This window comes from Streptomyces sp. So13.3 (assembly GCF_005860785.2).
GTDB lineage: Bacteria > Actinomycetota > Actinomycetes > Streptomycetales > Streptomycetaceae > Actinacidiphila > Actinacidiphila fildesensis.
Map to the genome: position 1 here is coordinate 9,180,835 of NZ_CP048835.1, position 383,174 is coordinate 9,564,008.

A 383,174-nucleotide genomic window follows, 5' to 3' on the forward strand; every position below is an offset into this window, starting at 1 on the left:
GCAGGCGCAGCAGGCGCAGCAGGCGCATTCAAGGAGTCGCAGGAGGCAAGTAAATGACGCAGAGTCAGACGGACCGCGGTCCTGCCGGGTGGAGGGTGCTGATGCTCATCGGACTGTTCGGCCTCGTCGTGAGGCGGCTCGCCGGGGAGCCCTTCAGCACTCTCCTGGACTGCCCGCTCGGGATCGTCGACTTAGCCGGCCTGCTGGTCGCACGCCGCAAGTAGCAGTGGAGGCGGACATGGACCTGTAGGGCAGGGACGCGCATCGCTTCGGGCCGACAGCGTGTGATCACCGAGCCGGAGATGTGGGAGGAGCCCCGATCGGGGCGGCCCGCGGACGTGTTGAGCGACGACGACCACGCGCCGCTGCTGGGCACCCTGCTGGTCCTGGTGTATGTCACCGTGGGCGTGCAGACTGCGGGCACCAAGCTGATCGGTGAGGTCGGCGGCACGTTCGCCGCCGCCGTACCGCTCGGCCTGGTCACGACATGGCTGGCCGCCAGACCCGCGCAGCCCCCACGCATCGTGCTGCTGCTGCCAGGCTTCTTCACTCTCACCGTCGGCTCGCTGGGCATGCGCGGGCTGACCGCACTGGCCGGCGGCTACCCCATCCAGGGCTTCCACGACCTCACCAAAATGATCACCATTGTGACCGCCATCGCCGCCGGACTCCTGCTGGGCGCCGTCCTCGCCCCTCGCCCCGAGCCGGCGCCGTGACCTCGGCCGCCGCTCCGCCATCGCCGCAGCCGCGGATCGGCTGCCGCCACCGCGGCAGCCGGCGGGCCGAGGGATCGGGGGAGTGGCGGGGCCAGGGGGTCTAGCGAATGCCGGCCGCCTCACAGGCGGCGGCGTAGGCGCCGGCACAGATCTGCATCATGAGATACACCTCGTCCTTGACGACCGTGTCCTTGATGTTGTCCTTGGTCACCGACACCGCGGTGAGCAGCTTGGCGGGCACGGTGGTGCCGGAGCCGCTGGTCGCGACGGTGTCCGCGACGGTCTTGATGTCCTCACCGTTGATCAGCTTGACCGCGATCTCGGCGGTCGCGTCGGCCTCGGGCTTGAACGCCTTGTACACGGTGCTGCTCTGCTTGCCGGCCAGGATCCGCTGGATGCCGGCGAGGTCGGCATCCTGACCCGTCAGCGGGACGTTGATGCCGGCATCCTTGAGGGCGGTGGCGATACCGCCGGCCATGCCGTCGTTCGCGGAGTAGACACCGTCGATGTTCTTGGCGCCGAGCCGCGCGATCGCCTCCGTGACCTTCTGGTTCGCGACGGTGTCCTTCCACTTGCCGCTCTGCTCGTAGGCGATCTTGACCTTGCCGTCGAGCGCCTTGTGTGCACCGGCCTTGAACTGCGCGGCGTTCGGGTCGGCGTCGTCACCGTTGATCATGACAACGTTGGCAGTCGGGGTCGCCTTGTCGCCCATGGCGTTGAGCAGTGCCTGGCCCTGCAGCTCGCCGACCTTCTCGTTGTCGTAGGAGACATACGCGGAGACCGGACCCTGGGCGAAGCGGTCGTACGCCACGACCTTGACGCCCTTGTCCACGGCCTCCTGGACCGACGCCTTGATGCCGACCGCGTCCTGCGGGCTCAGGATCAGGACCTTGACGCCCTGGGCGATCATGTCGCGGACCTGCTGCGCCTGTCTTGCAGGGTCACCGTCAGCGTTCTCGTACGCGATCTTGCAGTCGGGGCAGAGCGACGTGATCTTGCCTCCGATCAACGGACGGTCGAACTTCTCGTACCGCTTCGTGGCGTTGTCCGGAAGCAGCAGACCGATCGACTTGTCCTTCAGGCTGACTCCGGTGTCGCCCGTGTCACCGCAAGCGGCCGCGGACACGGTCATCGTTACCGCAAGCGAGCACATGACGGCACGACGCATTACCGCGTTCATTTTTGGGTTGCCTCCCTGACGAGGCCGCAAGGCTGCGGCCGAGGTTCACGGGAGTCAACTCGGCCGTTGCCATGTCGTCAATAAGTAAATTGTTAACGAGATGGAAACGACATAGTTGTTAATTGTCTGAACCAATAGCAAGGACCGACAGCGGGGGGGCGGCTCCCAGCGCCAGGTTGTACGTGGTCCCCCGGGCGTAGGGACCACAGGCAGAGGGTGAGGGCGGACTGTCGTCTAGCCGCCCACCTGGGTGGTCACTTTAGCGAAGTAGGGCCAGCCGTCCACTTCGAGATTCTGCACCGATGACCGCATCTCCAGAATGGGCGCTGCGGCGTCGGTCAGGCGCCTGACCGTTTCCGGCCGGCAGCCTTTTTGAAACGACTCAGCCACCCACTCCAGGTCATTTGCCGGACTCGGCCCGGTGCGCCAGAGCCGGTCGGAGCATGGTGTGGCGGCGGTGAACGGGCGGTTCCACCGCCGACGACACGGATGCACCTGGCGCGGGAGGCTTCAGTTGTCGCGCCCGGCACCGCGATCGGGTGCGCTCATGTCCCCCGTCCCGGGCGTGCCGTCGGCGCGGCCGTAGCGCAGGTAGACGGTGCCCTTCGGGCTGGCGACCGGCGGTTCGAGGAGGGTGACGTTCGTGGGCACCGCACCGCCGTCGAACACCTTCTTCCCGTCGCCGAGCACGATCGGGTGCACCCAGAGGTCGAGCCGGTCGAAGAGCTGCTCGCGCAGAAGGGTCTGCACCAGGTTCAGACTCCCGACGACCCTCACGTGCTCGTGCCGATCGCGGATCTCGCGCACCGCGCCGGCCAGATCCGGGCCGAGCTGCGTGGACCCGGCCCACGAGAGGTCGGGCTTGCCACGGGAGGCCACGTACTTCGGGACACGGTTGAAGAGCGTGGCGAACTCGGTCTCCTCAGCGCCCTTCTGGTGCGGCCAGTAGGCGGCGAAGATGTCATACGTCCGCCGGCCGAGCAGGAGGGCGTCCGTGCCCTCGTACGCGGCATCGACCTGCGCCCCGGCGACCTCGTCCATCAGAGGCGCCTGCCAGCCGCCGAACGGGAATCCCTCCGGGTCCTCGTCGGGGCCGCCGGGCGCCTGCCCGACGAGGTCGAGGGTGGTGAACAGCTCAATATGGATGAGACCCATGTCTTGCTCCCGATGAATCGGTTGTACCGGTCGAAAGGTAGACCGGCGGGCGCCCGCAGACTCATCGGCGCGACGGCAACCGGTACGCATCGGCGACGCGGTCCACCGGACGACGCAGCCGTGGGCAACGGCGGTGCCCGCGGTGCTGCACCACGGGACACCTGCGGTGCAGCAGGTGCCCGCGGTGCTGCACCACGGGCACCTGCGGTGCACGCGGTGCGGTGTCACCTGGTGTCCGGGTCAATCCCTGAGCTCACCGCATTGCAGCCGGAGCAATCGTGCTCTCCGGATGATCCCGGGCGGCAGAATGGTGCGATGGACCATCGTTTCGTCGGCATCCCGGAGTTGACCGGCGTTCCCCGTGTTGCTGTCGTCATCGACGTCATGCGCGCCTTCACCGTGGCTGCCTGGGCCTTCTCGCGTGGCGTCGAGAGGATCGTCCTGGCCTCCACGGAGAGTGAGGCACTCGCCTTGAAGGAGAGCCACTCGGGTTGGCTGGCGTTGAAGGACGGGGCTCCAGCGGCGGGCTTCGACGCGGTGAACTCACCCGGCCTGCTCAGGTCGCGTGATTTCGCCGGCCGCACCCTGGTGCAGAAGACGACGGCGGGCACCGTGGGAGCGCTGGCTGTCGCGAACGCACCGCTGGTCCTGTGCGCGAGCTTCGTCGTGGCCGGCCCGACCGCGCGGTTCCTGCGGACCACGGACTCCGGCCCGGTGACGTTCGTCGTGACCGGCGAAGAAGGCCGGGCCGACGAGGACCTGGCCTGCGCCGAATACATCGGCCACTCCATGGCCGCAGGCGAGGTCGACGCGGCTCCGTATCTCCACCGCGCGAGGACCTCTCGTGCCGCGGCCGATCTTGCCGCTGGGCTGCGGAGCGGATACCACCCGGACGACGTCGATCTCTGCTTGGAGATCGACAGGTTCCCTTTTGCGATGGTGGCTCGCCAGGAAGAGTCCCTCACAGTGCTCCGGCCCGTTGCCGTGCCTGACCTCCCATCCCGTATCCACTGACCGGCCGACCGTGGTGTCCTCCTACCGTGGCGGCGCTTCCTTTGCGATCGGCGATGGCTCGGCATGGCCCCGGCCCCGAGCTGCTGGTGGGGGGTGCGTAGACCGGTCAGCATGATGGTGAGGCTGCAGCGGAAGTCGTCCTCCGGGGTACTGCCGGAGGCGTGGCGTTCGCTCAGGGCCACCGCCCCGCCGACACCGGCCGGCTGCAGACCGCGCTGCGCACCTGGCTCGGCCCCTCGACCTGAGCAGGACCGGTTCACCACCGCCGAGGGGCGCTGGTGAACCTCCGCCCGGAACCTGCGATGGGTGTTCTTCGATCGCCGAGTCATTCCTGACCAGGCTGCGAGACCGGAGGTGGCCGGGTCAGGCGTGATGGGCGCTGCGTCAGGTTCCGTCGGTGATGTACCAGTCGTTCTTGAGGTACTCCAGGGTGTAGTTGCCGAGGTCGCTCTCGGAGAAGGTGCCGGAGGGCCTGACCGATTCGACCGGCATCTCGATCTTGTCGGGCGTGCGCACGGAGACGCGCTGCGGGTCGACCGTTGCGGTTCGCAGGATCTTCTTCTGCGCGGGCGAGATCATCTGGAACACGGTGACGTACGTCGACGTGCACGGGCCGAAGCCCTTCTCCTCCGCCTTCTTCGCGCCGGGGCCGGCCACTTCGCAGACCGTGTGAATGTCCTCACGGCCGAGGGCGTGGAGGTACTGCTCGTACCGCTGGATCGCGCGCTCTTTCGTTTTGGGCGCGGGCTGAGCGCCGGTCGGGGTTGCCGACGGCTTCTCGGTCGGAGCGGGCACCGACGGAGTTGCCGAAGGCGTTGCCGACGGCACGTTCGTCCGCGTGGACGCCGAAGGCTGCGAAGGCTTCGTGTCCGTGTTCTCCTTCGACTTCTCCGGGCCGCACGCGCACGCCACCATCGCCACACAGGCCGATACCGCCACGCTCACCATCGTTCGCGCTCTCATCGGGTCCCCTCACCAGCCGACTACACATCATGAGGTCACGCAGGAACCGAGGGAACGGTTCCCGAGCAGGTCCAGGAGTGGTGATCGGTGCCGCGCGCGTCGCCGTCCCGGCCCGCGACGAGGAACGCGGGACGGAACAGCACGCCGGCGGCGAGTCAGCGCCGGGCGGCGAGAGCCTCGACCTCGAACAGCACGTCGGGTGTTGCCAGGCTCGCGACACCTATGAGGGTTTGCGTGGGCGGTTTCGCACCCCAGCCCTTCTGCACGGCCCCGGCGATCGGCCCGAGCTTGCTGACATCGTGGTCCACCACATACGTCCTGAGCTGGACGACGTGGCTGAGGTCGAGCCCATGGGCGGCGAGGGCGACGCCGATGTTGTGAAACGTCCGCTGCACCTGCTCGGTGAAATCGGTCGAGACGACCGCGCCGTCCGGGCCCGATCCGTACTGACCCGAGACAAGCACCAGTTCCGTACCGGCGGGGACGGTGGCGGTGTGGCTGTAGCCGAACGGGACCGGGTCGTGCAAGCCGTCCGGATTGACCATGACGTGTGCCATGAGGGTCACCTCTCGTGTGCGATGGGCCTGTGTCGTGCTGAAGCCTCTCAACGAATCACGACACCGTGTGTCGTGTATTCCGATAGCGTTTTCGTGTGCGCGCCGATCGGTTGGTCTCGCTGGTGCTGCTGCTGCGGCAGCACGGTCGGCTGTCCGCGGCCGCACTGGCCGGCCGGTTGGAGGTGTCCACCCGCACCGTGCTGCGCGACATCGATGCGCTCTCCGCAGCCGGTGTCCCGGTCTACGCCGAACGCGGTCGGCACGGCGGGTTCGAGTTGCTGCCCGGTTTCCGGACCGAGCTCACCGGCCTGAACCACGACGAGGCACTTGCTCTGCTGGTTGCCGGATCGCGGCGCGGCGCACAGGCATTCGGGCTCGGCCCGGCGCTCGCTTCGGCCATGCGCAAGGTGGTCGACGCGCTCCCGGAGAGCTATCAGGCCACTGCGGCCGGCGCGGCTCAGCGATTGCTCATCGACCCGGAGACCGACGTCCTCTCGCGCCGGCTGGTCACCGAGGAGGCGCCCGACCCCGTGGTGACCGAGATCCGGCGCGCGGTGTTCGCCGGACACAAGCTGCGCATCCACTACGCGGCCGTGGACCAGACCCCCAAGTGGCGCACGGTGGACCCGATCGGCCTGGTCACCGTGCGCGAGCAGGGCTACTTGCTGGCCACGAGATCCGGCGCGGACCGCACCTACCGGCTGTCCCGGGTCCTGGCCGCCGAGGAACTCGCCGAACCGGCACAGCGCCCGGAGCGCGTCGACCTGGACCAGGCCTGGCAGGAACGCAGCCTGCAGTTCCGGACCGGCGGCGACCAAGTCACCGTGCTGGTACGGATGAACCCGGCGCGGCGGGAGGAACTGGTGGGCACCGCGCTGGCCGTCCTCGCCGAGGAAGCCGAGACGGACGGCCGGCTGCGGCTGGAGGTGACCTTCCAGGATTCGCGACACGCCGAATGGGCGCTGTGGCACCTCGGCACGAACGCGGAAGCCCTCACCCCGCAGTGGCTGCGCGACTCCCTGCGCAACCGCGCCGCCGAGATCGCCACTCTTTACAGAACGTCGTCCTGAGAGAAAGGCCGGGACGGTGTCCGCATCTTTGGATCTTCTGCCAATACGGCTGTCCTGCGGGGCGGGGGGAGAGTGTCCGCCAGGGGGTGCGGCGGTTCCTGGGGAACGGGCCGGCCACGGACATGAAGCGCGGGAGAGGACAGCACGATGAGCACGCAGCTGTACGACGAGATCGGTGAGGCGTTCGAGGGCTTCAAAACCCTGCCGCTGGCGCAGTACGGGGAGGTGCCCAGCTTCCTGGCGATGGTCGGGGACGTGCGCGGAAGGTCGGTCCTCGACCTGGCGTCCGGGACCGGCTTCTACAGCAGGGAATTCAAGCGGCGTGGCGCCGCAGAGGTGTTGGGAGTGGACATCTCCGGTGAGATGGTGGCCGCAGCGCAGGCGCTGGAGGACGGCGAACCGCTGGGCGTGCGCTACGAGGTGGGCGATGTGGCCGAGCTGCGCGCCTTCGAACAGCGCTTCGACATCGCGGTTGCGGTCCAGTTGTTCAACTACGCCGAGGACGTCGCCACGATCGAGCGGATGTGTCGCAACATCCACCGCAGCCTGATGGACGGGGCCGAGTTCTTCGTCTTCATGCAGAGCCCCGAGTTCCGTTTCGACGGGCCGCCCCTGGACAGGTACGGGTTCCGCTGCGAATCGGCCGGCGAGGTATCCGATCTCGGGCCGCGAGTAAGGATCACCGCGTTGCTCGACCCGCCGATCTCGTTCGTCGCCACCCCGCCCCACCGCGAGGTCTACGAGAATTCTCTGCAGGCGGCCGGATTCACCGAGTTGACCTGGGTACCGCTGACGGTTTCCGATGCCGGTGTGGCCAAGTTCGGTGAGGAGTTCTGGTCGGACCTCGCCGGCAATCCTCCGCTGACCATGCTGCGCTGTCGCGCCTGACGATCGTCCCACCCGGCCCGCGCGGCAAGGCCGTTGCGGCTCATGGGGTCAGCAGGTCGGCGATCTGGTGGGCGCTCCAGTGTCCTGCGGCGCCTGGGCAGGCTTGCAGGTAGGCGGAGATGGCGGGCACGTCCCAGGCTCCGGTCTCCAGGAGTCCGTGGGCCAGGTGCCGCAGGTAGGCGGCGGAGGGCGGTGTCCAGTCGGCTTCGTCGACCGTCCACGGGGCTGTGAACGTGAGCAGGGGAAGGCCGTCGAGCGATCCGGGGCATACCAGCGTCTCGTAGCGGCCGTGCCCCAGCGTGGCCACGCCGGAGCGCAGGACCTCGGTGAGGTCGAGGTCTGTTCCCGGTTCGCGGTACATCTCCTGCGCGGCGATGTCGGAGAACTGTCCGGCGGTCACCAGGTGGGCGCGGGCGTACACGTGCCCGGTTGCGTGGGGATCGTAGAAGGCCCGGCCGCCGGACCACACCGGGGACTCGGTGGCGAAGTACAGCGCGCCGGTGAGTTCCACGGGAACGGAGAGCGCCGGCGGCCGGCTGTCCCGGCAGCCGGGGTAGCTGCGGGACGCTCCGGGAGGCTGTCCGCCGCCGAGGTAGGACATCAAGCGGTTCATGTGCATGTTGGAGCCGTAGGAGGCGTACCAGACCTGCGCGGGTGCGGCGTCTTCGGGCCGTACCGGCTGCAGGCGGCGTGCCGTCGTCACATCAACCGCCTCAGGATGCTCAAACGCCAGGTGTCCGGCAGAGCCGGACTCGCGCTACTGCGCCAGCGGGTCCTGCTCGCCGGGGCCCACCCTATTTGGATCCCGGCCGGGCGGCGGTCCCGGAGCGCGGGCCTCACGGGAGCGGTGCTGGGAAGCCGAGCACGTAGTCGGCGAACACCACGCGCTCGGCCAGCTCGCCGGTGCTCGGCGAGGCGCCGGGCTGTTCGACCTCCCGTACGTAGATCCTCAGTTTGTCGCCGGTCGGCGGGATGGCAAGGGGAGGTAGCGGCGTGTTGAGGGTCCCGGTCACCACGGCCCCCGGAGCCCGTACCCACGTCGTCGCACCGACCGCGCCGTCGAGGCTGGTGAGCGCCCCCTGCCCGGACGGGCTCTGTTCCATGAGCACCTGGACGACGTTCGGCTGGGGGCCGGTCGGGCCGGTCCCGTCGAGCTGCACGTGCAGTTCGGTCCCCTGGCGTTGCACGGTCAGCGTCCGGTCCGGCAGGGTGGCGACCACGTCGGTGTCGACGGAGGCGGACGTGTCCAGGCCGGGGAGGCTGCTCGGCTGGTGCCTGGCCACGGTGAGCCGGACGAAGGGGGCGTAGGACTCGGTCGGCGGCAGTTCCACGTCGGCGTACCAGCTCTCTCCCGCCTGCCACACCTCATGCAAGGTCGTGCCGGCGACCGAAGTGGCCGATTCGGGTGTGCTCCAGATCGGGTCGCGGCCCAGGAGCGTCTGCTGGACGGCCAGGCGCTCCCCCTGGCCGGTGGTGTACCAGGGGCGGGCCAGCTCGACCTGCAACCGCCCGCCCAGCCGGGTCCGTCGGAAGTCGTCCCACTGCGCCGTGCCGGGAGTCGGTGGGCCGGTCTGCCAGTTGAAGGCGGGCCGCACGCCCAGCACGACCGGTGGGATCGGCCGGGCAGTGCTGGGCACGTCGACGGCCGGCAGTGCGGTCGAGGCCAGGAAGTTCGCGTCGGGCTCGTCATCGGCGAAGTACTTCCGGAACCGGGACGTTCCGGTGACGGTGTAGATGACCATGCGGTGCTTGGTGTCGCCGAACTCGTGGCGCAGCGGCGGCAGGTCCTCGTCGGTGGGGTGCATGGTGATCGTCTGGACGGCGGCTGTGCCCGGGGTCGGCGCGGGGGCGTCGTCCCACTCGTCCCAGGCTGCGGTGAGGTACACCTGGGCGGTGCTCGGCGGGTCGAGTTCGAGCCGCGGAGTGGAGGGCACGAGGGTGGTCCAGGTCTGCCCTGGCTGCCGCACTGCCTGGAGCGTGCCGGTCGGATCGCGCAGCGGCTTGCGCACTGCGTGGACGAGCGCGATCTCCCGGGTGGGTGTGACCATCGGGTGCCGTCCGCCGCTGGCGGCGCTTTCGTTGCCGGGCTCCAGCCACTGGCGGATGGCGAACCTGTCCAGGAAGTCGTCGGGCAGGTAGGAGGAGAGTTCCGCGGTGATCTGCTCGGCCTGGCTCAGGCTGACCGTCGCCACCGCGTCACCGGCGCTCCAGGTGAGCTGTGGCTGTCCGCCCGTGGCCCGTTCGACCAGGGTGAGGGTCTTCGTCTTCCGCATCGGCCAGGGTCCTTGCCAGGGGCGGCGGGCGGTGACCGGGACCGGCAGCGCGAGATGGACCACGACGCCTGCGGAAGCGGGGTCCGTGGGCTGCTGGGCCGCCGCCCAGGTCTGGGCGTCGTCGCCATCGAGCATGCCGTGCTGCTCGGCCAGCGCCAGGGTGGTGTTCGGGACGGTCAGGGTGAGTGCGGTGGCCGCGGTCGCGTAGCGCGGGTTGGCGGCGAGGAACTGCTCCGCGCTCATGTCCCGGTCGCTGCGGATGACCAGTTCCATGCCGCTCAGTTCGGGTGGTGGCACCGGTTCGAACCTGGTGTACACCACGAGGGAGCTCATGAAGCGGTCCGCCGCCGGATCGTCGGCCGACAGGCCTCCGCCGGCCAGGTCGGCGACGCGGGCCCGTACTTCGTAGCTGTGGCCGAACCGGAGCTCGGGCAGGGTGCCGGGTTCGATGTCGAAGGTCCAGTCCAGCGGGCCGGCCGACTGCCGGGCGCGCGGGGAGCCGGGCGGGGGCAGCACCAGGCTCCAGCCGGACCACCGGGCGACGATCTCGTCGGCCTGCAGCTGGTCACCGTTCCCGGTCGCCGCGTACGGCTTGACGTGCCCTTCCTCGATCTCGGGGCCGAGGTCGACGCCACCGGCGCGGTAGGTGGCCACGCGGCGGCAGAGCGGCGCCCACTGACCGTCCTTGGGCCGGATGTCGATGCGGTAGCCGAGGAGCAGCTCGTCGGCGTTGAACGTGGCCAGTGCCATGTCGCTGCCGGGCGCCGCGTGGGATGCCGCGCGCGCGTGCCGGTCGTCGAAGTCCGCCTGCCGGTCGCGCCGGACGAGCATGAGCCCGGTCGAGCGCAGGTGCGGCAGGCTGCTGCGATCGCTGCGGGCCGCCTGGCGAAGTCTGGTCACGGCTCCGTCCACGTCGAAGGTGGTGATCTCCCAGCGGGCGTTGCTCCCGGAACCGGTCAGGTCGGCGGAGCGCAGATCGAGCATGCCGGTGGTGAGGTCCCCGGCGGAGGCGGGGAGGAACAGGTGCCCGTCGAACTCGTAGTTGGTGGCCGGGGAGACCAGCGAGGTCAGGCCGGGCGCGCCGATGCTCACCGTGCCGGTCGGGCCGAGTTCGCCGACCGGCAGCGTCAGCTCGACGATCAAACCGAGTGCGCGGAGCACCGCGGGATGCTCGCGCAGCCGTGCCACCTGCTGGTGGAAGTCCAGTTCTGGGGCGGGCGGCGGCGGTCCCTCCGGTACGCGTGAGGGCGTCTCGTGGTCCCAGGACTCGAGCTGGGTGGCGACGTCGTCCGGGGCCTTGGCCGTTGTCGCGTAGGTGTCGATGACCGCGCCCGCGTCCGCCGACGTCGTTTCCACGGAGGTCCCCTGGAACGTGTGCGGGGCGTACGGCCGGACGGGCAGGCCGCCGAGCAGTGCCTGCCAGACCTCGCTCCTGGCCTCGTTGAGGCGGCCCGGCGTGATCGTTTTGACCGTGCCCGCGTTCCGCAGCGTGATCTGGATCGGAATGCCGGGCAGGCGCCTGGGCCAGTCGGCGAGTTCGCTGGCCGTCAGCGGCCCCTTGAGCCGGGGATGGATGGCCAGCCGCAGCACTGCCAGGCCCGCGTTCACCCGGCCACCGGGGAGTGCCGTCCACACCATGGAGTCGCCGTTGGTCATGGCTGCCCCGCCTTCCTGAATGCGCGCCGGTACTCCTGCCAGGCGGCCAGGCCGGTCTCCGCCCCGTCCGCCGGACCCAGGGGAGGGGCCGGGCCCACCATCGGGCTGTGCGATGGTGCGTCGCCGCTGATCCGGTACTCGCCGGTGTCCACGGTCACCGAGTCGGAGTAGAAGGTCAGGTCGATGCTGACCACCAGGGTCGCCCGGCCGATCAGCGCGTTGGTGGCGCGCTGATAGCTGAGGGTGATCACGACCTCCAGCGACACCGAGATCAGACCGAGGATGTCGACCCCGCCCCCGAAGCGCAGATAGCCGCTGAGCTGGGCATCGCCGCCGACGAGCTCGTACCGGATGCCACCGAGGACGTGTACCTCGGCCTTGGCGATGCCGATGCCGATCGAGGCCGACGCGCCGAACTCCAGCGCGGCCTCGAACCTGGTCAGTTTGTTGTCGGTGATGGCCAGATCGACATAGCCTCCTCCGCCGAAGAGCAGCACGTTCAGCGCGAACGGGTTCGCGCGGCTGGCGAAGGCCAGCTGGACCGTCAGCGGGGCGCCGTCCAGCGGGACGGTGACGCCGAGCCGGAAGAGGATGTTGCGCAGGCTGAACCCGACGGTGGTGACTTCGGGAATGGGCAGCGAGTACCCGACGGAGATCTGTTGGGGCGTCACCGCGATGTCGGGTACGACCGGGCCCAGTTGCACCTTGGCCAGGAGCTCCTTGAGCAGATTCAGCGGGCCGGCGACGTCCAGGGTGACGCCGTGGACCTCCAGCCGGGGCGGCCGGTCGTCCTCCTGGGTGTAGGTCATGGAGCCGATGCCGACGTCCAGCAGCCCGAGTTGGAGAGTGAAGTCGTTGATCACGCAGCTGGTGGTGAGGTGGTCCGGCGAGCGGACGACGGTGAGGTTCAGCCTCGTCAAGGGACCGGCCTTGAACGGTGCGAGGTCCTTGAGGACGACGTTCTGCCAGGTCATCCTCGCCGAGTTGGGCGGAATGAGCGTGATCTCCGGTGGCGCGTCCAGGCTCGGGGCGAGGTCCTTGAGCGAGAGGCCGAGGATCCGTGCGGTGTCTCCGAACACCCGGGCCGCGCTGAGCTTCCCGGCCGCGTCCTTGAGCAGGCCCGCCTGGGCCACCGGGCCGTACAACCGGGAGATGGCATCGGCGGCGAACGACGGGGTGACCAGAGCGCCCGCCCGTCCCGCGAAGTCGGCGCCGTAGGAGCTGCCGGCCTCGAACAACAGCGGCAGTGGCTCGGCCGCACCGACGTCGAGGAAGTTGTCGTTGAACGTGAGCGGGATCAGCTTGTCGGGATCCCCCAGGAGCGTCCGCAGCGCGGGCAGCGCGGCCGTCAGCCGTTCGATCTGCGGATGGAAGCTCTCGCCGAATGCTGTTCCGACAATGGTCAGCTCGTGCACCTCGTGCACATCGGCCGGTTTCGGGTCGTGTGCCCTGACGAGGTCGATCGGTACTCCGGGCAGCGGCACGGTGGCCCGGTCGTAGGCCGTCCGCAACTGCTCGGCCACGTCGGCATCGGTCAACGAGCGGAACCCCGGCAGATCCGGTGTCGGATCCAGCGTGAAGTCCGCCACGAAGATCAGTGGCAGGTCGAAGGCCACATCACCTGCCGGGCCACGGCCACGGACCGGGAATTGGACCGGCGGCGTGAAGAACAGCCTGAACGACTGTGTCGCCAGCGCCTCGAGCTCGGTGACGTGGGCCTGGGCCGCGTCGATCTGGGGCTGCAGGTCGAGGAACTCGACGGCGGGCCCGAAGCCTTCCTGCGCCAGTTCGTTGACATCCCGGACGCGGTGACCCTGGGCGTCCAGGACCTGGGCCAACCGATCGATCTCGGCCTGGAGTTGCTGAGCCCGTTGGGAGAGTTGGAACACCACCTGATTGGGCAGCGTGGGAATGTTGCGGAGTTCCTGGGAGAGTTCCGAGGCCTGCGCGAACAGATCGGCGAGCTCCGGTGACTCCGGATCCGCGATCTGCAGCTGGTCGATCCGGTTCTGGATGTCGCTGAGCTGGTTGGAGATCTGGTTCGCGGCGTCCCGGTTGACCTGGTCGTCGGCGAGTTGTTGCTGAATGCCGGCCAGCTCTGCCCAGGCGTCGCTCAGCTGGGACACCTCCGGCGTTCCGAGTTCCTCCGGCGGGCGGAACCGGTGACCCTCCAGATCCACCTGGGCTGCCAGATCGGCGGACCGCGACCGTAGTCCATCGAGCTCGTCGCGCACCTCGGTGAGCATCGGAACGGGCCGGACGTAGTTCTGCCAGACCGGATCGGGCAGGTCGTCGTACCAGAGCGTGGTCAGCTCGAAGGCGTCGAACGGAAACTTGCGGTGGACCGGGTTGTCGCCGGTCGAGAACCGGACCGGCTCGGTGACGGCCAGCGTTCTTCGCTGCCGGAGCGCGGCCGGCCCGTCGCCGATCCCCCGTTCGGTCAGCACGGTGAGGACCGCCCGGTGCCCGAGCGGGTAGAGCACACCCTCGGTCGCGATGCGCACCCTCTGGTCGCGTCCGACCGCGACGTTCTGCTCCCACTGGAACGTGCCCCAGTCGCCACGCGCGGTCAGTGCCCCGCCGAGTGAGGTCAGTTCCAGACGCTGGACATCGGGGAGCTTTCGCTGGCTCTCCGCCACGATCCGCGCCCGGTCAGGACCGTCCACCGGGGTGAGGAACCCCAGGTTGACGCCCGGCCGGGCATCGGCGGGGCGTACTTGCCCGGCGGACAGGCGAGTACGCCACAGGCCGACGTCCGCGGTGGGGTTCGACCGCAGCGCCTGGGCCGGATGATCGCTGGTCGCGGCGGCCGCAGGCGACAGCAGGAGCCCCCATGGCAGTTCGATCGCGGTCTGCTCCTGGACCTCCGCCGTGCCGAGGGCCTCCAGGAACCCGTCCACCGTCAGGTCGATCACGGTCCCCACGGCCACCCGGTAGACGACCTGGCTGGTTCCCGACAGCTGCGCCCGGGCCAGACCGTTGCCGGTGACCTCCTCGGCCAGGTGCTGCGGCGGGAAGAGAGCCGTCACCAGGGCGGGCTCGGACACCGCTCGGAGGCGCGATCCGTCCAGCTGGAAACCGGACCAGTCGACGCCGAGAACCACGAGATCATCGGGTCGTACGAGCAAGAGCATGGCGGGCCTGCTCTCCGTCAATGAACTGAGAACTGTGCTCGGGAGAGGAACCGGCTGAACGCGGGGGGCTACCGGCACTCGGCCTGGTTCCAGGGTTGCACCGGGATGGACCCTCCGCATGCGCGGATGTGCGATGGACGCAAGAGATGAAGTGGCATGGCCGATCTGTGGTCTTGAGGTGTTGGAGTCACCACCGAGTTGCAGACATGCGGAAGCCGCGTGACGGTGGGACAAGAACTCCGCGCGGTCACGTGCACGCTTGCGGAAGGTGCAACGGAAGCCCTCGAGGCGTGGTGGGGGAGCATCTGCGCGCCATGCCGCGGTTTCCTCGCGACGCTCGAGTTTCTGACCAGGGAGGCGCGATGCCGCACGTCGCGGTCAATCTCATCTACGTGGGCTGGGAGAACTTCACAACCGATGACCTGGCGGTCGTGGACGCGGCCTGCTGGGCGACCCGCCAGGTCTATTGGCAGATCGGGTTCGACATGTTCGGCTTCGACGCCTACTCCATTGGAGTGACCGACGCTCAAGGATATTCGTACATCGACAGCGATTCGGAAGCCCAGTGGCTGACGTCCGAGTGGACCATTCCCGGAAACGCTGTCGACGTCTTCCTGGTGAAGAGCTACGTCGGTCCGACAGCCGGCCTCTCGCCGGTCAAGGGCACGTGCAACAAGTACGAGACCTGGCCGAGCATGACCGGCGCGGTCGTGGAACTGGTCGGGCCCGCCACCAACGGCGTCATGCCGCACGAGATCGGCCATTACCTCGGTCTGGATCACGACGGTGATCCGGCCAACCTGATGTACAGGTCCGTGGATGCCGGGGGCTTCACCAGCGTGCCGCTCCTCACTTTCGGCCAGAGCCTCACGATCGCCCAGCACTGCTTCACCACCCTGCCGTGAGGAGTTGACCGTCATGATGTACCTCGACGTCCCTGCCGAGCGGCTGCAGCGCGACACGATGGCCGCCGCGCTCCGGGGTGCCACCGCGGTGATGACGGCAGGGGAGGCCGTGAGCGTCCTGTCGAATGCCGCAGTCGACGTGCCGGAACGTGATGACCTCCTGGACGAGACCGTGGCCGCGGACGACGTCGCCGACACCGTCCGTGGCGCCGCCCTGCGGGCCCTGGCCAGGACGGCGCCCGACCGCGCTGTCGCGGCGGCTCGCAACGTGCGCGATCCGGGCGAGCAGGTCGCTCTCGCCGCCATCGCGACTCTGGGCCGGCTGGGCGGACCGGCCGACGCGGCAGCAGTCGCGCGGCTCGCCGGCGGCACCGCGGTGACTCCGGTTGTCGTCGCCCGGGCCGACTTCGCCCGGACACTGCTCGCGCACCGCTTCGGCCTGAAGAATCAGGGCGAACCACCGTCGCTCGATCTGGTGGCGGAGCCGGGATCGACGGCGGACGCCTTCGTGTCGAACGCGACCGGCGTGACGGGTGCATCGGCCATTCTCGCGGCCGTGCGCGACTGGGCGCCCGAGGTCTCGGGGGAGACCCACGTCGTTCTGGCCATCGCCTGCCGGGAGCAACTGATCCATCTCGTCCTCCGCCGCGAACTTCTGGATGCCCAGGGCCGCACCGGCCTCCTGGCGGCGCCCGCGGTGCTCGGCTTCGTCGTGAGTCCGAACCCGGAGCACGGCAACCCGGGCGTCGCTCTTCTCGTCCTCTCCCAGCCCACGGCAGTCGGCCTTGCGCTGAAGGCGACCCGGACAACCGGCGAACCGGTGTACTCGGGAACCGCGGAGCCCACGGCGAACTCCGCCGGCCTGGCCGCGGACCTGTACGCCGTCCGCCGTCCCGGCGCTCCCGCCTGCCACATCCGCGGCCTTGTCTCCGAAACGGGGATCGAGGTCTTCGGCCGCTCCGGACACACCGCCGCGATCCCGCCCCGCGTGCCCGAACGCCGCCCGGAGGGCGACCCGAGCAAGAGGTCGTAGACCGTCCGGAACAGCGCTGACGACTCCTGGCAGAGTGCGTTCGCGCCGCTCACCACCGAGCCGATGAGCACACCGCCTGTCCGGGCTCGGATCCGGCTGAGTCGGTTTCCTACTTGTTCTCGCCGGGCTTGCCGGTGTTAGCCGTCGCTCGGGGTGTCGCCGCCGGCCTTGGCCGGGTCCTGGCCAGGGGAGGCGGGGACGGTGGCGCCGGGTTCGGTGTGGTTGCCGTCGTCGCCGGACTTCCCGGTGGTGCCGGTCCGGTTGAGCTGGAAGGCGAAGAGGAATGCGGCCACGGCGAGGGTGGCGGTGATCCAGATGGTGATGCGGCGCCTGTGAACTTCCGGTGGTGAGTGCGGGCGTTGGAAGGGACCGGGGGGCGGGGGTCTACCAGGCGAAGTCTTCGGTGTGGATGGTGTCGCGGTGGGCTCCGGCGCCGCGTGCGGCCTTGCGGACCGCGGTGAGCCAGGTGGGCGGGCCACAGACGTAGATGTCGCAGTGGGCGATGTCGGGGACGAGGTCTTGGAGGGCCTGGGTCGTCGCTGACGTGGGTGGGGCCGGCGGCCTGCCAGGAGGTGTCGGCGCGGCGGGAGCCGGGCAGGAAGATCAGCTCGATGCCGCGGTGGGCGGCGAGGGCGCGGAGTTCGTCCGCGAAGACGGCGTGTTGGGTCCTGCTGCAGCGGTAGATGAGGGTGGCTTCGCCGGGGGAGTAGGGGGTGTCCTCGAGGAGGGCACGCAGGGGGGTGATACCGATGCCGGCGGCGATTAGGAGCATGCGGGGCTGTGCGCGTTGCAGGGCGGTCAGGGTGCCGTACGGGCCTTCGACCAGGACCCGGGTACCGGGCTGCAGCCGTGCGGCGCGTTCGCTGCCGTCGCCGGCGGCCTTGACGGTGATGCGCAGCCGGTCAGGGGGTGGGTGCGGCGGACAGGGCGTACGGGTTGCAGCGGGATCAGCCGGGGCCGCCGAGCGCGACGGCTACGCCACCATCGAGGTCGACGGGCCTGCCGCAACGGGCGGTTCCGGGCCATGCCATCCGCACTCAGCTCGCGGGGACGCCGCCTTCGGCGCGGGAGGCACTCTCGGTCGCCGCCATGTCCTGCGTGCCGATGACGCCGAGCAGCGCAAGCTGAGCGGCACCCTCGGTACCGGGCGGGGCAGTGAACCACAACAGGCGCTGGCGGCCGTCCTCGCTGAACAGACTGTGGCAGTCCAACTCGATGACGCCCAGCGTGGGGTGCACGATGCGCTTGTGATCGGTGCGGCGCAGGCCGACGTCGTGGGTGTCCCACAGGGCAGCGAATTCCGCGCTGCGCCGCCGCAGTGCGGCCGTCATTCCGGCGACCTCGGGGTCGCGGCTCCGGCGGGCGGCGACGGCGTGCAGGTCGGCGACGAAGACCCGTGAGTGGTGCGGATGGTCCTCGGGCGGGTAGACCGCGCGGGCGGCCGGATCGGTGAACCAGCGGTACGCGAAGCCGGTGGCCGGGCCACGCGGTTCCGGAGCCCGGCCCAGCAGGGCCGCGGCCAACTCGTTCTGGACGAGGGTCTCGTGCAGGTCGGTGATGACCTGAGCCGGGGTGGTGGCCAGCCGGTCCAGCAGCCCGAGCAGGGCGGGCTGGACGTGCCGCCCGGTCGCGGCGGGACCCGATGCGGGCAGCGGGCGGTCGGCGAGATGGAACAGGTGGTCGCGCTGGTCGCCGCCCAGCCGCAGCGCCCGGGCGAGGGCGGCCAGCGTCTGGGACGAGGGCTGGGCGCCGCGTCCGCGCTCCAACTCGGTGTAGTAGTCGGCCGACAGGCCCGCCAGTTGCGCGACTTCCTCGCGCCGCAAGCCCGGCACCCGGCGCCGGGGCCCGGCGGGCAGGCCGACGTCGGCCGGCCGGATCCGATCACGCCGGGACCTGAGGAACGCCGCAAGCTCGGGAAGGTTCACCCGCTCATCGTCGCCTCTCCGGCGGGGTCCGAGCCAGGGGCTGGTGACCCCTGGGTGGGCTCAGCCCTGGCCGGAGCAGGCGACCAGGACGGATGGTTGCCGCATCGGGGTCGGCCTCCTGCTCGTTGTGAGCAGGTCCGGCGCCCCCCGCACGAAAAGAGAGCACCATGCCTTTCGCGAACTTCAAGGTCCCCGCCGGCACCCTCACCGCAGAGCAGAAGGAGCAGATCATCACGCGCACCACCGACCTGTACGCCGAGGTCTTCGGCGACCGCGCCCGGGCCACCACCCTCGTACTGGTCGAAGAGGTCGCCGACGCCGGATGGGGTATCGGCGGCGGTGTCCTGACGCTTGCCAAGATCGGGCAGACGCCGCAGGAGTGAAGGCCTGGCGGCCGGTGGTCGTCCGCAGCGCGGCCGCATTCACCCGTCCCGGCCCCGGACCGCGCGGCCCAGGGACACGGCTCGGCGAATCCATCTGTACGGGCCTGGTGCCGGAGTATTGGTGTCGGCATGTGTCGCACGCATGATCTATCCTCCTGAGGACCTGGGGAGGGATCTGTGCTGGTGACGCATGGTGTGAGGAGACGGCTGGCCGCGGCCGTTCTGGTGGCCGTCGTGGGATGGTCGTCGACGGGCTGCGCTGGGGGAGGCAGCCGTTCGGAGCCGGCACCCGTCGTGGAGCAGACCATCGCAACGGGGTCGAAGGACTCCGCTGCAGGTCTGAAGTACCTGCCCGAGAAGCTCGGCGCGGACGGCATCACGATCACTGTCGGAGATCCTGGCGCGCCGGTGACGGTGCTCCTTTACGAGGATCCGCGGTGCCCGGTCTGTGAGGAGTTCGAACTCACCGGCGCCGGACCGGCATTGCAGGCCTTGACGGTGCAGCGTGATGTGAAGACCCAGTACGTGCTGGCGTCCTTCCTCGATGAGAGGCTGGGAGGCAGCGGCTCGAAGAAGGCGGTCAATGCGTTGCGGGCGGCGCTGGACGCGGGCAAGTTCGCCGAGTATCACGCGGTGCTCTACCAGAATCAGCCCGAGGAGTCCGTCGACGGCTACACCGACGCGTTTCTCCTGCAACAGGCCACGAAGGTCGCGGGTCTGCGCAGTCCGGCCTTCGACTCGGCCGTCAAAACGATGAAGTACCGCGCCTTCGTCAGCGCCTCCCAAACGGCATATGACGCGGCCACTCCTGACCACCGCGGACCGGGTACGCCCACCGGCGTGATCAACGGAAGGCGGATCCCCGAGGCCTACTCCGGCGTCCTCTTCGAGCCCTCGACGTTCCGCATGTTGATGCGAGCGGTACAGCAGGATCCCGCAGCCTGGCTGACCCTGAAGTAGACGGTGCTTCGTCGCCCGGCGGGCGTGGGGCCGCCCCCAACGAACGCATCGGCGCGCGCGGACAGGCGCGCATGGGCCGCCTCTTGGGAGGCGGCCCATGAGCGGTTCGGCTTCCGTGCCGCTTCCTTAGCGGACACCGGCCCGGTCACGTGGAGCGGGCGGTGTGTCAGGTCGTGATGGTGGCGACGGCGTCGAGGCCGTAGGTGCGGGCGTAGCCGTTCTCAGTGCCGACGAGCAGGTCGACGACCTCGAAGTAGCGGTCCCAGAACGGAGTCTCCCGCAGCGCGTCGATGAGGAGCTGGTAGGCGTGGTGATCGTCTGCTTCCCAGACCCAGACATCGGTGACGCGTGCGGAGTAGAACTCGGTGTCGTAGAAGCGTGACCGGACGCCGGTGGTTTTGGCCTCGATCGCGGGGACGACCTGGGTGGTGAAGGCGTCCACCCGCTCCTGGACGGTCAGGGCAAGCCATTCAGGTGTGGTCTTGACGGGCAGGAAAGCGGTCACCGGTGCTTCGGCTTCCTCAGTGGGCATGACGGGTCCTTCCCAAGTGGCAGGGGGTCTCGATGTGATGGCCCGGTTCAGGACAGGACGGCGGGCTTGAGGGTCCGGGCGCACCACTGCTCGAAGGTGGTGGGAGAGGCGGTGTCCGGGGTACGGGTGACGCCGGCGTCGAGGCCGTTGTCCTTGGCCTGCTTCATGTCGACGATGCCCTGGACGAATTCCTCGTTGAGGCCGTAGCCGACGAGGGTGCTGTGCAGCTCGTCGAGCGACTGGCGCTCGTAGCGGACGGGGCGGCCCAGCTGCTCGGTCATGATGCGGGCCAGGTCGTTGGGTGACAGGTCCTGGGGCCCGAGAACCGGGACGTCGGCGACGTCGGTCCAGGAGCGGTCCAGCAGCAGGCGGGCGGCGACGGCGGCGATGTCGGCGACGGTGACGAGGGGGCCTTGCGGTCGGCGTCCAGGACGTCGGTGAAGACGCCCTTCTCGCGGATCGAGTCGGCCTCCTCCAGGAAGTTCTCGAAGAAGGAGGGGTTGGCCAGGGCCCGGTAGGAGACACCGGTTTTCGCGATGAGGTCGTCCACGGCGAGGGAGACGGTGACGAGTCCGGCGCGGTCGGCGACCGGAGTGCCGCGGCCGAGCGCGGAGACGCCGACGACGTGTCCGACGCCGTGGGCGGCGAGCGCCTCCGCGGCGGGGTCGGTGAAGCCGCAGTAGGCGTCCATCGGGGCCAGGGAGGAGTCCGGGGGGACGAGCCAGAAGACGGCGTCCGCGCCCTCGAAGGCCCGGTCGACGACCTCGGCGTCGCCGTGCGAGCCCGATGACCACCTCGACGCGTTCGCGCACCGCTTCAGGGAGCCGGGCGGGGTCGCGCACGATCACCCGCAGTTCCTCCCCGTGGGTGGGGGCGGCCTCCAGCAGCAGGGGCAGCAGGTGGCGGCCGATGTTCCCCGTGGGAGCAGTGATGACGATCATGAAAACCTCGTAGGTCGTGCCGGATCGGTATGCCCTTCATCCTGCTGAGGACCACGGCAATGCCACAATGGGAACTTCGGCACGCAATCATTGCCTGAAATGGAATTACCCTGGTGAACAGCTCTGATCCGGTCATCGACGCCAACCTCGCCGTCGCGCTGGACGCCCTGCTGACCGAGCAGAGCGTCACGCGCGCCGCCGCCCGCCTGCACACCTCCCCGGCGGCCATGAGTCGCACCCTCGCCCGTCTGCGCCGCATCCTCCAAGATCCGCTTCTGGTCCGGGCAGGGCAGACCATGGTCCCCACTCCGCGCGCCCAGGCCCTGCGCGACGAGGCCGCTGTGGTGGTGCGCAGCCTGGAAGCACTGCTCGCCCCCGGCACCGTTGTCGATCCCGCCACCTTGCGCAGCACCTTCACTCTCCAGGCCGCCGACCTGGTCGGTGCGGCGCTGGCCTCCGGCCTGCTGCTACTGGCCCGGCAAGAGGCGCCGGGTATCTCCTTGCGTTTCCGGGCCGAGGAGTTGGAGGCTGAGCCGGCCCTCCGAGACGGCCGGATCGACCTGGAGATCGGATCCATCGACCACGTCGATCCCGAAACCCGGGTCGAAAAGCTGGTCACCCTGCGGATGGTGGCCGCCGTCCGGCCCGGTCACCCCCTGACCGAGGGACCCCTGACCCCGGCCCGGCTCGCTGCCGCCGACCATGTCGCGGTCAGCCGACGCGGCCGGTTCACCGGTCCACTCGACACCGCCCTGGCCGAGCACGACCTGCGCCGGCGGGTGGCTGTTGTCCTCCCCAGCCATCTGGCCGCGATGGCCCTTGCCGCCCGCAGCGACGTCGTCTGCCTGGTCCCCGCAGCGCTCCCCGGAGCGACCCCCTCACCCCTCACCGCCGACGCCACTGCCCTCGGCCTGCACCTGCTCGATATCCCCTTGCCTCTGCCGCCACTGACCATCGGCATGGCCTGGCATCCCCGCCAGGCAGCCGACGGAGCCCACCACTGGCTCCGCGACGCCGTCCGCCGGACTCTTCGCGCACCAGGAGGTTCGACCGCCTGACGTCTGCGACGGTCGGCGTCAAAGGCACTCGGGGGTCAGCCAAGTCCGCTCGTAGTTCACCCCGTTCACCGTGACCCGGCCAAAGAAGTGGACGCACTTCGTCGCCGCGCCGTACACGTCGATGAAGCCGGCGTAGTCGTTGTAGGTGCCCGAGTCGTACCAGGACGTCTGCCAGTCCCCGCGGCGAACGACGATCTCCATGTGATGCGCACCGGGGATTCCCTCGCCGGCCCGCGCGCAGTAGGTGCCGCCCTTGTAGGTGCCGTGGTACCAGATCTGCAGGTACCCGAGTTCCGTGGTGCCGTTGCGCAGGGTCACGTTCTTCCACGTTTGGCCCGGGCAGGAGTTGAACGGTCCGCCGTAGCCGGGCGGAGCGTCTGCCGGATCGGTCGCCGACGCGGCCGGCGCCTGCAGCAGGCTCGCGATCATCACGAGAATCCCCAGCACGAACGCCCTTCGCCTCGACGTCGGCCCTTTCAGAATCTTCATCTCGTTTCCCCGGTTCCGCTCGCACAGGTCGTCATGCCGGGCACAGGTCCCGACGATGACAGTCGGCGACCACCCGGACAAGGCGCGCGGCGCAGTTGGCAAAAACCCGCTTGCAACAACAGTTCGGATCGGTGAGTCGCCAACGTTGGCCGAGCCGGCACCGTGATGGCGTGGTGAGGACCGTGTGAACTCGGCCCCGCGCAGCACGGCGTGACACCATCCGTGTGCGGCACTGCCGCGTGTTGGCCTTGTTCGTCGCCGGTTACGGCCAGTCGTGCGGGACTGCGATGCCGCTCGGCGCGGGGACGATCCGGCGTCGCCCCTTGGCCCAGGCGATCACCGTGCCGATCAGCCCGGCCAGCGCGATGATCAGCCCGGCACCGAAGGACACCTCGTAAGGCATCAGCGCTCCGGCGCCGGTCGTCGTCCGGGCGGACACGGCGGAGGCGGGGACGGTTCCCTGCTCCATGTCGAGGTGGAAACGGGAGTCGAGGGAGTCGACGCGATTGTCGCCGAGCAGGAAGAGCCGCCCGGGAGGGACGATCACGTCGTAGTCGCGGAGCAGCCCGTTGGTCACCCCGTTGAGGACGTAGGGCTCGTCGAGCGGCTTGCCGTTCACCGTCACCTTGCCCTGCACGGCGCAGCTGGCCCGGTCCCCGCCGACACCGATCACTCGCTTGATGACGGATCCGGAAAATTTCCACTGCGGAATGTCGATCACGACCACGTCACCGCGTCGCACCTGGTTGCCTTCGATCCTTTCTGCGACGATTTTGCTGTCGTGTTCAAAGGTCGGCCGCATCGCGTCGCTCGGCTGGGAGAGCAACTGGATGTTCATTCGGAACGCGACGATGTCGCTCAACACCAGCAGCACCCCGGCCGCCAGTACGGCACACGAGACGATGAGAGCTTTCCGATTCGCTCTGCGAACGGGCACCGGCGACCGTGAACCCGCCGGATTCTCCATGTCGAACCTTCCCCCACACTCCCGATGGCCCCCGCTGATCGGACGGCACGGGAGCATCGTAGAGAGGGCTCCGCACCATGCGGAGCGGGGCCCCCGGAACGAGGAGAAGCTGGTTGGGCGTCGGCCGCCGAACGCCGGCCCGGTAGTGGCCTGAACGTCGCTGAGCAGGTTCACCGGTCGACCGTCCGGGGGAGTGGTCCGGCGTCTGGCGTCGGCTCCGCGCCTTGACGAAGAGAATGATTAGCGACCATACTACTTTGCATGGCACAGGAACCGAGGCCCGAGGAAATCCCCACGCTGGATCAGGCCCGTTACCAGATCCGGCGTTACGGCCTCGACGTCGACCCCCAGGCGGTGCTCGTCGCGGTGCGCCTGATGGCGGCCGGGGCCCGGCTCGGCCAGGCGGTCGAGGTGCACTTCTCCCGGTTCGGCCTGTCTGCCGGACGCTACCGTCTGCTGGCCGACCTGGAGGACGCGGACGGCGAGAAGTCCCCCTCGCAACTTGCGGCGAGCCTCGGCGTGTCCAGGGCGACCGTGACGGGCCTGCTCGACGGCCTGGAGCGGGACGGGCTGGTGCTGCGTCGTCCGTCCGCCGAGGACGGCCGTTCCGCCGTCGTCGTGCTCACCGCCCGGGGGGCGCGCAAGATGCGGGAGTTGGCCCCGGAACACTTCGGTCGGCTCCAGGCGATGGTGGACCCGCTCAGCGCCGAGGAGCGGACGGTCTTCCTGGACCTGCTGGGCCGTCTCGTTCGGGGTATTCCGGCGCTGACGCAGGACTAGCCGCCGGGGCTCGCGGCCCCCTTGTGTCCTTTGTTCACCACCCCTGTGGGCTGGGCTTTCTCTGCCCATATAGTTAGGAGACTAATCAAATGCTTGATGAACCGGGCGGCTCCGGGCCGCCCCGCTTCACCCTGTGGCGAGAGGTCCTGGTGGCCTACCTGGCACCAGCGTTGATGGCCGGCGCGGGAGGCGTCGCGAGCGCCCAACCGGACCTGACCATCGCCGCCTGCACCTCCATAGCGGGCACCTCGGCGGTGGTGGCCACGCTGATCGGCTCGTGGCTGCAGCGCCGCCGCGCCCGGGGCGGGTGGCTCACCGCGGCGCCGCGTATCGTCCCGACACTCGCGCTCGCCATCGGGGCCGCAGTTGTCGGAGCCCTGGTCGCCTGGCTGGTCACCGGCTGGACGCCGGGCGGGACCACAGAGCTCCACGGGTCGTGGCCCGACCGCCTCCGACTGGACCTACCGCTCTCCTCGGCCCTCGCCGCCGGGATCATCACCTGGCGCTGGCGCGGAGCACACACCATACGAAGGGCACAGCGATGATCGTCATCATGGGAGCCACCGGGGCAACCGGCAGCGCACTCCTCCAACGCCTGGTCGCCCTCGGGGTGCCGAGCCGGGCACTGAGCCGCGACCCCGACCGGCTGTGGGCCGGTCTCGACGAAGCGGCCCGGACACTGGTCGAGGTCCGAGCAGCCGACGCCCAGGACCCGAAGTCGCTGCGGAGCGCCTTCCACGGCGCCGACCAGCTGTTCATCAGCATGGTCAACAGCCCGGCACAGGTGGCTCTGGAAACCCGCGCCATCACCATCGCCGCCGACAGCGGCATCCGGCACATCGTCAAGCTTTCCGCCCCGGCGGCCGCCCCGGACTCCCCGGTCGCCATCTCCCGCTGGCACCACAGCATCGAGGAGGTCCTGCGTGACACCGGCCTGACCCACACCCTGCTGCGCCCCTACGCCTTCATGCAGAAACTGCTGACCCTGGCGCCAGCGATCGTGGCTCGAGACGTCGTCCTCGGCGCGTTGGGGGACGCCGCCTGCAACTACGTCGACTGCCGCGACATCGGCGACGTCGCCGCCGAGGCTCTCCTGCGACCCCAGATCGCCGGGCAGACCTACACCCTCACCGGGCGGCGGACCTTCAGCCAGCCCGAGTTGGCCGAGCGGCTGAGTTTGGTGCTCGGACGCCGGATCCAGTACGTCGACCTGCCGCCCGCGGCCATGCGGCAGAACCTGGTCGAGCACGGCGGCCTGCCCAACTGGCTGGCCTCCCACATCGTGGAGATCCAGCAACTGGCCGTGACCCGGCCGGAACAGCCCACGGACACCGTCTCCCGGATCCTGGGCCGCGAACCCCGCACTCTGGAGGCCTTCCTGAGCGAGAACATCCAGCACTTCCGCCCAGGCAGTCTCGCCGACCGTCGCTGACCCCGCCAGTGGTGCACGGCTCCGGGCCGGGCGCACGGCGCACGGCCCGGGACCCGTTCGCGGATCGATGGAAGCAGCTGAACCGGTGGAAGCGGCTGGGGCAGCCGAAGCAGACGGCACCGGCTGCGGCACCGAGGTGCTGCTGCGGGCTCCCGGCCGGTGAAACAGCCGTCGGGCCCCAGGGTGCCGAAGATCCAGATATCTGAGGCTGGGGCGTGCCGGCCCGTGATCCCATCACACACGCGAGTCGCGGTGGCCGCCCGGCCAGTTGGCCCAGCTTGGCTCTGCGCGTTGCACCACGTCGGGACCTGCATTTCGTCGGTTTGCCCTACCTGGGCGGCGATTGCAATGTACTGAGCACCGCATGGCCTCCCGCAGGATGAAGACGCGATTCGGCCACTTCCTCGTCCTCTCAGGATTCGCCTGACGAATCATCTCGGCAGGTGAATCCTGACGGAATGACGGAAGCTCCCAAGGGCATCGAACCGCCGGAGCCATCCTCCGACCCGAAGCTGGTGCCTCCCGTGACCCCGATCGAGGAGACGGATGTCGTGCACGTCGACGCCCCGGCCGCAGCAGGCACCCGGTGACGCGACCGGAAGGGTTGGCCGCGTCGTGCGCGCTGGGACAGGTCTTCGCTGTGAGGCACGGTCAGAGCACCGCTAACGTGGCGTTCGCCGAGGCCGCCCGCACCGGATCGATCGATTTACCGTTGGCCGGTACCGACGCCGCGGTGCCGCTGTCTGTCGGGGGAGTGCAGCAGGCCCAGGCGCTGGGCCAGTGGCTGGCCGCTCTCCCTCCGGGTCACCGTCCGGGCCGCGTCGTCTGCTCGACCTACTTGCGAGCCCGGCAGACCTGGTCGGTCATGGCAGAGACCGCAGCAGCGCTTGGGCACGTGCCGCCGCTGCTGCTGGTCGACGAGCGGCTGCGGGACCGGGAGATGGGCATCTTCGAACTGCACACTCCGGAGGTGATCCTGGACCGGGCGCCGCAGGAGGCCGAGCGCCGCGCCCGGGTCGGTGAATGGGCCTACCGGCCGCCGGGCGGCGAGTCGCTTGCCGACGTCGCGCTGCGCGTCCGTGATCTGTTCGCCGAACTCAACGCTGCGGCGGTCGGGCAGCGGGTGCTGCTCGTCGCTCACGACGCCGTCGTCGTGGCCCTGCGCTACGTGATTGCCGGCATCGGCGCGGCCCGGCCGGACGGGACAACCCTGGTGCCGAACGCATCGGTGTCCACATGGACCGGCGACGGCACCCGGCTGCACCTGGCCCGGTTCGGCGACACGACCCACCTGAATCACCTGGAAGTACCGGCATGACCACGCAGACAAGAGGAGGTGTTCCGTTCGACCCGTGCGCCACCCACTCGGTGTCGAGCTGGGAGGGCGATGGGCCCCACTGGAACCAGCAGACCGGTAGCCATGCCACCGCGACGTTCTACGACCAGAGCGGCAACTTGCCGATGAGCGCTCCCATCAGCGCCAATGCTATCGAGGAGCTGGTCCGGCAGTGGGACGAACGCCAGCGCGCGTGAGTCCAGCCGCCCGAAGCAGTCCCATATTGCTGGGCGGTGTTGCGTCACTTCCGGCGCAGTACCACATAACCGTGCGCGGCGAAGACCTGGCGGAATCCGCTGACCTCGGAGGGGCCGGGTTGGGTGCCGATGCCCGTGCGCTCGGTGTCGGAGACGATCCAGTCGACCGGCTGGCGGCGGATGTCGGTGATGTCCGGGGCGAAGAGGAAGACGCTGGCGCGGTTGGTGAGGTGGGGGGCGAGGTTGTGAGAGGCGGCGACCGGGGCGCCGTTGGGTATCAGGCTGACGGCTTGCCGGGCGGCCGTGATGCGCGGGGTGTCGGACCAGAAGCCGGGGGTGACGATCCGGGCCAGCGGGAAGAAGGCGCCGATCGCGGCAGCGGTGAGCGCCACGGCGAGCGGGATGCGGCCACGGAACCGCGACGCCGCCTTGCCCCGGCAGACCGCGTCGATCAGGGCGAAGAACACGATGGGCATGAGGACCGCCGAGTAGTGGAAGTAGATGCCCCAGTACGAGGGGTTGTCCGACAGGAAGCGCCAGGCGAGCGTCGGCAGGGCCAGGAGCAGCAGCGGGCTGCGGGCGGCGAGGAACAGGGTGGGCAGCAGGGTCATCAGGAGCGTCAGGGCCTTCGTGCCGCCGGCGGCCAGGGTGCCGGCTGGGTTCTGCGAGCCGAGGTAGACGTAGCCGCCGCCGGGGTTGACATGCGGGATGACGACCAGCACGGCCAGCGCTGCCGCGGCGGGCCCCAGCACGCACAGCGTCAGCCCCGCCCGGCGGGCGGTTCCTGGTCCTCGGCACAGCAGGAGCAGTCCCAGGACCAGGACCGTGGCCCCCAGGTCTTCCTTGACCAGCAGCAGTGCTGATGCCCAGGCCGCGCAGGCGGTCCAGCGGCGTTCGAGGTAGGCGGCGAGCGCGAGGGCCAGCAAGGGCAGGGCGAAGGCCACTTCGTGGAAGTCGAAGCCGATGAGGTTCTGGATGCCCCAGCTGAGCGCGTACGCGGTGCCGATCAACGGGCCGCCGCTGCGCGTCACGACGTAGACGGACCACGCCGCCAGCGCGGCCTGGGCGATCAGCAGGGTCTCGATGTGCGGGAACAGTCCGTAGAGCGGGGTGAGGATGGCGAGGATCGGATGGAAATGGTCCCCCAGCAGCGGGAAGGCGACGTCCTGCAGCCCTGGCCCGGCGGTCGCCGCGCGGATCTGCGAGGTAGGCGGATGCAGGTCGGCGTAGGCGCGGACGCCCTGGCCGAAGATGCCCAAGTCGTAGGCGCCGGTGTCGAAGCGGGCGTGATGGCGGAGCGCGTAGAGGGCGTAGAGGGCGAAGGACGCGAGCCCCAGGGTGGCGGCGGGCCGGACCGCGCGGACGCGGCGCCGGAGGCGGCTGCGGGCTGGGGGTGCGGCGGCCGTCGGGGTGTCGGGCAGGGTGCTGGTCGTGATGGTCACGTACTGACACTGCCCTTAACCTGCTGAGGAGAGGCTGAAGCTTCCTGAAGATCGTTTCAGGGAGAACGTCGCGGTCCGGGGATACTGGCGATCATGCGAGTGCTGGTGATCGAAGACGAGGAGCGGCTGGCCGCGTCCCTCAAGCGCGGTCTTGAGGCCGCCGGGTACGCCGTCGACGTCGCCCACGACGGGCGGATCGGCCTGTGGATGGCGGGGGAGCACGCGTACAGCGCGATCATCCTCGACATCATGCTGCCGGGCCTGAACGGCTACCGGGTCTGTGCCCGCCTGCGCAGCGACGGCGTCAACACCCCCATCCTCATGCTCACCGCGAAGAACGGTGAGTACGACGAGGCCGAGGCGCTGGACACCGGCGCCGACGACTACCTGGCCAAGCCCTTCTCCTACGTCGTCCTGGAAGCCCGGCTCCGCGCCCTGCTGCGCCGTGGCGGCCCGCGGGTGCGCACCCAGCTGCGCCTGGGCGACCTGTGGCTCGATCCGGCCGCGCGGAACTGCGGACGCGGCGACCATCGGATCGCCCTCACCGCCAAGGAGTTCGCGGTGCTGGAATGCCTGGCCCGGCGACCGGGCGAGGTCGTCCCGAAGATCGACATCGTGGACGAGGTCTGGGACGTGTCGTACGACGGGGACATCAACATCGTCGAGGTCTACGTCAGTGCCCTGCGGCGCAAGATCGACGCGCCCTTCCGGCGCGCGGCGATCGAGACGGTGCGCGGCGGCGGCTACCGGCTGGCGGCCGACGGTGGCTGACACCCGCGCGGGCCGGGACCGCCTCGCCGCGGTGGCGGGGCTCAGCACCGTCGCCGTGCTCTGCGCGGGCTTTGCGGCCCTCCTGCTGATGAGCTCCGTGCTGCCCCTACCGGCCGGCAGCGACGCCGGTTTCGAAAGTCAGGCCCGCGCTCTCGCGCTCATCGAAGAGGTGGCGACGCCGGGAGCACTGCTGGCCGCCGTGTTCGTGGCCGCTGCCACCTGGCAGCTGGGCGGGAGCTCGCGCGGCCGGGGCGCGGTGACGGCCGCCGCCGCGACCGCGCTACTGGTGACCTTCGCCGACGCGCGCTGGCTGCCCGCCGTCGTCCTGTCAGGCACCGACCGGCCGCACCCCCACGTGTCGTGGATGGCTCTGGGCGGAGCCGCCACGGCCTCCGGGCTGCTCGTCGCCGCCACCACCTGGGTATCCGCGCGGCCACGGGAAGGGAGCACACCGGGCGCGGGCCGGGGCCATCCCCGGCGGCTGTTGGTCAGCGGCTCCGCGGCCGCGGCCCTGATGGCCGTGGCCGCGTGGTTCTTCGTCCTGATCGGACAGTCCTACCGCTGGGGGTGGAACCCCCGGGGCGCGCTCACCAACTGGCTCCTGGCCATCGGCGGCGGACTCCTCGTCGGCGCCATCGTGCGGTTCGCCACCCGCAGCGCGCTGCGCCCGGTCGAGATCCTCAACCGCGAACTGCAGGAGATCACCGCCAGCCGCGCCCTCGATCAGCGGATCACGGTCCCCGAGATCGGCACGCTGATTCCCTGGCTGGCCCGCACCATCAACGTCACGCTCGACCGCGTCTTCGCAGGCGTCGCCCGTCAGCAGCGCTTCATCGCCGACGCCTCCCACGAGCTGCGCAGTCCCATCGCCAACCTCCGTGCCTCCCTCGAATCCTCCCTCGCCCACCCCGAGAACGTGGACTGGCCCGAGACCGTACGGGACGCGCTCACCGACATCGACAGGCTCCAACACCTCACCGACGACCTGCTCCTGCTCGCCCGGTTGGACGACCCCGCTCCGCCCGCGGGCACCCCCGTCGACCTCGCCGCGCTCACCCACGACCTGGTCGAGGAGTTCCGCCACCTCCGCATCCACCAGAAGCTGCGCTTCACCTTCCACGCCGACGACCCGGTCGTCGTGCACGGCAGCGCCGTGCAGCTGGAGCGGCTGCTGCGGAACCTCCTCGACAACGCCGCGCGGCACGCCCGCACGGTCACGGACATCGCCGTCACCTCCGGCACCGACGGCCTGGCCCGGGTGGAGATACGCGACGACGGCCCCGGCATCCCGCCCGCCGACCGCGAGCGGATCTTCGAACGCTTCACCCGCCTGGACGGCGCCCGCGCCCGCGGCACCGGCGGCACCGGGCTGGGCCTGGCCATCGCCCGAGAGATCGCCACCCGGCACGGCGGCACCCTGCACGCGGCCCCCAACCCGTCGGGGGCCCTGTTCATCGCCGGTCTCCCACAGGGGCGATGACTCCAGGACGTCGGTCACGATCCTTGTGAGGCCGGCCGCCCGTGTGGGAGCGAGGAGTTCGAGGCGGCTGTTGCGTTCAGCTCTCCAGGGGGTGCGATTTTGCCAGGACGCGGTCGGCGAGACCGCTCCGTATGGCCGCTGCGGGGGAGCTGTCGGGCTTGCGGGCGGCCTGGTCACGGAAGCAGGCCAGGAACTCGTCCGCGAGCCCCTCGCGCGGGTGCCGGGCCAGCACATCCGCTCGGAACCCGGCGGTGAAGTCGTCCGCGTTCCGCCCCGAGATGTCCACGCCGGTGGCCCGCTCCAGCAGATGGCCCTCCGGGTCCTCCCGCACGTCCACCGAGTCCCACATGTGCCGCACGATGACGTCGGACAGCCGCTGCCGGCGCTCCACCGGCCATCCGGCCCCGGCGCCGAATACCCAGGCCACGTGCCCGCCGGCCTCGTCGAAGGCGACGGTGTGGCTGTCGAACTGCGGGACCAGCCCTATGTCGTGGAGCAGTGCGGCCACGTACAGCAGTTCGGCGTCGTGCTCGATGCCCCGGTCCGCGGCGTACGCGCTGGCCCACACGTAGGACCGGATCGAGTGGTTGAGCAGCGCGGGGGTGCAGTAGGCGGTGGCGACTTCGAGAGCGGCGGCGCATGCGGCGGTTTCGGGGGCGGCGGGTACGGTCAGCGCTTCGCGGGACGTATCGTCGGTCATGGTGCCGAGTATGCCGATCGCCCGGTCTCTTTCAATCACCGGCGCCCCGAAGGCGTCCCGGGCCGGGGCCGGGTGGGGGCGTTGGGCGAGTGAGATACCGGCAGGTACCGCTGCCCTGCATCGAGCCCACGGGCCGGATGCGGGACGAACTCCACCCGCCAAGGGTGACCCGGCACGGTGAATTATTGGGGGAGGCGCAGTGCTCAAGCGCGCACGCTGCGAATCGTCGGGGAAGCATGGACGAGCGGGGACGGCAGGCTGCGACTGATCGTCTTCATGGGAGCGGCCACCTGCGCCGTACGCACCCTTGGTGGTGGCGGCTGGCTCGAGGGTCTGCTGTCGCGGTGCTGAGGCGCGATCCAGATTTCTCGGAGTTCGGCGGTCTGCGGATGTCGAGAACGTGTCACCGGCTCCGTCCCAGGGGCATCAGCGGCCACCTCCGGCCGCACGAGGAAGAAGGAGAAGCCAGCATGGCGATTCAGCGGATGGACAACGTCGGCATCGTCGTCGAGGACATGGATGCCGCCATCGCGTTCTTCGTGGAACTCGGCTTGGAGCTGGAGGGCAGGGCGCAGGTCGAGGGCCTCTTCGCCGACCAGTGCACCGGACTCGACGGCGTCCGCTGTGACATCGCGATGGTCCGGACCCCGGACGGGCACAGCCGGCTCGAGCTGGCGAAGTACCGCAGCCCCGCAGCGATCAGCGCCGGGCCGCGTAACCGGCCGCACAACATTCTGGGCACGCACCGCGTCATGTTCGCCGTCGACGACATCGAGGACACCGTTGCCCGCCTGCGCCCTCACGGCGCCGAACTCGTCGGCGAGATCGCCCGGTTCGAGGACAGCTATCTGCTCTGCTACCTCCGGGGCCCGGAGGGCATCATCGTCGGACTGGCCGAGCAACTGAGTTGAGACGGAGGAACCGAACCGCGCGGCCGAACGATCCTGGAGTACGGGGACGTACGGTTCGGGACCCTGGACGAGCGGCATCTGTGGAGGAACTCTCACCCCTGACAGGACCCTGGCCGTCCTCAACCACAGTTGCGGGAAACCCCGGATGTGGAACTGCTTCGGATAGCCGCCGAAGACCTCCAGGATCCGGCCGTCGAACGTGTAGAACTCGCTACCTGCCCTGGCCGTGGTCTCGTCGCTCATGGGGTGACGCCACACAGGCGGACCTGCGGCTGTCAGGCCCCGTCCGCCGGCAGGTCCATCACCGCTCCCGCCGCCGGACGGGCGCAGCGGTGGAGAACGGGCGTGGTGCGGCGGAACGGGATCAGTCGGTGTCCAGGCCGTCGATCAGGCGGTTGAGGAACCGGGTGAAGGTGGCTTCGGGTGTGAGGGGGCGTCCGGGGGCGGCGAGGGCTTCGGCGAGTTCCGGGTGACGGCCGTCCGCTGCGACAGCGGTGAGGTAGCGGACTTCGGCTGCGATTCGGTCGGGGGACTGCAAGGCTGCGGCCCCCGCGATCTCATGGGCGACGTGCCCGGCCACGAATGCTGTGAGCTGGGCGAAGACCTCCAGCTTCGCCGCACCGTCCAGCCCGGTGGGCCGCAGGGTGGCAAGTGCGCGTTCCAGGAAGGCCAGGGTGTTGGGGCCGGGGATGCGGCGGCCCGCCAGAGCTGCGGGCAGCCAGGGGTGTCGCAGCATGTGGGCGCGCTGGAGGTGGGCGATGGCCTTCAACTCGGCACGCCAGTCGCCGGTGGGCGTGTTCGCGGTGGGTAGTTCGCCGCTGACGTGGTCGACCATCAGTTCCAGCAGCGTCTCCTTGTCGGGGGCGTAGCTGTACAGCGACATGGCGCCGGCTCCGACCGCTGCGGCGACTTTCCGGATGGTGACCGCTTCGAGCCCCTCCGCGTCCGCCAGGGCGACGGCCGCCGCCGTGATCGCCTCTCGGCTGTAGGTGGGCTTGCGGCCCCTGCGGGGCTTGGTGGAGCCCAGCCAGAGCTGTTCAGGGTCGACGCCTGGGGTGCCGGCCTCTTCTGTACGGGGCATGCTCCGCGCTCCCTTCCTCGATCGAGGCGGCCCTTGCGGGCCTCATCCAAGCATGGGCTATTCTCGTACATCGTACGGATAACGAGGAGGGGAACGATGGCAGCACGCACGCACGGTTCTGCGACGAGGCCGACCTGGGCACCGCCTTCCGGTAAGCCGCCACTGGCTTCACGGATCATGAGGGCGACCTGGCGCGGCCTCCCGGCCAAGCGGCACGATGTCGGGTGGGAGCCGGGGCTGCTGGTGCCGGCCGCCGACGGCAGCCCGTTGATCACGGACCACTACTTCCCACGCGCCGAGGGCGACTTCCCCACCCTCTTGGTGCGCTCGCCGTACGGCAGGGGCCTGCCGTGGTCTCCCATGTACGGCGTGCTCTTCGCCGAACAGGGCTTCCACGTGGTGCTGCAGAGCTGTCGCGGCACCGGCGGTTCCGGCGGCCAGTTCGATCTGTGGCGCAACGAGGCCGCCGACGGCCAGGCCACAGTGTCCTGGCTGCGCGAGCGGCCCTGGTTCAACGGAACACTGGGGACCATCGGCCCCAGCTACCTGGGATACGTGCAGTGGGCCCTGGCCGTGGAACCGCCACCGGAGCTGAAGGCGATGGTGGTGCAGGTGGGGCTGCACGATCCTCACGCCCTGTTCCACGCAGATGGTGCGCTCCGCCTGGAGAACGCCCTCGCCGTCGGCGTCGGCATGACGTACCAGCACCAGGGGATGGCACGCTTCGTGAAGGCGACTCTGCGTCTGCAGCGGCGCCTGCGTGATGTCACCACCGCGCAGCCGCTGCGCGGCGCGCACGTGCCCGCCCTCGGGGGCGATGTGCCCTGGCTGGACGACGTGATGTCGCACCCGGATGCCGAGGACGCGTACTGGAGCGGTGCGTCGTTGGCAGCGGTGGCGCAGCGGCTGAAGGTGCCGACCAGTCTGATCACCGGATGGCACGATGTGCTGGGCGACCAGACCTTCGAGCAGTACCGCCGACTACGTGAGGCCGGCTGCGAAACCGCCCTGCTCGTCGGCCCCTGGACCCACACGTCCGCGCTGCAGCAGGGGTGGCCCGAGGTGTTCGCCGAGAGCCTCGCCTGGCTGCGCGCACACCTGTACGGCGATCCCTCAGGCCTCCGTCCCACAAGAGTGCGCGTGCACGTCGGCGGCCAAGACGATTGGCGGGACATCGAGGACTGGCCGCCGGCCACGCTCGGCAGCCCGTGGTTTCCCACCGCGCAGAAGCACCTCACCCAGCAGGCTCCCCCGGATTCCGCACCCCTGATGTCGTTCCGCTACGACCCGAGCGACCCCACCCCCTCTCTCGGCGGCCCGCTGCTCTCCCGTACGGCCGGTCCTCGCGACAACAGCACCCTGGAGGTCCGGGACGACGTACTGACCTTCACCGGCCCCCCGCTGACCGAGCCCCTGGACATCCTCGGCCCGGTCGCCGCACGGCTGAGCATCTCCACGGACACCGGCCACGCCGACATCTTCACCCGCCTGTGCGACGTGGACGCACAAGGCCGCTCCGTCAACATCTGCGACGGGCTGGGCCGACTGAGGACGGACGGGCAGGAGCCGTCGCAGATCACTGTGCCGATGAGTCACACCGCCCACCGCTTCGCTGCCGGTCACCGCATACGCTGGCAGATCAGCGGAGGCGCCCATCCGCGCTACGCCCGCAATCCCGGCACCGGGGAGTCGCCGGTGGACGCCACCACCTTCACACCGGTGCGCATCACGCTCCATGCGGACTCGGCGCTGATGCTGGCGCCACTTGCCCGCGGTTCCGGACCCAGCCCCACGGGGAACAGCTGACAAGCCGGCCCCGACGGTTGACCGATCAGCCCAGGGACTCGTTCTCCTCCTCGTCCTCGGTCGTGTCGGGGTCACGGAAGGGGCGCAGCCCCTGGCCGGCGCCGCTGGGGTCAGCTCGGAACAACCCCCGGTCCAGAGCCCGCCGTTCAGCCGAGCTGGTAGTCGAACCAGATGCGATGCGTGCCGTCGGTGTCGACGGCCATCCCTCCGGCACCGGAGATCCCGGTCAGCTCGCCGGTTCCGCTGGAGGGCACGATGGTGAAGAACTCCGCGGTGCGGTCGCTGCCGGACGTCGTCGCCGAGTGTACGAAGTTGAAGGAACCTTCCTGTCCGTGCAGGGAGCCTTCGAACGACTCCATGGCCACATACGTTCCGACGCCGGTCGCTTGGTCGAACGCGGCAGTGAACAGGGTCGCCGAGCGACCTGCGGCCTCGCCCTCGAAGTGCTTCTCCATCGTCGCGACACTGACCGGCAGCCCGGTGGACACGGCCGGCTCGGGCTTCAGCTCAGTCGGGACGAACGCTTTGACAGTGAACGCTGCAGTGGCTCTCATGCGCCGACCGTACCGGTGGGCTCTGACAATCACGGCCAGGCCACGGGCGACCCGGGCAACGAGCGACGAGCGACGACCGAAGCAGTGTGAGTGGTCAGGTGGTGTGCGTCTCGTGGGTTTCACGGTTGGCGAGCACCTCGGCTGCTTGGGAGCGACGTCGATATCGGTCGCGCTGGCCTGGCTCTTGCAGCGTTCCCCGAACATTCTGCTCATCCCCGGCACGTCGAAGGTGGCGCACGTGCGTGAGGCGGGCACCGTACGCGCTCGACGCGGTGATCGCGGCTACGGCCGACGCAGACAGCCCGACGGTGATGCGCCCCGCAACGGGACCCGCTTCCCGCCCGCGAGATGCACGCGGTCCCGCAGTGCGATCAGCGCCGTGGGGAGCCCGTGACCACCAGGGAAGCCCCTTCGAGCGGCGAGATGCCCGCCCGGGGGGCGCGGTACGGTCCGCGGACACCACGACATCCCCGGTCGCGCCCACCGGTGATGTGCCGCTGCCGGGGATTCACCATGAGTTCCAACGAAGCCCGCGCGTAGTCCACTTGCGACGGGATTGGTCGGCCGGACCGGGCTGGATCCTGCCCAACGTTTTCCCAAGTCCGCCCCTGACCGGCCGCAAGAAAGCAGAATCAAACCCTGGATGCAGCCAGAGCTATCGGGGGCGAAGACTGGTGGGAACTCAAGACGTGTGGGTACGGGCGCAGAGCGTGGCCTTTGGAAACCGGTTGGTGCGAGCCGACACGATCGTGGAGGTCAGCTGGGAGCGCAGTGCGCCCCAGTTCCTCACGTTCACCCTTACCGACCACCGTGACGAAGTACGCCATCAGATACGGGGCATCGGCTCGGCTGCCCCGGCCGTCAGTGAAGAAGAGGGCACCGCCCTGGTCGCCGCCCTGTTGAAGGCCATTGCCGCCACAGCGTTCCTTCCCGGCGCACACCTGCTGGTGCTCACGGAAGCGGACGGCACCGGACTTCGCTGGCGCCGCGCCCCCCTGCACGACATCGCAGAAGAGGCTGCCTCCTGACCGGGCCGGTCGGGAGGCGCGTGGCCCTGCGCCCGTGGAAGGTCTTTCGGCGGCTCTACGGCTGACGGCATCCCTATCCCCGTCCTGCTGGTACAGGTGCGCTCAGGCTCTGGGCTGCGGACTCCAGGTACTGTCCAGCGGCACACCGGCCGCCGCCGTGACCCGGTCACGGGAGGCCGCCAGCCGCGCCTTGAGCTCGGGCAGGTCGACGCCGACCAGTGCCCCGGCGCGCTTGACCACCTTCCCGGCGACGAGAACCGTGTCGACCAGGCCGGGATGCCCGGAGGCGACGGCCGTCCCGGCGGGATCGGTGACCGGCAGTACGGTCAGGTCGTCGGTACGCAGCAGGATCACGTCGGCGTCCTTGCCCGGGGCGAGGCTTCCCGTGCGGATGCCGAGTCCGAGGGCCTGGGCTCCGTCGAGGGTGGCGAACTCCAGTAGGTCACGGGAGTCGAGGCTGCCGTCCAGGCCCCGCTGGACGACGAAGGCGGTGCGCATCGTGGCGAACATGTCGCCGCCCACCGAGGGGACGTCGTCGATGGACAGGGTCGGGCGCAGGCCCGCGGCCATCATCCGGCCGGTCATCGGCCAGCCGAACCCCATCAGGGTCTGCGCCCGGTGGGGCAGCTGCCAGGGAGGGTAAACCCGCTGCCCTGCGGCCGCGAGGTTTACCAGTCGTGCACCACCGTTCAGGGGCGAACGACGTACACGTATGCATCGCGTGGATCGCGGACGTGCCGGAATCGGTCCTGCAGGCTTCTGCAGGTGGCACATTGCCCAGGGGATGCGGTGCGTTGCATGGTGAGTATCCAGGCAGACGTGTGGACTGGGGGGCGTGTGGTGGAGGCGGCGTGGGATCAACGCAGGATCTCAACGGGCGGCAGGACGTTGCTCCTGCCCAGGGCGTTCCTGGCCCTGGTGGTGGCCGATCTTGGCTGGGAGATCGTCAAGACCAATGCGGCTGGACAGGACCGTAGCGAGTGGCCTTGGCGTTTCACTGTGCTGGACACGTCGACCTGCGCGGCCATCGTCGTCCTGCTGACCGGGATCATCGTGACCCGCACTCAGTTGTCGCTGACTCTGCAGCCGGCTCTGAGTTGGTCGGCCTCCGTCGGCGGTAGCCGTGAGGTGACGGATTCGCTGCGAACGGTCATGTTGGTCAACGCGGGCGGCGGACGGTCTGTCGTGCATCGCGTGAAGTACCGGATACGTGCGGCACCGGATCACGCCGGGGCCGCTGACATCCCCTCGGACTGGATGTCCTGGCATGCTGCGATTTCTTCCTTCATGGCATTGGATCTGGACTGGGACCGCGACATCTTCCTGCTGCACCTCGGAACCGGTGCGGCTATCCCCATGGTGAGCAGAACGCGAGAAGGCATGGAACTGCTTGCGCTGGGGCCCAAGGCCGTCGAGCGGCTTGCTGTACTCGATATCCGCATACAGGTCACCGATGTGTTGGGAGACATACACCAACGCGATCTGCAGTGCATCCGCCCCGCGCATCGGCCGTGATTCGGCCAGTGCCCCCGCATGAACTCCAGGGGTTGGGCCAGACATTGAGGGCCTCCTTGTCCGGGCTCGGCCACCAGTTGGAGAGCGCTGCACTCAACAAGCCGGCTCGCGCATAGCTCCTGGTAGGTGGGTATGGTCTCGGCACTGGGGGCTGGCTTCCCCTCGGCCGTGCCCCCACTTCTCTGTCCCTGGTGTCGGCGGGGCGGGGCGGGGTGAGGGCTGGCGGTCGGGTCATGGTGGGGCTGCGCCGGCCGTGGGAGGGGCGTCGGCCGGTGGGCCGCTGCGGCGAGACTGGGGGCGGCAGGGGGCTGGCACACCGGTCCCCGCCCCCCTTCCCGGCCTGAGAGGATCACCAGGACCGTACGAACGAGTGCAGGGCGGGGAAACATGATCGGACTGGTACTGCTCGGGGTTCTCACGCTCGCCATCGGCGGGTGTGCATGTGTGGTGTGGGCGGAGCGCGGCGGTCCGCGCTGGGTCCGCGCGGCGGCGACCGTGACACTCACTGCGGGCCGGCTGCTGCGCCGCGCCGAGAAGAACCGGCGACGCCTGAGCCGAACCAGCGGCAACGGCGACTAGGTCCAGGCCGAGGAAGCCCAGGGCGCCGAGACCGACAGCACGCACGTGGGCCAGGATGCGGTCGCGGCGGGTCGTGGGCACGCATCGGGGTGGCCGCGGCGGTGGTGCCGGTACGTGTGCGGTGGTGCTGGTTGCGGTGGGGACGTGTAACGCCTTTGGACGGCCAAGCCAAGTAGAGATGTAAGGCATTGCTCGTCCGTTCAAGGAGTCGTCCGTGAAAGCGGAGCATTCAATAGCGCCACTGGTTCATGAGCCGCTCGGGTTCGTCGCGCACTTCCATCAGCAGCTCGCCGATGAGCTCACCGCCCGCGCCGCGGCCCTGCCGCCCGCGGCAGCGGTGCCGGTGCGGCCGCGCCACACCCGTCGGATCGCGGTCACCGCGCTGGGACTGGCCGCAGCCGCCACTGCGGTGGCGCTGATCCCGCACTCGGCCCCGACCACCGCACCGCAAGCAGGAACGGACCCCAGCACCCACGTGCCGGGCAGCGGTGCGCCGGTCCTGAGTAACGCCGCCTACACGGTGGTTCCGCGCAAGGACGGGACCGTCAGCATCCAGGTGACGGGCGCAGAGGTGTCCGGGCTCCAGGCGGCGCTGCGCAGCCTGGGTGTGCCGGCCGTGGTCCTGCGGGCCTCGGAGTCCTGCCACGCCAAGGTCCGCACCGACAACGCCAACCTCGAAACGGTCTCCTCGCAGGACCCGAAGAACGGACGCCTGATGGTGATCCGGCCCAGCGCCATCCCGCACGGTGACTCCCTGGTGCTGGTGCAGCCCTCCCTCAAGGGTGTCCTGCACCCGGAGAAGATGTACTCCATGGAGGTCATGCTGTCCCCGGGCGAGCCCAGCTGCTTCCCCGTCTCCCAGAGCGGCATCGGCGAGGGCTGAGCCCCGCCGCCGGACCCGCCATACGGAGAACGCCTCCTGCGCTGCCCGCATCACCGCCTGCAGACCCGGCGGGCAGCGCCGTTGGCCGCCGGGTCGAGCCGCCGGCAGGCCCCGGTCAGGCCCCGCGCCTGTTGCCTTCGCCGACGCGACGATGGCCCGATCCCCGGGTGGGCGCAAGGGTCCCGTCCTGGGATCAGCATCGCTACAAGCGACGCGACGTTGCCGCTGGGCGAAGTCCGCGGACCCTTCGAGCCCCGGGCATCGGCCGAACTGCCGCATCGTCAGGTCTGCCGCCCGTAGGTGGCGACCAGTAACCCTCGATCCTCCCCAGCGAGGACCCGCAGCCGGCGCCCGTCGTCACGGCGCGGCCCTTTCACCGAACAGGCCCCTGGGTGCCGTTCGGCAAGGAGCACCATGCACCATCATGACTCGGTTTTGTCACGCCTTGTTCGATCGCGGGGCACCGTCTCCGACCTCTTCTCCCGCCGGAACAACAGCCTGGGCCTGCTGCGGCTGCTGCTGGCTTCCGCCGTGGTGGTCTCTCACGCGCGCATCCTCGGATTCGGGGACCGCGAGTTCGGATACGCGTTCTCCGGCGGCCAGATCGACCTCGGATCCCTGGCGGTGTTCGGCTTCTTCGTCCTGTCCGGCCTCCTGATAACGCGCAGTGGAAACCGGCTCCCCGTCGGGCGCTTTCTGTGGCACCGCGCGCTTCGACTGCTGCCCGGCCTGTGGGTCTGCCTCACGGTCACCGCTCTTGGCGTGGCCCCACTGCTGTACTGGCGCCAGCACGGGAGCACCGCCGGTTACTGGCAGCACCCCCAGGGACCCCTCGCCTACCTGCGGGCGAACTGGGCCATCGGTATCAGTCAATGGGGCATCTCCGGCGTCATGGAAACAGCCCATGCCCAAGGCCTTGCCTTCAACAACGCCTTCGACGGCGCCCTGTGGTCGCTCAAGTACGAGGTGCTCTGCTATCTCGGGGTGGCTCTGCTCGCCCTGACCGGATCCCTGACCCGTGCCCGGCGCGCCGTCCTCGCCGTGACCGTGCTCCTGGGCTGGCTCGTCCTGAGCGACGCCATCGGGAACCGCTACATGTCCGGAGCCCCCGCCGCGAAGCACGGCGGGCCCTTCGACGTTCCCCTGATGGGCGCACTCGACGTGGACTGGGTGGTCTACCTGGGCTTCGCCTTCGCCCTCGGTTCGTTGATCGAGCTGTACAAGGAGCGAGTCCCGATCAGCGACCCGCTCGCTGCACTTGCCGCCGCGACGCTTCTCATCACCCTCTCCTACGGTTACTTCTTCGCCATCGGGGTTCCGGCCTACGCGTATCTACTGCTGTGGCTGGCCATCCGGCTGCCGAGGCCGCTCCAGAAAGTAGGCCGCACGCACGACTACTCGTACGGCATCTACATCTACGGCTTCGTCGTGGAACAAGCCCTCGCCACACTTGGTGGCGCACGCTGGGGATTCGGCGCCTACCTGGGACTCGCGTTGGGTGGCACCCTGATCGTGGCAATGCTCTCCTGGCATCTGGTGGAACGCCCGGCCATGCGGCTGAAGGACCGTGGAAGGTTCCGCAGCGTTGTGCGTGCCGACACGGCACCGCAGCCCGTTCGGCAGCGGCCCCGGAGAACCGGTTCCGAGGCACCTGCAGAGTTTCGGTGCAGGTCTCGCCCCCTCCACGACGGCCGAATCGACGCTACCGGTTCCATCACGCGCCCATACGCGCCTCATGGATGACGTTCCGGCAACACTCCGCCAGCTCAGATACTCATCCGTCTGGATCCGTCCTCCCGGCGGATCCGGACCGACAAGTTGATCACGACATCCAGCAGGCCCTAGCCGTACGGGTTGAGTGCCCAGAATCGGACGGTGTCGCTGCGACGGTCGAACCACAGCTTGGTGGAATAGCCGCTGCCGTCACGGTCGAGTTCGTGCGACCGGGTCCACTGCGGGTTCTCCGGACCCTCTCCCTGGAGCGGCTTCTCGAACCACGAGGAGAAGTCATCGGCCGGCCTCTCGGAGACGAAGGCGTGGGCCGCCGTCAACTCGGCAACCTTCCCCGGTACCAGCCGGGCGAAGCCCGAGATCACCAGCTCCGGAGATGGTATGCCCCGGTCGTTGTCACGGCTACTGACCCACTTGGCGTCGGTGAGCGTGCCCAGCAACGGGAACGCCCGCTCCAGCGGTGCGGTGTCGGTGTGCCAGTCTCCCTTGGCCCCGTTCGCCACCTGACGCAGGATCCACCAGGCGGGTAGGACCGCCAGCCCCGCCCCGATCCCTATCAGCTTCCGTCGCTCCAACGTGATCCCCTCATGCCTGACTCCGGGGGCACCATATCTGGATCGTGCACCTCACTCGGACCACCTAGTGATCACAACCAAGTACGCGCCCTGGGTGTGCAGGAGCCCGGAGCCGTCAAACAGAAGGCTCCTTGGTCAGGGGGCGCAGGCCGTCAGTGTTCACCTGCTTCCCAGACCAGTTCGCCGGCGTTTCCGACGACAGCGACGCAGGCCTCCTCGGTGCCGCCGAGGGCAGCGTGCCGGAGCAAGGCCGGCTTCCCTGATTCGAGGGCGGCAGCGGTGTCTTGGAGCATGGCACCCACCGAGCTCCACAGCGGCACGCCGGGCACCCACGTCTCGTGGTCCCACAGGAGAACTGCGCCATGGCAGTCGCCGAGCCGCAGATCGACGATGAGTCCGTCACCGCCGGGGCTCATCGCAATCGGCAGGAACGACGGCAGGAACCGTGGCTCTGGTTCACCGTTCGCGTCGAAGGATGCCCCTTCCTGTTCTGCGACCAGCAACCAGATCTCTCGCGTCTCCAGGGCTTGGTCCAAGCCCACCGGAGCATACGATCCAGGGATCCAGAAGTCGGCGCTGACACCGTCCAGGGTCCACCACTCGTGTACTTCGGTGGGGAGTGCTATCGCGAGATCTGCCTCGACTGCGCGGAGTTGACCCTCGTCCGCAGCCGGTCTTATGGGGGGCTTGTGGAGGCGGTCCCTGAACCAGGCATCGATGCGATCCCACGACGTACGCACTTCATGATCAATCGAGGTCATGGTCGGAAGTCTCTCAGGGAGCTCTGACAAGGCGCTCCGCACCGGCGGACCCGTGACTGGGCCAGCGAAGGTGCCGCCCGTTGAACCACTGCTCGTGCCATGATCCCCGGCAACCGGAAGGACGGTGACACCCTCAGCGGTGTGCTGCTGCGCCTCAGGCACGCTCTCTCGACAACCCGTAGGTGCCGCTCCAGCGGGCGTCGGACGGCCATCTGGCTCGCCCCTGACAGTAAGGGGCGATTCACCCGGAAGGTACGGAGCTACGGGAGGCTGCAGACGCCGGCCGACAGCCGCCCCGTGGGGCGGCCGGCCGTTGCGTGTACGTGAAGGGAGGGGCTGTCGGAGGCCACCGCCGGACATGCGGAGGGATTTCGGCGGCATCTCGAAAGTCGGCGTCTCCATCGCGCGCAGGCTGCTCCACCCCGACTGGACGACCGGACCGCAAGGTATGAAGCGCATGAGAATTCCCGGCCGAGTCTTAGCCGATGGCACGCACCGATCGGAAGCGGCCCACTGAGCGCTGAAGCGGAGCGCTCTCGTGACAGGTGCTGACCCGCTCGTGTGCGAGCCGCTCCGGGTGCGGCCGCGTCGCTCTTCGGCGGCACTTGTGTGATGGCGCTGCCGGGCACCACGGCGAACCGATATCGCTCGACTGCCGGTGATCCACACCCGCGTCGCCCACGGTGACTTCAGCCCGCCCCATGTGGCTCCCGCCCCTGCCGGCGCGTCATGTCGCGCCGGGGCACCCACCGCACGGACTGGACCCTCCTTGTCGCTCCAGCACCCGCCGTTCCCCCGAAGAGGAGAGAGACACCCGCCATGCCCGCACAGCATCATCCCTGGCTGCGCGGCAGCGCCGGCAAGCGCAACGGGCGGGATGCCGGGGCGCCTCGACCGACCCCAACGGACCGATTCCGCACGTGCCGGGCCACGGCAACCCCTGGCTCGACACGTGGTTCTGCACCAACCCCCTCTCTACTGAGACGAAGGTCTGAAAAACCATGAAGAAGTTCCTCGTACTCCTCGGGGCACTCGCCCTGGCCACCGCCAGTGGAACGGCGACCGCTGTCGCCTCCTGTTCCCCGTCCGCTGACCGGTGGACCGAGACCGGTGTCTCGTATGTCGACTCGCAGGCCGGTGGGCAGGGCCTGGCGTCCTGGAGCAACCACAGCCTGCTCTTCCGGGGCGGCGGCTCCATCCCCCAGGACCTCAGAGACCAGGGCTGGACCCACATCGGCGACCCGGAGATCGCCCGCCAGCACATCTTCGACGCCTACCAGGGCAATGGCGGTACGACAGCCAAGATGTTCGCCGTCACCACCCCGGGCGGGAAGCGCCTCGTCTACACGCATCAGCTCCAAGGCGACGAGCGGATGAACAACTCCTTCGCCGCCGTTTCCCCCGACGCGCAGTGGCTGGTCTCGGGCGAGTGGGACCAGCAGGACCGACTCCTGGTCTTTCCCGCACCGGTCTTCAACACCCGGGCGCCCGCGGGTGGCGGCGAGCTTCCCGAGGCAGGCCGGATCTCCCTGGACCACCCCGTACGGGACATCCAGGGCTGCGACTTCGTCTCGGCGAGGCGCCTGGTGTGCGCCTCCGACGACAGCACCCTGTCGCTGTGGCCGGTGGAGCGCCCGCTGTTCCAGGTGGACCTCGGCCGGGCACTCGACGGCAAGCCCGTCACTGGCCACGTCTCCGTCATCCTCCCGCTCCCGCAGCGCTCCGCCTGCGCGGGAACCGGGTTCGAGACCGAAGGCGTGGACTACGACGCCCGCACTCGCACCCTGCGGGTCGAGATGATCCCGCCCGGCGAGTGCGCCGCCTCCACCGCCGTCTACACATATCGCGCCCGCTGACGCTGTTCTCGGGCCCGGTTTTCGGACCCGGGCCGGGTCGGGCAGCGGACTGCCCGGCCCGGCCCCGCCCACGAAGGCAGGTCCCCAACTCACAGGTCGATTCTCTGCGGGCACCTGGGGACCGGCCCTACCCAAGGCGCAATTTGCCGAGCGGGGACGCCCTGTCCGCGGAGTCCGGGCCCACCCGGAGAGCCCACCTACGCAGGAGGAGATCTGTGTCCGAGCCGGCGGTTGACGAAGTCGAATCGCCCATGATGCAGGCCTTCCATAACCTGCCCGAACTGTCGCAGAGAATCCTGTTGCACACCCTCGGGAGACAAGCCGGACTCACTACACCCCTACCGGAACTGAGCCCCGACACAGCGGACCCCCGTCCGCTCGAGCCCTCGGTGGCCTCTACGAGGCGTACCTCCGTACCTATGCCGCGCAGGCCCCCAGCCGGGACTGCCGTCACCTGGTCGCCGTGCTGAACGACAACGTCAAATACGGAGCCTTCAAGGACTTCGACCAGCATGCGGCTGCATGCGAAAGCTGCTTCTTGGCCCGGACCGAGATCATCGCGATCTACGCAAGCCTTGTCATTCTGCGGGTCGAACTTCAGCGGCCGGCCGCCGCTGCCGTAGTGGCCGCGATCACCCCATCCGGACGGGCGGATTGAGGTGCGCCGCATATTGAGCCTGCGGCATCCCACGTCTGCTCTCGCGCCACGGCCAGGTCCAGGACCGTGATGCCGACAGCGCGGCAACGCGCTCAGCCGATCGGATCCGGTGCGAAGGAGCCCCCGCCGAACCTCCTGAGGGCTGTCCCACAACCCCGCTTCTACCGTGGCACCCGGACCGTGAAGACGGAGCCGAGGCCGGGAGCGCTCGTCACCGACACTGTTCCGTCGTGCGCCTCGGTCAGCTTGCGGGTGATGGCCAGGCCCAGGCCGCTGCCGCCGGTCTGCCGGGTGCGGGACTTGTCCGCACGCCAGAACCGGTCGAAGACATGCGGCAGATCTGCCGGGTCGATGCCACTCCCGGAGTCGGCGATTTCCATGAGCAGTTCGTCGCCCTCCACACGGGATCGCAGCACGACGCGGCCCCCGTTCGGTGTGTGCCTGATCGCGTTGGAGACGAGGTTGCTGATCACTTGACGCAGTCGCACCGGGTCGGCGTACACCTCCAATTGCTCTGCGGCGTCGATGAACAGCGCGACGCCTGCCGGGCCGGCGGCCCCGTGATGGGCCGCTGCCACCTGCTCCAGTACCTGACGGACCTGGAGCCCTTCACGGTGCAGTACGAGGCTTCCGGCTTCGGCCGCGGCGAGGTCGCGCAGGTCGTCGATGATGTGGTGGAGCAGCATCGCCTCGTCCAGCAGAAGGGCGAGCAGATGGTGGTCGGCCGGTGTGAGACCGTCCTGGGCCGCCTCCAGCCAGCTGCGGATGTTGGTCAGCGGGGTGCGCAGCTCGTGTGCTACGTCGCTGACCATGGCTCTGCGTTGCCGTTCCAGGGTCTCCCTGCGCTCGGCGAGGTCGTTGAAGGCCACGGCGACACGTCCGATCTCGTCCTGGGTCAGCACCGGGACCCGCACCGCCTCGTCGGCCGGGCGCTGGGCCGCCGCGATCAAGGCGCGCAGCGGGCGGACCAGCCGGAGGCCCAGCAGGACGGTCACGGCGCAGGCGACGGTGAGGACGATGCCCGCGGCGCCCGAGATCCGAAGGGTGTTCGCCGCCGACAGTTCGATGGAGGTTCCGCCCGGATTTCCGCGATCGGAGACGAACAGCAGAACGGGGGGCGAGACGTAGGGGCGGAGTTGCTGTCGGCGGCCGTCGTTCACGCACTCCTGTGCGGCGCGGTCCGAGTTCTCCTTGTCGCTGTTCCCGCGGAAGCGCCAGGAGAAGTCAGGGAACACCTCGACAGGTGGTCTGGCCTGCTGTCGCAGACACTCCGAGGCCAGTTCGCCGACCTGGGTGAGCGGCAGTTCCTCCGATCCGAACGGCAGCTTGAGCAGGTCGATGCCGCAGTCCTTCGCCAGCTTCGCCCGGCTGTCGGCTTCGGGCCCGGTGAGCTGGATCGTGAAACGTCTGCTGGGCAGGAGGACGGCCTTGGCGGCGATCTGCCTGGAGGTCAGGCAGTCGGTGATCTTGCGCACTCTCAACCGCTCCTGGTCCTGCTCCTTTTGTTCCAGGAGAAAGGGGCCGACCGCGCGCGGGTCGATGGGGCCGTCGCTCTCCTGGGACAGGACCGGATCGAGTCGCAGCGGGTCGATGGAGGCGGATGGCTTGTCCGGAAGGAGGACCGTCGATTCCGAGCTCGCGATGCGGGTACGGGCGGAGGTCGTGAGGGTGATCGCCCTGCCGGTTCCCGCTGCCAGCTCGCGGACCAGTCCCTGAACCCCGCCCCAGTCGGTGTGGGTGGCCGAGTAGCCGATCAGGGCGTCGTAGATGCGGGCGTCGGCCTTCGACGACCGGCCCTGCTCCGTGTTGATCGCTCGTGTGGTGGTGGTGACGGCGAGCCAGGTGGTCGCGGCCACCGAGCAGATCGCGACCAGCAGGGATGCGAAGAGCAGCCGGGCGAAGAGGCTGGTGTGCAGCGGTACCCCGAAACGGCCCACGTCATCGCCTGCTGGGGTCGGGTCCTGCGGTCAGCTTGTAGCCGACGCCGTAGACGGTCACCAGGTGAACGGGGCGGCGCGGGTCGGGCTCCAGCTTCTTGCGCAGGTTCATTATGTACATGTCGACGGTGCGATCGGTCGAGGAGACGTCCCAGCCCCGGGTGCGCTCCAGGAGTTGCTTGCGGGTGAACACCCGGCCGGGCTCGGCTGCCATGGCCGACAGGATCGTGAACTCGCCACGGGTGCAGGTGACGAGTTCTCCGGAGGGCGCCCGCACTTCGTGGCGGAGCGGGTTCACCGTGATCGCGCCCACTTTCAGGACTCCGTCGTCCGGGGGCGCGGCGCGTTCGACCCGTCGCAGCAGGGTCCGGATCCTGGCCATCAACTCGCGTGGGCTGTAGGGCTTGGTCATGTAGTCGTCGGCACCGAGGTCGAGACCGATCAGCAGGTCCTCCTCGGTGGAGCTGGCGGTCAGTATCAGTACCGGCATGGCGGACTCCTGGCGCAGGATCCGGCACACGTCGAGGCCGTCGACCTTCGGCATCATCACGTCCAGCAGGAGCAGGTCCGGCCGGAGCCGCCGGGCGCCCTGAATCCGGTCCGGCATCGTCGAGCCCATACCCGGAGCCGGGCCCCGGCCCGACTCCGACCACCTGGGACCGCGTGATGCGTCCGTGCACCCGGTGGCAGTGTCCGCGTCACTCTGGGAGTCGTCTTCAATGATCCGCGACATCGCTCAAGCCGCCGCGCCGCCCGTGTGGCGTCCCGTCCGGGGCCGCACCCGCGCGACGGACGAGGGCCGGCGTTCCGGCGGCGCGGCAGGAGTGCCTCTTGGCCCCATCGCCGCGGGGCTCTCGCAGTGACCCGCTCAGAGGCGGAACCCGCCACCGGAACGGAGGAGGACCCCACCACCATCGGCGCCAGTGCGCCAGGGAGCCGGCGCCGCCGTGTCCGGATCGTCGCCGCCGTGCTGATGACGGGGCTGGCGGGGGCCGGAATCGCGGTGGGTGTGCCGTGGGGGGAAGGCGGCAATTCCACACCGTCCAAGGCGGATCCGTCGGCGGGTACGGTCAAGGTCGTCCGGATGGATCTCTCCGACAGCCGGTCCCTCGACGGAACGCTCGGCTACGGCAAGCCGCAGACCGTCAAGGGGGCGGGGGGCGGCATCGTGACATGGCTGGCCCCCGGTGGGAGCACAGTGGCCCAGGGCCAGGTGCTCTATCGGGTCGACGACCGCGCGGTGCCGGTCTTCTACGGCGCCGTGCCGCTCTACCGGCGCCTCGCGGGCCAGAACACGGTCGGGCGGGATGTGAAAGTGATCGCCGAGAACCTGCGGGCCCTGACGTACGACATCGGGGTCCAGCCCTCGCCAGGACAGGTCGTCACCGTGACCGCTCCGGCGGACGGTACGGCATCGGCGGGCGGCGGGCCGGACGCGGCGCCGGACGGGACCGCCTCGGCCAAGCCCTCACCCGCCCCCGGCAAGGGGACACCCAGTGGCGGAAGCCCGGCCCCCCGGCCGTCCGCGACCGGCCGCGGCGGGGCCACGACCGGGACGGGGCCTACCGGAAGCCCCGGTACGGTCACGCAGGTGCGCGTCAAGTCCGGGGACGGCGTACTCACCCGGGCTCTGGTGGCCGCGATCAAGTGCTGGCAGACCGCCCAAGGAGTGCCGTCCACCGGTGTGATCGAGCCCGGTGACGTAGCGGTGCTCAGCGGTGCGGTCCGTGTGGAGAGTGCCGCTGCCCAGGTGGGCGACCCGGTCGCCGCACCGCTGTTGAAGGTGACCTCGACGGCCAAGGCCGTGACCGTGCCGGTGGACGCCTCCCAGGCGGGCTCCATCAAACGCGCCGACCCGGTGACCGTGAAACTCCCCGACGGCACCTCGACCGCCGGCAAGGTGACCGACATCGGCACCGATGCCGAGCAGTCGGCGAACGGGAACGGCGGACCGGCGAAGGTCACCGTCACGGTCTCGTTCACCGACCCAGGCAAGGTGAAGAAGCTCGACTCGGGGCCGGTCCAGGTGGAGTTCGTCTCCGAGACGCGGCCCGGAGTGCTCGCCGTTCCGGTCGCCGCGTTGCTCGCGCTCCGCGAAGGCGGCTACGGGCTGCGCACCGCCGACGGGCGGACGGTCGCGGTGAAGACCGGCCTGATCGCCAAGGGGATGGCCGAGATCAGCGGGGACGGGATCGCCGAGGGCACCCAGGTGGTGACGTCGTCGTGACGGCCCTGGGCACTTCGGTACTGTCGGTCCGCGACGCCGCGGTCGAGTACCCCGGCGGGGTCAGCGCCCTGGCCGGGGTCTCCCTGGAGATACAGGACGGCGAACTGCTCGCCATCGTCGGCCCGTCCGGCTCTGGCAAGTCCACGCTGCTGAACATCATGGGCACCCTCGACCGGCCGACCCGCGGCAGCGTCGTGATCGCCGGCCAGGACGTCACCACGCTGCCGGACCGGCAGCTGTCCGCACTGCGGGGACGCTGGCTCGGCTTCGTCTTCCAGCAGTTCCACCTGTCCGAGGGGCTGACCGCCACCGAGAACGTGGCCACCGGCCTGCTCTACGCCGGGGTGCCGAGGAAGCGGCGCCGCCCGCTCGCGCTCGCCGCGCTGGAGCGGGTCGGACTGGCCCACCGCGCCGGTCACCGGCCGCACCAGCTCTCCGGCGGCGAACGGCAGCGGGTGGCCATCGCGCGGGCCCTCGTCCACGAGCCCACGCTCGTTCTCGCGGACGAGCCGACCGGCGCGCTGGACACCGTTAACGGGCGCGCCGTGCTGGAACTGCTCACCCAGCTCAATGAGGAGGGGACCACGATCGCGCTCATCACCCACGACCGGGACATCGCCGCGCGACTGCCGCGGCGGGTGGAGATCCAGGACGGCCGCATCGTCACCGACACCGCCGACGGCCCCTGCACCGCTGACCCGGACACCATCGGGGTCGCGCCGTGAAGCCGACCCCACGGCGCGGCTCGATGCGCGACCTGCCGACGAGCCCGCGCAAGCGCTCCGCGACCACCCCGCTGCACCGGCCCGTCCGGCTCTCGCCCGCCGATCTGCTGCGGCTCGGGCTGATCGGCATCCACACCCGGCGGATGCGGGCGGCGCTGTCCGCCCTCGGCATCTCCATCGGCATCGCCACCATGATCGTGGTCACCGGCATCCCGGCCTCCAGCCAGAAGGCCCTGGACGCGGAGCTGACCGCGCTGGGCACCGACAGGTTGCAGGCGGTCGCTGACAGCCAAGCCTCGAACGGCCGGCCGGTCGCGTTCCCCGCCGAGTCGGTCGCGATGGTCAGACGCATCGGTCCCGTGAAGGCCGTGACCGCCGTGGCCAACACCCATGCCGTGGTGCGCCGCACCGACCGGCAGGGCCCGCTGGACGCCTCAGGACTGACCGTGCTCGCAGCCCAGTCCAACCTCCTGGACCTGGTCAACGCGCGGGTCCGCTCCGGCCGCTACCTCTCCGAGGCCACCGGGACGATTCCCACCGCCGTGCTCGGCACGGTCGCGGCGGCCCGGCTGGGCTTCCCCGATCCGCGCCCCGGTGAGAGCCCGCCGCTCGTACTGATCAACGAGCGGTGGTTCAGCGTGATCGGGATCCTGCGGACCGTCCCGCTGGCCCCGGAGATCGACCGCGCCGTCCTGATCGGCTGGGAGTCAGCCCACACCGCGCTCGGCTTCGACCGCCGCCCGACGCAGCTGTTCATCCAGGCGCAGGAGGCGGCGATCGAAGACGTGCACGCGGTACTCCCCGCCACGATCGACCCGCTCTCCCCGAGCCAGGTACTGGTCAGCAGACCGTCGGACGCCCTGGCCGCGAAGCGCTCCACCGAGGCCACCTTCTCCGGGCTGTTCATCGGCCTGGCCGGTGTCGCGCTGCTGGTCGGCGGTATCGGTGTCGCCAACACCATGGTGATCTCCGTCCTGGAACGCCGCCGCGAGATCGGACTACGCCGCGCGCTGGGCGCCAACCGGGGTCAGATCCGCAGCCAGTTCCTCACCGAATCCATCGTGCTGTCCGGCCTCGGCGGCCTTGCCGGGATCATTTTCGGAGTGCTCGGCACCATCGGCTACGCGGCATACGAGGACTGGCCGCCGGCCATCCCGCTCCCCGCGGTGAGCGCCGGGCTCTGCGGCGCGGTACTCGTCGGAATCGTCGCCGGCGTCTATCCGGCCGTCCGCGCCTCCCGGCTGTCCCCGACCGCGGCTCTGGCCTCGGCATGACACCTCGCCCGGCGGCCGGACCGCGCGGCAGTCGCCCGGGCACCACATATCCCCACCGCACCCCTATGGATTCATCGAACACACCGGAGAGGATCACACCATGCACACTGCCGATGCGCCCCCTTCACCAGGCGCCGCGCGCCTGCGAGCAATCGTCGCCGCGCTCACCTCGATAGGCCTGCTCGGGGCATGCGGAGGCGGGGCGGAATCGACCGAGGAGGCGCGCGAAACGGCAGTCGCCAGCGTAGCCGTCCCCAACAAGGCGCCCTCGGCGTCGTCATCGCCATCGGCGCAGACCGAGCGGCCCCTCATCAGGCCCGACACATCCGAGGAGGAGTCGGACCGGGTGAACCAGGTATGGATGGACTGCCTGGCCAGGAAAGGGCTCACGATGTTGAAGAATTCGGACGGCACCTGGAAAGGGCCGTTGCGCCAGGACGCGGCGTACGCGGAAGCCCAGAAGACCTGCGGCAGCAAGGAGCCTGAACTCCTGGAAATGCGGGCCGCCAGAGAGGATCCGGAATTCCGGGAGAAAGCGGACCGCTGGGTGAGTTGCCTGCGCTCCCACAACGTCAAAGCCACCGTCCAGGACGACGGATTGCTCGCGTTCGACGACTCAAGCGTGAACGACAACGCGTTCACATGGGCCAAGAAGTGCGAGGCCGAAGCGTTCCTCGCGAAGTAGCCCGCCGGGCCGCCCCGCCGCACGGGCAGCCTCTGCGGGCAGGGCAGTGGCCGCCAATCGGCACGACGCGCTGGCGGGGTCCTCAGGCGCTGCCGCGCTGCCCATCCGTCGCCGCTCCCGGCACGTCCAGCTCGATATCGTCGTTGCCGTTGAGGCCGGAAGACGGAGTGGCTGTGGCTGACGGCGCGATCGTGGTCCCCTTTGGCGATCGGCCGGACCAGAGCCCTGCGACGCGATCCATGGGGAGCGATTGACCTACGTCAGCCCCGAACTGCCCCCCGCCGCCAGCGCGGGCGGGCCCCTTCGAGGAGCCCGCCCGCGGCGTTCGTTGGCGCGATGAAGGGCGTCAGACGACGCTCTCGCCGTTGCCGTACGCCTTCATGTTGTATGTCCCGAAGCCGTTCTGGACGGGGTCGCCGGCGTTGTTGATGCAGTGCACGATGCCGCCACCGCCCGCGCCGTTGAGGCAGACGGTCATCAGGTCGGTGAAGACGACGCCGGGCGAATCGGGGACCTCATAGGCGCGGTCGGTGTAGATGTCCGCGTTGAGGTTGAAGAAGCAGTAGCTGCCCAGACCCCAGGCGTGGTGCTCCCTGACCCGGTCGGCGACCTTGTAGGCGGCGTAGCCCTTGGTGGAGCCGTGCACCCAGGCGCTCTGGGTGGGCACGTCGTACGGGTGCTCGTTCTGGAAGAAGTACGTGCGGCCGTGGTCGCCGTTCCACAGCACTTCGTACTTCTGGTAATGCTCCACGAACAGCCCGTACGTGGTGACGTGGTCGCCGTTGACCAGGAAGCCGGTGTCGGCGGGGTTGACCGCCCAGCCGACCGTGTCGTCCAGGCCGTGGTCGGCGCGCCACAGCCACAGGTGGTCGCAGAAGACGTCGTTGCTGTCGATCTGCACGCTGACGCCGGCGCCGCCGGCGATGGCGCCGCCGATCCGGGCGAAGACGTCGAAGAGTGCGGTGGGGTCGGAGTCGTGGCGGCGCCGGCTGCGCCCCTTGCCGACCCGCAGCAGCACCGGGGTGTGCGCCGAGGCCGCCTCGACGAGCACACCGGCGACGGTGACGCCGCTCACGTCGGCGACCTCGATGAGCGTATTGCCGTGTGTCGAGCGCAGCGTCGTGTAGCCCAGGCCCAGCACGACCGTGCCGGGGCGGGTGACGCGGATCGTCGAGGACAGGTTGTAGATGCCGGGGGTGAACAGCAGGTGCTGCCCGTGTTCCAGCGCGCGGTTGATCTCGGCGGCGGAGTCGCCGGGCCTGGCCACGAAGAAGCGGGACAGTGCGATGGTGCGGCCCGCGGCCGGTCCGCTCGCCCAGGTGGTGCCGGTGGAGTTACGTCGCAGCGCGGGCACGAAGACCTGGTAGGAGCCGTGCCGGTCCACGGTCAGGAACGGCTTCTCGCGGACGACCGGGGTGCGGTCGATGGTGGTGTGGGGCGGCGTCGGGAAGGACTGGGCGGGTGCGCCCTGGACGCCGACGAAGACCATGTTCCAGTTGGCGCCGGTCCAGCTGCCGATGGTGTCGTTGCGGGACAGCCACTGCTGCTGCGAGCCGGACTCGACATAGCCGTCCACCACGCTGTCGGCCAGGTAGCCGCCGCTGGACCACCGGTTGCCGGGCGGGCTCGGCCACAGGGTGGCGTTGCCCTTGATGTGGACCCGGCGCAGCGGGCACGCCTGGGCGACAGCCCAGCGGTTGAGGCCGTCCGGCGGCACGATGGTCAGGTTCTCCGCGGCGCGCCAGAAGTTCTGCGTGCCGTTGCCCTCGAACCACTGGGCGTCGACCGTGACATGACCGTTGATCACCACGTCGCCGGGGGCGGCGCCGAGGCCGAGGACGTGGGTGTAGAAGCCGACGTTGATGTCGACGTTGTACGTGCCAGGCCGGAAGGCCAAGGCGAAGCGCTCGCTGCCGAACTGGTTGGACTCCTGGAGGGCGAACACGGCGTCGACCTTGGCCTGGATCGCGGCGTCGCCCATGGACGGGTCGAAGACCAGGACGTTCGGGCCGAGTGCTGCGGCGCTGTGACCGTAAACGTTTCCGGGCTCGTGCGACGACGAGGCGGACGCGGACGACGACGCGAATGCCGATCCGGCGGAGATGCCGCCGGCCAGCGGTATCGCAGCGGCGACGGCAGCGCCGCGCAGCACGGTACGGCGAGTGGGAATGACAGACACAGCTCTCCCTGGACGTGGTGGATGGGGCGGCCGCGGCTGGTCCCTCAGCCGCGGGAGAGCGCTCTCAGGCTGGAAGTGAATCACCGTGGGTATGCAGCGTCAATAGGCGGGCAGCCGCCTGAGTTCCGGGAGTTGGCGGCCGGCCCGCGACAACTATTCCGCACCCAGGACCGACCGGGCGGGCTGCAGCAGTGGGTGAACTTCGGGCTCTCTCGGCCTCCGCCCAAGTCGACGTGGCAATCGCGGACCTCGCCGGGCGTCCTGCCGTGGGAGGGCGAATTCGTCTCCCCCCAGGGCATGCGGTTCCATCCGGACGCAGGCGACGGTGAGTCCCCAGGCTCGAGGCGGCAGCGATCACTAGGACAGACGACACCGCCAGGACGGACCCGCCGGTCATGACCGCGCGAGGTCCGTCGTGGTCCACGATTCTGCCGATCGGGATGCCGGCCGGCTGCGGCGAGACGAGGTGGGCGGCCGGGAACGCGGCGGCGGCCGGGAACGCGAACCACAGGCGACTGCCGCGACTGTCCACATCAGGCTGCGGCACGATCGCCTCCACCACCTGTTCGGCGTGGGTGACCCGCTCACCTGGGGACCGCGCCCTGCCTTGAGTGGGGTCAGGCTGGGACCAGCGCTTTGGAGCGGTCGGCAGCGATGTGTACGGCCAGCCCCGCCAGTACGGTGCCCATCAGGTACCGCTGGACTCGCAGCCAGGCGGGCCGCCGGCCGAGGAAGCCCGCGATCGTGCCGGCCGCCAGCATGACCGTGCAGTTGACGGTGATCCCGATCGTGACCTGTACGAGGCCCAGCAGGAAACTCTGCGCGGCTACGTGCCCTCGCGCCGGGTCGATGAACTGGGGGAGCAGCGACACGTACAGGATGGCGATCTTGGGGTTGAGGAGGTTGGTGACAAGCCCCATCGTGAACAGCCGGCGCGGCCGGTCTGCGGCCAGCTCCTTGGGTGCGAACGCCGAGGCGCCACCGGGCCGGACTGCCTGCCAGGCAAGGTAGAGCAGGTAGGCGGCTCCGCCTGCTTTGAGGACGGTGTAGAGGGCCGGCACTACGGCGAAGATCGTGGCCAGGCCGGCGGTGGCCACTGCGAGGTAGACCAGGAAGCCGACCGCGACCCCGGCCAAGGAGATCAGCCCGGCGCGGCGGCCCTGGGTGATCGACCGTGAGGCCAGGTAGATCATGTTCGGGCCGGGGATGAGGGCCATGCCCAGTTCCATCGCGGCCACTGCGGCGACCGCGCCGAGGGAGACAACCATTCGCATCTGCTTTCGAGGGTTGTGCCGACCTTATCGCGGCCGGACCGGAGAAGATCATCCCGCGATCCTCCGTCGGCTCCAACTCCGGTGGTCCGTCGCTCGAACAGATGCAAGTCACCGGGCTGTTGCGGTTCCCACTACCGCGTCACGGCACAGCCGCTCCGCGGGTAGGTCCTCATGCCCGGCAACCGGCCGGCGCCTGTGGTCGAGCCAAGCGACGTCGCCGACCGCCAGCCACGGCTCGCGGGCCATGGCCTCCGGGCGGGCAGGCGCGGCGGCACGGGCTGCGTCCGAGTTGTGCGGGGGCCAGGGGCATGGTCGATCCACGACGCCACCGGCAACAGCGGACAGACGAACTCCCACTCGGTATCGGACAGTTCATGTCGACGTATCACCCGACCATGATCCACTACTCAAGATTGTTTGAAGACACCGCCTAGGACGAATCAAGGACGAATCCAGGACGGCCGACGGACACGTGTCCATAGCGTCTCCGTAGCGGTGCTCACCGAAGACCAATAGGCGGGCTATGCGTGCGGAGCGTGCCTTCGGATTCCGCGCTTGAGGCGACCAGGGGAGGTGGCCGGATTGATCAATGCCAGGCACGACTCGTCTTTCGTACTTTTCGGCTGGGCAACGGGGGTGCGTTTCCTTTCGGGGGACGCGACCTCTGACCAGCGGCGACACGCCATTACTTGCGGTCGCTCCAGGTGCTCCTTGGGTTCGCTCCGCTGGCCGAGGCCCAACCGAGTTGCCTGCCACGCCTGCCCGGTGCGACCGGAAGCATCTGCAGAGACCCATCAGCGCACGATTCGTCAGATTGAGGAGACCAGCACCATGCTCAAGCTCCGAACTACCCGACGCGTCCTTGCCACGGCCGCCGCCACGCTCGCACTTGCCGGCGGCGTCACCGCCGCTACGGCGGGCAGTGCCAGCGCCGCCTGGCGGAACGGCGAGATGTACAACCTCGCGAAGAGCGAGTGTCTTGACGGGGGCGGCGGTTGGGTCAGCACCTGGGGCTGCAACGGCTCCCCGGTGCAGATCTGGCGGGACATTGCCCCGACTACTGACAGCACCTACCAACTGAGCGACAACGCGGGCCAGTGCCTCGACGGTGGACAGAGCTCGGGCCTGTTCTCGTGCAACGGCGGCGACTGGCAGAGGTGGACCGTCGAGAAGGCGGGCACCGTCGACGGACGTACCTACTACCGCTTCCGCTGGGCACACGACGCGTCCAAGTGCCTGGATGGCGGGCAGAGCAGGCAGGCGATGTGGTTCCCCTGCAACGGCGGGGCATGGCAGATGTGGTCCTGGAACTGACCCAGGTCTGCCGGTGCGGCTCGCCGGTTTTCCGGCGGGCTGCACCGGGACGCCGTAGCTGGGCGATTGTCGCGCGGTCGTCCACGCTGTTCCGGTGCGGAACTTCCACACGATGCCGTTGAGCACCGTACGGTCGTCCATCCGCTTCCTGCCCTGCAGCGACACCGGCAGCAGCGGCTGGACGAACTCCCACTCGCATCAGACAGGTCATGTCGACGTATCACCCGACCATGATCCATCACTCAAGACCGTTTGAAGACACCGCCTGGGGGGCTTGGGTGAGCGCGTCGCGGCCGAACAGGAGGGCGTATCCGGTGGGGAGTTGGGTGAGGATCCGGTCGAGGAGTTGGGGGCCGGCGAGGTGGGCGACAGTGGGACTTCGCCGATGCGCCCGGAACTGCACCAGCACTGATCCTGCCTGAGGAGGGGCAGGCCGTCAGGAGGTGGGGAGCCTTGGGGCAGCCAACTGTGGGTGCGGACGGCATGGTCCGCTGCCTTCACGCGGCGACCTGCCCCGGAAACTTGCTGGGCTCGTCGACCCTCACGGGGTACTGACCGTAGGCATCAGGCACTGCGTTTGCGCGCAACAGCCTTCTTCGCCGGGGCCCTCTTGGCTGCCTTCTTCGCGGTCGACTTCTTTCCCTCGCCGCCGGCCTTGGGTGTGCTGCGCGTGCGGCTGTGGGTGTCGGACGTGGAGGCGTGGCTGGCAGCGGTCTTCTTCGCCGGCGCCTTCTTGGCGGTCTTCTTCGCGGGGGCGATGTCGTGGACCGTGGCGTCTTCGCCGCGGTTCTCCTTGGCCTGGGCGAGGCTGGCTTCCAGTGCCTGCATCAGGTCCACGACCTTCCCGGCCGCGGGCGCGGGGGTGCCGGCAGGAGTGACTTCGGCGCCGTCGACCTTGGCCCGCACCAGGTCCGCCACCGCAGCGGTGTACCGGTCCTCGTAGGCGTCCAGGTCGGCTTCGCCCAAGGCGTCGATCAGGGCGATGGCGGCTTTGATCTCGTTGTCGGCGAGTTCCACCTTTCCGGTGGGTGCTGCCTCGGCCGGTGACTTCATCTCGTCGGGCCAGTGCAGGGTGTGCGCGATCAGGACGTCCTCGTAGGCGTAGATCAGCACGAGGTGTTCCTTGTTGTGCAGTGCCACCTTCCCCACGGCGGCCTTCCCGGACCGGGCCAGGGCCTGGCGCATCAGGACGTACGGTTTGTCCCCGCCGGGGCCGGGTTGCAGGACGTACGGGCTGTTGTACTGGGCGATGGGGACGTCGGCCATGTCGAGGAAGCCGCTGATCTCGATGGTCTTCGCGGTGGGCAGCGGCATGGCGGCGAGCTCGTCGTCCGTGATCTCCACCAGCGTGCCGTCGGCGGTCTCGTAGGCGCGGCCGATCTCGTCCGGGTTCAGGACCGTGTCGTCCAGTTCGCACTTCTTGCGGTACCGCACCGGACCGTGGTCCGCCTTGTGCATCTGCCGGAACGGGATCTTGTGGCTGCTGACCGTCGACCCGAGGCGCACCGGGATGGACACCAGGCCGAAGCTGACCGTCCCGGACCACAGCGGCTTCATCGCACCGTTCCCTCAGCTGAGCGGCTCATGTGTCGACGCTACGACCGCCGCAGTCGCCCCGCGACCGCACTGCAGTCCCATGGCCAAGCTGATGCGAGTGGTGACAGAGAGTCTCAATCGAACGAATGTACGGATGGGGGGTTATGGTGGAGATGCGACGGAGTGCTTCCGGTGGGGAGGGCGTGTGGGTGAGCACTGGAGGTGCGGATGTCGTCGTTTACGCACCTCCACGCCACGTCGGGCTATTCGGCCCGCTACGGTGCCGCGCACGTCGATCACCTCGTGCGCCGGGCGGCGGAGCGCGGCATGGGTGCGCTGGCGCTCACGGACCGTGACAATGTCACCGGCGCCGTACGGTTCGCCAAGGCCTGCGACGCCCGCGGCGTCCGCCCGATCTTCGGCGTCGACATCGCCGTCGCACCTCACTGCGAGGCGCCCCTCGGGGCACAGCTTCGTCGTCGGACCCCCGTGCGCGGCGGTGCCCATGTGGTGGAGGCGCCCCTGCGAGTGACGCTGCTGGCGCAGAACGCCGACGGGTGGGCGCGCCTGTGCCGCCTGATCTCCGCCGCGTACGCGGATACGGTCGCGGGCCTGCCGGTGGTGTCCTGGTCGGCCCTGGGGCAGCACGCGGGGGAGGGGCTGACGGTTCTGCTCGGCCCGGTCTCCGAACCCGTCCGCGCCCTGACCGCCGGCCGTGAGGACCTGGCCGAGCAGCTCCTCGCCCCGTGGCGGGACCTGGCCGGCGACAACCTGCGGATGGAGGTGGTGTGGTTCGGGCTGCAGGGCACCGGACCCGGTTCGCTGCGGCTGGCCGGCCGCACCCTGACTCTGGCCGACCGGCTCACCATCCCGGCTGTGCTCACCAATGCGGTCCGCTACGCCGACCGCGACCAGCACCGCCTCGCGGACGTCCTGGACGCCGCCCGGCTGCTGCGCCCCATCGACCGCCGGCGCCTCGACACGGGGGAGCGGTGGCTGAAGGACGCGGCATCAATGACCGCGGCCGCCGACCGCATCGCCGAAGCCGCCGGTGCCGGGCCGGAGCGCGCACAGCAGCTGATGGCGGAGACCGCAGGCACGGCGGTGCGGTGCCGGGTCGATCCGGTGGCCGATCTGGGGCTGGGCACCCCGCACTTTCCCGAGCCGGGCGTGGTCGGCGCGGGTACCGGTCCTGCTGAGGCGGCGGCGTTGCTGCGGGAGCGGTGTGAGGCGGGCATGGTCCGACGCGGCCTGGACCGCGATCCGGCCGCGGTGCAGAGGCTTCAGGAGGAGCTGGCGGTCATCGCGGGCCTGCAGTACGACACGTACTTCCTCACCGTCGCGGCCGTGGTCGCCGATGTGCGGGAGATGGGCATTCGGGTGGCTGCCCGTGGTTCGGGGGCCGGGTCGATGGTCAATCACGCCCTGTACATCGCCACCGCCAACCCGCTGGAACATCACCTGCTCTTCGAACGGTTCCTCAACCCTCGACGTACCTCGCTGCCGGACATCGACATCGATGTGGAGTCCGCCCGCCGCCTGGACGTCTATGACCGCATCATCGAACGCTTCGGCACGGACCGCGTCGCGGTCACCGGCATGCCCGAGACCTACCGCGCCCGCCACGCGCTCCGCGACACCGGGATGGCCCTGGGTATCGCCCCGCACACGGTGGACCGCATCGCGAAATCCTTTCCGCACATCCGGGCCTGCGACATCACCTCAGCGATGGCCGAGCTGCCGGAACTGCGCGAACTAGCTGCGGTGGCGGGCCAGTTCGGGCCGCTGTGGGAGCTCGCTGAGGGACTGGACGCGCTGCCGCGAGGGATGGCGATGCACCCGTGCGGCGTCATCGTCAGCAGCGCCACCCTCCTGAACCGGCTCCCGGTGCAACCCACACCCGGCGGATATCCGATGGTGCAGGCCGACAAGGAGGACGTCGAAGACCTCGGGCTGATCAAACTGGATGTGCTGGGGGTGCGGATGCAGTCCGCCATGGCGCACGCCGTCACCGAGATCCAGCGCACCACCGGCCAGCACATTGATCTCGACGACAGCCATCAGGTGCCGCTCGATGACTTCTTCGCCTTCAAGCTGATCCAGGCATCCGACACCATCGGCCTGTTCCAGCTGGAGAGCCCCGGCCAACAAGACCTTCTGGCCCGGCTGCAGCCGCGTGACCCGCAGGACGTCATCGCCGACATCAGCCTCTTCCGCCCCGGCCCGGTCGCCGGCGGGATGCCCGCGCAGTACATCGCCGCCCGCCATGGCGCCGCCCCCGCCTATCCGCACCCCGATCTTGAACCGGTGCTGGCCGACACCTATGGGGTGACGATCTGGCACGAGCAGATCATCGACATGCTCGCGACCCTCACGGGCTGTGACCGCTCCCTGGCCGAGATTGCCCGCCGCGCCCTGGGCGACAAGAACCGGCTGCCGAAACTGCGCGACTGGTTCCTACGCGAGGCCGGAGCCCGGGGCTACACCCCGGCGGTGCTGGACGAGGTGTGGGAGATCATCGAATCGTTCGGCGCCTACGGCTTCTGCCGCGCACACGCCGTCGCCTTCGCGGTGCCGGCGCTGCAGTCCGCCTGGCTCAAGGCCCACCATCCCGCTGCCCTGTACGCAGGGCTGCTGGAGCACGACCCAGGGATGTGGCCGAAGCGGGTGATCGTCGCGGACGCCCGCCGCCACAACGTGCCCGTCCTCAGCGTCGACGTCAACCACTCCCAGGCCACCCACACCGTGGAGCCGATGCCCGACGGAACCTGGGGTGTGCGGTTGGCGCTGTCCGCGGTCAAAGGCATCAGCGACGACCAGGTCGCCCGGCTGGTGGCCGCCCAGCCCTACGCCTCGCTGCAGGACGTGTGGCAGCGCGCCCGCCCGGCACGGCCGACCGCGGAACGCCTCGCGGAAGTCGGCGCCTTGGACGCCCTACGTGGCTCGTTGACCCGCCGGGATCTGCTCCTGCAGATCGCCGAACTACACCGCCACGCCCGAGGCCACCAGGGTGACGGGCAGCTACCGCTGCAGGACATCAGCACCAGCTCCGCCCCCAGCGGGCTGCCCGAGATGACCGGCCGCGAAGCGCTGGGTGCCGAGCTCGAGACCCTGAGCATTGATGTCAGCCAGCACCTCATGGAGCACCACCACCGACTGCTGCGCGAGGTCGGCGCCACCGACGCCGCCCACCTGGGCGCCCTCGAATCCGGCCAGACCGTCCTGGTGGCGGGGGTGCGCGCCTCGACGCAGACCCCGCCCATCGCGTCCGGCAAGCGCATCATCTTCGTGACGTTGGAAGATGGCTCCGGACTGGTCGATCTGGCGTTCTTCGAAGACTCCCACCCCGCCTGTGCCCACACCATCTTCCACAGCGGTCTGCTCCTGGTCCGCGGCACCGTCCAGCGCCGGGGACCGCGCCGCACCGTGGTCGGCACCCGGGTCTGGGACCTCGAAGCCCTCGCCGCCGCCCGCCGCGACGACGGACCCGAAGCCGTCCTGCGCCTCCTGGGCGACACCACCCGTCCCGAAAGCACCCCCGCCCAGCCCCCGCAGCGCACCCTCGCCAACGGAACCAGCGGCGCCACCTTGCACCCGTGGGCCGACCTGCAGCCCGCCGGCACCCGTTCCGCGAACCTGACCAGACTCGGCCACACCAGCCCAGGAAGCGCGGGCGGGTGACCCTCATGCAGCCGGTACAGCGCCACATCCTGCACGCGCACTTCCACGGGAACGCGCGCGACGACCCCGAGCTGTACCAGCACCTCTTGGAGCTCTTGGAGAACATCAGTCCCCGCGTCCAGGCGCTGGAACCCGACGGTGCGCAGATGGACCTCACCGGTGCGCTGCGCTATTTCGACCGCAGCCCCCGGGATATCGCTGAGCTGATCCGCCTACGGGTGGTGGCTCTTCACGGCGTCCAGGTGACGCTCGCCATCGCGGGCAATCGGCTGCTGGCCGGCATGGCCGCCGCCGTGACGCCGCCCGGCGACATCACCGTCATCGGCCCCGACCCGCACGACATCGCCATGTACCTGCGCCCTCAACCCGTCAGCGCACTGCCCGGCGTCGGGCCGGCCACCGTGAAGACGTTGACCCGGCACGGTCTGCACCGTGTCGGAGACCTCGCCGACGCGCCGCTGCTCACGACCCAGCGGCTGCTGGGGGCGACCACGGGCCAGGCCCTGTACGACCGTGCCCACGGCCGCGACCCCCGCCCCGTCACCCCGCAACCCGTCGCCCGCTCCATCACCTCCGAGCACCTCTTCGACCGCGACGAACTCGACCCCGACCAGCACTGACGCGTACTCCTCGGCCTCAGCGACCAGCTCGCCTCCCGGCTACGGTCACAGGCGCAGATCGCCGGCGCCCTGTTCCTCACGGCCCGCTACGCCGACCGCTCGGCCAGCACCCGAACCCGACCCCTGCCCGAAGCCTCAGCACACGGGGATGACATCCGTGCCGCCGCCTACGAGCTCTACGCGGCACTCGGCCTGCAGCGCGCCCGCGTCCGATCCCTCACCCTGCGCGCCGAACAACTCCGCCCCGCCCACACCGCCGCACACCAGATGAGCCTGGACCAAGTCCGGGAGAACCGCCTCGCCATCGACCCGGCCATCGACAAGGCCAACGCCCGCTTCGGCCCCGGCGCCGTACGCCCGGCCAGCCTGGCGGCGAAACTCCGAGGCCGGGATGTCTGATCCGCTTCGGTAAGCCAGCTCACTATGTCTGCTCGGCTGAGAGCGGAGCGGGACCGGCCGCGCCCGGTGCGGCAGCAGAGCCCTGATACGGCCGCAGGGCCCGGACCGCGTGTCGCGGTCCGGGCCCTGCCCCGGTGCCGCTCTGCGGCGGCGGTGCGTCAGCTCTGTGCGGTGTCGTCGCCCGCCTGCCCGGTGCCCTCAGCTGCGCCTGCCTTCTCGCGCATCTTGCGCAGCAGCTCTGCCTTCTGGTCCGCTGCACCCTGACGGTCGAGGTTGCGGTGCGGACCGTTGTTCTGCCGCTCGGCGCGGGACAGCCTCTTGCGCTGGCCGCCGCCCATGCCCACGGGATTGTTGATGTTCTTGCTCACGGTCACGGGTTCTCCCGGTAATGATGTGAAGTGATCTACGGATTCATCGGTGGGGGACGGGCGGCGACGTCGAGGGACGTCAGCAGAGGCCCATCACGCTCTCACTCGTAAATCGGCGTCTGGAAGAACATGACAACGTTACCCGGTTCCGTCGGCCCCGCACACCAACCTCCTCGCCGCCCCGGCGTCGGCCGGGTCTTCGCCGGGCGCCCGGGGTCAGCCGTTTCCTTCCAGGAATCTCAGCACCGCCAGCACCCGTCAGTGGGCGCCGCCCGCCCCGAGCAGGTCCAGATGGGCGTTACCGGGCCGCTGTGGACGGTGTCAGTGGTCGCGACCACACCGACGGTATGAGAGATCATCTCCGTTGCCCCGCCGTTACGGGACGCCCGTCAGCAGCGAGCCGGTACGTCAGTCCAGCCATCCGATGCGAGACGTGGCCCGGCACCCCTGCCCCGTCCTGCCGTTGGTCTGTGGGCCAAGGCGAGGCGATCGGCGCCGCGCTGCCCGGGACCGCATGGAGCGCTGCCGTACCCACTACGCGCGCAACTTGCTGACCAAGGTTCCGAAGTCCGCTCAGCCGTAGGTGGCCACCTTGTTGCGGACGGTCTTCGAACAGCCCGACGCCGACGCCGTCCGCCACCAGATGGAGTCTGTGATCACCACCCTCGACGACAAGTCACCCACCTCGTCGTGGACTTGGTCGGCATCCCACTTCGCCCTCCCGAGCAGGTGCTGCATGCCGTCCGGGGTCCTGTCCCCGGCCCACTCGGCGATGGTCCAGCAGTTCTTGCGCGGCAGGTCCGACAACTGGCCGAGTACCAACTTCCTGGCCCGGCGTCGGGATTCGACCCGTGTGAAGCGTCCCGCTATCCGGCTCATCAGGCCCTCGAACGCCTCCTGCCAGCCGGCAGGGTCTACGCTGTGACCTGCGGCCACCGCATGATCGTTTGTCTTCACACACCGATGATCAACGGTGGCCGCACCCGTTTCCACACCGCGTCAGGTCGCGCAGCGTCTGCCTGCCGTCCTGTGTATCGGAGGGCTTGTGCAACGTGGCGAAGTCTGGTGGGTCCAGTTCGACGAGCGGAGGTTGGTCGTACTGCTGTCAGGAGACGACGCGTCCGGGTTCCAGGTGATGCAGGTCGTCGCTCCGGCGGGCCTCGACATCAGCGGTCTGGGCATCGAAGTGACGGTCGGCGCCGGTGAAGGGCTGCCGCTCGAAGGCGTGCTGCGGCTCGCGTTCCCGCGTCCAGGCTTCACCCCGTGCACGTGGCTGACCACCGTGTCCCGGGACGACCTGATAGAGCGGGCGGCCGTCCTGTCCTCCAGGAAGCTCAGCGAGATCGACGATGCCCTCCGACTCGTTGAACAAGCACAGGAGCGGACCCCGGCAACGACCGCGAAGCTCAGCGAGATAAGGGACGCCCTCCGTCGCGGTGAACTCGGGTAGACGGAGAAGGAGCCGACGCCCGCGACGGCATGGGCGATCTCGGGCGAGATGATCCACGCTGGACACCTGCCGCCTCGACTCCCCTCACCCTCGAGATCACGATCTACGGCTGGAGTACTACTGAACTTGATTGGGTGATGTCGGGTGGGCGGGCTGTGCGTGCGTCCTGACGGGAATGCGGTGGCCGAACGCTGATCGGCCTGCGATTGTGTGGGCGTGCCAGAAGACCTGACGATGCGATCGCTGTTGCCGGACACGATGTGGGCGGCCGGGTCGATTCGGATCATGAGTCGGACCGTTCGCGCCGACGAGATCTCGGCTCGTCTGGGGATTGTTCCGGACGAGCTGTTCGAACAGGGGAGCTTGATGAGTCCCCGGAACCCGAGGAGTGCCCGGAGGGAGTCCAGTGTCTGGATCCGGCGGAGCGGTCTCGGAAGCGACAGCGAGCTTGAGGAGCACGTCGCGGCGCTGGTCCGAGTGGTCAGCGGCAGTCGTGAGGAGCTGATGCGTCTGTCCGCCGAGTGCGATCTGGATCTGTTTCTCGGGTTCGGCAGTGAGAGCGGTCAGGGAGCGTGCGTCCTGCCGGCCCGCCTGCTCGCCGAGGTCGGCGGGCTGGGTCTCACTGTCGTCCTCGACCTGTACCCGCCCACGTCAGAGGTGGGTGTCATGGGGGGATGATTGCCGCCCCACCCAAGCTGGGTCGAGGGACTCGACTGGTCAGTCGAAGGTGAGTCCGGTGCCGGTGAGGCAGCTGTCGACCAGGTCCGGGCGATACTGGATCTTCTTGAGCCGGCGCTTGACGACTCGGGTGATCTGCCCGAGGTCGGCGGCGAGGTTGCCGATGTCGCGCTTGACCAGGGACCAAATGCCCTCCTGCGGGTTGAGATCGGGGGCGTAGGCGGGCAGCTGGAACACAGTGAGCCACTCCTCGTTCGCGTCGATGAACTCCCGTATTCCGGCGGTCAGGTGGAGGCGGAGGTTGTCGCAGACCAGCACGATCGGGCCGCCGAGCTGGGCGTGAGCGCGGACAACCAGGTCGCGGAAATCCCGCGAACCAAAGCCCTTCGGTTCGTCCTTGCGCCCCCTGTACTCGCGGACCGCGTAGATGAGTCGGGACCGCTCGCCCGGCCTGTAGCAGGTCATGCCCGCCATCGACACCCGCCCGGAGCCGCGTCCGCGCACGCGGACGACGGATGTCTGGCCGATCCGGCCCCAGGTCCTGGCCCGCGGCGGAGTCATCGACTGCCCGGCCTCGTCCTCAAAGACCACCCAGGCGCCGCGCTCCGCCGCGACGCTCCTACCCACGGCCAGGTCTCCTTCCTCCATACTGCGACCGCCTCGTCGTCGCGCTCGATGGCCCGTCGTGCGGGCTGCTGCCACGACCAGCCGTGACGCTTCAGCAGCTGCCATGTGCCCTCTACCGTGTATGAGACGTGGAACAGCCGGCCGATCAGCGTCGTGATCCGGGCGAGCGTCCACCGCTGGTCCGCCCATCCGTGGGCGAGCGGGCCGCGCTCCAACTCCCGCTCCAGCCTCACGACCTGCGCCTCACTGAGCCGAGACCTTCCCGGAGAACCCTTCGACAGCACCCCGGCCTCGCCTTGTTCACGCCAGGCCCGTCGCCACCGCTCCACCGACCCCGCTCGCTCACCCGCAGCGCTGCAGCGATCTCCCCGTTCTTCTGCCCGCTCTCGAAGCGCTCGACGGCCTGCAGCCGCAACCGCTCCCGCTTGACTCTCTCAGCGTCGGTCAGCCCGCCGCCCTGCGCGTACCGCACACCTCACGGCTACCGGAACGGGCCAGCGACTGTCAGGCAAACGACCCCGACATCACCCAATCAAGTTCAGTAGCCTGAAAACGAATCACCGATTGGCCGTCGATACACCACGCCAACGGACGTGACCTTCCCCCGTCACGCAGATTGTTAGCGAGCAGAGGCAAATAGGGGGCCAGGCTGTGCCATGGCCCTGGGAGCGGGGCAAGGCCCTTGCGCTTGAACGCGGCGGTTTGTTCTACGGGCACTGGTGGCACCGGCTTAGGACACGAGGAATCATGGTCGTCAGTGGTTCGACTCGACCAGGCTCCGGCAAGTGCGTCACCGTAGATTTCTCGCGCCCTCAGTTCAGGATTCACAAGCAGCGTGCTGCGGCACTCGGCGGCCCAGGATCGCGCGGATCCCCATTTCACGGGACAATCGAGAAAGGAAGGGATTGCCGTGAAGAGCACACAGCCCACGACGCCAGTGGTGGTGACGCTCACCAGCTGCTCGCAAGAAGATGCCAATGCCGTCTTCGAGGCACTGCGCCGATCTTTCGACTGCGACCGCACAGACGACGAGGCGCCGAACGCCGCATCGCACCCGCACACCGTGTGGGCCTCCACCTTCGAGGTGACCCCCGAGCATGCGCCCCTCGCGCCGGCGCGGCTGTCAGCCGCCGTCGAGGCTGGCCTCCAGGGCGGCTACTGGGCGGTTGACGAGATGTTGGAGGCACTATCCGCCGCCTTCAACGTTCAGGAACGCAGCACCGCCGCCGGGGACCAGGAGAAGGACGTGCAATTGCGGCTGGTGAGCTCAGTTGGGTGTGGATCCTTTCGAGTGAAGGGGTGGGTCAGGCACCGAGCACGTATTTGTCCTGCTGAGGGTTCTGATGAACCCGTTCGTGTTCGCGGGCTATGTGGAACGGCCAGTAGGTGTTGAAGTCGCCGTTGCTGAACACGGCGCGGAGTTTGAGGACGGCCTCGGCGCCGTCCAGGCCCCAGCGGGCCCCGGAGATGTCGAGCCGGTCGGCGATGAGATGTCGGCACGCCCCCTCGATCACTCCGGACGCGATCGGCCAGCCCGCCGCCAGCGCCCGGTCGTAGTGCAAGAACTTGGCCTTGCTGGTCAGATAGCGAATGCAGGAGTCAGCGCCGCGCCGCTGATCGACGGTTAACCCGGCCTTGTCTGCCCGGGTTTCGATCGTTGTGGCGACCCGGCGGGCGTCGCCGACGAGTACGGCCAGGGCCTGTACCGAGACCCAGTCCTCGGCCGCCGGATCCCCGCTGTCGTGGAAGGACCACGCGGCCGACCACAAATACTCCAGGACGTGCACAATGTCGATGACGATATGGACCGTCGCCCTGCGGCGGGCGGCTTCGGCCTGGATCAGCTCCAGTTGGTGCGGGGCACCGTCGACCAGCACCACCCACGGCCTGCGGTGCCCCGGATCCCGGGATTCGGCCTGTTCGAAAGCCCGGGCGATGACGCTGGCCGGGGTGTCGGCGACCGACCCGTCCAGCCATTTGCCTTTCGCCTTCGGCCCGGGCCGCAGTACCCGGTCCCCGCCTCGGCCGCCGGGCGGGGCGATCACATCGTGCGGACGGCGCGGAGCCGGTTCGCAGTCGTAGACGCAGGCCAGCGTGGCCATCCGCTTACGGGCCGGCTTTTCGCCCGAGGCCAGCCGGGTGCGGAAACGGCCCGTGCCGCGAGCGGCTGCGGCTTTGGCGGTCGCGGCCCGCAAGGCGTCCGGGCGCATGACGATCCCCTTGCCGTCCACCGAGATCACCAGCAGCGTGGAGGCGGTCGACGGCAGGCAGATCCGCTGGGCGTAGAAGGCGTCGATGTCCCGGGCCGCGGTGACGACGGCCTGTCCGATCTGCCGTTTGCCGATCACCGGCCCGCACCGGCGGGCGATCGCCGCGCTCGCGGCGTCGAAGGAACCCCGCGCGGCCTCGAGCGCGGCCAGCCGCACCAGCCCATGGCTGTGTCGGTTCTTGGGAAGTGACAGGGTCACGTCGGCCGGGTGGTAGTTGCTCATGCCCGGTGCCCGCCAGGTGCACCGGCGCACCGTCACCGTGCCGAACAGCGTGGCCAGGGCCCGCCGGTGGCCGTATTCCACCCGCGGGCGCGGGAGCTGGTCGGCCCCGATGCGCGGGTGGGGTTGGGACCGGACAGCTCTCTCTTCACGCAGGGCGCGCAGGTCCAGGTGGTCCTGCAGCAGTTGGCGCAGGATCTCCCGGCCGCGCGCGTCGAGAAGTTCTTCCAGTTCATCGTGGGTCAGCCCGCCGGCCGCCGGGGCGGTGAGGTCGGCAACCAGGGCGGTGAAGAAATCAGTCGCGCGGTCAAAGGGGTCAGGTGTCGAGGGCGTGTCGTACGGTCCCATCGGGCTCTTCTTCCGAGGGCGATTTGGTTGGCACCTTCGAACCTAGGGAGAAGAGCCCGCCCGCGCTACGGCTTCACGATTCCGCTCCGTCCGACTGCCGCTCGGGCAGGGTGAAACGTCCCGGCCCGTCCTCGGTCAGCCAGTCCCGTTCCACCAGCCTCTTCAGCTTCGACCGCAGCCCCTCAACCTTCGACCGGTCCACACTCAGCCCTGCCGCCTCGGCCACCTGCATCGCCCGCAACGGTCCTTTGGCATCGGCGAGAACCTCCACAAGATCTTGGTAGGCCCCTGGTAGCACTGACACTCCAAGGCCCTGGCGCCAGGGCGGCACCATCTGCACCCCGATCGGCGAACCGTCCCCGAACCGGGAAACCTCCGGCGCCGCATCCGGTTCAGCGTCCGTTTCCCTCTTGTGTCCAGCGGCCGGCGGATCCGCACCGGTCTCGTCGAGGATCTCGCCGACCGTCTCCCGGGTGATCTCCAGCCGGGACAGCCGCCCCTCGGCCTGGGCCAGTCGTTCGTGCAACTCCGCCATTTCTCGACGGAGTTCGTCCACTTCCGACCGGGCCGCAGCCTCCCGTCGGTGCAGTTCCTCGAGCAGCGAACTCATCGGGCGTCTCCTCGCTCCCGCCCAAAACGGTAGAAGAAGACGTCTCCTCACAACAGATCAACGCACAACTTCGCGGGCTGACACCCTGCAGAAGAGCTGAGTTCATCCGGGACCTGAGCGGCTACCGGCGCAGGTCCGGGTCGTGCGAACGAGCGACTGGATCGGGATGCTCTCTGCACCAGACCACAAGGCAGTCGGTCAGACGATCGAACGGCCCGTCGTCGGCGGGTACGCCGGGATCGCTGATGAGGGTTAGATCGTCAGCGATCTCCTGCGATGCGGAGGTATCGAACACCTGCGAGTCGCTCAAAGTGCGCTGGAGGAAGAGCACCAGCCGCTCGAAGCTGTCGTCCCAGTTGATGTTGCCGTTGCGAACGGCCTCGTCGCGCAGCTTCTCCACGGCTCGAATCAGTTCACCCTGAACGGTGTCCGCCTGCCCCCGCTTGGGGACGTAGGTCCGCCAGATCCGGCCTGCCTCTTCAGCGTATTTCACGAAGGTCCACTGTATCGGGGCCCTCCCTCGAAAGGATCCGCACCCAGCTCAGTTCGATAGCTGACCGGGCCGAAACGCGGAGCCGGGCGGCCGGTATGCACCACGCTGTCGCAGACGGCGGTGCTTCCAGCTGTGCGGGTTCACGACACTGCCCTTGCAACGACCAGCGGGCCGCTCACGTCGCTGCTGCGTTGGCACGCCGCGGTGGGCGGCGTCCGGATTCGTGGAGCGCGGGGGCGTTGAGAGTGTGAAAGCCTTGATGCTGTTGGGGACTGTGCGGCCGGGGAGGCGTTCCGCTGATTCCAAGGCGCTTTCCGACTCCGCGTACGAAGAGAGGTCGCCTCATGGTCACCTTGCAGGGAAAGACCATTGCGTTCCTGGTTGCACCCGAGGGCGTCGAGCAGGTGGAACTGACCCAGCCCTGGCAGGCCGTTCTCGAGGCGGGAGGCATGCCGCGCTTGGTGTCCACCCAGAGCGGTTGGGTCCAGGCATTCAACCATCTGGACCACGGTGACACCTTCGAAGTCGACGATGTGGTCGACGGTGTCTCGGCCGACGAATACGACGCTCTGGTACTGCCAGGCGGCGTGGCCAATCCCGACGCGCTACGGATGCATTCCGCTGCGGTGGATTTCGTCAGGGCCTTCTTCGGCGCCGGGAAGCCTGTAGCTGCGATCTGCCACGCCCCTTGGATCTTGATCGAGGCCGATGCGGTCGGCGGGCGGAGCCTGACCTCATGGCCGAGCCTTCGCACCGACCTGGTCAACGCCGGCGCGCAGTGGGTCGACCGACAGGTCCAGATCTGCACTGCCGGACCCAATGTGCTGGTGACCAGCCGTAAACCCGATGACCTGCCCGCCTTCGGCGAAGCACTGGTCTCCGTGTTCGCCGCGGCGTAGCGGGTAGGGGTTTGCCATGGCTGACCACCTGCAGATCGAACCCCAGGGCGACCACGTGCTTACGCGATCCCACGATCGTGGAGTGGCGTGGCAACGGCCCTGACGTATGGGAGAGCCGCTGCCCCGAGGAAGGCGCCGAGCCCACGGGGCGGCCGACGGAGTTTCAGGGCAGTGGTTGCCGTGGCGGCTGGGCCTGTTCCTGGGGTGGTGCTCCGAGGCGGGTCTGGGGCGCGATGCCGGCGTCGTCATCGCGAGTTGCGGGACTTCCTCGCTCACCACTGATGACACCCGACGCCCGTGGATTGCCGGACAGCACGATTCCCGGCGTTGAGCGGGCACGGGACAGTGGTGTGAAACACGCGAGATCGCGAGTGCCGGCGGTGGACCTGCTCCTGAGCAGGTGCGTGGAAAGCCCGGCACCGGCGGTCGTACGGCCGCCCGCATCCGATCGGCGACCTGCGCGTTGAAGCGGCAAGAGGACAATGGGAGCGGCGCCCTCACGTTCACGATGCGGCCGGAAACCCGGGACGGACGAGATGTCAGCGATGGAGAACAAAGAAGCTGCGGGGCCCACCGCAGGAACCACCGGCAGCGACGTCTTCGGCGCACCGTGCTGGATCAGTCTGATGGCCCGCGATCTGGAGAGCGCGCAGCGGTTCTACGGAGCGGTGCTGGGCTGGGAGTTTCGGCCCGGCGGACTGGGTGACGCGTTCAGTGTGGCGCTCGTGAACGGGTCGCCCGTTGCGGGCATCGGTGCTCTGGCGCCTGCGTTGCAGGTGGCCGTGGCATGGACCCCCTACTTCGCGGTAGCGGACGCGGACGTGACCGCGGCGCGGATCCGGGAGCGCAGCGGTACGGTCGCGGTTGGGCCGCTGAGCCTCGGGGACGGCCGCGGGGCACTGGCCGCGGACCGGGACGGCGCCGTCTTCGGCATCTGGGAAGGGCAGTTGTTGTCCCAGTGGGATGCATGGCGGCGACAAGCACCGGCGTGGTTGCGACTGTGGACCCGCAATGCATTCGACGCAGCCATCTTCTACGGCGAGGTCCTGGACTGGGCGTGCGAACGCCCCGGGTGCTGCGAGGTCGCCTACGAGGACCAGGAAGTGGTGCTGCGCAGCGCGGGGCATGTGATGGCCCGGTTGAATTCCGGCGCTGTCGAGGTGGCGCCGGACCCTGCGAGGCGTCCCCGATGGCAGGTGCACTTCCCCGTGGCTGATGTGAAAGCGTGCGTGCGGGCAGCCCTCGAACTCGGCGGAACCGCCGTTCCGCACTCTCCCACGCCCGGTCAGGGACAGGCAACGTTGCGTGACCCCGACGGGGGGCTGTTCACCGTCGTTCCGCACACTTCCGGCAGGTGAGTGCGCTCCCACTCATGCGGCGAGGTGAGGGATTCCACCGGCTGGTCCATTCGATCCACCGGAATGGCGCAACAGTGCTGGTGGGAGTCGCCTCGGCGACGTGTTGGCAACCGGTGAGCGGAGCGGCCGTCGGTGCCAACTCGGCTGCTCCGCAAGCCCCGTTCGATGGCATCCGGCAGCGCCTGCCCGGCCCCGCAGAGCATCGGCTCCCCTCTGGCTCGCCGCGCCGCGGGGCTGATGGGCTGGTCCTGCTCCCATGGCGATGTCCCCCGACGCTTGTGGGGATGGTTGGTGGCTGTGCGCCGATGGGGTGGGTTTGGGGCGCCGCAGGCCGTGCTGGGCCGGTGGCTGGGCTGTTCGGCGATGAGGATGTCTGTGGATGTTCCCCCTCTGAGAAGGAGCCATGCCGTGTTGGAGCGCACCCAGCGTAAGAACGCTCTTGAAGTCACGTTCGTGCTGCCTGCTGAGGAGCCGAGAGGTGCGGTGAGCGTGGTGGGTGATTTCAATGGCTGGCAGCCGGGCGTCCATCCGCTGGAGGAGCGTCTCGACGGCACGCGGGCGGTCACGGTGAAGATGCCCACCGCGAGGCGAGTGCGTTTCCGGTATCTCGCGGAAGGCGACCACTGGTTCAACGATGAAGCTGCCGACGGGTACGACGGAGACAACAGCCTCCTCCACACCTGAGCGCCGATCCCGTACGCACCGCCTTCAACCGGAGATCTCCCCCGGAGGAAGCGCGTCATGTCAGAGATCTGGGAGTACTCCGCCGATGCGCGCTATGAGGCCGGTACCGACCTGATCGGCTACCAGGTCGAAGCGACCGATGGTCACATCGGGAAGATTGACAGTGCCTCTCACGAGGTCGGTGGCGCGTATCCAGTGGTGAACACCAAGCCCTGGCTGATCGGCAAGTACGTCGTGCTACCCGCGGCACCGCACGGCGGGTAGACCACGATGACGAGATGATCTACATCGGCCTGACCAAGGGCAGATCAAGAACGCGCCGGAGTACGACCCGGACGTCCAGGGCGGTGGCCGGAGTGGACCGGCTGCCCGCGAGAATCGACGCCCCGCCCGCCCCCGCTAGCTCACGTCTACCCGAAGCCGGACCGCCGGATTCGTGTCCGGTCGGGCAGCGTGCCGCTGATTCGCGTGCTCGCGCGGTGTTGATATGCGTCAGGCCCCGGCGGGGCCGGGGCCTGACGATGACGTGCGATGCGGCCGCCTACCAGCGGTACCAGCGACCGCGGCTGCCGGAGGCACCCGTGCCGCGCATGACGAAGCCCAGCAGCCAGACCACCAGTACGACGACGGCGACCCACCACAGGATCTTCAGCGCGAACCCGGCGCCGAACAGAATCAGGGCGAGCAGTAGAACCAGAAGCAGTGGACCCATGGTTATCAACCTCCTGACCAGCGGATACCCCGGGATGGATTCCGCAGTCACACAATTTTCCGCCAATCGGAGGGCACCCTTCGTCGCCGGGGCGGAGCGCCGGGTGATTCCTCATGTGTCCGAAATTGCCGGGTATTGACGTGGCCGACCTGGGTAGGCGGCCAGGTGCATCATCCGCACAGATCTTGGAGGAACCATGGGTGCCGAAGACAAGGCCGAGAACACCGCGGACAAGGCAAAAGGCAAGGTCAAGGAAGCCGCCGGTAAGACTGTGGGCAACGAGCGCCTCGAAGCCGAAGGCAAGGCCGACCAGGCCAAGGGCGATGTGAAGCAGGCCGGCGAGCACATCAAGGACGCCTTCAAGCACTGACTTGATGCGACGTGATCCCCTGCAGCCATCCACGACTGCGGCCTTCGCGCGGCCGGAAGGGCTTCAACGCCTTCCTCCCGCCGTATCTTCGCGGACCGCCGTCTGATGCACGCGATCCACGCCATATTGTCCGGCGATGGAGGAAACGCGTGTTGGTCGGAGGTTGCAGGGAAGGCGACTTTTGAGGGTTTCCCACCGAATAGCCGGAAGGGATCTCTCGCACCACTGCACGACGACGGAAGGGTTTCTTGTGACTGACAACATGTGGGGATACCCGGCAGCTTCGGGTTACCAGGCCGGTACGGATCTGACCGGGTTCAAGGTCGAGGCGACCAACGGCAGCATCGGCAAGGTCGACAAGCACTCCGATGAAGTCGGCTCCGCGTACATCGTTGTCGACACCGGAGTGTGGATCTTCGGCAAGCACGTCCTGCTCCCGGCGGGGACGATCCAGTCCATCGACATCGCCGAGCGGAAGATCTACGTCGCCCGCGACAAGGACGAGATCAAGAACTCTCCGGAGTTCGACAAGGACAAGCACGCCGGCGACCTGGGCTATCACCAGCAGGTTGAGGGCTACTACGGTACCCACCGGGCCTGAGAGCCGGTCGCATCGCCCCAAGACGCCCTGTCTCCCCAGACCCCAGGTCTGGGGAGACAGGGCGGGCGTCTTGGGGCCAAGCGTCAGCGGGCTGATCACGCCGTCTGTGCCAACACCTCCGACGCCGGGGTGAGGCGTACCCGCTCAGCCACGGCTGGCTGCTCAGGCAGAGGCGGTCAGGCGGCCAGGTGGTTGCGCAGGTGGGTGAGGGTGCGGTTCAGCAGGCGGGAGACGTGCATCTGACTCACGCCGAGTTCGGCGCCGATCTGGGCTTGGGTCATTTCCTGGCCGAAGCGCATGTTCAGGATCGCGCGGTCGCGTTCGGGCAGAGCGGCGATCAGCGGCTTGAGGGCGAGGAGGTTCTCCACCCCCTCCAGAGCCGGGTCGACGTCACCGAACCGGTCGGCCAGGATGCTGGTGTTGTCGCTGCTGTCATCGCCGCCGACGGGCAGGTCGAGGGTCCCGGCGGTGTAGCCGTTCGACGCGACCAGGCCCTCGGTGGCCTCCTCCGGCGTGATCTCCAGGAATGCCGCGAGTTCCGGGACGGTCGGGTCCCGCTCCAGCCGGTCGGACAGGGTCTCGGCGGCCTTCGCGAGCTCGAGCCGAAGTTCCTGGAGACGGCGCGGGACGTGGACGGCCCAGCTGGTGTCGCGGAAGAACCGCTTGATCTCGCCGGAGATGTAGGGGATGGCGAAGGTCGTGAACTCGACCTCGCGGCTCAGCTCGAACCGGTCGATGGCCTTGATCAGGCCGATCGTGCCGACCTGGATGATGTCCTCACGCGGTTCCGGGCGGTTGCGGAAGCGCCGTGCGACGAACGTGACCACGGCCATGTTCAGCTCGATGAGGGTGTTACGGGCGTACTGGTACTCCCGCATGCCTTCCTCGAGTGTCCGCAGGCGGTCGAAGAACAGCTTCGACAGCTCCCGTGCGTCGGCCGGGGCGACCTCGCCCGGGTTCTCGATCCACGGCAGCGACACAGGGGGCGGGGCCGGAGCGGTGATGGTGGTCTGTGCTGCCGCGGTGATCGTCATGACTGCTCCTCACCCTGTCGGTCGGCTCGGCACCGAGCCCCACGTACCTCCCGCCCGGCAGGGCGAGAGAACTGCAGCCCACCGGTGTCACTCGCGTCCTGCCGGGACACTGTTCCAGCGACGGACAAAAAACTGTTGTGACCACAATAGACAATCTCGAATCTCGCCGCTACCGTTCTGTGTCAGGGACCCCCGCCCAGGGCTGTGGGGCGCCCCGAGGGCTGGGTAGAAGCGATGGGGAACATGCGTGATCACCGAAACCGCCGCCTGGCGGCTTTCACGCGGCGACAGGGCCATGCCGCTCTGGATCTTCCCCCGCCCACGCCCGAGCCGGGGCACCTGACGAGCGAAGAACTCGGCGCCGAAGGAGACACCGTCATGCTGATGCCTCGCCCCGCCACGCTTCAGTTGCTGATCGACCGCTACGACCAACTGCGGGCGCTCGAAAGCGCGGGGGCTATGACGTCCGAAGAACGCCGCCAGCTGGAAGACAGCGCCTACACGCTGTGCGTCTCCACCGGCACCCGGAACATCGCCGACGCGCTGCGCGTCGCGAGCTGCCACTGCGGTACGTCCACGCGACAGATGACCACCGCGGCCTGACGACGCGGGGCCGCCGATACGGCCGAGCCGTCGGCGAGCTGACGCGCCCGCGCAATGGGGGACTTGGCAGCTGGGACCGTCACTGCTGGCACGAGGTCACATCAACAGCTGTCTCAAGGAGGTAGGCACCGATCCTGCATCTGGATCCGCTTACGGCGAGGGGTCGCAGTCAGCGTTTGGTGCGGGCAATGGCGTCGGTGACGACGGACCGTAGATCGCCGGTGCGGGCGTATGTGTCGCGCTGGAGCCCGGCCCCGCCGCCGCGTCCCATCAGCTGACTCAGCGACTCCTTGACCAGGGACAGATCGTCGGCGTCCAGCAGCGCTTCGGTGGTGTGCTCCACCAGTGTGTTGATCACCGTCTCGACAGGGGCCGGAGTCCAGATGAGGGGATGGACGAGTTGGTCGGAGACCCCCGATCTGGCGGCCCGCCACGACGCGAGTCGCAACAGACCCACCGGCGCCGCCCGCGTCGGTTCGCCTGCGCGCCAGGCGCGCGCGGCTGTCTCCACCAGAGCTCGTACGAGCGCTGCCAGCAACACCGCGTCGTCCGCGTCCATGCACACGTCGGCGACCCTGATCTCGATGGTCGGATAGGTGCGTGAGAGCCGAGCATCGAAGTAGATCATCCCTTCGTCGAGGAGCGTCCCCGTCCCCAGCAGAGACCGCACCTGAGAGTGGTATCGCTCCGGCGATCCGAACTCCTCCGTAGGACCCGCCGAGGGCCAGCGCCCCCACACCTGATTCCGGAAGCTGCTGTACTCGCTGTCATTGCCCTGCCAGAACGGCGAATTCGCACTCAGCGCCAGCAGGACGGAAAGCCAGGGCCGGATCCGGTCGAGGACGGCCACACCTTCCTCGTCCGACTGCACGCCCACATGCACATGGCAGGCACAGGTGAGCTGTTCCTGCGCGGTAAGACCGAACTTCTCGATCAACCGATGGTAGCGGCGCCCCGAACTCACCGAGGGATCCGCAGGCAGGACAGATGTGGCAAGGGCCGCCACTTCCGTCCCCGTCTCGCGGGCCCTCTCCGAGGCCGCTGCTCGCCAGCGCCGCAGTTCCCTGGCCAGATCACTCATCGATGTCTGCGGCCGCGTGGTGGTCTCCACCTGTTCCCGTTGCAGCTCTGATTCCAGCCTGGCCTCGTCGTCGGCCTCAACCTCTGCGGCCAGTACCGCTTCCGCGACGGCCCGTGGCTCCCCAGTGCCCGGGTCCACCAGCAGCAGTTCTTCCTCGACGCCCACACTACGCACGGCAGCTGCCCCTTCTTCGCGCCGGTAGATCTCATATGCAGGGGTCGCTGTCGAGCCGGTCGCCCAGGTCGGTACTCGTCCAGCGGCGGGCCGTCAACTCCAGCTCGTCCATCTCGTCCCAGCCGAGCGGCGTGGCGACGGGCGCGCCCGGCAGGGGCCGGACGGCGAGGAGGGGCGACGACGGTCTGGCTGTCTATTGCGGGCGATGTCCAGGAACAGTCGCCGGTCCGCGAAGGTCCGGCCGTACTGACCGAGCAGGCGGCGCATCAGTTCGTCATCACTCATGATCGCTCATCCTTCGTAGCGGTGCCAGCAGCGTCTACCCGTATCCGGGCGAGCTACCCCGACGGCTTGGGCAGAGCAGGGCTCCTCGGCTGCGGTGCCGAGGGCGTCGTCAGCCGGTGGCGCCGGCATCCTGCGACAGACCGAGCAGGTGGTCCCCGAATCCACCTCGGGCACGGGCGCGCAGCCGCGCGGAGGTCACGACGGAGAGGTTCGCGGTGCGCAGCACCCGGTGCCCGCCGCGTTCGAGCGCGGCGACGAGACTCCGGTCCTCGCCCACGGCGAGCGGCGAGAACCCCCCGACGCGGAGATAGCTGTGGGCGACGACGCCCAGATTGGCTCCGTGGACATGCGGATGATCCCAGGGCAGGCCGTGCGGGGGGCGGGAGACCTCGTACAGCTCCTCGAACCGGGCGGCCAGCGCGTCCGCGTCGGGGGGCCAGTGCTCCACGCGCACGGTGCCGACCACCGCCTCCCACCCCTGGGCCGCGTATTCGGCCTGGCGGGCGAGCCAGTCCGGCGGCACCGCGCTGTCGGCGTCGGTCGACGCGATCCACGTTCCCGCGGCCGGTGTGCCGAGAGCTTCCAGGGCGTGCGACGCGCCCGCCGCCCGGGCCGCTCCGGGGTTGCGGCCCGTGATGGCCACGACCTCCGCCCCGGCCTGCCGGGCAAGGGCCGCGGTGGCGTCACGGCATGAGTCGGCCACCACCACGGTCACCACTCGTACTCCGGCGAGTGCCGGGTGACGGCGGGCCACTTCCAGCGCGTTGAGGGCGCGAGGCAGCAGCAGTTGTTCGTTGTGGGCCGGGACGACGACGGCCATCGCCTCAACGTTCACACCAGACCTTCCCGCGTGGCGGGCGACGGCGGACGGGCCCCATCGCTCTGCAGGCGGCCGAAGACCTGGAGGACGAAATCGTCTTCGCGGTGGTCGGCCATGAGGGCCAGTTCCGGGACACGGGCCAGGACGTCTGCCAGTTCCACCCCGGTCCACAGGTGTTCCCTCACCGGATGGTTCCAGTGCACGGTCACCAGCGTGCCCGCCGGCTCCAAAGCCCCGACCGTCCGGTCCAGCAGCTGACTCAGGTCGGACGGGTCGAAGTAGTAGAGCAGCTCCGACAGCACGACGAGGTCGAAGGTGCCGGCCGGCCACTGCCGGGGGAGGACCAGTTGCCGGACCGTCACCTGAGGGAGATGGGCGGTACGTCGCTGCGCCGTTCCGACCGCAGAGGCGACCCGGTCACAGGCGAGCAGCGCATCGCACCGATCGGCCAACAGGGTGGTCAACTCGCCGACCGAGCAGGCGGGTTCGAAGCCCGACCGGTACCGGGCCCGGGGGAGCGCCGCCAGCGTGAGGTCATACTTACGCTGCTCGTACCAGCGGCTCGCCAGCTTCCACGGGTCGTCCGATCCCCGGTACATGTCATCGAAATAGGACGCCGCGGTACTCAACGGAACACCACCTCCATGTCCCGCAGATGGTGGGCCAGCTCTTCAGGCGGCAGGATGGGCGCCTCGTCAGAGCCCGGGCCCAGCGGACGGATCTGACTGACGAACCGCCCCACAGCGGCTGTCTTGCGGGCTGCTGCTTCCGGTGGGAGGACGATGCGGGCCGCGCGCTCCCAGGGCACGCGGACGTCGTCGGGGCGGGCCCAGTGCCACATCCACACCGGATACAGCAGGCACGGCACCTCTGCCGTGAGCGCCGCGCGCACCGCGGCGCGACCGGTCGCCTCATGGTCGGCGTGCACGTCTCCGGTCCACGGAGCCACGCACAGCGCGGCCCCGCGAAGGACGTCACCGAGATCCGAGGTCACCCGGTCCTCATGGTCGGGCACTTCGGTGTCGGGGATGCCCAGCCGCCTCACCTGTGCGGCGCCTGCTCCCAGTTCACGCAGCGCAGCCAGCGTCTCGGCGGCCCGGATCCCGGCCAGTTGCGTCGGTGTGCGGACCCGGCTGGACGGGTGCGACCGCTCTCCGTCGGTGACGGACACGACGACGATCTCGACTCCGGCCGCTGCCAACAGACACAGCGTGCCACCGAATCCCAGCACCTCGTCGTCAGGATGGGCCGCCACGACCACGACCCGGCCTTGTCGCGGAAGGGTGAGCTGCGGCAGGGAGCGCAGACGGGGCCAGGATCTCCACACCGACTCGTCGGTTCCCGGGGCGTCGATCACGTTCAGGACCTTCGGGCCTCCGGACGATGTCCGTGAGTGCCCCACGGATGCCGTCATCGTGCCTCGTTCGGACGTGCGACCAGAGCTCCGAGTTCGGCCAGATTGCGCTCGGCGTGGTGCTGGCGGATGTACACGGTGAGGTCGGCGACATTGCGGGCATGGCGTACGTCATGGCAGAGCGGCCCGGCGCCGGTGGCCCGCCCGACCCGGGTCAGCACCTCGGTGCAGGCGTCCTCGACCAGGGCCCGCACGCGCAGGCTGCGCAGCCTGGCGCCCCCTCCCAGGTCGATCGGGTCCTGGTCGATCTCGGCCGCCGCCTGCGCCAGCACCGCTTCGACGGCGTGCAGGCGCATGTCGATGTGGCCCAGATGGGCGTCGGTGTGCGGGTCCGGGCGCCCTGCTGCGGCCTCCCGCAGGGTTCGCACGACGGCGCGGGCGCCGCCGTACCAGCAGGCGGCCACCCCGATCCCGCCGTGCTGGAATCCGGGCCGGGTGAGGTATGCCTCGACGTCCCCGACCGCTGTGGCGGGGACGGCTGTGAACCGGACATCGGGAGTGTCACTGCCCGCCATACCGATGGCCTGCCAGCTGCCGTCGACGGGCTCGCAGGCCGGCGGGCTGATCCGCACGGCGAAGAGGCGACGGCCGTCCTCGGCCGTCGCCGTCACCAACGCATGCGTGCAACTGTGCGCCCCTGAGCTGTACTGCTTGAGTCCGTTGAGCTCCCAGCCCTCCCCGACGCGGGTCGCGGTCAGGCCCTCGCCGGGTGGTTCGGCAGCCCAGACACCCCACCGGTCGGCGGGCCCCGGGGCGGGCCCCGCGAGTTCGGCGAGCACGGCCAGTGCGTCGGCGTGTCCCTCGGCGAGGCGCGCCAGTGACAGGTCCTGCTCGGCGACGGCGCACAGCGCGGCGAAACGCTCGGCGGTACGTCCCGTGCCGGGCAGCGGAAACTCCAGTTCGCCCGTGGCGAGCGACCCGACCAGCCGGGAGAACCGCTGAGCCGTCTCCCGCCGTGCGGCGCGAGGTGTGAACTCTTCGGCCGCCGCCTCGTGCTTCGGTCGCCCCCTCGGCGGCGCCGCTGTGGGATACGTGGTTTCCGGCATCATCGAACTCCCTCGACGTCGGCGGACTGTTCCACTCTCACCCGGTCGCCGGGTGACTGCATCTCGGACGGTTTGCCCGTGCTGCTCACACGGTCGCGGTCATGGTCGCTGTCCCGCGGCGGCGGAGCGAGCCGAGGCCGAGGCCGCGGCGGGAGCCGCAGCCGCCGCGGGTGCCGCTGAACGGGAGAGCTGCTGCCGGGCGACCTGGAGCGCCGCGTCGATGTCGCGGGTGCCGGTGGACACGCACAGCGTGTATGCGGCGTCCTCGAGGCGGCGGCGGATCTGCGGCCCCACCACATCGGCATGGGCCAGTGCGTCTAGGGATTCGTAGTGCTCCAGAAGATTACGCAGGACGACGGGGTGCGCCATGAGCATGGAACTTCTCCTCGTTCCAGAGAGTGGACATTCGCCGACTACCCGCGCGAGCGGGCGCTAAGCCGGGTACGTGAGGCTGCGCCGCACGGATGGGGACACGGAGACGTCGGAAGACGGCAACAGAACCGAATGGGGCAGTTCCTGTCGACATCACGGGGGTAGGCGCGCCTGGAAGGGTTCCCATGACACGGGATGGGGTCCACTGACCAGACAACGGAAGGCGCGTGAAGACCGATGACGGGACCGGACGTCCGGCCACCCGCTGAAAGTGCGTCCGAAGCACCGGTGGGGGAGCTGATTTCCCGGGCTTCGGAGCAGATCTCTCAGCTGGTGCGGGAGGAAATCCAGTTGGCCACGGCGGAGATGACCCGAAAAGGCAAGCGCTTCGGGATCGGCGGCGGCTTGTTCAGCGGAGCTGCCCTGATGGCGTTCATCGCGCTGCAGGCCGCAGCGGCCACCGCCATCGCGGCCCTGTCACTGGTCGTGCCGGTCTGGGCCGCGGCCCTGATCATGACCGGCGTCCTTCTCGCGGTGGCGGGCGTGGCAGCGGTGGCAGGTAAGAAACAGGTGAGCAAGGCGATCCCACCGACACCACAGCAGACCATCGACAGTGTGAAGGCCGATATGGCCGAGATCAAGGAGAGGGCGCACCGATGACGGACAAGAAGACCGACGACTCCACTCCCACCCCCGAGGAGCTGCGCGAGCGCGTGGAGGACACCCGCGAGCAGCTCGGTCAGACGGTCGAGGCTCTGGCCGCCAAGGCGAATGTGAAGGCACGCGCCCAAGGCAAGGCAGCCGAGGTCCAGGCGGAGGTACGGGAAAGGGCAGCCGACGCGAAGGACGGCATGCGGGAGAAGGTGACCCATACCGTGGGCCGGGTCCAGGACGCGACTTCGCGCGCTGTGCACGCCGCCCAGGACCGGACACCTGAACCCGCGCGGGAGAAGGCCTGGCAGGCCGGTGAGCAGCTGATCGCGGTCGCGAGCACGGCGGCGGGCAGCGTATCGGAGCACACACCCGCGTGGGTGCGCGATACCGCGGGAAAGGCAGCACAGGCCGCCCGCCGCAATCCCACCGCGACGGTCGTCGCGGCCGCCGGTGCGGCCGTGGCCGTGTGGGCGGTGCGACGCGGTATGAGGCAGTCGAATCACGCACGGTGAGCCCCGTGTGAGCGGGTTTCGGGGCGGTCCCACGTGCCGATCGGCCGGAGTGCGGCCGGGCACGGTGAGCCGACGACGTATGGAGTTACGAATGGGAGAGACATCGCTCAAGGCCACCGGCTGGGCCCGGTCGTTTCCCGTGACAGCGGGTGTGCGGGCCAGCCGGAGGTGGACCCGGGAGCACCTCGATTCCCTGGAGTGGACCAGCGAGGTGCCCGAGACGGTGGACGCGATTCTGCTCACAGTCTCGGAACTGGTCACCAACGCCCACATCCATGCTCATAGCAGCGCCCGGCTCGTCCTGACCTGGGACAGCCGCTGCCTGCAGGTCAGCGTCAGCGACTCCTCCGACCATCTGCCGGCCCCGCGCGCCCCTGATGAGGAGAGGCCCTCGGGCCGCGGGCTGGCGATCGTCGAGGCGATCGCGGACGAATGGGAGACCCACGCTCGGGCGCATGGCAAAACGGTCTCCGCGTGCTTCCATCCGCCGGGCCGTCCCGACCCGCGTACCGTGGAAGCCCACCCGCGGGCTCCTTCTTCCACAGGGGGCCGGCGGGTGCCGGATCGGTCCTCGCTGCCGGGGCACCCGGTCGCCGGGCCACGGCGACGGCGATGAAGCTCTGGTCCCTGGCCATGGTGACGTTGTCGGCCGCTGCCTTCGTGCACGACCTCGGCCGCCCCGATCGGTTCGGCAACATGCTCCGGGTCTTCAAACCCACCTCGCCGATGAGCATGGCCGGGCGCCTCCTGCGTGCCGCCGAACGGATCCCGGGGACGCCGTCGTGCCACGGAACGAGCGGTTGGCCCGCGATCGGTAGAACGAGATGCGGGACGGGGAAGGACCCCATGACGTGAGAGAGCTGAAGGAGGACCTCTTGCCCAAGACAGCGAAAGTCGTGTACAAACCGGTCGGTCTCGTCGTCGGAATGGCGGGCGGCGCACTGGCCGGTCTGCTCTTCCGGAAGGTATGGGACCGGATCGGCCCTGGCGAGGATGCCCCGCAGCCGCTGGAGCAGGACCACAGCTGGAAAGAAGTGCTCGCCGCCGCAGCCATCGAGGGTGTCATCCTCTCGGTCGTGCGGGCGGCCATCCAGCGAGGCGGCGCCACCGGGTGGCGCCGCGTCACCGGAACCTGGCCGGGCGACTGAGCGCAGCGGCCCTACGGGGAACTGGCCGATTCTGCCGTGCACCGGCCCGACGCGGGTCGGAGGAGCCGCGCGGTTGACGGTTTCCGGCAGCCCCGGCTCCCACGGACCGGGGCGCGCCGGCAGTCCAGGTGCCGTCAATCGCGGGACAACGCGTCCACCCCATGAGGTCCGGTCACGCTGGATCGGTGAATACCGCCAGTGCGGCCTCACGGACGTCCGGCCGCGGATGACGGCGCAGCGTGTGCAGCACCTCCCGCCAGGCGGTGGGCCAGCCGAGCTGCGCCCCGGCCGTCGTCAGTGCGACGGCGAAAAGGCCGGGAGCGAGTCCGTCACCGGCGGCCAGTCGGCGGGCGGCTGCCAGGACGTGTTCGGGAGCCTCCCGTCGTCCGTTGCCGTACCGGCGCAGCGACTCGGCCGTGGTCACGGTCAGCGCCGGGCGATCGGCGACCAGGACGGCCAGCTCGGCGAGGCGCTCGCCCAGGTCGGGTGTGTCCGGGTCGAGCGCCGTGACCAGTCGACGGGTGGCGTCGGGCAGCAGCACGGGTTCGGTCAGCAGGAGTGAGGCAACCGCGCGCTGGGTGGCCTGGAAGGATTCTGCGGGGGCGTCCGGGCTCCACATCGAGCCGGTGAGCGCGGCGATCCGCCGCCGGGCCGGCTGGTCGCGGCCAGGGAGATCCGGTTCCCCGGCGTGCACGGTCTCGATCAGCGTGGTCAGGGCGTCCGCCAGGACGCTGCCAGGCGCGCAGCCGCCGAGTGGATGAGCGGCGTCCGACAGCGCCACCCCGGTCAGAACCCGGGCTGCTCCCTCCCAGCGGTCCCGCTCGGTGAGGTCGGTTACCAGAGGGACGATTGCCCGCACCTCCTCCGGCGCATACCGACCCCAGGAGACGAGTTGCCCTCGCGCAGATGCGCCGATGAAGAGGTCGTCGTCAATCGCCAGTCGGGCCATCAGGCCGGCGAACGCGGGGCGGTGCTCCATGGGTACCTCGTGCGCGCGGAGGTGCTGGACGAGCATCGTCCGCAGCCCCGGCGGTCCATCAGCCGCGTCGGTGAGCACGTCCCACAGCGGCAGGTCGGCGATCCGTTCGCTGATCGTCGCCACCACGGCGGCGCGGACGTCATGGTGCTGCTCGGGCGCGGTGTACGCCTCACGCAGCAGGACGGCCGCGTCGGCGAGGACCAGGTGTTCGGCGGCGAGCCGGATGGCCTGCTTGCGGCCGGTCACCCTCGCCCCCGGATCGAGCGCGATCCGGCGCAGCCCCGGGCCGAGTTCGGCGCTCGGCGTGAACCGGGCGGCGCGGCCCGCCGCGTACAGGGTGACCCGGGCTCGGTCGTCGGCGGCGTGGGAGACCAAGTCGGGCAGCGCCCCGGCGGGGCGCTCGGTCCAGGGCAGCGCGGCGAGCGCGGCCTCGGCGAGGACGATCTCGGCGGAGTCCACGTACCGGCGCAGCAGAGCCTCGCCGTGGACAGGGATCCGGGCGGCGGCCCGCAAGGCGGCGGCGCGCTCGTCCAGGGCCCGTGCGGGGTCGTCGACCGTACGGGCGAGCTGTTCGATGGCCAGGTGCTGTTGTGCGGGGAGCCAGCGGCCGGCGTTGGCGAGGTCGGCCGCGGTCAAGGGAGTGGTAAGCAGGGGGCCGAGCAGATCGGTGCGGACCCGGGTCACTACGGCCCGCACCGGGGCCAGCGTGATGGCCGACGGCCTCAGCGCGAGCAGCCGGGCCACGCGTTCGGGGCTGGTGTCGGAATCGCGCAGCAGCAGTGCAACGGCCCGTTCGACGGCACTGTCGCCGCCCGAGTGCAGGACGCGCTCCAGAAGCTCGGCGAGGTCGGGGGCTCGTCGTGCCCGGGCGCCGAGCGTCTCGGCCAGCGCGAGCAGCAGTGCGGCGTCCCGGGACCGTGCCGAGCGTTCCAGGGCGGCCCGCAGCTCTTCGACCGCCGCCCTTTCGCGCCGTGGCGGGAGGGTGAGGCCGGCGCCGTCGGTCCGTTCAACGGTGCGGACGGCCCAGGCGAGCAGTTCACGGGCCGGCCCCCCTGCATGCTCGCCGAGGACGGCCCCGGCGAGGCGGACGAGCGCGGCGCGAGTGCCCGTCGAACAGTCCCGGGCCGCCAGGGCGTCGTCGGTGAGCCGTTCCAGCAGCCCGGCGGTGGCGTCGTCGAAAAGCCTCGACGGCACCGCCGCGACGGCGTTCAGCACCTCATGGCGGACCGGGTCCTGCTCGTTGCGCAGTCGCGTGAGCAGTTCGAGCGCCTCGGGGAGGGCGCCGGGCTCCCCGGAGAGTTCGGCCTGGTGGACCAGCTGTGCCCAGGCCCAACCGCGGTCCCAGGCATCGGCCGCGCGGGTTTCGGCCAGCAGCCTCGGCCGTGCCTCGGCGACCGGCAGCAGGGCGAGTGGGATGAGGTTCTGGCTGTCCGCTGCCAGCTGGGCCCGCGCCCGCGCGTGCCGCTCTTTCGCCGGCAGCACGGTGAGGACGTCGACGGAGCACCAGTAGCGGTACGGGCCGGGCGGCGCTCCTTCGTCGTAGAAGGCGGCCCGCCGGGCCGGGGGTACCTGCCGCAACAGCGCCAGGAGGTCCTTGTGGTGGCGGTGCGCGAGCACGGCGAGGCCGTCCGGCCGGGCCGCGACCAGTCGGCGGGCCACGTTGGCCCGCAGCGGCGGGTCGTAGCGGTGCCGGTCTGTCGTGAGCAGCAGACGGACGGTCCGTTCGGCGGAGACGGCGGCGAGGTCGGCGAGCCGGTCGCGCAGCGGATCGGGGAGGGTGCGCACGGGGTGGCGTTCCAGCAGCTCCAGCACCCGGGCCGGTTTGCGGGTGGCGGCAGCTGCCAGGCCGCGGGCGTGCCGGTCCCAGAAGGCCTGCCGCAACCCGTACGGCAGGTCGGCGAGTTGGCGCTCGGCCTCGTCCAGCACGGCGCCCGGGTGGCGGCCACCGAGCGAGGTGGAGAAGGTGATCGCGTGCGCCAGCATCGGCAGTTCGGCGCTGACGACCTCGGCCGAGCAGACCGGCAGCAGCCGGGCCGCCTCGGCGGCGCCCCAGCGCCTGCGGATGACGGGCACCAACCGCTCGGCCACATCAGTGCGCCCGGCCCGCAGAATGGCGCGGGCCAACTCGTCGCGGACCGCTTTCGGGGCGGTGAGCATCGTGAACTCGATGTCGTCGGCCGGGAAGGGCAGCTCCCCGATCGCTCGGTGCGCGTAGCGACGCACCACCGGGTCGGGGTCGTTGATCCGGTCGATCAGATGGCGCGCCTGCCGTCCGGCGAGGGCGGCCAGCGCGGCGAGCCGACGTTCATACAGGCCACGGCCGTCCAGCTCGGCGAGCAGGGCCAGCAGGTCGGAGGAGGCGAGGGCGGCGCAGGTGCGGGCCACCTGGCGCAACCGGAGCGAGTGGGGCAGTGGTTCGACGGCGGCGAGCAACCGGTCGGCTATCAGCTGAGGCATCGGCGATGATTGTGCCCGGTGGACGCGGCAGGGGCACCCGGTTTTTCGCGGTGGTGCGCTTGCCGACGGCAGCGCGTGGGGAGAGGTTGCCGGCACGTGAGACACCTCACGGTATGCGGCCGTCACGTCCGGGGCGGTTCGCAAGGGGTCAGGCGACGGCATCCTGAGACGGCAGCGCCGCCACGATCGGATGGTCCCGTCCGATCGGACCGAGCTTCGCGCTGCTGCCGGGGGTGCCGAGGTCGGAGAAGAACTCGGCGTTCACGGTGGTGAAGTGCTGCCATTCCTGCGGGATGTCGTCCTCGCAGAAGATCGCCTCGACGGGGCACACCGGCTCGCAGGCCCCGCAGTCGATGCACTCGTCCGGCTGGATGTAGAGCATGCGCTCTCCCTCGTAGATGCAGTCGAGAGGGCACTCATCAATGCATGCTCTGTCCTTGACATCCACACAGTGCAAAGCGATCACAAACGTCATTGAACTGCCATCCTCTGGTCGTTCTTGCTTTCCGCTCTGACGCAGCAGACCGTATGACCTCAAGTAATCTTGAGGTCAAGAGGAGGCTGTGTATGGAGAATCACCGTTCCAGGGAAGCCCGGGCCACCCCGGACGACTGGCTGAGCATCGGCGAAGTGAGCGCCAGGACCGGGGCGGCCGTCTCCGCCCTGCGGTTCTACGAAGAACTCGGCCTGATCGCGTCCGAACGCGACGGTCGCAACCAGCGCCACTACGCACGCCACATGCTCCGCCGCGTCGCCTTGATCTCAGTCGCCAAAAGGATCGGCATCCCGTTGCAGGACCTCCTGGAGGCGTTCGCCGACGTGCCGCTCGACCGTCCGCCCAGTCACCAGGAGTGGCAGCGCGCCTCGCGTGGCTGGAAGCGTCGACTGGAGGAGCGCCGGCAGACCATCGAGCGGCTCGAGGCCGAGCTCACCGGGTGTATCGGCTGCGGATGTCTCTCGATGAAGGCATGCGCCCTGCTGAACCCCGGCGACACGCTCGCCGGCGATGGTGTCGGGCCCCGGCGGCTGTGAGAGGTGCTATCGGGCCAGAGAGTTCAGCGCGGTCGCCGCACCGGGGCGGCCGGGACCCTCACCCGAGGGTCCCGCCCACCCCCCTGGTGCTCGCCCTCGACGGCATTGCGCCGCAGTCGCGTCGAGGGGAGGCTTCGTCACTCCACAGACCGTGGCCGCCTCAGGCGAAGTCTGCTGCGGTCATGCCGTCGGGATGTCCGGACGGCCACTCCACCAACTCGATCCGGTAACCGTCCGGGTCCGTGAGCCACGACGTCTTCGGGCCGTGAGGGCCGCCCGGGTACTGGAGGGGTTCAGGCCCCAGGCCGGCTTCGGTCAGCGTCTCCAGGGTGGTGGCGAGCGTCTCCACCTGGATCGCCAGGTGGTCGAAACCGCTGCCCACGTCGACCGGTCCGTCGCCGGGGCGGTGGACCAGTTCGAGCGAGGCCGCCGGTTCCTCGGGGAACTTGAGGATCACGAGGCGAGCCCCGTCGCCGACATCGACCCTGCCCAGTTCGACGTAGCCCAAGGCCGTGTAGAAACCGAGCGAGCGGTCCAGGTCGGTGACGCGGTAGGAGACGAAGAGCGTCTTCACGCGGTCTCCTCGGGCCGACGCACCGTGTAGCGGAGGTGCGTGACGTCTCGATCCTCGAGCCGTCGGACGAGGTCGAGTTCGATGTGATCACTACCCAGATGATCGAAGAGCCGTCGGCCGTCCCCGAGGAGGACCGGAATCAGGTGGATCTCCATCTCGTCGATGTGCCCGGCCCGCAGGAGCGCTTGCGCCGCCCCCGCCCCATGGACCAGGACCGGCCTGTCCCCGGCGGCTGCGCGAGCCTGGCGGGCGCAGTCCTCGACATCGGTGACGAAACGCGCGTGGCCGGGTGGGACGTCCCCGTCATCCACCTGGTGGGTGAGGACGAAGATCGGCACACCGTTGTGGTGGTCGCCCTGCCAACGCCCGGCGAGTTCGAAAGTCCTACGGCCTGAGATTACCGCGCCGGTCGCCAGCGCCTCGCGATAAACCTGTCCGCTGGGACCGTCGGACTCCCGGTCGTCGAGCCAGTTGAAGAGCCGTCCACCGTCGCGGCCGAGCTCCTGCCCCGGCTGATCGTCCGGGCCAGCGATATAGCCGTCGAGCGACATCGACATGTACAGCCGAATGGGGTGGTTCATCCGGGCCTCCCTCTCTCCTCCATGACACCGGGATCCGGCATCTCCTGAGCCGCCGACGGGGCGGGAATGTCACCAGGAAGACTTCAGGCAACCGGGAAACTCATCGGCCCGACACGCCGGCCCTGCTGCGCGGCCTCCACAGGAGGTAGCAGGCATGACCAGCGCGCCGCCGGCCGAATGTCAGCGGCGACCTCAATCAGAAGGACCTGACGACGCGTCGGGCAGAGGACGAACCCTCGTGGAACTGCACCCGTCAGTCGGCAGGCTCCCCCCGATCCCGGGCGCTATGCAGTTTGTCAAACGCTTAAAGCGCATTCGAAACCATGGACGGAGCGGTTCTTCACGGTGATGTTGGAAGGCCAGCGGCGTGCGGTCCGGAGCTGTTGGCCATCGGCCGCGCCCGCGACAGCAGTTGCTGCACAGCCTCCGAGAACCGGAAGGAAGTACACCACCGATGCGCAAAGTGAAGAACCTCGTGCTGGGCACTGCCCTGGCGGCTTCGGCACTCCTGGGCGGAGTGGTCGCCGTGGCTCCCGCGGCGGCCGCGGCCCCCGCGGCGTGTCCTGAGTCGCCGTCGACCAACTACAACTCTCCCGGTGGGTTCACCGGGAACGGAGTGAATATCCGCACCGGGCCGGGGACCGGCTGCACCGCCAAGGGCTACGGATACACGAACCACTCGGTGACCGTCCGGTGCCTGGCTTACGGCTGGGTCTACCTCACGGACAACACCACCGGGGTGACCGGCTGGGCGCTCGACGACTTCGTCACCTGGCACACCGTGCCGGTAGGCCGCTGCTACCCCCCGGCCTGAGCATCCTCCGCACCTCATGAGGGAGGCACCCGGCCCCCAGCAGAAGCACGTGCGGCCCCTGCTGGGGCCGCATTCCGATCGCACCAATTCTTCGACACAACGGGAGTGTTCAGCCATGCAGCCTCATCACCTCGTCCGTGGTCTCGCCGCAGTCGGCGCGACAGCGGCTCTGCTCACGGGACTCGCCGCGGGACCCGCGCTCGCCGAGGGCCCGGCTCAGCCGGCGCGACCGCAGAACGTGTGCTTCGAACGCGAGACGTGCTGGGTCACGGAGAACAACGTCATCTATCGCGCCTCTCCCGGCGGTACACCGCTGGGACAGGTCCACCGGGGCCAGGGTTTCGACACCGTCGAGTACCGCAACGGATGGTTCCGGGGCAACCTGTGGGGCGGACGGACCAACGTCTGGATCTACGCGGCCTACCTCGACTCGACCCGCCCCTGACCCTCTCGGCGCCCCGGCGCACGAGCCGCGCGGGGGTGCGGACACCGCGCGTTCGCACCCCCGCGGGAGCCGGTTGCGCACAGCTCGCGAGGCTGAGAGCATCACCTGTCCATGGCTATAGATCTTCCTTATCCGGTCAATGTCGTCACCGTCGACATCCCCCGACGAGAAGACCCCGTTGCCCACAGCTGGACTGTATGGGGCGACCCCGTGAGGGGCGCCGACGCGGCTCTCTCCTCGCTGAGCGTCAGGGCTGCGGGACTCGGCGCTCAGGAGGTCATCGGGGTCAGACTCCTTGTCCTCCCGATGGCTCTGATGGCCTACGGAACAGCGATCAGGTACGCCTGAGAGGCCTCGCACCGGCTCCGGCCTGCCCATACAGCCCATGAGGAAACGGATGTCGCGGACGGTCCGGTCGTCGATGTGTGGGCGACCCGGCAGGTGTCCGAGGTCCGCACGGTCGTGGAGAAGCGCGCGTTCCAACTGGGCCGGTTGAAGCTGTCGCAGATCCCGCCGATTCCCGGCAGAGTCGATCGCGTGACCCAGGGGCCCACGCGCCGCATGGCAGCGCAGCCGGCCCGGTCCGCGACCAAAACGGTGGTGCTCTGCGAGCGTCCACGTCCTGCTTGGGCCCCCACCGGCAGCCCGCCCCCGAATCGGGGCAGGCTGCACTGCGAGACCCGCACATCCATGAGCCCGTTGCCGGGACGGGACAGGAGCACTCTGGTTCCGTGGTGGTGGCGTACTCCTCGAATTTCAGTGATCCATCGGGGCCGTACGGGACTCTCCGCCGCAGGCGCTCGTATCGGTGCCCCATAGGAGGTCCCGGTCGCTGACCGCCTTCACTGTGGCGAATCCTCGGCACCGCGGCGGAACAAGGTGGCCGCCGGCACAACGCATGCCTGCGGCCACCCACCGCCGGCCAGGAGGCCCGGCGCACCTTCCATTCTCCGAACCGCTGCTGGTGAAGGAGATGCCCGTTGCAGGCGCGGCACCTCCACTGCCGGACGGGAGCGCTGTGGCCCTCGCCCGGGTCGGCGGGGAAATCCGCCTGGCTCGATTGGCGCGGACGACGAAGGCAGCCGTGGTTCTTCGTCGTCGAGGATGAGAGGTGAGCCCATCGGCCGCCATAACGTCAGGGACAACTCTCACTGGAAGGCTCCGACGTGACCGCTGATTTGCACCACCGCGCCATCGTCGCCGATACCCACAACGATCTGCTGATGGCGGTGTCGGCGCGGCCCCCGTTCCGCTGGGCTGACTTTTTCCGTGAACGCTGGCTGCCGCAGCTCCAGGCCGGAGGCGTGGACATCCAAGTGCTGCCCGTCTTCATCGACGACGCCTACCGGCCGGAGGGCGCGCTGCGCCGCACCCTGCGGATGATCGAGACCGCGCATGTGCTGGCCGAGGGGAACCCGGATACCGTGGCCCTGTGCGAGGACGGCGACCAGATCGACGCCGCTCTCGCCGCGTCGAAGATCGCACTCGTGCTCGCCCTGGAGAGCGCGCCGGGCGTCGACGCCGATGTCGAGCTGTTCCACACCCTTCACCGCCTCGGCGTGCGTGTCGCTTCCATCGCGCACTGGAACCGCACCCCGCTCGCCGACGGCAGCGGAGAGGACGCCACCGGCTCCCGGCTCACGGCCGCCGGAGTCCGGGCCCTGGCGGAGATGGAACGACTCGGCATGCTCTTCGACGTCTCCCACCTCGGCGCCGCCGGGGTGGCCCACGTCCTCGAACTGGCCACCCGCCCGCTCCTGGCCACCCACTCCTCGGCCCGCGCACTCAGCGACCACCACCGCAATCTGACCGATGAGCAGCTCCGAGGAGTCGCCGCCACGGGCGGCGTCGTCTGCGTCAACTTCTTCCCCGGCTTTCTCGCCGAAGCCGAGGAGGACCGCACCCTGGAGAAGCTGGTGGACCACATCGAGCATGTGGCGTCCGTCGCGGGCATCGACCACGTCGGCATCGGGCCCGACTTCGTACGCGAGGTCCTTCTCGACGTCACCCCGCCCTGTTGCGAGGATCTGAATCTCGACGACATGGACCCGCTCGTCACCCTGCCGGGGCTCGACGGCCCGGCGGGCCTGCCCCTCGTGACGGCGGAACTCTTCCGGCGCGGCCACCCCGAGGCCGACATCGGCAAGATCCTCGGCGGGAATGTCCACCGGCTCTTCCGCGCGGAACTGGGGCGCGCCCGATGACGCCCGCCGCCGTCCCGGTATCCGCCTCCGGCCCGCAGGCCGCCGCCGTCCCGGTGCCCGTCACCGGTCCGGAGTCGGCGGGCACCATGAATCTCGACGCCATGCTCGCCGACCTCGAAGAGCTCGTGCTCTGCGAGTCGTTCTCGGCGGATCATCAGGCCGTCGCAGCCAGCGCCGCGACCGTCGCCGCCCAGGGCACCCACCACCTCGGAGCCGCGCCCGAGATCCTCGTCATCGGGGGAGTCACCCATCTGCGCTGGACGTTCGGTGAGCCCCGGGTGCTGCTCGTAGGGCACCACGACACCGTGTGGCCCATGGGCTCGCTGGCCACCCACCCCTGGTCGGTCGTGAACGGAATCGCCCGCGGACCCGGGGTCTTCGACATGAAGACCGGACTCGTGCAGATGTTCCACGCGCTCAGGTCGCTGCCCACGCTTGACGGCATCCGTGTCCTGATCACCGGCGACGAGGAACTGGGCTCGCCCACCTCCCGCGAACTGGTCGAGGAGTCCGCCAAGGGGTGCGTCGCCGCGTTCGTCCTGGAAGCCTCCGCCGACGGCGGGGCACTGAAGACCGCGCGCAAGGGGGTGTCCGAGTACGAGATCGAGGTACGGGGCCGGGCCGCGCACTCCGGACTCGAACCGGAGAAGGGCGTGAACGCGGCCATCGAGGCCGCCCACCAGGTCCTGGCGATCAGCAGGCTCGGCGACCTGGTCAACGAAGAACTGTCCGTCTCCCACGGTCCGGACGCCACCACCGTCACACCGACCCTCCTGCGGGCGGGAACGGCCGTCAACACCGTGCCGCCGCGGGCCTCCATCTCCGTCGACGTGCGGGTACCGGACGCTGCGGCCCAGCGCCGGGTGGACGAACTGATCCGCTGCCTCCCCGTGCACACCCCCGGTGCCCGTCTCAGCGTCTCCGGCGGCCCCAACCGGGCACCTCTGGAAGCGACTTCGTCGGCCGGGCTCTTCGCCCGGGCACCAGGCCCGCATCGGCCAGTTGCATCAGCAGGACGGCGGTGAACACCTTCGTCGTGGAACCGATCTGGAACAGCGTGTCCGGGGTGACGGCTCGGCCCGTCGCAATGTTCTCGACGCCGACGGAGCATTCGGCGACCTCGTCGCCGATGGCGACGGCGACCTGCGCTCCGACGATTCCCAGTTCGGCCGCTGCTTCACCGGCCAGGTGTGTGATGGCGGCTCTGTCGATGGCCGCAGTTTCGCTGGTCATGGGCGAGGTCTCCCCTGTGTACGCGACTCGGAATGCACCTCAGCCTAGGTAGTACACGAAGTGACGGCCCAGTGCCGCGGCACCAAATCGGCCGCTTCGGTTGGGGCGTCCGGACGAAGCCGGTGGCGACTGGGACGCCCCGACGGCCGGGGCGACCGCGACCGTGAATCGACTCCCTCGAAGCTGTGGTCCGCGTGGTTCCGGAGCGGCCCAGGAGGCGGCAGGCCTCAATCAGTGCTGGGTCGGACGAGCTTGACAGGCGGTCTGTCGATGGCATCACCGGTTTCGCGCCGTGGGTGACGGGGTGCAGGAGCGTGCCTGACATGTCGGAGGGTGCCAGTAGCCTCAGGAACCATGGGGATTCAGATAGATGTAGTGGTGGGATACCCGGTCAACGATGAGGTGGAGAGGGTGCTCGGGCTGGCTGAGGCGGTTGGCGAGCCTGTCACTGTCACGTTCATGTGGGAGGGGCGTGACGAGGCGGAGCGCGCTGTGCTGGTGCCCGCGGCCACGCTGGCGCTCTGGGAGCATTGGGCTCCCACTGCCTACCCGACGAGTGACGCCAGGGACGAGAACCGGGCCGATGCGGAAGAGCCGGAGCTGGCTCACCCAGCGGAATTCGGCGCGTTCACGCTCTTTCGACGTCGCGCAGGAGAGCGCACGGCGGTCGCTCGTGGGGGAGTGGTGGTCGCCGAGCTCCTGGTCCCCGACGAGGCGCACTGGCTCGAAGAGCAGGCCCGCAATGTCCGCCAAGGCTTCATGGATCCGAAGCAGAAGGCGGCGTTCGAGGAGTTCCTCGCCCGACAGCCACCCCTCGATGAGCAGTGACGCGCCGACTTGTGCTTCAGCCGCGGCATGCGCGCGCCGCCAGGTCACCACCGCGCCAGTGCCTCCGCGGACCATCCGCAGTAGCCGCCAGCCCTCGGCGTCATCTATCCCGCGAGCGCGAACTCGTCATGCCACGCACGTGGTTTGGCGGCCCGATGCCGCTCGAGCTGCAGGTTCAGGAGGAGTTGTCGGAGTCAGCGGCGAGGGTCTTGCCCGCGACTCCTGACCGGGTGACGCCGTCGACTGCGTCAACCCACCGAATTCGGCGCGAGCCGGCGCGCCTGACCACCGGCCGCGGCTGCGGGCACGCGGCGCGGGCCAGTGGCGGCGGCTTCGGTTCGTGGTGTGGTCGTCCGGCTGGGCGGACCGCTGGAGGAGGAAGCGCAGGGATTCCTGGGAGGGGGAGTCCGGTGGGGCCGTGTAGGCGACAAGTTGCTGGTCGGGCTGTGTGTCGACCTTCGGGACCCACCTGGCCAAGGCCGACTGAACAGGCCATCCTGAGTACCGCAGCGCACGCGCCGGCGCGATCTGCCACGGCGGCCGGCGCCAGATCCACCAGGCGCACCGGGAGGACCAGCTCGCCGCCCTCGGTCTGGTCCTCAACACCGGCGTCCTGCACTCGCCCGCTGGGCCACTCGTTGCATCCGGTAGAGGCCAGGCACCCGACGCTCCGGGCCGAGGCGAGGAACGCCGAGCTGGGCTGAGCGCTGGCGCAACGACCTCACGGAGCCCTAAAGGGCACTCTCCTGAACGGGATCCCGCGTTTCCGGGTGAGCTGGATCGTCGGCCGCGGCGGCGGCGCGCAGCGCCGCCTCGACGTGGCGGTTGCTGGTCATGGTCGACGTGACGGCGGTCATGGTGAGGAGGAGGCCGGCGGCGGTGTAGAGCGGGGTGCGTATGTCGTAGGTGCTGGCCAGCCAGCCGCCGAGGAAGGCCCCGATGGGGGCGGCGCACATGGCGAGCATGCGGGATGTGGAGGCGACCCGGCCCATCAGGTGGGCGGGGACGATCGCCTGTCGGAGGGAGGGGGCGAGGACCATCGTGGCGCCCATGCCGGCCCCGCAGACGGCGAGTGCCAACCCGGCCACGTACGGGTTCGGGGCGGCGGCCAGGCCCAGGATGGCAAGTCCCTCGACGGCGGCCGTGCAGGTCAGCGCGGTGCCGGTGCCGAGTCGTCGGCCGAGGAAGGAGGCGATGCCCGCGCCGAGCAGGCCGCCGGCGGCCTCCGCGGTGAGGAGCAGGCCGAAGCCGTAGGTGTCGATGCCGAGGCGGTCGTGGGCGAACAGGGCGAGTACGGTCTCCACGGCGAGGAAGGCGATGTTCCCGACCGCCGGACGCAGGGCGAGTCCGAGCAGCAACTGATCCCGGAATACGTACGAGGCGCCGGCCCGCGCCTGCCGCAGCAGTGACTCGCGGGCCTGCGGTACGGGCCGGGGTGCGGCAGGCAGCGACCGTACGAGCAGTGCGGACAGCGCGAACGACACCGCGTCGGCGAGCAGCGGAACCGCTCGCCCGAGCGCGAGCAGCGCACTGCCCGCAGGCGGTCCCGCGAAGCCGGACGCGGCGGTCTGGGCGCCGCGCAGGCGGGAGTTGGCGCGCTCCAGGAGCGCGGGGTCACGGCCGAGCAGATCCGGCAGATAGGCCGTGGCGGCGTGTCGAAGAAGAGCCCGCCGAGGCCGAGCAGGAAGGCGACGGCCGCGAGCAGTGGAATGCTCAGCGCGTCGAGCGCGGCCGCTGCCGCCGGTATCGCGAGCAGCACCGCACGCGCCGCGTCCGTGACCCACATCGTGCGCCGACGGTCCCAGCGGTCCACCAGGGCGCCGCCGAGCACCCCGAAGAGCAGCCACGGCAGCGTTCCGGTGGCCGTGACGACGGCGAGCGCCATCGGATCCCGCGTCAACGTCAACGCGAGCAGCGGCAGCGCGGCGTGCGACACCCCGTCACCGAGCGAGGAGACCGTCTGCGCGGTCCACAGCCGTCCGAACCCGGTCGGCAACTTGCGGATATCTGAGGTCACTTGGCGTCCCCTTCGGCCTGCTCACGCGTTGTCGGGTGGAACAGTGCGAAGACGAGTGACGCGTCCGGCAGCGACGGATCGGACAGCTCCCGGTACTCGTCCGCCAGTGCCTGCATCCGCGCCCCCAACCGCGCGAACTGCTCGTCGGTGAGCCGCAGATGCGCCATCCGTACGTGCCGCTCGCCATCCGCCGGCGCTGCCTCCAGGTCCGCCACCGCATGCCGCATCAGCACATCCGGCCCTCCTTCGCCCGGGTCCGGCAGCACGATCGACCGCGCGGCCATGGCGTAGTACCGCTCGGTGACCCCCCGGACCTTCCGCGTTCGTACCACCGTCACCAGGCCGGCCCGCTCCAGCAGCCGTACGTGGTAGCTGGAACTCCCCTTCGCAATGCCCACTCGCTCGGCGATCTGCGTAATCGTCGCGGGCTCGAAGCGGAGCACGGCCATGATCCGGTGACGCGTGAGATTGGAAACGGCGCGTAGCTGCTCGTCGGTGGTGACGTGGAACGTCTCGGGGAGATCGTCTGTAGGCATGGCCCCAATGGTCAACACTTCTTGACCATTGGTCAAGGGGTTTTGTTCGGGCTTCCGGAATCGGTTCTCCAGCCCGTGAGGCCTTCGTAGTCGCCACCAGCGATGCTCGTTCGTTCTGTGGTACCTGGGGCGCCCCAAGCGCGGATATGAAGACCACCCCTGGCGGGCGGCTTCGATCGAAGGGACCTCAGGCGGCCGTCACTGTTGGGGGTCGCCATGCGGCAAGGGCATCAGGGGGAACGTCCCGTCATATTCAGCTGAACGTGACGCTCCGGTCGGTGGCATCCGGTGCGACGAAGGCGAGAAGTGACTCGGCGCCTCGTCCAACACCGCCGCGGTGTCTGCCGCGACAGCGGCCGGAACGATCGTTGCAGCGCGCCACGTTGCTGTGCTCTGACGCCGGGTCAACCCGAGTTGGGGAGGGCGGAGAGCAGGGCCGCGGCGGCTCTGTCGAAAGGGGTGGTGCTGCCCGCTGCGCGACACAGGATGTGGGCGCCTTCGAGAGTGACGATCAGGAGAGTGGCCAGATCGGCGGCCGGGGATGGGCTCATTCCGGCCTGAGTGAGTTTTCCGGCGAGCTCGCCGGTCCAGCCGGTGAACCCTTCGGCCGCGACGGTGCGCAGGCTGCTTCGGTCAGCGATGGCCGCACCGCCGTCGATGGTGACCGCCGCGACTGCGCAGCCGGTTTCTACGAGTTCGACAGCGCGGAGAACGCCCTGACCTTCGCTCAGGGCCCCTTCGCCGAAGAGGCCCGCCGGGCCGGAGCCCCGGCAACGACGCGACTGTTCGACGGTGACATCGTCAAGGACGCCAGCATCGACCTGAACTCGCCCTACTACGACTGACACCGCAGGTCGCCACCGCTTCGGCGCTGGACGCCGGCTCGCCCCACTGCGGGGCGAGGCGGCCTCAACGGAAAGTCATCTCGATGAACGTCACGCGGCACCCCGAGAACAGCGTGAGCTGGATCGACCTCGGCACCCCGACACGGAGACGACGACGGCGTTCTACACCGCGCTGTTCGGTTGGACCGTCGCCCCACCGGACTCCAACGGCTACAGGCTCTGCACGCTGCGCGGACATCTCGTCGCCGCCCTTGGGCCGGCCGAGGACGCCGGCGCACCCTACTGGACGATCAACGTCACCGTGTCGGACATCCAGGCCACCGCCACTCGCTTCACGAACCTGGGCGCCCAGATCATCGTGGCACCCACCGAAGTCGGGACACTCGGCTACTACGCCGTCGCTCTCGACCCCGTCGGCGCACCACTGTCACTTTGGCAGCCCGGCACCCATGACGGCATGCAACTGACCGGCGAACCGGGCGCTTTCGCCGGCATCAGCCTTCTCACCGACCACTCCGCGCAGGCCGCCGCCTTCTACCGACCAGCCCTGAACTGGAACTACAACCCCGGCCACACAGAGTTCCGGCTGCCGGACCACTCCATCGCCGCGACCAGCCCGCCGCCAGGGACTCCAACGGCACAGCGATCACTCTGGCCGGTCAGTTTCGCCAGTGACAGGCCCGACACCGACGCCAAGCAGGCCCTGCAACTCGGTGCGACCGCAGTTCGCCAGGACTCCAACGGAGACGTGGTCCTGCGCGATCCCACCGGCGCTCTGTTCGGCCTCACTCAGCACACCCGATAGTGCCACTCCGACCGAACGCGTTGCCCCAGGCGACTTCATGAGTCACCGCACGAGGTCCGGCCTTCGTATGTCACGCTCGTCCCCATGCAGAAACGACATGTCGCCGCGGCGACGCTGATGGTGATCGTATGGACGGGGGCCGCTGCGTGCGGTGGGAGCGACTCGTCATCTTCGTCTTCCCCAGGGAAATCGACCGGTTCAACAGGCGCCAAGAAGCCCGCCGGAGGAGAGCCGTCGATCCCCAAGGGGCCGCGCACGACACTCAAGGGGATGGACGTCTGCAAAGCGCTGAGGGCCGAGTCGCTGACCGCGATCGGCGTTCAGCCCTCCGACGCCAAGGAGGGCAGCGAATCCGGCAGAAGCTCGGACTCCGGCTGTGACTGGCACAGCGGCGGGACGGAGGTGCAGATCAACGGCATCGTCGACATGTCGGTGGACTTGTCCGTGGACGAGTACGGAATCCAGAAGAAGATCGACGTCCTGGGCTTCCCAGGGGTCGCGGCCACTGCGATCGGCAACTCCTGTGACGACTCCATGCAGGTCAACGCCGACGAACTCGAGGTCAATGTCCGGAACGAAGACAGCAGCAATCCGGCGCTTCGCGTTAGCAAGGCGTGCGACGTGGCGAGGGACTTCACCCGACAGGTGCTGACGGGAGTCACCAAGAAGTGAGGTGGCGGCGCTGCCTGCCGTGCGCGCCTGCTCGCCAGAACTGCCCGAGCACCCGGACTTCACCCGCATCCTTGCCGTGTTCAACGAGGAGACCGGAACGCTGCGGGCCAGGGACGTCGCCCAGGCCCTCGGCCACGAACTCCCGCCCACGAACGTCGTGGGCATCCGGGCCAAGCCGAAGCGCCTGGTCGAACTCGACGTCCTCACCGACGCCGACACGGGCAGCTTCGCCAGGAAGCCAGAGCGCAGCCGCGCCTGTGCCGGATGGATGCCAGGGGTGGGCCGGGCTGCCGCAGGCCGCGGGCCGCGGGCCGGGCACGCCACCGCGGGTGATCTCAGTGATGCCGGGAAGCGAGCACCTAGTGCCGTGACCGGATAGGTTCACCGAGGCCTCGTGTTCTGCGAGTTCGTGAGCCACCGCTGCTCCCCGGTTTCTGCTGGTCACCGGGGTGGACGACCTCGTTTGGATGGTTGTCATCGACTTGCCGCCCATCCCGCCCTGCAGGCAGGGTGTGGATCATGCTTGAACTACGTAGTCTGACATCAGACGACTGGCCCCTTTGGCGGGAGTTGCGACTGGCCGCGCTTACTGAGGCGCCCTACGCGTTCGGATCGACGCTGGCTCAGTGGCAGGGCTCCGGCGACCGAGAGGCACGCTGGCGTGCCCGTCTGTCGATTCCTGGAGCGCTCGATCTCGTCGCGCTCCTCGACGGCCTTCCGGTGGGCATCGCCAGCGGAGTACCGGGCGAGGGAACAGATAATGTGGAGTTGATCTCGATGTGGGTCGCCCCCACGGCTCGGGGCAAGGGCGTGGGTGACTACCTGATCCAGGCGGTCGAGCGGTGGGGAGCGGAGCGCGGCGTCACGACGCTGCGGTTGTCCGTCATGCCGGACAACCGCAAGGCGACCGCACTCTATGAGCGGCACGGTTTCACGGACACGGGTGAGCCCGGCGATCTTCTGCCCGATGGCATTGGCAGGGAGCGGGTCATGGCGAAGAGCCTGGCCGCTGTCTGATCTCCATATCCGGGCACGGCGGGATCCCTCACTGGGTCAGGCTGCGGCGGCGAGGGGGCGTCCGCCCCAGCGGATGCCCTTCTCGCTGCGGATGCGGATGCGGGGTGCTGCGTGAACCACGCGGCCACAGCGCTAGCCGAGTTCGAGCTGGTTGGTTGGCATCCGGAGCTCATGCAACCCCACGTCTGCCCAGAACTGCTCCGGCGGCCCGCACATCCGTTACACCTCACTACCGCTACACCTGCGGACAGAACCCGGTGAGTTCGGATCCATCTGCCCACCCGGTGCGCAGATGACCAGGGAAGTGCGGGCGGGCGCACCGAAGCCGCCCTTCCTTCCGCTCGGGCTCATGGTCGACTCCTTCGCTCACGGCGGCGGTCCGGTCCGACGCGTCCGCGGAGCGGATTCGGGGCCGGGAGGTGCTGGCCGACCTCGCAGTTTCGCAGCCCTCGCTAACGTCTCACTCACGTTTCGCTTACGTGATGCCCGTGGCTGTGAGCGGGTGGAATCGGGTGCCGATCAGGCTTGCCCGGACCCGGGCACGCGGTACAGCATGACCTTGCGTGACGTCGCCGATCGAAGGTTCCCGAGGAAGGGAACCGTGTCGGCAGTGGTCGGCAGCGGCCGGCGGTGTCAGGCCAGCGAGGCGGCGTGGGCGGGGTCGATGGCGTGCTGGAGCGGCCGGTTCTGTGTGAAGCGGCGGAGTTCGCCGAGCACGAGCTGTCCGAGGCGGTGGCGTTCGGCGCCCATGGCGCCGCCCAGGTGCGGTGTCAGGACGACGTTGGGAAGGGTGAACAGTGGTGAGTCATGAGCCGGGGGCTCGGGGTGCGTTACGTCGAGTACGGCGGTGAGGTCGGGCCTGGCGTGCAGGACCTGCGCGGCGGCCGTCTCGTCGATCAGCGCGCCCCGCGCGGTGTTGATCAGTGTCGTGCCCGGCCCCATGGAGTTGAGCAGCCGTGCCCCGATCGAGCCGCGGGTCTGGGGCAGCAGCGGTGCGTGGAGGCTGACGACGTGACTGGTGGCGAAGAGTTCCTCGATGGAGATCAGCCGGACTCCCGCGCGCTGGGCGGTGTCCTGGGAGGCGACGGGATCCGTGGCGAGGACCTCGACTTCGAAGCGGGCGAGGTGGGCGGCGACGAGCCGGCCGATGTGCCCGAGTCCCAACAGGCCGACCCGTGACCGGTACGCGCCCGGGACGTCGGGATCGGTGGGGAAGCGGCGGCTCTGCGCCATCTCCCGCTCGATGCGGTGGGCCTGTTTCAGTCCGAGCAGGACATGGGCGAGGGTGAACTCCGCCACCGGAACGGCATTGGCCGCGGCGGCCGCGACGATCGGGATGTCGCGCTCCCAGAAGGCGGGTGTGGTCAGGTGCCGGACGGACCCCGCCGCGACGAGAACGGCCCGCAGCCGAGGGGCCCGTGACAGGAGGGCGCCGTCGAGAAGGGGTGCACCCCAGCCTGTGAGCAGAATGTCGACGGTCCGCAGCACGTCGGGGTCCGCGTCGAGCTCCTGCCGGGTGAGGGGCGGTCCCTGCCAGTGCACGAGCCGGCCGATCTCGGCCAGTACTGCGGGCGGGTAGACGTCGGCCCGGCGTTCTTCCTCCATGACCAACAGGGCTGTCGGTGCGGTGGCCGGTGCGTTCATGTCGGGTTGTCTCCTCGGCCTGTCCGGTGGTGGACCGGCAGCCGGACGGTCGGCGGTCCCTGCTCGGATGTGATGGAAAGCGTCTGGCTTTATGTCGTGGATTGGTGGGGGCTGTTCGTTGTCCGGCCCGTAGCTCGCAGGAACCATACATCGGATCACTGAAATGTCATCGCCGTGACCCTGGATGTCGATCTTCCTTGGTCGAGTGGCGGCCGTGGGGAACGAGGCGCCCCTTGGGGTGAACAACCGTTCCCGTCGATGCCCAACTTGTATGGCCAAGAACCCATTTATAGGAGTCGGGTCGTCCCTCCCATCCGTCGCGCCGGCTGGAGGAGGTGCGGAAGTGTGCCAGATGAGCGCTCCTTCGGTCAGTCGAAACCCTTTGTATTCATCGGACTATTGACCGTTGATTCGGACCCGGTTACCGTCCCAGCAAGCGCTTTCTAGACCGCGGTGATGCGGGCGAAACCGGGAGTTGTCATGCAGAGATCGCGATGGATCGGCGCGGGGGCCCTCGCCTCGGTTCTGATCCTCACCAGCTGTACCTCCGGGGCTGCGGGAGTGGATGCCAAGCAGAACCCCAAGGCACCTCTCGAGCTCTGGACCAGGACGACCCCGGGCGGACCGGGGGAGAAGGGCGCACTGCAGCTCGCCGCCGCCTTCGAGAAGGCCACGGGCTACCAGGTCAAGGTCACGGCCATCTTCGACGACTTCGAGACCAAACTGCAGCAGCGGGCCGCCCAGAAGAAGCTCCCCGACATCGTCATGAACGACGTGACGCAGCTCGGAACCATGCACAGCCAAGGTCTGCTCCGAGAGATCGACCTGGGCAAGATCAAGGACAGCAAGCAGATCATCGAACAGGGCCTGAAGTCCGGGCAGAGCCTGGACGGCAAGCAGTACGGACTGCCGTTCTCCGCGCAGGCGTCCGCGCTGCTGATCCGCAAGGACTGGCGCGAGAAGCTGAAGCTCGACGTCCCGCGCAACTGGGACGACTTCGCCGCGATGGCCACGGCCTTCACCACTCAGGACCCCGACGGGGACGGCAAGAACAACACCGCCGGGCTCGCCGCCCCGCTGTCCACCAAGCGCGGTTACGCCTCCTGGTACTTCTCGAACTTCCTGTGGGCCGCGGGCGGCGACTTCATCACCGAGGCCGGCAAGGGCACGTACAAGCCGGCGATGACCACCGCGGCGTCGGTGCAGGCCATGCAGTGGTTCCGCGACCTGGGGTGCAAGGCCAAGGCCATCCAGCCCGGCGCGGTGACCATGGACACCCCGCCGACGAACGAGACGTTCGAGTCGGGTCGAGCCGGCATGTTCGTCGTCGGCCCGTACCTGCTGCCGCGCTTCGACAAGTCCCTGGGCAAGGACAAGTACGAGGTCGTGCCGATGCCCAAGGGACCCAAGGACGCCACCGTCCTCGCCGAGGGCGGCTCCGTCTACCTGATGGCCGGCTCGGACAACCAGGCCGGCCAGGACGCCTTCGCCGGCTTCGCGGTGTCCGTCGAAGGCCAGAAGAAGGGGATGGAGGGCGCCACCGGCTACACCGTGCAACTTCCCGTCAACACCGCCGTGGACATCTCCCAGATCCGTCCCGACCCGCGCTGGAAGACCTACGCCCAGGCGTACCAGGACTCCGGGCGGTACGCGCCCTCCATACCGAACTGGACGCCGGTGCGGCAGGTGACGGCGGACGCGGTGAACGCGCTGATGGCGGACTGCGGCCTCGACATCAACGCCAAGTTGGGTGAGCTCGACAAGCAGCTCGCCGATATCCTCAAGGAGCAGGGGATCGCCGCGTCATGAGCCTCGACCAGGCGGAACCGGCCGCCCGTGCGGCAGCCGGCTCCGCCCCCCGCGAACCGGCCCTCCGGGGCGGCGGGACCGCCGGTCGTCGGGGGCGCAGCCGCAGATCGGGCCGGTGGTGGACGCCCTGGCTCTTCCTCGCCCCGGCGCTGCTGCTCTTCCTGTACTTCAAGTTCATTCCCATGGCCAGCGCGCTGACCATGTCCTTCCAGGATGTGCAGCCCTACCTGGGAAACCGGTGGGTCGGCACCGAGAACTACGCCACGGTGCTGCAGTCGCACGGATTCCGTGAGGCCGCGTGGCACACGGTCGTGCTCGCCGTCGGCGAGACCGTCGGCGCGATGTCACTCGGCTTCGCCCTGGCCCTGCTGATGGAGGGGCAGAGCCGGCGACTGGGATTCGTGCGCTCCGCGGCGTTCCTTCCGGTGGTGGTGCCGCTCGCGGTCGTCGCCGAACTGTGGCGGATCATGTACCACCCGACCGGGGACGGCATGCTCAACTCCGTTCTGGGCCTGGTGGGAGCCGGTCCGTCGGGGTTCATCAACGACCCCGACACGTCGATGGCCTCCATCATGCTCACCGGCATCTGGCGGGGTGCCCCCTACGACATGATGATTTTCCTCGCCGGACTGACGAGCGTGGACCGCGGCCTGTACGAGGCGGCGAAGGTCGACGGGGCCTCCCGGTGGCAGCGGGTGTGGTACGTGACGGTGCCCGGACTGCGGTCGGTGTTCTCGATTCTGTTCATCCTCGCCGCGATCCGCGGACTGCGCGTGTTCACCGAGGTGTTCCTGCTCACCAACGGGGGGCCCAACGGCTCCACCGAGGTCGTCATGACCCTCATCTACAAGCTCGGGCTCGAGCAGAACCGGCTCGGCGTCGGCGCGGCGGGAGCGGTCCTGCTGTTCGTCGCGACGCTGATCCTGACCATCATCGTCCAACTGCTGCGGCGGAGGGAGAGCAAGTGAGTGCGCCGACCGAGACCGCGCTGGGCCTGACCGAGAGCCGCAGCGTCGGCGGACGGATCCTGAAGGCCGTCATCTACCTGCTGGTCCTGACGGTGTTCGCGGGCCCGCTGCTGGCCCTGCTCGTCGGCGCCTTCGGCCACATCAAGGACCCGACGCAGCTGAGCGTCGTGCCCAAGGGCTTCACGTTGGACAACTTCCGGATCGCCTTCGACCAGGGGGTGCTCAAGTACCTGCTGAACTCGTTCTTCGTCGTCGGCTTCGGGCTGCTGCTCCAGGTCGTTGTCTCCGTGCTGGCCGGATACGCGCTGGCCCGGAAGGTGTTTCCCGGAATGACGCTGGCGCTCGTCGCCATCCTGGCGACGCTGATGCTGCCCGAGGAGATCCTGGCCCTCCCGCTGTCTGTCATTCTCTCCGACCTGCCGGTCGTCCACTTCAACCTCATCGGCACCCTCGCCGGCATGATCGTCCCGCTGGGCGCCTGGGGATTCTCCATCCTGGTGATGACCGAGTTCATGAAGGACGTGCCACGCGAACTGGAAGAGGCCGCCCGCATCGACGGCGCCGGAGACCTGCGGATCTTCGCCCAGATCATTCTGCCGATGTGCAAGCCCGCCCTCGGCGTCATCGGAGTCTTCGGCTTCACCATGATCTGGGACCAGTACCTGCTGCCCCTGCTCGTCTCCACGGACTCCTCCTCGTACACGCTGCCGCTGGCGCTGCGGACCCTGCGGATCGACCCGGCCGTGACGCCCGGAGTGGTGATGGCCGCCTCGTTGCTGGCCCTGCTGCCCTCGGTGATCGTCTTCCTGTTCTTCCAGCGGTCCTTCGTCAGCGGTCTGTCCTCCGGGGCGCTCAAGGGCTGACCCGCGAACCGACCACCGACCCACGAACTGACCGCTGACTCGCGGACCGACCCGCGGCCCCGGTGACTTCGTAGCCCGCGCAGCCCGCGCGGCCCGTTCCGGCCCGTTCCGGCCCGCGGCCTGCGCCGGCCCCGCAGCCCGCACCGGCCCCCGGGGCCTGCCACCCTGACGTGCCTGCGCGTCGGCCCGGTTCCCGCCCCCGTTCCCTACGACCAGCCCTGACGCGCACCGAAAAGCCGCCGGACGCCGATGAGAAAGAGCGATTCCCCATGACTCCGAGCACCGACACCCCGCCGGCGCACCCGTCCGCGACCCCGGATCCCGTAGGAGGCCCGGAGACGAACTGGTTCACCACCGCCCGGTTCGGCATGTTCGTCCATTGGGGTCTGTACTCCCTCGCCGCACGGCACGAGTGGGTCAAAAACCGTGAGCGACTGACCGACGAGCAGTACCAGGTGTACTTCGACCACTTCGACCCGGACCGCTACGACCCCGCCCAGTGGGCCAGAGCGGCCAAGGCGGCGGGCATGCGGTACGTCGTGCTCACCACCAAGCACCACGACGGCTTCTGCCTGTGGGACAGCGCCCTGACCGAGTACAAGGTCACCAACACCCCGCACGGCCGTGACCTCGTGGGGCCGTTCGTCGAGGCGTGCCGCGCCGAGGGGCTCAAGGTCGGCCTCTACTACTCGCTGATCGACTGGCACCATCCGTCCTTCCCCGTGGACGGCACCCATCCGCAGCGCGACGACGAGGCGTTCAAGGCATCCCACGCCGAGCGGGACATCCGCGACTACCAGCGCTATCTGCACGGCCAGGTCCGCGAGTTGCTGACCTCGTTCGGACGCGTCGACTACCTGTTCTTCGACTTCTCGTATGCCGGGCGCACCTGGTGGGGCGGCAAGGGACCCGACGACTGGGACTCCCCGCAGCTCCTGCGGACCATTCGCGAACTGCAGCCGCACGTCCTCGTCAACGACCGGACCGGCCTTCCCGGGGACTTCGTCACCCCCGAGCAGTACCAGCCGTCCGGTCCCATGACCGACAACGGGCGACCCGTGCTGTGGGAAGCCTGCCAGACGCTCAACGGCAGCTGGGGCTACGACCGGGACAACCTGGACCACAAGAGCCCCGACCTGCTGATCCGCATGCTCGTCGACGGCGTGTCCAAGGGCGGCAACCTGCTGCTCAACGTGGGACCCACCGGCCGCGGCGCTCTCGACCCGCGCGACACCGCGGTCCTGGAGGAGATCGGCCGGTGGACGCAACTGCACGAACGGGCGATCCGCGGCTGCGGACCCTCCTCGTACACCGCCCCCGCCGAATGCCGGTACACCCAGCGCGGCGACCGGCTCTACGTCCACCTGTTCGCCTGGCCGCTGCGTCACCTGCACCTGCCGGGCCTGGCCGGCCGGGTGCGCTACGCCCAACTGCTCAACGACGCGTCCGAGATCATCCCGGTGCACATCGACCCGGACCGGCCCGCGGTCAACACCGAGATGGGCGGACAGCCGGCCGGAACGCTCACGCTCCAGCTCCCGGTCCGGCGCCCCGATACCCCCGTACCTGTCATCGAACTGTTCCTGGACACCCAGGAAACCCAGGACGCCGGGGACACCACCCGGGACACCCTGGCCGCCGGCTGAGCGCCAGCCGGCACACCGTCCGTCCACCACACCCTCACGGAGGCACCATGCAACGCCGCACGTTCCTCATGGGCACCGCGGCAGGGGCGGCGCTGGCCGTCGCCCCCGTCGGCGGACCGCTGAGCGCCAGCGCCAGCTCAGCCCCGGCGGCCGTCCGCACGCTGGACGAGCTGCAGGCCGCGATCGACCGGGCACGACCCGGTGACCGGATCATCGTGGCCGACGGGACCTACACCGTCCCACCGGACCGCCCGCTCACCGTTCGGAACAAGCAGGGCACCCGGCGCGCGCCCGTCACCATCGCCGCCCGGACGCGCGGCGGCGTCATCCTGGAAGGCGAGCACAGCTTCCTCCTCGAAGCGTCCAGCCACATCACCCTCAGCGGCTTCTCCTTCCGGCAGAAGAACACCCTGGACCTCCCCCCGGACTGCTCGCACATCCGGCTCACCCGCAACGACTTCCAACTGGCCGACATCGAGGGCGTGCACTGGGTGATGGTGCGCGCGGACGACAGCAGCGTCGACCACAACCACTTCCACGGCAAGAGCACCCTCGGCATCTACCTCGGCATCGAGGGCGCGAACACGGAGGAGATGGCCCAGCGCGTCCACGTGTACCGCAACTACTTCTCCGACCACACCTTCCCCGGCTCCAACGGCGGCGAACCGATCCGGCTCGGCGTCAGCCCCCGAGCCCTGTCCAGCGCCCACGCGGTCGTGGAGTACAACCTGTTCGAGCGCGCCAACGGCGATCCCGAGGCGATCTCGGTGAAGAGCTCGGACAACACCATCCGGTACAACACCATCCGCGACAGTCTCGGCGGGATCGTCCTGCGGCACGGCAACCGCAACCGGGTGGAAGCCAACCACCTCGTCGACGGCACGGAGGGCGTGCGGATCTATGGCAACGACCATGTGATCGTCAACAACTACCTCGCCGGCCTGTCCGGGCGGGCCCTGGTGATCGGCAGCGGTTCGGAGCGCGATCACCTCCCCGGTGAGACGCCCGAGGCGCGCCGCGGCAACGACGCCCCCGACCGGATCCTCATCGCGTACAACACCCTGCTGAACAACAACGGCACGCTCTCCGGGGAGAGTCAGCGTCCGCACGAGCCGCGGGACGTCACCGTCGCGGACAACCTGTTCGTCGCGGACACCGGCCAACTGGTCGCGATGGCGAACACCGTGCGCTTCACCTGGTCGGGCAATCTCCTGTGGGGTGCCGCCGCCGACGGCAACATCCCCGCCGGTGGCGGCATCCGGGTCGACCCCAGGCTGGTGACGGACCCGCACGGCATCGCCCGGCCGGCCGCCGGCAGCCCGGCGATCGACGCGGGCACGCTGCGGTGGCCGCGCATCACCCACGACATCGACGGACAGCCCCGCGGCAGGGCCCGGGATGTGGGCGCGGACGAATACTCCCGCCGGGCGCCGAGGCGCGGACCCCTGACCCCGGCCGATGTCGGCCCTCAGGCCGGCTGAGCGCACCCGCCCACTTCGACGCAGGAGGCACCATGCAACGACGCACGTTCCTCAAAGGCACCGCCGTGACCGCACTTGGCGCCGCAGCCCTGACCGCCACGCTGTCGGGCAGCGCATCGGCGGCCGACATCCCGGTCGCTTCCCTGGCAGCACTCCAGAACGCGATCAACGGCGCCGCCCCTGGTGACCGGATCATCGTCGCCGACGGCACCTACACGGTTCCAACGGGCAGCGCGATCACCATCTCCGGCAAGAACGGCACCGGCGCCGCGCCCATCACCATCGTGTCCGAGACCCGCGGTGGCGCGGTGCTGCGGGGCGCACGCGGCTTCGTGCTCAGCAATTCCAGCAACATCACCATCAGCGGCTTCGCCTTCCGGCAGAGCACCACGCTCGAGATCCCGGCGGACTGCTCGGCGATCCGGCTGACCCGCAACGACTTCCAGTTCGCGGACACCGGCGATCCGTACTGGGTCGTCGTGCGGGCGGACGACTCGAAGATCGACCGGAACCATTTCCACAACAAGACCACCGCGGGCATCTTCCTCGTCGTCGACGGTCCCGGCTCGACCGCCATGGCCCAGAACCTGCACATCTTCCGCAACCATTTCTCCGACCACACCTTCACCGGGGACAACGGCGGCGAGCCGATCCGCCTCGGCGTCAGCGGCCGGGCCCTGTCGGCGGCCGGCGCCTACGTGGAGTACAACCTGTTCGAGCGCTGCAACGGCGACCCCGAGGCCATCTCGGTGAAGTCCTCGGACAACACCGTGCGGTACAACACCATCCGCGACAGCCGCGGCGGCATCGTGCTGCGGCACGGCAATCGCTCCAGGGTGGAGGGCAACCACCTGATCGGCGGCATCGACGGGGTGCGCGTCTACGGCAACGACCACGTGATCGTCAACAACTACCTCAGCGGGCTGTCCGGCCGGGCCCTGGTGGTCGGCAGCGGCACCACCCGTGACCACACCCCGGGGGAGACGCAGGAGCAGCGGCGGGGCAACGACGCCTGCGACCGCGCGGTGATCGCGCACAACTCCCTGATCAACAACGCCGGCACGCTGTCGGGCGAGACGCGGACGTACGAGCCGCAGGACGTGACCATCGCCGACAACCTGCTGGTCGGCGACTCGGGCAGCCTCGTCGCCATGGGAGCCACCTCCGGCTTCACCTGGCAGAGCAACTTGCTGTGGGGGGCGGCCGCCAACGGCAACATCCCCTCCGGGGGCTTCACCCGGGCCGACCCGCGGCTCGGTCGGGGCACGGACGGTGTTCTGCGGCTGACGGCCGGCAGTCCGGCGATCGGCGCGGCCACGCTGGGCGGCACCGTCGTGGCCGACGACATCGACGGGGATCAGCGCGGGAGCGTACGGGACATCGGTGCCGACGAGTACGCGACGGCGCCCGTACTGCGGCACCCGCTGACCGCTGCGGACGTGGGCCCGAACGCCGCCTGAGCGAGACCCGGTGACGGGGCACCGCACGCCGGTCCGTCCATCCGACCCGGTCCGCCCGACCCCCGGGCGGTGGACCGGGTCGGATGGACCGGCCGGGCAATCGCAGACCATCCGCAGGCCACATCGCGAGCAAGGCAGGGTCATGACCGAGGAGAGCAGACGGACCGCGGTGGAGCGCCCGCCGCTGGGTCGGCCGGGCGGGCTGGACACCGGGCTGACCCGCCTGGGCCTGTGCTCGGTCACCTTCCGCCGGCTGCCCGCTGCCGAGGTCGCGCGACGCGCGGCTAACGCGGGCCTGGAGGTGATCGAGTGGGGAGCGGACGTGCACGCGCCGGCGGGGGAGCCCGGCACGATCCGAGCGGTGCGTGAGGTCTCCGACCGCTACGGGCTGGCCTGTTGTTCCTACGGTTCGTATTTCCGTGCCACCCGCGCGGAGCTGGCGGCGTTTCCCGCTGTGGCCCAGGCCGCCGTGGTGCTCGGGGCGCCGCGGGTACGGGTCTGGGCGGGGGGAACCGGATCGCGGTCCGTCCTGCCGGACGAGCGGTACGAAACCGTGCTCTGCCTGCGGGAGGCGGCCCGGATCGCCGCGGACCACGGCTTGGAGCTCGCGCCGGAGTTCCACGGCGGAACGCTCACCGACACCGTCGCCTCGACCCTGCGGCTGCTGGACGAGGTGGGCGCGGACAACGTCCGCACGTACTGGCAGCCGCCGCAGGACACCCCCGACGAGGAGGCGCTGGCAGGGCTCGTCGAACTCGGCGACCGGGTCACCGCCGTACACGTCTTCTCGTGGTGGCCCGGCCACAACAGGCTTCCACTGGCGGACCGCTGGGACCTGTGGGCTCCAGCGCTCGGCCTGCTCGCGGGCCGGGGTGTCGAGGCGCTCCTGGAGTTCGTCCCCGGCGACGACCCCGCGGTGCTGGCCCGCGAGGCCCAGACCCTCAGGCGCGCCGCAGATCAATCCCCATCCGGTCAGACGTAGTTGACTGTGATCCGACGGGCCACGACAGGCGTCCCGTCCTCCGCCCACAACGCCAGGACGGCAGACATGCACATCAAGGATGACGACACGCTCCTGTTCATCGGGGACTCCATCACCGACGCGGGCCGCGACCGTGCGGATCCCGCATCGCTCGGCCAGGGATACGTCCGCGAGATCGCGCGGACTTTGCGCGAGCGGGCGCACGACGGACCCGGCCCCCGCATCATCAACAGGGGGATCAACGGCCACCGCGTGTATGACCTCGCATCCCGCTGGAGCACTGACGTCATCGACCACCGGCCCACCGTCGTCACGGTCAAGATCGGCATCAACGACACCTGGCGGCGCTACGACCGAAACCTCCCCAGTCCGGTCGACGAGTTCGAGGCGTGCCTCGACCGCCTGCTCGCGGACACCGCGAGCAAGCTGTCCGCACAGCTGGTCGTCATCACTCCGTTCCTGCTCCCGGTCGGGCCGGACCAGGAACGCTGGTTCGAGGACCTGTCGCCGCGTACCGACGCCGTCCTGCGGGCAGCTGTGAACAACGGAGCCCAAGTGGTCCGCGCAGACCTTGTCCTGCCCCGCGCGGCGCAGGATCGGGAGCCGGCGGAGCTGGCCCCGGACGGCGTCCACCCGACCCCTCTGGGGCACCGGCTGATCGCCGACGCCTGGCTCGCCGAGGTCGCTCCCACGACCCCGCACGGGCGGCGGTAGCACCGCCCCAGAAGAGACTGCCCCGAACCCTGCACGCCGGCTGGGGCCCAGGGACGGCGGGGTGATCGTGATTCGGCATCAGGCCGCAGGGTGTCACCGATGAGGGCAGGCGCGGTGATCGCGGGCGGTGACTCGGCGCCCATGAAAGGCACTTCGACGTTCAAATAATTGACGTTGAGGAGCGTGCGTCACGGTGGTAATCTCACGTCGAACATTTCAACGTTGAGGAGTCCTCGTGGAGCGTGACGCCGTCGACCTCATCGTGGAACAGTGGGCTCGCGTCCGCCCCGACCTCGACGCGTCCCCCGTGAACGTTCTCGGCCGCCTGTCACGGGTGACCCGTATCGTCGAGCGCGAGTTCCAAGCGCTCTTCAGCGAATTCGGGCTGCAGATGGGCGAGTTCGACGTCCTCGGGACCCTCCTCCGCGCCGGCCCACCCGGCGGCATGACCGCGGGGGAACTGACCCGCCACTCGATGAAGACGGCCGGTGCCATCACCAACCGGCTCGACCGGCTCGTCGCCAAGGGCTACGTCACACGCGACCTCGACCCCGCCAACCGGCGTACGGTCATCGTCGCCCTCACCCCCGCCGGCCGCGAGCTCATCGACCGTGTCATCGGCGCCCACCTCGACAATTCACGGCGCATCCTCGCCGCGCTCGATCCGCACCGGCAAGGCGACCTCGCCGCTACCCTGCGCACTCTGCTGATCAGCCTTGGTGATCAGGCGAATGACACGAGCGACGTCCGCCTGGCGGGCGAGGCTTGAGTCACTGGCCCCCGAGCAGTCCGTTCCGCCAGGGCATCCCCGCCGCTTCCCTTCTCGCCCTCGAACCTGGCCGCAATCGCACGGCGATGGGGGACTGAACATTCCACTCCGGGTCCGTGGGCGGCGACTCGCTCACCGCCAGCAACCGGGACCGGGCCGGACTGGACCAAGACCTCGCGGCGGTCCGCTCCGGCGACACCTTCGTCATCCCCAACTCGACCGGCTCGCACGCTCCTTCCCTGACATCATCAGATTGCCCCGGCAAGCACGACGCCACTACCGAGGAGTACTTCAATGCCCACCTTGCGCTGGACCACCCCCAACTCTCCCGAAGGCCACGAATCCGCGCTGATCATGGCGTCGCGATTCGAGGTCCGGAGCCTTAAGGACGTGCCGCGGTTCTTCCTCAACTCGCTGGCGGCGTGGCGCCAGGTCCGCAAAGCTCCAGGCTGCTTCGGCGCCTCGCTCGTCGCCCGGCCCGTCAAGCGGACGTTCCAGACACTGTCCGCATGGGAGAGCCGTGAGCAGCTCATGACGTTCGTTCAGACGGAGCCGCACCGCTCCATCATGAAGGCGATGCGCTCCACGATGAGCGATTCCACGTTCGTGTTCTGGGACGCCTCCGTCGCGGATCTCCCGATCAGCTGGGCCGAGGCCGAACGACGACTCGACGAAATGGCGACCAAGGAAGCCCAGGAGCGCTGACCAGCTGATGCGTCCTGCCCGCAGCCACGTCCACTGACCGTCCGGACAAGATCGTCCAGCCACGCCGTTGGCGGTCTCGGGCGCGGCCAGCTCCGGCAGGCACTGCGCATGGACGAGCTGACTCAGCTCGAGGCGGTGTCATCGGGCTGACCGAAGTGGCAAAAGCCACCGCGGAGGACGCGGGACGCACTCCCGACCTGGCCGGGCGCGGACTGCGTGCCCACAACCCTGCCCAAAGCCAACTCGCCGGGGCACTGCCTGACAGAAGCCGGCAGAACACGTCCAACTGTCTGCGGACGAGGCTGCGATAGGGTCAGTTGATCACTCGTACACATGGGGAGCTGCAGTAGTGACGACCGACGTGACACCCGAACTGGCCGAGGCGATCCAGCGTGGCTACGACCAGCGCGACCGGGCGAACATGGCGCCGACGATCGCGTACTTCCAGGCGCTGCTCGCCGAACACCCCGACCACCCAGTCCTTGTATACGAGGTGGGTGGCGCCTACGACACCGCGGGCCTGGAAGAGACCGCCCGCGGCTACTACGAGCGGGCCCTCGCCCTCGGCCTCGACGGTGACGCCCTGCGCCGGTGCCTGTGCCAGTACGCCAGCACCCTGAGGTGGCTGGGCGAGCTGGACACGTCGCTCGTGGTGCTCGACCGCGCCCGCAGGGAGTTCCCCGACTCCGACTCCGTACGCGTCTTCCGCGCCCTGACCCTCAACGATGCCCAGCGGCCGGACGAGGCGGTGGCCGAGTTGCTCACCGTCGTCACCGGGCACGCCGAGGTCACCGACCTCGGGCGGTGGGCGGTCGGGCTGAGCGGCCTCGCCCAGTGGCTCGCCGACGGCCGCCCCGAATAGGAAGCGTCCCCCTGCGCAAGGCCGGCGGGATGCTGAGCGGGCGCGAAGCTGCCGGTTTCGAGGAGTCAGGGCCCGCCGCCTGGCCCGCCCCCTGCCACAGGGCCAGCAGGCACCCATCCGTCTCGCTGCCTGACCTTGATGCCCCGCTGCCGTCCACCTCACCGTCCATCGGCGCCCAACCGAACGGCAACCGGCGGAGCACAGCTCGCCGCCTGGGGCGTTTCGTGGCCAGCACCCGGCTGACCGAGCGCTGGAGAGCCGCACGCCAAGCCAGCGCGCCGCCGCCCCTGCCCCGCCCCGGCCGACTTCACGCAGGAGACACTCGACTTGGGCTGACCCTACGACAGCGAGGCCGGACAGGATCCGAACGGCGGCTTCCCACCTCGTCCCCGCGCGCTGAAGTGGTGCCCGCCCTGCCGGATGTCCCGGCCGGGCTCGCGAGGGAGGAACTGGTGGAGACCTTCGAGACGGGGCAAACGGTCGTTCGGCGTGACGTACACCGCTCCGGGCGGGTGTGGAGTGAACAGGCGCTACGGGTCCTCGCCGACACGGGCGAGGCGCTGGTGACCGCGTGCCCGCCCGGGACTCAGGCCCGCTGGCCCACCCCGGGCCGGGCCCTTCGCCGACGCCGACCAGTGGGCGGCCTGGCGCTGGAACCCCGGCTGGCCGCCGCCATGTCTGCCCCAGTGCGAGGGAGCCATTGAGCACGGAGCACGGATCACTGACACCACCCCAACCGGTGTGCGCGTTGCACCGCACGACGCACCGCCCCCACCTGGACAAAAGGGATCCACCCGGCCAGGGTCGTATCCGTGAGCACCCCTCTTGGCGTCACGCTGCGCCCGTACACCCCGGCTGATCAGACCGCTGTTCTCCACTTGATCAACGCCGACCGCCTCCCTGGCCAGCCGCCGACCACTCCCGCGATGCTCCATCAGGCGCTGGAGGGCCGCTCGCCAGTAGATGCGCAGTGGTGGGCCGCACTGGACCAGCCCACCACCGAGGTGGTCGTGGAGGACACCGGGGCCGTCTTCGGCGTGGTGTCCTACGCCGTCCGGCCCAAGGACGACACGGGGGTGATCCTGTGGCTGCATTGCGGGGAGGCCGCCCGGACCGCCGACCTGCTGATCCGGCGCGCGGTCGCCGCACTGGCGCCGCGCCCGGTCCAGGCGTTCCAGATCGCCTCCGCGCTGTCTCTGGGGCTGGAGGCGTTGCCGGTCCGGAACCGTGCGGTCACCGATGAGGCGTTGCGGCGGGCGGGGTTCACCGGCGAGCGGCTGTGGCGGTACCTGCGCGCCGCACTGCCCACCCCGGGCCTGCCTCACGCCGCCCACGTTCACATCGGCCGCGCCGACGACACGGGCAAGAACACCCGACGGCTGGAGATCCGCAACGGCCCCGACGTGGTCGCGGAGGCTGTGGTGGGCCCGCCCGTCCACGGCATCGGCGTCCTGTGGCGGATCGAAGTGGCCCCATCCGCACGCGGCCAAGGGCTGGGGCGCGCCCTGTTGGGCTCTGCCCTGGACGTGTTGACCGGGCTGGGCGCCACCGAGGTGATCCTGTACGTCGACGACGATGCTCCTGCCGGAGACGACCGAGACCGCACCGCAACGAACCGCCTCTACGATTCAGCAGGATTCATCGAGATCGACCAACTCCACTCCTACACGCTCGCACGCACTGGGCATCCGCGTTGAGGTCTCTCCGCATGGCATCCCGAAGAGACTGGTATGCCTCGTCGTAGCGCAGCCGGCCCGTGATGTACTCGTCGCTGGCCCGGCCGCATCCGTCGGCGACCACGTCGCGCAGGTCGCGGAGCCGGCGGAATGTGTCATCCGCCGGCCCGACGATGTAGCGAGGCGCGCAGATCGATACTTCGTAGCGCAGGGCTGTGCATGCTTCGAAGGATTCCCACACGGCACGCCCGCGCCGCTGCGGATCTGGGTCTGGCTCGCGCACAGCAACGCGACAGGTGTGCCGGGTCTGTGCCAGGGCCGCCAGGTAGGAGACGTAGAGGGAGCGGCGGCCCGCTCCTGGCCTTCCTGGCGTCCACTGACGCGCGCTGAATCACCCGGGGACACCGTCCCCCTCACCGGCGGCATGCGCTGACGCAACGCGGTCCTCGCCGCCGACCCGAAACGGCCGGAGCCGTTGCTCAAGGTCAGCGAGGGGAGAGGAGGCAGAACTCGTTGCCTTCCGGATCGGCCAGAACCGTCCAGGAGATCGCGGACCGGTCGATACCAGGGTCGGTGGCGCCCAGAGCGCGCAGTCGGGCTTCCTCTGCTCCCAGGTCGTCACCGGGGTAGGGGCACACGTCGAGGTGGACGCGGTTCCACACGCTCTTGGTATCGGGGGTGCGGAGGAACTCCAGGTAGGGCCCGACGCCCTTGGCGGAACGCATGGTCGCATGGTCGTCGGTGACCTCGTGCAGCGTCCAGTCCATCGTCTCGCCCCAGAACCGGGCCATCCCTCGTGGGTCGGTGCAGTCGACCACCACCGCGGCGATCGGCCCGGTGTCCTGGTAGATCGGACGGGGCTCCAGGACGCAGAACTCGTTGCCTTCCGGGTCGGCCATGACCGTCCAGGGGACGTCACCCTGACCCACGTCGGCGAGCGTCGCGCCGAGATCCTTCAGGCGCGCGACCAACTCCGCCTGATGGGCGGTCGAGGTGGTGGCCAGATCAAGGTGCACCCGGTTCTTCACCGTTTTGGGTTCCGGGCGGGCGACGATGTCGATGCAGACGGCCACGGGGTCGGGGTAGACGAAGCCCACGGGTTCGAGGTTGGTCACGCCAGGTCCCTCGCTGTCGACACCCCAACCGAGTGCCTCCGCCCAGAACCGGCCGAGCACGGAGTCGTCCTGGGCCTTCATATTAATCTGTACGAGTCTTGTTGCCATGTCTCAGATCCTAGAAGATGCCGCCCGACCGCCGTGATCCGACATGTGCTCGACCCGGTAGTGACCATGGTCGCCTCTTTCTGTGTCGCCGCGACCAGCCTGCAGGAGTTCCTCGAACGGATCGGCCAACGGTTCGCGAACCAGCCCGGATCATCGGCCGAGGCGCAGAACCGGCATCCCGTTGCCTTGAGGCGATCTCGGTCGTCGGATGACGTCATTTCTGGTGGACATCCGGAGCACACAAGATCGCCGGCTGCTGCCCAAACCCTTGACCAATCGCTGCTACTTCACGGGTTCTGGCTCAGCTTCTGCGCTCTGTCGCTATTTTGGGGGTGGTTGGGCATCAATTCTGTGTGATGGGTGGGGTCCGCATCGCGGACGTTCTGCTGCCAGGTGTCGAGGTTCGGATCGATCGAGTGACACTCACGGAGACGGAGGTCCGGCTCGCCGTAAGGTCTCAGGCCGCGTCGGCAGCATGTCCCGACTATGGACGGCGATCCGCGAGGGTGCACTGCTACTACCCGCGGACTCTGGCGGATCGTCCGGTGGCAGGCAAGCGTGTACGACTTGAACTTCAGGCCCGCCGACTCCTGTGTGACAACGATCAGTGTGACCGCCGCACTTTCACCGAGCAGATACCGGCCCTGACGCGTCGGTACGCACGCCGCACGGACGCTCTCACCGCCCAGCTCGCCGACCTGGCCCTGTTCCTGGGCGGCAGGGCAGGAGCACGCCTGTCCGAACGCATGTCCATCGGCACCTGCAAGGACACCCTGCTCCGGTTCATCCGCGCCCTGCCACTCCCGTCCTCGGCCCATGTCCCGCTTCTCGGTGTCGACGAGTTCGCCCTGCGGCGCGGGCGGACCTACGCAACGATCCTCATCGACATGTCCACCCACCGCCCGATCGACGTTCTCGCTCGCGCCGCGAACACCTTCGCATCATGGCTGCGGAACCATCCCGAAGTGCGGATCATCTGCCGCGACCGTGCCGATTCATTCCGTGACGGAGCCCAGGCGGGCGCCCCGCAGGCCCAGCAGGTGGCCGACGCCTGGCACCTCCTGCACAATCTGGCCGAAGCAGTCGAACGCGTTGTAGGCCGACACCGTGCCGACCTGCGAGAACCTCTCACCTCCCATCACGATCAGACTGAAGACAGCCGGCCTCAGGAGAACCCAGACCACACGGAACTGGACATCCATGGACGGCCACGGCCTCTGGTCACCCGCACCCGTGAACGCCACCAGTAAATCCACGAACGCATCGAGCGCGGTGACAGCCTTCGCGCCATCGCACGACACGTGAACGGAGCCGGCCGTGCCTGTTACAGGACAGTGACACCGCGCCGACAACGCATTCGCGTGACGGAACATCTCTTCTGGTGAGAACCACGCCAATGGCATTTGTCTTGCCTTTGTGTGACAACCGACAGCTTCACTGGAGGGGACCACCATGATCGTCACCAAGCGGCACTCCCTGCGTATCGCCGTAGTCAGCGCCATCGCGGCAGCCTCCGTCGCTCTGGCAGGCACCGCCGCGATGGCCGCGACTCCGGCGACGGCCAGCACCTCCGTCGCGCAGAAGTCACTCGCCGCCAAGGCCACCATCAGTGCGAAGCCGTCGGTGGGCTCCGTCAAGGCGTGGCAGCTGTTCCGTGTCACCGGCACGACGACCGGCCTCAAGGCGGGCACCAAGGTGACCTTGCAGCAGAGGCAGGGCAGCAAGTGGGTCATGCTGCCCGCCTCCGTCCCCGTCGCGCGCAACGGCGCCTACTCGCTGGGCGTCAAGCTCGGCCTCAAGGGCAAGAACAGCCTGCGCATCGTCAGCGGGAACACGGCCTCCCCCGTCTTCAACGTGACGGTGCGCTAGTCCCCGGTGATCGACCTCGACTGTGCCCCGGCGCCGGATGCGCGCCGGGGCACAGTCACGTGCGGCAGGCGTGGAGCGGGTGGTCTGCGGCTATGGGACGTTCCAGGCGGAGATGACGGGCTGCTCGTCCTCGATGGCATGGCAAACGCTCCTTGATCCGGCAACTAGCGGGGGTAGACCTGGAACGTCACCGCTGGGACGCCCCCGAAGCGTGGGGCGGCCATGTCGAGCATGCCCTGGAGGAAGGACTGGGCGTAGTCCTTCGGGGACTGGTCGGAGAGCGCCGTGATGTACGCCCGGTGCTCCGCCAGTGAAGCCACCGCCCGCTCCGCTCCCGAAGGCGTGGCCTCCACCGCGTGCGTGGCCTGGGGGGACCCGGCCACAGCCACCCACCGCACGCCGTCCCACGGCGCGTCCGGCAGGTCGGGGAAGATCCAGCGGTTGCCCGCGTCGCCCGCCGCGTCGAGCGTGGCGCGGCCGACGATTCGGTGGTCGGGGGAGTTCCAGGCCGTGCCGCCCCAAGTGTCGTGGTGGTTGAGCGTGATGAGCAGCTCGGGCCGGTGCCTGCGCACCGCCGCGGCCAGGTCGCGGCGCAGTTCGAGGCCGTCCTGGATGACGCCGTCAGGGTGATCGAGGAATTCCACCGCCGTGACACCGACCACGGCCGCGCTGGCCCGCTGTTCGGCCTCGCGGATCCGGGCCGACTCCTTTGGCTCGAGGCCGTCGATCCCGGCCTCGCCGCGGGTGACCAGCAGATAGGTGATCTCGCGTCCCGCTGCGGTCCACTGGGCGATCGCCGCGGCGGCTCCGTACTCCAGGTCATCGGGGTGGGCGACGATGGCCAGTGCGCGCTGCCAGTCGTCGGGCATGGGTGTCAGTTGGTCCGTCATTTCCGCCACGTTAGGGCCTGTCCGGTCGAGTTGGAACCGGGATTGTGCCGCGGTGGTGCGGCGAGCCGCGATGTGCGGAGCCCGACGTGAGGGCCGGCAGCCGGTAGCGGAAGAGCGGACGCCGGTCGCTGCTCGAAACGAGCAGCATCGCAGGCGTTCGGATTCTTCGATGGAGCGGAGCCTCGGCCCATTTCCTGATCTCGTACCGCAGAACTGCCACGCCGTTTTGCGAAGGCGGTGATCTCAGGTGCACTGACGTTCGGCGCGCTGTCGGATCAGCTCCTCGACGGCGGTGGGCAGGGTGGTTTCGAAGTCGATGAGTTTCGCCCAGGTCGGGGTGATGACGATGCGGACCATGCCGTCGTAGAGGGAGCGGACCTCGGCCTCCCACTCGGTGCGCTGCTCGGGTGTCATCGCGTAGCTGCCGTTCATCTGGAGATACTCCTCCGGGATGCCGTCGACGACGTCCAGCTCGGCCCGCCCGCGCAGGAGCAGGATCTTCGGTGGGTGGACCTCGGTGTCGATGGTCAGGGCAACGATCGGGTTCTTGCGCAGTGCGGGCAGTTTCGCGGCGTTCTTCGTGGTGCACAGGACGATCTGCGAGCCGTTCCAGGTGAACGCGATCGGGATACTGCGTGGGGTGCCGTCCGTGGCGACGTAGGCCAGCCGGGTCAGGTCGCGGGCCAGCAGATCCTGGCTGATCGGGCGGTTCAGGATCTCGGTGATCTGGGTCGGCTGCATGGTGATCGCTCCTTCGTCGAGGTCGTGGAGCGGCCGGTTCGCGGCCTCTCGTGCCCCTGGGACGGAGCCGGCCGCACGTTCTCGACATCCCGCGCACGAATTCTCCTGGAGGCGGCCGCGCAGGAGTACGCCGTCTACGGTCGGAGCCTGGGGGAGGTGTACTGGCAATGCGTGCCGCTCCGTCGGTTCAGCGCGCGCCGCTGGCAGGCCCAGGGCCACAGCGATGTGGGAACGGCGCCGCCGCATCGCCGAGGACGGCGGTGCCCGCCTGCTCGTGGACCTGGCCGAACTGGCCCGCCCACAGGTCATGACAGATACCGCCGGGATCACGGCGGACCTGGCGGACCACGGCCGTACGGGCACGCCCGACGCTGGAAGCCGGTGTGCCCGGTGCATGCTGCCCGATGCGCTGTTGATGGAGGAAGGAGCGGACCGTCGGGCATGCCGACGGTCCGCCACCGATCACATGGTGGTGGTGGTCGGGTTGGTCCACAGGCTTTCGTGGATGCTGAAGCAGGGGGGCCAGAAGGCCCCTTCCTGTTCGGCGTCGACCTCGACGGTGAGTTCCTGCAGAGCGAGAATCTGGTTCATACCGGCGTTCCTTCACTTTCGAGAGGGGACCTCAGGGTGGATGGGATGCCCGTGGTCCAAGGTGAACAACTCGTCCTCGGGGCCGTGCAGGACACGTTGCAGTGCCAGAAGCACTCCTGCGGCGCCCCAAGTCAGGTCGGCGGTGCATCGCATGCCGCCCGCGCCGAGGTAGCGGACACCCTGGCCATGGGGCTGGGCGTGTTTCAGCAGTCCGGTGGCGACCCGTACGGCGGCTTCACGGTCGGTCGGCCGGCCGGTCAGTTCGGCGTGCTCGGCGAGAAAGTAGGTCAGCCCGGCAAGTCCTGTGGACCAGCCCGGTTCCATGGCGCAGGTCTTCCTGGCATCGGCGACGAGCAGCGGCAGTGCCGCGACGCAGCGGTCGTCCGGCGAGGTCGCCACATAGCGGGTGAGGACCGTAGCCACGCCCGCCGAGCCGACGGACAGGTAGGGCATGGCACGCCTGATCACGGCATTGTCGGCGAAGGACAGGCCTCCGTCGGGCAACTGGAGCGCGCGGTCGAGTTCTTCGTGGATCAGGTGACGGCCTGCTGTGAGGTAGGAGGTCCGACCTGTTGCGTCGGCCAGTTGGTGCAGGAAGAGGGCAAGGCCGGAGCGGCCGTGGAACAGCCCTCTGGCGTCGTGGTCGCCGAGGGTCGGCACCAGGTCGGTGGTGCGCACGATCGCGTCTCCGGCTGCCGCGGCCAGCTCCAGGTGCCGGTTGTCGCGTGTGCGCCGGTGCAGGGCCAGCCAGCTCAGGCCGATTCCGGCCCGGCCGTCGGCCAGTGTGGTGGAGGTGCGGGTCAGGGGATGGTTCTCGGCGGTCTGCAGGAGTTCGGTCGCCTCGTCCAGGCGGCCGAGCTGCGCCAGGACCCGGGCGATGCCTGCTGATCCCGCGTTCAGGCCGGGTGGCAGTTCATCGCGCAGTGCCAGGGAGTCGACCAGTAATCGCTTCTCGATCTCCTCAGGGATGGGCACGCCCGCCCGGTGCAGGGCGTGTACCACCCCCGAGGTTCCGTAGGCAACGCCGACGGTGTTGGTGTGGAATGCCTGGGGTGAGGGTGGGAAGACCCAGTCGGATCGACGGGTGTCGGCCGCATCGAGCAGTCCGATGGCTACCCTCGCGGCGAGATCGGCGAGGCAGCCTTCGGGATCGGCGTCCACGTCGGACGGGTCGGGCAATGCCGCGGAACTGCCGCCGTCCGTACGCTGGAAGGCGGTCGCGCGAGCCCACAAGTCCGCCGGCACTGCCGCAGTGGCAGTCAGATCACGTCGCAACAGCGCGAGTTGGGACGATTGACGCTCCGCTGCTCCTTGGAGGGGTGGAGCGAAGAGGGACAGCGTGAGTGCGGCCATGGCGTACCGGTCGTGCAGGAGCGGGTCCGTGTCGGCGTCGGCGAGGCCGCGGGGGAGGGTGAACCCGGGGGTGCCCATGGCGGCCGCCGGCTGAGTCAGCGGTGTGGCGGCCTCGAAATCGATGAGTCTGGCCCGCAGGTCGGCGGTGACGATGACGTTGGCGGGACTGAGGTCCCCGAAGCGGTAGCCCCGGGAGTGAAGGTGGGAAAGGGACTCGTCCAGGCTGCGCAGGATTTGGCGGCAGGCCTTGAAGTAGCTCGCGGAGTCGCGGTTGGGCCACTCGGCCTTGGTGGTGGGTGAGTTCCGTGCCACCCAATGGTGCAGCGAGATGCCGTCGACGAACTCTGTGACCAGGAAGTCGTGTTCCCACTCGGTGAAGTGGTCCAGGGGCTGCGGGCATACCCCGGGGGCCGCCGCGTGGACGGCGGTGAGGACGTCGTATTCGCGGCGCAGTCTCTGCCGCGCGCTGACGCCGTCCCAGGTATAGCCGTTGTGGGCGCGTGCTTCCTTGATGAAGACAGCGCGTCCGGCGCGGCGGTCCACCGCCTGATATGCCCCTCCGGCGTTGCTGGGCTGCAGTACCTTGGCGATCTCGTAGTGGCGGATGACGATCGGCCCGGAGTGCGGTGCGGGCTCCTGGGCGACGAAGGGATCGGTGACGCCGTCGGGAAGGATGAACACGGGTCGGCGTTGGTCCGGCACGTCGCGTCCGAAGCCGTCACGGATGACCGGTTCTCTGCTGCCGTCCAGGCGTAGCCGGCTGCGGTGGCTGAACGCGCCGTAGCGGTAGTGGACGGTCCGAGAATCCCGGTAGCGGCGGTCGGACAGGATGTACGGGCCCTCCTCGCCCTCCAGCGCGGCCGAAAGGACGGCCAGGAGCCGGTGGGCCGTCTCGGTGTCCTGCGGGTAGAGGGCGCAGAACTTGCCGGCCTGTGCACGGTCCGCGTGCTTGTGGTGCAGTGCCAGGAAGAACTTCTGGGCGCTGACGTGCTTGAACGGCACCCGCTCAGCGAAGCAGGTATGTGCTACAGCGTCGAGGACGTCCTGTGTGCGGTCCAGGCGCGCGGACACATGGATCTTCCAGCCTTGAGCGGCCCGTCGGAGAGAGGGGTGGCTCCACGCCGTCCAGATGTCCTTGCCGGTGCTCAGCCATCCATCGGCCACCTGCGCAGGGGCGAGCCGCTGCCCGGTGTCGCTGATGGTTGCCAGCGGGGCGTAGAACTCCTGACCCGCAAGCGCCATACCGATGGCGTCGAGCAACGGATCCTCCTGAGGGTCGAACGAAGGTGGGCAGAGTGGCGGGTGGGAAGGATCTTTGGGAACCAGTGGCATGTCGTTCAGTGGCATGTCGTCCCAGGCCGAAGCACCCGGGCCGGAAGTGTGACGTCGTGTGCTCGATGCCGGGTCGCGGATCGGACGGCACCAGGCACGTCGGCTGCACGACGTCGGGAAAGGGGTGTCGACAGCGGGAGGACAGCCCTGCAGCTTTCTGCGATCACCCTCCTCACCACCCACCGGCCCTCCGCCGGCACCGAGGGATTGCGGCGCGCGCCGCAAGCCGGAAACGCAGACACGCGACGATCACTGTGCCGGAGCATGCGCCGACAGCGCATCCGTGAAAGCCCGTAGCCCCGCACGTAGACGGCGGGCCGGCCGGCCGAAGGTCGGCCCCCGTATCCCGCAGGGTTGCGCGCGGCCGGAGAGAAAGCCGGCCATCATCTGTCCGGAAGCCGACTTCGAGCTCTCGCAGAACCAAGCGTGCCCGCATAGCCTTCCGCTTCGCCGCCGCCAAACCATTGGACGAACTCTCCGGGAGCGCCGTCCATGCACCGAATCGCGCCCTCGTGGCCGTCAGCGTCAACGTCGAGATCGGCGACCGGGTCCCCGGAGACGCTGGGGGAACCGGGTTGCACCGGTACCTGCTGCGGCTTCCTGACCGTGAACGTGCAGCGGTTCGGGGAGATCGTGCAGTGGTCGGACCGGGAGGTTCCGTGGGAGTCTCACACCGCCGAGCCGCCGCACCCTCCGCCGGAGCTCCACTTCGACGCGGTTCAGTACGACGCCGAAGTGGCTCGCGCTGAGGGCCGGCGTGTACGGCCCGCGGTGATGATCCACGGCCGTCCGGACCTGCGGATCGGGCTGAGGAAAGCCATCGACGACAGGTCGCCACCGTGGTCCGTACTCTGCCTCCGGGCAGTTCCTTGGAAGTCGCTCGCACGGGGTGGATACCGCGGCGGGTGGGGGCGTTGATGCGGGGGGACGGCCGAAGGTCAGCGCATGGCTGTGGGGCTCGTGGGTAGGCAGGGGGACCAACGATTGCACCTTGGCCGCCGGCACGGTGAAACTGCGGCGGCGGACCTCGTGAGGAGTTTCAGCGGCGGACCCCTGCGGGTGGAGGGTGGCGGGGCCTACTGTGCCGTCATGAAGACTTCCGGCAAGAAGAAGCCCCTTTCCGAGGATCTGAAGGTGCTGGATGCCGACTTGGCCGTGGCCGCTGACATGATCGCCGGCAATGCGGCCACCAGTCTGCGCGACGGCCGGTGGGTGGATCTGGTCGTGGACTTGGTCGAGGCCAACCGGCGTACTCAGATCAGCCTGCACGAAGCGGTCGAGAAGGCGCTCGCGCACGGTCAGAGCTTCGAGTCCCTGGCAGCTGGATCCCATCTGTCGGCCGAGTATCTGCAGGAGGCGTACGAGCAGTTCGATCGTGCGGCGGTGGCACGACCTGGTCCCGATAAGGACGGCCGGGAGCCGTGGCGGGTCCTGGGTTGAGGGCCGTACCGTCGAAAGGCGTCCGAAAGCCAGCCCTCCCGTGGCGGGGGACGCCCGTGTCGTACGGCATGTTCAGAGGGCTAACAGTTCGTCCGGCGTAGGAGCAGGGTGACGAATCCGAGGGTGCCCCGGTAGCCGTGGAGCCAGGTGTGGCGGTGTTCGGCCGCTGCCTTGAGGGCTTCTCCGTTGTCGGGGTGCTCGGGGTGGTCCAGGGCCCACTGGGAGAGGCTTCCGGTCCAGGACCACTCGTAGTCGTCCCATACCTGGAGGGTGCTGACGCGTCGATCCGTTGACGGTCCATGGCGGCATCCTGCCCCTGCCTGCCGCGTGGGTCTCACGGTTTTTGGCAGGTAGTGGGGGACGCGCAGGGGCGGGAAGCGGATCGTTCAGGCTGGTGGATGGGGGTGGTGCGTGCTGTCAGCGTGTCAGGGAGACGGCGAAGGGCTGGAATCCATGGCGTCGCACGATGTGGGGGACCAGCAGGATGAGGGCTTCTGTGGCGCGGGCGGTAGTGATGCCGCCGAGGTTCTCGATCCATTCCGGCTGCCAGCCGAGGTCGCCGAGCAGGGCTCCGACGGTCTTCTTGGCGTGGTCGTCCTCGCCGGACAGGTAGACCGTTGGCGGTGTGGCCAGCGTATGTGGCGACGTCATGACCATGAAGAGCATGGTGTTGAGGGTCTTGACGACCCGGGTGTCGGGTAGGGCCTGCTGGAGGTTTTCGGCCAGGCTGCTGCCGGGGTAGACGAGGTCTCCCGGCAGTCCGTCGGCGGCATCGTGGGTGGCGTTGGAGACGTCGATGAGGATTTTGTCGGCGAGTTCGGTGCGCAGTTCCGTCAGTCGTTCCAGCGCGCTGTCGCCCGGGGTCGCGTTGATCACGATGTCGGCGGCGCGCGCGGTGGCGCGCTGGTCGGCGAACCGGATCGAGGGGTCCATGCCTGCCTCCTTGCCCGCTGCTGCCGCGTCGGGGGTGCGGTGGCCGAGGATGACGGTGTGTCCGGCGGCGGCGAGGGCACGGGCGAGGTTGCTGCCGACGCGCCCGGTGCCGAGAATGCCGATGGTGCTCATGGGGGACTCCTTGTGGTGGGAGGGCTGATCAGGCGAGCGGGGCGAGGACCGTGACGGCGGCGGCGTGAAGGCCGGGGGCCGCGGCCAGGAAATCAGGGCTGGCCAGATTCCAGGGCGCGCCGCTGATGTCGGTGACGGTGCCGCCGGCCTCGATGGCCAGAAGGGCGCCGGCCACCAGGCCGGAGCGGACGTCGGAGAACTGCCAGAAGGCGTCCATCCGTCCGGCGGCGAGGTGGATGAGTTGCAAGGTGGCGGGGACCGAGACCCGGACGACCAGGCCGTTGATCAGCATCGCGGTGACGGATTCGCCGATCTTGCGGAAGGTGTCGGCGTCCTCGCCGGGCTTGGCCTGGCCGGTGCCGACCAGGGCCGCGCCCAGGTCGGTCTTGGCCGACGCGCGCAGCACGGCGCCGTTGAGGTGGGCGCCCCTTCCCGCGATCGCGGTGTAGGTGTCGCCGGTCAGCGGAAGGTGGACCACGGTCAGGACCGGCTGGTTGTCGCGCACCAAGGTGGCGGTGACCGCCCAGTCGGGCATGCCGTGGACGTGGTTGATGTTGCCTTCGGCGGGATCGACGATCCACCACTCGCCGTCTGGCAGCGCCCCGCCGGCCAGTTCGTCCTCGGCCCACTGCGAGCCCGGCCTGGCCAGGAGCAGCGGCTCCCGCATGACTTTCAGGACCGCGTCGTCGTTGGCGTAGATCTCCTTCACGATCTCGTCGAGAGCCGTTCCGCGAGCGTGCGTGGTGAAGCGGTCGAGCAGTGTGTCGCCTGCGGTTCGAACGATGGAAGTGACCGTGGCCAACAGGGAGTTGTCGAGGTCGAAAGACGTGTCGAAGGACATGGGGTGCTCCTGAAGAGGAAGTGACCGAAGCGGCGATGGCCGCGGCCCTGGTGTCTGGTCTCGACCGTAGACCGACCACTGATTAACAACCAGTGCATGTTGGTCAGCTATATATTTACTCTCATGCACTTGGACTTGAACCTGCTCACGGCCTTGGACGCACTACTGGAAGAGGGCAGCGTGAGCGGCGCGGCGGCTCGCACCCATGTCACCGCCCCGGCGATGAGCCGCTCGCTGGGCCGTCTCCGCAAGGTCACCGGGGACCAGATCCTGGTCCGCTCCGGGCACACCATGGTCCCCACCACCTACGCTCTCGCCGTCCGAGCACAGGTCCACGACCTCGTGCAGCAGGCGCACGAGGTGCTGTCGCCGGACCGGGAGGTGGATCTGAGCACGCTCGAGCGCGTGTTCACGGTGCGCTGGCACGACGCCCTCGCCGACGCCTGCGGCCCGGCCCTGTTGGCAACGGTGCACCGCCAGGCCCCGGGCATCCGGCTGCGTTTCGTCGCCGAGCCCAGTGCCGACACCCCGGACCTGCGCCGGGGCGATGTGGACCTGGAGTCCGGCACCGGCACGCCCGCGGCGCCCGACGTCCGCCACCGGCAGATCGGGCAGGACCGCCTTGTCGTCGCGGTACGCCCAGGTCACCCCTTGGCCGGAGCACCGCTGACCGTCGAACGCTACGTTGCGGCCGAGCATGTCACCGTCTCGCGTCGTGGACGGCTGCGCGACCCGGTCGACGATGTCCTGGCCAGCCTCGGAATGGAGCGTGTGGTCGTCGCTGCGGCCCCAACAGCATCAACCGCCCTACGACTTGTCCACGGCACTGACCTGGTGGTATCCGTCCCCGAGGCCAGTACCCGAGCGGCGCGACGACAACTGGGCCTGCTGGCGCTGCCGGTCCCCATGCAACTGCCGCCGATCGGGCTGTACCTGGCCTGGCACCGGCGCCATGACAACGACCGGGCCCACACCTGGCTTCGCGAACAGGCCCGAACGGTCCTGCAAGCCCTGTTCGCGGAACCGACCACACCGGAACGGCAACCGACCCGATGAGCGGCGCTCGCGGCAATACGGAATCCACCGGACACGCGGTACGTGCCCCCCGGCCACGGCTCCCCTCTACAGCAGACACGGCTGAGAGGCCGACGACCGCCTCGCCCTGCAGGCCGGTGCCGACACGACCGGCACCGCAAGATGTTCCTTCTCCAGTACCACTTCGCGATGTTCCCCTGGAACGCGAGAACCGGATAGCAGGAACCCCTGCTGCGGCCGGCATACAGCCAGTGCATGCAGGTGCCCAGCCGTGGCAGGCCGGCTTCATGTTGATCCGAAAGGGCGATGCCGCGCAGGCGTCCTGAGGCCGTCCGTGCAGAACGGTGGCGGCCACGATGGCAGTATCCGGTGCTGAGGGTCCCCGGTGTCTCCGCGCGGACTCGTGCAGTGATCCTCCGGGTCGAAGACCGGCAGATGTGGCCCAACGCGGTCGCCCAGGCACTCTCGTGTTTCGAGTGGGCGGCGACGCGCTGGTGGTGGACCGGAATGCGGGAACGCTGACGGTCGCCGAGGTCGCCGCCCCTCCCTGGCTTCGGTGCCGAGGGCGATCAGCAGGTGAGACTTGCCGGTGCCGGTGCCGGTGCCGGTGCCGGAGTCGGAGTCGGAGTCGCGGATGAGGAAGAGCCGCAGGCTCTTCTTGGTCCATTCGCACTTGGCGAGGATACGGATCCGCGTAGGTCGCGATCACCGGGTCGTATCGGGTGTTGCGGCCAACCCGCATTGCCGTCCCCGACTGATAGCCCACAGTCAGTTCCTCGACCTCGCTGAGAGGTGTTCTGCCAGCGGGCCCCCTGCGGGTGGAGGGTGAAGGCGCCACATTGGCGGGAGTCTGGAGCGAGTTCCCACTGGGGCCTGTTCATGCATGATGACGGGATGAACCACAGTAACCAGCGCTTCCACGTCATCGTGCTGTCGAACTTCGCGAAGGGTTTCGACAAGTACGCGTTCGCATACGGTAAGGCGGGGATTCCGGAGAGTACCTATCCCGACAGGTTCCACCTGCTCACCCGTGCGGAGTTGGGAATCGGCATCGCCAAGGCGCGACGCTTGCTGGACCGTCTGGCCATTCCCGGCGACCGGGTGCTGGTGCTGGAAACCACGGTGGACCCCGACAAGCTGGTGTCCAACGTGTCGACCGGCCTCGGCATGGAACTGCACGAGGATCGCATCCGGTTGTCAGAAGTCCACGAGCTCGACCAAGTAGGCGACGAGTTCACTCTGCGCCCGACAACCGTCGAGGATGCGATGGCGGCCTCCCTGCACCTGCACGGATCGGCACAGCGTCGCTACGCCGACACGCGACCGCGCTCGGTTTCGCTTCTGCCGGTCGCCTCCGCCTGCCAAGCCCGGTGCTCGTTCTGCTTCTCCTCGGCTTCGATCTCCAGCGACCAAGCGCCGGCACGGGTCCCGTGGGACGCGGTCGCCCACTGGCTGGAGCGCGCCCGTGCGGCGGGTGCCGAGCGTGCAGTGATCACCGGCGGCGGGGAGCCCACGCTCATACCGTTCGAACAGCAGCTGCGACTGGTGTCCGCCTGCTCGGCGGCCTTCCCGAAGGTCGTCCTGATCACCAACGCGCACACCCTGGCGAAGGGCCGGCACGCTGACCGGGCCGGCCGCCTCGCAGCCCTGAGCGCCGCAGGCCTGAGCGTGCTGGCGGTCTCCCGGCACCATCAGGACGACGCCGTCAGCGAGCGGCTGATGATGCTGCGCACGCCGGTGGCCTCTGTGATCGACACCTGGCGCGTGGAACGTGACCGCTGGCCGGGGCTGCGGATGAGGCTGATCTGCGTGCTCCAGCACGGCGGCGTCGCCGACGCGGCCGACGTCGCCGACTACCTTTCGTGGGCCGCGGCTCTCGGTGTCGAGGAGGTCTGCTTCAAAGAGCTCTACGTATCCACCAGCACCGAGTCGCTCTACTTCGACCGCGCCGCCAACGTCTGGAGCCGAGAGCACCAGGTTTCGCTGTCCATCGTTACCCGGTTCGCCGAGCGGCACGGCCTCGAACTGGAGAGCCGCCTGCCCTGGGGCGCGCCGGTCTATCACGGCAGCTGGGACGGACGGCCGATGCGGATCGCCGCTTACACCGAACCCAGCCTGCTCTGGGAACGCACCAACGGAATCGCACGCAGTTGGAACGTCATGGCCGACGGACGCTGCTACGCCTCCCTGGAAGACCGGGCCAGCGAGATCGTGCCGGAAGGTGCAACGGCATGAGGTTCGACGAGTTCCAGGAATTCCGGCAGCGGCAACTCAGTGCTTCCTCGTCGCTTCTGGACGCCGCCGATACCAACGTGTACCGGGCGCTTGCTCCGATGCGACCGGAACCACCGACCGACATGACTACGGTGTACCGGTGCGATCTCGCCCGTGCCTGGCTGCGGCGCTTCGAGCTGCCGGAAGAGTGGTCCGGCCACGCCATGGTCTGTCGAGGGGTCCGGCACGGGCTCGGCGTGGTGTTCCATTGGCTGCGTGCCGTGCAAGCGCGGTTGTGGCTGCCCAGCGACGTGTACCCGGTTTACTTCGAGCTGGCCCGCGCTGCGGGCCTGGAGCCCGCGTCCTACCCGACGCTACCGGCGCCGGCCCTGCCGAGGTCGCCGGCGGACGACCGGCCCGAATACCTGCTGCTCGCCAACCCCAGTAAGCCGCTCGGCCGATACCTGTCCGATGGCGAGTGTGACGCGGTGATTTCGTGGTTGCTGGTATCACCACGCCGCCGCCTGCTGATCGACAGCGTCTACGACCTGGGAGCCCCGTTCGCCGCCGGCACACGGCGATTGCTGGACACCGGTCGTGCGGTCCTGCTGCATTCGGTCACCAAGGGATGGCTGTGGCCCCGCACGTTCGGCGTGGTCCTGCTGGGTCCGGGGCAAGTCGAATTGGCCGAGGCGTTCCGGGCGGATCCGCCGACGTCGGCACAGCTGAGGCTCGCCGGCCGTCTGCTGACCGAGCACAGCGACGTGCCCCGGCAGGTCGTCGACGAACTGGCCGCACGGGCTGAGCGGCTGTTCGAACGGTTGCCGGACGAAGTGCTCGGGGCGATTCCCACGGCGAGCCGGACGTGTCCCGGCAACTACTTCTTCCCGGTGGAAATCCCAGCGCAGACGCTCCAGCGCGAGTGCGGCGTGCTTGCCATGCCGGTCAGTGTGTTCGGGGAGAGCAGGTGGTCCGGCTCCGTCCTGACCAGCCTTGCTGACGCTTTCGGCCCGACGCCGGCGGTGGCACGATGAGACCACTGCAGGACCTGGCCGTATACGACGATGCGGACTTCTACGATCAGGAGTTCGCCGCGCGGACCCACGACATCCCGTTCTTCCTCGGCCAAGCGGTCCGGGCGGGCGGTCCGGTCCTGGAGGTGGCCTGCGGAACCGGGCGCATCACCCTGCCGATCGCGCGGGCGGGTATCGAGGTCACAGGGCTTGACATCATGCCCTCGATGCTCGCGCGTGCCCGTCAGCGGGCCGAGGACGAGCGACTGCCAGTCGAGTGGCTGGAACAGGACTGCCGAGACATCCGCTCCGACAGGCGCTTCGCCCTGGTGTTCTCGGCAACCAATGCGATGCAGCACCTGCACGACCTGGATTCCGTGGTCGCGTTCCTCACCTCGGCGCGAAACGTGCTGCGACCAGGAGGGACCCTGATCCTGGATGTGTTCAACCCCGACATGGCCAAGCTGTGCCGGCTCCCCGAGTCGCCCTACCACCACAAGTCGGTCGTGGACCGGGACGGGGCGAGGCTCGACGTGCGAGCGGCGACCAGCTACGACGCCGCCGCCCAAGTGCTGCGCTTCACGCTGGACTACCTACGCGACGGCGTGTGCGTACGCACCAAGAAGGTCAGCATGCGCTGCTTCTTTCCCGAGGAACTCTCGGCGCTCTGCCGGCTGGCCGGTCTCGACGTCGCGCAGCGCTACGGAGACTACGATCAATCCCCGTTCACGAGCACCTCGCCGAAGCAGCTCCTGCTCTGCCGCTCCCGAACCGCCAACGGCCAGATCGGCGATCCGCCGTCGGTACCGGTCATGCCTCCGAGCTGAGCCGGCACCACATTCCGGTCAACATGCCTGGTCGGGGGCCGCATGAGCGGTGATCCTCGTTGTCGTCGCCGCGTCCGGGTGCAGGGCGCGCGGGCCGGGTACCCCTGTTCCCCGTCAGCGGTCACCACGGCAGGGCGCAGGCCCCTTCCGGCGAGGGCGGTGCGAGCTCGGTCGGCGAGGTGGGGGTCGCTCTCGACGGTGACCAGACCGTCCGGGCGGACTCGATGGGCGAGGAGAGCGGTGCTGTAGCCCGAGCCGGTGCCGATCTCCAGCACCGTGTCGTCCGGCCCCGAGTCCAGGTGGTGCTCGTCGCGACGTCCGGCGCAATTCCGTCGGCCGGGGCCCGGGTCGGGCGAGGAGCCCCTGTGTGTGGCATGGATGGGCGAGCATGGGGTGGTCAGTCGCGGGGACGCTCCGGAGGTGGTGGCCGTGCTCAACGAGGTCAATGCGTTCTCGGCTTGGGGAAGTTGTCCAGCGCGAGGTTCGGCGGGGCTGCTGTCGTGATACCGGCGCGCCCGAGCTGGCGCATCCAGTTGCTCGGATCGTTCGCCGTGACCGTGGAGGGGGTCGCGATCGAGGCCGGGGCGTGGCGGTTGCGGAAGGCGAAGGCGCTGGTGGCGATGCTGGCGCTGGCGCCGGGCCAGCGCTGTCATCGCGAGCACGTCCTGGACGAGCTGTGGCCCGATCTGGAGCCGGCGGCCGCGGCCCGAAATCTGCACCAGACCCTGTACGTGGCGCGCCGCGCGGTCGCCGGCGGCGGGCCCGCGGAACCCGGACGGCTGTCGATCCGGGAGGAGCAGGTCGTGCTGGACGTCGCTGGACCGGTCGAGGTCGACGTGTTGCGGTTCGAGGTGTCCGTGCAGGAGGCGTCGGCGGGGGACGATGTGGCGATGTTGCGCGCCGCGGCCGACCTCTATGCCGGGGATCTGTTGCCTGATCTGTCGGACGCGGACTGGTTGACGACGCGGCGGGAGCAGTTGCGGACGGCGTCCCGTGAGATCTCGGTGAGGTTGGCGACCGTGCTGGCGCGGACGGCACCGGAGGAGGCGCTGCTCCTCCTGACACGGGCGCTGGATGCCGATCCGGTGCACGAGGGGGCTGTCCGTGTGACGATGGGGGTGCTGGCAGGCCTGGGCCGACGATCCGAGGCGCTGGCCCGGTACGAGCGCTTGGTCGATGACCTCCTGGACGCGTTCGGGACCGACCCGGATGCGCAGACGGTGGCGCTGTTTCGCGAACTGTTGACGGGTGCGCCGGCGGCGGAGCGTCCTCGGGCAGCCGATGTTTCGACCCCTAGTGAGGTTGTCGGCCATCTGCCGGCCCCGTTGACCAGTTTCGTCGGGCGCGAGCGTGAGATCGCCGACGTGGAGAGGCTGACCCGGCAGGCCCGGCTGCTCACGCTGACCGGGGCTGGTGGCAGCGGCAAGACACGACTCGCCGTGGAAGCCGCGCGGCGAGTGCGTTCGAGGTACCCCGACGGGGCGTGGTTCGTTGATCTGACGGCCGTCGCTGAACCGGTGATGGTCGCCGACGCGGTGGCCAAGGCGCTCGGGCTGGACTCCGATGTGGCGGATCGGGGGCGGGCGCTGGTGGACCAGCTGCGCTCTCGACGGCTGCTGATCGTGCTCGACAACTGTGAACACCTGCTCGCCGCCTGTGCCGGGCTGGTCGGTGCGATCCTCGCCGGATGCTCGGGTGTCGACGTGCTGGCGACCAGCCGTGAGCCGCTGCATGCCCAGGGCGAGTTCACGCTGCGGGTGCCCTCGTTGACCCTGCCGTCACCCGACTGGGACCGCGCGGCCGGTTTGGAGCAGCTTGCACACTTGCCGAGTGTCCTGCTCTTCGTCGACCGTGCGGCACAGGTGCGGCCCGGGTTCGCGCTCGACGCCGACAACGCGCCAGGGGTGGTCGAGCTGTGCCGGCGGCTTGACGGGATGCCCCTGGCGTTGGAGTTGGCGGCGGCCAAGGCCGCCGCTCTCGAGCCGGCGGAAATCGTCCACCGGTTGAGTGACGTGCTGTCGCTGCTCTGCGGGGGAGGCGTACCCATCACCCGGCACCAGACGCTGCGTGGCACCTTGGAATGGAGCCACAACTTACTCGCCGGCCCTGAGCAGGTTCTGTTGCGCAGGCTTTCGGTGTTCGCGGGCAGTTTCACCCTCGAGGCGGCGGAGGCAGTGTGTGGTGATCCTCCGTTGGGAAGAACGGGCGTGTTCGAGGTGCTGGTCAGGTTGGTGGACCAGTCCTTGGTGGTACCGGCGAGAACGGCCGCCACGACCCGCTACCGGCTGTTGGAGACGGTTCGTCAGTTCGCGCACGAGAAGCTCGTTCTCGCCGGAGAGGCGGAGCGGTCGGCGGCCGTCCACGGTGCGTACTTCCTTGCCTTCGCCATGGCCCACAACCCCGAACGGGCCGCAGGCGTGGTGAGAGAAGAGCCGAAGCTGTTGGACGGCGAGCATGACAATCTGCGCGCAGCACTGGGGTGGGCCTGCAAGCACGATGCCGAAACCGCCTTGCGCCTGGCCGCCAATCTGTGGCGCTTCTGGTTCCTGCGCGGCCACGCCGTCGAGGGCGCGCGGTGGCTCGAGCGGGCGTTGGCCATGGCACCCGAACCGACTCGGCCCCGTGCGGCCGCCTTGATCGGGCTGACCGGGCTCGACAGTCGCCAAGGGCGCTCCGACCGGCATCGGGCGCTGGGGGCGGAGGCGGTGGCGATCGTCCGCCGGATTGGCGAGCCCGACGAGGTGGTGATGGCCCGGATCGCGGAGGCCACGCTGGTGTGGAGCACCTTTGACCTGGACGAAGCCGAACGGATGGCCATCGAGGTACGGGCCGAGGGCATCGCACGCGGCCGGCCCGAGCATGCCGCCGCCGGTAGCTGGCTGCTCGGTCATTGCGCGCTGTTCCGTGAGGACGGCCCCCTGGCCATCCGGCATCTCGACTCCTGCCTCATCGAGCTGGCCCACGCTGATACCGGCACGCGCCCTTTCCTGCCCGTGATCACGCCCTGCTTGCTCCTCGTCCCGATCGCCGGGCGACTGGTCCCCTACATGGAAGAGACCATGCTGCTGGGCCGGCGTGTGGGCGTCGTTCAGGCAACGGGGTACGCGGAGGCCGCCCTGGGCTACGCGCACCGGCTGACCGGCAATCAGCAGGCAGCACTCTCCCTGGTCGCCGAGGCCGTCGACCAGTTCGCCGACCTGGGCGATGACCTGGCCAGGGCGCAGGCGCTGCACCAGATCGGCTGTCTTCACCGTGACATGGGTGCATTCCGGGAAGCGGGGCTCGCGCTGTCGATGGCGCGGGATGTCCGCAGCGCGATCGGAGATCGTCGAGGGGAGTTACTGACCGACATCAGCCTGGGCCTGCTGCAGGCCATGGCGGGTGACATCAGCGACGGCCTTGGCAGCGTCCGTCGGTCGCTGTCCGGATTCGAGGCCGCAGGTGACGTGGTGGGCATCGGCGCGACACTGACCGCGCTCGGGGCCATTGAACTACTGTCCGGCGAGACACGGGCCGCGCGTGAGTTGTACCGACGGGCTGCGGAACGGTTCGCTCCGTGGCCACGGTTCGCCGGATGGCTGAGGTTGGCCATGGCCGAGCTCTCCACCGAGCTGGATGATCACCGTCGAGCCGCTCGCGAGACCGCTGCGGCGGCAAGCGTTTTCGATCCTATGCGCTGCGTCATCGCCGGTCGCCATTTGGCCACCCTCCGTGACGGTGGTGCGGGCGGCGACGCGCGGGCAGCCGCACGTTGAGATCGTGTTGAGTTCTCGTTGGGGCGGGGTCCCTAGGGTCGGTCTCGATGTGACGGCCCATGGGAGGAATCATGACCACGACCCAGCACGCGGCAAGCCCTATCGGGGACGCCACGCTTGCCGAGTTCACCGCAGGCCTGCGCGGCACCGCGGTGCTGCCGGGTGAGGCGGAGTACGACCAGGCCCGCAGTGTCTGGAACGGGGCGCATGACCGGCGTCCGGCGGTCATCGCCCGGTGCGCGGGTGTGGCCGACGTGATCCGCACGATCGACTTCGCCCGCAGTGAGGGGCAGCCGCTCGCGGTACGCGGAGGGGCCCATTCCATCCCCGGGTTCTCCACTCTTGACGGCGGCATCGTGCTGGACCTCTCCCCGATGACGGGAGTCCAGGTCCATCCGGACCGCCGCACCGTGACCGCGCAAGCGGGATGCACGTGGAAGGACCTGGACGCGGAGACCCAGCAGTTCGGGCTCGCGGTGACCGGTGGTCTGGTGTCGTCGACGGGCATCGCCGGTTTCACCACCGGAGGTGGCATCGGCTGGCTCATGCGCAAGTACGGACTGGCCAGCGACAACCTCGTCGGAGCCGACGTCGTCACCGCTGACGGTCAGTTCGTGCGGGCGAGCGAGCGAGAGAACGCCGAACTGTTCTGGGGTCTGCGCGGCGGAGGCGGCAACTTCGGGGTGGTGACCTCCTTCGAGTTCCAGCTCCACGCGATCGGCACGACGGTCCTGTCCGGCCTGGTCTTCTACCCGGCCGAAGAAGCCCAGCAGGTACTGGCCGGGTACCGGGCGGCGTGCGCGTCGGCTCCTGACGAACTGACCACGCTGGTCAATCTGACAACCGCCCCGCCCGTGCCCTTCCTGCCCGCCTCCGTCCACGGCACCCCGGTCATCGGTGTCGGCGGCTGCTGGTCCGGCGACCTTGACGCCGGCGAAGCGGCCACCGCGCCCTTCCGCTCCTTGGGCACCGTCATCGCCGACGTGTTCGCGCCCCACCCGTACGCGGGATGGCAGCAGGCCCTCGACCCGCTCTACCCGCGGGGGATCCACAACTACTTCCGCTCGGCGCTCCTTCGTACGGTCGACGACGATGCCTTGCGCGTCCTGCGGGACTTCTTCGTGGCGCTGCCCAATCCGCTCACCGAAATCCACCTGCAGCATCTCGGCGGTGCCGTGGGCAGGGTGCCCGCGTCGGAGACGGCCTACGCGCTGCGCGACCAGGAGTTCATCGTCAACGTCATCGCCCGCACAACGGACGCCGACGGTTTCGGCAAGGTCGTCGACTGGGCACGGCAGCTGACCGCCGCGCTCGGACCGGATGCCGGCGCCTACGTGAACTTCACCGGCGAGTCGGACCCGTCCCTGGTCCGGGCTTCCTACCCGCCGGACACCTACCGGCGACTGGTCGAGCTGAAGAACCGCTACGACCCCGCCAACCTGTTCCGGCTGAACCAGAACATCGTCCCCTCAGTCTCCTCAGGGTGACCTCAGTCCCGTCAGGGTGACCCTGGCGCGGAGCCGCCCCGGCCGGGTTGTGCGAACACATCACCTTCCGGCCGGGCCTGTGGCGACCGACAGATCGACGTGCGCGGACCGCACGCGTATTGGCGCAGCACGGCACCCGGGAAGCGGGAGCTGCTCCCGTAGGCTCGCGGCTGTGCGGCCGTCAGCAGCACACATCGGGCGTGCGATGGCCATGGATGCCCTCTACCAACGTCACGCCGAACGGCTTGGACGAACCTTGTGGGGCCCGAGCCGGGTCCGATAGGAAGGGGGTGCGGAGTCCGGCCTACGGGGGTGCGCCGATGTCGTTGGAGTTCCGGCTGCTCGGCAGCATCGAGGCATATGCCGACGGCAGACCCGTGCCTCTTGGGCACGTCCGGCAGCGAAGCGTCCTGGCGGGCCTACTCGTCGACACGGGCCTGCCCCTGACCACGGACCAGTTGGCGCAACGCGTGTGGGGAGACCACCCGCCCCGCCAGGCCCGGGCCACCCTGTACGGCTACATCTCCCGGCTGCGCCAGGCGCTCCCGGGCACCGACGAGGCGGACATCACCCGGCGGAGCGGCGGCTACGTGCTCGTGCTGGCCGACACCGTGACCGTGGACCTTCACGAGTTCCGCCGACGGGTCGCCGAGGCCCGCGACGGCGAGGAGTACGCCCCACTGGAACGTGCCCTGGCACTGTGGCACGGCGAGGCCCTCGCCGGTCTTGACACGCCCTGGTTCAACGCCCTGCGCGACACTCTCGACCGGGAGCGCTATGCCGCCCAACTAGCCCTGGACGACGAGTGGTTGCGGCGCGGACAGCACGCCGCGCTGCTGCCCTCCTTGACGGCGCGCTCGGCCGCGGCTCCCTTCGACGAACGCCTCGCGAGCCAGTTGATGCTCGCCCTGCACCGCGGCGGCCGATCCGCCGAGGCGCTTGCCCACTACCAGGGCGTACGGCGCCGGCTCTCGCGTGAACTCGGCATCGGCCCCGGCCCGATGCTGCGGCAGATCCAGGCCGCCGTCCTGCGCCAGGACGTGGAACCCGGACCCGAGGCGCAGGACGGCCGGGGGCTGCCCGAGGGGCGGACGATCGCCCGGACCCTGCGGAAGATCACCGCGTCGCCTGCCCAACTGCCGCCGCCTGTCGCCCCGTTCACCGGTCGGCGCGACGAACTCATGCGGCTTGACTGCCTGCTGGCCACCGCTTCCCCCGGCCGGATGCGCCCGACCGCGGTCGTCGTGTCGGGCACCCCCGGCGTCGGTAAGACCGCATTGGCCGTGCACTGGGCCCACCGGGTGCGGCATGCCTTCCCCGATGGGCAGTTGTACATGAATCTGCGCGGGTTCGACCCGGGCGGACCGGCGGTGAGCCCGGCCGAGGCGGTTCGGGTCTTCCTGGACGCCCTTGGGGTGCCGTCGGCTCGCATCCCGCTCGGCCTGGAGGCACGGGTCGGCATGTTCCGCAGCCTGCTGGCCGACCGGCGGGTACTGGTGGTGCTGGACAACGCCCGCCATGCCGACCAGGTCCGCCCGCTGCTGCCCGGTGCACCCGGCAGTCTGGCGCTGGTCACCAGCCGTGACCGGCTCATGAGCCTGGCCGCCACAGGAGGCGCCCACCTGCTGTCCGTCGATCCGCTCGCCCCGGGCGAGGCCCGGGACCTGCTGACCGGCCGGCTCGGTGCCCGCCGGACAACCGCGGAACCCGGCGCGGTGGACGAGATCGCCGGCCGGTGTGCGGGACTGCCGCTGGCCCTGGCGATCGTGGCCGCCCGCGCCGCCGCACAGCCGCGGCTGCCGCTGGCCGCGCTCGTCGAGGAACTGCGGCAGACCGGCAGCCGCCTGGACGCCTTGGACGGCGGCGATCCGGCCAGCCGGGTGCGGGAAGTGTTCTCCTGGTCCCAGGACGCGCTGAGCACCGACGCCGCTCGGCTCTTCCGACTGCTGGGCCTCCATCCCGGTCCCGACATCGGCCTGCCGGTGATCGCCGCCCTGGCCGGGGTGCCACCGGCGCGCGCCCGCACCCTGCTGGCCGAGCTGGTCCAGGGCCACCTTGTGTCCGAGTACGCCCCGCGCCGCTACGCCCTCCACGACCTGCTGCGGGCCTACGCCACCGAACTCGTCGGCGAGCGCGACGGCGAGGAGACCCGGTCCGCGGCGACGCATCGGATGCTCGACCACTACCTGCACACCGCCCTCGCCGCCGACGTACTGCTCACCCCACGGCTCGATCCGTCGCCCCTGCCCCCCGCCCGGCCGGGCGCCACCCCCACGCGGCCCGCCGACCACCAGGAGGCGCTGGCCTGGTTCACGGCCGAACACCCCGTCCTCCTGGCCGCGGTCGAACTCGCTGCCGCCACCGGCTTCGACCCGCACGCGTGGCAGCTCGCCGCCACCCTCACCACCTTCCTCGACCGGCACGGTTACTGGGAGCCGCTGGCCGCGGCCCAGACCACCGCGCTGGAGGCCGCACGCCGCCGGGGCGACACGGCCGGAGAAGCCGACGCCCACCGCAGTCTCGGACTTGCCCAGGACCGACTGGGCCACTCCGACGACGCCCGCACGCACTACGCACACGCGCTGGACCTGTTCGGTGCACTCGGCAGCCACCCCGGCCGGGCCCGCACCCACCAGCACCTGTCCCGGATGTCCGAGGCCCAGGGACGCCACGAGCAAGCCCTGGACCACGCCCGCAACAGCCTGCAGCACTACCGGGCCGCCGACGATCGGGCCGGACAGGCCGCGGCCCTCAACCACATCGGTTTCATTCGAGCCCAACTCGGCGACCACCAGCCGGCGCTGACCCACTGCCAAGAAGCCCTCGCCCTGGCCGAAGGGTCCAGTGACCTCAACGGCCAGGCCCACACCTGGGACAGCCTCGGCTACATCCACCACCATCTCGGCCGGCACCGCCGCGCCGTCGACTGCTACCTGCACGCCGTAGCCCTCTTCCGCCAAACCGGCGACCGCCGAAGCGAAGCCGCAGGCCTCCTGTGCCTCGGCGACGCCCACCATGCCGCCGCCGACCCCGCCGGCGCCCGTGACGCCTGGATCGGTGCCCTGGCCCTCTTCGAAGAACTCGGCCACCCGGACGCCAAGCTGCCGCGCGCCAGACTCATGGGCCACCACGACAGAGACCCGGCCGACACGCCGCAGCCCGCACACCGCTGACCTGGCCGTCGAACCGGCTGGGGGCGGGGAGAACAGGCCGTGGGCGGCTCCCGACGACGGAGACGGGATCTCTGGCCGGGTGCGAGTCCGTCAAAGACGTCGTCCGGGCCTGTTGAGATCGGCGAGCTTTCGGACGTGGTGGACTTGCAGTCCGGCCTGTCCCTCGCACATCTCGCACTGTCCGGCGAGGAGCCGATGGATCTGCTCGTTTCGCCGGGCGGTGGCCAGGGGCGGGTTGCGGTCGGTCAGGACGGTGGCGCGCTGCCGTTTGAGCGGGATCCCGCCGAAGCGGGAGACCAGCGGTTTCCTGACCTTGTCACGCTGCACCGCGACCTGGAAGCAGGTCCGCCCACCACTGGTCAGGGCGGCATTCCCACCAGCGGCCACGCTGTGCCGCGTTCGTCCATGACGATCCGGTCGCCCAGGAGTATCAGATGGCCGGTGGGAGCCACATGAAAGTGCGCCTGCAGGACCCGAATCCTGTAAACCCCCCCACAGGTTCGTGGGCTGGCCTGCATTCGATGAATCAGAGTAATGCGATTGCTCTACCCGCCATCGTGGCGCCCTTGAATGATTCTCCTGTCAGGCTCAATCAGCCCTGAGAAGGAGCGGAAGCATGAAGTCCACCATCAAGATGAAGCGCCCCGCGGCCAAGAAGATCAGTGTCCGGCGCACCGGCGACGTCCGTCTGACGACGGCGGCGTTCTGCGGCGGCTCGACCACCTACTGGGTGCAGGCCTGATCTTCTGAGAGCGGCGGCCCGGCTGCCGGATGGTATGCCGGGCCGCCGCTCTCACGGACGCTGGGAGTGCTGATGGCCGATATGGGTGTTGAGTTCTATCCGCTGAGTTTCGTGCCCGAGGGGGCCGACGTGGTCATCGGTCGGACCGAGACGGGGACGTACGCCGTTCTGCCCGGTGACGGCGCCGAGTTGCTGCGACGGCTCGAGGGGGGTTCGACGGTCGCCGAAGCCGCCGCGTGGTACGAGCGGAGCTTCGGCGAGCCGGTGGACGTGGACGACTTCCTCGAGTCCCTGAGCGAATTGGGCTTCATCAGGGCGCCCGGCAGCGCGGCCGCCGTGACGGCCGCTGCGCCTCGGTTCCAGTGGTTGGGGCGGGCGCTGTTCTCCACACCGGCTTGGTTGGTGTACGGGGCTGTCGCCGTCTGTGCCCTGATCGAGCTTGTCCGGCAGCCGGGCCTGCGACCCTCGTACTCCCAGGTGTACTTCACCGGATCGCTCGTCGTCGTCGAGGTGACGCTGCTGTTAGGACAGATTCCACTGGCTTTCCTGCACGAGGCCTACCACGTCCTGGCCGGTCAGCGTCTCGGGCTGCACAGCCGGCTCGGCATCAGCAATCGGTACAACTACGTGGTTTTCGAAACCCGGACCAACGGCCTGTTCAGCGTGCCGCGCAGGCAGCGCTATCTTCCGTTCCTGGCCGGAATGCTGATCGACACCGTGGTGGTCGGCGCCCTGGACCTGACAGCGGCTCTGCTGCGCAACGGCCACGGTTCCACGGCGTTCGTCGGACGGACGTGTCTGGCGTTGTCGTTCTCGGTGCTGGCCCGGCTCGGCTGGCAGCTTCTACTACATCTGCGCACCGATCTGTACTACGTCCTGAGTACCGCTCTGAACTGCCACGACCTCCACGAGGCGAGCAGGTCCATACTGGTCAACCGCCTGCGCCGGCTCTCCGGCCGGACCACCGGCCTCATTGACGAGACCCAGTGGACCGACCGCGATCGCAAGATCGGGGGCTGGTACGGATGGCTCATCGCCTTCGGATTCACGGGGACCGTAGTCCTGGCCGTCTTCGTCACCGGACCGGTCGCGGTGACCTATGCCGTGCGCACCGGCCGGGGGTTGCTGGCCGGTACGGGGACTTGGCACTTCCTGGATTCCCTGGTCGCACTGCTCATATTCACCGTCCAGATCGTGCTGCCGGCCGCGTTGGCCTGGCGCAAGCGGGGCCGCAACGCCGGACGCAAGCCGAAGCTACTCACCGCCTGAAGGAGTGATGTCAGATGTCTCGCCACCTGCACGTCGTCGGGGCCCGCGCCCGTGACCGGCGCCCGATGCTGGAACAGCCCGCCGGGGCCGTCTTCGCCTCCTGCCACAAGGGACTGCGAGGACCCTACACGGGAGTGGACACCATCCTCGCCGCCGTCCTGCCCGACGTCGTACGCAGGTGGCCCGACCTGGTCGATTACCACCGCTTGGAGATCCTGGAGGCTATCCCGGAGCTGAGCGAGCTGATCGGTCCGGCGCCGTACACCCTCGCCAAGGACGCGCCGTTCATGGAGCGCACCCGCTGGTACGGGGACACCATGACCCGCTGCTTCTCCCAAGGGATCATCACCTTGTTGCGCGAGTACGCACGGCGCCTGCGCGAGATGGGATCCGTGCCGCCGACCCTGGTGTTCGACGCCGTGCACCGTGCCGAAGGCACGACGCAGCAGTTCGTCGCGCTGTTCGTCCGCCGCGTCGGCGCGGACCTGTGGCCCGCGGTGATCGGCACCGACGGCGGCGTGGGGTCCGCGTTGGAAGCCGCCCTGACGGAGTTCACCGATCGGGTGGAGGCCGTCCCGTGCCCGGACTCCGAGCAGTGGTCCCCCACAGACCTCGTGGCCGAGTACATCCTGTCGGACGGGACCTGCGACGACCCCGCGGCCTACCGGGCCTATCTGGAGCTTGACCCGGACGAGCGCGCGGTCCTGCACGACCGGCGCGCCGAAGAGCTGGAACCGGAAGCGTCGTGGGGCGTGCGGACCGCCGCGCTCGCCTACCACCGGGAGCGGGGTACCGATCCCCGCGGCAAGGGCGTCACGGCCCTGCGAACCGCGGCCGAGTACCTCACCCTCATGGGCTTCCAGCGGGCGGCGCTGGAGATGAGCGAACGCGGCAGGGCGCTCACCGACCCCGTCCACGACGCGGACACGTACCGGAAGTTCACCAACATCCTCATCGCCCAAGTGCTCGGGCTGGGGCGGCTGGACGAAGCCGCGGCACTCTGCAGCGAAGTACGCCGACGGTACGCGCAGCCGCTGGCTCACATGACCACCAGCTACTTCATGGCGATGATCTACACGCGGTTCATGGTGCCCCGGGACAACGAGAAGGCGCTCGACTTCCAGAACAACGCCGTGGTCATCGCGAACGGCCTGGCCGACGAGCGGCTGCGCTTGATCCACAGCGGCTTCCAGGACAACGCTCTGGCGCTGATCGAGATGCACCGCGGCAATCTGCCCCACGCGCTGAGCCTGGTGGACGGCGCGATTACGCGCGCGGACGGCCGGCTTGGACCGGACGAGTGGGTGCTGCATCGCTCGCAGCTGCTCTTCAACCGCGCCCGCCTGCTCGGCGCGATGCGCCGTGACGACGAGGCCTACGATGTGCTCACGACGTTGTCCGAGATGGACCCGCGCTACACCGAATATCTTACCGAGCGTGCCAAGATCTGCCGGCGGCGCGGCGACTTGGAGGCGGCCATCCGGGACTACGATCGCGCCGCGGAACTCGGACCGCCCTTGGTCGAGGTCTACCACAACCGGGGCTCGGCCTACGCCGAACTCGGCATGATCGAGCAGGCTCTCACCGACTTCGATTTTGTCCTCGACATGGAGCCCGACGACGCGGACACCCTCCTGAGCCGCGCCGAGCTACTGGTCGATGGGGGAGAACTCGACGGCGCGGCCGCGGACGTCGAGCGCGCGCTGAAGCTGGTCGACGGCGATCCCCGGCTGCACTGCCTGCGCGGCATGATCCACCTCGCGGCAGGGGACGCCGCACTGGCGCTGCCCTGTTTCGACGCAGCCCTGGCCCAGGATCCCGACTACCCGGCCGCCCTGGTCAATCGAGCGGTCGCACTGTTCGAGCTGTCCGAACCCGGCCGGTCCGTCTCGGACCTGACCCGGGCCTTGGAGCTGTCCGATGCTGCCGCGGACCTGCTTCTCAACCGGGGGATCGCCTACACGGCCTGCGAGGACACCGCAGCGGCGCTCGCCGACTTCGACCTCGCACTCACGCTCCCGGACGCCGATCGTCCGGAGTTGCTCTACCGACGCGCACTGTGCCTGATCGGCGCGGGCGACCGGGACCAAGCCGAGGCGGACCTGCTCGAGTGCCGGCGGCTCGGCACGCGGACAGAAGAAATCGACGACCTGCTGGCGAAGGCCTGAGCCGGCCTTCGGGCCGCCGTTTCGGCAGCGAGAAGAAGGAGTCACCACTATGACAGTGAGCGCTCAGAGCTTCCGTGACGTCATGGCCTGCCTGGCGATGCCGGTGGCGGTGGTCAGCACGGTCGACGGGACCGGCGGGTGGCACGGCGCCACGCTCGGCTCGGTCGTCTCGCTCTCCTTGGATCCGCCGCTGGTGATGTTCGCCCTCGGGAGCGGCACGAGCGTGCATCGGCCGGTGTGCGACAGCGGACGCTTCTGCATCAGCATCCTCAACGCCGGCCAACGCGCGACCGCCGAACGGTTCGCCGGCGAACCGGCGGGCCGCTTCGCCGCGGACATTGTCTCCCTGGACGGTGTCCCCGCGGTCGGCGCGGCCGCGGGCTGGCTGCTCTGCAACCGGTCCGATCTGGTCGAAGCCGGGGATCACACCATCGTGATCGGCCGGGTCGAGCACGCTTTGCGCGGCCCCCACAGCCCCGCCGGGCCGCTGCTGTACCACGAGCGCCGGTATCACCGGCTCGGTGTGGCGGCCGAGCTGCACAGCCTGCACTCGGCCGGAGACGTACATCAGTCCTCCTATGCTGACACCCCGGCCTGACCGCCATCGAGCGTCGCCCTGTCGAGGTGGAGGCGCAGTTCCGCCCGTCCGGTCAGGCCGAGCTTGTCGTAGGCGTGCTGAAGGTAGTTGGAAACGGTCCGGGGCGACAGGCCCAGCCGCGTGGCGATCTGGGGGGTCGTCAGAGCCGAGGCCAGCAGCACGACCTCCTGCTCGCGCCGGGTGAGCAGGGATCCCAGTCGCCATCGGTCCAGCAGCGGGGTGCGCGCGCCTTCGCAGCGGCGCGCGAGCGAATCGGCTCGCTCCCGGAAAAGGGCTGCCGCCGCGTGTCGGCCGCCGAGGCGGTGGGCCTGGGAAGCCGCAGTGGCGGTCTCCGCGGCGAGCAGCGTTCTACCGAGGCGGTCGAAGGCGTTGGTGGCCTGCCCGAGGGCGTCACCGTCACGCCGGGCCAGTCCCTGCGCGGCCGCAGCCATGACGGCTACCGTGTCCCCCTCCACCGTGCGAGCGAGATCTGCGAGTCGGGCGCGCACATCGCCGGCAGCGCCCAGTCGCGCGGCGTCGTAAAGAGCGATCGCTTCCTGTGCGAGATGGCCACGCTTCCCGGACAGCTCGGCGGCGAACCTGCAGGACTCGACCGCCCGGGAGAGTTCGCCGAGGCCGACGTACACCCAGGCACGGCCCAGAGCGATCCACGGCTCGAACGCGTCAGTGTGGCAACTGTCGTATTCGTCCACTTGATTCAGCCAACGGCGGGCTTCCGCGGCGTCGCCAGCCATCGCAGTGACAGCCGCCAACTCCATCGTCCACGCGGTCTTCAAGCAGAACAAGCCCTCGCCGTCCGACAACGTCAGGGCCTCACGCAGGCTTCTGGAGGCGAAGCGCACGCGACCTTGCGCCTGGGCGGCCATGCCACGCAACGCCGCCCAGATGCCGGCCATCGATCGGGCTCCGGCCACGACCGCCTCGGCATAGCCCCGATCGGCCAAATCCTGTGCCTGACGGACGTCTCCGCACATGAGGCGGGCCAGACAGCCTCCGTAGCCGACCTGCGCGGCGCCCCAAGGGAACTGTCCGCTTGCCGCGTCGTCCAGCACGGCCGTGCCCTCCTGGAAGATCGCTTCGCCCAGCGCACCGCGGCCCAGTAACCCGGCTGCCGCCGCACCGGCGGCTGCGGCCCAAATCTTCGCCTGCGGACCGGAATCCGGGCGGGCCAGGACCGACTGCGCGGTGAACAACGCCTGATCGCCGTGTCCGTCGGCCAGCTGGATCCAGGACCGCTTGGCCTCGGCCTCGTGACGGCCGTGGATCACAATTCCCAACGTGCGTTCGGCCACATGCGCGGGCTCGCCCAGCCCGAAGTATTGGATCTCCGCGGTGGTCAAGGCCCATGCCGCGGCTTGCCCAGGGTCGTCGGGCCGGGACGGTAGGGCGTTGGCGGCGCGGCGGCTTTGCCCTTGGAGCATCAGGACCCGGGCGAGGAGCAGATCCGCAGCCGGGCCGGGGCGATTCATCCGGGACGCCACGGCGAGCTTCGCGGCGAGTTCCAGGTCGAAGCGTGCCATCGCCCGGCCTGCCGCCGGCAAAAGGAACTCGGGGTTGGAGATGGTCCCGGCGTGAAGCTGCCATTCCCCCGCGCGCAGCACGTCCTCCTCGCGAAGCGACGGGCCTCGCAGGAGGGTTGCGAACAACTTGCCGTAGACGCGTCGGGCTGTGCTGCCCGTCAGCAGGAGGCGCACCAACGGCACGGACAGAGGTGGCGCGAGGCGAACGGTCGGCTCGGCCGTGTCACCGGCGACTCGCACCATGCCCGCCCGCTCGGCGGCGTCGATCGCCGCCGGCTCGACCATCGTCTCCAACAGACCCATCCGGATCGGCTCCGCGCAGGCGACGACCTCGACGACGCCTCGCACGATCGGCCCCGCCTCGTCCATCCACTGTCCGGCCAATCCATGGACGAGACTGTCCGGAGCCCTATCCGCCTGCCGAAGGCCGGTGACCGTCTGCTGGAGGCCACCCTGTACGGAGAGTGCGCCGATATCCATGAGCGCTCGCAGGGCAAGGGGGTTCCCGCCGATCTGCCGCGCGAGACGACGGCGGCCGATCACGTCCAGGCGCGCACCGAGCAAGCGGTCGATCAGCCGGTCCATCGCTTTTGCGGACAGCGGGCCGAGCGGCAGGCAGGTGATACGGCCACTGCTCCACAGGGCGTGTAACGCCGACGGAAGAAGCCCGCCCGGGGCGACGGTGCCGACCAGGAATATCAGGCGACGGGCCATCAGCTCGGCGAGCACTGCCGCCGACTCGTCGTCGAGTACGTGCACGTCGTCGACGACCATGAGCATCCGGTCCGGTCCGGCTGCCCGCAGGGACGAGATCAGCCGCGACAACACGGTGCGGCCGTCGGCGATGTCGGGTACCAGGTGGGCGATCGCCCCGAACGGCGTCGAGCGCATGTCTCGGCGGGCGCCGACCCACAGGACCGGGCATCCACCCGCCCCCAGCCTGGCTGCCGCCTCCCGTGCGACCCGGCTCTTTCCCGCCCCACGGGCACCCGTCAGCATCACGCCCCGGACACCTGGGTGCCGGTATTCGGCCTCGATCGCCCCGATCTCGTCGTCCCGACCGACGAGGAGCCATTCTTCACCTGCCTCGTCGCTCATCCGGGCGAACGCCGTCGGATGAGCCCTGCAGGAAATGTCCATCGCAGCCCCCGAGTTGAGGAAACACGCCACCAGACCGCTGTGCGCGGGAACCCGCGATGCTGCTTTGCCATCAGCGCGACGGCTGGTGAACCCCTGCCCCTGCCGGCCCGTGCGCGCCGGTGTCAGCACTCTGTCGACGAGGTGTTGAACAAACGTTGTGAAGACCTTGAATCGCCTGACCGGAAGGTGCGCAGGCGGGATGGCGAGGTCACCGGCGCGCGACTCGGTACGCGCCGCCAGCTGCGGTGTGTGCCGTGCGCTGGGCCTGGAGTCTGGCGCGGACCTGCTGCGCGTCGGACTGCTCAAGCTGGTCGAAGATGTCCAACGATCATCTCCAGTTCGGCGACGGTCTCGTCGGACGGTGCCAGGTCGCGCAGCGTGTGCGGCATTGTGCGTGCGGCGTCCGCGATGATCGCCGCGTCGCGGGCATCGGTCTTGGCCTCGGCAGGGTAGAGGTCGACGATTCTTCGCATCGTCAGGCCGGGCAGGTAGGCGACGCGGCAGCCTGTGTCGCGGGCCACGGCCAGGGGCAGGGCGCCGATCGAGGCGGGCTGGCCGACCACCACCAGCAGGGAGCCGTGCTTGGCCTGCAGCTTGGCGAAGGTCTCGCGCAGTTTGGGCTCGGTATTGGGCGGCCGCTTGTCGAGGACCCGTTTGCCGACCGGGGTCAGGGCGGTGGCATGGTGTTCGCCCTTGCCCACGTGCAGGCCGAGGTAGACGTCGATGTCACCCGTGTCGATCACGCGTACTCTCCACGGCGGTCGTACCCTTCCCGGCCTCACCTGCGGCATCAGCGTGCCGGCATCCACGTTACGAAGAGCCTGCCTTACCCCGGGAGATATCGGCGCTCGTGCCCGTAATCCGCGTCCTGTCGGTGCGGAGAGATTGGTGATGCCGCACCACCGCTCGAGAAGGGCCTCGACATAGGCAGTGATGCGTTCGGACGGAGGCACCTCGACCTCATCGCCGAGATAGCGCTCGCACAGGTCCCTGAAGGTCCGGCGGGCACTCTTGTCGTCCGCCGGCCGATTCTCGAGTGCGGCAAAACATCGCCGGCACCCAAGGGCTGGCTCGCGATAAGGCAGGCGAGCAGCGGGAGCGCAATTAGCGATATGCGGAACGGTGGAATGCATGGTTCGCCATAGGGTCAGCCGTCATGGATTCAGTCGTAGGGCCATGGGTTGCCAAGTAAGTCAAGACTTATCTTTAGAGAGCTTTGACCGTATGGTGTGGCTCGAATCGAAGGAGCCCCCTGTTGTCGAAACTGAACGATTCCGCTGTGCGTGCGGTTGACTTGGAGCGGGATTATGTGTCCTCGTTGTATGAGTTGCTCACCGAGCGGCTTTCCGAGGCGCGAGTACGCCGAGCGAGTGTGCTGAAGGCCCCGGCGGAAAGCGCCGGTGAGGCATACGAGAGGGAAATCGCCGCCGAGCGTCTGGCCAAGGAAATCGGCCGGCTGGAGGGTTCCGAAAAGGGGCTGGTCTTCGGGCGCATCGACTGGACGGATGGCACGGTCCTGCGCATCGGACGGATCGGACTGCATACGGAGGAGGATGATCTGCCTCTGCTCGTGGACTGGCGCGCGAACGCGGCGCGGCCCTTCTACGAGGCGACACCGGTCCACCCGATGGACCTGCGGCGGCGCCGGCACCTGCGCCTCGAGGAGCGCACGGTCGTCTCGGTGAGTGACGAACTGCTGGACGGAACCGCCCCGACCGACGAGGACGTCGTGGGGGACGGCCCGTTGGCCGAGGCTCTGTCGGCACGGCGTACGGGCAGGATGCACGCGGCCGTCGCGACGCTGCAGGCCGAGCAGGACGAGATCGTCCGCTCCGCCCACCGCGGGGTGACCGTGGTGCAGGGCGGGCCCGGCACCGGCAAGACGGTGGTCGCCCTGCACCGGGCGGCCTATGTCCTGTACGCGTTTCCGCGCGCCGCGGAGGAGGGTGTCCTCGTGGTGGGCCCGAACGCCCGGTTCCTCGACTACATCTCCCAGGTCCTTCCCTCGCTCGGAGAGAACGACGTCGTTCTGGCGACCTGCCGGGAACTGGCCGGAGTGTCCACGGACACGGTGGACTCGTTCGATACGGCGCGTCTCAAGGGCGGCTCCGACCTCGCCGACGCCTTGGCCGGCCTGCTGCGTGTCCACCAAGCCCTCGCCGGTGACTTCACCGTGCGGGTCGGACGGGAACGGGTTCACCTGTCCGGCGAGGAAGTCGCCACCGCACGTGACGCCGCGGTGGCAGCCGCACCGGGGCACAACCCCGCGCGCCAGGTGTTCAGGGAGCTCTTGGTCGACGCCGTCACCGACGCGATGCAACGAGACATGGGCGGCCTCCTGGAGCAGATCGACGCCGATGCCGTCAGGATGACGGGCCTGGACCTCGACCGGTTCACGGGAGCTGCCCAGCGCCGTGCCGAAGGTGCGGCCGACCCGGGTCCGGTCCACGAGCTGGACCTGGACGCCATCCGAGCCGATCTCCTCGACGACGCCGGCGTCGACCGAGCGGTCGAGGTGTTGTGGCCGCGGCTGGTACCCGGTGACCTCGTGAAGGCGCTCCTGGCGAACGCCGGCGCTCTCGCCGAGCGCCTGCCCCGCCTGACCGCGCAGGAGCGGTCCCTTCTGCTGCGCGGTCCGGACGACCCGTGGACCGATGCCGATGTGCCGTTGCTGGACGAGGCGGCGAGCCTGGTCGACGGCCCTCCCGAGCGGACGTACGGGCACGTCGTCGTCGACGAGGCGCAGGAACTGACCGCCATGCAGTGGCGGATGATCGTCCGCCGCTGCCCGGCCAGGGCGATGACGCTGGTGGGTGACTTCGCCCAGGCAGGCCCGGTCGCGACAGCACGCGACTGGAAGGGAGCACTGAGCCCCCACGTCGGACCGCGGTTCAAACAGCACAACCTGACCGTCAGCTACCGCACCACGCAGGAGATCCTGGAGAGCGTCCGGGACCTGCTCACGCGGATCGCTCCGGACCAGAAGCCCACACGGTCACTGCGAAGCGGTGAGCGCCCTCGCACCGTGACCACCCCTCCGGACGAGGTGGTCGCCACCGTCGTTCAGGAACTCCGCGCCCAGAGCACCGCGCACCCGGGCGAGCTTCTGGGAGTGATCTGCGCGGACACCAGGGTGAGCGAGCTGACGGCCCAGGGCATCGCTCACCACGCACGCATCGTGCCGGCGTCCGAAGCACGCGGCCTGGAATTCGACGGGGTCGTCGTCATGAACCCCGAGGAAATCATCACGGCCCGCCCCGGTGGGGAAAGGGACTTGTACGTAGCCCTGACCCGGGCCACCAAGCGCCTCTGCACCATCACCGTCCAGCCCGCCTGACGACTCGGCGGTTCGCGGGGTACAGCTCGGTCAGCCCGAGAGGAGGTCGCCTGTGGTGCCGGGGTGGGTCGGCCAGCGTGGGCCGGTGGTGAGCTGACTTCCCCTCTACCTCCGTCTTTCCCGATGTTGTGAGTTATGTGCTGGGGGAGCGGTTGGGAGGCGTTTGGACTCCCGCCGGATGCGTGTTGGGGTGAGCTTGTTCGCCTCCGCCGGCTACTCCCACGGCTGTCGAAGGTCGGCGACCGGTGGCCGCTCGCCTGCGCGGGGGTGAGCGTGTCTCGGCCCTGGGGCCCCGTGACGGGACGCGGCCGGTGGTAGCTGCGCACCGCAGGCCCGGGAGGGGCGACTTCGGCGCTGATCCCGGGCCGCTTTGGTCAGAAGATGGACCAGCCGGTGGCGGTGGTGAAGTGGTCGAGTGCGGTCATGGCCGCTACCGAGTTGCCGGCCGGGTCCAGGCGCGGGCCCCGGACGCAGATCGCGGCTCGGCCTGGGACGATGGCGAGCATCCCGCCGCCGACGCCGCTTTTCGCGGGCAGCCCGACCCGGTAGGCGAACTCTCCGGCCTCGTCGTAGGTGCCGCAGGTGAGCATTACCGCGTTGATCCGTTTGGCCTGTGAGCGGGTGAGTCGTCGCGTTCCGTCCGCGGCCAGTCCGTGTCGCGCCAGCATCCGCCCGACCAGGGCGAGGTCGCGGCAGCTGGCGCTGATCGAGCAGTGCGCGATGTAGTGGTCGAGGACGACGGGCACCTCGTTGCGCAGGTTGCCGTAGCTCTTGATGAGGTGGCCCAGCGCCGCGTTGCGGTCTATGGTCTGCGCCTCCGAGGCGGCGACCAGCGGATCGACGGCGATGGCGGGGTTGCCGGACTCGGTGCGCAGGAGGTCGAGGACCGCGCCCGAGGCGTCGCCGGTCAGGGCCTGCAGCCGGTCGGTGACGACGAGCGCGCCGGCGTTCATGAACGGGTTGCGGGGCTTGCCGTGGTCGGACTCCAGTTGGAACAGGGAGTTGAAGCGGGTACCGGATGGCTCCAGCCCGACGCCTTGCCAGAGCGTGTCATCCCCGTGGGACAGGGCCAGGAGCAGGGTGAAGAGCTTGGAGATCGACTGGATCGAGAAGGGTTGCTCCCAATCGCCGACGTGGTAGAGCTCGCCCTGGACCGTGGCGATGGCCATGCCGAACGCCTCGGGGTCGGCGGCGGCGAGCGCCGGAATGTAGTCGGCGACCTCGCCCTGACCGGCGGTGGCGCGGGCGGCGCGCTGGCACTCGTTGAGCAGTTCTTGCAGGTCCTCCACGGCGTCATCCTGCCACGACGGACCGCGGCCGATCTCGGGGGGATCCGGCGTTCGCGTTCGGCGCCGCTGTCCCCAGCGGCCGAGACGGTGTCGGCGTCAAGGACCGGCGGGGCGTGGGCGAACCGGAGGTCAGCCGGTTTGGCCTGACGGTCAGCGCCGAGCGTAGGGCATCGCTCGACGCCCTGACGACCCTTGGCCTCGACTGCGTGGCAGACCTCGCTGTAGATGTCGTCCGGTGGGTCTGCCTGGGGGCCCGAGGGCCCTTGCTTTTCCCGCCCCTGCAAAAGCGCTCCTGGCGATCTGCAGGGTAGACACGTCCAGGAGGTGTCCGGCAGTCAGCCGAGGAAGTCGACGTGGTCGATCAGGCCGTCGCGGACCCGGTAGGCGACCAGCACGCGGAGGGGGTCCTGCGTGATGCCGTGGGCGATCTCGTGGTCCACCACCCAGTCGCCCTCGGTGAGTCGGCCGACGATCTCGGCCCGGCAGCGGCCCTTGGCGAACATGTCGGCGTACGCCTCCCGCACGGCGTCGCGCCCGAGCAGGCGGTCGCCGCTGCGGCGGTTGATGCAGACGTCGGGGGCGTACGTCGCCGCGAAGGCTTCGAGGTCATGGCAGTTGTAGGCGGCGAGCTGGCGTTCGACGATGGTCTCTGGGGTGGTCACCAGTTGATCATGCAGAGTGTTCCCTTGCTCGTCCAGGGGAGACCAGACCGGGACTACCTGCCGATCGGCACATTCCCACCTCGAACGACCTTCCGTTCGGCATCTGCCTGCAGCCACCGTACGGTCTGCACCTCTTCGCCACCCGCCCACTCGACCTGACCACGCGTACACCCCCGGAGGGCTTCCAAAGCCGACCACTTGGTTGCCGTGACCTGATCTGGCGGGGGTTCCTCTCCAACGAACACGTCGCGGACAAATCTGGCGGTTTGCGCCCGACATGCCGTGCTCCCCGCCCGCGTGCGGATGGACCCGGAACACTCGTCCCGGTCGCCTCGCCGTCGAGCTGCTCCCCACCCGCGCGGGGATGGAACCCCTAGATGAATGATGCGAAGGGGTGAAGGGTCGAGATGGATGTCACCTGGTCGCGCAGACCGGCACCAGCCGCGTGCACCCACCGCGATCTGCCGACTGAGCCGGGCCACGATGGGTGGAGCCTGGCCGGGGCGAGTGGGAGCTACTGGAGACGTGTCGCAGTCCGGATGAGGTCGGCGACGGCTCTGGACCGGCTGTGCGGTGGCCAGGCGATCACGGTGGTGACCGTCGGCGCGTCCAGCACGGGCACGGCGGCGAGGTCACCGTGCAGTTGGGCTCGGCACGAATCCGGTGAGACGGCACAGGCACGGCCGAGCGCGACGAGCTGCAACAACTGCGCATGGTCGCGGACCTGCGGGCCGGGGCCGGGCGGGTAGGTGCCGTCGGGGTCGGGCCAGCGGGGGAGGGGCAGGCCCGGCAGCCCGGTGATGTCGGCCATGTGCACATGGGCCCGGGCGGTGAGCGGATGCCCGGCCGGCAGGACCACAACCTGACTCTCCGTGCTGAGCTCTTCGGTGTGGAATCCAGCCGTCGAGTCGAACGGCCGGTGCAGCAGCGCCACGTCGGCCCGGCCGTCGCGCAGGAGTCGTTCCTGCTCGGCCGGACCGCACAGGATGACGTCGACGGGGACCGCGCCGGGTTCGGCGGCGTACGCGTCGAGCAGTCTCGCCAGCAGTTCCCTGGACGCGCTGGCCTTCGTGACCAGGACCAGGCCGGGGCGGCCGGTCACGGAAAGGGCGGCGCGGCGGGTCCGACGCTCGGCGGCCTCGACCGCGTCGAGAGCCGCCCGGCCCTCGACCAACAGCACCGATCCGGCCTCGGTCAGCGTGACAGTGCGACTGGTCCGATCCAACAGCACTGCCCCGAGCCGGCGTTCGAGCCGCTGGATCGCCCGTGACAACGGTGGCTGCGCGATCCCGAGCCGCTGCGCGGCCTGCCCGAAGTGCAGCTCTTCAGCGACGGCGACGAAATACCGCAGTTCCCGGGTCTCCATCCGGCCACGCTATCCCGGATCAATACCCTGACGGTATCGTTGCGCACCCGATCGGTCTTGGACTTCCGCCGAGGCCCGAAGGCAGCATCGTCCCTATGACTGAACGGAAGATCGCGCTGGTCACCGGCGCGAACAAGGGAATCGGCTACGAGATCGCCGCAGGCCTGGGCACCCTCGGCTGGAGCGTCGGCGTCGGCGCTCGCGACGACCAGCGCCGAAGCGCCGCGGTGGAGAAACTGCGCGCCGCTGGCATCGACGCGTTCGCCGTACCGCTGGACGTGACCGACGACGCGAGCGCGACCGCCGCCGCACGGCTGATCGACGAACAGGCCGGACGCCTCGACGTGCTCGTCAACAACGCCGCCATCGCAGGCGACATGCCACAGGAGCCCACCCGGATCGACCCCGCCACCATCCACACGGTCGTGGACACCAACGTGATCGGCGTCATCCGCGTCACCAACGCGATGCTGCCGCTGCTGCGCCGCTCCGCCGCACCACGGATCGTGAACATGTCCAGCAGCGTCGGCTCCCTCACCCGGCAGTCAGGACCCGCCGCCGAGCAGACGGTAGGTCCGGTGTCCGCGGCGTACGCGCCGTCGAAGACCTTCCTGAACGCCGTCACCCTCCAATACGCCCGGGAGCTGGGCGGTACGAACATTCTGATCAACACCGGCTGCCCCGGCTACGTCGCCACCGACCTCAACGGCTTCCGCGGCGTGCGCACCCCCGAACAGGGCGCGGCGATCGCCATCAAACTCGCGACCCTGCCCGACGACGGCCCCACCGGACAGTTCTTCGACGACGCCGGAGTCGTGCCCTGGTGATGTGCACGGCGGCCATCACCCGCCATGCTGATGCCGCTGCGCCCACGCATCTCGAAGAGATCCGTGGTGGCCGTCCCTGCCAACGCTCCGGTGCCCGGGGCAACGCCCCGCACCGTTACCGCCTCCAACAATCGTGACCCGGGGATCCGAATCGCAAGACCTCACTGCTGTTCACCAATCCTCCGACCCGCCGAATCTCCATGCGCTCGGTGACAACCGGGCCGAAAACTCGGAGCAGGTGCCCACAAGGTCGACCATCTGCCGACAAGTGGCGCGATGGCTGTGCCACCGAAGCCCAGGTCGGCCCGCAGAATTGGTGACACCTATCTTGGCAAGTCACAGAAGGGCTCGCCGGCACGCATGACATGAAGCGAGGGAGTCCAAAGGTCGGTTGTGACGCCAGACCTGGACTCCCTCGCGACCGCGCTCTACGTGAAGTCCGACGACCTGCTGAAGGAATCGCCGTACCTGGCGCCGTGGCGCCTGTCGTCGGGCTCCCGCCCCGGCTCACGGATGCCGAGCTGGTCACCCTCGCGGTGATGCAGGCCATGCTGGGCTGCACCTCCGAACGCCGCTGGATCCGCCACGCCCAGGCCCACCTGCGGTACCTGTTCCCCTACCTGCCCGGACAGTCCGGCTACAACCGGCGCCTGCGCAAGGTCACCGACCTGATCGCCCAGGTCAACCGCCTCGTCGCAACGGGTGCGGATTGCTGGGAGTGACTTCGTAGGTCAAGCAGTGAGTTGGTAGCGGGCCTGGTGGTTGCGCTGGTTCTCTTGGCCCAGAGGGTAGGTCCAGTAGCGGTCGAAGTCGCCGCTGGCGAGCAGTGCGCGGTGTCTCAGGACGGCTTCGGCGCCGGCCAGCTACGAAGCAACCGTGCTGGTCGCGGCCATCAATGAGTGGCTGTGGCCTCACGGCCGCACCAGCCTTCAGTTAACCCATTGCCGAGGAACCGATAGGCCAGCTAAGTTCTCCCAGCCGTCCATGCTGATCCGGACAGGCTCTGTCGACGAGGAGGTGTGGAGCACATGCGCAGGAGTGCCCAGCAGTTGAGCCCGCGTACTGACCATTGCCACCTCCTCACGACGGAGACACCTTGTCGTTTCGCATCACCCCACTGACCGACCCCGCTCACGGGGCGCACAGCCGACGCCTTGCATGGCTGGCGTCCGACGCCGATTCCATCCCCGTCGGGACGGCCTATCTGCGTCTGTTCGATGGCGGACAAGAGCACCTGGCCGAACTGACCCTCCACGTCCATCCCGTGGAGCGCCGCAAGGGCGTCGGCTCCCAGCTCCTGGACACGGCCGTGGCCGCCGCCCGGGACAACGCCCGGCGCTGCGTCAGCGCGCAGGCCCAGGCCGGATCGCCCGGCGATCACTTCCTGCCGGCCCGCGGCTTCCGTAGGGTGCTCACCTTGAGGTTCGCCCGCTTGCCACTGGCCGACGTGGACGCCATCGCCCTCGCCGAGATCATCGAGCGTCCGCATCCCGGCTACCGGCTGGCGTCGTGGCAGGGTACCGTCCCCGACGACCTCGCCCAGGCGTTTGCCGCCTCACACCGGGCCATGGACGACATGCCCATGGAGGACACCGACCACGGCATCGTGGCCTGGGACGTGGACCGGGTCCGGGCTGCGGCGAAGGCCGTTGAAGAGCGCGGCGACCAGTTGCACACGGTTGTCGCCATCGACACTGCGGACGGCTCGATCGCCGGATTCACCGAACTCGTCGTCCCCGGCAATGGCACGGGTGATGGCCAGCACTACGGTACCGGCGTACTGCCCGAGCACCGCGGACACGGACTCGGCCGATGGATGAAGGCCGAGTCGATCCGACAAGCCCACGGGCGCTATCCAGACCTCGGCGGCCTCCTGACCGACACTGCCGACAGCAACACGCACATGAGACACATCAGCGACAGCCTCGGCTACGTTCCCACACACACGACACTCCAGTACCAGCTCGACCTGTAGAGGCGAGCGGACGGGCCGGACCTGGGCATCACCTCGTCCGGCCCGTCCCCCATTGCGGCTCGGTCCGCGATTGATGGTGGGTGTAGCTCCGTCTCGGGGGTAGCTGATCCGGGGTGTTGCAACGACCGTTGACGAGCCACCGTCGGGCAGTACCGGTACCGGTATGGGCTCCACCGGCCAGGTCGCCAACACCGGCGACCTGGCCGACCGCGCCGGTAGGCGGGGGTAGGAACCTGGTCATTGGGGGAGTCCTCATCGCGGTGCCTCCCCTGCGCGAAGCCCGCACGCCTGGCCGGCAGGCCAACGCGATCTCGTCGTCCTGCCCGCACATGCGTTGCGACCGCCGCCCTCGGCGTCACACTGTCGGAGCCGCCGTCGGCACCAGCCGCACGCCTCGGAAACGGTCCCTGGGCGCGGGCCTGGGGCGTTCGCGGATCAGATGACGATGCGGTCCAGGTTGGGGCCGGTGCCCGCCGTGTTGATGATGGCGATGGAGTTGGTGCCGGCCTTCAGGGGTACCTGGACCCTCAGGGTGACGACGGTGTTGTAGTCCGGCGTTGCCGGGAAGTTCACTGTCTGGGTCGCGCCGTTGACGGTCACGGTCGCGGTGTGGACGCTGCCGACGCTCATGAAGTAGATGGTCATCGGGTAGGTGCCGGCGGCGGGTGCGGTCACCGAGTAGGTGCTGCTGCCCAGGAAGCTGATCTTCTTACCGCCGGAGCAGTGTGCACAGTTGGTGACCGTGGTGCCGGTGCCCAGGGTCGCCTTCTCCGCCTCGTAGGACTTGCCGGGGGAAGGGGTGGTCGTCGGCGTCGTGGTCGGTGTATCCGTGGGCGTGGGCGTGTCCGTCGGGGTCGGGGTGGGCGTGCCTGTGGGTGGGATCACCGGGCCCACTGTCTTGAGGAAGAGCGACTGACCGGTGTCGGTCCGGGACGCGTCGACGCCGTGGCCGCCGGTGTAGTCCTTCTGCTCGTTCTTTGCCCAGTCGGCGATCGGCGTGCCGCCCACGTCGAGCGGGTGGTAGGCGCCGCCGGACGGGCCGGCCACGCCGAACTGGTAGATCGTGTTCTTCAGCGGGTAGTACGGCTGGTACGGACCGCCGGTGGACAGCTGCTTGGTCATCGTGTTGTCGAAGAAGACGTTCTGAGGTCCGGTTGCACCCGACCACTTGACGCCCTTCTGACCTGCGGTCCAGTAGATCGGGTACCAGTTCGAGGTGTCGGGTGTCGTGTTGGCGCCGCCGTCGTCACCGCAGTTGGACTGGCAGTTGCCGGCGCGGTGGTCGTACGGCACGGCCTGCGTGTTGAGCTCGATCAGGTTCCGGCGCTCGTACCCGCCGTGCAGGTTGAAGTCGGAGTCGATGTCGTTGCCGATCGCCACGTTGTCCGACGCCGACCACTGGAACGTAAAGTGCCGCAGGTTGCGGGTGACGTTGTTGGCGTAGAGCGAGTCCCAGACCCGTGAGCCGCGGAAGTAGCCCCGGCCGCCGGCGCCCTTGTTCCACGAACCGTCCAGGAAGTTGTCCTGGATCTGAACGTTCTTGGCCTCTTCGGTGACGATCGGGTGCGAGCCGGTCATGTAGGTCCGGACCCCCCGGACCCAGTCGTTCACCGCCCACTTGAGAACGACGCCGTTCATCTCGGCGTGCGGGTCCATGTTGCCGTAGTTCTGGACCGAGGCGGCCTGGTTGAGGTTCGACATCGGCTGGGTCATGTAGAAGTTCTCCAGGCCGACTCCGACGACCGGCTCGACCAGCGGCGATGCCTTGCTGGCGTAGACGGCGCCGTCTATCGGTGCTGAGCCGTCGGAGGTGGAGTCGATCGGCATGTCGTACTCGAGCTGCTTGTCGACCGTGACCGTGTGGTTGGTGGCGTCGACCGCGCTGATCGTGAAGATCTGCTGCCGCATCTGCAGGTTCTCTTCGGGGAACGTCGCGCTGACCGCGTCCATCGACTGGTAGAACTTCTGTGAGTTGGCGGCCATCATATTCACGAATCCGCCGACCTTGAAACTGGTCATCTTGGCGCTGGTCGCCAGGTAGACGACCGTGTCGCCCTGCCGAGCGGCGAACGTGGTCTCGCCCGGCTTGGCCCGCAGTTTGGCGCCGGCCTTCCATTGCTGGTTGATGGAGCCGAGGAAGATCTCCTTGCGGTTCGCCGGCGCGGCGTTGTACTCCGCCTGGTAGGAGGGGTCGACCGTACGGGAACTGACCCGGAACAGGCCGGTGCCGGGCCACGCCCAGCCCATCTTGCCGTCGCCCGAGGTCATGTTGTCGCCGTCGGAGTCAGTGCCGTCCGAGGTGAGGGTGTCGTACAGAGTGTTGGCATCCGGCCGGTACTCGAAGGACGTACCGGTCGTCGGATCGCTGCCGGCGCCCCGCAGGATGGTGTAGTTGGCGTCCACTGCGATCTGGTGGGAGACGTTGAGGACGCCGGCCGGGAACGAGATCAGCGACAGCTTGGTGTACGAGCCGGTCGGCGAACACGTGCTCTTCAGCTTGTCGATCGCGGCCTGGATGCCGTTCGTATCATCCTTGCTGTCACTCGGCACCACACCGTAGCCGGACGCCAGTTGGGACGGTGTGATCTGGCAGGACGTCGACGGGTTGATCTCGGAGGCGCCGGGCAGTGGCTGGCCGCCGAGGTAACCGGCTTTACTCCAGTCGGGCATGCCCGGCAGCGGGGCGCGGCGGTTGGCAGCCGACAGGTCGAGTGCCCGCTGCACGGGCACGGGGGTGACGCCGGGGGGCACGGCGGATGCACCGGCGGTGCCGGCAGTGACGCCGGTCCAGCCGGCCGCCGCGACGCCGGCGGCCAACAGGGCCAGGGTTCCGCCGAATGCTAGTCGGCGTTTTCTGTTCGATGGCATGGGGGCGTCCCAACGCGAGGGGGCGGAAGTAGGGGTCGGGCACCGCACGGCTGGATGCGGTGCCAGGCGCGCGGGCGGGCTGTTTCGACAGCTGCGGGACCGGCGTGTCGAGGTGGGTCCCGCCGTGTCCCGGCGGCTGAAGCAGGGGTGGAGCCGCCCGTGCCACGTGCCGATCGACCGCGCAAACGCGAGCGCCTGATGGATGGTAAGGAAACTTTCCTAACTGGTATGTCGCCCAGAGTCTTCCCGGGCCCTGCGGTAGTCAAGAGGTTGAACATATTTCATCCACATGAACGCCTTCCCTCCGAAGCAACCGCCTCGGCCGTGGATGCGGATTCCGTCGGCGGTTCCACGCGGAATGCCGGGCGTCCGCCGATGTTGATGCGAGGCGGGAGGCCGAGCGCCTCGGTGAGGCGTCGAAACGCCCATGAAGGCAGTTGCTCGTCCGCCCCGGTCCACCCCCGGGACGCAGTGGCGGTTAATTATTAGGAAACTTTCCTTCCCAACTTCTTGACGAGCGCTGCCCGGGAGGGATTGACTGCGCGCCGCGGGGTCAACTCCACAACACCCGGCCCCGCGCCGTTTCCTCCCCACTCGTCAGCTCGACTCAGCTCAAGGTGCTCTCCCGAGCTGCGTCCGCAAGCCCAACGGTTCCGTCGAGGCACCAGATATCGCAGCTCCCCCTCGCCGGGACACCGTGCTCCGTCGGCTCTCTCGGAGCATCCGCACGGCACACGTTCCGGTCCCGCGACGCCGGCCGGGAGCCCGACCCCCTTGGGGGATGCCCCGTCTCGACCTCACCTGGAGGACATCCGTGACATGGTCACGACTCACCAAGGGGCTTATCGCCACCGCGCTGCCGGTGGCAGCGGTGGCCATGGGCATCAACGCGACCGCCAACGCCGGCCCCCAGGCGATGAGCACGTTCCCGGCCCACTACGCCGCGCCCTACCTGGAGCTCGCCGGCGACACAGCCGGCGACATGGCAGCTGACATGAGGGCTACAGGGCTGAAGAGCTACACCCTGGCCTTCCTGATTCCCAAGTCCGGTTGTACTCCGCAGTGGGAGGCCGGCAACAGCGCACTGGGCGCCTTCACCTCCCAGGTCAACGACCTCAAGGCCGCCGGCGGCAACGTCATCATCTCCTTCGGCGGCGCCGAGGGCGGGGAACTGGCGCAGACCTGCACCTCGGTCTCCTCACTGACCGCCGCCTACGCCAACGTCGCCAGCACTTACGGCATCACCCGCCTCGACTTCGACATCGAAGGCAGCACCCTGGGCAACACCGCGGTCAACACCCGCCGCAACCAGGCCCTGGCCGCCCTCCAGGCCCAAAACCCCAACATCGAGGTCGACTACACCCTGGCCGTGGACCCCTCCGGCCTCGAATCCGACACCCTCAACCTCCTCAAGGACGCCAAGGGCAAGGGCGTCAAGATCAACCTCGTCAACATCATGACCATGGACTTCGGCGACGGCGAGAACGCCCTCAACGACTCCCTGTCCGCAGCCAAGGGCACCGCCGCACAACTCGCAAGCCTCTACGGCATCACCACCGCACAGGCATACGGACGCATGGGCCTCACCCCCATCGCCGGCAAGAACGACGACAACGAGAACTTCACCCAGGCCGACGCCGCCACGCTGGAAGCCTTCGCTGCCACCAACGGCGTCCAGGAACTGTCCTTCTGGGAAGTCCACAGTTACGACAAGGCCAGCGGCTACGCCTACTCCCGGATCTTCAACAAGATCACCGGTGGCGGCACGCCGCCGACCGACCCGCCGACTGACCCGCCGGCCGGTGGGAACGGCTCGTACGAGGCTGAGGCGTCGACTCTGGCCGGTGGCACGACGATCACCAGCTGCGCGCACTGCTCGGGTGGGAAGAAGCTCAGCTACCTGGGCAGCGGTGGCACCGCGACGTTCAACAACGTCGCCGAGTCGGCTGCGGGTAGCTACACGATGAGTGTCTCCTTCATGAGTGTCGGCCAGTCCCGCTCCGCGGTCGTGACCGTCAACGGCGTCAACCAGACCGTCAGTTTCGCGGCGACACCCGACTACAACACTGTGGTCACCAAGGACGTCACCGTCCAGCTCAAGGCCGGAAACAACACCATCAAGTTCTCCAACCCCTCCGCCGGGGCACCCAACCTCGACCGCATCGTCGTCTGACAGCTCTACGGGAGCCGGCGCCAGGATCACCACCGCGGCCGGCGCAGGATCCATGCGAGGACCGACTCAGCTCAAGATCGCGAGTCGGTTGTCCCTCGGAAGTATCGATCTGGCATAGCCGATTGATGAGGCGAGGCAAATGCGCGACGAGAGTCGCACATGCATTGACTCGTCAAGAGGCTTTGCTGCCAAACAATGGAGGTCCCACACCGCCATGTCATCGATCCGTACGCGCCTCGTTGTGGCAGCCGCCGCAGCCACCGCGCTCACCATCCCCCTTGTCGTCGGCCATGCCGACGCCGCCACGACATCCGCAACGGTCAAGGCGGCCCCGGCTGCCGCACCGGCCGCGACCTCCTACACCGCCGCCCAGGTGCTGGCCGGCATCCAGCAGAACTCGACGGCCGCCAACAAGGTCAACACCAAGCCTCACATCAACACCATGACCCACTCCGACGTGAACGTCTTCCAGGTCGCGCCGGGAATCTACACCTACAGCTCCGGCATGGCCATCGACACCGACGGCAGTGACCCCGACCCCGACCCCGACCACCAGGGCGAGACGACCTGGGAGGACAGCAACGGCCAGGCACTGGGCGCCCACAAGGTCCCCTTCTACGTCCTCGGCGACGACTGCTGGGACCGCAAGACCCCCTGTCCGCACTTCTACTTCAAGGAACACGGCATGTCAGGGCGTCAGTTCGCGCTGATGTTCTACAACGGCAAGGTCATCGGATCGATCTTCGGCGACACCCAGACCGCCAACGGCCAGGACACCTCCGACAACGACTCCCGTGAACTCGGCGAGGCGTCCGTCAAGGCAGCCCAGCTGCTCGGCATACCCAGCAGCGGCACCACCGGTGGCGTCGACAACGGCGTGACCCTGGCGATGTTCTCGGGTCCGTCCTGGGTCGTCAATGGCACCAACGCCAACCTCAACACCAACGCCCAGGCCCTGGTCCAAAAGGCCCTGGACACCCTCGGCTCCAGCATGAACGGCGGCACGCCGCCGACCGACCCGCCGACTGACCCGCCGGCCGGTGGGAACGGCTCGTACGAGGCTGAGGCGTCGACTCTGGCCGGTGGCACGACGATCACCAGCTGCGCGCACTGCTCGGGTGGGAAGAAGCTCAGCTACCTGGGCAGCGGTGGCACCGCGACGTTCAACAACGTGGCCAAGTCGGCTGCGGGTAGCTACACGATGAGTGTCTCCTTCATGAGTGTCGGCCAGTCCCGCTCCGCGGTCGTGACCGTCAACGGCGTCAACCAGACCGTCAGTTTCGCGGCGACACCCGACTACAACACTGTGGTCACCAAGGACGTCACCGTCCAGCTCAAGGCCGGAAACAACACCATCAAGTTCTCCAACCCCTCCGCCGGGGCACCCAACCTCGACCGCATAGTCGTCTGAGGACCCACTGCCAGGTCATGACCGGCGGCAGTGCTGGCCGCCGGCCATGACCGTCACCACAGAGGTGCCGAAACCAGGTCCCGACGTCGCGGGCTGCACCCGAGGAAGAAGCAGGGTGCCATCACTCTCGGCATCGGCGGTGACATCAGCATCGGCGCGGCCGGCCCCTTCTGCGAGGGCGTCATGACCTCCGGCCACCCCTCGGACGCCACTGAGAACGCGGTCCAGGCCAACATCACCTTGGTCGATCACGGCACCTCCTCCACCGGGTCGGGCACGGGAGAGCTGCACGAGGTAGGTGTCGGCAAGGGCCTGGAGGAGCCGAGCGCGTCGACGGCGAACGACACCCAGGGGCAGCCGCTCACCGAACGGGTCCTGCCCCGTGACCGGCCCGACGCCGGCTACGGGGCAGGACCCGCAGCCACGGCCCAGCCCTCTCCTGAGCGTGCGCCACGGACGCGGGCCCAGCGGCGCGTTCGAGATCCGAGACACATCGCTCAGTGCACCGGAGAAGGCGCAGCGGGCGTGGATGCCCCTTCCTGGGCCGCCATCACCTCGTCGCCGTACTCGAAGGCCCATACCCCGACCGCACCGATGGGCGCGAGGCACGTCCGACCCAGTGCGGTGAGTCGGTACTCGACCGGTGAGGGGTGGCCGGGGTCGGTTTGCCGGTCGACCAGTCCGTTGAACTGCAGCCCGCGCAGCGTCTCGGTGAGGACCTTGGAACTGATGCCCCCGATCCGCTCGCCCAGTTCGACCGGGCGGCTGGGTCCACCGCGCAGGGTCCAGAGCACCACGGCGGTTCAGAAGACGGCGCGAAGGCCGCCGGTCTGCGCGCGGCGGCCCAGCTCGGTCAGGTGATCTTGGCCGCGTTGCCGTTCGGCGCCGGAGCAGACGTGGCACGGGACCTGCACGCGGCCTTGGGGGGCAAGGTGCTGCTCGACTGCTCCAACCCTCTCGGGCCGGGCTTCCGGGCTGCTGACGGAAGGAGGCCCGTCGGCCGCACAGCACCTTGCCGCGGCGGCACCGGGAGCGCACGTGGTCAAGGCCTTCAACCTCTGCCCCGAGGACGTGTGGCGCATGCGGCCGCCCGTCTTCGACGGGCGACCCCTGGCCGCGGCCGGTCTACGGAGACGACGAGACGGCGCTGGCGCGGGTACGCGAGCTGGTGCGGGACGTGGGCTGCGAACCCGTGGCCGGCGGGGGTCTCGACCGGGCGGGGCTCCTGGAGGCGACCGCGGCCCTGTTCATCGCGTTGTGGGTGGGGGAGGAGGCGGACGCCCAGGCGATCGCACCTCCTCTGGCCTACGCGGCCGGACCGGGCCACCAGGAAGCAGAGAGCGGCACCGGGGTTGTGCGGTAGGAAACGGCGTGGCCCTGGTGCCATGACGTCGTGGGCGGGGCAGGCGCTGCTACGCCGCCCCGCCGTCCGTTCCCGATCCGGTCGAGTCAGAAGAGGCGATCAGGTGTCCCGTTCCACTCCGCGCGCGGCGTGACCGCAGGCACGATGTTGGCCATGACGCACGCCGCCCGCCGGATGTTCGAGCTCTTGGAGCCGATCTGCCTGGTCACCTCTAGCTGGACGAGCTGGTCGCCGAGCTCGAACTCCTAACCGCCACGGTGGTGGCCGCAGGCTCACAGTGACGAGCCGCGCCTGGCAGCAGGAAGAACCCGTCGTCGTCGACGACGGGTTCTCGGCGATCGCCTCGCCCTTGCCGACGGGCAAGAACTGGTCGTGGCGGCCAAGGACGACGCAGCCCCCAGCGGCGGCCCTCTCGGTACGGGCAATTAGAGCCAGACATCACTGAATCTCTCTATTTCAAGACATTTGATCATCTAGTGCTGCGCAGGTGGGGCCATTGCCGCCTACGTTGTGGGTGTGCCGGTCGGGGAGTATCTCCGAGCGCACAAACCGAAAGGCGTACCTCATGCGCATCTTGCGCACCAACGCTCTTGCCCGGACCCTCCTGATCAGTGCGATCGCCGTGGCCGGCCTCGCCACCCCCACCCTGGCGTCCGCGTCGGCCCACTCCGACGCGAACGGTTCCCGGATCCACAGCAGCCTGGGCGCCCAGGGCGTCCCCGGTGCTAACGGCGCCAACGGGGTGGGGAGCAACGGTGGTCTCGGCGGTCTGGGTGGCACTGGTGGAGCGGCCGGTGCGAACGGCAACGGCGGTAACGGCGGCGGCGGCGGAAACGGCGACGGCCTCGGAAGCACCGGTGGCGCCGGTGGAGCGGGCGGAGCCGGCGGTGCCAACGGCAACGGCGGCACAGGTGGCGCGGGGGGCGCTGCCAACCAGGGCGGCACCGGCGGCAAAGGCGGTGTGGGCGGTGTAGGCAACGCCGGCACCGGCATCGGAGGCGGCAAGGGCGGCAAGGGCGGCGCGTCCACAGCCGGCGGTACCCACAAGGGCGGGACCGGTGGCGCCGGCGGCGCCGCAAGCCCGGTGTGTCCCGGCAACGACGGTGGCAACGGCACCGCTGCCACGTTGACCGCGGACGGCATCACGGGCGCCACCGGCGCCGCCGGACACACCACCCTGCCCTGCTAACAGCACACCAGGCGTCGCGGACGTCACGCACAGGTGCCGACGGCGTCGCCGGCTCCCACAACATCCGCATCTGCACCTGCTGAGCCGCGCCTCCTTCCGACCGAGGCGCGAACTCTGAGGAACCCATAGCGAGCTGTGCCACACGCCCTGCACTGTGCCCGGACCGGGCACAGTGCAGGGCCCCGCGCACCTGCGGATCCTTGCCGACCGTAGGCCGCCGGCCCCTTCATCAACACGCATGTGTGCAGGATCGGTGCCAGAGGCAGCCGATAACGTGACCTCCCGGGCAGTCCGATGCTGGACCTTCTGCGGGGCATCGCAGGCGCCCCGATCTCAGATGTCGCGGGTTCGAGCTCTCACAGAGTCCACGATTGCGTCGGGTTGTCGAGCCACGCCTGCTGACCTTCCGCGGTGACCGTCAGTCCGAAGCGTTCATGGCCTGGGTGGCCGGCCTGTTGCCACCATTTGACCGCCGCTTCGATGTCGTCCCACAGTCGGCGGTCACCGCCCTGCCAGACGCTCGCCATGTCCTGCCCGTCAACGAACGCCAGGCAAGCCCAGGACGGGTCGCGCAGGCTGTAGAACCAGGTGACACGGGCTCCGTCTTCGCGCGGGCCGGGGATGCGCACGCAGTCCCGCACGCGGAGCCCGATGGCGAAGTCCAGGGCGCTGAACGCCCCACCGTCCCATTCGGTCTCCGTGACCGCCGTGGACGAGGTGTCGCCGCTCTCCAGGCCGGCTGCGGTGTATTGCGTGAAGTCCCTGGTCGGTAGACGCTGTGCCCGGAGCTTCATGAACTCGACCGGCCCGGTGAAGTGCATGCTGGCCTTGGCGTCTCCATGATCAACAGATCCGCCGCTTATTAGACACTCCCGCGTACGCCAGGATCGACGCGGCCTTCTCCTTGGCGGTGATCGAGGAGGGCGGCCGGATCGTGGCCGTGTAGCCCGGCATACAGATCGTGGTCTTGAGGGTGGCCTGAGTGACGGCCGGATTGGTCGCTCCCCGTGTACACACCGGAGCCGGCAGGGGCTCCTTGGCGGCGGTGAACCGGTACTTGCACGTGCCCGGAGCGGGCTGCGCCTGCACGGTGTATTTGGTCTGGGGGCCGGGGCCGACCGGGATCGCACCGGCCTGACGACCGCTGCCCGGCGTCGTCCCGGAACCGTTCGCGGCCGGCTGGGTGGCGCCAGGCGGCGCCGGATGGCTGGAGCCCTTGCCCTTGGCCGCGGTGGGGGCGCTGGAGCAGCCCGTCGCCATCACGAGCAGGGCGACAGTTGCAGGGACAGAGTCCATGGTGCGACGGACGTTCAAGACTTCCCCCTGGAGGTGAACCAGGCGGATATGCGGCGGACTGACAGTCGCGGCGGGGCGGCCTCATGTACTGGTACTCCAGGTGCCGTCCACCCATCGGGGGGAGCCACCAGTTGCCGCCGGCGAGCAGATGTCCGTGGCCGACGGCCATCACCGGTACGGACTTGGCTGCTGGCCTGATCAGGCCCCGCCGCGGATGGGTGCGGATCCTCTGAACTGACGATCAGGATCGAGCAGTGAGTCGGTAGTTGTGCTGGTCAGGGCTCGGGGAGGGGCGTTGATGTTCGCGGGCCGCATGGAGACCCCGTACGCGCGATTGCGTCACCGGTGCGAGCAGCCATCGAACGCGTCTGGTCCTCATCAACCCCCAGTCTCAGCCGGCTCATACGGCTCTTCCCCGGGCCGCATGAGCCGGCTGATCACACCGAGGGCGAGGCACGATTCCCGGACCGTTGGAGGACGCGGTCGTGGACGGTCGAAGAGCCCGTCAGCCGGCCCGAAGGCCGACCGCCAGCGTCAGTTCGAGGACCCGGTGCGGGGACCCGAGATCCGGAAACAGCTCCCGCAGCTGTGACATCCGGTAACGGACGGTCTGGGGATGGACGAACAGCGCCGCCGCCGCCTCGTCCCGCCTGCCCTGGTGCAGCAGCCACGCCCGCAACGTCTCCTCAAGGCGCCGCGCGGTCGCGGCAGGCAAGGTCAGCAACGGTGCGAGGGCTCGGGCACGCAGGTCTGCGAACGCTTCCGCGTCGGCGCTCAGTACCAGCTCGGGCAGGTGGTCCTCGGTGTCGCGGATGTCGGAGGAGAGGGAGCGCGCGCGTACGGCTCGTGCGTACGAGGCGGACGCACGCGTCCATGGCCGGGCCGGGCCGACCACGGCGGTGCGGTCGGGCAGCTGCCTCAGGAGATGTGCCCGGTTGGCATCGGGGACGAGCAGTACGCCGGAGGCGTCCGGCAGATCGTCGAGGACGAGGGTGTTCGGGTCGAGCGCGCGGTGGGCGGGCCGGGCCTGGGCGGCGGGCAGCAGGACTGCGGTCAGCGAAACCGGCGGCTGCCACCCGGCCCGTTGAGCAGCGGCAAGGAGCACGTCCGGGCTCGCGCCGGCGAGGAGGTCGCGGGCCAGTTGTTCCAGGTGGCGCTCGTGGGCCCGGCCCCGGGCGGCCAGTTCGTCGGCGTGGCCCGCGGCGCTCGCGGCGGAGAGCTCGTCGATGTAGGCGAAGGTCAACTCGGCGAACTTGGCGACCTCGGCGGCGGGCAGACCTGCGGGTACGGCACCTGCGGCCAGTCCTCGCCAGGCCACGCGGGCGCCGACCCGGTAGGCGCTGAGCAGGGCGTCCATCGAACGGCCGTCGCGGACCTCGCCGCGGCCCAGCTCGTAGGCTGCGTCGCTGGCGTCGCCGCCCGTGGTGTTGCCGCTCGCGAGGTCCAGGTAGTGGCCCAGGGCGGTGCGGACGGCTCGGCGGATGGTGGAGCCCATGCGGCCCGCAAGGGCGTTGGCGTAGGGAGGGACCTCGTCGATGATCGCCTGGACTACCTCGTCGGCGGTGGTCCTCAGCGCGGCCCGAAGCGCGGTGACCGTCGTCTCGTCCAGGACCAGTTCGCTGGCCTTCCGGATTGCATGGCTCACGTTTTTGTTCCCTACGAACAATTCAGCCGACCAGATTCACATCCTACGGACAGGACTTTACCCCCAGGGGCGCATCAAGCTGGGGTCATGACGAGTGCAGCCCTGCGCAGTAGGGCGTGGAAACTGCTGGAGATGCTCACGACGCCGCTGCTGCCGTCGGACTACCTCGACCTGGTCAGCCCGCTGCGTGCGGGTGCCGACCTGCGGGGGCGCATCGAGGCCGTGCACCCCGAGACGGGTGACGCCGCGACCGTCGTGATCAGGCCGGGACGGGGCTGGCGCGGTCACACAGCCGGTCAGTACGTGCGGATCGGGGTCGACGTCGACGGGGTGCGCCTGTGGCGTGCCTACTCGGTCACCTCGCCGACGGACCGCCGGGACGGCCGGATCACGATCACCGTGAAGGCGATCCCGGACGGCAAGGTCAGCAATCACCTGGTCCGCAGGGCGAAACCGGGCACGCTGATCCAGCTCGACCAGGCGACCGGTGACTTCGTGCTGCCGGAGGCCAAGCCCGCCAAGGTGCTCTACCTGACGGCCGGCAGCGGCATCACGCCGGTGATGGGCATGCTGCGCGACTCCGAGTTCGACGACGTCGTCATGGTCCACTCCGCACCACAGCCGCACGACGTGATCTTCCGCAACGACCTGCACGACCTGGTCGCGGACAAGAAGCTGCGGCTCACCGAGCTGCACACCGACACGGACGGCATGCTCGACATCGCCCGTCTCGACGAACTCGTGCCCGACTGGGCCGAGCGCGAGACCTGGGCTTGCGGGCCCGCGGGCCTGCTCGACGCCGCCGAGGAGCACTGGACCGGGCACGGCGTCCCAGAGCGCCTGCACACCGAACGCTTCCGCCCCAGCATCGTCGTCGCCGGCGACGGTGGCGAGGTCACGTTCGGCATCACCGGCAAGACCGTCGACGCGGACGGCGCCACGCCGTTGCTGGACGTCGGCGAGGAGGCCGGCGTGCTCATGCCGTCCGGGTGCCGCATGGGCATCTGCTTCGGCTGCGTCACGCCGCTCACGGCGGGCGCCGTCCGCGACCTGCGCACCGGCGAGATCACCGAGGCCGAGCCGGGCGTCCTCATCCAAACCTGCGTGTCCGCCGCGGCGGGCCCCTGCGACATCGAACGCTAGGAGCACCTTGACCGCCATCGACCCCACCGCCCACCTGACCGCGGAGCAGATCGAGGAGCTCGGTCGCGAGCTGGATGCGATCCGCGACGAGGTGATCGCCGGCCGCGGCGAGAAGGACGCCGCCTACATCCGCAAGGTCATCTCGGCACAGCGCAAACTCGAACTGGTCAGCAGGGGCGTCCTGCTGTTCTCGATCTTCCCGCCCGCGTGGCTGATCGGCACCGCCGGCCTGTCCGTGGCGAAGATCATGGACAACATGGAGATCGGCCACAACATCCTGCACGGCCAGTGGGACTGGATGCGGGACCCGAAGATCCACTCCACCACCTGGGACTGGGATCACGTCTCGCCGGCTGAGCAGTGGAAGCACTCGCACAACGAGCTGCACCACACGTACACCAACGTGATTGGCAAGGACAACGACCTCGGCTACGGCATCATGCGCGTCGACGAGGACCAGAAGTGGCACCCGCTCCACCTCGGCCAGCCGCTGTGGAACTTCCTCAACGCCTGCTTCTTCGAGTACGGCATCGCGGCGTACGACCTGGAACTCGGCAAGAACCTGCACAAGCGCCGCCGCAACACCCCTGAGTTCCGCGCGCGGGCCAGGGCCGTGGGCCGCAAGATCCGCAAGCAGGTGCTCAAGGACTACGTGATCCACCCGCTGCTGTCGGGCCCGTCGTTCCTCACCACGCTGGCAGCCACGTTCACCGCGAACCTGGTCCGCAACATCTGGACCCACTCGGTGATCATGTGCGGCCACTTCCCCGAGGGTGTGCAGGTCTTCGAGCGCCGGTCGATCAAGGGCGAAACGCGCGGCCAGTGGTACCTGCGCCAGATGATGGGCTCGGCGAACATCAGCGGCAGCAAGGCCATGCACTTCATGTCCGGCAACCTGTCGCACCAGATCGAGCACCACCTGTTCCCGGACCTGCCGAGCAACCGGTACGCCGAGGTCGCGGTGAAGGTGCGCGCGTTGTTCGAGAAGTACGAGCTGAAGTACGTCACCGGGCCGCTGCCCAAGCAGGTGTTCTCCGCGTGGCACAAGGTCTTCCGGCTCTCACTGCCGAACAAGAAGCCCAAGGTCAAGACGCTGGACCGCGAACAGGAGCTCGTCGCGGCCTGATCCCCGGTAAGGGTTCGAATCCTTCGGACGTACCGGCGGCACCGCCGGTCTCGGTGAGATCCATGGGAAGGGCCCGGTTCGCCACACCCCTGCTGGTGTACGGGCCCGGCCAAGGGCAGACTGCGGACTCGGCTGGGTATCAAGGACTGGGATGACGAGAGGCTGAGCGACGGCCTCCATGGCAAGGCCCTGTACGTTCCTGGAACTGTGACCTCCATCACGGCGGACGTGATCTTGTCATGGTGAGATCACCGGATGCTCGGTTTCCTCATTCGTCTCCGGCCGTTCTGGGTCCGCGAGCCGCTACTCATCGCAATTGGGTCTGCTCTCGGCATACGCATCATGTATCTCGCCGTCACCGATCACGACCGGGTTGCGGCTGGTCTCGGCGTGGTGTTCCTCGTGTTCACCGCGATACGCGTCTGGGTGGTGCTCCGTGCCCTGCGCCTACGCCGGAATCCGGGTCCGGCGGCCCCCGTGGAGGAGGCGGCGGTCGAAGGCAGCGCCCAAGCCCAGGGTGGAGCCGGGCCGCGTCCCGGCCCGGACGTTCCGCAGAAGGGGCCCAACGAGTGGGGCCAGGCCATCGCGGCCGTGGCCGTGATCGGGGCACTCGCGGCGGCGCTGTGGGTTGGTCCACGCGTACTGCCGTCCGATGGGGGCACGCAGTCGCAGGCCGCCTCGTGTCCGGACGGAGAGCACAAAGAGCTGCCGACGGCATACCAGGCCACGCCCCGGCCGATGACCGGTGACGAGCTGTGCAAGGCGCTCAACCGGCCCGACCTGGCCCAGCTGCTCGGCACACCTGGAGAGATCGTGACCACGGCCTCCGGTAGCAACAACATCTCGCCCAACAAGAAGGTCGCCCAGCCGGAGGCCGAAGTCAGGTTCGGCACCTACACCGTGAATGTCTCGGCCGCCTACAACGAGCTGTCAACCGCCCAGTACGTGAAGCTGATGCAGTTCGGCGACGAGCAGGACATCAAGACGCTCACGGTTCTTGGCCGGCCCGCGGTCTTGTACTCGGATCACACCATGCAGCTCGAGATCAGTCTCGGCGGTGGCAGGTCCAGCGGACCGGTCACACAAGGCCCCCCGTCCAGGAATCTGGCCGTGGCCCTCGACCGGACAGACCGAGGCGGCTACTGCGAAGTCACCGTGTGGAGCAAGTCCGGCGCTCTCCCCGACGACCGCGCTCTCCTTGGCATCGCTGAGAAGGTTCTTCCGACGATCCCCGGATGGACTGTCCAGTGAAACGCCGAAGGTCTTCTTGGCGTGCAGGTCCCCTCGTCGCAAGATTGTGACCTACTGGGCCACCTTCGCGGACGCCAGGCAACAGCTACTCCGCCGACGCTCTCAATGCTGCGGGAGCCGCCCCCGGCGCCCGGATCACGGTGGACGGACTGGAGTTCACCATGCCGCGGTACGGTCCCGGCGAGCGCGACAACGCGGTGGGCGGGGGCGGCGTGATCGCCCTGAGCGGGCACGCCCGCGAACTCGGCTTCCTCGGTGCCTCGGTAGGCGGGGTCACCGGCACGGTAACCATCCGGTACACCGACGGAAGCTCGGCCACCGCGAACCTCTTCCTGCCCAACTGGCTCTCGGACCAACCTACCGCGAACGGCGCCCGGATCGCCGTCACCACCGACCACCGGGTCACCCCGGCCGGACCCGCCAATTTCGGCCTGCCGTACCGCCTCTACGTCAACACCGTTCCCACCGACCCGACCAGGGAACTGCGCTCAGTCACCCTGCCCACCAACTCCGCCCTCCACATCGTTGACCTGGCGACCCGCCCCGTCACATAGCACCCGCACATGTCACACCGACCGGGCGTGCGGGCCCGGCTCCCCAAGCCGGGCCCGCACGCCCAACACACCGGCATTCATCAAGTGATTCACCGGCGTGGCCGTGATGTGCCGCATGTAGCGCTGCGCGGTCGATCGTTCCCCAACACGGGTTGTGCGCCGAACCTGACAAGGGTTGTCCGATCTCCGGCTGTCAGCACCCTCCTCGCCTAGGGTCGTCCGTGTGACTGAACCCTCCTACCTTGCCGCGGTCCGGGAGCCGTACGACACCGTCGCCGCCGACTACGCGGAGATCGTCAAGAATCCTGCGGAGCTTGATCCGTTGTCCCGCGCCATGCTGACCGCTTTCGCTGACGTCGCGCGGGCGGCCGCCGCCCTCGGGCCGGTCGCCGACCTCGGGTGCGGCCCGGGCAAGGTCACCGCATATCTGGCGGAGCTGGGGGTGTCCACCTTCGGTATCGACCTGTCCCCGAAGATGATCGAGCTCGCCCGACGGGCCTGTCCGGGGCTGCGGTTCGCGGTGGGGTCGATGACCGCGCTGCCCGTCCGGGACGACGAGCTCGGCGGCATCCTGGCCCACTACTCCACCCATCACACGCCACCGGAGTGGTTGCCCGTCGTGTTCGCCGAGTTCCGGCGCACGCTCGCGCCGGGCGGCCGTCTGATGATGGCCGGCTATGTGGGAGACGACGAGGAGGAGCTACGGCCGACGCAAGCGTTCGGCGGCCATCCGGTGTCCTACGCCTCCCACTTGCTGCCGGTGGACCGGATCGCCCGGCTGTTGGGTCGGGCCGGACTCATCGTCACCGCACGCCTGATGCAGGAGCCCGACGAAGGGGCCAAGCGAACGATCGCCACTTTTCTGGCCAGAAGACCCGAACGGCCATGAGCGCCAACGCATCAGCACCCGGTCTCCGACCTGTGGACGCCGCTCACCACGGGGGATCACTCGCAGGAGGTGCCCCGTGTCAGGTGCCGTTGGGGCGGGCCTCGTAGGCGGTGATCATGTCCTGAGCGGCGGCCGGGCCGGGCGCGATACCGACTCAGGCACCGGCGTCGGTCTGCGATCCGGCAGCCCGGTCCCCCGGCAGCCCGCGGAGTGCTGGCGCGCGGTTGAGCACGCCGATCCGCCCCGGTCCGTGCACAGGGTCCATGCGGCGTGGTTCACGGCGGCGCTGAAAACCTCATCGCGGCGGGCCCACCCGTAAATCCGGACTGCTGTGACGCCAACGATTTCTGCTGCGTCTTTGACCGGGTTACCGGCCTCGACAAGATCAAGGACCTTCTGACGCAACACGTCGGGGAACATCTGGGCGGCCTCGCCTCGTCGGCGCTCGCGGGATGCCGTGTTGTGCGCTTCCAGGCAGTCGTCACAGCGGCATCCGAATCGCCACAACTGGAAGGGGCGTACGCGTCGTGATCCAGCCCCGGAAAGTCCTCGGCGCGTCCCGGCGCCGCCAGAAGGGCCGCGCCTGTCCATGCCCAACGTGTGCGCGCTCCGACAGTTTGCTGTTCGCCACCCGGAAGACAGCCGGCGTTCTTGAGCGTGTAGACGCTGCTGAGGACGACGCCGAGCAGGTTGGCGACATCAGCAGCCGAGTAGACACGCCGCGGCTCGATGCGGTCGGCGACGTGTAGGACGGGATGATCCATGGTGGGTGACCGTCCGGGAGGTCGCGTCATGCCCGCGTGCGCGGCAGGTGACCGGTATGCGCAACTGGCGGGACAAGTTCCCCGGCGTCGAGGTGATCGGAAAAGCTGTGACGGGACGGCCCGCGGAGCGGCTTCTGGAAGCAGCAGGCGACACCTCTCTGCTGATTGTCGGCCGGAGCATCAGTCACCTGCCTACCGGCAGGTACATCGGCCCACCACCGTCGCCCTGCTCCACCATTCCTCTGCGCCGGTCGCCGTCGTTCCGTACACGTGAGCATCCGGACAAGTGAGCTGCCGGCGCCGGCACTCGGTTCGCCGCCCCATGATGTCCGCCGAGCACTCCCGCACGACGGCCTGACCCGGGCCCTGAAGTGAGGGCCAGGGTCAGGCATGGGACGGCGTCCTTGTCCCGCCCGTGCTGAACGGCTGCCACCGGGTCACCCTCGTGCCCGCCTCAGGCGGGAGAGCCGTAGTACGCCTGGCGCATGAGTTGCCGCATGTCGGCGAGCATCGGCATGCGGGGGTTGGCGGGGGCGCACTGGTCCTCGTAGGCGTTCATCGCCTGTTGGGGCAAGGCTTCGAGGAACGTTTTCTCGTCCACGCCCACGGCCTTGAAGGACGGCGGGATGCCGACGGCGTCGCGCAGTCGCTCGACGGCGACGGCGAGGGACTCGACACCCTGTTCCGGTGTGGACGCCGGCAGGCCGAGGGCCTGGGCGATGGCCTGGTAGCGCTCGGGGGCGATGTAGTTGCGGTACTTGGGCCACGAGGTGACCTTCGCCGGTGTGCTTCCGTTGTAGCGGATGGCATGCGGCAGCAGCAGTGCGTTGGTGCGTCCGTGCGCGACGCCGAAGGTCCCGCCCAGGGTGTGGGCCATCGCGTGGACGACACCGAGGAAGGCCGAACCGAACGCCATGCCGGCGATGGTGCCCGCGTTGTGCATCTTCTCCCGGGCGATCAGGTCGTGCGTGCCGTCGGCGACGGCGCGCTCCAGGTGGTCGAAGATCAGCCGGATCCCCTGGAGGGCCAGCCCATCGGTGAAGTCGTTGGCATAGACCGAGACGTAGGCCTCGATGCAGTGCGTCAGGGCGTCGAATCCGGTGTCGGCTGTGACGGCCTTCGGCAGGTGGGTGGTGAGCGCCGGGTCGCAGATGGCGATGCTCGGGGTGAGGGCGTAGTCCGCCAGCGGGTACTTCTGACCGGTGGCGGTGTCGGTGATCACCGCGAAGGGCGTCACCTCGCTGCCGGTCCCGGACGTCGTCGGGATGCACACCAGCTGGGCCTTCGCGCCGAGGTCGGGGAAGGTGAACGCGCGCTTGCGGATGTCGAAGAACTTCTCCTTCAGGTCCGCGAAGTCGATGTCCGGGTGCTCGTACATCAGCCACATCACCTTGGCCGCATCCATCGGCGATCCGCCGCCCAGCGCGATGATGGTGTCCGGCTGGAAGCCGTGCATCAGCTCGGCCCCCTTGGTGACGGTGTCGATGCTGGGGTTGGGTTCGACGTAGTCGATGACGCGGATCTCGCAGGGCGTCGTGCGCCGGTCGAGGATGCCGCGGATCCGCTGGAGATGGCCGATGTCCACCATGGTCCGGTCGGTGACGATGACGACCTTGCGGGCACCGCGCATGTCGGCCAGATAGGTGATGGAGTTGCGCTCGAAGAAGATCTTCGAGGGGACCTTGAACCACTGCAGGTTCGAGTTGCGCCGCCCGATCCGCTTGATGTTCAGCAGGTTGAAGGCGGTGACGTTCCCGGAGACGGAGTTGTGGCCGTAGCTCCCGCAGCCCAGGGTGAGCGAGGGCAGGAAGGCGTTGTAGACGTCGCCGATGCCGCCCTGCGAGCTGGGGGCGTTCCAGATCACCCGGCAGGCCTTCACCGCGTGCCCGAACTCCTCGGCGAACGCGGCGTCCTCGGTGTGGACGGCGGCGCTGTGCCCGAGACCGTGGAACTCCACCATCTCCGCCGCCAGCCGTATCCCCTCGGAACGGTCGGCCGCACGCAGCACGGCCAGCACCGGACAGAGCTTCTCGCGCGTCAGTGGCTCCCCTTCGCCGACGAAGGAGACCGGTGCCAGGATGATGGAGGTGTCCTGCGGGACGGTGAAGCCGGCCGCCTGTGCGATCTCGGCCGCGGAACGGCCGACCACGGCGGCGTTCAACACCGCACCTGCGCAGTCGCGATCATGAGCGGTACCGACTCCGAAGACGTACTGCTCCAGTGCCGCCTTCTCCTGCGGGTTCACGACGTACGCCTTGAGGGTCCGGAACTCCTCCAGTGCCGCCTCGTACGCCTCGTCGTCGAGGATCACGGCCTGTTCGGACGCGCAGATCATGCCGTTGTCGAACGATTTGGACAGCACGATGTCGTTCACCGCGCGCTTGAGGTCCGCGCTCTTCTCGATGTACGCGGGGACGTTGCCCGCCCCGACGCCCAGCGCCGGCTTGCCGCACGAATAGGCGGCCTTCACCATCGCGTTGCCACCGGTCGCCAGGATCGTCGCGACGCCGGGATGATGCATCAGCGCTGCCGTCGCCCGCATCGAGGGCTCCTCGATCCACTGCACGCAGTTCGCAGGCGCTCCGGCCTTGACGGCTGCGTCGCGCACGATGCGGGCCGCAGCCGCGGAGCAGCGCTGAGCGGCGGGGTGGAAGGCGAACACGATCGGGTTGCGGGTTTTGAGAGCCATGAGAGCTTTGAAGATGGTCGTCGAGGTCGGGTTGGTCACCGGTGTGACCCCGGCGACGACACCGATGGGTTCGGCGATTTCGACGATGCCGGTGATCTCGTCGCGGCTCACCACCCCGACAGTCTTCATCCCCGCCATCGAGTGGGTGACGTTCTCACAGGCGAAGACGTTCTTGACGGCTTTGTCCTCGAAGACGCCCCGGCCGGTCTCCTCGACCGCCAGCGCGGCCAGACCGGTGTGCTCGGCGAGGGCCGCCAGGGACGCCTTCCTGACAATGAGGTCGATCTGCTCCTGGGTGAAGTCCGCGTACTCCTCCAACGCCTGGAGGGCCCCGTCGACGAGGCTGTTCACAGCCCGATCGGTCTCGGGGCTGCCGTTTGTCGACGACTTCGCGTCGTGGTGGGCAGCCGCGAGGTGGGCGCCGGCGATCGGCTTCGACCTGGTCATGGAACCGCTCCTCGGAGCAAAGATGGTGACGGGTCGCGAAGGAGGCGGCCCCTGGCTTCACTGGCGTTCTCAGCCTGCGCCGACGAGCCTCGCCGCACAGGTGGCCATTCGGCCCTCGTCACAGGGTTGAATGTCACCACCTTGGACCGGGGGAGGAACGAACCCTCTCGGTCCAGGAGGGGGCCGTCCGGCCCGTTGGCGGGCGCCTTTCAGCGGAGCGAAGGTGAGGTGACGGGAAAATCGTGGCCGTGACTGACGAGGTCGCCATGTGGCTGCTCGGCGGAATCGCGCTCGTGGCGTGGGGAGTCCTGAAGATCGTTGGTGTGCGCAGTCCGCTGGTGCCGTGGCCGTCGGTCGGTCTGGGAGTGCTCGTCATCGCGGCGGCGGGCAGCCCCTTCGTGCCGCACCGTCGTCCTGGTGAGAGCAGCAGGTTCATCGAGGAACGGCACTACATCGGGCCGCGGGATTCCCGTGACCATGAGCAGCGCTGTTGAGATCCGGTCGCCGGGACGGCATCCGAGGCGGCACGTTGTCGGGGATGCCGACGCGACGGGGGGCGGGGACATGACGGGTCCCTGAACCTCTGAGTTCTCTCTGAATCTCTCACGCCGCCCTTCCTCGCTTCTGCTCCCGGCGTGCTGGCTGTCGAAGGACGACCCGGGCAAGCGTGCCCGCTGAGCTGCGCCGACACGGATGCGCCAGGGTTCACCCCAAGGGAGGGGGCGGGACGGCGGGCCTTCGGAGCGTGAACGATGTGCTCTGAGTGTCTACATGCGTGTAGTAGCTTCGGCGCCCTTGACCGATCCTTCTGGAAGGTGCTTGTTCATGGGGCCGACTGTCATCAATGGGCTGCCCGCTCATGTTCTTCTGGTCCACGTGGTGGTGGTGCTGGTGCCGCTCACGGCTCTCGCCCTGGTGGTCTGTGCCGTATGGCCTGCCTGGATCAGCAGGCTCGGCCTCGTTCTTCCCGTGCTGGCGCTGGTGTCCCTGGTCAGCGTGCCGCTGACCACGCACGCGGGTGAGTGGTTGGAGCACCGCGTGAATCGCACTGCTCTCGTACGCCGGCATGCCGAGCTGGGCGACGGGCTGCTGCCCTGGGCCGTCGGGCTCTTTCTTCTCGCCGTGGCGTTCTGGTGGTTCGGACGCAAGGGGACCGGCCGAGCGGCCCCTGATGCCGATATGCCCCGGGGCGTTGTATCGGTGAGCCTGCCGGTGCGGGTGACGGCGGTGGCGCTGACCCTCATCGTCGGGGCAGGGGCAGTGGTGCAGGTCTACCGGATCGGGGATTCCGGGGCCAAGGCCGCATGGGGAGACGGATATTCGGCCGCGAGCGGCCATGTCGCCGGCTGACTAACCCAGGGGTTCGGGCTGTTTCAGGGGCAACGTGAACCAGACGGTCTTGCCGTCGTCCGTGGGGCGGGTGCCCCAGTCGGTGGCCAGGGTGTCGACGAGGAGAAGTCCCCGGCCCGACTCGTCGCCCGATTCTGCGTGCCGGAGCTGGGGGATGTGGGTGCTGCTGTCGGTGACTTCGACGGTCATCTCCCGTGCGGTGTGGTGCAGTCGCAGGTCCAGAGTTCCTCGGGGGTGGCTGTGGCTGATCGCATTGGTGAGGACCTCGGATGCCAGCAAGCAGGCTGACTCCGTCGCTTCCTCGCAACCCCAACTGCGCAGTGTGGTCATCACGAAGCGGCGTCCGGCGGAGACGGAGGCGGGGTCGGCGGGTACCTTCATCGAGGCCGCGGCGAGCGGCGCCGCCGGGATCCGGGCCAGGAGCAGCGTCACGTCGTCCGCATGCCCGTCCGCGTCCGGGCGGAGCGCCGCCAGCACCCTGTCCGAAACCTCTTCCAGGCACACCCCGGACAGGAACGCGCTCTGGAGCTCCACCGCGAGGAGTTTGAGTTGGACGTCGATGTCGGAGCGAGGCGTCTCCACGAGTCCATCGGTGTAGAGCACCAGAGTGGAGCCGGCCATGACCGGAATGCAGGCCTGCTGGTAAGGGATGCCGCCGACGCCGAGCGGCACGCAGACCGGTGCGGGAAGGTGCTCGACCGAGGTGTCGGGCTGCACGAGCAGGACGGGCAGATGTCCGGCCGAACAGATCGTCACCTCGCCGGCGTCCGGATCCACGACCAGATAGCAGCAGGTGACGAGCTGATCGGGCAGGTCGGCGACGAACGCGTCGAGGGCTTTCATCAATTGCCGCGGCGTGATGCCGGTCTTGGCCAGTGCCCGAGCGGCCGAGCGCAGTTGGCCCATGACGGCGGCGGCGTCCAGGCCGCGTCCCATGACATCACCGATGAGCACGCCGACCTGGCCGCCGCCGAGCGGAATGATGTCGAACCAGTCGCCGCCGACTCCCGCACCTTGCGTCGCCGGGAAATAGCGGCTGGCCACCTGCATTTCGGGAAGCGCGGGGGGAGAGCCCATCAGACTGTGCTGCAGGGTCAACGCGATGTGGCGCTGCTGCCGGTAGAGCTCGGTGAGTTCTTCCTCGGCCCGTTTGCGGTCGGCGATATCCCGCACGATCGAGCAGGAGCCGACGATCGCTCCGTCGCGTCCCTTGATCGGCCAGAGGGTGATGTCGACGTCGAGCAGGCGTCCGGACTGGGTGACCCGGAACATTTCGAAGTGTTCGACGCGCTCTCCCCGGCCCAGCCTTTCCAGGAGGCTCGCGATCTCGTCCTTGCAGTCGGCAGGGGCGAGCATCGCAATGGAGTTCCCGATCGCGTCCTCCGCCGCGTACCCGTAGAGGCGATGGGCGGCGGCGTTCCAGTAGGTGATGATGCCGTCGAGGGTCTTGGCGAGGATCGCGTCCTGCGATGACTCGACGAGCACGGCGAGTTCGTTGATGCGCTCCTCGGCGGACTTGCGTTCGCTGACATCCCGCACTGCTGCCGATACGAGCAGTCCGTCCGACGTCTGGAGCGGGCTGAGACTGATCTCCACGGCCGTCCTTGCGCCGTCCGTAGAGTTCGAGCCCTGCGCCCATGGGGCGTACCTGCTGGTTCGCGGCATATCCGTGGCGGTGCCTGGGGTGATTCCCGTGGAATCTCTCGGGGACCAGGATCTCGACCGGGTGCCCGAGGAGCTCCCGCCGGGAGTAGCCGAACATCGACTCGGTCTGGGCATTGACGAGTCGGATGGTTCCGGCGTCATCAATGATGACCATGGCGTCGGGTGCGGATTCCAGCAAGGCCCGGAACATCACTTCCGCCGGACTCCCGCCATGGACAGACGTCGGCATCGCAGTCCCTCCTGTTGCCCGCACCAGTTGGTACGGGATTTGTCGGACGATAGCCGTCTTCCTCCAGGGCCATCGGAAGGGACTGAATCTGGCCTTGATCGGTCAGAATTGTTCATTTGCCTGGGGACTATGCGGCGATATGTCGTCGGACGGGTATGCCCATCAGATCAGTGGTGGTTGCTGACAACGGTCAGTTCGGCTGCGATGCTCCGGCCCCAGGCGCAGACCTGTTCGCGGTCGCGGAAGTCGCCTCCCTTGCGCTGCTTCCGGAGCCCGCGGGCGATGAATCCACGGGCCCCATCGGTGAGCCGGCCGCCGAAGGTGACGTGGCCGTGGGCATCCAGCTTGGCGGCGATGCGGGCGACGGCGGGCGCGGCCGGGATGGCGCGCTCAGTGGCGGAACCGTCGAGCGGTCCGCTGCTGAAGAGCCAGACGTCCTGTTCTGTCAGTGCCTGGCGGTGGCGGCGGACGAAGCGGACGGCCTCTCCCGGCCACCGGCCCGCGTACAGGCCGGCTCCGAGGACCACGGCGTCGTATGCCGCGACGCTGGAGACATCGCTGATGGGAGCGACCTCGGCATCGATGTGCTGTTCGCGCAGTTCCTCGCCGATCCACCGGGCGATCTCGGCGGTCGACCCGTTCTTGCTGCTGTAGGCGACGAGCGTGCGCCGGGGCTTCGTTGCGGTCATCGGAGGTTCCTCCTCGGGTGGTGCATCGTGTGGTGGGCGGTGCTCGCGGGTGGCGCGGGTCGGCTGTTCCTCAGCGGAGCCGGCGCAGATACGGGTCGTGCGTCTGCTGGGGGACCAGGCGGATACGGACGTCGAGGGCGGAGACGGCGTCCGGCCGTGCGAGCACCGGATTGAGGTCGGCCTCGACGAGTTGCGGCAGGTCGCCTGCCATCTTCGACAGCCGGTGCAGCAGCTGTTCGATCCCTTCCAGGTCGACCGGTCCGGCGCCGCGGTATCCGAACAGCAGCGGGGCGCAGCGCAGAGCGGTGATCAGTTCGTGTGTGTCGCGGTCGGCGAGCGGCGCGAGCCGGGCGGCGTGGTCGGCGAGCAGGTCGGTGGCGGTGCCGCCGAGGCCGAACAGCACCAACGGGCCGAAGACCTCGTCCTGTACCACTCCGATGACCAGTTCGATGCCGCGTTCGGCCATGGGCTGGACGAGGACGCCGGTCATGGTGTCGCCGAAGCGGGCGGTGAAATCGCGGTGGGCGGCCCGCACCTCGGGCTCGCCCTCCAGGTCCAGCAGGACCGCTCCCTGGTCGCTCTTGTGCACCTGGCCGGGCCAGTAGGCCTTGAGAGCTACACGCTGACCCGGGCCGCCCAGGCGGTCCGCCGCGTCGACCGCTTCCTGTTCGTTCCGGGCCCAGGCATACGGCAGATGCGGTATGCCGTAGCAGTCGAGCAGTTCCGCACAGCCACGTGGGTCGAGCCAGCCGCCCTCGGGGTGTTCGGTGAGGAAGTCGCCGACCAGCGCGCGGGCGGCTTCCGGGTCGGTACCGATGAGCTCGGGGACGGACCCGGCCGGTTGAGCCAGCCACCGGGCGCGGTCGGCCGCGTACGCCAGAGCCCTGGCGGCGGCCTGCGGGTCGGCGTAGGCCGGGACCCTGCCCCCGGCCGGGGCCTCCAGCAGGCGGACCCGTTCGTCCTGGTCGAGGAGGACCGCGGCGACCGTTCGGGAACGACGACCCGGGGCGGCGTGGGTGAGTGCCCGGTTCAGATCGTCGCCGGTCGCCGCGGCCAGTGCGGTGGGTACCAGGGCGACGAGGACCGCGTCGACCGCGCCGTGCGCGGTGAGCAGGTCGATGCAGTCGCCCAGTTCCCGTTCCCCCACGGCGGCGGTGGCGTCCACGGGATTTGTGGCGGATGCACCTTCGGGAAGCAACCGGAGCAGTTCGGTGATCAGATCTGCGGGCAGTTCGGGGACGGTCAGTCCCGCTTCCGCGCAGGCATCGGCGGCGAGCACGGCCGCGCCGCCCGCGTTGGACACGATGGCCACCCGGCCGCCCGCGGGAAGTGGCTGGGACTTCAGGAGGGCCGCGGTGTCGAGGAGTTCGCCGATGGTACGGGTGGCGGTGATGCCGGCCTGGCGGAACAGCGCCTGCCGCGTCATCGTGGGGGTCGCGGCAGCCGCGGTGTGCGAGGCGGCGGCGCGCCGGCCCGCCGCGGACCGGCCGGCGTCGACGGTCAGGACCGGCATCCTGCGGGCGACCCGGCGGGCGGTCCGCGAGAACGCCCGGGGATTACCGAACGATTCCACGTGCAGCAGGGCCAGGTCGGTGCGGCCGTCGCCCTCCCACCACTGCAGGAGGTCATTGGCGCTGACGTCGTACTTGTCGCCGAGGGAGGCGAAGCTCGAAACACCGATCCCGAGCCGGGCCAGCCCGCTGAGCAGGGCGATTCCGACACCGCCGGACTGTACGGCCACTCCCGCGGATCCGGTCCGCGGACGGGCGGCGGCAAAGGTGGCGTCTAGCCGGACCTCGTCCTCGGTGTTCGCGATGCCCAGGCAGTTCGGGCCGACCAACCGCATGCCGTAGCGGCGGCAGGCGCTGAGCAGACCGGCCGACTGGTGGACGTCCAGGCCGGAGGTGAGCACGACCAGCGCCCGCACGCCACTCTTTCCGCACTGCTCGGCGGTCTCCGGTACGACGTGCGCGGGTACGGCGAGCACCGCGAGGTCCGGCGGGTGGGGGAGAGCGGTCACCGTCGGATAGCAGGGAACGCGCAGGATGGCATGGGCGTGGGGATTGACCGCGAAGAGCCGGCCGGGATACCCGGCGTCACGGATGTTCTTCAGGACGGCCCGCCCGACCGATCCGGCCTTGGTTCCGGCACCGACCACGGCGATGGAGCGCGGTCGCAACAGCGGTTGCAGGCTCGCGGTGTCCGCGGTCCGGCCGCGCTCGTCGACCGCCGCGAGATAGTCCTCGTCCGGGTCGAGTTGGATCGTGCAGCGCACCTCCGTGCCGGCGAAGCGGCGGGCGGTGTTCAGGCCCAGGTCGGCGAAGACCTTCAGGACCAGGTGATTCTCCGACAGCGCGTCCGCGGTGAAGGACGTGATGCCGTCCTTGCGGGCAGCATGCACCAGGTGCTCCAGGAGCAGGGTTCCGGCCCCGCAGTGATGGAACGCGTCAGCTACCGCAAAGGCGATCTCGGCGGAGCCGGGATCGGGACCGATCTCGTACTCGGCGATCCCCACGATCTGGTCGTCGCGGACGGCGATCAGCGCGCAGTGACCGCTCCGGGGGCCGGAACAGGCCCGCTCGGTGGCCTGTGGCCCCGACAGACGGCTCACGCCGAAGAACCGCAGGCGCATGTTCTGCGCCGACATCCCCTCGTACAGCCGCAGCAGCTGGTCACGGTCCTCGGGACCTGCGGGACGGATCTCGACCGTCCTGCCGTCGGTGAGCAACGCGTGGACCTTCTCGGTGCGGTGCGCGGTATGCGTCATGGCGGACCTCTCTCCCCTGGAATGTTCCTGACTCCACGATCCGTCCGTACCGGGGGCGGACCACAGGGGCTGACCGGGCCCGTGCGGGACCGTTCGGCCCTGTTCCGCACCCGGCCCGGGCTGGGGCCGAACGTCCCGTACCAGGGCCGAACCGCCCCTCGCCCAGGCCACCGTGCCGGTGCGACGGTTCAGTGACGGACAGTGTTGCGGTCACCGGATACGGAAGAGGCGACGAGCCATGACGCAGGCCACTCGGACGGACACCCGGCCTCCCACCGATCCATGGCGGGGCTTCGCCGGAATCTGCTGGCACCGGAAGATCGACGTGCGCGCCTTCATCCAGGACAACTACACGCCGTACGAGGGCGACGCCGCCTTCCTCACCGGCCCGACGGAACGCACCCAGGCCGTGTGGGACATCGTGTCCGAGTTGCGCGCCGAGGAGCGCCGCAAGGGCGTCCTGGACGTCGACGCCGCCACGCCGTCGACCATCACTGCGCATGGACCCGGTTGGATCGACAAGGACCGTGAGCTCATCGTCGGTCTGCAGACGGACGCGCCGCTCAAGCGGGCGATCATGCCCAACGGCGGGCTGCGGATGGTGGAGAACGGGCTGCGCGCCTACGGCTACGAACCGGACCCGTTCGTCTCCCGGGTCTTCGGCACCTACCGCAAGACGCACAACCAGGGCGTCTTCGACGCCTATACGCAGGAGATGCGCCAGGCCCGCAAGGCCGGGATCATCACCGGACTGCCGGACGCCTACGGCCGTGGCCGGATCATCGGCGACTACCGCCGGGTCGCTCTCTACGGCACGACCCGCCTCATCGAGGCCAAGCACGCCGAGCGCGACCTGCTGGACACGCAGCCGTCCACCGCCGAGGTGATCCGCGACCGCGAGGAGCTCGCCGAGCAGATCCGCGCCCTGGCCGAACTGGAGGAGATGGCCGCCTCGTACGGCTGCGTCGTCTCCCGTCCGGCCGCCACCGCGCACGAAGCCGTCCAGTGGCTGTACCTGGGCTTCCTGGCCGCGGTGAAGGAACAGAACGGCGCGGCGATGTCACTGGGCCGTACCTCGACGTTCCTCGACGTCTATCTCGCCCGCGACCTCGAGGAAGGGCGTATCGACGAGACCCGCGCCCAGGAACTGATCGACGACTTCGTGATCAAGCTACGGATCGTGCGTTTCCTGCGCACCCCGGAGTACGACGAACTGTTCTCCGGCGATCCCACCTGGGTCACCGAGTCCCTGGGCGGCATCGGACAGGACGGCCGGACTCTGGTCACCCGCACCTCTTTCCGGTTCCTGCAGACCCTGTACAACCTGGGGCCCGCACCGGAGCCGAACCTCACCGTGCTGTGGTCGCCCCGCCTGCCCGAAGGCTTCAAGACTTTCTGCGCGCAGGTCTCGATCGACACCAGCGCCCTGCAGTACGAGTCGGACGATCTGCTGCGCCCCCGGACCGGGGACGACACCGCGATCGCCTGCTGCGTGTCGGCGATGGCGGTGGGCCGGCAGATGCAGTTCTTCGGCGCCCGGGTCAACCTCGCCAAGGCCCTGCTCTACGCGATCAACGGCGGCCGGGACGAGATGACCGGAGAACAGATCGCCCCCGCCGCGCGCCCGCTGGCCGGCGACCACCTGGACTACCAGGAGCTGAACACCGCCTACGACCATGTTCTGGACTGGCTGGCGGCGACCTACGTCAACGCCCTCAACGTCATCCACTACATGCACGACAAGTACGCCTACGAGCGGCTGGAGATGGCCCTGCACGACCACCCGGTCCACCGCACCCTGGCCTGCGGAATCGCCGGGCTGTCGGTGGCCGCGGACAGCCTGTCCGCGGTGCAGCACGCCCGGGTGAAGGTGATCCGGGACGACACCGGCCTCGCGGTCGACTACGTGGTCGAGGGCGAATACCCCGCCTTCGGGAACAACGACGACCGCGCTGACGCGATCGCGGTGGATCTGGTGCGCCGGTTCATGGCCAAGGTGCGTGAGCACCCGGCCTACCGGAATGCGGAGCACACCCAGTCGGTGCTCACGATCACCTCCAACGTGGTCTACGGCAAGCACACCGGCAACACCCCCGACGGCCGCCGGGCCGGGCAGCCCTTCGCACCCGGAGCCAACCCGATGAACGGTCGCGACCGCCACGGCATGGCCGTCTCCGCGCTGTCCGTCGCCAAGATCCCCTACGACCAGGCCCGCGACGGCATCTCCCTGACCTCGACGATCACGCCCGAAGGCCTCGGCCACCACCCGGGCGAACGCGCCGCCAACCTGGTCGGGATCCTGGACGGCTACATGGCCGCCGGCGGCTTCCACCTGAACGTCAACGTCCTGGACCGGGCCACTCTGGAAGACGCCATGGAGCACCCGGACAACCACCCGGCACTGACCATCCGGGTCTCCGGTTACGCCGTCAACTTCGTCCGGCTCACGCGCGAGCAGCAGCTCGACGTGATCAGCCGCACCTTCCACGGCCGGCTGTGAACACCGGCCGCGTCCACTCCTGGGACCTGTCCACCGGCGTGGACGGTCCCGGGACCCGCTTCGTGCTCTTCCTCAGCGGCTGCCCGCTGCGCTGCCTGTACTGCGCGAACCCGGACACCTGGCACATGCGGGACGGGCAGGAGATGACCGTCGACGCCGTGATGGCCGAGATCGAGAAGTACCGCACCTTCATCACCGCGGCCGGCGGGGGAGTGACGATCACCGGCGGCGAGCCGCTGCTGCAACCCGCCTTCACCGCCGAGGTGTTCCACCGCTGCAAGGAACTCGGCCTGCACACCACCCTGGACACCTCGGGCTTCCTCGGCAGCCGCGCCACGGACGATCTGCTCGCCGACACGAATCCGGTCCTGCTGGACATCAAAGCCTTCGACGTCGCTGCCTACCGCAGCCTGACGGGCGCCGGCCTCGCGCCGACCCTGACGTTCGCCACCAGGCTGAGCCGGCACGGGGTGCCGGTCCGCATCCGCTACGTCCTGGTTCCCGGCCGGACCGACGACGAATCCGCCATCGACGGCCTGGCGGCTTTCGTCGCGGGACTGGGCAATGTCGAGTGCGTCGATGTCCTGCCCTTCCACAAGCTGGGCGCCGCCAAGTACGAAGCCCTGGACATCCCTTTCCCGCTACGTGACACCCCAACGCCGTCGCCCGACCTTGTGGACCGTGTGCGAGGCCAGTTCCGGGATCACGGCGTGCGCGCGTTCTAGCGCACCGGGGAGCGCGGCGGCGAACCGCCGAACTCACGAAACCCAAGGAGGAGAGAACCATGACCGCTCGACACGTGGTCGTCGGCGTCGACGGCTCAGTCGTCGCCGTACGAGCCCTGGACGAGGCCGCGGCAGAAGCCGTCAGGCTGGGAACGGATCTGGAGATCGTGTTCGCCGTCACCGACATCGATGAGGCGGGGCCGACCCTGAAGTCCGCCGTTGAACGGGTGCGTGAGCGGCACCCTGGTCTGCCGGTCAGCATCGTACCGGTGGTCGGGGATGCGGCCGAGGCGTTGCTGCGCAGGGGCCGTGTTGCTGCTCTGACCGTGGTCGGATCTCGCGGGTTGCCAGGTTTCGCGGGCATGGTGCTCGGATCGGTGAGTCTGCGTCTGGCCGCACGCACGCTGAGCCCGCTCCTCGTCGTGCGGGGGGACCAGGTTTCGCGACCGGACGGCCCCGGCCCCGGCCCCGGCGGTGAGGTGCTGCTGGGCATCGAAAGCGACAACGACACCGACGCAGCGGCCTACGCCTTCGCCGAGGCCGCGCGCCGCGGATCACCCCTGCGCGTCCTGCACGCCTGGACCTATCGTCATCTGGCACCCGTCGGTCTTGCACCGGTCCCCACCCGGCGCGTTCAGGACGACATCGACCGTCGTTCACAGAACGAGACCGCCGTGCCCGAACGCGTCGTGACATCGCTGCGCGATCAGTATCCCGAGGTCCCGGTACGGACCCGCGCAGTCCGCTCCGGGGCGGCGCACGCACTGCTGGAGGCAACGGGCAACGCCGCTGTCATCGTGGTGGCCGCACACCGGCGCCGGGGCCGGCTGGGCCCTCAACTCGGCCCGGTCACCACGGCCTTACTGCACCACGCCCGCTGCCCGGTCATCCTCGTTCCGATGGGGCCGGAGTGAGAGCCGAACGGTCCCACCCCGGGACGTTCGGCCCCGGGCACCACCGGTACTGAGCGGCCGATGCTGGCGGAAGAGCGGCTGCGAGCGACAGCTGCCGATGAGGAGATGGCCATCGTGGCGACGACGCTGACGACCGATTTCTGGACACTGTTCGTCCTGCTGTTACTGGCCGCGCTGGCTGTGATCGCTGTCATGACGGTCGTATCGGAGACGCTCCTCGACAAGGTGAGCCGCCTCTGGGCGGCGGTGCGGACCCGCCGCTACACCCAGGGCAGACATCACCAGCTGCATCACGGACATCGCTGATGATTCGGGTGAGGTGTTGGAGCGACAAGCCCGCCCACAGAGCCACAGGATCCGAGAGACCGTCCGCAGGCGCGGGCGGTCTCTCTGTTTCGCCTGGGCGAGAAGCGCCAACCCGCCCTCGAAGGACCCGGCCGTGGCGGGTCCTTCCCGCACGGTCAGCGGACCAGAACGGCCTTCCCTGGCTTGGGTACGACGGACGTCCAGCCCAGTTCGTGGTCGATCCGGTCCCGGAGCGTCGCGGCCGCGGACTCCTCGCCGTGGACCAGGTAGGTGGTGTGCGGGGGCGGGGCTCCGCGCAGCCAGTCGATGATCTGTCCGGCATCGGCGTAGGCGGAGAAGTACGGCACGTCGGCGACCTCCGCCCGTACGGGGATGTACTCGCCGAACATCTTGAGGGCGGGAACGCCGTCCACCAGGTCGCGGGCCCGGGTGCCGGCGGCGGCGAAGCCGACGATGACGACGGCGTTGCGGGGGTCGGGCAGGAGCCGGTGCAGGTGGTGCAGGACACGGCCTCCCGTGGCCATGCCGGCCGAGGACGATGACGGCGGGACCGCTGGTGTTGTTGTCGATGGACTCCTGGACGGCGCGGGCCGCCAGGAACGGCTCGGGACTGATCGCGGCCTCGCCCTGGGCGAGGATCTCGGGCCGCAACTCGGGGGAGCCGGAGCACAGGGCGTCCCGGTAGACGTCCAGGGCGGCCAGCGCCATGGGGCTGTCGACGTAGACGGGGACGGAGGAAGGCAGGATTCCGTCCCGGCGCAGATCGGCGAGCTCGTGGAGGACGATCTCGGTGCGATCGATCGCGAAGGCGGGGACGACGACGGTGGCCGGATCCGATCGTTCCAGTCGAGGATCGGCTCCCGGCGCGGGTGGACCTCGCGGCTGGCAGAGTGGACCATTCGGTGGGAACCTCGGAACATGGCTGGCGAGATCCGGGTCGTCGTGGCCGACCGGCGCCGCTCGGTCGCTGAGGTCCTTGCGCTGGGGCTGCGACAGGTGGGAATGGTCGGCAGTGCGGTAACCGGGATGAAGGCGGCCTGCCGAGCAGCGGGGGATGACCGCGCGGACGTGGTCGTGGCGGACATCGGCCTGTTGGCCTCGCCCGGCCTGGCTGTGGCCGTGTCGCCGTGGCCGGGCCGGCTGGCCGTGCCCCTCATCGTGCTCAGCGACGGCACCAGGACCGACGATCTCGCCTGTGCCGCGATCCGTTCCGGTGTTCGCGGCTGGGTTTCCAAGGACAGCTCCATGCAGCATCTGCTCGCCGTCATCAGGGGTGTGCAGCGCGGCGAGACCTGGATTCCGCCGCCCCTGCTCACCCGGGTGCTCGCTGAACTGGTGACCATGCGTGATGGGATGGAGGAGGACACCGGGCGTTTGGCGAACCTCACCGCTCGCGAGCGCGAGGTGCTGGGTTGCCTCTCCGCCGGGATGAGTCGATCGGAGATCGGGCGGCGCCTCTTCCTGTCGACGAACACGGTGCGCACGCACGTGCAGAATCTGATGATCAAACTCGACGTCCACTCCTCGGTTGCCGCCGTGGCACTGGCCCACCGGGCCAGCATGCCGAACTCGTTGCCGGTACCGGAGAACGACGCCGGGCCTGAGACGCGATCCGCAACTCGTTGTGGACGGCCGCCCTATGACGAAGGCGCCGCGCGCGTGGAGGAATCGGTCACGCCGGAGGCCGCGGGCGAGCCATGTGGTGAGGGCTCGGGTACGTGCAGGCTGCCGTAACGCTCCATCCGCTGCCAGCGCAGCCGCGATCCCGCGATCGCGGTCGCCACCGACTGGATGACGACGAGGTACATCAACTGCCGGTAGACGAACTGCTGCAGAGGCAGACCCCACAGCGCCCCCGGTCGTTCGTCGTCCAGGCGGAAGGCGTACAGAGCCATTGCGGTCTGCAGCGCGAGGAAGCCGAGCCAGAGGGCCAGGATGCGTTGAGGGTCCAGGAAGATCAGGCCGTAGACAGCGAAGATGTCGACGACGGGGGCGAGCAGGGGCAGCAGAACCTGGAAGAGCAACAGATACATCAGACCGCGGCGGCCCAGCTTGCCCGCCGCCCGGGTCTGCACCAGGGCGCCGCGGTGCTTCCACATTGCTTGCAGGGTGCCGTAGCACCAGCGGTAGCGCTGCCGCCAGAGCGCACGCAGGGAGGCCGGTGCCTCGGTCCAGGCGATGGCGTCCTCCTGGTACACCACCCGCCAGCCCTCGCGGCACAGGGCCATGGTGAGGTCCGTGTCCTCGGCGAGGGTGTCCTCACTGACACCGCCGATGCGCAGGAGCGCGGAGCGGCGGAACGCGCCGACGGCTCCTGGAACGGTTGGCATGCATTCGGCGAGGTCGAACAGGCGGCGGTCGAGGTTGAAGCCGACGACGTACTCGATGTGCTGCCAGCGGCCGAGCAGTCCGCCGCGGTTGATCACCTTCGCGTTGCCGGAGACCGCTCCGATCCGGGAGTCGGCGAACGGCTGCACCAGCATGCGGGCGGCATCAGGTTCGAAGACGGTGTCGCCGTCGACCATGACCAGGAGCTCGTGTGAGGCGGCAGCGATTCCGGTGTTGAGGGCTGCCGGCTTGCCGGCGTTCTGCTGCCGGATGACCCGCACATAGGGAAGGCGGAGCGACTCCACGAGGTCGGCGGTGCCGTCGGTGGAGCCGTCGTCGACCACGATGATCTCGACGGGATGGTCGGAGGCGAGCAACGAGCGGACCGCGGCCTCGATGCCCGCGCTCTCGTTGTAGGCGGGCACGATGATGCTGACGGGTGCGGTGACCGGTCGCCCCCAGCCGGTGCCCCGTAGCCGGACGTGCCGCCGGGCGGCGATGAGCACGGCGATGGCGCGCAGCACGGCGAGCGCGCCTGCCGCGTACAGCAGCCAGCCGAGCAAGGTCAGCGCCCAGGCGCTGCCGTCCAGCGCCCCGATGAGACCGACGCCCAGCCAGTGGTCCTTGCCGGCGGCGGGGTTCATGACTTGCGGGATCCCGACGGCGTCGCCGACCGTGGTCACGGTGAATCCACGGGCCGCCATCAGGGGGAGCAGACGGTCGAGGGCGGCCACGCTCTGGGACCGGTCGCCGCCGGCATCGTGCATGAGCAGAATCTGGCCGGCGCTTCCGTGCGGTGTGGCGTTGGTGACGATCCGGTCGACGCCGGGGCGCTGCCAGTCCTCGCTGTCCTGCGTGGTCAGTACGGTCAGATAGCCGGCGTCGCCGGCCGCCAGGACCGTGTCCCAGTCCAGGTCGTTGAGCGCCTCGTTGACCGAGGAGTAGGGGGGCCGCAGCAGTGAGCTGGTGTGTCCGGTGGCGCCGGCCAGGGCGAGTTGGGCTTCGCGCAATTCGAGGGTGCGCTGCCAGCCCGGGATCGACCCGAGGTCGGCGTGGGTGAAGGTGTGAATGCCGATCTGGTGCCCCTCGGCGAGGATGCGCCGAACCAGCGCCGGGTGGGCGGCGACCTGGGTGCCCACGACGAAGAACGTGGCATGGACGTGGTTGCGGCGCAGCACGTCCAGGATCTTCGGCGTCCAGGTCGGGTCGGGGCCGTCGTCGAACGTGAGGGCGATGGTGTGCGCCCGAGGGCGAGCGGTGCGGGCCGGTACGGCCGCGCTGTCGATCACCGGGCCGCCATGAGCGACGGCAGCGGGTACGCGTTCCGCGGCACCGCCGTCAGCGTGGGCCGCGTCGTCACTGATACCGAACATGTGCTGGGTGTAGCCCTGGATGAGGAGTGCGGCGCAGAGTGTGAGGATCAGGACCGTCAGCAGCAGCCAGTGGGTGCGCAGCGGTGTGGCGCGGACAACGCCGCGGCGTCCCCGGCGTCTTCGTGAGCGGGTGGAAGCGGCGGAGGCGTGCGTCATGTCGGGGTGCTCTCTTCGCGGCGGTGAAGGGATTCCGGAGTTACCTGGATTCCAGAGTTATCCGTGGCCGCGGCCGGTATGGGTGGGGACGGGATGCGTGGCCGTGCTCTTGCCGTGGCTCACTGTGGCGGTGGGGGTCGCCGCTGTCCGGGGGGCACTGGGAGATACGCCTGACGAAGGCGACGTGCCCGGGGTTATGGCCATGGCAGGCGGAGCGGTCGTGGACCCGTGGGACGAGCCGGTGCCCGGCGTGCGGGATTCCGTGCCGGTGGCCGGTTTGCCGCCTGCCGCGGTTGTGGCGTCCGGTCCTGGGCTCGAGACGCCGGCCGGGTGGTTGCCGGCCTCGGGCAGTGGAAGGTACGGAGAGGAAACGGTCGGCCCGCCGAGGGCGGCACTCAGCAGCAGTGCGACGTACCCAACGGCTGGTATGACCAGGAATCTCCCGACGCGCCGAACTCGACGCTGCCGACGTCCGGAAGCGTCGAGAAACACCGGCCGAGTGGCGGCATGGCTGTGCCTGGCGTGGCGCGCGGGGACGTCGACCGTCGTCGTATCGGTACCGGATGTGGGGTGCACGGTCGCGCACCATACAAGGCGCGGTGGCTTGTTGACGAGGGTCTGCATATTTCGGATATATGCCGTTGCGGTGACCGGAGTGCTCTGCTCGGTGTGACGTTTTCGCGGTGTGATGCGCCCCCCGTATGAGCCGCGCGAACCGTGCGCGAGGCAGAGCCCGACCAACGGAGGGACATGATGGAGAATCCCGTGCGAAACCCGCCGGTGACCGTACTCGGTCCCCGCCTCGCAGCCGACATCGTGGCGATTGTGCGGGAAGGGTCCAGGATCCGGCTGGATTACTCGCCGCAGAGTCTGGCGCTGGTGGACCGGGCCATCGAGGGCATTCGACGGGAGAATCCGCCCGCCCAGGCGGTGACCCGAACGCTCCTGGGCTTCGGTGCCTACACCGGAGAGGTGCTGGTACGCGGGGCGAGAGCCGGCTGGGTGGACTTCGATGCCCACCAGCGCGATACATTCGGGCAGCCCTTCGGGATCCGGACTCCTGACGGGCGGGTATGGAATCCGCTGGGCAAGGCGGTCAAGCGGTTCGAGAACGGACCGCAGCACAGCTTGCGTCTCTTCTATCTCGCGGTGGTGGGCCAGGCACAGGTGTGACGCCCGCCCTACCGCGAGTCGGAGGACGTCCTTCGGCGGATGAAGATGTTGCACGGTGTCGGCGAGCGCGAAGAGGATTGCAGTGGGCAAGGCGGAGGTGCGCCGACGCAGCAGGATGGATGACGGGGAGCTGGGCGATGCCGTCGCTCAGGCCCGCGGTGGCGACGAAGCCGCCTTCGGCATCGTCTACCGCGAGATCCATCCCATGCTTCTGGGATACCTGCGCGGCCTGGTCGGTGAGGATGCCGAGGACATCGCGTCGGAGGCCTGGCACGACATCGTCCGCGACTTCGGCGCGTTCCGCGGCGACGGAGAGCGCTTCCGGGGTTGGGCGGCGGTCATAGCCCGGCACCGCGCCCTGGACCACCTGCGAAGGATCAGGGTCCGCCCCCGCACGTCCGGGTTCGACGAGCGAACCAAAGAGCCCTTGACCTTGCAGGACACGGAGGGCGTGGCCCTGGAGAATCTGTCCACCGAGCGCGCGCTGACCCTGATCGCCGAACTGCCCCAGGAGCAGGCCGAAGCCGTGCTGCTGCGAGTGGTGCTCGGGCTCAATGGGCCGATGGCGGCGAAGGTCCTGGGCAAGCGCCCGGGTGCGGTGCGAACCGCGTCCCACCGGGGTCTGAAATACCTGTCGGAGCGCCTCAACGGCGCTGGGAGAAATGACGAATGAACGACTTCCGAGAACACGATGGATGGCTGGACGCGGCCGTCGCAGAGCGGCTGCTCAGCGGACAGGACATCGCGGAAGCCGACAGCCGGGCAGCCGACCTCACCCGGCTTCTCACGGTGGCGGCGAAGCCGCTCCCTGTGGACAGCGCGCGCGAACATGCGGCACTGGCGGCCTTCCGGCAAGCCCGGGACAGCCCCGTTGGGCGTGGCCTTCGGCGCCGAACCTTCAGGTCGCGGCCCGTCAAGGTCCTGGCTGGAGGCATAGCCGCGGTCTTCGTGCTCGGCGGGGTGGCCATCGCGGCGCAGACCGGGAACCTTCCCCTGCCGTTCCACCCCGGTGCCGCCACCTCAGGTCCTGTGCCGTCCACTGCCACTGTCCCCGGCAATCACGGCGCCGTAGCCCCCCACCCGAGCGGCACCCCCAGCTCTTCCGCGGCCACCGGCTCGTCCCACACGCCTGTGCCACCCGCGCAACCCTCCTTGCCTGCAGCGGTCACTTCTCCGGCACCGGCGGGCCAGGACGTGAAGGGACTGTGCGAGAAGTACGTCCAAGCGACAGATCGCGGTCAGTCCCTGGAGTCTCGCTCCGGGGCCCGGCTCGAGCAGGCGGCCGGCGGAAAGAGCGAAGTCGACGCCTACTGTGCACGGCTGCTCGGTAGGGCCGCTGCTCATGGCAAGTCCCCAGCCTCGCCGACGCCACCGTCCTCTCGACCGACCGGGCCGCCCACCCCTCGGAGGTGACCGGGCGGACGACCGGGCCGGAGGGTGTGGAGACCCTCCGGCCCGGAGCGATACTGACTGGCTGAGAGGTTCAGAAGGCGCCGATGCCGTTGGGGGTGCCCAGGCCGGTGGGGCCGTCCCAGCCGGTACGGGCGTTGCACCACTGAACGGTCGGGCACGTGCCGTTGCTTCCGGAGGTGACGTCCCACAGCGAGGCGGAGTGGGTGTAGGGGTAGTTGTTGTCGATCGAGCCTGTGTTGCCGGCGAGCGCGTACACCGAGCCGATGACCGGGGCGGAGACGCTGGTGCCGCCGAAGACCATCCAGCCGGAACTACCCTGGTAGGCGGTGCTGTCATAGACCGCGACACCGGTGGAGGGGTTGGCGACCGCGGAGACGTCGGCCTCGGCCCGCTTGGCGCAGCCGGTGCCGAATGAGGCGGCTCCGGTGAGTGCGGTGTTGTAGGCGGAGCAGCCGCTGCCCGCGCCACTCCAGGCGGTCTCGGTCCAGCCGCGCGCGTTGGAGGCGGTGTTGAGGGTGGTGCCGCCGACGGCGGTTACATAATGCGAGGAAGCCGGGTAGCTCGCACCGTATCCGCTGTCGCCGGAGCTGGCCGTGACGGCTATGCCCGGGTGGTTGTAGTAGGTCCCGTAGTTGGCGTCCGAGGCGTCGGAGCCGCCGTAGCTGTTGCTGATCGCCACGACGCCGGGAGTTGCGGCGGCGCGGTTCACGGCCGCACCCAGGTTGGCGAAGGACGCGGACTTGGCTTCGACGAGCAGGATGTGGCAGTTCGGGCAGATGGCGGACACCATGTCGATGTCGAGGGAGATCTCCTGGGCCCAACCACCGTCCTTGCGGGGGTAGGCGGTGCCACCGTTCTGATCGATCTTCTTGAAGCAGCCGTTGGCGGTGGTGCAGGCCGGAAGTCCGAACTGGCTGCGGTAGACCGCGAGATCGGCCTCGGCGGTCGGGTCGTCGTAGGCATCGACGATCGCCACTGTGCGGCCCGCACCAGCCGTTGCTGACGGTAGCGCGTAGGCCGCCTGGAGGCTGGCGGGCCCATACCCTGACGGGGTGGCGTTGGGCGATATCGTCTTGGCCGGGGCGATGTCGGTTCGGAGGATCGCCTTGCAGGAGGCGAAGCCGGCCTGGGCGGTGGCACAGGAATGGGCCGTGGCCTGTGCGGGCAGCGCCACGGTCTGCGAGGCTTGGGCGGTGCCAAGGACCATGAGCGGGATTGCCGCCATGGCCATGACACCTACGCCGACGAGCCTTGCGCGGAGTTGCATGTCGTTCTCCTCGGATAGTGGTCGAACGGGTTCTCGACCTCGGCAGGCGATCGGCTCCTTGTCGGGGAGATCGTGTCTGCCGCCGTCTGGCGCTCTTTGATGACTGCCTCCGCGTCACAGCCAGGAGGAAGGCTGTGTCCGCCGTGAGCCCCGGCAGGGATCGGCTGCTGAGGCGATGGGCTGTGGGGCCGAAGAAGCCGCTGTCAGGGGAGAGTGGCGAACGAGGCCAGGAACGCCCGGGCGGCGGGGGAGTCGAGCCGGTAGGCGACATTGGTCGCGTAGCACGGTGAGTCGCCGGTGATTGTTGTCGCTGCCAGCACGAGCCTGCCGCCGAGAACGGCGAAGTTCGGGCCGCCGGAGTCGCCGTAGCAGGCACCGCCGTTGCCCTGTGGTTCCGTCATCGCCAGGCGGACCCAGGACGGATTGAGAGCGTCGAAGGTGACGGGTGCTTTCATGCGGACGCCGCCACCGGGATGCGACTGTCCGCCCGGACCGCGGGCCGCCTCTTCGGTGCCGTAACCGGCCACCACGAACGCGGTGGAGTGCAATCGCCGGGACCCCAGAGCGCTCAACTCCCCGGCGCCGGGCAGTGTGGCAGGGGTGAACGACCACCGGGCGGCCATCGAGACGGCCGGTACCTGGATCACGGCGATGTCGTGCGGGTCGGAGGACGGGCCGGGATAGGCCGGGTCTGTGTGGGCGGTGCCTTCGATCCCCACGGCTGTGGCGACGGCCGACGGGTTGCCGGGGTGGGCCCTGGCGGCGGAATCGAGAGCGGACTGCACGTCCTGATCGAGGGAGACAAAGAACTGCACGCCCGCGGGCCAGTCCGTGGTGCAGTGTCCCGCCGTGACGAACGTGTCGCGATCCACCATCGTGCCGGAGCACACCCAGTCCACTCTGTCGGGCGTCTCGGGATCCGCGTCGTCGTCCCACTGCGCGATCAGCGCCCCGACTTCGGTCCGCTCCGGCGCGGGCGTCGCGTTGTACGAGTTGATGGCGGCGGCGGGGAGCGCCGCGGCGAAGACCATCCCCGCGGCGGTGGCAAGGGCAGCCGCACTTGCGCCGTAACGTCGCAGTGCGGTCGCCGTGTTCCAGAACGTCACGATCAGCTCCCTCAGGGCAGTCGCCGGCACCCCGGCGGCATCACAGACCACGCGTACCGAACTCCGCCGGACCCCGTCCGACGACTCCGTCAACCCAGCCGGCTGAGAGTTGCCGGCCGGTTGGACGCGTGCAGTGTGATGGTCTTCGAGGACCAGCGCAAGGTGCCACATAAAACCTGCCAAAAGCCGCGCATGCCCCGCCAATTGGGTATTCCCACCAAGCGCGGCGGCGCACGGTCGATCCCACGAGCGCGTTCCGTTGCCGGGGGTGCTGGGAGGTCATCCGCGCGAGAGTGCGCCGCTCGGCATAGGCGTTCCCACCTCCATCGCCGGCAGACCTCACGCAACCGTGAATTCGCCGCACAGCGGTTTGCTGGGCCTTCCGACCTCACGGGAGTCGACGCTAATGGGGTGCTTCGGGTCGGTTCGTAGGCGGGCTGACGGGCACGGGCGCTGGAAGGACCAGCTCGGGGCTTCATCCCCCGGGCTGGTCCTTCGCGCTGCTACTTCGCGGTTGTTTCCTGGCAGTGGGTCGGGTGCGTGCGGAGGTCGTCAGCCGGCGCGGTAGGCGGTCCAGGAGTCGGTCATGCGCTGCACCTGGCCCGCGGTGAACTGGTACATGCAGGGGTCGTAGGTGTAGTCCATGAAGTTGTGGATGGGGTCGGCGCCGGGCTTGTTCGCGCAGGTGTCGCGGCCCGTCGGACACTGATAGGCGGCACTCTTCTCCGCCGGGGTGTCGGAGACGTAGTCGCCGTTGCCGTTACAGCCGCCCTGGAAGGTGTGGTAGAGCCCGAACCAGTGGCCGACCTCGTGGGTGGCGGTATCGCCCTCGTTGTAGTTGGTGGCCGAGCCGCCGGGCAGGGAGGTGTCGAGGATGACGACACCGTCGTCCTTGGGGTTGGACTTGTAGGAGCTGGGGAACGTCGCCCAGCCGAGCAGGCTCTGGCCGAGGCTGGCCGTGTAGAGATTGAGGGCGTTGGCGCCGCCCTTGCGCAGGGTTGTCTTCATGGATTTCTCGGCTGACGAGCCGGGTGTGAGGCCGTTGTACCAGCCGGCGTTGTCGGTGTAGTCCGTGCCGGCGAGTGAGAACTGGAACGGAGTCGCCGCGTTGCCGGTGCCCTGGCCGCTGTAGGCGGCGTTGAGGACCGACATCTGTCGGCTGATGTCGGTCGAGGAGAGGTTGCCGGCAGCACCGCTGTGGATGACGTGGACGTAGACCGGGACGGTGGTGGCGGCCAGGGCAGCCGGGGCGAGATTGCGGCCTTGGGCGCGCAGAGCGGTGACGCGCTGTTGAAGCGCTGTGTCCATGGCCTTGGCCTGGGCGTCGGTCAGTTCAGCTGGCTCGTGCCCGGTGGCGCCTTTCATCTTGCGGGCGGCGGCGTCGCTCTGGTTGTCCGTCGAACAAGCCGTGGCGGCGGCCGGGTGAGCGGCAGCAGCTGTCACCGTGCCGGCTACGCCGGGCAGCGGCAGCAGCGCAAGGGCACCGATCGCGGCAGCGGCACCGAGCAGACGGTTGTTGGACGGGTGGAGACGGGGGGAGCGGGGCAGGCGGCGCATGGGCACTCCTCGCTGCGAACTCGGCGGGGAGGAACTTCCTCTCCGCCGCGGGGAGGCTATGGCCACTTGTCATGTCTGCGGCAGATCCGAACTGGCCGAGTCGATTGTGCGGGCAAATCGGGCGCGGATCGCAAGAAGTGCGGCGTGGGGCCGGTTGCCGTGTCCCGATACGGGTGCCAGTGCGCAGCATGCGGCCCGCCGATTGATGTTCCGTTAACAGGCCAGGGCAGCCGAATTAACGAGCCACGGTGACTGAAAATGGTGTTTCATCGACCCGAAAACCGGTACGCGGCCTGCCGGGCAGGGTGGGCGGCAGCGGCGGACGCCATGGGAGGGCCTGTCCGTGTACTCGGACAGGCCCTCCCATGCGCGCAGCTAGCTGCCCGTTGGTCCGAGGTCAGTTGTGCTGTCCCTTGCGACGGCGCATCGCGAGGGCCGTGCCGCCGCCGAGCAGCAGCACGGCAGCGAAGGTCAGGCCGCCGACGGAAGCGCCGGTCGACGCAAGGGTGCCGTCACCAGTGGTGTCGGAGGCGGTGGGGGAGGCGGCGGGGGAGCCCGTGGTCGGAGCCGAGGTCGGGGCCTGGGTCCCGGAGGAGGGCGACGTGCTCGGACTTCCCGAACCGGTGGGAGTGCCCGTGGGAGTGCCGGTGGACCCCGGTCCGCCCGACGTGCCGCTCTCCTCGCAGTTGGTCCAGAAGACCTTGTGCTTGGCTTTGCCGTGCTCCCCGTTGAAGTTCCAGATGAGCTTGTAGTGGCCGTTCGGCAGGCTCAGGTCCCCGGTGCGTCCGTGGCCTTTGCTGTCGAGGGTGATTGCTCCGGTCTTCGCCTCTTGGTTCTTGCCGGTGGGCGGTATTTCGACGATCTTCCAGTCGGCCTGCTGCAGGCCGTCGAAGAAGAACGCGTCGAGGTAGAAGGCGCAGACGTGAGGCTCGTTCTTGACGAGATCCTCGCCGGTCTTGGCATCGTGGATCTTGATGGTGCCGTTGTCGCCGGGGGCGGCGGCGAAGGCGCCCGGGGCAAGCAGCAGGGAAGCTGCAGCGACCGCGGTCGCTGCAGCTGCCAGGTGAAGAGTGCGCATGGGCATACCAACCTGAAGGTGGGGTGGAGCGGGGGGAGATGGCCAGAATGGGCGCACTCGATCCGTGCGTCAAGGAGAATGGCGCCAGGTATATCCCGTTACAGCGCCCATGTCCTGATCGTCAACGGTAACGATCCAGCCATGGCGGAATGGTGTGGTCCGGACCATCTCATCGGTGCCGTCTCCCACAGCCGACTGGGCGCTGGGCAGGGGCGGGTTGGCATTCCGCGATGTCGTGGACAGTGGTTCCAGTTCGTTCGGTGGGTCCCGGTCTCTCCTTGTTGGCAGACGGTAGCGTGTAGCGCCCATTCGTGCCGACCTTGGCAACCTGACACTCCGTAAAAGAGGGCACTCGCCCCCTGCGCGGGACGCCACACGCCCAAGCTGGGCCCGCGCCTTCGAGTGTTCCCAAGGGCACCCATCCTCACGGCACGTAAAACCGCCCGCCTGCGCACCCTCCAGCCACTCACCGAAGAGCACGGCGGCCGGTAGGCCGCACATTCCCGTCGACGAACTGCACGCCCTGCGCTCCGAGGCCGTCACGGACCCTTCCCTGCCCGGCCGGGGACTTTCTGCGTTGGGCCGGTGCCGCGGGCGCGACCGTGGCACCGGCCGGCTCCGGCATGCTCCTGCCCCCGAGCACCCTGCGTCGCCTCGGCGCCAAGTGGCCGTACGGGGGTCACGTCCGGGGTGGTGGTGTATGGGTTCCACCTGATCAGGGGGTTTGCGCCTGATCATCGGGGTGGTGCCGGGACGTAAGACGGCCATCGGCTGATTCTTCGAGATGTCGAGTCGCGAAGAGGAGTTCAGCACGATGACCGCACCTGAAATTGTGCCCCTGGCTGGCCTGTTGGAGGAGAACCTTGCCTCGGCGAGTCCGGATTTGTTGCGGGCGATGGTGAAGACCTTCGCCGAAGCGTTGATGTCCGCGGACGCCGACGCGGTCTGCGGAGCGGAGTACGGGCAGGTCAGCGACGAGCGCGTCAACCAGCGCAACGGCTACCGGCCCCGGTCGTGGGACACCCGCGCCGGCACCGTCGAGCTCGCGATCCCCAAGATCCGCTCCGGTTCGTACTTCCCTAGCTGGCTGCTGGAGCGTCGTCGCCGGGCCGAGCAGGCGCTGGTCTCGGTGGTCGCCACCGCCTACCTGCTGGGGGTCTCGACCCGCCGGGTCACCAAGCTCGCCGAGTCTCTCGGTGTCACTCAGTTGTCGAAGTCACAGGTCAGCGAGATGGCCAAGCACCTCGACGCCCGGGTGGCGGAGTTCCGCAACCGCCCGCTGGACGCCGGACCCTACACGTTCGTGTGGCTGGACGCGCTGACGCAGAAGGTCCGCGAGGGCGGCCGGGTCGTGAACGTGCACTGCCTGGTCGCGGTCGGCGTCAATGCCGAGGGCCAGCGCGAGGTCCTGGGCTTGGACGTCGCGGCCGCCGAGGACGGGGCCGGGTGGCTGGCGTTCCTGCGCGGCCTGGTCGCCCGCGGCCTGACCGGGGTCCAGCTCGTCGTCTCCGACGCCCACGCCGGCCTGGTCGAGGCGATCGGCGCCGCCCTGCCGGGCACCGCCTGGCAGCGATGCCGCACCCACTGGAGTCGTAAAGATTCAACATGTTGCCTTTCCTCGCGGGACTCGTTGAGCCGGTATGGGCATATCCAGTGAGGTCCGCGGGCAGCTCGCGCTGCGGTTCGGGGTGCTGTTCCCGCACTTGAACGAACGGCAGCAGCGTCTGGTGCTGGCGCAGGAGGCCCGGTTACTTGGGCACGGCGGGGTGCGGGCGGTGGCGCAGGCGGCCCGGGTCAGCGAGACAACTGTCCGCAACGGCGTGTTCGAGCTGGAGGCCGGCGGAGAGCCCCTGCCGGAAGGGCGAATCAGGAGATCTGGCGGCGGCCGGCGCTTGGCCGAGGTTCTGGACCCGCAGCTGGTGCCGGCGCTGCTGGGGATGGTTAAGCCGGATGAGCGCGGGGATCCCATGTCGCCGCTGCGGTGGACGACCAAGTCATTGCGTAACCTGGCTGAGGAGTTGGCCAGGCAGGGCCATCAGGTGTCCGCACCGACGGTGGGCCGGCTGTTGAAGGAGCAAGGCTTCAGCTTGCAGGCCAACGCCAAGACGCTGGAGGGGAAACAGCACCCTGACCGGGACGCCCAGTTCCACTACATCAACGAGCAGGTCATCGAACATCAGGCAGCCGACCAGCCAGTGATCAGCGTCGATGCGAAGAAGAAGGAACAGCTCGGCGATCTGCCGAACCCCGGCCGACAGTGGCGGCCCCAAGGCGATCCGGTCCAGGTCGAGGACCACAGCTTCTTCTTCACCGGCCCGGACGTGCCGCACGCCATCCCGTACGGCATCTATGACATGACCGCCGATCGCGGGTGGGTGAACGTCGGGGTCGACCACGACACCTCGGTCTTCGCCGTCGCCTCGATCCGTGGCTGGTGGCAGGCCCGCGGCCAGGCAGGCTATCCGCGTGCGACCCGGTTGCTGGTCACCGCGGACGCCGGCGGTTCCAACAGCTGCCGCTACCGGTTGTGGAAGGCCGAGCTCGCTGACTTCGCTGCCGAGACCGGCCTGGCTGTGACTGTCTGTCACTTTCCTCCAGGCACGCAATGCCGTTGCTTGATTAGTGAACTATCCCGGGATGCAGAGTGATGACCTTGGGCTCGACCCTCCGTGTGGGTTGCCGGTCCCGGGTGTTGATTCGGTAGGAAAGCTTGGAGGAGTACTTCGAGTCCGGGCGCTTCAGGTGCCGGTCCGCCTCCCGTAGACGCCGGGTGCCGTTGTCAAGCTTGCGGTGGACCTTTGCCGCCATCACGGCCAGGAACTTCTTGATCTTCGTCGGCGTGTCCGCGCACTGGCGGACCACGCTACGGCGTGTGTGCTTGAGGACTTTGACGAACGACACCCGGTCCGGGTCGATACCGTTGTCGTCAGCCAGCTGCATGACGACCCGGGTCAGGCAGTGGTGCACCGTCAGATGAGCCCAGACCTCCTGCCGGACAAGGGCGGGGTCGCCAGAGCGCAGAACTTCGGCCGGTCCGCGCTGGAACGTCTTGATCTGCCGAAATGCCGACTCCGCCTCCCATCTTTCCCGGTACAGAGCTGCCAGCTCCGCCGCCGGGTACTCCACCGGGTCCAGCAGGTCGGTCAGTAGCCTGACCATCTCACCGCCGTCGATGCGGTACTCGATCACCCGGACCAGTACACCGCCGGGGTGCGCGCCCTTCTGCCCGGCCAGGTTCATCCTCGCCAAGTAGGTGCCGTCAGCCAGATGCTCGACCGGACGGTGGGCCACTGGTGAACGGGCCCGGAGCAGGAGATGTGACCCGGCTTCCAGATACGCCTTCCACAAGGCGACTCCGGGAAAGTTGCGGTCCATGACCACGAGCATCCCGGCTGCCGAGCCGGCCAGAGTGATCGCGAGTTCCCGCTCGCCGCCGTTGAAGCCGCCCACCGCCGCGTCGATCTGCGCGTGGGTGCCACACTCGGTCAGTGTCACCACCCTCACCTGGGGAAACCCCGCCGACTGGCCGTTCTTGGTCGGTCCGCCGAACGCAGCCCGATTCACCTTTGTGTCCGGCGCGTCCAGCACAAACCCGTCCACCGCCGCCAGCCGCATACCGTGGTAGAAGGAGCCCTCCAGCCCGACCGGCGCCAACGGGCCGGCCAGCTCCTGGAACACGGCCTCCAGCACCAGGGGCCCCAGACGCCCGCGCGCCCGGGTAAACGACGACTTGTTCGGAATGCACGCACTCAACTCTGGCACACTGCCGACCAGTTGTTCAGCTACATCGTCGTATGAGTCCTGCTGGAACAGTGCCAGCGCAAGGGTGAAATAGACCATGAACCCAGCGGGCAGCGCGCCGGGCTTCTTGTCCCGGACCCGGCACTTCTCCAGCACCCCGGCAACCAGTTCCGGCGTCACCCACCGCGTCACCACCCCCAGCCGCACATGATCTGACAACCCCACCCAAGGATGCATGCTTGGTCCAACGACCCCGCCCCTGCAGCGTCACTGCGAACTGCTTAACGAGTTCAAGCAACGGCATTGTCCAGGCACGAGCAAGTGGAACAAAATAGAACACCGATTGTTCTCCGCCATCACGATGAACTGGCGTGGCAGACCGTTGACCAGCCACGAGGTCGTCGTCAACACGATCGCCGCCACTCGCACCCGCACCGGGCTGCGGGTGGACGCCGTGCTTGACACCGGCGACTACCCCGTAGGCGTGTCGGTGAGCAGGGAGCGAATGAGTGCTCTCCCGATCACACCCCATGCCGAGCGCGGGAAGTGGAACTACACCATCGGGCCCGCCGCGACCGGCACGAAGGCCGCCGTCGGCATCGGCGAGCGGGACCGCAACCGGTCGGCGGCCCTGCATACCCTGGCCGACCCGCGGCTGACCGGCATGAGCCGAGGCAATCTGAAGGAGTTGGCCGCCAGCCTCGCTCCCGCACAAGCAGCGCGGGCCGAACAGCGCTACTTCGAACAGCGTGGCGGCAGACGTCGCCAAGTCAAGGGAAGTCACGGCCGACCTTTGCTCACCGACGCCGACAGGGTCCTGATCGCAGTTGTCTACCTGCGGCAGGTCTGCTCCCAGGTTGTCTTGTCCGAGTTGCTGGAAGTCAGCACGGGCCCGATTGCGGCCGCGGTCGTCGAGACCGGCAAGTTGCTGGCCAAACGCAAACACGGCATCGAGCCCACCGTTCTGCGCTTCACCAGCGCGACTGCGCTGCGGGGCTTCCTGGCCACCGACATCGTGCCGACGCGGCCGAACCGCCTGGCGACCCTCGGCGATCCGGCGCTGACCGGGATGAGTCGGCAAGAGCTGGCGAAGCTGATCGGGCGGCTGTCCTTGCACCAGGCCGCCGAAGCTGAACGGCGCAAGCATCGGCAGCGCGGAGCCGACAGGCAGTTCGGAGCCCGCGGAGGGATCTTCTCCGAGAAAATCACCGACGCCGAACGCGTCCTTGCCACCATCCTCAGCCTGCGCAAGGTCTGCAGCCGCGACGTGGTAGCCGACCTGTTCCAAGTGAGCCGACGCACCATCGGCAACGCAGTCCTGTGGGTCCGCCCCCTGCTGGACCAGGACGGATACACCGCAACACGTTCCAAGGGAAGCTACTCCACCGCCGCTGACCTCCTCAGCGCCATCGCAGAACACGAAGGCAACCGGGACGCACCGATATCGCCACGTTGAATCTTTACGACTCCACTACGCCCGCAACTTGCTGAGCAAGGTCCCCAAGTCGGCCCAGCCGTGGGTGGCCACCTTGTTGCGGACGGTCTTCGAACAACCCGACGCCGACGCCGTCCGCCATCAGATGGCGTCGGTCATCACCACCCTCGACGACAAGTTCCCTGCCGCAGCGGAGCACTTGGATGCCGCCCGGGAGGACCTACTGGCGTTCACCGCGTTCCCACGCGTGGTCTGGAAGTCGATCTGGTCAAACAATCCGCAGGAGCGGCTGAACAAGGAGATCCGCCGCCGCACCGATGGCGTGGGCATCTTCCCCGACCGGCCCGCGATCCTGCGGCTGATCGGTGCGGTCCTGGCCGAGCAGACCGACGAGTGGATCGAGGCCCGGCGCTACATCGGCAGCGAGATCCTCGCCCGCTGCCGACTCCACCCGATCGAGGGAGAAGCCACCGACGAGATGAGCACGACAGCCCTGACCGCCTAACCTGAAAACGAGTCACCGATTGGCCGTCGATACACCACGCCAACGGACGTGACCGCGGGATCCAAGCCCCTGTTCTTTGCCCAGGAACAGACGATCGCACTGTCGTAGGTGGCGTACGGATGCTGGGTAGCCGTCCCGCGCCGCGACTGCGAGCGAGGAGCAGCCTGGACCGGGTGGCCTGCCGGATGGCCCGGGCACTTCACCGTGCCTCGGTACGGGCGCGTGCCATGCGCGATGGAATGCGCGTGACGGGCTGGCTCACCAGAGGTCGCCTCATGCGAGCTTCCGTCAATGGGTGACGCGCTATCGGGGCCGGCCATTGCGAGCTCCGCGTGAAGGGGAGCCGGTACCGGCTCCGGCCAGGTCTCCGTAGCGGCAGGGGAGGGGCGGCTTGCCGGGACCAGGTCGCGGCCCGTCTTTGTGTTCAATGTCGGCGGTCGTGGCAGAGTCCTGGTGTGCGGCTAGTTGAGTCCCGGCTGATGGCCACCAGAAATCCAGGTGGATGGCCCTCCGACCTGTAATGTTCCTGATCGCTTCCTTATCTGAAGGAGAACCCTCCGTCCGGTTTGCTGGTGTTTGCGAAGCATCAGCGAACCGGTCGAAGAGGTCCTGTGACGAAGTCTGACAGAGAGATCATGGAAATATTCGAGGCGTACGACCTGACCGAGACGGTCTGGTCGGCAGCCACCCTGACAGGACACGACCCGAAGACGGTCAAACGCTATGTCGAGGCCCGAGACAGCGGGCGCAACCCGTACGAGCGCGAGCCGCGGCCGAAGATGATCGACGCTTTCCTGGAGAAGATCGAGGAGTGGGTCGAGCAGTCCAAGGCGACGATCCGTGCCGACGTGGTTCACGACAAGCTCGTGAAGATGGGCTACCCGGGCAGCGCCCGCTCGACCCGGCGGGCGGTGAACGCGTCAAAGACCGCGTGGAAGGCCGGCAAGCGGCGGACCTACCGTCCGTGGATCCCCGAGCCGGGCCGGTGGCTGCAGTTCGACTGGGGAGAGGGGGTGGTCGCCTTGAACTGACCCCTCACTCTCAGGAACACCACGAGCTGTCCTCTGACCAGCGGTCTTGACCGGTCGCGAACTGGTATCTCTTGGCGTGACATCAACCGCTGCCAGCGGCCTGCCCTCGGAGGAACCCATGTCCTTGTCGCCCGGCCACCTTGCTGTCGAGCAGGAGGATCTACCGCGGCTTCGCGAACTCCTGGACTGCGGATATGACGTGGAGGACGACAGAGGTGACGGCTGGACCCTGTTGCGGCACGCCATCGACGTCGAAATAGACGGCCACGTCCAAAGCGGCGACCCACTCCACGTGGACGTCACCGCCTTCCTGCTGGCCCGAGGCGCCGACCCGCTCCGGGACGCCAACGGCATCCCGCCCGCCGAAGAGGCAGAAACGCGCGGCCACTGGCTGGCCGCTGAACTCATCCGGGCCTGGACGTCCCGGCGGGCTGGAGCCTGACCCCAGCCGGCCCCGAAACAACCGCACCAACCAAGATCGTGGGGTAATCGGGTCAAGACCGTTCAGAGGACGCTGGCCACCGGCATGGATTTCTGATGGCCACCAGCCTGGACTCTCGACGACCGCCCACCTGGGCATCTCAATGACCGTTGACATCAAGGGGGCTACTGAGGCGCAGCCTGCCGTCAGCAGTACTGCGGCGAGCGTGAGCGGAATGTATCGGCGCATCCGCCCACGGTTTCGCATCGAGGGCGAGACGAGTTCACCCGGTGGGCCATGGAGTTCGACGCGATCGACGCCGACACCGCAGCGGCAGGCGGCAGGGGGAGGGCGTCCCGACCCTGGGTGTTCCGCACGGGCCCTCGAGCTTGTTGTTGCCGTGGCCGAACCCCGGCCGGGGCCGGGGCTTGAGGTAGCCGAACCGGCCGAACCCTGCGGGCCAGCGACAAGGGCAGCGTCTTCAGGTGCCGACGCTCCAGGACAGGGTGGCGGTGCAGGTGCCCTGGGCGTAGGTGGCGGTGATGTCAAGGGTCTTGGCGTTATTGGGGGCTGTCCCTTTGATCTTGTGGGTGTTCGTGCCGGTGAGGGTGCCGTCGGCGATGGTCTTGCCGTCAATGGTCAGGGCCCACTGCACGTTGGGACGGCAGCCTTTCGCGGGTTCGACGCTGAGGTGGCCAGGCATGGTGCTTGCTTGGTCGGTCAGCTTGAAGTGGGCCCGGACGGACCGGTTGCCGCCCACCGTCCAGGTGTAGGTGGTGGTGCTCTCGCCGAAAGCGCCGGTACCGGACTGGTAGATAGCGGGCTGACTGCCCGATACATAGGTGGCGGGGCCCGGCGGAGCTGGGAGCAGGACCAGGAACAGAGCGAAGAGGGCGGTTACCGCAACACACGCGGCGAACCCTCGCACGATGAGCTTGGCCTCTCCCGGCCCGCGGCCGGCTTGCGATCCTGTGGCGCGGGACTGCGGCGTGCCGGCGGTGGATCCGGGTCCGGCTGTGCCGGATACCGCCAGAAAGGACGGGGGCTCGCAGGTGTCCGGGTCGGCGGTTCCGTCCTTCGCGGCCCGCGGGCCGACGCTCTGGGGTGCCTCCCCACGGACGGCTGGGCCCGGGGGACAGGTGTGGCCGGTACCAAAACGGGCGTCCGGGAGCCGAACGGATCGGTAAGGCGGCACGGTCGACTGGTCGGTGTCCTGCACCACACGTGCATCCAGACCAGTGCCTTCGGGCGGCTTCACCGGGCTGCCGGGCCGGCCGGCGTCATGCCCCGGTGGCGCATCAAGGGCTGCCATCGCGGCGTCGCTGTCCCCGTTCGGGCCTGGCGGCGGATGTCCCTTTGAGCTGGGGATATGGATTGCTTCAGGTCGTGCGTCAATCCAGGCGGGTTCGCCGGCGCCCAGTTCCTCGTGCTGGACGAGAGCTCGGCTGACGATGTCGTCGAGGTCGGCGTTGAGTGCGCGCTCGGCAATGAACGAGGTCAGTTGAGCGTCCTGGCGTACCGCGTTCTGCCGCGCCGCACGCAGTTGCGCCTGGGCCTGGCGCAACTCCTCCTCCAGGCGGCTGATGGTCTGCTGCGCCTGTTCCTGCTCGGTGCAGACCGCGGCGCCGAGCGCGTCTGCACGCTCTTGCTGTGCCGCAAGCACGCGGGTGGCTTCCTCCCGGGCGGCCTCCGCTTCGGCCAGGGCTACGGCGGCTTGGCCGCGAGCGGCATCGGCGTCGCCGAGCGCCGAGCGGGCTGCGGCGTGGCCGGCCTGGGCCTGATCACGCCAGTGGGTCTCCCGGACCCGAAGGGCCGCTTTGAGCGCCGCTGCTTGTTCAGCGGCGATCTGCAAGGTCTCGCAGGCCTGCGCGAGCCGCTCCAGCAACAACGCTTCCCGCTCCTGCCAAGCCTCCCGCTCCGTCGCCGACTCCTTCCGGGCTTCCTCTTTCTCCCGCAGGTGCCATTCCGCTTGTTCCTGCCAGTGCTCGACCTGCGCTCGAGCCGTGGCCACGTCCTGACGCAGCCTGGCCACCTCAGCGGAAACACCGTCCAGCGCCTGCCTCATCCGCTGCTCCCGCACGCGCAGCCGGTCCACTTCCTGCCCAGCCGCCCGCAGCGCCCGCCGCAGAACAGCTTGTGCCCGCAGCACACGCTTGACCCGCTCGTCCGCCCGTACCGCCCGGCACTTGTCCCTCATCAAATCCTTTTCGAGCCAGATGATCTGCTGCTGCTGAAAACCCACCAGCAAACGCGCACTGGCATACCCGTCGACTACTGCGTACACCGCGTACACGTCCGGCAGACGCTCTCGCAGGGCCAGCTTGTACGCCGCCCACAGCTCCTCCACGTCGTGACGCTGTGGCACGCCACGCTCCTCCTCAAGAACCCGTAGGAGATCGAAAACAACATCCCGCGTGGGCACCAACCGGCCCTGGATCATCCGCTGCACCGAGGCCTCGCTACGCCCCGACCGCAACGCACCCAGCCGCTTCGCTCCCGCGGCTCCGGGCTTGTCGTCCGTTGCTTCAGGCGGTGCCGTTTCCAGCAGACGCTGGGCGATGTCCTTCAGCGTCAGCGGCCGATCACCGCTCTTCAGCGGATCGAAGACGACACGGCGCACGGTGGTCGTCCAGCTGAACACCGGTTCGGGCAGGCCCTCGTCAATAGGCTCCACAGGCCGTCCGGGACGCGCCATGTTCATTCCCCCCCTGGAGTAATTCCTGGTCACGTTCTGCATCAATTGTGGTTCCGGAACCGTGGAGCGCAGACCAACCGACCACGGACACAGGAGCCCACCATGGCGCGCCCCACACCTGCTACGCAGGTCAACCGTCAATCCCGCCGCAGCCGCACCGCCGGGGTGCGGACTGATGTTCGTCTTCTGAGTTGGCTGACCACCTTGACCGGACTGCTGTCCGTCATCGCGGTGGTCATTCTGACTCTGACCGACCACGGCGAGGCCGCCGTGGCGGTCGGTGTCATCGGTGGGGCCATGGGCACCGCCGGCGGCATCCAGGTGACCGTTAACATCCGCCGATAACTGAAGGGTCGTCAGCAGCCCCCGGGTACGACCGGCACCACCTTGTCAGCGAACCGCTGGGGGAACGACAGATGTATATGCCCCCGTGAGACTGCGGACGGTGGTGCGGGGCGTGGTGGCACTGCGCGCGATGAGCGTCAACGCCGCCGTCGTCGCGTTCACCCAGGGCGGCATCGGTGATATCACCTCCTGGCGGGCCGCAGCTCCCACGCGCTGGCCACCTCGGCCAGGCGACACGTGCGTGCACAGGGGGTGCTGCGCGCGAAGGAGGCCGGGCCACCGTTGCGGATGCTGGAGATCGACAGGAACTCCGAGCCGGTGCAGCGCGTCGCAAAACTCCCGCCTACGCCGCCTGCTACCGCCGCCCGTGTCAACGACCTGGCCACGCCACGCACTTAAACTTCGTGCCGCCGGGCCGAGGATGCCGAGACCGTGCCGTGCTGGCACAGCGGCCGCATGTCGGCGCGCTGCTGCTTGGTGCCGAACGCCATCCAGGCGGTGACGGGAGGGGTGCCTGCCTCAGTCGCGCCGGATGTCATCCCCTGCCGCCCGCCGCCGGCTCACCCGGCGGCGGGGTGTCTGGGTCGGGTAGGGCTGGGCCTTGTGTTGCAGGCGGTTCGCGGGCGTAGGCAGCACCCAGCCCAGCGCCCGGCGGTGGTCCGTCACCAGCAGGATGCCGAGGACCAGGGCCAGGACGACGTCGCGGATTCCCTTGATGATCAGGAAGCCGCCGCCGTCGCCGGACGGCCAGCTCGGGAGGCCGAAGCCCGGGGCCGTCGTCTCCGGGCTCAGGATGAACTCCGTCCCGAACCAGAGGATGAAGAGGATGAAGGCGGCGGCCAGGACGGTGTTGATCTTCTTTAGCGACATCGTTCTTCCCCTTGCGAGTCTTCGTGAGCTGCGGCTGACGACCGGGCGGGTGAGCCCGTGGGCTCAGGTGAGGGCAGTGACCAGCAGGGCGAAGGCGGCGATGATGACGGCGACGCGGATGTAGTGGAGACGCTCCCAGCGGTTCAGCTGCTGCTTCCAGTCGGCGGGCCGGTTGTCAACGGTCCATGTCTTGTTCCGGTTGTTGATCGGAACGAGCAGCAGAAGCGACATGACCACGCTGAGGATCAGAAGCGTCCCGGCGGTGACGACGAGGCCGGTGTCCTGGTGGTCCCACCCGGCGAAAGCCCAGATGCCGACCAGGACGAGCGAGCCGATGTACCAGAACGGCATCACGGCGCCGAGCATCCGGCCCCCGTGGGCGTGGCCGAGTTGGCCGCTGTCCTCCGGGAGGGCGTTGAGGATCGGGCCCATGACGAAGGCGACGCAGAACTCCACCCCCACCATCACGCCGACGATCACGGTGGTGACGACCTCGAGTGCGTTGAGCATGATGACCCTCTTGGCATCTAGTGCTGCTAGCTGACGAGTCAACGCTAGTACTGCTGCCGCTCTCTTGTCTAGCAGTGCTAGCATCGAATCATGTCGGTACAGGAACGCAAGGAACGCGAACGGGCGGAGCGCGAGCGCCTCATCGTGGCGACAGCCCGTGAACTCGCCGAGCAGCAGGGCTGGGACGCGGTCACCACCCGCCGGCTCGCCGAACGCATCGAGTACAGCCAGCCCGTCCTCTACAGCCATTTCCGCGGCAAGCGCGAGATCATCGGCGCCGTCGCCCTCCAGGGCGCCACCGAGCTGGCCGCGGCGGTGCGGGCCGCGACCGCCGCCGTGGACGGCCCGCGCGAGCGGGTCGCCGCCCTCGCGCGCTCCTACCTCGCCTTCGCCGCACGCAACCCGGCGGTATACGACGCGATCTTCCAGCTCGACGGCGGTCTGGCGTACGCACAGGAGGACACCCCGGCACCTCTCAAGGACGCTTTCGCCGCGCTGCTGGAGTGCCTCGGAGAGGTCGCCGGGGACGGCGTCGACTCGGGGCTGTTCACCGAGGTGTTCTGGGCGTCCCTGCACGGGGTGGCGACCCTGACCCGGTCGGGACGGCTGCCGCCGGAGCACACCGAGCCGAGGGTGGAGCTGCTGGTGGACCGGCTCGCCATCGCCATGGTCTGACACACCATCCCGGCGGGCACGCGGCCGGGGCCCTCGGGCCCCGCCGCTGCCTGCCTGCGGCATCGCCGGGATGACGTTTCCCCCGAAGAACTCGCGAGTTGCTGCCTCTACGCGTTGTTACGGCCAAGGTCGCAGTGCGCCGCCTCGTCGAGGTCGCTGTGACGGGGCTGCGCGGCGGCCACTGACGCATGCTCGCCATCATGTTTCCACGGCTGAATTCAGTACTTGTGACTGCTTGGTGGCGCGCCACGCGAAGGCGGCGCGGCTTCGCCTTTGAGCGCATGGCTATGTAGGTGAGTAGGGGAGGTGTTTGTCGTTCAGTGCGGAAGGCGGCTTCGTATTGTGAAGGGTGATGTCCTTGCAGTGGGACGATCGGTGTGCTTCTCCCGCTGGGGGTCCGAATGCACATATCGACGAGCAAGGTCGAGCTGTACGCGGCGATCCGCCGTGACCAGCGTGCCGGCCTGTCGATGCGCGCTCTGGAGCGCAAGTACGGGGCGACCTGGCGGACGATCCGCAAGGCCCTGGACTCGAACTGGCCTGAGCCCCGGAAGAAGCAGGCACCGCGTCCGACCAGGCTGGACCCGTATAAGCCGGTGATCGATGGAATGCTGGAGGCAGACCTCGACGCGCCGCCGAAGCAGAAGCACACCGTGAAGAGGATCTTCGACCGGCTGCTGGACGAGCACGCGGCGGCCGGGATCTCCTACCAGATGGTCCGCGCCTACGTCGCTGTGCGGCGCAAGGAGATCCGGTGGGAGGCCGGACCCGGGCCGGAGGAGATGTTCGGCCCGCAGTCCCACATGCCGGGGGACGAAGCGGAGGTCGACTTCGGTGATGTCCACATCGTGCTGGCGGGGGTGCCCACCCGTTGTTACTTGTTCTCGCTGCGGCTGTCGTACTCCGGCAAGGCGCTGCACAGACCCGTTGACCGCACTATCGGCGTGTCCTACGCGTCGGCGTGGTGAGGGCGAGGAGTCTCCGTTCGGGATGTTCCCGAGGCGCAGGAGCTTGTCCCGGAGGGACAGTCGGAACAGCACCGCCAGGACGACGATCATGATGGGGCCGCCGACGAATTCCGCCGCGGTGAACTGCGCGGCGTGGCCCTCCACGGAGCCGGCCAGTCCGCGGTCGGCCTGCTGGCGGGCAATCGTGGAGTTCACCTTCGGCGGTATCGCCCTGATCCCCGACCAGGCCGACGCGAAGCTCCCCATGGAGGGCGTCACCTGGAACTACACGACGTTCCTCAACATCGCCTTCCTCATCCTGGCCGGCGCCCTCCTCATCCGGTTCCTGCGCGCTGGACAGCGGCAGGATGCTCACGCCGCCGTCCGGCCGGCGCGGCGAAGTTGACGGTCATCAAGATCGCGTCTGGTGTGTGGCGGCGGGCCGACCGTACGGAGCGTGACGTCACAATGTGATGCCTCTATGTCACGCCTTCTTGGTGACAGCACAACCGCTGAGGAGGCCATCATGCCGCGCACATGCAAGGACGAGGCTCCGCTCCTCGTCGACGCACCAGTCATCCAGGGCCGGTACATCGAGCTTGACGACTACACGGTCTCCTTCGAGACCTTTCCCGGCGACGCGGACGGCACGGAGGCGTTTCGCGGGTTGCCCGACGACCGGTGCCAGTGCCCGCACTGGGGCATGGTGTTCTCCGGCCGGCTCCTGCTCCGCTACCGTGACCGCACCGAGACCTACGAAGCCGGCGACGTCTACTATGCCCCGCCCGGCCACGTGCCCGTCGTGACGGCGGGGACCGAGACCGTCGACTTCAGCCCGTCCAAGGAGTTCCGGCAGACGATGGCGGTCGTGGCCGCCAACATGGCCGCCTCGGGAGGTACGCGATGAGTACCACGCAGCGAACCGTTGAGACCACGGCCCGCGAGCTGGCCGACCGGCTCGTCACCTTTCTCGAGACCGGGATCCCGCCGGCGGGCCTGTTCACGCCGGACGCGTTCTGCGACTTCACGCTGCCGCGGTGGCGCCTGCAGGCACAGGGAATCAGCGATCTCGTCGCGCTGCGCAAGGCCGGGCACCCCGCCGCCGGCCGGGTGTCCCGGTCCCGGTACGACGCCACGGCAACGGGCTTCGTTTTGGAAGTCGAGGAACAGTGGGAGCAGGACGGCGAATCCTGGTACTGCCGGGAGCTGTTCCGCGCCGACGTGGCTGACGGGTCGATCTCGCAGCTCTCCGTGTACTGCACTGGCGACTGGGATCGAGCCCGCGTCGCGGAACACGCCAGGTCCGTGCGGCTGCACAGACCGTGACCGCGGGCCGGACCGCAGTATGATCTGGCCATGGAGCCTGCGGCCGGCACGGTCGCCGCCGCCCGAGCGGCACTGCTGGCGGCCTACTACGAGGCCCGCGACAACGGCGACGCCGAACTCATGGCTGCGGCGGCACTGAGACTGCCGTCGAGTCAGTACTTCGGCACACATCCGGGTCACGTGCCTGCCTTGATCCACGAGGCGTACACCGTGGCGGTCGAGCCGGCGAGCCGATGCCGGCTCGCCGCCGCGCTCGCGCGGGCGTGGGCCTACGGAGGCGAGACCCAGCGAGCGGTGGCATTCGCCCGGGAAGCAGTCGCGCTCGCCGACCGCCTCGGCGATCCCGAGGTCGTCGCCGACGCCCTCGACGCCGCGCTGCTCGCCAGTTGGGGGCCCGACGACTTCGCCGAACGGCTGGCTCTCTCGGCGCGACTGGCCGACGCCGCGGCCCATCTCACCGAACCCGCGCAGCGGCTGACCGCTCATCTGTGGCGTCTGACCACCGCGTGGGAATGCCTTGACGTGGTCGCTGTGCAGCGCCAGCTTCGGGCGCTCGACATGATCGCCGAGGAGTCGGGCTCGGCCCGCGCCGCCTTCTTCGCCGCGTCCCGCCGGGCCATGTACGCCCTTGCCACCGGCGACATCGACACAGCCGATCGGCTCATCCCGATCACCCACGACCTCGGAGGCCAGGCCGCCGAGCCCGACCGGGAGGCGGTCGTGCACAGCCTCGTCGCCGCCCGGGCACGACACGTCGGTGACGCCGAGACGCTGCGGAGCGAGGCCGCCGCGTTCGAGGCATACGGCTCCAGCGAGGGAGTGCCCTCGGTGTCCGCCGAAGCCGCGGTGTTCTGGCTCGCCGCAGACGAACCCAACCGCGCGGAGCAGCTGCTGCACCAGCTCGCCGGCGCCGGGCTGGCGACTGTGCCCCGCGATGTCGACTTCCTACTCACCGTCACTTCGCTCGTCGATGTCGCCGCCGCGCTGCACAGCGATGAGATCGTCGCCGACGGCGCCCGCCTGCTGGAACCCTTTGCCGGCCGAGCGGTACTCAACGCCGGCGCGGTGACCTTCCACGGCGTGGTCGACGACTACCTCCATCGCGCCGAACAAGTACTCGGCAGACCCGACACGACGCGGTGGCGCCACAACGCGGCATCCGCCTACCAGCGGATCGGAGCCGCCTGGTGGCGGGACCGGCTCATCGCTCCCGCGGCGGCGACACCTACAACCCCTCCCGTCACCGTGCACCTGCACCGAGACGGCGAACTCGGCTGGGTCGTCGGCACCAACGGCACGACGATCGTGCTGTCAGACCTCAAGGGACTCTTCTACCTGCGTGAACTCCTCCGCAGCCCAGGCGTCGAATTGAGCGTGCTCGACCTGTCCGCCGCAGCACCGGGTCATGCCGGAGTCGTCACGGAATCGGACACAGCCGAAATCATCGACAAACAGGCCCTGGTGGCCTACCACCACCGGCTGCGTGATATCGACGCTGAGCTGGACGAAGCCGAGTCGTGGACCGACCACGCCAGACTCGACCGGCTGCGCCTCGAACGCGAGGCCCTACTCGCCGAGGTCCGCACTGCTACCGGCCTCGGCGGTCGACGCCGACGCTTCACCTCAGCGCACGAGCGAGCCAGAATCGCCGTGCGCAAGGCGATCGCGTCGACCCTCGACCGCATCGACCACCACGACGCCCAACTCGCCCGGCTACTGCGCGACACCATTCACACGGGAGCGTCCTGTCGCTATGACCCGGACCCTTCGCGGCCGGTGAGCTGGCTGCTCGACACCCCGAAATCCGAAGAGTAATTGTTTTTCGGCGGGCTAATATTGAATGCTCTGGTTGGCGTGGAAGAAGTTGTCCGGGTCGTATGCGAACTTGATCCACGGGAGCCGATAGTGGTGGCCCGGCCAGAGTTGAGGCCCGGATCAGCCCTGTGATCTTGCATCGCCGAACATTTCGCGGCCCGTCCGCCGTCCCGGTGGACGGGCCGCGCCTGATCTGTAACGCCGGCGACTTCACGCGCTACGACGTCCACGCCATACGCGAACAGGTCGATCGACCTGGTCCGCTACCGACTCTTCGGCAGTGAGCATTTTCAGCGTGGCCACTGATCGGGTGACGGAGGCAGGGCGAGGTCCGCGACGGACAGGGCTACCGTGCCGTCGAGCTGTCCGGCAGAGCGCTGAGGCTGTTCAGCACTACGGCAGCGTGCGGGGCCGGCAGCCGCAAGGCCGACCACGTCGGCGGGGCCTCGGGGTTCGCCGTCTCCCCGGCGGTTTCTGCTGCTGCGGCCTTCAACGGGCGGGCGGCCAGTTCCGTGAATGCCAGCGGATTCGGGCCTGTTGCACGACGGTGTCGTGCCGGTCATCACCCAGTACGGAGACGCTCTCGCGGGCAAGGTCATCGTCGACATCAGCAATCCCTTCAATTCCACGTTCGACGGGCTGGCCCACCGCGGGGAGACCTCGATCGCGCAGGAAGTCGCCAAGGCGGCCCCGGCCGGCGCCAGCGTGGTGAAGGCGTTCAACACCATCTTCCGCCATGTCCTGGAGAAGGGTCGGCCCGACGTCTTCTTCGCTGGCGATAATGCGCAGGCCAAGGCAAGTGTGGAGGCGTTCATCGAGAGCCTCGGGCTGCGCCCTCTGGACGTCGGCGGCCTGAAAATGGCGCACTGGCTGGAAGGAGCTGGGGGTCACGGTGGGCCTCGCCAACCACGGGGTGGGGAACTTGGACTTCGCCCTCAGTATCACCCAACTTCCCGTCTGAGCGAACGGTTCACGGATCACCGAAGGACTCGCCAATGAAGCCTGGCTTCACACTTCCCATACGCGGGCACGCTGTTGAGGGAGGTGTTCGAAGTCTCAACCCGCCGACACGGGAGTCCTGTTGGTTCCCTATCCCGCCGCACTCGACCTCCCGCACACCCTGGTGGAGTGGGTCACGATGCTCATCGTCACCCGTGAGGGTGACAGGCGCTGCATACTCCCGCCGCACCGTCGCGCACTCGTCGCGCTGGTGTACCTGCACCGCCACGACACCCTCGCCCGGATCGCGGCCGGCTTCGGGATATCCGTCGGCATCGCCCACGCCTAAGTCACCACCGTCACGGGCCTGCTCGCCGACCGGGCCCCGGGCCTGCTGAAGACGCTGCGCGAGCACGATCCCGAGTTCGTCCTTCTGGACGGCACCCTCGCCGAGTGCTACCGCGTCGGCGGCAGCCGCGCCGAATGCTCCGCCAAGCACCGCCGCCACCACGTGAACCTCCAGGTCGTCACCGACCCGATCGGCGAGGTTCTGTGGATCTCGCCCGCGCTGCCGGGCCCCACCCACGACCTGACCGCGGCCCGCACCCACAAGTTCATCCGGATCTGCGAACGCCAGGGCGTCCCCGTCCCCGTCCTCGCCGACCGCGCCTGCACCGGTGCGGCCTGCACGTCACCACTGGCCTGAGACGTCCGCCCGGCGGGGAACTCACCCCACGCAGCGCACCGTGAACCGCGCCCTCGCCCAGGCTCGAGCAAGGGCACCCTTCCCGGTCTGAGAGGATTACCGGGACCGTATTAAAGACAAGCGCGGGGGAGGGGAACATGATCGTTCTGGTACTGCTCGGCGTCCTGGCGCTCGCGGTCGGCGGGTGCGCATGCGTGGTGTGGGCGGAGCGTGGCGGGCCCCGCTGGGTCCGTGTCGTGGCGTTCGTGACGCTCACCGCCGGCGAGGTGCTGCGTCGCTCCGGGAAAAGCCGGCGCGGGAGCGTGAACCAATCCAGCGGCAGCGGCGTTGGCGACTAGGGCGTGTAGCGAAAGTGCTGCTCACAGCTACTCGTAGAGACCTGTGACCAGCAAGGTCGCTTCTCGGGCGGCAAGTGGCCGGTCAGTTCACCAGCAGGTCGATCACGCCCGTCAGGTCCTCCTCGCCGCTGCCCTCGGCCAGGCGGCGGCGCATCAGCTCGAAGTAGGGGCTGAGCAGTTCCGGGCTGACCCCCTGCTGCTCGGCGGTGCTCAGGAAGGTCGGCGTGCCGGCCACCTGCATAGCTAGGTTGGAGACGACACCCTTGGTGTAGTCACCGCTCCGCAGCTGGTTGGCCGTTTGGTGAACTGCCGGGGCCATCGCGACGAGCCAGTCGGCGAGCAACGGGGCGAGCGCCTCGGGGTCGATGTCCTCGTTGCGGATCAGAGCGAAGGCGTGCGCGGACCCGGCGAACATCCCGTACATGGCGCTGAGCAGAGCCACGTCGTGCAGGGCCGCGAAGCCCGCGTTCTCGCCGACGTAGGTAGTGCCAACCGGGACGCCCAGGGTCTGCTTGTGTCGCTCGAACAGCTCTGGCGAGCCGCTGTAGAAGACGTAGCCGCCAGCTTCCGGGACGCCGATCATTGGAGGGACGGCCATGATCCCGCCGTCCAGGTAGCGGGCGCCGCGCTCGCGGGCCCACTCGGCGCGGGCGCGGGCCTGGGCAGGGGTGCTGGTGGTCAGGTTGACCAGGTCCCTGTCGACCAGGTCGGTGCCGGCCAGCACCCCGTCGACCGAGGTGTCGTCCAACAGGCAAACGACGACCAGGGTGTTCGCTGCGACCGCCTCAGCGGCGGTGTCCGCGACCCTTGCCCCCTCAGCGGCGAGCGCCGTGGCGCGGGCCGGGGTGCGGTTCCAGACGGTCAGCGGGTGGCCGGCGGCAAGCCAGGTACGGGCCAGCGCGGTGCCCATCACGCCGAGGCCCAGCAGTGTGACGGGAGTCTTCTCAACAGTGTTCTGTGCCATGCCGACTAGGCTGGCCACAAGTCCGGGGGTGATCAAGTACGCACTTGACAGTGGGTGGTTACCCCGGGGTGAGCGAACACGTCGGAAGGGTGGGGCATGACAAGGCTGAACCGGCCGGGCACGCCAGACGGACACGTCTGCGGGATCGACACCGCGATGGAGGTGATCGGCGGCAAGTGGAAGGTGCTGATTCTCTGGGCGCTCCACGAACATCCCTGCCGTCGCTTCGGCGAGCTGCGTCGACTGCTTCCGGGGATCACCGAGAAGGTGCTGGCCTCTCACCTGCGTGAGCTGGAAGCGGACGGTGTCGTGCACCGTGTCTCCTACGACGAGGTGCCGCCCCGCGTCGAGTACTCACTGACCGAGGACGGCAAGCGCCTCAACGACGCACTCCAGCCGCTGGCCGCCTGGGGTCGCGAGCGGCCGATCAGTCGAGGGCTGGAGGAGACGGCAGGCCAGTGCCTGTAGTGAACGATCCGGGATGAAACAACGGGACGGAACACCCTCTCCCCTCTGAGGGGGTGCGACGACTTGCACGCCGTACGCCGTGGAGAACCACACCGGGGTCCGTCCGGCCTGCGGCAGGGTGATGCGGTCGACCAGCCCCTCAACGCCCAGCCGGGCCAGCCGCCGCCGGGTCTGCCCGATACGCGCAGAGGGAGCGATCACCCGGTGCATCTGCTCGGTGGTGACCAATCCGGTACTGCGCCACTGCGCCAGCACCCCCAGCGGGGCTTTTCAGCCATGCCCCTATAACGTCGCGGCTCGGAAAGGTACTTCCGTACAGGAGGACCCGTCTGACATCTTGCATTCACCACTCGTTTCGTACGGCCCGGCCGGTGCCCTCAGCACGACCGGGCCGTCTCCGGAGGACGCATTGATACCCCACATATCCAGCCGCCCCAGACGCACGCTGGTGCTGGCGGCCACGCTCGGCGCCGCCCTCGCGTTCGGCGCCCCGGGCGCCCCCTCGCGGGCTCCCTCCCCGTCGCCCCCTCCACCGCGTAAGCCGCCAAGGCCCACGCTCCGGCCGCCGTGCCGGCTTCCCAGAGTGCGGCCTGGGTGGCCGGCACGCGTGCCTACCTCGTGATCACCGCCCCCGGTGACAGTTCGGCGGTCCGCTCCGCGATCGCGGCCAACGGCGGCACCGTCTTCTCGAACTACGACGCCATCGGCGTGATCGTCGCCCACTCGGCGTCCAGCGGATTCGCCGCCACCATGCGCGGCGTCGCCGGCGTGCAGCAGGTCGGCGCCACGCGCACCTCGGACGTCCCAGCCGACGCCTACAACCCGGCGCTCCCGGCCAATCCGGCTCAGGCCTCGACCCCGGCCGGAGAACCGGTCCGGGCCGACATGAGCCAGATCAAGGCCGACCAGGCCTGGGCCGTGAACCTGGGCTCCGCCTCAGTCAAGGTCGGCATCCTGGACACCGGTGTGGACGACCAGCACCAGGACCTGGCGCCCAACTTCGACGCGGCCGACTCGGTCTCCTGCGCCTACGGCAAGCCCGACACCCGTGCCGGCGCCTGGCGGGACGTCGACACGCACGGCACCCACGTAGCGGGCACCATCGCCGCGGCCAAGAACGGCAAGGGCGTCGTCGGCGTCGCCCCCGGGGTGACGATCTCCGCGGTCCGGGTCGCCGAGCCGGGCAACTCCTTCTTCTTCGCCGAGAACACCATCTGCGGCTTCGTCTGGGCCGGTGACCACGGCTTCAAGGTCACCAATAACAGCTATTACACGGACCCGTGGCAGTTCAACTGCCCGGACAACATCGACCAGGCCGCCATCATCGAGGGCGTCAAGCGCGCCCAGGAGTACGCCGAGGGCAAGGGCTCCCTCCAGATCGCCGCCGCGGGCAACGAGAACTACGATCTCGCCCACAAGACGACCGACTCCGCGAGCCCGAACGACTCGACACCGGTCACCCGCACCATCACCAACGCCTGCCTCGACATCCCGACCGAGCTGCCGGGCGTGGTCACGGTCGCGGCCAACGGCACGGGCGTCACCAAGGCCTCGTTCTCCAACTACGGCCAGAGCGTCATCGACGTCGCGGCGCCGGGCAGCAACGTGTACTCCACCGTCCCCGGCGGCGGCTACGGCAGCAAGAGCGGCACCTCGATGGCCACCCCGCACGTCGTCGGCGTGGCGGCACTCATCGCCAGCGCCAACCCGGGCATCACCCCGGCGCAGATCCGCGCCAAGCTGGCCGCCCAGGCCAACGACATCGCCTGCCCCTCGGACGGCCGCTGCACGGGCACGACGGCCAACAACTCGTTCTTCGGCGAGGGACAGGCCGACGCCCTCAAGGCCGTCGGGACCACCCCGCCGCCCGGCAAGTACTTCGAGAACCTCGCGGACTTCTCCATCAACGACAACGCGACCGTGGAGAGCCCGATCGCCGTCACCGGCGTGACCGGCAACGCCCCAGCCACCCTCAAGGTGGGTGTGGACATCAAGCACACCTACATCGGTGACCTGAAGGTCGACCTGGTGGCGCCGGACGGCAGCGTCTACACGCTGCACAACCACGCCGGCGGCAGCGCCGACAACATCGCCCAGACCTACACCGTGAACGCCTCCTCGGAGGTCGCGAACGGCACCTGGAAGCTGCGCGTCAACGACAACGCCGCCTCCGACACAGGCAAGATCGACGCCTGGAACCTGACCTTCTAGCGCAGGGCCCGGCAACGCCCGCGTACAGCACGCACTGCGCCGGCGACAGCTCCGCGGACAAGGCGGGCTGCGGTCCTTTCGGCCATGGCTGCGAACTGCTGGGCGGCAGAGGGCACATGGGCCTCGGCGGCGGTGTACGCCGCGGTCGGGGCCTGTGGGGCTCGGAAAGTCATCGCTGCACGTCAGCCCGCGTACCGGTACTCGTTGAGGATGCCCCGAGAATGCGGGTGCGCAGGAGCCTGCGGCCTTCGAGGTCGTGGACGGGGGCGGTCTGCTGATCCGCGTCGGGCGGTAGCTGTTGGCGGGCTCGGTGGGGCCGCTGTCCGTTGTAGTGCTGCTGGTAGGCGTTCAGGATTTGTCGGGCGTGGGCCTCGCACGTGATCGGAATGTGGTCGAGTACCTCGCGCCGGATACTGCCGATCACCCGTTCGCAGTGCGCGTTCATTCGAGGCGCCCGCGGGGCGCTCAAGACCACGTCCAGGTCCTCGGACTCGAAAACGGCGTCGAAGGCTGGGCCGTACTTGCCGTCGCGGTCGCGCAGCAGGAACCTCAGCGACTCCATGCGCGTGCCCAGATCGGCGGCCACGTTGCGCGCCTGCTGGGTGGCCCAGTCCCGCGTGGGATGGGCGGTGACACCGGTGAGTTGCAGGCGCGGCGTGCCGTGTTCGAGAAACGCCAGGGCATACAACCTGTGGCCCAGCGCGGTGTCCACGTGCAAGAAGTCGACCGCGACGATGCCCTCGGCCTGGGCTGCCAGGAATTGCCGCCAGGTCGGGCCGGAGCGGCACGGGCCGGGTCGATCCCCGTCGCGTGCAGGATCTCCCACACGGTGGACGCGGCGATCGGATGTCCGAGCCGTGCCAGCTCGCCCTGGATCCCCCTGTGTCCCCAACGCGGGTTCTCCCGCGCCAGCCGCAGTACGAGCTTCCTGAGCACGGCGGCAGTCCGCGGGCGACCGGTACGGCCGGGACGTGCGGAGTAGTCCCACTTCGCGGCGATCAGTCGGCGGTGCCAGGCGGGGGTCACCGGGAAAACTCCGCACCAGCGGTGACGGGGTATCAGTGCGGACAGCGCCGCCGGGCCTTGGGTCAAGGCCCGTTCCAGCGCACGAACTCGGGTTCCCCGCGCAGGCTGAACGGCGGGCCGGCCAGCCCACGCAGCAGGAGTAACACGGTCAGGGCCCAGATACCGACGCGATAGAGCCAGTGCGGGCCGAGTTCCGGAGTGAAGTCGGCGAGGGCGAGCAGGCAGTAAGCCGCGCCCAGCAGACCGGACCCGACCAGTAGGCAGGCCGGTTTGGGCGGCATGCCAGCCCTCCGTAGACGAAGCGGCCCAACTCCGGATAGGAGCGGGCCGGCCAGGGAGTGAGCGCCCACACCACGTGCAGTGTGCCGACCGCGGTCAGGGCCACCGCGGCAATCATGGTCGTGCCGTCACGCCACATCGGCGTGCTCCTTGCCCTGGCGGGCCGTCACCAGGGCCAAGACGCCGATCGCGATCAGCAGCCACGCGCCGGACGCGGGCTCCAGCAGTGCGATCGGTATCCCGAGCCCCAGCAGGATCCATCCGGTCTCGACGGGTACCTTCCCGGTGCGCATCACGGATGTGCGGGTGAGGATGCCGAGGCCGAAGAGGGCTATTCCGCCGATCATGAACCAGAGGGTCGCCACACGGGCGTCGTTGCCCGCGCCCACGGTGTTCCATAGGCCGTCGGAGAAGATGCCCCGCCACCTCGAGTTGGCTGCGGCCCCCACCATGTGGACGGTGGCGCCAGCGAGAATCAGGCGGGGAACCCAACGCGCGAGCCGCGCGGACTCGGGTATGCGGGGAGTCGAACGGGCCGGGGTGCTCATTTCGGTGTGATCCTCTCTACAGTGCCAGGGGCTGGGCGGCTGCCCGCGTTGGTCATGCTGCGGACCACCAGGTGATGGAAGGGACGGATGAGATTGAAGTAGAGCGGACCGGTCCAGCGGCGGTAGCGCACGATCGTGACCACCTCGAACCTGGTGCGACCACCTGCCGACGGCCCAGCGAGGACAGCGAGATACCCGATCAGATGCGTGTCGGCTGACTCCAGGACGATGAACCGGTCCTCGGCGGCGGCGCTGACGGTGAAGAACGCGACCTTGTCGCCCGGTGTGAAGGAGATATCCTCGGGTCGCAACGGCACGCCGGCCGGGACGCCCGATTCACGCAGCCGCAGCAGCCGGGCGACGACCGCCCTGCCGCGAAACAGGGTCCTCATCCAGGCGGGCCGTCGCCCCATGGCCGCTGCGAGGAACCCGCGAAGAGTGGACTCGCACTCGGCTGCCTTCACATCGACGTGGTCGGCGTCGGCGAGCAGAGACGCCAGCTCGGGCACGGTGCCAATGAGGCTCACGGCGCACTCTCCTCGATGGCCGAGGCGTACGAGGTGGGCCGATCCAGCAGAGCGAGCATCGCCTCGTACAGGCCGCGCAGCTGCGCGCCCGGAAGCGGGGGCATCAGGTGCGCCGCCCCAATCCACATCACGTACAGAAGCGTGGCCATCTGTTCCGGTTGGGGGTGCCCGGCCTCATGGCAGAGATCGCGCAGATAGGCGATCCGAGTCGCGTCCACGCGTCCCTGGACCGAAGCCGCTTCAGGGTCCTGTTTCGCCCAGGCCCGCATGGCGATCTCCAGATCCGGACCGGTGTCCTTGATCGCCTCCACGACGAGCCGGCCCAGCCGCTCCCGCGCGGGCAGCTCGGCGAGCGCCTGCACCGCATCGATGATCGCCGTGGTGTGTTCAACCTCGAAGTGGGAGAGCAAGCCGCGCCGATACTTCGGCATCGACCCGAAGTGGTGGTAGAAGGAACCCTTTGACATGCCCATCCGCTCGCACAGCCGGTCCAGGGTCACCGCCGGGGCTCCCTGTTCGGCCAGCAACGCCAACCCCTCGGCCAGCCACGCCGGCTTTCCCGCGCTCATCATGATCCCTCACTCCATACCAGAAAGTTTGGTATGGAAAGAGTAGCAGAGGAGCTCCCTGTCCGAGTGAGCTAGCTCTGACCAGGGGACAAGCAGGCTGAACGCCAAGAACCATCAACGGTGAATCCAGATACCTCCACACAGAGGAACTGCCGCTGAGGGTTCCGGGCATGACGCTGCCGGCGGCGCACTGTCACCGAGATGCTCACCGGCGCGGGTCTGTCCCGCCTCTGGCCGCACCGCCGCGCGCACGCCTTCTTCGAGGAAATCGGAGCGGTTGTGCGTGCATGGGAAGCTGCGACGGCGTCGCTCCAAGATCACGGTTTGCAACAAGGTCGAGTTGATGTGCGGCGATCATGAGTTCGCGTTCGACGGTCTTCCCGACGTCGTAGCGGGGCGCCCGGTGAGGGTTCGAGGATCCGGTGAACGTCCGGTGCCCGTGCCGTTGGATGAACACGGGTCGGGAGAGCAGGCGGGCGCGGATGTTCCTGAACCCCGACGGAACCAAGCCGGGGTCTGCTGCTCCGCCTTGACCGGTTCTCCCAGGGACGCCGGAGGGTCTCCCGCGACTGGCCAGGCGCGCTGGAGCTGGGTGCGTCGGACATCCGATACAAGTTCTCCCCCGTATGGGGAACAGGTCATCCTGCGTGCTGATGTGCGACGACCTGCGCCTCAGCACGATGGAACGCATGCTGAAGATCGACGCGCTGCCCCAGGTTCCGCGTTGGGCTGTCCTCGCCGCCCACGCCGTACCCCTCGTTACCCTGCCGTCCGGCCTGTGGCGGATCGCCCAAGTTTCCGGGCTCCCGGTGGCCGAGCAGTCGGGCCGGAACGGCCGCGAGGTGGTGTTGGCCGTCTCGCTGACCGTGATATCCGAAGGCCTCGCCCTGCTCGCACTCGGGTTGGTGCGACCTTGGGGCGAGATGGCACCCCGCTGGCTCCCGCTCATCGGCGGGCGGCGAGTGCGTACGCTCGCGGCGGTGGTCCCGGCGCTGCTCGGGGCGGCGGCGCTGTGCACGATAGGAGGCTGGTTCGCCTGCTCCCAGGCGGCAGGCCTGATCGCGCGCGTCACGCAGACGCCAGCCCAGCAAGTGCTCCTCGTGGCTTGCTACTCTCCGCTGCTGGCCTGGGGGCCCCTCCTGGCGGCCACGACGGTCGCGTACTACCGGCGCAGGACGACCGTGCTGTAGAGCGAAGGATCCTAGGACGCGTTGCTCATTTCGCAGTCGGAGCCGATCAGGTTGACCTTCCCGGTCTTGGGGACCGTCGCTGTTTCGGCGCAGGTGAAGGTCATGGTGAGGTCCCTTGCCGTTGAGCCGACCCAGGCGCGCGCCTCGTTGTGGGGCTCGATCGTGAGGTAGCCGCCAGGCGGCGCGGATGCGATCGTCATGGAGTTCAGCAACCGGCTCCTCAGTGTCGAGGAAACGCGGGACGTCGTCATCGCTTCCGAGTAGGGCGACTCGTGCTGCCGCCTTGACTGCTGGGCCGCCCTCGCTCCAGAGCTCAACTACCCGGCCCCGGTCCGTCAGGGGGGTGGCATCGACAGGGTCCACGGGGTACGGCGGCTCGTCGGCCATCGCAGGGGGAGTGGTCCCCAAAAGCCCTACGACAAGGGACAGTGGCAACAGTGCGAGGCTGAGGTTTTGCACCACGCGCGATGCCCTTCCCGGACGGATTGTCCGGGGCTCTACTTTTCTCACGGTGACTCATCTCACTGACCGGCAGTCAATTGCTGCCAGGGGCTGTGCGTCGGCGCCGCAACCGCCTTCGCTGACCTGCTCCACGACTATTTGCGGGTGCTGGGCCCCGCCGTTGTAGTGGGGGCCACCGAGGTGTCGGGCTGACGGTAGGCAGCGATCGCGCCCTCCACGTCGCCGTGCTCCTCACGTATTTCGGCCAAACGCTGCGCGGCGTGTCCGTGGTCCTCGGGCTCCGCGTACGCGAGCAGTTCCTCGATCCGGTTGTGCGTGGCCAGCGGATCGGCGACCTGGTCGCGACTGTTGACAGAGGTGACGTGCCGGGTACGCAGCAGGGCGATCGCGTCATTGGTGCGGTCCTGGCGTTCCCGGATCGTGGTAAGCAGGGCGAGCGCAGTGTCGGCGTCGAGGCCGCGGCCGCACCACGGCGTGTCGCATCGGTGGTCGGTCGGGATCCAGGTGGTCAGCAGCGAGGCGGCGAGGAATCAGTCTTCGACGACGGGGCACAGCAGCTCGAATGCCTCGGCGCCACGGTCGTGGCGGGCGAGCAGGCGCCCCACGAAGGCGAGGGCCATCCGGTCGCCGGCCTGCGCGCACGAGGTAGACGGCGCTGGGGTCGGGCCTGATTCCGTACGCCTCGCTGAAAGCCGCGGTTCGTAGGCGGCTACCAACGCCCGCCTGCCCGCGAGCCACCTTCGAGCCTCCCTCGGCGAATGCCGGAGCGGCGTTTGCATGCGCATGGCCTTCCCCGTCTTCGCCCGCGGCGTCATCCCGATCCCGGGCGCCAAGTCGGCCGCCCAGCCCCTCGGCATCCCGGTCCGCTGCGGCGGTGTGGATGTACACCCAAGCGACGTCGTCGTCGCGGACGAGGAGGTCATGGTCGTCGTACCGGCCGCCCGCCGGGACGAGAACCTGGGCGCTGCCCGGGCGAAGCTCGCCAAGGAGGCCGGGGAGTTCCTCGACGTGTGGGAGGGGGCCCACCGAGCCCGTATCGAGAAGGCCATCGGAGAGCGGATGGACATGCCGCGCCAGGACGACTGATCGGTAGACGCCGTATTCGACTTCCGTTCACCTGTCCGTTCCCGGTGAGACGCGCGCTGCGAGCAGGCTGCTTCGGCACGGTCGAATTCACCGAGGAGACAGATGAAAAGAAGGTCGTTTGCAGCCGTGGGCCTGGCTCTGGCGCTCAGCGCGATATCGGCCACCGCCATGACGGCGAACGCGACCGCCTCCGGGGCCGGGGCCGGGGCCCGTGCGCCGTTCACGCTCGCCGTGTACGGCGACGCCCCGTACGGCACCTCGCCGACCGACACCTCCGAGTTCGACGCGACGCCGGCGTTCATCGCCAACGTCAACGCCGACCCGGACATCAGCACCGTGATCCATGTCGGCGACATCCACTCCGGCAAGCAGTACTGCACCGCCGCTTACGACCAGTCCGTCGCCGCGCTGTGGAAGACCTTCGCGGATCCGATGGTCTACACCCCCGGCGACAACGAGTGGGCCGACTGTCACAAGGCCAAGGAGGGCGGCGGCACGTACAACCCGCTCACCGGGAAGATCGACTACGTACTCGATCCGGCCACCGGCCATTCAGTGGACTACGCTTCCGGCAACCCGGCCGCGAACCTGGATCTGGTCCGCAAGACGTTCTTCCCCAAGCCGGGCCACACCCTCGGCAGCGGGACGCTGCGCGTCCTGTCGCAGGCGCAGCTGCCGAACTGGGCGCACCCCGAGGACGCCAAGTACGTGGAGAACGTGCTCTGGGTCAAAAACGGCACCCTGTTCGCGACGGTCAACGTGCCCGGCGGCTCCAACAACGACGCTGACCCCTGGTACGGCGCGCCGACGGCCTCACGGCAGCAGCTCGACGAGGCCGCCCAGCGCACCGCGGCCGACCTGCGCTGGCTGGACACCGCATTCGCACTCGCCAAGGCCGGCGGCATGTCCAGCGTCGTCGTCACCACCCAGGCCGACATGTGGGACGTAGACGGCAAGACGGCCGACCACGTGGCGAACTACGAGCCGGTCGTCTCCAGTCTCGCCAGGCACACCGCCGCCTTCGGCAAGCCGGTGCTCCTGCTCGTCGGCGACTCGCACGTCTACCGCTCGGACAACCCGCTCACCCAGGGCGCGCCTTGCACGGGTGACGAGGACGTCTGCGCGTACGACGCATGGAACAGCCACCCCGGCTACGCCGTCCCGAACTTCCACCGCATCGTCGTGCACGGAAGCACCACACCCCTGGAATGGCTGAAGCTGACCGTCACCCCAGGAGCCCACAACCCGACGACGTCCACCTCGTTCGGCCCGTTCACCTGGACCCGCATCACCGAGAGCTGAACAGCAAGCCCGGAGCTGAACAGCAAGACCAGCGGCGGCCCGAGGATTACCTCGGGCCGTCACTGCCATGCGGAGTCAAGCGGCGCGAGCCGGGCGTAGAGCCCGTACGCTGTGGGCCACACCACGCTGACACTGTTCCCGATGCACAGGGTCGCCATGTGCTCGGGCAAGGCATCGGGTACGAGCAGCGTCATGCCGTACGCGTCGAAGAGCCGTCGGATATCCAGGAGCGTTGAGAGGCAGCTTCGGATCGACAGCGTCTACGAGGGCGACTCCTACCGCAGCATCGAGCTGTTCGATCCAGACGGACAGCGTCGCAGCGAGGTGAAGACCAGCCTGGACCGCGTCGCCCGGCTGATCGAGGGAGATACCCATGGCCGCCGTGAAGCGCTCCGTCTCCTCACGGAAACGGGCGACTTCACTACGAGCCGCGATCTCACGGGCCTTCCGCCTTACAGGGTCTTCGCCATCCGGCGCGATGGGGAGCAGTTCGATCAACAAAGGATCGCTATCCATGGCGCCACCGAGGGCAGCAGGATCCGGGTGACGCTGCCCCGGGGTACGGACTGAACCGGACCGACAGTCACCCGGCCGTGCGCCTGATCGTGCTGATCCCCGACCGCCGGGACAGAGGCGTGCAAGGCGCTGGATGTAGGAGGTGGTTGTCTCCCACTGCAGGGGGGCCGCACGCCAGGAGCTGGGGTTCTGGTGCGACCCGACGCCAACGGATTTAGCACTCGTTCCGGGATGAAACACCGGGAGAAAACGACCTCGAAGAGGGAGCGTCCCGAAGCGGCGGAAACCTCGAGGGGCTGAGTACCGGTGCGGGACCCGCCGGCGGACCGGCCGTAGTAGTGATGAAGTCCCTGTAATGGGGGCGGAGCGAAGGGGCCGGGTCATCCGTGGCTGTGTTCGTTCGATCAACCAGGTGTTCCCTGGGAGGAGTCGCATGGGCGAGCCGAAGTTGGCAGAAAAGCCGTTACCCCGGGTACACCGGACCAGGCGTCCGGCACCTGACCAGGAACGAAATCCGGTCCCGAGGACGGCCGGCGTTCATGACGGGGCTCCTGGCCTACGGGTTGGCATACGGCGGCGACCGCTACTGCTCGGTGGGGCCCAGGTCCGGGGTCGGGCGCAGCTCGACGGTACGGGGGCGGTGGGCGGCGTGCAGTTCGAGCACGACGATCTCGTTGGCGCCTGCCCGCAGCACCGGCTTCGGCACGTACAGCGACCCCTGTGGGCCGCGCGACCAGTAGCGGCCCAGGGCGAAACCGTTGACCCAGGCGTTGCCCTTCGTCCAGCCGCGCAGGTGGAGGAAGGTGTCGGCCGGCTCGGCGAGGTCGACGGTGCCGCGGTGGAAGGTGGGCCCGGTCGGCGTCGTGGTGGTGTTGGTGAACGGCAGCTGCGTCAGGGAGGTCAGCGGCAGGGGCCGGCTGCACCACCCGGTCAGTGCGGATCCGTCCAGGAGGATGGCGCCGAGCAGTCCTTTGCGGTCGTGGATGCCCGGCCCGTAGTTGACTCGCCCCTGGTTCTCCACCAGCACGCTCAGTACGGTGCCCGCGCGCGGCACGGTGAAGGCGATGGCCCGCTCGTGGTTCTCGCGCTCCAGCACCCCGATGGGCAGGCCGTCGAGGAACACCTGGGCGCGGTCGCGCACCTGCTCCACTTCCAGCAGTACCGGTCCTGCCGCGGGCAGCGCGGTCTCGTACAGTACGAATCCGAAGTCCTGCCCGAGTTCCTCCATCGTCAGTGGCCGCTCGGACGCCACCGCGTCACCCAGATCGGCAGCGCACGCGAGCAGGGAGGCGCTGTCGGTGAGCGCGATGGTGTGGGGGGCGAGTTTGGCCCCGGGGTGGGGGACGGGCTCGGCGGGGACCGGCGCGTACTTGGCGAGGACCCGGCGGAACGCGGTGAATTTCTCGGTGGGGTCACCGGCCTCGTCCAGCGGTGCGTCGTAGTCGTAGGAGGTGATGGTCGGCCGGTAGGTGTGTTTGTCGTTGGCGCCGTTGGTGAAGCCGAAGTTGGTGCCGCCGTGGAACATGTAGAAGTTCACCGAGGCCCCGGTCGCGAGCAGTTCGTCCAGCTCCTGGGCGGCCTGGGCCGGGTCGCGGATGACGTGGTGGGCGCCCCAGCGGTCGAACCAGCCGTTCCAGAACTCGGCGCACAGCAGCGGGCCGGCCGGCTGGTGTGCGCGCAGGGCGGCCAGGCTCTGCGCCGAGCGGCTGCCGAAATTGGCTGTCGCGAGCACGCCCGGCAAGGCGCCCCGCTCCAGGTCGGCGGGCTGGTCACAGGTGAACAGCGGCACGTCGACACCGCACCGGCGGAGCGTGGCGGCTAGGTGCTCCAGATAGGCGGTGTCGTCGCCGTAGGCCCCGTACTCGTTCTCCACCTGCACCGCCAGCACCGGGCCGCCGCGGGTGGCCAGGTAGGGCTGCAGGGGGGTGAGGAGCTGGGCGAGGTAGCGGTCCAGCGCGGACAGGAACCGGGGGTCCCGGCTGCGCAGGGCGATGTCCGGCTCGGCCAGCAGCCAGGACGGCAGGCCGCCGCCCTCCCACTCGGCGCAGATGTACGGGCCCGGCCTGAGCAGTACGTGCAGCCCCTCGGCCGCGGCCAGGTCGAGGAAGGCCGGCAGGTCCAGTTCGCCGTCCATCCGGAAGGAGTCCGGGCGCGGCTCGTGCAGGTTCCACGGCACGTACGTCTCGACGGTGTTGAGGCCCATCAGGCGGGCCTTGTGCAGCCGGTCCGCCCACTGCGCGGGGTGGACGCGGAAGTAGTGCAGTCCTCCGGACAGGATTTGGAAGGGTGCGCCGTCGAGCCGAAACCCGCTGTCGTCGAAGTCAAGAACGGGCATGTGCGAGTGCTCCTGTGCTGAAGGGGGAGTGTGAGGTGGGGCGGTGCCGGCCTCGAAGAGGCGGGTGGGCCGGCCAGCCGCGCGGAGGGCTCCCGCGCGGCCGGCCGGGTACCCGTACGCGCCGGCAATCTGTTACGCCGCGGAACTGCTGGGGCGGTGAACTGCTAGAGGGTCTGCCACTTCTGGTTGTCGCCCGCCCAGCAGTCGTAGAGCTGGCCTTGGGCGGTGGTCTGGTCCAGGTCGAGGCAGCGGCCCGACTGGACGCCGCGGATCGTGCCGTCCGAGGAGAACGTCCACTTCTGGTTCGCGCCGCCGTTGCAGTCGTAGATGCCGACCGCGCTGCCGTTGGCCGTCGCCTGGCCGCCGACGTCCAGGCACTTCTCGCCGTTGTAGACGGTGAGCTGTCCCGACGGCGTCCTGGTCCACTTCTGGTTGTCGCCGCCGTTGCAGGTCCACGCCATGACCTGGGTGCTGTTGGTATGGGTGGCGCCGGGGACGTCGAGGCAGCGGTTGGTGCCGCTGAGGCTGTGCAGGGCGCCCGTGTGCGCGCCGGGATCCAGGCCCCAGGCGTACTTGAGCCGGTCGATGCCGCTGATGTTGCGGACGCCCAGCGACAGGTTGGTGCCGCTGCCCTGAAGGGCGAACAGGGAGTAGTAGTCGTAGGTGGGCCGCTCGTTGTGCGGGCCACCGAGGGCAGGCCAGTAGACCGCGCCCACGCCGAGGGCGCGGACGGTGTCGGTGTCGGCACGCAGGTAGCGGATGAAGTTGTCGGTGCTGGTGGTGGTGTTGTAGTTCAGGCCGTCGTCCATCGGCGCGCCGAACTCGTCCAGGACGGTGCGTGAGGCGCAAGGGCCGATGCCGTCCTTGAAGTGGGCGACCCATTGGTCGTAGGTCTTGGCGGCGCTCATGAAGGCGTAGTGGTGGTAGGAGAGGTAGGTCCCGTCCAGGCGGCTGTCGCCGCACACGGGCTTGACGTCACCGTTGTAGCCGACACCGCTGATGAAGATCCGGCCCCGGGGGACCGAGGGGCGGTCGGCGAGCCAGGTGGCGGCGACGTTCGTCCACTCGGTGGCGTCGTAGCCGTGGGGCTCGTTCATCGGCTCGAAGTAGACCAGGCCGTTGGAGCCGTACTTGGCGACAACGGTGTTCCACATGGCGTTGCAGGCGGCCATGTCGACGATCCGGCCGTTGGAGGACGCCCCGTCCTCCCAGTAGGACAGGACGACCTTGAAGCCCTTGGCGGTCGCGGAGTCGATGGCGCCGGTGTAGGCGTTCCACCAGGCGGTGCCGACGGATTTGGTGTTGACCGGCAGGCGGACGGTGTTGGCGCCGAGGGTGGCCTTCAAGCCGTTGTAGACGGCGTCCGCCTTGGCCTTGACGGTGGCGTAGCTGTCGGTGACGTTCAGTCCTTCGAGGACGACGGGTCCGTCGACGTAATTGTCGCCCGGGCGGGCCCAGTTCACGCCCTGGAACTGTGCGGCGGCGAACGGCGGGGTGTCGGCTGCGGCCGGGGAGGCGTCGGTCAGGGCGGTGAGCGGTGCGAACAGAGCGGCGCCCAGCAGACAGGCCAGGACGCGGTGGACGGTGCGGGACGGGGAGGGGTGGGGCATGGCTTTCCCTTTCTGTGAGGCAGTACCTCGGGGCAGGCACGACGACGAGCAGGAGGAAGCGCATGGCGATGCCGGGGCGCGGTCCGGTGGGCCGGGAGCGGGGCCCCGCCGCCGGTCGGGTGCACGTCGGCGGGGCGGGCATGCGCGGATGATCGCGCGCCGGGGTCTACTTGACGGTGAAGCCCTGGTCCTTGGCGTACTTGAGGGAGGCCTCCTGCCAGGCCTTCAGCCCGCTGTCCAAGGTGGTGCCGCTGACGTACGCCTTGCCGACGGTGTCGTTGAAGACGCTGTTGGCGTAGACCTGGAAGGGCAGGTAGGACCAGCCGGGGGCGACTTGGGTCGCCGACTGCGCGAGTACCTGGTTGATCTTCTGGTTGCCGAAGTACGGGTCTTGCTTGTCCAGGAAGGCGGGGGAGTTGAGCTGCTTGGTGGTGGCGGGGAACGCGCCTGCGTCGACGCGGCTCTGCGCGCCCGCGTTGACGGTGGCGTACTGCAGGAAGGCGTAGGCGAGTTTCTTGTTGGCGCTCGCCTCGGTGAGGGCCAGCGAACTGCCGCCGTTCTCGGCGGTGACCTTGGCCCCGCTCTGCCACTGCGGCATGGGCGCGACACGCCACTTGCCGGTGCCGCCCTTGACACCGGATTCGAGGGGGCCGGGCATCCAGGCGCCGGTGACGAGCGAGGCGATGCTGCCGTCGCCCAGCCCCTGGTACCAGGCGTCGCTCCAGGCGGTGACCGGGGAGAGGAGCTTGCCGCTGACGAGCTGCTGCCAGGCGGCGGTGAACTTCTTGGTGCCGGCCTCGTCGAAGTTCACGCCGACCTGGGTGCCGTCGACGGTGTAGGGCTTGCCGCCGGCCTGCCAGATCATGCTGGTGGCGAATCCGGCGTCGCCGGTGTCACTGGCGAGATACGCCTTGGGGTCGGCCGCGTGCAGCTTCTTGGCTGCGGCGAGGTACTCGTCCCACGTCGTCGGCACCGCGATCTTGTACTTGTCGAAGACCTCCTTGTTGTAGAACAGGGCCATCGGGCCGGAGTCCATCGGCAGGCCGTACACGCCCTTGGCGCCGGCGTGGACGGAGCCCCACGGGCCAGGGGTGAAGCTGGAGTTGAGCTGGTCGGCGCCGAACGCCGTGAGGTCGGCGACGGACTTGGCGAGCGTGAACTGCGGCAGGGCGTAGTACTCGATCTGCGCGAGGTCGGGGACGCCCTTTCCGGCCTTGACCGCGTTCTGCAGCGCGGTGTACTCGTCCTTGTTGGTGCCGGCGTTGACCAGCTTGACCGTGACCTTGGGGTACTTGGCCTGGAAGTCGGTGACGACCTTCTGCAGAGTCGGCTCCCAGGCCCACACCGTGATGCTGCCGCCGGTGTCCAGGGCGGCCTGGAGATCGGCGGCGGACGCGGGCTGCGCGCCGCCCGAGTCCTTGGAGTCGGAGGAGCCGCAGGCGGTCGCGGTGAGAGCGACCGACAGGGCGGCCGCGCCCAGCAGGAGGGCGCGACGGCGGGCTATCGCCATGAGGGTGTTCCTTTTCATGAGGGTGTCTTCAGACGTGGATCGGGGTGCGGGGGAGAGGGGTGAGTGGGGCCGTGCGCCGGTCAGCCCTTGACGCTTCCGGCGGCCAGGCCCGACTGCCAGTACCGCTGCAGCAGCAGGAACGCCGCGATCAGGGGCACGATGGTCAGGAGCGATCCGGTGATCACGAGGTTGAACACCACGTCCCCACCGACGGTGGCGGCCTGGGCGTTCCAGCTGTTGAGGCCAAGGGTCAACGGATACCAGTCGGGGTCCTTCAGCATGATCAGCGGCAGGAAGTAGTTGTTCCAGGTCGCGACCACGTTGAAGAGCAGGACGGTGACCATGCCGGGTGCCAGCATCGGCATGCTGATCGAGAAGAACGCGCGGAACTCGCCGGCACCGTCGACCCGGGCCGACTCGAGGATCTCCTTCGGGACGGCGTCAGTGGCGAAGGTCCACATCAGGTACAGGCCGAACGGCGAGATCAGCGACGGGATGATGATCGCCCACGGGGTGTCGGTCAGTCCCAGCTCGGAGAACATCAGGAACGTGGGGACCGCCAGCGCCGTGCCGGGCACGGCAACCGCTCCGATGACGGTGGCGAACACGGCCCGCTTGCCGACGAAGTCGAACTTGGCCAGCCCGTACCCGGCGAGCGTGGCGAGCAAGGTCGCGCCACCCGCACCGACCACCACGTACAGCAGGGTGTTGAGCAGCCAGCGGGTGAAGATCCCGTCGTTGTAGGTGAAGGTGTCGGCGATGTTGCCGAACAGGGCGAAGTCACCGTCGAGCCACAGGCCGAAGGAGTTGAACAGCCCCTGCTGCGTCTTGGTGGCGTTGATCGCCAGCCAGGCCAGCGGCAGCAGCGTGTAGATCAGCATGATCGCCGTCAGGGCGGTCAGGGTGGCGCTGCGCCGCTTGTGGCGTGAGGTGCTGCGGGTGGCGCGGAGCGTGAGCGGGCCGGAGCGGGTACCGGGGCGCCGTGCCGGGCGGGGTGTGTGCCGCAGGCGGGGAGTGGTGGTCGCCATGGTCAGAGTTCCTTCCGCATGCCGCGCAGCTGGACGGCGTAGGCGATGATCATCGTGATCACGCCCATGACGATGGCGATGGTCGCCGCGTAGTTGAACTGCTGCCCGGCGAAGGACAGGGAGAAGGCGTACAGGTTCGGGGTGAAGTCGGACGTGATCGCGTTCGGCGCCAGGTTCTTGAGGATGCTCGGCTCGTTGAACAGCTGGAAGCTCCCGATGATCGAGAAGATCGTCGCGATGATCAGGGCCCCGCGCAGCGCCGGGAGCTTGATCGCCCGGATGATCCGCAACTGTCCCGCTCCGTCGATCTCCGCGGCCTCGTAGAGCGCCGGGTTCACCGTCCGCAGTGCCGAGTAGAGGATCAGCATGTTGTAGCCCACGAACTGCCAGGTCACGATGTTGCCGATGGACGCGAGGACCAGGTCGGGCGAGAGCGGGTCCGGGAGGGTGATCCCGAACGCGTCGTTGAGATTGCCGACCAGGCCGAAGCGCGTGCCGTACATGAAGCCCCACATGAGTGTGGCGACAACGGCCGGCACCGCGTAGGGCAGGAACACCGCGATCCGGAAGAAGCTCGATCCGTACAGGCGGCCGCTGTCGATGGCCAGCGCGAGCAGGAGCGCGAGGAACAGCATGATCGGCACCTGCACGGCCAGGAAGGCCGCCACCCGGCCGAAGGACGACCAGAACTGCGCGTCGCCGAACGCCTCGGTGTAGTTGTCGGCGCCGACGAAGCTGGTTCCGCCGATCAGCCGGGTGCGGAACAGGCTCAGGTAGATCGAGTATCCGATCGGGGCGAGGAAGACCAGGGCGAACACCGCCATGAACGGACCGACGAACTGCCAGCCGGTCCACGACCGCCGTTCGGGGGCCGATGGCCTCGCGGCGGGTCGCGCCCCCGCCTCTGGTACTGCGGCCACCATGTCGCTCCTTGCTCCTCGCTGCTGGGACACCGACCTGTCCGGACGATGGGTGTTTACGTAAACATCGTGCCGAACACAAGGCGCCGACCCGATCCGTGCAGGGAGGCCGAGCGGGCCGGGCAGCGCGATGTTTACGTAAACTTGTGCGGTAGCGTGGCACCCGTCACGCCGATCGGTCAAGGTTTCGCGGACGTTACGTTTCCGCTGGCCGCACTGGCCGGCGACGGGCGGACGGACAGGAGTGAAGGGGTGATGGACCTGAGTGAGCGGGGAGCACAAGATCCTGTTCCTGCCGGCGGCGCGCAGCGCGGCGGCTCGGGCATACCGGGCGGACGCCGCAAGCAGCGCGTGTCCATGGCCGACGTCGCGCAGCGCGCGGGCGTGTCGTCCCAGACCGTGTCGCGGGTGTCCAACGGCCACCCCGGCGTCATCGGCTCGACCCGCGAGCAGGTACTCACAGCCATGCGCGAACTGGGCTACCGCCCCAACAGCGCGGCACGCGCCCTGCGGTACGGACAGTTCAACACCATCGGCGTGATCCTCCACGGCCTGTCCACCACCGGTAACAGCAACACCGTGGAGGCGATCGCGACCCAGGCCGCCGCCGAGGGATACGCCATCACTCTGATCCCCGTCGACATCCCGACCCAGGACAACGTGCTGGGCGCCTTCACGCGGATGGGCGAACTGGCCGTCGACGCCGTCATCGTGTTCATGGAGATCCACCTGCTCGACGCCGGCACCGTGGCGCTGCCGCCCGGCGTGCCCGTGGTCGTCGTGGACTCCGACGCCGGAGACCGCTACCCCGTCGTCGACACCGACCAGACGGGCGGCGCCCGGCGTGCCGTCAGCCATCTGCTCGACCTCGGCCACGCGACCGTCTGGCACGTGACCGGCCCGGAGTCGTCGTACGCGAGCGAGCGGCGCGCCCGGGCGTGGCGGACGGTCCTGGAGGACGCTGGCCGGCCGGTGCCGCCGCCCCTGCGGGGCGACTGGTCGGCCGCTTCGGGCTACGCGGCCGGCCTCGCGCTCGCCGAAGAGCCGCAGTGCACCGCGGTGTTCGCCGCCAACGACCAGATGGCCCTCGGCCTGCTGCGCGCCTTCCACGAACGAGGCAGGGCTGTCCCCGGCGACATCAGCGTGGTCGGGTTCGACGACATCCCCGACGCGGCTCACTTCATTCCGCCCCTGACCACGGTGCACCAGGACTTCGCCGAGGTCGGCCGGCGCAGCGTCCAGGAGGTCCTGCGCCAGATCCGCGAACACGACGTCCCGCGCTCGGGCACCGACATCGTCTCGACGCGCCTGACGGTCCGGGACAGCACGGCGCCGCCGTCCCGGCCCGCATAGCGGGTGGCTTTGACGCCGGCCTGCTTCAATGCGGTGACCTGGGCGGTCAGATCCTGATCGGTCGGCTTGATCTTCTGCTCGACGATGCTCAGCTTGTGCTGCCGCGCGGCGTAGGTGGCTCCGGCGAGGGCGTTCTCACCGTATTCGCCTTCGAAGTAGACATGGCCGATCTTGTCGCCCGGCTGCAGCTTGGCCGTACGGACGAGGAAGTCGACGCCGTTGACCATGTCGATGTCGTAGGCGGCGGCGGTCTGGGCGATGGGGTGCTGCACGGTGAGGACTCCTCAATGCCGCTCCGGCTGAGGGCCGTGGACGAGGTGATCAGGACTGCGGTCAGCGCGGCGGGCATCGACCCGGCGCAGGGCCGTCCGACCGTCGTGGCCGACGCCCAATCGAACAGGACGGGCTGGATGGCCGTCCGCGAGAAGACCGCCGCACAGTCGGAGATGAACGCGATCTGCGCCGACCTGGAGCGCCAGGGCTGGACGCTGAACCCGAACGGCGACCGCCCCGACGCCTCCCGCAGCTACAAGCGCGGGGGTTGGTACCTGCTGGTGAGCACGCGCGGGAAGACCCAGGTGCCGTCCACCACTTCCGCCTTGACCGACTCGCAGACCTACCTGACTCTGGCCGGGCTCCAGCTGAACCTTTCCGACATACCCCTCCCCGAGATCACCGTCCGTATCGGCTGACCCCTCGCAGAGAAGCCCACACCGTCTTCCGGGGACACCCCGGTGTCCTGGGCCCGGCCGAGTTGGCGGGCCCTGTGCGGGAGAGCATGTCCCACCTGTAGCCGCGCCCGGCATAGCGACGTCGCTGCTTTCGTCGCTGCGGCAGACCCGGATGAAGGGCACCTCGATGCTTGGGTCGATGCGCGGCTTGGCCCGGTGGTTGAACAGCCAGGCGACCTCGGGATGGTTGGGGGAGTAGCGGACCCTCCCAGAGCCCCTGCTGCGCTGGGAGCCCGCAGGGCCCGCGGATCGCACCGAGGAATGCTCCTACGGCTCGTCTGCCACCGGCGGTTCCAACGCCGCTGACTTCGCCCGCCGTACGGACGTCGTCGGCGGCGATGTCAGCGCGGCCGTGCAGTAGTGGCTGTTGGATCGACTTCGATCCCGACGTGCTGGCCGCCTACCGGCCCACTGGAAAGGGCCGAGTCGAGCGCCAGGTCCTGTTCGTCCGCGACCACGTCTTGGCCGGACGCGCCTTCTCCTCGATCGAGGAACTGGACTCCGCATTCACTGCCTGGGTTCCGCTGCGGCGGGCCGAAGTCCACGGCACCCACGGCGAGGTCATCGGTCTGCGGGCGGTCCGCGAACACATGGCTCTCCGCCCACTGCCGGCCACTCCATACGTGGTCGCCCAGCGGCACCTCCGCTACGTCGGCAAGGACTGCCTCGTCGCCTTCGAAGCGAACCTCTACTCCGTGCCGGCTCTATGGATCCGCCCGCGGCAGCTGGTCGAGATCCGAGCCACGAAGTCCCAGGTCACCCTGCATGCCACCACACCCAACCGCCAGGGGGAGACTCTGCTGGCCACCCATCCGCGGGCAGTTGGCCGCGGGGCCCGGGTCGTGGACGGGCGGCACTGGGACGGTCTGCCCACCGGAGCCGGCCGCCGCGTCACAGCGGGCGGAGACGTGCCCGCACCCCGCCGACAGGACGGCGTGTCAGAGGCGGGATCGCTGTGGGCCTTGTTGAACCGGGCCGCGGCCACCCAAGTCGAGGTCGGCCGCAGACCGGTGTCGATCTATGACGAGCTGACCGGAACACCCGCCCCTTCACACCCACCAGACCACGAAGGAATCGTCTTGAGCGAGCTGGTCTCCACCCGCATCCGCAACACGGCCGCCAAGCTGGGCCTGCCCCACCTGGCCGAGGCCCTGACCCAGTACGCGCAGCGGGCCGACGAGGCCAAGATGGGCTACCTCGACTTCATCGACCTGGTCCCCTCCGAAGAACTCGCCGTCCTCGATGGACCACAGGGCGTCGACTCGACCAGGGCCTTGGCCGCGGACCACGGTGGTACGGCGAATGCAGGGGCGTCCCGGGCGGTCCCCCGGTATGGTCGGCGGTCCGGGGCGCTGGCGGGTTTCCGGATGCCGAATCCCTACCGGTTCCAGGAGTGCTCCGTGTCTCACGATGTCTCAGGCGACGCCCAGGTCACACTGATCTCCATCGGCCGGTCGGAGCCGGAAGCCTGGGAGGTCCAGCGCCAGCGCCGGAAGATCGTCGGCGGCGTGATCGCCCTGATAGCAGTGGCCGGCGCCATCGGATGGGTGGTGGTCACCGGGAACGAGGATTTCAAGGCGGTCAAGCACACGGCCGTGCTTCCGGACGGATTCGGCGCTTACACCGCTTCGAGGCCCGGCACACCCGAACAGGCCGGGCTGAGGAGCTCGAACACGGACCCCAACAAAGGCTATGCAACGGTTAGTTACGGCACGGCCGACGGCAAGGGGCTCGTCATCGAAGTCACTCTGGATCCCGCATTCGCGCAAGAGCCGGGAGAGGCGATCCAAGAACTCGCCGTGCTTTTCGGAACGAAGGTCGACAGCACGACCGTGAAGGAGTACGGCGCGGGTTCCGTGGGCGGAAAGATCCTCTGCGTTGACATGAGAACAGCCGCTAAAGCGGTCACCCAGTGCGTCTGGCACGACAAGTCCGCGAATGTCACGCTGTCGTCCCTACGCGACCATCACACCGTGATCTCCGCCGACGCGCCCGACGACCTCCGCGCCTTCATCAATGCTCTGCGACTCACGGTGAAGTAACTCATGGCATTCGGGCATGCGACTTCGTCTCTGTCCGAGCCGGGGGTTCCGCTACATGGACGCCGACGGGCGCCCGGTCACTGGTCCCGTCCGGGGTCGATGCCAGTATCGCGGCAGCGCGGTGGAGCGGCAGTCCGCCGCGGTGCGGGAGCTGTCTCGCTGGGCGTTCCCCGAGCCCGACGTCGTCCCGGACGATGCGCCGGCCTCGATCGAGCAGGCACGCGCATAAGAGCTTGCAGATCATTAACACGTCGTCTTGATCTTGGTTGCGGGCTCGCCGGTCAGGGTGAGGACGCGGGCTTGGAGAACGGCGAGGGTCGCGGGTGGGGCTGCTGCGGGCGGGATGGTGATCCTGTGCGCCTTGATCAGTTTCCTGTTCTTGAGGAGGGTGCGGTGCATGGCCGTGCGGCTGCTGCCGAACAGTACGGCCAGGGGTTCCGCGGCTAGCGCGACCCGCAGGTGAAGCACGGTGGCCAGGACTTGTTCGGGGAAGGTGAGCCGGGGTGGACGGCCGGTTTGGGTATCACCGTCAGGAGCCAACGTTGTGGTGAGTTCGTCCAGTTGGGGGCGGGTCATCCCGGTCAGGGCGGGATCAGAGAGCAGGGCCTGGTCCCACTTCGAGGCGGGTTCTTGCGGGGTTCGCGCCGCTGGGACGGTGGGGCAGGGCTGGGGGTGGAGGTCATAGTTCCAGTCACCGTGGAACGTGTGCCGGACCAGCGGCAGGGCGGCCATCTCCGCGTCGCCGATCTTCACGCCGGTGGGGTAGCTGTTGGTGTCGAGGGCGGCCTTCACGCGTAACCCGGTGGGGGTGGTGGTCGCCGCGATGCTGTTCACGATGACTTCGTGGCTGGTCAGCGGGCGGCCACGCCAGTTCATGGTGATGTGCGAGAAGAGTCGGTGCTCGATCTTGTTCCACTTCGATGTGCCTGGACAATGCCGTTGCTTGAACTCGTTAAGCAGTTCGCAGTGACGCTGCAGGGGCGGGGTCGTTGGACCAAGCATGCATCCTTGGGTGGGGTTGTCGGGCCTTCCCCCGTGATGGTGGGCACGCGGTTATTGATCACGCGGCGAGCGTGAGTTTAGCGTTGTGGTGTCGGTGTTCGTAGGCGTCGGGGCTGAGGTGGCCGTTGGTGGAGTGTCGGCGGCGGGTGTTGTAGCGAGTCAGCCAGGCGAAGACGGTGCGGCGGCAGGTGGTGGCGTCGCCGTAGTCGTGGGCGCTTTGGAGGGTCTCGCGTTTCAGTGAGGCGTGGAAGCTTTCGCAGGCTGCGTTGTCGGCGCTGGTGCCGACCGCGCCCATCGACCGGGTGACCCCGAGGTGGTCGCAGAGGCCGGCGTAGGCCCTGGATCCGTACTGGGCTCCGTGATCGGAGTGAAAGACCGTGCCGTCCAATGAGCCGCGGGTGCGGGCGGCCATCCGGAGCGCGTCGGAGACCAGGTCCGTGCGCATGTGGTCGGCGATGGACCAGCCGACGATCTTGCGGCTGAAGCAGTCCAGCACGGTCGCGAGATAGAGGAATTTCCCGCCCGCAAGCGGGAGATACGTGATGTCGCCCATGAGCTTGCACCCGGGCTCGGTGGCGGTGAAGTCCCGGCCGAACAGGTCGGGGACGGTCCCGGCTGCCGGGTCGGGGACAGTGGTGCGGACGCGTCTGCGCAGGCGGATCCCGGTGATGTCGAACGCCCGCATGACCCTGGCGATCCGCTTCTCGTTGACCGCATGTCCCCTCTCGCGGAGCTCGGCGGTCACCCGCGGGGAGCCGTAGGCGCCGCCGGACTCGCCGTGGACCTCACGGATCTTCTCGGCCAGGACCAGGTCCTCGCGCTGCCGCGCGGCACGGGCTTCGGCGCCGGCGAGCCACTTGTAGTAACTGGACCGGTTGACGTCCAGGACCTGGCACAGCCGCTTCACCTCGTAGGTGGCCCGGAGGTCGTCGACGAACTGGAAGCGGCTGATCACCAGTTCGTCTCTCCGGCGAAATACTTGGCCGCCTTGCGGAGGATGTCCCGCTCGGTCGCGAGCTTGCGCTCACTCGCCTCGAGTTCCGCCACCCTCGCCTCCAGGCGCCGGACCCGCTCGTCCGGATCAGCGGACGCGACCGCTGCCGGCCGGGAGGGAGGCCGCGCAGCCGCGGCGGTGACGCCACGGCGTTCGCGGTCCCGCAGCACCCACGCACGCAGGGTCGCCCGGTTGATGCCCAGGTCAGCGGCGATGCTCTTGTACGTCGCCCCGGGTGTGGACTCGTACAGGGCCACAGCATCGGCCTTGAATTCGTCCGAATAGTCCTTCAGCGCCATCGGCGGTCTTCTCGCTTCCTCCGGATCAAGCAGATCCAGTATCAGCGTGTCCACCACACAGGGGGAGGCCCCGTCAGATCATGTGCGGTTGGGGGTGGTGACGCGGTGGGTGACGCCGGAACTGGTTGCCGGGGTGCTGGAGAAGTGCCGGGTCCGGGACAAGAAGCCCGGCGCGCTGCCCGCTGGGTTCATGGTCTATTTCACCCTTGCGCTGGCACTGTTCCAGCAGGACTCATACGACGATGTAGCTGAACAACTGGTCGGCAGTGTGCCAGAGTTGAGTGCGTGCATTCCGAACAAGTCGTCGTTTACCCGGGCGCGCGGGCGTCTGGGGCCCCTGGTGCTGGAGGCCGTGTTCCAGGAGCTGGCCGGCCCGTTGGCGCCGGTCGGGCTGGAGGGCTCCTTCTACCACGGTATGCGGCTGGCGGCGGTGGACGGGTTTGTGCTGGACGCGCCGGACACAAAGGTGAATCGGGCTGCGTTCGGCGGACCGACCAAGAACGGCCAGTCGGCGGGGTTTCCCCAGGTGAGGGTGGTGACACTGACCGAGTGTGGCACCCACGCGCAGATCGACGCGGCGGTGGGCGGCTTCAACGGCGGCGAGCGGGAACTCGCGATCACTCTGGCCGGCTCGGCAGCCGGGATGCTCGTGGTCATGGACCGCAACTTTCCCGGAGTCGCCTTGTGGAAGGCGTATCTGGAAGCCGGGTCACATCTCCTGCTCCGGGCCCGTTCACCAGTGGCCCACCGTCCGGTCGAGCATCTGGCTGACGGCACCTACTTGGCGAGGATGAACCTGGCCGGGCAGAAGGGCGCGCACCCCGGCGGTGTACTGGTCCGGGTGATCGAGTACCGCATCGACGGCGGTGAGATGGTCAGGCTACTGACCGACCTGCTGGACCCGGTGGAGTACCCGGCGGCGGAGCTGGCAGCTCTGTACCGGGAAAGATGGGAGGCGGAGTCGGCATTTCGGCAGATCAAGACGTTCCAGCGCGGACCGGCCGAAGTTCTGCGCTCTGGCGACCCCGCCCTTGTCCGGCAGGAGGTCTGGGCTCATCTGACGGTGCACCACTGCCTGACCCGGGTCGTCATGCAGCTGGCTGACGACAACGGTATCGACCCGGACCGGGTGTCGTTCGTCAAAGTCCTCAAGCACACACGCCGTAGCGTGGTCCGCCAGTGCGCGGACACGCCGACGAAGATCAAGAAGTTCCTGGCCGTGATGGCGGCAAAGGTCCACCGCAAGCTTGACAACGGCACCCGGCGTCTACGGGAGGCGGACCGGCACCTGAAGCGCCCGGACTCGAAGTACTCCTCCAAGCTTTCCTACCGAATCAACACCCGGGACCGGCAACCCACACGGAGGGTCGAGCCCAAGGTCATCACTCTGCATCCCGGGATAGTTCACTAATCAAGCAACGGCATTGTCCAGGCACATCGAAGTGGAACAAGATCGAGCACCGACTCTTCTCGCACATCACCATGAACTGGCGTGGCCGCCCGCTGACCAGCCACGAAGTCATCGTGAACAGCATCGCGGCGACCACCACCCCCACCGGGTTACGCGTGAAGGCCGCCCTCGACACCAACAGCTACCCCACCGGCGTGAAGATCGGCGACGCGGAGATGGCCGCCCTGCCGCTGGTCCGGCACACGTTCCACGGTGACTGGAACTATGACCTCCACCCCCAGCCCTGCCCCACCGTCCCAGCGGCGCGAACCCCGCAAGAACCCGCCTCGAAGTGGGACCAGGCCCTGCTCTCTGATCCCGCCCTGACCGGGATGACCCGCCCCCAACTGGACGAACTCACCACAACGTTGGCTCCTGACGGTGATACCCAAACCGGCCGTCCACCCCGGCTCACCTTCCCCGAACAAGTCCTGGCCACCGTGCTTCACCTGCGGGTCGCGCTAGCCGCGGAACCCCTGGCCGTACTGTTCGGCAGCAGCCGCACGGCCATGCACCGCACCCTCCTCAAGAACAGGAAACTGATCAAGGCGCACAGGATCACCATCCCGCCCGCAGCAGCCCCACCCGCGACCCTCGCCGTTCTCCAAGCCCGCGTCCTCACCCTGACCGGCGAGCCCGCAACCAAGATCAAGACGACGTGTTAATGATCTGCAAGCTCTTATGCGCTCATTTCGACGTGGTGAGCGATAGGCACATGGTCAATTGGCGAGCCGAAGGTCGGTGACGAGGCGGAAGCGCTCAAGGACCACCAGCGTGGCGTCGTTCACGGTGAATGTGGCATCGCCCAACGCGGCCCGCATCTCCGGGCCGTGCCAAAAACGCTCATGGCCGCCGCGCCACTCGGCCACGGTCGTGTGACCCTCGCCTTCGTCCATCGCATGGGCGAGGTCTACTTGCGCCAATGGCAGGACGCGCACGCTGGTCACCTCGATGACGGCGACCGGACGGTCAGTGGGATCGACTACCTGGGCGCCGTCGACATTGTCGGTACCCCCTGCCTGGTGCGGTGGATCAACGCTACTCGCCCCCGAGCCTCGTGTGTCGGGCCTGGAGAACGCCCGACCGTCTGGCTCCCGAACGCACAAGAGCGGCCGGTCGCCACCGCATTGGGCCACGAACCGCTTCGCGGGAGCCGGCCGGCCGAAGCCGCGCCCGAAAGCGTGATCCCTCACTGCCGGCCGCCACCGGACCCGCAGGCACCGACCACACGAAGAGAGTAGATGGGTACGTACCCGTACCCATATGCTGGTGGGGATGGAAGGAGTCCGAGTGTCTGACGCAAATGTCCGCATTCCCAAGGAAGCCAAGGACCGGCTCGCCGCGATCGCGGCGAGCGAGGGCCTGTCGCTGCGCGCCTACCTGGCCCGCCTCGCAGAGACGCTGCTCACCCCGCAGGAGCGTGCCGAGCGTGCCGAGCAGGCCCGCATCGCGCTGCAGGAGTGGAATGGGTACGCCCCGACTGCGAGCGATGAGCAGGATCTGGACCGTGAGCTGGACCGCCGCCTGGCACAGGTGACCGCCCGGTGAGCGACGCGATGCACATCGTCCTGGACGACACCGCCATGACGGCCGCCGGCCAGGGCAACATCCTGGCCTCCCGGCTGATCCACCGGGCCCACACCGAACCGGGCTGGTTCCTGTACGCTCCGGCCTGCGCCTTGGTCGAAGCCGACCGCACCCGACCGGGGACAGCCGAGCACATCGCGGCTCTGCCCGGCATCACGGTGCTGGACCTGGACCTGTCCGCCGCGCTGGCCGTGGCGCAACAGGAGACGTGGGCCGCCGCCCACGCGCAGTACACGGCACAGCCCACGCCGGACCGGCCGGACGGCGCGATCGTGGCCACCACGGCGGCGAACCGCTGGGAGGGGCAGCCTGTTCGCGTGCTTGATCTCACCCCCTGACGCTGTTGATCATCCGCCCTGAGCTGGGGTCGCGATGCCGAAGATATCGATCAACTAGATGAGCGCTATGATCGTCGTCGGGGTGATCTTGGGCTGTCTGCACCATGGGCATGCGACTCGTGTGAGTAGTGATGCACTCGCGTCCGGGGCCGTATGGTGAGGCGTCAGTAGTCCGAGGCTGACGGTGGTAGGCATCGGCTTCATGGACTGGACGCTGCCCGAGCCGATACTCGCCGCCCCCGTGATGAGCTCTAGTCTGCCGGTGAACTATGCAGCCGAGCCGAAGTGGGAAGGGTATCGGGCGCCGGTGGCCCACTACGCGGACGGGCATGTCGTGATCCGGTCGCGACGCGGCACCCTCATGACGACGGCCCTTCCGGAGATCACCGCCGCCGCATCCGCGCTGCCCGCGGATGTCGCGTTGGACGGCGAGCTGATCGTCTGGGAGGACGGGCGGCTGGCGTTCGAGCGACTGCAAGGCCGACTAAACCGCACCGCTGCAGGAGCTGCCGCGTTGGCCGCGCAGTGGCCGGCCCATTCGTGGCGTTCGATCTCCTGCGTCATGGCGCCACCGATCTGACGAGCCGCCCGTACGCCGAGCGCCGCGCAGCATTGGAGCGTCTCTTCGCGGACTGCGAGCTGGGGCCGCCCTGGGCGTTGTGCCCGTCGACGACCGATCCGCAGGTTGCGGCAGAGTGGCTGTCCTGGTCGGCGGTGGGTATGGAGGGGCTCACCTTCAAGCGCCTGACCCAGCGCTATTTGCCGGGCGAGCGCCGATGGCAGAAGTACCGTTCCCGGCCAGTACGGAGGCGATCGTGGGTGCGGTCAGCGGCTCACTGTCGGGGCCCACCACGGTGTTGTTGGGGCGATTCGATACCGCCGGACGGTTGCAGTACGGTCGGCCGCAGCACGGTGCTGGCACAGAAGTTGAGACGGGCCCTGGCCGATCAGCTCAGCCGGACTGCGGGGGAGCACCCGTGGACGGGGTGGTCGTTCTCGGCCGGCTGGCGCAGTAAAAAGAGCCTGGTCGCGGAGTTGGTGGAGCCGCTGCTGGTCGCCGAGGTGGCTCTGCGGACGTCTCGCTGGATTCGTCAGGGCAGTGGAGGCATCCCGTGCGCTGGCTACGGGTGAGATCCGACCTCGCCCCACGCGCCGCTCTTCCGGAAGATCTGCCCGGTGTCGAGGTACTGCGCTGGTTAGCGCCCGTCAGACGGGCCAGGCTCGTCCCCCGCCCCCGCCCCCGCCCCCGGCGAGGCCGGGCTGTCGCCTTGGCCGGTCGTGGCGTTGTCACGGCTCTCGTCGGGGTGCGTTGTATGGACGTCCCGGGTGTAGGGGTCACCGGCTGGACCGCGGTCTTGATGGCCCGGGCCATGATCGGGCGGAGTGGGCTGGCCGAGTTCATCCCGGGTCTGCCAAGAGCCAGAGCGCAGCTGCGGCCCGGCTGGGGGCGGCGGCTTGCGGCGGCGCAGCCGCATGCCGTAGGCGACCGCTGCGATGAGCAGGGCCACCATGACGACACCGATGGTCAAGGGCGCGATCCCCACCAGGAAGTCATGGGTCACGGCCAGCTCGCGGAACCCGACAGCATTTGCTCTCATACACGACAAAATACTCTCCGGTTCGCGCCCCACGCAGCTGCGCGGTCCCGCCACTGCGGTGAGGCTTTGCCGGCCCGGGGCGCGGAGGCACCCAACAGTCGTTCGCCTTGCTACGGATCCTGGAGGAAGGCAGCGATCAGTACCTACAGGTTCGGGTGGCGCTGATCGAGATGAACCTGTCGCTGGTGCGCTTCATGGCCCGCCGACTCCGCAGCCCGGACTAATAGTGGGTCGACAGGCCACTCTGCGGGTACGGGCCGTGGGGAGTGTCCATGTCCACCCGCCGGGCGTCCTGGGGCTATCACTCGTTCGGGTGTGGGCTGCCGGGGAGGGTGCCAGCGACGGGCGACGCCCGCCCCGGCAGCCAGGGGCGGCGTGGCGTGGGACAGGCAGGTCGGCGCCACACCGCGTTGTGGAAAGGCGCCTATGACGGCGGCCCGGATGGCGACGATACCGGTGAGCAGGGGGTTGCGGCCGGTGGGCGCGCGGGAGTTCACGCGCTGAGGAGCCCGGTGCGCAGGGTGGCTAGGGTGCGGGATAGGAGGCGGGAGATGTGCATCTGGGAGCAGCCGAGGACGGCGCCGATCTCGGTTTGGGTCATGTTCTTTGCGAAGCGCATGTGAAGGAGGGTGCGTTCGCGGTTGCTCAGGGCGGCCAGGAGGGGTTTGAGGTCGAGGAGTGTCTCGACCAGGTCCAGGCCGGGGTCGGTTGCGCCGATTCGCTCGGCGAGGGTGTGCCTGCTGGTGCCGGTGTCGTCGTGGGCGGCCGGAACGTCGAGGGATTCGGCGGTGTAACCAGCAGTGGCCAGGACGCCCTGGTGGACTTCGGCGGTGCTCAGGCCGGTGTGCTGGGCGACTTCGGCGGTGGTGGGTGGGCGGCCGAGGTCGGTGTGCAGGGCCTCGCGGGCCTTGAGGAGGATGATGCGGCGCTCTTGCAGGCTGCGGGGGACGCGCACGGCCCAGGCGGTGTCGCGGAAGTAGCGTTTGATCTCGCCGCTGATGTAGGGGATGGCGAAGGTGGTGAATTCCACCTGCCGTTCCAGGTCAAAGCGGTCGATGGCTTTGATCAGGCCGACCGTCCCCACTTGGCGGATGTCCTCGCTCAGGTCGGCCCGGTTCGCGTACCGTCCGGCGACGTAGCGGACCAGGGAAATGTTCAGCACCACCAGCGTGTCGCGGGCGTAGCGGTACTCCGCGCTGCCTGGCGGGACCTGCCGCAGGCGAGCCAGGAACGCCTTCGACAGCTGCCGGGCTTGCTGCGGGGGGACCTTTGCCGCGTCCTCGATCCAGGGGAGCACTGCCGACGGGCAACACCCGTCGGCGCGGGCGCCCCGGTCCGTGGTTGCACGTGCCCCCATGTTCCGGCCTCCAGACCAGCATTCCTGCCCGATAAGCAATATTTCACCCCATTTGACACTAGTCATTCGGGTCGTCGTCGTAATGGCGCCCGCTGCGTTACGGGGCGCGGCCGGCAGGGGCCGGTGGCAGGCTGGGGGGATGGATGATCGGCAGGCTCGTGTGGTGGTGCACCCCTGGCTGGACGGGGAGCGCCGGGTGACCGTGGACGGAGAACTGGTCGGAAGGGCGGTGGTGCTCGAAGACCTGCGGGAGTTCCTGGCACTGGCCGGCCTGGACCGCGAAGCCCTGCGGGACCCGGCGGTAGTGGCGCGGTCACGGACCGGACACGTGGAGCGCTGCCCCGGCGGCCCGGCCATGACCGACGCGGACCCCGATTTCCTGGCCGTGCTGACTAAGTCGCGGCCGGCGCGCCCCGCAGGCGGCTCAGCGCGGCCGACCGGGCCGCGTGCGGCACCGATCTGAAGGCCGCCTACGGCCGGGGTGGCTCGATTCGCGCACTGGCTACCGCCACCGGACGCTCCTACGGCTTCGTCCACCGGGCCTTGACCGAGGCCGGCGCCTGTTTGCGGGGACGCGGCAACCCTCGCCGACATTCCCCCGGGGTGGGCAGAACCCCCGTGCCTGGAGATGATGGGGAGCATGCCTTCCCTACCGCGGCTGCAGATAGATCAGATCGCCCACCCCCGGACTGACCTCGCCGTCCTGGCCCTGGCCGGCGAGCTGGACCTGGACACCGAGCCCCTTCTGGCCGCCGGCATCGCCGCTGCGATGACGCCCGGGCGGCACCGGCTGATCCTGGAATGTAGCGGGATCACGTTCTGCGACTCACGCGGTTTGAGCTACATCCTGGGCGTGCGACTGGACCTGAACGACCGCGACGGGTCCCTGATTTTGGCGGCTCCCGGCGCCCAGTTCCTGCGCACCATGCAGATCATCGGCGCCGACCAGGCCCTGACCTTGACTCCGGGCGGCATCACCGAGGCCGTCCTGCTGCTCCCCCCAGACCCGAGCGCCGCGGCTCTCTGACCGGGCGCGCCGCCGTGGCGGGTGGTGCTGCGGGTCATACGGTGCGGGTGGCTGTCGTAACGCAGGAAGCAGGTGGTCGCGGTGACCGGTGGGTTCGAGATCTACCAGGACAGCGCCGAGCTGTGGCGGTTTCGCTACCGGACCGACCTGGGCGAGATCATCGCGGTCAGTGATGAGGGGCTCAACAAGCAGTCGAGCATCCGCAACGTCATCGACTACATCCAACGCAACGCCGCCCAGGCCCCCATCCAGGATGTCACCGACAACACGGCCGGCCCGGAACAGTAACGCCTCATCCGTGCCATGCGGCTCTCATAAGCGAGCGCCGCGATGCCGGGTTCGCCGCGGACCAGCCGGACATGCGGTGGCGCGGCGGACAAGTGTGGTGGGCTGTGCTGTCGGTCCCCGGATAGCGCGCTCAGCAGCCGGCCGAACTGGGGGCAGGGTGCGGGCGACGTCGGCCAGGCAAAGATCCCGATCAGCAGGATCCCCGACGTAGGCGCCGGACCCAGCGGTGCGCGGGCCTATGGGGAGTCGCCCGTTGCATCGGCCGGGCGGCCGGGCTGTCCATGATGGCCCGGGCGACCCGGACACGGCGTCCCATCGGCCGGTGCGGGCGGTTGCCGCAGGGTGGGGTGAGGATCACAGTAGTGAGGGGGAGAGCGTTCGCGCGAGAACGGAGTGCACCGTGATCGTCCTCGGAGTAATTCTGCTTGTCATCGGTTTCCTGGCCAGCATTTCCATCGTGTGGACTATCGGGATCATCCTGGTCGTCGTCGGAGTGGTCTTGTGGCTCCTGGGCTCTATGGGCCACGCGGTCGCCGGGCGGCGGCACTACTGGTAGCCCGGTGCGCCCCCGGGCACAGGTGAAACCTGTGCGTTGACCAGGAGACGGACGGCACCGCCGTTTCAGACGGAACGTCGGCGTCACAGGGAGGCCCTCGATGTCCACAGGAATCCTCATTGCGATCATCGTCGCGGTCGTGCTGATCGCCTTGGCGATCGGTGTGTGGATGATGATCCGACGCCGGCAACTGCGGGAGCGCTTCGGCGCGGAATACGACCGCGTTGTTGAAGCCGAAGGCAGCCGAATGGCCGCCGAGCGTGACTTGCGCGCGAGGGAGCAGCGGCATGACGACCTTGACATCAAGCCGCTCCCGTCGACGACCCGACAGCAATACGCCCAGGGCTGGACCAGTGTGCAGACGCGCTTCCTGGACACACCGGAGGAAGCCGTGGGCGAAGCGGACCAGCTGGTTGCCAGGCTCATGAGGGAGCGTGGCTACCCGACTGAGGGATACGAGCAGCAGCTGGAGGATCTGTCGGTTGAACACGGGCGCACGCTGGAGCACTACCGCGCTGCCCATGCAATCAAGGCGCTGACCGGGCGGCAGGCGACCACCGAGGAACTGCGGGGCGCGATGGTCCATTACCGCGTCCTGTTCGACGACCTGCTGAGCGACGCAGAGCCGCCGGGCGAGCAGCGCGCTTGAGCCCGCTCTGGCATGTACCGCACGGGCAAGCAAGCGCACGGCGGACGGTATTCGGACGAGGTGAGAAGCTGGGGCTTTCCCCAAGGCCGGGTAGTTAGCGTTTTCGCAGGTCACGCAAGTGCCTGGAAGGTTTCTCGACGTAGTGCAACGGAGCTCGTTGGTACAGGCAGTCGTCCAAGACAGCTTGTTGCCGAAGGAGCTCCGTTGCCTGGTCATGGTGTCCTGCCGCCGTCGATAGAGACCATCACCCGAACGGTCACGGTGGCCGCGGGCCGGTTCGCACCCGGTCATCTGGGAGAACTGACGGCGATCGTGCCGTTCGAGCTGGTTGACGCGGTCTTGTCCGAGACGAGGACGGTGCAACGGCGGCTGCGTGATCTGCCCTCGCGCGTCGGGATCTACTTCCTGCTCGCAATGTGCTTGTTCCCCGAGGTCGGTTATCGGCTCGTCTGGGACAAACTGACAGCCGGCCTGACCGGGATGCCGGTGGCCTGTCCGACCGCGAAGGCGTTACGTGACCTGCGCCGGAGACTGGGCAGTGCGCCGGTCCGGGCGTTGTTCGAGGTGCTGGCCGGGCCGCTGGCCCGGCCAACGACGCCGGGCGTGCGGTTCGGGCCGTTTCGGACCGTGTCCTTCGACGGCTGCAGCTCACAGAGGGTCGCGGACTCCGACCGGAACCGGGCCTGGCTGGGGAGAACCTCGCATCACGGCTATCCGACGCTGGAGTTGATGACGCTGGTCGAGACCGGGACACGGGCCCTGATCGGCGCAGTGTTCGGACCGACCGCCGAGGGGGAAACCCGATACGCATCACGTCTGTTGCACCTGCTGACACCTGACATGCTGGTGCTGTGGGACAAGGGTTTCGACGGGAACGACTTCCTCTCCCAGGCCGTCGCAACCCGCGCCCAGGTGCTGGGCCGACTCCGCAGCAACCGACGCACCCCGGTTCTGGCCCGTCTCGCGGACGGCTCGTACCTGTCGGTGATCGGCACCGTGAGCGTGCGGATCGTCGACGCGCAGATCTCGGTGACCTGCGCGGACGGCACAATCTTCACCGGCTCCTACCGGCTGGTGACGACCCTGACCGACGCCCGTCGCTACCCCGCCGCCGCACTTGCGGCCCTCTACCACCAGCGGTGGGAACACGAATCGGCGTACTACGCGCTCCGCCACACCCTCATGAAAGGTCGTCTTCTGCGCTCAGGTGACCCGGCCGGCGTTGAGCAGGAGATGTGGGCCCTGCTCACGCTCTACCAAGTGCTGCGGACCGTCATGGTCGACGCCGCAGAGTCCCGGACCGGGACCGACCCGGACCGCTGCTGCTTCACTGTCGCCGTCCAGACCGCCCGTGACCAGGTCGTCCAGGCCGCCGATGTCATCCCCGCACATGTCGGGGCGGTCGGGCTCATCGGCCGTCGGATTCTGGGCGCCGTCCTCCCGCCGAGGCGGCAACGGGTCAGCACCCGCAAGGTCAAATCGCCGATGTCCCGGTACAGCGAGCGACGCGACGACGGCAGACCCGGCGCGAGCCGCACCGTCACCCACCTCGACGTCACCATCCTCGAACCCACCGATCAGCAGCCCGCGCTGCCCACCGCCTCCCGGGACGATCGGCACACCGCCCCCGACAAGCGCCGCCGACACCGAATTCTGACCCTGCTCCAGGAAGACCCCACTCGGCTGTGGCAACCCCGCGACATTGCGGCTCACTTCGGCGACGTCACCCTGGAGACCATGTACAGACAACTGAACCGCTGGGCCACCAGCGGCCTCATCCACAAGCTCGGCCCCGGCCTCTACGCCGCCACGACATGGTCACCAACTTCCCTTGCGTGACCTGCGAAAACGCTAACTACCCGGCCTTGGGTTAAGGCCCCGCAGCCAGGCAGAAGGGGCTCTGTCCGCTGTGCGGACTTGACCTGATCGACGGAGCGACGTACGAACCGGACTCAGTCCGCGACTGGGCCAACTGGTTCCACGCCAGCTACCGGACGGTTCACAAGCATCATCTGATCTACCGCTCACGCGGCGGGTCAGATCAAGCGTCCAACCAAGCCTTGGTCCACTCCGACTGTCACCGGAGGCATCACGCCTCCCATGACTACGGTCAAACGCAGAATCATGTGCTGCCCGAGGGGTCTGCTTGAGCCGTGTGCCGCGACGAGTGGCACGCACGGTTCTGAGGGGGGCCTCGTCCCGAGAGGGACGGGGCCTACCCGACAGATGCGCCGCCACGACCCCCAGACCCCGCGAGCCGAACGCCGTCTCCTTCTGACCTACTGGGCAGTGTCCGGCTATGGGCTGCGCGCCGCCCGGGCCATGGCGTGGCTGCTCGTGGCGATGACGCTCACGATCCTGGCCATGATGCTGTGGGGACTAGCCTCGGGCTTTCATGTGGGTGGGTGTCCGAGGTGTGATCGGAAACGCGAAGAGTGCTCCTGACCAGGAACGATGGGACTTGTCTAGGGTCCAGGTCGTCGCGTGGAAAGAAGCACTCCTCAGGTGAAGAAGCGTATCGGGTCCTACCCGCGTGTCCGCGTCGAGGGCGGTGGCCGGGCAGTGGTCTCCCAGGCCGGTGGCGTTCTGCTGGTCGAGACCATCCGCAAGATCGGGCTGGACACGTCGATATCGACGGCGCTCGCACCATGGCGAAAGCTTCGGGCGGTGCACGATCCAGGCAAGATCCTGCTGGACGTGGCCCCTCGCGGTCGCGCTTGGCGGGGACTGCCTGGCTGATGTCGGGATGCTGCGGGCCGAGTAGGCCGTGTTCGGCCCGGTGGCCTCCGACCCGACTGTCTCCCGCCTCATCGACAGCCTCGCCGCTTCTTAGGCCCGAAGGCTCTGACAGCGATCCGGTCAGCACGGGCCACGGTCCGCGAACACGTCTGGAAGCTGGCCGGGACCTCGTCGCCGGACACCACCGGACAGGTGATCGTGGACCTGGACGGAGTGCTGGTGCTGGCTCACTCCAGACAAGCAAGACGCTGCCGCGACCTGGAAGAAGACCTACGGACACCACCCGCTGATGGGCTTCGTCGACCACGGACGCGATGGCACCGGGGAGCCGGTGGCTGCCATGCTGCGGCCCGGCAACGCGGGCAGCAACACCGCCGCCGACCACATCGAGGCCACCCAACTCGCTCTGGCCCAGCTGCCAAAGAAGTACCGGCGGGGACGTCAGACGCTGGTCCGAACCGACTCCGCCGGCGGCACCCACGAGTTCGTCGCCTGGCTCACAAAACAGGGCCGGTGGCTGTCCTACTCGGTCGGGATGACCATCACCGGCGCCATCCACCAGGCCGTGCTGAAGGTCCCCGCCTCGGCCTGGACACCCGCCGTCGAACCGGACGGCGAGATCCGCGACGGTGCCTGGGTGGCTGAACTCATTACGACGTACTGGCGGGCTGGCCCCAGGGGATGCGGCTGATCGTCCGCAAGGAACGGCCCCACCCTGGCGCCCAGTTGCGCATCACCGACGCCGACGGACTACGGCTCACCGCGTTCGCCGCCAACACCACCGGCGTCCCGATCGCCACACTCGAACTGCGACACCGCCAGCGAGCACGTGCCGAGGACCGCATCCGGGCCGCCCGCGCCACCGGCCTGCGCAACCTTCCCCTGCATGACACCGCGCAGAACCAGATCTGGCTGGAGATCGTCCAGCTCGCGCTCGACCTGCTGGCCTGGCTGCCGATGCTCGCCCTGACCGGCAAACCCCGGCTCTGGGAACCCCGGCTACCCGGCTCCGGCTGTTCTCCGCTGCCGCCCAGATCGTCACCACTGCCCGCCGCCGACACCTCCGGTTCGGCGGTCACTGGCCCTGGAGCGACGTGATCACAGGCGCGGTCCAGCGGCTCGACGCTCTCCCGAACCCCGGCTGACCAGCAGAGTTATCCGTCCCAACAGCCTCACTACCCCACCGGAGCCGTGGAACCCGGCGCCCACCCGACGCGACAGCCGGGCCACCGGCCTACCCACGACCAGCCCACAACACCGAAACGGCCCGCCGAGAAACCGACGGACCGTCACGAAAGATCGAGGCTAGTGCTGAATTCCTCAAAGGCAGTAGACGTAGCGTCGGCGTAGGTGTCGGGTGGGTGGGGCGGGTCTGCCCCAGATCCAGGGTTTGGCGCGGGCGTTGAGTTGGGTTGTCGCGAGTTCGGTGGCGTGGGTGATTTCGTCGGGTCCGGCGAAGCTGTGGCCGGCGAGTGCGACTTTGCGGAAGATGCGCCACCAGCCTTCTTGGAGGTTGAGCCAGCAAGCGCTGACGGGTATAAAGACGTGGTGAATGCGGGGGTGGTCCTCGAGCCAGGTTCGGGTCGAGAGGCTGTTGTGCGAGGACAGGTTGTCGGTCACCACATAGATGTCGCCTGCAGGGTTGGCTTCCTCGATGCGTTGGAGGAACTGCTGGTAGAAGGCACTATTGCGAGACGGAGCGGTCATGGTGACCTGCTGTCCGTCGCGGATGCGGAGGCCGCCGTAGACCCAGGTTTTCTCCGGGCCGCGGCCGTAGTCGAGTTCTGCTTTGATGCGATGTCCGTCCGGCGACCAGCCCGGCGCCGGCGGGAAGGTGCGCGGGATTACCGGTCCGAGCTCGTCGACGCAGATGACCGTCGCGTCGGCGGGCGGGCAGGTGTAGAGGCCGACGACCCGCGTCCTTTTCCCTCGAAATCCCGGTCCTTTGAGCGGATCCAGGAACGGGTGCGGCGCCATCGGACGCCTTCGGCCACCAGGATTCTGCGGACTTGGGACCGGTCCACTTCGATGCCGCCGCGGCGGGCAGCCTCAGCCAGGGCGTCGAGTGTCCACTGCGGTGCCCCTGACTCGTCCTGCGCCGCCAGTTCGCCGTCCTCGTGCCTGGTCAGACGTCCCGGTGGCTCCTGTCTGACCAGCGCGATGATCCGGGACCTCTCGGCCTCGGTGATCCGGCGCGGCCGGCCCGCGACCGGCCGGTCCTCCAGCCCTTCCACCCCCAGCTCATTGAAACGGTGCAGCCACCACCGCACCGTCTTCGCATGACACCCCAGCTCCACGGCGATCGCTGCCACCCGCAGACCGTCCCAGCTCAGAACAATGATCTGTGCTCTGAGCACCAGGTCAGCCGGTGCCTTCCGAGCCCTCGTCAGCCGGTCGATCATCAACGCCTCATCCGGACCCGAAGCAGGCCGAGCCCGCAGCAATGTCGGCACCATCCACCCCCAGCGCACTCCTCAACACACCGTGTATACCCATAAGTTGAGGAATTCAGCACTAGAGGAACCGGTGCAGTGGAGCGGACTCCGTTAGCAGCACGGTGACCCGGTGGGCGAGACGCTGCCATGCGTCCTCCTGGGTGTAGGTGAGCCGTACGTCATCGCCACCGGCTGCCTTGAGCGCCGCGGATAGGATGGCGGTATCGGCGTCGGGGGTGAGATCCGCCATGGAGAGTACGCGCGCCAGCGCACCAACGAGGCCAACCACGCTCTCCTGTGGCGAAGAATTGATGTTGTGAAGGGCGGCGACTACGTCTGACTGATCGGAAAGCTCCGGCGGCGCCACAAGGACTCCCGACAGTTTACGCGACAGGGCGTAGAGCAAGTCGGTGTCCGTTGTGAAGAGGCTGGCGATGCGCAGACCTTCGTGTTCCCACTTGCCGTTCGGCGTCCACACTCGCGGTCCTCGTGTTACAGCCTCGGCCAGCATCGTCTGGATGTTACGGAGGGCCGCGAGTCCGTCCACGAATAGCGTGTGATCACGCGGGCCGCAGCTGGCTTCGGCCAAGAGCGTCAGCAAGTGTTCTTCTACTTGTGCGCAACTGCGTCTTGAGGTGTGGGTCCACAACGACAAGCCGAACTGACATGCGCTGTTTCTGCTGCTCCATGTTGACACTCTGCCAGCTGGTCGTGAAGGTCGTGACAACAACCTGGCCTTGGACGCCGTCACCAGTACCAGCCTTACTGATCATTTCAGAATGAAGTTCTGAGAAGTTGTTGTCGTTCCGAATCTGAGGGCGATGTTTTCGCTGGTCAGGCATAGGGTCGGCGATTCGGTGGGAGTGGTGGCATGTCGTGTCGTCACTCCCCGGGAGGTCACGGATGCCGTCGGTGGTCGGACTGCTGGAACAGCACGAGCTCGCTGCTCGTCGTCGTGTCGAGGGGTTGCGTGAGGAAGCCGATCGCATCCAGGCCGAGCTGGCCGCGGCCGAAGAGGATTGGCAGGAGTGGGTGATCGCCCGCAGGCGAGTGGGCACGGTCCTGGCTCCGGACGGCGAGAGCACCGTTGTCGAGGAGGCCGTCTCCGGCCCGGTCGCGGGCTCGACGTCCCGGCAGGCGCCGAGGGCGAGGTCGCAGGTCCCGGTATGGCGTGAGGGACTGGCGGGGTCGGTGCTGTCGGTGGACTATCAGCGCATCCTCACCGCGCTAGCGGACCGGGACCGGCTCCATCAAGGTCCGCTGACCTGCCAGGAGTTGGCCGTGCTGTTCGGTCTGGACGCGGTGCCGGCACGGGTGGAGGCGCTGCGGTCGAAGGCGAAACGCCTGGTCGCGCGGGGCTGGCTGGCAGAGCGGCAGCCGGGCCGGTTCACGCTCGCGCAGGGTGTGGCCGGGCGAGGCGACGGGTCATGAGCAGGATCATCGACCAGTAGATCATCGCTTCGGCGCTGGTGGTGCGGCGTTCGTAGTCGCGTGCCAGGCGGCGGGTGCGCATCAGGTGGGCGAAGAGGCGCTCGACCATCCACCGTTTGGGCAGGACCACGAAGCCACGCATGTCGTCGCTGCGTTTGACGATCGACAAGACCAGGGCGAGCACGGTGAGGCAGTGCTCGACGAGGGGGCCGGTGTAGCCGCCGTCGGCCCAGACCAGCTCCAACCGGTGGTGGGCATCGGCGACCTGCCGCAGCAGGACCTGTGCGGCGGTGCGATCGCCGACATCCGCGGCGGTGACCATCACGCCCAGCAGCAGGCCGAGGGTGTCGACCACGACGTGCCGCTTGCGCCCGTTGACCAGCTTTCCGCCGTCGAAGCCACGGCTGTCCAAGCCGACGACCGAGTCCGCCTTGACGGACTGCGAGTCGATCACCCCGGCTGTCGGCTCCGCAGTCCGCCCCTCCCTCTCGCGGATCCTCGATCGCAGCCGGTCGTGGAACTCCTTGACCAGGGCGTGGTCGCGCCAACGGCGGAAGAACGCGTAGACGCGGTCCCACGGCGGGAAGTCGGCGGGCATCGCCCGCCACTTGATGCCGTTGTCGACGAGGTAGCGGATCGCATCGAGTATTGCCCGGTGGCAGTACGCCTCCGGCTGTCCGCCCCGGCCGCGCAGCCAGCCGGGCACCGGCAGCAGCGGCCGGACCAGGTCCCACTCCACGTCCGTCATGTCCGAGGGATACCGCCGAACACGTTCCGGGTGATCGGCCGCGTTTCCGAACCGATGAGCGACACAATCACACGTCGGTGCAGCCGAGTTGAACTCCACCGGCGTGAGCACGTAGAACTGCGGCAACAGGGTCTCCTGGATCTCGGTTGGCTTCGCAACCCCGAGCTACCAAGAGGCCCTGCCTTCATGCCCGGGACCAGCTGCGATCACCCGATCGAGACTCCCGTTCGACGCACACCCCTCAAGATCGGAACGACAACAGCTACTGAGTCGCCTCAAGCAGATGAGGCTGCATGCGAGTTGGAGCAGAGCGAGGTGGAGATCGGCTCGTATCTCGTAGCGGATCCGGAGTCGTTTGAACTGGTGCAGCCACGCGAAGGTTCGTTCCACAACCCAGCGTGTTTTACCCAGTCCAGAGCCGTGTGGTGCGCCGCGGCGGGCGATCTTCGGGGTGATCCCGCGGGCGCGGACCAGGCGGCGGTACTTGTCGTAGTCGTAGCCGCGGTCGGCGAACAATCGCTTGGGGCGGTTCCGGGGCCGGCCGCGCCGGCCCCGGATGTGGGGTATCGCGTCCAGCAGGGGCATCAGCTGGGTGACATCGTGCCGGTTTCCACCGGTCAGTGTTACGGCGAGTGGTGTGCCGTGCCGGTCGACGATCACATGGTGCTTGCTGCCCGGCCGCCCCCGGTCGACCGGTGAAGGGCCGGTGTGAGCCCCCCTAATCCAGGGTGTAAGCAGCCGGCCCGGGCCCATGCAACGCCCCGGGGTAGCTGCTCGCATAGGACAGCGAATGCCTAGATCCCCCCTGGCCGTCAAGGCCTCCTCAAAGAGCGGCATCGCTGTCCGCTGCGGGGTCCGCGGTGATGACGCGGGCGCCGGGCTGATGCCTCCGTTTCCCCGGGCCCTTGAGGCCTCTGTCAAGAGCGGCGCAGCCCGGCGCCCCCGTGGTCACCGCGAAACTCGCGGGGCCAGGTCGAGCGTTAATTGTCACGGCGCGAGCCCTCTCCAGGGTCGACCTCTTGTTCATCCGCGAGCCCGTGAGCTCTGCCGAAAGATCGAGCCCCTGGAGTTCGCTGGTGTCGCGAACGGCTACTGAGATGGCGGACCAACGAGTCCTTGGATTAGGGCGCCACGCGACCCGCATGTGCTCGTGAACTGCATAAACGGACGGATCTGGGAGGACAGCTTGACCGTGTTCTGCGGCATCGACTGGGCGGAGCGCCACCACGACGTCGCCCTCGTCGACGAAGCCGGCACTCTGCTCGCCAAAGCCCGTATCACCGACGACGTGGCCGGCTACCACAAGCTCTTGGCCCTCTTGGCCGAGCACGGTGACAGCCCGGACGATCCAATACCGGTGGCCATCGAGACCAGCCACGGCCTCCTGGTCGCGAGCCTGCGCACCGGAAGCCGTCAGGTCTTCGCGATTAACCCGCTCGCCGCCGCGCGCTACCGCGACCGCCACGGCGTGAGCCGAAAGAAGTCCGACCCGGGCGACGCCCTGGTCCTGGCGAACGTCCTGCGCACCGACATGCACGCCCACCGGCCCCTGCCGGCCGACTCCGAACTCGCCCAGGCCATCACGGTCCTGGCCCGAGCACAGCAGGACGCCGTCTGGGCTCGGCAGCAGGTCGCGAATCAGGTCCGCTCGCTCCTGCGCGAGTACTACCCTGCCGCTCTGCTGGCCTCCCAGAGCAAGCAAGGCGGTCTGACCAGGGCTGATGCCCGCGTCATCCTCACTCTGGCCCCGACTCCGGCCAAGGCCGCGAAGCTCACCCTCGCCCAGTTGCGGGCCGCCCTCAAACGCAGTGGCCGCCTCCGCGGCTGCGACGCGGAAGCCGAGCGGCTTCGGGACGTCTTCCGCGCCGAGTACGCCCACCAGCTGCCCGGCGTCGAGGACGCCTTCGGCCACCAGCTCCTGGCCCTGCTCAAGCAGCTGGACGCCACCTGCCAGGCCGCGGACGACCTCGCGGAGGCGGCCACAGCCGCCTTTCACCAGCACGCCGACAGCGAGATCCTGCTCAGCTTCCCGGGCCTGGGGCCCATGCTCGGCACCCGCGTGCTCGCAGAGCTGGGCGACGACCGGGCACGATTCGCCGACGCCCGGGCGCTGAAGTCATACGCCGGATCCGCCCCCATCACCCGGGCCTCCGGCAAGAAACGGTTCGTCGGCCGACGCTTCGTCAAGAACAATCGCCTCATCAACGCCGGCTTCCTCTGGGCCTTCGCCGCCCTCACCGCCTCACCAGGAGCGAACTCGCACTACCGACGCCGACGCGAGCACGGAGACTGGCACGCCGCCGCACAACGGCACTTGCTAAACCGCTTCCTCGGCCAGCTCCACCACTGTCTCAAGACCCGGCAGCATTTAGACGAACAGCATGCCTTCGCACCGCTCCTGTCACTCCCGACCGAGCAGGCAGCTTGACTTCATAGCCCCCTGAGATGTCTTTGAGGGCCCTGACGTGAGAGCCGCCGATCGCGGCATCGTCCATCTCGAGCAGGTCGGTCGACCGCAGTTCGGCCAGAAGTGCTTCGTGCAGGCGAGGCCAGACTCCCGCCTCGGTCCAGTCCCGCAGGCGCCGCCAGCAGGTAACCCCGCTGCATCCGATCCGCTCCGTGGGTACGTCGCTCCAGCTGACGCCTTTGCATAGGACGTAGACGATGCCCCGCAGGGCGACGCGATCGTCCACCGGCTTCCGGCCGGGGAACCGATGTCTCCGCGGTGGCCGGGCAGGGAGCAACGGAGCTATCCGCTCCCACAAGTCATCAGGCACAAGATCAACAGACACCCCGCAGATCCTGCCGACCCAAGGCCCAACTGCCAAGTCAACACACCGATCTCATTCTGAAATGATCAGTTAGTCCCGGACGACGCACCGGCTCCGAACGGCCAAACCCGCGTCCAACGCCGCGGCCACCGAAACGCCGCGCTGCGCCAGCACGTGCCGACAAGGCCGACTCCCCGGCGGGTCGCGCCACAGCAGGGGAGCGGACCGCGTGACGCCTGAAACAGTCAGGCCAGCATGTCTGCGCCGTGGCGCTGCGCCATCCAGACAGTCGAGGAGTAGGAAGCCACCGCCCGCATCGACAACCGTCGGCACCACGGTCGACAGCGTCGACCTTGCGGTATTCGCCAGGTTTGATGACTTTGTGCGATGCGTCGGTCGGGGAGTCCATCAGCGACCTGACGGGCCCGTCGACGCACAGCATCGCGTCGGCGAATTCGCGAACAACGCATCCCGGGGCCGGGGCTAAGCAGGAGGCCAACTCCGCCTGCTGGTCGTGGCAATTCCAGCGGAAGCATCCCGCACGGACTCCGTCGCGCAGCAGATTCAACTCCACAGCCTCGTGCTGATCGCGTGTTCCTTGCTCGGAGCACACCATCAGCCGAAGGCCGCCTGCGTGTGCGGCGGTTGCCGCGCGAGTGATCAAGTTTGGCCGTTCGTTCGAGGTCAATGGTGGTGGTCCCGATGTACGGGTCTGGCCCAGTGGGTCCGCGCCGCCACATAGGTATGTGGCGGCGCCGACGTGTCCTGGTGCGGCGTGTCAGTTCTTCTTGAAGACGGTCACGGCGAGCGGGCCGGCGGTGTTTCCGGTCGTGGAGACGGCTCCGGCGGTGTCGAGGACCTTGATCCAGGAGCCGGCGGCCAGGGTGGTGATGTAGTCGCTGTTGGTGGGGTTGTAAACCACGACGGTGTCGTAGCTGGTGGGGGCGCTCGCACTGGAGCTGATGGCGGAGATCACGACGGAGCCGTTCACCTGGGTGGACATCTGGTTCTTGACGGCGTCCCAGGTGGTGAGGCGCAAGGCCGGGGTGGACTTGCGCAGGGCGATGGCGTCCTTGTGAAACTTGTAGGTCGGGGCGTTGGCCGTCTTGTCTCCCCAGTGGATCGCGTTGACGTTGTCCCCGGCGTTGTAGGAGTTTTTGGCAGTGTCGTAGTTGCCGCCGACGACCTTGGAACGGAGGAACTCGTCACCCTCGGAGAGGAACGCGATGCCTTGGGAGGTGAGGATCATGCCGGTGGCGAAGCGGTCGATCTGTCCCGCCCGGCCGGCGGCTCCGCCGGTGGCCCCGGAGTACGTGATCTTGTCCCAGAGGTTGAGGTCGTCGTGGACGGAGACATAGTTGACGCTCTGCTCAGGGTCGTAGGCGAACGCCGGGTTCCAGGTGTCGGTGAGCTGGCTCGTGGCCTTGATGGTGAGTGGTGAGCCGCGCATGCCGAGGGCGATCGAGGAGGCGCTGCCGGCGCCGTTCATGTAGTTCATGACGGTGTCCTGGGTGCCGCCCTTGATGGCGTCGCGGTAGGCGCCGTTGAAGACGCCAACGTGGGCGTTGGCCAAGGTGGGGACGCTCGCGTAGCGGACCTTCTGCGCCTCGGCGGAGTCGGTGACGCCTCCGCTCCAGGGCTCGCCGTAGATCTGGAGTTGGCGGTCCGGGTAGGTGGTGTTGAGGTAGCTTCCCCAGTCGGCGACGTTGGTGGCGTAGTTCACGCCGAGGAGGTCGAAGCGGAAGCCGTCGACGTTGTAGTCGCGGACCCAGTGCTCCAGGGAGTCGCGGATCATCCGGCTGACCATCGGGTTGCCGTCGTCGATGGAGTTGCCGGTGCCGGAAAGGTCGGTGGCGTTGTAGTACTTGCCGGTGATCGCGCCGAACACGTCCTTGCTGGCCGTGTGGTTGTAGACGACATCCATGATCACGCGGATGCCGGCCTTGTGGAACTCGTTGACCATGTCCTTGTACTCGCGGATTCGGTCCTCGGCCGCGGTGTACTGGGAGAACTGTTCCTCGGGCACGTTGTAGTTCAGCGGGTCGTAGCCCCAGTTGGGCACGGTGCTGTTGAAGTCGAAGGAGGGGAGGATCTGGACGTCGGTGACACCCAATTCCTTGAGGTGGTCGATGCCGGTCTTCACGCCGTTGATGGTCGTGCCGCCCTGGACGAGGCCGAGGAACTTGCCGCGCTTGGCCGGCGCGACGCCGGAGCTGGCGTCGATGGTGAAGTCGCGGACGTTCAGCTCGTAGACAACGGAGTCCTCGCGGTTGGTGCGGGCAGGCCGGGTGGCCCAGCTGCCACCGGTGGGCGCCACCGCGCCGGAGTCGATGACGATGCCCTGGGTGGTGCCGGGGTTGACCATCTGGGCGTACGGGTCGCGGACGGCGTTGCCGCCGACGGAGAACTGGTAGGGCTGGTTCTTGAGGTCACCGGCGACGACGGTCTGGTAGACGCTGCTGTAGCCGGTGAGGGTGGCGGGGCTGAGCTGGTAGCTCTTGCCGGCCACATTCACCGTGACGGTGGAGTTGTCCGGTGACCAGATCCTAAAGGTGGTGCCGGTGGGGGTGTAGGTCGCGCCGAGGGTGCTTCCGGTTCCAGCGGGCGGGGTGGTGGGGGTCGGGCTGGGGCTCGGGGTGGAGCCGGTGCCGCTTTGGACGGTCAGCTGGTGGTTGGCGGAGTTGAAGCTGAAGGTGGTGGCGGCGCCCGCCGGTACGGTGAAGGGAATGTTGGCTCCGCCTGCCGCGCCGTTCTGGCCGTAGTTCTCGGTCCAGCCCTGATTGATGGCGGCTTTGACCTCCCAGGTTCCGGCGGGGATCGTGCTGGCGGTCCAGGTGTAGATGCCGTCGCCGTCGGAGTCCTGGAGCCTGGGGACAAGACAGTCGGCAGCCCAGTCAGTGGCGCAGCCGATCTCGGACTGGAAGGTGCCGGCGGCGGTGACCGTCCTGCTGGTCGCGTTGTCGGCGATTTCATGAGTGACGGGGTCGTAGAGGAAGGTCACGGCCTTGCCACCGGTGGGTACAACAAGCGGGATGTCCGCCCCTCCGGCCGCGCCGTTCTGGCCGTAGTTCTCGGTCCAGCTCTTGTTGATGGCGACCTTGTAGGTGTAACTGCCGGCGGGAAGGCTGAGGGTGACGGACCACATGCCGTCGGCGCGCTGGGTGAGCTGGTCCTGCGCGCAGTCCGTGGCCCAGTCGCCGGCACAGCCGATCTCGCTGTTGAACGTGCCGGGCACCGAGACGGCACCGGGCACGGCTGCACTGGCTGTGTGTTGGAGGAGGGGAGCGAGGGTGAGGCCGAGTGCTGCGGCGGCAAGGAGGGTGGCGGCTCTTCGGGGTCTTGCGGGGTGGGAGACGCGATGCATGTGATGGAACCTCCAGTAGGGCTCCGGCGGCGGGGAGCACGCGGGCGGGACAGCGGGTGAGCAGGAGGAGTCAGGCACTTGTCCGGGTGGTGTCGCGCCGACCGCAACCGGCAGGTCCCTGGAGGGCTTGCGCGGCAGCCGGTGGAGGCCACAGAGCCATTGGTACGTTGCTAACACATGTTAATAATGGGTAAACGACGAGGGGGTCAAGGTACCGGCCGAAACTTGTGCCGCTCAGCGCCATGTCCGGCCGGGCCACCAGGTCCCTCAGGTCCCTCGGGCGGGCGGAAGCAGGTTTCTGCGCCTATGACGTATGGGTGTTAGTAACGTGCGTTATCGTTTTGGTAGCAGCGAAGGTGCCTACGGATGCGGGGAACATGATGTCGGCGAGCGCGTCAGGAGCTGCCTCGGCCGGCGGGCGGTCGCGTCCCACCTCCACGGATGTGGCGAAGATGGTGGGAGTGTCCCGTTCGGCGGTCTCTTTCGCCTTCAACAGTCCCGAACGGCTCTCGGTGGCCACCCGCGACCGGATTTTCGCCGCCGCCAAGGAGCTCGGATACTCTCCGAACACCCTGGCGCGGATGCTGCAGGCAGGGCAGACGCAGTCGCTGGGTGTCCTGTTGCCCCAGAACCTCGCCAAGATCATGGAGAACCCGTACTACGCCCGGTTCCTCACCGGAGTAGGTCAAGTCTGCGATGAACAGGGTTTCACGCTGCTGCTCACCCCGCCGCTGCGCGATTCCATGCTGAAGGCGATTCCGTACGCGGCGGTCGACGGATTCGTGGTGTGCGGACTGGAGCACGACCGCGGTGAGGTCGCCGAACTCCAACGGCGCGGCATCCCGTTCGTCTTGGTGGACAGTAGCCCCTGGGCCGATGTGCCGAGCGTCGACGTCGACGACGAGAGCGGGGCGCGCGAAGTCACCCGGCACATCCTGGAACTCGGCCACCGCCGGATGGCGCTGCTCTCGATCGACCCCGGCCCGGAGCGGGCGGAGCGCGGCTATCGGGGCCCGCTGGCCCGCCGGATGGCCGGAGTCGCCGACGCGCTTTCCCAGGTGGGCATGGACCTGAAGGACATCAACCTCGTCGAGGTTCCCGCCACCCGGATGGATGGCTACCGAGCGGCGAAAGCCCTGATGGCTACTGCTGAGGCGGCGCCCACCGCCATCATCGCTCTGTCCGACATCCTGGCCTTCGGGGCGGTCGACGCCCTGCACGACCTCGGCCTGCGCGTACCCGAAGACGTCTCGGTCACCGGTTTCGACGACCTGCCGGAATCGGCGTGGCTCCGGCCGCGTCTGACCAGTGTCCGGCAGGCCATCGCCGCCAAAGGACGGACCGCCGCGGACTTCCTCATCTCCGCCATCCGCGGTGAGGACCAGCACCCGCACCAACTGCTCGGTACCAGCTTGATCGTGCGCGACTCCAGCGCGCGCGTGCCCGCCGCACAGAGCACAGGCCTGCCCAACGCCTGATCCGGAGCGGCCCTGCCTTTCTCTGCACCCACATGCGCGGCAGGCTCCGCCCCGCACCCCGCACCTGGCGCAGGGGCCGTCGGCACCCGGTGGGCCACCGCCGCCATGTCTGCGCACCGCTGTGGCTAACCTCGCCTGCGTTCCGTAGCCAGGCTCGGCATCGTCGCCGACTTTGATCGCACGCGACACCTTAAGCCTGCGGTCGGCGCCGCCTCTCACTCCCTCCGACCGTGTCCGCGCTGCGTCCAGCGCGTTACATAAATGTTAGCTAACTCCTGTTAGTGGCCTGCTAACGTCGTCGACATCAGAACGTCGGCGTGGCCCACTCCTCACGGGTTTCCAGGCAGCACCTGCCCGTCGTGACCAGCGGATCCCGCCGCGGGCCGGGCCTTTGGTGCATCGCACGCCTTGCGCACCGAGGGACGCGTCGCCTACCCCGCCGGACCATTGGTGATCCGGTGCGACCACCCCGGGCCTCGAATCCGACAACCCACCTCTTCAAGGAGTCACCATGCGACGTGGTATCGCGGCCCTCGCGCTGGCAATGGCGATCACCGTCTCCCTGAGTGCCTGCAGCTCGGGCAACAGCTCCGGCTCCTCCGGTTCCGGCCCCGTCACCATCACCTGGTGGGACACCTCGGACGCCACCAACGAAGCGCCGACCTTCAAGGCCCTGGTCGCCGACTTCGAGAAGGCCAATCCGAACGTCAAGGTCACCTACGTCAACGTGCCCTTCGCCGACGCTCAGAGCAAGTTCCAGACCGCCGCCGGAAGCAAGGGCGCCCCCGACGTCCTGCGCGCTGACGTCGGGTGGACTCCGGCCTTCGCCCAGGCGGGCTACCTCGCGCCGCTGGACAGTACGGACGCCGCCAAAGACATCGGCGCCTTCGAGCCCAGCCTCGTCCAGCAGGCCAAGTACCAGGGCAAGCTCTACGGCATCCCCCAGGTCACCGACACCCTGGCGCTGATGTACAACAAGGGTCTGTTCGCCAAGGCCGGCATCACCGCCGCCCCCACCACGTGGGATGAGCTGAAGGCCGATGCCGCCGCTGTGAAGGAGAAGGCCGGCGTCGACGGTTTCGCCTTCAACCCGCAGGGCTACTACGCGATGCCGTTCCTCTACGGCGAGGGCGCCGACATGCTCGATGTCGCCGCCAAGAAGATCACCGTCAACTCTCCGGCCGCCGTCAAGGGCATCGACACCCTCAAGGCTCTGGTCACTGCCCCCGGCGTCGCCAAGCTCGACACCACCAGCAACGGTTACGCCAACGTCATGGACGCCTTCGACAACGGCAAGACCGCCGCCATCGTCCAGGGCCCATGGGAGAGCGCCAACGTCTTCAAGGGCTCCGCGTTCACCGACAAGGCCAACCTCGGCATCGCCACGCTCCCGGCGGGATCCGCGGGCAAGGCAGGTGCCCCGCTCGGTGGCCACAACCTCGTCGCCTACGCCGGCTCCGACGCCGCCCACCAGGCCGCGGCGCAGAAGTTCATTGCCTTCATGACCTCCGCCCAGACCCAGGCCACCACTGCGGCTAAGAACGCCACGCTGCCGACCCGAGCGGACGCCTACACCCCCGCGGTCAAGGCCAACCCGGCCATCGCCGGCTACCAGAGCGTCCTTCCCTCCGGGCGAGCGCGCCTCGAGGTTGCCCAGTACAGCTCCCTGTACGACCCGCTGGGCACCGACCTCATCAAGATCCTCTCGGGCCGGGAAAGCACCCAGGCCGGCCTGGACAACGTCGCGACCGCCGCCAAGAAGCTCCTCCCGGACTACGCCACCCAGTGACCGGACTCCGGGCGGCCGCCCCCGCGCCCGGGGCGCCCGCCCGGCACCGGCATCACCCTTCCCGAAGCCGCCCGCTCCGCAGGCCGCGCACCCTGTGCGTATAGGCCGGCGGGGCGTGGCAGAGCACCCCCTGCCCCCTGAGGTGTCAGATGACCGTCGCCGTCCAGGGCGAGACCGCCCGCACCACGCCCCGCAAGAGCCCGCTCCACCGCATCAAGTACTCCTACGACCGGTACTGGTACGCCTGGGCGATGTGCCTGCCGGTGGTCCTGGTCCTGGGTGCCATCGTCGGCTATCCCCTGATCCAGGGGATCTACCTGAGCTTCACCGACGCCACCAGCCAGAACGTCGGACGGACCATCGGTGCCAACCACATCCCCGACACGTACAGCTGGGTCGGGCTCACGAACTACGTCGACATCCTCACAGGTGCCAACAACCAGTTCTGGCCCCACCTATTCTGGACGATCGCGTGGACCGTCGCCTGCGTCGTCCTGACCTACGCCATCGGCCTGGCCCTGGCCGTCGTGCTCAACCGCGACATACGCGCCCGCGGCCTCTACCGGATGCTGCTGATCCTTCCCTGGGCCGTGCCGACCTTCGTCACCATCTTCGCCTGGCGGCTCATCCTCGCCGACGACGGGGCCGTCAACCAGCTCCTCGCGCTGCTCCACATCACCGGCCCCTCCTGGCTCAGCGACCCGCTCGCGCAGAAGGTCGCCGCTGTCGGTGTCAACATCTGGTGCGGCGTGCCGTTCATGATGGTCTCCCTGCTCGGCGGCCTGCAGGCCATCCCCCGCGAACTCCACGAAGCGGCCGAGATGGACGGCGCCACCGCCTGGCAGCGGTTCGTCAACGTCACCCTGCCAGGCCTGCGCCCCGTCAGCAGCACCGTGATCCTGCTCGGCGTGATCTGGACGTTCAACCAGTTCAACGTCATCTTCCTGCTGTTCGGGACCAACAGTGACAGCGTCCAAATCCTGGTGACGTACGCCTACAAGCTGTTCTTCGGCCAGCAGCCCCAGGACTACGCCTCCTCGGCCGCCGTCGGCATCCTGTGCCTGTCCCTGCTCGTGGTCTTCACGAGCGTCTACCGCCGCTGGCTCAAGCGCAACGACGAGGGGGCCCTCGCATGACCACCGCACACGCCACCACCCGTACCCGTGCGGCAGCACCCCGGCCGGGCACCCGGCGCCGGACGTCATCATCCCTGACCTTGCATGGCGCACTCACCGTCATGGCGTTCATCGCGGTGTTCCCCATCGTGTGGATCGCCTACATCTCGCTGGGCGGCGACAAGTTCGACTACCAGCACCCCGCCCGCATCCTCAACCACCCCACGCTCGCCAACTACGGCCACGTCATCCAGGACACCAACTTCGCCACCTGGATGCTGAACTCGGTCATCGTCGCCCTCGGCACCACCGTCATCGGCGTCCTGATCGCCGCCAGCGCCGGCTACGCGGTCTCCCGGATGCGCTTCCTGGGCCGCGGCACCTTGATGTACACCTTCCTGCTCACCCAGATGTTCCCCGTCGCCGTCCTGATGGTGCCCCTCTACAAGATCATGGCGAACCTGGGCCTGCTCGACACCTACAGCGGCCTGATCCTGATCTACTGCTCCACCGCCGTCCCGTACTGCGCCTGGCTCCTCAAGGGCTACTTCGACACCATCCCCGTCGACATCGACGAAGCCGGACGCATCGACGGACTGTCGCCGTTCGGCACCTTCTGGCGCCTGATCGCCCCCCTCGCCCGTCCGGGCCTTTCGGTGGCCGCGTTCTACACCTTCATCACCGCCTGGGGCGAAGTCGCCTACGCCTCACACTTCATGCTCTCCGAGGACCAGTACACCCTGGCCGTCGGCCTGCAGACCTACGTGAGCCAGTTCAACTCCCAGTGGAACTACATGGCGGCCACCTCGGTGCTCATCGCTATCCCCGCCGCCCTGGTCTTCTACGTCGTCCAAAAGCACCTGGTAGCCGGCCTCACCTCCGGCGGCACCAAGGGCTGACCCCGGCACCGGGCATCCCGAGGCCCGCCGGATACCCGCCCGCGCCGCGCTCCACCGTTCCGACGCAAAGAGCCGACCTACCTGATCGCCGTCACTAAACGTTATAGCGGTACTACGTACCGCTGTTGTGAGGACCCTATGACTCAGCATCTCGCCATAACCGATCGGCCCGCTGACGCCCCCGTCGAGGCTGAGCGCAGAGCCGACTGGTGGCGCGACGCGGTGATCTACCAGGTGTACCCGCGCAGCTTCGCCGACTCCGACGGCGACGGCATGGGCGACCTGCCCGGCATCCGTAGCCGCCTGCCCTACCTGCGCGACCTCGGCGTCGACGCCGTCTGGCTGTCCCCGTTCTACGCTTCCCCGCAGGCTGACGCCGGCTACGACGTGGCCGACTACCGGACGGTGGATCCGGTCTTCGGCACCCTCGCCGACGCGTCCCGTCTGATAGCCGACGCCCACGACCTGGGCCTGCGCATCATCGTCGACCTGGTGCCGAACCACTCCTCCGATCAGCACGAGTGGTTTCAGCGCGCCCTGCGCGAAGGCCCGGGCTCGGCGTTGCGCGAGCGCTACCACTTCCGCCCCGGCAAGGGCGAGGACGGCGGACTGCCTCCCAACGACTGGGAGTCCGTCTTCGGTGGTCCGGCCTGGACCCGTACCACCAACCCTGACAGCACCCCCGGCGACTGGTACCTGCACCTGTTCGCGCCCGAGCAGCCCGACTTCAACTGGGACCACCCCGCCGTCCGCGAGGAATTCCGGTCCATCCTGCGGTTCTGGCTCGACCGGGGAGTGGACGGCTTCCGCATCGACGTCGCCCACGGCCTCGTCAAGGCTCCCGGCCTGCCCGACCTCGGCTCCCATGAGCAGCTCAAGCTGCTCGGTACCGGCGCCACCCCTTGCTTCGACCAGGACGGCGTCCACGAAATCTACCGCGACTGGCGCACCATCCTCGATGAGTACCCGGGGGAGCGGATCGGTGTCGCGGAGGCTTGGACACCCACCGCCCGGCGCACCGCCAACTACGTCCGCCCCGACGAGCTGCACCAAGCATTCAACTTCCAGTACCTGGCCAGCTCCTGGCAGGCCCAAGCGCTTCGTGCGGTCATCGACGAATCCCTGGAAGCGATGCGGCCCGTTGGCGCGCCCACCACGTGGGTGCTCTCCAACCACGACGTCACCCGCCACGCCACCCGCTTCGCCAACCCCCCCGGCCTGGGCACCCAGATCCGCACCCCCGGAGATCGCGAACTCGGCCTGCGCCGGGCCCGCGCCGCCAGCCTGCTGATGCTCGCCCTGCCCGGCTCGGCATACGTCTACCAGGGCGAGGAGCTCGGCCTGCCCGACGTCACCGACCTGCCCGACGAGGTCCGCCAGGACCCCTCCTACTTCCGAGCCGCCGGCCAGGACGGCTTCCGCGACGGCTGCCGGGTGCCCATCCCGTGGTCGGGCACCGAGGCCCCGTACGGCTTCGGCCCCGATGCCGGCGGCCCCAGCTGGCTGCCACAGCCCACCGAGTGGGCGCAGCTGTCCGTCCAGGCCCAGACCGGCGACCCCGCCTCCACCTTGGAGCTGTACCGCGCCGCCCTCGCCTTTCGACGACAGCACCCCGCCCTCGGCGGCGCGGACAACCTCCGATGGCTGGAGTCACCCGAAGGGACCTTGAGCTTCGAGCGAACCGCCCAGGATGGCGCGTTCCTGCGCTGCACCGTCAATCTCACCGCCCCTGCGGTCACCATCCCCACCCCTGGCGAACTCGTCCTCGCCAGCCAGGCCCTGACCCACGAAGGCAGCGAAAGCATCCTGCCCGCAGACACCACCGCCTGGTGGACCACCCGCTGATGCCCCTTCCGCGGCGCCTGTCCCCCCGGGGGCACCGCCGCCGTCCCACACACGTCGCGACACGAAGAGGTGCCATGACCCCCCGCCCCGCCCCCACGCACAGATCCCACCGCGCCCGCCAGGCCGCCGCCACCGCAGCCCCTGCTCGCCGCCGCCCTGGCACCCGCCCCTGCCCACGCAGCCGACCCCATCGCCCCGCCGTCCGCCGTCGCCATCGCCGGAGACCTCGACCACCTCTTCGGCTGTCCCGGCGACTGGGCCCCGGACTGTGCCCAGGCCCAGATGACGCGCCGCCCCGACGGCATCTGGGCCCTCAACGCCCACCTCCTCCCCGGTGCCTACTCCTACAAGGCCGCCCTGAACAAGAGCTGGGACGTCAACTACGGGCTGAACGCCGCCCCCGGCGGCGCGAACATCCCTCTCGCGATCCCCGCCGCGGGCGCCGACGTCACCTTCCTCTACGACCCCGCCACGCACTGGATCACCGACACCCTCAACACCGCGGTCGTCACCGCCACCGGCGACTTCCTCGACGAGCTCGGCTGCACCGCCGACGCCACGGACTGCCTGTCGGCCTGGCTCACCGACCCCGACGGCGACGGCAACTCCACCTTTACCACCACCGCCCTACCCGCCGGCACCTACCACGCGAAGGCCGCCCTCCACCTGCCCGCCACCCCCCTCGACGGCACCGATACCACCTTCACCGTCGCGCAGGCCGGCGACGCCACCACGTTCAGCTACACCGCCTCCTCCCGCGTTCTCAGCATCTACGCCGGGCAGCCCAAGCCCAGCCTCGCCCCCCGCAGCGCCTACTGGCTTACCGCCGACACCATCGCCTGGAACCTCGGTGACAACCCCGCCGCGACGACTTACCAGCTGGCCACCGCCCCCGACGGCGGCCTCACAGCGGCGGGCACCGGCATCACCGGCGGCACCAGCATCCCGCTGGTCCGCGACCCCAAGGGCCTGTCCGCCGCCCTTGCGGCCAAGTACCCGCACCTCGCCAAACTCACCACTCTGCGCGTGCCCAAAAAATGGTCCGCCCAGGCCAAGCAACTAGCCAAGGGCCAGAGCGCGGTCGCCGCCCTCGACAGCAACGGCAACCTCACCACCGCCACCGGCCTGCAGACCGCCGGCCTCCTGGACACCCTCTACGCCGCCAAGGCCGCCGACGCCGAATACGGCCCCGTCTTCAACGGGAACAAGCCCACTCTTTCCCTGTGGGCACCCACCGCACAGTCCGTCAGCATCGAGCTTTACGACACCTCCACCTCCACCCAAGCCCGCATCGTCGCCATGACCCTCGACCCCGCCACCGGCACCTGGGCGGTGAAAGGCGACAAGACCTGGAACGGCCTCTACTACCGCTACCAGGTCAAGGTCTGGGCACCCACCGTTCTCAAGACCGTCACCAATCACGTCACCGACCCGTACTCCCTCGCCCTGTCCGCCGACTCCCAACGCAGCCAGATCGTCAACCTCGACGAGGACTTGCTGATGCCGCATGGGTGGGACGACACCGCGTCCCCGAAGACGATCAGCAGCACCCAGCAGCAGATCCAAGAACTGCACGTCCGCGACTTCTCCTCCGCGGACACCGCGCTTCCTGCCGACGAGCGCGGCACCTACCTCGCCTTCACCGACGCCAAGTCCGCCGGAGTGAAGCACCTCAAGGACCTGGCCGCCGCCGGCCTCACGACCGTCCAGATCCTGCCGAGCTTCGACTTCGCCGGCACCGCCGAGAGGCGGGCCGACCAGGCCACTCCCGGTTGCGACCTGCCCGCCATGGCACCCGACTCCGACCAGCAGCAAGCCTGCGTCGCGGGAACCCAAGCCGATGATGCCTACAACTGGGGCTACAACCCGCTGCACTTCACCGTCCCTGAGGGCTCCTACGCCACCGCCCCCGACGGCGCCGCCCGCACCATCCAGTTCCGCCAGATGGTCCAAGCACTCCACCAGGCCGGACTACGCGTGGTGATGGACGTCGTCTACAACCACACCGCCGCCGCCGGCCAGGACCCGAACTCCGTCCTGGACCAGATCGTCCCCGGCTACTACCAGCGCCTCGACACCAACGGCACCGTCACCCGCGACAGCTGCTGCGCCGACACCGCCCCCGAGAACGCGATGATGAACAAGCTCGTCGTCGACTCCGTAACCACCTGGGCCCAGCAGTACCACGTCGACGGGTTCCGCTTCGACCTGATGGGCCTGGACCCGAAACGGACCATGCTCGATGTCAAGACCTCCCTCGGAAACCTGACGCAGCACCGCGACGGCATCGACGGCAAGTCCACCACCCTCTACGGCGAGGGCTGGAACTACGGCGTGGTCGCCAACGACTCCCGCTTCGTCCAGGCCACCCAGGCCAACATGGCCGGCACCGGCATCGGCACCTTCAACGACCGCCTACGCGACGCTGTCCGCGGCGGCGGCCCCTCTGACACCGACCCCCGTGAGCAGGGCTTCGCCACCGGTCAGTACACCAACCCCAACGGCGCGCCCCTCAACGGCACCACCGAGCAGCAGAAGACCGACCTGCTGCACGACATGGACCTCGTCAAACTTGGCCTCACCGGCAACCTCGCCGACTACACCTTCACCACCAGCACCGGCACCACCCGCAAGGGCGCCCAGATCGACTACAACGGGACCCCCGCCGGCTACACCGCAGCCCCCGGCGAGGCCATCACCTACGTCGACGCCCACGACAACCTGGCGCTCTACGACAGCCTCGCCTACAAGCTGCCCACCGGCACCAGCCCCGCCGAACGCGCCCGCATCCAGGCTCTCGCCCTCGCCACCAGTACCCTCTCCCAGGGCCCGGGCATGGCCCAAGCAGGCACCGACCTGCTCCGCTCCAAATCCCTGGACGGCAACTCCTACGACAGCGGGGACTGGTTCAACGCCATCCACTGGGACTGCACCCAGGGCAACGGCTTCGGCCACGGCCTCCCGCTCGGCGGCCAAAGCCAGTGGAGCTACGCCAAGCCGCTGCTCGCCAACCCCGCCCTCGTCCCGAACTGCACCAACACGACGAACACCAGCGCCCAGTACCAGCAGTTCCTCCAAATCAAGCACTCCACCCCCCTCTTCTCCCTCCCCACCGCCAACGCCGTCCAACAGCGCCTGACCTTCCCCCTCTCCGGCACCCCCGGCGAGATCCCCGGTGTCATCACCGAACACCTCGACGGACGCGGACTGGACACCTACAAGTCCGTCACCGTCCTCTACAACGCCACCGCCACCACCCAGACCCAGACCCTTACCAACCTGGCCGGCAGCAGCCAGGCACTCCACCCGGTGCAGAACAAGGGCGCAGACCCCACCGTCAAGCAGTCCCAGTACAACCAGGCCACCGGCACCTTCACCGTCCCGGCCCATACCGTCGCGGTCTTCGTCCAGCAGTAACACCTCACGACCCGGAAGATCGCTCTGATCCAGTCCCGGTCCGGCGCTGTGCCAACCCACACGGCCGGACCGGGCTACCAGGCCTTCCGCCAATGGCCCTGAAGTGTTCCCCGCGCCCAGGCTGGGATGCACCGGATCAGGAGGCGCCGAGCCGTGCGGCGAGGAACGCCACAGGTTGCGCGATGAGTTGGCGAGGGTCGGGGTGACCCACGAAGCAGTGTCCCGCCCCCTCCACCCGCACCAAAGTGGAGTCCGCACCGGCATCCAGCAGCCGTGCATGCAGGCGCTCACCCTGGGAGGCGGGCACTGACTCGTCGGCCGCACCGTGCATGATCAGAAACGGTACCGCGGGGCCAGACACTTGCCACACAGGACTCGCAGCGCGCGCAAGGTCGATCACCTGAGCAGGCGGTGCGCCCAGCAGCCGGCCCTCGGGCGAGTCCGCATCTCCGCCGCCCTCGTGCAGCGTCTGCAGATCCGTCGGCGCGTACCACAAAGCGGCCGCACGCACCGGTGCGGCGGGGACCAGGGCAACGAAGGGCGCCGAAGCAGCGAGAAATTCGCTGAGCATCACCCGGACAGCAACTGCCGCCGACATCCCGTGTCGAGTCTGATCACATCCGGTGTGTCGGGAACGCGACACCACGCGGCAGCCGCCGCTATGTCGGATGCCCGCCAGGTTGGCACCGACGTCACCCTGTATCGGACCGCCAACATGGCAGGAGGTGGGTGGTGTGGCTGGCAGCTGGCGGTTGGGTCATGGTGTGGCTGGGGTGGGAGTTGGCTGGTGGCCGCCGCGTCGGCAAAAGGCGCCAGGGCGCTGTGCGGCTGAGGGGGACCAAGAGACCGGCCCTCTGAGGCGCAGTTCGACTCAGTAGGGGCGCCTTAGCCGAGAGAGCGGCCGCTACTGAGTGGCGGCGGCGCCGCTAGCTATCAACGCCCCTGGGTTCGGGTTGTGCCGGTGGTGGGCGATCCTCAGAGCGCTCTTGAACCGCCCACCCATCGGAACCCGTGGATCTTGTCACACTCTGCGGCGTTCGGATGCGGAAAGCGTCGGGCGATCTGCAACTGTGACGGTCGATGTCACGTTGCTTGGGTTGGGTGCCTGTAGGCGGAACGCGGCGCTTCCTTTGGCTTTGAGATCGGTCAGGATTTTCGCGCTGTCGCACAGGATCCGTTCGACCTCAGTGGTACCTCCGCAGAGAAGTGCGCGGGTGCCAGGCGGGGAGGACGTCGTCGGGCTCCCAAGAAGCATCGGTCAAGCTGGTGGGGCGTGCGGCCGAGGAGACGGTGAGTACCCCCGGCTGTCACTCCGCCGTCCAGCTCCGTCACCTTGGCACCGTTCCTCGCGAAATGCGCGCTCCGGCCAATAACCTCACCAGCACGGCAGCCTCGGCGCACCGGAGGCTTCTCCCGCGAGGTCGTCGCCGACCTCATCACGCAAAGCTCGCCTTGGAGGCCGTGACGTTCTCCTGGCACCCGGGGGGCCGCACGCCGTACGTGCGGGTGAAGAAGACCCGCAAGCCCCCGGCCAGGGACCCCAAGGTCCGCGAGATCGTGGTCGGCGCCAAGGAGTCCGCGCCCGTCATAGGGATCGGCTCCGCCGGGCGGATCATCGCCGTGGACCTCGACGCAACGTCCCCGCACATCCTGGTCAACGGCGCCCCGGGCGGGGGGAAGTCAGTGACTCTGCGGCGCATCGCCTGCCAGATGCTCCACAATGGGTCGCTCGTGTTCGTCCTCGACACCAAGCGGATCTCCCACCCGTGGGCCTCCGGGCTGCCCGGCGTCACGTACTGCCGCGACATACATCCACGACCAGCTCGTCGCCTTCGGCAGGGAAGGCCGGCGCCGTACCCGCGTCGCTGACGATCTGGGCATCGACGCCGCCCCCCAAGGACATCGGCCCGCGGCTGCTGATCCTTCTCGAAGGGGTCAACGCCATGATGAAGCAGCTGGCCCGCTACTGGGAGAAAATCCGCGAGTCCGGCGACCCGAAGGTCTCCCCGGCTCTCGACGCGCTCAACGGAGTCCTCTACATGGGCCGCCAGTTGCGCATGCACGTCCTCCTGGTCGCCCAGTCTGCCACCGCCCGCGCCCTGGGAAACCCGGAGGTCCGCGAGCAGTTCTCCACCCGCATCCTGGCCCGCTACAGCGTCAAGGCCTGACGTATGCTCGCCCCAAAAATCCACCCCGCGCCAAAGTCCACCAAGCACCACGGCCGCGCCCAGGTCGTCACCCGCGGCCGCGCCCACGAGACGCAAGTGCTCAACCTGTCGAACGCAGAAGCCCGCGAGTGGGCGATGTCCGGCGTCCACGCCCACGACAAAGCGGGTCCGGAGTTCCACACGCCGCCCGTCCCCGACACACCACCTGCCGATTCCTTCGGCTCCGAAAGTGGAAGCCGCCCGTCCGGCTCGCCGCAGTACCCGTGCCGACCCCGGCCGCCGACGTCGATGTCGCCGACACGGGGAACACCGTGCCCGCCCTAGCGGCGGACACCGGCCCGGACGACGCCGTGGCCGGACACGCAAAGCCCAGCAGGACCTCCTGCCGGAACTCACCCTGGCCGCCCTGCGCTGGGCGCGCGCCAACGACCCGAACTTCCCGCCCTCGGTCGACAAGCGCGGCGCCGAACTCCTCCACCGCGTCGGCGACCTCAAGACGTGGGCCCGCAACCGGCCCCGCGCTGCCACCGGCACTACCGACCTCGAATGACCCACCGGGTCGGAAATCCGACCCGGCCCGCGCCGATCCGGACCTGTCCGCTTTCGCCTTCATCACCGCAGGCCGCACGACCGCCGCCGGTCCCCGCTCCGGGTGTTGTCCCGCCCCGCCCGTGCGGTGTTCGGTTCAGGTGCGATGGGGAGGGGTTGGTGGAGGCGCGCCGAAGCGGGCAGGCGTCCGGTGAAGAACGTTTCCGCTACACCGGTTTGGCGTGGTGACGAGGCGGGCGGTGATGGAGCGGGGTACGGCGGTGACGAGTGGTAGTTGAGCGGTCTTTGGCTTTGGGGCTGTCCGGTGGTGAGATCGGTGCGGCACGCTGTTGGACGCTGGAGCAGGTGGAGCACTTTGGTTGGGGCGCGGGCTGGCGTCCGGACTCGGGGACGGTGGCGTTGGTGGTGTCGGAACTGGTGACCAACGCGCTGCGGCATGCGGGCGGCGGCCGGGTCGGGGTGTGCCTGGTGCTGGAGGTGGGCCGGCTGCGGATCGCGGTGAGCGACGAGTCCCGCCACGAGCCGGTGATACAGCCCCCGGGGCCCGGCAGGGTCGGCGGCCATGGTCTGCGCATCGTGGCGAGCGTGGCCGCGAGGTGGGGCGTGCGACCTCACGGCACCGGCAAGGAGGTCTGGGCCGACCTGCTCCCGCAGCACCCCACACTCGCCTCGGCGTCCGACTGAGTTCGACCTCGGGCCTGAGCGGGGTGGTATTTCTCCTGAAGGAACACGCGTTTGTATATTGGGTGCGTCATCGGGCCGGGGGTTGGGCACCTACTTGTTGAGCGGTGCCTGATAGTGCTGAGCCTTCCGCCGGCGGCGCCGGGCACGAGGATCCAGGGGTGAGGCAGATGGAGCCGTTACAGGTGTGCCCGATCGGCCCGCCCCGCGAAGGGGTGACGGTACTCGCGCTGTCCGGGGAGCTCGACTACAACACCGAGCCAACCCTCGCCGCCGCCGCAGGTGACGCTATGAAGGCCGGATGCCGGCAGCTGGTCCTGGAGTGCGCCGGGCTGACGTTCTGCGACTCCCAGGGCCTCAACCGCTTCCTGCGGCTACGCCTGGCGGCGCAGCGCCGCGGTGTTGATCTGGTCCTGGCCGCGATCAGCACCCCACTGCGGCACCTGCTGGAACTCACCGAAGCCGTTGAGGTCTTCCAGCTCGCCGACACCGTCGACCAAGCGTGCACGACCCTTGCGCCCGCCGACCAAGTCGGCCCGGCACTGTGACACGCCGGGGGCGGAGCGGGGCACTGGAGGTGGGCGTCCATGGGTGACGCTTCCCGCTCCGCCCCCACGGGCTGCGCCTACCCCGGTCAGGGCCACGTGACGCTGGTCGGCTCGGGTGAGGCGTGGGCGGGGCATGGCGATGGGCCCGGCGGATAGCGTTATCCGTCGGGCCCATCGGTGGTGCGTTGAGCGTGCTGTCCGTGTCTACCAGCGGTACCAGCGGTGACGTCCGCCGGAGTGGGTGCCGCGCATGACGAAGCCGAGCAGCCACACGATCAGGACGATGACGGCGACCCACCAGAGGATCTTCAGGGCGAAGCCGGCACCGAACAAGATGAGCGCGAGCAGTAGAACCAAAAGCAGTGGACCCATGGTTATCAACCTCCTGACCAGCGCATTCCCCGCCCCGCACTGATCATGCACACCGGTTTATGCAGCCCATACATGCCCGCGCTCAGGGGGAGTGCGCGTCGGTTCGAGCCCAGGCGCCGGGGGAACTGCCGCTGCGGGCTGCCAGGCGCGGGGCCGCCCAGGGCATCCGCCGGGTATGCCGCACAGGCGTGGTCGGGCCGTGTCGTCGCCGCTGCGAGAAAGATCCTGAAGCTCCTCAGAACGCCCCCTCTTGCAGCTGATTGTGGTTATTAGAGGCGTGTATCGGACCTGCCGCGTGCTGCCCGGTGCGTCGAAACTGCTGGTCAGCGCATCGATGCTTGCGGGTTCGGGTCCCAGGGGTGAGGGCTGGCGCGGTGCGGGAAGGCGAATTTGGGTCAGCAATTGGAGGAGGCGGTTGTGGTGCGGGATCGGATGGGGTTGGCCGATGTTCTGGTAGCAGCGGAGGGCGCCGCGCCGACGGGCTCTCTTGATGTCGTGGCGCGTAATCTGCGTGATCGGTTTGCCGCGCGGTCCGTGTCGTTCCTGTTCGTCGATGTGGTGGGTCGGCGGTTGTTGCGCGTGAGTGATCAGGCGTCCTCGTCGTTGGGGGGTCGGGCTGAGCAGGTGCCTCTGGCCGGCAGCAGTGTCTATGACGAGGTTCTGCGCTCCCAGAAGCTGATGCACTTGCCGGTGAAGGGGGAGGAGGGGCAGCGGGTGCTCGTTCCGGTGACCAACCGGGGCGACACCATCGGTGTTCTGGAGCTGTTCCTCGACCACGCCACGCCGCAGGTGTTGGAGCAGGTGGAGGCGGCGGCGCATGCGTTGGCGTACATCATCGTCACCGATCGCCGCTTCACCGACCTTTACCACTGGGGCAACCGCACCACCACCGTCAGCTTGGCCGCGGAGATCCAGCGCCAGCTCCTACCCTCGGCATCATCCTGCGAGGCGGCCCAGTTCGCCCTCGCCGGCGGTCTGGTCCCGGCCTCCGACATCGCCGGCGACACCTACGACTACAGCCTCGACAACGACACCCTGCACCTGTCGATCACCGACGCGATGGGCCACGATGTCGACGCCGCCCTGATGGCGACCCTGGTGGTCAACGCCTCCCGCGGCGCGCGCCGCGCCGGCGCGGACCTAGTCGAGCAGGCCCGCCAGACCCACCAGGCGCTCCTCGACCACGGCCGCCGCACCTTCGTCACCGGCCAGTTGGTGCGTATCGCCCTGGACGGCAGCAGCGCCCAGCTCATCAACGCCGGCCATCCCGGACCACTTCGTCTGCGCGATGGCGTGGTCGACGAGCTCACCCTGCGGGTGAACCTGCCCTTCGGCGTCGCCGGGCAGGGCCCCTACAAGATCCAGGAACTCGACCTGCGCCCCGGTGACCGCTTGGTGATGTTCACCGACGGCATGCAGGACCGCGAAGCGGCAGGCGTCGACCTTTCGGGCCTGCTGCGCAAGACCGCCGCCGAGCACCCGCGTGAAGTCGTGCGCACACTCGTCGCCGCGGTCGCGGAGGCCTACGCCGGATTCCCCCCGAAGGACGACGCCACGGTCCTGTGCCTGGACTGGTACGGCCCCACCAGCGCCGATCCCACCGCGAGTGCCGACGCCGAGTAAAGGGATCTGCTGTCACATCTCCGGCATAGCGGCCGGGACGCCGGTCACGAGACGAGAACGCCGCCGCTTGCGCGCCTCCCGTGTCCGACAGGAGCACCGGTGTGAGAAGCAGTCCCCACCCCGGAGCTCCTGGACCGACCACGGGATCAAGAAGATTCGCTGGAGCGCCCTCAGATCGCGGTGCCCCATGAGACGGACTGCTGCGCGACGGCTGGCAGCACGCGCATCATGCTGGGCGGAACGACACCGATGACCCACACCCATGAGCCGGACTGCCCCGTGTGGTGCGCGCGCTGATCCCGTGACGGAGCCGCGAGAAGCCGCGGGCTTATGCGCCCCGGCGTTCGGGCCTGCAGCGCTGCACGGTGCGGCCTCAGGCTGCGCCAGTGCGGCGTGGGCCTGCTTCGTGGTGGCGAGGCGGGTGAGGTCGCGGGTGGCGTGGCAGTCGCCGCGGTGCACGATGCGCGCCGGCCCACGCTCAAGCACGAAGTAGACCGGTTCCTCGACTTGCCAGGCCGGGGTGGCGCCGTTCCGCTGGGTAGGCACCGTGTCGTACGCCTGGCCTCCGAGCGGCTCGCACCGGGTGGCGGGTGCGGCGAAGTCGACGGGTGCGGGGTCTGCAGGCCCGCGGCGTCGATCTTGCGTGTGGCGGGGCGTGCACCGCAGGGTGGGAGCGTCGTGAGCGGGCTGCGAATGCAGCGGGTGAGCACAGGAGGCCGCCCGGCCCCCGGGTTGTTCAGCCGAACGCGGAGAAAGCCCGCTGCTCCCTTTCCTCCTGAGCATCCCGGACGGTGCTCCAGTCCAGTGCCTGGCGTACCTGGTCCCGTGTCTGCTCGGCCACCTGCCGCGTCTCGGCCAGTACGTCACCCAGCTCCTGGACCAGCCCGTCATAGATTGGTGGATGCTCGGATATCTCTGCGCTGCTCATAGGCCTGATCCTGCCCGTTTCCCGGTGGCCTGTCACGCCCCGCCAGGGAAACCGTGCTGTGCTGCGGGCCGCCCGCAGACAGGTCCAGGCCGCCGGGCAGTAGGTCGAGGGCGGGCGCGCGGTGCTGCGCTCCTGGGGCCTGGAACCCTGACCGGGCGTTGACCTGCCGCCGGTCAGGTGGAACCGACCGCGCGCTCCGCTGAGACTGACCACGGGCTGCGTTGGAACTGACCGTGGCTGGGGCGGGTGATGCTGCGGTGTGTGTGCAGCCCCCTTGGGTGCGCAACGGCTACGGCGTATGCGCCATCACGTGTGCGCGTGTGCGGGTCTTGGGGTTAGTTATGTTCGGATCTGGCGGGCGACGAAGCGGGTTGCGGTGAGTTCCAGGACGAAGGAGATCTGCTGGTCTTCCGACAGGCCGGAGCAGGGGCCTTCGATGTCTTGTTCTTCGAAGTAGACGGGGTCGTTGCCGCCGATGGGGATGACGAATCCGTAGCCGGCGTCCCGGTTGAACCACTGCACGAACCCGATGGTTCTGCTGCTCATGGGTGCCTCTTCTCGCGTGGGTCCGCAGCCGTGCGGTGCTTCCCCTGTCGTCTCGCCGGATTGCAGCTGCGGGACTGCGCTGGGCGGATATTCGGGCGGTTCGCGGCGGGGATGGTGGGAGAGGTGCGGGCCTCACGCACCGACCGGCGAGCACCCCGTGGAGCAACCACGGACAGTGAACGAATCACACCTCTCTGTGGGTATTTTTCCCACTCTGCCGGTTTCATTCATCCGACTACTCGGGCGGGGCGGGGGTTCCTGCGGGCACGGGCGCCGACCAAGACCCTGGCCATAGGGGAGTGCTGCGGCCCGCGGGCCGGGAGATCCAGGCCGCCCGGCGGCAGATCCAGGACTGGTGCAGGGTGGTGTGGGTGAGGTGTCCCCGGCCGGGGGTGCCTGAGGCTGGGCCGCCCGAGGTTGACCGGATGGGCGCCGGGCCACGTTTTGGCGGCCTCAGCGATGGCGTCCTGTGGTTCCAGGTCGTGACGGGCGGCCGGCGTGGGGCAGGGGGTCAGGTGCTGGCGAGGCAGTCGCGCAGGCGGATCATGCCGTCGCGCAGCCGGGTCTTGACCGTGCCCAGGGGGACGCCCAGCCGCTCCGCGGTCTCCCGGTAGGTGTGCCCGTCGTAGTACGCGAGCTGGACCGATTCCCGTTGCAACGGTGTCAGTGCGTGCACACAGCGGCGTACCCGCTCGTGCTCCAGGCGGTGTTCGACACTCTCGCTGACCTCGTCGAACAGGGTGTGGTGGTTGCCTGCCGCGAAGCTGCGGTCCCGGTCGGCCGCCGCCTGTGCGGAGCGGACCCGCTCCACCGCGCGGCGGTGCGTCAGCGTCATGACCCACGCCAACGCGCTGCCGCGGGCCGGATCGAACCGGGCGGCATGACGCCACACCGCGATCATGGCTTCCTGGCAGACCTCCTCAGCGTGCCCCTCATGACCCACCACCCGCCGCGCCAGCCCCAGCACCGGGCCCGCGATCAGCGGATAAAGCTCCCCAAACGCCTCCCGGTCACCACGGCCGACAGCGACCAGCAACCCCTCCGCGGGTCCAGGACGGCACGACGCGTCGGCCGGGGGCGTCGGCCGCCCGGATACCCCTGATGTTCCGCACATGAGGAGAAGCCTCTCAAAAACCGCGCTCGCATCCGTGGCGCCCGCGATCAACCACCTCCTGGACGCCGCCCAAGCACTGCTGTCCACAAGCAACCCGCCCCCGGACCTGTCCTCCCGCGAGCAACTGCACACTGTGCGCGATGCGCTGCGCGCCGCCCGCAGGCAGGTCCAGGCCGCCCGCCAGCAGATCGAGGACGGGTGCGCGGTGCTGCGCTCCCTGGACCTGGAACCCTGACCGGGCGCTGACCTGCTGCGGCAGGTGGAACCGACTACGCGCTCCGCCGTGCCCGCTTGTGTTCGGATGATGTGTTGGTGGATGTGGGGGGAGGGGGCAGGCGCCCGGTAGGGCGTATGTGGGCTATGGCGACCCGGTGTGGTGACCACGGGGCTTCGAGGAACGGCTGAGGCAGTGATCGGTGATGAGTGATGGGTGAGCGGTACCGGGCCATGAGGGTCGCCGGCGATGTGGGTGGGGCGCGTCGTTGGGCGTTGGAGCAGGTGGAGAACTTCGGCTGGGGTCCCGCTTGGCGCCCCGATCCGGGGGTGGTGGCGTTGGTGGTCTCGGAGCTGGTGACGAACGCGCAGCGGCATGGCGGTGGCCGGATCGGGTTGTCCCTGGGTCTGGATGCGGGCCGGTTGCGGATCGCGGTGAGTGACGGTTCGCTGCGTCTGCCGGTTCAGCGACCTGCGGAGTCCGGCAGGATCGGCGGTCATGGGGTGCGGATCGTGGCGGAACTGGCCGGGGGCTGGGGTGTGACCTTGCGGGGTGTCGGTAAACAGGTGTGGGCCGACCTGGTGCAGCCCGGCCCGGTCGCCTCGCCGATGCCCGCCTGGCGGCGCCGCGTGCGCAGTGTTCCGCGCTCTGCCTGGCCGGTTGCCGCAATCGTGTTCACGTGCGGTGTTCGGGCCGCCGCACGGGGACGTCGCCACTGGAGCAATCAACTGCCTGGCGGCTGCGAGGTTGGCAGGGCTTCGGCGTAGTCGGCGGGCGTCCGTTTCGTGATCACTTGAGCCCGAGCAGGGCGAGGGGGCGGTCCGCGTTGCGGGCGTTGTGTCGCAGGGCGCATCTGCGAGCGCCAGGGCGTTCCCATCGTGGCCGATCTCGCCTACCAGGGCGCCGGTCCGTGGCTGACCACGGGCATCAAACGCAGGCCCCCGCAGGAACTGACCCCCACTGAGAGTGCGGTACGTGACCTGATGTCCGGTTGATGCTTGGGGTTGGGTGAGGAGTCCTGGTCGGCGGGGCGGACTGGTACTCAGGTGCGGGGCTGAGCGAACAGGCCGGGTTCGGGTTCGGTGAGAATGCCCCGTGTGACCAGGCGTTTCAGTTTGGACCGGATGCCTTCGGTGTTCTTCGGGAGGATCGGCAGGTCGAGTGCCTCGCACAGGTCTCGAGCACGCATCGGATGGCCGGTGTCGGTGAAGACAGCGAGAATCTGCTGGTAAGCGGGGTGGTCCGGCGCCTCGGGCCGTGGCGGATCGTCGGCGGGCTCCGGTGCCGGGATGTTCAGGAGCGTCTTGCGGGTGATGCGCAGGTTCTCGGTCTCCGCGTCGAGTTCGCCGAGGCGGGCGGTGAGGTCCTCGATGGACGCGCGGAGCTGCCCGGCCTGCTTGTCGAGTTCGTTCTCGCGGGCCTCGACGTAGGCAAGGACGTTTCTGATCTGCGGGTTGTCGCTCACGCGGTCCTCCAGGAGGGCAGGGTGGCGCCGGTGAGCCGGCGGGCCATGACAGAGGTCATCGCCCAGAAGACGCGAGAGCGCGAGGTGGCGAGCCGGTGCTCGTAGTCGCGGACCAGGCGCCGGTAGAACATCAGGATCCCGTTCGTCTGCTCCACGACCCACCGCTTGGCCTGCGGAATGAAGCTCTTGTCGGCCGGGTTGCGTTCAACGATCTCGACGTCGATGCCGTACTGCTCGCCGTGGTCGACGACGGCCTTCTTGAACCCCTGGTCGACCAAGGCCTTCCTCACGGTGCCCATCTGGGCGGCCACGCCGTCCAGCAGCGCGATTCCGGCGGCGTTGTCGTGTGCGGACGCCGGCAGGGCGACAGCCTCGACGACGAGTCCCAATACGTCCACGGCCAGGCATCTCTTCCGCCCCGGCACCCGTTTCGCCGCGTCCTTGCCGGTCGTGGCGGCCGGGACGCCGACGGCCACGCGGATGCTCTGCGTGTCCATGACGATGAGGCTCGGGTCGGCTAATCGCCGCTTCTTCTCCCGCAGTTGCCATCGCAGCAGATCATGAATGGTCTGATCGGTGCCATCGTCGCGCCACTTGTAGAAGTAGTACTTCACCGCACCGGCGGGCGGCAGGTCGTGGGGCAGCAGGTCCCACTGGCAGCCGCTGCGGTTCTGGTACAGGATCGCGTTGACGATCTCCCGCATCGCGTATCTGCCCTGGTGGCCACTGACCGACGGATGCGCGGCCTTCCACGCCGTGACCACGGGCTCGACCAGGGCCCACTGCTCGTCGGAGACATCACTCGAGTACGACTTGCGATCGCTCATCCCGTCACCCAAGCGAATCCCGAACGCCTGACCGGCAATAATGCTTCACCGTCACCCCATCGAGTGATCATAAGCAGGACAGAAGATCACGTACCGCACTCTGAGAAGACCCACAACCGTGCCCTGGCCGCCACACGGGCACCCGTCGAATGCGGCGTCGCCCGCCTGAAGTCCTGGCGGATCTTCCGCAGGTCCCGATGCAGTCCCAACCGCCGCCGCACCCGCCCGCACAACGGGCGCGGCCGTGGAACTCGCGCCGGCCGGTGCGCTCGCCACCCAGTGCTACTACAGGGTCAACGCCAACGGCGGCGGTCAACCACCCGTTCAACCATGCGTTCACTGCTCCGCCGCCGCTCCCCGCGTTTTAGGGCTGTGACCTGCACTAGTGCTTCGCCGCGCTGATCCTGCGGGGGTCAGGCTGCCTTGAGCGGGGTGCTGTCGTAGGACCAGCGGAATGGTCGCGCCTGGTCGTCGTAAGCGAGGTGAATTCGCGGATTTGCTCGACGAGGTCCTGGCGGGAGTCGAACTCGCCTCGGCGTAGGAGTCGGCGGGCCAGGATCGAGTGGTAGGTCTGCGCGTCACCGACCCCCAGACCGGCACCGCCGACGACCTGTCCGACTCCCGGGTCATGGCCAGCATCCAGCTGGCCACGGCCGGCGAGGGCGGCGACGAACTGACCCCTTTCGCCCACGAGAACCTTCCCTGGCTCCGCGACCAGTACTTCTCCCACATCACCGCCCCCGGACTGGTGGTCGCCGGCGACAAGGACGATCTCCCGCTCACCACCCGAGGACCCGCCTGGACAAGCGACCCCTACACCCTCAGCCGCGGCGACAAGAGCCTGCTCACCGTCTTCGGCGGCGAGCACTTCCTCGGCGGCACCTCCGGCTACCGGGCAGCAGAGACCACCGACGAGGACTCCAGCCGCGTCGCCCTCGTCCAGCAGGTCACCCTCGCCTACCTACGCCACATCACCGGCATCGACCACACCGACTGGCAGATGGCCCGATCCGTCCTCGCTGACGCCCACGCGCTGGGGCGACTGGACAGCAAGTGACCCTCGGCGGTTGAAATACACGCTTTCGTCCGCTCATCGGCCCCCCCGCAGGATCAACGCGGGCAGGCACTAGTGATGTTCGGCGGCAGCGTCCTGGGCGCGGACTTCCCCCTCTGTCTGCCCTTTCCCCGGACCCGGGTGGGAGATGACGGGGTGGGTGCGACGCGTTCGTCATCGCCGATGCCGCCCGCACCATGTCCCACACCCTTCGGGCCATCGAGTTCGCCGACGAGACGATCGCCGAAATGGAGATGCTCGTCGGCTTCGACGACGACCTGGCAACCGAGTCGACCCGGACCAAGAACCGGCTCCGCGGCCTGCTCACACAGATCCATCCCTCACTGGAGAAGATTCTCGGCCCGCGCCTGGACCACCCCGCCGTCCTGGCCCTGCTCGAGCGCTTCGGCTCTCCCGCCCAGCTCAGGAGAGCCGGTCGCCGCCGGCTGGTCACACTGCTGAGACCCAGAGCACCCCGCATGGCAGAGCGCCTGGTCGGCGACATCTTTACGGCACTCGAACGAGCAGAGCGTTGGGCCCTCGGGGGCCGCACGGTGGCTACCAGGGGCCTTTCTGGGTGTCCGTAGCCGGTAGAGCGGGGCGGTGGCCGCTATCGCTGGCGCCGGTCTGGCGAGCGCCGATGGCGTCCCCGCCGAGCCTGTTTCGCGTCGTGCCCGCGGCGGCGCTGTTGGGTGATCCGGGCGACGCGCTTGGCCATCCGGGTCCAGGGCAAGATGAGGGTGACCATGTTGGACATTGTTCCCATGGGCGCCTCGCTCCCGGTCTCTTCCAGTACAGCCCTTGGCCAGGCCTCCGGCAAATCCGCACCGCCCGGCAGTCCGGGCTGGGGGGTGCCCCTAACTTTTGGTCAAGGTGGATGGGTGCTGGTTCGGGCGTCTGGAACCATGTGCCTGTGCATGCTGATGATCAGGTTGGCGAGGGTGTCTCTGGGGAGTTCGCGGTGTTTCTGCGGAACGCTGCCGACGGCCGTCCGAGGAAGATCGTTCCTTCGGTCTGCGGCGGGCGCGTGTTCTGCGTACTCGTTGACGATGTGGGCGGCGTACTGTGCCCTGTTTTCGTATAGCCGCGCCACCGCGTCCGGAGCCTGCAGGCGCTGGATCGCCGTTGACGCCGTAGGTGAGTGTCGACGACGATTCAGCGCTGCAGCCACGCCGTGCCTAGGGCCCCGGGGCCGCGCGAGCACGGAAGGGCGTTGCTGTGCGCGGGTTCTGGTCGGTCAGCGGCGGTTCAGAAGCGGATACACACCGGTCCCTGGTTGTAGTTGACCTTCCCGAACTGGGTGACGGCTGAGTTGCATGCGGCGTTCATCGTGTCCTGGTCGGACTCGGTTCCCCGGCCCATCTCCTGGCCCCGGCCGTCCTCGGAGCCGAAGTCGATGCACACCGGTCCCTGGTTGTAGTTGACCTTCCCGAACTGGGTGCTCGCGTCGTTGCACTGCGCGCTGAGCACGTGCCGGACCATCACATCGTGCTCGCCGTACGGGGAGTAGTCGCTGGCCGAAGCCGTGCCGGCGCCTGCCATCACGGCGGCGGCGGCAAAGGCGGTGGCCGCAACGGCCTTACGGAAACCCATCATGATCATTCTCCAGAAGGTGGAGGACTGGGACAACGGTGACTTCATCAGCACCGGCTGGTGCCGCACTCCGGACACGCCGCACGGGGCGCACCCGTCCGCCAAGTGGCCGAACGCCTGCTACATCGCCGAGGCCGCAGGTCACGGGCGCCGTCGAGCTGAGCGGGTGGGCGAATGACTTTCTTTGCCACCAGCGGGTGGTGCGGCTGCCGGGTCCGGCTGATCGGGTTGCCGGGCTGGTGCCGTACGGCGCTGCGGCGTGCGCGGCCGGCGGCCAGGTGATCTATTGGTTGCCGGACAGTGTCCTGTCTGTCCCGGCCGACAGCCGGGATACTGTCCGCACCCGTGCCGGAGTTCACGACCGGTCGCGCAATCCAGTCACTGGTGAGGAGTCCACCTGTTGTGCTGGGACGCGTGCGGGATGCGCGCCCGCGCCTCCTGTACCCCGGGGTCGGCCAGCAGAGAGCCGAAATGACGTCCTCCGCCTCCGCGAAGGCACGGGTGCATGCGTGCCGCCGTACGGCCTCCTGCACGCGCTGCTTCTCCGCCCGGTCACCGCTCACGGTCGCTCTCCTGTCCACCGGAGGGTCCGGCCGCGGCGGCCGGACCCTCGGCCGCGAGCCGATTGGCGAGGATCTCCTGACATTGAGCGGGTGGTTAGTTGGTGTGGTGGGTGTCTTGTGGGCTGGGGTGTTGGTGGTTGGGTGAGAACAGGTGATGGGGCGGGCTTTGGGGGTCTGGTCTGGGGTTGTGTCAGCTTTTGTGCGTGGTTTGGTGGGTGTTGTACGGGGCGTCTGGGTCTAATGGCTCGGGCGTTTTTTGCTGCTCAGAGGCGTTTTGCCTGGTCAGGGTGCGGCGGGAGGGGGTTGGGGTGGGTTAGCGGGTGGGGCGTCGTTGTTGTTCGGTGTGGTGGTCGAGGGTGATGGCCTCGAGCGAGTTCTTGGTGATCTTCTCGGTGCCGTCGCTGATGGCGGTGATCGCTGCTTGGCGGATGAGTCGTGTGAGGGCGCCGATGCGGCCTGCGGTGCGCAGGTGGAGGTAGCTGGTCATGCGGGGGAGGGTGCCGGGGCGGTGGGCTTGTAGGTCGAGGGCGGATTCGATGCCGGTGACCAGGTCGCGGAAGGGGTAGCTCTGGCCGTGGCGGGCGGGGAGGGGCCCGGCGTGGATGAGGGTGGCTCTGGCGGCGAGTTGGGCGCCGCGGATTCCACTGAACAGGGGTGTGGTGGTGACGTCGATCCCGGCGTAGACGAAAGTCGCGCCGATGCGTTCGGTGAGGTCCTTTAGCAGGTCGGCGGTTTCCGCGCCGGTGGTGGTGCGGGGGTTGAGGCGGTGGATTTCATCGATCTTACCGACCGCAGGAGCTCGGATACCGGCTCTGAACTGCGATGATCCATAGACTACATGTCCGTCACGGTGACCGATGCACTTCTCTGTAGCTCGTCTGAGTGGTGCCGCGGTAGAGCCCGGCGGCGGTGGAGTCGCGGTGTGACAACGCAACGTAGTTAGCATGGAGAAGGCGGCTTTGTCGGCAAGCGCACTCGCCGACGCCGTCAACATGCGGAGATGTCAGGCTTTTGGGGTGCAGTGCGGAGGACGCCTGTGCATGCCAGCAGGGTGGTCGCCGTAGCGTCGAGGAACAGCATGAAGGCCCAGGTCTGGTCGGGTGTGTCGATGCGGCCAATCCGGATGAGGGCGTCTTCAGCGCCTTTCAGGGTGTCGACGGCTTCGCTGAGAGCGAGCGTCTTCTGGCCGCGCCTGAGGGTGTGGTGAAGTCGCGCCTTGTAGATGCCGGCAAGCTCGGCTGCGGGGACCAGGCCGTCCCAGATGATGAAGTCGCCCTCTGCCAGGGCGGCTCGGGCCATGGCATGGACTGTCGTGTCGCCGCTGAGCATCACGATCAGCTCATCGCGGGTCATGCGTGTTTCCCGTCGCGGGGTTCCGTCTCGGTTCCCGGTCGGGTCCAGAGTGTGAGGTCACTGCTGGTGGCGACTGCGAGGGTTCGTCCGGAGGGAGAGAAGCCCGCGGCTCGGAGCGTCGAGTAGTCGGAGTGGAAGATGTGCCACCACTTCTCTGCGTGCGGCCCGTTGTGAGGCATGCCGCCGTCTGCGGAGAGCAGGACCCGGTCGTTGGGCCACTCCGGGCTGATCACTTCCAGTGTCCAGCCGTCAGCGGTGGTGCTGTGCAACCCGCCTCCGAAGAGTCCGGCGATGGGCACTCGGGTTCCGGTGATCGGTCCCAGCCCTGGGCAGGAGAGGTCAGGAACCGCGTCCGGGGTACTCGTGTCGGGGTCCGGATCGCGATCTCGGGCGATCTTCTCGCCAGTGGTGGCGTCGAAGAGCCCGTGACCGTCGTAGGAGACCACCATGACCAGGTCATGCCCGGTGTCGGGTGCCAGCGCGAAGCCGATGCCGAGCAGGCCGCCGACCGGGGTGCGCCGGTCCAGGACCGGGCGCCAGGGAGCTGGCGGTGTGATCACCGGGGCTGCGAGGAACCGTTCGCGAAGCTGTTGCTGATAGTCCGAGATCACGGTGTCTCCTCGTGCTCCGTCGATGATCCGGTCGAGGCGAGTCGAAGTCGAGCGGCGGCCCAGATCCGCTCGAAGACGTCTTCGGTGACTTCTGCAGCAGCGTCGGCATCTTCCCAGCCGGTGAGGGCGCCTTCCGCAAGAACGCCGTACTGCCGCTCGTAGGCGGCCGTCGCAGCGGCGTCGCCATGGTCTCTGCACTGCAGGACCTCGCCGAGCGCGGCTGCGGTGACCGGAGTGCGCTTGGGCCCCTGCAGATCCACTTGCCGGCTCGCCCACTGCTCATCGTCGAGCTCGAAATAGGACCAGGTGGCGCTCTCACCGTCATGCGTTCGGATCCATCGCGTCATGGCCCTATCGTCGCTGACCTCGGCAACCAGATTTTGGACTGGGGGGATAGCCCGAAGCCGGTCAGCTTGCTTGGCATCCCGTGGACGGCCTGCCCGGTCGGGGTGCATGATCTGGTCATGCCGACTGAAGAAGAGCTCGGGTCCATGGAGGTGCGGATCGCGGCCGCATCCGTGGGTGCGTGGGTTCCCGTGCTGGAGACTCGTGGTGCGACCGGCGGGGCGAGCTGCATCCAGATCGCCCCAGCCACTGCCGTGGAGGACGATGAGATCTATCTCAGCCGATTCACCAATGGAGAGCAGGTCCAGGTCAGTCCGGACCTGCAACTGGATGCCGATCTAGATTTCATCGCTTCTGCGCGACAGGACATGCCCCGCCTGGTCGCTGAGGTGAGGCGACTGCGCGCGCTGCTGCGGGGGGATAGCGACCGGCGGCATGCCGCTTTCGTGGCGCTCCGCGAGCTCGGGCGAAGCCAGGACTACCGTGACCGGGCAGACGCCGGTCGTGGCCTTGCGGCCTTCGCCGACATGCAGGAGGCCATCGGGCCACTGCTGGAGCTTGTGCTCGACCCGGGCGACACCTTCGTCACCCGGGTGACTGCGGAAGCCGTGCTCCGGAGAAGGGACAGGATCGGGCTGACGATCGTCGCCTCCGCGCTGGCGGTCGCCGACTGGAGTCACAGCGAGTGGATCCACACGGCGGTCCGCGATGTGTTCGGCATCTTCTCCGAAGAGCGGGACAGCGCGATGCAGCTGTGCGAGGAGATGCTGCAGGAGCCCGACGACCGCGTTGTCCTGGGTGCCCGTCAGCTCCACGAAGCCTTGGCCGACATCGACCCCGTTCTTCGCCCCGCGTAGCTCCGCAGTGCGGGACAGGCTTCAGGAAGGCGCTCCAGAGCTGGGGCAAACCGGTGGCACTTCGGTCTCGTCAGCGGCGATCAGGGAGATTGCCTTGTGGACGGCGTCGAACAGCGTCCAGCCGTCGAGCTCCTCGGCGATGGGCCGTTCCGGGTTCCGGCCGCGTCGGACGGCTTCGTCGAGCAGAGCCCTGACGGTGCCGGGCTCGTGAAGGTTCAGGGTTCTGCCGTCGGAGGTTCCGACGGTCCCGGACGGCTGCGGATAGCCGTCCGGGACGAGCCGGTCAGGGCCGTGTGAGAACTGGATTCGCAGGCCGCCGCGACCTTCCAGCGAGCGGATGGACATCGTTTCGCAGCAGCCCTCGCGGGTGCCGTCAGCGAGCGAGTGGTGAGTGTGCCGCAGCGACCACAGGTAGGTCCTGTCGCCGATCGTGAGGCGGCGTGTCCTCTTTCCGCTGCGAGTCATCCGCAGATCGTAGCGGTGGCCGAGGGTCGGGCTTCAGGGTCGGCTGGGCCCGTCGTAGTAGCCCGGACACGCCAGCAGGACGGAGTTGAAGAAGTAGCCTTGTTCGTCCTCCGGGTCGTCGTCTCCCTGGAACGGGCGCCAGAAGCTGAGCAGTAGGTCCGGCGCGATGAACGACGCGGGATCGTCCTCCGCGGCGACGATCGTGGTGACTTCGGCTATGCGGCTCGCGACGTCCCGGGCTGGCAGTCCGAACACGTCGATGCCGCGGAAGAGAACGACATCGGACTGCTGGGAGGGGCGGCCGAGTTCGACAGCTTCCAGGAGGTTGAGAGCGGACAGCGCAAGATCCTTGTAGGCGGACACCTCGGATCCTGCTCCACGGACAGCTGATCTCCCTGTCCCAGGTCGTCCGTTTCGTGTCGATTCCGAACAAGTGATCCCCCCGGCGGTTGGCTCGCTGTTGCCGAACACCGAGTCCGTCCCTCCGGAGGGATCATGAAGAAGTCTGACAGGGAGATCATGGAAATCTTCGAGTCGCTGGACGCCACCGAGTGCGCTCACTCGGCCGCTCAGCTGGCAGGAGTCGACCCGAAGACCGTGCGGAGATACGCACGGATGAGGGACCTGGGCCAGCCGGTCGGCGCACCGGCGAAGCGCCCGAAGCTGATCGACCCGTTCCTGCCCAAGATCGAGGAGTGGGTGGACCGCTCGCAGGGCAAGGTCCGCGCGGACAAGCTCCACGAGCGCCTGGTCCTGCTGGGCTTCACCGGCGACGAGCGCACCACCCGCCGCGCGGTCGCGGTCGCCCGGGCCCGCTGGAATGCCGGCCACCGCAGGACGTATCGCCCCTGGGTGTGTTGACTGAACTACCCGGTGGGCCCTCGTCGTTCGTGAGACAGGTCAGACGACGAATGGCTAGTGTCCTGCGCCGGAGATCCGTCGGCAGAAGCGTGCGAGGGAGTCGAGGATCTCTTCCGCCGTCTTGGTCCAGATGAATGGCTTGGGATCCTCGTTCCAGTTCTTCACCCAGGCGCGGATGTCGGCTTCGAGGTTTTGGACGTTCTTGTGGGCACCCCGACGGATCATCTGGTCGGCCAGGAAGCCGAACCATCGCTCGACCTGATTGATCCACGACGAGCCGGTCGGCGTGAAGTGCATCTGGAACCGCGGGTGTTTGCTCAGCCAGGCCCTGATCGCGGGAGTCTTGTGCGTGCCGTAGTTGTCCACGATCAGGTGCACCTGCAGGTGCGCGGGCACCTCCTTGTCGATGCGGATCAAGAACTTCTTGAACTCCGCCGCCCGGTGCCTGCGGTGCAGGGCACTGATGACCTGCCCGGTAGTGACATCAAACGCGGCAAACAGGGTGGTCAAGCCGTTGCGGACGTAGTCGTGAGTACGGCGCTCCGGCATGCCCGGCATCATCGGCAACACCGGCTGAGAGCGGTCCAGTGCCTGAATCTGGGACTTCTCGTCCACCGAGAGAACCACGGCGCCCTCGGGCGGGTTGAAGTACAGCCCGACGACGTCGTAGACCTTCTCCACGAACAACGGGTCGGTCGACAACTTGAACGTGTCCGTCAGGTGCGGCTTGAGTTGGAACCTCCGCCAGATCCTGCCGACCGTGGACTTCGACAGACCACTGTGGTCCGCCATCGACTTCCGCGACCAGTGAGTGGCGTTCTTCGGGATCTCCTCCAGCGTCGCGACCACGACCGCCTCCACCTGACCGACATCGATCGTGGGTGGCCGGCCCGGCCGGGGCTCGTCGACCAGACCATCCAGCCGGTCGACGAGAAACCGCCGCCGCCACTTGCGAACCGTGTCCGCGCTCACCCGCAGATCCCTGGCGACCGTAACGATCGGCGGTACCTCCGGCCCTGCGCACGCCAACACGATCCGCGCGCGCAAGGCCAGGGCCTGGGCCGATGTCGCCCGACGCGTCCACCTCTCCAACACCGCCCGCTCATCCGCACACAGCAGTAACGGCTCCAGTTTCGGGCCCCGACGAGGCACCGATGCACCAGCAGTAGAAGTCACACAGCATCTAACGATCAACTACTGGCGCAGGACACTAGCGTCGCTGCCCATGACAGAGCACGAGGACGACGCGTTGGACTTGGGCTCATTGGTCGTGCCGGGAGCGGGGTCACTGGTGGCGACCGACGACCCTTGGGAGCCTTATCGGCTGCTGGATCCCTGCGGGTTGGCCGTCGGCTCGGTGCGCGAGTACTTGAAGGACTTGCAAGCGGCAGGCCGGTCGTCACTGACCCAGCGTTCTTATGGCATGGACCTGCTTCGGTGGTTTCGCTTCCTGTTGTGGGCGATCGGCATCCCGTGGAACGAGGCGACTCGCATCGAGGCACGCGATTTTTCCCGATGGATCCAGATCACCGCCAAGCCGACGCGGCCGCACTGGCGATCTGATCCGGCCGACGCAGTAATTTCGCTGCCGGTCCCTGCCAAGGCGCCCAACGCGGTGACCGGCAAACGACCGGTCGGGCGAACGTATGCGTCGTCCACTATCGCCCACAGCGAGACGGTCCTGCGCGGCTTCTACTTCCACCACTTGGAGGCCGGAACCGGCCCGTTGTCGGGGTACACGTGAACGTCCCCAGCCTCGTACGGATGAAAAGGGACAGTTGCTGATGCGGTGAGACATGCTGCTCGGCACTCTGATGCTTGGTCGATTCGGGCGGCGGAGGGGGCTGGCAGTGGTCTTGGATCCGCAGCGTTGGCTGGAGCTCCGGCGCTTTCGGGGCCTGCTGGAGTCCGGGGCGATGAGCCTGTCGGAGATCGCCAGGGAGACCGGGCTGGACCGCAAAACGGTCCGTAAGTACCTGTCGGCGCCGGGTCCGGCGACGCCTCCGCGGCGGTCGCCGAGTGGGCGGTCGCGGGCGAGGGTGATCGACGAGTTCGGGCCATTGATCGACTCGATGCTTCGGGCCGAGGTCCTGATGAAGGCCGCGGTCATTCATGAGCGGTTGGCCCAGGAGTACGGCTTCACTGGCAACTACCAGCGAGTCAAGCTCTACGTCCAGACCTCCCGGCCCAGAATCGCCGAGGAACTCGGCATCACGCCCAAGGAACTGGCGGGGATGCACCGCCGGTTCGAGGTGATTCCGGGGGCCCAGGCCCAGGTTGACTGGGGTGATGAGGGCAAGATCCTCGCTCACATGGGCATCGCGAAGGTCTACTCCTTCCATATGACGTTGTCGTATTCGCGGGACCCGTTCTGCTGCTTCACCACGAGCCAGGACCTGCAGACCTTCTTCGACTGCCACCGCCGGGCCTTCGCCCACTTCGGCGGGGCTCCGATGACGATCGTCTACGACCGGACCAAGACCGTCGTCCGCCGCCACGTTGCTCCTGGTGAGGCGGTCCCGCTGCATCCGGAAGCGGTCGGCTTCGCCGGCCACTACGACTTCGACATCGACGTGCTGGCCGCCTACCGGCCGCAGGGCAAGGGCCGGGTCGAGCGGCAAGTTCTGATCGTCCGCGATCACGTTCTGTCCGGCCGGTCGTTCTCCTCCGTCGAGGAGATGGACGCCGCGTTCACCGCGTGGGTGCCGCTGCGGCGGGCCCAGATCCACAAGACGCACCGGGAGGTCATCGCGGAGCGGGCGGCGAGAGATCACGCGGCGCTCAAGCCGCTGCCGTCGGTTCCGTACTTGGTGGCCGAGCGGCAGCTGCGGCACGTCGGCAAGGACTGCCTGGTCGCCTTCGACGGGAACCTCTACTCCGTGCCGGCCCGGCGAGTCCGTGCTCGTCAGCTGGTCGAGGTCCGAGCCACGAAGTCCCAGGTCATGCTGCATGGCACCCTTGCTGACATCCATGGCAGCACGCTGCTTGCCGCCCACCCCCGGGCGATCGGCCGCGGTGCCCGTGTCGTCGATGAGTCGCACTGGGACGGTCTGCCCACCGGTAAGAACCGTCGGACCACCACCGGCGACATCCCCATCCAGCCTCGGCAAGAGCGGCCGCGGGGCGAGGAGACCGGCCCGCTGCAGGCCCTGCTGAACCGGGCCGCGGCCACCCGGATCGAGGTCGGGCGCCGACCGTTGTCGGTCTATGACGAGCTGACTGGCACCCGTCCCTTCACCACCCATCGAGCGACGAAGGAATCCTCTTGAGCGAGCTGACCGGCAACCGTATCCGCACCACGGCCGGCAAGCTCGGCCTGCCCCACCTCGCGGAAACCATCAACGAGTTCACCCGCCGGGCGGACGAGGCGAAGATGGGCTATCTCGACTTCCTCGACCTGGTCCTCTCCGAGGAGCTGGCTGTCCGCGACGACCGCCGGTTCCGGCAGGGTCTGCGACTCTCCCGGCTGCCGCACCACAAGACGCTCGATGAGTACGACTTCTCGTTCCAGCCCGACCTCGACCCGCGCAAGGTCAAGGACCTCGCCACGCTCTCGTTCGTCGAGGCCAAGGCCAACGCGGCTCTCCTGGGCCCGCCGGGGGTGGGTAAAACACACATCGCCGTCGCTCTCGCGGTCGCGGCTTGCCGGGCCGGCTACTCGGTCTACTTCACCAGCCTCGACGACATGGTCCGCAACCTCAAAGCCGCCGAAGCCGCCGGCCGCCTGGCCAACAAGCTCGGCACCTACCTACGGCCGGGTGTCCTCGTAGTCGACGAGGTGGGCTACGAGATCCTCGAACGCGGAGAAGCCAACCTGGTCTTCCAGGTCATCTCCAAGCGGTATGAAAAGGGCTCGATCATCCTGACCTCGAACAAGACCTTCAGCGAATGGGGACAGGTGTTCGGTGACGAGGTCCTGGCCACCGCCATCCTCGACCGCCTCCTGCACCATTGCGACGTGATCTCCATCAACGGCCCCAGCTACCGGCTCAAGAACCGACTCAAGGCCATCGAGCGGGACACAGACGTGGCCTGACAGGCCACGTCGCGAACCGGCCGGCGGGGCGGCCCCTTTTAGGGTGGCATCAGGAAAGTCTGCTGATCAGCTCGGAGATGCCATGCCCTTGAAGATGAAGTTGAGCGCGATAACACTAGATTGCCCTGATCCACTGGCTCTGGCGGTGTTCTATCAACAGGCCACCGGCCTTGAGCCGCACCCGAAGTCGGACGCTGACTTTGCCGGTCTCAACCGTGAGGATGGACTCCTCATAGGCTTTCAACGGGTCGACGACTACCGGGCGCCGAGCTGGCCTGATCAGGCCGTTCCCCAACAATTTCACCTTTGCTTCGACGTCGCGGACCTGGACGAGGCGGAGGCTCGGTTGCTGGAGCTGGGAGCAGGCAAGGCTCATCACCAGCCGCATGAGGACAGGTGGCGGGTCCTCACTGATCCGGCCGGGCATCCCTTCTGCATCGTCAGGGGCTGACGCAGCCGTGCTCCCGCACACGACATAGCTGGGGACGTTCATCCGTACGCGGTTGGGGAGGTTAGGTAGTACGCCGACAGCAGGTCCAGCACCGTTGCCAGGTAAAGGAATTGTCCGTCGCCGATGGGGAGGTAGGTGATGTCGCCGACGTACTTCTGGTTCGGTGCGGTGGCGGTGAAGTCCCGCTGGAGCAGGTCCGGCACCGGCGTCGCGTCGGGTGCGGGAATCGTGGTGCGGACCTTCTTGCGCAGGTGCACCCCGACGATGCCGGACCGGCGCATCAGTCGCTCGACGCGTTTGTGGTTGACCGGTGGGCCCTCGTCCCGCAGCTCGGCGGTGATCCTGGGACTGCCGTAGGTGCTGTCGGACTCCCGGTGGATCTCGGCGATGCGCTCGGTGAGGACCTGGTCGGCGCGTTCGCGCTCGGCCCGGGCCGAGCCGGCTTCGCGCCAGCGGTAGAAACCGGAGCGGGAGACGGCCAGGAGGGTGCACAGCCGCTTCACGCCGTAGGCGTCGTGGTGGTCGGCAACGAACTGGAAGCGGATCACCAGTTCGTCTCGCCCGCGAAATACTTGGCCGCCCGGTGCAGGATCTCCCGCTCGAGCTCGAGTTCCCTGATCCGGGCCTTGAGCTGCTTGTTCTCCCTGGCCAGGGCGGTGGCCTCGGCGGTCCCGGGCACGGCGGCCTGCTCGGCCTCACGCACCCAGACCCGCAGCGTCTCGTGGTTGATGCCCAGGTCCTTGGCCACCGAGGCATACGTACGTCCCGGGCTCGCGCGGTACAGCGCGACGGCATCGGCCCGGAACTCAGGGGTGTACTTCGACGTCCCCAACGGGAACTCCTGTCCTATGGATCTTCACGATCCAATGATCAGGGTGTCCTCGATCAAGGGGAAACGCCCCAACTCCGGCGACGGCGGTGTGCTGAGCTTCGGCGGCTTGGATGGCGGTGGCCGCGACGAGCTTGGAGTTGCGGACCGTGCGGTTCTTCAGCCAGGTCGCGAGACGGTTGGGTCTGCCGCACGATCGGGTGACAGGTTGACCTGCCCCACCTCACAGGTTCCAGTTCTGCTGGCTAACTGACGGCCTTCACGAAAGGCTGCCGGACATGCCCCGCGCCTACCCCGTTGAGTTCCGCGCCCGCGCCATCGCATTGGTGCGGGCAGGAAAAGAACAGAAGCAGACCGCCGTTGACCTCGGCATCCATCCGGTCACGTTGGCGAAGTGGTTGCGCCAGGACGACATCGACAATGGCCGACGGCCTGGCAGGGTCTCGGCGGAGTCCGCAGAGCTGCGTGCAGCGCGGCGAAGAATCCACGAGCTGGAAACCGAGCTCGAGATCGTGCGCAAGGCCGCGAAGTTCCTCGGCGAGGACAAGCCGGCCCCAAAAGGCTCTACCCGGTGATCGACCGTCTCGTCGATGCCGGGGCACCAGTCGACCGATGCTGCCGGATCCTTGGGGTCGCCCGGCAGAACTACTACAAACACAAGCGCACCCCGACCACACCGCGGCAGTTGCGGCGGGAGTGGCTGACCGGGCTGATCCGGGAGGTCCACGTCGCCTCACGCGGCACCTACGGCTACCGCCGCGTCCACGCCGAGCTCACCCTGGGCATGGGCATCCAGGTGTGCTCGAGGACCGTGTCGGTGCTGATGACACAGGCCGGGATCCGCGGACTGCCCGGCCCGGTACGGATCAAGCGCCTGCGGAGTGTCGTCACCGCCGATGACCTGGTCAACCGGAAGTTCCATCGGCTGCGTCCCAACGAGCTGTGGGTCACCGACATCACGCAACACCGCACCAGAGAAGGGTGGGTGTACTGCGCGGCGGCGGTCCTGGACGCGTTCAGCCGCAAGATCGTGGGCTGGTCGATCGACTCCAGACAGGACTCCACCCTCGTGGTCAACGCGTTGGACATGGCCCTCCGCAACCGACGCCCCGAACCAGGCGGGATAGTTCACGCCGATCACGGCGCCCAGTTCACCTCCTGGGTCTTCGGGGAAAGGATCCGCTCCGCCGGGCTCCTGCCATCGTTCGGCACCGTCGGAGACGGCCTGGACAACGCGATGATGGAGTCGTTCTGGTCCTCAATGCAGATCGAGCTGTTGAACCGCAAACGGTGGAAGACCCGGGTCGAGTTGGCGAACGCAATCTTCGAGTACATCGAGAGACCCTGTTGCCCAATTGGGTGAATGCCTTTGATCTCGGTCGTGGCGAGTGATCGAGGGGCGGACTCTGAGGTGGGGCTTGGGGAGCAAGCCTGTGATTCGATCTTGGGGCGGAGGGTCGGGTGTCAATGAGGTCGGGCGCCGGTCGGGAGGTTCCTGAGGGGACGCGGCTGGTGGCATGGGCTGCGTTTCCAAAGAGCTGTCTGGCGATGCGGGTGCGGGACGCGCTTGGTCCGCTGTTCGACGACGAGATCTTCAGGTCCGCCTTCGGCGTGCGTGGTCATCCTGGTGTTGCCCCGGGGCAGCTGGCGTTGGTCAGCGTGCTGCAGTTCGCGGAGAACCTGACGGACCGCCAGGCCGCCCACGCAGTACGAGCGAGAATCGACTGGAAGTACCTGCTCGGCCTCGAACTGGCCGACCCCGGCTTCGACTTCACCGTACTGACGGGCTTCCGCGACCGGCTCCTGGCCCACGGGCTGGAAGAGAAGATCCTGGACCTGCTGCTGAAACGCCTCAACGAGCTGGGACTCGTGTCAGGCCGGGGCCGGCAGCGCACGGCTCCACCCATATCCTCGCCGCGGTGAGGGATCTCAACCGCCTGGAGTTCGTCGGCGAGACCCTGCGGGCCGCCCTGGAGGCAGTTGCCGTCGCAGCACCCCAGTGGCTCACCTCCTGGATGCCCCAAGGCTGGCAGGAAAAATACGGAGCCCGAGTCGACTCCTACCGACTGCCCAGCGACGAGAGCGAGCGAACCCAACTGACCTGGCGCATCGCGGCCGACGGCTACCAGTTTCTCGAAGCGGCCTTCGCGGCCAGTGCCCCGGCCTGGCTGCGGCAGGTCCCGGCCGTCGGCATCCTGCGGACCGTATGGCTCCAGCAGTTCCAGCGCATAATCACGGACGGAGTGCAGGAGGTGGCTTGGCGGGGGAAGGACGAGCTCCCGCCCAGCAGAGCACGCATCACCTCGCCCTACGACCCCGACTCCCGTAACGCCGTCAAGTGCGGCTCGGCCTGGGACGGCTACAAGGTCCACTTCACCGAGACCTGCGACGCCAAGGAGACCGGCCGACGGCACCTCATCACCCATGTGGTGACCACGGACGCCACGGTCGGCGACCCCGTGGTCGTCGACGAGATCCACGACCAGCTCGAGACCAAGGGCCTGCTGCCGGGCGAACACCTGATGGACGCCGGCTACATCTCCGCGGAACTCCTGCTCACAGCGCCCAACCATCGAGGCGTCCGCGTCATCGGCCCGGTCCGGCCCATGACCCGCCGCACCGTCCAAGGAACCGGCTATGACAAGGCATCCTTCACCATCGACTGGGACGCTCGCCGGGCAATCTGCCCCGCCGGCGCCCACAGCCGCTACTGGACCGAGGGACTCGACAACAATCAGCGACCCGCGATCCGCATCCGCTTCGCCACCGAGACCTGCGCGTCTTGCCCCTCCCGCGGGCAGTGCACCAACTCGACACGCTACGGCCGGCAGCTGACCGTCCGCCCACAAGATCAAGACGCCGTCCTCGAACGTGTTCGAGCCGAGCAGACCACTGAGGAATGGAAGGCCGTCTACGCGATCCGCTCCGGCATTGAGGGCACAATCCACCAGGCGGTCACAGCCATCGGCGGACGCAGAACCCGCTACACGGGACTGGGGAAGACCGCCCTCGCGCACATCCTCACGGCCACCGCCGTCAACCTGCTCCGACTCGACGCCCGGTGGACCGGACAACCACTCGCCCCCACTCGGACATCCCACCTCGCTGCCCTGGACCTCGCCGCATAAGCAATTGGGCAACAGGGTCATCGAGATCTTCTACAACCGACAGCGGCGCCACTCAGCTCTGGGCTACCGCACCCCGATCGAGTACGAACTACTCTCCGAACAAGACACCATCCCCGCCGCCAGTTAGCCACCACAGCTGGAACCCAAACCGTGGGGCAGGTCAAGACGTCACCCGATCGTGCGGCAGACCCCCCGGACCACCCGGCTGGCGAGAGGCTTTGTCCTCGATAGATCCACGGCTCGGCCATGCTCGACCACAAAGTCGATGGACCGGTCACTGAACGAAGGAAGCGGACCAGCCGGCTCGAATCTGTTCAGGTTCGGCGCCAAATCCGAGGACTCCCGTATCCCAGCGCTCGATTCCGTGAAGACGGGCCCATACCAGACCAGCCCACTACGCAGCAGAGGTGCGCCGCGAGGGCCAGCGCCTCCCCGAATAGCCCGGGGCCGTGGCGGCGGGCGATCTGAGCCGCGGCGTAGCACGGCACGCCCAACAGCTCATCCGCCCCCAGGCCCGTCAGCAGCACATCCACGCCGCGTGACACCGCCCACTGCGACACCGCAGCATTCAGCCCCGACAACGCGTCGAACCAGGGACCCACGGGGACCAGCGCGGGGCCACCCAGCGCCGGGCCCGCAGCCGATGGCCGTATCGCGGTGGGTCAGAGCGCCGCTACGGCTGGTCGGCCGGCGTCTTCCCAACCCACGACGGCGCGGGCCCGCGTGGCGGCGAACACCTTGAGCGGCTCGCCAAAGTAGCTCCAGGGTGCGCCTCCCGCGAATCCGCCGATGAGTTGGAACTGAACGACGGCCTCGGCGTTTCGCCCAGAGCTCTCCAGTGTGTACGCCAGCATGTGCCTGATCGCCGGAAGTCGGTAGTGACCGGGGGACGCGTTCGCCACCGCGCGCAAAGCGGCGTCCACGGCAGGCGCGGTGGTCGGCAGTGCGTAGATGTCCTCGTTCCCGTCCCGGTATTTCTGCTCGAAGAACGCGAAAATCGGCAGGGTCGCCAGCAGGTCCCCGTGAGGGGCCGAGGCGGCCGCGCGCTGTGCGAAGCCGTGCATGAGCTCATGAGAGCCCTGCCATTTGGCGCACCAGTACTGCAGCGCCGAGGTGTGTGCGCCGAAGTGGTACGGGTCCCGGGTGACGATCTCAGTCCAGAGTGCGCGGAACTCCTCATGCGACCAGCCGAGTCCGCGTGCGACGGAGAGCTGGGCGACGTACGGCGTGGGGTCTGCGGGAGCGAGCTCGACGGCACGGTCGCATGCGTGCCGGGCTTGCGCGAGGACTCGGTGGAATGCCTCGAATTGTTCGTGGGAAGTATGCCTGGCGTTCTGGCTTCCCCGCAGGTTGCCGGCCAGGGAGATCAGCCCGTCCGCATGTACCAAAGCGGCGCCGGGATCATACGGCTGTTCGGCCTGCCAGGCACGTACCCAGCTGTCATCCTGCGCGGCGGCCTCGGCGAGATAGCCGAGCCTGTGCCACCGCAGATCCCAATTGGTGCCCGCCGAATGGAGGTACGCGGAAGCGGTGCGCCAGTCGCCGCCCAGCGCCGCCGCGGCTACGGCTTCGCCTTCGGAACCTGCTGCGGCCCTGGTGGTGTCTACTCGGCCGATAGGGACCATGCCGTAGGCCGCCGGGTCGATCGATCGGTTGCTGTCGGCCGGCTGTGCCGGCCGACGGGCCTTGCGCGTCTTGCGGTAGGACGATATCGCGGCCAGAACCATGATGCCGGTGCCACCGCCGACGGCGGAGAGAAGATCCATGCTGACGCCTCTTCTTGGGGGATGATGCTCAGGAACGGGCAGGGGCCGCAGGATCGATTTCGAATCCGGCGGAGGTGAGAAGTTCGCGCAGCGCTGTGCTGTCGCGCGTGTGACGCAGGCGTCGTCCAGCGCGGACGGAAGGCCGGCTCGATGGCGGTGACGGGCAGCCGCATGCCGAACTGCAGCCAAGGCCGCTCCCCGAACTGCAGCCAGACGTAGTCGTTGTCGATCGCGGCGCGCGGGAGGTGGTAGAACGACGACCTGACCGGGGTCATCTGACGCGGTGTACACCCCGTCGAAATCACATTCCCACCGGGCGAACCAGTCCGCGTCCCGGCGCAGCGTGTCCTCCAGGAGGCGCGCGACGGCGTCGGCCGGGCCCCTACGCGACAACACGTACTGGCCTTCAGAGCTAGTGTGTCTGTTCGCCCTCCCGATGTGACCGGCCCCTGCCCACCGGTACCAGTTCGCGCGACATTGTTCGGCTATGCGATCAACAAGTGCTGCCCGAACTCGGTGAGCGGGAGGCTGACTGGCACGAAGGCCCAAGCCCTCTGAGGTGTCGCCCATCTGGTCGTCAGAGGCGCACGGGGCGCTAGGTGTGCTCGCCGGACCTGGCAAGGAGTCTGGAAGCGATCACCAACGTGCGTCCAGGAGCTCACTCGTGGACATCGCAAGCGAATCAGCTAGCCGATCGATAAGCACACGGGCAGCGCTTTCAGCTGGCATCTGAGACCGTGCCAGCTCATCAAATAGAGGTGGAACCCAGGCAACTTCAGTCTTTGATATTTCCCTTCGAAGCCAGCGCATCCATTCCACCGTCGCCTCTATTGCATATCTGATTCGATGGATGGAAGCATCGCCTTCCATCGCTCGGCGAATCACACGAAATGCCGCACTCAAGCGCACAACAGGAAATGAGCGCTCCGCCAGGATGACGTCAATCCTGCTGATGTCATCAACTTGATCCAATTGTTCAAGGAGCTCCGACCGTCGACACGATGATTGCGCCGCTCGCTTATTCGGCTGGACCACCACCGAAATCAACGACGCCTCGACTTCGTCATCTGCGTAGACATCAAGCTGGAGGCTGGAACCTGGGGAGGAGGCAGGCCATCGGAACAATGGGCGACCAAAGCATTCGCCAAGTGCGAGCATTCCACCGGAAAGCATCAAATTCGCGGAGATGATGCAATGGCTCATTGGCGCCCAATTGCGCCACAGCTCAACTCTGATCGGAGCGATTTGCTGTCGGCACGAGATCGCGATGAGCCTGTCCTCAACCGCGGGCAGCGTCTCGATCGACAAATTGTAGGCCTCAGGGAAAGCACTGTCGTCTCCGATCACCAGGATTCCATTGTCAAGAGTGAATTCGACCGCCGCCATCTTCATTCGACTGCACCTCCTCCTAGCTTCCGGAACCGCCCCCACCAAGACCGGCAGCCAGTCCGACGACGGAGAAGACCCGCCACTTTGTGCAGCACCCGTCCGCTGACGTTGCCGTCAACCACTGCCGTCAGACGCCCCAGAGGCCCCACCGGAATGCATCCGGTGGGGCCTCTTCACATGGCGCGATGGCGATTTGGGAATCCAGGCGAGATATGTCGACTGCGGAGACTATTCGCTCTCTCGACTTGCCTCTTACCAACCATTTCGAGGATCACCGAGATCTCCACTGGCCACCAGCCTGCTACACGGAAAGGGACACCGTCACTTGCCCGGGTAGTCGCCGACTGCCACATCATCAAGGAAAGCGCTCCAAAAACCGTTCGGATCTTCCGTGGAGGTCGCATCAAGGCGCCGGAGTTCGAAGCGGAGCCGATCTGCTGCCGCTTCAGATACATCCAGATCTCTATCGATCCCATACAGTGGGAGCATTCCATTCAGCATGGCCAAGGAATCGACAAAAGCGGCAATGTCTCGATTTACAACCAGAGGTGCCGCGGGGCTCCAGGAGGCCAAAAGCAGCACCTGCCCGGTGTCTGAGCTGATGCAGATTTCATCATCTTCACGAGAGTAGCCGATGGTGACGCCGTTGACGCTATACCCGAGACCCGCACATGAAGGAACAAACGGCCCGTCAACTGCGCGAAAGATAGTGAGGACAGCCTGCGGAACCCCATGATCTTCCAAAAAGCGCCGCACCTCAGGTGTCACCGCTGACGGCACGCCGTCAGGGTACTTAGAGAATTTAAGGTGCGGCGCCATGAACATCACAGCCTTTCTTATCCAAAGATCGATTTAATTACCCCGCGCAGGGCGGTTCTTGCCGCCGTCCTACTGGCCGGGTTTGCGAACGGGATTGAGTAGGTCAACTGTACATCGGCAGGGAGCGAGGAAAGAACAGCGCGCTTCCCGCCGGGCCCTTGACACCTTGGGCACATTCCGTACTCGGTATACATCTCGGCAATGTTGCTTCCGCCCCCTGCTTTTTGTACAAGGTATTCTTCGGCGTGACCCGCGTCATCAGAATGAGCCGCGATGATATTTCCATCTCGGAGCCTCGCTGCTCCGTACAGATTTCCTCGGTTATTGTCAAGCAAGCGCTGAAACGCCGTAGCGCGACTCAACTCAGTTGAACCGTGCTCGACTTGTTGTCCAATGTCTCCGCAGTTGTGTACGAGTACCGGCGTCTGTCCTGCCAGCACATAGTACGTGTGGAGGTCGCCGATGGTGAGGTCGTAGGTGGTGGTGTTGGCGTGGTAGAGGCGGACGTCGGTGACTTCGGCGGTGCCCGTCGGGGTTTGGAGGACGTCGCCGGGGTGGAGGTCCTTGGCGTCGGTGAACGAAGCCTGGGTCTCGTCGTAGAAGGGGTGGTGGAAGGTGGTCGTGAGGTGATCGCTGGGCTGGGTGCTCACCTGGGCGGCCACGGGAGCGGTCGCTGACAGGTCGTGCTTGTCGGCTGCCGTGTGAGTCGCGCTGAGAATGGTGAACAGGGCTGCGGAGGCGGCGAGGCCGACAGCGGTCTTCTTCGCGGCGCTCTTGAGGACAGCCTTAGTGGCGGAGCCGGTGGAGCGCTTGATGCCGACGTCCACGAAGTCGTGGTCGGTGGTGGTGACGATGACCGCGGTGACGGTGTGGGCCTGGGTGCCGGTTTGGCCCGGGACGGCGTTGGCGATGGTGTCGCCGACCTTGATCTGGTCGATCGCCTTGGTGGTGCCGCCGGCCATCAGGACGCGGGTGCTGCCGGTGAAACTGTGCGGCACCCCCTTCCCCTTGCAGCCGCCGGATTCGCTACGGGACCCGGCACCCTTGGCCTCCGCCTTGCTGGTGGCTTGGCTGGTGGCATCGGTGGCGGCGGTTTCCTCCGCCTCGGTGGCTCCCTTGCCGAAGAGGCCGCCAACGGCCTTCATCGCCTTGGGCGCGATCTTGGCCAGGATCTTGCCGCCCAGCGCGCCGAGCGCGCCGCCCAGGGCCCCGGCGACGGCGCCGGTGACCGCGGCCGCTCCGAAGGCGCCGACGCTGCATGCTCCACCGCCCTGTTCAGCGCAGGCGAAGCCCTGTTCCACCAGTGATCCCGCGGCACCGGCCAAGGCCGCGCAACCGATGGTTCCAACTCCCCAGGTGGCTGCCTCGCAGCCCGCGAACACCGCGGTGGACACCACGAACGAGGTGATGGCCGCTGCGTGGTGCTTGACGTACGTGCCTGCGGTTTTCGCCGCCTTGACCGTGGCGTGGTAGGCGGTCCGGGTTGCCGACGCTACCTGTGAGGCCCGACGTTTGACCGCGGCCTTTGCTCTCGTCACGGCGCGGGATATCGCGTGGTGGGCGGAGTGGACCGCGTGGACGGCGGCCTGGTATCCGCGTTTGACGCGTCGGGCTGCGTAGTTGTAGACCCGGCGGGCGCGCCGCATGGTGGAGCGGTAGGCGTCCTGGACCCTGGTCTTCGCGCGGTTGTAGACGCTTTTGGCGGAGGAGACGACGGCCTTCACCTTGGCGGCCGTGTAGTGATAGGCAGCTGCGGCGTTGTGGCTGGCGTGTTCGTAGGCGCGTTCGGCCGCATCGGTGACGTAACTGGCACCGGACGAGACGTTGCTGGCGACCGCGTGGTAGGCCTTCTTCGCGCCACAGACCGCGTCGTACCAGGAGCACTGACCGGAGGGGTCCGCGCCGGCCATCGGGTTGTCGTTGACGTAGGCGAAGGGGTTGGCTGATACCGAGTTCGGTACCGGGTTCAGCGAGACGCTGTCCTTGTTCATGAAGGTGCCGGTCGCCGGGTTGTACCAGCGCGAGGCGGTGGCGACTTTGCCGGTGTCGGATTCGGTCCAGCCGGACTGGAAGCCCAGGTGTCCGAACAGGGCGCCGTTGCCGGTGACCTTGCCGAGCGGGTCGTAACTGGCAGAGCCGCCCAGCGTGGTGGCACCGGAGGTGAAGGTGCCGACCACGTCGCTGTGCTGGTCGGTCAGCGCGAGGACTCCGGTGCTGGTGGAGGCGGATCCCACCACGTTGATGCCGGTCAACGAGCCGCCGGGATCGTAGCTGTAGGTGTAGTTGCCGTCCGAGGCGATGGTGTTGGTGGCGCCGGAGTACTGGAAGGTGCGGGTGGAGTGCTGCACGCTCTCCGCGTCGGAGATGTTCCGGCCGGTCGCGTCCAGGGTGTAGGAGTGGGTGCCCGCGGTGATCTGTCCGCCGTAGGCGTCCGTTCCGTAGGCGACGGTACCGCCGGCGGTGGAGGCGTCCGAGGTCATGGTGCCGCGGGCGGAGTAGGTGTAGGTGTGCGTTCCGTCGGAGGTCAGCTGGTCGCGTGCGTCGTAGGTGTAGACGTCCGCGCCGACCTGGGTCCGGTTGCCGGAGGCGTCGTAGGAGTAGTTGGTGGCCGTGGTGCCGTTGTTCCATGAACTGAGGCGGTTCGCCCAGTCGTAGCTGTAGGTGTTGGCCGATGCTCCGGCGACGCCCGTGGTGGTCTTGGAGGTGAGATTGCCGGCGTTGTCGTAGCCGTAGGTCATGCCGGCGAGGGTGGACGCGCCCTGTACCAGGGTGTCGCCGGTCAGTTGATGCGCCGTGTTGTAGCTGTAGGTGCGGGTCTGCCCGCTGGTGCCGTATTTCACGGTCTTCGGCTGGCTGAGCGTGTTGTAGGTGTACGTCAGATCCGTGCCCGTGGCGGCGTCGTTGAGGGTGGAAAGACGGCCACCCGTGTCATACCCGTACCTGGTGGTTCCTGCCGCGTCGACGTGGGTCACAGGTGCGGAGTCGTCGTTGTAGGTGAAGTTGGAACTGCCGGCGGAACCGGACGCTGTCAGCAGGTCGCCTCGGTCGTCGTAGCCGAAGGATTCCTGGGTGGAGGTCTGGTGGTCCGGACCACCGGTGATTCCGGCCTCTGATGTCGAGGCGCTCAGCACCTGGCCGTTGTTGTCGTAGGAGAAGGTGCGGGTCGCGGTTGCCGCTTCCGCTCCTTGGCCCGATTCCGACAGGACTTGGCCGACGCTGTCGTAGGTCATCGATGTGGTGACGCCGCCCGGTTGCGTCGCGGTGGCCAGCTGTCCGTCCGCGTCGTAGGCGTAGGTGGTCGTGGAGTCCGCAGCCGAGGTGTAGGTGCTGGTGGCGGGGGCGGTTACCGACTGCTGCTGACCCCACGGCGTGTAGCCGTAGGTCCAGGCGTTGCCGCGGCCGTCGGTGAACCGGGTGCGCTGACCGTTCGCGTCGTAGCCGAAACTGGTGGTGATCGAGGTGGTGGCGTTGACGGGCTGGATCTGCTGGGTGATGGTGCCGGCCGCGTCGTACAGGAAATGGTTGGTGTGGCCGTTGGCGTCGGTGGAGGTCAGGACATTGCCGACGCCGTCGTAGATCTGCGAGGTCTGGGTCAGCAGGGTGCTCGTGGCGTCGTACTGCTTGCTGGTAGTCGGCTGGCCGGAGGCGTCGTAGTCCGTCTGGCTCCAGGTGCCGTCGGGCAGGATCGTCTTTTGCCGGTTGCCCTGGAAGTCGTAGGTGAACTGGGTGGTGTTCCCCGCTCCGTCGGTGGACGCGGTGACATCCCCTGCCCGGTTGTAGCCGTAACTGCTGGTGACCCCACCGGGGGTGGTGGAGGAGGACAGGAACGCGCCGTAAGGGTTCCCCGCGGTGACGGCATAGGAGTTGGTCGAGGTGAGAGTGCGGGTGGAGGGGAACCGCTCCAGGGTGGTGGAGGTCAGTTGCCGTCCCAGGTAGTCGTAGGTGGCCTGGGTGGTGGCGCCGGTGCCGTCCGTGACCGACAGCTTCTCGCCGTTGGTGTCGTACACGGCGTGGGTCTTGACTCCGTCGGCACCGGTGACCTGGGCGACGTCACCGAGCTGGTCGTACAGGTAGCTGGTGGTACGGCCGCTCGGGGTGGTCGCCGCGATTTGGTTGCCGTCGCTGTCATAGGTCCAGAACGATGTCGCGGTGAGCGGCGTGGTGGTGCCGGCCGGTGTGTACGGCGGCAGGGTCTGGGAGACCTTGTTTCCGTTCGCGTCGTACACGATGGCCGTCTGGTTGCCGTTCGGGTCGGTCTCCTCGACGGCCTCGCCGAAGGTGTTGAACCCGCTGGTGGTAACGGGGCGCGCGGTCACCGAGGTAGCACCGCCGGTGGCTTCGACCTGGACGGCGGGGGCGGTGGTGACCACCAGGTTGCCGGCCTCGTCGTAGGCGTAGTTGGTGGTGTTGTGGTTGGCGTCGGTCATGGATAGCGGCAGACCGCGCTTGTCGTACACGTAGCTGGTGGTCTGCTGGTTGGAGGACCCGACCGTCCCGCCGTTGCGGCCGTTGCCGAACAGCGTGCTGACTTCGCCCGCCGACAAGGCGCGCGGGTAGGTCTGCACGTTGGCGGTCTGGCCGTTGACGACGTTGGTGGCGGCTGCGCCGCCGGCTTGTTGGGCGCCGCCGATGCTCAGCGGACCGTTGCCCGTCCACGGCGCGGTGTTGGTGCCGGTTCCGGCGAGGGTGCCGTTGACGTACAGCTGCATGGCGCCGGTGCCGGCGTTGAATACGCCCACCAGGTGGGTCCAGCTGTTGGCCGTCGCGGACGCGGTGTGGGCGGAGAAGTAGCTGGTCGGAGTTGCGGAGTCCGAGGAGGGGGCGATGAATGCCCAGCCGGCGAAGGCCTTGCTGTATTGCAGGTAGAACGAAGAGGTGGTGGTGCCGCCTTGTGCTGCGACCGTGCGGTAGGTGCTGAGGTCGGCGAGGTTGGCCCAGGCGGAGACGGTGTAGGAGGCTGTGGTGTTCAGGACCGGCGCGTTGGTGGCGATGGCACCGCCCGTGCCGGTGGTGCTTCCGGAGAACGCCGCCGCGCCGCCTGCCCAGGTCACTCCGCTGCCCAGTGCGGCGGTGTTGCCGGTGCCGGAGGCGTCGGTGACGGTGCTGCCGGAGGTCTGGTCGAGTTTCCACCAGCCCGCCGGGTGGCCGGAGGCGTCGCCGTACAGAGTCTTCGACAGGGTGTTGCCCGACGCGTCGTAGGTGGCGGTGGTGGTGCGGTTCCAGCCGGACGAGTCATGCTCGTTGGAGGATGCGACGTTGTCGTCCGGCGTGTACGACACGCTCGTGGTCCGGTTCACACCTGTCGGGTCAACGGTGGTGCTGGTGGTGCGGGAGGCGGCGTCCACCGCGAAATTGGTGACCGTCGCGCCATTGTTGCTGGTCCGCGACAGGGGGTTCCCGGCGGCGTCATAGGTGTTGCTCTGTAGCTGGGTGCTGGTGGCGCCGTCGAAGCTCTTCTTGGTAACGGTGGAGGTCAGACCGTCGTCGGTGTACGTATAGGTGGTGGTGCTGCCCATCGAGTCCGTGATCGAGGCCAACCGGCCGGACGGATCGTAGGCCCGCGAGGATTCGATCAGCAGGGTCGGCGCACTGGGGTGGACCGGGTCGCCGGTGTACATCAGCCCCTGGGTCAGCAGATGGCCGTTGTCGTCGTACGTGTACTGCGTGATCGTGCCCGACTTGGACACTTCCTTGACCTTGTTGCCGTCGGTGTCGTACTCGAACGTTGTGGTACCGCCGTTGGCAGCGCCGGCGTTGCTGTTCGCATCGGTCTGCGAAGCCAGGTGGTTGTACGCGTCGTAGGTCTGCGTCTCGGTACGGGAGGTGTCACCGCCCCCGGCATCGGCCACGGTCTGCGAGGTGACGTTGCCGTCGTCGTCGAAGACCGTGGTGGTAGCGGCGGTGTGCGTGGCACCGGTCACACGGTCGACCAGCGGCGGGTCGGTCTCCAAGGTGACCTGTCCGGCCAGGTCGTAGGTGTACCGGGTGACGAGGCCGGCCGGGTAGGTGTCGGACAGGACCGTCTTGCTGAGCACCTGGCCCAGGCCGTCGTAGCCGTAGGTGGTGACCAGGCCGGCGGCATCGGTGGTGGACGCGACGTCACCGTTGTGGAAATAGGACACGGAGTTGACCGCGCCGCCGGGCGACACCGCCCTGACCGGCAGACCCTTGGGCACATTGCCGCTGTCCACGGCCGGGTAGGCCGCGCTGCCGTCGCTGTAGACAGTGGTGGCGGTACGGCCTGCGGGGAAACCGGCCACCGGGGGCCCGGTGACGGTGGTCTGGTCGCCGGCCGTGTCATAGCCGAAGGACGTCAGGTACGTAGGGTCGGTCCCGCTGAAGGAACGGCCGTCACGTTCGGTCAGCAGGACGTCGTTGCGCGGGTCCGCGGTGGTCAACTGCGGGCTGGTGTCATCGGGGAAGTAGCTGTAGTAGCGCGTGGAGCAGGCGTTGGCCGCCTGGTTCTGGCAGGTCGTGGTGGACACCACGTTGCCGCGCACATCGTGTCCGGTGACGGTCATCGCCCCGTTGGGGTCCAGGACCGTGTGCTCGAAGCCACCCGTGTCGTAGCCGAACGTGGTGGTGTTCCCGAGTCCGTCGGTCTCGGAGAGTTTGCGGTTGCCGTTGGCCGCGTCGTACTTGTACGTCGAGGTGGCGTTCGCCGGGGAGATGACGCTGATGGTCTCGACGGGCAGCAGGCCGGTGGAGTTCTTGGCAGCCTGGAAGTGGGCGGCGGCGTCCTGGGCGGTCAGCGCGGTGCGGTACTGCGCGACCTCGGCGATCGACCCGTTGAAATACAGGATGGTGCCTGCGGTCAGGCCGTTCCAGCCGCTGCCGGTCGTGCCCGCGCCGATGTAGTTGTAGGTGCGGGCTGCGTTGGACAGCGCGGTGGTGGTCCTCGTCGCGGCCTGGGTCCCGTCCAGGTACAGGGTCTGGCTGGTGGCGGAGGCGCTGACCAGCGCGTGGTGCCACTTGCCGTCGGTGACGGTGCCTGCGGTGGCCATCTGGACGGCTCCGCTGACGGTGTTGACGCCGCCGTACAGCTTGCCGTCCGAGCCCACCCACAGCAACGGGGTCATGGAGCTGACGGACCCGCCGATGGCGGCCGCCTGCTGCTCAAGCAGGATCGCGTTGCCGTGTGTGGTGGAGAACCACAGGTCGGCGGAGGCTGAGGAGGCCTGGGAGATCACGTCGGGTGTCTGCACGCGTGAGCTGGTGCCGTTGAAGGACGCGGCCTTCTGGTCGCTGAACGGCCCGGTCGTTCCGAGGGTCACCGCGTTGTAGGTTCCGTCACCGCCGCGGGTCTCGTCGACCGCTGTGGTGGCGCCCGCTGTGTCCCCGAGACGGAAGTAGGTGGTCGGTGCTCCGCCGAGGACCGATCCGCGGTAGGTCTGGCTGGAGCCGGTGATGCTCGGCGCGCCAAGTTTCCACACCCCGCCGTTCTCGTCGGTGAGCTGCGTGAGGGTGGTGGTGGCGGGGTCGTAGGTCATCGTCGCGTAGGACTTGCCGGAGGGCCGGGTGATGGACGTGAGCAGGCTCGCGCTGTGCGTGGCGGACTTGTACAGGGCGTTCACGTCGGCGGCCACCAAGGGGCGGTCGTACCATGCGGCGTCGGCGATGGAGCCGTTGAAGTAGGTGGCGTAGCCGGTCTTGACGGTGGAACTCTGGTGCGGCTCGTCGGGCCAGTTCCCGCCGAGGAATCCGGCGCCGAGGTAGTTGTACGGCTGGTTCTTGCCGAACGCGACACCGCTTTGGATCGAGACCGTGCCGCTGAGCGAGCCGACCTTGGCGCTGTCCAGGAAGAGGGTCTGGGAGTTGCCCGCAGCCGAGAGCACCACGTGATGCCACTTGCCGTCGGCTACCGAGGCCGCTGTGGTGATCGGGGCGATGCCGCCGCTGTACCAGAATTCGGCCTTCAGTTTGCCGTCGGTTCCCACGTACACCGAGGGGGTGTAGGCGCCCGGGGAATTGCCCGCGTCGACGGGCTGTGAGGCGTAGGAGTACAGCACGCCGGGGCCTGCGGAGGTCTTGAACCACAGCGAGAGCGCACCCGAGTCGGTGTTGTTGCCCAAGTCCTTGGGCAGCGTGACCGAGGAGGAGGTGCCGTTGAAGCCCGCCGCGGTGGCGGATCCGCCGGTCAGCGGTCCCGGCTGCCCCAGTGTGACGTTGCTGTAGGTGGCACTGGTCGTGCCCTGGTTGGCGAGGACCGCGTCCTGGGCCGTGCTGCCTGAGGCTTCGGACAGCGGCCACAAGGAATGCGGGCCCAGATCCTGGGCGGCATTCTGGTACTGCGAACCGGCGGTGTACCCGTAGGTGGTGCACGCGGTGTACGAATTCGGGGCGCAGACCGATGTCAGCTGGTCGTTGGTGTAGCCGTACTTCCAGGTCTGGTCGGTGTTCTGGTCAGTGCCGGTGACCGGGTCGGTGAAGACCGTCGCCACGTGGGCGGCGGCGGCGCCGGGCGGGGTGTTCCAGGTCAGGTGCAGGGCTCGCCCGGAGGTGGCCGAGGTCATCTGCGTGATCCGGCCGCCGGACCAGTTGTAGGTGATGGCGCGGCCGTTGGCATCGGTGATCGCGGTGATGCCGTAGCCGCCGGAGCCCAGGGCCTGAGTGAAGGTGTAGGTGGTGTCGTTCTTGTCGGTCAGGCTGTAGCCGCCGGTGACGGGCCTGAAGGTGGCGAAGCGTCCGGAAGGCGGCGAGAAGGTGGGGTCGCCGTTCTTGCCGTAGCCGACCTGGGATCCGTCCGGATAGGTGACGACCGTGCCGGTGACCGCGCCCACGCTGTTGTACTGCTCGGTCGCGCGGGCGTCGAAGACGCTCGACCAGCCGGCGCCGAAGGCACCGGTCCAGCGCGGGTCACGCGAGTTGTAGTCCCGCTGCACTTCCAGGCTCGGGCCGGCGGTGGAGATGGAGGCGTCGGTGTCCGACGTGGTGTAGTTGCCGATCGACGCGTCGAAGCCGTGGTCGCTGCTGTTCTGCGACAGCCCGGAGGTCACCAGTGGCTGCGGGACCTGGACGTTGAGGGCGTTGAAGGCCGCGGCGGGCGAGTAGAGGCTGCTGTCGTAGGCCTGGACGGTCCAGTAGTAGGTCTTGCCCCAGGTGAGTTTCCCCGCGGGGACCGTCCAGTCCCCTGCCGCGATCAGGCCTGAATCGGCGACCTTCGCGTTGGTGCTGTCGTAGACCTGGAAGTCGTACTGGTTGGTACTGCCGGACGAGGCGTTGGCGCCACTGCCCCAGGCGGTGAGTTCGGGGGTGGTGGTGTACGCGGTGGCGTTGTTGTTCGGGTACTGCTGGTAGATCTGCGGGGGTGTGTTGCCGGTGTAGGTGATGACGATCCGGGGGCCGAACGCCGCGTCGGCGAAGGACCCGAACTGCTTCCAGTGCAACGCGTCATTGGTCGCGGCGTAGATCGCCAGGCCGTTGTCCGCGGTGGTGCCGTTCATCCAGCCCTGGATGGCGGAGGTGGTCAGCGGGACGTCCACCCAGTCACCGACGCTGTGGTCGGCGGCGGTGTTGTGGCACGCGTTGTTCACGGTCGGGGTGAGGTTGCCGATCGAGGCACCGTAGGACGGCCCGGGATAGGACGTCACACCACCGGGCGTCCAGGCGCTGGTGACCAGCGCGACGTCGAATCGCTCCGGGGTGCAGGTCGCGGCCCAGGTGTTGAAGACTCGCAGGGTCGCTGCGGTGACGGTGACGTGGGAGGCGTCGAAGCCGCTGTACCAGTGGTTGACGTAGGAGGCGGCCGAATGCGGACCGGAGTCGTAGGAGCCGACCTTGATGGTCTGCTCGTAGGAGTGGTCCCCGGGGGCGCCCGATTCGGCGTAGGTGGTGGTCCAGCCGTCGGTGATGATCGGGTCGACAGTGACCGGGAAGACCCGTGACGGATCCTTCAGCCACGCGGCATCAAGGACAATCTTCAACGCGGGGTGCCCGGCCTGCTGGATCAGCTGGTACGTCACTGCGTGGGTGGTTGCCGGATCGCCTGAGCGTGGGTCGACCTTGGAGTCGAAGGCGTAGGCCGCGGGGATGCGCTCGGCGGTTTTGCCGCTCGCGTCCTTCAGGTCGATGGAGCCGTCCTTGGCCTGGACGGGAACCAGTCCGGTGAGCGTCAGCGGGAAGATCCAGGAATTCCCGGCCTGCGCGGAGTGCAGGACGATCGCCTCTTTGAGACCTTGGGCGGTCGGCGCCAGGTGGAGATCGGTCTGCGGGAGTGCGTTGTTGTACGTGACGTCGGTACCGGTTGTGGTGCCGGTGACGGGCGCTGCGCCCTGGAGGCCGTAGGACAGGCTGTGACCCGAGCCATCGGTGAAGGATGCCAGGGCCGGATCCGTGCTCTTGGTTGCGAAGTCCACGCCCAGGGAGTTGGCGGCTTCGTGCAGTCGGCCGTCGGTGGAGGACTTGACCCGGGTGTCGATGGCCTGCCACGTGCCGTTGCTGTCACGGTAGTTGACGGGTGTCTGGGACAGCTGGCGGCTGGTACTGCCGTCGGCGTTGTCGTACACCGTGGACGTGCGATCCGAAGTGGCGGCGTTGCGCTTGCTGGTCTTGGCGGAGAAGCCGCCGACCGTGCGGCTCTGGCCTGGCTTCACAGCCTTGCCGTACGGCTGGTACGGATCGAGTTCTCCGTGCCCCTTGCCCGGCGCACGGCCCGCGCCCTTGCCCGCGCGGGTCGAGGCGGCACTCGCACGGTGACTGAGCCCGGCCGCGGTGCCACTTTGCTGTTTCGGTATGCGACCCCAGTGCGGGTCCTTGAGCCATGCCGTCAGCGAGGACAGGCTCGGCATCGACAGCGCCGGCAACGTGGCGCCGTCAGCGGCGGCCTGTTCCGTCGTCAAGACCAGCGCCATGCAGACGAACGCAATCATCGCGGTGGCGCGCAGCCAACGGCGATGGAACGCGACCCGCCGGGCGGAACGGCGGTAGGGACGAGCGCGCACGGCACAGCTCCAGATGATCATCGGCACACAAAACTTGCCGATCATGCACAGCGAGCTCACCGAAAGTCCACAGACAGGGGTGGATCGTGGACTCCCCATTGCCATGCCATGGACAATCGGCTCAAAATATCCGATGCGTCCGAACTGTCCGTGGAGAGATCTTTGCCAAGCGAGGAGCCCGTCAATACCTTGCGGAAGGCTCAGTCAACTCCCCTTCAAGGTCCCACCAAGGCCACACCACTGCCTGATCACCCGTGGGTCGCCGATTCCACTGCGGAGGCGACGGACGATCGTGTGGCGTTCGGCGAGTCAGCCGGCAGGACGGTGACGTTCGAACCAGTCGCCGTTCCTCCCACGATCACGAAGCGAGTCCCGGGGAACTTCGGCCCGTCGATGGCCACCGCGCCGCCTGGCGCCGCACCCACCGTCAGCACCACGGTGCAGTGCCGCTGCGCCAGCGAAGCCAGGAACGGCGCCGCGTTGGCGGCGCTCTGCTCCCCTGCCACCGCCAGATACATCACCCGCGTCCGCGTCTTCGCCGAGGCATCCTGCATCCCGGCCCACACCGGCACCGCCGCCGCGTCCGCCAGACCGCGATCCGACGTGAGCAGACACGCCTGCTGTTGGGAGTACTCGCGGGCACGAGTCGGAGGAATACTGTCGGCCCGATGCGAACCCGGCAATACCGCCACCAGAACCGCCGCTGTGATCACCACTGCCGCACCCACCGCCAGCAGCAAGCCTCGATGGGCACCAATCCACGCCTTCACAGCAGTCTCCCCAAGTACGTCGGCGGACCCCAAGGACGCAGCCCGCTCATCGAGCCCCGCAGCCTACGTCGACCTCACCCGGGTAATCGCCGCCGGGTATCACCTGCTGACCCGCACGACCGCCGCCGACAGCACGACCCGGGACTGCGCTGCACCCCGACGGACAGTCGCTCCCGATGTGGTGACAACCGGGGCGTGTCCGACGGTCTAGCCTCGGCCCGGTGGCGGCGGTGCAGGGAGCCGATCACTGTGCCGGTGGCGATCTCGAGCGCGGCGAACAGGGTGGTGGTGCCGGCGCGGACGTAGTCATGGGTGGCTCGCTCGGGAACTCCGGGCATCATCGGCAGCACGGGCTGGGACCGGTCCAGGGCCTGGATCTGCGACTTCTCGTCCACGCAGAAGACCAGGGCCCGCTCGGGCGGGTCCAGGTAGAGACCGACGACATCATGGACTTTGTCCACGAAGTACGGATCCGTCGACAACTTGAAGGTCTGCGACCGGTGCGGCTGCAGGCCGAACGCCCGCCAGATCCGCGACACCGTCGACTGCGACAAGCCCATTTCCTTCGCCATCGAACGGGTCGACCAGTGCGTCGCGTTCTTCGGCGTGGATTCCAGCGTCCTGGTGACCACCGCGGCGACCTGCTCGTCCGTCACTGTCCTGGGGCCACCCGGACGCGGCATGTCACCCAGGCCGGCAATCCGGAACTGCACAAACCGGGCCCGCCAGCGCCCCACCGCCTGCGGTGTGGAACCGAGTCGAGCCGCCACGTCCTTGTTCGAGACACCGTCAGCACACGCCAGAACGATCCGACACCGCAGGGCCCACGCCTGCGGCGTGGAACGACGCCGCACCCACTCCTCGAGCGCGGCCCGTTCCTTATCCGACAGCGTCAACTCGGCCTTCGGCCGCCCCATCCGTGCCATAGGCCAAGCCTACATCTGAACAGAATTCCCGACTCAGAACACTAGGCCGTGTCTGATAAATGATCATGCCCTGGTGTCGCGGAGCCACAAGATGAGCGAGGCCAGGTGCAGTCCCGACTGGTAGCGGACTGCGAGCTTGTCGAAGCGGGTTGCGATCGCGCGGAACTGCTTGAGGCGGTTGAAGCAGCGCTCGACCACGTTGCGGCCCTTGTACTGCTCTTTGTCGAAGGCCGGTGGTCGGCCGCCGCGTATACCGCGTCGCTTGCGGTTGGCCACCTTTTCGGAGCGTTCGGGGATGGTGGCCCTGATGCCGCGTTGCCGCAGGCCGGCGCGGATGGCCCGGGAGGAGTACGCCTTGTCGGCCAGCACACGGTCGGGACGGCGTCGCGGCCTGCCTACCGTGGCACGGGGCACCTTGATGGCGTCCAGTACCGCCTCGAACACTGTGGAGTCGTTCACGTTCCCGGCCGTCACGACAAACGACAGGGGCAATCCCCGGCCGTCCACCGCCACGTGGACCTTCGTGGTCAGGCCGCCGCGGGACCGACCGAGGGCCTGCCGTGCCGCCGAGCGTTGCGGACCTCAGTTGTCCCCGTCTGGATCCCTTTCTTCCGGGCACCGGCAGCATGCTGGTGAGCTCGATTGATGGTGGAGTCCACCGAGACCGCCCACTCCACACGGCCGACCGGGGCGGCAGCGGAGGCTGGTTCAACTACGCCCGCGCCCAGGGGCTGTCGCGCAGCCGTCCCATTCCCGAGGGCAGCCGCGGTGACGACACCCTGCCCCGCCGTATCGACCACGCTCTGTTCGAGCTGGCCCGGCGCCTGGAGTGTGGCTATGCGCTCTACGTCTCCGGTGACTCCACCCGCCCCGTCTGGCCGCTGCTGTCGAACAAGAACGCCGACCTGCTTCCCGACGACGACGGTCTAACCAACGGCAGGCCCGCGTTGCCCGGTGCCACGCTCGCGCCCGAGCACCGGCCGCCAGCCGTCATCCGCACCACCTCCAGCGCCGACCCGAGCATTCCTGTGCCCGCGCTCTTCCACGAGATCGGCGAGGACGGCAACGAGAACGACGGTGACAAGACCAGCAACGCGCTGTTCCAGTTCGACGGCACCGACACGACGTTCCTCATGAGCCGGCGCCCCCACCAGATGGACGGCAAGACCCCTTCGGCCAAGTCCGGCCGAAATCAGGGGCGTTGGAGCTGCGACGACAAGGAGCAGCAGGCCGAGACCTGGTACAACCTCACGGCTACCGAATCGCCGTCATCCAGCGGCCCGACGGGGACGACGCGCTCCCCCTACGCCCTGACCCCCGCGAGGCTGTGCAACCACGCCCTGGCCTGGGAACACCGCACCCGCCACCCGCTGCCCATCCACGCCGCCATCCAGATGGACAAGAACCACCCCGAATACCGGCGCAGCATCGACTGGGAGACCGACGACGCCACCGGCTGAACCTGTGTACCGATGGGAGAGATGCCCTTCGCAGCTCGGCACCAGACCAGGTGCGACGGCGGCCACTTGTGACGCGCCGGGCAGCTGCACGTGCGTCCGTTCTGGGCGCGCAGCGGCCCGGCAGGGTCCAGCTCCCTCAGCGGGTCATCGGCGGTCCAGCTGGTCGATCAGCTGGCCGCGGTTGCGCATCGACCGGTCAGAGGCACCGCGCGCCGCCAAAGCTCCCAGGATGACCTCGCGTTCCAGGATTCCCTTACCGCGCAAGTCCTGCAGGATTGCGAGCACGGGCAGCGACGGCTGAGCGGATGCTCTGAGAGTGCGGTACGTGACCTGATGTCCGGTTGATGCTTGGGGTTGGGTGAGGAGTCCTGGTCGGCGGGGCGGACTGGTACTCAGGTGCGGGGCTGAGCGAACAGGCCGGGTTCGGGTTCGGTGAGAATGCCCCGTGTGACCAGGCGTTTCAGTTTGGACCGGATGCCTTCGGTGTTCTTCGGGAGGATCGGCAGGTCGAGTGCCTCGCACAGGTCTCGAGCACGCATCGGATGGCCGGTGTCGGTGAAGACAGCGAGAATCTGCTGGTAAGCGGGGTGGTCCGGCGCCTCGGGCCGTGGCGGATCGTCGGCGGGCTCCGGTGCCGGGATGTTCAGGAGCGTCTTGCGGGTGATGCGCAGGTTCTCGGTCTCCGCGTCGAGTTCGCCGAGGCGGGCGGTGAGGTCCTCGATGGACGCGCGGAGCTGCCCGGCCTGCTTGTCGAGTTCGTTCTCGCGGGCCTCGACGTAGGCAAGGACGTTTCTGATCTGCGGGTTGTCGCTCACGCGGTCCTCCAGGAGGGCAGGGTGGCGCCGGTGAGCCGGCGGGCCATGACAGAGGTCATCGCCCAGAAGACGCGAGAGCGCGAGGTGGCGAGCCGGTGCTCGTAGTCGCGGACCAGGCGCCGGTAGAACATCAGGATCCCGTTCGTCTGCTCCACGACCCACCGCTTGGCCTGCGGAATGAAGCTCTTGTCGGCCGGGTTGCGTTCAACGATCTCGACGTCGATGCCGTACTGCTCGCCGTGGTCGACGACGGCCTTCTTGAACCCCTGGTCGACCAAGGCCTTCCTCACGGTGCCCATCTGGGCGGCCACGCCGTCCAGCAGCGCGATTCCGGCGGCGTTGTCGTGTGCGGACGCCGGCAGGGCGACAGCCTCGACGACGAGTCCCAATACGTCCACGGCCAGGCATCTCTTCCGCCCCGGCACCCGTTTCGCCGCGTCCTTGCCGGTCGTGGCGGCCGGGACGCCGACGGCCACGCGGATGCTCTGCGTGTCCATGACGATGAGGCTCGGGTCGGCTAATCGCCGCTTCTTCTCCCGCAGTTGCCATCGCAGCAGATCATGAATGGTCTGATCGGTGCCATCGTCGCGCCACTTGTAGAAGTAGTACTTCACCGCACCGGCGGGCGGCAGGTCGTGGGGCAGCAGGTCCCACTGGCAGCCGCTGCGGTTCTGGTACAGGATCGCGTTGACGATCTCCCGCATCGCGTATCTGCCCTGGTGGCCACTGACCGACGGATGCGCGGCCTTCCACGCCGTGACCACGGGCTCGACCAGGGCCCACTGCTCGTCGGAGACATCACTCGAGTACGACTTGCGATCGCTCATCCCGTCACCCAAGCGAATCCCGAACGCCTGACCGGCAATAATGCTTCACCGTCACCCCATCGAGTGATCATAAGCAGGACAGAAGATCACGTACCGCACTCTGAGGGGTGTAGAAGCGCGGCAAGCCGACTCCAGCGTCCATCCGCGCGAATTGCGGCCCAGCAGGCGTTCGGCCGGTGCGGTACCGCAAGAAGTGCGAACTGGACGACACGGTCCAAGGCTTGTTCTCCAACCTCAGGCCGCTGCGGAGTGGTCGTCAGTACGAGAAATTGCGGTGCGCGCTGACCGCGCGCTGGTGAGACTCGCGCCTATGACTTTGCAAATCACCCGTATCAATCCCGAGCAGTTGCATGAGACGCCCGGCTACCACCACATCACCGTGGTGGAAACTGGCCGTACGGCCTATCTGGCAGGCCAGTGCCCACTTGATCAAAACGGTGACCTCGTCGGTTCCGGCTCTCTTGAGACGCAAGCCGACCAGGTCGTCGCGAATGCGCTCGTTGCTCTGGCAGCGGTGAACGCCCAGCCGGAGCACGTGGTGCGGTCGGTGATCTACGTGCGGAGCGACGACCGAGACGTTCTGGGAGCTGCGTGGCATCGGCTCACCGGCTCGGCTCTCGGCCCGGCGTTCACCACCGCCAGCACACTCTTGGGCGTCGCACAGCTGGGCTTTCCAGGACAGCTCATCGAGGTGGACCTCACCGTGGCACTGCCCGGTTGATTCTCCTCATCGCCCGGACTCGAACGGCGTCTCGAACTTAGCGGTCCGCCTGAGCATTCGCCGGACCTGGGGGCGGCCTTCGCCTGATCGTTGCGGCTCGATGGGTGGCGTCGGAGCAGCGCCCGTCCCGCGCCGGCGGCGCGGGACGGTGGGGGGTGGCGATCAGCCGATGCCGGTGACCTGGAGAGCGGTGGTCCAGTTGGTGGCGATGGCGGTGCGGGCGGAGGACAGGGTGATGGTGCCCTTGCAGACGGCGTTCTTCAGCTTCGTCTCCACGCCGTCCCTTGGTGGTGGCCGTCCTCGTGCCGTAGCGGGGCTCAGGCCACAGGTTCTTCGGATCCCGCGGGGGCACCGCTCACGACGCAAGGGGTCAGTGGCAGCTCAGGCGAGGTGGTCGGGAACCATCCTCAACAGGTGACTTCAGGCGCTGTGAGGGACCCTCACAGCTGTCTGACGGATGTTCCGTTCACACCGTCAGGCGGTCCGCCGGATCAAGTCTGGACCTCCACAGCAACCTGGCGGCCGCGCAGTCGTGAAGCCACAAACTCCATCTCGACCAGCGTGCCGACCAGGCCATGCTCCATCAGCTCGCCAGCTCTCTCACGGGCCTGAAAGAATGGCAGGTCCCAGATTTCCCGCAGAGCCTTGAGCACAGGGACCAGGCTCGCCCGCGCGTCGAGCAGGCGGAGTCGGGCGGGGCCATGCGCTATCAGCAAAGCCTGCCGGATCTCCTCCGGAGTCTCCCCCCCGCCTTCCTCGCACCAGCCGTTGGGGCAGGCTCGACACGAGCCCTCGATGCCCCAGCACAGCCGCCCTCCGACGATGAACTGCCCGACATCACGGACCAACAGGCCCCCGCACTCGCTGCAGCTCGACGTTATCTCCACGCCCTGCGTGATCACCCGGACTCCTCGCCGTTCCCCACCACTGTCAGTCGACCAGTTCGAGGGGGTGGGGCAAGGGCTCCCATTCGGGCAGCCAGTCTGCGGCAATCCCGCCAGTGAGGGCGAGGTGGAACCAGTCGCTGAACCCGAGATCAGAGTCATACCAGTCACCCCAGCCACGGCGGAAGGCTGACACCGTCCAGGTGCTACCCCCGCGCGGCACGAGGAACAGCTGATCGCCCTCGCTCGTGTTTCCCCACACCAGAGCTCCGTCAGCGGACGGAAGGACGAGGTGGGGCACCGAAGACGACTGCTCCAACTTCCGCCCCATCCCGTCCGAGTACGACTGCAGCGTGCGAGCACCACAGAGGAAGATGAACTCCGAGATCGCCGCGTCGCCATAGGCCCCGGCGACCTCGACGAAGTCCTCAGGAAGCGTCACGGACCAGGACCTCGCGATCTTCTCGATCAGATGTCCTTCTTCCTGGCGGACAGGCGCCCCCAGTAGCGGCACGAAGTCGCTGACCGTCCTCATCTCATCTCCGTCCTCCACAGTCCAGGATGCACAATCTACCGAGCCCGCCTGGCATCCCGATGACTACCCTCGCCGCGTAGTGGTAGCGGCCGGCGTCTCTCCGCCCGATCCTCTACGTCGCGACCTGGACCGATCCCTCGGCTTGGCTGTCACCGTCGATTGACTCCGGCAAGTCCGGCGCAGGGAGTCAGCGACGGATGCAGGCGGGGTGGTCGAGAATCACTCCAACGGGCGACAACAAGCGATGGTGAGGAACCGTCACGGACATGTAGTCTACGTATCGTCGCAGTTCAGAGCCGGAATCCGAGCTCCTGCGGTCGGTAAAGTGGAAAACGAGCAGCGGCGCGACCAAAGGCGTACTCGGCGGAATCGACCCGGAATTCTTCCATGCCGACCGCAGATTCGAAGGGGCCTCTACATGGCCAAGAACCCGGGGACCGCAGCCGCCGAGCTCGCAGAACATACAAATACTCCGGTTGATGCCATCAGATTCCCTCTGAACCTCGTCCGCGATGCGCGTGTCCGGGCTCTGCGGTGTCATGCTCCGATGCCGAGGGAGCCCACGTATGCGTAGGCCGCATATGCGGAGTCCAGATCGGTGATCACGTCGTCCCAGATTTCGTCCAGGGTGTCTTCGTCGCCCCGGCCCCAGGCGTCGACGAGGTCGTCCCAGATGTAACGGGCCTGCACGGAGCGTTCACTGAGGGTGGGCCGGCGGTACTTCTCGTCCACACGCGACTGGGCCACCGGGTAGATCTCGATCCGCCGACCCTGTCCCCCGTTGTTCAGCAGCCGCTTCAGTGCCCCGGATCGCACGAGGTTCGCCCTGCGGTGATCCTGGTAGGCGCGGTCCACGGCTTCCAGCTTGGCCCGGGTGGGGCGGCTGCCCCGGTCCCAGGAGCGCAACAGGCGGGTGCTGATGCCGTGGGCGCGGAGGATTGCGCGGCCGGGTTTGCTGTTGGGGTAGCGCAGGCGGGCGGTCAGGCCGCGGTGGGTGGTGACGGGTGAGGAGATGCCGCCCTGGTGGGCGATGCGGTCGAGTTCGGTGGCGAGGGCCTTGGCGCCGCTGATGCCTTGGGCGCCGTGTTTCTGCCATTCGCCCCAGAGATCGGTCGCTCCGCCGGTCACGGCCTACTCTCCCAGGGTATAGAGGGGCTTGGCCTTGACCTGGGTCAGATCGCGGCCTTCCGGAAAGACACCCTGCCAGTCGCTGGCTACATGGAGTTCATCGGTTCCCGACATCTCCACCACGGTCAGGCCTGCCGCCCTCCAGGACCTGCAGTCCGCTGTCCGCCGGGTCCAGGAGGCGCCGGTCGATGAGGAGCGGCGGGCGCAGCCACGTACCGTGCTCTTCCCAGTGCCGGCCGATCTCTGGGGGCGGACCGCGACCCGCACCGGGTTCTTCGCGAAGGATTCGATGCAGCCGGCGTCGGACGCTCCGGTCGGCATGCCGTGGAAGTCCGCGGCCGGGATCGTCTCCAGCCGCCAGGTGACCTCGCGCAGGTCGATGCCCGCGTAGTCGTGAACGAAGGCGCCGTTGTCGCCGTGGTCGATGAGGAACTGCTCCTGGACGTCATCCGGCCACTGCTGTGGACGGTCACTCAATTCGGCTCTGTCGCTGATCTTGTGATCGGTAGGTGTTGACGGCTGGCATCCTGTCCCGCGTGTTCTTCGCCGAGTTTCGAGGCGCTTCTGCCTCATCTGTCCGGTGTCGTGGTGGAGTTGGTCGAGCGGTCGGCTGGCGGGATCACGATGCATGCCCGTGTCCGTGCGGTCGAGGCGCCGTGTCCGCACTGTCGGAGCCCATCGGGACGGGTGCACGGGCGTTACTTGCGACGCCTGTCCGACGCGGCGATCAGCGGCACCCGGGTAGTCATCGAGCTGCTGATACGCCGGTTCCGGTGCCTCAATGCCGCCTGCGCGGCCGTGACGTTCGCCGAGCAGGTCACCGGTTTGACCAGCCCGCATGCCCGCTACACTCCGCTGATGCGCGGGACGCTGACCTCGATCGCGCTGGCGTTGGCCGGGCGGGCCGGCGGCCGACTCGCGGTCGCGCTGGGGGTCCCGGTGGCGAAGGACACCCTGTTACGCCTGCTCAGGGCCTTCCCCGAGGAGCCTGTCGGGCAGGTCAGGGTGCTGGGCGTCGACGATTTCGCGCTACGGAGGGGCGACTCGTACGCGACCGTCCTGGTCGACCTGGAGCGGCGACGCCCCGTCGACGTGCTGCCGGGACGCGAGGCAGAACCGCTGGCAGCCTGGCTCCGTGACCACCCCGAGGTGGAGGTGATCTGCCGGGACCGGGCCGGCTCCTACGCGGAAGGTGCCCGCGCCGGCGCCCCTCAAGCGGTGCAGGTAGCCGACGCGTGGCACTTGTGGAAGAACGTCGGCGAGGCGGTGGAGAAGACGGTCGGTGCCCATTTCGTCTGCGTGCGGGCCGTGTTCGAGGAGATGCCGGCCCGCGCACCCACCGACGCGCCCGCTGATGACGAAGGCCCGGTGGCGGCACCGGTGGGGACCCTGGACGTCTGCGGGCGCGAGCGCCGCCTGGTGGTCCGGACCCGGGAACGCTTCACCCTGGTCCAGGACCTGCTGGGCCAGGGCGCCTCGCTGGAGTCGATCTGCCACCGGCTCCAGCTGGACCGTTCCACCGTCCGCCGCTTCGCCCGCGCGACCAGCATCGACGAGCTCCTGGTCAAGGCGGTCAACCGGTCGACGATCCTGGACAAGTACCGGCCCTACCTCCACCAGCGGTGGAACGAGGGCTGCCACGACCCCGCCCAACTGCACCGCGACATTACCGCCCTCGGTTTCACCGGCAGCATCCAGGCCGTCCGCCGCTACCTGCGAACCTTCACGCCCTCAGCTCCCGCACCGGCGCCCAGGCCCGCGCCACGGCCCCGCCGCGTCGTCCGGTGGATCATGACCAACCCGGGCAACCTCACCGACGAGGACGCCCTCACCCTCAAGGAAATCCGCGCCGGCTGCCCCGAACTCGACGCCGTCACCGACCACGTCCGCGACTTCGCCGAGATGATGCGCGACCTGCGCGGCGACCAGCTGCCCGACTGGATGGAGCGCGTCGAGCAAGACCCCCTGCCCGCGCTGCACTCCCTGATCACCGGGCTCCGCCGGGACCAGGACGCCGTCATCGCCGGACTGTCCACTCCCTGGAGCTCCGGCCAGGTCGAGGGACAGAACACGAGAGTCAAGCTCATCAAGCGGGCCGGATACGGGCGTGCGAACTTCGACCTTCTACGCAAGCGGATCTTGCACCGGACCTGACCACCAAGCACAAGATCAGCGACAGAGCCGAATTTCATGATCGCTCACAGGATGGTCTTGCCGTCGACGGCAAGCGCACGCATTGGTCGCTCGTCCGGAGCCTGGGCTGGTTTTGGCTCGCGGTCGGCGAGCCACGCGCCGATCGCGGCGTCGAGGTCGTCGCCGTCGACGCGCTGCAGGACGCGGCGCACCGTCGCCCCGGCCGGAGCGACCGGCCCCGCCGGTTTGCGCACGGGCCCGCCGAGCGAGGTGAGCACGGCCGGCGGCGCGTCGGATACCCATTCCGCGATCGCCGCCAGGGACTTCGCACCCGCGAGCACGGCACAAGCGGCCAGCGCCAGAACGAACGCCAGGGGATGGCGACGGCCGGCAGGCCGACGCGGGTCGGGGACGGCGGCCAGGCGCTGGAGCAGGCCCGAATGCTCGCCAGGAGCGGACGGTGACGCGGTGACGAGCTCGCCCAGGCCGGACGGAATCAGCGATGCTGAGCTGGCAGGCCCGGTCTTCCGTTGCGATCAGGGACTCGACACCTCATGATCACTCGGAAGCCGGTCTTCGAAACGACTCCGCCCTGCTGAGCGGATACCCGTAATGCCGTGGTGACTTGTCGGACCCACTGGCTAGAGTCGCGCCGTGACTCTAGAGATCAGCTACGTCGTCGGCGACGCCACCGCACCCCAGGGCGAAGGCCCGAAGATCATTGCGCATGTCTGCAACGACGCGGGCGGCTGGGGCAAGGGCTTCGTGCTGCCACTCGCCCGACGCTGGCCGCAGACCAGGACCGCGTACAAGACCTGGTACCGCGACCGGGACACCAGCGGCTTCGCGCTCGGCGCGGTGCAGTTCGTGCCCGCCGAGGACAGTCTCCTCGTCGCCAACATGATCGGCCAGCACGGCTACCGTCTCAGCAGCACCCCACCCGTCAGGTACGAAGCCATCAGCCGCGCCCTCGCCGCTGTCGCCGACCGTGCGCTGCAACTTCGGGCCTCGGTGCACATGCCGCGGATCGGTTGCGGACTTGCCGGCGGCCGGTGGGAACTGGTCGAGCCGCTCATCGTGGAGCAGCTGACCCTGCGTGGGGTGCCCGTCACGGTTCACGACTTGGCCTGACGGCGGCTGGCAGTTCCTGACGCTCCCTGACCCGCGCAGGCCCAGACCCGTGACAGCTCGGGGCCCTGCGGCGACCGATTCGCACGGCCGGCGGGCGTCGCCGCCGGGCTCCGCCACCATGCCCGTGCCCCCGCCGCCCGCCCGCCACCTTTGGCATCACGTGATCAAACCGGACAGATCCTCGGAACGACACCACCCTGGGGGTGCACGTGTCGTCGTGAATTGCGCCCGGTCGCGGGCGCGTGTCGGTTGTCCAACGCGCCAATGTGTTGGCGTACAGATGAACGTGGCCCTGACACGATGGGGACCTGTCATCCGACACCACGGGCGGGAAGGTCACGCAGCTGGGGAGGTCGGTGGACGCCGCGGCAGTGGAGATCCTTGGCTATCCGGTGCTATCGGATGGGGCGGCGGCCGGAGCGTTGGGACCATCGCACCGCGATGAAGGCCACAGCGGCTACGAGGACCACGATGCCGATGATCAGCAGGTAGCCCAGCCCCTCCACCGCCACGCCGATGATTCCCAGCACGACGGCGACCAGAACGAGAAACAGGAACAGCGCCATGGCACGAACACCTCCTTCAAGATGAGCGCGGGGTCAACGGCGTGCGAGTTGCCTCTCGCCACCCGCCCCCGGCTGGTAGGTCAGGTTGTAGTGCTGGAAGATCGCTTTCTCTGCCTCGGCAGGCAGGATGTCGTCCATGCCGATCGTCGGCGCCTTCTTCACCAGCGCCTTGTCGTAGGAGACCTTGACGTAGTCCGGTCCCAGGATCGTCTCTTCGAGGGGCACGAAAGCCAGCTGGTGACGGGTGGGAAGTCCGATGCGGACCGTGGCCATGGCCGGTTCGTCGGTGGTGGTGTCCACGTAGATGGCTTCGAGCACGCCGATCTTGCGGCCCTTGGGGTCGACGACGCTGTGGTTGCGCCACTCACGGATATCGGCTGCATGGATCATGGCTCGTCCGTCTCACTGTGCTCTGTCGTCTGATGGGTCCGTTGCGGTCTCGTCACCCTCGCCCTCGCCGGCAGGGGCAGGCTTCAGCCCTCTGTCAGCATGGCCCCTGGGAACGGATCGCGGCGAGCTGGTCACGCACCTTGCCCACATCCTCTGACCCCGTCGCCGCAGCGGACGGGCTCTCGGTGTCCTGCCTGTTCCGGTCGTTCTCGCTCACCCCGTGAAGGGTGCCCCGAAACCGGCTCCCCCAACGCCCCGGCCGCACGCTGCCGGGCGCGGCCACCGACCCGAACACCGGCCGCGGACAACCCAACCGCTTGACACGACATAAGCGGCCCCAGGGGAGATGGCGCCGCCGGGCCCCGGGGTCAGTGGACGCCGTGGCAGTTCGGATCGGTGCATCCGCTCAGCTCGAGGGAGCGGTTCGCCGCCGGCGCGTCCTGTCACTGCGCCCGCACCGTCGGGAGCCTGGTCGCGCCCGAGGTGGTGCCCGGCAGCTCTGGTCGCAGCCGGGCCGCCCCCTGTTCGGTCAGCGTGCGGCTGTTGACCGAACAGGGGGCGGCCGAAGCTGCCGGCTGCCACCAGCGCCCCGCTCGGACAGCACTGTCGTGACCGCCCAGCTCGCCGACCTCGTCAACGCCGCGCGACACCTCACTCGCCGAAGGGGCGAAGGAACAGGCTCGGTTATGCCGGGTCCGTAGCGGTGGCCGGGCGTTGGGTGAATCGGTGCCACCAGTGGCGTCGCCGGGGATGCACCGCACGGCCCAACCACAGGCCGAGCAGCAGGTAACCCACCAGAGCACCGGTGGTGTTGAGCAGAACGTCATCGATGTCGAAGGTACGCCCGATGATGAGGGCGCCTTGGACGAGTTCCACCAGGAGCATCACGAGGGCGGTGGCCACCGCCACTCGGACCAGCCCTCGCGTTCGGGGCACCAGTACCGGCAGCAGCACGCCGAACGGCACACCCATGACGATGTTGCCGCCGAGCTGCTTGACCGTGTCGAGGGACGCGGGGTGCGCGAGATAGGCACGGATGGAGTCACCGGGGCGCAGATTGCTGTGCGTCAACGACACGGAGGCCGCCGAGGGTTCCAGGGTCAGCCGGGCCAGCACCACTGCGAAGGCCACCGTCGCTACGAAGGCCAGCAGCATGGCCAGGACCCGGCCGAGCACGGACATGGGAGGCTTCCCTGAAGGCCGGTCTCCGGGTTCCGTCGCGGTCTTATCACGCAGGGGCATCCGCGCCATTATCAAGCTCCTAGCCACAGTGGTTTGCTTGGACGTTCCGATAACCGCGAGGTGCAGCGGCAGGCGCTGCGCGGGGTTCCGTCCCGGTCCGGGGATGTCGGCGTGCACGCAGGCAGAGCATGCGGCGTAGCAGTGCGTTGTCACTCTGCTCAACGACCGGCGCGGGCACCGGTCACCGACGGGCCAGCTGAGTCTGTCATGTTCTCAGCCATTGGCCTCACCCGTGCCGATACGGGTCTCCTGCGGATGCGGCGCGCCGGGGTGTGCAGCGGTTGGCAGTGGCACCGGCTCGCCCGCACCTATCGGGTGCAGTTGCTGGGCCTGCGGCCGGGCGACCGGCTGGTGATGCTCACCGACGGGATGCTCGAGCGCAACGCCACCACCGCGGATCTGTCCGATCCGGTCATTCGCACCCGTGAACTGCGCCCCCGGGAGGCTGCACGCGCTCTCATCGGGGCGATCGTCGATGCCGGCGACGGCCGCATGGAGGACGACGCGACGGTCAGGTGCCTGGACTGGCACGGCCTGCACCACTTCCAGAGCGACGCCGCGACCGGCGCCGACCTCACCGACGCCTCACGACCGGAGCTGATGCTGGCCCAAGCGCGGAAGGAGCCGAGCTGGCGACCCGCTCGTTGTCCGGCACACCGACCTGCCCGTGGACGACGAAGCGGCAGGCCGCCGACTTCCCTGTAGGACGGGGATGTTCCGGGCGATGCATCGGCTAGGCCGTGTCCGGCCGATCATCTGATCCGTTGATCTGGTTATGGGTCGGGGTGATCTGACTGACGAGGAATGGGGGCGGCTGGGGCCGCTTCTGCCGGTGAGCAACGGTCGCTGTGGCCGGTGGAGGGATCACCGGCAGGTGATCGACGGCATCCTGCACCGCGTGCGCACAGGCGTGCAGTGGCGTGACCTGCCAGAGCGATACGGGCCGTGGAAGACGGTTTATGAGCGGCACCGGTTGTGGTCGGCCAACGGCACATGGAAGCGGCTGCTGCAGCAGGTCCAGGCCGCGGCTGATGCCGCTGGGGAGATCGACTGGGATATCTCGGTCGACTCCACTGTGATGCGCGCCCATCAGCACGCGGCCGGTGCCCGTCGGACACCCCCCACCGGCCGTCACCGCTTCAAAGGGGGCAGCAGTGGTGGGACACCAGAGCGAATCACCGTAGACGAGCCTCGTCGCCCGGCCGGTGGAGGTGGTCCAGCAGTTGAGGGACTTGGCCGCTCGCGCGGCGGTTTCACCACCAAGGTCCATCTGAGCGCGGACGGCCGGTGTCGGCCGCTGTCACTGATCGTGACACCAGGCCAGCGGGCCGACTGCACGCAGTTCGTCCCCGTCCTGGAAGAGATCCGCGTGCCTAGACTCGGGCCGGGGAGGCCACGCAAGAAGCCGGACAGCGTCGCCGCCGATAAGGCGTACAGCAACGGGCCTTGCCGCCGCTACCTGCGCCGACGCGGCATCAAGCACGTGATCCCGGAGAAGTCCGACTCCCGGGCCGCCCGTCTGAAGCGAGGTACCGGGGGCGGGCGGCCGCCAGGCTTCGACAAGGAGCGCTACAAGAAGCGGAACGTCGTGGAACGGGCGATCAACAGGTTGAAACAGTCCCGGGCCGTGGCCACCCGCTATGACAAGCGGGGCCATGTTTTCCTCGGCACTGTGACCGCAGCGGCACTGCTCATCTGGCTCAGGACCTGACCTGCCGCGAGCTCGCAGAGTAGAGTTCCTCAACGAGATCACTACTTGCGAAAGAAGAGTCATGCCCCGCAAGACGGCGGCTGCTCTACGTCTGGACGCCCTCTGCCGGTCCCATCTTCGGGGCTACCGGCGCCGGCCTTCACGGTTCTCACCTCACACGCTTCGTCAGGCGGCCAGTTTCGAAGCCGAACGCGGCCTACCCATCCGGCAGCTAGAAGACGCCGTCCACTGCTGGCAAGCGTTCGTACGCCGTCCAGGATGGCCTCTCTACCTGCCTGAGCCACACCTGCCCGGCTACGACATCTGGGATGACCGACTACTGATAGAGCGAGCCATCGGCGCTTTCGACAGACGAGCAGCACGGGAAATCGCGTCGATCGTCAAAGATGCCGACGCCGACTTCCTGGCACGCACCCTGCCCAACCCTCATGCTCCACGTGCCTGGCCGTGGTGGCGCCGCAGATGCCAAGACCTGGGCGACATCATGCACGTTCCATCACAGACGAATGATCGGCCGGACACGGCCTAGGAGTTCACATGGCTGCGTTGGACTGGGTCGCCCTCGGCGGCTACTTCGTCGTGATGCTGCTGATCGGCTTGTGGTCGCACAAACGCATCAGCAGTGTCAGCGACTACTTCACCGGTGGGGGCCGGATGCCCTGGTGGCTCTCCGGTATCTCCCACCACATGTCCGGCTACAGCGCCGCCGTGTTCGTCGCCTACGCCGCGGTGGCCTACAGCTACGGCATCACCGTCTACGTCTGGGCCTTCGTCCCGCTGGCGATAGGCACCGGCCTCGGGGCGATCGTCTTCGCGCCCCGCTGGAACCGGCTGCGCAAGCGCTACGGCGTGGCCTCACCCCTGGAATACCTGGCCACGCGCTACAACGTGCCCACCCAGCAAGCCCTCGCCTGGAGCGGGACCCTGCTGAAGGTCTTCGACGTCGCCGCCAAGTGGGCGTCCGTGGCGATTCTGCTCAACGTGTTCACTGGCATGGCCATGAGCACCGGCATCGTGATCACCGGCGTGGTCACCCTGCTGTACTGCACCGTCGGCGGCCTGTGGGCCGACGCCCTCACCGACTTCGGACAATTCATCATCCAGGGCATCGCCGCCATCGCCATGGTCGTGGCCGTGCTCGGCAAACTGGGCGGCGTCTCCGGTCTGGGCACCCTGTGGGACAAGCTCCCCGCACACCACACCGAGCCGCTGGTCGGCCCGTACACGGCCACCTTCCTCACCGCGTACATCGTCATCAAGACCTTCGAGTACAACGGCGGCATGTGGAACCTGGCCCAGCGCTACATGGCCACCGAGAGCCCGCGGGACGCCCGCCGGTCCGCCGCCCTGTCCTCGGTGCTGTTCCTGATCTGGCCGGCCTTCCTGCTGTTCCCGTCCGTCGCCGCTCCCGTACTGCTGCCGCACGTGGCGGACCCCCAGCAGGTCTACGCGCTGATGAGCCTGAAGTTCCTGCCCGCAGGCCTGGTCGGTCTCACGCTCGCCGGCATGTTCTCGCACACGATGGCGATGGCCTCCTCGGACGCCAACGCGATCTCCGCCGTGGTCACCCGCGACATCATGCCCGTCATCTCCCGCACGGCCCGGGGCATGAGCGAGAAGTCCGGACTGCTCGCCGCCCGAATCGTCACGGTCGTCTTCATCACGCTCAGCATGCTGGTGGCCATCCAGGCCGAGCACTTCGGAGGCGTCCTGGGCATCATCGTCGGCCTGGTCGCCGCCGTGATGGGGCCGATCTCCATCCCGCTGCTGCTCGGCCTGCTTCCCGCCTTCCGCAAGTTCGGCCCGCGGGCGGCGCTCATCTCCTGGGCCGCCGGCCTGATGGGGTACTGGGTCGTCAAGTACGGGATCAGCAGCACCGACACGACGGCGATCATTCTCACCCCGCTGGTGACCTCGCTGGTCCTGTACGTGGCCGTCGGCTTGGTGAGCCCCGAGCCCAACCCGGAGGCCGACGCACTCGTCGCGGCCGTGTCCTCCGACGGGGACGACGACGCCTTCGCCGGGGCCGTGCCCGCAGCCGCCGGTGAGCAGCGGCTCCTGTCCAAGATCGACGACTGAGCACACCTCACCACGTTCGCCCCGCATGTCGGGGCGGTCGGCCACGACCACGCCACACCGGCGCGGCCGAGGCCGACCGCGATCCACTCACTTACCGAGAGGCAGGACAATGACGCCGGCCACACCCTCTCCCCTCGCACCAGCACGTCGGAGGCCCCGTCGTACGGCCGCCCAACGCCACGTCCGTACCGCCTGCTGCGCTCTGGTCCTCTCCGCGGTCGCCTGGGGAGCCGGCCCGGGCGTGAGCCAGGCTGAGACCGCGCCCCCGCCCGAGCAGGCGGATGCGGCCTCGGCGAAGTGGGACACATGGCAGAACAGCGGTGGCGCGATCCCCGCCAACTACATGGGCCTCAGCATCGAATGGTCCCTGGTCGAACGCTACATGGGGCCCAATAGCCGTCCCGCATTCGTCAACCTGCTGCGTAACCTGGGCACCGGAGTCCTGCGCATCGGCGGATCATCGCAGGACGTCACGCCCTTCGACGCCACCGCGCCCGACACCGACCGGGTGATCACGCTGACCGATCTCCGCAACATCCGGGACACTCTCGCAGCCGCCAACGCCGACACCCCGGAACACTCCAAACCCGCCTGGGGAGTTGTGCTGGGTACGGCCATGTCACCGCCGAGCGCGACCAGGCCTTTCGTCAGCACCGCTCACACCCGTAGCTTCCTCACCGAGGGCGTCGAACCCGTCTTCACCGGTGAGTCCGCCCGCTATGTGGCCGGCATCGAGCTGGGCAACGAACCCGACCTCTCCTACGGTTCGAACCTCGACCGCTACCTGAGCGACCTGACCACCTATTCGGACCCCGGAGTCATCGGCCGCTTCCCGCTCATCGCACCAAACACCAGCGAGGACATCCTGCCGTGGCAGAGCGTCGCCGGCGCCACGGTGCCCACCCGGTACTTCTGGAACTGGCCGCAGATCCTGGACACCACCGCGGCCCGGGCCAAGGAGAACGCGGGAGAGTTCGGCGCCTGGGCCAGTGACCACTTCTACCCCCTGGCGCGTACGTGTGTGAACAAGCCCTACCGCTGCCCGAGCGCGGGGGCGCTGCTCTCCGACGAGCACATGAACACCCTCGACCACCAGGTCTACGTCCACGCCCGCCAGGCAACCGAGCACGGGCTCGGCTACCGCCTGGAGGAGACGAACACCGCGGCGAACCGAGGCGCGGACGGCGTGAGCAACACGGCCGCGAGTGCGACGTACGCACTGAACCTGATGTTCCACACCGCGTGCCCGCAGCCCCCGGACGACCCCTCGGCCAACGCCGACTGCGGCACCGGGGCCATCGGCGTGAATTTTCACAACGCCGAAGTACGCGCCTTCTACGCGCCCGAAGAGGGCAACGCCTACTACAACGCCGTCAACTACGACCCGTCCCCTGAGCCCGGAGCACCGACAGCGGCGCCGCTCTACTACGCGATGCTGCTGTTCGCGCACTTCGCCCAGGACGGCCAGGAACTACGGCCCGTGCAGATCCCCACCGACGGAACCGAAGCCTCGCACCTCAAGGCGTGGCAGGTCCGCGGGAAGGACGGCGAGCGCCGCCTGTTCCTCATCAACAAGAGCGCCCACCCGGCCACTGTCACCCTCACCGCGCCCGGGGCCAAAGCCCAGGTGGACCGTATGACTCCGTACGACCCGACCGGCGCGGGCCACACCCTCGGCGTCCCCCAGGTGCGCATCGACGGCCAGTCCGTGTCCCCGGACGGTTCGTGGCCGGGATTCCGCCCGTCAACCGAAAAGTTCAAGCATCACCATCTGACGGCCACGCTCGACGCGGGGGAAGCCGCGGTGATCACCCTCCAGCCAGGCAGCTGACCGACCGCTGCCTTTGTCCGGATCCACAGTCGAGGAACGGCGCGTTCGCAGAACAGGAAAGCAACCACGTCCACAACGAGAAAGCCGGAGGAACAACAGTGTTGCGACGAACTCAGGCACTGATACTCGGCCTTGCCGCGGCCGCAGCGATCAGCGTAGGACCCGCGGACACCTTCCAGCAGTCCTCGGCCCAGGCAGCGGTCCGCAAACAGGTCACTTCCGACTACACCCTGCTGCGCCGCGCTCCTGCCTCGTACGTCATAGGAACCGCCTACCGGAACTGGACCGTCGACGTGCACGGCGACCAGAACAACGGCTACCGGTGGGGACGGGTCTACGGCGACCTGAACACCTGTCTGTGGACGTACTCCGGCGCGCTCAGTGGCACCGCGCCCGTGGCGGACAGCTGCGGCGCGGCGACGACCATGCCGACCTCACAGTTCACCAACGGACAGATAGGCGGTGGAACCTCGGACGGCGCCTCGGTGACCACGGTGGCGGGCTCTGGCTGCCAGACCTGGGACGGAGCGCACATCACCGGTTACGGGAACGTCCGCCCGTGGAACGTTCCTGCGAGCGCCAGTTCACCAGTGAACGGCCAGGTCGCGATCGGCCAGACGGCGTTGTGGCGCTACGTCTCCCGCGACGGAAAATTCGTCATGATCCGGGATCCGCGCGGTGGCAGCACCGACGGGATCGGCCAGCAAAGCTGGTACTTCATCCCGCGCGGCTGTCTGCCGGCGAACCTTTCCTGACCGCGGTCACCTGCCGGTGTCCCCCCGCTCCTCACCGGGCGGGGCAGTGCACGGGCATGAAGCCGGGTTGCGGTCCACGCACTTGCTCCCTCCGGACGCCCCTCCCTCCCCCTGGCGCGGAGGGGCGTCCGGAGGGGCGTCAGCCGGTCCTTGGTGCCGCGGGAGGGGCTCCTCCGTCGCTGGTAGGCACCGGTGCCAGTGGGGTGCTAGGGCGGCTGTCACGCCAGCATCTTGGCGGGAACGTGCGCGGCAGCCAAAACCTGGGGCAGCGGCAGGGCCAGCGCTGCGGCGAGTTCGGCCAGTTCTGGTTCAGTGGGATGAACGGGCCCGTCGGCGCCGTCCTGGGCGAAGGCGCGAATGCGCGGGGTGCGGATGCCGGTGCGGTCGGCGAGCGCCTGCGCGGTCAGGTGCCGGGTGCGCATAGTGGCCTGCAGCAGTTCTCCCAGAGCTTCCATCTTCTACCCCTGCCTCCACCGGCGCCTCCCACGCCCTCGAAGAACGCGACATCTCCCGGAAGCGGCGTGCCGGCCGGCCGACAGCCAGGCTGCCCACCGCAACGAGGGCTTCGACGGGCTCACCGGTGTCCGTCTCACCCCCGGTGGTAGCGGGCTCGGGCAGCGGCCAGGCCCCGGCCCGCCCGATGGTGAAACCGGCCGCGGAACTATGTGTCGGCCTCGGCGTCCATCAATGCCGTGACGTACGCGGGGACTGCGCGGCGGCGGCCCAGCCTGGTTCGACGGTAACGCTGTCCGCGGCACGTACGCGCGCTGTGAGCCCTTCTGGCGGACCGGCCGATCAGATGAAGGCAGGGTGCTGGCTCACCACCCTGGTCCGCGTGCGGGCGACGCCGGACAGGCGTACTGGTGGATACATGACACGAATACTGAAACTGGGGCACAAGGCTCAGGTGTCTAGTGGCGGTGGTACTCATCGGCGAGGACACCCGCAGGTCGAGCGCGGGTCGCCCGCCACGCCAGGCGCGAGCGGGGATCCGCAGACGAAATACGGCCCCGGGCCGGAGGTGGAGCGGCGGGCGCCGGATTCTTTGACGGGGCTGGGCAAGAAGTCGTGGTGGGCGGTGCTGCGGCGGACCGCGAGTTCAAGAGGGACGAGCTCACCGATCGTGCGGCGGGCCTGACCTATTACGGGATCCTGGCGCTGCTCCCCGCGCTGCTGGTGCTGGTCTCGCTGCTCGTGCCTCGCCGGCAAGTCCACGACGGACAAGCTGCTGGCCAACCTCGCCAAGTTCACACCCGGCTCGGCCCGTGACGTGATCACGAATGCGGTGCATCAGTTGCAGGGCAACGCCGGGATCGGCTCGGTGATGGCGATCGTCGGCCTGATCCTGGCGGTATGGTCCGCGTCCGGCTATGTCGCGGCGTTCATCCGCAGCGCCAACACCGTCTACGACGTTCCCGAGGGCAGGCCGGTGTGGAAGGTGCTGCCCGTCCGTATGGGTGTCACCGTGGTGCTGATGGTCCTGGCGGTGGTCAGCGCGCTGATGGTGGTGTTCACCGGCCCTGTGGCCCGGCAGGCCGGCACCGCGCTGGGCATCGGGGACACCGCACTGACGGTGTGGTCGATCGCGAAGTGGCCGGTGCTGGTGCTATTGGTCACGATCATGATCGCAATTTTGTACTGGGCGACACCGAATGCCGAGGTCCGAGGTTTTCGCTGGGTCACGCCAGGCAGCTTCCTGGCCCTGCTGATCTGGATGATCGCCTCCGCCGGATTCGCGCTGTACGTGGCAAATTTCGCCTCCTACAACAAGACCTACGGCACGTTCGCGGGGGATCATCATCTTCCTGATATGGCTGTGGATCACCAATCTGGCGATCCTGCTGGGCCTGGAGTTCGACGCCGAGACCTCCCGCCAGCGGGCCATCACCGGCGGCCACCCCGAGCAGGAGGAGCCGTACGTCGAACCGCGCGACACCCGCACGTGGGACGAGCAGGACAAGCAGCGCCTGAAAGACCAGGATGACGGGAACGCCTGATGATTCCGGTCATGGCGATCTTGCGGTGCCACTGGTGGCGTCGTCGGCCACACGGTGGTGGCTGCCGTGGTGGAGCATCTGGCGCGATGCCGCGCAAGTCACCGACTTGCCGCCGCCGGTGGAGGCGTTGACCAGGATGTGCGGGGATTCGGCGTCCAGGTCGACGGAGACGATCCGCCCGCCGGCACCGAACCCGATGATCGGTGCGGACTCCTTGGCCTTGGCCACCAGCTCCCGAGTCTTGGGGTCCTTGAAGACGGCCTTCGCCGGGGGCTTGCGGGTCTTCTTCACCCGCACGTACGGGGTGCGGCCCTCCGGGTGCCAGGAGAACGTCACGCCCTCCAGGGCGAGCTTTTGGGTGATGAGGTCGGCGACAACCTCACGGGAGAAGCCCAGCTGACGGGGCAGCCCTATGCGGATCTCCGCAGCGTCGTCGGAGAAGTTCTTCGGGACGCGGAAGTAGCCGCGCGGGTCGGTCTGCTCCGCCACACCGAGCGGCCGGTGCAGGGCGTCGTGCAGCGGACCGACCCACTCGCGCATCAGCTCCCGGCGCTCGCGAGTCAGCACCATGTCCGCCGCACTGCCCCCCGTCAGGACGGAGGCCGCCCGCCGGGCTTCAGCATCGCGAGCGCCTGGTTATCCCTCGAGTTCCTCGCCCGCGCCGACCTGGGCCTGGCACGAGCGTGCCGCGGCCGGAGCCGAGCGGACGTCGTGCCCAGGGGGCGGGGGCCGCGGCAGAGGGCGTTCTCGTGCGGGCGAGTCCCTGTCGGTCACCGCCGGTTTAGAAGCGGATGCACACCGGTCCCTGGTTGTAGTTGACCACGCCGATCTGGGTGACCGAGGAGTTGCATGCGGCGTTCATCAGGTCCTGGTCGGACTTGAGTGCGCGGCTCATCTCCTCGCCCTGACCGTGGTGGGAGCCGAAGTCGATGCACACCGGTCCCTGGTTGTAGTTCACCGCGCCGATCTGGGTGGTCGCGTCGTTGCACTGCGCGCTCAACACGTGCTGGCCCATCGCAGCGTGCTCGCCGTACTCGGAGTAGTCACTGGCCGAAGCCGCGCCGGCGGCCGCCATCACGGCGGCAGCGGCCAAGGCGGTGGCCGCAATGGCCCTACGAAAACCCATCATGATCATTCCCCAGACGTGGAGGACAAGGACACGAACCACTTCACCAGCCCCGCCTGCGTGCCCAAGTCAGACACGCCGCACGGGGTCCACGCGTCCCGCAAGTGGCCCAACGACTGCTGGATCGTCGCCGTCGGCGCATAGTGCCTGCTCCGCGCACCGCGTCGGCCTACCCTGCCCCCAGACCCCTGGTGGGAGATGGCGGGATCGGGGACGGCGGGCAGACGCGGCGGTTGAAGGAGCAGTGCGGTCAGGTCACCCGGACCCCAACGACCGGTCCGGCCTGTGCCTCGGCCACGCCTGGTGAACTCGCCTGGAGCGAGGGGGCGGGGCGGGGCGGGGATCAGCGACGGGTATGGCGGGAACTCCTTGGTCGGGCGCTCAGGCGGCGAATACCCGGTAACACCGTGCAGGTCCGCGCCACGCAGGTTCGCGCCGGTCAGGTCCGCGAAGATGAGGTCTGCGCCGCGGAGGTTCGCGCCCTGCAGGTGCGCGCCCACCAGGTGCACACCCTCCAGGCCCGCGCCGTGCAGGTCTACGACTACGCCTTCGGCCAGTGGCGCGGCGAGGATACCCAAGGCGGCGGCGACATCGTTGGCGGGATGCCGGTATAGCTCCCGCGGGCGTTGTCAACTTGCTGGGGCTGGGGAGGGTGGGCTGCGGGTTGGGACGTGTCGGGCGGTGGTGAGGTCCTGGTTCAGGTGGTCGCGGGCAGGCCGGTGCCGGTGGTGATGTGGTTCCACGTGGTGAAGCGGTCGACCATCTGGGCCCGGTAGTCGGATGCGGTCAGGAGGTGTCGGCGGGGTCTGAAGTGGGGGGAGATGCGGCTGAAGGCGGCCAGGAGCCGTTGGGCCGATCCGAGGGAGCGGAAGCCCTTCATCGCTCGTCTGCCCGATCAACGGCGGTTAGAGTGGCGGCCGTTGGTGTGCGGGGTGGGGTGGAGTAGGGGGGTGGGCGTGCGGAGCGACGGGGTGAAGGGTTCGCAGTCGAAGCAGCGTTTTGGGCCGTTCATGGTGCTGGGGGAGTTGGCCAGTGGCGGGATGGGGCGGGTGTATCTGGCTGTCTCCGCGGGTGGGCGGATGGTCGCGGTGAAGACGTTGCTGGCTGACGAGGTAGGCGGTGTCGTCGGCCAGGCGGACCGGCGTCGTTTCGCGCGCGAGGTGCTGCTCGCGCAGCGTGTGCAGGGGGTTTACACCGCGAGTGTGGTGGCTGCGGACGCGCAGGCGCCGATGCCGTGGATGGCTACCGAGTACATCGCGGCCCCTTCGCTGCGGGATCTGGTGGCCGGTTGCGGCACCTTGCGACCGCAGGCCTTGTACTGGGTTGCTGCGGGTATCGCGGAGGCGCTGGTCAGTATTCATGCCGCGGGGCTGGTGCACCGTGATGTGAAGCCGTCGAATGTTCTGCTGCCCATCGACGGCCCCCGGGTCATCGACTTCGGGATCTCCCATGCCATCGATATGACCAGGACCCAGGCGGTGCTGGGCACGGTGGCGTTCGCCGCGCCCGAGCAGGCCCAGGGGCAGGCCACGACACCGGCATCGGACGTCTTCTCGCTGGGCGCGACGCTCTTTCATCTGGCGGTTGGCCGGGCCCCGTACCGGGACGGCGGCGCCGGTCCGGCGATGGAGCAACTCGTGCGGGCAGCGACCGGCGACCTCGACGTGTCCGGGCTGAGTCCCGAACTCCACGCCCTGATCCTGCCCTGTCTGGCACTCGTCCCCGCTCACCGGCCCACGCCCGCCCAGATCCTGCAGGACTGCGCTGGGCAGTTACGGTGGCAGCCGGCAGGCCGGGACGGTCGGCACTGGCTGGACCCCGCCTGGACCAGCGAGATCCAACGGTACGGCGAACGCCGGTCACGGGAAGTGGAAGACGCACGGCAACGGGTGGACCCGAACGCAGTGACCGGGCCGGTAGAAGCACCCCAACGCACCACCGTGCTGCCACCCCCGCCCCCGCACCAGGACGCCCCGCCCGGGCGGGGCAAGCGGGGACGGGCGTGGGCCATCGGTTCCGGAGCGGCCGTCGTCGTCGTGGTGGCTACCCTGCTGTTGACGCGGCCCTGGCAGGGCGGTGGCCCCACTCTTGTGGCACCGGACGAGCCGGTGGGCTTTTTCGCCGTAGAGACCAAGACCGACGGCGTATGCTCCACCGACCCCCAAGCCCAACCCGTGCGCGCCCCCGGCACCGAGCTGGCACAGTCCTACACCGCGGACGACCGCAGCGCGTGCGCCACCGTCACCACGCCGGGCGCCCTGCAAGTGAGGCAGCTCGATGGCGTCCGCACCTTCGAGGACGCCCAAGGGGGTCGGGACTGGGTCGTCGAGGTCACCCTCAACAGTCAGGACGCCGCCCGGTTCTCCGATCTGACCGGACAAGTCGCAGGCCAGCCACAGCCCCGCAACGAAATCGCCATCACCCAGGGCAAACGGATGCTCGCCAACCCCGCCATCATGCAGCGCCTGACGGGCCGCACCATCCAGATCGCCACCCACCTCACCACAGCACAGGCCCAGATCCTGGCCGAAGCACTCGGCGCCCGCTGACCCTCAGCGCCGGCCAGCGACCACGGCGCCTCCGGACCGGACAGCAATTTCGGTTGAGAAGCATGGGCGCGGCGCGGACGTCCAGGGACCGCCACGTCACGGTCCACTTCGCCGGACCGCATCCGCGGGGTTGCGTTCGCAGGTCTGCCGCCCGTGTGCGGATTCCGGCCGACGGATCGCTTTCTGCCATTCACGGGCAACGCGGTCACTGCACGGCCGGCTCCGCGCTACACAAGGTGAGGGGCCTTGTGCTTCTCGGACAGCGGTTTGACGGGGTTCTATGCCGCGGATTGCCGTTGTTCGTACTCGGCTTGGACTTCGGATGGTGTCCTGTAACCGAGCCCGGAGTGGAGACGCTGGCGGTTGTAGAATATCTCGATGTAACGGACGATCGCACGCTGGTCGTGCGCGCGCGTCGGGAACGCAGTGCGGTGGACGAGTTCATTTTTTAGAACGCTGAAGAATGATTCGGCCATAGCGTTATCCCAGCAGACGCCCGTGCGGCCGACGGATGCCCGCATTCCCAACGAGCGTACTTTGCTGCGGAGTTCCCGGGAAGTGTACTGGGCGAGTTCAACCGGTCGTTGCAACACCTGGCTGTTGTAGTGAGCGTAGCTGTTCCTCGAAGACCTCGGCTGGTGTCCGCCAACCGAGGATTTTGCGGGGCCGGTTGTTGATCGCCAGGGCGACGGCTTCGAGGTCTGCGGACGACCACCGGGACAGGTCGGTGCCCTTCGGGAAGTACTGACGCAGCAGCCCGTTCGTGTTCTCGTTCGTCGGTCGTTGCCAAGGTGAGTGCGGATCGGCGAAGAACACCTTCGTCCCGGTTTCGACGGCGAACCGTGCGTGGCCCGAGAGTTCCCTTCCGCGGTCCCAGGTGAGGGTTTTGCGCAGTTGCTCGGGCAGTTTCGTCATTGATGCCGTAAGCGCCGTGTTCATCGCGATTGCGCCATAGCCTCCGAGCGAGGGGCCGTTCTTCACGGGCGGATTCTCGCCCCAGCCCTCGAGCCGAGGCAGGTGCACCAGGAGTGTGGAGCGGCTGCTGCGCTCGACGAGCGTGCCGATCGCGGATCGTCCCGTCCCGATGATCAGTCGGGTAGCGGGGACGCATTGCTGCGTCCCCGCCCCCTCAGAACCGTGCAAGCAGCTTTCACCGCACACGGCTCAAGCAAGCCCCAAAGGCTCGCCGGCAGGCAAAAGTGCTGGATTTGTCATCTCGGCGGCTCCATTCCGCCGTAGACAATGGGTGTGGAGGAGACGGAGTCGTTGACCGTCCGGCGTCCTGCCATCCGGAAACGCGATGTATTGCTTGGAGATCGCCTTCCGGATGACCGCCCGCCACGTTTCCCATTCCTGCGGGCTTTGTGGCGGGTGGTCGGCGTGCAGTAAGAGTCCTCCGCAGATCGGGCAACGGCCGTGTTGTGCCTGTAGTAGACGCACGGTCATAGCGTCGATTGGTAGAGGGGTTCCCTTGCGTCGCCGCTGAGCCCAATAGGATTCCAAGGCAGGGTCGTCCGGGGACGCCTTCCCCTTGACCAACTGGTGCCGGACTATCTTCGTCCAGGAGAACTTGAGCAGGTAGGCGCCGCTGTCGCGGTCACCGAACACCCACCGGTCGCTCCTGGACCTGTTGAACCGGCCGAAGTACTTGTCGGATACCCAGTGCTTCGGCTTGTTCGGGTGGCTGTGCTTGGCCCACTTATAAGCGAGCTTCCACATGTGATTGTCCAGCGCCGTGAAGATCTCGCTGGACACCACCGTCCGGTAATAGGCCGACCAACCCCGCACGATCGGGTTGATCTTCTTGAGTACCGCACCGGCGTTGGCCCCTCGCAGGGCCACCATTTCGGTGCTGAGCCGTTCCCGTATCCGTCTCTGGGCCGCCTTGCTCGGCTTGATCAGCAGTTTGCCGTGATAGCGGCGGACGTTGAATCCCAGGAAGTCGAATCCGCTCTCCGCGTGGACGATTCGTGTCTTGTCCTCGTGGAAGGCGAGTCCTCTGGGCGTCAGCCATGCAGCCAGCCGTTTCTTGACCTGCTCGGCCTGTTCGCGGCTGGTGCACATCGCGACGAAATCATCTGCGTACCTCACCAGCACAGGGCTGCCGCTTTGTGCACTCCCGGCATCTCTGCCGGTGGTGTAATAGCGGACCCCTGCGGCTTCCTCCATTCCGTGCATGGCCACGTTGAAGAGCAACGGGCTGATCACTCCTCCTTGCGGAGCAATGCCGCGTAGTTAAGAAACGGCGAGGATTTTGATGTGAGGTGGGTCGGCGTGCAGGATAGTCGTTTCGGTGGGTTGTTTCTTTCGGTAGGCGTGAACGTGGACGCGTTTGACGGCTCGTGGGCTGGTGCGCTTCCGGCGGGGCGGGTTGGGTCTCTCGAGGATTTCAGGGCGGGCTGCGTCAAGAGCGTTTGTGAGCCGCTGAGGGGGAAAAGGCCGCCTGGTCGGTGACCTGGCGGCGGATGATGCGCAGTGATCTGATGAAGGACAGCCTGTCGGGGTCGATATCTGCCTGGTCGGCTGCCTCGCACATCAGGTGTCGGACTGCGTAGTGGGTCAGCAGGAGGGCCCAGATTTCCTGCTCGACCATGTCGGGCGTTTTCGAGCGCAGGACGCCACCGCGGCCGCGCTGGTGGGTCTTTATCTCGTCGAGGCTGGATTCGAATTCCCAGCGTTCTGCGTAGGCGGCGGCGAGTTCGGCGGCGCCTGCCTCATCGGGGTCCATGATCGTGGTGATCAGGCAGAAGATCTCTCCCTTGCCTTCGCGGTTGGTCACTTCATATTCGGCAACCCGAACTGGGATCCCTGCCGGCTCCTCGACGGTCGATCCGCGGTGACGCTGGTTGGCGCGTCGGTTTCTGACCTTCGGATCGAGCAGAAGAGATTCGTACGATCCATCTTTCAGCGACCGGACCACTGGCAGATGAGGTCCGTCGGGCATGCGCCACAGCAGATCCGCACCCGTTGCAGCAGCTGCCTCCCACAGCCGGTACGCGTAGAACCCCCGGTCGGCAGTGATCAGCATGCCCGGCTCGAAGTCGGCGAGGAGTTCTTTGGCGAGAGCGCCCTCATCCACACGCCAGGGCCCCAGCCGGGCAGCCACCACGGCATGTGTCCCACATTCGCCCAGTCCCACGATCTTCACCTGCGGAAACGGTGCGGGGTTCTTCGTCCCCCCGGAACGGCCGAACTCCGTGTCATTCGCAGGAGTATCGGGAATGTCCAGCACGAACCCGTCGATGGCCATCAGCCGCCACCGGCCCAGCCACGCTCCTTGTGAGCCGCGTCGAGCACACGGCAGCGCCACCCGCTCGAACAGCACACGCAAAGGCTCCGGTCCCAGACCAGGGCTGTTGCAAAGTCGGATTGATCTTGTAGGTGCGCTGGTCGTGGCCGTGTGACGGTGTCCGGCGGAGGCGCTACGAACGCAACGAAGCTCCCGTTGATGCGGGTGACCTTGCCAAGTCGCCTGTGCCAACGGGAGCTTCGATGTGCCGTCAGTCTGCCAGTATCTGTCTGATCAAGTCGCCTTCGCGTCAGCACCGCGGGCTCGTGTATCTGCCGGAGCGGCTGGCCACGCTGGCTGACCCGCGCCATCGGCGGGGGAAGCGTCACCCGTTCGTGAGCGTGCTGCTGATCGCCTGCTCGGCCGTGCTGAGCGGAGCACGCTCGTTCGCGGCGATCGGCCAGTGGGCCAGGGCGGCACCGCAGGATGCCCTGGCCCGTCTCGGCGCCCGCACCGGGACCGTGCTCAACGTCCGCCTCGCGCCGAGCGCGGCGACCATCCGCCGCGTCCTCAATGCCGTTTGTCCCGGCGGCCTCGCGGACCTGCTCGGCGCCGATCCGGCCGGGGCCAACACCCTGGCCGTCGACGGCAAGAGTGCCCGGCTCGCGCACCTCCACCACAGCGGCCGCACACCTGCTGGCCGCGATGACCGGCACCGGACTGACCGTCACCCAGCTGCGGGTCCCGGACAAAACGAACGAGATCACCTGCTTCGCCGCCCTGCTGGAACCATTCGATCTGACCGGCGTGACGGTGACCGCCGACGCGCTGCACACCCAGCGCGAGCACGCCCGTTTCCTGGTGGAGGAGAAGCAGGCGCACTACCTGCTGGTGGTCAAGACCAACCAGCCCCGCCTGCATCACCAGCTGCGGTCGCTGCCGTGGGAAAGGGTCACCGCGCGGCGCTACGACCGCGAGGAGGGACACGGGCGCAAAGAGACGCGGGTGACCCGCGTGCTCACCGTGGACGGCCTCGGCCTGGACTTCCCGCACGCAGTGCAGGCAGCCCGCATCCTGCGCCACCGCACCGACGTGAAATCCGGGAAAGTCAGCCGCCAGACCGTCTACGCGCTCACCGACCTCAGTGCCCGGCAGGCATCCCCGCAGCGGATCGGGCATCTGGCCAGGTCACAGTGGGTGATCGAGAACCGGCTGCACTTCGTGCGCGACACCACCTTCGCCGAGGACGCCTCCACGATCCGCACCGGACACGGGCCGGACAACATGGCGACCCTCCGCAGTTTCGCGATCAACCAACTGCGAGCAGCGGGCCACACCAACATCGCAGCCAGCCTCCGCGCGATGTCCTACGACTGCTTCCGACGACCGCTCGAACTCCTCGGCCTCGCCTGACCAGCAACGATCCAAGACCAAAAGACTTTGCAACAGCCCTGGGCGGGGGCGCCGCGGAACCCCTCGTACGACTGCACAGTTCCAGGTGCGCTGTTCGCTCGGCCGTCGGGGCTGCACGGATGTAGCCGGACCCGCCCGCCCGCAGCTCCCGGGCGTTTGCGCCGTGTTCACACGCGACCTGCCACACCATCGCCCGGGTGGTGAAAGGGCGTTACCCCCGAGCTCGGGCTGCCCGGCGTGATGCGGTGCGAACGCTCCAGTACCAGCAGCCCACCAGCACCAGTGACGTCGCGGCGGTGGGCATCCAGCCCGTGTAGATATCCGCGAGCTGGGTGATGACGCTCATGGCGACGGTGGTCGCAGCCCAGATCGCGAGCCATCCGGCTGCCTTGCTCACTCGTCGGTGTCGTCGCATGGCGTCAAGGTACGCGGGTCGGAAGGCTGATCCGAACCTCCGTGGACAGAACAGCTAGGGCTCAGCGGCTGGGTCAGGTGATGCGTGACGGTGCGGGGTGTCAGCCGGGTGGGGTGCGCGGAGCTTTGAGGGCGAAGTGGTTCAGCACGGCGGAGGCGATCATGAGGATCAGTGAGAAGGTCAGAACGGCCATCACTGGGATGTTCACCCCCAGGCCGAAGTGCAGGGGGTAGATCGTGAGCATGGCGGCTCCGAGGAGTTGTGCCCATCCCCAAGGTGTCGGCCGCCGGACCCGGTGCAGGGCCCAGGGCGCCCATATCCGTCCAGTGGCGATGGCGGCGATGGCGGCGATGCCAACGCTGTATTCCAGTAGCGCCACCAGGCCGAGCAGGACCCATAGAGCCACGCGCACAGCGATCCCTCCCTTGACCCTGAACCTACCTACCGTCGGGTGGTGATCATTGCCAGGCTCTCATGTCCCGTGGCTGGCGGATCTTCGTGCGGGCGCGGTCGGAGTGGGTGGATGATGTGCGTCGTGACGTCAGGGATAGTGCGCCCGCGGTGGCGGGTTGCGATGCGTAGCGGTGGGTTCTTCCTCGTGGGGGGTGGGCTGGGCATCGTGGTGTACGGGCTGGTCGCGCACCCGTACCGGCTTGTGGGGGCCTCGGCTTGGGGTGGGTTGTTGTTCGGGGCGGCGGTGGCGGCGACTACCAGCGCGCTGTTTCCCGGTCGTGGCCGGCAGTGAGCCGTGTACCTGGGTGGGCGCGGAGGTTCGCTCTGGCGTTGTGGTGGTGCAGTGCGCTGGTGTGGTTCGGCCTGCACGCGCTGCGTAGTGGCGGCGTGGCGCGGGTGGGTTCGATCGTGGTGTTGGTCCTGATCGTGGCTCAGGCGGGTCTTGCCCTGGCGGAGTACACCCGCCCGAGGACGAAGCGTCGGCGAGCACGCGAGGCGGACCGTACCGGGCTTGGAACAGCCGAGGACTGAGCTTCGGCGTTGCGCCGGCAAGGATGCGGCAACCGCCCGGGCGATGCTGCCTCGGGTGACGCTATCGGGGACCTTTGGCAGCGCGTGCCCGGTAGCGCTCTAGAACTCCGATGGACAGCGAGGACGCGGCCATCACACCGAAGACGATGGCACTCCCATCGCCGCGGAGGTCTCGGTCCCCGAAACGGAGCCCGGCCAGCACGACAACGAGGCCGAGCAGCGCGAGCTGTACGCCCCGCAGAGCGATCGCTCGCCGGCCGCCGGCCGCCGGTTCCGTGTTGCTGTCTCTCCTGCGCACCGTCGTTGGTCCCCCTCTTGCCCGGGTCAGCTCGGCCTACTGCGTTGCGCCTATGCGCCCGCGGGAGATCTGACGATCCGGACGGGACGATACCCGCAGAATGTGCGGCCGTCGGCGGTCGGCTCGGCGACAAACCCATTGGTGCAGGCAGAAAATACGGACGGCTCTACACTTCAGCCCCGTAATCTGCCTATATGGCCACCGCTGATCGTGAACTGCTCTCCCGGCCCGCCCGCAACGCCGTCCGGGGACTGATGAGCGATCTCGTGGCAGGGGCGATCGGCGAGTACTGGGAGAACGAGCACTTCACCCAAGACCCCGACTTCACTCCCGGCGACGGCGGGGTCCGCAAGCAGCTCTTCGACTCCTACGCCGCATCCGTCGACTGGACCGACGACGACCAGGTAACCCGGGCCCTGCGGGTGTTCGAGAGCATGCTGCGCCGCCTGGACCGCGAGAGCCGAAAGTACGGTGGGAACGGCTTGCCTGCCGACACAGTGGCCGACCTACGGGAAGCGTTCGCGCGAGACGGCTGCCACCTGGACGATGAACTGCGCCTGCACACGGCACGCGTCGCCCACCTGACCGTGCACGCCGACGCGCTGACCGAGGCGTCGGGCGGGATCCTTCAGCGAGGACGTAAGACTCATGCCCGGCATCCTGGCCATCAGGTCTGACAGCGCATGATGAAGAAAGCTTTCCTCTCCGACGAAAAGGTTCATAACGCGCCACGAAGCGGAATCGGGGGTGCTGCCGGCACTCTCCCCCGACCTGCGACTTTGACGTGGGGGTATCCGGCGCACAGGAGCGCACCACACAATATGCGCCAACTTCCCCGCCCCAGCGGCGCTGCTGCCCCAACCGCGCAGGGGACGCGAGGCCCCGGGCGGGCCCGCATCTTCCCCGGCTCACCGAGCAGATGCCGGTATCCGGCTCGAGAGGAATACCCCGCAGCCGCAGCGCCCCGGGCACGACGCCGCCCGGTGTCGGCCGGCCCGTAGCGTGGTCGGTTCTGGTCTTCGGCCACCGGCCGGTCCTGGGATACGGGAGCACGATGGAGCACATCGGTCTGTATCACCGCTCGTCACGCACCTGCACATACGGGTGGGTGTCGCCGCCGCGGCGGGTGTTGTTCGTTGACGGGTGCCCACCCATTCGTTACCGTCTGTCCCTGATCAAATATCAGAGTTTGTATGTAGGGGGGTGTGGTGGTGCTGTTGACGACGGGGCAGGCCGCGGAGGAACTCGGTTGCGCTGTCACGACGTTCCGCCGCCTCGTGCACGCCGGGGTGCTGCCGGGGCTGTCCCGGCGGGGCAACCGCGTCATGGTCCCGCTGTCGGTGGTCCAGGCCCTCAAAGACCGGGCGCCGACCCCCCTGCACCAGCTGGCGGCACCCGAACTCGCCGTACTGCGGGTGGATACGGCCCGGCCGGCTCCCGAGGGCAACCGACGGTGGGTCGGTTTCGCCGCCGAGCTGCCGCCTGCTGACCTGCTGGCCGCGTTGCGGGGGCACTGGCGCTGCGATGCGGTGGCCGTCGCGGCAGGGGGAGTACTGCCGATCACGTTGTCGGGATACGTCGTGGCCGTCCTGACCGGCCTCCAACGCTGGGAGAAGAGCGCACCGGGCCGCCATACTTTCCCCGACGCCATCCTGGCCGGCCACCTCACCGACCTGGCCCGCCCGGTCACCCATCTGACCGCCCCGGATGCCGACGGCCGGGCTACCGCCGGCCTGTTGCTGGGAACCCGTCTGGAATCGCACTCGGGCGGAGCCATCGCCTACGTCACGACCCGTCCCACCAGCGGCCATGCCGCCACCTCATCCGCACCGCATCAGGGATCGTGATGGACGCCAAGACCTACGCCACCACCCTGGCCGAACTGCGCACGCTGCGCGACGACATCAAGAAGGCGCAGGCCGCCCTGGCAAAGCTCGAGGCGGAACGCGGCCGGCGGATCACGCTGCTGGCGGAGCACGACAAGGCGAAGGCCGACCGGATCGCCCCGGCCGCCGGCCTGGCGGTGATCGACGTGGTCGCCCTGGTGCCCTCCCTGGGCCCCCCCGTGCCCGCCTCCGGACCTGACACACCCTCACCGGCACCTGCCCACCCGGATGACCACGCCACGCCGCAGGCGCCCGCAGGGAAGATCGCCGCTGCGGGAGCGCTCGTTCCAGACCTGCGCCACCCCGCCCCGCCCGCGGCCGCCGAAGTGGTGCCCGAAGCCGCCGACCTCGCTGCCCCGCAGGGGGGCCCGGAGGCCGCCGTCGCGGACGAGGCCGTCGAGGACCATGAGCACGGCGACGTCCCGGCAACGGCGGCCGCCGTCTCGGTGCCCGTGCCGGTCACGGTGCCGGACGCGGGGGAGCGGGAGCTCCCCTCGATCCCGGCCGGCCCTGAGGGGGACCGGTGGTTCGCGGTGACGCCGAATCTGACGTCGACCCGCCCGAACTTCACCCAGCAGGCGCGGGCGATGGCGTTCCTGGACACCAGCACCGGCGTTCTGGTGCACCGTGATCAGACGGTGCGCGTGCAGCTCGGTGCGGCGTCCGTGGAGGAGATTCTGGCCGCGGTGTACGCGGTGCTGCCCGCCACGGTGGAGCGGATCTACGTCACCGCTGGCGACCCGTGGCACGCCGATGCCGCTCGGCACCCGTTCCTGCGCGACGCGGTCGCCGCGTGGCTGAACGCCCCGCCCGGGGACGCCTGGACGGTGGAGGCCTCGCGCGGCAAGGACCGGATGGCCGGGCACCTGGTGCACCCGCGCAACCCCGTCGGCCGGTGGCAGCGCGGCGACCAGCACACCGAGATCCGCAGTGTGGGGGAGTGGTTCGAGGTCGGCGACGCCGACCCCGCCACGGTCCGCGACGCGTTCGTGGAGCTGTGGAAGGCGCTGAAGATCCACTGGTCGGACGTGACGCTGATGGGCTCGCCGTCGCAGACCGGCCGTGACCTGTGGACCCGCACCATCCCCGCGAAGACGGGTGCGAAGTGGGCCGACGGGTACCCGGTGATGTCGGAGGAGATCCGCGGCCTCATGCACGCGACCGCCGGGCAGGGCCGCACCGAGCTGATCCTGCCCCCGGGCGTGCCGGAGCAGCTGCCGCGCCTGGTCGAGCTCGACCGCACCTTCGCCTACGCCAAGCACACCTGGGCCTCCGGCGTCGGCGCACCGCGCCGCATCACCCCGGCCGCGTTCGCGGCGATGTCGGACAAGGAGAAGACGAACGCGTTGTACGCGCCGTCGCACTGGCAGGTGCGGGTCACCGTCCCGGACGGCTGGGAGCACGTCGGGATCCTCCCGGCGCCGGCCGCAGGCGATCGGGCATGGGAGTACCCGTCCGAGGGCGGGCGCACGTTCGTGACGTGGGCGGGCGGCGCGGAGCTGAACGTGGCGCTGAACAACCCGATCGCCCCGTGGCGGATCGAGATCCTGGACGGCCTGGTGTGGCAGTCCGGCGACCCGCTCAAGGCCTGGTCCAAGAAGCTGAAGGACGCGTGGTCGCTGCTGCAGTCCAAGGCGGAACTGCACGGCGATGAGCGCGGCCGCGAAGCCGCCCGCCTCGCCTCGCGCGGCGTGCGCAGCATCCTGCTGTACGGGATCGGCGGCTTCGCGCAGCGCCCGCGCATCGTGACCGGCACCGTGCCGGTCGGCCAGGACGCCCCGGACGGCGCGCAGATCATCGGCATCGACGGCGACACCATCGTGTGGCAGAAGAACAGCGGCTTCTCCCGCGACCCCAACGCGCATCCCGAATGGTCCGCCGGCGTCTGGTCCGGGGCCCGAGCCGCACTGTTGTCGACGCGGATGCGGGAGGACGACGTGTCGGTCGGCGCCCTGCACCTGCCCGCCCGCTCGGTCGTGGCGTTCCGCACCGACGCGATCTACACCACCGCCGACGCCGCCTGGCCCTACCACGGCAACCCCGGCGACTACCTGAAGAAGGGTCATATCCCTTGGGAGCTGACCGGCCCGCGCACCGAGGACGAACTCCTGTCCCACCAGGCGATCGGCCGCGAAGCGCTCGCCGAACTGCAGGAGACCAGCCGATGAGCGACAGCGACTACGCCGTGACGCTGCCCCTGATCCGGGACGACGACGGTCACCTCTACGCCCCAGCCCACGAAGTCAGCGCCCTGCTGCGCCGACTGGGCGCCAGCTGGCACGAGTGGATCGAGCGCGGCGTCCTGGACCTGGACGCGGAGACGGTGGATTCCCTGGCCGACTCCCTCACCGAGGTCGCCGACCAGATCGACGTCCAGTGCATCGGCCACCACACGACGCTCACCGAAGGACCGGAATGACCCCCCGACGCCGCCGCGGCCAGAACGCCCCGCCACTGAACGAAGCGGCCCGCCTGACCCAGGAGCTGCTGAACGCCGGCTACAGCCGCAAGCAGGTCGGCGACATCATCGGCCGCAACTCCTCCCTCGTCTCGCAGTTCTTCACCAAGGACAAAGGCGCCGCGTTCGTCACCGCGCTGCGCGACGTCGTTCAGGAGGTCCAGGCCGGCGGCGCCACCGACGTCGCCGACCTCAAGCGCATCGCCGCCCCGAACGTGAAGCGCCGGCTGCTGAAGGCCAAGCCGGGCGACGCCAAACCACGCCGGGCGCGGGTGCGGACCAAGGACGTCGTCGGCACCCCCGGCAAGTCCTCCATGGCCCGCGCCGCCCGCCAGCACATCGCCTCCGGCGCCTCCCGCCTGCGCCCCGTCGTGGCGAACACTGCGGCCGCGGGCGGAAAGCTCGCGTTCACGGTGCGGGCGAAGAAGGGCGCCTTCACGCACTCGGCCGGCTCGCGCATCGACTCCCCGGGGCTGCGCCGCGGCGTCGTGCAACGCAACGACGGCACCGAGGAGCGCGCGTACGGGGCCAGCCCCGGTGCCGGGCAGGGTGCTGGCGGGTTCGACGCGGCGGAGTGGAAGAGCAAGGTCGACGCGTCCGGCGGCGATGTGGCGGCCGCGGTGCGGGGCTGGCTGGTGGAGACCGGCCGCCTGCAGCCCGACGCGCAGCTCACCAACATCGAAGTCCGCGGTTGGAAACCCAGCTGAAGCGGAGAGGCGGTGGCGCGCTCGCACCTGGGGGCGCGCCGGGTGGTCGGCTTGTTGTCAGTAGTGCCTGCTATAAGGCGGGCTGTGTGGTCAGCTGGCGCGGCACCCCCATGCACTTGCGGTTGAAGGGCCTGCGGCTGACCCTGGCGGACCTGGACGCCTTGGATCCGACGCAGTTCGAGCTGGCGGTGCGGGACCTGATGATCCGCGACGGGATCACCGCCCGGCACGTCGGACAGCGCGGCGACCAGGCGGCCGACGCGGTCGGCGAGGACACCGCCGGGCGCAGGTACGTGGCGCAGTGCAAGCACACCACTGTCGCTAGCCGGGTCGTCTCGCGCACCATGTACGAGGTCAAAGGCACCGCCGGACCCGTCCACGGAGCCGACATCGCGTTCGTCGTCACCAACGGCGGCTTCACCCGCGACGCCAAAACCTGGGGCGAGACCAACCACGTCCACTGGCTCGACCGCGACAAACTCCGCCAGTGGGCTGAACACGGCACCTCCCTGCACAACTGCTGCGCATCCCCGCCCGCGCCCGCACCCGGATGCGCCGTCAACCGCAGGTCATCGGGTAGGCAAGACCCCTTCCCGCCCAGTCACTGCCCGGCTCGGTACCGGCGTTGAGCAGGTGCCGACGGGTAGCGGACAGGGATGGGGGGACGATTGCGCAGGGTCGCGCTGATGGTGTTGCTCATCGTCGCAACAGCGGCGGTCGGCACGGTGGCGATGCATCTACTGCTCGGTTGCGGGTGGCGGGGCGCGGCGGAACTGGCCGCCACGGTGACCGCCGGCGTGGCCGGCTCGCTGGTGCCCTACTGGGCGGGCTGGAGCGGAAGGCGCCGGTAGGCACAAGGCCCGTCCGGACCCCGAGGAATACGAGTTGGCCCGCAAGGCTGTACCGGTCCGGGACGAGCGGCTTCACCCCTGTTCCTAGGAGGCAGGCGGCGATTTCTATGCCGTCCACGCTGCCCTGTTGCGGCGGGGTCCGAACGCGATGATGGGTCGCACCGCAGGGGGGTGCGACCCATCAGGATGATGCTGTGCCCGCGGTGGCGGGTTATGCGGTGGTGTGGGTCTTGCGACGGCGGACGATGAAGATGGCGCCGGCGCCCAGGGCGACGGCCGCACCGCCGACGGCGGCGATCATCGGGGTGGCGCTGGAGGAGCCGGTTTCAGCGAGGTTCCCGGTGACCTGGGGCACGGTGCCCTTGCTGGGCGTGGTGGTGGGCAGCGGCACCTTGCCGCCGGTCTGGGGGGCGGGACCACCGGTGGCGGTGCCGGGGGCGACGATCTGGACGAGGTAAGCGTGACCGCTGTCGCCGAGGCAGTTGGCCTGGTCGTTGAGGTAGGTGCCGCCGCCGATGGTCATGCCCTGGCCGATGGGAGCGTTGGCCTTGACGTCCAGGCGCAGCTTGATGGTGACCTTCTCGCCGGCTTTGAGGGTGTCGCTGAAGCCGGCGAAGCCGACGGAGTGTCCGGCTCCGTCGTTGATGTTCTGCCAGGCGCCCGACTCGTCATCGTAGGCCTGCAGCACGACCTGCTTCGTGGAGAAGGCGTCCGGGGCGTCCTCAGCAGCCGAGCCGACCCCTGCGTAGAACAGGACCGCGTTCGCGTCCTTGTCGGACTCGTTGGTCGTGGTCAGGGTGAGGTTGTGCCACCCGCTGCCCGCGACGATCTTGCCGGGCAGACCGGTGAGGGTGGTGGTGACCTTCTCCTGGTAGCCGGGCTGCTCCGCGCACAGGCCTGGCTCGTCCGTCGGAGGTGCTGTCGTGGTGGGCTTGGCGGGCGTCGAGGTGGATGCGGTCGGCTTGGTGGTGACGGTGGCCGAAGCGGTGGGGCTGGCGGTGTTCGAGGGTGTGGCCGACGGGCTGGCCGAGGCGGTCGGGCTGGCCGTGGCGGAGGTGCCTGTGGCGGGAAGTGCGGTGCTGGCGAACGCGGTGGTCGCGGACAGCAGGGCGGCGGGCGCGATCACGGCGGTCGCGGCGGCGGTCACCAAAGTGCGGCGGAGCTTCATGCAAGACCTCTCGGGTCCACAAAGGAGATAGGAGAGGCCGCCACGGAGATAGCTCACGCAGGACGGCCCGGCTGATCGTAAGACCAGATACCGATCCCGTTACGTAAAGATTTGATCATCACAGACCCATCAACTCCCCCCGCCCATTGGACAAAAGGCGCACTGCTGGGGAGTTGCCCACACGCACCGAGATTTTTGGAGACCTATCTCACAACCGTCGCGGCCAGCCACTGGTGGTGCGGGGGGCCGCCTTCCGCCCCACCAGGGCTCTTGACCATGCGCAGGGCTGCCGGGGCCGTGGTGCCTCGATCGGCTACCGAGTCCCCGTCTGGCGACCGCACCGCACGGCGCTGCCTGACGCACGATCTGTTAAGGGCATTTTTGGGTGCTTTTCGGATGGCGCAGAATTGGATATCCGGAGCGCAAGCATCCATTTCGAGTGGCTGCCCAGCATGGCTGCGTCTGCTGCGTGGTGAATTTGAGGAAAATCTGATGCGTGCGGGATCTTTTGATGATCCTGATGGAAACCACGAGATTCTACCGGCTCGGGTAAATCTTTCCTTGGAGCGGTCTTTGCCGTTCCATGAAGGATGATCATCGAACATGTGATGGAATTGCGTTTCCTGTCCGTGAGTTAATTGCTCGGAGGATGAGTGAAGAAAACAATCGGGGGCGCTGTCATCGCGATGTCAGCGATGCTGTGTACCCTCATAGCGTCTGTTCCCGCCGGTGCAGTGGGAATCGACGCCGACTACGACGCGATCCAGCACGCCGTTCCTTCCGTCAGCAGCCAGATCACACCTGGCGTCGCCACGATGGGATCCCACACCACATTCGCCCAGGGCCTGACCTTGGGGGGTGCCGGCCTGGGTGAAACGAATACCTACACCGATCCCGATGTAGTGGGTGGAACGGTCACGACGGCGGGGTCGGAGAACGCGTCTTCGCCGGTGGGAACGGCCGGGAGTTTGTCCATCTCGATCCCCACCGCGACCCAGCCCGCTCACACGGTCAACTTCGATCACACCACCGGCTTCGACCCGACCTTCGACCAGAAGGGCTTCGCGGCCGCGCCCTCCGGACTGACCAACACCGACGTCGCCGCCCAGTCCACCGCCGAGGGCGCCACGCTGTACACCGTCATCAAGGGCAGCAACGCGCCCACCCAGATGACGTACAACCTCAGCCTCCCACCCGGCGCGGTCCTGTTGCCGTCCACCGCGGACAGCGACGGCACCGCCTCGAGCGACCCGGACAACCCGGAGAACCCCGCTGCGGGCAGGGTCAGCTACACCATCGAGCTCAACGGCGCCGTGGTCGGGACGATCGACGCCCCCTGGGCGAAGGACGCCAACGGGGTCAGCGTGCCCACCAGTTACACACTGCAGGGCAACCACCTGATCCAGACCGTCAACCACGCGGGCGCCGCATACCCGGTGGTCGCCGACCCGCACGTCTCCTTCGGCTGGTGGATCTACGTCCGCTTCAGCAAGGAAGAGGCCAAGGGCGTCGCGCATAAGATCGCGGTGGGGACGCCGGCTGTCGCGGCCGTCTGCGGCATCATGCCGCACACCCATAACCTCTACCTGTTCTGCACCAGCCTCGCCTCGGCTGTTCTGATCCACATCGCGCACGTCTTCACCGTGGCAGCCGAACCCCCGCCCCAGTGCGTGGAAATGAAGTTCGCCTACTCGGCCGTCTTCAGAATCAAGCGCTACGACTGCTAGCCCCCGCAGCGCACCTGTGTGGCCCGGTCCCCGATCGGGCCACACAGGTGCACGCAGCGCCGACCGCTGCCGTCCTGGTCTCTAGTACTCGATGGCCTTCGAATGATAAAGTCCTGATGTGAATACACCGCGTACCATCTTCTTGCGCGACATGCTTTTCTCACTGGCCATGGGAGCAGCTTCCTTCCTCGTCAGTATCGCCATACGCAGCGGTCTCTACGACGACGGAATAATCAATTCCTATTCGGTCAGCAGTGCCGTCATCGGAACGCTGACGGCACTGGCAATCCGTCGAACGACTGGCGTCAAATCAAAACAAGGATGACCGGCGTCACGCTCCGCCCCCTTCCATGGCCTGGCAACACCTTGTTGGCGTGAGCGCAGGTGAGATGGATACATATCAGGCCGGGGCATCATTCACGTGTTCGGTATGGTAGATTCACGAAGCGAAACCCCAAAAAGATATGCGCGAAGGTGCCCGGCCGGGAAACCGGCCGGGCATTCTTCGCATGCGCGAACTTAATTCTTTGTCGGACAACCTCCCGGCTGCGGCTGCCGGTGTACGACATGGGCGGTGGCGCATCCTCTTCGGTCGTGGCCGTCAGTGCTCGCTTCGCCCGCTGCACTACCGGGATGACTGACGTGCGGCGGCGGAAAATGATCAATCTGCGCTACGGTGCCCCTCATCGTCCGCCCACGGAAGGGAAGTTCGCCATGTCTGCTTCACCAAGGCGGTCGAGCCGACACGCGATACGCAGCGCCGTGGTCGCGGCTGCGGCCGCCGGCTTGCTGGGCGCCTTACCCGCACTGGCGTTCGCGGACGGTACGCCGCAGCCCGCTACGAGCATCCCGGTCCACAACTCCGCGTTCCGCGTGGTCCCCGCCACCGCTGTCCCGGGTTCCGCGGTGGAAGTGGATCTCGGTTGGTGGCAGGAGGGGAAGGGCACGGGTTGGCGGGTGGTCTCGCCGGCGTTCACCGGTCCGGTGGCGTTGACCGTGTTGGGGAAGGGGGACGGATGGGTGGGTCAGGCGACCGTTGCCTGCGGCGTCCGCCCCGGGAGCTACCCCGTGACGGTGCAGGGCCAGGACATTCCCCAGGGCGACGATGCGGGCCCCTTCGTGACGCAGGTGACGGTCACCGCCGGCGGTACGTCCTGCCCGTCCACCAGCACGGCACCCGCCTCGAGCGCGCAGCCGGCCGCGGCCGGGCAGGAGAGCAGCGCCAGCGCGCTGCCCTGGACGCTTGCGGTGGCCGCCGCGGTATGTGCCGCGGCGGCCATCACGGTGCTGCTGGTCAGACGGCGCCGGCACGGTACGCGCTGACCGGACGGTCAGGCGACCAGGTTCTGCTCGGTGCCCAGAGCGCTGCTGCCGCTGTTCTGGTGCTCGGTGACCAGGCCGCTGGGCCATACCACGATGACGTCGTCGGGCCAGCCGTTTTGCGAGTAGCTGCCGATGGTCATGGGTTTCGCGTCGACCCATCGGGAGTTGGGGTCCAGGAGCTTGTTCTCGCCGTGCATGCCGGCGGTGTCGACGTCCGGATACAGCGTCGTCTCGCCGTCGGACCAGCGCACGACCAGGTCGTAGGTGTTCTTCCCGGCCAGATCGCCGGCCATGACGACGGTGGCGTGGGTCCAGGTGCTGTTCGCCGCACCGATCGGCGTCTCACCGGTCATGGTGCGCCCGTTGAAGGAGAACAGGCTGAGGTGGCCGTCGTCCCACCGCACCATGAGGGTGCTGGGCGCGGTGCCCGTAGTGTTGAACCGGCCCGCGCTGATGACAGCGGCGTGCAGCCACACCGGGTTGGGCGGGGACGACTGGATCTCCTCGGCCAGATGGCCGCCGCGGGTGACCCCCGGGTACAGGGTGACTTCTCCGTCGCTCCACCGCACGACCAGGTCGCTGGTGCTGCGGCCGGCGAACTGCCCCGCCGTCAGCGACACCACGTGGGTCCAGGTGGTGTTGGGTTTGGCCAGCTGCGATTCGCCGCTGAAGCCGCCGCTGCCGTTACCGGAGTACAAGGTGACCTCACCGTCGGACCACACGGTCACCAGGTCGTCGCGGCCGTCGCCGGTGAACTCCCCGGACGCCAGATGCCGGGCGTGCTTCCACGTCCCGGTGCTGCCCATCGAGTACGGCGGCGCACTGTCGGAGGTGCCGCCCTTGGTGGCCCGGTCGTACAGGGCGAACACGTCGTCGTCGAAGTACGGGCTGTAGGAGGTGCGGTCCTCCTTGCCACTGGAGGGTCCGCCACCGTTCAGGCCGCCCAGCACGCCGATGACGTTCCCGGTGGTGCCGTTGAAGTTCGTCATCCACGGGCTGCCGGACGTGCCGCCGTAGAACCCGTCACAGGTCATCGTCATCTGCTTATAGCCCGGCAGCCGGGTCGTGGGCGGCGCGCACCGGATCGGCCGGTCCTTGTGGTCCGGGTCGTGTGACGCGCCGGGGTAGCCGATGACGGTGACGGCCGGGTTGGTGTAGCTGGGAGTGCGGGTCAGTGTGTTGCCACCGGTCAGGTCCTGCAGCTTGACGCCATCGCGGTCTTCGGTCGATCCGAAGGCGAAGTCGAGGTTGGAGCCGGCCCCGGTGGTGGTGTGCCGGGGGTCGGAGTAGCGGCTCGTCACGGCCCACACCCCAAAAGGCATGGAGCCCTTGGTGTACTTCGGGATGAACGCCGTGCGCCCGTCAAGGCCCGGGTTGCAGTGCGCCGCGCTCAGGATCAGATTCCTACCCGGGCTCTTGATCACGCTGGCGGTGCAGCTGTGGGCTTGGGCGTCCTGACTGCGATACAGCAGCGTGCCGACCGTCGGCGTGCCGGCGAAATACTCCGCCTGGGGCACCGCGGCACGTGCGGCCTCCGCGGTGACTGGCGGGATCACATCGGGATCGCCCCGGATCAACTCCGGGACTGCGGACTCGATGAGCTCCGGGGTCCAGAACGCCGCGGCGGCCTCGTTCGTCCATTCATCCGCCGTCACGGTGGCCGGCGCGACCAGGGGAGCTGCAGCGCCGGGGCGCTGCCCGGGGCCGTGGGCTGCAGCGGCGGGGGCGAGTGTCAGTGCGAGTGCGGCAGCGTACAATCCCGCGATCGGCACTCTGGCTATGCGTAAGAGGCGCAAAACGGCTCCAGATGAAGATCGATAGTGGATTCTGGATTGTGTCGCGCGTCCGATCGATCGCATGTGCGACTTGACGAAGTGCTGAGGTTGTCAGCCCTTCTATGCGAGCGGCAGACCATCGGGTTGGGTCGCCTGCCCGCCCGATCTGCAGGTGCCCCGCTTCGGCGAGACCGCCGTGCCGCCCGCCGGAACACCGCATCCGGCACTTGCAACCTGCGCCCGGTGCTGGCGAACATCGTGCCCGCTGCAGGCGCAAGCTCGCGTTCACGGTGCCCCCTCGGACAGTGTCGGCCCCGACCTGGAAGGCGCCGAGCAGCTGGATCACGTGCGGTGGGTGCGGCTCCTTGCCCAGCCGGGTTGCGACCCGCGATGACGGCCCGCTCAGCAGGACGCCTTTGGCGGTCGCATCGGGGGGATTTTTCTTGACGGGCCGGCCCCGGGTCGTCTCGCGCACCATGTACGAGGTGGAAGGGCACCGCTGGCCCCGTCCACGGCGCGGACATCGCCTTCGTCGTCACCAACGGCGGCTTCACCCGCGACGCCAAAGCCTGGGGGCGAGACCAACGGCATCCACTGGCTCGACCGCGACGGGCTACGCCGATGGGCTGAACACGGCACAGCCCTGCACGAGTTGCTCAACATTCCCGCATGCACCACAGGCACCCGCCGTAGGACTCTGTTCCGCTCGAACCCCGGCTCGTCTTCGCGCCGTGGTGGCGCTTTGGGCCAATTACGTCCAACTCCCGGACCGCACCGCGCGGTACGAGGAGCATCAGAAGGCTGGGGTGGGCGTCCGCTGCTGTCGGGCAAGGACGAGCGTGGTCTGACGGGAGGCATGGACGATTGCGGCTGACCATCGATGTTGCGGTGTTGCTCACGGTCATCGTCATTGTGCGACTCGGTCGTCGCACCCAGGCCAGGAGCCGGTTTGAAGAAGAGGTAACCGTGGTCATCGTTCTGGCGTTGGGCGTTCTCATCGCTCCGACCCCCGTGGGGCACGGCATCTTGAACTTCGTGACTCAACTCGTCACACAAGCCAGCCGCTGAAGGCCTCGACTCCACCCGCCGGGCTCGTCGCGCGTCCGGCGGCGACGTGACGGCCGCGGTGCGCGGCTGGCTGGTCGTCACCGCCGCCTGCAGCCCGACGCGCAGATCACCCACATCGAAGTCCGCGGCTGGAAACCCAGCTGACGTTCTTGGGGACTGGTGCGGATGGCCTGGCGAAGCTGCCCGCACCAGTGTTCACCATCGGGGAATGTGGTGATCGAGGACCAGTACCAATACTGCTGCCGCCCAGCCCGACATCGCGTACACCAGAGCCATGCGGTCAAGGTGCCGCACCTCGGGTTTGAAGGTGTTGGCGACTAGTGAGGTAACGGCTTCGACCTCGTGTTTGCTGAAATCCGCCAGGAGCCGCGCCCGCCGGCCTTCCGCATGCGTCTGGGCCACGGCCTCAGTCAGGGATTCAAGTTGGGCCTGGAGGTCTGCCGACAGTTGGTGCGATTGAGCTAGCGCGGTCTTGGTCGCGGCCATTGCCCGCTCCGTCTCTCCTGCCGCTGCCTGAAGGGACCGTTCGACGACCGCGACCCTCTCAGGGACACGCTCCGGCCTCGCGTCGTGACGCTCTTGCGCGCGTGACTTGGACCCTTTGATGAAGATCCAGGCGGCGATGCCCGGACCGATCGTGGCGAGCATGAAAGAACCGTCGTCCTTGGGGAGGACGATCCTTGCCAGAATGGTGAGGGCGAGGGCAGCCACACAGACCATGATCGGCGGCAGTCTCTTCGTTATGAACCCGCCTATCCCCGGCTGGCGGGTGATGCGGCCGCTCCAGTAGTCGAGCGAGTTCAGCCATACGCTGTCCAGCTTTTCCCCGAGAGTCATGCGCAGCATCACAGCACACGCTGGCCAACTGGGCGGCCCGCCCGCTGACCAAACTTCCGACAGCATCGGCGCGCCTTCCTTCTCCGCCTTGACACGGCCGGTACGCTCAAGGCCGACCGCAGCGTAGCGAGGACCAAGGTCTGGAGCGCTCCGGACGCGCCGCAGCTGATCCGGCATCTGATTCCCCTGCCCGCCCCCGCGTTGAGCGCGTGCCGGGCAGGCAGGTGGAGAGTCCGAGAGACGCAACGGGCAACTCCTACCGAGATAGCCGCCGGGCCGTAATGGTGGTGGGCATGCAGACCACATACCTGGACGGGCTCGGCCCCGTCACCACCGTCATCTGTAGGTTCCGCGCCTGAGTGACCCATTCCGCGTCGCCGTGTCCCCTGACTGACCCATGGGACCAATTTCACGGAACGGCAGCTGTCCTGTCGCATCGCAGCTGTCGGATTCTCACTCGTTCTCGTTCGTGCCGGCAGATTCTCCACCCGAGTTCCGTGAAAGCCATGTCGTTTGAGAACACCGAAGGTCAGTGTTCTCAAACGAAACGGCATGCCAACGGGTCAGCGCTTCGTGAATGATCGTCGGACGTGGGTTGGTTGGGTCAGTTCCAGTGACCCGCGGCGGAAGTCGCGGCGACGTAGTCCTCGAACCGCCGAGCCGGCCGACCGAGGGCTCGTGCCACGCCATCGGAGACCGCGGAGCCCCGGCCGTCGCGGACGGCCACGAGGAGGTCGGTGAGCGATCGCGCGACATCGGCCGGGAAGCCGTCGGCGACCCAGCGCTCGATGAAGACCTCTGGGGCGACATCGACGTGACGGATCGTGCGCCCGGTGGCCTCGCTGATGAGGTCGGCTGCCTCACCGAAGCTGATCGCCCGAGGGCCGGTCAGCTGGTAGATCTGGCCGCTGTGCCGGTCTTCAGTCAGCGATGCCGCGGCGACCTCAGCGATGTCCTCTGCGTCGATGAATGGTGTGCGCCCGTTCCCGGTCGGCAGGGACAAGGTCCCGTCAAGGATCCCCGGCAGCCAAGAGGATTCGCTGAAATTCTGAGAGAACCAGTCCGGTCGCAGGATGGTCCAGTCGGCGCCGCTGCCACGCACGGCCTGCTCGGCGGCCTTGAGGGGGTGACTGTCGTCGGCATGACCGACGCCGTAGGCCGACAGCAGCACCAGCCGCCGCACGCCTGCGGCGACCGCTTCGGCCATGAACCTCGGCATACGCGCCTGGCGATCCGCGCCCGTGCGCAGATTCGGCTCCACGACATAGACGGCGGCAACGCCGTCGAGGGCCTGCGCCCAAGTCGTTGGGATGTCGAGGTCGAAGGGGACGTCGCCGCTGGTGCGGGAGGCCGTGCGAACTGGCTGGCCGTCGGCCTTCAGCCGCCGGACGATGCGGCGACCGGTCTTGCCGGTGCCGCCGAGGATGAGGATCTTCTCCATGCCTCCAGAGAACTCCAGGAACGGAAGACGATCCATGGGAGAACGTCGTAGATACCTTTGTGATCGTCTAGCCTCGTCGGCGTGGACGTTCTGAGCGATCTGCTGCACCGGGCCCGTGCCAGGCACGCGCTGATCAGACAGTTGATCCAGCGCCCGCCCTGGTCCATGACCTTTGCTGACGCTCCTCCGCTCACGGTCGTGGCCACGCTCGGTGGCCACGCGTCGGTCCGGCTGCACGACTCCGACGCCGCGCCGGTGCTCCTCGCCTCAGGCGACATCGCCCTTCTCAGCGGAACCGGCAAGTACACGATCGCTGACGGCCCGTCCACCCCGCCCCAGGTCGTGGTCCGCGGGGGAAAGAAGTACGTCGTCGGCAGGGGCGAGGAGGGGTCGGGGGCCCATCGGATCGTGGCCCCCCGTACCTACGGCGACGGTCTGCCCGGGGCCACGACCATGCTCCGGGGGGCCTATGAACTCCGTGGCGACGTGGGCGACCGCCTGCTGGACATGCTCCCGCCGCTGGCGGTCGTTCCTGCTGGGCCGCGGACCCGTGCGGCGCTGGACATGCTCGCCACCGAGGTCACCCGTGAGGAACCCGGCCAGGATGCCGTCCTGCATCAGCTGCTGGATCTCGTGCTCGTGCTGGCGCTGCGGGCATGGTGCGCCAAGCCGCAGACGGCGCTCCCCTCCTGGTACGGGGCGCTGGCCGATCCAGCCATCGGCGACGCGCTGCGCCTCCTGCATGAGGAGCCCGCCCACCGATGGACGGTCGGCGAGCTGGCCGCCAAGGTCGGCATGTCTCGCGCCGCCTTCGCCGCTCGTTTCACCAGCCTGGTCGGCGAGCCCCCGCTCACGTACCTCACCGGGTGGCGGATGACCCTGGGGGCTGACTTGCTCCAGGACACGGACGCAACCGTTGCCGCCGTGGCCCGCGACGTCGGGTATGCGGACGCGTTCGCCTTCAGCGTGGCCTTCAAGCGGGCCCGTGGAGTCAGCCCCTCGGTCTGGCGCCGACAGGTGCGCTGACCCCAGGCCATCACACCGCCCCGGTGAACAGACGACAAGTCGTCCGGGCCGAATGATCAAGAGCTCTGGCTGGCGACTGCCGAGCTGAGCCAACGATCCGCCCGGAGCTACACCAACCTAGGAATGCAGGCCCCTACGGCGCTTCTTGCTCCATCTCGAACGAGACTTCCGCAGAAGCCAGGTCGTTTGAGAATGCCGACCCTCGGTTGTCTCATACGACCTGGCAGCCCAGCAGGTCAGCCAATCTCTACCTGCCAGATGCACTTCGACGGGACAGCAGCTCCAGCACCGTCTGGTTCAGCGGGTCTCCAGGGGGTCGGCCCGGCCGAGCAACTCCACGAGCGGCGTACCAGTCCGGGCAGCGACGATGCGGCGGGCGCGGAGCTGGGCGCGGGTCCGGGGGCGGAATTTCGGATCCCGTCCGCAACCACACGGTTCGAAGCCGTCGTAGCGCAGCCCGGCGTTGAGAACTGCCGAGACGACCGACCATGCCTTCCGATTACTGCGGCGGGGCGGGGCGAAGTCGTGGCCGGCGCATAGCAACGGGCCTGAGCAGCGCGAGCACGAGTGTCCACCATCGCGAGGATGTCGCTTGAAGCTGATCCGGCACGACACGCACGCGTAGTGCAGCTTGTACTGGGCGAAGGCGTATCTGCACATACGCCGACCGTACCGACAACCGCTGGGAAAGGGACACACGAACGCGGAACGGTCGGAGGGACACGATGCGCGGAATGCGCGAAGTCCCAGGCCGCAGCCTCGGCATGTGACACCGAAGCCGGGAACCTACATCATCCGCTCCATCGGTGTCCGTCACGACGGCGCCCACGCGCTCGTCACCGACGGCTTGTATCTCGACCTTCGGTGGGCTTTGCGCAACCCGGCCGACGACCCCGCGATACGCTACCTGACCGGATTGGACAGCGCGGTGTACGACCACGTCCTGTCCACCCCCGGGGCTCGGGAGTCTGATCGCCCGGACCGCCGTGCAGCTGCGCGCCCTGGCCGACGAGGTTCCCCACGGCTGTGTGACCCGCCTGACCGTGGCGTGCCAGGGAGGCCGGCACCGCTCCGTGGCTGTGGCCGAAGCGGTTGCGCGCCGCATCTGGACCGCCTGGGACGGCGAGTACGGCGTCGAGGTCGAGCACCACCACATCGATCACCCGGTCCTGCCGGCCGCCTGACCCACCGAGCCGACCATCGCCAGGGGCTCAGAGACCGGTTCTTACGAGGCGGTCGCCCACTGGTGGGGCCGGCCGCCCCGCCACTCCACCCAGTCCGGGTGGTCCAGGAGGGGCTCGGGGTCGTCGATGCCGACCCGGCGCAGAAACTCGATGACGTCCCGGTCGTTGTAGGCGACGCCCAGGATCTGCTCGACGTCCTGGGCCCGCGCGGTCACCCGGCGGCCCCCTGCGGCAGACAGCCGGTGCACGACGATCGGCGCACTCCTCATATTTCCAGCCTGCGGCGGCATTCTCCCGCGCGCACACCGCAGACTCACGGTGCGGGCGCGTTCCCACGGTTCGCAGGCGCTACCCCCCCCTTGCCCGCCTTCCGATCAACGGGCCTGGCCGCCCGCACGGTGACGGGTTGTTCCGGCTCCGACAGACGTTCGGGCCGCCGGCCCGGACCTTCCTGCCTGGCTGTGTACGTCAACGGCGGCGCTGGTACGTCATCGGTTTCCCGTACCGCCGGCTCCGGTCGGCCGGGGCCGGTTCCGCTGATTCTGCCCGGGTGTGGGGCGGGTACCGGCAAGCTGGGCAGGCAGTTGGCCGCGCCGTTGGAAGGGCCCGTTCGTGAGTGACGATCCGTTGTTGAGCACCGCTCAGATTCACGCTTGTCTGCGCACGATCGGCGTGGAGCTGCCGGTGCCGGACCCGATGCCGCGGGCGGTCGCGCTGGGGATGCTGTTGTACTGCGTGGAGTCCGCGGTGACCATCGACACCGACCGCCTGGACCTGGAAGCGGTCCGCGAGGGCTACGTCGCCGGGATCAGCAACACGCTGCGTGCGGACGGCGACGGATCCGCAGCGTTGGGCGGCGTGTGGTCGCGGCTGCTGCAGGCCCGGGTCAACCGCACACTGACCGACCTGACCGCCACCCAGAGCGACGACGATGGCGACGGCTACACGGTGGCGCCGGCGGTCAACCACCTCCTGGCGGGCGCCCAGGCGCTGCTGTCCACGAGCAACCCGCCCGCGCAGTTGTCCCCGCACCAGCAGCTGCACGGCGTGCGGAACTCGCTGCGCACCGCACGCCGGGAAGTCCAAGCAGCCCGCCAGCAGATCGAGGACGGCCGCAAGGTGCTGCGCTCGCTGGGCCTGGAACCCTGAACGCGCCGTCCCCGGCACTGCGCGCGGGGCGCCGGCCTGCCGCCGGGGGCATGTACAGAGCGGTGCGCTCGTGTGCCGCACGATGCGCACCGACCGCACCAGGTGCGTGCGCACCGCCGCACCAACCGCACCTGGTGCGTGTACCGACCGCACCACCGCACCGACCGCACCTTGGTGCGCACCCCGCGGACGCGCGATGGGACGGGACGGTGCGATGTCGGGCGCACCTTCGATTTACCGGTGGAACGCGCATCGGCGCCCGGTGCGGCAGGCGTTCCAGGAACATCACTACCGCAGGTCAGAGCCCTGGAATGCCGGTACGGTGCCGTCACGCCCCCGTCGGCGGGCGGGCGGTTGCTCACATGCTTGCTCTCGTACCGGCCGCGCACGCGGGCGGCACGGAAGGGCCGGAATCGTTTCTATCGGCATAGAGCAAGACAAACCGTCTGGACAAGGGGCTGGAACGGGATCAAACGGGCGCGCGGGTGGAATCGTGGAACGCGCGTCGTGCGGCCGCGGCGGTTCCGGGTTTCGCGGCAGGTTTCGTGACCGGTTTCGTGACGGGTTTCGTGACGGGTTTCGTCAGGCGTTTCGCGGCGGGTTTCACCGGTGCAGTGCCGTTGCACCGCATCCAGCCTGCTCGGGCCAGGAGTGCAACCGGGCGGCGCGTGCCGACACCTCTTCCCTGTGAAAGGGGAGAGGTGTTCTTGCTTCCTCACCCTCGCCGGCGGGCGGCGGCCGGCTCGTGGGCGTGGCTGGGGTTGACCGGCTTGGGGACACCGGTGAAGTGCACAATGGAGGGGATGACGAACTGCGGCGCTGCCGGGCCAAGTTCAGCTGCAGTGACCGCGGTGACCGTCCGGCGGTAGAAGTGCTGTTCCGCATGCTGCGGGGTGAGCGTTGCCAGGCGCTGGTGGTGATGGTGCTGCTGACCGGCAGGGCCGTGTCGGCCGGTTACCGGGGTTCCTTCCGCGATAGCTACCGTTCCTGCACCCAAGACTGCTACCGACAGCCGCCCGCCTTGTTCCGGTGTTTCCGCAGGTCAGACCCCTTGACCGCACGTCACTGGAAATCCTGACGACCCTCTTGCCCCCACCTCCTTGCTGTACCCGATGAAAAGGGACGGGTACGGCTGGTGGAGGTGGCGGCACGAGGGGTTCGACAGCCGTTCCCTTGGCCTCCGGCGGGCCCTGCGCGGGCCGCGTGGCCGCCGCTGACGCGTCGGCCGACCAAGGGGGCCGGGGTGGATTGTCGTACCGGCAGGCGACGATGGAGGGCTTCTGCAGCTATGGCACGGGGAGGCACCAGATGGCGAGCACCGAAGCACGAGTGAAGTCGAAGCCGCGATCGACGGTGAAGGATCAGGAGGACGTCCTGAAGGTGTTGGGCGTGCTGAAGGTGGCGACCGCCACCCAGATCCTGCACCTGGTGCGCCCGCACCTGTCGGACAACAAGGTGATGCGCAACGCCCTGCTGGTCCTTCAGGCGAAGGGCAAGGTGCTCTCGGAAGGCAATACGGCGGGTCCGGCCGGGAGGTTCGGGGCGCCGGACCGGAATGGGGAGCCGTCGCAGAAGCTGTGGAGTTTGACTGCGGCCGAGTTGGACGCGGCGGGCAGTTTGCTGGGGCGCGACGCGCAGGAGATCGGCGGCCGGGCGCGCGGCGCGGGCCAGGGCGGGGCGCCGCACGCGATGGCTGTCAATGCCACCATCGTCGCCTTCACCCGGGGCGGCATCGGCGACATCACGTCCTGGCGCACCGAGGTCCCCCACGCCCTGGCCGCCACCGGCAAACAGAACGTACGCGCGGACGCGGTGCTGCGCGCGAAGGAAGCCGGGCTGCCGCTGCTGATGGTCGAGGTGGACCGGGCCACCGAGCCGGTGCAGCGCCTCGCGGACAAAGTCGCCTCCTACGCCGCCTGCTACCGCCGCCAGGTCAACAACCCGGCCACCCCGGGTACCTGGACGGTGCGCCGGACCGGGCAGGAGGGGAGTGTGCCGTACTGGCAGACGCTCTACCCCGACAGCGGCCTGCCGGGCTGGCCGCCGCTGGCGTTCGTGTTCACCGGCGCCGGCCCGCGCGCACTGCACAACCGCATACAGGAACTCGCCACCCTCACCCGGGAGCACTGGGCAGCCGACGACCGCCAGTTCGACGACGACGACGGCTACCTCGACTTCACCGACAAGGTTCCGCTGGTGCTGACGACCTTGGACCGCTTGCAGGCGCACGGCCCGCACGGCCCCGCCTGGCGGCGCGTTGCGCAGGAGCGGGGTGCGGAGTTCGAGCCGCTGCTGACCGCGCTCACCGACACCCGCACCAAAGCGGCCTAGCAGCAGCGGGCAAGGAAGCGCCGCGCCGCAGCCGAGGCCCGCCGGCAAGCTGAGCAAGCAGCACGTGAAGCCGAACAGGCGCAGCGACTGCAGCAGTGGCAGGCCGAGGAAGACGCGGAGCGGGCCCCGGTTGTTCCGCAGTGCGCGACGCTGGACTGCGAGCAGTTGGTGGACGTCCCGGTGGATTGGTACACCGAGATCACCGTTCCGCCCGAGGACGGCGTCTACTGCGGGCCCTGCCGCCACGCCCAGGCGTACCGCAACCGCGGACTGCGCGGCGCGCTGCGCCGGATACGGAAGCCGTCGGGCCAGGCGTAGCTGTCACGGCGGGTGTCACGGCCGGTGTCACGCCAACCGCTGAAGCGTCCCTGACCTTGGCGGATACCCCTCAACGCCCCCTTTGCAGCAGGGGCGTGACAGCGTGACACTTCACGCGTCGACGGCGACGGCCTGGCGCTCACGGATTGACCTGTGCCAGTGAGCGTTGATCGATTGACAGCGAAGGCCGATCGATTGACTTCTGTGCCAATTAGGGATGACTGCCTGCGGGTTTTGTGACAGTGGAGGATGACCGCAGACGGCGACGATCACTCTGCTCGACGGGTCTGTAGTGTGCGGCGATGACAAGAAGTGAGCGGCTCGCGGAGCAGTTGGATTGGTACTGGCGCAAGAACCTGCGGCCCCGGCTGGATGGTCTTACTGACGAGGAGTACTTCTGGGAGCCGGTGCGCGGCTGCTGGAGCATCCGCCCACGTGACACGTCGGCCGCACCGATGTTGGAAGGCTCGGGGGAATGGACGATGGACTCCGCGTCCCCTGCCCCGGTGCCGGCACTGGTGACCACGATTGCCTGGCGGCTGGCGCACCTCATCGTCTCGTGCCTGGGCTATCGGGTCGGATGGTACTTCGGCGGCCAGGACGCCGACTCCCAGACATTCGCCTACGCGGGGACCGCTGACGAGGCGCTGAAACAGCTCGATGAGATGTATGGGGGATGGAACGCGGGGGTCCGCAAGCTCTCGGACGCTGACCTGGACAATCCGCCCACGGTGGGTCCGGAGCGGTTTCCCATGGAGAACAGGGTCCTGCACGTCAACAGGGAGCTGATCCATCACGGCGCCGAGATCTCCCTGCTGCGCGACCTCTACCGCTGGCAGGACGGAGCCGTACCGCGCCGAATATGACTTTCGGTAACCGGCGATCGAGCTTCGGAAACTTAGAGCTCGCGCACATAGGCGCCATGGGGGCCTCGGCGAGAAGGCGGGCATAGGTGCCAGTGATCATGGAGTTGCGACACTCTGTGACCATGGGGGAGACCTGTGCCCGTCCTTCCAACATCGCTGACCGACCCGTTGTGGGACCAATTCGCGGCGCTGCTGCCCGAGCGGCGGAGGGTCAATCCGGCCCATCCACTGGGAAGTTCCGCGGGGCTATCGGCCGATCTTGGCCAGTTCGACCAGATCCTCGTCGGAGAGCGAGAGTCCTGCGCCCGCGATGTTCTCGCGCAGGTGCGCCACCGACGAGGTGCCGGGGATCAGCAGGATGTTCGGCGACCGCTGCAGCAGCCAGGCCAGGGCGACCGACATCGGCGTCGCGTCCAGTCGGTCGGCCACGGCCGTAAGCGCCGAGGACTGCAGCGGGCTGAAGCCACCGAGGGGGAAGAAGGGCACGTAGGCGATGCCCTGCTCGGCGAGCTCGTCGATCAGCGCGTCGTCGTGGCGGTGGGCGAGGTTGTACATGTTCTGCACGCACGCGATCGGCGCGATCGCCTGCGCCTCGGCGACCTGTTCCACCGTCGCGTTGCTCACGCCGAGGTGCCGGATCAGACCCTGCTGCTGGAGTTCGACGAGCGCCTCGAACGCCTCGGCGAGCGAACCGGCCACGGGGCCCTGGGCGTCGCCGAGTCGGAGGTTGACCACATCCAGCGCGTTGAGGCCGAGGTTCTCCAGGTTCTCCTGGACGGCCCGGCGCAGCTCTTCGGGCCGTCGGGCCGGGGGCCAGCCTCCCTCTTCGTCCCTGGTCGCACCGACCTTGGTCACGATGTGCAGCGAGTCACGGTACGGGTGCAGCGCTTCGCGGATCAGCTGGTTGGTGATGTGCGGCCCGTAGGCGTCGGCGGTGTCGATGTGGGTGATGCCGAGGTCAACGGCCTCGCGGAGGACGGCGAGTGCGCCGTCGCGGTCGGCCGCCGGCCCCATGACCCAGGGGCCGGCGAGCTGCATGGCGCCGTAGCCGAACCGGGTGACGGTCAGGTCGCCCAGGGGCCAGGTGCCGCCGGGAAGGGAGGCGGAGGGGGTGCTCATGGTGTGCCTTTCGTGGTGAGACAGGGGGTGGTTCCTAGCGGCGTCTTGCCCCATCATTGACATGTAGCTTCCTGCTGGGAAGTAGGTACTTCGGAGTGCGTAAGGCACCCGCGGGTGAGAGGAGCGGTCCATGGCAACGATGACGGCGGTCCAGCAGAGGGCACAGGCCAAGGTGGAGTACGACGCCTTCCTGGCGGTCTGCCCCAGCCGCAAGCTGCTCGACCGGCTCTCCGACAAGTGGGTCACGCTGATCCTGGCCGCGCTCGGCAGCGGCGGCGGCTCGCATCAGCCAGGCGCCGACTGCTCCGGCGAGCCCCGGTCGATGCGCTACTCGCAGCTGCTGCGCCTGCTGGTCGGCGTCAGCCAGAAGATGCTCACCCAGACGCTGCGCTCCCTGGAGCGCGACGGTTTGATCACCCGCACCGCGACGCCGACCGTGCCGGTCACGGTCGCCTACGAGCTGACGGATCTCGGCCTGTCGCTGCACGAAATGATGCGCGGCCTCAAGACCTGGGCCGAAGAGCACATGGACGATGTGCTCGCCAACCGCGAGACCCACGACACCCGTGTCGCCTGAACCACAGGGGCAAGACGTCGCCCGTCGTCATTTTAGGATTGCCTGATCCGGGTTGCCGGTCGCCAGGAGCAGTCTCCGCGTAGGAGGCCGCGCAGACAGGCGGGGTTCATGGGCGGCGCCACGGGCGGTCGTCCCAGCGATGGGTAGTCCAGGCCCGGCGGATCAGGCTGCGGACGGTGATGATCGCGTCTGCGAGGTCGAAGAAGGCGTCGATCACGATGGTCCGACGTTCGTAGCAGCGGGCGAGCCGGTGGAAGGCGTTCTGCCAGGCGCGCGTGCGCTCGACATGCCAGCGCTGACTTGCCTGGATGGGTGCTTTTACACCCTTGCAGGCGATCTGGCCGTGCAGGCCGCGTTCGGCGAGGGAGGTGCGCGTCGTAGTTGAGTCGTAGCCGGCGTCCAGATGCACCGTGATGTCATCGGGCAGCGGGCCCAGGTCGTCCAAGAGGTCGAGCGTCGGGGCGAGCAGCGGGGAGCAACAAGGCGGGCGTGCCACCGTCCTCGGACTGCACGGCCGGCACCTACCCGGCCAACGCGTCGAAGTACACCTACCAGACACGGCTGGACGGTTACTCGGCCGACGTGTTCACCAAGGCGTCCCCTGAGGGCCACAAGTGGCAGTTCGGCTATGACTCCTTCGGCAACCTGAAGACGGTCACCGACCCCAAGGGCGTCGCCACCACAGGAACGGCTGGTGACTACACCACTTCCTACGGGTACGACTCCTTCGGTCAACTGACCACGGTGACCGATGCCAACGGCAATCCGACGACCAACAGCGGTTTCGGACCGACCGGCTACCCGGCCACGATCACTGACGCGCTGGGTAAGTCCTCGTCGTACGTGTACGACGAGCGCGGCCAGGTCACCCAGGTCACCGACGCATTGGGCAAGAGGACAACCCAGACCTACGACACCTACGGGCGTCCATTGGTCAACACGGTGCCCAAGGACCAGAACGCCGGTGTACTGATCACGACTCCGGCTCCGGTGTATGACGCCAACGACAACGCCACCCTCTCCACGGCTCCCAACGGTGCCGTTTCCACGGGTGTCTATGACGCGGCCGATCAGATCACCTCGGCGTCGGCGCCGAAGGACTCCTCGGCATCGGACCAGCGGACGTCGACCTACACCTATGACAAGGTCGGCAATCTCAAGACAACGACGGAGCCCAAGGGTTCGCTGACGACATCGGACGCGGCGGACTTCGTCACCACCAACACGTACAACGAGATCTATCAGCTCACCTGCGTACTGAACTCGGCGAGCGACAAGATCTCGTACACGTACGACAACGTCGGCAACGTGACCACGGTGGTGGACCCGAAGAAGAACGCCACTGCCGATACGACCGACTACACGACCAAGACCGCCTACGACCTGAACCATCGGGTCACGGCGATAACGGACGCGGCAGGGAAGACCGTCAAGCAGTCCTACGACAAGGACTCATTGCCTGTCTCCGCTACGGACGCAGAGAACAACACCACCACCGTCACCTATGACGAGCGGGGTCAGCGGGCCGAGATGAAGGCTCCGCACGACGGGACCACATCGGTCACCTACCGCTCCACGAAGTTCGAGTACGACCAGGTCGGCAACACCACCAAGGTGATCACTCCGCGGGGTACGGAGACGGCCGCCACCGACGACTTCACCACCCGTACCGAGTACGACGCGCTGAACCGTCCGGTCAAGCAGTACCAGCCCTACGACCCTGCGGATGCGCGCTACAACAAGGCAGACGTCTACACCCGCACGGACTACGACGCGGTGGGCCAGGTCACCACGACCTCGCTGCCGCCGTCGGAGGGCCAGACGGTCCGCAACGACACCAGCTTCACCTACTTCGACAACGGCTGGGCCAAGGCGTCCACCGACCCGTGGGACATCACCACTTCGTACGACTACAACGAGCTGGGCAAGCAGACCGCCCGCACGCTCACCTCGGCCGGCGGATCCTCCAACCGCACCATGGCCTGGTCGTACTACCCCGACGGCAAGCTGAAGTCCAAGTCGGACGACGGCGTCCCGGTCGGCAAGAGCGTGATCCTGGTCGACAACTCCGACACCCAGAACACCGCATCCACCGGCACCTGGGCGAGCGCGAACGTCGCCGGGCAGCAGGGCTACGACCACCGCACCCACGCGGCCGGCACGGGCACTGATGCCTTCACCTGGACCCTGAACATTCCCAAGGACGGCACGTACACCGCGTACGTGAAGTACCCCAAGGTGACCGGAGCGGCCACGACGGCGAAGTACACGCTGTCGCAGGGCGCCACCACCCCGCCCTCGGCGACCAGGGACCAGAACGCCGCCACCGGCACCTGGGTGTCGCTGGGCTCCTACAGCCTCAAGCAGGGCAATGACGCCAAGCTGAAGCTGGACCAGAACAGTGGCGGAATCGCGGTCGCCGACGGCGTGAAACTCGTCCGTGACACCACTGGCGAGAGCGACACCGAGAAGAACTCCTTCTCCTACGGCTACGACGTCAACGGCAACATGGTGTCGATCGACGACACCTCGTCCGGTGCGAAGGTCGATGCCTACACGATGACCTACACGGGCCTCAACCAGGTCCAGATGGTCACCGAGGCCCTGGCCGGGACCGCCAAGAAGACGACGTCGTACGCCTACGACGCCAACGGTCAGCCGGACACCATCACCCACCCCGACCAGTTCTCCAAGTACACCTACGACCTGCGTGAGCTGGTCAAGACGGTTTCGGTTGGCAAGACGTCAGTGGACGCCTCGCCGAAGGTGACGTCGTACACGTACACCGACCGCGGCCAGAAGCTGAAGGAGACCAACAACAACGGCAACACCGTCGACTACAGCTACTACCTCGACGGGGCGCTGAAGGTACAGACAGAGAAGAAGCCGAACGGAACGCTGGTAAGCGACCACACCTACGCCTATGACCCGAATGGGAACAAGGCGGAAGATATCGCGAAGAAGATGAACGCCGACGCCCACTCGGCCTACCTCTCCTCGACCACGGACTACACCTACGACCCGGTCAACAGACTGGCGAAGTCGGTGAAGACCGGTAACGGCGCCGGTACCGAGACGTATGTCCACGACGACAATGCCAATGTCACCAGCCAAACGGTCGGAGGCACGTCCTCGGCGTTCACCTATGACCGCAACCGGCTTCAGTTGTCGCTGACTTCGGGTACGTCGTTCGCTTACGACTACGATCCCTTCGGTCGCCAGGAGTCCGTCACAGCTGCCGGCAAGGTCACCGAGCGGAGCATCTACGACGGGTTCGACCACGTCGTCGAATCCCAGAAGGCGGACAGCGCGGGCTCCCTGAAGTCCACGACCTTCTCCTTCGACCCGCTTGACCGCACCACGTCGGAGACCGCGAACGGCAAGACCACCGACTTCACCTACCTCGGCCTGTCCGGAGAGGTACTTGGTGAGCAGGTCGCGGGCCAGACGACCAAGTCGTATCAGTACAGCCCGTGGGGCGACCGGCTTTCGCAGGTCAAGCACAACACGGACGGCACGACGGAGGACGGCTACTACGGCTACAACAGCCACACCGACGTCGAGACGCTCACCGACAAGAACGGCGACTCCAAGGCGACCTACGGCTACACGGCCTATGGCTCCGACGACAAGTCGGAGTTCAGCGGCATCGACAAGCCGGATACCGCTGACCCGACCAAGGAGGCGTACAACCCCTACCGTTTCAACGCGAAGCGATGGGATGCCCAATCGGGCACGTACGACATGGGCTTCCGCAACTACAGCCCGGGGCTGAACCGGTTTACCTCCCGGGATATGTACAACGGTGCCCTCGCCGACATGGGGCTCGGCAGCGACCCGTACACCAGCAACCGTTACGCGTTTGCCGGCGGCAACCCGACGAGCTTCGTCGAAATGGATGGGCACGCGCCCTGCGCCCAGGGAATCATGGACGTGTGTCCCGGTGCAGCCACAGGTTTGGCAGCGCTGTTCATGCTGCCTGGAAAGTACGGAAACAAGACAAGCCGTCACGACCAGGCGCAAGAACACGCGAAGGGAGAAATCCTGGCGCAAGCCGCGAGTATCGGCGCAACCGATTTCGAAATCCGACCCCCGACCAGAATAGATGGAGCGAACAAGGAATGCATGTATCCCCGTAACGGGAACAGAGGGAAAGTACGGGGGAATCGCGGTCTCGCTAGTCCCGACTGCAGCTATGGCACCCCGGATATCCTCGGCTATGACAAGAGCTCGGACGTCTATTACGTCTGGGAAGTAAAGTCCGCCGGTGACGCTAGCAAGGCTGTCCCTGAAGCCCAATGGTATGTAAATCGCCTGAAGGCTGAGGGAAAGAATGCCGTGCTCGGGTGGATGATCGGGGGGCCGTATGACGTCGGCAACGGCGACAAGGTCATGGGACCGGAGTCGGGCGCGGTGATCTACGGAAGGCAGAACAACAAGAAATTCCAAAGCATTTACAACAATAGCCCGATGGCCGCAGCCAGGGCGGCTCAGCAAAACAACGTGCCCCAGCCATCAGCTGGACCAGGACCGGGCGAATACCCGGGGACCGTAAACCAACCAGGGATTGGAACAAGGCCTTCATCTGGTGGCGGTGGTGGATTCGACCCCATTCTGATCCCGCTTGTCGTTCTGGTGGGGGTCGGAGCGGTGGTAACCGCACCTGAGGAGGCTGTCGTCGCGACTGCTGGCGGACTTCTCGGTTACGGATTGGCGGCGTGACATGTGGGCCCTCGCGAATGATAGTGTTCGCGAGGGCCCATTTCATCGATGAACGGCGGATGCTTATGAAGCAACTTGGTGATTTCTTGAAGGAGTACGTGACTCCTGCGGTGAAGCCTGCCGGATTCAAGAAAATGGGAAAATATTATCAACTCTCGACACCTTCGGGAGATGCTGCGTTCCTAGAGTTCAATCCCGTTCGCGTCGATCCGGATTACATCGTATTCTATGCCCATTGCTCGATCGTTCCGGAGCCGTATTGGCAGTGGCTGAACCGCCACTGTGTGGTGACCGGTGTCCCATCTCCGAATCCCTCCGGGGCTCTCGCGGGATTCTCGCTAATACCGCCGAAGACGGCGGCTTATACGCCCAGCGCGCTGGGCGTGCTGAGCACTCGGTGGGCATTTAACGAGACGACGCGAGTAAAAACTGGAGGATCTATAGACTTGGTGCTGCGTACGGATGTGATTCCGAGGGTTCAACGCCTGCTGATCCGGGATAAACTCCTGGAGGCCATAATCTCCACAGATAAGCCTTCTATTCGACTGTGGGGTGCCTTGCAGTCTGAGCTGGTGCTCATGGTCGATAAGTATTCGCTTCCCGAATTTGAAGAATCACTGTCAAGGATCGACCTCAACCCATCCATCAAGGCCCAGTTGGTCGCCTGGGCCGAGATGCGGCACACCCGGAGATGATCTCAGGAGACTGAAAGACGACTCAAAAATCTCCATTCGCGCCTATCGGAAATTGAAATCCAATCGGTAAATATCGATGAAGTCGATTTCCGTGTGGGCTTCGAGCGATACAGGAACATTTCGTCAGTGAACGGCGGATGATCGTGAAGCAGCTTGATGATATCCTGAAGGAGTATGTTACTCCTGCGGTGAAGCCTGCGGGGTTCAAGAAAAAGGGTTCGACGTACCAGTTGACAGCATCTTCCGGAGATTCCGCCTTCCTGCAGTTCCATCCCCGTCGCATCGATCCCGACAATGTGGTATTCGAGGCGCAATGGTCGATGGTTCCGGAGCCCTACTGGCAGTGGCTAAATCGAGAGTATCTGGTTGCCGATATTCCAGCTCCTCATCCATCTGGAGTTCTGGCGGGATCCCGCATTCTGCCGCCTGATGCGGTGGTCTATAGGCCGGAAACGATGAAAGTGCTGCCTGTCTATTGGGCGTTCAATGATGCCAGTAGGACTGCGATTGGGGAAGTCATGGATTTAACTTTGCGTACTGAAATCGTCCCAAATATTCAGCGCTTGCTCGTTCGAGACAATCTCCTGCAGGCCATTCGAACCAATCCGTCAATTCGCCGATGGGGTGCCACTAAAGCGGAGCTCGTACTCACAGTAGATGATCTTTCGATTGACGAGTTCGAAGAGTTGCTGTCAAGGATCGACCTCAATCCATTCATCAAGGGCCAGTTGATGGCCTGGGCAGAGATACGGCAGGGCCGGAACTGATCTCATCATGCTGCCGGACAATCCGAAAAACCGCCGCCAGTCGGCTGTTTCGAAATCGTCTAAGATTTCCGTTGCAAGGGTAGGTCTAAGCACCGGCTGTTCACCGGAATAGATCGATCGGACGAGCAGATCGCAGGAAGGTGCCGTTGGACCTGAGGGGATGCGACTGTCGAGGAAGCATCTAGCGCGGCTTCAAGGGCACCTATCTGGTGAGTGAGCGTACGGGATGGGTTATATACACGGTCCGGTCAACTACAGCCCCACCACGGGAATAGCGGACAGCATCACCATGTCCGCCTAAACCGAGGACGGATTACTGTTCAACAACATGGTGGTTCAGAACGGCACGGATTGGTAGACGACATGCTGAGGATCGACGAGCTGGAGGCCGCGCTCCCGGCGATGACGTCGTGGCGTGTGACGGCGGGGCGCAGCGTGGACTGGGGCGTGCTTGAGGCGGACCTCGGGACGGCGCTGCCCTCGGACTTCCGCGCTCTGGCGGAGACGTATCCGGTGCTGGTCATCGACGACTTCCTGATGGTGTCCATCCCGACGCCCGGTGCCGAGGTGTCATGGGCCTCCGAGTCCAGGAATGACGAGATCCTTCAGGACCTGTACGAGATGGACGACACCCAGGTGCGATGTGCCGCTTTGGTGTCAGTGGGGTGGTGTCAGTGACGGCACGTCAGATGCTGGT

332 protein-coding genes and 53 pseudogenes are annotated in these 383,174 nt (G+C 68.4%); 221 read left to right on the forward strand and 164 right to left on the reverse strand.

Translation table 11 applies throughout. The annotated features are described in order from the left end of the window. Positions 1-53: 53 nt before the first annotated feature. Both C8250_RS41010 and C8250_RS41015 read left to right on the forward strand, forming a co-directional pair. A complete protein-coding gene (locus C8250_RS41010) occupies positions 54-224 on the forward strand; it encodes a hypothetical protein (protein ID WP_164293239.1) in 171 nt (56 codons plus the stop codon). A 60-nt stretch (positions 225-284) separates the two neighbouring features. Next, the gene (locus C8250_RS41015; protein WP_244809718.1) at positions 285-716 is read left to right on the forward strand and encodes a hypothetical protein; all 432 of its coding nucleotides are present in this window, start codon (positions 285-287) and stop codon (positions 714-716) included. 100 nt (positions 717-816) lie between these two features. On the opposite strand, the gene C8250_RS41020 is transcribed toward C8250_RS41015, so the two are convergent. From C8250_RS41020 to C8250_RS41030, 3 genes are all read right to left on the reverse strand, one after another. Beyond that, on the reverse strand, positions 817-1,884 hold the full coding sequence (locus C8250_RS41020; RefSeq protein ID WP_138352078.1) for a substrate-binding domain-containing protein: 1,068 nt from the start codon (positions 1,882-1,884) through the stop codon (positions 817-819). Between the two features lie 246 nt (positions 1,885-2,130). Further along, the gene (locus C8250_RS41025; protein WP_187145193.1) at positions 2,131-2,286 is read right to left on the reverse strand and encodes a hypothetical protein; all 156 of its coding nucleotides are present in this window, start codon (positions 2,284-2,286) and stop codon (positions 2,131-2,133) included. 120 nt (positions 2,287-2,406) lie between these two features. Beyond that, on the reverse strand, positions 2,407-3,051 hold the full coding sequence (locus C8250_RS41030) for a dihydrofolate reductase family protein (RefSeq protein ID WP_138351923.1): 645 nt from the start codon (positions 3,049-3,051) through the stop codon (positions 2,407-2,409). Positions 3,052-3,366: 315 nt separating this feature from the next. On the opposite strand from C8250_RS41030, the gene C8250_RS41035 reads away from it, so the two are divergent. After that, complete coding sequence (locus C8250_RS41035; RefSeq protein WP_138352077.1) at positions 3,367-4,065, forward strand: 2-phosphosulfolactate phosphatase; 699 nt, start codon at positions 3,367-3,369, stop codon at positions 4,063-4,065. A gap of 384 nt (positions 4,066-4,449) precedes the next feature. Here the strand turns inward: C8250_RS41035 and C8250_RS41040 are convergent, their stop codons facing one another. Both C8250_RS41040 and C8250_RS41045 read right to left on the reverse strand, forming a co-directional pair. Further along, entirely contained in the window at positions 4,450-4,860 is a 411-nt protein-coding gene (locus C8250_RS41040) for a hypothetical protein (protein ID WP_210340063.1), read from the reverse strand. A 323-nt stretch (positions 4,861-5,183) separates the two neighbouring features. Continuing rightward, on the reverse strand, positions 5,184-5,585 hold the full coding sequence (locus C8250_RS41045; RefSeq protein ID WP_138351921.1) for a Rid family hydrolase: 402 nt from the start codon (positions 5,583-5,585) through the stop codon (positions 5,184-5,186). Between the two features lie 95 nt (positions 5,586-5,680). Between C8250_RS41045 and C8250_RS41050 the strand changes: the two genes are divergently transcribed. Together C8250_RS41050 and C8250_RS41055 are read left to right on the forward strand one after the other, a co-directional pair. Further along, positions 5,681-6,655 (forward strand): WYL domain-containing protein, encoded by a 975-nt coding sequence (locus tag C8250_RS41050; protein WP_138351920.1) that lies wholly within the window; start codon positions 5,681-5,683, stop codon positions 6,653-6,655. 147 nt (positions 6,656-6,802) lie between these two features. Beyond that, positions 6,803-7,543 carry a class I SAM-dependent methyltransferase gene (locus tag C8250_RS41055; protein WP_138351919.1) on the forward strand — a complete coding sequence of 247 codons (741 nt, stop codon included), beginning with the start codon at positions 6,803-6,805 and terminating at the stop codon, positions 7,541-7,543. Positions 7,544-7,583: 40 nt separating this feature from the next. Here C8250_RS41055 and C8250_RS41060 read toward each other — a convergent pair whose 3' ends face one another. From C8250_RS41060 to C8250_RS41070, 3 genes are all read right to left on the reverse strand, one after another. Next, the gene (locus tag C8250_RS41060) at positions 7,584-8,162 is read right to left on the reverse strand and encodes a histone deacetylase (protein WP_232486171.1); all 579 of its coding nucleotides are present in this window, start codon (positions 8,160-8,162) and stop codon (positions 7,584-7,586) included. A 217-nt stretch (positions 8,163-8,379) separates the two neighbouring features. Further along, on the reverse strand, positions 8,380-11,472 hold the full coding sequence (locus C8250_RS41065) for a hypothetical protein (protein ID WP_138351917.1): 3,093 nt from the start codon (positions 11,470-11,472) through the stop codon (positions 8,380-8,382). Beyond that, complete coding sequence (locus C8250_RS41070) at positions 11,469-14,606, reverse strand: hypothetical protein (protein WP_138351916.1); 3,138 nt, start codon at positions 14,604-14,606, stop codon at positions 11,469-11,471. Before C8250_RS41070 ends, C8250_RS41065 begins: the two co-directional genes overlap by 4 nt. Before the next feature lie 362 nt (positions 14,607-14,968). Between C8250_RS41070 and C8250_RS41075 the strand changes: the two genes are divergently transcribed. After that, positions 14,969-15,511, forward strand: a complete 543-nt coding sequence (locus C8250_RS41075) for a matrixin family metalloprotease (RefSeq protein WP_138351915.1) — start codon at positions 14,969-14,971, stop codon at positions 15,509-15,511. 13 nt (positions 15,512-15,524) lie between these two features. Continuing rightward, on the forward strand, positions 15,525-16,544 hold the full coding sequence (locus C8250_RS41080; protein ID WP_138351914.1) for a hypothetical protein: 1,020 nt from the start codon (positions 15,525-15,527) through the stop codon (positions 16,542-16,544). Between the two features lie 137 nt (positions 16,545-16,681). On the opposite strand, the gene C8250_RS41085 is transcribed toward C8250_RS41080, so the two are convergent. Together C8250_RS41085 and C8250_RS41095 are read right to left on the reverse strand one after the other, a co-directional pair. Further along, on the reverse strand, positions 16,682-16,837 hold the full coding sequence (locus C8250_RS41085; protein ID WP_232486165.1) for a hypothetical protein: 156 nt from the start codon (positions 16,835-16,837) through the stop codon (positions 16,682-16,684). A gap of 744 nt (positions 16,838-17,581) precedes the next feature. Then, positions 17,582-18,469, reverse strand: a complete 888-nt coding sequence (locus C8250_RS41095; RefSeq protein WP_138351913.1) for a helix-turn-helix transcriptional regulator — start codon at positions 18,467-18,469, stop codon at positions 17,582-17,584. Positions 18,470-18,636: 167 nt separating this feature from the next. On the opposite strand from C8250_RS41095, the gene C8250_RS41100 reads away from it, so the two are divergent. Both C8250_RS41100 and C8250_RS41105 read left to right on the forward strand, forming a co-directional pair. Then, complete coding sequence (locus C8250_RS41100; RefSeq protein ID WP_138351912.1) at positions 18,637-18,852, forward strand: 4-oxalocrotonate tautomerase family protein; 216 nt, start codon at positions 18,637-18,639, stop codon at positions 18,850-18,852. A gap of 294 nt (positions 18,853-19,146) precedes the next feature. Then, entirely contained in the window at positions 19,147-19,812 is a 666-nt protein-coding gene (locus tag C8250_RS41105) for a thioredoxin domain-containing protein (RefSeq protein ID WP_244809719.1), read from the forward strand. A gap of 166 nt (positions 19,813-19,978) precedes the next feature. Here the strand turns inward: C8250_RS41105 and C8250_RS41110 are convergent, their stop codons facing one another. After that, positions 19,979-20,344 (reverse strand): darcynin family protein, encoded by a 366-nt coding sequence (locus C8250_RS41110; RefSeq protein WP_138351911.1) that lies wholly within the window; start codon positions 20,342-20,344, stop codon positions 19,979-19,981. 47 nt (positions 20,345-20,391) lie between these two features. Beyond that, positions 20,392-21,285 (reverse strand): annotated as a pseudogene (locus tag C8250_RS41115) (NAD(P)H-binding protein). Between the two features lie 113 nt (positions 21,286-21,398). Here C8250_RS41115 and C8250_RS41120 point away from each other — a divergent pair. Then, entirely contained in the window at positions 21,399-22,343 is a 945-nt protein-coding gene (locus C8250_RS41120) for a LysR family transcriptional regulator (protein ID WP_138351910.1), read from the forward strand. An 18-nt stretch (positions 22,344-22,361) separates the two neighbouring features. Here C8250_RS41120 and C8250_RS41125 read toward each other — a convergent pair whose 3' ends face one another. Continuing rightward, positions 22,362-22,832, reverse strand: coding sequence for a hypothetical protein (locus tag C8250_RS41125; RefSeq protein WP_138351909.1), 471 nt, complete (start codon positions 22,830-22,832; stop codon positions 22,362-22,364). A 262-nt stretch (positions 22,833-23,094) separates the two neighbouring features. Next, positions 23,095-23,769, reverse strand: coding sequence for a signal peptidase I (gene lepB / locus C8250_RS41130; RefSeq protein ID WP_187145194.1), 675 nt, complete (start codon positions 23,767-23,769; stop codon positions 23,095-23,097). A 291-nt stretch (positions 23,770-24,060) separates the two neighbouring features. Between lepB and C8250_RS41135 the strand changes: the two genes are divergently transcribed. The 6 genes from C8250_RS41135 (at position 24,061) to C8250_RS41155 (ending at position 27,544) form a co-directional block, all read left to right on the forward strand. Beyond that, entirely contained in the window at positions 24,061-24,579 is a 519-nt protein-coding gene (locus C8250_RS41135; RefSeq protein ID WP_138351907.1) for a MarR family transcriptional regulator, read from the forward strand. Between the two features lie 89 nt (positions 24,580-24,668). Next, positions 24,669-25,124: a hypothetical protein gene (locus C8250_RS41140; RefSeq protein WP_138351906.1), complete on the forward strand. Its 456-nt coding sequence runs from the start codon at positions 24,669-24,671 to the stop codon at positions 25,122-25,124. An 8-nt stretch (positions 25,125-25,132) separates the two neighbouring features. Further along, positions 25,133-26,011, forward strand: coding sequence for an NmrA family NAD(P)-binding protein (locus C8250_RS41145; protein ID WP_306665062.1), 879 nt, complete (start codon positions 25,133-25,135; stop codon positions 26,009-26,011). Between the two features lie 458 nt (positions 26,012-26,469). Beyond that, positions 26,470-26,601: a hypothetical protein gene (locus C8250_RS44595; RefSeq protein WP_274599417.1), complete on the forward strand. Its 132-nt coding sequence runs from the start codon at positions 26,470-26,472 to the stop codon at positions 26,599-26,601. Between the two features lie 50 nt (positions 26,602-26,651). Continuing rightward, positions 26,652-27,329 (forward strand): histidine phosphatase family protein, encoded by a 678-nt coding sequence (locus tag C8250_RS41150; RefSeq protein WP_274599432.1) that lies wholly within the window; start codon positions 26,652-26,654, stop codon positions 27,327-27,329. Next, the gene (locus C8250_RS41155) at positions 27,326-27,544 is read left to right on the forward strand and encodes a hypothetical protein (protein ID WP_138351904.1); all 219 of its coding nucleotides are present in this window, start codon (positions 27,326-27,328) and stop codon (positions 27,542-27,544) included. Before C8250_RS41150 ends, C8250_RS41155 begins: the two co-directional genes overlap by 4 nt. A 44-nt stretch (positions 27,545-27,588) precedes the next feature. Here the strand turns inward: C8250_RS41155 and C8250_RS41160 are convergent, their stop codons facing one another. After that, on the reverse strand, positions 27,589-28,986 hold the full coding sequence (locus tag C8250_RS41160) for a DUF2079 domain-containing protein (RefSeq protein ID WP_138351903.1): 1,398 nt from the start codon (positions 28,984-28,986) through the stop codon (positions 27,589-27,591). A gap of 93 nt (positions 28,987-29,079) precedes the next feature. On the opposite strand from C8250_RS41160, the gene C8250_RS41165 reads away from it, so the two are divergent. Together C8250_RS41165 and C8250_RS41170 are read left to right on the forward strand one after the other, a co-directional pair. After that, positions 29,080-29,757 (forward strand): response regulator transcription factor, encoded by a 678-nt coding sequence (locus C8250_RS41165; RefSeq protein ID WP_138351902.1) that lies wholly within the window; start codon positions 29,080-29,082, stop codon positions 29,755-29,757. Then, a complete protein-coding gene (locus tag C8250_RS41170; protein WP_244809721.1) occupies positions 29,750-31,237 on the forward strand; it encodes a HAMP domain-containing sensor histidine kinase in 1,488 nt (495 codons plus the stop codon). Before C8250_RS41165 ends, C8250_RS41170 begins: the two co-directional genes overlap by 8 nt. A 76-nt stretch (positions 31,238-31,313) precedes the next feature. Here C8250_RS41170 and C8250_RS41175 read toward each other — a convergent pair whose 3' ends face one another. Continuing rightward, positions 31,314-31,937: an HD domain-containing protein gene (locus C8250_RS41175; RefSeq protein ID WP_138351901.1), complete on the reverse strand. Its 624-nt coding sequence runs from the start codon at positions 31,935-31,937 to the stop codon at positions 31,314-31,316. A 470-nt stretch (positions 31,938-32,407) separates the two neighbouring features. Here C8250_RS41175 and C8250_RS41180 point away from each other — a divergent pair, with 470 nt between their 5' ends. Beyond that, positions 32,408-32,848, forward strand: a complete 441-nt coding sequence (locus C8250_RS41180) for a VOC family protein (protein WP_138351900.1) — start codon at positions 32,408-32,410, stop codon at positions 32,846-32,848. Between the two features lie 364 nt (positions 32,849-33,212). Here C8250_RS41180 and C8250_RS41185 read toward each other — a convergent pair whose 3' ends face one another. Further along, positions 33,213-33,929, reverse strand: coding sequence for a TetR/AcrR family transcriptional regulator C-terminal domain-containing protein (locus C8250_RS41185; RefSeq protein ID WP_138351899.1), 717 nt, complete (start codon positions 33,927-33,929; stop codon positions 33,213-33,215). Between the two features lie 177 nt (positions 33,930-34,106). On the opposite strand from C8250_RS41185, the gene C8250_RS41190 reads away from it, so the two are divergent. Continuing rightward, entirely contained in the window at positions 34,107-35,735 is a 1,629-nt protein-coding gene (locus tag C8250_RS41190) for a CocE/NonD family hydrolase (RefSeq protein WP_138351898.1), read from the forward strand. 146 nt (positions 35,736-35,881) lie between these two features. Here C8250_RS41190 and C8250_RS41195 read toward each other — a convergent pair whose 3' ends face one another. Continuing rightward, positions 35,882-36,289, reverse strand: coding sequence for a DUF3224 domain-containing protein (locus tag C8250_RS41195; RefSeq protein ID WP_138351897.1), 408 nt, complete (start codon positions 36,287-36,289; stop codon positions 35,882-35,884). A gap of 145 nt (positions 36,290-36,434) precedes the next feature. On the opposite strand from C8250_RS41195, the pseudogene C8250_RS41200 reads away from it, so the two are divergent. Next, positions 36,435-36,536: pseudogene (locus C8250_RS41200) on the forward strand (oxidoreductase); the annotation flags it as partial. A gap of 484 nt (positions 36,537-37,020) precedes the next feature. Further along, positions 37,021-37,317, forward strand: a complete 297-nt coding sequence (locus C8250_RS41205) for a hypothetical protein (RefSeq protein ID WP_138351896.1) — start codon at positions 37,021-37,023, stop codon at positions 37,315-37,317. 102 nt (positions 37,318-37,419) lie between these two features. Here C8250_RS41205 and C8250_RS41210 read toward each other — a convergent pair whose 3' ends face one another. After that, positions 37,420-38,091 carry an amidohydrolase family protein gene (locus C8250_RS41210; RefSeq protein WP_138351895.1) on the reverse strand — a complete coding sequence of 224 codons (672 nt, stop codon included), beginning with the start codon at positions 38,089-38,091 and terminating at the stop codon, positions 37,420-37,422. A gap of 24 nt (positions 38,092-38,115) precedes the next feature. Here C8250_RS41210 and C8250_RS41215 point away from each other — a divergent pair, with 24 nt between their 5' ends. From C8250_RS41215 to C8250_RS41230, 4 genes are all read left to right on the forward strand, one after another. Further along, entirely contained in the window at positions 38,116-38,832 is a 717-nt protein-coding gene (locus C8250_RS41215) for a hypothetical protein (RefSeq protein ID WP_138351894.1), read from the forward strand. 387 nt (positions 38,833-39,219) lie between these two features. Continuing rightward, on the forward strand, positions 39,220-39,411 hold the full coding sequence (locus tag C8250_RS41220; RefSeq protein ID WP_138351893.1) for a hypothetical protein: 192 nt from the start codon (positions 39,220-39,222) through the stop codon (positions 39,409-39,411). A gap of 214 nt (positions 39,412-39,625) precedes the next feature. Next, complete coding sequence (locus C8250_RS41225) at positions 39,626-40,294, forward strand: hypothetical protein (protein ID WP_138351892.1); 669 nt, start codon at positions 39,626-39,628, stop codon at positions 40,292-40,294. 414 nt (positions 40,295-40,708) lie between these two features. Next, a complete protein-coding gene (locus tag C8250_RS41230) occupies positions 40,709-42,037 on the forward strand; it encodes an acyltransferase (protein ID WP_138351891.1) in 1,329 nt (442 codons plus the stop codon). A 98-nt stretch (positions 42,038-42,135) separates the two neighbouring features. On the opposite strand, the gene C8250_RS41235 is transcribed toward C8250_RS41230, so the two are convergent. Further along, on the reverse strand, positions 42,136-42,600 hold the full coding sequence (locus tag C8250_RS41235; protein ID WP_232486248.1) for a hypothetical protein: 465 nt from the start codon (positions 42,598-42,600) through the stop codon (positions 42,136-42,138). Between the two features lie 152 nt (positions 42,601-42,752). Continuing rightward, positions 42,753-43,361, reverse strand: a complete 609-nt coding sequence (locus tag C8250_RS41240; protein WP_187145195.1) for an SMI1/KNR4 family protein — start codon at positions 43,359-43,361, stop codon at positions 42,753-42,755. A gap of 1,001 nt (positions 43,362-44,362) precedes the next feature. Between C8250_RS41240 and C8250_RS41245 the strand changes: the two genes are divergently transcribed. Together C8250_RS41245 and C8250_RS41250 are read left to right on the forward strand one after the other, a co-directional pair. Continuing rightward, positions 44,363-45,217, forward strand: coding sequence for a hypothetical protein (locus C8250_RS41245; RefSeq protein WP_138351889.1), 855 nt, complete (start codon positions 44,363-44,365; stop codon positions 45,215-45,217). Between the two features lie 463 nt (positions 45,218-45,680). Further along, positions 45,681-45,875: a hypothetical protein gene (locus C8250_RS41250; protein WP_138351888.1), complete on the forward strand. Its 195-nt coding sequence runs from the start codon at positions 45,681-45,683 to the stop codon at positions 45,873-45,875. A 161-nt stretch (positions 45,876-46,036) separates the two neighbouring features. Here C8250_RS41250 and C8250_RS41255 read toward each other — a convergent pair whose 3' ends face one another. Together C8250_RS41255 and C8250_RS41260 are read right to left on the reverse strand one after the other, a co-directional pair. Continuing rightward, complete coding sequence (locus C8250_RS41255) at positions 46,037-47,812, reverse strand: HAMP domain-containing sensor histidine kinase (protein WP_138351887.1); 1,776 nt, start codon at positions 47,810-47,812, stop codon at positions 46,037-46,039. 1 nt (position 47,813) lies between these two features. Next, positions 47,814-48,419 carry a response regulator transcription factor gene (locus tag C8250_RS41260; protein WP_232486247.1) on the reverse strand — a complete coding sequence of 202 codons (606 nt, stop codon included), beginning with the start codon at positions 48,417-48,419 and terminating at the stop codon, positions 47,814-47,816. A 252-nt stretch (positions 48,420-48,671) separates the two neighbouring features. Between C8250_RS41260 and C8250_RS41265 the strand changes: the two genes are divergently transcribed. The 4 genes from C8250_RS41265 (at position 48,672) to C8250_RS41280 (ending at position 52,723) form a co-directional block, all read left to right on the forward strand. Then, positions 48,672-50,039 (forward strand): HlyD family secretion protein, encoded by a 1,368-nt coding sequence (locus C8250_RS41265; protein ID WP_244809724.1) that lies wholly within the window; start codon positions 48,672-48,674, stop codon positions 50,037-50,039. Between the two features lie 5 nt (positions 50,040-50,044). Then, on the forward strand, positions 50,045-50,764 hold the full coding sequence (locus C8250_RS41270; RefSeq protein WP_138352069.1) for an ABC transporter ATP-binding protein: 720 nt from the start codon (positions 50,045-50,047) through the stop codon (positions 50,762-50,764). Continuing rightward, positions 50,761-52,038 (forward strand): ABC transporter permease, encoded by a 1,278-nt coding sequence (locus C8250_RS41275; protein WP_331284076.1) that lies wholly within the window; start codon positions 50,761-50,763, stop codon positions 52,036-52,038. The genes C8250_RS41270 and C8250_RS41275 overlap by 4 nt, the downstream gene beginning before the upstream one ends. A 100-nt stretch (positions 52,039-52,138) precedes the next feature. Beyond that, positions 52,139-52,723 carry a hypothetical protein gene (locus C8250_RS41280; RefSeq protein WP_138351885.1) on the forward strand — a complete coding sequence of 195 codons (585 nt, stop codon included), beginning with the start codon at positions 52,139-52,141 and terminating at the stop codon, positions 52,721-52,723. 346 nt (positions 52,724-53,069) lie between these two features. Here the strand turns inward: C8250_RS41280 and C8250_RS41285 are convergent, their stop codons facing one another. Together C8250_RS41285 and C8250_RS41290 are read right to left on the reverse strand one after the other, a co-directional pair. Next, positions 53,070-54,902: an adenylyl cyclase gene (locus C8250_RS41285; protein WP_244809726.1), complete on the reverse strand. Its 1,833-nt coding sequence runs from the start codon at positions 54,900-54,902 to the stop codon at positions 53,070-53,072. Between the two features lie 617 nt (positions 54,903-55,519). Next, positions 55,520-56,170, reverse strand: coding sequence for a LysE family translocator (locus C8250_RS41290; protein WP_138351884.1), 651 nt, complete (start codon positions 56,168-56,170; stop codon positions 55,520-55,522). A gap of 837 nt (positions 56,171-57,007) precedes the next feature. Between C8250_RS41290 and C8250_RS44215 the strand changes: the two genes are divergently transcribed. Further along, positions 57,008-57,490, forward strand: coding sequence for an RICIN domain-containing protein (locus C8250_RS44215; RefSeq protein WP_164297728.1), 483 nt, complete (start codon positions 57,008-57,010; stop codon positions 57,488-57,490). A 564-nt stretch (positions 57,491-58,054) separates the two neighbouring features. Here C8250_RS44215 and C8250_RS41300 read toward each other — a convergent pair. Beyond that, positions 58,055-59,047, reverse strand: a complete 993-nt coding sequence (locus C8250_RS41300; protein WP_138351883.1) for a Ku protein — start codon at positions 59,045-59,047, stop codon at positions 58,055-58,057. A gap of 207 nt (positions 59,048-59,254) precedes the next feature. On the opposite strand from C8250_RS41300, the gene C8250_RS41305 reads away from it, so the two are divergent. From C8250_RS41305 to C8250_RS44605, 4 genes and pseudogenes are all read left to right on the forward strand, one after another. Then, positions 59,255-62,707 (forward strand): DNA polymerase III subunit alpha, encoded by a 3,453-nt coding sequence (locus C8250_RS41305; protein WP_138351882.1) that lies wholly within the window; start codon positions 59,255-59,257, stop codon positions 62,705-62,707. A 5-nt stretch (positions 62,708-62,712) separates the two neighbouring features. Then, complete coding sequence (locus C8250_RS44220) at positions 62,713-63,327, forward strand: hypothetical protein (protein WP_232486249.1); 615 nt, start codon at positions 62,713-62,715, stop codon at positions 63,325-63,327. A 15-nt stretch (positions 63,328-63,342) separates the two neighbouring features. Beyond that, positions 63,343-63,591: pseudogene (locus C8250_RS44600) on the forward strand (hypothetical protein); the annotation flags it as partial. Positions 63,592-63,594: 3 nt separating this feature from the next. Beyond that, positions 63,595-63,726: a hypothetical protein gene (locus tag C8250_RS44605; RefSeq protein WP_269770876.1), complete on the forward strand. Its 132-nt coding sequence runs from the start codon at positions 63,595-63,597 to the stop codon at positions 63,724-63,726. Between the two features lie 158 nt (positions 63,727-63,884). On the opposite strand, the gene C8250_RS41315 is transcribed toward C8250_RS44605, so the two are convergent. Further along, positions 63,885-64,100 carry a DUF6243 family protein gene (locus C8250_RS41315; protein WP_187145197.1) on the reverse strand — a complete coding sequence of 72 codons (216 nt, stop codon included), beginning with the start codon at positions 64,098-64,100 and terminating at the stop codon, positions 63,885-63,887. 669 nt (positions 64,101-64,769) lie between these two features. Beyond that, positions 64,770-64,973, reverse strand: a pseudogene (locus tag C8250_RS41320) (transposase); the annotation flags it as partial. Positions 64,974-65,139: 166 nt separating this feature from the next. Between C8250_RS41320 and C8250_RS41325 the strand changes: the two are divergent. Beyond that, a complete protein-coding gene (locus C8250_RS41325; protein WP_138351880.1) occupies positions 65,140-65,544 on the forward strand; it encodes a type II toxin-antitoxin system PemK/MazF family toxin in 405 nt (134 codons plus the stop codon). A 216-nt stretch (positions 65,545-65,760) separates the two neighbouring features. Next, positions 65,761-66,222: a DUF4279 domain-containing protein gene (locus C8250_RS41330; RefSeq protein ID WP_138351879.1), complete on the forward strand. Its 462-nt coding sequence runs from the start codon at positions 65,761-65,763 to the stop codon at positions 66,220-66,222. Positions 66,223-66,261: 39 nt separating this feature from the next. Here the strand turns inward: C8250_RS41330 and C8250_RS41335 are convergent, their stop codons facing one another. The 5 genes and pseudogenes from C8250_RS41335 to C8250_RS41355 all read right to left on the reverse strand — a co-directional run bounded on the left by C8250_RS41335 (position 66,262) and on the right by C8250_RS41355 (position 70,789). Then, positions 66,262-66,855 (reverse strand): transposase, encoded by a 594-nt coding sequence (locus C8250_RS41335; RefSeq protein WP_232485878.1) that lies wholly within the window; start codon positions 66,853-66,855, stop codon positions 66,262-66,264. Beyond that, positions 66,780-67,321: pseudogene (locus C8250_RS41340) on the reverse strand (winged helix-turn-helix domain-containing protein). Before C8250_RS41340 ends, C8250_RS41335 begins: the two are co-directional and overlap by 76 nt. Before the next feature lie 832 nt (positions 67,322-68,153). Further along, a complete protein-coding gene (locus C8250_RS41345) occupies positions 68,154-69,686 on the reverse strand; it encodes an ISKra4 family transposase (RefSeq protein ID WP_138359605.1) in 1,533 nt (510 codons plus the stop codon). A 73-nt stretch (positions 69,687-69,759) separates the two neighbouring features. Beyond that, the gene (locus C8250_RS41350) at positions 69,760-70,296 is read right to left on the reverse strand and encodes a hypothetical protein (protein ID WP_138359603.1); all 537 of its coding nucleotides are present in this window, start codon (positions 70,294-70,296) and stop codon (positions 69,760-69,762) included. A gap of 121 nt (positions 70,297-70,417) precedes the next feature. After that, positions 70,418-70,789, reverse strand: coding sequence for a hypothetical protein (locus tag C8250_RS41355; RefSeq protein WP_138359601.1), 372 nt, complete (start codon positions 70,787-70,789; stop codon positions 70,418-70,420). Between the two features lie 344 nt (positions 70,790-71,133). Here C8250_RS41355 and C8250_RS41360 point away from each other — a divergent pair, with 344 nt between their 5' ends. The 4 genes from C8250_RS41360 (at position 71,134) to C8250_RS41375 (ending at position 73,994) form a co-directional block, all read left to right on the forward strand. Beyond that, positions 71,134-71,688 (forward strand): type 1 glutamine amidotransferase domain-containing protein, encoded by a 555-nt coding sequence (locus tag C8250_RS41360; RefSeq protein ID WP_138355287.1) that lies wholly within the window; start codon positions 71,134-71,136, stop codon positions 71,686-71,688. A gap of 545 nt (positions 71,689-72,233) precedes the next feature. Beyond that, positions 72,234-73,046: a VOC family protein gene (locus C8250_RS41365; RefSeq protein WP_138355288.1), complete on the forward strand. Its 813-nt coding sequence runs from the start codon at positions 72,234-72,236 to the stop codon at positions 73,044-73,046. Positions 73,047-73,454: 408 nt separating this feature from the next. Continuing rightward, positions 73,455-73,730: an isoamylase early set domain-containing protein gene (locus tag C8250_RS41370; protein WP_138355289.1), complete on the forward strand. Its 276-nt coding sequence runs from the start codon at positions 73,455-73,457 to the stop codon at positions 73,728-73,730. A 57-nt stretch (positions 73,731-73,787) separates the two neighbouring features. Beyond that, entirely contained in the window at positions 73,788-73,994 is a 207-nt protein-coding gene (locus C8250_RS41375; RefSeq protein ID WP_187145198.1) for a hypothetical protein, read from the forward strand. 277 nt (positions 73,995-74,271) lie between these two features. Here C8250_RS41375 and C8250_RS41380 read toward each other — a convergent pair whose 3' ends face one another. Further along, positions 74,272-74,442 carry a hydrophobic protein gene (locus C8250_RS41380; protein WP_138355290.1) on the reverse strand — a complete coding sequence of 57 codons (171 nt, stop codon included), beginning with the start codon at positions 74,440-74,442 and terminating at the stop codon, positions 74,272-74,274. A 196-nt stretch (positions 74,443-74,638) separates the two neighbouring features. Here C8250_RS41380 and C8250_RS41385 point away from each other — a divergent pair, with 196 nt between their 5' ends. Beyond that, positions 74,639-74,812 carry a CsbD family protein gene (locus C8250_RS41385; protein WP_138355291.1) on the forward strand — a complete coding sequence of 58 codons (174 nt, stop codon included), beginning with the start codon at positions 74,639-74,641 and terminating at the stop codon, positions 74,810-74,812. A gap of 250 nt (positions 74,813-75,062) precedes the next feature. Beyond that, positions 75,063-75,413 (forward strand): PRC-barrel domain-containing protein, encoded by a 351-nt coding sequence (locus C8250_RS41390; RefSeq protein WP_138355292.1) that lies wholly within the window; start codon positions 75,063-75,065, stop codon positions 75,411-75,413. A 176-nt stretch (positions 75,414-75,589) separates the two neighbouring features. Here C8250_RS41390 and C8250_RS41395 read toward each other — a convergent pair whose 3' ends face one another. Beyond that, a complete protein-coding gene (locus tag C8250_RS41395; protein ID WP_138355293.1) occupies positions 75,590-76,447 on the reverse strand; it encodes an RNA polymerase sigma factor SigF in 858 nt (285 codons plus the stop codon). 243 nt (positions 76,448-76,690) lie between these two features. Here C8250_RS41395 and C8250_RS44235 point away from each other — a divergent pair, with 243 nt between their 5' ends. Then, positions 76,691-77,050, forward strand: coding sequence for a DUF5133 domain-containing protein (locus C8250_RS44235; protein WP_244809728.1), 360 nt, complete (start codon positions 76,691-76,693; stop codon positions 77,048-77,050). Between the two features lie 169 nt (positions 77,051-77,219). Here C8250_RS44235 and C8250_RS41405 read toward each other — a convergent pair whose 3' ends face one another. The 6 genes from C8250_RS41405 to C8250_RS41430 form a co-directional block, all read right to left on the reverse strand. Further along, complete coding sequence (locus C8250_RS41405; RefSeq protein WP_138355295.1) at positions 77,220-78,305, reverse strand: glutamate--cysteine ligase; 1,086 nt, start codon at positions 78,303-78,305, stop codon at positions 77,220-77,222. A 394-nt stretch (positions 78,306-78,699) separates the two neighbouring features. Further along, the gene (locus C8250_RS41410; protein WP_244809730.1) at positions 78,700-79,425 is read right to left on the reverse strand and encodes a glycosyltransferase; all 726 of its coding nucleotides are present in this window, start codon (positions 79,423-79,425) and stop codon (positions 78,700-78,702) included. Then, on the reverse strand, positions 79,422-80,039 hold the full coding sequence (locus C8250_RS41415; protein WP_138355296.1) for an SAM-dependent methyltransferase: 618 nt from the start codon (positions 80,037-80,039) through the stop codon (positions 79,422-79,424). Before C8250_RS41415 ends, C8250_RS41410 begins: the two co-directional genes overlap by 4 nt. Continuing rightward, the gene (locus C8250_RS41420) at positions 80,036-80,824 is read right to left on the reverse strand and encodes a PIG-L family deacetylase (protein ID WP_138355297.1); all 789 of its coding nucleotides are present in this window, start codon (positions 80,822-80,824) and stop codon (positions 80,036-80,038) included. The genes C8250_RS41415 and C8250_RS41420 overlap by 4 nt, the downstream gene beginning before the upstream one ends. After that, a complete protein-coding gene (locus C8250_RS41425; RefSeq protein WP_138355298.1) occupies positions 80,821-81,870 on the reverse strand; it encodes an acyl-CoA dehydrogenase in 1,050 nt (349 codons plus the stop codon). Before C8250_RS41425 ends, C8250_RS41420 begins: the two co-directional genes overlap by 4 nt. A gap of 99 nt (positions 81,871-81,969) precedes the next feature. Further along, positions 81,970-82,245, reverse strand: coding sequence for a DUF5133 domain-containing protein (locus tag C8250_RS41430; RefSeq protein WP_138355299.1), 276 nt, complete (start codon positions 82,243-82,245; stop codon positions 81,970-81,972). Positions 82,246-82,479: 234 nt separating this feature from the next. Between C8250_RS41430 and C8250_RS41435 the strand changes: the two genes are divergently transcribed. From C8250_RS41435 to C8250_RS41455, 5 genes and pseudogenes are all read left to right on the forward strand, one after another. Further along, on the forward strand, positions 82,480-82,902 hold the full coding sequence (locus tag C8250_RS41435; RefSeq protein ID WP_138355300.1) for a phage holin family protein: 423 nt from the start codon (positions 82,480-82,482) through the stop codon (positions 82,900-82,902). Then, positions 82,899-83,408: a DUF3618 domain-containing protein gene (locus C8250_RS41440; protein WP_138355301.1), complete on the forward strand. Its 510-nt coding sequence runs from the start codon at positions 82,899-82,901 to the stop codon at positions 83,406-83,408. Before C8250_RS41435 ends, C8250_RS41440 begins: the two co-directional genes overlap by 4 nt. Before the next feature lie 91 nt (positions 83,409-83,499). After that, the gene (locus tag C8250_RS41445; protein ID WP_244809732.1) at positions 83,500-84,024 is read left to right on the forward strand and encodes an ATP-binding protein; all 525 of its coding nucleotides are present in this window, start codon (positions 83,500-83,502) and stop codon (positions 84,022-84,024) included. Beyond that, positions 83,934-84,143 (forward strand): annotated as a pseudogene (locus C8250_RS44240) (polysulfide reductase); the annotation flags it as partial. The gene C8250_RS41445 and the pseudogene C8250_RS44240, both read left to right, overlap by 91 nt. Before the next feature lie 140 nt (positions 84,144-84,283). Beyond that, on the forward strand, positions 84,284-84,556 hold the full coding sequence (locus C8250_RS41455) for a DUF4235 domain-containing protein (protein ID WP_274599418.1): 273 nt from the start codon (positions 84,284-84,286) through the stop codon (positions 84,554-84,556). 172 nt (positions 84,557-84,728) lie between these two features. Here C8250_RS41455 and C8250_RS41460 read toward each other — a convergent pair whose 3' ends face one another. Both C8250_RS41460 and fdxA read right to left on the reverse strand, forming a co-directional pair. Then, the gene (locus C8250_RS41460) at positions 84,729-87,992 is read right to left on the reverse strand and encodes a hypothetical protein (RefSeq protein ID WP_138355304.1); all 3,264 of its coding nucleotides are present in this window, start codon (positions 87,990-87,992) and stop codon (positions 84,729-84,731) included. Between the two features lie 148 nt (positions 87,993-88,140). Further along, positions 88,141-88,467, reverse strand: a complete 327-nt coding sequence (fdxA, locus tag C8250_RS41465; protein WP_138355305.1) for a ferredoxin — start codon at positions 88,465-88,467, stop codon at positions 88,141-88,143. Between the two features lie 92 nt (positions 88,468-88,559). Here fdxA and soxR point away from each other — a divergent pair, with 92 nt between their 5' ends. Then, positions 88,560-89,024 (forward strand): redox-sensitive transcriptional activator SoxR, encoded by a 465-nt coding sequence (soxR, locus tag C8250_RS41470; protein WP_138355306.1) that lies wholly within the window; start codon positions 88,560-88,562, stop codon positions 89,022-89,024. Positions 89,025-89,184: 160 nt separating this feature from the next. Here the strand turns inward: soxR and C8250_RS41475 are convergent, their stop codons facing one another. Together C8250_RS41475 and C8250_RS41480 are read right to left on the reverse strand one after the other, a co-directional pair. Then, positions 89,185-89,598: a VOC family protein gene (locus tag C8250_RS41475; protein ID WP_138355307.1), complete on the reverse strand. Its 414-nt coding sequence runs from the start codon at positions 89,596-89,598 to the stop codon at positions 89,185-89,187. Continuing rightward, positions 89,595-90,179, reverse strand: a complete 585-nt coding sequence (locus tag C8250_RS41480; RefSeq protein ID WP_138355308.1) for a dihydrofolate reductase family protein — start codon at positions 90,177-90,179, stop codon at positions 89,595-89,597. Before C8250_RS41480 ends, C8250_RS41475 begins: the two co-directional genes overlap by 4 nt. A 454-nt stretch (positions 90,180-90,633) precedes the next feature. Here C8250_RS41480 and C8250_RS41485 point away from each other — a divergent pair, with 454 nt between their 5' ends. From C8250_RS41485 to C8250_RS41505, 5 genes are all read left to right on the forward strand, one after another. Next, the gene (locus C8250_RS41485; RefSeq protein WP_138355309.1) at positions 90,634-90,993 is read left to right on the forward strand and encodes an SH3 domain-containing protein; all 360 of its coding nucleotides are present in this window, start codon (positions 90,634-90,636) and stop codon (positions 90,991-90,993) included. 115 nt (positions 90,994-91,108) lie between these two features. Beyond that, complete coding sequence (locus tag C8250_RS41490; protein ID WP_138355310.1) at positions 91,109-91,438, forward strand: SH3 domain-containing protein; 330 nt, start codon at positions 91,109-91,111, stop codon at positions 91,436-91,438. A 111-nt stretch (positions 91,439-91,549) separates the two neighbouring features. Next, a complete protein-coding gene (locus C8250_RS41495) occupies positions 91,550-91,786 on the forward strand; it encodes a YbjQ family protein (RefSeq protein WP_138355311.1) in 237 nt (78 codons plus the stop codon). Positions 91,787-92,604: 818 nt separating this feature from the next. Beyond that, positions 92,605-93,642, forward strand: a complete 1,038-nt coding sequence (locus C8250_RS41500) for a membrane dipeptidase (protein ID WP_138355312.1) — start codon at positions 92,605-92,607, stop codon at positions 93,640-93,642. Between the two features lie 101 nt (positions 93,643-93,743). Continuing rightward, a complete protein-coding gene (locus tag C8250_RS41505) occupies positions 93,744-94,667 on the forward strand; it encodes a M20/M25/M40 family metallo-hydrolase (protein ID WP_138355358.1) in 924 nt (307 codons plus the stop codon). Here the strand turns inward: C8250_RS41505 and C8250_RS41510 are convergent. Beyond that, positions 94,555-94,875 carry a serine hydrolase domain-containing protein gene (locus C8250_RS41510; protein WP_138355313.1) on the reverse strand — a complete coding sequence of 107 codons (321 nt, stop codon included), beginning with the start codon at positions 94,873-94,875 and terminating at the stop codon, positions 94,555-94,557. The two genes, C8250_RS41505 and C8250_RS41510, sit on opposite strands and share 113 nt — an antisense overlap. Positions 94,876-95,229: 354 nt before the next feature. Between C8250_RS41510 and C8250_RS41515 the strand changes: the two genes are divergently transcribed. Then, on the forward strand, positions 95,230-95,703 hold the full coding sequence (locus tag C8250_RS41515) for a hypothetical protein (RefSeq protein WP_138355314.1): 474 nt from the start codon (positions 95,230-95,232) through the stop codon (positions 95,701-95,703). 30 nt (positions 95,704-95,733) lie between these two features. Here the strand turns inward: C8250_RS41515 and C8250_RS44995 are convergent. From C8250_RS44995 to C8250_RS41525, 3 genes and pseudogenes are all read right to left on the reverse strand, one after another. Continuing rightward, a pseudogene (locus tag C8250_RS44995) lies at positions 95,734-95,811 on the reverse strand (helix-turn-helix domain-containing protein); the annotation flags it as partial. A 623-nt stretch (positions 95,812-96,434) separates the two neighbouring features. Then, positions 96,435-97,720, reverse strand: a pseudogene (locus C8250_RS41520) (MFS transporter). After that, the gene (locus C8250_RS41525) at positions 97,717-98,256 is read right to left on the reverse strand and encodes a winged helix-turn-helix domain-containing protein (protein WP_138355315.1); all 540 of its coding nucleotides are present in this window, start codon (positions 98,254-98,256) and stop codon (positions 97,717-97,719) included. Before C8250_RS41525 ends, C8250_RS41520 begins: the two are co-directional and overlap by 4 nt. Positions 98,257-98,744: 488 nt before the next feature. Here C8250_RS41525 and C8250_RS41530 point away from each other — a divergent pair, with 488 nt between their 5' ends. The 5 genes from C8250_RS41530 to C8250_RS41550 all read left to right on the forward strand — a co-directional run bounded on the left by C8250_RS41530 (position 98,745) and on the right by C8250_RS41550 (position 101,595). Continuing rightward, positions 98,745-99,101, forward strand: a complete 357-nt coding sequence (locus C8250_RS41530) for a hypothetical protein (RefSeq protein WP_187145199.1) — start codon at positions 98,745-98,747, stop codon at positions 99,099-99,101. A gap of 118 nt (positions 99,102-99,219) precedes the next feature. Next, positions 99,220-99,906, forward strand: coding sequence for a VOC family protein (locus C8250_RS41535; protein ID WP_269287117.1), 687 nt, complete (start codon positions 99,220-99,222; stop codon positions 99,904-99,906). An 84-nt stretch (positions 99,907-99,990) separates the two neighbouring features. Further along, positions 99,991-100,578 carry a DUF3558 family protein gene (locus C8250_RS41540; protein WP_138355316.1) on the forward strand — a complete coding sequence of 196 codons (588 nt, stop codon included), beginning with the start codon at positions 99,991-99,993 and terminating at the stop codon, positions 100,576-100,578. A 1-nt stretch (position 100,579) separates the two neighbouring features. After that, positions 100,580-100,957, forward strand: coding sequence for a hypothetical protein (locus C8250_RS41545; protein WP_187145200.1), 378 nt, complete (start codon positions 100,580-100,582; stop codon positions 100,955-100,957). 140 nt (positions 100,958-101,097) lie between these two features. Then, positions 101,098-101,595 carry a GNAT family N-acetyltransferase gene (locus C8250_RS41550; RefSeq protein ID WP_138355317.1) on the forward strand — a complete coding sequence of 166 codons (498 nt, stop codon included), beginning with the start codon at positions 101,098-101,100 and terminating at the stop codon, positions 101,593-101,595. Positions 101,596-102,228: 633 nt separating this feature from the next. On the opposite strand, the gene C8250_RS41555 is transcribed toward C8250_RS41550, so the two are convergent. After that, the gene (locus C8250_RS41555) at positions 102,229-103,239 is read right to left on the reverse strand and encodes a hydroxyacid dehydrogenase (RefSeq protein ID WP_138355318.1); all 1,011 of its coding nucleotides are present in this window, start codon (positions 103,237-103,239) and stop codon (positions 102,229-102,231) included. Positions 103,240-103,719: 480 nt separating this feature from the next. Between C8250_RS41555 and C8250_RS41560 the strand changes: the two genes are divergently transcribed. The 12 genes from C8250_RS41560 to C8250_RS41615 all read left to right on the forward strand — a co-directional run bounded on the left by C8250_RS41560 (position 103,720) and on the right by C8250_RS41615 (position 117,195). Then, the gene (locus C8250_RS41560; RefSeq protein ID WP_138355319.1) at positions 103,720-105,048 is read left to right on the forward strand and encodes a sugar ABC transporter substrate-binding protein; all 1,329 of its coding nucleotides are present in this window, start codon (positions 103,720-103,722) and stop codon (positions 105,046-105,048) included. Further along, entirely contained in the window at positions 105,045-106,016 is a 972-nt protein-coding gene (locus tag C8250_RS41565) for a sugar ABC transporter permease (RefSeq protein WP_138355320.1), read from the forward strand. The genes C8250_RS41560 and C8250_RS41565 overlap by 4 nt, the downstream gene beginning before the upstream one ends. Further along, positions 106,013-106,879 (forward strand): carbohydrate ABC transporter permease, encoded by an 867-nt coding sequence (locus C8250_RS41570; protein WP_138355321.1) that lies wholly within the window; start codon positions 106,013-106,015, stop codon positions 106,877-106,879. Before C8250_RS41565 ends, C8250_RS41570 begins: the two co-directional genes overlap by 4 nt. 269 nt (positions 106,880-107,148) lie before the next feature. Beyond that, positions 107,149-108,525, forward strand: a complete 1,377-nt coding sequence (locus tag C8250_RS41575) for an alpha-L-fucosidase (protein WP_138355322.1) — start codon at positions 107,149-107,151, stop codon at positions 108,523-108,525. Between the two features lie 47 nt (positions 108,526-108,572). Further along, a complete protein-coding gene (locus tag C8250_RS41580) occupies positions 108,573-110,006 on the forward strand; it encodes a polysaccharide lyase 6 family protein (RefSeq protein ID WP_138355323.1) in 1,434 nt (477 codons plus the stop codon). Between the two features lie 32 nt (positions 110,007-110,038). After that, on the forward strand, positions 110,039-111,466 hold the full coding sequence (locus C8250_RS41585; protein ID WP_138355324.1) for a polysaccharide lyase 6 family protein: 1,428 nt from the start codon (positions 110,039-110,041) through the stop codon (positions 111,464-111,466). A gap of 142 nt (positions 111,467-111,608) precedes the next feature. Next, on the forward strand, positions 111,609-112,448 hold the full coding sequence (locus C8250_RS41590; RefSeq protein WP_138355325.1) for a TIM barrel protein: 840 nt from the start codon (positions 111,609-111,611) through the stop codon (positions 112,446-112,448). Positions 112,449-112,514: 66 nt separating this feature from the next. After that, positions 112,515-113,162, forward strand: a complete 648-nt coding sequence (locus C8250_RS41595; RefSeq protein ID WP_138355326.1) for an SGNH/GDSL hydrolase family protein — start codon at positions 112,515-112,517, stop codon at positions 113,160-113,162. A gap of 235 nt (positions 113,163-113,397) precedes the next feature. Then, entirely contained in the window at positions 113,398-113,931 is a 534-nt protein-coding gene (locus tag C8250_RS41600) for a MarR family transcriptional regulator (RefSeq protein ID WP_138355327.1), read from the forward strand. A gap of 294 nt (positions 113,932-114,225) precedes the next feature. Next, complete coding sequence (locus C8250_RS41605) at positions 114,226-114,636, forward strand: DUF3291 domain-containing protein (RefSeq protein ID WP_138355328.1); 411 nt, start codon at positions 114,226-114,228, stop codon at positions 114,634-114,636. A gap of 349 nt (positions 114,637-114,985) precedes the next feature. After that, complete coding sequence (locus C8250_RS41610) at positions 114,986-115,498, forward strand: tetratricopeptide repeat protein (RefSeq protein ID WP_198358676.1); 513 nt, start codon at positions 114,986-114,988, stop codon at positions 115,496-115,498. A gap of 812 nt (positions 115,499-116,310) precedes the next feature. Continuing rightward, positions 116,311-117,195, forward strand: a complete 885-nt coding sequence (locus C8250_RS41615) for a GNAT family N-acetyltransferase (RefSeq protein ID WP_138355329.1) — start codon at positions 116,311-116,313, stop codon at positions 117,193-117,195. Between the two features lie 464 nt (positions 117,196-117,659). Here the strand turns inward: C8250_RS41615 and C8250_RS41620 are convergent, their stop codons facing one another. Both C8250_RS41620 and C8250_RS44245 read right to left on the reverse strand, forming a co-directional pair. Then, the gene (locus tag C8250_RS41620) at positions 117,660-118,397 is read right to left on the reverse strand and encodes a VOC family protein (protein ID WP_138355330.1); all 738 of its coding nucleotides are present in this window, start codon (positions 118,395-118,397) and stop codon (positions 117,660-117,662) included. Between the two features lie 995 nt (positions 118,398-119,392). Continuing rightward, complete coding sequence (locus tag C8250_RS44245) at positions 119,393-119,860, reverse strand: hypothetical protein (protein WP_232485874.1); 468 nt, start codon at positions 119,858-119,860, stop codon at positions 119,393-119,395. On the opposite strand from C8250_RS44245, the gene C8250_RS41630 reads away from it, so the two are divergent. Beyond that, positions 119,850-120,266, forward strand: coding sequence for a hypothetical protein (locus tag C8250_RS41630; protein WP_138355332.1), 417 nt, complete (start codon positions 119,850-119,852; stop codon positions 120,264-120,266). The genes C8250_RS44245 and C8250_RS41630 overlap by 11 nt on opposite strands. Before the next feature lie 164 nt (positions 120,267-120,430). On the opposite strand, the gene C8250_RS41635 is transcribed toward C8250_RS41630, so the two are convergent. The 4 genes from C8250_RS41635 to lanKC form a co-directional block, all read right to left on the reverse strand. Beyond that, positions 120,431-121,156 (reverse strand): PIG-L family deacetylase, encoded by a 726-nt coding sequence (locus C8250_RS41635; protein WP_138355333.1) that lies wholly within the window; start codon positions 121,154-121,156, stop codon positions 120,431-120,433. Between the two features lie 243 nt (positions 121,157-121,399). Further along, a complete protein-coding gene (locus tag C8250_RS41640; protein WP_138355334.1) occupies positions 121,400-121,897 on the reverse strand; it encodes a pyridoxamine 5'-phosphate oxidase family protein in 498 nt (165 codons plus the stop codon). Between the two features lie 462 nt (positions 121,898-122,359). Beyond that, complete coding sequence (locus C8250_RS44610) at positions 122,360-122,488, reverse strand: hypothetical protein (RefSeq protein ID WP_269287099.1); 129 nt, start codon at positions 122,486-122,488, stop codon at positions 122,360-122,362. Between the two features lie 12 nt (positions 122,489-122,500). Next, positions 122,501-125,101, reverse strand: coding sequence for a class III lanthionine synthetase LanKC (gene lanKC, locus C8250_RS41645; protein ID WP_138355335.1), 2,601 nt, complete (start codon positions 125,099-125,101; stop codon positions 122,501-122,503). Positions 125,102-126,262: 1,161 nt separating this feature from the next. Here lanKC and C8250_RS41650 point away from each other — a divergent pair. Then, a complete protein-coding gene (locus tag C8250_RS41650) occupies positions 126,263-126,613 on the forward strand; it encodes a hypothetical protein (RefSeq protein WP_138355336.1) in 351 nt (116 codons plus the stop codon). An 80-nt stretch (positions 126,614-126,693) separates the two neighbouring features. Here C8250_RS41650 and C8250_RS41655 read toward each other — a convergent pair whose 3' ends face one another. The 3 genes from C8250_RS41655 to C8250_RS41665 form a co-directional block, all read right to left on the reverse strand. Further along, a complete protein-coding gene (locus C8250_RS41655; protein WP_306665041.1) occupies positions 126,694-126,951 on the reverse strand; it encodes a hypothetical protein in 258 nt (85 codons plus the stop codon). Between the two features lie 79 nt (positions 126,952-127,030). Then, complete coding sequence (locus C8250_RS41660) at positions 127,031-127,786, reverse strand: NAD(P)-binding domain-containing protein (RefSeq protein ID WP_307811561.1); 756 nt, start codon at positions 127,784-127,786, stop codon at positions 127,031-127,033. Beyond that, entirely contained in the window at positions 127,707-128,519 is an 813-nt protein-coding gene (locus C8250_RS41665; RefSeq protein WP_138355338.1) for an inositol monophosphatase family protein, read from the reverse strand. Before C8250_RS41665 ends, C8250_RS41660 begins: the two co-directional genes overlap by 80 nt. 123 nt (positions 128,520-128,642) lie before the next feature. On the opposite strand from C8250_RS41665, the gene C8250_RS41670 reads away from it, so the two are divergent. From C8250_RS41670 to C8250_RS41685, 4 genes are all read left to right on the forward strand, one after another. After that, a complete protein-coding gene (locus C8250_RS41670; protein ID WP_138355339.1) occupies positions 128,643-129,575 on the forward strand; it encodes a LysR family transcriptional regulator in 933 nt (310 codons plus the stop codon). An 858-nt stretch (positions 129,576-130,433) separates the two neighbouring features. Then, positions 130,434-131,789 carry a radical SAM protein gene (locus C8250_RS41675; protein WP_138355340.1) on the forward strand — a complete coding sequence of 452 codons (1,356 nt, stop codon included), beginning with the start codon at positions 130,434-130,436 and terminating at the stop codon, positions 131,787-131,789. Next, entirely contained in the window at positions 131,786-132,802 is a 1,017-nt protein-coding gene (locus C8250_RS41680; protein ID WP_138355341.1) for an aminotransferase class I/II-fold pyridoxal phosphate-dependent enzyme, read from the forward strand. The genes C8250_RS41675 and C8250_RS41680 overlap by 4 nt, the downstream gene beginning before the upstream one ends. Beyond that, positions 132,799-133,608 (forward strand): class I SAM-dependent methyltransferase, encoded by an 810-nt coding sequence (locus C8250_RS41685; RefSeq protein WP_138355342.1) that lies wholly within the window; start codon positions 132,799-132,801, stop codon positions 133,606-133,608. Before C8250_RS41680 ends, C8250_RS41685 begins: the two co-directional genes overlap by 4 nt. Here C8250_RS41685 and C8250_RS44250 read toward each other — a convergent pair. Next, entirely contained in the window at positions 133,497-134,054 is a 558-nt protein-coding gene (locus C8250_RS44250; protein WP_269287104.1) for an rRNA adenine N-6-methyltransferase family protein, read from the reverse strand. The two genes, C8250_RS41685 and C8250_RS44250, sit on opposite strands and share 112 nt — an antisense overlap. Positions 134,055-134,075: 21 nt before the next feature. Between C8250_RS44250 and C8250_RS41695 the strand changes: the two genes are divergently transcribed. From C8250_RS41695 to C8250_RS41705, 3 genes are all read left to right on the forward strand, one after another. Beyond that, positions 134,076-137,363 carry a BTAD domain-containing putative transcriptional regulator gene (locus C8250_RS41695; RefSeq protein ID WP_244809735.1) on the forward strand — a complete coding sequence of 1,096 codons (3,288 nt, stop codon included), beginning with the start codon at positions 134,076-134,078 and terminating at the stop codon, positions 137,361-137,363. Between the two features lie 71 nt (positions 137,364-137,434). Beyond that, a complete protein-coding gene (locus C8250_RS41700; RefSeq protein ID WP_138355344.1) occupies positions 137,435-138,850 on the forward strand; it encodes an FAD-binding oxidoreductase in 1,416 nt (471 codons plus the stop codon). A gap of 320 nt (positions 138,851-139,170) precedes the next feature. After that, a complete protein-coding gene (locus C8250_RS41705) occupies positions 139,171-142,023 on the forward strand; it encodes a BTAD domain-containing putative transcriptional regulator (RefSeq protein ID WP_138355345.1) in 2,853 nt (950 codons plus the stop codon). Between the two features lie 90 nt (positions 142,024-142,113). Here C8250_RS41705 and C8250_RS41710 read toward each other — a convergent pair whose 3' ends face one another. Further along, a complete protein-coding gene (locus C8250_RS41710; protein ID WP_138355346.1) occupies positions 142,114-142,410 on the reverse strand; it encodes a hypothetical protein in 297 nt (98 codons plus the stop codon). A gap of 229 nt (positions 142,411-142,639) precedes the next feature. Here C8250_RS41710 and C8250_RS44615 point away from each other — a divergent pair, with 229 nt between their 5' ends. The 4 genes from C8250_RS44615 to C8250_RS41725 all read left to right on the forward strand — a co-directional run bounded on the left by C8250_RS44615 (position 142,640) and on the right by C8250_RS41725 (position 146,800). Continuing rightward, positions 142,640-142,765 carry a hypothetical protein gene (locus C8250_RS44615; protein WP_269287108.1) on the forward strand — a complete coding sequence of 42 codons (126 nt, stop codon included), beginning with the start codon at positions 142,640-142,642 and terminating at the stop codon, positions 142,763-142,765. A gap of 72 nt (positions 142,766-142,837) precedes the next feature. Next, positions 142,838-144,034 carry a PqqD family protein gene (locus tag C8250_RS41715; protein WP_138355347.1) on the forward strand — a complete coding sequence of 399 codons (1,197 nt, stop codon included), beginning with the start codon at positions 142,838-142,840 and terminating at the stop codon, positions 144,032-144,034. A gap of 14 nt (positions 144,035-144,048) precedes the next feature. Beyond that, entirely contained in the window at positions 144,049-146,202 is a 2,154-nt protein-coding gene (locus C8250_RS41720) for a tetratricopeptide repeat protein (RefSeq protein WP_138355348.1), read from the forward strand. 49 nt (positions 146,203-146,251) lie between these two features. After that, positions 146,252-146,800, forward strand: a complete 549-nt coding sequence (locus tag C8250_RS41725; RefSeq protein ID WP_138355349.1) for a flavin reductase family protein — start codon at positions 146,252-146,254, stop codon at positions 146,798-146,800. Here the strand turns inward: C8250_RS41725 and C8250_RS41730 are convergent. Next, on the reverse strand, positions 146,779-149,418 hold the full coding sequence (locus tag C8250_RS41730) for a LuxR family transcriptional regulator (RefSeq protein ID WP_138355350.1): 2,640 nt from the start codon (positions 149,416-149,418) through the stop codon (positions 146,779-146,781). The genes C8250_RS41725 and C8250_RS41730 overlap by 22 nt on opposite strands. 362 nt (positions 149,419-149,780) lie before the next feature. Further along, a pseudogene (locus C8250_RS41735) lies at positions 149,781-150,200 on the reverse strand (transposase); the annotation flags it as partial. Positions 150,201-150,769: 569 nt separating this feature from the next. Between C8250_RS41735 and C8250_RS41740 the strand changes: the two are divergent. After that, positions 150,770-152,797 carry an AAA family ATPase gene (locus C8250_RS41740; RefSeq protein WP_187145202.1) on the forward strand — a complete coding sequence of 676 codons (2,028 nt, stop codon included), beginning with the start codon at positions 150,770-150,772 and terminating at the stop codon, positions 152,795-152,797. Between the two features lie 374 nt (positions 152,798-153,171). Here the strand turns inward: C8250_RS41740 and C8250_RS41745 are convergent, their stop codons facing one another. The 3 genes from C8250_RS41745 to C8250_RS41755 all read right to left on the reverse strand — a co-directional run bounded on the left by C8250_RS41745 (position 153,172) and on the right by C8250_RS41755 (position 156,114). Further along, positions 153,172-154,086, reverse strand: coding sequence for a glutaminase (locus C8250_RS41745; RefSeq protein ID WP_244809737.1), 915 nt, complete (start codon positions 154,084-154,086; stop codon positions 153,172-153,174). A gap of 335 nt (positions 154,087-154,421) precedes the next feature. Then, positions 154,422-154,748 carry a nuclear transport factor 2 family protein gene (locus C8250_RS44255; RefSeq protein ID WP_138355351.1) on the reverse strand — a complete coding sequence of 109 codons (327 nt, stop codon included), beginning with the start codon at positions 154,746-154,748 and terminating at the stop codon, positions 154,422-154,424. A gap of 514 nt (positions 154,749-155,262) precedes the next feature. Then, positions 155,263-156,114, reverse strand: coding sequence for a LysR family transcriptional regulator (locus C8250_RS41755; protein ID WP_138355352.1), 852 nt, complete (start codon positions 156,112-156,114; stop codon positions 155,263-155,265). Positions 156,115-156,209: 95 nt separating this feature from the next. Here C8250_RS41755 and C8250_RS41760 point away from each other — a divergent pair, with 95 nt between their 5' ends. The 3 genes and pseudogenes from C8250_RS41760 to C8250_RS41770 all read left to right on the forward strand — a co-directional run bounded on the left by C8250_RS41760 (position 156,210) and on the right by C8250_RS41770 (position 158,916). Then, complete coding sequence (locus C8250_RS41760; protein WP_138355353.1) at positions 156,210-156,941, forward strand: SDR family oxidoreductase; 732 nt, start codon at positions 156,210-156,212, stop codon at positions 156,939-156,941. A gap of 393 nt (positions 156,942-157,334) precedes the next feature. Continuing rightward, positions 157,335-157,639, forward strand: a pseudogene (locus C8250_RS41765) (IS982 family transposase); the annotation flags it as partial. A gap of 398 nt (positions 157,640-158,037) precedes the next feature. Next, on the forward strand, positions 158,038-158,916 hold the full coding sequence (locus tag C8250_RS41770; RefSeq protein ID WP_138355354.1) for a GNAT family N-acetyltransferase: 879 nt from the start codon (positions 158,038-158,040) through the stop codon (positions 158,914-158,916). 435 nt (positions 158,917-159,351) lie between these two features. Here C8250_RS41770 and C8250_RS41775 read toward each other — a convergent pair whose 3' ends face one another. Continuing rightward, positions 159,352-161,784, reverse strand: a complete 2,433-nt coding sequence (locus tag C8250_RS41775; RefSeq protein ID WP_138355355.1) for a CBM35 domain-containing protein — start codon at positions 161,782-161,784, stop codon at positions 159,352-159,354. Positions 161,785-162,598: 814 nt separating this feature from the next. On the opposite strand from C8250_RS41775, the gene C8250_RS41780 reads away from it, so the two are divergent. The 3 genes and pseudogenes from C8250_RS41780 to C8250_RS45000 all read left to right on the forward strand — a co-directional run. Then, positions 162,599-163,957: a CBM35 domain-containing protein gene (locus C8250_RS41780; protein WP_187145204.1), complete on the forward strand. Its 1,359-nt coding sequence runs from the start codon at positions 162,599-162,601 to the stop codon at positions 163,955-163,957. A 214-nt stretch (positions 163,958-164,171) separates the two neighbouring features. Then, positions 164,172-165,368, forward strand: coding sequence for a glycoside hydrolase family 75 protein (locus tag C8250_RS41785; RefSeq protein ID WP_187145205.1), 1,197 nt, complete (start codon positions 164,172-164,174; stop codon positions 165,366-165,368). 30 nt (positions 165,369-165,398) lie between these two features. After that, positions 165,399-165,599 (forward strand): annotated as a pseudogene (locus tag C8250_RS45000) (arabinofuranosidase catalytic domain-containing protein); the annotation flags it as partial. Positions 165,600-165,865: 266 nt separating this feature from the next. On the opposite strand, the pseudogene C8250_RS41795 reads toward C8250_RS45000, so the two are convergent. Beyond that, positions 165,866-166,168: pseudogene (locus C8250_RS41795) on the reverse strand (helix-turn-helix domain-containing protein); the annotation flags it as partial. Positions 166,169-166,198: 30 nt separating this feature from the next. Between C8250_RS41795 and C8250_RS41800 the strand changes: the two are divergent. After that, positions 166,199-166,731 (forward strand): annotated as a pseudogene (locus C8250_RS41800) (NADP oxidoreductase). Positions 166,732-167,296: 565 nt separating this feature from the next. Beyond that, entirely contained in the window at positions 167,297-167,920 is a 624-nt protein-coding gene (locus C8250_RS41805) for a hypothetical protein (RefSeq protein WP_164294155.1), read from the forward strand. 356 nt (positions 167,921-168,276) lie between these two features. Here the strand turns inward: C8250_RS41805 and C8250_RS41810 are convergent, their stop codons facing one another. The 3 genes from C8250_RS41810 to C8250_RS41820 all read right to left on the reverse strand — a co-directional run bounded on the left by C8250_RS41810 (position 168,277) and on the right by C8250_RS41820 (position 170,861). Beyond that, on the reverse strand, positions 168,277-168,741 hold the full coding sequence (locus C8250_RS41810; RefSeq protein WP_138357828.1) for a hypothetical protein: 465 nt from the start codon (positions 168,739-168,741) through the stop codon (positions 168,277-168,279). Between the two features lie 22 nt (positions 168,742-168,763). After that, entirely contained in the window at positions 168,764-169,216 is a 453-nt protein-coding gene (locus tag C8250_RS41815; RefSeq protein ID WP_138357827.1) for a hypothetical protein, read from the reverse strand. Between the two features lie 505 nt (positions 169,217-169,721). Beyond that, positions 169,722-170,861: a PucR family transcriptional regulator gene (locus C8250_RS41820; protein WP_138357826.1), complete on the reverse strand. Its 1,140-nt coding sequence runs from the start codon at positions 170,859-170,861 to the stop codon at positions 169,722-169,724. Between the two features lie 87 nt (positions 170,862-170,948). On the opposite strand from C8250_RS41820, the gene C8250_RS41825 reads away from it, so the two are divergent. From C8250_RS41825 to C8250_RS44260, 6 genes are all read left to right on the forward strand, one after another. Continuing rightward, positions 170,949-172,004, forward strand: a complete 1,056-nt coding sequence (locus C8250_RS41825) for a ferredoxin reductase (protein ID WP_138357825.1) — start codon at positions 170,949-170,951, stop codon at positions 172,002-172,004. A 7-nt stretch (positions 172,005-172,011) separates the two neighbouring features. Further along, a complete protein-coding gene (locus C8250_RS41830) occupies positions 172,012-173,130 on the forward strand; it encodes an acyl-CoA desaturase (RefSeq protein WP_138357824.1) in 1,119 nt (372 codons plus the stop codon). Between the two features lie 255 nt (positions 173,131-173,385). Then, a complete protein-coding gene (locus C8250_RS41835) occupies positions 173,386-174,381 on the forward strand; it encodes a DUF6215 domain-containing protein (RefSeq protein WP_138357823.1) in 996 nt (331 codons plus the stop codon). A gap of 161 nt (positions 174,382-174,542) precedes the next feature. Further along, positions 174,543-174,935 (forward strand): hypothetical protein, encoded by a 393-nt coding sequence (locus C8250_RS41840; RefSeq protein WP_138357822.1) that lies wholly within the window; start codon positions 174,543-174,545, stop codon positions 174,933-174,935. A 223-nt stretch (positions 174,936-175,158) separates the two neighbouring features. Continuing rightward, the gene (locus C8250_RS41845; protein ID WP_138357821.1) at positions 175,159-175,824 is read left to right on the forward strand and encodes a class I SAM-dependent methyltransferase; all 666 of its coding nucleotides are present in this window, start codon (positions 175,159-175,161) and stop codon (positions 175,822-175,824) included. A gap of 270 nt (positions 175,825-176,094) precedes the next feature. After that, complete coding sequence (locus C8250_RS44260) at positions 176,095-176,355, forward strand: hypothetical protein (protein ID WP_232486190.1); 261 nt, start codon at positions 176,095-176,097, stop codon at positions 176,353-176,355. Between the two features lie 687 nt (positions 176,356-177,042). On the opposite strand, the gene adhE is transcribed toward C8250_RS44260, so the two are convergent. Beyond that, a complete protein-coding gene (gene adhE, locus C8250_RS41855; protein WP_138357819.1) occupies positions 177,043-179,724 on the reverse strand; it encodes a bifunctional acetaldehyde-CoA/alcohol dehydrogenase in 2,682 nt (893 codons plus the stop codon). 248 nt (positions 179,725-179,972) lie between these two features. Here adhE and C8250_RS41860 point away from each other — a divergent pair, with 248 nt between their 5' ends. Beyond that, positions 179,973-180,218: a hypothetical protein gene (locus C8250_RS41860; protein ID WP_138357818.1), complete on the forward strand. Its 246-nt coding sequence runs from the start codon at positions 179,973-179,975 to the stop codon at positions 180,216-180,218. Between the two features lie 331 nt (positions 180,219-180,549). Beyond that, the gene (locus tag C8250_RS41865) at positions 180,550-181,074 is read left to right on the forward strand and encodes a DUF2231 domain-containing protein (RefSeq protein WP_138357817.1); all 525 of its coding nucleotides are present in this window, start codon (positions 180,550-180,552) and stop codon (positions 181,072-181,074) included. Here C8250_RS41865 and C8250_RS41870 read toward each other — a convergent pair whose 3' ends face one another. From C8250_RS41870 to C8250_RS41880, 4 genes and pseudogenes are all read right to left on the reverse strand, one after another. After that, entirely contained in the window at positions 181,075-182,670 is a 1,596-nt protein-coding gene (locus C8250_RS41870) for a SpoIIE family protein phosphatase (RefSeq protein ID WP_244809739.1), read from the reverse strand. Between the two features lie 58 nt (positions 182,671-182,728). After that, positions 182,729-182,968: pseudogene (locus C8250_RS44265) on the reverse strand (PAS domain S-box protein); the annotation flags it as partial. A 167-nt stretch (positions 182,969-183,135) separates the two neighbouring features. Continuing rightward, positions 183,136-183,657, reverse strand: coding sequence for a flavodoxin domain-containing protein (locus C8250_RS41875; protein ID WP_138357816.1), 522 nt, complete (start codon positions 183,655-183,657; stop codon positions 183,136-183,138). Between the two features lie 70 nt (positions 183,658-183,727). Then, positions 183,728-186,424, reverse strand: a complete 2,697-nt coding sequence (locus C8250_RS41880) for a bifunctional GNAT family N-acetyltransferase/acetate--CoA ligase family protein (protein WP_138357815.1) — start codon at positions 186,422-186,424, stop codon at positions 183,728-183,730. A 238-nt stretch (positions 186,425-186,662) separates the two neighbouring features. Between C8250_RS41880 and pflB the strand changes: the two genes are divergently transcribed. From pflB to C8250_RS41900, 4 genes are read left to right on the forward strand one after another with little or no spacing between them, the layout of a single operon-like run. After that, entirely contained in the window at positions 186,663-188,924 is a 2,262-nt protein-coding gene (pflB, locus tag C8250_RS41885) for a formate C-acetyltransferase (RefSeq protein WP_138357814.1), read from the forward strand. Further along, on the forward strand, positions 188,921-189,649 hold the full coding sequence (gene pflA / locus C8250_RS41890; protein ID WP_138357813.1) for a pyruvate formate-lyase-activating protein: 729 nt from the start codon (positions 188,921-188,923) through the stop codon (positions 189,647-189,649). The genes pflB and pflA overlap by 4 nt, the downstream gene beginning before the upstream one ends. A 59-nt stretch (positions 189,650-189,708) precedes the next feature. Continuing rightward, on the forward strand, positions 189,709-190,563 hold the full coding sequence (locus C8250_RS41895; protein ID WP_187145207.1) for a universal stress protein: 855 nt from the start codon (positions 189,709-189,711) through the stop codon (positions 190,561-190,563). Between the two features lie 60 nt (positions 190,564-190,623). Beyond that, positions 190,624-190,869 (forward strand): hypothetical protein, encoded by a 246-nt coding sequence (locus tag C8250_RS41900; protein WP_138357812.1) that lies wholly within the window; start codon positions 190,624-190,626, stop codon positions 190,867-190,869. Positions 190,870-191,024: 155 nt separating this feature from the next. On the opposite strand, the gene C8250_RS44270 is transcribed toward C8250_RS41900, so the two are convergent. Continuing rightward, positions 191,025-191,393 carry an MBL fold metallo-hydrolase RNA specificity domain-containing protein gene (locus C8250_RS44270; RefSeq protein ID WP_244809740.1) on the reverse strand — a complete coding sequence of 123 codons (369 nt, stop codon included), beginning with the start codon at positions 191,391-191,393 and terminating at the stop codon, positions 191,025-191,027. Between C8250_RS44270 and C8250_RS41910 the strand changes: the two genes are divergently transcribed. Further along, complete coding sequence (locus C8250_RS41910) at positions 191,392-192,603, forward strand: response regulator transcription factor (RefSeq protein ID WP_244809937.1); 1,212 nt, start codon at positions 191,392-191,394, stop codon at positions 192,601-192,603. The genes C8250_RS44270 and C8250_RS41910 overlap by 2 nt on opposite strands. On the opposite strand, the gene C8250_RS41915 is transcribed toward C8250_RS41910, so the two are convergent. Continuing rightward, positions 192,507-194,726, reverse strand: coding sequence for a glycosyltransferase (locus tag C8250_RS41915; RefSeq protein WP_138357811.1), 2,220 nt, complete (start codon positions 194,724-194,726; stop codon positions 192,507-192,509). The genes C8250_RS41910 and C8250_RS41915 overlap by 97 nt on opposite strands. Before the next feature lie 750 nt (positions 194,727-195,476). Between C8250_RS41915 and C8250_RS41920 the strand changes: the two genes are divergently transcribed. Then, positions 195,477-195,899: a hypothetical protein gene (locus tag C8250_RS41920; protein WP_232486194.1), complete on the forward strand. Its 423-nt coding sequence runs from the start codon at positions 195,477-195,479 to the stop codon at positions 195,897-195,899. Between the two features lie 115 nt (positions 195,900-196,014). Further along, on the forward strand, positions 196,015-196,572 hold the full coding sequence (locus C8250_RS41925; protein ID WP_138357830.1) for an RNA polymerase sigma factor: 558 nt from the start codon (positions 196,015-196,017) through the stop codon (positions 196,570-196,572). An 810-nt stretch (positions 196,573-197,382) separates the two neighbouring features. Here C8250_RS41925 and C8250_RS41930 read toward each other — a convergent pair. The 4 genes from C8250_RS41930 to C8250_RS41945 all read right to left on the reverse strand — a co-directional run bounded on the left by C8250_RS41930 (position 197,383) and on the right by C8250_RS41945 (position 202,320). Next, the gene (locus C8250_RS41930) at positions 197,383-198,579 is read right to left on the reverse strand and encodes a S53 family peptidase (protein ID WP_138357810.1); all 1,197 of its coding nucleotides are present in this window, start codon (positions 198,577-198,579) and stop codon (positions 197,383-197,385) included. Positions 198,580-198,782: 203 nt separating this feature from the next. Continuing rightward, on the reverse strand, positions 198,783-199,685 hold the full coding sequence (locus C8250_RS41935) for a trypsin-like serine protease (RefSeq protein ID WP_244809742.1): 903 nt from the start codon (positions 199,683-199,685) through the stop codon (positions 198,783-198,785). A 552-nt stretch (positions 199,686-200,237) separates the two neighbouring features. After that, positions 200,238-201,242 carry a zinc metalloprotease gene (locus tag C8250_RS41940; RefSeq protein ID WP_138357809.1) on the reverse strand — a complete coding sequence of 335 codons (1,005 nt, stop codon included), beginning with the start codon at positions 201,240-201,242 and terminating at the stop codon, positions 200,238-200,240. A 397-nt stretch (positions 201,243-201,639) separates the two neighbouring features. Continuing rightward, on the reverse strand, positions 201,640-202,320 hold the full coding sequence (locus C8250_RS41945; RefSeq protein ID WP_138357808.1) for a hypothetical protein: 681 nt from the start codon (positions 202,318-202,320) through the stop codon (positions 201,640-201,642). Between the two features lie 814 nt (positions 202,321-203,134). On the opposite strand from C8250_RS41945, the pseudogene C8250_RS41950 reads away from it, so the two are divergent. Both C8250_RS41950 and C8250_RS41955 read left to right on the forward strand, forming a co-directional pair. Next, positions 203,135-203,911 (forward strand): annotated as a pseudogene (locus C8250_RS41950) (IS256 family transposase); the annotation flags it as partial. A gap of 49 nt (positions 203,912-203,960) precedes the next feature. Beyond that, positions 203,961-204,923 (forward strand): annotated as a pseudogene (locus C8250_RS41955) (ISAzo13 family transposase); the annotation flags it as partial. A 16-nt stretch (positions 204,924-204,939) separates the two neighbouring features. Here C8250_RS41955 and C8250_RS41960 read toward each other — a convergent pair. Next, positions 204,940-206,286: an IS4 family transposase gene (locus C8250_RS41960; protein WP_187145173.1), complete on the reverse strand. Its 1,347-nt coding sequence runs from the start codon at positions 206,284-206,286 to the stop codon at positions 204,940-204,942. Positions 206,287-206,368: 82 nt separating this feature from the next. Between C8250_RS41960 and C8250_RS44275 the strand changes: the two are divergent. From C8250_RS44275 to C8250_RS41980, 4 genes and pseudogenes are all read left to right on the forward strand, one after another. Next, positions 206,369-207,517: pseudogene (locus tag C8250_RS44275) on the forward strand (ISAzo13 family transposase); the annotation flags it as partial. 7 nt (positions 207,518-207,524) lie between these two features. Continuing rightward, positions 207,525-208,001, forward strand: a pseudogene (locus C8250_RS41970) (transposase); the annotation flags it as partial. Between the two features lie 635 nt (positions 208,002-208,636). Continuing rightward, positions 208,637-209,032 (forward strand): hypothetical protein, encoded by a 396-nt coding sequence (locus C8250_RS41975; protein WP_138359008.1) that lies wholly within the window; start codon positions 208,637-208,639, stop codon positions 209,030-209,032. A gap of 118 nt (positions 209,033-209,150) precedes the next feature. Beyond that, the gene (locus tag C8250_RS41980) at positions 209,151-209,474 is read left to right on the forward strand and encodes an ankyrin repeat domain-containing protein (RefSeq protein ID WP_138359006.1); all 324 of its coding nucleotides are present in this window, start codon (positions 209,151-209,153) and stop codon (positions 209,472-209,474) included. A 460-nt stretch (positions 209,475-209,934) separates the two neighbouring features. On the opposite strand, the gene C8250_RS41985 is transcribed toward C8250_RS41980, so the two are convergent. Next, positions 209,935-212,190, reverse strand: a complete 2,256-nt coding sequence (locus C8250_RS41985) for a hypothetical protein (protein ID WP_138359004.1) — start codon at positions 212,188-212,190, stop codon at positions 209,935-209,937. A 60-nt stretch (positions 212,191-212,250) separates the two neighbouring features. Between C8250_RS41985 and C8250_RS41990 the strand changes: the two genes are divergently transcribed. Beyond that, positions 212,251-212,493 (forward strand): hypothetical protein, encoded by a 243-nt coding sequence (locus tag C8250_RS41990; protein ID WP_138359002.1) that lies wholly within the window; start codon positions 212,251-212,253, stop codon positions 212,491-212,493. Between the two features lie 519 nt (positions 212,494-213,012). Here the strand turns inward: C8250_RS41990 and C8250_RS41995 are convergent. Both C8250_RS41995 and C8250_RS42000 read right to left on the reverse strand, forming a co-directional pair. After that, on the reverse strand, positions 213,013-213,363 hold the full coding sequence (locus tag C8250_RS41995; RefSeq protein ID WP_232486198.1) for a DUF4267 domain-containing protein: 351 nt from the start codon (positions 213,361-213,363) through the stop codon (positions 213,013-213,015). Between the two features lie 63 nt (positions 213,364-213,426). Beyond that, positions 213,427-213,873, reverse strand: a complete 447-nt coding sequence (locus C8250_RS42000) for a DUF1772 domain-containing protein (RefSeq protein ID WP_138359000.1) — start codon at positions 213,871-213,873, stop codon at positions 213,427-213,429. A 90-nt stretch (positions 213,874-213,963) separates the two neighbouring features. Here C8250_RS42000 and C8250_RS42005 point away from each other — a divergent pair, with 90 nt between their 5' ends. From C8250_RS42005 to C8250_RS42050, 9 genes and pseudogenes are all read left to right on the forward strand, one after another. Further along, entirely contained in the window at positions 213,964-214,548 is a 585-nt protein-coding gene (locus C8250_RS42005; RefSeq protein ID WP_138358998.1) for a TetR/AcrR family transcriptional regulator, read from the forward strand. A 401-nt stretch (positions 214,549-214,949) separates the two neighbouring features. Beyond that, positions 214,950-215,516, forward strand: a complete 567-nt coding sequence (locus C8250_RS42010; RefSeq protein ID WP_187145208.1) for a hypothetical protein — start codon at positions 214,950-214,952, stop codon at positions 215,514-215,516. A gap of 184 nt (positions 215,517-215,700) precedes the next feature. Beyond that, the gene (locus C8250_RS42015; RefSeq protein WP_346268793.1) at positions 215,701-215,901 is read left to right on the forward strand and encodes a hypothetical protein; all 201 of its coding nucleotides are present in this window, start codon (positions 215,701-215,703) and stop codon (positions 215,899-215,901) included. 120 nt (positions 215,902-216,021) lie between these two features. Further along, positions 216,022-216,402 (forward strand): cupin domain-containing protein, encoded by a 381-nt coding sequence (locus tag C8250_RS42020; protein ID WP_138358994.1) that lies wholly within the window; start codon positions 216,022-216,024, stop codon positions 216,400-216,402. Further along, positions 216,399-216,821, forward strand: coding sequence for a hypothetical protein (locus tag C8250_RS42025; RefSeq protein ID WP_138358992.1), 423 nt, complete (start codon positions 216,399-216,401; stop codon positions 216,819-216,821). Before C8250_RS42020 ends, C8250_RS42025 begins: the two co-directional genes overlap by 4 nt. Positions 216,822-216,851: 30 nt before the next feature. Continuing rightward, the gene (locus tag C8250_RS42030) at positions 216,852-218,636 is read left to right on the forward strand and encodes a hypothetical protein (RefSeq protein WP_138358990.1); all 1,785 of its coding nucleotides are present in this window, start codon (positions 216,852-216,854) and stop codon (positions 218,634-218,636) included. Positions 218,637-219,170: 534 nt separating this feature from the next. Next, positions 219,171-219,597: pseudogene (locus tag C8250_RS42040) on the forward strand (NADP oxidoreductase); the annotation flags it as partial. A 120-nt stretch (positions 219,598-219,717) separates the two neighbouring features. After that, positions 219,718-220,351, forward strand: a pseudogene (locus tag C8250_RS42045) (transposase family protein); the annotation flags it as partial. Between the two features lie 67 nt (positions 220,352-220,418). Further along, positions 220,419-220,619 (forward strand): hypothetical protein, encoded by a 201-nt coding sequence (locus tag C8250_RS42050; protein ID WP_138358988.1) that lies wholly within the window; start codon positions 220,419-220,421, stop codon positions 220,617-220,619. Between the two features lie 82 nt (positions 220,620-220,701). On the opposite strand, the gene C8250_RS42055 is transcribed toward C8250_RS42050, so the two are convergent. Then, positions 220,702-221,583 (reverse strand): NAD(P)-binding domain-containing protein, encoded by an 882-nt coding sequence (locus C8250_RS42055; protein WP_138358986.1) that lies wholly within the window; start codon positions 221,581-221,583, stop codon positions 220,702-220,704. 96 nt (positions 221,584-221,679) lie between these two features. On the opposite strand from C8250_RS42055, the gene C8250_RS42060 reads away from it, so the two are divergent. Further along, positions 221,680-222,051 (forward strand): helix-turn-helix domain-containing protein, encoded by a 372-nt coding sequence (locus C8250_RS42060; protein WP_138358984.1) that lies wholly within the window; start codon positions 221,680-221,682, stop codon positions 222,049-222,051. Here the strand turns inward: C8250_RS42060 and C8250_RS44280 are convergent. Then, entirely contained in the window at positions 221,938-222,306 is a 369-nt protein-coding gene (locus C8250_RS44280) for a replication-relaxation family protein (protein ID WP_269288620.1), read from the reverse strand. The two genes, C8250_RS42060 and C8250_RS44280, sit on opposite strands and share 114 nt — an antisense overlap. A 193-nt stretch (positions 222,307-222,499) precedes the next feature. On the opposite strand from C8250_RS44280, the pseudogene C8250_RS42070 reads away from it, so the two are divergent. Continuing rightward, positions 222,500-224,262: pseudogene (locus tag C8250_RS42070) on the forward strand (S8 family serine peptidase). 182 nt (positions 224,263-224,444) lie between these two features. Here the strand turns inward: C8250_RS42070 and C8250_RS42075 are convergent. The 5 genes and pseudogenes from C8250_RS42075 to C8250_RS42090 all read right to left on the reverse strand — a co-directional run bounded on the left by C8250_RS42075 (position 224,445) and on the right by C8250_RS42090 (position 227,214). Further along, positions 224,445-225,366: pseudogene (locus C8250_RS42075) on the reverse strand (integrase core domain-containing protein). Beyond that, positions 225,351-225,638 (reverse strand): DUF3995 domain-containing protein, encoded by a 288-nt coding sequence (locus C8250_RS44285; RefSeq protein ID WP_274599419.1) that lies wholly within the window; start codon positions 225,636-225,638, stop codon positions 225,351-225,353. The pseudogene C8250_RS42075 and the gene C8250_RS44285 overlap by 16 nt, the downstream one beginning before the upstream one ends. 57 nt (positions 225,639-225,695) lie before the next feature. Next, a complete protein-coding gene (locus C8250_RS42080; RefSeq protein WP_210340064.1) occupies positions 225,696-226,115 on the reverse strand; it encodes a DUF6463 family protein in 420 nt (139 codons plus the stop codon). Further along, positions 226,112-226,624, reverse strand: coding sequence for a DUF2867 domain-containing protein (locus C8250_RS42085; RefSeq protein WP_198359363.1), 513 nt, complete (start codon positions 226,622-226,624; stop codon positions 226,112-226,114). Before C8250_RS42085 ends, C8250_RS42080 begins: the two co-directional genes overlap by 4 nt. Positions 226,625-226,638: 14 nt before the next feature. Then, a complete protein-coding gene (locus C8250_RS42090; RefSeq protein ID WP_138358780.1) occupies positions 226,639-227,214 on the reverse strand; it encodes a TetR/AcrR family transcriptional regulator in 576 nt (191 codons plus the stop codon). A gap of 650 nt (positions 227,215-227,864) precedes the next feature. On the opposite strand from C8250_RS42090, the gene C8250_RS42095 reads away from it, so the two are divergent. Next, entirely contained in the window at positions 227,865-228,401 is a 537-nt protein-coding gene (locus C8250_RS42095) for a hypothetical protein (protein WP_232486200.1), read from the forward strand. An 11-nt stretch (positions 228,402-228,412) separates the two neighbouring features. On the opposite strand, the gene C8250_RS42100 is transcribed toward C8250_RS42095, so the two are convergent. Next, positions 228,413-228,601: a hypothetical protein gene (locus C8250_RS42100; protein ID WP_138358778.1), complete on the reverse strand. Its 189-nt coding sequence runs from the start codon at positions 228,599-228,601 to the stop codon at positions 228,413-228,415. A gap of 25 nt (positions 228,602-228,626) precedes the next feature. Continuing rightward, positions 228,627-228,788: pseudogene (locus C8250_RS44290) on the reverse strand (ALF repeat-containing protein); the annotation flags it as partial. A 299-nt stretch (positions 228,789-229,087) separates the two neighbouring features. Here C8250_RS44290 and C8250_RS42110 point away from each other — a divergent pair. From C8250_RS42110 to C8250_RS42125, 4 genes and pseudogenes are all read left to right on the forward strand, one after another. Next, positions 229,088-229,534 carry a hypothetical protein gene (locus C8250_RS42110; protein ID WP_187145209.1) on the forward strand — a complete coding sequence of 149 codons (447 nt, stop codon included), beginning with the start codon at positions 229,088-229,090 and terminating at the stop codon, positions 229,532-229,534. Positions 229,535-229,652: 118 nt separating this feature from the next. Further along, positions 229,653-229,949, forward strand: a pseudogene (locus C8250_RS42115) (RraA family protein); the annotation flags it as partial. Positions 229,950-230,075: 126 nt separating this feature from the next. After that, on the forward strand, positions 230,076-231,251 hold the full coding sequence (locus tag C8250_RS42120) for a hypothetical protein (protein ID WP_138358774.1): 1,176 nt from the start codon (positions 230,076-230,078) through the stop codon (positions 231,249-231,251). A 111-nt stretch (positions 231,252-231,362) separates the two neighbouring features. Continuing rightward, a complete protein-coding gene (locus C8250_RS42125) occupies positions 231,363-231,821 on the forward strand; it encodes a DUF6042 family protein (protein ID WP_138358772.1) in 459 nt (152 codons plus the stop codon). A gap of 529 nt (positions 231,822-232,350) precedes the next feature. Here the strand turns inward: C8250_RS42125 and C8250_RS42130 are convergent. The 5 genes from C8250_RS42130 to C8250_RS42150 all read right to left on the reverse strand — a co-directional run bounded on the left by C8250_RS42130 (position 232,351) and on the right by C8250_RS42150 (position 239,170). Beyond that, positions 232,351-234,102, reverse strand: coding sequence for a beta-galactosidase family protein (locus C8250_RS42130; RefSeq protein ID WP_138358770.1), 1,752 nt, complete (start codon positions 234,100-234,102; stop codon positions 232,351-232,353). A gap of 164 nt (positions 234,103-234,266) precedes the next feature. After that, on the reverse strand, positions 234,267-235,712 hold the full coding sequence (locus C8250_RS42135) for a ricin-type beta-trefoil lectin domain protein (RefSeq protein WP_138358768.1): 1,446 nt from the start codon (positions 235,710-235,712) through the stop codon (positions 234,267-234,269). A 166-nt stretch (positions 235,713-235,878) separates the two neighbouring features. Continuing rightward, positions 235,879-237,222: an extracellular solute-binding protein gene (locus C8250_RS42140; protein ID WP_138358766.1), complete on the reverse strand. Its 1,344-nt coding sequence runs from the start codon at positions 237,220-237,222 to the stop codon at positions 235,879-235,881. A gap of 80 nt (positions 237,223-237,302) precedes the next feature. Continuing rightward, a complete protein-coding gene (locus C8250_RS42145; protein WP_138358764.1) occupies positions 237,303-238,250 on the reverse strand; it encodes a carbohydrate ABC transporter permease in 948 nt (315 codons plus the stop codon). Between the two features lie 2 nt (positions 238,251-238,252). Beyond that, a complete protein-coding gene (locus C8250_RS42150) occupies positions 238,253-239,170 on the reverse strand; it encodes a sugar ABC transporter permease (protein ID WP_244809744.1) in 918 nt (305 codons plus the stop codon). Positions 239,171-239,425: 255 nt separating this feature from the next. On the opposite strand from C8250_RS42150, the gene C8250_RS42155 reads away from it, so the two are divergent. Then, positions 239,426-240,523 (forward strand): LacI family DNA-binding transcriptional regulator, encoded by a 1,098-nt coding sequence (locus C8250_RS42155; protein WP_232486201.1) that lies wholly within the window; start codon positions 239,426-239,428, stop codon positions 240,521-240,523. A gap of 5 nt (positions 240,524-240,528) precedes the next feature. On the opposite strand, the pseudogene C8250_RS42160 reads toward C8250_RS42155, so the two are convergent. Further along, positions 240,529-240,768, reverse strand: a pseudogene (locus tag C8250_RS42160) (ABC transporter substrate-binding protein); the annotation flags it as partial. 42 nt (positions 240,769-240,810) lie between these two features. Here C8250_RS42160 and C8250_RS42165 point away from each other — a divergent pair. After that, entirely contained in the window at positions 240,811-241,215 is a 405-nt protein-coding gene (locus tag C8250_RS42165) for a hypothetical protein (protein ID WP_138358760.1), read from the forward strand. A 1,118-nt stretch (positions 241,216-242,333) separates the two neighbouring features. Continuing rightward, a pseudogene (locus tag C8250_RS45005) lies at positions 242,334-242,498 on the forward strand (ATP-binding protein); the annotation flags it as partial. A gap of 1,041 nt (positions 242,499-243,539) precedes the next feature. Here the strand turns inward: C8250_RS45005 and C8250_RS42180 are convergent. Both C8250_RS42180 and C8250_RS42185 read right to left on the reverse strand, forming a co-directional pair. Next, a pseudogene (locus C8250_RS42180) lies at positions 243,540-244,226 on the reverse strand (ISAzo13 family transposase); the annotation flags it as partial. 130 nt (positions 244,227-244,356) lie between these two features. Beyond that, a protein-coding gene (locus C8250_RS42185) for an IS3 family transposase (RefSeq protein WP_232486191.1) occupies positions 244,357-245,591 on the reverse strand; the annotation gives its coding sequence in 2 pieces (ribosomal slippage) (positions 244,357-245,268 and positions 245,271-245,591; 1,233 coding nt in all). Between the two features lie 46 nt (positions 245,592-245,637). Here C8250_RS42185 and C8250_RS42190 point away from each other — a divergent pair. Together C8250_RS42190 and C8250_RS42195 are read left to right on the forward strand one after the other, a co-directional pair. After that, on the forward strand, positions 245,638-247,002 hold the full coding sequence (locus C8250_RS42190) for an IS4 family transposase (protein ID WP_187145210.1): 1,365 nt from the start codon (positions 245,638-245,640) through the stop codon (positions 247,000-247,002). Between the two features lie 17 nt (positions 247,003-247,019). Further along, positions 247,020-247,706 (forward strand): annotated as a pseudogene (locus C8250_RS42195) (ISAzo13 family transposase); the annotation flags it as partial. Between the two features lie 54 nt (positions 247,707-247,760). Here the strand turns inward: C8250_RS42195 and C8250_RS42200 are convergent. Then, positions 247,761-248,027 (reverse strand): annotated as a pseudogene (locus C8250_RS42200) (ASCH domain-containing protein); the annotation flags it as partial. 304 nt (positions 248,028-248,331) lie between these two features. On the opposite strand from C8250_RS42200, the gene C8250_RS42205 reads away from it, so the two are divergent. The 4 genes from C8250_RS42205 (at position 248,332) to C8250_RS44620 (ending at position 250,097) form a co-directional block, all read left to right on the forward strand. Next, entirely contained in the window at positions 248,332-248,589 is a 258-nt protein-coding gene (locus C8250_RS42205) for a hypothetical protein (RefSeq protein ID WP_138359165.1), read from the forward strand. After that, positions 248,586-248,966: a hypothetical protein gene (locus C8250_RS42210; protein WP_244809746.1), complete on the forward strand. Its 381-nt coding sequence runs from the start codon at positions 248,586-248,588 to the stop codon at positions 248,964-248,966. The genes C8250_RS42205 and C8250_RS42210 overlap by 4 nt, the downstream gene beginning before the upstream one ends. Before the next feature lie 202 nt (positions 248,967-249,168). Then, the gene (locus C8250_RS44295; protein WP_232486303.1) at positions 249,169-249,546 is read left to right on the forward strand and encodes a hypothetical protein; all 378 of its coding nucleotides are present in this window, start codon (positions 249,169-249,171) and stop codon (positions 249,544-249,546) included. Next, positions 249,507-250,097 (forward strand): hypothetical protein, encoded by a 591-nt coding sequence (locus tag C8250_RS44620; RefSeq protein WP_269290079.1) that lies wholly within the window; start codon positions 249,507-249,509, stop codon positions 250,095-250,097. Before C8250_RS44295 ends, C8250_RS44620 begins: the two co-directional genes overlap by 40 nt. A 65-nt stretch (positions 250,098-250,162) precedes the next feature. Here the strand turns inward: C8250_RS44620 and C8250_RS42220 are convergent, their stop codons facing one another. Continuing rightward, a complete protein-coding gene (locus tag C8250_RS42220) occupies positions 250,163-250,564 on the reverse strand; it encodes a DUF6479 family protein (protein ID WP_187145377.1) in 402 nt (133 codons plus the stop codon). 493 nt (positions 250,565-251,057) lie between these two features. Then, complete coding sequence (locus C8250_RS42225; RefSeq protein WP_138359167.1) at positions 251,058-251,921, reverse strand: SigB/SigF/SigG family RNA polymerase sigma factor; 864 nt, start codon at positions 251,919-251,921, stop codon at positions 251,058-251,060. A gap of 139 nt (positions 251,922-252,060) precedes the next feature. Here C8250_RS42225 and C8250_RS42230 point away from each other — a divergent pair, with 139 nt between their 5' ends. The 9 genes and pseudogenes from C8250_RS42230 to C8250_RS42260 all read left to right on the forward strand — a co-directional run bounded on the left by C8250_RS42230 (position 252,061) and on the right by C8250_RS42260 (position 258,325). After that, the gene (locus tag C8250_RS42230) at positions 252,061-252,384 is read left to right on the forward strand and encodes a hypothetical protein (protein ID WP_306665080.1); all 324 of its coding nucleotides are present in this window, start codon (positions 252,061-252,063) and stop codon (positions 252,382-252,384) included. Beyond that, a pseudogene (locus tag C8250_RS44300) lies at positions 252,378-252,500 on the forward strand (helix-turn-helix domain-containing protein); the annotation flags it as partial. The gene C8250_RS42230 and the pseudogene C8250_RS44300, both read left to right, overlap by 7 nt. Positions 252,501-252,561: 61 nt before the next feature. Next, on the forward strand, positions 252,562-252,948 hold the full coding sequence (locus C8250_RS42235; RefSeq protein WP_187145211.1) for an STAS domain-containing protein: 387 nt from the start codon (positions 252,562-252,564) through the stop codon (positions 252,946-252,948). An 81-nt stretch (positions 252,949-253,029) separates the two neighbouring features. Continuing rightward, on the forward strand, positions 253,030-253,236 hold the full coding sequence (locus tag C8250_RS42240) for a DUF1508 domain-containing protein (RefSeq protein WP_187145212.1): 207 nt from the start codon (positions 253,030-253,032) through the stop codon (positions 253,234-253,236). Between the two features lie 400 nt (positions 253,237-253,636). Next, positions 253,637-253,792: a DUF6131 family protein gene (locus C8250_RS44305; RefSeq protein WP_198359552.1), complete on the forward strand. Its 156-nt coding sequence runs from the start codon at positions 253,637-253,639 to the stop codon at positions 253,790-253,792. A gap of 100 nt (positions 253,793-253,892) precedes the next feature. After that, positions 253,893-254,441, forward strand: coding sequence for a hypothetical protein (locus tag C8250_RS42245; protein WP_138359173.1), 549 nt, complete (start codon positions 253,893-253,895; stop codon positions 254,439-254,441). A 12-nt stretch (positions 254,442-254,453) separates the two neighbouring features. Next, positions 254,454-256,280 carry an IS4 family transposase gene (locus C8250_RS42250; protein ID WP_138359175.1) on the forward strand — a complete coding sequence of 609 codons (1,827 nt, stop codon included), beginning with the start codon at positions 254,454-254,456 and terminating at the stop codon, positions 256,278-256,280. 86 nt (positions 256,281-256,366) lie between these two features. Continuing rightward, positions 256,367-256,591: an HNH endonuclease gene (locus C8250_RS44625; protein WP_269289966.1), complete on the forward strand. Its 225-nt coding sequence runs from the start codon at positions 256,367-256,369 to the stop codon at positions 256,589-256,591. 355 nt (positions 256,592-256,946) lie between these two features. Beyond that, positions 256,947-258,325, forward strand: a pseudogene (locus tag C8250_RS42260) (IS1380 family transposase). A gap of 175 nt (positions 258,326-258,500) precedes the next feature. Here the strand turns inward: C8250_RS42260 and C8250_RS42265 are convergent. Genes C8250_RS42265 through C8250_RS42275 form a run of 3 tightly spaced genes read right to left on the reverse strand, consistent with a single transcriptional unit; the run spans position 258,501 to position 260,216 of the window. Beyond that, the gene (locus tag C8250_RS42265) at positions 258,501-259,139 is read right to left on the reverse strand and encodes an IS630 family transposase (RefSeq protein WP_203218479.1); all 639 of its coding nucleotides are present in this window, start codon (positions 259,137-259,139) and stop codon (positions 258,501-258,503) included. Then, the gene (locus C8250_RS42270; RefSeq protein WP_187145213.1) at positions 259,025-259,636 is read right to left on the reverse strand and encodes a helix-turn-helix domain-containing protein; all 612 of its coding nucleotides are present in this window, start codon (positions 259,634-259,636) and stop codon (positions 259,025-259,027) included. The genes C8250_RS42265 and C8250_RS42270 overlap by 115 nt, the downstream gene beginning before the upstream one ends. 58 nt (positions 259,637-259,694) lie before the next feature. Then, positions 259,695-260,216, reverse strand: a complete 522-nt coding sequence (locus tag C8250_RS42275) for a hypothetical protein (protein ID WP_232486180.1) — start codon at positions 260,214-260,216, stop codon at positions 259,695-259,697. Positions 260,217-260,518: 302 nt separating this feature from the next. Here C8250_RS42275 and C8250_RS42280 point away from each other — a divergent pair, with 302 nt between their 5' ends. Continuing rightward, the gene (locus C8250_RS42280) at positions 260,519-261,046 is read left to right on the forward strand and encodes a hypothetical protein (protein WP_138359039.1); all 528 of its coding nucleotides are present in this window, start codon (positions 260,519-260,521) and stop codon (positions 261,044-261,046) included. On the opposite strand, the gene C8250_RS42285 is transcribed toward C8250_RS42280, so the two are convergent. Both C8250_RS42285 and C8250_RS42290 read right to left on the reverse strand, forming a co-directional pair. Further along, positions 261,003-261,794 carry an IS5 family transposase gene (locus C8250_RS42285; RefSeq protein WP_138359041.1) on the reverse strand — a complete coding sequence of 264 codons (792 nt, stop codon included), beginning with the start codon at positions 261,792-261,794 and terminating at the stop codon, positions 261,003-261,005. The genes C8250_RS42280 and C8250_RS42285 overlap by 44 nt on opposite strands. Before the next feature lie 279 nt (positions 261,795-262,073). After that, positions 262,074-262,502, reverse strand: a pseudogene (locus tag C8250_RS42290) (IS5 family transposase); the annotation flags it as partial. Positions 262,503-262,965: 463 nt separating this feature from the next. Between C8250_RS42290 and C8250_RS42295 the strand changes: the two are divergent. Continuing rightward, positions 262,966-264,222, forward strand: a complete 1,257-nt coding sequence (locus C8250_RS42295; protein WP_138359055.1) for an IS110 family transposase — start codon at positions 262,966-262,968, stop codon at positions 264,220-264,222. Between the two features lie 22 nt (positions 264,223-264,244). Here the strand turns inward: C8250_RS42295 and C8250_RS42300 are convergent. After that, positions 264,245-264,586: pseudogene (locus C8250_RS42300) on the reverse strand (transposase); the annotation flags it as partial. A gap of 757 nt (positions 264,587-265,343) precedes the next feature. Beyond that, positions 265,344-267,818, reverse strand: a complete 2,475-nt coding sequence (locus tag C8250_RS42305) for an alpha-amylase family glycosyl hydrolase (RefSeq protein ID WP_187145214.1) — start codon at positions 267,816-267,818, stop codon at positions 265,344-265,346. A gap of 563 nt (positions 267,819-268,381) precedes the next feature. Here C8250_RS42305 and C8250_RS42310 point away from each other — a divergent pair. From C8250_RS42310 to pulA, 6 genes are all read left to right on the forward strand, one after another. Then, a complete protein-coding gene (locus tag C8250_RS42310; RefSeq protein WP_232486178.1) occupies positions 268,382-269,407 on the forward strand; it encodes a LacI family DNA-binding transcriptional regulator in 1,026 nt (341 codons plus the stop codon). A 511-nt stretch (positions 269,408-269,918) separates the two neighbouring features. Beyond that, complete coding sequence (locus tag C8250_RS42315) at positions 269,919-271,196, forward strand: extracellular solute-binding protein (protein ID WP_138359045.1); 1,278 nt, start codon at positions 269,919-269,921, stop codon at positions 271,194-271,196. Between the two features lie 149 nt (positions 271,197-271,345). Continuing rightward, positions 271,346-272,332, forward strand: a complete 987-nt coding sequence (locus tag C8250_RS42320) for a sugar ABC transporter permease (protein ID WP_138359049.1) — start codon at positions 271,346-271,348, stop codon at positions 272,330-272,332. Further along, positions 272,329-273,210, forward strand: a complete 882-nt coding sequence (locus tag C8250_RS42325; RefSeq protein ID WP_138359051.1) for a carbohydrate ABC transporter permease — start codon at positions 272,329-272,331, stop codon at positions 273,208-273,210. The genes C8250_RS42320 and C8250_RS42325 overlap by 4 nt, the downstream gene beginning before the upstream one ends. 138 nt (positions 273,211-273,348) lie before the next feature. Then, a complete protein-coding gene (locus C8250_RS42330; RefSeq protein ID WP_138359053.1) occupies positions 273,349-275,055 on the forward strand; it encodes a glycoside hydrolase family 13 protein in 1,707 nt (568 codons plus the stop codon). A 282-nt stretch (positions 275,056-275,337) separates the two neighbouring features. Then, entirely contained in the window at positions 275,338-278,472 is a 3,135-nt protein-coding gene (gene pulA, locus C8250_RS42335; RefSeq protein ID WP_187145215.1) for a pullulanase-type alpha-1,6-glucosidase, read from the forward strand. A 136-nt stretch (positions 278,473-278,608) separates the two neighbouring features. Here pulA and C8250_RS42340 read toward each other — a convergent pair whose 3' ends face one another. Beyond that, the gene (locus C8250_RS42340; protein WP_187145216.1) at positions 278,609-279,043 is read right to left on the reverse strand and encodes a prolyl oligopeptidase family serine peptidase; all 435 of its coding nucleotides are present in this window, start codon (positions 279,041-279,043) and stop codon (positions 278,609-278,611) included. Positions 279,044-279,933: 890 nt separating this feature from the next. Here C8250_RS42340 and C8250_RS42345 point away from each other — a divergent pair. From C8250_RS42345 to C8250_RS42365, 5 genes are all read left to right on the forward strand, one after another. Beyond that, positions 279,934-280,341: a DUF853 family protein gene (locus tag C8250_RS42345; RefSeq protein WP_187145217.1), complete on the forward strand. Its 408-nt coding sequence runs from the start codon at positions 279,934-279,936 to the stop codon at positions 280,339-280,341. Positions 280,342-280,415: 74 nt separating this feature from the next. Beyond that, a complete protein-coding gene (locus C8250_RS42350) occupies positions 280,416-280,640 on the forward strand; it encodes a hypothetical protein (RefSeq protein ID WP_187145218.1) in 225 nt (74 codons plus the stop codon). Positions 280,641-280,869: 229 nt separating this feature from the next. Continuing rightward, positions 280,870-281,190: a hypothetical protein gene (locus C8250_RS42355; protein WP_244809751.1), complete on the forward strand. Its 321-nt coding sequence runs from the start codon at positions 280,870-280,872 to the stop codon at positions 281,188-281,190. A gap of 344 nt (positions 281,191-281,534) precedes the next feature. Continuing rightward, on the forward strand, positions 281,535-281,873 hold the full coding sequence (locus C8250_RS42360; RefSeq protein WP_138359221.1) for an ATP-binding protein: 339 nt from the start codon (positions 281,535-281,537) through the stop codon (positions 281,871-281,873). 167 nt (positions 281,874-282,040) lie between these two features. Next, a complete protein-coding gene (locus C8250_RS42365; RefSeq protein WP_138359223.1) occupies positions 282,041-282,418 on the forward strand; it encodes an STAS domain-containing protein in 378 nt (125 codons plus the stop codon). A gap of 204 nt (positions 282,419-282,622) precedes the next feature. On the opposite strand, the gene C8250_RS42370 is transcribed toward C8250_RS42365, so the two are convergent. Next, on the reverse strand, positions 282,623-282,790 hold the full coding sequence (locus tag C8250_RS42370; RefSeq protein WP_138353680.1) for a hydrophobic protein: 168 nt from the start codon (positions 282,788-282,790) through the stop codon (positions 282,623-282,625). A 417-nt stretch (positions 282,791-283,207) separates the two neighbouring features. Between C8250_RS42370 and C8250_RS42375 the strand changes: the two genes are divergently transcribed. Beyond that, positions 283,208-284,413 (forward strand): PP2C family protein-serine/threonine phosphatase, encoded by a 1,206-nt coding sequence (locus C8250_RS42375; RefSeq protein WP_138359235.1) that lies wholly within the window; start codon positions 283,208-283,210, stop codon positions 284,411-284,413. 736 nt (positions 284,414-285,149) lie between these two features. Here C8250_RS42375 and C8250_RS42380 read toward each other — a convergent pair. From C8250_RS42380 to sigK, 3 genes are all read right to left on the reverse strand, one after another. Further along, positions 285,150-285,341 (reverse strand): hypothetical protein, encoded by a 192-nt coding sequence (locus C8250_RS42380; protein WP_138359225.1) that lies wholly within the window; start codon positions 285,339-285,341, stop codon positions 285,150-285,152. A gap of 339 nt (positions 285,342-285,680) precedes the next feature. Next, positions 285,681-285,887 carry a cold shock domain-containing protein gene (locus C8250_RS42385; RefSeq protein WP_138359227.1) on the reverse strand — a complete coding sequence of 69 codons (207 nt, stop codon included), beginning with the start codon at positions 285,885-285,887 and terminating at the stop codon, positions 285,681-285,683. A 511-nt stretch (positions 285,888-286,398) separates the two neighbouring features. After that, positions 286,399-286,923, reverse strand: coding sequence for an ECF RNA polymerase sigma factor SigK (gene sigK / locus C8250_RS42390; RefSeq protein WP_232486175.1), 525 nt, complete (start codon positions 286,921-286,923; stop codon positions 286,399-286,401). A 112-nt stretch (positions 286,924-287,035) separates the two neighbouring features. Here sigK and C8250_RS42395 point away from each other — a divergent pair, with 112 nt between their 5' ends. From C8250_RS42395 to C8250_RS42405, 3 genes and pseudogenes are all read left to right on the forward strand, one after another. Then, a complete protein-coding gene (locus tag C8250_RS42395; RefSeq protein WP_138359231.1) occupies positions 287,036-287,236 on the forward strand; it encodes a hypothetical protein in 201 nt (66 codons plus the stop codon). Positions 287,237-287,490: 254 nt separating this feature from the next. After that, positions 287,491-287,982: an ATP-binding protein gene (locus tag C8250_RS42400; RefSeq protein WP_138359233.1), complete on the forward strand. Its 492-nt coding sequence runs from the start codon at positions 287,491-287,493 to the stop codon at positions 287,980-287,982. 81 nt (positions 287,983-288,063) lie between these two features. Next, positions 288,064-288,180, forward strand: a pseudogene (locus C8250_RS42405) (IS5/IS1182 family transposase); the annotation flags it as partial. Between the two features lie 77 nt (positions 288,181-288,257). Here C8250_RS42405 and C8250_RS42410 read toward each other — a convergent pair. Then, entirely contained in the window at positions 288,258-288,680 is a 423-nt protein-coding gene (locus C8250_RS42410; protein WP_138359659.1) for a hypothetical protein, read from the reverse strand. Next, complete coding sequence (locus C8250_RS42415) at positions 288,677-289,507, reverse strand: IS5 family transposase (RefSeq protein ID WP_138359657.1); 831 nt, start codon at positions 289,505-289,507, stop codon at positions 288,677-288,679. Before C8250_RS42415 ends, C8250_RS42410 begins: the two co-directional genes overlap by 4 nt. A gap of 99 nt (positions 289,508-289,606) precedes the next feature. On the opposite strand from C8250_RS42415, the pseudogene C8250_RS42420 reads away from it, so the two are divergent. From C8250_RS42420 to C8250_RS42430, 3 pseudogenes are all read left to right on the forward strand, one after another. Next, positions 289,607-289,720, forward strand: a pseudogene (locus C8250_RS42420) (IS5/IS1182 family transposase); the annotation flags it as partial. A 328-nt stretch (positions 289,721-290,048) separates the two neighbouring features. Continuing rightward, a pseudogene (locus C8250_RS42425) lies at positions 290,049-290,564 on the forward strand (chlorophyllase); the annotation flags it as partial. Positions 290,565-290,725: 161 nt separating this feature from the next. Beyond that, a pseudogene (locus C8250_RS42430) lies at positions 290,726-291,082 on the forward strand (transposase); the annotation flags it as partial. A 727-nt stretch (positions 291,083-291,809) separates the two neighbouring features. Here C8250_RS42430 and C8250_RS42435 read toward each other — a convergent pair. Beyond that, complete coding sequence (locus C8250_RS42435; RefSeq protein WP_232486174.1) at positions 291,810-292,157, reverse strand: hypothetical protein; 348 nt, start codon at positions 292,155-292,157, stop codon at positions 291,810-291,812. On the opposite strand from C8250_RS42435, the gene C8250_RS42440 reads away from it, so the two are divergent. After that, positions 292,156-292,332: a hypothetical protein gene (locus C8250_RS42440; RefSeq protein WP_187145378.1), complete on the forward strand. Its 177-nt coding sequence runs from the start codon at positions 292,156-292,158 to the stop codon at positions 292,330-292,332. The two genes, C8250_RS42435 and C8250_RS42440, sit on opposite strands and share 2 nt — an antisense overlap. Before the next feature lie 698 nt (positions 292,333-293,030). Here the strand turns inward: C8250_RS42440 and C8250_RS42445 are convergent. From C8250_RS42445 to C8250_RS42460, 4 genes and pseudogenes are all read right to left on the reverse strand, one after another. Continuing rightward, positions 293,031-293,498, reverse strand: a pseudogene (locus C8250_RS42445) (ATP/GTP-binding protein); the annotation flags it as partial. Between the two features lie 206 nt (positions 293,499-293,704). After that, entirely contained in the window at positions 293,705-294,070 is a 366-nt protein-coding gene (locus C8250_RS42450; RefSeq protein WP_138359373.1) for a hypothetical protein, read from the reverse strand. Continuing rightward, positions 294,067-294,681: a hypothetical protein gene (locus C8250_RS42455; RefSeq protein WP_138359375.1), complete on the reverse strand. Its 615-nt coding sequence runs from the start codon at positions 294,679-294,681 to the stop codon at positions 294,067-294,069. The genes C8250_RS42450 and C8250_RS42455 overlap by 4 nt, the downstream gene beginning before the upstream one ends. Beyond that, positions 294,678-295,028, reverse strand: coding sequence for a hypothetical protein (locus tag C8250_RS42460; RefSeq protein WP_138359377.1), 351 nt, complete (start codon positions 295,026-295,028; stop codon positions 294,678-294,680). Before C8250_RS42460 ends, C8250_RS42455 begins: the two co-directional genes overlap by 4 nt. A 117-nt stretch (positions 295,029-295,145) precedes the next feature. Here C8250_RS42460 and C8250_RS44315 point away from each other — a divergent pair, with 117 nt between their 5' ends. Then, positions 295,146-295,883, forward strand: coding sequence for a hypothetical protein (locus C8250_RS44315; RefSeq protein ID WP_232486173.1), 738 nt, complete (start codon positions 295,146-295,148; stop codon positions 295,881-295,883). Positions 295,884-295,904: 21 nt separating this feature from the next. Here the strand turns inward: C8250_RS44315 and C8250_RS42470 are convergent, their stop codons facing one another. After that, complete coding sequence (locus C8250_RS42470) at positions 295,905-296,348, reverse strand: hypothetical protein (RefSeq protein WP_187145220.1); 444 nt, start codon at positions 296,346-296,348, stop codon at positions 295,905-295,907. 33 nt (positions 296,349-296,381) lie between these two features. Beyond that, complete coding sequence (locus tag C8250_RS42475) at positions 296,382-296,711, reverse strand: hypothetical protein (RefSeq protein WP_138359379.1); 330 nt, start codon at positions 296,709-296,711, stop codon at positions 296,382-296,384. 132 nt (positions 296,712-296,843) lie between these two features. On the opposite strand from C8250_RS42475, the pseudogene C8250_RS42480 reads away from it, so the two are divergent. After that, a pseudogene (locus C8250_RS42480) lies at positions 296,844-297,203 on the forward strand (IS21 family transposase); the annotation flags it as partial. 60 nt (positions 297,204-297,263) lie between these two features. Here C8250_RS42480 and C8250_RS42485 read toward each other — a convergent pair. Further along, positions 297,264-298,361: an IS630 family transposase gene (locus C8250_RS42485; protein ID WP_138359673.1), complete on the reverse strand. Its 1,098-nt coding sequence runs from the start codon at positions 298,359-298,361 to the stop codon at positions 297,264-297,266. 73 nt (positions 298,362-298,434) lie between these two features. Here C8250_RS42485 and C8250_RS42490 point away from each other — a divergent pair, with 73 nt between their 5' ends. From C8250_RS42490 to C8250_RS42505, 4 genes are all read left to right on the forward strand, one after another. After that, a complete protein-coding gene (locus C8250_RS42490) occupies positions 298,435-298,953 on the forward strand; it encodes a hypothetical protein (protein ID WP_138359704.1) in 519 nt (172 codons plus the stop codon). Between the two features lie 70 nt (positions 298,954-299,023). Then, positions 299,024-300,478, forward strand: coding sequence for an IS21 family transposase (istA, locus tag C8250_RS42495; RefSeq protein WP_164299683.1), 1,455 nt, complete (start codon positions 299,024-299,026; stop codon positions 300,476-300,478). Continuing rightward, positions 300,475-301,245 (forward strand): IS21-like element helper ATPase IstB, encoded by a 771-nt coding sequence (gene istB / locus C8250_RS42500; protein ID WP_138359593.1) that lies wholly within the window; start codon positions 300,475-300,477, stop codon positions 301,243-301,245. Before istA ends, istB begins: the two co-directional genes overlap by 4 nt. Before the next feature lie 82 nt (positions 301,246-301,327). Further along, positions 301,328-301,696: a VOC family protein gene (locus C8250_RS42505; RefSeq protein ID WP_138359591.1), complete on the forward strand. Its 369-nt coding sequence runs from the start codon at positions 301,328-301,330 to the stop codon at positions 301,694-301,696. 80 nt (positions 301,697-301,776) lie between these two features. Here C8250_RS42505 and C8250_RS44320 read toward each other — a convergent pair. After that, positions 301,777-302,528, reverse strand: a pseudogene (locus C8250_RS44320) (IS3 family transposase); the annotation flags it as partial. 275 nt (positions 302,529-302,803) lie between these two features. On the opposite strand from C8250_RS44320, the pseudogene C8250_RS42520 reads away from it, so the two are divergent. The 3 genes and pseudogenes from C8250_RS42520 to C8250_RS42525 all read left to right on the forward strand — a co-directional run. Next, positions 302,804-303,864, forward strand: a pseudogene (locus C8250_RS42520) (IS3 family transposase); the annotation flags it as partial. A 215-nt stretch (positions 303,865-304,079) separates the two neighbouring features. Beyond that, positions 304,080-304,448 carry a transposase gene (locus C8250_RS43050; protein ID WP_198359497.1) on the forward strand — a complete coding sequence of 123 codons (369 nt, stop codon included), beginning with the start codon at positions 304,080-304,082 and terminating at the stop codon, positions 304,446-304,448. Beyond that, positions 304,445-305,653, forward strand: coding sequence for a transposase (locus C8250_RS42525; RefSeq protein WP_198359498.1), 1,209 nt, complete (start codon positions 304,445-304,447; stop codon positions 305,651-305,653). The genes C8250_RS43050 and C8250_RS42525 overlap by 4 nt, the downstream gene beginning before the upstream one ends. Before the next feature lie 662 nt (positions 305,654-306,315). Here C8250_RS42525 and C8250_RS42530 read toward each other — a convergent pair. The 7 genes and pseudogenes from C8250_RS42530 to C8250_RS42560 all read right to left on the reverse strand — a co-directional run. Next, positions 306,316-307,419 carry a hypothetical protein gene (locus tag C8250_RS42530; RefSeq protein ID WP_138358794.1) on the reverse strand — a complete coding sequence of 368 codons (1,104 nt, stop codon included), beginning with the start codon at positions 307,417-307,419 and terminating at the stop codon, positions 306,316-306,318. A gap of 636 nt (positions 307,420-308,055) precedes the next feature. Continuing rightward, positions 308,056-308,811, reverse strand: coding sequence for a hypothetical protein (locus tag C8250_RS42535; protein WP_138358796.1), 756 nt, complete (start codon positions 308,809-308,811; stop codon positions 308,056-308,058). 318 nt (positions 308,812-309,129) lie between these two features. After that, positions 309,130-309,633, reverse strand: a complete 504-nt coding sequence (locus C8250_RS42540; protein WP_138358798.1) for an SUKH-4 family immunity protein — start codon at positions 309,631-309,633, stop codon at positions 309,130-309,132. A gap of 11 nt (positions 309,634-309,644) precedes the next feature. Next, the gene (locus tag C8250_RS44630; protein ID WP_138358800.1) at positions 309,645-320,567 is read right to left on the reverse strand and encodes a LamG-like jellyroll fold domain-containing protein; all 10,923 of its coding nucleotides are present in this window, start codon (positions 320,565-320,567) and stop codon (positions 309,645-309,647) included. A 248-nt stretch (positions 320,568-320,815) separates the two neighbouring features. Then, positions 320,816-321,337: a hypothetical protein gene (locus C8250_RS42550; RefSeq protein ID WP_138358802.1), complete on the reverse strand. Its 522-nt coding sequence runs from the start codon at positions 321,335-321,337 to the stop codon at positions 320,816-320,818. 215 nt (positions 321,338-321,552) lie between these two features. Continuing rightward, positions 321,553-322,254 (reverse strand): annotated as a pseudogene (locus C8250_RS42555) (IS630 family transposase); the annotation flags it as partial. Between the two features lie 50 nt (positions 322,255-322,304). After that, positions 322,305-322,949: pseudogene (locus tag C8250_RS42560) on the reverse strand (IS5 family transposase); the annotation flags it as partial. Here C8250_RS42560 and C8250_RS42565 point away from each other — a divergent pair. Next, entirely contained in the window at positions 322,890-323,723 is an 834-nt protein-coding gene (locus tag C8250_RS42565) for an RNaseH domain-containing protein (RefSeq protein ID WP_232486321.1), read from the forward strand. The pseudogene C8250_RS42560 and the gene C8250_RS42565 sit on opposite strands and share 60 nt — an antisense overlap. Positions 323,724-324,115: 392 nt before the next feature. Here the strand turns inward: C8250_RS42565 and C8250_RS42570 are convergent, their stop codons facing one another. Both C8250_RS42570 and C8250_RS42575 read right to left on the reverse strand, forming a co-directional pair. Next, entirely contained in the window at positions 324,116-324,538 is a 423-nt protein-coding gene (locus C8250_RS42570; RefSeq protein ID WP_138359659.1) for a hypothetical protein, read from the reverse strand. After that, positions 324,535-325,365, reverse strand: a complete 831-nt coding sequence (locus tag C8250_RS42575; RefSeq protein WP_138359657.1) for an IS5 family transposase — start codon at positions 325,363-325,365, stop codon at positions 324,535-324,537. Before C8250_RS42575 ends, C8250_RS42570 begins: the two co-directional genes overlap by 4 nt. A gap of 310 nt (positions 325,366-325,675) precedes the next feature. On the opposite strand from C8250_RS42575, the gene C8250_RS42580 reads away from it, so the two are divergent. Continuing rightward, positions 325,676-326,086: a RidA family protein gene (locus C8250_RS42580; protein ID WP_138359559.1), complete on the forward strand. Its 411-nt coding sequence runs from the start codon at positions 325,676-325,678 to the stop codon at positions 326,084-326,086. Positions 326,087-326,577: 491 nt separating this feature from the next. Here the strand turns inward: C8250_RS42580 and C8250_RS42585 are convergent, their stop codons facing one another. From C8250_RS42585 to C8250_RS42600, 4 genes are all read right to left on the reverse strand, one after another. Further along, positions 326,578-326,988 (reverse strand): hypothetical protein, encoded by a 411-nt coding sequence (locus tag C8250_RS42585; protein ID WP_244809753.1) that lies wholly within the window; start codon positions 326,986-326,988, stop codon positions 326,578-326,580. A gap of 28 nt (positions 326,989-327,016) precedes the next feature. After that, on the reverse strand, positions 327,017-327,505 hold the full coding sequence (locus C8250_RS42590; RefSeq protein WP_138359561.1) for a hypothetical protein: 489 nt from the start codon (positions 327,503-327,505) through the stop codon (positions 327,017-327,019). A 537-nt stretch (positions 327,506-328,042) separates the two neighbouring features. Next, the gene (locus C8250_RS42595; RefSeq protein WP_138359563.1) at positions 328,043-328,633 is read right to left on the reverse strand and encodes a hypothetical protein; all 591 of its coding nucleotides are present in this window, start codon (positions 328,631-328,633) and stop codon (positions 328,043-328,045) included. 3 nt (positions 328,634-328,636) lie between these two features. Continuing rightward, positions 328,637-329,110 carry a hypothetical protein gene (locus C8250_RS42600; protein WP_232486324.1) on the reverse strand — a complete coding sequence of 158 codons (474 nt, stop codon included), beginning with the start codon at positions 329,108-329,110 and terminating at the stop codon, positions 328,637-328,639. A 108-nt stretch (positions 329,111-329,218) separates the two neighbouring features. Here C8250_RS42600 and C8250_RS42605 point away from each other — a divergent pair, with 108 nt between their 5' ends. After that, entirely contained in the window at positions 329,219-330,787 is a 1,569-nt protein-coding gene (locus tag C8250_RS42605; RefSeq protein WP_244809755.1) for an ISL3 family transposase, read from the forward strand. Positions 330,788-330,831: 44 nt separating this feature from the next. Here C8250_RS42605 and C8250_RS42610 read toward each other — a convergent pair whose 3' ends face one another. Beyond that, a complete protein-coding gene (locus C8250_RS42610; RefSeq protein WP_138357158.1) occupies positions 330,832-331,266 on the reverse strand; it encodes a transposase family protein in 435 nt (144 codons plus the stop codon). Between the two features lie 154 nt (positions 331,267-331,420). Between C8250_RS42610 and C8250_RS42615 the strand changes: the two genes are divergently transcribed. Further along, entirely contained in the window at positions 331,421-331,897 is a 477-nt protein-coding gene (locus tag C8250_RS42615) for a macro domain-containing protein (RefSeq protein ID WP_138357159.1), read from the forward strand. Positions 331,898-332,292: 395 nt separating this feature from the next. Here the strand turns inward: C8250_RS42615 and C8250_RS42620 are convergent, their stop codons facing one another. From C8250_RS42620 to C8250_RS42630, 3 genes are all read right to left on the reverse strand, one after another. Next, a complete protein-coding gene (locus C8250_RS42620; protein ID WP_187145224.1) occupies positions 332,293-332,463 on the reverse strand; it encodes a hypothetical protein in 171 nt (56 codons plus the stop codon). A gap of 33 nt (positions 332,464-332,496) precedes the next feature. Continuing rightward, positions 332,497-332,853 carry a PRC-barrel domain-containing protein gene (locus C8250_RS42625; protein ID WP_138357160.1) on the reverse strand — a complete coding sequence of 119 codons (357 nt, stop codon included), beginning with the start codon at positions 332,851-332,853 and terminating at the stop codon, positions 332,497-332,499. Positions 332,854-333,537: 684 nt separating this feature from the next. Next, on the reverse strand, positions 333,538-334,035 hold the full coding sequence (locus tag C8250_RS42630; protein ID WP_232486340.1) for a VanZ family protein: 498 nt from the start codon (positions 334,033-334,035) through the stop codon (positions 333,538-333,540). Between the two features lie 267 nt (positions 334,036-334,302). Between C8250_RS42630 and C8250_RS42635 the strand changes: the two genes are divergently transcribed. From C8250_RS42635 to C8250_RS42655, 5 genes are all read left to right on the forward strand, one after another. Continuing rightward, positions 334,303-334,800, forward strand: coding sequence for a SpoIIE family protein phosphatase (locus tag C8250_RS42635; protein WP_138357161.1), 498 nt, complete (start codon positions 334,303-334,305; stop codon positions 334,798-334,800). A 70-nt stretch (positions 334,801-334,870) separates the two neighbouring features. After that, on the forward strand, positions 334,871-335,806 hold the full coding sequence (locus C8250_RS42640; protein ID WP_138357162.1) for an IS5 family transposase: 936 nt from the start codon (positions 334,871-334,873) through the stop codon (positions 335,804-335,806). Positions 335,807-336,343: 537 nt separating this feature from the next. Next, positions 336,344-337,885, forward strand: a complete 1,542-nt coding sequence (locus C8250_RS42645; protein WP_138357163.1) for a sodium:solute symporter family protein — start codon at positions 336,344-336,346, stop codon at positions 337,883-337,885. 241 nt (positions 337,886-338,126) lie between these two features. Then, the gene (locus tag C8250_RS42650; protein ID WP_138357164.1) at positions 338,127-339,716 is read left to right on the forward strand and encodes a hypothetical protein; all 1,590 of its coding nucleotides are present in this window, start codon (positions 338,127-338,129) and stop codon (positions 339,714-339,716) included. Between the two features lie 101 nt (positions 339,717-339,817). Further along, positions 339,818-340,471: a hypothetical protein gene (locus C8250_RS42655; protein ID WP_138357165.1), complete on the forward strand. Its 654-nt coding sequence runs from the start codon at positions 339,818-339,820 to the stop codon at positions 340,469-340,471. A 218-nt stretch (positions 340,472-340,689) separates the two neighbouring features. Here C8250_RS42655 and C8250_RS42660 read toward each other — a convergent pair whose 3' ends face one another. Further along, on the reverse strand, positions 340,690-340,926 hold the full coding sequence (locus C8250_RS42660; RefSeq protein WP_138357166.1) for an XRE family transcriptional regulator: 237 nt from the start codon (positions 340,924-340,926) through the stop codon (positions 340,690-340,692). A 416-nt stretch (positions 340,927-341,342) separates the two neighbouring features. Here C8250_RS42660 and C8250_RS42665 point away from each other — a divergent pair. Further along, positions 341,343-342,468, forward strand: a pseudogene (locus C8250_RS42665) (YihY/virulence factor BrkB family protein). A 9-nt stretch (positions 342,469-342,477) separates the two neighbouring features. Here C8250_RS42665 and C8250_RS42670 read toward each other — a convergent pair. The 3 genes from C8250_RS42670 to C8250_RS44635 all read right to left on the reverse strand — a co-directional run bounded on the left by C8250_RS42670 (position 342,478) and on the right by C8250_RS44635 (position 344,094). After that, positions 342,478-343,038, reverse strand: a complete 561-nt coding sequence (locus tag C8250_RS42670; RefSeq protein WP_187145225.1) for a hypothetical protein — start codon at positions 343,036-343,038, stop codon at positions 342,478-342,480. A gap of 211 nt (positions 343,039-343,249) precedes the next feature. Next, positions 343,250-343,597 carry a hypothetical protein gene (locus C8250_RS42675; protein ID WP_244809757.1) on the reverse strand — a complete coding sequence of 116 codons (348 nt, stop codon included), beginning with the start codon at positions 343,595-343,597 and terminating at the stop codon, positions 343,250-343,252. Between the two features lie 2 nt (positions 343,598-343,599). Further along, on the reverse strand, positions 343,600-344,094 hold the full coding sequence (locus C8250_RS44635) for a pentapeptide repeat-containing protein (RefSeq protein WP_269288737.1): 495 nt from the start codon (positions 344,092-344,094) through the stop codon (positions 343,600-343,602). Between C8250_RS44635 and C8250_RS44640 the strand changes: the two genes are divergently transcribed. Continuing rightward, positions 344,002-344,208 carry a hypothetical protein gene (locus C8250_RS44640; RefSeq protein ID WP_269288739.1) on the forward strand — a complete coding sequence of 69 codons (207 nt, stop codon included), beginning with the start codon at positions 344,002-344,004 and terminating at the stop codon, positions 344,206-344,208. The two genes, C8250_RS44635 and C8250_RS44640, sit on opposite strands and share 93 nt — an antisense overlap. Before the next feature lie 83 nt (positions 344,209-344,291). Here C8250_RS44640 and C8250_RS42685 read toward each other — a convergent pair. After that, positions 344,292-344,480: pseudogene (locus C8250_RS42685) on the reverse strand (IS6 family transposase); the annotation flags it as partial. Between the two features lie 85 nt (positions 344,481-344,565). Here C8250_RS42685 and C8250_RS43055 point away from each other — a divergent pair. Continuing rightward, positions 344,566-346,143: a serine/threonine-protein kinase gene (locus tag C8250_RS43055; protein ID WP_244809759.1), complete on the forward strand. Its 1,578-nt coding sequence runs from the start codon at positions 344,566-344,568 to the stop codon at positions 346,141-346,143. Positions 346,144-346,421: 278 nt separating this feature from the next. On the opposite strand, the pseudogene C8250_RS42695 reads toward C8250_RS43055, so the two are convergent. The 4 genes and pseudogenes from C8250_RS42695 to C8250_RS42710 form a co-directional block, all read right to left on the reverse strand. Beyond that, positions 346,422-346,664, reverse strand: a pseudogene (locus tag C8250_RS42695) (integrase core domain-containing protein); the annotation flags it as partial. Positions 346,665-346,716: 52 nt separating this feature from the next. Next, positions 346,717-347,235 (reverse strand): annotated as a pseudogene (locus C8250_RS42700) (IS30 family transposase); the annotation flags it as partial. A 72-nt stretch (positions 347,236-347,307) separates the two neighbouring features. Continuing rightward, positions 347,308-348,369, reverse strand: a complete 1,062-nt coding sequence (locus C8250_RS42705) for a group II intron maturase-specific domain-containing protein (protein WP_269288738.1) — start codon at positions 348,367-348,369, stop codon at positions 347,308-347,310. A gap of 178 nt (positions 348,370-348,547) precedes the next feature. Continuing rightward, positions 348,548-349,489: pseudogene (locus C8250_RS42710) on the reverse strand (IS4 family transposase); the annotation flags it as partial. Between the two features lie 146 nt (positions 349,490-349,635). On the opposite strand from C8250_RS42710, the pseudogene C8250_RS44350 reads away from it, so the two are divergent. Together C8250_RS44350 and C8250_RS42715 are read left to right on the forward strand one after the other, a co-directional pair. Continuing rightward, positions 349,636-349,917, forward strand: a pseudogene (locus C8250_RS44350) (transposase family protein); the annotation flags it as partial. A gap of 109 nt (positions 349,918-350,026) precedes the next feature. Beyond that, a complete protein-coding gene (locus C8250_RS42715) occupies positions 350,027-350,785 on the forward strand; it encodes an ISAs1 family transposase (protein WP_244809762.1) in 759 nt (252 codons plus the stop codon). Between the two features lie 211 nt (positions 350,786-350,996). Here C8250_RS42715 and C8250_RS42720 read toward each other — a convergent pair whose 3' ends face one another. Both C8250_RS42720 and C8250_RS42725 read right to left on the reverse strand, forming a co-directional pair. Next, positions 350,997-351,200 carry a hypothetical protein gene (locus tag C8250_RS42720; RefSeq protein ID WP_138357171.1) on the reverse strand — a complete coding sequence of 68 codons (204 nt, stop codon included), beginning with the start codon at positions 351,198-351,200 and terminating at the stop codon, positions 350,997-350,999. 100 nt (positions 351,201-351,300) lie between these two features. Continuing rightward, complete coding sequence (locus C8250_RS42725) at positions 351,301-351,606, reverse strand: hypothetical protein (RefSeq protein ID WP_138357172.1); 306 nt, start codon at positions 351,604-351,606, stop codon at positions 351,301-351,303. A gap of 1,070 nt (positions 351,607-352,676) precedes the next feature. Between C8250_RS42725 and C8250_RS42730 the strand changes: the two genes are divergently transcribed. The 7 genes from C8250_RS42730 to C8250_RS42760 all read left to right on the forward strand — a co-directional run bounded on the left by C8250_RS42730 (position 352,677) and on the right by C8250_RS42760 (position 358,384). Next, on the forward strand, positions 352,677-353,159 hold the full coding sequence (locus tag C8250_RS42730; protein WP_138357173.1) for a hypothetical protein: 483 nt from the start codon (positions 352,677-352,679) through the stop codon (positions 353,157-353,159). Between the two features lie 534 nt (positions 353,160-353,693). Next, on the forward strand, positions 353,694-354,329 hold the full coding sequence (locus tag C8250_RS42735) for a helix-turn-helix domain-containing protein (protein ID WP_138357174.1): 636 nt from the start codon (positions 353,694-353,696) through the stop codon (positions 354,327-354,329). Continuing rightward, the gene (locus tag C8250_RS42740; RefSeq protein ID WP_138357175.1) at positions 354,329-356,536 is read left to right on the forward strand and encodes a Mucin-19; all 2,208 of its coding nucleotides are present in this window, start codon (positions 354,329-354,331) and stop codon (positions 356,534-356,536) included. Before C8250_RS42735 ends, C8250_RS42740 begins: the two co-directional genes overlap by 1 nt. Next, positions 356,533-356,787 carry a DUF6213 family protein gene (locus tag C8250_RS42745; protein WP_138357176.1) on the forward strand — a complete coding sequence of 85 codons (255 nt, stop codon included), beginning with the start codon at positions 356,533-356,535 and terminating at the stop codon, positions 356,785-356,787. Before C8250_RS42740 ends, C8250_RS42745 begins: the two co-directional genes overlap by 4 nt. Beyond that, positions 356,784-357,533, forward strand: coding sequence for a hypothetical protein (locus C8250_RS42750; RefSeq protein ID WP_138357177.1), 750 nt, complete (start codon positions 356,784-356,786; stop codon positions 357,531-357,533). The genes C8250_RS42745 and C8250_RS42750 overlap by 4 nt, the downstream gene beginning before the upstream one ends. A gap of 86 nt (positions 357,534-357,619) precedes the next feature. Then, entirely contained in the window at positions 357,620-358,162 is a 543-nt protein-coding gene (locus C8250_RS42755; RefSeq protein WP_244809764.1) for a restriction endonuclease, read from the forward strand. Positions 358,163-358,219: 57 nt separating this feature from the next. Beyond that, positions 358,220-358,384 (forward strand): hypothetical protein, encoded by a 165-nt coding sequence (locus C8250_RS42760; RefSeq protein ID WP_187145228.1) that lies wholly within the window; start codon positions 358,220-358,222, stop codon positions 358,382-358,384. Positions 358,385-358,595: 211 nt separating this feature from the next. Here C8250_RS42760 and C8250_RS44645 read toward each other — a convergent pair whose 3' ends face one another. Next, positions 358,596-359,552, reverse strand: a complete 957-nt coding sequence (locus C8250_RS44645; protein ID WP_138357178.1) for an LAETG motif-containing sortase-dependent surface protein — start codon at positions 359,550-359,552, stop codon at positions 358,596-358,598. Between the two features lie 968 nt (positions 359,553-360,520). On the opposite strand from C8250_RS44645, the gene C8250_RS42770 reads away from it, so the two are divergent. The 3 genes from C8250_RS42770 (at position 360,521) to C8250_RS42780 (ending at position 362,602) form a co-directional block, all read left to right on the forward strand. After that, a complete protein-coding gene (locus C8250_RS42770; RefSeq protein ID WP_138357179.1) occupies positions 360,521-361,279 on the forward strand; it encodes a hypothetical protein in 759 nt (252 codons plus the stop codon). Positions 361,280-361,397: 118 nt separating this feature from the next. Next, a complete protein-coding gene (locus C8250_RS42775) occupies positions 361,398-361,604 on the forward strand; it encodes a hypothetical protein (protein WP_138357180.1) in 207 nt (68 codons plus the stop codon). A 743-nt stretch (positions 361,605-362,347) separates the two neighbouring features. Continuing rightward, positions 362,348-362,602, forward strand: a complete 255-nt coding sequence (locus tag C8250_RS42780; RefSeq protein WP_138357181.1) for a hypothetical protein — start codon at positions 362,348-362,350, stop codon at positions 362,600-362,602. Positions 362,603-362,610: 8 nt separating this feature from the next. Here the strand turns inward: C8250_RS42780 and C8250_RS42785 are convergent, their stop codons facing one another. Next, positions 362,611-364,359, reverse strand: coding sequence for a hypothetical protein (locus C8250_RS42785; protein WP_138357182.1), 1,749 nt, complete (start codon positions 364,357-364,359; stop codon positions 362,611-362,613). A 507-nt stretch (positions 364,360-364,866) separates the two neighbouring features. On the opposite strand from C8250_RS42785, the pseudogene C8250_RS44360 reads away from it, so the two are divergent. Together C8250_RS44360 and C8250_RS42790 are read left to right on the forward strand one after the other, a co-directional pair. Then, positions 364,867-365,047: pseudogene (locus C8250_RS44360) on the forward strand (restriction endonuclease); the annotation flags it as partial. 194 nt (positions 365,048-365,241) lie between these two features. Beyond that, a complete protein-coding gene (locus C8250_RS42790; protein WP_244809766.1) occupies positions 365,242-365,445 on the forward strand; it encodes a hypothetical protein in 204 nt (67 codons plus the stop codon). 195 nt (positions 365,446-365,640) lie between these two features. On the opposite strand, the gene C8250_RS42795 is transcribed toward C8250_RS42790, so the two are convergent. Both C8250_RS42795 and C8250_RS42800 read right to left on the reverse strand, forming a co-directional pair. Next, on the reverse strand, positions 365,641-366,459 hold the full coding sequence (locus C8250_RS42795; RefSeq protein ID WP_138357183.1) for a hypothetical protein: 819 nt from the start codon (positions 366,457-366,459) through the stop codon (positions 365,641-365,643). A gap of 427 nt (positions 366,460-366,886) precedes the next feature. Further along, on the reverse strand, positions 366,887-367,723 hold the full coding sequence (locus C8250_RS42800) for an SDR family oxidoreductase (protein WP_138357184.1): 837 nt from the start codon (positions 367,721-367,723) through the stop codon (positions 366,887-366,889). Positions 367,724-367,804: 81 nt separating this feature from the next. On the opposite strand from C8250_RS42800, the gene C8250_RS42805 reads away from it, so the two are divergent. After that, positions 367,805-368,749, forward strand: coding sequence for an AraC family transcriptional regulator (locus C8250_RS42805; protein WP_138357185.1), 945 nt, complete (start codon positions 367,805-367,807; stop codon positions 368,747-368,749). A 986-nt stretch (positions 368,750-369,735) separates the two neighbouring features. Beyond that, on the forward strand, positions 369,736-369,933 hold the full coding sequence (locus C8250_RS42810; RefSeq protein WP_244809767.1) for a hypothetical protein: 198 nt from the start codon (positions 369,736-369,738) through the stop codon (positions 369,931-369,933). A gap of 41 nt (positions 369,934-369,974) precedes the next feature. On the opposite strand, the gene C8250_RS42815 is transcribed toward C8250_RS42810, so the two are convergent. After that, positions 369,975-370,202: a hypothetical protein gene (locus C8250_RS42815; protein ID WP_138357187.1), complete on the reverse strand. Its 228-nt coding sequence runs from the start codon at positions 370,200-370,202 to the stop codon at positions 369,975-369,977. Positions 370,203-370,563: 361 nt separating this feature from the next. Between C8250_RS42815 and C8250_RS42820 the strand changes: the two genes are divergently transcribed. From C8250_RS42820 to C8250_RS44365, 5 genes and pseudogenes are all read left to right on the forward strand, one after another. Continuing rightward, entirely contained in the window at positions 370,564-371,082 is a 519-nt protein-coding gene (locus C8250_RS42820; protein ID WP_138357188.1) for a hypothetical protein, read from the forward strand. A gap of 1,308 nt (positions 371,083-372,390) precedes the next feature. Next, a complete protein-coding gene (locus C8250_RS42825; protein ID WP_187145229.1) occupies positions 372,391-373,413 on the forward strand; it encodes a replication-relaxation family protein in 1,023 nt (340 codons plus the stop codon). Between the two features lie 180 nt (positions 373,414-373,593). Continuing rightward, positions 373,594-373,731, forward strand: a complete 138-nt coding sequence (locus C8250_RS42830) for a hypothetical protein (protein ID WP_187145230.1) — start codon at positions 373,594-373,596, stop codon at positions 373,729-373,731. 302 nt (positions 373,732-374,033) lie between these two features. Next, positions 374,034-374,597, forward strand: coding sequence for a DinB family protein (locus tag C8250_RS42835; RefSeq protein ID WP_138357190.1), 564 nt, complete (start codon positions 374,034-374,036; stop codon positions 374,595-374,597). Between the two features lie 135 nt (positions 374,598-374,732). Next, positions 374,733-374,831: pseudogene (locus C8250_RS44365) on the forward strand (IS5/IS1182 family transposase); the annotation flags it as partial. Positions 374,832-374,843: 12 nt separating this feature from the next. Here C8250_RS44365 and C8250_RS42840 read toward each other — a convergent pair. Beyond that, positions 374,844-375,716, reverse strand: coding sequence for an aldo/keto reductase family oxidoreductase (locus tag C8250_RS42840; protein WP_138357191.1), 873 nt, complete (start codon positions 375,714-375,716; stop codon positions 374,844-374,846). Between the two features lie 130 nt (positions 375,717-375,846). Between C8250_RS42840 and C8250_RS42845 the strand changes: the two genes are divergently transcribed. Continuing rightward, complete coding sequence (locus C8250_RS42845; RefSeq protein ID WP_138357192.1) at positions 375,847-376,293, forward strand: helix-turn-helix domain-containing protein; 447 nt, start codon at positions 375,847-375,849, stop codon at positions 376,291-376,293. Positions 376,294-376,399: 106 nt separating this feature from the next. Here C8250_RS42845 and C8250_RS42850 read toward each other — a convergent pair. Beyond that, positions 376,400-376,768, reverse strand: a pseudogene (locus tag C8250_RS42850) (IS5/IS1182 family transposase); the annotation flags it as partial. On the opposite strand from C8250_RS42850, the pseudogene C8250_RS42855 reads away from it, so the two are divergent. The 4 genes and pseudogenes from C8250_RS42855 to C8250_RS42870 all read left to right on the forward strand — a co-directional run. After that, positions 376,756-381,015, forward strand: a pseudogene (locus C8250_RS42855) (RHS repeat-associated core domain-containing protein); the annotation flags it as partial. The pseudogenes C8250_RS42850 and C8250_RS42855 overlap by 13 nt on opposite strands. 59 nt (positions 381,016-381,074) lie before the next feature. Further along, on the forward strand, positions 381,075-381,710 hold the full coding sequence (locus tag C8250_RS42860; protein ID WP_138357194.1) for a hypothetical protein: 636 nt from the start codon (positions 381,075-381,077) through the stop codon (positions 381,708-381,710). Positions 381,711-381,847: 137 nt separating this feature from the next. Further along, positions 381,848-382,477, forward strand: coding sequence for a hypothetical protein (locus C8250_RS42865; RefSeq protein ID WP_138357195.1), 630 nt, complete (start codon positions 381,848-381,850; stop codon positions 382,475-382,477). A 363-nt stretch (positions 382,478-382,840) separates the two neighbouring features. After that, complete coding sequence (locus C8250_RS42870) at positions 382,841-383,155, forward strand: hypothetical protein (RefSeq protein ID WP_138357196.1); 315 nt, start codon at positions 382,841-382,843, stop codon at positions 383,153-383,155. Positions 383,156-383,174 lie beyond the last annotated feature (19 nt).

Excerpts from the sequence above, each read along its gene's own strand:
- C8250_RS42800 (WP_138357184.1), bottom strand. The coding sequence starts at position 367,723 with ATGGAGAAGATCCTCATCCTCGGCGGCACCGGCAAGACCGGTCGCCGC.
- C8250_RS44610 (WP_269287099.1), bottom strand. The coding sequence starts at position 122,488 with ATGAACCAGATTCTCGCTCTGCAGGAACTCACCGTCGAGGTCGACGCC.
- istA (WP_164299683.1), top strand. The coding sequence starts at position 299,024 with ATGCTTGGTCGATTCGGGCGGCGGAGGGGGCTGGCAGTGGTCTTGGAT.
- C8250_RS42030 (WP_138358990.1), top strand. The coding sequence starts at position 216,852 with ATGGAGCCTGCGGCCGGCACGGTCGCCGCCGCCCGAGCGGCACTGCTG.
- pulA (WP_187145215.1), top strand. The coding sequence starts at position 275,338 with ATGACGCGCCGCCCCGACGGCATCTGGGCCCTCAACGCCCACCTCCTC.
- C8250_RS42575 (WP_138359657.1), bottom strand. The coding sequence starts at position 325,365 with ATGAGCGATCGCAAGTCGTACTCGAGTGATGTCTCCGACGAGCAGTGG.
- C8250_RS41075 (WP_138351915.1), top strand. The coding sequence starts at position 14,969 with ATGCCGCACGTCGCGGTCAATCTCATCTACGTGGGCTGGGAGAACTTC.
- C8250_RS41975 (WP_138359008.1), top strand. The coding sequence starts at position 208,637 with ATGGAAATATTCGAGGCGTACGACCTGACCGAGACGGTCTGGTCGGCA.
- C8250_RS42025 (WP_138358992.1), top strand. The coding sequence starts at position 216,399 with ATGAGTACCACGCAGCGAACCGTTGAGACCACGGCCCGCGAGCTGGCC.
- C8250_RS42060 (WP_138358984.1), top strand. The coding sequence starts at position 221,680 with ATGACAAGGCTGAACCGGCCGGGCACGCCAGACGGACACGTCTGCGGG.
- C8250_RS41010 (WP_164293239.1), top strand. The coding sequence starts at position 54 with ATGACGCAGAGTCAGACGGACCGCGGTCCTGCCGGGTGGAGGGTGCTG.
- C8250_RS42620 (WP_187145224.1), bottom strand. The coding sequence starts at position 332,463 with ATGGCGCTGTTCCTGTTTCTCGTTCTGGTCGCCGTCGTGCTGGGAATC.
- C8250_RS42050 (WP_138358988.1), top strand. The coding sequence starts at position 220,419 with ATGATCGTTCTGGTACTGCTCGGCGTCCTGGCGCTCGCGGTCGGCGGG.
- C8250_RS41650 (WP_138355336.1), top strand. The coding sequence starts at position 126,263 with ATGAAGACTTCCGGCAAGAAGAAGCCCCTTTCCGAGGATCTGAAGGTG.
- C8250_RS41680 (WP_138355341.1), top strand. The coding sequence starts at position 131,786 with ATGAGGTTCGACGAGTTCCAGGAATTCCGGCAGCGGCAACTCAGTGCT.
- C8250_RS42630 (WP_232486340.1), bottom strand. The coding sequence starts at position 334,035 with ATGTCCGTGCTCGGCCGGGTCCTGGCCATGCTGCTGGCCTTCGTAGCG.
- C8250_RS42440 (WP_187145378.1), top strand. The coding sequence starts at position 292,156 with ATGATCATTCTCCAGAAGGTGGAGGACTGGGACAACGGTGACTTCATC.
- C8250_RS41995 (WP_232486198.1), bottom strand. The coding sequence starts at position 213,363 with ATGTCGCTAAAGAAGATCAACACCGTCCTGGCCGCCGCCTTCATCCTC.
- C8250_RS42235 (WP_187145211.1), top strand. The coding sequence starts at position 252,562 with ATGCCTTCCCTACCGCGGCTGCAGATAGATCAGATCGCCCACCCCCGG.
- C8250_RS41825 (WP_138357825.1), top strand. The coding sequence starts at position 170,949 with ATGACGAGTGCAGCCCTGCGCAGTAGGGCGTGGAAACTGCTGGAGATG.
- C8250_RS41135 (WP_138351907.1), top strand. The coding sequence starts at position 24,061 with ATGGCACAGGAACCGAGGCCCGAGGAAATCCCCACGCTGGATCAGGCC.
- C8250_RS41490 (WP_138355310.1), top strand. The coding sequence starts at position 91,109 with ATGCAGCCTCATCACCTCGTCCGTGGTCTCGCCGCAGTCGGCGCGACA.
- C8250_RS41445 (WP_244809732.1), top strand. The coding sequence starts at position 83,500 with ATGGGAGAGACATCGCTCAAGGCCACCGGCTGGGCCCGGTCGTTTCCC.
- C8250_RS42460 (WP_138359377.1), bottom strand. The coding sequence starts at position 295,028 with ATGACGCGATGGATCCGAACGCATGACGGTGAGAGCGCCACCTGGTCC.
- C8250_RS42165 (WP_138358760.1), top strand. The coding sequence starts at position 240,811 with ATGCCGCTCCGGCTGAGGGCCGTGGACGAGGTGATCAGGACTGCGGTC.
- C8250_RS41590 (WP_138355325.1), top strand. The coding sequence starts at position 111,609 with ATGACCGAGGAGAGCAGACGGACCGCGGTGGAGCGCCCGCCGCTGGGT.
- C8250_RS41555 (WP_138355318.1), bottom strand. The coding sequence starts at position 103,239 with ATGAACGCACCGGCCACCGCACCGACAGCCCTGTTGGTCATGGAGGAA.
- C8250_RS41145 (WP_306665062.1), top strand. The coding sequence starts at position 25,133 with ATGGGAGCCACCGGGGCAACCGGCAGCGCACTCCTCCAACGCCTGGTC.
- C8250_RS41835 (WP_138357823.1), top strand. The coding sequence starts at position 173,386 with ATGCTCGGTTTCCTCATTCGTCTCCGGCCGTTCTGGGTCCGCGAGCCG.
- C8250_RS42760 (WP_187145228.1), top strand. The coding sequence starts at position 358,220 with ATGGTGTTGCTCATCGTCGCAACAGCGGCGGTCGGCACGGTGGCGATG.
- C8250_RS42435 (WP_232486174.1), bottom strand. The coding sequence starts at position 292,157 with ATGATGGGTTTCCGTAAGGCCGTTGCGGCCACCGCCTTTGCCGCCGCC.
- C8250_RS42745 (WP_138357176.1), top strand. The coding sequence starts at position 356,533 with ATGAGCGACAGCGACTACGCCGTGACGCTGCCCCTGATCCGGGACGAC.
- C8250_RS41540 (WP_138355316.1), top strand. The coding sequence starts at position 99,991 with ATGCAGAAACGACATGTCGCCGCGGCGACGCTGATGGTGATCGTATGG.
- pflB (WP_138357814.1), top strand. The coding sequence starts at position 186,663 with ATGACGCAGGCCACTCGGACGGACACCCGGCCTCCCACCGATCCATGG.
- C8250_RS42225 (WP_138359167.1), bottom strand. The coding sequence starts at position 251,921 with ATGGGGGCACGTGCAACCACGGACCGGGGCGCCCGCGCCGACGGGTGT.
- C8250_RS41020 (WP_138352078.1), bottom strand. The coding sequence starts at position 1,884 with ATGCGTCGTGCCGTCATGTGCTCGCTTGCGGTAACGATGACCGTGTCC.
- C8250_RS41670 (WP_138355339.1), top strand. The coding sequence starts at position 128,643 with ATGCACTTGGACTTGAACCTGCTCACGGCCTTGGACGCACTACTGGAA.
- C8250_RS41345 (WP_138359605.1), bottom strand. The coding sequence starts at position 69,686 with ATGGGACCGTACGACACGCCCTCGACACCTGACCCCTTTGACCGCGCG.
- C8250_RS41685 (WP_138355342.1), top strand. The coding sequence starts at position 132,799 with ATGAGACCACTGCAGGACCTGGCCGTATACGACGATGCGGACTTCTAC.
- C8250_RS42490 (WP_138359704.1), top strand. The coding sequence starts at position 298,435 with ATGACAGAGCACGAGGACGACGCGTTGGACTTGGGCTCATTGGTCGTG.
- C8250_RS41910 (WP_244809937.1), top strand. The coding sequence starts at position 191,392 with ATGCCGGCCGAGGACGATGACGGCGGGACCGCTGGTGTTGTTGTCGAT.
- C8250_RS41630 (WP_138355332.1), top strand. The coding sequence starts at position 119,850 with ATGATCGTCACCAAGCGGCACTCCCTGCGTATCGCCGTAGTCAGCGCC.
- C8250_RS42535 (WP_138358796.1), bottom strand. The coding sequence starts at position 308,811 with ATGAAGATGGCGGCGGTCGAATTCACTCTTGACAATGGAATCCTGGTG.
- C8250_RS41715 (WP_138355347.1), top strand. The coding sequence starts at position 142,838 with ATGGCCGATATGGGTGTTGAGTTCTATCCGCTGAGTTTCGTGCCCGAG.
- C8250_RS41560 (WP_138355319.1), top strand. The coding sequence starts at position 103,720 with ATGCAGAGATCGCGATGGATCGGCGCGGGGGCCCTCGCCTCGGTTCTG.
- C8250_RS41785 (WP_187145205.1), top strand. The coding sequence starts at position 164,172 with ATGTCATCGATCCGTACGCGCCTCGTTGTGGCAGCCGCCGCAGCCACC.
- C8250_RS41865 (WP_138357817.1), top strand. The coding sequence starts at position 180,550 with ATGGGGCCGACTGTCATCAATGGGCTGCCCGCTCATGTTCTTCTGGTC.
- C8250_RS41635 (WP_138355333.1), bottom strand. The coding sequence starts at position 121,156 with ATGACGGACCAACTGACACCCATGCCCGACGACTGGCAGCGCGCACTG.
- C8250_RS41760 (WP_138355353.1), top strand. The coding sequence starts at position 156,210 with ATGACTGAACGGAAGATCGCGCTGGTCACCGGCGCGAACAAGGGAATC.
- C8250_RS44220 (WP_232486249.1), top strand. The coding sequence starts at position 62,713 with ATGCAGCCGGTACAGCGCCACATCCTGCACGCGCACTTCCACGGGAAC.
- C8250_RS41550 (WP_138355317.1), top strand. The coding sequence starts at position 101,098 with ATGCTTGAACTACGTAGTCTGACATCAGACGACTGGCCCCTTTGGCGG.
- C8250_RS41375 (WP_187145198.1), top strand. The coding sequence starts at position 73,788 with ATGTCAGAGATCTGGGAGTACTCCGCCGATGCGCGCTATGAGGCCGGT.
- C8250_RS41920 (WP_232486194.1), top strand. The coding sequence starts at position 195,477 with ATGATGGAGAATCCCGTGCGAAACCCGCCGGTGACCGTACTCGGTCCC.
- C8250_RS41290 (WP_138351884.1), bottom strand. The coding sequence starts at position 56,170 with ATGGTTGTCTCCCTCGGCGCGGTCGCCGCAGTGGCCGCGATGGAACTG.
- C8250_RS42315 (WP_138359045.1), top strand. The coding sequence starts at position 269,919 with ATGCGACGTGGTATCGCGGCCCTCGCGCTGGCAATGGCGATCACCGTC.
- C8250_RS42660 (WP_138357166.1), bottom strand. The coding sequence starts at position 340,926 with ATGGAAGCTCTGGGAGAACTGCTGCAGGCCACTATGCGCACCCGGCAC.
- C8250_RS41305 (WP_138351882.1), top strand. The coding sequence starts at position 59,255 with ATGTCGTCGTTTACGCACCTCCACGCCACGTCGGGCTATTCGGCCCGC.
- C8250_RS41245 (WP_138351889.1), top strand. The coding sequence starts at position 44,363 with ATGAAGAAGTTCCTCGTACTCCTCGGGGCACTCGCCCTGGCCACCGCC.
- C8250_RS41155 (WP_138351904.1), top strand. The coding sequence starts at position 27,326 with ATGACCACGCAGACAAGAGGAGGTGTTCCGTTCGACCCGTGCGCCACC.
- C8250_RS42245 (WP_138359173.1), top strand. The coding sequence starts at position 253,893 with ATGTCCACAGGAATCCTCATTGCGATCATCGTCGCGGTCGTGCTGATC.
- C8250_RS41300 (WP_138351883.1), bottom strand. The coding sequence starts at position 59,047 with ATGAAGCCGCTGTGGTCCGGGACGGTCAGCTTCGGCCTGGTGTCCATC.
- C8250_RS41725 (WP_138355349.1), top strand. The coding sequence starts at position 146,252 with ATGACAGTGAGCGCTCAGAGCTTCCGTGACGTCATGGCCTGCCTGGCG.
- C8250_RS41775 (WP_138355355.1), bottom strand. The coding sequence starts at position 161,784 with ATGCCATCGAACAGAAAACGCCGACTAGCATTCGGCGGAACCCTGGCC.
- C8250_RS41925 (WP_138357830.1), top strand. The coding sequence starts at position 196,015 with ATGGATGACGGGGAGCTGGGCGATGCCGTCGCTCAGGCCCGCGGTGGC.
- C8250_RS41440 (WP_138355301.1), top strand. The coding sequence starts at position 82,899 with ATGACGGACAAGAAGACCGACGACTCCACTCCCACCCCCGAGGAGCTG.
- C8250_RS42540 (WP_138358798.1), bottom strand. The coding sequence starts at position 309,633 with ATGTTCATGGCGCCGCACCTTAAATTCTCTAAGTACCCTGACGGCGTG.
- C8250_RS44645 (WP_138357178.1), bottom strand. The coding sequence starts at position 359,552 with ATGAAGCTCCGCCGCACTTTGGTGACCGCCGCCGCGACCGCCGTGATC.
- C8250_RS41140 (WP_138351906.1), top strand. The coding sequence starts at position 24,669 with ATGCTTGATGAACCGGGCGGCTCCGGGCCGCCCCGCTTCACCCTGTGG.
- C8250_RS44295 (WP_232486303.1), top strand. The coding sequence starts at position 249,169 with ATGGACTGGACGCTGCCCGAGCCGATACTCGCCGCCCCCGTGATGAGC.
- C8250_RS42840 (WP_138357191.1), bottom strand. The coding sequence starts at position 375,716 with ATGAGCACCCCCTCCGCCTCCCTTCCCGGCGGCACCTGGCCCCTGGGC.
- C8250_RS41380 (WP_138355290.1), bottom strand. The coding sequence starts at position 74,442 with ATGGGTCCACTGCTTCTGGTTCTACTGCTCGCCCTGATTCTGTTCGGC.
- C8250_RS41755 (WP_138355352.1), bottom strand. The coding sequence starts at position 156,114 with ATGGAGACCCGGGAACTGCGGTATTTCGTCGCCGTCGCTGAAGAGCTG.
- C8250_RS41990 (WP_138359002.1), top strand. The coding sequence starts at position 212,251 with ATGGCGCGCCCCACACCTGCTACGCAGGTCAACCGTCAATCCCGCCGC.
- C8250_RS41175 (WP_138351901.1), bottom strand. The coding sequence starts at position 31,937 with ATGACCGACGATACGTCCCGCGAAGCGCTGACCGTACCCGCCGCCCCC.
- C8250_RS41190 (WP_138351898.1), top strand. The coding sequence starts at position 34,107 with ATGAGGGCGACCTGGCGCGGCCTCCCGGCCAAGCGGCACGATGTCGGG.
- C8250_RS41915 (WP_138357811.1), bottom strand. The coding sequence starts at position 194,726 with ATGACGCACGCCTCCGCCGCTTCCACCCGCTCACGAAGACGCCGGGGA.
- C8250_RS41395 (WP_138355293.1), bottom strand. The coding sequence starts at position 76,447 with ATGACGATCACCGCGGCAGCACAGACCACCATCACCGCTCCGGCCCCG.
- C8250_RS41880 (WP_138357815.1), bottom strand. The coding sequence starts at position 186,424 with ATGACGCATACCGCGCACCGCACCGAGAAGGTCCACGCGTTGCTCACC.
- C8250_RS41620 (WP_138355330.1), bottom strand. The coding sequence starts at position 118,397 with ATGGCAACAAGACTCGTACAGATTAATATGAAGGCCCAGGACGACTCC.
- C8250_RS42155 (WP_232486201.1), top strand. The coding sequence starts at position 239,426 with ATGGACCTGAGTGAGCGGGGAGCACAAGATCCTGTTCCTGCCGGCGGC.
- C8250_RS42730 (WP_138357173.1), top strand. The coding sequence starts at position 352,677 with ATGGCCACCGCTGATCGTGAACTGCTCTCCCGGCCCGCCCGCAACGCC.
- C8250_RS41180 (WP_138351900.1), top strand. The coding sequence starts at position 32,408 with ATGGCGATTCAGCGGATGGACAACGTCGGCATCGTCGTCGAGGACATG.
- C8250_RS41840 (WP_138357822.1), top strand. The coding sequence starts at position 174,543 with ATGCCGCGGTACGGTCCCGGCGAGCGCGACAACGCGGTGGGCGGGGGC.
- C8250_RS41385 (WP_138355291.1), top strand. The coding sequence starts at position 74,639 with ATGGGTGCCGAAGACAAGGCCGAGAACACCGCGGACAAGGCAAAAGGC.
- C8250_RS41595 (WP_138355326.1), top strand. The coding sequence starts at position 112,515 with ATGCACATCAAGGATGACGACACGCTCCTGTTCATCGGGGACTCCATC.
- C8250_RS42230 (WP_306665080.1), top strand. The coding sequence starts at position 252,061 with ATGGATGATCGGCAGGCTCGTGTGGTGGTGCACCCCTGGCTGGACGGG.
- C8250_RS44215 (WP_164297728.1), top strand. The coding sequence starts at position 57,008 with ATGCTCAAGCTCCGAACTACCCGACGCGTCCTTGCCACGGCCGCCGCC.
- C8250_RS42140 (WP_138358766.1), bottom strand. The coding sequence starts at position 237,222 with ATGGCGATAGCCCGCCGTCGCGCCCTCCTGCTGGGCGCGGCCGCCCTG.
- C8250_RS41640 (WP_138355334.1), bottom strand. The coding sequence starts at position 121,897 with ATGCAGCCGACCCAGATCACCGAGATCCTGAACCGCCCGATCAGCCAG.
- C8250_RS42625 (WP_138357160.1), bottom strand. The coding sequence starts at position 332,853 with ATGATCCATGCAGCCGATATCCGTGAGTGGCGCAACCACAGCGTCGTC.
- C8250_RS42580 (WP_138359559.1), top strand. The coding sequence starts at position 325,676 with ATGACTTTGCAAATCACCCGTATCAATCCCGAGCAGTTGCATGAGACG.
- C8250_RS41435 (WP_138355300.1), top strand. The coding sequence starts at position 82,480 with ATGACGGGACCGGACGTCCGGCCACCCGCTGAAAGTGCGTCCGAAGCA.
- C8250_RS41485 (WP_138355309.1), top strand. The coding sequence starts at position 90,634 with ATGCGCAAAGTGAAGAACCTCGTGCTGGGCACTGCCCTGGCGGCTTCG.
- C8250_RS41280 (WP_138351885.1), top strand. The coding sequence starts at position 52,139 with ATGCACACTGCCGATGCGCCCCCTTCACCAGGCGCCGCGCGCCTGCGA.
- C8250_RS42670 (WP_187145225.1), bottom strand. The coding sequence starts at position 343,038 with ATGGTGCTGACTCGCGAGCGCCGGGAGCTGATGCGCGAGTGGGTCGGT.
- soxR (WP_138355306.1), top strand. The coding sequence starts at position 88,560 with ATGGAGAATCACCGTTCCAGGGAAGCCCGGGCCACCCCGGACGACTGG.
- C8250_RS42530 (WP_138358794.1), bottom strand. The coding sequence starts at position 307,419 with ATGGATCTTCTCTCCGCCGTCGGCGGTGGCACCGGCATCATGGTTCTG.
- C8250_RS41505 (WP_138355358.1), top strand. The coding sequence starts at position 93,744 with ATGCTCGCCGACCTCGAAGAGCTCGTGCTCTGCGAGTCGTTCTCGGCG.
- C8250_RS42815 (WP_138357187.1), bottom strand. The coding sequence starts at position 370,202 with ATGAGGAGTGCGCCGATCGTCGTGCACCGGCTGTCTGCCGCAGGGGGC.
- C8250_RS41985 (WP_138359004.1), bottom strand. The coding sequence starts at position 212,190 with ATGCAGAACGTGACCAGGAATTACTCCAGGGGGGGAATGAACATGGCG.
- C8250_RS42100 (WP_138358778.1), bottom strand. The coding sequence starts at position 228,601 with ATGACGATCGCATCCGCGCCGCCTGGCGGCTACCTCACGATCGAGCCC.
- C8250_RS42285 (WP_138359041.1), bottom strand. The coding sequence starts at position 261,794 with ATGACGGACGTGGAGTGGGACCTGGTCCGGCCGCTGCTGCCGGTGCCC.
- C8250_RS41980 (WP_138359006.1), top strand. The coding sequence starts at position 209,151 with ATGTCCTTGTCGCCCGGCCACCTTGCTGTCGAGCAGGAGGATCTACCG.
- C8250_RS41805 (WP_164294155.1), top strand. The coding sequence starts at position 167,297 with ATGCGCATCTTGCGCACCAACGCTCTTGCCCGGACCCTCCTGATCAGT.
- C8250_RS42145 (WP_138358764.1), bottom strand. The coding sequence starts at position 238,250 with ATGGCGACCACCACTCCCCGCCTGCGGCACACACCCCGCCCGGCACGG.
- C8250_RS41585 (WP_138355324.1), top strand. The coding sequence starts at position 110,039 with ATGCAACGACGCACGTTCCTCAAAGGCACCGCCGTGACCGCACTTGGC.
- C8250_RS42505 (WP_138359591.1), top strand. The coding sequence starts at position 301,328 with ATGCCCTTGAAGATGAAGTTGAGCGCGATAACACTAGATTGCCCTGAT.
- C8250_RS41360 (WP_138355287.1), top strand. The coding sequence starts at position 71,134 with ATGGTCACCTTGCAGGGAAAGACCATTGCGTTCCTGGTTGCACCCGAG.
- C8250_RS42635 (WP_138357161.1), top strand. The coding sequence starts at position 334,303 with ATGTTCTCAGCCATTGGCCTCACCCGTGCCGATACGGGTCTCCTGCGG.
- C8250_RS42010 (WP_187145208.1), top strand. The coding sequence starts at position 214,950 with ATGCACATATCGACGAGCAAGGTCGAGCTGTACGCGGCGATCCGCCGT.
- C8250_RS41895 (WP_187145207.1), top strand. The coding sequence starts at position 189,709 with ATGACCGCTCGACACGTGGTCGTCGGCGTCGACGGCTCAGTCGTCGCC.
- C8250_RS42135 (WP_138358768.1), bottom strand. The coding sequence starts at position 235,712 with ATGCCCCACCCCTCCCCGTCCCGCACCGTCCACCGCGTCCTGGCCTGT.
- C8250_RS41185 (WP_138351899.1), bottom strand. The coding sequence starts at position 33,929 with ATGCCCCGTACAGAAGAGGCCGGCACCCCAGGCGTCGACCCTGAACAG.
- C8250_RS42090 (WP_138358780.1), bottom strand. The coding sequence starts at position 227,214 with ATGATGAGCGCGGGAAAGCCGGCGTGGCTGGCCGAGGGGTTGGCGTTG.
- C8250_RS41730 (WP_138355350.1), bottom strand. The coding sequence starts at position 149,418 with ATGAGCGACGAGGCAGGTGAAGAATGGCTCCTCGTCGGTCGGGACGAC.
- C8250_RS42470 (WP_187145220.1), bottom strand. The coding sequence starts at position 296,348 with ATGACTCGCAGCGGAAAGAGGACACGCCGCCTCACGATCGGCGACAGG.
- C8250_RS41525 (WP_138355315.1), bottom strand. The coding sequence starts at position 98,256 with ATGCCTACAGACGATCTCCCCGAGACGTTCCACGTCACCACCGACGAG.
- C8250_RS42325 (WP_138359051.1), top strand. The coding sequence starts at position 272,329 with ATGACCACCGCACACGCCACCACCCGTACCCGTGCGGCAGCACCCCGG.
- C8250_RS41060 (WP_232486171.1), bottom strand. The coding sequence starts at position 8,162 with ATGCACATGAACCGCTTGATGTCCTACCTCGGCGGCGGACAGCCTCCC.
- C8250_RS41720 (WP_138355348.1), top strand. The coding sequence starts at position 144,049 with ATGTCTCGCCACCTGCACGTCGTCGGGGCCCGCGCCCGTGACCGGCGC.
- C8250_RS41350 (WP_138359603.1), bottom strand. The coding sequence starts at position 70,296 with ATGAGTTCGCTGCTCGAGGAACTGCACCGACGGGAGGCTGCGGCCCGG.
- C8250_RS42825 (WP_187145229.1), top strand. The coding sequence starts at position 372,391 with ATGGCGAGCACCGAAGCACGAGTGAAGTCGAAGCCGCGATCGACGGTG.
- C8250_RS42270 (WP_187145213.1), bottom strand. The coding sequence starts at position 259,636 with ATGGTGCCGACATTGCTGCGGGCTCGGCCTGCTTCGGGTCCGGATGAG.
- C8250_RS41580 (WP_138355323.1), top strand. The coding sequence starts at position 108,573 with ATGCAACGCCGCACGTTCCTCATGGGCACCGCGGCAGGGGCGGCGCTG.
- C8250_RS42005 (WP_138358998.1), top strand. The coding sequence starts at position 213,964 with ATGTCGGTACAGGAACGCAAGGAACGCGAACGGGCGGAGCGCGAGCGC.
- C8250_RS42750 (WP_138357177.1), top strand. The coding sequence starts at position 356,784 with ATGACCCCCCGACGCCGCCGCGGCCAGAACGCCCCGCCACTGAACGAA.
- C8250_RS41665 (WP_138355338.1), bottom strand. The coding sequence starts at position 128,519 with ATGTCCTTCGACACGTCTTTCGACCTCGACAACTCCCTGTTGGCCACG.
- C8250_RS42835 (WP_138357190.1), top strand. The coding sequence starts at position 374,034 with ATGACAAGAAGTGAGCGGCTCGCGGAGCAGTTGGATTGGTACTGGCGC.
- C8250_RS42130 (WP_138358770.1), bottom strand. The coding sequence starts at position 234,102 with ATGCCCGTTCTTGACTTCGACGACAGCGGGTTTCGGCTCGACGGCGCA.
- C8250_RS41515 (WP_138355314.1), top strand. The coding sequence starts at position 95,230 with ATGGGGATTCAGATAGATGTAGTGGTGGGATACCCGGTCAACGATGAG.
- C8250_RS42080 (WP_210340064.1), bottom strand. The coding sequence starts at position 226,115 with ATGAGCACCCCGGCCCGTTCGACTCCCCGCATACCCGAGTCCGCGCGG.
- C8250_RS42720 (WP_138357171.1), bottom strand. The coding sequence starts at position 351,200 with ATGCGACGACACCGACGAGTGAGCAAGGCAGCCGGATGGCTCGCGATC.
- C8250_RS41030 (WP_138351923.1), bottom strand. The coding sequence starts at position 3,051 with ATGGGTCTCATCCATATTGAGCTGTTCACCACCCTCGACCTCGTCGGG.
- C8250_RS41125 (WP_138351909.1), bottom strand. The coding sequence starts at position 22,832 with ATGAAGATTCTGAAAGGGCCGACGTCGAGGCGAAGGGCGTTCGTGCTG.
- C8250_RS42055 (WP_138358986.1), bottom strand. The coding sequence starts at position 221,583 with ATGGCACAGAACACTGTTGAGAAGACTCCCGTCACACTGCTGGGCCTC.
- C8250_RS42845 (WP_138357192.1), top strand. The coding sequence starts at position 375,847 with ATGGCAACGATGACGGCGGTCCAGCAGAGGGCACAGGCCAAGGTGGAG.
- C8250_RS44315 (WP_232486173.1), top strand. The coding sequence starts at position 295,146 with ATGCCGACTGAAGAAGAGCTCGGGTCCATGGAGGTGCGGATCGCGGCC.
- C8250_RS42740 (WP_138357175.1), top strand. The coding sequence starts at position 354,329 with ATGGACGCCAAGACCTACGCCACCACCCTGGCCGAACTGCGCACGCTG.
- fdxA (WP_138355305.1), bottom strand. The coding sequence starts at position 88,467 with ATGACGTTTGTGATCGCTTTGCACTGTGTGGATGTCAAGGACAGAGCA.
- C8250_RS41260 (WP_232486247.1), bottom strand. The coding sequence starts at position 48,419 with ATGCCGGACCGGATTCAGGGCGCCCGGCGGCTCCGGCCGGACCTGCTC.
- C8250_RS42385 (WP_138359227.1), bottom strand. The coding sequence starts at position 285,887 with ATGAGCAGCAGAACCATCGGGTTCGTGCAGTGGTTCAACCGGGACGCC.
- C8250_RS42645 (WP_138357163.1), top strand. The coding sequence starts at position 336,344 with ATGGCTGCGTTGGACTGGGTCGCCCTCGGCGGCTACTTCGTCGTGATG.
- C8250_RS41705 (WP_138355345.1), top strand. The coding sequence starts at position 139,171 with ATGTCGTTGGAGTTCCGGCTGCTCGGCAGCATCGAGGCATATGCCGAC.
- C8250_RS42675 (WP_244809757.1), bottom strand. The coding sequence starts at position 343,597 with ATGATGGGTTTTCGTAGGGCCATTGCGGCCACCGCCTTGGCCGCTGCC.
- C8250_RS41110 (WP_138351911.1), bottom strand. The coding sequence starts at position 20,344 with ATGCCCACTGAGGAAGCCGAAGCACCGGTGACCGCTTTCCTGCCCGTC.
- C8250_RS42565 (WP_232486321.1), top strand. The coding sequence starts at position 322,890 with ATGCTGGTGAGCTCGATTGATGGTGGAGTCCACCGAGACCGCCCACTC.
- C8250_RS41510 (WP_138355313.1), bottom strand. The coding sequence starts at position 94,875 with ATGACCAGCGAAACTGCGGCCATCGACAGAGCCGCCATCACACACCTG.
- C8250_RS41575 (WP_138355322.1), top strand. The coding sequence starts at position 107,149 with ATGACTCCGAGCACCGACACCCCGCCGGCGCACCCGTCCGCGACCCCG.
- C8250_RS42590 (WP_138359561.1), bottom strand. The coding sequence starts at position 327,505 with ATGAGGACGGTCAGCGACTTCGTGCCGCTACTGGGGGCGCCTGTCCGC.
- C8250_RS41080 (WP_138351914.1), top strand. The coding sequence starts at position 15,525 with ATGATGTACCTCGACGTCCCTGCCGAGCGGCTGCAGCGCGACACGATG.
- C8250_RS44605 (WP_269770876.1), top strand. The coding sequence starts at position 63,595 with ATGAGCCTGGACCAAGTCCGGGAGAACCGCCTCGCCATCGACCCGGCC.
- C8250_RS42350 (WP_187145218.1), top strand. The coding sequence starts at position 280,416 with ATGATGAAGCAGCTGGCCCGCTACTGGGAGAAAATCCGCGAGTCCGGC.
- C8250_RS41365 (WP_138355288.1), top strand. The coding sequence starts at position 72,234 with ATGGAGAACAAAGAAGCTGCGGGGCCCACCGCAGGAACCACCGGCAGC.
- C8250_RS42795 (WP_138357183.1), bottom strand. The coding sequence starts at position 366,459 with ATGCCGGATCAGCTGCGGCGCGTCCGGAGCGCTCCAGACCTTGGTCCT.
- C8250_RS42415 (WP_138359657.1), bottom strand. The coding sequence starts at position 289,507 with ATGAGCGATCGCAAGTCGTACTCGAGTGATGTCTCCGACGAGCAGTGG.
- C8250_RS42640 (WP_138357162.1), top strand. The coding sequence starts at position 334,871 with ATGGGTCGGGGTGATCTGACTGACGAGGAATGGGGGCGGCTGGGGCCG.
- C8250_RS42370 (WP_138353680.1), bottom strand. The coding sequence starts at position 282,790 with ATGGGTCCACTGCTTTTGGTTCTACTGCTCGCGCTCATCTTGTTCGGT.
- C8250_RS41430 (WP_138355299.1), bottom strand. The coding sequence starts at position 82,245 with ATGCTCATGGCGCACCCCGTCGTCCTGCGTAATCTTCTGGAGCACTAC.
- C8250_RS41495 (WP_138355311.1), top strand. The coding sequence starts at position 91,550 with ATGGCTATAGATCTTCCTTATCCGGTCAATGTCGTCACCGTCGACATC.
- C8250_RS41100 (WP_138351912.1), top strand. The coding sequence starts at position 18,637 with ATGCCTTTCGCGAACTTCAAGGTCCCCGCCGGCACCCTCACCGCAGAG.
- C8250_RS42365 (WP_138359223.1), top strand. The coding sequence starts at position 282,041 with ATGGAGCCGTTACAGGTGTGCCCGATCGGCCCGCCCCGCGAAGGGGTG.
- C8250_RS41165 (WP_138351902.1), top strand. The coding sequence starts at position 29,080 with ATGCGAGTGCTGGTGATCGAAGACGAGGAGCGGCTGGCCGCGTCCCTC.
- C8250_RS42000 (WP_138359000.1), bottom strand. The coding sequence starts at position 213,873 with ATGCTCAACGCACTCGAGGTCGTCACCACCGTGATCGTCGGCGTGATG.
- C8250_RS42020 (WP_138358994.1), top strand. The coding sequence starts at position 216,022 with ATGCCGCGCACATGCAAGGACGAGGCTCCGCTCCTCGTCGACGCACCA.
- C8250_RS42860 (WP_138357194.1), top strand. The coding sequence starts at position 381,075 with ATGCTTATGAAGCAACTTGGTGATTTCTTGAAGGAGTACGTGACTCCT.
- C8250_RS41900 (WP_138357812.1), top strand. The coding sequence starts at position 190,624 with ATGCTGGCGGAAGAGCGGCTGCGAGCGACAGCTGCCGATGAGGAGATG.
- C8250_RS42380 (WP_138359225.1), bottom strand. The coding sequence starts at position 285,341 with ATGAGCAGCGCAGAGATATCCGAGCATCCACCAATCTATGACGGGCTG.
- C8250_RS44270 (WP_244809740.1), bottom strand. The coding sequence starts at position 191,393 with ATGGCCACGGGAGGCCGTGTCCTGCACCACCTGCACCGGCTCCTGCCC.
- C8250_RS42450 (WP_138359373.1), bottom strand. The coding sequence starts at position 294,070 with ATGACCCGCGATGAGCTGATCGTGATGCTCAGCGGCGACACGACAGTC.
- C8250_RS42340 (WP_187145216.1), bottom strand. The coding sequence starts at position 279,043 with ATGCTCAGCGAATTTCTCGCTGCTTCGGCGCCCTTCGTTGCCCTGGTC.
- C8250_RS42870 (WP_138357196.1), top strand. The coding sequence starts at position 382,841 with ATGCTGAGGATCGACGAGCTGGAGGCCGCGCTCCCGGCGATGACGTCG.
- C8250_RS42330 (WP_138359053.1), top strand. The coding sequence starts at position 273,349 with ATGACTCAGCATCTCGCCATAACCGATCGGCCCGCTGACGCCCCCGTC.
- C8250_RS41420 (WP_138355297.1), bottom strand. The coding sequence starts at position 80,824 with ATGACGGCATCCGTGGGGCACTCACGGACATCGTCCGGAGGCCCGAAG.
- C8250_RS41240 (WP_187145195.1), bottom strand. The coding sequence starts at position 43,361 with ATGACCTCGATTGATCATGAAGTGCGTACGTCGTGGGATCGCATCGAT.
- C8250_RS41930 (WP_138357810.1), bottom strand. The coding sequence starts at position 198,579 with ATGCAACTCCGCGCAAGGCTCGTCGGCGTAGGTGTCATGGCCATGGCG.
- C8250_RS41565 (WP_138355320.1), top strand. The coding sequence starts at position 105,045 with ATGAGCCTCGACCAGGCGGAACCGGCCGCCCGTGCGGCAGCCGGCTCC.
- C8250_RS41070 (WP_138351916.1), bottom strand. The coding sequence starts at position 14,606 with ATGCTCTTGCTCGTACGACCCGATGATCTCGTGGTTCTCGGCGTCGAC.
- C8250_RS41065 (WP_138351917.1), bottom strand. The coding sequence starts at position 11,472 with ATGACCAACGGCGACTCCATGGTGTGGACGGCACTCCCCGGTGGCCGG.
- C8250_RS41210 (WP_138351895.1), bottom strand. The coding sequence starts at position 38,091 with ATGTGCCACCTGCAGAAGCCTGCAGGACCGATTCCGGCACGTCCGCGA.
- C8250_RS42280 (WP_138359039.1), top strand. The coding sequence starts at position 260,519 with ATGCCGTCGGTGGTCGGACTGCTGGAACAGCACGAGCTCGCTGCTCGT.
- C8250_RS41675 (WP_138355340.1), top strand. The coding sequence starts at position 130,434 with ATGCATGATGACGGGATGAACCACAGTAACCAGCGCTTCCACGTCATC.
- C8250_RS41875 (WP_138357816.1), bottom strand. The coding sequence starts at position 183,657 with ATGACCGCAACGAAGCCCCGGCGCACGCTCGTCGCCTACAGCAGCAAG.
- C8250_RS41605 (WP_138355328.1), top strand. The coding sequence starts at position 114,226 with ATGCCCACCTTGCGCTGGACCACCCCCAACTCTCCCGAAGGCCACGAA.
- C8250_RS41035 (WP_138352077.1), top strand. The coding sequence starts at position 3,367 with ATGGACCATCGTTTCGTCGGCATCCCGGAGTTGACCGGCGTTCCCCGT.
- C8250_RS41480 (WP_138355308.1), bottom strand. The coding sequence starts at position 90,179 with ATGAACCACCCCATTCGGCTGTACATGTCGATGTCGCTCGACGGCTAT.
- C8250_RS41215 (WP_138351894.1), top strand. The coding sequence starts at position 38,116 with ATGGTGAGTATCCAGGCAGACGTGTGGACTGGGGGGCGTGTGGTGGAG.
- C8250_RS41045 (WP_138351921.1), bottom strand. The coding sequence starts at position 5,585 with ATGGCACACGTCATGGTCAATCCGGACGGCTTGCACGACCCGGTCCCG.
- C8250_RS41230 (WP_138351891.1), top strand. The coding sequence starts at position 40,709 with ATGCACCATCATGACTCGGTTTTGTCACGCCTTGTTCGATCGCGGGGC.
- C8250_RS44595 (WP_274599417.1), top strand. The coding sequence starts at position 26,470 with ATGACGGAAGCTCCCAAGGGCATCGAACCGCCGGAGCCATCCTCCGAC.
- C8250_RS42250 (WP_138359175.1), top strand. The coding sequence starts at position 254,454 with ATGTACCGCACGGGCAAGCAAGCGCACGGCGGACGGTATTCGGACGAG.
- C8250_RS41815 (WP_138357827.1), bottom strand. The coding sequence starts at position 169,216 with ATGGACTCTGTCCCTGCAACTGTCGCCCTGCTCGTGATGGCGACGGGC.
- C8250_RS42220 (WP_187145377.1), bottom strand. The coding sequence starts at position 250,564 with ATGAGAGCAAATGCTGTCGGGTTCCGCGAGCTGGCCGTGACCCATGAC.
- C8250_RS42865 (WP_138357195.1), top strand. The coding sequence starts at position 381,848 with ATGATCGTGAAGCAGCTTGATGATATCCTGAAGGAGTATGTTACTCCT.
- C8250_RS42320 (WP_138359049.1), top strand. The coding sequence starts at position 271,346 with ATGACCGTCGCCGTCCAGGGCGAGACCGCCCGCACCACGCCCCGCAAG.
- C8250_RS44235 (WP_244809728.1), top strand. The coding sequence starts at position 76,691 with ATGCGTGATCACCGAAACCGCCGCCTGGCGGCTTTCACGCGGCGACAG.
- C8250_RS41810 (WP_138357828.1), bottom strand. The coding sequence starts at position 168,741 with ATGCACTTCACCGGGCCGGTCGAGTTCATGAAGCTCCGGGCACAGCGT.
- C8250_RS41940 (WP_138357809.1), bottom strand. The coding sequence starts at position 201,242 with ATGCGCCGCCTGCCCCGCTCCCCCCGTCTCCACCCGTCCAACAACCGT.
- adhE (WP_138357819.1), bottom strand. The coding sequence starts at position 179,724 with ATGACCAGGTCGAAGCCGATCGCCGGCGCCCACCTCGCGGCTGCCCAC.
- C8250_RS41945 (WP_138357808.1), bottom strand. The coding sequence starts at position 202,320 with ATGCGCACTCTTCACCTGGCAGCTGCAGCGACCGCGGTCGCTGCAGCT.
- C8250_RS41700 (WP_138355344.1), top strand. The coding sequence starts at position 137,435 with ATGACCACGACCCAGCACGCGGCAAGCCCTATCGGGGACGCCACGCTT.
- C8250_RS41055 (WP_138351919.1), top strand. The coding sequence starts at position 6,803 with ATGAGCACGCAGCTGTACGACGAGATCGGTGAGGCGTTCGAGGGCTTC.
- C8250_RS41425 (WP_138355298.1), bottom strand. The coding sequence starts at position 81,870 with ATGCCGGAAACCACGTATCCCACAGCGGCGCCGCCGAGGGGGCGACCG.
- C8250_RS41195 (WP_138351897.1), bottom strand. The coding sequence starts at position 36,289 with ATGAGAGCCACTGCAGCGTTCACTGTCAAAGCGTTCGTCCCGACTGAG.
- C8250_RS42310 (WP_232486178.1), top strand. The coding sequence starts at position 268,382 with ATGGTGGGAGTGTCCCGTTCGGCGGTCTCTTTCGCCTTCAACAGTCCC.
- C8250_RS44615 (WP_269287108.1), top strand. The coding sequence starts at position 142,640 with ATGAAGTCCACCATCAAGATGAAGCGCCCCGCGGCCAAGAAGATCAGT.
- C8250_RS41460 (WP_138355304.1), bottom strand. The coding sequence starts at position 87,992 with ATGCCTCAGCTGATAGCCGACCGGTTGCTCGCCGCCGTCGAACCACTG.
- C8250_RS42095 (WP_232486200.1), top strand. The coding sequence starts at position 227,865 with ATGTGCGACGACCTGCGCCTCAGCACGATGGAACGCATGCTGAAGATC.
- C8250_RS41220 (WP_138351893.1), top strand. The coding sequence starts at position 39,220 with ATGATCGGACTGGTACTGCTCGGGGTTCTCACGCTCGCCATCGGCGGG.